We start from the raw sequence: 461,373 nt of genomic DNA on the forward strand, positions 1-461,373 counted from the left end.
TTGCTTAAATTGCGCAAAGAGGCAGACAAAGATCCGCCGCATGGTGAGGCGGCATCTTTCGTTCTATCCCTCTTTGCAAACTCACTGGAATGCATTTAAAAAAGGATTGTCATTCACTTTTTATAAATCGCCGCAAGGTCGCGTCCGTCAACTTCTTCCAATTGAACCATGACCTTTTCGGTTTTCGATGTCGGGATGTTTTTCCCGATATAGTCGGCTCTGATCGGCAGCTCTCTGTGGCCGCGGTCGACAAGCACCGCGAGCTGGATGGATGAAGGCCGCCCGACATCGACGAGCGCATCCATGGCCGCTCTGACTGTCCGTCCCGTGTAAAGCACATCATCGACGACGATCACCTTTTGATCGGTGATGTCCGCCGGAATGTCCGCTCCTTTGACAAGCGGCTCTTCATTAGACGTTTTTTTGGAGAGATCATCCCTGTAAAGGGTGATGTCGAGCTCTCCTACGGTGACTTTGTTTCCTTCGATTTGCTCAATCCGTTCGGCAAGCCGTTTGGCCAGATAGATGCCTCTCGTTTTGATTCCGACAAGGATACAGTTGTTCATTCCTTTGTTTCGTTCAATCATTTCGTGGGCGATTCTTGTCAGCGCCCTTCTGATCGCCTGTTCGTCAAGCACAACAGCCTTTTCTTGTTCCTGCATGGCCAGCACCCCGCATCTTTTAAAGGATAAAACAAAAACCCCTTCTGCATAAAGGCAGAGAGGGGTCTTGAAACGAATTCATTGATTCGCTTGTCCGGTATCCTTCTCAGCCTCTCTGGACTGTGTTAAAGAATCTGATTTAACTGCATTTATTATTTCAAAAAAGAAAACGTCTGTCAACGTTTATTTCGAATTTTGTCGAGGAGATTTTTCATGTCATCAGGCAGAGGCGCCTCAAATTCAACATATTCTCCGGTACGCGGATGGTCAAATCCCAATACGCCCGCATGCAGCACCTGGCCATTGAAATCGACCGTCTTTTTCGGGCCGTATTTCGGATCTCCCGCCAGAGGAAAACCGATATATTTCATATGCACGCGAATTTGATGGGTTCGCCCCGTTTCAAGCTGGCATTCAACAACAGTGAAATCGTCGAACCGTTCGATCACTTCAAAATGAGTGACGGCATGCTTTCCATTTTCCCTTGTGACCGTCATACTCTGCCTGTCTTTTTTATCCCTGCCGATCGGCGCGTCGATCGTCCCGTGGTCATGCGGGATGACGCCGTGGACAAGCGCGGTGTATTTTCTCGTCACCGTTTTGTTGACAAGCTGATTCACGAGCGATTCATGCGCCATGTCGTTTTTGGCAACCATCAACAGACCTGAAGTGTCCTTATCAATCCGGTGGACGATGCCCGGCCTCATCACGCCGTTGATGCCTGACAGATCGTCACAATGCGCCATCAAACCGTTGACAAGCGTCCCCGTCAGATGGCCGGGAGCCGGATGAACCACCATTCCGCGCGGCTTGTTGACGACAAGAACGTCCTGATCCTCATAATAAATATCAAGATCCATCGGTTCAGCCGTGACATCAAGCGGTTCCGGTTCGGGAACATGGACTGACACCGCATCCCCATCCTGAACTTTATAATTGGCTTTGACCGCATTTCCGTTAACCAGCACGCGGTCTTCTTTAATCCACTGCTGCACCTGAGTCCGCGACCAATCCGCTTCAACTGCGGTCAAGTACTTGTCAATCCGTTCACCTTTATGTTCTTCATGAACGGTCATATCATAATGCTCCATGTTACAGCTCCTTCTTCTTCTTTCCGTCTAACAGCATTTGTATAAATAAGAGCAGGACACCGACGCATAAAGATGAATCGGCAATGTTGAAAATCGGATAATGATAATTGACGATCGTCACGTGTATAAAATCGACAACTTCTTGCCTGAACACGCGGTCTATAAAATTGCCGACAGCACCGCCAAGCATCAATCCGAGAGCGGTTCCGAGCAGGATTTGTCCTTTGGCATGTTTTTGAATATAGTAAACAATGCCGATGATAACCGCCGTGGTAATGATGTAAAAAAACCACATCTGTCCGGCCAAAATGCCCCATGCTGCGCCTGTATTTCTGTGCGACGTAATTTGAAAGAAACCGTCGATGACGGGAATGCTTTCACCGTACTCCATTTTGCTGACGACCAGCCATTTTGTAAATTGATCGATACCGATAATGAGCACTGCAATTATGTAATAAGGCACAAACCGTTCCTCCAGTTTCTGTTTCTCTTCATTTAAGCATTTTAACAAGAAAAAGAAAAGGAGTAAAGGAATATTCATTGACATCCTGCAAGAGGGCAAAAGCCCTCCCCTCTTGCAGAATGTTATGAGTAGAGCGCCCGGTTGAACGTCTCATCCGTCTCAGCCCAAATAGGAAGCGTCTTTTTTTCAAACTGGGCATGATATAAAAAATCGTTCGCGGTGCGCGCCGTCGGCAGAATAGCCATTTTTTCCAGCGGAATTGCCTGATTCGTTTCTTCGCAAATGCCGTATGTTCCGTTTTCGATTTTTGAAAGGGCCAAAAGCACGTCCTGCAGCTCTTCTTTGACATGATACATAAGTGTTACCTGCTGATACGAATTGATGCCTTGAGAATCCTGCTGAAAAAAGGAGTATTCAAAAAGCCTTGCTTCCAGTTCTTCCTTCATTTGAAGAAGTTCGGTATGAATTGTCGCCAGCTGATCGTTCACGCCTACATCAACTCCTGCTCTTATCGTTTGTGACCTTAGTGTTACCGACAAAGCCGGTATCCAAGCCCAAAAGATTTTTCCTGACGTACAAAACGATGTCAGCAATGGCATCCTTTCTCCGGACTTTCACAGGATGTGCGTTCAGACAGGACGCCTGGGCAGGCCTGATAAGGTTTGGCGGCATATTAAAAGCGGTTCGGAAAAACTCCGAACCGCTTCGTGGTTAATTTTGATAATACGTCTTCACAATTCCGGCACAGCGAGGGCAAAGCTCCGGATGATCGGCATCCTGGCCGATTTCTTTGGAAACCATGCGACACCGCTCACAAGTTTCGCCTTCTGCCTGAGCAACGACGATTTTTCCTGTGTCAAACGTCTGCGCACCTTCAGGCGCTTCGGCTTCCGTTCCGCCGATGAGAAGCTCTGACACGATGAACAGCTGTTTGACGTCTTCCTTGATCGAAGAAAGCAGCGCTTTTGCTTCTTCATTTGGATACAGCGTCAAGCTCGCAACCGAAGATTTTCCGATGATCTTTTCATTACGCGCTGTTTCAAGCGCTTTAAGAACATCGCCGCGAAGCTTCATGAAGCTGTCGAACTTCTCTTCCGTCTCTTTTGCATTTGGAATGTCTCTTGTTTCCGGCATATCGGTAAGCTGCACGCTTTTTTCCGATACGAATGTGAAGTGGCTCCACATTTCGTCAGCAGTATGCGGCAGGATCGGTGCGATCAGCTTGACAAGCCCGAGCAACGTTTCGTAAAAAACGGTCTGCATGCTGCGGCGGTCTTTATGATCGGCGTGTTCAATATAAACGACGTCTTTGGCAAAATCCATATAGAATGAGCTGAGCTCGATCGCGCAGAAGTTGTGGACAGCATGGTAAATGACCGCAAAATCATATTCTTCATATGCTTTTTTGACTTTTTCAATAAGGCTGTTCAGCTTGATCAAAATGTACTGATCGACTTCGCGAAGTTCTTCCACAGCGATTGCATCTTTCGCCGGGTCAAAATCAGCAATGTTTCCGTGAAGAAAACGGAACGTGTTGCGGATCTTCCGGTACACTTCTGCGACTTGCTTTAAGATCGCGTCAGATACGCGGACATCTGCTTGATAGTCGACAGATGCGACCCACAGTCTTAAAATATCGGCCCCGAACTGATTCATGATTTTTGCCGGAACAACGACATTCCCGAGCGATTTGCTCATCTTGCGGCCTTCTCCGTCAAGGGCAAAACCGTGTGACAGCACGCCTTTATATGGTGCTTTACCCGTTACGGCAACGGCTGTCGAAATCGATGAGTTAAACCAGCCGCGGTATTGGTCAGATCCTTCCAGATACAAGTCCGCAGGTCTTACAAGATCATCGCGCTCTTCCAGTACGGCCTGATGTGACGAACCTGAATCAAACCAGACATCCATGATGTCCTGTTCCTTTGTGAACTTGCCGTTCGGACTTCCCGGATGCGTAAAGCCTTCCGGAAGCAGTTCATTCGCTTCTTTTTCAAACCAAATGTTCGAACCGTGCTCCCTGAATAGTTCAGAAACGTGGTCGATCGTTTCATCCGTGATGATCGGCTCCCCATTTTCGGCATAAAATACCGGAATCGGCACGCCCCATGCGCGCTGTCTTGAGATACACCAGTCACCGCGGTCGCGGATCATATTGTAGAGGCGCGTTTCGCCCCATTCAGGCACCCATTTTGTTTCTTTCACCGCGTCAAGAAGCTCGTCTCTAAAGTCTTTGATAGAAGCGAACCATTGGGAGGTCGCGCGGAAAATGGTCGGTTTTTTCGTTCTCCAGTCGTGCGGATAGGAGTGGGTGATGAAATCGAGCTTCAGCAAAGCGCCTTTTTCTTCGAGCTGTTCTGTAATCGGTTTATTGGCCTGATCGTAAAACAGTCCTTCAAAACCAGGGGCTTCGCTCGTCATATGTCCTTTTTCATCAACCGGGCAAAGCACGTCAAGTCCGTATTTCTGACCGATGATAAAGTCGTCTTCACCGTGTCCCGGAGCAGTATGAACACAGCCTGTACCGGCATCTGTAGTTACGTGTTCACCGAGCATAACAAGAGAATCTCTGCTGTATAAAGGATGAACCGCGACGATATGTTCTAGGTCTTTTCCTTTAACAGTTTGAACGACTTCATGATCTTCAAAGCCGATCGCTTTTGCCACGCTTTCAATCAATGCGCTTGCCATCACATAGCGCGCGCCTCCGGCAGCAACGACGCTGTACTCCAATTCAGGGTGTACGGCGATGCCGAGATTGGCCGGGATCGTCCACGGCGTTGTCGTCCAAATGACGATTTTTTCGCCGTTTGTTAATACACCTTTTCCATCTTTCACATCGAATGCAACATAGATAGACGGCGAGCGTTTATCATGGTATTCGATTTCAGCTTCAGCCAGAGCAGATTCGCTTGAAGGGGACCAGTAAACCGGCTTCTTCCCTTTGTAAATATAGCCTTTTTTCGCCATTTCGCCGAATACTTTAATTTGCTGCGCTTCAAACTCCGGCTTAAGGGTCACGTATGGGTTTTCCCAATCTCCTCTGACACCGAGGCGCTTAAATTGCGTTTTTTGTCCTTCGATTTGCTGCCATGCGTATTCTTCGCAAAGCTTGCGGAATTCGGCTACCGTCATTTCTTTGCGCTTCACTTTTTTGTTTTTCGTGAGCGCTGTTTCAATCGGCAGGCCGTGTGTATCCCAGCCCGGAACATACGGTGCATGATAGCCGCTCATCGATCTCGAACGGACGATGAAGTCCTTCAGTACTTTGTTGAGCGCATGGCCCATATGAATATCGCCGTTCGCATACGGAGGTCCGTCATGAAGCACGAACATCGGCCGGCCTTCGGTTCGTTTCTGAACGAGACTGTAAATGTCCATATCTTCCCATTTCCCCTGGATTTCAGGTTCACGGTTCGGCAGGTTTCCTCTCATCGGAAAATCTGTTTTCGGCATTAAGAGCGTATCTTTATAATCCATTACCATTCCTCCAAAACATCTTTTCTAAAACAAAAAAAGCCTTTTCATCCCATAAGGGACGAGAAGGCTTTGATCTCGCGGTACCACCCTTTTAGACAAGCCGATTCGGCTTATCCGCTCAAACATCGTAACGTGATGGGACGTCCTTTCCTACTGGACGGTTCAGAAAGGAAACTTGAGGGCTGATTCACAACGATTCCAACAATCCCGGGCTTACACCGCCCCCGGGTCGCTTTCATTGTTTTCAGAAATCAATGTCTGTCCCTCTCAAACGTTTTTCACTCAATTTATGAACGTATTATATGCGAACGGATGACGATATGTCAAGAACGCAAATGAAATTCTATTCTTTTTCATCCATGACGGCGTCTACTTCGTATTCAAGCAAATGATCCCAGTCGTCGTTTTTCAACAGGTCAAGCTGCGCTTCGATCAGCATTTGGAAACGGGTTCTGAACACTTTTGACTGCTTTTTCAGCTCTTCGATTTCCATCGCGATCTTTCTCGATTTTGAAAGAGACTCATTAATGATCCGGTCAGCGTTTTTCTCAGCTTCACGAATGATGAGCTTCGCTTCTTTCTCGGAATTGCGCTTTACGTCTTCTGCTGCTTCCTGTGCGACAAGGATCGATTTATTCAACGTCTCTTCGATCGTCGAAAAATGGCCGAGACGCTCGTCAAGCTCGTTCACCTTTGATTCAAGCTCATTTTTTTTGCGCAGAATGATCTCATAATCCTTTCTCACCTGGGCCAGGAACTCGTTCACTTCATCTTCGTCATAGCCGCGGAACGCTTTTGTAAATGTTTTATTATGAATGTCATTTGGCGTCAAAGGCATGCTGCCCACCTCCATTATTTTTCTTTATGTACACTTGTCCTAGTCAACATTATAAAGCAAAATTCGACCGGGCGGAGAAAAAACTGTTAAAACGCGTCATTTTTGTTTTTCAAACGTCAATCTCCATTTGCCCTTCTTCGTTTTGCCGTCAATGTTTTTCATCCTGAACCGGCCAAACCCCCGGATCGAAATCATATCCCCTTCCGCCAGTGCATATGAAGGGTCTTCAATGACTTTCCAGTTCACTTTCACGAGGCCATTTTTCACAAGAACCTGTGCTTTTTGCCGGGATTGCCTGCTCATTGCCGAGCATATCGCATCAAGCCTCAAAGATGAAACCGTATCATCCCTTATTTCGACATCCTGCTCCGGTACTTTAAGCTTAGAAAGCGGAATTTTTTCAAGGGAAACTTTCACCTTGCCGATTTGTGTCAGCTGGGTGAAAACAAAATCAGCGACTTCTTCCGAACAGATAAACTGCCATGTCCCGTCCGAAAAGATGAGGTCGCCGAACTTTTGGCGTCTCAATCCGATGCCCATCAATGAGCCGAGAAGCTCGCGATGCTCGATGGAGGCGAATTTTTGCGGATAGATGACTTCCCAGCCCTGAAGCTGAAAATCTTCGGCAGACGGCTCGGCATATTCAGGGAATAGTAAAGCCCTCTTTCGTTCGGCCTCAGGGAAGCCCCCGAAAAATTCAAGCCTCACTTCGTCCGACTGACCGATGACAGATTGCAGGATCACCTGTTCCCGCGGGTCTAAAAAATCGGTCAGCTTCATCCGGTACTGTTCCGCCACGATTCTTTTCCACTCAAGAGCCTGGTCGATAAACGGCTCTTCGTCTTTTCTGAAATGCTGGTAAATATCGCTCATTGTCTTTCCTTTCTATGTAAAGAGGCCTGGCCTACAGCCAAGCCCGATACTCGGCCCGCAAAGATTGAAGGCACGCTCCTGAACCACGGCGCCGCTGCCTGCGGTAAGTCTTACGGGAAATCGGCATAATGTCTTTAAAAAGCGCCGAGCATTCTGAAAACCGCAAGAAGCCCTGCATCTGCGAACCGCAGGATGAAAATCGCCACGAGCGGAGAAATATCAATCATCCCGAGCGGAGGAATAATCCTTCTGAACGGTTCGAGATAAGGCTCGCAAAGTGAAGCAAGCACTCGGCCGAATGAAGACTCCCTTGCATTAGGCACCCAAGACATAAAAATGTAAATAATGAGCGCAAACGAATAGACGGTTATAAGCGTGCTTAAAATTTGATAAAGTAGGATCATCTGCGATTTACCACCTCTGATGTTCTTCTTCTATGAGCTCGGAAATCGTGCCGGAGACATCGACGTTTTCAGGCGTGCATAAAAAGATGTCCGCTCCGATCCGCTGAATATCGCCGCCGAGAGCATATACAGTTCCGCTCAAGAAATCAACGATTCTTTTCGCCTGATCGTGCTGAATGCGCTGCAGGTTCACGACGACGGCGCGCCGGTTTTTGATATGGTCTGCGATTTCCTGGGCTTCCGCGTACACCCGAGGCTCACTTAACACTACTTTAGAAGATTTCTGAACGCTTTGCAAACTTACGACATTCTGCTTCCCAGCCGCTTTAGACTGGTAGGCGGTTCTGTCTTTCGATTCATGCTCTTCAGGGATTTCCTCCCTGTCTGTTTCAATGTACTCGTACTCGTATTCCTCGTCATCCAAGGAAAAAAAGTTTTTAAATTTGTTTTTCAAACTCATGATTGTCCACCTCCAGTTTCATTTCCGACTAAGGAAGATCCGATTCTGACGAATGTCGCGCCTTCCTCGACTGCGATCGTATAGTCGTTAGACATCCCCATCGAAAGCTCGCTGCACGGGGCGTTCCATTGACCGAGCCCGCGAACCTCATCGCGCAGCTCTCTCAGCAAGCGAAAACAGCTTCTGATTGCCGTCTCGTCATCCGTAAAAGGAGCCATCGTCATTAATCCCGCAATCCGGATGTTTTCATATGCAGACAGTTTTTTTACAAAAGAAAGAACCTCTTCTTTTGCCATGCCGTGTTTTGAAGATTCAAGAGATGTGTTGACCTGAACAAAACAGTCAATCGGTTTTTTTGCCCTCTTCTGAATCTCGTCGGCCAATGAAAGCCTGTCTAAAGAATGGATATATGAGACATGATCGATGATTGCTTTTACCTTTCTCGTCTGCAGGGTTCCGATAAAATGCCATACCGGTTCGCTGTCTTTCAGAGCGTCGAGCTTGTGAAGCAGTCCGGTATCGCGGTTTTCTCCCAAATGTCTGATTCCTGCATCAAGCGCTGCCTGCGCCCGTTCCGGGGAAACATATTTCGTGACAGCGATGACGGATATTTCGTCGGGCGTTCTTCCCGCTTTGATACACGCTTCGTTGATCCTGTCATTTATATGTCGTAAATTGCTTTTCACATCCACCTGTAAGCTATACCTCCTTTAATCCGATGAAGGACATCATCCGTCCGGTTTTTCCCCGGTCTCTCCGATGGGAGAAAAACAGTGAATGCTCGCAGCTCGTACAAAGGGAACTCACCTTGATCTGGCCGTTTGGAATTCCGGCGTGTACAAGCAGCTGCCTGTTCACTTCTTTTAATTCGAGACGGTACTCCCCTTCTTTTATCGTCAAAAAGGCTTTGTCTTCTTGCTGAAGAGGAAGATTCCTGATTTTGTCTATTACATGATCGTCGACAGTGTAGCAGCACGAGCCGATCGCAGGCCCGATCACGGCGTGGATGTCTGCGGGATTTGATCCTTCCCGGCTGACCCACGTGTCAACCATGCTGGCTGCGATCCCGAGCGCGGTGCCTTTCCAGCCCGCGTGAGCGATTCCGGCCAGCGAGCGGACCGGATCGTAAAAATAAACGGGAACGCAGTCGGCAAAGCAAAGCGCCAAAAACAGGTTTGGCCTGTCTGTATAAAGTCCGTCCGTAGCCTTCAGCGCCGTATCGTATCGGAAAGCGCCGCTGGCGCGATCGCTATCCGTCACTTTTTGAATCCGGTCTTCATGCGTCTGATCGGCAAATACCCAGTCGTGCAGATCGGTTTTTAAGATGTCGGCAATCTGTTTTCTGTTATTGATGACATGCTGTTCATGATCCTGAACGTGCAGCCCTGTATTCAGTGAGTGAAAAGGCGGTTCGCTTTCTCCGCCGTTTTTTGTCGTAAATCCGGCTGTGACGGCTCCGCCGGTTTCCGCCGTCTGATTCCATTCCTCAATCAAAAGCATTGACGGAGCATCAAGACGAAAGGGGTTATATGTATTCATGGTGATCAGCCTTTCGACAAACATCGTAGTCTTTCATCATATCGCTCCTATTTTAACACATCTTGATGCATTCGTTTAGTTTCGTTTCAAAAAACTAAACGAAATGTATTGTTTGCAACATTTATCGCCGTTTTTGCAGACGGTCTCACCGTATACAATAATGTTGAAAAAGCAGGCGGATAAGGGCCCGCCGATTGATCAGGCATCATCTCATATGCTTGATCAGCTTAAACGCACAAGAATCACATCTTCTCCAATTTTAACAATATTTCGCCACGGAATGACGATTTCCTCTTCTTTTCCGAAAAATCCGAAAACTTTCCCCGTTCCTCCGATGACAATCGCCTGTATTTTGCCTGTCGTTACATTAATATCGATATCGCCGATGCTGCCGAGCTTTTTCCCGTTTGATACGTTAACGACATCTTTTATCTGGAAATCAGAAATGTTCATCATGTCCACCGCACGCCTCCTCTGATCAAATGTCCTTTTAAGATTATATGAAAGGCAGTCCTTTATTTAGACTGCCTTTTCAGTGGTTTACTTCGTTTTTTTCCTGCCGGCTAAAATGTCGAGATGGACGGTCGTAACAGCGGATTCTTTCTTTAAAAAGGCATTGATCCGCTCCTTTTCTGCGCGCCATGATAATGGCGTCATCTTGATGAGCGGCGCGAGAAGGCTTTGGTCTAAACGTTTGCTGTAGGCGATCTCCGTTCTGTCGATCAGATCGAAATGAGACGAGAACCGCTCAGCCGCATCCTCGCTCGTATAGGCTTGTTTGTCCAAGCCGTCATACAAAAACCCCCGCAGTTCTTTCAGATAGCCGCTTTTCGGAATCACTTTCAAAACGATGCCGTCATCAGATAACAGCCGCTCGAATTCCGCGTAATTAGAAGGCGACAATATATTGAGGATCGCGTCGAATGAACGATTCCGAAACGGCGCGGCAGCCAGATCGGCGACACACCAGATCGCCTCTCTTTCTTGCTTAGTCGCAGACACAATCCCGGCTTTCGCCAAATCAAGCCCGACGCCAAGGACAGGCGATCCGGAACGCATTTGAAGCTTTTCAACGATCCGCGCCAAATGCGAACCTTCCCCGCAGCCGGCATCGAGGATGCTGACAAAGTTGCAAAACGGGAGGCCTGCTTGTTCGAGACGATCTGTCAAAGCGCCGCTAAGCGGTTCAAAAAAGCCGCGGGCGGCTAACATTCTTCTCGCTTCAAATAATTCTTTATCATATTTAACAGAAGGAGCATGCGTTGTGACATTGACATATCCCCCTCTTGCGATATCAAACGTATGTCCGTTTTTACAGATCAGGCTTTTTAAATCGGTGACCGCCATATTCGTTGCGCATATCGGGCACTGAAACATCGTTTCATGCCTTTTCATGAGCGATGCTCTTTTTAATTTTTTATTCATCATTGTTACACCTCATTCATTCACATTTAGATCAATGAAAAAGGCATAGACAAATAAACCCGCACCTTCGGCATTTTTTAAAGACGAAGGTGTGGATGGTTTAAGCGTTTGTCTATACCTTTCATTATCTGTAGCGAATGAATTGAATGATCATAATGATGAACCCCTCTTTAACATGACGTTCTCTATTATCTTACCAGCTTTTTTAAGAGGATGAAAGCTGAAAAAGAGCCTCCAAACAAGGAGGCTGCCAAAGAACCAGCCGTTTTAAATGCTGAGGTTTAGAGGCTTTTTCTTGGACAAATACGGTCTGCCGTCCGTCCATACCGCCTGGACGGGCATATCGAAAAATTCGGACAAAACCTCGCCGGACATCATCTCTCTTGTCTTCCCCAAGGCAAACACTTCACCTTTTTTCAACAGCAGCGTTTGGCTGAAAGCGGGGAGAATTTCTTCCGCATGGTGAGTAACATAAAGCATGGACGGTGCACTGTCTTTTTTGGCAATTTGTTCAACCGTCTCCAGCACCTGCTCCCTCGCGATGAAATCAAGACCGGTTACAGGCTCGTCGAGAATGAGCAGCTCTGGATCGGCCATCAAGGCCCTTGAGATCAGCACCTTTTGTTTTTCTCCCTGAGAGAGCGTTTCATATCTCCTGTCCGCATAACGGATGGAGCCGAATTCCTCCAGGAGGGCGATCGCTTTCTCCCTGACAGACTGTGAAGGCGATTCATAAAGGCCGATCGAAGCGAAAGCGCCGCTTAAGACAATTTCAAATGCACTGTCTTCAGGATACAGCTTCTGCTGCAGGGCCGCTGACACAAGGCCGATTTTTTGGCGAAGCTTTTCGTTCAGCTCCGTTTTTCCAAATTCGCGCCCTAACACGGTGACTTTTCCTGTTGTCGGAAAATAATAAGCGCACAGCATGTTCAACAGAGCGGTTTTGCCGGCCCCGTTCAATCCGTATAACGCCCAGTGCTCCCCCTTTTCCACCGTCCAATCAATATCCTTTAATATCCACTCTCCGTTTCGTTTTAGTGAAGCATTCTCAAGCTGCAAAACCATTTGAAGTCCTCCTTTTATGTAAATATTCTGATAAATTAAAATATAATTCTTTTATTATAGCTTATTTATATAACAAAGTGAATGAGAGATTTTCCATTTTTAGCATGTGAAAAGCCGCAGATTGACTGCGGCTTTAGTGAATGTTCTTATTCATTTGTTTAATGGCGGCTTTTTCCAGCCTTGACACCTGGGCTTGGGAGATTCCGATCTCATCAGCGACTTCCATTTGCGTCTTGCCTTGGAAGAAGCGTTTTCTGAGGATCATTTTTTCCCGTTCATTCAGCCGTCTCATGCCTTCTTTTAAGGCGAGCTCTTCGATCCATTGCGAATCCTTGTTGCGCTCATCGCTGATTTGATCCATGACATAAATCGGATCTCCTCCGTCATTGTAAATCGGCTCAAACAAAGATACGGGATCTTGAATGGCGTCAAGCGCAAAAACGATTTCTTCATGGGACACTTCAAGCTCTTTCGCGATCTCCTGAGCCGTCGGCTCCCTGCTTGTCTCACTGATCAGCCGTTCTCTCACTTGCAGCGCCTTGTACGCGATATCCCTGAGTGACCGTGAGACGCGGATCGGGTTGTTATCGCGCAAATATCTGCGGATTTCTCCGATGATCATTGGTACAGCATATGTTGAAAACTTAACATTGTGGCTCAGATCAAAATTATCAATTGATTTCATTAGTCCGATGCAGCCGACTTGGAATAAGTCATCAACATACTCTCCTCTGTTGTTAAACCTTTGAATGACGCTTAAGACAAGGCGCAAATTACCGTTAACAAGCTTTTCTCTTGCTGTCGTGTCTCCTTCATCCTGCATTTGCTTGAACAACTTTCTCATCTCTTCGTTCTTCAGTACGGGCAGTTTTGATGTATCAACCCCGCAGATTTCAACTTTATTTCTCGACACTTTTTTCCCTCCCTACAGGAGCTGCTGTACAAAGTTCAGTATCTCCTCGGGTGGGAAAAATATGCATCGTTAATTTCCAAAAATAAGAAGATCAAGTCGAAAACCCTTGGCTGTCAACACTTCAAATTTCATAAAAAAATTAAACCATTTTGTTGAATTCTTTTCGGAGCCTTTTAATAATTCTTTTTTCAAGCCGGGAAATATATGACTGGGAGATGCCGAGCATATCGGCAACGTCTTTTTGCGTTTTTTCTTCTCCTCCGACAAGCCCGAAGCGGAGCTCCATGATCTGTTTTTCTCTGTCATTGAGCTGTTCAAGCGCTTTTTTCAGCAGCTTCTTATCAACGTTTGCTTCGATATCTTTTGTAATAATATCGTTTTCTGTTCCGAGCACATCTGAGAGAAGAAGTTCATTTCCGTCCCAATCGATGTTCAACGGTTCATCGAATGATACCTCTGAGCGAATTTTATTGTTTCTTCTTAAATACATCAAAATTTCATTTTCAATACATCTGGAAGCATATGTAGCCAGTTTGATTTTTTTCTCGGGATTAAAGGTATTCACCGCTTTGATAAGGCCGATCGTGCCGATGGAGATTAAATCCTCGATATTGATGCCGGTATTTTCAAATTTTCTCGCGATGTAGACGACCAGCCTGAGATTTCGTTCAATCAAAATCGCCCGTGCCGCCTGATCACCGTCAGGCAGCTTATGGAGAAGCACCTGCTCTTCATCTTTTGACAATGGCGGGGGCAGCGCTTCGCTTCCGCCGATATAATAAATTTCGTCGCTTTTCAGCCCCAGTTTCATTAAAAGTTTGTACCACAGATAGGTTAACCTTAATTTTAGTTTTTTCATCTTCCTCCCCCTTCTAAATAAACGTCTTCAGGAGTATGATAATGTAACAGACTTCGAGTTTAAGAAACGTGTTTGACCGGGTTTCCGGCGAGCATTTTCGGATGGACGATGGCGTCAAATTCGCCGTCCGCGGAAAGCGGTGAGGTGCTGATGCCAATCAGGCATTTCGGCGCTTCAATCACCTCCCTTTCCGAAAAAATGAGCACATGATCCGGCTTTAGGCAGAGCAGAAACTGATGCTGATGGCCGACCCCGCGGTAGGGAATCAGGCGGATCCGCCCGATATACGGGAGTGTTTCATCAAGTTTGCCGACGGCATCAAGCGGGCTCATTTCCTTGATGATCACACTCGCTTCTTCTCCCAATACACGTTTCAATTTTTCAATATTGACGATCATGACGGGCGTTTTTGTGATCGGGTCGTAGAGTTGGTTTCCGGAGTCAATCAATCCGGTGAAATGAAGCGTATGTTCATCAATGCCGGTCTCTAGGCGGACGCGTTCTTCATATTGAATTTTCTTCGCTTCAGCATCTTCAAAACGCTTTTTTGAAAACAGCCATACAGCCGGAAAACCTGCACCGACAAACAGCCAGCTGACCGGGTCTCCAAAACCGGACCAATTCGTCATAAAAACGCCGTTTTCCATGATCGAATCCGTTTCAAGTAAAGAATGCGCTCCAATAATCCCTCCTCCCATTAAAAAAGTGGCAAAATAAAAAGAAAACAAATTTTGTAAAAAAAACCGGAACCGCTTAAAACCAAATGTCACAAGAACGATCACAACCGAAAACGACAGTTTGCCTGCAGGATGAAGGACGTACGGCGAAAAAGGTGTAAACATAAACAGAACGATGCTTGACGCGACAAACGCCCCTAAGATCAGCCTCCGCTTTTTAACCCTTCGCTTTAAAATAAATGCGGTCATCATTAAAAGCAGCAAGTCAAAACAAAAGTTTAACAGCCATATCGCATCTAAATAGATTTCCACATCCTTCCCCTTTCTTTGGGCTCGGTGACCATATTGTTTGTTTTCCTAAGTATAAATCAAGCCCAAAGGTAAAGTCTGTCAATTAATGTTGCGCAAATCGTACATTTTTTGAAGTTTTCGTACTGAATTTGTCGATCATAAAACGAAAAAAAACGCTGCCATTAAAGACAGCGTCTTTTCACCTTTATTTCAGCTTTTCATTGATGTACAGTTTGCCTTTTGCCGTTTGTCTCGTTTCATTGCCGTAATCATCCCGGACGATGACCTCGATTTCCGCTCCTTTTGCTTTTGCGGTTGAAGTCGCGGTCCAATATCCTTCATACTTGCCTTTTGAGACTTCTCTGATCGGCAGCTCTGTTACGTTTTGGGCAGCTGTTTTGAAATTGGTAAGAGGCATTCTGATCACAAAGACAGCATCCAAATCAGCGGCGTTTTCAAACTCGATTTTCACGGTTTCTCCCGTTTTGAGCTCGAGGTCTTCAGCCGGTTTCAAGCCGGTGATTTGCGGCGCTTCAAAGTTGACATCCACCATGACTTTTTTGGTCGTTTTGTTGCCTGCCGCATCCGCTGCCGTTACTTTGATTTCATTTTGGCCGTTGTCAAGCATAATCCTTGCAGAATACTCGCCATTGTCAACAGCCGCTTTTTTGCCGTTTACATGAACAGATTCTAAGTGGTCGTCTGATACTGTTCCTTTCACAGTGACAGTCTCTTTATTGAGTTTTGATCCGCTTTTCGGCGTGTCAATCGTAAGCTTCGGCTTTTTCTGGTCAAGGACGATCCGGACCGGGTCTGAAGCATCCGTCGTTCCGGAAGCCGATGACGATTTGGCGGTGATCACATTTTCACCTTTATTCAGCGGAATCTCTTTTGAGAAAGTGCCGTCTCCCGCCGTTTTCGCCGTTCCGGCTTCTTCATCTCCGTTAAAGAGCTTAACGGTCGTGTTCGGAGACGATGTCCCTTCGATGACAGCATTCTTTTTGTTGGTAATGAATCCGTCTTTAGGCGACGTAATCACAGGCATCGCCAATTCATAGTCGACCAAAGCGCGGATCATGAAGTTGCCTTGGTCTGATGGCGCTTTCGACCATGAGCCGTCCGTATACTGCCAGTTGCGGCCTGAATATTCCCCGTCTTCATCTGTAGCAAGTCCAGGTGAGTTGGCCAGGTCCTCTGTCTGGACGTACACGAGGTAAAAGTCTTTTCCGACGAGGATGCCTTCATCGCCCAAATCAACGGTCGTCCATTCACCTGTGCGGAGCGCTTCAGCTTTGAACGGGCCGGCGAGTTTTTTGCCCGGAGAGCCTTTTTTACCCGACGCATCGTAGACCTCGACTGCAAAATCAGTTCCGCCCGGATCCGGGAATTCTGTATCCCAGAATTTGAACAAGCCGCCTTTCAGCATAGCTTTTTCCTGCCCGTTTTCGAGCGTCATTTTGACGGCCAGCCCGTTGCCGGATTCATAGAAAGCCCAGGCGTTTTCCCCGGTTCCGTCATCATAGCCGATTTCCCCAGGATAGCCGATGAAAGGATCGAGCTCGATATCTTTCGAGACATCTCCTTTTAAATCAACGGAAAACTCGCTGCTGTAATATCCGTTTGCAGAGACCTTTACCGTATACGAGCCTTCATAGGCCGTTAATGAATAACTTCCGTCGCCGTCCGTCTGAACCGGTTTTATGGATGCATCTTCAACGATATACAGCTTTGCATGTCGGACGGGTTCGCCCGTTTTTTTGTTTTTTATCGTTCCGGTGAGCGTCCCTTTCTTCAGTTCCTTTAAGAGAAAGTCTGCCGTCGTCGTCTTGTCGGCCTCGATTTTTACGGTTTGCGCATTTGATTCATATCCGTACGCTTCCGCTTTCAGCGTATACGTTCCAGGTGCATGAGCCAAACTGTATGCGCCTGTTGCCTGGTTGGAATATGTCGATTTGCCCGTCTCCAGCACGCTGACCTGAGCCCGCACCGGAAGAACTGCAGGAGCTGCTTTTTTCGTCTCAGAATGTTCTTGAACGGTTTCTGCCGGTTTTGCTTTTTTTGGATCAATCGTTTGTTTCTTCGTTTTCTTATCCTTCATTTTAGCCGGCTGTTTTTCAACGCCCAGTCGTTTTTTCGTGCCTGCGCTCTTCACTTCCTTCACAAGCGCTACATCATCGATATAAAGCCCGTCACCTTCAATGCTGTCGTCAGATTGTAGGTTGAACATGATCTTAATCGTCTGTCCCCCGTATTCCGACAAATCGATCTGTCCGTCTTTCCATTCTGACGTCCTGCCGCTGTACTCAGCAGCCGGGATCCATTCATCTTTCCCCTCAGGCTGTACGTAAACGAAACCGTAATCGAAGTCCTCTTCAATATCGTGCCAATATTTGTATGTGAGATAAAGTTTTTGATTTTTTGGAACGCTGACAGGAGGCATAAGAAGATTCATATTGGCCGAACTTTGATACAGCCCTGTCAGATTTGTTGCGAATACGTTTTTTCCCGATGCTGCGGCATTCGGGCCTGACTGAGGAATACCGCGTTCCCATGAATTCTTCACACCTGATGTGATCCAGCCGTTGGCAGCATTCTCGAAATCTTGTTTATACCCTGTGGTCACAGCCGGAGAAATCGGGATTTCGTACACTTTGGATTCCGTTTTGTTTCCTCCGAAATCGGTGACAATCCATTTGTAGGAAAGCGTTTTCCCTTCAGAAACGGATACGGCCGCCTCGTACGTTCCTTTTTTATAGTCGCCGGAAGTTTGTTTGGCAGCGATCGTCACCCAATCGGAATCATCGGTTTTATAGCTTAATTTGACCGATATGATGCTGACATCGTCTTCCACATCAACTGAAAGAGGCGTTTCTGAGCCTGAGTAAATTTCCTTGATCTCTTGATGGTTTAAGACCGGCGGATTTTTGTCTTCGCCTTCTTTTCCGACTTGCCCTTCCGCTTTGCCCAACCCTTCTGTGACGGCGGACACCGCGTTAAACACGTTCACGAGCCCGTGGCCGTATCCGTTGTTCGGCGATTCGGTAAATTTGCTGTCTGTGAGCGGTGTTGCGGTTTCCATCAAAATCTTTTCGATCCCATCAACGGTGATCGACGAATCGGCCTGCTTGATAAGTGCGGCCGCGGCTGCGACATGCGGTCCTGCCATTGAAGTGCCGTCCCAGCCGTCTTGATAGCCGCTTCCAGGGACAGAAGAGCGAATGTTGACCCCAGGTGCTGTTACTTCAGGCTTGGTCTCATCATACGGGGAAGGACCTTGAAGTGAAAAATCGGCTAAGCGATTATCGATGTCTGTCGCACCGGTCGCGAACGCTTCGGGGTAGTTTGCCGGATTGGCAATCGAAGCAGGTCCTCCCGGATTGGTGAAATCAGCGTTCCCCGCAGAGAACTCAGGGAAGATGCCGGCAGCTCGCCACGCTTTTACGATATCCCTGTAAAACTCATCAATCCCGGCTCCCCCTGACCACGAGTTATTGACAACATCCGGAGCCATTTCAGGGTGCGGGTTGCCATCTTTATCTTTCGGCGCCAAAATCCATTCACCCGCTGCAAGAAGGTCTTCGTCCGTTCCGCCGTCATCCGAAAAAGCTTTCACGGCAATCCACTTTGCACCCGGCGCCACACCGATTTGGTTTTGGCCGTCAGGCTCTGATCCGACCATCGTCCCGGTTACATGCGTGCCGTGCTCCAGGTCGTCAAAAGGTTCAGTAGCGCCAGAAACCGCATCATACCAGCTGAATTCGTGATCAGGCTGATCGGGATGCTGCGGGTCATATCCGCGGTATTTTTCTTTCAATGCCGGATGATCCCATTGCACGCCCGTATCAATTGACGCGACAACCGTGCCCGTTCCGTCATATCCCAATTTCCAGGCTTTTGGCGCGTCGACTCGATCGATATTCCATTCGATTTCTTTTTCATCCTTAGCTGCCGATTTTTTCACTGACTGTTTAGCCGGTTTGATCAGCTGCCTTTTTTCGTTCGGGAGCACTTTCTCTACTTCCGGAAAAGCCGCTACTTGTTCCATGACCTCTTTCGTCGCATGGACAGCCATCCCGTTGACAATATAATAGGAGCGGATTTTTTTTACTTTCCCTTGTTTTTCCTGATTTTTCAAATAACGTTTCAAATCGCTTTGCGTCTCATCCGCTTTGACTCTTAAAGCGGAGACGACAGCCGAGCGCTTTTGATATTCTGTTTTAGCCGCGCTCAGCGACTTTTTCTTTGCATTCTTCTCCGCCTGCTTGGCCACCTTTGGAGTATCGACTTGATCTTTCAGTTTGATCAAGAATGTGACTTGATCTTCTTTTTTGAACTGTTTGACAAGAGATTTCGAAATTTTTCCCTTCCCTGCAACTGCTTGTTCTTTCATCGAAGTGAGCGCAGGCTTTGCCGCGGCATCTGAAACGGCGGGCATGAACAGCGAGCCGATTAACAAACCGCTTAAAATGGTGGAAAACGCCTTTTTTCTCAGCTTTCTTTTCAAATGAACATCCCCCTTTTTGATGAAATTGGCTGGACTTGTCCGTCCTCCTCTCCTTGTGGATGCCTTGTCTGACCTTGATGTAACTTAAATATAGTAAAAACTGGTTAATTTTTTTGTCGGTATTTGTCAAGATCATGTTTAAAATTAGATAAAAAAGGACAAAACCGTTAAAGCGGTTTTGTCCTTTTTTATCATTTTGTTTTTTTAGCCGCGTCAAAAGCTTTTAAAGCGTTGACTAAACCGTATCCGTAGCCGTTGTTCGGCGATTTTTTAAACGTTTTGTCAGTCAGAGGCGTCGCCGTATTCAGCAGGATGCGCTCGATTTCATCGACTGTGAGGTCCGGATTGGCTTCCCTCATTAAAGCGACGATCCCTGATACATGCGGGGTCGCCATCGATGTTCCGCTCATCGCAGCATACTTGTGTCCCGGATAAGCAGAGCGGATGCTGACGCCCGGTGCCGAAATATCGGGCTTGATTTCGTCATATGGCGATGGTCCTTGCAATGAAAAATCAGCTAACGCGTTTGCGCTGTCAACTGCGCCTATCGCGAAAGATTGCGGATAGTTGGACGGATTCTCAACTGAACCCGGTCCGCCCGGTTCCAATTCGCTGACATTACCTGCTGCGAATGCAGGAAAGATATCAGCTGACCGCCAAGCTTTGACAATATCCAAATACCATTCATTGAGTCCGCGTTCACCCGCCCAAGAATTGTTGACGACATCGGGAGCCTTTTCGGGGTGCGCTTTTCCTTTCGCATCTTTCGGAGCCAAAATCCATTCTCCTGCAGCCAAAAGGGATTTTTCGTCTCCGCCGTCCTCTGAAAAGGCTTTGACAGCGATCCATTTCGCAGTCGGTGCGACACCGATCTGGTTTTTGCCGCCGGCTTCTGAGCCGACCATCGTGCCTGTCACATGTGTGCCGTGGCCCAAGTCGTCATATGGCGTTTTCTTATTGCTTGTCGCATCAAACCAGTTGAACTCATTGTCTGGACTGTTCGGTTTAGAAGGGTTGTAGCCCCTGTACTTTGTCTTCAACGCCGGATGATCCCACTCAACGCCGGTGTCAATCGAAGCGACAACGGCTCCTTTGCCTTTATAGCGCTTTTTCCAGACATCAGGCGCATGAACCTGCTGAATGTTGGAAGCGGGGGAACGATCCGCAGACGTTTTCGATTCTACCGTGGGTTTTTCAGTGTTGCCGAGCTTAATTTTTTGATTTGGCAGCACTTTTTCAACCTCCGGAAATGAAGCCGCTTTTTCCATAACATCCTTTGTCGCTGTCACGGCAATGCCATTTACAATATAAAAAGATTCCACTTGCTTTGCTGTTCCTTTTTTCTCTTCTTTTTCTAAAAACGATTTTAAGTCTTTTTGCGTTCTCTCAGCTTTTGTACGCAGGGACGTCAGCACGGCTGAACGTTTGATTTCTTTTACTTTTTTCACGGTCATCACGCTTGCTTTCGCCCGGTTTTCAGCCGCTGTCGCCGCTTGCTGAAGATTCGCCTGGTTTTTCATTTTGATTAAAAAAGTCACTTTATCTTCTTTCTCAAAACGTTTGTAAAGAGCGCTTGATATTTTGTTTTGTTCCTTGGCCTTCGCTGTCGTGCCTGTTTCAGCCTGCACAGCAGCCGGAGCGAGAAGTGAACCGATGAGTGCAGCGCACATGAATGTGCTGAATAATGGCTTTTTCTTCACATGACATCCTCCTTTAAGCAATAGCAAATATAGTCGTTTCTTGCGTTTCTTTGTCTAGAAACAGAAACTATTAATAATGGTAAAAGAAAAGACTTATAGACATTGTCGTATTTTGTCATTTTTCCTTTGTCGGTTTGTAAATTCGTTCTTTTTACATATGACTTGTTCACTGTTCATAGTTCGGCCAGATGACAAGCTGAAAGGAAAATCCGTGCATCCGGGAGAAAAGAGAGAGGTTAGATGCAAGGCTTTTGAGGGAGGCGCTTCGATCAGAATGACAATTGATGCTTTTGGAGGGGAGAATCCGTTCCAGCGCATAAAAAAAGCCGCCGACTTCTTGTCGGCAGCTTTCCAATGTATTATAGACGTTTTAGCGTTTATTGCGGTTTCTTAAGAAAGTCGGGATGTCAAGCGTATCCTCGGCAGGCTGTGATTGGCTGCGATGCGGCATGCTTGGCTCCTCGCGCTTCGGCTCCCGTTTCGGAGCAGGCTGATGATGCTGTTTTAAGCCTTGGTTTAAAGGTCTCTGCGGCTTAGATGCATCTTGATCCTGTTCGATAAAGCCGGTCGCGATGACCGTAACGACGATTTCGTCTTTCAAGTTTTCATTGATGACAGATCCGAAGATCATGTTGACGTCCTGGTCAGATGCAGCCGCCACAATGTCCGCTGCTTCCTGAACTTCGTAAAGGCTTAAGTTGGCTCCGCCTGTAATGTTCATCAGCACGCCTTGGGCACCGTCAATCGCCGTTTCAAGCAACGGGCTGGAAACAGCTTTTTTAGCGGCTTCTGCAGCGCGGTTCTCACCTGTCGCTACACCGATACCCATCAGTGCAGAACCTTTGTTGGACATGATTGTTTTGACGTCGGCAAAGTCAAGGTTGATCAGTCCAGGTGTTGCGATCAAGTCTGAAATGCCCTGAACACCTTGGCGGAGAACGTTGTCCGCTTCGCGGAACGCTTCAAGCATCGGTGTGTTTTTATCGACGATTTCAAGAAGACGGTCATTCGGAATGACGATCAGGGTGTCGACGGCTTCCTTCATTGCTGAAATACCGCCTGCCGCCTGAAGCTGTCTTTTTCTTCCTTCAAAGGTAAACGGCCTTGTGACAACGCCGACAGTCAATGCGCCCAGATCTTTTGCGATTTGTGCGATGACAGGTGCCGCGCCCGTTCCTGTTCCGCCGCCCATTCCGGCTGTGACGAACACCATGTCTGCACCTTTCAGCGCTTCTTCAATTTGTTCTTTGCTTTCCTCTGCGGCTTTTTTGCCGACTTCCGGATTGGCTCCGGCGCCGAGCCCGCGTGTCAGCTTCGCACCAATCTGCATTTTCGTTTCCGCTTTTGACAGGTTGAGAGCCTGGGCATCCGTGTTGACTGCGATAAACTCGACTCCCTGAACGTCATTTTCGATCATCCGATTGACGGCATTGTTACCGCCGCCACCTACTCCTATTACTTTAATCGATGCTAAGCCGTCTATATTTGTTTCAAACTCTAACATGCTAAATCCTCCTAATCCGTCGAATGACTAATCTCTATTCCCAAAAGAAGTTAAATATTTTCTTCATTTTGCTCGGCTTTTTCTCAGCTTGAGCGTGCTGCTTGGATTTTGGCTTCGGTCGCTGCTGCACTTCTTTTTGATGTGTTGCCGCGACTTCCTGAACCGCTTGTTCCGGCATCTTAAACCCTACTTTTCTGCCTTGGATTTTTGCGTTGCGGTAAGCGAATTGGATGAGGCCGACTCCTGTCATGTATTGAGGTTCTCTTACACCGATATAATTCGGGCTAGCCACTCTGACGTTATTTTGAAGAACATCCTGTGCGAGGCTGAGGACACCCGGCATTCCAGCCTGTCCCCCTGTAAGCACAAACCCTCCCGGCAATTCTTTTATTCCCATGTTCCGCAGTTCCTCTGCCACGAATAAAAAGATTTCTTCGAGCCTGGCTTCTATAATGTCTGCCACTTCCCGCTGAGAAAAGGTCTGCTTTTGGTCTGTCCCGATCACGGCGACTTCAAATGTTTCCTCTTCCGACGCTTCTTCATAGAAAGCATGTCCAAACTGCTTCTTCACCCGCTCAGCTTCGTCTGTGGAAGTGCGCAATCCGATTGAAATATCCTTGGTGATGTTTTCTCCTCCCAGGGGTATGACGCGGGTCGCAAGAAGATGTCCGTCCTCAAATACGGCAACCGTTGTCGATCCTCCCCCGATGTCGATTAAAGCCACTCCGAGGTTTTTTTCGTCCTTTGATAAAGCGACAGATCCGGCAGCCAGCGGCTGAAGGCAAATATCCGTTATTTCAATTCCCGCTCTTTCCACACAGCGCAGCAGGTTATGTAAGATCGTTTTAGAGCCCGTGATCAGCGATCCTTCCACTTCAAGGCGGACGCCGAGCATCTTTTTCGGATCTGTAATATCGCCTCTGCCGTCAACGATAAACTGTCTCGGAATCACATCGACGATCAGCTGTTCAGGCGGGATGGAAACGACTTGAGCGGCCTCCATCACCCGGCGCACGTCTTCAACGTGGATCTCTTTATTCTCGCTTGAGACAGCCACAACACCGTTCGTATCTTGAATATGGATGTAGTTCCCATTAACCCCGACGATCGCGTGGGTCAGCGGAAAACCTATCATTCTTTCTGCTTGTTCAAACGCTTTTTTTATAGAATGAACCGTTTCATCTATATCAACGATTGATCCTTTTTTCAGCCCCTCTGAGGGAACATTTCCGACTCCGATAATGTTAAGAGAATCGTCTGACATTTCACCGACGATCACTTTAATATTGGACGTACCGATGTCTAGACTGACGTAAAGTTCATTGTTGTTCATTCTATGGCACCTCCTCACATTTCAGTCAATTCTATTCTATTATTTGCCGAACAACAATACAATGAATCTGGTTTTACAAGTGTGTAACAATCAATACAATGAATCTGGTTTTACAAGTGTGTAACAATCAATACAAACCAATACGCTTCGTTTTTAGTTTTAGGATTACTGTGAATATTCGTGATATCCTATGTATATCCTCTTTTAAATCCGATTTTTTTTAATTTTTTCTCCTCGAGGCCGTCCATTTGGCGAGCAGTATTCTTCTGATGACCGCGATGTTTTGAAAAAGCCTCACGCCAAATGCAAACATACCGACTAAATACAAGTCTACACCAAGATGAACGCCCAGAAAAGCCAAACTTATGGCGAGAATGATATTGAAGAAAAAGCCCGTCACAAAAACTAGTTCATCGTATACACTTTCCAAATGGGCCCTTATTCCCCCGATCAAAGTATCAAGGGATGCAAGAATCGCCAGGGACAAATAATTTGAGTATTCATCCGGAATGGTGAAGTTCGTGCTGAACCCGATTGTAATTCCGAGCAAAAGCCCTAAAACCGGAAGCCACATTAGGAATTCTCTCCTTTTGATTTCTCGAGCGGTTTCAATGGCGCAACTTGCATTGAACCTTCATAAGCTTTGATTTTGATTTGTTTTTCAGGCCTTTTGATTTGCAAATCCAGATTTTCTCCCGCGAACAGATCCTGCAGGGATGAAGCATTCATTCGGCTATATAGTTTATCGGCGTTTTTGCCGATGACTTTTACCGTTATCGGATAGTTGTCCAAAGGATATCCGTCGATTTTGGTTGTTCCGTTGATATCCCTGATCACCGTCGTGTTGACAACCCTTCTGTCATTGATCGATATTTCTTCCGCTTCATACATATTCAGTTCATTAATCAGCTTTTTCAGAAGGTCTGGCGGCGGATTTTGAATGGATTCTCCCGTGAGTTCTTCCGAGAAGAGCTGAGAAATGGTGATGATGATTCCGTTCCCTGTAACATCTGTGAAGCCGGCCTGTTTTTTTAAGTTTTGAAGCGTTTCATTCAACGCTTTTGTCCGCGAGGTTTCTTCTTGATGACTGTATGTGTTCAGCATTTTTTCATATTTGTCAATTTCGCTGATCAGCTCAAGCTGTTTTTTCTGTTCTTTCTTCAGATCCTCCCTGAGGTCCCAAATGTCCCGCGTATCGCGGACTTTCGGCGCTTTCAGCGAATTGAACTGTACGGACAGCATAATTCCGAAAATGAGCATCAGGATGCTCAAACTGATGAAACGATTATTTTTCTTCAACGTCCGCCCACCAACTTTTCAACGTTCATTCCCCCTGCTTTAAAAGGGGCTCCATCTCGATTTGGTCTTGTTTTTCGATGCTGACTGAAATATGATCGCGGCTCAGCTGGTCCACAAGTCCTCCTGCAATGTTCAGCGCCGGCATCAGCACATCCGGATCCCCGATGGCCGAAATGACAAACGGCGCGGGATACTGGTTGCCGTCAACCGTGATGACAGGACCGTTGCACGATATGTAAGAATGATGTGTCACACGCTGTCCGTTGATCGACACCGCGGCCGCCCCGGAAATCCACAGCTCATTGAGCAGGCGGAATATGTGGCTTTCATGGACGATATAGTTGTTGACATTCTCACCTTCCGGTATGTAAGAAGCGTCTTTCAGCGTCACCTTGATTCCTTCGCCCTGAACGCCGATTTCCCCGACGAACATTCTGTACCTTTCAACATCTTCGACAATATTGTAATACTCTTTTTTTTCCTTTTTCAAAGCCGTCTCTGTTTTCTGTACTTCCTGCTGTTTTTTGTAAAGCTCCTGTTCCAGCTTCTTATTTTGCTTTTCCTGGGAAATCAGCCGGTCGCGCAAGGAATACTCCTCTTTCCAATTTTCAGCTGTTTCTTCATGGTCTTTGTTTTCCCTGGCGAATTGATAGGAGAAAGACAGCAGGAATCCGAGGACAAGCATGGCGAGTGAAAGATTGACTGTGTGCCTCTTCAATTTCCGTCTCCCTTTTTGCTTTCATCCGTTTTTTTCAGAGGTTCAAAATAAGTCGCGACTTCCATATGGATAATGCCTTTTTCCCCTTTCGGCAGCTCTTTTACGATCGCCGGATAGCTGTTCATTTTCTGTCCGAACGTTTTCAGCGAAGCCGTCACGATATAGCCGTCGTTCATATACAGTCTGATCAGCCAAGGATTTGATTTTTGAGGCGTATAGTTAATCTCGGAAATCGATTTTTTCACGGAATCGGAAAGCTTGTTCAGCTGTTTTGCCATTTGAACGAGCTTTTCGTCTTCCTCCCAGTTATTAAGGGTCGGTCCGATGTCAGTCGGCGTCACCTCTTCAGGAAGCACCGTGCCGTTTTCAAGCACCGAGTAGTACACATTGTGTTTTTGCAAAAACGCAATGCTTTTATACTCTTCGATGGAGATGGCGATTTTGTTGGGCAGCTGTTTAGAGATTTCGGCTTTTTTGATCAATTTATTCTGCTCGATCTTTTCTGCGGCTTTTTGCTTGCTCAGACTCCAGAATTCCGTCTGTCCTTTATGGATCGAAGACAGGGAAATGATCTGGTCTTTTGAAACGTTTTTGTTTCCTTTGATCTCTACCGTCGAAACTTTGCTGATCGGCGTCTGCAGGTAAATGATGATCAGCATCATCGTGAAAAAGAGCAGAATAAAGGTGATCAGCCGGCGGTTTGCCTTTTGCTTTCGCTGTTCTTTGATTTTGGGAATCCGTTCTTCTATATTCACTACTTTTTCTTTATCAATACCGGGTTTCACGTAGGCTCACCTCAGGTTAATAAAGCAGACAAAAAGACTTTTATTTGCTTATTTTTGTTCGGAAAAATGACGCGCTTTTCGACATATGAAAGCACGGGGCAAGCTAAAAAGCTTCCATTTAGCGAAACAAACGACATACTAGGATGCCGTTTGCTTGTTTGTTTCATACATTATATCATAAGGCGATCTGAAGTAGAGAGGCCGTTTACCGTTTTTCTCCGATAATTTCGACCTCAGTGTGCATGTCGATATCGTATTTTTCTTTAATCGTTTTTTGAATGAATGCAATCAAATCCAGGACGTCTTGCGCTGTTGCGCCGCCTGCGTTTACGATGAAATTGCCGTGCATCTCTGAAACCTTTGCCCCGCCGATCTGATGGCCTTTCAAACCAGCGTCTTCAACTAGCCGGCCCGCATGTTCAGGCAGCGGGTTTCTGAAGATGCTGCCTGCGCAAGGGTTGGACACAGGCTGCGTTTCTTTTCGGTAGTCTTTGTTTTTCTGCATCTGCGCAACGATCTCATCGCGTTCTTTTTGCTCCAGCTGGAGAACGGCTTCAAGACATATGCCCGGCCGCTCGTTTTGCAGGATGGACGTGCGGTAGCTGAACGCCATCTCTTCATTCGTCAGCCAATCAATCGTTCCGTCTTCAAACAGGATCAATGCTTTCACCAAGACCCTGCTGATATCAGAACCGTGGGCTCCGGCATTCATGTAAACCGCTCCGCCGACCGAACCCGGAATGCCTGCGGCAAATTCAAGGCCGGAAAGTCCTTTTTTGCTGATGCCTGTCGCAAGCCTTACGACAGAGTAGCCGCCGCCGACCGTTACTTGCTCGCCGTCGATTTCCATATGGTCAAGCCCCTGTCCGAGCTTGATGACAACGCCTCTTATCCCTTCATCAAGGACAAGAAGATTCGAGCCTCTGCCGATGGCCGTCCACTTGATGCCGTGCTTCTTGATCACCTTCATCGTATCTTTGACAGCTTGAATGTTTTTCGGAACCACCAGCACATCAGCCGGTCCTCCGATTTTAATCGTAGTATGGTTGCTGAGCGGCTCGTTTTCCAGAACTTTGCCGACTTCAAGTTCTTTTAATTCTTGTATCACCTTATCCATCGAAAACCTCCAAAATCCTTCTGTCTTATCATTTTGCATGATGTTTCAGTTCTTTCAGCACATTGTACAAGCGTTCGGCCGCGTCCGGCACGCCAAGCGACTTCGCGCGGCTCTTCATCTCTTGCAGCGTCTTTTCGTCTTGTAAAATATGATCGATCGCCTGAATTAAGCGGTCTCCATTAAGCTCTGATTCTTTTAAAACGACAGCGGCGTTCTGCTCTCCTAGTGAGCGTGCGTTCACTTCCTGGTGGTTGGCCGTAACGTACGGACTCGGAATCAATACGCTTGGAATGCCGAGCGCGGTGATTTCCGCTATTGTCGTTGCTCCCGCACGTGCCACGACGACTTCGAACTCTTTTAAGTACTCGGGCATTTGATGGAGAAATGGCTGAACGACCATATTCGGAGCGGGGCCTTCTTTTTTAAGCGCAGCTGTTACTTTATCATAGTGAACTTCCCCTGTGACATAAAGAACCTGGTAATCCCGCTTTTTTAATTCGTTTTGCATCGCGATAACCGCTTCATTGATCGGAGTGGCACCGCGGCTGCCTCCGAAAATAAGGACCGTTTTTTTGCCTTCTGAAAGGCCCAAAGTGGTCAGGGAACGGCCCCCTTTTATAGAGACGACTTCAGACGCCCTCGGGTTTCCTGTAAAAACAACTTTTTCTGCAGGGAAATGCGGTTTCGCTTCATCAAAACAAATGGCTACCTTATCAACATATTTGGATAAAAACTTATTGGTGAGTCCGGGAAGGCTGTTTTGTTCGTGGATAATCGTCGGAATCCCCAGTTTTGAAGCGGCGTATACCACGGGTCCGCACACGTAGCCGCCCGTGCCGATCACCGCGTCGGGCTTAAACCGTTTTAATTCTTTTTTGCATTCTTTTACACCCTTTAAAAAACGCATGACGGTTTTGACGTTTTCAAATGACAGCTTTCTTTTAAAACCCGTAATTTCAATCGCCTTGAAAGGGATCCCTTCCCGCTCGACGATATTTTTCTCCAGGCCTTTTTCGGTTCCGATATATAAAAACTCAACATCTTCATGATGCCGTTTCACTTCTTTAATAAACGCAAGGGCGGGGTAAATATGGCCGCCCGTTCCGCCTCCGCTAACAACAATCCGCATCTGTTCTCCCCCTTATTCCTTATGTACACGCCGATAACCCTGCTATCTCGCAACAGGGTTATCGCCAAAATCTAGTATCTAGAATACCTGCTGACATTCAGCAGCACGCCGACCGCCATAAGCATCAAGGTCAGTGATGAACCGCCATAACTTAAAAACGGAAGCGTGATGCCTGTAACAGGAATCAGGCCGGTCACGACGCCAATATTGATCATAACCTGAATCGCTATCATCGAAATGACGCCGACGGCGACAAAACTGCCGTATAAATCGGGCGCACCGAGCGCGATTCTGATGCCTCTCCATAATAGAACGCTGAAGAGCAAAAGAATCAGCGATCCGCCGATAAAGCCGAGCTCCTCTGATAAAATCGCGAAAATAAAATCTGTCTGCGGCTCAGGCAGATAAAAAAACTTTTGCCTGCTCTGGCCGAGGCCGAGGCCGAACAGCCCGCCGGGCCCCACCGCATAAAGAGACTGAATGATTTGAAAGCCGCTCCCCAAAGGGTCCTCCCAAGGGTTCAAGTATGAAGTGATCCTTTTGATCCGGTACGGCGCCGACAGCACAAGGCCGACAAAGCCGCTCAGACCCAGAAGACCGAGAAAAACGAAGTGTGAAATTCTCGCACCCGCGACGAAGATCATAATGATGCATGTGCCGACCATTACGGTTCCTGTTCCAAGGTCAGGCTGCATCATGATGATCAAAAAAGCTGAAAAGACAATACCCAGCGCCGGCACAAAGCCTTTTCTAAACGATGTAATATTCTTTTGCTTTTCAGATAAAAACTTGGCCAAAAATGCGATCATCGCGAGCTTCATAAACTCGGACGGCTGAATGCTGAAAGCGCCGACTCCGATCCAGCTCCTCGACCCGTTCCGTTCCATGCCGATCCCGGGAACAAGGACGATGATGAGCAGAAAGAAACATACTATGATCAGTATTTTCGCATAAGTTCTCCACGTCCAGTAGTCGACATTCATGATGAAAAACATGGCGATGACTCCGATGCCGGCAAATAAAAGCTGCCGTTTCGCAAAGAAAAAGGAGTCGTCGTATTTGTAAGTCGCCCATACTGCACTGGCGCTGTATACCATAATCAGTCCAATTGTTAAAAGCAATAGCGTAATGATAACCAGCAAAAAATCCGGTGACGTTTTTTTTGTTTGCAAAGCCGAACACCCCAAGCTCTAATTCTTAGGGCTATCTTTACGAGACAAGCCCTTATTTAAGCATATGCACGGCGTTTACAAACATGTCACCACGTTCTTCAAATGTTTTGTACTGATCCCAGCTTGCACAGGCCGGGGACAGAAGAATGACATCTCCTTCGTCTGACAGGCTGAACGCCGCAGTTGCTGCTTGTTCAACATTATCGACACGTTTAACCTGTTGTATTCCCATTTCTTCGGCCAGCTTCTCAAACTTCGGTGCGGTCTCGCCGAATGTGATCACCGCTTTGACAAAAGACATATGCGGCTTTAGTTCATCGAATTCATTTCCGCGGTCAAGCCCCCCTGCCAGCAAAATGACCGGCTTTTGAAAGGCGGACAGCGCTTTTTTGGTCGCAAGAATGTTTGTCGCTTTGCTGTCATTGTAAAACAGTCTGTTTTTGATCGTCGCGACGTATTGCATCCTGTGCTTTACACCGGTAAAGCTCGTCAGCACCTTGCGGACGGCCTCATCGGAGACGCCTGCGGTTTTAACAATGCAAAGGGCGGCCAAAATGTTCTCCAAATTGTGCTCTCCCGGCAAAACGACGTCTTCAAGCGGCATGACCGGTTCACCGTTAAACATGATCACGCCGTCTTTCACGCACGCTCCGCGCTCAAGTGTCCGGCGGACCGAAAAATACACCTTCTCCGCTTTTGAACACTCGGCAAGCCGTACGACTGTCTCATCGTCCAAATTGACAACGGCAACGTCTGTTTCCGATTGATTTCGATAGACCTGCTGTTTGGCAAGCTCATAATTTTGGCGGGAATGGTGATAATCGAGATGGGCATCAAATACGTTTAATAACAATCCGATTTTCGGTCTGAATTGATAAGTCCCCATGAGCTGAAAACTCGACAGCTCTGTCACGATCCATTCGTCTCCGCCGGCCTGATTGGCCACTTCGCTTGCCGCCGTGCCGATATTACCAGCAACGAGCGCTTTTTTCGAATCGGCTTTCAGCATTTCATAAACAAGCGTTGTCGTTGTCGTCTTTCCGTTTGAACCGGTAATGCCGATGAACGGAGCATCTGTCAGATGATAGGCAAGTTCAACCTCCGTCCAGACCGGTATGCCCCGCTTCAGCGCTTCTTCGACCATCACGTTTTCATAGCGGATGCCCGGATTTTTAATCAGAATGTCGATCGAATGAAGATCAAACAGTTCCGTCGGATGAGAGCCGCAGACGACTTCCACCCCTTTTTCCGCGAGAATCCGCGCAGGTTCATTCTCCTCAAAAGGCAGCTGGTCATTCACGACAACCTTTACGCCTTTTTCATGAAGGATCGAAGCGGCAGCATATCCGCTTTTCGCCAGCCCCAGTACGAGCACATTTTGATTTTGCAATAAATCTTGAGTATCCACTTATAACCACACCTCGATGTAAATTCCTAAGACGGCAAGCAGAAGTCCCGCTGTCCAAAAAGTGACGACAACTCTCCACTCAGACCATCCGACAAGTTCGTAATGATGGTGAAGAGGGCTCATTTTGAAAATTCGTTTGCCGGTCGTTTTAAATGAAATGACCTGCAAAATGACGGACAGCGTTTCAATGACGAATACGCCGCCGATGATGACAAGCAGGATTTCCAGTTTCGTTAAAATCGCGATCGTCACAATCGCCCCTCCGAGGGCAAGCGATCCTGTATCTCCCATAAAGACTTTCGCGGGGTGCGCGTTAAACACAAGAAATCCCAACACCGCTCCGACAACAGCAACCGCGAAAATGGCGACATCGTATTGCGACTGGTTCCATGCCAAAATTGCAAACGCACCGAACGCGATGGCAGCAGTACCAGACAACAGCCCGTCAAGCCCGTCAGTCAGGTTGACAGCATTTGAACCGCCGACAAGCATAAAGATGACGAGCACCGGATAAATCCAGCCGAAATCAAATGACAGCTCTGTTCCCGGAATGCGGATGTCAGTCGGCAGCCCTTGGAAGTGGTAGACGGCATAGAATACCAGAGCAATCACGATTTGGCCGATCAGTTTTTGTTTGGATGTGAGTCCAAGGTTGCGCTTCATCACGACTTTAATATAATCATCCAAAAAGCCGAGCAAGCCGTATCCAACCGTAACAAACAAGAGAAGGATCATGTTCATGCTGACTTCGGAAAATTTCATTGTCATGACAATGGTCGTCGCGATAATCGACAATATGATCATGACGCCGCCCATCGTCGGCGTTCCCGATTTTTTCTGATGGGATTTCGGACCTTCCTCACGGATGCTCTGCCCGAATTTCAGCCTTCTTAAAAACGGAATGAAAATCGGAGATAAAAGAACGCTGATTAAAAAGCCCATGATAATGGTAAATAAAATTACTTGTTCGAGCATCGTTCTTCTCTCCTTTCCGCGTGATATAAGTAGCAGCATACGCATTTATCATATTCACTGTTTTTTTTCATATGTTGATTTATTTCATCCATCATTTCAACAACTCTTTCCTGTAGTTCTTTTTCGGTTATTTCAGCTCAAGAATGGCTCTTTTGGCCACCTCAGCATCATCAAAATCAAAGGTTTGACCGCCGATCTGCTGATAGGTTTCATGGCCTTTGCCTGCGATCAGGACGACATCGCCTTTTTTGGCGTTTGCAATGGCAAAAAAGATCGCCTGCTCACGGTTGACGATGCTGTGATAGTAAGCCCCTTTTACGCCTTCCTCCATATCGTTTAAAATGGCGAGCGGGTCTTCGCTTCTCGGATTATCGGCTGTAAAGACCGGTTCATCGGCAAGGTCAACGGCAATTTTCGCCATTTTCGGACGCTTCGTCTTATCGCGGTCCCCTCCGCAGCCGACGACGACAAACAGCTTTCCTTCCGTTAAGCCTCTGCACGTGTTCAAGACATTTTCGAGGCTGTCAGGAGTATGGGCATAGTCGACGATTACCGGAAAGTCCTGGCCGGCGTCCACAAGCTCAAATCTTCCTCTGACGCCTTTCAGCCCTTCAATTCCTTCTGTGATCGTGGCAAACGGGATATCCGCTGCTAGTGCGATCCCCGCGGCCGTTAAAACATTGTAGACGTTAAAGAGGCCGACAAGCGGAATCGTTACTTGTGCAGTACCTTTGGGCGTCACCAGATCAAAGGTTGTCCCTTTCGGAGCCATTTTGATATTTTCAGCCATGACATCGGCATCGTTTTGAATTCCGTATGTCAAAAGGTGTGCTGACGTCACTTGGGCGAAATACGCTGAAGCAGGGTCATCCGCATTCAGCACGGCCCACTTCGGTGTATCGTGGTTAAAAGATCCGCCGAGCTGAGAGAAAAGCAGACTTTTCGCATGTTTATATTCTTCCATTGTCCGGTGGTAGTCAAGGTGGTCCTGAGTCAGGTTCGTAAATGCGGCGATATCGTAATCACACCCGTGGACCCGGCCCATGTGGAGAGCGTGTGAAGACACTTCCATGACGGCTGTATCCACATCCTGATCAACCATTTTTCTAAACGTTTTTTGAAGTGTGACGCTTTCCGGCGTCGTATTTTTTGCATCGAACGTTTCGTCATGGATTTTCGTGTACATCGTGCCGATCAGTCCTGTGCGGCTCCCGGCTTTTCTAAAGATCTCCTCCACCATGTGAGAAGTCGATGTCTTGCCGTTTGTGCCTGTAATGCCGATCAGCTTCAGCTGCTTCGTCGGCTGTCCGTAAAAGGCGTCCGACAGCACGGCAAGCGCTCTCTTCGTATGGCGGACGATGATCACCGGCACATCGGCGTCAACTTCCCTTTCCGCCACGATAGCGGCAGCCCCTTTTTCAGCGGCTTGCCGGGCGTAGTCATGCCCGTCGACTGTATAGCCTTTTATACAAACAAAAAGACTCCCTGTCTTGACTTCCCTGGAGTCCATCTCAATTGAAGTTATATCAGGGTCTTCTTGGCCGGCAAAGGAAGGTGCATTTTTTAAATATGTAAGAAGCTTTGTTAATTTCATCGTATCAAACCTCTCAAGTCTAATCATTCTTCATTCGTTGTCATATGTTCCTGCGTTGATTAACCGCACGAGCTGCATGCAGACATACAGTTCATATTTTAGCGTAAAAAAGAGGATACATCCAGCTAATCCTTTAAAATCTATATATTTTTTAGGAGGAACGGCCCCCGGACATCAGCCGGTTGCCGCTCCTTATCATGATCCGAATTAATCAGAGGCTCCGTCTTTATTGTCAAGGTAAATGCGAATGGTCGATCCTTCTTTTACTTTTTCGCCCGGCTTAGGGGACTGCTGAACGACGACATCGCCTTTTCCGGAAGCTTTCAGCCTGAGGTTGATCAGCAATGGTTCAAGCTCTGTCACGGAAAGCCCTATAAGGTTCGGGACCTCGATCAGCTTTTTGTCCAGCCATTGATATTTGCGTTCAATCTGATCTTTCCGCTTCTTAACGCCGAGCTGTGGAAGGCTGTCTCTCATGATGTTTCCGACGATCGGCGCTGCAACTGTACCCCCGAATTGAATCGTGCCTTTCGGATTGTCGACGGCGACGTAAACGACGATGCTCGGATCATCTGAAGGAGCCGTTCCGATAAACGAGACGATGTGATTGTTTTTTAAATATTTCCCGTCCTTGACTTTTTGCGCCGTACCGGTTTTGCCGCCCACCCGGTAGCCGTCGACAAAAGCGTTCCGCCCCGTCCCCTGGGCGACAACGCTCTCCAGCGCGTACCGGATCTGTTTCGATGCCTCTTCAGAAATCACTTTTCTTTTGGCGATCGGCGTCTGTTTTTTCACTGTTTGTTTTGTTACGGGATCAATCCACTCTTTGGCAATATACGGCGTATACAGCGTTCCGCCGTTGACAGCTGCAGAAACAGCTGCGACCTGCTGGATCGGTGTCACCGATACCCCCTGGCCGAAAGCGGTTGTCGCCTGCTCTACAGGACCGACGCGGTCAAGCGGGAATAAGATGCCCGTTCCTTCGCCTTGTAGATCGATCCCGGTTTTTTGTCCGAAGCCGAAATTTTTAATGTAGCTGAACAGTTTTTCTTTGCCGAGCCGCTGACCAAGCTCAACAAATCCCGGGTTGCACGAATTTTGGACGACTTCAAGAAACGATTGTGCGCCGTGTCCGCCGCGCTTCCAGCATTTCAGCCTTGCGCCGTCCACTTCAACGGAACCCTTATCATAGAAGTGATCTTTTTGGAGGTTGACTTTGTTCTCTTCCAAAGCTGCGGCAAGCGTGATGATTTTAAAAGTCGAACCGGGCTCATATGTGCTCCATACAGGCAAGTTCCGATTATAGACTTTAGGATCGATTGATTTGTAGTTTGCGGGGTCAAAGTCCGGCCGGCTGACCATCGCCAATATCTCCCCGTTTTTCGGGTTCATCGCAACACCGACCATTCCGTCCGGGTTATACTTCGCTTCTGCGATATCAAACTCCCGCTCCATAATCGTCTGCACCTTTGAATCAATCGTCAGCTTCATATCAAGCCCGTCTTTCGGCGGTGTATAGTCATCCGCCTCCCCCGGCATCCTCTTGCCTTTTGCATCAGAATAAAATTTCACATAGCCCTTTTCACCTTTCAACTCTTTGTCATAAAAAGCTTCGAGGCCAAGCAGACCCTGGTTGTCAATGCCCGCGAATCCGAGCACATGGGACAGATAGCTGCCGAACGGGTAATGGCGGATCGAATCTTCTGCAATGTATACGCCTTTCAAGTTGAGATCTCTGACTTCTTTTGCTTTCTCATGGGAAATTTTCCGGCCCTCGGGATTGATCCTTTCAATTGACGTTTTTTTCGTGACATGTTTGTACGCTTTTTCTTCCGACATATTCAACACGCTGGCCAGCAGTTTGCTCGTTTTGATCGGATTTTCAACCTGCCTCGGTACAACCAAAACCGATGGCGCGCTTTGGTTTGTCGCCAGCTTGACGCCGTTTCTGTCCAATATTTCGCCCCTTTCCGGCTCAAAAGGAAGGTTCCGGCTCCACGAATCTTTAGCTAATGTCGTCAGTTTATCCCCCAGAACGAACTGAACGTATCCGAGTCTTGTATCAATAATCAAAAAGATGATCACACCAAAAAGCAGAACGAATATTAAACGTTTTCTGACCGTTACATTGGAAACGCGCAAGAGACCGTTCACTCCTTATTTAGGCTTGTTTCATTTTATGCCTTGGAGCGTTTTGATAGAACGACCCTTATTTTTATATGCTCAGGAGGCGGCCGCGCCCAAACGGAAGGCTATCGACTCTGAGCCGATAGCCTTTTAGACGGGATCTATTCGTTTTTCAATCTGACTTTTACGACCGAGTTGGCTTTTAATTCTTTGCCTGCTTTTACATTTTGGCTTTTCACATAACCCTGGCCGCTCGTTTCGATATGAATGCCTGCCATGGCGCCGAAGCGGAGAGCGTCACGCTTTGACCAGCCCGTCATATCAGGCAGTGTGATTTTCCCGTCGGCCTTCAGGAAGACCCTCTGATTCGGCAGGACGGCTTCTCCCGCTTTCGGGTACTGTTCTTTCACAGCCAAGCCATCGCCGATCGTAACCGGAACAAGGCTGTTGTTTTGCGCCTCTTTTTCGGCGGATTTGGCTCGTTTGCCGGTGAAATCAGGCATTTCCAGCTGTTTTTCTTCCTGCTTTTCTTCTTTTTTGGTCTCTGTCGGTGTGATATTTAAATAGTGAAGACTGTTTTTCATCACCGGATTGAAAATTTTTGATACCGGAGCAGAACCTGTTTCCGTAGCCTTTAATTGCGGCTGCTGTACGGCTACATAAACGAGAAGCTGCGGATCGTCCTTCGGCGCCATGCCCATGAAGGAGAACACGTAGTCTTCGCGTCCCTTCAAGATTTTTCCGTCCTCACCGGTCATTTGCGCCGTACCGGTTTTTCCGGCGACATCAAATCCTTCGATCTTGTACGGCTTCCCCGTCCCTTTATCAGATGTGACGACTTTTCCCAGCAGATCGCGCACTTCTTTTGCCGTTTTGGCAGAGATCGGCTGTCCGACTTTTTCCGGTTTATTTTGATAAATCGTTTTGTTTTTGTCAGAATCAACGACATGATCGATGACATAAGGCTTCATCATTTTTCCGTTATTCGCGATCGCTGTCGCGGCCTGAAGCTGCTGGATCGGCGTGACCGCTGAACTTTGACCAAAGGCAGTTGTTACTTTATCACGCAAATATTCAAAATTGATTTTGCTGTTCGCTTCCCCAGGCAGGTCGATGCCCGTTTTGTCGTAAAAATGGAACTTCCGCAAATATTGGTTGAAGCGGTCCGTGCCGAGTTTATCATTGGCAAGGATCGCAAACGCAACATTTGAGGAGCGTTCAACACCTTCATTAAATGTGATCGTTCCCCAGCCGTTTCCATCGTTATGGTCTTTAATAGGCTTATCTTTTTTAGAAACCGAATATGATCCAGACTTAAATGGTTCTCCTCCATTATATACGCCTTCTTGGATGGCTGCCGCCAATGTGAAAATCTTCATCGTTGAGCCTGGCTCAAAGCTGTAGGAGACAAGGTCGTTGTAATAGTTCGTGACATCGCGTACGTTCGGGTTGAAGCTCGGCCTTTGCCCCATCGCGAGCACTTTGCCCGTTTTCGGATCAACGACCGCCGCCATAATCTTCTTCGGCTTGTATTCTTTTTGGACGGTCGTCATGCTGTCTTCCAAAAACGCCTGGATTTTTTGATCGATCGTCAAATACACGTTGTCTCCATTGTTTGGCGCTTTAATATTTTCGTTGCTGTTCGGCAGGCGCCAGCCCGTTCTGTCGGTGTCGTACGTCATGTATCCGTCCGTTTCTTTCAAATAATCGTTGAGCGTTTTTTCAAGGCCCATCATGCCTTGCATTTCACCTGTTTTTGCGTTGATCTGCGAATAGCCGATGAGATTGGAAGCGAAGATTCCGTTTGGATAGTAGCGCTTCGTATCGCGGGTGAACACGATGCCAGGCAGCTTCAGCTTTTCGATTTTTTCTTTTTGGGCATATGTCAAATCCCGCCCCGCCGATCCGAATTCAACCTGAAACGCTCCTTTTTTATTGAGAATATCGAGCACTTTCCCCTCATCCATACCGAGAATCGGCGCAAGCTTCTCAGCCGTCAGCTGCTTGTTTTTCACGTATTGAGGTTCCATCTTTTTGCTCATAATCGCGACGAGCTTGTATGTCGAAGTGTCTTCGGCAAGCACTTTTCCGTTCCGGTCAAGGATCGATCCCCGGTGGGCTTCGATCGTCCGCTTTTTCTCATACTGTTCGTTCGCCTTCTGTGCAAGCACTTCGCCGTTCACTTTTCCCGTCGCTTGAATAAACGCAAATCGTCCTACGATAACAAAGAAAAAGAGGGCAAAACAAATACTGAGTATTGCCGCTCCTCTGTTCATGAATTTATTTTTTTTCGGCATTGTGCATCATTCCTGTATGTCTTTCACTTTTTTATCACCTAATTTAAGGCCTTTTTTCCGGGCGATGTCCATGATACGGTCCGGCTCTTTCAGCATATCGGCTTCTTTTTCGAGGTCACCAACTCTGCTGCTTTCCGTTTCAACCTTCTTTTCGAGCTTTTGAATTTCAATATTGGTCTGATACGCGGCAAAAGCCTTTGAAATCATAAAAAGTGAAGCGCTGAGTACAGCCAGGGCAAAAAGCACAATCAGTACCTTTTCCCCAAGCGTTATCGATGCTCTTCTCCGGATGATAACGGATTGTTCTGCACTGTTTGTCTGTCGTTGCTGTTTTTCTACTTTATAAGCCAAATTGCTCATAGACTGATGACCTCCTTTTAATTCGTACAGCTCACTCTCGTGCTTTTTCCGCGATGCGCAGCTTCGCTGAGCGCGCACGGTTATTGTGTTCAAGCTCCTCTTCAGAAGCTGTGATCGGCTTTCTGTTGACTAACTTTAATTTCGGTTCAAACTCCTTGGGGATCACGGGCAGTCCGTGAGGCAGTTCAGGAGGCGATGACATCTCTTTAAATGTCGATTTGCAGATCCGGTCTTCCAGCGAGTGGAACGTGATGACCGATACCCTTCCGCCCGGCTTCAGTACCTCAATCGCCTGTAAAAGCGCTTCTTCAAACACTCTCAATTCATCGTTTACCGCAATTCGAATCGCCTGGAAGATCCGTTTAGCCGGATGCCCGCCGCTTCTTCTTGCCGGTGCGGGAATCGCCTCTTTGATGATATCGACAAGCTGGCCTGTTGTTTCAATAGCCGATTGTTCTCTTGCTTTTTCGATTTTCCTGGCGATTTGCTTGCTGAACTTCTCTTCTCCGTATTTAAAGAAGATTTTCACGAGATCCTCATAAGGCCATTCATTGATGACTTCCTTTGCCGAAAGGCCCGCCGACAGGTCCATTCGCATATCAAGAGGTGCATCATGATGATAGCTGAAGCCCCTTTCAGGTGTATCCAGCTGAGGAGATGAGACGCCTAAATCAAATAAAACACCGTCCACTTTCGTGATGCCGATTTCGTTTAGACGGTCTTTTAAATACCGAAAATTGCTTTTTATGAAAACGACTTGTCCTTCATGATCCGCCAGTTTTTCCTTCGCGTGGCGGAGTGCGGTTTCATCCTGGTCAAAAGCGACCAGCTTTCCTTTTTCAGACAGCTGTGAAAGCAAATATTCGCTGTGACCGGCACCGCCTAATGTACAGTCTACATATGTACCGTCTTCTTTTACATTTAAACCGTCAACTGTTTCTTTTAATAATACTGTTGTATGCTCAAACATTTCTTTACTAGTCCCACCTTTATTCAAATGAACTGATTGCAGAAGCGCCGCATGCGCAAAGATTCATTATATATCAAATCCGATCATGTTTTCAGCTATTTCGGCAAATGAATCTTCCTGCTCTTCTACGTATTGTTCCCAAATCTCTTTGCTCCACAATTCAATTCGATTTGAAACTCCGATGACCACGCATTCCTTCTCAAGCTTTGCATAATTTAAAAGCGGTGATGCAATGTTGATCCGGCCCTGCTTGTCCAATTCGCATTCGGTGGCTCCGGAGAAAAAAAAGCGGGTAAAAGCGCGTGCATCTTTCTTTGTAAGAGGAAGAGCCTTCAGTTTTTCTTCGATGAGTTTCCATTCGGACATCGGGTAGCCAAACAGGCACTGATCAAGCCCGCGCGTCAGAACGAACTGCTCGCCGAGGCCTTCTCTGAATTTCGCCGGAACGATCATGCGGCCTTTTGAATCAATCGTATGCTGGTATTCACCCATAAACATGATCTCGGCCCCCACTTTCGTTCCTCAACTCACCACTATCCACCACTTCTCTCCACAAATTTATTTTACACTGTTTTAGAACAAAAAAAAACCCTGAACTACTCAGGGTTTTTTAAAAAATTATTTCAAAGTTTGACAACTTGATGCATGTTTTGAAATGAATATGGCAAATCCTTGTATTTTTCCAAGAAATTCGGACCGTATTTGTTCAAATAATACACGATGTTCCAAATTCTCTCCTGCGGAGCGTCTAAAGGCTTGATGCTCGTTTGAATTTTGTCAAAATCACGCAAAATGTAGTTTTCTCTTTCTTCAATCCTTTTAATAACCGTTTTCTCCAAAAATTCGAGCTGGTCTTGAATGAAGCCTGAGTTTTTTTCTAAAAGGGGGCCGAGGCTCCCATCGATTTCGAGGGCTTCAGCGCGCACAGCGGAATGGATGTTTTCGATTTTTTCTTTCGCCTGTTTGACCGAATCGGTAAAACCGCTCGGAACCTTATCTTCAAAATACTGCTCTTTTTTGACGCGGGCTCCCTTTTCAATCGATTCACGGAGTTCGATTCCCCGCTCGCCCAGCTTTTTTTCGATGTGCCGCTCAAGGAATGTAACCTGAAGCCTCGGTATGACAGGCGGCATTTTATAGCCCATAACCTGAAAAGCGCCTTTCAGCTCGCCCCAATAATTGATCTCTCCGGGACCGGCGATGAACGCCAATGTCGGAAGAAGGTATTCCTGCATGAGCGGCCTTGTTACGACATTATTGCTGAACGCTTCCGGCTTTTGGCAGATCAAATCGCAAAGCTCTGCTTCAGACCACTGAAGGTGAAGCTCTTTTATAAAAAACGCCCCGTTTTCTTTTTCGATTAAAAAGCGCTCGCCGTCGTGCTCATAAAAAAGGTTCGCATGCTGTGCGGCTCCTTCGATAATCGGTGTGTAGCCCAGTTGTTGCATGAATTCCTGCTGCCGTTTGACAGAATCGGTCAGCTCGTCGTTTCTGTTCAGCAGCTGCCGGAAAAAAACGCGCTTCAAGGGCTCTGATGCCCGGGTCGCCGGAATTCAGAAGGATCAGTCCGTCTTGTTCAAACATGCCGGCAACAAGATATTCGAAAAAATCGGTGAAGGAAAGAGACTGCCTTAAACATCGGCGCAAATGGCTGAGAAGATCATTCGTATACTCCGTTTCTTCAAATGAGGCAAAAATCCCGTCCAGCCACTTTTCAGCTTTTTCGGCATCGAGCGCCGTTTTTGACGCCTGGCTTTTTTTCCAGTGAGACTGCGGGAGCTTGTGCTTTTTCACCTTGCCCCCGTCAGAAATGTAGACGTGATTGATTTCTTCCAGATCGTGGTCTTCCCCCGCAACCCAGAATACCGGAATGACCGGAACGTTCAGCTCTTGTTCTTTTTGCTTTGCAAATACAAGGATCGATACGATTTTATGTATAGTGTAAAGAGGACCTGTTAAAAGGCCGGCCTGCTGCCCTCCGACAACGACGACGCTTTTCGGATCGCGAAGCCGTTCGATTGTTTCATTCATGCTTGCCGATTGAAATTTGCTGTGATAGTCGAGCAAATAGTCAGCTAAAGCATCGCGGTCATACGTCCGGGAGGAAAGGTCATCCAAACGGACACTCCAACTTTCATTGCTCAGGCCGTAATCGAAAAACGGCTCTATCTCCTTTTTTCCATTTATATAGTCTCGAACAAAAGGGTTTTGACTTTGTATGGAAAGTTCAGTAAGCTGCATCTTTAGAACTTCCTTTCTCCAGTAAATAGTTAGCTTTCCGAAACGAGTATAGCACGTTCCGCGATTCGGTCAAAAGATTTAGCTCCATTCGTTTTCAAGCGCCTTGATACTGTGATATAAAAAGGTAAGATGCGGAGCAGACTCCTCTGACTCTTTTGCCCGCTTCAGCAGATAGCCCATGATCGCATCGGCTTCCGTTTTTCTTCCGGCCAGCACATCGGCAAGCATCGAAGACGTGTTGCTTTTTGTCCGGCGGCAAACGGAAAGAACATGGTCCCATGCTGCTTGGCGGTCTTCAAGTTTCAAAATCCGGCTCGCTTCTTCAAAGACGAGCTTCATATAGGCCTCATACATCGGCTCTTCAAGCAGTGCGCCGTTTTCCACCCGCAAAAGAGCCGTCAGCGGATTGATGCACGCATTGACAATCAATTTTCCAGCGAGGGTCTTATACCAGTCTTCGCACCAAATAAAAGGGAACGCTTCATGAACTGAAGCGAGCTCTTTTTTCAGCCGGGAGGCGGATGGGCTTCGGAACGCGCTCCATTTTACGGCCCCTTTTCCCGTGTGCCGGAATGTGCGGTCATCCACCCTGACTGCGCCGTGTTCCACAGATCCCGTATAAATGCGGTGGCCCGTCTGCCATTTATCAAGCACGGGAATATGGGCCATTCCATTTTGCAGGAACATGATATCACGAGGCGCGGCCTGTTCCAGTTCCGGCAGAACGCCTCCGAGCTGATGCTCCTTTACGGCAACAAAAAGAAGATCGCAGTCAGGATCAAGTTCAGTCCTGCCTCTGACGTTCCTGATCATCTCTTGTTCGTCTTCAAGAAGGCGGATTCCCTTTTCTTCAATCGCTTCAGCCTGTTCCTTTCTCCGAGCGATCACCGTCACTTCATGGCCGAATGAAAAATAGTATGCAAAAAGGAGGCCGACCGAGCCTCCTCCGATGACTCCGATTTTCACATGCTCACACCCCGATTTTTTCATATACTGTATATCATAGCAGAAATGTTCGCCGTTGACTTGTAAGTTGTTTCAAATATTCAGAACCATTTCGCTTCATTATATTAGAAAATTTTTATCATTTGGATTTTTTGAAAAAAGCGTTTACAATAGAAGTAGACCACAAACAAGGGGGTAACATAATGGTCAAAGTCGAACGTTTGCTGATCAATTACAAAACGCTTGAAGAATTTAAAAAGTTCAGGGAGTACGGGATTCAAGAGCTTTCCATGCTGGAGGACCTTGAAAGCAACATGATTGAAAACGACAGCAATTCACCTTTTTACGGCATCTATTACGGGGATCGGCTCGTCGCAAGAATGAGCCTGTATAAAGCGGATGGAAAAACCAACCAATACTTTGAAGAAGGCCAGGATTACCTCGAGCTCTGGAAGCTTGAAGTTTTGCCGGGGTATCAGCGCAACGGCTACGGTACGATGCTGGTGGAGTTCGCCAAATCATTCGGACTCCCGATTCGCACAAGCCCGCGTGTCAAATCATCCGATTTTTGGAGCAAGATGGGCTTTACACCGGTTAAATACGATATGGCCCGGGATAAAGGGGAAAATCCGCTCGTTTGGCATCCTGCGAGCGAACCAAATCAAAGTTCTGAATCAGCCTAAATGAAAAAAGCCGGCCGAAAGCGGATGGCCGGTTTTCTATTTTTCAAGTGGCTCGAGATTTTCATTCGACTCCGGCTGGAACTTCACCTTTTTGTTTCGTTCGCCTTCCTGAAGAACGACCATTTTTCGGGCTCTCTCCATGATTTCAATCAAGGCTTTATAGTCCTCTTCCGTCAATTCAAGCCGTTTTTTCAGCGATTGATTTTCGCTTCGCAGCTTTTCAACTTCTTGTTTCAGCTCATTGATTTCTTCAGCGAGCTTTTTCTTCTCATCTATAAAGTCTTTTTGAACAGGGGCTTCTTTCAGCTTTTCAAGGTATTGAATAACATCATCGAGCGTCAGATTTTCCGCATTGCTCCCGGAAACCGTTTTGACAGATCCAGGAAGATTCGCAGAATGGACGCCTATTTTTTTGCGCAGCTCTTTACGCTGCTTTTTTGCCAGTTCAATACCTGATTGGTATTGCTTTCTGACAAAGGAATTCCAGCGGAATCCGCAGGCAGCGGCCGTTCTGCTTAAAGCCTTGCCCACTTCTTCAAAGGCTGAAAGCTGTGTGCCGCCTTCCCGAATGTGCCTTAAAACAACCTCAGCCAGCAATATATCTTCATCCTGTGTCCATGCATCCTGCCTTGTAATCGTCAAATGTTATCCCCCTCCATGACTTTATGAATTTACCTCATACATATGCGGCTGATAGAGTAGATAGACTATTTTCTTTACAGGAAATAAAAGGATGAAGGGAATAAAAAAAACACAAGACCTGAAGTCTTGTGTTTTTCATTGTTGACGATTAGTTGCTTTTTACGTCTTTTCCTTTGTATGATCCACATGCTTTGCAGACGCGGTGTGAAAGTTTCATCTCACCACAGTTTGGGCATTCTACCATACCAGGCACTTGCAATTTAAAGTGTGTACGACGAAGTCTTTTTTTCGTTTTAGAAGTTCTTCTAAAAGGTACAGCCATTATTCCCACCTCCTTAAAGAGCGTTAAGATTCATCATCTTGTTTTAAGAGCTTCTCGAGTCCGGCAAGTCTCGGATCGATCCGGTTTTTCCGGTCATCTTCTGTAATGACCTGCCAATCCTTGCCCTCCTGCGGAGCACCTTCTTCTTTTTGAACAGACTCACAAAAGATTTGCATAGGGATCTCAAGAAGGATTTCTTCTTTCACGACCGGAGTCAAGTCGATGAGGTCATCCTCAACAATATGGACGTCTTCATCTTCCAATTCCTCGGTCTTATGAAATATAAACAGTTCTTTTGTAGAAATACTGAATGGATAACGAACATCAACAAGCGTTCTTGAGCAAGGCAAGATCATCTCGCCTGAAATGGTAAAATCAAATGCAGCCTGCTTTGAGCGGAATTCCGCGCGCCCTTTCACCCGCACCGGTGAAATGCTGCGTATTTCCGAGCTTTGAGAGAGTTCGCTTAAATCAACTGTTTCATCAAATTCAAAGTCTTTCTTCGGCATTTGATTCAACTGATGTATCGTCCATTTCATTGTATCACCTCTAAGTGAGCAACAAACATGATTATAGCTTTCATCATGTTTTTTGTCAATATTTTTTCTTTACAGATATGCGCCTGCGCTTTTCATTCGTTGACATTGTGAACAACAATTCATACACTTAGAAAAAATGCTGTTTTTCGCTAGGCGTCTGGACATTCCATGTGTAAATGTATCATAACTATTTCAAGAGATGCAAGAGAGGTGAAAAAATGAAAGCGGTCGGCCTTGTTGTGGAATACAACCCTTTTCATAACGGACATTTATATCATATAAAGGAAGCAAAATCGGAAACCCGGAGCGAGGTGGCGGTTGCCGTTATGAGCGGCTCCTTTTTGCAGCGCGGCGAACCCGCCATCGTCTCAAAGTGGGCGCGAACGAAGATGGCGCTCGCATCTTTTGCCGATGTCGTCGTTGAACTTCCTTACATATTCGCTGTTCAAAAAGCGGAAACGTTTGCTGAAGGCGCCGTCGCGATTTTAAATGAGTTAGGGTGTGCTTCTTTGTTGTTCGGAAGCGAGCACGGCGATATTGAGGCGTTTCTCAATACAGCCGCACATACGATAGAGCACGAAGACGGGCTCAACGAAGAAGCAAAAAAACAAATAGCGTTTGGGCTGAGCTACCCGCAAGCGATGGCAAAGGCGTTCCGGGCTGTAACCGGAGACGGCAGAAACATTGTTGACCTTTCAAAGCCGAACAACATACTCGGATTCCATTATGTGAAAGCCATCGTGCAAAAGCAATTGAGCATGAAGCCTGAAACCGTCAAGCGCCGATCCTCGGGCTATCACGATTCGGCCTTCCCGGAAGCGGACCGAATCGCAAGCGCCACAAGCATACGCAAATCGATCTTTGAAATGGGAAGCCTCGCGAACAGCCGCTTCTACCTTCCAAAGCCATCGATCGACGAGCTTGATGAATACGCCCGGACTTTCGGCATGTGGCACTCGCCCGAAGATTATTTCCCCTTTTTGAAATACAGCCTCCATACAATGGATACAGAAGAGCTGAAAGGGATTTATGAAGTGGAAGAAGGACTTGAGCACCGCGCCAAAAAAGCGATCCGAAAAGCAGGCTCATTTAAGGAATACATGGAGCTTTTGAAAACGAAGCGCTATACATGGACAAGGCTGCAGCGCATGAACACCCATATCCTTACAAAAACGAAGAAAGCCGACGTCAAGCGCATGTTAAGCGAACCGTATCCGGCATACATCAGACTTCTCGGCATGACAAAAAAAGGACAGGCCTATTTAGCGGAAAAGAAAAAAAGCTTGAGCGTACCCCTTATTACAAAGACGGGATCTTTTTCCCACCCTTCCCTTCAGCTCGACATAAAAGCGGGTCAAGTATACAGCGCCCCGCTCAAAGAGCCGGGGCGGACGATGCTGACAGAGCAGGAATATTCCCTTTCGCCGATCAGGTATGACGAAGACAGCCGGATATTTTTGCGCAAATAAAACCGCCTGATGTTGCTCATCAGGCGGTTTTCACTTTATCTTCCAAATAATGAATCGCATCATCCATCGTGTCGACAGGGACGATTTTCATATCGGTTTTAATATCTTTTGCCGTTTTGACCGCTTCTTCGTAGTTAGATCCTTTTTTTCCGCCTTCGTTCGGAGCAAAAAAGATGTCGGCTCCCGCCTTATCTGCGGCAACGACTTTCTGGCTGATGCCGCCGATCGGACCGACTTTGCCTTCGTCATCGATCGTTCCGGTTCCCGCAATATGGTGTCCTTTCGTCTCGTCTTCTTTTGTCAGCTGATTATAGATCTCCATTGACATCATCAGCCCCGCCGAAGGACCGCCGATGTTTTCAATGTCCATATCGACCTCCGGCTTCACCTTGACATTGCGGTCTGTGATGAGGGATACGCCAAGCCCGGCTCTCTTCGGATCTTCTTTAAATGTTTTCAGCTTCATCTCATATGTTTTTTCTTCTTTATCCCGTTCAACTACGATTTTCACGGGGTCTCCGGCTTTTTTTGATTCGATGTAGCGGACGAAGCTCTCCGCTGAACGGAACGTTTTTCCGTCAGCTTTTTTAATTTTGTCTCCGACTTGTATTTTTCCTTCTGCAGGCATGCCGCTGACGACCGTCATGGCATATACGCCGTTAAACGTGTAGCTGACTTCTTTTCCGGCCCGCTTATAAGCGGCGATCATCGCATTTTCCTGGGAATCTCTCATCATTTGCAGCTGGCGCTTCATATATTCCTGATCAGATTCGCCTTCTTGTTTGAAATTTTCTTCCGGAAGAATTTCGTGATAAGGGCGCACTTTTGCCCACATGTATGTAAGCGGATTTGCAGGGCCGACTTTCACTGTCATTAAAGAAAAGCTCCCTTTTTCAGGATAGCCGTTATCAACTTTAATTAAAGGTTTCAGCTCAGTCGCTTCGCCGGGTTCTGTAATGTAATAAGGCAGCTTCACAAATGACAGCGCGGCCGTGATGATAACGATCAGTAATGCGATGCGTATAATTCTTTTTTTCAGCATGTATATGTAACCCTCCATCTTTATTTTCACCGGCTCACATCTTCGGTCCGGTTCCAAATTTTCAGCCTTCATGAATTCACAGATGTATGCCATACCTTCTATTGATGCTTATTAAGGAGAAGGGCTTCAGCAAGTCTCAAGCAGCTTCCGGTTCATTTGTATCGCCGATCTGCAATCTGGTGGTCTAAAATGAGGACCAGCCTTCGTATAATGATAAAGAAGTTTCACGGAGAAGGCTTCCGCACAAATCGGGCAAGCTTTTCGTTTATTTTATCATGATCCTGTTTCCAATGTGTATTCACAGCCGCAAAGGGGGTTAGAAATGGACATGTCAAAGGTAAAGACACTTATGATTGCCGTTTTGCTGCTTTCGTTTACAGCCGCCGTCATCACCCATCCGCAAGAATCATTTGACGCTTCTAAAAGTGGACTTGCCATGTGGTGGGAGGTCGTATTCCCTTCCCTTTTGCCTTTTTTTATTTTATCAGAGCTCTTGATCGGATTTGGTGTCGTCAGGTTTGTCGGGCTGCTGCTAGAGCCTTTCATGAGACCGGTGTTCCGCGTTCCCGGCGTCGGAGGGTTCGTGCTTGCGATGGGAATGGCATCAGGAAATCCGGCCGGTGCAAAACTGACTTCAAGGCTGAGACAAGAGCGGCAGATTTCACGGGTCGAAGCAGAGCGGCTCGCTTCGTTCACCAACTCATCTAACCCGCTGTTTATTTTCGGAGCCGTTGCGGTCGGCTTTTTCCATAATCCTTCTCTCGGCGTCGTGCTTGCGGCAGCCCATTATTTGGGCAATTTCGCAGTCGGGTTGACGATGCGTACTTACGGAAGAAAAGAAGAGAACCGCACCGCTGTGCGAAAGAAGCTTCCTTTGCCTTCTATTAAAGAAGCCTTAAAAGCGCTCCATCAGGCAAGACTTGAAGAAAAGCGGCCGCTCGGCAAACTTTTGAGCGATGCTGTCATCTCTTCTGTCCAAACGCTGTTAATGGTGGGCGGCTTCATCATTCTTTTTTCGGTTTTTAATAACATTCTTTCTGTGATGCACATCACCGACATTCTTTCGCACGCCACACGAATGATTTTGACTGCTCTTCAATTCCCCGGTGATTTTGATAAACCGTTATTATCGGGATTGTTTGAAATTACGCTCGGCAGCAAACTGGTCAGTGCCACGGATGCGGCGCTTCTCCAGCAAGCGGTGATTGTCAGCTTTATTTTGGGTTTCAGCGGCTTCTGCGTTCAGGCGCAGGTTGCAGGCATTCTTGCTGAAACCGATATTCGCTTTAAGCCGTTTTTTATCGCCCGCATCCTTCAGGGAATTTATGCAGCGATCTTTGTTCTTATTCTTTGGAAGCCTCTTTATACATCGTTCTATTCTCCGACGGAGCCGGCCTTCTCCTTTCTGACGGCCGGGAAAACGGAATCTTTCTTTCTGCAGATGTGGAACGCGTTGGCAGAGATTGGTCCGCTCCTTACGATCGGCACCCTTCTCATTTACAGCATTCTTTATGCCAAGTCTTTCACCCCTGCTAAAAAATGAGCAGCCGATTACGGCCGCTCATTTTTTGCAAACTTTTTTTCAAGTGCAGCCTCGACCGCTTCCGGCACGAGTTCTGCGACTGAACCTTTATATTTTGCCACTTCTTTGACAATGCTTGAACTAAGGAATGAGTATTGGTTATTCGTCATCATAAAAAACGTTTCAATATTTTCATCAAGCACTTTGTTCATAGAGGTTCCCTGCATCTCGTATTCAAAGTCAGATACCGCTCTAAGCCCTCGCAGGATGACGTTCGCCTGCTTGCTCTTTGCATAATCAATCAATAGCCCCTGGAAAGATTCCACTTGCACATTCGGGATATCCTTCGTCACTTCGCGAAGCAGCCCACAGCGTTCTTCCACCGTAAACAGCGGCTTTTTCGAAGAATTGTTCAAGACGCATACATACACTTTGTCAAACACTTTCGCCCCGCGCCTGATGATATCCAAATGTCCAAAAGTCACCGGATCAAAACTTCCGGGACAAACGGCAATGCTAGCCATCCCCATTCCCTCTCTTTCTGTATATGGTCACGCCTGTTAAGCCGTATATTTCCTGACGGGCAAGCTGAAGTCCGCCCGCCTCGGTCGGAAGGATAACTTCCTTCCCATGCTCAGCTACAATAAAACCTCTGTCAGTCAGCATATCCGCTTCATCAATCTTCGATAAAAGCGCTTCCAGCTTTTGTTCTCGATATGGCGGGTCCAAAAAGACGGCGTCAAAGCTTGCGCCCCTTTTCACCAGCGCATGGAGAGCCCGTTCAGCGTCATTCCTGTATACCTCGGCCCGTTTTTCCAAGCCCAGTGTTTTCAAATTGCCTTTTACGGTTTGAATCGCTTTAAAATCACGGTCGACAAAAATGAAGCGGTCAAACCCCCGCGACAGCGCTTCAATCCCCAATCCGCCGCTTCCCGCGTACAGATCAAGACCCGTGCCGCCTTCAAAATACGGGCCGATCATATTAAAGATGGATTCCTTTACTTTATCAGTCGTCGGCCTTGTCGACGTGCCCGGAACCGCTTTTAAGGCACGTCCCTTATACGTCCCAGAAATCACTCTCATACTTCCACCACTTTTTCTTAAAACTCGAAAAAAATCATTCCTATCTTATCATAAAGTGTTTTCTGGCACAAACACCCAAAGTACAAATTCATATGTATAGCAAAAAGGCTCAGTGGTGATAATAATAGCAACAGCATCGATTGATGTTGTTGCCAACCGCGGAGAAGACTTACGTTTCCCCATAAGTTCTTCCTCCGGTTTCTCCTCTCCCTTTGCCTTCTCCTTGATTTTTAAGGAATAGAAGGACCCCGCAGAGGTATTTCTGCGGGGATTTTTTTAAAATAAAGCAAGTTAGAGCCCGGCTTTATAGTCGTATTCTTTCGCTTTATCCTGCTTGGATTCAAACTCCATTTTCAAGAACGGTTTGTATGAAAGATCCACCTGTTTGACAAAAGAGTACGAACGTATTTTAGCGATGATTCTTTCGGCATCTTCCATATTGCAATAAACCACTACATATTTCAGCCGCTTTGAAACGTAATGAACATTTCCGAATTTCCTGAGCATTTTCGCCTGCTTCAAGGAGTGCAGCCAAACGATTAAGCCTTGACGCCTGATTTCCAAATTGTTCACCTGCCTGTCGCTGTGTGCATGAAGTTCTAAAAAAAACGAGACTCGGGGCGACCGAGCCTCATCAGGAAACTTTACAGCCGCAGCTTCCGCCTGACCCGCAGCCGCCGCCGCAAGATGAAAGATTATCAAAATAAGGGTTTCCAGTCGGTACTTTGATATGTTTTGATACAGCCTGACCGATTTCCACGCTGACTTCATCTAGGATAGATTGCAGCTCGGTTTCCGCCTTTTTAAATTCGGCTACTGTATTGTGAAGGTCAAGCTCCCGTTTGATTTCCCTCATTTTCTTGGATATCTCTTTATAATCAGGATGATACTTGCCAAAGCGCTGCACATCCTCATACTGTTCTTTTATTTTCGTAAACGAAGCGATAATACGTCCGGCCTCTTCATCTTCGCGGAGACGCTTGTAGCATTTTCTGTAATGTTCAGCCGCCTCTGATTGAAGAATCATGTTGGCCAAATCATATGCTTCATTTTGAAGCCGCAACGATTCCATTGTGGCAAACATAGACATGCACCTCCAGCTATAGTGTATCACAAAACAGCCGTTTTCAAAAATGTCTGTGCCGCCTCCAAACTATTATTTTCCAAAAACTTCGCTTGCACAAGCTGCATCGCGCCATTCTGAAACGCCCTTGGGTTTTGGTTTATGGGTGGCGCAGCCGGCCAGCAAGAGGCACAACATGATTACAAGCCAGCACTTTTTCATCACAGATCAACTCCTTTACACCTAGCTTTGCCAGAATGACGCGATTTATCATCATAAAAAAAGACTCAGGCTTTAAATTAATCCTGAGTGCGCATCGCATGAAACATTTGAAGCATCATCTGGGCCATCTGAATGCCGCCCGATAGCTGGTTGACCCTGTGAGGAATCGTTTTTTCATAAAAGTTCATCATATCGAGATGAAAGGCTGACAAGTCATTCGGATTCCGCGAAAGCTTGCGGTACCAGACCGGCTGCTCACGGATGAACCGGCGGCGCTCTTCATCAGCGAACACATACTCCTGCACTTCTTTACGCATGTCTGACTCCTTCCCTAATCTTTTCGGAAAGAAAACGGATGCTCGCCGCCGCTTTGATTCTGCTGTTTTTGGCTTCCGCCCGAAAACTGGCTGAGCAAGCTTTGCAGCGAAGAAATAGACTGGCTCATTTTATTGATCTGCTCATTCATTTGATTGGCATCCATCTTTCGGACGGCCGTCACCATTTTTGAAATGAAATCGTTTTTGCCGCCAGCAGAAGGCTCCTTTTCTGCCGAAGCTTCTTTTTCCCTGTACGGATCCCAAATCGAATCGTCTTCCCCGAGCAAAACCCAGTTTTCATATACTTCCTGCCAGCTTTTTTCTTGTTTCCGGACTTCGGAAATCAACTTAGGATGCCGTTTAATAAATTGCTTAAATTCATCAATGGATGATTGCGCGTTTTGATTTGCCAACGTCTACACCCCCTCCGAAAACATATGCCTGCTATAGTGTAATCCGCCCCGGCAAAATGTGTTCGCCTAAAAATTCCTCTTTTTATAGGAGTCCGTGCGGAAGAGTGAGCAGCAGACCAAACATTAAAAGTTTCATGGTTTTCTCTAAAAACTAAAAACCCGGGTATGATCCCGGGCTCTAGTGCCATTCTTTAATAAAGTTCTGCGTATAATATTTCTCGTCCACCCCGACTCCGAGATGAGTATAGTCGGCATTTAATAGCGCTTTTCTATGTCCTTCGCTGTTTAACCAGCCTTCAACCGCCGCAGGCCCGTCGACATAGTTGAGCGCAATATTTTCCCCCGCCTGCTCAAAGTTCACTTTCCCTTTTTCCAGCCTGTCTTTGAGCGTGCCTTCCGTTTCTGACACATGGGAGAAATAATGGTGCTCTTTCATGTCGCTGCTGTGGCCGTATGCCACTTTTGATACGCCTTCATCCCAAGAGAGCTGGGAAAGACCGTGTCTTGCGCGGATGACATTCGTCAAATCAAAGATCTGCTTCTCATTTGCTTTCTCGATTTTTTTCCAATCCGATTCTGTCAATGCTTGAGGTTCGATCAGGGTGCCTCTGTAGACAACTTCATACGGCCTTTGCTTGATGAAAGTCGGCGCATCAAATGCCCTGATGCTTGACAGCGTTCCCTCGAATTTATCCATATACAGCTGAACATAAATGTCTCCGACTTTCACCGTCGGCCTTGTATTCATGTCTTCCTCAGAAAATTCGAAACGGTATGAACTGCCTTTATATTGAACATTGACATAAGGGGCGATCTGGGCGGTTTTGAAAACTTCCCTTGACGGCCGTCCAATTTTAAACGGAGCGGTGTTCAACCCGTCGCCTGTCGCAAACAATGTCACGGCCTTGCCGCCAAGCAAGCCGATTTGAACGTACTGTTTTGCCCCTTGGCTATAGACCCACCATTCATAATCATATGCTGAAGGATCGACCCTGTCCGGTTTCCCCAGTTTCTTTTCGATCGTCTCAGCCGACTCTCCGATAAAAGAAAGCAAGCCGGAATCGGGAATGTTCAAGGATTTCTCTTTTTTCGCATCCTCGTTTGAGACTTGCGGCTTGTCTTCCTTCACAATTTTCTCAGGTGTTGAACCGTATTGAATAAACAGCGTGTATGAAGCCGCAACGATGAGAAGGATCACAATCGCTCTTAATATATTTTTCAAACTTTCACCTCCGACTGACGGATCAATCTATCCATAAAACGGCGCACCGCATCAAAAACTTGCCTTTAGTGTCATTTAAACAGAACTGACATGAATTTTCAATGATAATACAGCCTATTAAGATGTGCGACAAAATATGTTTTAATGAAGAAAATCTCCAGGCCTCTCTTCGTTTTCCGATATAAATGTCAGCGCGTCGCCAGCCTGCCGGTTTGATTTTTTGTGGGTTGAAACATCGCCTAGCGTAATGATGCCCGCAAGCGTCTTTCCCCGTGTAACCGGGACCCTCCTGATCTGATAATCTCCCATGAGATCAACCGCTTTTTCAATTGAATCGTCTTCACTTACCGTAATGAGATCCGTCGTCATGACATTTGTAATTTTTTGCGAATTTGGTTTTTTAACGGCGATCCCCCGCAGCACCAAATCCCGGTCAGTAACGATCCCAACCAGTTCCAAACCGTCATCAAGCACAACCGGAATCGCTCCGACATTTCCGTCTTTCATTTTCACGGCAGCCTCGTACACATTATCAAGAACTGTACAATATAATATTTCCTTTGTCATAATATCTTTCACACGTGTCAATCAGAAGACCTCCTCTTGTCTTTCGTTTGTTCATATTGTCGTCAAGCCGCCCGCGATTCATACTGTTCACAAAAATATTTATATATCGGCTAAAGCCAGGATTGAAAGTTTAACGCTTTCATACTATGATTGTCAGTAAAGGTAATTTTTTAAAGGGGGTTTTACGGGATGAAATTTGAAGAATCCGGTATCGAAGGCTTGACTGCTGACCTTAACCGGTTAGACGACATCATGGAAAACGAAGGGTTCGTAAGAGCTGGCCAATGGGATTATGAACGCGTCACATATGACCGCAAATTCGATATGGTGGAAGGCAGGTACTACCTCCGCGTGTTCGGATATGCCGTCGAAGGCGATGTGGGCGCCCGGCGCGCGGTCATCAAACTGATGACACCGCTTCTGGGCAAATATTATTATCCGCATGGAGTGGAATACGGTGAAAACGAACATTTCCCGCCGCAGCTCCTCAAAACAAGCAAGACGGTGCTGAATTCAATCAAAGAAAAAGTTTCAGCGCTTGAAGTGTAGCAGACGTACATAAAAAGGGTACAGCCCCTCTGATGAGGCTGTACCCTTTTTTCATCTTAATGAACCGTAGACGGCGAGTATCGCTCTTCTTCCAGTTCCTTTTCGTCTTTGGCTCTTTCCTTCCTCGCCCATCCGAAAAAGATAATCGCCAAAAATGTCCCGTACACGATTTCCTGTAAGATTTTCATGACGATCGCGCCAAGCTGCTGATCTTCCAGAACAGGCATGCTGCTGAACATTTCCGGACCTGTAAGCGTCATTCCGCTCAGCGTATCGAGAGGAACGCACAGTTTCATTGCCTCCGCCCATGCGGAAGGATCTGAATATGTCGAATACAGGGTCGTATCGCTGAACATGATCAGCGCGCACGCCGGTGTCAGCAAAATGCCGTCAGCCATAATGTAGCCGAGTTTCAAAAGTCCGTTCATTTGCGGAAGCTCCTCGACCTTGTGAACGAGCGGCCACCACATGAAAAACGCCGCAATGAAGATCAGCACCGTAATGACGGCATGATAAACGGCATCTGTCTTAATAAAATCAAACACCAAAGGAATGTGATACATCGAAAATAAACCGTTAAACACGATAATCGCGATCAATGGTTTTGAAAAAAACCGGAACAGCGGCTTGACGACCGGCAGAATAATGACCTTTTTCCAAAACCAAGGCGGTATGCCAAGGATGATCAAAGGCGGTACGATCAAATATAAAACCGCCATTTGCGCCATATGCGCGCTGAACATAATATGTCCCAGCAAATCAATCGGACTGCCTTTAGACGCGTATAAAAGAAACATCGCTGTCACGAATAAACCGATTTCTTTCCTGGATGCCCGCTCTTCTTCTGATCCAAATCGTTTCATCAGAAAAAAGTAAAGGCCGGTTATGAAAACGACAGCCCCTAGGAAATAGGGGCTCCACAGGGCGCGAAAACCGAATATTTCAAGGCTGCCCAACATGAGGCATCCTCCTTTCTGTATGTCGGTTCGATTACCACCAGATAAGCGTCACAAAAGCCAAAACGGTAACAAAAGCGACCAAAACGCCCGAATAAAGGAACAAAGTCGGCGCTTCATGCCCCCGCTGACTCATATGCATGAAGTAGTACAGCTGAAATGCAACCTGAATGACGGCCAGCAGCAGAATGAACGGCACCGTAAACCATACGCCTGCATCTGAGGCGACCGTTAAAAAAGCGACAAGGGTCAAGCCGATCATCAAACCGAATGAAATAACCTGATATCTCATGTCCTCCGCGTTTTTCTTTTTACGGTAGGCAAGATCTGTTTTGGGATTCCCTCTGTTTTCGTTATTCACCATTTTTATCCCACCATCCCCATCAAGTATACAACGGTAAAGATAAACACCCAGACAACGTCGATAAAATGCCAATAGAGGCTTGCGACAAAAAACTTCGGCGCGTTGTAAAGGCTTAATCCGCGGCGCGCATTTCTGATCATCAAAGAAAGAATCCAGAGCAGCCCGAACGTAACGTGCGCACCGTGCGTGCCGACTAGCGTATAAAAAGCGGAGCCGAGAGCCGAGCTTTGAATGGTGAACCCATATTCGTGAATATAATGGGTGAATTCATATATTTCAAGCGCCAGGAAGCCTGCACCGAGCAGAACAGTGATTCCGAGCCAAACCTGCATCTTTTTAAAAGCAAAGTTCTTCATATGATACATGGCATATACGCTCGTTAAACTGCTCGTTAAAAGGAGCATTGTCGCCAGAAAGACCAGCCCCATGTCAAACATCTCAGTCGTTTTCGGCCCTCCTGCATTTGAATTCTTCAGCGCAAGGTATGTTGCGAAGAGAGACGCGAAAAGAACCGTCTCTCCTCCGAGAAATAGCCAAAAGCCGATAAACTTATTTTTTCCTTCTAATGTAGCTTTTTCAGGAGAAGCCGGGAAGGTTTCAGCCGTTAATTTCTCTTCTGTATGCATTATGCCTTCACCCCTTTGTCGTCATCATCCATCAGTTCTTCTTTATGAATATGATACCCGTGGTCATCAATTACAGACCGGAGAAGCATCATAAATAATGTGATTCCTAATCCAATCAGAATGACAGGCAGCCCCCAGGCAAATTCCGTCCGGTACATGAAGCCGAAAGCGGATATAAACAGCCCGAGTGACATGATGAACGGGAGAATCGATCCGTTTGGCATATGGACGTCCTGAAGCGGCTCCGCGGCGGTCATTGACTGCTTGCCGGCTCTTTTTTCGATCCATAAAGCATCAAGGCCTCTGACCAGAGGCAGCTGTTTAAAGTTGTATTCAGGAGGCGGTGAAGAAACGGCCCACTCAAGCGTTCTTCCGTCATGCCAAGGATCGCTGCCGACTTTTTCCCCTTTGGCAGTCGTCACGATAATATTGATCACGAGTATGATGACAGCAGCCGCCATAAACACAGCTCCGATTGAACTGATTAAGTTCGCCATGTCAAATCCCTGATTCGGCAAGTATGTGAACACGCGTCTCGGCATTCCCCACAACCCGAGCCAATGCTGGATGAAGAAAGTCAGATGGAACCCGATGAAAAAGAGCACAAATGTTATTTTGCCCAACGCTTCGCTCAGCATTTTCCCGAACATTTTCGGCCACCAGTAATGAGCGCCGGCGAGGATGGCAAACACCACTCCGCCGATGATGACGTAATGGAAGTGAGCCACGACAAAGTACGTGTCGTGGAACTGATAGTCAGCCGGTGCAGCAGCAAGCATGACACCTGTCACCCCGCCCATGACAAACGACGGGATAAAAGAAATCGCATAAAGCATCGGCGTTGTAAACTTAATGCTCCCGCCCCAAGCCGTGAGCAGCCAGTTGAAGATTTTAATTCCGGTCGGGACGGCAATGGCCATCGTCGCCACCGCAAAAATGGCGTTCGCCACAGGCCCGAGTCCCGTTGTAAACATATGGTGGGCCCAAACCATGAAGCCTAAAAAGCCGATCAATACGGTCGCAAATACCATTGAAGAATAACCGAACAGCCTTTTTCTCGCAAAAACCGGAATGATTTCCGAAAAGATTCCGAACGCCGGGAGTACGAGAATATAAACTTCAGGGTGTCCGAAGATCCAGAACAGATGCTCCCAAATGATCGTATTACCGCCTAATTCCGGATTGAAAAAGCTCGTTCCGAACAACCGGTCCAGCATCAAGAGCGCGATGCCTACGGTCAGCGGCGGGAACGCGAATAAAATCAAAGCCGAAGCGACGAATGTCGTCCATGTGAAAAGCGGCAGCCTCATGTATGTCATGCCCGGCGCCCTCATATTGATAATCGTCGCGAGAAAGTTAATTCCGGCAATCAGCGTACCGATCCCGGCAATTTGCAGACCGAGAACATAGAAATCGATCCCGTGCCCTTCGGAATGAAGGGAAAGCGACGCGTAAGACGTCCAGCCGGCATCGGGTGCCCCTCCCAAAAACCAGCTTAAATTCAGAAAGATGCCGCCGAAAAGGAACAGCCAGAAGCCGAGCGAGTTCAAAAATGGAAACGCAACATCCCTCGCGCCTATCTGCAGCGGAACGACGGCATTCATCAGTGCGAACAAAAGCGGCATCGCTGCCAGGAAAATCATCGTTGTACCGTGCATCGTCATGATCTCATTGTAGACTCCGCCGCTCATGATGTCATTGTTCGGTATCATCAGCTGAACCCTGATCAGCATCGCTTCGATTCCGCCGAGCACAAAGAAGAACCCGCCGCCCAGCAAATAAAGGATGGCAATCTTTTTATGATCGACAGTCGTTAAATAGTCCCATAATACAGCCCCAAAACCTTGCTTTTTCTTAAGCGTACTCACAATGTAACCTCCCTCATTCTCCCTTTGAAGCGTTAGTCTTCCGTTTTTAACCCCTTTAAATATTCAGTCAGTGCATCAAGTTCCTTGTCGCTCAAATCAGGGTATGTGCCGGTCATTTTGTTGCCCGGTTTTATGCTTTCAGGATCCTTGAGCCACGCTCTCAAGTTTTCATCGCTGAATTCCTTCACACCGGCGATCGTCGACCGGTCTCCAAAAGTCGCGAGGTTCGGAGCCGTTCTGGCCGCTTCCGCCCTTTGGTCTTTTGAATCGGTCGCATGACAGCTCAGGCAGTTTTTCTCTTTGAACACTTTTTCTCCTTCAACAGCGAGATCGGTTTTCGCCCCCGCTTTATAGTTTTCCATATCGCTCATCCATTCCTTGAACTCATCCTTCGAAACCGCTTTAACTTTAAAGTCCATTAAAGCATGGGAAGGTCCGCAGAGCTCGGCGCATTTCCCGTAGAAATAGTCTCCGGCTTTTTCAGCGCGTTTTGAATCGAACGTTAAGAAGAATTTGTTTTCATTGTCTGTGTTCGTATCAATCTTACCCCCGACTGAAGGAACCCAGAATGAATGTTTGACATCGGAAGCTTTCAGCTTAAAGTAAACGCGTTCATCGGTCGGCACGACCAGCTCCTGGCTCGTCACCACGCCGTAGTCAGGATATTCGAATTCCCACCAGTAAAGGTTCGCCCGGACATTGACGACCAGCGCCTTCTCCGGATCCCTGTTTTTCTTATCCATCGGTTTTGTATCAGCAAGATCAAAGGTCTGTGCGACAACAGGAACAACCAGGATAAGAAGGAGAAGAATTGGAATAACAGTCCATAAAATTTCTAAATTGCGGTTTCCTTCAACCTGTTTCGGGATGTGGTCATCACCGAGCTTAGATCTTCTGTACCTGACGATGACAAATACGAAAATGAAACTTACCACCACTACAACAACAACCATGATCAGCGTGCTGAGAATCATTAGGAAATACTGCTGATCAGCCACCTCGCCCGCCGGCTGCAGCGTTGATATGAACGGTTCTCCGCACCCTGCTAAAACGAGCGCCAAAATAGTGAACAGCGACATCAGACGCCATTTCTTTAACATTTCTTCCCAACCCCTTTTCAATCAATCCTTTTGAAACTTTCACTGTTCAAACGTTTATAGGACACCTATTCATTCATCTGACTCCCCACTTAAATTAAAGCACTTACATTTCCTCATTTCTTAAATAATGAGGTTTTTTACTCAAAATACCATCTATGTATGAACGTAAAGCCGCCTTGTTAAACATAATCGAAAAAAATCGATAAGGCGGCTTTTACATGATTGTTGTCTGTTTGAAGTGTTAAGTGACAGCCTTCAATGTGATGAATTATAGAGTTCTATCCAATTTTAAAAAGTGTGAATACGACCATGGCAACGAAGAATATGGTCAAGTAATTTAATGAATATACAAACATGAGCGTTGCCCACTTCATGATATTTTTGCTTCTGTAACCGACCAGACCGCAAACGAGCCAGCCGATATTGAGTACCGTTCCCAAAATGACGATCGGCAGTCCGAGTCCGCCCAGGAAAAACGGCAGCGGCATTAAGCAGGCAATCCAAATGATGATTTGCCTTTTCGTCACTTCAAAACCGTGTACAACAGGCAGCATCGGTATATTTGCAGCTCTGTATTCCTCCGTTTTCTTAATCGCAAGCGCCAGAAAGTGGGGAATCTGCCAAATAAACATGATTAAAAACAGCACCCATGCCTCAACTCCGATGGAGCCTTGGACAGCGGTCCATCCGATCAAAGGAGGAACAGCCCCTGACACACTTCCGATAATCGTATTAACGGTATAGCGGCGCTTTGACCACATCGTGTATAGAAACACGTACGTAAAGACGCCGACAAAGCCTACTGCGGCAGTTGTCAGATTGGTCATCAGCAGCATGATAAAACCGAGCGCAGTCAGCAGAATGCCGAACCACAATGCCTGTGAAGGCTGGATTTTACCAGTCACCGTCGGCCTTGTTCTCGTCCGCTGCATAAGCTGGTCAATATCACGGTCATAATAGTTGTTGATGACGCATGATCCTGCGATAATAAGCGAGGATCCCGCTAAAGTGAACAGCACGATATCAAGGTTTCCTAGAAAGCTCAGATTTGAAAAGTAAAAAGCGAGCCACAAGCCCGTAAAAGTTGTTATCAGGTTCGAGTAAACAATCCCGACTTTGATAAGGGCGAGGAAATCTTTCCATGCTGTCGTCTCTTCTATTTGTCCATTCATTGCTGTATCAGCTGTAATTCTTGTTTCAGCCATAATACTAACCCCCCTTACTCAAACCTTCATCACGTCAAGAGAAGCGGTATATTCATAAAAAACCTACAACTCTATCATACAAGATTACCGGTTGGAAAAAAACAGCCTATTAAATATTAATCGACAAACCGGTTTATATTTGTGAACTTTTTATGACTTTCTTTACAGATGAAGGAAAAATTGTGAACAAGAGCGGAAAACCACTGTCATTCTAATATAGTTCTATCAAACGAAGCCACAATTATCAAGTCTTCAAAACCAATAAAAATGTGAACGCCTTCTATTGCATTTTTGTGAACAATAATCATTATGAATTGCAGCAGAACATCAATTCGCTTACACTTGAAGGTGGCAAATATCTTTTTATTAGTCAGTTTGCATTAAAAAAGGAGAATTGAATTTATGAATAAAGCATTAAAAGGCTTGGGAATTATCACAACTATCGCCATGCTTTTCGTGCTGATCGGCGGCGCCCTCGTCACAAAGACGGGTTCGGGAATGGGCTGCGGCAGATCTTGGCCGCTTTGCAACGGAAGCATATTCCCGGCTCTAACCCTTGAATCGATTATCGAATGGAGCCACAGGTTTGTCAGCGGCACATCCGGCGTCCTTGTGCTGGCTCTCGCCATTTGGACATGGAAAAAAATCGGCCATATTAGAGAAACGAAATTTCTTGCGGTGATGTCGGTCGTCTTCCTCATTCTTCAGGCGCTCCTGGGCGCTGCGGCGGTCGTCTTCGGGTCTTCGGCCCTGATCATGGCTTTGCACTTCGGAATCTCGCTTATTTCCTTTGCATCTGTTCTGCTGTTGACGCTCCTCGTGTTTGAAGCTGACAGCAAGCAGAAAGCCGAATCGTTTTATATAGGAAAAACCATGCAGTTTCATATGATAGGAATCATTATATACACATATGTCGTCGTTTATACAGGCGCATATGTCCGGCATACGAAGTCAAGCCTTGCGTGCCTTGACTTTCCGATGTGCAGCACACAAAACGGCTGGCTCCCAGGGAAGTTTCACGAATGGGTGCAGATGGGACACAGGGCTGCGGCGCTTCTTCTGTTCGCTTGGATCATTGCGGCAGCGATACATGCGGCCAAACAGTATAAAAATCAAAAACGCATTTATTGGGGCTGGATGATTTCCCTGATCCTGATTATCCTTCAGGCTGCCTCAGGAATTGCGGTTGTCTACAGCAGGCTGGATTTGGGATTTGCACTCGCCCACGCTTTCTTCATTTCCTGCCTGTTCGGAATCCTTTGCTACTTCCTGCTGCTTGTTGCGCGCTATCGCAGACAGGCGCAAAAATAACAATAAACGGTTGATCCCCCGCCTGTTGCGGGGGATTTTTTCATAAAAAAAGGCCGCCGACAAAAGTCAGCGGCCGCACTTTTATTTTTTCAGCTCAATGAGGAGGTCGCCGGTTTGAATGGCTTCTCCGTTTGTCACATGAATGTTTTCAACAGTTCCTGAAAACGGAGCCTGAACGGTCGTTTCCATTTTCATTGCTTCATTGATCATTAAATGATCGCCCTTCTTCACTTGGTCCCCTTTGCTTACAAGAAGCTTAATCACCGTTCCCGGCATGGACGCCGCGATATGATTCGGGTTTGAACGGTCGGCTTTCACCTTTTGATGAACGGACGATTTAATGCTTTCGTCTTTAATGACCACTTCGCGAGGCTGGCCGTTCAGTTCAAAGTAGACGACTCTCGTTGCATCAGGACGCGGTTCGCCGATAGAGACAAGTTTGACGATCAGCGTTTTCCCTCTTTCGATCTCGACTTCGATTTCTTCGCCGAGCGTCATGCCGTAGAAGAAGGTCGGTGTATCAAGCACTGAGATGTCCCCGTACAGTTCCGCTGTCTTAACATACTCGGTAAACACTTTCGGATAAAGCGCATATGCAACAGCATCCTGATCGGAAAGCTCCAGATCATGCGTTTCCTTAAACTCCGCTTTTATATCGTCAAACGAAACGGGTTCGAGAAGTTCTCCAGGGCGCACTGTAATCGGCTCCTGCCCTTTCAAAATCAGCTTTTGCAATTTCTCAGGGAATCCGCCGTGAGGCTGGCCGATATACCCTTTAAAAAGCTCGACTACTGAGTCAGGAAAATCGAGTGATTCTCCTCTTTCGTAAATATCATCTTCCGTCAGGTTATTTTGCACCATGTAAAGTGCCATATCCCCGACGACTTTAGATGACGGCGTAACCTTTACGATGTCCCCGAACAGGTGGTTGACCCGGCTGTACATTTCTTTCACTTCATTCCAGCGATCACCGAGGCCGACTCCCTTAGCCTGCTGCTGAAGGTTGCTGTATTGGCCGCCAGGCATTTCATGCTTGTAAATTTCGGTATGAGGCGCGTTCATGCCGCTCTCAAACTCGCTGTAGTATTTTCTGACAGACTCCCAATATTGAGACAGCGACTCTACCGCATCGACATTCAGCTGCGGACGGCGTTTATCGCCTTCAAGCGCATGATAAAGCGAGCTTGCGCTTGGCTGTGATGTCAGGCCCGCCATAGAGCTGACCGCTACGTCGACGATGTCGACGCCTGCTTCTATCGCCTTCGCGTACATAAAAATACCGTTGCCGCTCGTGTCGTGTGTATGCAAGTGGATCGGAATATCGATCGTCTCTTTCAAAGCTGACACCAGTTCGTATGCTGCTTGAGGTCTCAGCAGGCCGGCCATATCTTTAATGCCGAGAATATGCGCCCCCGCTGATTCAAGCTCTTTTGCCATTGACGTATAATATTCAAGGTTATATTTTGTTCTGTTCGGATCGAGAATGTCTCCGGTATAGCAGATCGCGGCTTCGGCAAGTTTGCCCGACTCGCGCACTGCATCAATGGCGAGCGTCATCCCTTTAACCCAGTTCAAGCTGTCAAAAATGCGGAATACATCGATTCCGGCCGCAGCGGATTCGCTGACAAACTTTTTAATCAGGTTGTCAGGGTAGTTTGTATACCCGACGGCATTCGAAGATCTCAACAGCATTTGAAACATCGTATTTGGAATTTCCTTCCGCAGCTTCTCAAGCCTTTTCCACGGGTCTTCTTTCAAGAAACGGTAAGCGACATCAAAAGTGGCGCCGCCCCACATTTCAAGGCTGAAAAGCTCAGGCCAGAGCGCAGCTGTCGGATTGGCGATTTTCTCCAAATCATGCGTTCTGAATCTTGTCGCAAGCAGTGACTGATGGGCATCGCGGAACGTCGTATCAGTGAGGAGCACTTCCTCTTGATCTTTCACCCATTTGACGAGCCCTTCAGCTCCGCGTTCATCAAGAATCTGTTTTGTTCCGCTCGCGATCGGCTGATCGACATCCGTTTTGACGATCTGGGGCTTGTCGAACTCCGGCTTCTTCTTTTTATCAATGCCCGGGAAGCCGTTGACCGTTACGTTCCCGATATACGTCAGCATTTTTGTTCCACGGTCTCTCTGCTTAGGAAAGACAAAGAGTTCCGGTGTTGTATCAATAAATGACGTGTCGTATTGCCCTGTGAGAAATTTTTCGTGTTTCGCCACGTTTTCAAGGAAAGGAATATTCGTTTTGATTCCCCTTATCCTGAATTCCTGTAGGTTGCGGACCATTTTGGCCGCCGCCTGTTCAAACGTCAGCGCCCAGGTTGAAAGCTTAACAAGCAGCGAGTCATAATAAGGCGTAATGACAGCGCCCTGAAAACTGTTTCCGGTATCAAGCCTCACCCCGAAACCGCCGCCTGAGCGATATGCCATGATTTTGCCTGTGTCAGGCATGAAATTGTTTGACGGGTCTTCAGTCGTAACCCTTGACTGGATCGCATATCCGTGCAGCGTGATGGCATCCTGGTTCGGAATGCTGATTTCGCTGCTGCCCAGACTGAGTCCGGCAGCAATCAGGATTTGTGTCTGAACGATATCGACACCCGTCACCATTTCCGTAATGGTGTGCTCCACCTGAACACGCGGGTTGACTTCAATAAAGAAAAACTCATCGTTCGCAACTAAAAATTCGACCGTACCGGCATTGACATAATCAACATTCTTCGCAAGCTTAACGGCAGCATCGCAAATCTTTTCCCGGAGGGACTCAGAAAGCGAAACGCTCGGCGCTATTTCGATAACCTTTTGATGACGCCTTTGCACAGAGCAGTCACGGTCGTAAAGGTGAACCACGTTACCTTCTTTGTCTCCGATGACTTGAACTTCAATGTGCTTCGGCTTTTCGATCAGCTTTTCGACATACACTTCATCATTACCAAAAGCGGCTTTCGCCTCTGATTTTGCCCTGTTATAGGATTCCTCCAGCTCCGATTCGTCTCTGACGATCCGCATGCCGCGGCCGCCGCCGCCAAGCGACGCTTTGATGATAAACGGATATCCGAACTCCTCCGCAAATTGTTTGACCTCCGCGATATCAGCCACTGGGCCGTCGCTCCCCGGTATGACGGGAATTCCTGCTTTTTCAGCTTGTTCACGGGCTTTTACTTTGTCTCCAAACATATCGAGGTGCTTGGAGGTCGGTCCGATAAAGATGATGCCTTCCTCTTCACACCGCTTGGCAAACTGAATGTTTTCAGACAGGAAGCCGTAGCCCGGATGGATGGCATCCACATGGTTGCGTTTCGCAATCTCGATGATCCCTTCAATATCAAGATAAGCATCAATCGGCTTTTTCCCTTCGCCGACCAAGTATGCTTCATCGGCTTTGTATCTGTGGTATGATCCGCTGTCTTCTTTAGAATAGATCGCTACCGTACGGATATTCAGTTCTGTGCAGGCGCGAAATACGCGGATAGCGATTTCCCCTCTGTTTGCAACAAGAACTTTTTGAATAGACTGTTGTGACATGTCGTTCCCCCTCATCCGCTGTTTTAAGTATGTATCTATTCTAAATGAATCGGATGGACATTGTACACGCTTAGTTTTTTAAAAATTTATACTTTTTTTATATTGATTTTCTTTGGTTTTTGTAGTATCGACAGGCTGTTTTCGTTTGAACCGGTCAAAGTATTCATTAAACATGCTGATGTTCACCAATATCCCCGCGCTTGCCATCAGCAGAATGAGCGATGACCCTCCATAGCTGATAAACGGAAGCGTCACCCCTGTCAAAGGAATCAAGCCGGATATGCCGCCCAGGTTCACGAAAGACTGGATGGCGATCATGCTTGATATCCCGATCGCAAGCAGGCTTCCAAACGGGTCGTCGCATTTTCTCGCAATATAAAACCCTTTTAAAACGATGAAAGCGAGCAGCAGCACGACAAAAAGGACGCCGAAAATGCCGAGCTCCTCGGCGATGACCGCCATAATGAAATCGGTGTGCGTTTCAGGCAGATATCCATACTTCTGCACGCTTTCGCCGAGACCCAGGCCGAACAGCCCTCCCGAACCGATCGCCAAGTAGGAGTTGACGACTTGAAAACCAGATTTCTGTGCGTCTTTAAACGGGTTTTGGTAGCTTTCAAACCGATTCATCCGTCCTTCTGTTAAAATGCTGTCCCAGTTGAAATAAATGAGCGGGCTGACGAGCACAAGGACAGCCCCGGCCAAAAGTACGAGCTTTAACAGCGTTTTGCCGCTGAATCCCGAGCACAAAATAATGCACAAAGCGATTAAAGCGATGATAAAGGCCGTTCCCACATCCGGCTGAGCAGCGACCAGTGCGCAAATGAAAAGCGTGATGATCGCGGGAGGGGCGATTCCGGCTCCCAAGTTGTCAATATAGCTTTGCTTTTTGGCATAGACGGAAGAAAGATACAAGATGACGGTCAGCTTGACAAACTCCCCCGGCTGGATGCCGTAATTCGAAACCCTGAACCAGCTTTGGGCATTCCCGGCCACGTGTCCGACAACGAACAGCCCGAACAAAGCGACAACGGAAATGAGCAGCAAAAACTTTTGGAATTTTTGATTGGCAAAAGCCTTATACGGAAAAAGCGCCGCGCATAAAAATATGACGGTTCCGAGCACCAAAAACATCAGCTGCCTGTCAAAAAAGTAGCTGCTGTCTTGTCCGTACCTTGTCACGGCTGTGATCATGCTTGAGCTGTACACCATGACGAGCCCGAACCCGCACAGCAGGAATACAGCGAAGATTAATGAATAATCATAGGATTTGAGCATTCTTTTTATCATATTATTATCCTCTTCCTTACTTGCCTTCAAAATGTGTTTGTGGTAACTCCTTCGTTATTTTACTACACTTTCTTAAAAAGCACGAAAGATACCCTTTTCATAAGACTTCGAATCTCGTCTGAAAGAAAAGTCCGTCTGTTCCAAGACTGCCGTTCTATTTTTTTATCGGCATACCATGCGTCTTCGTTTATTCGGCACGAACAGCATTCATTCCTTCATCAGCGGACGTTTTCTTTCTCATTCCATAACAAAAAAAGCCTGCCGGCAGTTTGTTTCTATCGAAACGTCGTCGACAAGCTGACTCAGACAGAAAGATTCTTCTGAGGTGTTCATTTATTTTTTTGTAAATGCATCATGTAATGCAGACAATTCACGTTCCAGCCTGTAAAGCAGTTCTTTACCCTCTTCTTCATCCACTAATCCAAGGCGGACAGCAAAATCAATTTCCCTAGAGAGTCCGAACATTTGTGTATCTAAAACCTCTTCATAAAGAGGACATTGAGGCATCGTTAAGTTGTCCATTTGCACTTGAATCAGCTTTAAGATTTTATCAGCATCACGTTTTAACAGGGCAAGTGCTTTTTCACGATGGTCGACTACAATCTCAGACGCCAAAAGTATCCCTCCGTTCCCCAGGCGAGTACCTAATTCTTCTATTTATGATAAAGCCTCAGCCGAAAAAAAGCAAGCTATTTCTGTCCTTTCGCCGTATTTCAAAGACTCGCATTTTAAGCTTCCGCTCACGTTTTAAAAAATGCTTAAACTGTAGTTCGCCGATAACAGCTCTAAAAGCCGGATTCCAGCGATGCTGTTTCCCTTTTCATCAAGCGAGGGCCCGAAGATGCCGATGCCGAAACGGTATGGGGATAGACCCATGATTCCCCCTGAAACCCCGCTTTTGGCGGGTATGCCGATTTTGATTGCGAATTCGCCGCTGGCATTATACATTCCGCATGTCACCATAAATGTTTTGCAAATTCTCGCGATATCCTTCGGTATGATTTGTTCTCCCGTTTCGGGATGCTTGCCGTTCAAAGCAAAAACAGAACCGATTTTCGCCAAGTCTAAGCTGTTCATTTCAATGGCGCACTGCTTTGTATACACATCCATGACATCCTCAACCTCAGCCTGAAAAATACCGTGCTCTTTCATGTAGTAGCACATCGCCCTGTTGACCATCGAGGTTTCAAATTCAGATTCGGCGACCTTCTCACAAAAGGTAATATTCCGGTTATTTGCCAGTTTTTTAATAAAATCAAGAAGCCTGCCGATCTTATCGGCATTCGTCTCTCCTTTAATCATGCTTGTCACCACCAATGCTCCGGCATTTATCATCGGATTCAGCGGCTTCCCCGGGTTGACGGTTTCAAGTTTGATGATGGAGTTAAACGGATCACCAGTCGGCTCTTGTCCTACATAATGAAACACTGTTTCCGGACCGTGATCGATCAGGACGAGAGCAAGCGACAATACTTTTGAGATGCTTTGCAGAGTGAAGGCTTTTTCCACGTCTCCCGCTGATATACACGTCCCGTCCGTAAAGTAGACCGCCGCCGATAAATCGTCCTCCGATAATTCAGCCAAAGCCGGTATGTAAGATGCAACCTTTCCTTTGTCCGTCACTTTTTTCGCTTCCGTGACAAAATATTCAAGCTCCTCATTATCCCGGCAATTCAAGTTTTTTCCCTCCATCCGAGCGTCGTTGCTGTTATCTTTCCCGGAGAGGGCTTTTGTTATGAGAAGTGACAATTTGAAAGAAAGCGCTTATAATTTTTGTGAGGGAGTGGTAGAGACATGAGCATTGTAACGATCACAGGAAATGTAAAGTATTCGATTACGCTCGATCCGAGCGTTTGGATTTTTGATGACCGAAAATTTGATCTCGATCAGTTCTTTTCAGATTTCAGAGAGGTAAAAGATGAAGAAGACGACCTTGTGATTGACCGGGAACGGCAAATCAGGGAAGGTACTGTATCGCCGCCGACACTGAAATCAGAGAAAAAATATGAAAAGGAGAAATTGCTTGACGGCACTTTCGGGATCAAGCTTGAACCTTTTTTAAAAAATGCGGAGGTGACAGGCTCCGCCGTCAAATGCCTCTTCAAAACGGAAGGTGAAGACGTTTCCGTTCCGATCGAAGAAGCGGGCGGCATGATTCTCTGCTTCAGCAACAATGGCAAGCCGCTTGGCGAAGACGGGCCTGTACACGTTTATTTTCCCGACGGTTCAAACAGGATGACTCCTGTGAAACGAGTAAAAGAAATTCACATTGTTTAAAGCTACAACACTGCAACGGGTGCGCCGGAGGCGATGAAAAACTCCGCCTCCTCTTTCCCGGCCGGGCTATCGGCACTTGCCGGCAACCCGGCCCGCGGGCCATGCAAGTTGCAACCCGGGTTAAACGCCCGGGTTTTTTTATTTACAGCAGATCGGCTGCAAGCCTGGCGAGCCGGGAGCGCTCTCCTTTTAAAAGCTTCACGTTTCCGGAAATTTTTTGATCCTTAAAGCGCTCGACAACATAGGCCAGGCCGTTGTTCATCGCATCTAAATAAGGATGGTCGATCTGTTCGGTGTCTCCCATCAATACGATTTTACTGCCTTCCCCGACGCGGGTCAGAAGCGTTTTGACTTCATGCTTGGTCAGATTTTGAGCCTCATCAATGATGATGAATTGGTCAGGAATGCTTCTGCCCCTTATATATGTGAGGGCTTCGACTTGAATGGAGCCCATCCCCGCTAAAATATCATCAAGCTCCCCCGGCTTTTTTGCATTGAACAAGTATTCCAGGTTATCAAAAATAGGCTGGACCCACGGACGAAGTTTTTCTTCTTTTTCACCCGGAAGATAGCCGAGATCTTTTCCGACAGGAACGATCGGCCTTGTGACAACAAGTTTTTTAAAATTCCCCAGGTCTTCTGTCTGCAGCAGCCCTGCTGCCAACGCAAGCAGGGTTTTTCCTGTGCCGGCTTTTCCAATCAGGGTGACAAGCGGAATATCTTGTCTTAAAAGAAGTTCCAAAGCCATCGTCTGCTGTACATTTCGCGAACGTATGCCCCAAACCTGTTCCTGATCGAAAACAAGCTTTTTAACGGCTTTTCCGCTTTGATCTACGATCCCTACGGCAGAGGATGATCCGCCGAGCGCGTCCTTCATGACGACAAACTGGTTCGGACGCAGCATCTCACTGCTGATTTCGTGAAGCGGCAAATCGTGATGTTCAAAAAAGGAATTCATCTGATCCGGGCGAATGTACACGTCTGTATAACCGCTGTATATATCATCATTGTCGACAACCCTGTCGTGCAAAAAATCCTCTGACATCAAGCCGATGGCATCGGCTTTGACACGGATCAGCATATCTTTGCTGACAAGGATAACCGGCCTGCCGTCTTCTTTCGTTTCCTCTTCCAGGCTGAGGTTTTTCGCTACGGCTAAAATACGGTTGTCGCTTGTTTTTTCGATAAAAATTTCTTGAAGCTGCTGAAAAGAGCGATGGTTCAGCTCGATTCTCAAGCTTCCTCCGTTTGGTAGGGGAACATTTTCATACAGCCTTCCTTTTAAACGCAAATCATCTATCAATTTAGATACGCGCCTTGCATTCCTCCCAATTTCATCCATGTAGCGTTTCTTTGAGTCGACTTCCTCCAATACGACAGCCGGGATGACAACCTCGTTATCTTCAAAAGAAAAGATTGAATTCGGATCCTGCAATAACACATTCGTATCCAGCACATAAATTTTACTCAATCTTCCGCCTCCTGATCAGGATTTTTAGCCTTTTCTTTTCAATTGGGTTAAAAGCTGATGGAGCGCCCGCTAAAATATATGTTTTTGTGAATAAAGATAGAAGGTTAATTCAACAATAAAAATTAATGAAAGCATTTTTAAGGAGGCAACCTCAAGTGCGAATCTTTTTTTTGATCCTAATTCAAACCGTTATGCTGCTTTCAGCCTGCGGCATTCAAAATAATGCCCGAAATGAAGCGAACGAGCTTCCCGGCAACAAACCGATTCAAGTAAAAAACAGCTCCCAAGAGCCGGTGAACCGTAAAGACGGGCAAGCCATCTCGCGGCGCCTTGTGAAGATCACCGAAAGCGTTCCGGGTGTCAATGATGCAACCGCCGTCGTGCTCGGCAGGCTAGCCGTCGTCGGAATTGATGTGAAAGACAATTTGGAGCGCAGCAAAGTCGAATCTATTAAGTATTCCGTGGCTGAAGCGCTGCAGAATGACCCTTACGGAGCAAACGCCGCCGTTGTCGCAGATCCCGACACCGTCAACCGCCTGCGGGCAATGGGCAGGGAAATTCAAGCGGGACGCCCTGTCAAAGGGATTCTCGACGAGCTGGCAGCCATCGTCGGGCGCGTCCTTCCTGAAGTGCCGAACGACGCAACAGACAATCAGCAAACAAATCCTACAAAATCCAACAACGACCAGTTGAATGACAGAAACCAGAAACAGCTTGAAAAGGAGCAGAATAAGCAATCAAACAAGCATATGAAAAATCGGCAGCCATAACTTTTAAAAGCCTGTGCCACTGTTTTCTTGACGGCACAGGCTTTTTCCTTTTTTCTATAGGAGAAAATTTATTTGTCCGATTGATTAAGGTATAATGAATCGTAAGTGAGGTGAATCAAGTGAGGGTAAAGTGTTCATTGTGTGACAAAATCGAAAAAATCGATGATGACACACTCATTGCCAAACGTCTCCGAAACCGGCCGATACATACTTATATGTGCCATGAATGCAGCGAACGAATTAAAATCAAAACAGAAAACCGGATGAAAACCGGCCGTTTTAAGCTATATCCGCACAGAAAAGATAAAGAGCAGATCAAGTCATGAAAGCATGGACAAGCTCCATGCTTTTTTATCGGCTTTTTTGTTACACGAGTAACAAAATTAAAGATTATAGTTGATAAACATTTTCATTTGTAGTATGTTAAAATTGTTTCATACGTAACAAAAAAGGAGTGATTCATCATGGATTTTGATGTACTGATTGCAGGCGGCGGCCCCGTCGGTCTGATGACGGCTTCCGAGCTGGCTTTGGCCGGTGTCCGGACCTGTATTGTCGAACGGCTGAAAGAGCCTTCGCCATTCTCAAAAGCGCTCACGCTGCATCCGCGCTCAATCGAAATACTTGAAATGAGGGGGCTTGGAGAACGGTTTAAGGAAATTGGCAAGCCGAGCCCTTCGGGGCATTTTGCCGGTCTAAAGACTGGATTGGACTTTTCTGCGCTTGATACGCAAGCCAATTTTACATTGATCATCCCTCAGTACGAAACCGAGAAGGTGCTTGAGGAACATGCGCGAAATCTCGGTGTCTGCATCCTTCGCGATCATGAAGTTCTCGCTTTCCGCGAGTATGAGGAAACGGCCGAGCTCGTCGTCCAGGGACCCGACGGCCTGTCCTTTCTAACCGCTTCCTATATCGTCGGTGCTGACGGAGCCGGAAGTACCATCCGCAAGCAGGCGCGTATCGCTTTTTCAGGAACTGATGCGAATATCACCGCAATGCTTGCGGATGTGTCGCTTGAAAATCCGCCGGAATCGCATTTTTATACTTGCGTGAACCGTGAAGGCGGCGTTGTGATCGTGCCTTTAGACGACGGCATTTTCCGCGTCCTCATAACGGCGCCGCACATGCCTCAAGCTTTGCTTCACGAGCCCGTCACACTGGAAGAATTAAAAAAAGAACTCAACCGCATCTGCGGCACGGACTTTGGAATTGACAGCCCGGTTTGGATGTCCCGCTTCGGAAATGCCAGCAAGTTGGCAGAGCATTACCGCTCCGGCAGAATTTTCTTGGCTGGAGATGCCGCGCATATTCATTTTCCTGCAGGAGGGCAAGGTTTAAATGTCGGACTTCAGGACGCAATGAACCTTGGCTGGAAGCTCGCAGCAAAGATCAACGGACGGTGCCCCGACTGGCTGCTTGACAGTTACCATAATGAAAGACATACTGTCGGGGAAGCGCTGCTCGTCAATACACAAATCCAAACAAAGCTGTTTGATTTTACACGTGAAGGCCTGTACCTCCGCGAATTATTATCCGGCATTCTCGGATTTTCAGACGTCAATCGCTATCTGGCAGAACAAATTGCGGCGCTCAGCGTGAAATACAAAGCAGATGAAAAGATGCCTGAACATGAGCTGAACGGAAAACGTCTCCCAGATATCGATCTGACCCTTTCAGATGGTACTGTCAAACGGCTCTACACTTTTCTCCGTGATGGACGCTTTTTATTAGCAGCATTCGGGATAGAAACGAAGGAATTTTCCACCATTCCTCACGTCCGCCGTATACAAGTGAAAGCAATTGACGGCAGGCCTGAATGGAATGGGGTAAAAGCAGCGCTGATCCGTCCCGACGGCCACGTGGCCTGGGCTGTCGACGAATCCATGGAAAACGCGGAGCAATTGATTGCCGATGGTATCCACCGCTGGTGCGGGAACTCTCACATTCAGTCTGTTTAATCATTTTGTTTCATGCGCAACAAAATGATATAATCAAAGCAGAAACATCGATTAAAGGAGCCGATTTTCTGCATGGAGCATTTAACACACGCAAAACAAGAAATATTCGATCTGTACATCAGGCTCATTCATCAGCAAGAGCAGCAAGAAACCGTCATGAAAGAGCGCATCTCCGCTGAAATGAAAAAGATGGAACGCGAATTCGGAGCTGAACTGAAACTCAACATGTCTGACATCCATACGATCAGCTGCATTGGCGACCACGAACCGATCAACGTCACCTCGATTTCCGAGAAAATGGGATTTTCAAAAGCGACGGTCTCAAGGATCACCGCAAAGCTGACCGAAAAAGGCCTCGTCAGCAAGACACAGCTCAGCGACAATAAAAAAGAAATCTACTTCCGCTTAAGCCATAAAGGGAGAAGTATTCATCACCTTCACCAGCGTGAGCACGAAAAAATCGAACAAAGGTTTAAACGATTTTTAAGCCGGTATTCAGCAGATGAGATTCTTTTTGCCAGGGCTTTGTTTCGGGACTTATTAACAGCGGATTTTCTGGCGGATACAGAAAAGACATAGCCTTCTTTGGCTATGTCTTTTCTACGTATTCGCCCCCGTCTGCTCTTTTTTCGAACGGTGCAGACGGATTTTGTAAATCGAAAGGATTAAAACGGCTACGATCAGCCCTTCTCCAACCGGCAGAAAAACGCCGAAAAAAGTTAAAAACGTACAGCCTAGCGCCAGAAAAAAGTAAATGATCGCCGTTTTCAACAGCGGCAGCCGTTTGGCGAACCCCAGTTTAAAGACGACCGCAGACAGGACGAAGATGGTGGCATAAAGCCACCACATTCCCGCCTCAGGATTCTGGTCCACTTTATAAAGAGCGGCAAAAAACGACAGCCGTTCACTTACATCAGTCAAAAAGATTCCCCTCCCCTTTGCTTAGTTGGGTTGCTCTTTTTTTAGGTTCTGCAAATGTTACGACAATCCTGCCAGCTTTTTCTTTTTCGCTGCTTTTTCGCGTTCGTTTTTGTCGAGAATTTTCTTTCTCAATCTGATGGATTCAGGCGTGACTTCGCAGTACTCATCCTCGTTCAAGTATTCAAGCGATTCTTCAAGCGACATGATACGCGGTTTTTTCATGCTGACCGTCTGATCTTTCGTCGCTGAGCGCACGTTTGTCTGCTGCTTCATTTTATTGATGTTGACGACAAGGTCGTTTTCACGGTTGTGCTCGCCGACGATCATGCCTTCATATACTTCTGTGCCCGGCTCGACAAAAATCACGCCGCGTTCTTCAACGCCTTGAATGCCGTAAGCTGAAGCTTTCCCGGTATCCATTGAAACAAGCACACCTTGGCGGCGTCCGCCGACTTGCCCAGGCTCAACAGGCTGATAGCTGTCAAACGTATGGTTTAAAATCCCGAAACCGCGTGTAAGGGAAAGGAATTCGGTTGAGTAGCCGATTAATCCGCGTGAAGGAACGTTGAAAATCAGGCGGACCTGCCCGTTTCCGTTATTGATCATGTCGATCATTTCACCTTTGCGCGCGCCCATTGATTCCATTACAGATCCGGTATGCTCTTCAGGCACATCGATTTGCACGCGTTCAACAGGCTCACAGCGAACGCCGTCGATTTCTTTAATGATGACTTCCGGCTTCGATACTTGCAGTTCAAAGCCTTCACGGCGCATGTTTTCGATTAAAATCGACAAATGCAGCTCACCGCGACCGGATACGACCCAGGCGTCAGGAGATGGCGTCGGATCGACTCGAAGGCTGACATCTGTCTGAAGCTGCTGTTCAAGGCGCTCTTCAATCTTCCTGGCCGTGACATATTTTCCTTCGCGACCGGCAAAAGGACTGTTGTTAACCGCGAACGTCATTTGAAGCGTCGGCTCGTCAATGCGCAGAACCGGAAGCGCCTCTTGATGCTCAATCGGGCAGACGGTCTCTCCGACATTGATGTCTTCCATTCCTGATACCGCGACAAGGTCGCCGGCTTTCGCTTCTTCAATTTCGACTCTTTTCAAGCCCTGGAAACCGAAGATTTTCGTTACGCGGAACGGCTTGATAGAACCGTCAAGCTTCATTAAAGCAACTTGCTGTCCGACCTTCATCGTTCCTCTGAACACGCGTCCGATTCCGATACGGCCGACATAATCATTGTAGTCAAGCAGAGCGACCTGGAACTGCAAAGGCTCCTCATGGTTATCGACAGGACAAGGAATATGGTTGACAATCGCTTCGAATAAAGCTTCCATATTTTCATCCTGCTGCTTCGGATCAGCTGAAGCGGTGCCGTTGATCGCAGAAGCGTAAACAACCGGGAATTCAAGCTGTTCTTCATTGGCATCAAGCTCGATAAACAAATCGAGCACTTCGTCAACGACCTCTTCAGGCCGGGCAAAATCGCGGTCGATCTTATTGACAACAACGATTGGCGTCAAGTTTTGCTCAAGTGCTTTTTTCAGCACAAAGCGGGTTTGCGGCATGCAGCCTTCATAAGCGTCAACAACAAGCAGAACGCCGTCGACCATTTTCATGATCCGCTCAACTTCCCCGCCGAAATCTGCGTGTCCCGGAGTATCCAAAATATTAATGCGTGTATCTTTATAGTTAATCGCTGTATTTTTCGCTAAAATCGTAATGCCGCGCTCTCTTTCCAAGTCATTGGAATCCATGGCGCGCTCCGCCACGTTTTCATTTGCACGGAATGTGCCAGCCTGATGGAGGAGCTGATCCACAAGCGTCGTTTTTCCATGGTCAACGTGGGCGATAATAGCGATATTGCGAAGATCTTCTCGAAGTTTCACATTTTCATCTCCTAAAAAATTTAGATAATCTTTCATATTATAACTGACGAACGAAGTTATTTCAATTTCTTTCAAATATCCAGCTTCGGTTGACCCTTTCTATTCAGCGCGATTTTCTGTAAACTAACAGTAGACTTCATACTAAGGGGATGGGAAAACAGTGAAACAAATCAAATGGATATTCTTATTATTCGCACTTGCTGCAGTGATCAGCATCATGATGATCGGCGTTGCAGTCGCCGAAAAAAGCGCTGCCGGCGTCGCAATTGCCGTCGCAATTCTGATCGTCATTATGGGGAGCGGTTTTACTCTCAAAAAAAGAATGCGCGAAAAAGGCCTGCTTGAATAAAAAAGAGCCCCTTCCGGCTGAAGGGGCTTTTGATTATTAAATTCCAAAAAAACTGGCGGCAGGTTGCCCGCCAGTTCTTATAAAAAGAATAAATAAATCAAAAGCATCAGCAAGTAGCCTCCGCCAAAAAGCGCTGCCCCTTTGAGAATCAGCCTTTGATAGTATGCTTTCCTGAATTTTTGTTCTTCCGCTTCTCCTGCTTCCGTTGGCAATCTGTCGTCATCATGAAAATTGACAGGTTCCCTCATCATGTCATACATTTCCCGGCAATCTGCACACGTTTTGATGTGCGCCATAACCAAATGTTCCGTTTTGCGGCTGCAATCGCCTTCTATGTATAGAGGCAGTAAATCTCTCACAAGATGACATTTCATATTGTTAAACCTCCCTGCCTTCCAAGCTTTTTTTCAGCTCAAGGCGGGCCCGGTGAAGATTGGTTTTTACCTTTGACAGTTTCCAATCGAGCACTTCCGCTATTTCCTCATAGGAAAGCTCCTGAAACTCTCTTAAAATAAGTACGGTCTGGTAATGTTCTTTCAGCCGGTCAATGTGATGTTTCAGCTCCTCCTGCCTTATGGCGTTTGCCAAATGGCTTTCAGGCATTTCAAACGTGTGCTGTTCCATGTCGCCGCAGGCCGTCACATCGGAAAACCGGATTTTTTTATCTTTTCTGTACCAGTTGATAAACGTATGATGCGCGATCGTATACAGCCATGTTTTGATCGAGGAATGGCCTCTGAAAGACTCCAGGCCCGCAAAAGCTTTCAGAAACGTATCCTGTGCCAGGTCTTTCGCCGTCTCAAGCTGATGGGTTCGCCTGTACAAATAGTACATAATGTCATGATAATATTCCCTGTACAGTTCTTCAATCGTCTGTTTTTTATTGGAAGCCATTTAGAAAAAAAACCACACCGTCATCCAAATCGAAAGGAGCAGGAAAGCACCATACAACGAGTAAACAAAAACCATGATATGACGGAGCTGCTGACGATCATCTGCCTTTTGTATGCCGGGAAGCGTTCTATTCTCGACTGCTGCCTCTTCAGCCTGGCCTTGAAAAAGCTGCTCATGCTCTTTCATCCAGATCACGGTTTCCTCTTCCAGTTCACCTTCTTGATAGAGCTCATACAAATCAAGAAACACCGCTTTTTTTTCTTCACTTGTCATCAAATTGTTTCACCTCATTTGTTAAGGCATCAACCAAGTATGCATCATGTTCGTTTGAGCCGAACGGCTGGATGATGACAAGCCACGCATACCGGCTCTTTTGATCCCCGTCTGAAACAATCACAAGCTTCGTCCGTTTATAATAAACCAACCCTTTTTGATAGTGTTCAGACACTTTCCGAAAAGCCTTTTCCCCGTCTGCATATGTGTAGGGGGGCTTTTCATCCGCTTTGCGAAAATATTTTCTCACCGTCAGATAAGCTCCCTCTTCATGCTTCGTCATGGTCCAGCTCGTATTTAATACAGCATCGCTTTCTTTTTTCTGAAATTCTATCAGATCCTTTTCTAACTCCACCCTTTTCAGCTGAGAAAGGTCTTGATCAAATAATGAAAGCAAGCGTTTTTCGAGCTCTTGTCCGCGATAAGGCAAGGCGCTTTCAGATGTGAACGTAATAGCCGTTAATGCACCTGTTACAGGATGGAACGCCATCTCCGTTCCGTCGCTTGTCTTCACGTTTATGGATGCCGAGTTGAGGCTGGATGGAAATAATAAATCAATATCTGTCAGCTGATAAGCTGAGACGGGTATACCCAGCTTACGATAGACCGCTTCAACACCCCGCTCGATATCCTGACCAGAAACGCGGGCTTGTTTCACGCTTTCTAAGTTGTAAACAGACGTGTCCTCGGAAAAACCTATCAGTGTTTCCTTCCTCCAAGTAAACCCCATTGTGCTTAATTCAGGATCCTGGCCTTCACGGTAAAATTCAACAGTAGCTTCGTCGTCATCACGGCTTACTTTTGCCTTGATTTGTTTGTCAAGTTCGCGGCCGTGTTCCCGCAGAAATTGCTTCGACCGCTTGATATACGCCTGATCGGACAGGATATTCCCGCTAGGCTCTTTTTGATTGTAATAATTGGTGATCACCCCCGTCCAGCCGTCAACGTACGCCTCGTAATCCTTCGTTTTAAAATGATAAACGTTGTGAAAATCCTGGTTGGTGGCTGACAAATAGATCAAGCTGTCCGTCGGAAAAAACGAGCTGACAGTCTGCTTCGCTTCTTTAACCGAAACAGGTTGAAAATTGGCATCAACCACGTCTGAAACCTCAGGGTGTGAGATTGTAAAAGCGGCATCTGCCAAATTGTAAAAAGGGTTAAGAAGTAGTGTGAAAAATACGGCGGTGCCCGCGGCTAAAACACGCTTCACCATCAAAAAAGGCTTTCTCGAGCCATTCAGCAAGTGATATGTCATAAGAAAACCGAGCATGGTCAGAAATACGTTCAGCGGAAAAAATTCGTAGCCGAGCTTTTTGATGAAGAAACCGCCGATCGTCACAATGTAAAAAATCGAAAGGAGAACGTAACGGTTTCTTTTCCAATAAAGCTGAAAAAACAAGCAGATCATCAGCCCCGGAACCCCGATGAGCAGCACCAATACAAGCAGCAATTGTTCGAGATCAGCCCCGTTTTCCTTTAAATAGACAGCAGAGCCGAACAGCGATTGGAAAAACGGCATCGTCATCACCGCAATGTCAAATGCAAAAAACAGCCCCTTGCCCCCTTTTTCTGCGAGTGTCATCATATAATGAAATGAGACAAGCAAAATATAGCCGAACAGCAAAAACTGCATAAAAGGCAGGAGCGCATCTTGTTCTTCTATGTACAGGTTTGAAAACTCAGCGGCTTTCATTTGGTGAGCCAATTCAAACGAAAGGGCGCCTACCAAAATCAGCCTGAGCGCGATGCCTGCGTAAAAAAAGAGGCGCCGCCTGCTCACTTTCGGATGAAATGACACGACATACAGAAGGGCAAGGCCTGTCAAACACCACTGAATGACAAGCATGCTCTGCCTGCTTAAAATAAAATAACGTTCAAAATGGAGCACATAATCACTAAATAGTTCAATCAATTTCCACCACAATTCCTTTACATCAAATTAAGGCCTCATCATCATAGACAAACAAGGCAGCATTATGTTTCAAAAAATCATAAAAAATGAGACCTGTTGTCAAACAAGTCTCATTGAAGCATCAAGCAAGGGGCAACACCATAATCAAATATCGTTTTCCCTCTTTATCTTTTTCCGTTTTCAGCTGTTCAAATCCCGAACGGGCGAGCATGTTCAGCCACGCGTCCTTTTCATATGGCACCGCCGCAAACAACGCTTTATGTCCCTTTTCTTTCAAACGTTTGCCGATCGTTTCAATCACTTCTTTTGCCCGGCCTTTTTGGCGGAAATCGGGATGGACAAGAAGCGTTCCGAGCCAAGGCTTGCCGTTAGAAGGCGCCCATTCGAGATGAAAGCTCAGAGCCGCCGGCAGGCCCCTGTCTTCCCACACAAGCCATTCACCGTTATACATCGCATAAGCACTCATATAGCGTTCCAGGCTGTTTCCGTCAAGCTCTTCCTTCGTCCACCCGGGGCTTGCTTCGGCCAGCTCCTCAAAAAAGGCGAAATCGGAAGAAGAGAAAGACCTGCTATTCATGCGGCAAATATTCGTTGAAAATCGCCCGGTGAGCTGCCGGATTGCCGGCTACGATGCTGTGGTTTTCAAGAAAATTAAGCGGCTTCCCGTCAATTGTCGTATATGTTCCGCCGACTTCATCAAGCAGGATGCAGCCGGCGGCGTAATCCCAAGGGGCAAGTCTCATCGTCACATACACATCCATTCTGCCGGCTGCAACATAAGCGAGTTCCAAAGCCGCTGAACCGTATGACCGGGTCCCTCTGACGCGCTTGACAAGCGGAGATAATACGCTTGGATCGATCCGTCTGTTCTCGGTGATCCATGTCGCATTGATGGCCAGAATTGATTCTTCAAGCGGCACTTCTTTCATCTTGCCGAGCTTTGTATCATTCATGTAAGCACCTTCGCCTTGAAAAGCATGATAAAGCTCGTCGTGAGTCACATCATAAATCAAACCGATTTTGCCTTTTCCGTTTTCAAAAATGCCGATTGAAATCGCAAAATTGCGTTTTTGATGAATAAAGTTCATCGTGCCATCGATCGGATCTATGATCCAAACGATGCCATCCAAAGATGTAAGCTTGTCCCCCTGGCCTTCTTCGCCAAGAATATGATGATCCGGAAAAACCGATTGGATTTTTTCAATGAAAAAACGCTCTGTTTCCTTGTCAATGTTTGTGACAAGGTCATTTGGATTCGATTTCGTTTCGATTGTCATCTTTTCTTTCATTGACTGCTGAATTCTCTGACCAGCTTCTTTCACCCAGCTTTTCGCCAGGCGGTCGATTTCCTTCCAGTTTGTCATCACACTACCTCTTTTCTATGTATACCTGTTGATTTATTCATAGCATACTGATATTAGCCGGGAAAAATCAAGAAAAATGACAAATGATCAGGCGGCCCAGATAAAAACGAACCTCTCAAACGGTTCGTTTTTATTATGGTTTCAACCATATAATCTAATCCATTCTTTTCTGAGTCGTTCCAGTTTGCGCTTGCTCAACTCGATTTGGGTTTCATCCTTTTTTTCCATGGCTTCAAAAAGCGTTGCAAGTTCATAATCGACCTCAAGCCTCCAAACAGCGGCCCGATTGTCTTTTTCCTCTTTCAATCCTTGTTTCACAATTGGTTTCATGTGCCCTACGCCCCCTCCAGAGAAAATTGATGTCAAAGAGAATCCTTCTGGTTTTAGTCCTAAGCGTGATTTATATTAATTTCTTATTCATATCGTATGAAGTGCTCAAACATTCGCAACGTTATTCTAAAAATTGTGTGTTTACCTAACGATTCCCCAAAATCCGCGAAGCGAAACGTAATTTTTTGTTTGAAAAGCCGACTGTGATACAATATCTTTACTGATTGGACAAGGAGGAACACAATGAGCAGTCTGCGTTTTACTGAAGAGGATTTTCGTACATTTACAATAGAAGGTTTAGATGCGCGGATGAGCGTTCTGAAAGAAACCGTGCGCCCGAAACTTGAAGGGCTCGGCGATCATTTTGCGCCTGTACTGTCCGCATTGACAGGAGATGAAATGTTTGTCCACGTCGCAAAGCACGCGCGCCGCTCGGTCAATCCGCCGGACGACAGCTGGGTTGCTTTTGCAAACAATAAGCGCGGCTATAAAAAGCTGCCTCATTTCCAAATTGGTTTATGGGAAACCCACGTGTTCGTATGGTTTGCATTGATCTATGAGTCTCCTCTCAAGCAGGAATACGGCCAGCTGTTTAAAAAGCATCTGCCGGACATTGAAAGCAACATTCCAAGCCGTTTTGTCTGGTCGGCCGATCATACGAAACCGGGCGTCATAAGACAGTCTGAGATGGACGATAAAGAGCTGGAGAACCTGTTTGAACGTCTCGTCAACGTGAAGAAAGCAGAAGCACTTTGCGGTATTCAGCTTGCAAAAGACGAAGTGCTGCAAATGAGCGAAGAGGCGTTTCTATCCGAAATCGAAGCGGCTTTTGAAAAGCTCGCCTTCCTTTACCGCCTGACGCAGAAAGTATCGGTTTAAACAAAAAGGGATGGCCTGTTGTGCCCATCCCTTTTTGTTTTGGATTTTCTCATTACATTTTAATTTTCGTATTTTCCGTTTGTTCCTTTGCTTTTTTGACTGCCTGATACGGAGAGTAATCGCTCGCTTCTTCAAACTGGCTGCAGAGCTTTTTTTCCTCCGCTTTTCCCGGAACGATTTCTTTAAAGCGGCGGTAAGCACTCATTAGTACATCGCGCTCAACGCCTTTTTCATAAGCGAGCTCAACCGTCTGAAAAAACGATATAACGTCTATCGCTTCCTCTGTGCTCCAGTCTTCATTCATCGGATATTGGTATCCTTCTTCCATTTGGTTCATCTCCTTGTGCAGTTCGGCCTGACGGCTTGTTTGGCTTTAGTATTGGTTTTCTTTTTTGCGACTATCCAAAGGGACAGAGAAGCCTTAAAGATGATAAAATGTTCTTTACATTCTTTCAAGAACATAATATAATTCATTTGTTTTATGCCATCAAGCAAAAACGCAAAATAACTCAACGATTTTTGATAAAGAATAGTCTTTAAGGAAATAGCAGGTTTATCATGAAGGTGGGAAAACAATTGTTGCAGCACGAAACACCCCTATATACCGGATTAAAAAAACACGCCGGCAAAAACCCGATCCAGTTCCATATACCCGGGCACAAAAAAGGCTCCGGGATGGACCCTGAATTCAGGGCGTTTATCGGAGAAAACGCATTAAGCATAGATTTAATCAATATCGAGCCTCTCGACGATCTGCACGCACCGAAAGGAATCATCAAACAGGCGCAGGATCTGGCGGCTGAAGCATTCGGAGCCGACTACACGTTTTTTTCCGTCCAGGGAACGAGCGGCGCCATCATGACGATGGTCATGGCCGTATGCGGCCCCGGAGACAAAATCATCGTGCCGAGAAATGTTCATAAATCGGTCATGTCAGCGATCGTCTTCTCAGGCGCAGTACCGATCTTCATCCATCCGGAAATTGACGATGAGTTGGGAATTTCACACGGAATCACCCCTGAATCAGCGAAAAAAGCGCTGCTTGAGCATCCTGACGCAAAGGGGCTTCTAGTCATCAACCCGACTTATTTCGGCATAGCTGCAGACTTAAGAAGCATCGTGGAGCTGGCTCATTCATTTCATATCCCTGTGCTTGTTGACGAAGCACACGGCGTTCACATCCATTTCCACGAAGATCTGCCTCTTTCTGCCATGCAGGCCGGAGCGGATATGGCGGCGACGAGCGTTCATAAGCTCGGAGGATCCCTTACACAGAGCTCGATTCTCAATATGAAAGAAGGTCTTGTTTCAAAAGAAAGAGTTCAATCGATTTTAAGCATGCTGACGACGACATCGACCTCCTATTTATTGCTCGCTTCACTTGATGTCGCAAGAAAACGCTTAGCCACAGAGGGACACGAACTGATCGAACAAACGATTAAGCTCGCTGATGAAACAAGGGATCGCATCAATGAAATCAACGGTATTTCATGCGTCGGGAGGGAAATCCTCGGCTCCAAAGCGGCTTTTAACTATGATCCGACCAAATTGATCATATCTGTGAAAGACCTCGGGCTGACCGGGCATGATGTTGAAAAATGGCTGCGCGAGTCATGTCAAATCGAAGTGGAGCTTTCTGACTTATACAACATCCTGTGCATTTTTACACCGGGAGACCGGAAAGAGGATGCGGATGCGCTGATCAAAGGCTTAGCCGACATCGCTCAGCAGGCCGCCTCTGCTGCGGAAAACAGACGCAAGCCTGAAGTGCTTCTGCCAAACATTCCAGCGCTTGCAATGACACCGCGTGACGCTTTTTATGCAAATACGGAAATCATTCCGTTTAAAAAAGCCGCCGGCAGAATCATTGCCGAATTTGTGATGGTTTATCCGCCAGGGATACCGATCTTCATTCCAGGCGAGATCATTACCGAGGATAATATCAACTACATCGAAAAGAACCTCGAAGCAGGGCTGCCTGTTCAGGGACCGGAAGATGACACCCTCCATATGATCCGCGTCATTAAAGAACAGCAAGCAATCCTGTAAAAAACAGAAAAGCATGCGGCACTGTAAATGGCCGCATGCTTTTTTCTATTCTTCCTCTCTAAGATGGCAGTTGCACTGTCCGCACGTTCCGTAAAGAATCGTCACTTTCTCATCTTCAAAATGCTGAATGGTTTCATTGCAGTCTTGACAAACGATCGTGCCCATCTTTCATTCCCCTTTTCTTTTCAAAATGGAAGCGTTTAAATTTGTTACCTTTATAATATTATGTCACATTAATATTGTCAACGGTTAATTGTATAACACATTTAAATCATTTTTGCTCTTTTTTCAAAAAAAAGGCCATTCATGTTATATATGTATTCCTGCTTAAAGCTTATGCAGAACGCTTCCCTGCTGATTCCGACTATGTACCCATCAAATCCGTTCAATCTGCAACGTCTCATAAATAAAACAGCAGTTATCAATTGTGTAACAAATGGGTAACAACGAAAGATTATTTCAATTATCATGATAAAATAGGAATTGTTTACTAATCGAACAGGAAAATCGGCTTGCATTATATAGAGAGGTGAGGAGACGTCATGTGGTTTCGAGCGATATTCACCGCCGCAATTTGTTTCCTTTTTTTGACGAGTGGATGTTCTTTATCTCACATCATGCCTGACCATGAGCAGCAGCAAAGCGCCAACCAACGCCACCTCAAGCTCATCTTTTTTTCCGATGACGAGCATATGGGGCAGGAAGTGGCTTACTATGATGCGCTTTTGGATTTAAAAAAAGAATTTCCCGAACAGGTTTCAAATATGGAAATTTCACATGAAAAAGGCCAGTGGAAAAAAGAGGTTAAAATCTTTCCAAGCTTGCTGCTTGTTCATGATAAAAAAGTACTGGTTAAAATTGAAGGAAAAATAAAAGATAAAGATAAAATTGTAAAGCTTCTTCAAAAAGAATTGAAGCATTAAAAATCCCCTGTGTATGTGCCAGGGGATTTTCTATCTTGAGCAATTGCTAAAATACATAAAAAAACCCCCTGCTGGGGGTTTTTCATTTAATTATTTTACAACGTGAATCGGCATGCCAATGGCAACTTCTGCAGCTTCCATTGTGATTTCTCCCAATGTAGGGTGAGCATGGATTGTCATGGCGATATCTTCAGCAGTCATGCCTGCTTCGATTGCCAAGCTCAGCTCAGAAATCATGTCAGAAGCACTTGCTCCGGCAATTTGTGCACCGATGACTAAACCGTCTTCTTTGCGTGTTACAAGTTTAAGGAAACCGTCAGTTTCGTTTAATGACAGCGCACGTCCGTTTGCAGCAAACGGGAATTTGGCTGCAGTCACTGCAAGACCTTCTTCTTTAGCCTGTGCTTCAGTGTAACCCACAGATGCAAGTTCAGGCTCAGAGAAGACGACCGCAGGAATTCCGAGATAGTCGATTTCCGCTGCTTCTCCGGCAATCGCTTCAGCAGCGATTTTACCTTCATAAGAAGCTTTATGTGCAAGCGGAGGACCTTCGATGATGTCGCCGATCGCATAGATGTTCGGAATGTTTGTACGGCATTGTTTGTCCGTTTTGATGATGCCGCGGTCCGTCATTTCAACGCCTACTTGTTCAAGTCCAAGCTCGTCCGTGTTTGCAACGCGGCCGACAGTGACAAGTACGTAGTCCGCATCGATCGTTTGCTCTTCGCCTTTCACTTCGAACGTAACGGTTACGCCGTCAGCTTTTTCTTCTACGCCTTTAGCCATAGCTTTTGTATGGATTTCAACGTTGCCTTTTTTCTTCAGGTTGCGTTTAACAAGAGAGCTCATTTGCTTCTCAAAGCCTGGAAGGATTTCTTCTCCGCCTTCAAGAATGACAACTTCAGTGCCGAAGTTTGCATATGCAGTACCGAGCTCAGTTCCGATGTAGCCGCCGCCGATGACAACGAGCTTCTTAGGAATTTCTTTCAGTGCAAGCGCACCTGTTGAATTCAGTACGCGGTCGCTATATTTGAAGTTTGGCAATTCGATAGGGCGAGAACCCGTTGCAATGATCGCATTTTTGAACGTGTATGTCTGAGCTGAATTCTCATCCATCACGCGTACAGAATTGCTGTCTACAAAGTACGCTTCGCCTTTTACGATGTCGACTTTGTTGCCTTTCAGAAGGCCTTCAACACCGCCGGTAAGCTTATTAACGACAGAGGCTTTCCATTCTTGAACTTTTGTAAAGTCAACTTTTACGTTTTCAGCAGTGATCCCCATCTCTTCAGAATGCTTTGCATTCTCATAGCGGTGGCCTGCATTGATCAGCGCTTTTGAAGGGATACATCCGACATTCAGACATACGCCTCCAAGATTGCCTTTTTCAACGATTGTTACTTTTTGTCCAAGCTGAGCAGCGCGGATGGCAGCTACATAGCCGCCAGGTCCCGCACCAATGACAAGAGTATCTGTTTCAATAGGGAAATCTCCTACTACCATTACATTACGCCTCCATTAAAATTAATTGTGGATCGTTCAGCAAACGCTTGATGTGATTTAATGCGTTTTGTGCAGTTGCGCCGTCGATCATACGGTGGTCGAAGCTTAGAGAAAGAGCCAGAACAGGTGCAGCGACGATTTCGCCGTCACGAACGACAGCTTTCTCAGCGATGCGGCCGATTCCAAGGATCGCAACTTCCGGATGGTTGATAACCGGTGTGAACCATTGACCGCCGGCAGAGCCGATATTCGTAATTGTGCAAGAAGCGCCTTTCATTTCAGCAGGAGCAAGTTTGCCGTCGCGTGCTTTTGTCGCAAGTTCGTTGATTTCATTTGAAATCTCAAAAACAGCTTTGCGGTCCGCATTTTTAACGACCGGCACAAGCAGGCCTTTGTCAGTGTCTGCCGCAATACCGATGTTGTAGTAGTGCTTCTGAATCACTTCATCTGTATTGTCGTCAATTGATGTATTCAGGACTGGATATTTTTTCAGAGCTGATGTTAAAGCTTTTACCACGTAAGGCAGGTAAGTCAGCTTAATTCCTTGATCAGCCGCAACTTGTTTAAACTGCTTGCGGTGAGCGACAAGGTTTGTCACATCGACTTCGTCCATTAGTGTAACGTGTGGAGCGGTATGTTTTGAGTTGACCATAGCTTTTGCGATGGCTTTGCGGATTCCGCTCATTTTCTCGCGTGTTTCAGGGAATTCGCCTTCAGGCACTTGAACCGCCGCTGCAGGTTTTTGTGCAGCAGGCTCTGCTTTTTCTTCAGCTTGAGCAGCCTGAGCGTTTCCGGCAGTTCCTCCGTTTAAGAAGCTGTCGATATCTTCTTTCAGAACGCGGCCGTTTTTGCCCGAACCTGAAACATTCACGATATCAACGCCTTTTTCACGGGCATACTTGCGTACAGATGGCATTGCAATGACGCGCTTATTCGGATCTGCATCCGCTTGCTCGTTTGCTTCCGCTGCTTCTGCTGGTGCATCAGTTTCTTGTTTGTCAGCTTCTTCCGCTTTCGCTTCGCCTGATTCGTCGCCTTTGAATTGAAGATCTTCGTAACCTGGTGCATCAAATGTGATGATTGTCTGCCCAACGGTTGCGACTGTTCCCTCTTCAACTTTTAATTCTAATACTTTTCCTTTAACAGGTGAAGGAATTTCTACAACTGCTTTATCGTTTTGGACCTCTGCCAAAACGTCATCTTCGTTTACCTCGTCGTTTGGCTTGACGAACCATTTTACGATTTCGCCTTCGTGGATTCCTTCCCCGATATCCGGAAGTTTAAATTCAAATGCCACAGTTTTCGACCTCCTAAGATTATTACGTAGTTGATATAATGGTCAGCCTGCTTATTTAGGCTGACTGTCAGTAGACGGCTACAGTTTCTCCGACTGACTGTGGAAATGCATGAAGGGAAAAAGGCTGGTATCAGCTTTTCCCTTATTGTTCAGATCTTATTAGAATTCCAATACTTTTTTCGCAGTTTCAAGCACGTCTTTATGGTTTGGAAGCCATACGCTTTCAGCTTGAGAGAATGCGAATACCGTATCAGGAGCAGTGACGCGAAGCACCGGAGCTTCGAGGCTCAAAATCGCGCGGTCGTTGATTTCGGCAACAACGTTTGCAGCCACTCCAGCCTGTTTTTGCGCCTCTTGAACGACGATCGCGCGGCCTGTTTTTTCCACAGATGCGATGATCGTGTCGATGTCAAGCGGGCTGACTGTGCGAAGGTCGACAACCTCAGCAGATACGCCTTCTTTTTCAAGCTCTTCCGCAGCTTTTAATGACTCGTGAACCATCGCTCCGTATGTGATGATGGAAAGGTCTGTTCCTTCGCGTTTCACATCGGCTTTGCCGATTTCAATTGTGTATTCCTCTTCAGGAACTTCCTGACGGAATGAACGATAAAGTTTCATATGCTCAAGGAAGACAACCGGATCGTTATCGCGGATCGCGGAGATTAAAAGTCCTTTAGCATCGTACGGAGTTGAAGGAATGACGACTTTAAGTCCAGGCTGCTGTGCAACGAGTCCTTCCAAGCTGTCCGCGTGAAGTTCAGGCGTATGAACACCGCCGCCGAACGGAGAGCGGATTGTCACTGGTGAAGTCCAGCGGCCGCCGGAACGGTAGCGCATCCGTGCCATTTGTCCGGAAACTGAGTCCATCACTTCGTACACAAAGCCGAAAAATTGAATTTCCATTACAGGACGGAAGCCTTGTAAGCCTAAGCCGAGTGCAAGGCCGCCGATACCAGATTCAGCAAGAGGAGTGTCAAATACGCGATCCTCACCAAACTCTTTTTGCAATCCTTCAGTCGCACGGAACACGCCGCCGTTAACACCGACGTCTTCTCCGAAAACTAAGACATTTTCGTCATTTTTCAGTTCTGTGCGTAACGCATCAGTGATTGCTTGAATCATTGTCATTTGCGCCATGGCTTACTTCGACTCCTTCTCTTTATAAATTTCCTTTTGTTCTGCAAGGTTGTAAGGAAGCTCTTCATACATGATGTCGATCAGGTCGGTCACTTTTTGCTTCGGCTCTTCGTCAGCTTTTTTGATCGCCTGCTTGATTTCTTCTTTCGCTTCTTCAATTACCTTGCTTTCTTCTTCTTCAGACCAAAGGCCTTTGTTTTCCAAGAATTTGCGGAAACGGACAAGCGGATCTTTCTGCTCCCACTCATTCTCGATTTCTTTCGTACGGTATTTCGTCGGGTCGTCACCGGCCATAGTATGAGGACCGTAACGGAAGCAAAGCGTTTCGATCAGGGTAGGGCCTTCGCCGTTTACAGCGCGCTCGCGTGCTTCGCGTGTCGCAGCGTATACAGCAAGGGCATCCATGCCGTCTACTTGAACGCCGACGATACCTGCAGCCGCAGCTTTTTGTGCGATTGTTTGAGCTGCTGATTGCTTCTCAACAGGTGTAGAAATCGCATAGCGGTTGTTTTGAACAACGAAAATAGCTGGAGCTTTATACGCACCGGCAAAGTTGATGCCTTCGTAGAAGTCACCTTGGGAAGCACCGCCGTCTCCAGTATAAGTGATCGCCACAGCCTGTTTGCCGCGTTTTTTCAAGCCGAGTGCAACACCAGCCGTCTGGATGTATTGCGCACCGATAATAATTTGCGGCGACAGCGCATTGACATCATCCGGCATTTGGTTGCCGCGGAAATGTCCACGAGAGAACAAGAATGCTTGATAAAGCGGAAGTCCGTGCCAGATCAGCTGCGGAACATCACGGTAGCCCGGAAGAACAAAGTCTTCTTTTTCAAGCGCGAAATGCGTAGCAATTTGAGACGCTTCCTGACCGGCAGTCGGCGCGTAGAAGCCAAGGCGGCCTTGTCTGTTCAAAGAAATAGAACGCTGATCCAAAATGCGTGTATACACCATGCGGCGCATTAATTCTTTTAATTGATCATCAGATAGATCAGGCATTGCCGCTTCATTAACGACTTCGCCTTCTTCATTCAAAATTTGAAACGTTTCGAACTGCTTTTTAATGGCATCGAATTGCTTTTTGCTATCAACGATTGCTTTTTTCGTTTTTGCAGCCATATAAAGTCACCTCTTCCTTTCTTTTGACAGTCATAGACGTGTATCCCTTATACATACAGAATTAGGGTGTCCTAAATTGACGGGCGCAACTCATATTTATTTCTTATTAGCCGCTTTGATGGTTGTCGAAACTTTTATGTAAGGACAGCACAACGCGTTCTAAAACTGTATCATTTATAGTTTATGACAAACTAATACAACAAGTTCCACCAAGGCTAAGTTTACACCAGTCGATCATGCTCGTCAATCGATTTCATTCCTGAAATTCAATAAATGTATTCGCTTTACTGAATTTCTGTTTCAGCGCTGTTCAGACTGTTTCAAACTGTTCTAGTATAGACAGCATTCTGTATTACAATAGCAATACAGATTTTGTCGAAAAAAGAGGGCTGAATATTCAGCCCTCTTTCATCTCAAATCCCGCAGCCTTGTAAAAATCTTTTCTGGCTTTGTTGTAATCCTTTGTATACTCATTGAAATGTTTGCTTTCTTTCAGCACTTTGTCATACGATTGATTGATTTTTTTCAGCTGTGCCTCAAGGTCATCCAGTTTAAGACCTTTGTTTTTGAGCAGCTTGTACAGCTCTTTGTCAAGGCCGATTGCGTTCTGATAGGCGTCATAAAGCGAGTCGTAGGCTTTGTAGCGCTTTTCCATAAAAGAAGCAGCGTTCTCAGCTTTTTTCCTGACCTTCTGATCTTCGATTTTTTCCGCCGACGCTTTATTCGCTTCAAACTCCTGCTTTGCTTCGTCTATGCTTTCTTTCTCAGAATTCAAGTGCTTCTCGCGGTTTCCGGCTTTCTTGAGCGCTTTGTCGGAGAGCGCAGCGATTCGGTCAAAATCATCCATATTGAGCCTGATCATTTCCTCGTAAAGCTTAGATTCGGCCTTTTCCAGACTTTTAAGGGAACCCTGCTCTTGTTTAAAAGGCTCTTCCAATTCCACGATCTTCTCCAGCGAGCCGTGAAAAGACTCGACAGGATCTTTCCAGAGACAGCCTGATAGTACAAATGCTGCCGTGAAAAGAACAACGATGCCTGCTGGCACCCGCATGTTTGAAAATTTCACTTCGAACTTCCCCCAATCTCGACAAATTCCACTATAAAATGAATTCGTTTGTTTGACAACAGAAGTCTAAAGCGTATGGACAAGCCGATATCAGATCGGTATGCCGCCGCCTTCGCTTTTAGACCAAAACATTTAGGGAAAATTCCTTGAAGTTGGGCATTCGACTATACAACCGTTGGACTTTTACATAATTTATATTAGACGCCATGCCTACCAAAAAGAAAAGGCTGGCGTAAAATAACGGAGGAGGTCTTCATATGTACGGTTATTGCTGCCCTGGATACGGGTACGGCGGCGGTTATGGATACGGCTACGGCCGCACATTCGCTTTGATCGTCGTTCTCTTTATTTTGCTGATTATTGTAGGGGCCGCTTATTTAGGCTGCTAGCCCCTGATGAATCCGTCATGACCAGCCTCCTTCGGCTGGTCATTTTATCATGCACAGAGATTGCGCGAAAAGAGCAAGATCCGCTATACTTTACATAATGAATCGTTGGGAGTGAAGATGTTGATCACAATGGAAAACATTGTCCGCGACGGGCACCCCGCTTTAAGAACCGTCGCCGAAGAAGTTCAATTGCCAGCTAGCGAAGAAGAAATCAAACAGCTGAGCAACATGATCGAGTTTGTCAAAAACAGCCAGGACCCTGAAATCGCTCAAAAGTACAACCTTCGTCCTGGTGTCGGCCTAGCCGCTCCGCAAATTAATATCAATAAACGAATGATCGCAGTTCATGCCGAAAATGAAGACGGGACACTTTACAGCTATGCGCTTTTCAATCCGAAGATCGTCAGCCACTCTGTTCAAAAATGCTATTTGACAAGCGGCGAGGGCTGCCTGTCTGTCGACGAACCGATTCCCGGATATGTTCCGCGCTATGAACGGATCCGGGTCAAAGGAACGACACTTGATGGCGAAAACGTCGACATCCGCTTAAAAGGATTTCCGGCAATCGTATTCCAGCATGAAATCGATCATTTAAACGGCATTATGTTTTACGACCATATCGACAAAGAAAACCCTCTGAAACAACCCGAAAACGCAACGCCTGTCGGCAGATAATGCACATAAAAAAACGGATCAGACATGATCCGTTTTTTTATGGTTTCAAAAGCCCGAGGGCTTCTACCGCGTATTGAATGCCGTCTTCATCGACGGGCTTTGTGACAAAGTCGGCTATTTTTTTCAGCTCGGGCACAGCGTTGCCCATCGCCACTCCGGTTCCCGCAAACTCGATCATCTGCAGGTCGTTCAGACCGTCTCCAAACGCGTAAGTATCCTCTCTGTCGAACGGAAGCTTTTCAATGACTTTTTTGATTCCTTCCGCTTTCGAACCGCCAGAAGGCAGCACATCTGTGGAGCGCTCGTGCCAGCGGACGAGATCAAACTCCTGAAACCGGCTGTACCGCTCTTCCTCGTCTTGCGTACAGAACAAGAGGACCTGAAAAATGTCCCTACCTTTAAAATAGGCGCGGTCCTCTTCCGGCGGATTGACTTTTAAGCTGCCGATTCCTTCGTGGACGAACGGATGGCCGGCAGATGTAGTGCGCATCCCCTCTTCTCCCATGAAGACGAGGGGATGGCCGCAGCTGTCGGAATGCGCAAGCAGCGCTTCCAGTGACTGTTCGGCAATGGGGTTTTTATAAATGACCTCTCCTTCAAAAACGACATATTGTCCGTTATAAGAGACAAAAGAATCGATGCCCAATTCTTCAAGCACAGGCCTGACCATAAACGGCGCCCGGCCTGATGCGATGAAAACATGATGGCCGTGCGCTTTTAAATCGGAGACAGCCTGTTTCGCAGTGTCGGGAATCCGTTTATCATGATCATAAATCGTTCCGTCGATATCAAAGAAAATCAGCTTTTTATCCATGGCAGTGAATCCTTCTCCCTTAGCTAGTATGATTGATGGTTCTCCTGTACCATCATACAAAAACTGCGTACGCGAGAAAACCTTTTCACTCCAAAATCAAAACAAAATCAACATGCCAATAATATCCATGTAACAATAGACGGATTCATCATATAATAGAACTAAAGAGATACGGTAGTGACCGGACAAGTCAGAGAAAGGAGGAATCCGTATGCTACGCCGACTGCGGAAAAAATTAAAAAAACAGCTGAATGGCATGATGCGCAGAAAGTCGATTGCCTAAAAGGACCTTCACTCATGTGGAAGAGTCCTTTTTTTCTCAAGCGCTTTTCTTATGAGGCAATTTCGAATATAATAGAAAGATGAGTCTAACAATCGGCAGTTAAGGAGAGATTTGGATGATCTATAAGGTATTTTATCAAGCAAGCAATGACGAAGTACCTGTTCGTGAAAAAACAGATTCAATTTTTGTGGAAGCTCAATCTGAACGTGAAGTCAGATCTAAATTAAAACAATACAACTACAATATTGAGTTTATACAGCAAGTTGAAGACGCTTTTTTAGAATATGAAAAGCAAAGCGAAAATTTTAAAGTATTGGAGTTATGAATGAATGAAATTTGTAAAAAATGATCAAACGGCTGTATTTGCCCTTGGAGGACTTGGGGAAATCGGCAAAAACACGTACGGGGTCCAGTTTCAGGACGAGATCGTGCTCATCGATGCGGGGATTAAGTTTCCGGAAGACGAGCTCCTCGGAATCGACTATGTCATCCCCGACTACACTTATTTAGTCAAAAACGAAGAAAAAATCAAAGGTCTTTTTATTACGCACGGCCACGAAGACCATATCGGCGGAATTCCGTACCTGCTCAAACAGGTGAACATTCCCGTTTACGGCGGACAGCTCGCCATCGGCCTTCTCAGAAAGAAGCTTGAAGAGCACGGTCTGCTGCGTCAAACAAAGCTTCATATCATTGAAGAAGACGATATCGTCAAATTCAGAAAAACGTCGGTTTCTTTTTTCAGGACGACCCACAGCATTCCGGACTCATACGGGATTGTCGTAAAAACACCGCAAGGAAACATCGTACATACCGGTGACTTTAAATTCGATTTTACACCGGTAGGCGAACCTGCCAACTTGACCAAGATGGCCGAAATCGGAAAAGAAGGCGTGCTTTGCCTGCTTTCTGACAGCACCAACAGTGAAATCCCTGATTTCACGATGTCAGAGCGCAAAGTCGGAGAAAGCATTGATGATATTTTCCGAAAAGTCGAAGGCCGGATCATCTTCGCAACCTTCGCGTCAAACATCCACCGCCTGCAGCAGGTGATCGAAGCAGCTGTTGCAAACGGACGGAAGGTTGCCGTATTTGGACGAAGCATGGAGTCGGCGATTGAAATCGGCCAAACGCTCGGGTATATTAAGTGTCCGAAAAATACGTTTGTTGAAGCGAATGAAATCAATAGGCTTCCTGCCGGCAAAGTGACGATTCTTTGTACCGGAAGCCAAGGTGAACCGATGGCTGCGCTATCCCGAATTGCTAACGGCACACACCGGCAAATTTCCATCATTCCCGGGGATACGGTCGTATTTTCATCATCTCCGATCCCGGGCAATACAATCAGCGTTAGTCGCACAATTAACCAGCTTTACCGGGCGGGCGCCGATGTCATCCACGGAGCTGTGACTAACATTCATACATCAGGACATGGCGGACAGGAAGAGCAAAAGCTGATGCTCCGCCTCATCAAGCCAAAGTTTTTCATGCCGATTCACGGTGAATACAGAATGCAGAAAATGCACGTCAAACTTGCGACAGACTGCGGAATTCCTGAGGAAAACTGCTTTATTATGGACAACGGCGAAGTGCTTGCTTTGACAAGCGAAGAAGCCTCAGTCGCAGGTAAAATCCCGTCAGGCAATGTCTATATTGACGGAAGCGGCATCGGCGACATCGGGAACATCGTGCTTCGCGACCGCCGGATTCTTTCTGAAGAAGGGCTTGTCATTGTCGTTGTCAGCATCAACATGAAAGAGTTCAAAGTGTCTGCAGGACCTGACTTAATTTCCAGAGGATTTGTCTACATGAGAGAATCCGGTGATTTAATCAACGATGCCCAGGACCTGATTGCAGGACACCTTAAAAAAGTGATGGAACGCAAAACGACGCAGTGGTCTGAAATTAAGAACGAGATCACAGACACGCTCGCTCCGTTCCTCTACGAAAAAACAAAACGCCGCCCGATGATCCTTCCGATTATTATGGAAGTCTAATCGCGGCTTGAGCAAAAAAAACGGATGCACCGGTGTGCATCCGTTTTTTTATGGTTGAATCGGGATATGCCTAAACGCTTTAACATCAAACAAGCCTTCTGTCGTCATTTTAATGTCGGGGATAACAGGAAGCGCTAAAAAAGAAAGCGTCAGAAAAGGATTAAACGCTCCTGAAAATCCTGTCTCCGTTAATGCTGCATGAAGAGATTTTAAGCTTTCGTTTACCGTCTCAAGCGGTTTGTCCGACAAGAGGCCGGCAATCGGCAGAGCGACGGATTGAAGCTCCTTCCCTCCTTTTGCAATGGTGAGGCCTCCCCCGATTTCTCCGAGACGTTCAACCGCTTTTAAGATGTCTTGATCATTTGTACCGACAGCGATTAAATTGTGGGAATCATGAGAAATCGTTGTCGCGATGGCGCCTTCTTTTAGACCGAATCCCCTGACAACGCCGAGTCCGATTCCTTTAACGCCGCGATGGCGCTCAATCACTGCAATTTTCAACAGATCGCTTTCCAGATCCGGCTGAAAAAAAGCGCCGCTTTTCGGCTTGGCCAGGGACAGCTTTGTTTCAAGCTGATTGGGGATAATGTCAATGACCCTGATTTCACTCCCTTGAACGATCGGAATTTCCAGATCATCCTCATGTAAATCAGGGAGATGGACAGATTGGAGCAGAGCAGGTGCCGCTTTGCCGTCCGTCCATTCGCTTTGTTCTGCCCCGCTCCAGATCACGCCGTTGATCATCGTCTTTGAAATGCTGACGTTCTCAAAATCGCTGATGAAAAGGAGGTCTGCGTCATAACCCGGGGCAACCGCTCCCTTCGTCTTTAACCCGAAGCATTCCGCTGCATTGAGGCTGCCCATTTGATATGCGAGAAACGGGTCAAGTCCCTCTTGAATGGCAAGCTTGACCTGATGGTTAATGCTTCCTTCATCGACCAGTTCATCCAAATGCTTATCATCCGTACAGAAAAAGAAGCGTCTCGCATTTTTCTCATTAACCGCAGGCAAAACATGACGTGTATTCTTTGCCGCAGAGCCTTCTCTCAGCATGACGTACATTCCTCTTCTGACCCGTTCAAGCGCCTCTTCAGGTGTCGTGACCTCATGGTCTGTCAGCACGCCCGCCGCTCTGTAGACATTGACGAACCCGGCTGACAAGCCGGCCAGATGTCCGTCGATCCGCTTGTCCGCTTTATGGGCATCCATGAGTTTTTGCACCATATCCGGCTCTCCCGCTTCAACGGCCACATAGTCCATCACTTCCGCAAGCCCGAGCACCTCTTCGCGGCTGTAAAAAGGATGTAAATCCGCAGCGTTCAAAACCGCACCCGATTTTTCAAATGGTGCCGCAGGCACACAAGAAGGGAGCATAAAACGAATGTTCAGCCTTGTCATCTTAGCCTGCTCCAACATGAACTCAAGACCCCTCACTCCTGAGACATTCGCGATTTCATGGGGATCGGTGACAACGGTTGTTACACCGTGGGGAATCACCGCTTTGGCAAATTCGGGCGGCGTCACCATTGAAGACTCAATGTGGACATGACCGTCGATAAAGCCGGGAACGATCATTTGTCCTTCTGCGTCAATGGTATTCTCCCCCTCATAATCGCCCAAACCGACGATGGCCCCGTCTGTGATAGCTATGTCTGTCTTCAACCATTCCTGATTAAAAACATCCATGATCTTTCCGTTTTTAATTACAGTATCCGCTTTTTTGCGATGACTGGCGGCGCCAAGCCGGTGAATGAACATCTCATTGTCCAAAGATATATGTCCCCTCTCATTTTTATATGGATATGGTTCAATATCGTAGCCGAATCGTTTGAAACAGTCAATGAAAAGATCAAAAAAACCGCGGGCTGTGGGGTTCCCGCGGCTGATCGATGGCATTTTAATGTTGAAAAACTTTTTTTTCAAATCTCTCAATGTCAGGATTTGAGCCGATGACGATTAAAATATCGTCTTTTTGAATCTCTTCGGTGGCAAGCGGAGATACGATGACTTCTTTCCCCCGCTTGATCGCGACAATATTAATTCCGTATCTGGCCCGGATATCAAGGTCAAGCAGCGTATTTCCGGCCAGTTTGCCGTTCGCTGCGATTTCGACAAGGCTGTGTTCATCAGAAAGTTCAAGATAATCAAGCACATTGTTGGAGACGATGTTGTGGGCGATTCTTTTTCCCATTTCACGCTCCGGATGAACGATCCGGTCCGCCCCGATTTTGGATAATACTTTTTCGTGATAATCGTTTTGAGCTTTGACGGTAATCATTTTCACACCAAGCTCTTTCAAAATCAGCGTTGTCAAAATGCTCGCTTGAATGTTCTCCCCGATCGCTACAATGACGTGGTCAAAATTGCGCAGTCCAAGGTTTTTCAGCACTGATTCGTCTGTAGTGTCTCCTATCACAGCATGTGATGCAATTTTGGCGTATTCGTTTACGCGATCTTCATCTCTGTCGATCGCCATTACCTCAAGCCCTTCTTCACTCAATGCTTTACAAATGCTGCCGCCGAACCGGCCGAGTCCAATTACTGCAAATTCTTTTTTCATCGGTAATTCCTCCATGGGTCAATCTGAACAAATTCTATCATATGAAGTGGAATTTTTCCTCTTTTATTTTATCGTTGCGCGGCTGCAGCATCCTTGCTGAATATCGTTCTCTTCGGATGCCGCCCCTTTGTCGATCGGAAGCAGGATGTGGAATGTGCTTCCCTCGCCCAATTCGCTGTCGATTTTCATTTCTCCGTTGTGAGCGCCGATAATATTCAGGCAAATCGTCAGCCCAAGACCCGTCCCTTCTTCTTTCGTTGAGAAGAAAGGCTCCCCGAGCTTTGCCAAATCGGCTTGGGAAATGCCTCCCCCTTCGTCTTTGATGCTGATTTTCACATAGTCACCTTCAACCTCCGAGGAGATCGTGATTTTTCCGCCGTCAGGCATCGCTTCTATCCCGTTTTTTATTAAATTGATGAATACCTGTTTGATTTGATTTTCATCGCCGTTTATTTCCCACTCCTCCCCGTGCTGAAACGCTTTTTCGATCTTAATGTGGGAAAGCACGGCGTTGGTCTCAAGAAGCGTTGCCACCTGCTGAAGAACCGAATTGATGTTGATCTTTTTAAATTGAACCTGGTGCGGTTTGGCCAGTACAAGCAGTTCGCCGAGCACGGAATCGATTCGTTTAATCTCTGAGAAAATAATGTCAAAGTAATCTTTCCGGTCGGGATATTCCGCTTTCATCAGCTGCAAAAATCCGTTTACCGATGTCAGCGGGTTCCTGACTTCGTGAGCGATTCCCGCGGCGAGCTGCCCGGCCATCGCCAGCTTCTGAGACTGCATAGCCAGCCGCTGATTCGACTTGAACAATTCCATCTCCGCTTTTTTCCGTTCCGTCACATCAGTCAGCGTCCCCAAGCTGCTCGTAAATTGACCGTTTTTATAATAAAGTTTATAGTGAACTTCGCCCCAGAACTTGCTTCCGTCTTTGCGATGGTAGAGCACCTCGATCCTGCCTTCAGGCTCCTTGTTCTTCAGCTGGGCGATCAGGTGATTCGAGATCCGTTCTTCATGGTCAAAGTAATCGTTGTACATCGTTCCAAGACTCTCTTCAACACTGTATCCGGTCAACGTTGTCCACGCCTGATTCAAAAATGTAATGTATCCTATCCGGTCCGTCTGAAAGACGATTTCCTGAAGGTTATCCATGATGCGGTTGGTTTCTGAAGAAAGCTCTTTATATTTCTTTTCGCTTTCCTTCAGTTTATAGACAAGCTGATTGGACTCATCGATATAAAGCGTGAGCCACCAAACGCTGATTAATGTCACCAGTGTAAACAGCAGATCAACCGTCCAATTGATTTTATTTCCCAACACCCCATAGAATAAAAAATTCCAAAACATGATAAAAGTCATTGCCAGCACGGTTGCAATGATTCGTCCTTGATATCTTTTCATACCCCCACCTGCCACTTGTATTTCTCAGTCAATTGTAACATTCTTTACACCACATTTGAGAGGATTGTTCGAAGTATTTATCGTCTCTATGGCTGAATTTTTCAGTGACGGCGGTTTTATCTTCTGCCGACGCAAGAAAAAGCCCTTCTGATGAAGGGCTTCAAATCTTATGCTTTCACTTCGTTTAAGGCAGCTTTTATTTCTTCCAAAAGCAATTCGGCCCCCTCAGGACTCAGCGTAATTTTCCCGTTTCCGTACTCGCGGTTTTCAGAAGTGATTTCACCGGTCATTAGGCACACACCGTGCGGTTTATATTTTTTCAGGACAATTTTATCTTGGTCGACAAAGAATTCGATGCTGTCCTTGATCGAAATATCCAAAGCTCTTCTCAATTCAATCGGCATCACGATCCGGCCGAGTTCGTCTACTTTTCTCACAACTCCAATTGCTTTCAAAACTTTCGCCTACTTCCTCTTTTGTTTCTATTTTTCTAAGATATTGTCTTAGCATAACGATAGACGAACGAAGACTGAAAAAGGTTTCCCTTATTGAACGTTTCTTTGACAAAAATTCGGTCATAAAAATGAATATTTTTCTCATCATGTCAATATGAGGACAGCATTTTACAGATTGGTTTCAAACTCGTCACAAACCCCCAAAAATCGCCGATCATTTGAGAAAATTTAAATGAAATTCATTTTTTCAGCACGAAGAAAATTTCGTTTTTCGGAAAAATTTTAAATAGAGATTGGGTGAAAACATGTTTCAAACAACCGAGATCGGAATTGATCTAGGCACAGCTAACATATTGGTTTACAGCAAAAACAAAGGAATCATTTTAAATGAGCCTTCCGTTGTCGCCGTGGATACGGAAACAAAGAGCGTATTGGCGGTCGGAACAGAAGCCAAAAACATGATCGGAAAGACACCGGGAAAAATCGTCGCGGTCAGACCGATGAAAGACGGAGTCATCGCCGATTATGACATGACGACAGACCTCTTGAAGCAGATTATGAAAAAAGCCGGAAAGAACATCGGCTTTACTTTCAGAAAGCCGAGCGTCGTCGTCTGCACGCCATCCGGTTCAACCGCGGTTGAACGGCGTGCGATCAGCGATGCTGTCAAAAACTGCGGAGCCAAGCAAGTCCATTTGATTGAGGAGCCTGTCGCTGCCGCCATCGGCGCAGACCTGCCTGTCGATGAACCTGTCGCAAACGTTGTCGTCGATATCGGCGGCGGCACGACAGAAGTGGCGATCATTTCATTCGGAGGCGTAGTCTCATGCCACTCGATCCGGATCGGCGGCGACCAGCTTGATGAAGACATCGTGTCATTCGTCAGAAAAAAATACAACCTGCTGATCGGTGAACGGACGGCCGAAGAAGTCAAGATTGAGATCGGCTACGCATTGATTGACCATGAGACGAAAACGATGGAAGTCAGAGGGCGCGACCTTGTCACAGGCCTGCCGAAAACGATTACCCTGGAATCAATAGAGATTCAGAAGGCGATGCGCGAATCGCTCCTTCATATTATCGAAGCCATCAGAGCGACGCTTGAAGACTGTCCTCCCGAGCTGAGCGGAGACATTGTCGACCGGGGCGTGATTTTAACCGGAGGAGGCGCGCTATTGAACGGCATCAAAGAATGGCTATCACAGGAAATCGTTGTGCCCGTGCATGTTGCTGCAAATCCGCTCGAGTCTGTCGCCATCGGAACGGGCCGCTCTCTTGAAGTGATCGATAAATTGCAAAAAGCGGCTAAATAATTTTTGTTTTCGCGTCTTTTTTCCCTGCTTCTTTCATATCGTGAGGAATGGAGAAACGATAAGGAGGAAGAACATGCTTAGAGATATGGGAAGACGCCTGGCCATCACCGTTATTTTAAGCGGTATTATTCTCGGGGGGATGAGCATCTCCCTTGCAAACATGCCAAGCTCGCCCCCCGGCCAAACGGCCAAAATCAACCGTTAAAAAAGATGCAGCCTTACCGGGCTGCGTCTTTTTTTCTTTTCAATCAAATATTTGATATGATGTTATGGACAATAAAGGAGGTTTTGCCAATGAATTCGTTTACTGATAAACTGAGCAAATATGCGAAGCTTGTAGCCGAAGTCGGTGTAAACGTTCAAAAAGGACAGAAAGTCGTTATCAACGCGTCAACAGAAGTACGCGATTTTGCACGGCTCCTCGTCAAAAGCGCCTATCAAAGAGGGGCAAAAAACGTAACGGTCCGCTGGCAGGATGATGAGGTGACAAGGCTGAAATATGAGCTGGCCCCAGCGGAAGCCTTTGAAGAATTCCCTGAGTGGGAAGCGAAAGGTCTGGAGACGCTCGCTAAGGAAGGCGCCGCTTTTATTTCCATTGTCTCTTCAAGCCCTGATCTTTTGAAAGGCATCGATTCCAAAAAAATCGCGGCCCAGCAAAAAGCCGCCGGAAAGGCGATGCATACATACAGGCAAATGATTCAATCGGATAAAGTCAGCTGGACTGTCGTCGCAGCACCTTCACCGGCCTGGGCCAAAAAAGTATTCCCTGACGCAGATGAAAAGACAGCGATGCAAAAGCTGTGGAATGAGATCTTCAAAACGACCCGCGTCGACCGTGAAGATCCTGTCCAGGCGTGGAAAGACCACGATCAAACTTTGCGCGATAAAGTAAGCGTCTTAAACGACAAGCATTACCAAGCCCTTCATTACCAAGCAAAAGGAACAGATTTGACGATCGAGCTTCCTGAGAAGCACCTGTGGGTCGGCGCCGGAAGCACTAACGAAAACGGCATCGAGTTCATGGCCAATATGCCGACAGAAGAAGTATTCACCGCTCCGAAAAAAGACGGAGTGAACGGCACTGTTTCAAGCACAAAGCCGTTAAGCTACGGCGGCAATCTGATCGACGGCTTTCAGCTGACATTTGAAAACGGACGGATCACCGATGTCAAAGCTGAACAAGGTGAAGAGATTTTAAAAGAGCTGATCGAAACGGATGAGGGTTCACACTACTTAGGCGAAATTGCGCTCGTTGCCCACGATTCGCCGATTTCCAAGTCCAATATTCTGTTTTACAACACGCTGTTTGACGAAAACGCCTCAAACCACCTCGCAATCGGCAGTGCGTACGCATTCAACATCGAAGGCGGAAAGCAGATGTCGCGCGAAGAGCTGGCGAAAGAAGGATTAAACGAAAGCATTACACATGTTGACTTCATGATCGGTTCAGGAGAAATGAATATAGACGGAATCACAGCAGACGGAAAAAGAGAGCCGATTTTCAGAAACGGCAACTGGGCGATCTAAAGCCTTCCGCACAAAAGGACCTCAGAAGTTTTCTGAGGTCCTTTTATATCATTTCCGCATGCTGCCAGCCTTTCTAACTTCCGTACATAGATGGAGCTATAAAGCCGTCCAATGCCCTGCCTCCTCATGATTTGGGCAAACTGCTTAAATGTTCATGCTTCAGCTTCCAGCTTCCTGACTCGTCCTTTACAAATACGTTTGTCGCACGGCCTGCCCCTTGAACCGGTTCACCCCTAAAAAACCCTTTCCATTCGTATGTATAAAGACAGACGGCCTGTTCGTCCGTTTCCGTGATCCAACTGATATGACTGGCGCTGTATACTTCGTTTTCGATTTGCTTCCAGGCGTTTTCAAAATAACGCTGAATTTCCTTAACGCCCGAGCACGTTTCATCCGAGAACCAGTACACAGCGTCGGGATGAAGGAGCTTTTTGACATTCTCAAACTCATGTGTGTTTGTTGCTTGAATATATTGCTCAAGAGCCTTGCGGCATGACACGGCAACCATCTCCCTTTTTATAAAAAAACCCGCTTTTTAAGGCGGGTTTTCTATCATTACGCGTAAAGTTCAGCAAGCTTGTCCTGAACCGCTTTGTCTTCCAAAAATTCATCATAGCTCATCTGTTTATCGACGATTCCGTTTGGCGTGATTTCGATGATCCGGTTGGCAATTGTTTGGACAAACTGATGGTCATGAGATGTAAACAGCATAGCGCCTTTAAAGCTGATTAAACCGTTATTCAGCGCTGTAATGGATTCGAGATCCAAATGGTTGGTCGGCTCATCAAGCATCAGCACATTGGCGCCGGACAGCATCATTTTGGACAGCATGCAGCGGACTTTCTCTCCCCCTGACAAAACGCTTGCTTTTTTCAGCACTTCTTCCCCGGAGAACAGCATCCGGCCCAAAAATCCGCGCAGGAAGCTTTCGCTTTGGTCATGCGGCGAAAATTGGCGGAGCCAGTCGACAAGGTTTAAATCGCTGTTTTCAAAATACTCGCTGTTGTCTTTCGGGAAAAACGCCTGGGATGTTGTGACGCCCCATTTAAACGATCCGCTGTCAGGCTCCATTTCCCCGGCAAGGATTTTAAAGAGCACAGTAGCGGCAAGCTCATTCCGGCCTGTAAAGGCGATTTTATCTTCTTTATTCATCATAAAGCTGACCGAGTCAAGCACCTTGACACCGTCAATCGTTTTCGACAGGTCTGTGACAACAAGCACATCGTTTCCAATTTCGCGTTCAGGTGTGAAATGTACGTACGGATACTTGCGCGATGACGGCTTAATATCGTCAAGCGTAATTTTTTCAAGCAGTTTTTTTCTTGATGTCGCCTGCTTCGATTTTGAGGCGTTGGCGCTGAATCTGGCAACGAACTCCTGGAGCTGTTTGATCTGCTCTTCTTTTTTCTTATTGGCTTCCTGATTCATTTTAAGCGCAAGCTGGCTTGATTCATACCAGAAATCATAGTTTCCGACATAAATTTGAATTTTGTTAAAATCCAGGTCGGCGATATGCGTACATACTTTATTCAAAAAGTGGCGGTCATGCGATACGACGATAACCGTATTCTCAAAATTGATTAAAAACTCTTCAAGCCACTGGATCGCCTGAATATCCAAGTGGTTGGTCGGCTCATCGAGAAGAAGGACGTCAGGCTTTCCGAACAGGGCCTGTGCAAGGAGGACCTTCACCTTTTCGGAACCGCCCAAATCCGCCATTTTCTTCGTATGCAGTTCTTCAGCAATGCCGAGGCCTTTTAACAAAATCGCAGCTTCCCCTTCGGCTTCCCAGCCGTTCAGCTCGGCGAATTCGCCCTCAAGCTCTGCGGCGCGGATTCCGTCTTCATCTGAAAAATCGGGTTTCATGTAAATCGCGTCTTTTTCCTGCATGACTTCATAAAGGCGTTTATGCCCCATGATCACGACTTTCAGCACTTCATGCTCTTCATACTCAAAGTGGTTCTGCTTCAGGACGGCAAGGCGTTCGCCCGGGCTCATATGAACCTCGCCCGTCTGAGGCTCGATTTCACCTGATAATATTTTCAAAAAAGTGGACTTTCCGGCGCCGTTTGCTCCGATCAATCCGTAGCAGTTACCCGGCGTAAACTTAATATTTACATCTTCAAACAGCTTCCGGTCCGCAAACCGCAAGCTGACATTTTGAACAGCTATCATTTAAAATCCTCCATCTATACTTCATTAAAAAGAGTATAACACGAAAATTCCGCAAGAGAAATGCTTTGCTTTTTTACGATAAAGTTTTAAAGAAAAATATATCAAAAAAACACTTGTTCACACTTTCTTTGTGACAATATGTTACAATTATTGAAGAATGGGGGAAGGAATAATGAAATTAAAAGATGATCCTGATATCATCAGGTGGATCAATTCAAGGCCGCGCCAAGCGCTTTTCGTGTCAGTGGCCATGGTGATTTCTACGATGTCTATCGGGCTTTTCAAAGGGTTTGATATGTGGACCTCGGACTTTTTGATATTTTCCTGTCTGCTGATCGGCTTCGGCCTCCTTGTGGGATGGCTGCAAAAGATATATTATAAAAAGGTGATATTTGAAGAAAACTCGGATCGTTAGACGGAGGAAGACATGAAGCTTATCACTTTGACGGAATACTGCATGTTTATTTTTTTCGCAGGGGTTTATCTTGCCGTAACCGGCTTTACAGCACGGGATGTGGGCCTTTACATCGGGATTGCCATGATTTACGTGTTCGTTCATATCGCGGCGAAACGAATGCTGTCAAAAAGGGGAAAAGAAGCCGCGGAAATCAGAATCTTATACAGCGTTCTTCTGATTATGGCCTCTGTGTTCGTTACCGTACTGTTTATCGCAGTACTGGCATCATTATCCGCATAAATCAAGCAAAAATGCCTGATTGTCCAAATGGACATCAGGCATTTTTCAGTCTGTTTTTCGGATTTCGTTGAACGGGAAAAACACAAATTGTGAAGTCCCGGCCACTCGTTTTTTATCGATCAGTCCGAGTCCGTTCCGGCTGTCCATCGATCTCTGGCGATTGTCTCCCATCACGAAATACTTGCCTTCCGGAACCTTCACAGGGCCGAAATCGCCCGTCAGTTTGACGCCGACTGCTTCCGCCTCTTTTCTGTTTTCCGAAAGATACGGCTCAGACACCTTTTTCCCGTTTATGTACAGCGTGTCGTCTTTCATTTGCACGGTATCTCCCGGCAGGCCGATCAAGCGCTTCACATAATGGACATTTTTTTCATCGCCGTCGATAATGACGATATCTCCCCGCTTAAATTCGCCTACGTATTTAACCGTTTTATAGACGAACAGCCGCTCTCCGTCGTGCAGCGTCGGATCCATTGATGTACCTTCGACTAAATACGGTTCGAATAAAAATGCCCTGATCAATAACGCCAGAACGACTGCGATAATAATGGCTTTTACCCATTCAAAGAGAGAGTTTTTATTTTGGGTGGATTTTTCTTCAGTCAAAACGCTTCCTCCTAAAAACAGTCTGTCACAGCATACATGCAAAATAAAGCTTTCCTATACTTTATCACAAGTTCCTGCCGAATACATAATTCCCGCGTTCACTTCCGGCAAAAACGGTAAAAAAGAAAGTGCCACACAGGGATTACTGTGGCACTTTCAGCACTTATTTTTCAGTTGGAACCGGCTTTTTCAAGATGCCGAGAATGAGAGCCGTCACAACCGCACCAATCAAGATACTGAGGAGATACAGCAGCGCATGGTTCGTCGTAAAGAAGAGAACGAATATTCCGCCATGCGGCGCTTGCAGTGTGACATGGAAAAATTGAGACAAACCTCCGGCAACTGCTGATCCGATGATAGAAGCAGGAATGACGCGCGCCGGATCGGCTGCCGCAAAAGGAATCGCACCTTCAGTAATAAATGACAAGCCCATCACGTAGTTGGTAATTCCGGCTTCGCGATCCCGTTTTGAAAATTTATTTTTAAAGAAAGTCGTTGCAAGGGCAATTCCAAGCGGAGGCACCATACCGCCCGCCATGATCGCTGCGTGAGGTCCAAAGTTTCCAGCTTCAATCATCGCGATACCAAATGTGAAGGCCGCTTTGTTGATCGGACCACCCATATCAATCGCCATCATACCGCCTAAAACAATACCCATTACAACAAGGTTTCCTGTTCCAAGACCTTCAAGCCAATGTGTCATGCCATCCATAATATACTTGACAGGCGTATTGACAACATAATGCATGATGATTCCGGTCAAGAATATTCCAAACAACGGATAAAGAAGGACAGGTTTTAATCCGTCAAGCACTTGCGGCAGACCAGCGAACACTTTTTTCAATAGGACAACAATATAACCAGCCAAGAAACCGGCAATCAGTCCGCCTAAGAAACCGGCGCCGGCTTGCGTCGCCATGAAACCTCCGACCATACCAGGCGCAAACCCCGGACGATCCGCGATGCTCATCGCGATAAATCCTGCCAATACAGCGACAATTAATCCAAGTGCTTGAGTTCCGCCTATAGTATTTAATACAGCTGCAAACTCATTATAAGTGGGATCTCCCGGTTTGGTCGCGTTAATTCCCCAGAAGAATGAAACCGCAACTAAGATCCCGCCCCCGACGACGAATGGCAGCATGTTGCTGACACCGCTCATCAAGTGTTTGTAGAAACCGCCGCCTTTTCCTTTGGCAGCTCCGTCTTCAGAAGCAGATGCAGATGCACCGCCGCCTTTACCCTGATAGATAGGCGCGTCTTGTTTCAGCGCCTGCTCAATCAGCTCTTTCGGACGTCTGATTCCTGCTGTTACAGGTACTTCAATGACATGTTTGCCTTGAAAGCGATCCATTTCAACCTGCTTATCGGCGGCGACGATAATCGCAACCGCATCTTCGATTTCCTGCGCTGTCAGACCATTTTTAATACCGCTTGAACCGTTCGTTTCAACTTTGATATCAACGCCGAGCTCTTTCGCCTTTTCTTTCAAAGCATCGGCAGCCATGAACGTGTGGGCGATCCCTGTCGGACATGCTGTAACCGCAAGGATTTTTCCTTTTGCTGATGGTGCAGATGCTTCTTCGGCCTGCTCTTCTTCTTCATCATCTTTATCATGCTGATTGATGATGTCGATGATTTCGTCTTCGGATGAAGCTTCAAGCAGCTGTTTGCGAATCTCTTCCCTCATAAGCAAAGTCGACAGTCTTGACAATGCTTCCAAGTGAGTGTTATTCGCGCCGTCTGTAGCAGCGATCATGAAAACGAGATGGCTTGGCTGGCCGTCAAGGGATTCATAATCGACGCCGTCTTTTGAACGGCCGAACGCGATCGCAGGCTCTTTAACGCTTGCCGTTTTCGCATGAGGGATGGCGATGCCTTCGCCGATACCGGTGGAACTTTGTTTCTCACGGTTGATCACAGCTTCTTTGTAGCCTTCTTTATCATTCAACTTGCCCGCCTGATCCAAAACGCTGACGAGTTCTTCGATAACGTTTTCTTTCTGGCTGCTCTCAAGGTTTAACTTGATCGTATGCTTCGTTAGTAGCTCTGTTATTTTCATAACCTTTCCTCCTTTAAATCGCTTTGACTTGAACTTCCGGAAGCAGCTTGTGAACGAGCTCTTCCGCTCCCAGCTCCTCTGAAAAGGCGGTTGCGCTTCCTGACGCGACACCTAAGCGAAAAGCTTCTTTGGTGTCGAGCTGTTTTTCAATGCCTGCGAGAAAGCCTGCAACCACTGAATCTCCGGCGCCGACTGAGTTCACGAGCTTTCCTTTAGGTACGTTGGCATGGTAGACGCCGTCTTTTGTAAATAAAAGTGCGCCTTCCCCAGCCATGGAAACGATCGCGTTTTCGGCCCCGCGTTCAACGAGTTTCTTACCATAAGGCACCGCTTCTTCCGCTGAAGTGATGGTTGTCCCAAACATTTCACCGAGCTCGTGATGATTCGGTTTCATTAAAAGCGGCTTCATTTCTGCTGCTTTTAGGAGTGCCTCACCCGAAATATCAACGACAACCCGGACATTTTGCTCTTCACACTTTTCTGCAATCTTTTCATAGGTGTCCTGCGGCAATGAAGAAGGAATGCTGCCAGCCAATACGACAATGTCCCCTTCTTTCATCGCTGAAAACTGGTCTAAAAAGGCCGCGAAATCTTCTTGGCTGATGACGGGCCCCTGCCCGTTGATTTCCGTCTCATCCCCGGTCTTCAATTTGACATTGATGCGCGTGTCTCCATTCACCTCATGAAAAGCTGTTTCAAGCTTCTCTTCTTCGAGAAATGATTTGATGTACCCCCCGGTAAAACCGCCGATAAAACCGAGAACTTTAGAAGGTACATGGTGTCTGTTCAGTACGCGTGAGACATTGATTCCTTTGCCTCCGGGATATTTCGTGTCATAGACTGAACGATTCAGCCCGCCTACGGAAAATTCTTCAACGTGAACAATATAGTCGACCGATGGGTTGAGAGTTACAGTGTATATCATGTTTTCACTACCTTTACGACAGTTTTTTCTTGATAGTTATCAAATGAATGTTTTGCAGATCCTGCTGTAATGATAGTTGCTTCGTCTAAACCGGCAAAGGCAGAAAATGAAATTTCCCCAAACTTGGAAACGTCAGCTAAAATAAATGCTTTTTTCGCCTGGTTGACAGCTTTTGTTTTCAAAAGCGCTTCTTCAGGATCCGGAGTCGTAAATCCCGCTTCTTTATGAATGCCATTGACGCCGATGAAGCTTTTGTCAAACCGGTATTGGCTGATGGCTGATAAAGCCGAACCGCCCACGATTGCTCCGGTTTTATACTTCACATACCCGCCTAATAAATAAAAAGTAATGCCTTTTTTACCTAATGCCTCAATGTGCATGACTCCATTTGTGACCACGATAATATCCATCTCCGGATCGATAAAATCGATCATTTGCAATGTGGTCGTTCCGGCATCAAGGTAGATACAATCGCCTTCTTCAAGAAGTGAGGCCGCTTCTTGAGCGATTTTTCTCTTTTCATGAAGGTTTTTGGATGATTTCTCTAGCATGTCAGGCTCTGTACGAATATCGGAAAGCCTCGATGCCCCTCCATGAACACGCTTTAAATATCCGCGGGCTTCCAGCGTCGACAAATCTCTTCTGATCGTTGACTCAGATGCGTTCGTTAAATTCATTAAGTACTGGATTTTCACGACATCATGCTTTTCAATCTCGTCAATAATCAACTGATGCCGTTCGGGAGTCAACACATTATCACCCCTTTTGGAAACGCCTTCATTTAGCTTACAATTACATTGTAAACGCTTTTTCGACATAACTCAACAAAAATCTTTCAAATTCATTCAATAACCATCAAAATCTTTCACATTTTAACATATTATCGTGATATGTACCGTTTGTAAACTGTATAAACTATAAAAATCCGCAAAAATATGTGACATTATTATTATCTATTCCTTCAAACACCATTCAGAAAAACCTCATGCTCGCCGCATGAGGTTTTACAATAATGCATCAGCCTAATGAACGTTCTAAAAATACTTGCCATAAGCCTAATAAATAAGACAACATCAGCATCATAATAAATATGACGAAAACACCGATCCAAGCCGCCCGCTTTGAAGCGCCCGCTGCTTTTTGCAGTCCTACCGCCACCAGCACATATGCCCAGATTGTAAAAACATCAAACATCTCCAGGACGCTCAGAAGAGGCTCCTCGGCCGGAATATATCCATCAAGAGATGAGAACGAAAACGCGATCTCAGAATTCGAAGCATAATACACCAAACCGATGATGACGTCTCTGATAACAGGTACAAATGTGGCAAAGACAGACAGAGACACCATGCAGGCAAAATTGGTGTTTCCGCCGCCTATTTTAGCAATCAGCCACAATACTAAAGCGCTGAGCACGAAGAATATGACAGACTGAAAAACATTACGGGCGGCCTCTAGTCCAGGATCTATATCCAAACCAAGAAACTCACTTAGTTCCCAACAAACAAGATAAACGGAAAAGGCGGATAACGCCAGCACGATGATCATCGGCAGCCAAATTGCGGGCCTTTCTCTCATTCTTTCAAACTGACGGACAGGGCTCGTGATGATACCGAACAGTGACGGTTTTTTTACTTGAGTTGCTGTTTCTATATTGGCTTCCACTCTAAAATTCCTCCTGTAATACCTCTTTCATAACATAATGATCAATTTTTCAGCACTTTTAAGTCTATCATTAATGTAAGAAGTGTATTTTTAAATTTAGTTTAATTTTCGCATACAAAAAAACCGCCTCTAAAGGCGGTTTCAGACTGTTGACAAAATAGGTCGGATTTTTATAATCCGACCTATTTTTGTCCAATTTATTCTGTTTTTTCGATGAGAATGCTGGCGAATTGGACTTTTCCAAGTCCAATTCGCCAGCTTTTTGAGATTCATGGCAGTGAAAACAAGCATCGCCTGCATGGACAATTTTTTCTTACCCCGTAGGGTTGTCCAGCGCAGGCCATGCTTGTGTTTTAAATCCGCAAAAACCCGTTCGATCGTTTCTTTGCGTTTGGCGTAGATTCGCCTATTCTCATCCGTGTAGCGAAGATGGTCGGCTTCATCCAAATGATCCTGCCAGAGATGCCTGTGAATCATCTTTCGATGATTTCGACTTTCCGTACATTGCTTCAAAAAAGAACAGTGTTCACATCGGTTTGGATCTGATGCATAAATCCGATAGCCTTCACGGTTGGTTGTGCGATATGTCAGAACATGATCGTCAGGGCAAATATAAGCATCGTAATATTCATCGTATACATATTCATGTTTTCTCATGAACCCTTTTTTAGTTTGTGGTCGGGTGTAGGGCATGACGGGATGGACATTTTGATCACTTAGAAATTTTGCGATAAACGGCGTTTTATATCCGGCATCAACTGCGACCGTATGAGGCTTGGCGACGTGCTCTTTCACCTGTTGAAACAGGGTCGTGAACACTTGGCTGTCATGAATATTGGCAGGCTCAACAACCGTCCCCAGCACAAATCCATTCCGGTCACAAGCTGTATGAAAACCATAAGCAAAAAGACGTTCCCGTTCACCTTTTACAAAATAACCGCTCTCAGGATCTGTCGTACTTTCTTTTATTTCCCGTTCTTCTGAGCATTGCCTGGGCTTTAAGGGCTTTTTGCCGTTGGCTTCGCGATCGGCATTAATTTCTCGATCTAATTGTTCCTGATAAGCTCTTGTTTCTTTTCTCACAATCTTCTTCACAAACTTTTTCTTATTCGCATTGGCTTTGACATGGGTTCCATCGATAAAGGCGACCGACGGGTCGACAAGACCGAGATCCATGGCCTGACGCAAGATTTTATAGAAGATTGTTTCAAATAGGTCCGTATCATGAAAACGGCGCTCATAGTTTTTACTGAAGGTTGAAAAATGAGGGATTTTTTCAGAAAATCCATATCCAATAAACCAGCGATAAGCGACATCGGTTTCGATCCGTTTAATGGTTTCGCGCATCGAGCGGTGGCCAAACACGTACTGAATCAGAACCATTTTGATCAATACAACGGGATCAATGCTTGGGCGCCCTTTTGAAGAATAAAGGGGAGCAACTTTTTCATAAATAAAAGAAAAGTCCATAGCTTCTTCTATTTTCCTGACCAGATGGTCTTCCGGGACAAGTTCACTTAAGGCAAAGACTTCAAGCTGTTCGCGCTGATCTTTAGAGTGCTTAGACAACATGGAAAAACCTCCAAAAACTAGATTTCACTCACATTTTAACAAAAAAAGCTTGTCGATCAAGCCACTTTTTGTGGCTTTGTCGACAAGCTGAAACCGCCTCTAAAGGCGGTTTCAGCGTGTCGACAAACTCTCGCATTTGTTGTCAGGCCTGCTAAGTCGATGCTCATGAGTAGGAGCGGGTGTTTCAAAGTGACGCTTATCGGCTGACGGCTATATGCCGCTTTACTCATACCTCAATGCATCAATCGGATGAAGGCGGGCCGCTTTATTGGCCGGGATGAGGCCAAAGATAACCCCGATCGCCATGCTGAACAGGACGCCTCCGAGGACCACCTGCCAGGAAACGAGCGGCGGCCAACCGGCAAAAAACGAAACTAGGGCGGCTCCGCCGTATCCGAGGCCGATGCCAAACACCCCGCCAATCAGCGTGATCAAAGACGATTCTATTAAAAATTGCATCAAAATCTGGCCTCTTGTTGCACCAAGCGATTTTCGAATCCCGATTTCCCTCGTCCGTTCCGTGACCGACACCAGCATAATATTCATGACGCCGATCCCGCCAACGAGTAAAGATATGCCTGCAATTGAGCCGATGAACATCGTCATAATTGTTGTAATCTGGCTGATCCCGGCCGCTATGGCCTCCATGTTCATCACTTCGTACGAGTCCGTGGTGCCGTGATTGTTGTTGACGGCCGCGGCAGCCTGCTTTCCGACGGCTTGCAGATGGTCGGCAGATTCAGCTTGAACGGAGACAGAGTCATAGTCGCTAATGCCGAAGGACGATTTTAACATTGAAAACGGAACATACATCTCATTCATCCCCAACGCAAGCAGCCCGGTTTCTTCTTTTAATACGCCGATGATTTCAACGGGCTGGCCATTGATCCATACGACGCGGCCGAGAGGCGACTGCTGAGAAAAAAGTTCCTCCGCAAGTTTCGGCGAAACGACGGCGACCCTGCTTCCGGCATTGTAATCCTCTTCTGAAAACTCTCTTCCCTTTTCGACTTCCATCGAGTTGATGCTGATATATCCGTCATTAATGCCGTTTACAGCGGCATCCGTTTTTTCATCCCGGAAACGGACATTCATAGACTCGGTAGTTTTCGCAACGACATGCTTCACGCCTTCGAGTGACTTTAAACTTCTGATGTCTTCTTCGGTGAAGCCGGCGTCTAAATAGGCGTTGGGATTGGACGTCAATTCTTCATTGCTGGGCTGATAATAGATTTCGACCGTGTTGCCGGGCCCGCTGATCGTCTGCTTGAGCATTTGCTCTCCTCCTTGCCCCGCTGCAACAACGACAATAACAGAGCCTACACCGATAATGATTCCGAGCATTGTTAAAATCGAGCGCAGTTTATGGGAAAGGATGGAACTTAACGCCATTCTCAAGTTTTCGATGAGATTCATTGCACCGTCCCCCTCCGCTCTGTTTCCGGCGAGACGATCACACCGTCCCTCACCATGATGATCCGGCTTGTATAATCTGCAATCTCCGGTTCGTGGGTGACGAGCACCACCGTCGTTCCTTCCTCATTCAATTCGGTGAATTGCTCCATGATGTCCCGGCTTGTTTTCGTATCGAGCGCTCCGGTCGGTTCATCGGCCAATATCAGCTTCGGTTCATTGACGATCGCTCTTGCGATGGCTACACGCTGTTTTTGGCCGCCGGAAAGCTCGTTCGGCAAATGGCGCATTCTATCCTTGAGCCCGACTTTTTCAAGCGCCCGTTCGGCCCGCTCCCGCCGCTCTTTTCTTGGAATGCCGGAGTAGATCATCGGAAGCTCCACATTCTTTATGGCATTCAGTCTCGGCAGAAGCTGAAACTGCTGAAAAACAAAACCGATTAAACGGTTTCTGACGCCGGCAAGCTCCCTTTCACCATATGATGAAATATCCTCGCCGTCCAGCCTGTAAATACCCGATGTCGGGCGGTCAAGACAGCCGATAATGTTCATGATTGTCGATTTTCCAGAACCGGAAGGCCCCATGATGGACAGATATTCACCCGGCTCAATTTTCATATTGATCTCCCTGAGAACATCAATGGTTTCCCCTCCGATTTGGTAGCTTTTTTTCACGTGGGAAAGCTCAATCATTGAAGCTTCACTTCCGTTCCGCTTTTCATGTCCTCGGCCGGGTTTGCGATAACCCGGTCCTTGTTCGTCAGACCGCCGGTAATTTCAACGACGCCATCTGCTTTCTCGCCGGTTTTGACATTGATCCTTTTCGCCTTTCCGTCTCTGACGGCATACACGTATGATTGATCATCATCCTGCTTGACGGCATCTTCAGGAAGAGCCTGAATGGTTCTTTTGTCCGTCTGGATTTTGAGAATCATATTGAAGCCGGGCTTTGCTTTAGGACGCTCCCCTTTTATTTTGACTTCAAACGGATATTGAACAGCTTGTTCCTTTCCTCCCGCAACACCTGCAGACGCCTCTTCTTCGGGAACCAATCCGACTTGAGAGATTCTGCCCCGCCACTCTTTATTTTGGATGACATCCGACGTGATGGTCACGTTCTGTCCCTTTTTCACTTTCAATGTGTCATACTCTGACAGCACACCTTTAACGACAAGCTTGTCCTCGTTACCTATATGTATAACCGGCTTTTGAATATCCGATTGCTTTAAGGCAGCTTGTTTATCAGCGGTGATCACTGTCCCGTCAATGCCGCTTTTCACTTGCAGCGCTGCTGATTTTTTCGCGAGCGTTTCCTTTTGCAGGTCGGCTTGTTTCAGCTCAAGCTGAAGCGATTTTTCTTCCATTTCAAGCTGGGACCGTTCGTCATCCATTTGCCTTTTGGCTTTTTCCGCACCCAGCTCAGCCTTCAGCTCGTCTTCCTTGCTTTTTAGGCTGCTGATTTTTCGCTTTACCTGTTCAAGCTGGAGTTCCTTCGATTGAATGGATAACGCATTCTGTTCTTTTTCCAGGCGAATTTCTTCGTTCGTATAGGTGAAAAGCACATCTCCTTTTTTCACCTTGTCGCCTTCTTTTACTTTGACGTCGGCAATTTTCCCTTTTTCTGGTTCAAAATATTCGTATTGTTCGTTGGCAAACTTTAGGGTGCCCGGAACCATGACTTCAGAAGAAATCTCTCTCTCTTCCAATTTGACGGTTTGGACCGCTGTTTCAGCCCCTCCGCCCGTTTGCACCGAGCGGTAGAGGTTGAGTCCGATAAAAAGCGCAGCAGCCCCAACAATGATAATGCCGATCCATATTTTTTTCATTTACATTGCTCCTTCAAATGTATCGAAGAAATTCCTCGCGATTCCGCCTGTTAAAGCGAGCAAAATGGAGATCACAAATAAAATGATCACACCGGTCCAAGCCGCTTTTTTGGAGATGCCCCCAACCTTTTGGAGACCCAGTGCAACCAGTGCGAGCGACCAGATGGTGAAAATATCAAATACACCTAATACCGATTTGAGCGGCTCGTCTGCCGGGATGATGCTGCTTAAAGACGTGATGGCGATCGTGGGATCAATATTTGAATAATAGATCACAAGCCCGCCTATGAATTGCCCGATAGCCGCAATAAAATATGTAAAAACAGACAGCGAAAACATGTGAACAAAATTGGTTGTTCCTCTTCCGATTTTGACAATCAGCCAATAGATTAAAGCGCTGATCAGCAAGGCAATCACAAAGCCGATGATCCCGCCGATGATCCCGCCGATGATCCCGATTCTCTTCATAGTGGCTTCAAATGTTTCATCATCTCCCGGCATTTCCGACAAATCGGTAGATAACACCGTTTTTTCGCTGAGCATATACGCGCCGGTAACCGACAATAATAAAACAATAACAAGCGGAAACCAGACAGCCGGCTTTTCTCTCATTCTCTCAAACTGTTCTCCGGGATGGGTAATCAATCCGAACAATGACGGATTTTTTACTTTTTCAGTTTCTAAATGCGTTTCCATATGTATCCCCCTTAAAAAATGAATTACCAGTTTATACGCAGAATCATCTAAAATGTTTCACCTCTGTTTTCTCAAAAAAACGCCCCGGCCGCATTTCAGAATATGCGGCCGCGGACGGTTTCAGTTTAGTTTCGCTGAAACATTTGATACTGCGCTTTCACCAGCTCATAATACATTCCACGTTTTTCGATTAATTCCTGGTGATTTCCTTCCTCTATTTTCCGGCCGTGGTCAAGAACCAGGATTTTATCCGCATCCCTTATCGTTGAAAGCCTGTGAGCGATCATAATAGCCGTTCTGCCATGGAGCAGGGTTTTCAATGCAGCCTGAATCTTGACTTCCGTTTCTGTGTCAATACTTGCGGTTGCTTCATCAAGGATCAGAATGCGAGGGTCTGCCAGGAGCGCCCTCGCGAATGAAATGAGCTGCCGCTCACCTGCCGATAATACATTGCCGCGTTCTTCCACTTCTGTGGCGTATCCATTCGGAAGCGCTGAAATAAACGAATCGGCCCCGACAGCTTTTGCTGCTTCGATCACTTCTTCATCGGCGGCATTCGGACGGCCAAAACGAATATTTTCCATAATCGTTCCGGAAAAAATAAACGTATCCTGCAGCACGATGCTGATTTGCGAACGAAGATCGGAAAGCGAGATATCGGTAATCGGTATTCCGTCCACTTTGACAGTCCCGCCTGTTGCATCGTAAAACCTGCTGATCAGATTCGCGATCGTCGTCTTCCCTGATCCTGTATGTCCGACAAGCGCGAGCGATGTTCCCGCCGGCACCTCAAATGAAATGCTGTGCAGCGCCTTGCGATTCCCGTCATAAGAAAATTCCACCTGTTCAAATTCGATCCGGCCTTTTAATTCTTTAATTTTGACCGCATCTTCCTTGTCTGCGACACTCGGTTTTTCATCCAGAAATTCAAATATCCTCTCTGACGAAGCCATCCCCATCAACAGCTGGTTGTAGACTTGGCCGAGCCTTGAAATCGGCTCCCAGAACATTCCGAGATAGAAGGCGAATGAGACAAATACACCGATCGTAATCGTTTCATTGATGATTAAGCTTGTGCCGTACCAGATTAAAATGGCCGTCCCGACGGCGTTTGTCATTTCTACAAGCGGGCGGAATGTCGCATTTTTTTTCGTCGCTTCCTGCCAGGCTTCAAAGTTCTCGCTGTTGACGCCTTCAAAATACATCATATTCTCTTTTTCCTGCGTAAATGCCTGAGTGACCCGGATGCCTTGAATGCTTTCATTCAAATGGGAATTCAGTTTGGACTGCTTTAAGCGCACCTTTTGCCAGGATCGTCGGATTTTCCTTCTGAGATTGGTTGAAATGAAGAACATAACAGGCAGCGTCACCATGATGGCGATGGTCAGCTCAGGACTGAGCGAAAACAGAATGACGATAATACCGAAGAGGAGCAGGATATCCATCAATAAATTGATGACTCCGCTCGTAAATAATTCCTGCAGAGAATTGATGTCATTCATGATCCGGACAAGGATAGAACCTGCCGAACGCTCATCGAAAAAGCGATGCGACAGCCGCTGAACATGCGTAAATAAATGCTGTCTGAGATCATAAATGACATGCTGGCCAAGCTTGTTCATCCAGCGGATTCTCAACACATTGCTAACATAATTGACAAGATATAATCCACTGATGACGGAGATCAGAATCGCAAGAAGATTCATATCCCGGCCTGCGATTGCTTTGTCGAGCGCATAGACGCCGATCAAAATCGGCACCGTCAGCCGGATCGCCGCCGAGATCATGACCGTTAAAAAGGAGAGCGGCAGCAGATTTTTTCGGTAAGGCTTTAAATATTTGAGCAGCCTCCACATCTGCGCCCAGTTAAAAGGCTTTTCAATGATTTGGTCTGAAGTATAAAAAAACCGGTTCATCAATGTTTGTTTTTTCGCCTGATTTTCCATAGCAAGAGCCTCCTATCCTGCAAAATGCGGCTCATTCAACACATTTTGATCTTTATACTGCAAATCAAAAATCCGTTTGTATAAACCGTTTTCTTCCAATAATTGTTCGTGTGTTCCCCTTTCCTTAACAACACCTTTATCGAGCACAAGAATTTCGTCGGCATGCTTTAAGGATGAGATTCTGTGAGCGATGATGAACGTCGTCCGATCCCGCATCACTTCCCGCAATGCAAGCTGAATACGGTGCTCCGTTTCCATGTCAACGGCACTCGTCGAATCATCGAGGATGAGAATGCCCGGGTTCAGACAAATCGCCCTCGCAATCGCGATTCGCTGTTTTTGGCCACCGGACAGTCCGAGCCCCCTCTCGCCGAGCATCGTATCGTATTGGTTCGGAAGCTCCATGATAAAATCGTGCGCCTGAGCTCTTTTCGCGCTTTCGATGATCTCTTCCATTGATGCATCAGGATTTCCATAAGATATGTTTGATCTGATCGTTGATGAAAATAAAAACGATTCCTGCGGGACGACGCCGATATTGGAGCGCAGCATTTTTAATGAGTAGTGTTCAAGCGGCTTGCCGTCGATCATGATCCGGCCGGATGTCGGCTCATAAAAGCGGCTCAGCAGTTGAATGATACTGCTCTTTCCTGACCCCGTCGCACCGATTAACCCAATCGTTTTGCCGCGCTCGGCTTGAAAAGACACTCCATGCAGTGCTTCAGCGTTTTCTTTTGTATATTGAAGGGAAACATCGCTGAATACGACATCGCCGTTCAGTCTGCCGTTTTTCACCGCATGTCCGCTGTCGGTGATTTCCTCTTTGACATCAAGAATTTCCAGCAGCCGCTCTCCTGATGCTTTCGCTTGTGAAAACAGGTTGATGACATAACCGAGGTTCATGATCGGCCACATCAAGTAATTGACAAGACTGAAAAAAGCGACAAGCTCCCCCGGTTTTAAGCTGTTTTGCATCACGAGCCAGCCGCCGAACGACAACAGGGCAACGAGGCAAATATTGCCGATAAACTCCATCAGCGGAAAGAATTTAGACATGATAAACGAAGCGTTTAAGTTTTTATTTCGAAAATGGTCATTTGAATGAGTAAAGTTTTGAATCTCAAAATCTTCTTTTGATAAAGATTTAACGGTATTCATGCCGCTGATATTTTCCTGAACTTTCGTATTTAAACGGGCGAAAGATTTTCTTATGTTCCGAAAAGCCGGATGCACTTTTTTATCAAACCTGTAGACAACCGCTCCTAAAAACGGCAGAGAAGCAATCGTTACCAGAGTCAGCGGCACAGAATAAGAAAACATGACAGACAGACTGAAGGTGACAAGCAGGATAAAGCGAATCGCCTCAGCAAAACCGAAAGATAAAAAGAATCTGATGCCTTCGACGTCAGCCGTAAGCCTCGACATTAAATCTCCCGTTTTAGCGCTGTCATAATACTTGAACGGCAGACGCTGCAACTTCGCATACAGCTCTTTTCTTAACCGGTAGACCGAGCGGATTCCGAACATATCTCCAAGATACTGATGAAAAAAAGTAGCTGCGCCCTTCGCCGCCATGACAGCGATGAACCCGAGGCTGATCCATATGACCAAACCGTACCTTCCGCCGAGAATCACTTCATCAATTGTCATTTGCAGAATAATCGGGTAAACAACAGTGATCGCCGTCATCAGAAGCATCGACACAAGCGACCACAAGAACATTCTTTTATAAGGCCAATAAAAATCTTTTAGTTTTTTAAGGGACTCCATTTGCACCAGCACCTTTCCAATTCATGTAAAACAAGGACACATCATCTAATATATCGGTTTGCGAAATAAAATTCCACCGATTTTACAAAATTCAGACTTATTATGGAGTTTTCCTCCTTCTTCCGCTTGAAATAAATCCTTTTTAAAATGTGACAGTCAATAAAAAATAGTTTCTTGTTGGCAAAGGAAATTTTTTGATGAATGAAGGAAGATGATGTAAAATAATAGAAAATGTTATCAAATTATGAATGACGGAGTTGATTGCAATGGCGAAAAGAGAGGCTTTAAAAAAACAGCTTCTCCTCTTAGGTGAATTGGAACAAAAAATCTGGAAGGACTTCCGGAAAGAACGCGAAGGGATTTACGCAAGGTTAGGAGAACTTGACAGACAAATCCAGCGACATAGACGTTCCACTAAAGAGTATTATGCAGCACATTGCGTAGACATTATTAAACAGCAAAAAGGAAAAATTGTAACGACAAAAGAACTGAAAATGAAACTGAAAGAAAGAACCAATTTTAACGTTCACCGTATTAGTGAGCTTTATGACTTGATTCAAAAATTAGAACCAAACATTTCGAAAGAACGGCGCGGCTGTTTTATTTATCTGGAAAACGGTTCGAAAAAAAACGTCGGTCGGTAACAGGCTCTATGCCTGAACCGACCGACGTTCTCAACCTCCGCTGACCGGGGGAATAAGAGCAACCGTATCTCCAGACTTAACCTCACTGTTTCCTCTTCTGTACACTTCGTTGACAGCGATCATCGCTCGGTCCGTCCCCTGAAGATTGTAAGTTTCTTTTAAAAACTGTCTGATGTCGTCTGTTGTCGTTTTTTCTTCATCTATATCAACGCTCTGCGCACCCGCTTGTTCGGCAAGCTGGGCAAACAGTAAAATTTTAATCAAAGGTCAGCACCTCTTTTTCTGTCGGAAGCCGCTGCTTCCAAATCTGGTTTCCCTTCCGGGTATTCAGTTGTCTCAAGCTGGTCGCCGATCCAAGTCTCGCCGTCCTCCCAATGTTCTTTTTTCCAAATCGGCACAATTTGCTTTATCCTTTCGATCGCATATTCGTTCGCTTCATATGCCGCTTTCCGGTGAGGTGACGACACCGCGATCACCACGGCCGCGTCGGAGATGTCCAGCCTGCCGATGCGATGGGTAATCGCTGCAGCTGTACCAGGCCATTTTTCATTGATTTCTTTCCCGATCTGAGCAAGCATGCTGACCGCCATTGGAACATATGCTTCATATTCGAGATAGAGTGTCTTTTTTCCATTTGTCCATTCTCTCACTGTTCCAATAAACGTCGTGATGGCACCGGCTTCCCTTTTTTCAACTTTTTTGACGATATCTTCGATGACAATCGGCTCTTTTGTTATAACAAATCGTTCAGACAAACGCCTTCCTCCTTTAGATGATTCAGAATAAAAGCCACGGCGCTCGGGTCTTCAATATGAAAGGATGGAACATCCGTTTTCGGCTCGCTCTTTTGATAAATGACGGCGATGATGCCGTCCAATTCCTCCAAGAGCTGACAGTCCGCTTCGTTTCTGACCATGACAACTTTTTGATATGGCGCATGTTTAAATCCTTCGATGAGAAGACACTGAACCGCTAAAACTCCATAAGCGGCAATCAGTTGATCAAGCGTCCACTCGCCGCGCGCCCTCAGCTGAAAAACGCCTGCTCCTTCGACGCCGGACGCAGCCGCTCCAGCCCGAAAAAAGCGGTCGGAATCCTTTCCCTCGGCGAAAACATCCGGTTCTCCTCCATGTCCGTGGTGTTTCAGGCAGCCAATCTTGACTCCGAGCTGACCGAGCTTTTCCGCTAGTTTTTCAACGAACGTCGTTTTGCCGCTGTTTTGGTACCCTACGATCTGGAGGATTGGAAAATGTGCGGCCACAGCTCTTCACTTCCGTTCTCATCCCGGTATAACAGAACATGCACTCTTGCCCCGGCCTCATAGCCTCTCGTTCCGCCCGGCAAAACCATCAGCGCATTGGCATCTGCCAGCGACGTGACGGCGCTTGATTTATCCAGGCCGACAGGCTCCGCATGAAGCGCCCCGTCTTTAATGGATACAAACGAGCGGACAAATCTTGTAAACGGATTAGGCTTTGGAAAATCCTTGCTTAAAACCGCTTCTGCACATAAAGAATACGGCTTTTGATGATGCAGCCAGGTGTGGAGGGACGGCTTGACAAACAGCTCAAATCCAACGAAGCAGGCTGACGGGTTCCCGGAGAGCCCAAACAGCAATTTGCCGTTTAATTGAGCAACAGTCGTTACACTTCCCGGACGCATGGCCACTTTATTAAACAGGACCTCGGCCCCGAGCTTTTCGTAAATTGCCGGCAGAAAATCAAAGTCCCCTACGGACACCCCTCCGGTCGTAATCAGAAAATCCACCTTGTCCAAAGCTTTTTCCACCGCTGCAAAGCTTTCGTCAAATCGATCAGAAATCTTCCCTAAATAAAGGGGGGTTCCGCCTGCTTCTTCAACCTGGGCGGCCACCATGCCTGCATTGCTGTTGCGGATTTTTCCGGGAACGAGGGGATCGCTGACATTCAGGAGCTCCGTTCCGGTGGCAATGATGCCTACCACAGGCTTTTTGACTGCAGGTACCGCTGCATATCCGAATGTTGCAAGCAAAGCGACGACACCCGGTGTGATCCGGGTTCCTTTCTTCACAAGCACTGATCCTTTTCTCGCATCTTCTCCGGTTTTTGAAATATTTTCTCCCGGCTCCAATGAGCGTTTTAACACCATATAGTTTTTACCGTCTTCTGAGTAGGTTTTCGTCAGCTCAAGCATGACTACCGCATCAGCGCCCTCCGGAATCTGCGCTCCGGTCATAATTCTGACAGCTTGAAAAGGACCGAGCGTTTTACCTGACACGGCTCCGGCTCCAATGTGATCAACCACCTCGAATTGCAGCGGATTTTCCCGTGAAGCACCGGCGGTATCGCAAGCTCGGACAGCAAAGCCGTCGTACGGCGAACGGTCAAAAGCGGGCACGTCGTGATCAGCCTTTACATCTTCGGCTAAAAATCTATGGAGACTCTCCTCAAGGTGGATCCACTCTGTATCTCCCTGCTTCCAGTGCCGAGAGACACGCGCAGCGGCTTCAAAAACTGGAATGGGCGTTCTTTTTTCAATCATTAAAAAAACCTCCTGTTGTTACATTCCGATGACTCTCGCCAATATGGAGTTGGCTTCTTTTATATCATTTGTGCCGTGAACAAGGGCTCTTCCATCGTTAAATATGACGATTCTGAATGTCTCGTATTGTACATGCAGCAAATAATCATTCGCATCCACTTTTCCGATGCCCGAAAGTTTTTTCATGAGTTCCTCTTTAGGCAGCCGTTTTAACATATCGCTGCGAATTTGGACGGTCTCTCTTCCGCACAGAACGTCGGCTTTTTTTTGGCTCATGTTGCTGAGGAAAGGAAAAACCGGCGTTTCTCCGCACGAAGGACATGTCTCATTGCGGCCGATCTCCATTCGGAAGTGGGTGTTCGCCCATAAATCAAACGTGACAAAAGCGGTTTCAAGCGCATCTTGGTTGTCCGTTAAGATTTTTAGAATTTCAGCTTGCTGATAAGCCGACACCATTTGAACGGCCGGCGAAATAATCCCCGACGTGTCGCATGTAGCCCCGCCAATCGGAACATCTTCAAACAGGCAGGCAAGGCACGGCGTTTTTTTAGGAATAATCGTCATATACATGCCCTGACTGCTGACACAAGCGCCATAAACCCACGGAGTGCCCGTCTCTTGGGCAAGGTCATTGATGATCATGCGGGTCTCAAAGTTATCCGTTGCATCGATGACAGCATCCGCTTCTTTGATCAGCGGTCTGAGTGTTTCCACGGTGCCGTCGGCAACATATGTACGAAGCTCAACATCGCGATTGATCTGGGAAAGACGTTCTTTTGCGGCTGCCGCTTTCGGAAGCCTTTCCTCAGCGTCTTTCTCTGTATAGAGCTGCTGCCTTTGCAGGTTGCTCCATTCCACATAATCGCGGTCTATAATAGACAGTGTACCGATGCCTGCGCGCACAAGCCCCTCGGCAGCCGACGTGCCGAGCGCCCCGGCTCCGACGATCAAAACATGGCTCTGCCTGATTCTGTCCTGACCCGCCTGTCCGATGTTTTGATATCTGATTTGTCTTGAATACCGTTCATGCATCAGGATGATCCCCTTTACTTCTTTTTCTATATCATATCATTTTTCCGTCCGCTGTTTTTTGAAAAACACTTTCCGAAAAACCCTTGCAATCTATAATAAAATATTTCATCCCGGAAAGAACGGTTCTATTTTATCTAAATCCGACTTTTTATTGACATTTATAAATTCCCACGGCTCTGCCCCGACCCTATCAGCTTCAATATACTTGACGCGGATGCGGTCGAGGAAACTGCTGATCTTCAGCTCGTTCTGCTGAAGCTGTTCGAGGAGGACGGATTTCACCCTTCTGCTGTAGACAGCAACAAGCGGCTGCGCCCTTCCGTCTGCGACCGGCACGACGGCGTCATCCGCCGGGGTCATCTGCCGTTTTAAAGCCGATATGGTCTCCTGCCGGACAAGCGGGGTATCACAGGCCGAAAAAATATAGCATTCCCCTTCCGCCCGAACCATGGCTGTGTACATACCTGCAAGCGGCCCTCTCCCACTGAACGGTTCGATATCTTCCAGCACCGCTTTTTCCCCGAGTTCTTTAAACCGCTCCGTCAGCCCCGGACGGCTCAATATCAGGACATCGCCTCCCAGCGCACGTTTGCACCATTGATAAAGCGGCTTGCCTTGCCAGCGGGCAAACGCTTTCGGTTCCCCAAAACGGCGTGAAAGGCCCCCCGATAATATGACATGTATTTCTTTCATGCAGCTCAACCTTCCTTCGCGTGTTTCTGCCTGCGAACATCATAGCAAAATTTTAGAAATCCGAACAAGTCTGTAAAATCTCTTTTTCAAAAGGCATGCCGTGTTTCATTTATGCATATTGTAGTTGTAACATTAATAGGGGGCTGGTCACCATGAAAAAAACAACGGGTTCGCTGCCTTATTTTCATGATTTATCACAGGAAAACCTTTTTTTAAAAGCGGAGCTGGCAAGGTCACATCAATTGATCCACGAGCTTGAAGCAAGCTATTTTCATCAAAAAAATCATAAGCTCAGCCAGGAAAACGCAGCGCTGAAGCAGCAGCTTCAGCAGCTGTCAATCGAACTGGAGCGGATTTCGGCAAACAAGGAAGACGAGTCGGCCGAAACGCTCAACCGGATAAAAAGCGAACTGCTGGGTAAAATCGTTGTTCTTCAGGAGCTCCTTCAAAAAGAAACCTATGCAAGAAAACAAGAGATAGAAGAAAAGCACCGCCTTCATTTAACAAATGTAAAAGCCGAAGAAGAGAAAAAAAGCTTACATAGCCAAATAGAATATGAAAAGCTTCATGCGGAAAAAGAAAAAACGCTGAGGGAAAAAAAGGAGCATGAGCTCGAAAACGCTGCACACGAAAATGCCCGCCTGAAAGACGAACTTCATGCTAAAGGTCTTCAGCTCAAACAAATCGAAACAGATGTTGCGGTATTAAAAGAGCGGGTGACAGAAACGAAAAACCGCCTTTTGGAGTCTGAAAAAACAAAAGAAGCGCTGTTTTACGAAACGATTTTATCCTATAAAAGGCAGCTCGATGAAAGTGATAAGTGGATCGCTTCTCATTTTGCCGATATTGATACATCTCAGCAGACGGAGAAGGCGCTTGAACAAAACGAAGAGCTTTTTGAACGGTCAGAGCAGATCGAGGCGGTACTTCAAACAGTTACGGAGCAAGTCGATCAGCTCCAACAGCAATTGAGCGTCATCAAACAAAATGACATGAAAATGGATCAGAAAATAACTGAATGGAAAAAGCAGACGAAAGAAGAAACAACCCCGCAAAAATGGGTCTATCAAATTAAACGCAAAGACAAAGAAACAAAACCTTTAAATTGAATACCACTTTAAGGAATAATTTGGATTTTATAAAAAACCGCTTGAGTCGATTGTCTCAAGCAGTTGATTAGGGCGGCGGCGTATATAGCGGCCGCCTTGGTGTTCCTCAAAATGGAAACGCTATCTGGAAAAGCAAGGGTTTGACTATTGCTGCTCTGTCTCGGTAGAAATCTCACCCTCTAATATATATTGACCGCGGTATGGTTTTTTGACTTCCGGGTACATTTTAATCAGGCTTTGCATAAAGGTTGTCATATTAGGGATCTCAAGTCCGCTCTCTTTTTCGATTTCTTTTTGAAGTTCGGAGCTTTTGATGGCCGCATTATGGCGTTTTAATGTTTTAATCGCCGCTTCACGCAGTTTTGCAGCTTTTGAGCCTGGACGTGCTGTACCCCTTCTGCGCCTTGTCGTTCCATCTGGAATTCCGGCAGGCAGTGAGGAGGTTTGCGGAGAAGTCTGCTGCTGGTTCTTTTGAGATGCTTGCGGCTGCTGCTGTTGTTGCTGATAGCTCTTCATCTCCTGCGCAGCTAATTCAGCTAAAACAGGGAGAGATTCCGTTTTACGCTCCGGGCGAAAATCTTTTTTTGTATCATTAAAGCTGGATGGACGATCCAATTCACGCAGCTTTGCATATATATTATCCCGCTCAATTTGATACTCCCTAATCACCTTAACCTCAGCCTCATTCAGCTGCTCCAATCTTAAACGCAATGCTTCCCTCTCGTTAAACATACCGTTTATACCCTCCTATCAGAATAAATAAACCTTCCAATAAAAATATTAGATTACCAAACTAATTTTATCAACTATTTTTTCGTTTTTCTACTGTTGCTTTCCGTTAAGAAAATAGAACTAAATTTCCGGAAAACTTGAAGCCTGAGGAGTTTTCGAAGCATTTCGGCCTACTCTAAACCCATTGTCGAAAAATGGTAAATAATGAAGGAACATAGAAAATTACTTTTCAACGAAACATAATTTAGGAATAGACTCTACTGTTTAATCGTGATGGAAAGTGTGAAATATCAATGATTAATCCGGCTTATAAATCCAGAATATTCAAAATTGCCAGATTTCACTTGTCGAATTCGCAGTTTGTTGTGTACAGGGAAAGTCAGAAATACTCCTGAAACAAAAACAGGACATAAGACTCATCAAGTAAAATAAACAGTGTCTAATGATCCATTTGTCGAAAGAGGCGGATAGAGGAAATTTTTTTGCTTTTTTTGCAATGAGGAGCCGAATAAACAAAAAACCCCATGAAAACGGGGCTTTTCATCTTTATTCAGCAGACTGTTCTGTTTCGGCAAGAACACGGTTTACACGTTTTTCGAGCATTTTCATCCCGCTTCCTCCAGCTTGAAAATGGCGAAGCTGGCCTGTTTTATCAAAAACGTAATAAGCCGGAACATATTCGTTTTCGAAAGCGTCAGTCAGCTTATGGTCGCTGTCAACAAAAACAGGCTGAGTAATATCATGTTCAGCGGCAACCTCTTTGATTTTATTCAAGTCTAAATCGTCTTCTGAACGCGGCATATGCACGGCCACCACGTTTAGTTTATCGCTGTAGCGGTCGCGGAACTCATTGACTTGCGGCATCGCCTCTTTGCACAAGTGGCAGCTGATCGACCAAAAATGAATTAATGTCGGCTTTTCTCCGATAAGCTGCTCTTTTGTCACTTCTCCGTTTAACCACTCTTTTGCGCCGGTCAGTTCCGGCATCGGCTGGCGTAATTTCATGATTTTTCCTCCATTGTCATTTTTGTCGATTAAAAAGGTCTAACAAATGTTAGACCTTTCCAATCTGATTTCTAATTTGAGAATAAAAATTAAAGAGTTGCTTGACCCGGTTTCCAGTTTGCAGGGCAAAGACCGCCTGTTTGCAGCGCTTGAAGCACGCGCAATGTTTCGTCTACATCACGGCCGATGTTGTTATGGAACACTGTTTGATATTGAAGTTCGCCTTCCGGATTAATGATGAACAATCCGCGAAGCGCCACACCTTCTTCTTCAATCAGTACGCCGTATTCACGGGATACTTCATGGTTTGTGTCGGCAGCAAGCGGGTATTTCAGCTGGCCGAGACCATTTTCTTTGCGGTCCGTGTTAATCCATGCCAAGTGAGTGTGGATGGTGTCAGTTGAAACGCCGATTACTTCTGCATCAAGGTCTTCAAACTCGTCATAGCGGTCAGACATTGCTGTAATTTCTGTCGGGCACACGAAAGTAAAGTCCATAGGATAGAAGAATAGAACCGTCCACTTATCATTTTTCATGTTTTCTTCAAGGCTTACTTTTCCAAATTCTTTGTTTGCAAGAACCGCTTCCATTTCAAAGCGCGGCGCTTGTTTACCTACCATGCGTTCTGCCATTTTATGTATCCCTCCAATTGTGATTTTTGGGTTTTGCTACCCATATCAAAATGAGAATTTAAATATTAAATTCTCATTTAGTTAATAACATCACATACATAATTCATTATAATACTTACCATATTTTTAGTCAATATTAATTGATAATAAATTTAATTTAGCGGTTGTTCTTTTTTTAAGCCTTTAAAAAAAGTGTAACATGCCTCCGGATGATGAAACAACCGTTTAACACCCGACAGCCGTTTTTTTTGGAAAAACAAGTTAAAACCGAAGCTGGAACTTCGGTTTTATGTTTATTACTGAAGTTTTTGCTCAACCTGCTGACAGATTTCATCGGCAGTTAAACCAGTCGCCTGAATGACAGATGCTCCGGTCATCGTATCTGAAATCCCGAGCATGTCAGTGTCCAGACCAGTGACAACACAGCAGTCGCAGCCTTTTGCATCGTCTTCGGTTTTCATCGTTACAACCTCATACCCTTTTTCCTTCAAAGCAGCCTCGACATCAGAAAGAGATTGTTCGATTCCGATTTTTTTCGACATGAAGAAACACCTCCACCAATTAAGATGCCACGTTTGCTGATTTTTTATACCAGCCGCTTGTTCTAATTGGCTTTGGAAGAGAAATAAGCCGTCATAACGCGGACTGCCGTCTCAAGCGCTTCCTCTTTCGGCTGCAGTTTGGCATGGTGGAGTCCGTAAGGTGAATCGACGCCGAGCCAAAACATGAAGCCCGGATACTTTTTCAGCATATAGCCGAAGTCCTCTCCTGTCATCGCTTCTTTTGAACGGATGACCTCTGCAAGGCCGCTTTCAGAAACGAACTGCATAAAGTCTTCAACTAAACCGCTTGAATTATAGACCTGATAATATGCTGCCGGATAGCTGACTTTACCGCTGCATTGATAAGCCGTTTCCAGGCCGCTCACCATCGCCTCGATCCTTTTCTTCACCTGTTCCATTGATCCTGGGGACAGCGTCCTGATCGTCCCTTCAAGCCTTGCTTGCTGAGCGATAATGTTTTGTGCCGATCCGCCTGTAATCGTCCCAATGGTAATGACAGCACTGTCCAGCGGATCGACATTCCTGGCTACGATCGACTGCATTTGCGTAACGAGCGAACTGGCGGCGACCACCATATCTTCTGCAAGGTGGGGATATGCGGCATGCCCGCCCTTTCCTTCAAGTTCGATTACAAGCTCTGACGTATTGGCAAAGAGCAGCCCGCTTTTCGTTCCGATCGTTCCGACCGGGAGCTCAGGCGCGATGTGCAGCGCTGTGATCATGCTCGGCTCCCACTTTTTAAACAAATCGCTTTCAAGCATCGGTTCAGCGCCGCCCGGCCCTTCTTCAGCAGGCTGGAACAAAAACAACAGATCTTGTTTAACCGGGTGGCGGACGAAATGATCGATGATGCCGAGGGCAATCGTCATATGGAAATCATGCCCGCACGCATGCATCCTGTTCTGATGTATGGAAGAAAAAGAATATCCGGTATCTTCCCGAATTGAGAGCCCGTCCATATCCGCCCTGTAAGCCAAAATCTGTTCAGGGGCTGTCCCTTTAACCTTTACAAACAGTCCGGTTCTCCACTTTTCGATTTCAATCCGGTCTTCCGGATGCTTTAGTAAGTGGTTCAAAAGATAAGCCTGTGTCTTATATTCCTGAAAACCGAGTTCAGGAATTTGGTGCAGATCTCTGCGAATCGCTGCTAATTCGTCCAATTTCATCTTTCTAACCTCCCCGGCGATACGAAAATGCGTGGATTGTCACATCCACGCACTTTTCGCCGCCGCTTCTTAAAGCTGACGCAATTCCTGTTTGATTTCTGTTTTGCCTTTTGTTTTTTCATCGATGTCTTTGATTTTTTTCGCAGGCGTTCCGGCAACTACTGTGTAAGGTGCCACATCTTCCACAACGATTGCGCCGGCAGCAACGACGGCTCCTTTTCCGACAGTCACGCCTTCAAGTACGACGGCGTTTGCACCGATGACGACATCGTCTTCAATAACGACAGGTTTTGCTGAAGGGGGCTCAATGACACCGGCAAGCACGGAACCCGCTCCAATGTGGCAGTTTTTGCCGACGGTAGCTCGTCCGCCCAGCACGACATTCATATCGATCATCGTTCCTTCGCCGATCACAGAGCCGATGTTGATGGAAGCTCCCATCATGATGACGGCATTGTCGCCGATTTCCACTTGATCGCGGATGATCGCACCCGGCTCGATTCGCGCTTTAATATTTTTCAAATCGAGCGTTGGGATCGCCGAATTGCGGCGGTCGTTTTCAACAACATAGTCTTCAATTTTACCTTTGTTTGCTTCGAGCGCAGCTTGAATCTCCGCCCATTCTCCGAATACTACCCCAGTATGCCCTGTAATAAAAGGCTTGGCTGAAGCGCCGAAGTCAATTCCTTCAAGGTCGCCTTTCACATACACTTTAACAGGTGTTGATTTCTTACTATTTTGAATAAATGAGATAATCTCATTTGCATCCATCATTTTCATTATGTAAGTCCTCCTTCTCTTTTTCTCCTCATTACTGTATCAAAGGAAAGATTTAAAAACAAGAAAAAAAGGAAAGGGGGCGTCCCGTTTCCTTTTTTAGCAAATGTCATGCCGGCACTTCACATTTCTTTGCAAAATCCCTGCCGAATTGAAGCAGCATGTCTTCTTCTTCATCTTCCGGATTCATTTCGATTTTGACGGACGGAAGCACCGTGTCTCCGCCAAGCTCTTTGATTTTGTCCTCAAGTATGTCGACGGCACCGCAAAAATGCTCGTAAGAAGTATCTCCGGACCCGAAAACGGCAAACATCTTGCCTGTGAAATCCATCCTTTCCATATCATCGTAAATATCCAAAAACTCATCCGGGAGATCCCCGTCGCCCCATGTATAAGCGCCAAATATCATATACTGATAATCGTTAAAGAGCGCCGCATCTACATCCATCGCTTCATGGCGGTCAACTTCGGCCCCGCCCTCAAGAAGGCCTTTCTCGATTAAATCGGCCATTGCTTCTGTATTTCCAGACATGCTTGCATAAACCAGCAAAACTTTCCCCATCGTTATTCCTCCTATAAAACGCTATAAAATCAGTGGGCTGCAGCAGGCTGTTCATAAGGCCTGACAAATTTGCATTCATAAAGACCCGCGCAAAAGAAGTTCTCCTTTTGATTGGCGACTCTGAATCCATGCCCTTTAATCGTGTCAAACCATTTCAGCTCTCTTTCAAAGAAATCAAGCCGGTAGATTCTTGAAAATCCGTCTCGGTCTTGAGCCGATGTGACATAGATGATTCCGTTGTCTTCGGACACATCCAGGAATGATTCTTCATTCTCAACAAGGCCCTGCCTGATTTGTATTTCATCATTCGTGTGGATGTTGACCAAATTGACAGCACCGTGATTTCCTTTTTTGGATCCCATCGCACAAACCAGCCATTCGCCTTCAAATGCGATCATCGAGGCGGTCATGCGGCCGGTTTCTTTTTTGATCAAACAAGCCGATTCTGCTGCCAAATCGTATGCCCAAACACCACCGTGCACTTCATGAATCTGCGTTCCGATGTAAAGGCGCTCCTCATGGAGGCACAGAGAGCGGATAACGGGCGGATGACTCAAACCGGAAAACGGCTTGACGATTTTCCATGAGACGCCGAAATCCTCTGATATGTAAATGCAATGCTTCCCATGGGCACAAACAAAGCCGTCCGTTGTCCCTGTGATCGACCAAATCGTAGCGTTTGTCGGAAAGCTTGAGATTGACCAGGTTGCTCCTTGGTCAGACGATCTGATAATCGTTCCGCTCTCCCCTGCGCCGAATAAATAATCGCCGATATAGGTGATGGAACATATTTTGCTTTTTAATTGAAAGAGCTTTGTCCAGCCTTGCTCAAGTGAATAGTGAAAAATCCCTTCCCGTTTGATGGCGACAAAGTAACCGGAATGCTTTGCCGAAGCGACGGCCGTCGCACCTTTATGAAACATGGGTCTCAGTCTGCCGCTTTTCGTGTTCTGCCCATCTTATAAAACCTTCGGCAAATTCCTTGCAGCACTCGGCATCTTCATCCGTTTCGGGGGCAAGTTCTATTTTCAAGGTCTCTCGATAAAGATCGGCGCCGGTTCGTTCTAGCATGCTGTAAAACGTGTTGACCGCTTCGCAAAAGCGGGGGTATGCATAGTCGCCGGATCCGAAGCATGCCGCTTTCTTTCCTTTAAGGTCAAGCGAAGAGACCTCGTCGTAAAACGATTCCGCTTCATAAGGAAGATCCCCGTCTCCCCATGTATAGGTGCCGATTAAAAGAAGATCGTATTCAGCCAATGAGTCGGCATCGACATCATCAATTTCCTGAATTGCGACATCAAAACCGTTCTCCTTCAATGTATCTTTGATGATCATCGCGATATCCTCCGTGTTGCCGGACATGCTGGCATATGCAATTAATGCTTTAGACAACAGAATCACCTCTGAAATTGATAATGATTTTCATTATTATATAGATACACTTTAAATGATAATGATTATCAATGTCAATAAATCGCACAAAAAAAGCAGCCCTCTTTTTTGAGTCCTGCCTTTCTGATGTTTATTCAGTTGCCGTACATTCTTTCACAACCTCTACAAACGCCTGTACTTGCTTCAGTTGGAAAGCCGGCTCATAACCGAGCAGCCACGTATCTCTGCCGATTGCTTTTCCTTTAGCGTCAAGCAGCGGGATTTGATGAACATGGCTCCCGCTTCCGTGAAGCGTCACAGATGGAAGGATCGCATAGCCGATTCCGTGGAAAGCCATCTGTTTGCATGTTTCAATTTGGTCGACAATAATGGTCTGCTTTGGCGACGTTTTAAACTTTTGATGCCACCAGTGCTGAATTTCCTGATAGTACGTGCTGTCGCTTTTGAACTGGATGAACGGCCGTTCCGTTTTGGCAATGTCCTCAATGTTACGGATCTCTGTATCGACAAGGTACAATTCGTCCCGCATCAAGTAATGCTTCGGTCCTTTCCATTCCGGGTTTCCTCTGATAATGCCGACATGAACATGGTCTTCGTAGAGGCTTTTCAGCATTTCGCTGCTCCATCCGGTCACGAGCGAAATTTTCACGTTTGGATATTGTTTGACATAGGTTTTCAGAACGTTGGGAAGCCAATGCTGCCCAATGATCGAAGCGGCCGCCAATTTGAGCGTACCGTGAATCTCGCCCTCCAACTCATCGATATTCTCTCTCACTTTTTCCTGTTCCAATGTCACATCTTTTGCGAACTGGATGATTTTTTCTCCGGCAGACGTAACCGTCAGCCCTTTTTGCGATCTCAAAAAAATTTTCGTTCCCCATGATTTCTCAATGGTCTGCAGGCGTTGGGACAAAGCCGGCTGGGAAACAAACAGGCGTTCAGCCGCTTTCCGCATATTTAATTCTTCCGCCAGAACGACAAGCATGTGGAGCTCTTGAAGCTGCATGGACATTCCTCATTCCAATAAGTTTTTCTTATCATACATTTAATCAAACGGCTGTTTTTTAATCAAGCGGAAAGTCAGGCTTCGGAGAATGTGCGGAGGGTTTGGTGGAGCGCTGCAAATAAAAAATAGGCCGCTGCCGCGCCTATTTATTCAACGTTCTCAAATGCTTATTCAGCTGTTTTAACACGACACGCCTTGTAAATATGCCTTCGAAAACCTGCTCTTCATTTTCGACACATACAAACGCGTTGTTGATGACCAGTCCGAATCCTTTTAAGATCGGGTCGTCAATTTTCAAGCGTGGGATGTCTGTCAGCATGACTTCTTCAACATGAATCTTGTCAAGCTTCTCAAATTCGATTCGTTCCAAGCCGAAGATTTTATCCATGATCATATTCGTTCCGATTAATCCGTGCAAACGGAAAGAAGCATCAAGTACAGGGATCGCGGTATATCCGGTTTTCGTCAGCACGAGAAGGGCATGTTCCAGATTATTTCCGACTTGAACATGGGCTACTTTATCAGCATCGATCATAAACTGACCTACTGTCGTTTCAAGAAGTTCATCTGATTGCATACTAATCATGATTTTTCGACTCCTTTTCAGCTTTAATCCATCAACGCATATTTTCCCTATACTACAATAATATAAACGATATCAATATTTGTCGAAAACTTTCCTTTCTTCCAAGGTCAGTTTATCATTCCATATCCTTTTAGGAAACAAAAAAGATACTCTAATGAGTATCAATTGATATAATCTGACCTAATTTTCAGACCGGACACGGTCGTATAAGGTAACCAGTTTTTTATATGTCAGGCTATCCACATTTTTTGTACCCGTTTCTATATCATTGATCTCACTGCTTAGTAGCTCTACGGCATACTCATGGTCCAAAAGTACGTTCAGCAACAGTTTTCTCTCTTCTTCTGAAAAGCGTTCCATTCTTAACCAGCCCCCTAATTGATTTAGCTAGAGTCAGAAACAATATGTTCTCTCTAGTTTCTATAGGGCTAGAATATGAAATTGCAATTCAAACGTCAACCGCACATTTCGACATCTGTTCGATTTTCTTTCAAACAATTATTTTGTGTACCGGTTTGCATAGCTTGAAGCTGTATAGGAGTCAGGTTTAATTTTGGCACAGATTCCCATGGAGGTGATCCGGCCCGTCATTTCCTGGATTAAATCCTTTGTCATTCCTTTTTTTCCGATATCCAAATGAACTTCAAGGGTTAAATCTGCTCCCTCGTCTGTAAACGGAAGAAGCAGATCCATAATTTCATTAAAGTAATCATTTAAAAGATATGCGGCAATCTCTTGGCTGTAAGCTGTTTCAAGCGATATTTTCTCCCTGAGGCTATGTATCGGTCTGTTGACAACCGTGTTTTTCAGACAGCCCCACGCTCCTTTGCCCTTGCGGTGCAAATGGATAGCCGTGATAAACTTTGTGCAGTTCTGATGTATTTGCGAGTCTGTTCCGACGGACAGCAGATAGCTTGCCCGCGGATCTTGGCGTATGAACGCCTTCAGTCTCCCGATCACTTCAGGAAATGTCATTTGATCTTCAGAAAGATTATAAAAAAGAAAAGAATCAGCCATTGGAATGCCCCTTTTCATTTTTGATCTGCACCGAAGATGGAACGATTCGTCTGTCTGCTATCCTTTTTTGGTCGGTATATTTTTCAAGCTGAACCCGCAGCTGTCACATCTGTAAATTACATTCTGATTGGACTGGGCTGTCAGCACTTGATCCATATGCTCGGTTGTTTTGCAATTCGGACAAATAACGCTTGGAAAAGCTTTCATGCCATATCCTCCTATTGCTGAAGCAGTTCAAAGATTTCGATTGAAATCATATCGATGTTGTCAAACGGAAATGTGGTAGGCTTATCGCCTTTTTGATAAACTGTCAGCTCAAATGTTTGGTTTTTTTCAAAATATTTTACGCTGCAAATTTTTTCTCCGTTTACTTCAAAATTGCGCTGCGTCGGTTCTCCGGCAGCCTCCGCAGTCTCCTGCAGGCTCTGCAGTCTCGTGATGATACCCATTAATTGTGACATTCTAAAAAAGACTCCTTTCAAAAAAACAACTTCAGGATCAACAAGTATTAATTATAATACAAGTTCTACACGCATCATACCACAAAGTATCAGCCGATGACATTTTTCCTTTCTGATCATGAAAAAGAAAAACCGCTTTTCATAGTTTGAGTTTTCTTTTTTCATGTCATACATGAAAAATATTTTTTTGACTGCAGAGGAGCCTATTTTAACCACCAATTTAGATTTATGGGGCAACAGGATTGTCTTATTCCTGTCCCACACCTAAAGCCCAAAAATCCCGCAGCCATTTGCAATGCAGGATTCCACGCAAATAAAAAACTTGGCGGGGGCAGCGCCAAGTTTTTTAAAATCTTGATCTGATAGAGGGGTTGGGGAACAGAGAGGTTCATCTCTCTATAATTAAATGATAATGATTATCAGTATCATTGTCAATGAATTTTTTAAAAATTCTTTTTCTAGCTGAAAAGTTCGGCCAATGTCCAGTTAACATCGATGACAAACAGCGGGAATACAGCGTGGTCTTCTTTCTTGTTATCCGCAAAATTCGAGTTTGTTTCTTTCTCATCCGGTTGTTCGGCCATCATGTCTTCTCCAGCCGGTTTTGTATCAGATTGGCCGATAGCCGTTACTTTGAAGCTGCCGCCGATATTCTTTAGCGTCACCGTCTGATAATTTTTTTGATATGAAACAGGACCGCGGTCTTGATCTCCAACACATTCGTATACGGTATAGCTTCCGTCTTTCACCGCCACTTTTGTGTTTTCATCATAGCTGAAGAAAGGGATTGCAACTTCCGGCGCGTCTGTCCCGTAAAAAATCCACCCCGCTTGTTCGGGGAAGGCGTTCGCCTCCACGTACTTCGCTGCCATGGCGTGTTCCATATAAGGTTCCAAGAGGGATATCATGTCTTTTTTCGTTCTTTCCTTTTCGGTCAGCTGAAAATGGACGTCGGATACGGATTGAAGGGTCTCAAATAACGACGCTCTTGTCGGTTTTTCTCCGGCTTCGGCAAAATCCGCACAGAGGAATACAAAAGCCGCAGTCAATAGTCCGCACAGTAAGGATGACCAAACGTTCTTCATATGATCCGCCCCTTTTTTAGCATATATATTCACATTTTCCTTTATATACGCAAAACAAACCTCTCGGGATTCATTTTTTCGAAAAGAAAAAGCGGCGAAAGGCCGCCGCTTAAATTAATCCGTCTTGTTCGTATAAATATGAGTAGGACAGGTCAATGAACAGATACAATTCTTCATCCATCGGATAGGAAAATGTTCTGATCATTTCCCCCGTTTCGATATCGCTGTACAAATCGCTGAAAAACCCTTTTCTCATCGTTCTCATCCTCATGATATTCTCGAGAAAATAAGGGCGCCAGCTCCAGTTTTTGCCGATGTACTCAGGCTGAAATATCCATGCTCCATCATGTTTAAACACGTTTTTCGTCAGCTGAATCCCGTCTTCATCGCACATGTAAATTCTAAAGCTGCAATCGGTCAGTTCTTTTCCGAGATTGAAGAGAAACTCATCGTCTGACTGAGCTGTTTTCTTTAGCGATGTGACAAGCTGATGAATCCGTTTGTAAAACTGCTCAGAGTGGTCGTACAAAATGGTTAGCTTCTTCTTCTCATGTGTGATAAATTGGTGAAACTCGGCATGCAGCCGGTCCTTTAATACATTCCGTTCGATAAATTCATCCTTCGGCACTTCAAGATACTGCCCCTGAAAATACCGGCCTCCGTTTCTCCATGCGTATTGCAGCTGAAAGCTCGCCTCAATATCCTCGTAAAGCAATGCGGCGCCGATTTTTCTGGCAAGGAGTGATATGCTGTAAAGCACATATTCATAGGATGGCGAAGGAGAAGACAGCTTGAGCGGCTGAAGGTCGATCTTTAACAGATCAGGGGAAAGAAGAGCGATTCTGTCGAGGTTGCTGCTTTCCTTTCCGATATTATCAACAGCGACTTTAATTCCGTATGTACGGTAATAGGTCAGCAAATGATGCAGCTGTTCAATATCCCCTTCAAACTTTTGCTCCGTGATTTCGATAACGAAACGGTTGAGCTCGAGCCCTTTATCCTGATATTCCATCAACAGGTCGAGGAACGATTCACCGTGATCCATCATCAGCACATTTGCATCTTGATTGACGAAGATGAGCAGGTCGCGCCCGCTCTCCAAAAAATGATCAAGCGCCTGGCGAATCACCTTGAGATCAACCTCTTTCTTGTATTCTTCAGGAATTGTCGGATCAGAAAAAAACGGCCCGAGACTCTTCACTTCAGATTCTACCTTGATACGCCCCAGCACTTCATAGCCGATCACCTTTTGTTCTTCAGCACTGAAGATCGGCTGATAGTATGGAATAACATCTTCAATGTTCGTTAAAATATCGAGTGGATCCAACATGGCATATCACCTGCTTCTAATCTTTGTCTGATTATACCATACTGGCCCGCACCTTTGAATTTGAAATCTTAAAACGGACGGGGATTCAGCCATTGGCCGCCGTCCATCGTCACACACTCCCCGTTGACATATCCCGCCTGTTCAGAAAGCAAAAATGCGGCGAGTCCCGCGATTTCTTCAGGAGTTCCCAGCCTGTTGAGCGGAACGCTTTTGATTGTCGCGTGCGCGGCTTCTTCCGATTCAAACAATTTTTCGGCACCGCCCGTCCTCTCGATCGGACCGGGCGCGATGGCATTGCATCTGATCCCGTATGCACTTCCCCACTCGACGGCAAGCGTCCTCGTCAGCGACAGGACACCTGCTTTTGCCGCCGCGGAATGAACGACACCGGCACCCGCGCCCCATGCATATGTCGCGACCATATTTAAAATCTGGCCGCGTTTTTTTTCCTTGATCCAGTAGCGGCCGGCTGCCTGGCTGCAATAAAATGTGCCGTTCAGCACGATATCGATGACCGCCTTCCAGCCGTTGACCGACAGTTTTTCAGCAGGGCAGATAAAGTTCCCTGCGGCATTGTTAACCAAAGCGTCGATCGTACCAAAGCGTCCTGCCGTCTCTGTGATCATCTGTTCCACATCTTCAACAGACCTGACATCCATCCGGCATATAGCCACCTGCCCCGTAAATGTTTCAATTTCTTCTTTGGCCGCTTCAAGCGTTTCTTGCGTTCTGCCTGTAATCATCACATTCCAGCCTTCTTCGACTTGCTTTTTGGCGATCGCTTTTCCCATTCCGCTCGACCCGCCGGTCACGATTACAACTTTTCTGTCCATATCCATCCCCCTTGTTTATGAATGAGTATTCATTCAATTCATAGTTTATCATATAAGTTAAAAAAAATTAACAAAACACGCGGACTGTCCTAAAATGGCTTTTCTGGATGATATAATGTAGAGATTCTATTAAAGGTTGGTTGCTTATGAAAAATCCGTCCAGAAGACAATTTTTAAAAGGCTTCTTAGGCCTTGCTGCAGCAGGGCTCTTTACCGCTGCCGGCGGCTTGGGCTATGCGCGCTATCTCGAGCCGCACATGCTTGAAACAAACTTGATTCCCATTCGGCATCGTCTCATTCCTAAAGGGTTTGACCAGTTTCGGATCGTTCAGTTCAGCGACACCCACTTAAGCGAATACTTTACAGCAGACGAGCTTTCAAATGTTGTCAGCCAAGTGAACGCCCTTTCCCCGGACCTTATCGTATTCAGCGGGGATTTAATAGATAAACCGCATCGCTACCGGGAACACGAGCATGCTGTCAACGCCTTAAAAAAGCTTTCAGCCCCCTATGGAAAGCTTGCCATATTCGGAAACCATGATCACGGCGGCTATGGAACAAAAGTCTATCAGACGCTCATGGCATCGGCCGGTTTTCAGGTGCTGCGAAACGACTTCATGAAGCTTGAATTGATAGACGGAAGCGTAATAGAGATCGCGTCACTCGATGATTTGATGCTCGGCAGCCCCGACTATGAAGGCATCCTGTCAAAACTGAGTAAAAAAGCCTTCTCGATTTTGCTCGTCCATGAGCCAGACGCTGCTTTAACGGCAAAACAATACCCCGTCAATTTGCAAATATCCGGACACACCCACGGCGGACAAATTCAGATTCCCGTATTTGGTCCTTTAATCACGCCTCCGTACGGAGAAATTTATACGGAAGGGATGTATGAAACAGCTGGAATGAAAATCTATGTCAATCGAGGAATCGGCACGACCAGGCTGCCGCTCCGCTTTTTGTCAAAGCCTGAAATCACCGTGTTCCAGCTTGAATCCACTTAATCCTTAACCGGCCTTTTGGCTCAAAATGAAAGGCATCTGCATACATTAAGTAAAAGCATTCCCGCTCATTTCATCCAATCCTCATTAAAAAAACGAAACTTCCCCAGCCTCTTTCCGTCTATATATTAGCAGCGGAAAAGGCTCTCTTTTCGTTTTGAAAAGGAGATGTGCTGATTATTGCTGATGTACCAAGTAAAATCTGGAGAAACTCTGGAAAGCATCGCCGCCGATTTCAGAATGACCCGGCAGGCTTTGCTGCAGGCGAATCCGGGCTTAAACGGCGGCCAAGTGTCCGCAGGCCAATCGATTATCATTCCCGGCATTAGAAACCCGGACACAATCCCTTACCGGATTGTCGTGTCTCTCAGCGGGAGAACGCTCAGATTATATGAGCAAAACAGACTTGTAAAAACATATCCGATTGCCGTCGGAAAAATCCTCACACAGACGCCGAGAGGCGAATTTGTCATTGTCAACCGGCAGCCAAATCCGGGCGGCCCGTTCGGCGCCTACTGGCTGAGCCTCTCAAAACAGCACTACGGCATCCATGGCACGAATAACCCGGCGTCAATTGGCAAAGCTGTTTCAAGGGGATGTATCCGCATGCACAATCAGGATGTTCTGGAACTTGCTTCTATCGTACCCAACGGAACCCGAGTGTCCATTACACCTTAGACCAGTACATTTCCAGACAAATGCAATTTGAACAATACAACATCTTGTATTAAGATATAATGGGACCTTTAGGGTAAGGAGCGTATATATGGATCTTTTTAAAAATCGTAATTTCGTCCGACTTTTTTTCGCAGCTTTCGCTTCTCAAATGGGAACGACAGTCGGAAACATGGCTTTCGCTTTTTTCTTGCTCGACCGGTTCAGCAGCCAGCCGGCCTACACGACAATCGCCGAGCTGATGTATTCCTTGCCGACGGTTTTTGTATTCTTTATCGTCGGGGTGGTCGCTGACCGTTTTGACCGCAAGAAAGTCGCGGAAAACTGTGATTGGATCAGAGCGGGATTGACTGTCGTTCTTTTCTTTGTACTGTATCTTCAGATCATACCGCTTGTGTTTTTAGTTCTATTTATCAGAAGCGCGGTTACAAAATTTTTCTACCCGGCCGAAGCAAGTTTGGTCCAGGCCATTTTAAGAAAGGATCAGTATGCAAAGGCAGCCGGACTGAACCAGATGCTTTTCAGCCTGTTTCTATTGTTCGGCGTAGGAATTGGAGCTTTTATGTACAAGACGATCGGCCTGCATGGTGCTATCGCTCTTGATTTTGTGAGCTTTATCGTATCCGGCTTTTTAATCCGTTCCTGCGATATTCCGCTAGAAGCGCGGCAGCCGAACGGGCAAAAAGGCTGGAAAAACATGACCGTCAAAGATTCGATGCACGATTTTAAGGAAGGCATCGTTTATATATTAAAAAATAAATTGCTTGCCTCTCTCGTATTCGGATATTTTATCTTCGGACTTGTCAGCGGGGGACTTTCGGTTCTGCCGATGTTTAAAATGAAGTATGAGCTGTCCCCTGACAGTTATGAGTGGCACACATCCCTCTTTACAATCGTACTGGGTATCGGACTTTTGACAGGGATTGCCGTCGCCGCTCTGCTTGAAAAAAAAGTGAAGCCGGCATACATGATGTCAGTCCCGATTTTTATTGCGGGTGCCTTTATCATTTTGCTTGGCTTTACAGATCAATTGCCCGTATATTACTCGGCTGCGTTTCTTGCCGGGATATGCATCGGACCGATCAACACAGCGCTTGGCGGCTGGATTCCCAAAATCGTCCACCCAAGGCTGATGGGAAGAGTCAGCGGGTGGACCGATCCGCTGACAATGATGGCGCAATCCTCAGCGCTTGGCGTGATCGCTGTTTTATTCCCGGGAATCATCGCCGATGTGGATTATATATATTACGGTTTGGCGGGAATTATTCTGCTGGCGGCGATGTACTATTTTATCGTCCTGCCTAAATTAAGCGCCGAGAACGCGGAAATCGACGTTCAAGCGGCGCTGAAGAGACAAAAAAATACAAAAGCAAAAATGAACTCTGTTTTATAAAGATGAAAACGCGCGATTCCTTAAAAAATCGCGCGTTTTTTCTATGAGATATTTGCATTTTCTGTTCTATTTCGTATAATTTAGACATAAGCCTTGCAACTTTAGGAGGTGATCTAGAAACGAATGGATAGGAGAGAAAAAATGGACGACCATAATCATACGAAAGAATTAAAACCGACAGTTGAAAACCTTTCAAAAGCGATTTATACAGTTAATCGCCATGCAAAAACCGCGACTAATCCCAAATACCTGTATCTTCTGAAAAAGAAAGCTTTGCAAAAGCTGCTTAATGAAGGAAAGGGTAAAAAGGTAGGCCTTCACTTTTCGAAAAATCCAAGATTCAGCCAGCAGCAGTCAGATGTGCTGATTTCTCTCGGAGACTACTTTTTTCACATGCCTCCAACAAAAGAAGACTTCGCAAGCCTTCCACACTTAGGTACATTAAATCATTCGTATCGGAACCCTAAAGCTCATATGTCCTTGAATATAGCGAAACAGCTTCTTCAAAACTACACGGGAATTAAGGAAAAACCGCTCGTCACAAACCGGAAGCGCCCTGCCTCAAAGCCCGTCTTCAAGAAGCTTGGCGAAAGCTATTTTTAATAAAAAAAGCCTCAAAAAGAGGCTTTTTTTAGTTCTTGAAAATATATTTATCAAGCTTTTCGATCAGTTCGTTGAGCTCTGGCTTGCTGATTTGTTCGTCAGCTCCGACTTGTTCCCCTTTATGGCGAAGATCGTCTGTAATCAAAGAAGAGAAAATCAAGATCGGCAGCTCCGAACTCAGCGGGTTATCTTTTAACAGCTTTGTGAGCCGGTGTCCATCCATCTGCGGCATTTCAATATCCGTGATCATGAGATCGACTTTTTCGTGAAGGGCTGTGCCGTCTTCCATCAATTGAAGCACATGTTCGTAAGCCTCTTTTCCGTTTTCAAAAGACACGATGTTGTTATACCCTGCTTCATTCAGCTTTTCCACCAAAAGCCGCAAGAGGAGCGGAGAGTCTTCGACAATCATCAGCTTTTTGTCAGTCCGTCTCTGATCAAATTTTTCATCTTTCATTTGATAAGGGTCCGTACCTGACTCAGACTCAAGATCAAAAATGATTTTTTCGTAATCAGGCAGGAAAATCATTGTGCCGTCGAGCTTAATGATGCCGGTAAGGTGACGGTCCATTCCTTGATTTAAAGCGGTCGGCTTCTCGATTTCTTCCCACGACACCCGGTGAATCTGCGAAACCGATCCAGTGTGAAAGACGATTTTCCGCTTGTTGAATTCCGTCACAATGTATTTTTCTTGATGCTCGTCCTCACCGTGTTCGACGCCGAAGAAAGAGAATAAATCAATGACGGGAAGAATTTCCCCGCGCAATGTGATCATGCCCTCCATATGCTTGTGCGAATGAGGCACTTTCGTAATGTCAACCGGCTGAATGATTTCTCTGACTTTCATGACATTTATGCCGAAAATGTTGAGACCAACTTCGAACTTCACGATTTCTAATTCATTGGTTCCCGAACTTAATAAAATTTCCTGTTGGTTTGAAGACACTGATATCCCTCTCTATCCTACTTTGTGTTTACTTTTTATATCGGCGCCTTTTGTTAAAAGTTGATGCTCTGGGTTAAGCTTTTGCCTTAACATTTTGATGAATGATCAGGCCGATCGCTGCCAATAACACTAAAGATCCGAAAGCCATTCTGCTGGCCATGTTCCCTAAATCCCTGAACAGCAAAGTAATCGATCCGTACAGGACCGGACCGAAAATGGAAGAGATTTTCCCCGACAAAGCAAACAATCCGAAAAATTCGCCTCTTTTATGCTCGGGCGTCAGTTCGATAATCAGTGTCCTTGATGCGACCCATGTGCCTCCAAGCGAGATACCGAAAAGGCTTCCCGCAATCCAAAACAAGACTGTTGACGTCGTGCATGCTCCAATCGTCAAAGCGGTGATCATAATGGCGGCGACAAGACTGACTGCGTGTTTAGCGCCGATCTTTTTTGTTACAAAGCCGAGCAAAAATGAACCGATGATGCTTGAGACCGTTGAAACAAGGTAAAGTAATACAAATTGACCGGTCGTAAAACCGATGACCGTTTTTGAATAAACCGCCATCATGGCTATTGCTGTAGCAAGCGCATCATTCAGGAAAAAGTAGGCGATCATGAACAAGAAGACCGGTTTGTACAGGCGAATGTCCTTGAACGTCTGCACGATTTCCCTGTATCCGCTGAAGAACGATTTTTTTTCTTTCGGTTCCGGTTTTCTTTTCTCTTTCGTGAAGAGCAAATACGGAAGTGAAAAAAGTAAAAACAAGAGAGCCGACGGGATGAAAGCACGGTGAAAATCCTGGTTCCCGACCAGAAGGTAAACCGTTAAGCCGGCCAAAGTACCGATATATCCGATCGCAATCCCGAATCCTGATAAGAGAGGAATTTCTTCTTTTGTACCCAAATCAGCCAAAATCGTATCATAAAACACCAAGCTTGAATGATAGAAAAACTTTGCGGTCACAAACATGACAACAACAAGGATCAAAGATAACGGAAGCCCGTATATGTCCTTCTGAAACGAAGCGCCCGCAAAAACCCCCATTAAGATGGTGCACAAAACACAAATCATCGTAAACAGACCGATGTATTTTTTCTTTCTGCCCGTCCGGTCAATCAACACCCCGAATAAAGGCGTGAAAATGACGAGCAGGAAGCTTGCGGCTGCGTTCGAATAGGAGATAAAAGTGCTTGCCACCTGATTCATGCTGGCGTTTTCGCCGACTGCCTCCTGCAAATAAAAAGGAAAAAAGATCGTCACAATGTTTGATGAAAAAATCGTGTTTGCAAAATCGTATAACGCCCAAGATAGAATCGGCAACGTCAAAAAGAGCTTGATTCCCGTTCTTTGCGCCCGCTTTACAGCTTGTTCACGTTCCGGCTGAGTATCCATCTGGATTGATGCCTCCTTATTTTTATTCCTGCCGTGAAACATTTTCCTGAACAAGACAGCACGCATTCATGCTGAAAGCGTGCTGTCTTTTACCCGTTATTTTTTTACGACAATGGTTCCTGCCAACATATCATGAAGCGCCTGGCGCCTTTCTGTGAAAAAGGCCATAATGTAGCCGACCAATAAAATCGGAGAAAGAAAGCTTTTGGCCAGAAACCTTCCGGCCGCACGGCCGAAAGAGATTCTTCCGCCTTCTGCTTTCGCCACCTGAACGTTCATGATTTTCTTGCCGAGCGTCCCTTGCCATTTGGATGATTCCATCAGCGTGTAATAAAGAAAATAAACAATAAAAGTAATACTTCCAACGATCGCTATGGTTTTGAACATGCTGATGATAAACGTAAAGATTTCCTGATCGCTCAAATACTCGGGATCAGTCTCCATCATGAGCATGATATCCGAATTTCCCAACATCAACGCCGCTGTTAAAACGTACGTGAAAATATATGCGGGAATCCCGAGAATCAATCCGTCGAGCAGGGAAGCTACAAAACGCGCGCCGATTCCGGCATACTCGCTCCTTTCAGGAGCAGTTTCGTGTTTGTCTAATTCCAATTCCAATGTGCTTTTCCTCCTAACATCTTGACTTCTATATACTACTAAGATTCGCTGAATATTATCAATACGTATCACGTTTTTTTAAAGTTAAATTAATGTACGGCTCACAAGTTTTTCATTGACTTTGACATTTATCGTGTTACAATGGTCAAGGATTTTTCAGGAAAGGTGTTTATGATGGGAACAATTGTAACGATTAAAAATCATGAAATGACCATTTTAGAAGGGGTCAGCCGTGCTGTTTACACAGAAATGCTCAAGGATGCTTCAGACAGTGAAGAACAAATATATATTTCGTGGAAAGAAGATGTTGACTTCGATTACGGCTACTAAACGAAATATAACGTAAGACAATCGTTTGATTGTCTTATTTTTCTATCTGCTGCCATCCGCATGTCCGCATACCTTGCATTGTTTTGCATATACTTGTTACGAGTTTTTATAAAATTGATTGATTAAAAGATGACAATTGGTCTGATGATGGTAAAATAAGATAAACCATAACATTTTTAAGGTGATGCTAAATGGAACATTTGCTTAATCCAAATGTAAAAGAAATCGAAATCTCAGGGATCCGCAAGTTCTCAAACCTTGTATCCCAGTACGAAAACGTAATCTCTTTAACAATCGGCCAGCCTGATTTCTTCACCCCCCACCATGTCAAACAGGCCGCCAAAAAAGCGATAGATGAGAATCAAACATCTTACACTCACAACGCCGGATATCCCGAACTGAGGCAGGCTGTACAGCTTTATATGAAGAAAAAAGCCGATTTAAATTATGAAGCGGAAAGCGAGATCATTGTGACGACCGGAGCCAGCCAGGCCATCGATTCGGCATTCCGCACGATTTTATCACCTGGCGATGAAGTCATTCTTCCGGGGCCGGTATACCCCGGATACGAGCCGATCATCAAAATGTGCGGAGCGTCTCCATTGATCATTGACACCACGTCTCACGGCTTTAAGCTGACAGCAAAATTGATCGAGGAAGCGCTGACGCCGAAGACAAAATGTGTTGTTCTTCCTTATCCGTCAAATCCGACGGGAATGACGCTGTCCGAAGAAGAGCTGAAGGACATCGCCTCCCTTTTAAAAGGTCGAAACGTCTTTGTGCTTTCGGATGAAATATACAGCGAACTCACTTTTGACAGACCGCACCACTCCATCGCGTCTGTACTAAGGGACCAGACGATCGTCATCGGCGGACTTTCCAAATCCCACAGCATGACAGGCTGGAGAATCGGATTTTTGTTCGCGCCGAAGGAAATCGCCAAACATATTTTAAAAGTCCATCAATACAACGTATCATGCGCTTCATCGATCTCTCAAAAAGCAGCTCTGGAAGCCGTCACCAACGGGTTTGATGATGCGCTGATCATGCGCGAGCAATATAAAAAACGGCTTGACTACGTGTACGACAGACTTGTGACAATGGGCCTCGATGTGATTAAACCGTCGGGAGCATTCTACATTTTCCCGTCCATCAAATCGTTTGGAATGTCTTCCTTTGATTTCTGCATGTCGCTTCTTGAGGAAGAGGGGCTTGCGATCGTGCCGGGCAGCTCGTTTTCTGAATACGGGGAAGGCTATGTGAGGATCTCTTACGCATATTCTCCTGATACGCTAAGGGAAGGTCTTGACCGGCTGGAGTCCTTTGTTTTCAATAAGAGGCAATCGATACAGACTACGTAAACAACGGCTTTTACGCCGTTGTTTTTTATTTTGGAAATGAAATCTTAAATGTCGTGCCTTTTTCTGCTTTGCTGTCGACTTCGATTGTTCCGTTGTGATTTTCGATGATATTGAAGGTGACCATCAAACCGAGGCCTGTTCCTTTTTCCTTCGTCGTCAAAAACGGCTCGCCGATTCGCTTCATGACATGTTCAGGTATTCCTTCTCCTTCGTCCTCCACCTCGACGATGACCGAATCTTCGGTTTCTCTGACGGTCAAATGGACCGTACCGCCGTTCGGCATGGATTCGACGGCGTTTTTGATCAGGTTGATAAACACTTGCTTTAATTGATTTTGATCCCCTTTAATATAGATATTGTCCGGGAGGATCGTATTGATCAAAATGCCGTTTAAGTTGGCCTGCGTTTCTAAAAGGGCCGTCACTTCGCGGATCAGCCTGATCAGATCTAGCTTTTCTTTCAATGCGTTTTGCTGCGGCTTTGCCAGCATGAGAAGCTCGCTCAAGATCAGTTCGATTCTGCTTAATTCGGAAAAGATAATATTAAAATAATGTTCATTTTCTTCCATCGTGGGCTTCATCAGCTGTAAAAACCCTTTAATCGCGGTGAGCGGATTGCGGATTTCGTGGGCGATCCCGGCTGCAAGCTGTCCGGCGATCGACAGTTTTTCCGAACGGACCATCAGCTCTTCGGTCTGCTTGCGTTCAGAAATATCCCTTAAAATCACCTGAACGGCCGTTTCCCCGAAAAATGTCGTAGGGATGCAAACCATTTCTGTATAGATGAGCCTTTTTTCAAATGTATACCACGTCTGCTTTATGATTTCAGATTCGGATTTTCGGTCTGTAATCCGTTCCAGCCTCGCTTTGACATCTTCGTGGTCGCACGGGTGCAGATGTTCATAAATATCTTTGCCGATTAAATCCTCATACGTTTTTGCTTCAAACAGACGAATGCCTGATTCATTCATAAAGACCCATCTACCTTTATGAATAACGGCTATCGTATCGATTGAGTTTTGAATCAAGAGCTGATAGCGCTCCCTGCTTTTTTGCAAAATGGTCTGGAATTTCTTCCTCGATGAAATGTCAATGAGCAGGAGCAGCTCCGCTTTCTGGTTTTGATAAATGGTCGGCGCCGCCTTGACTTCGAGGTGAATCTGCGTGCCGTCGAGCTTATGCCAAGTTTGCTCGATCATTCCGACATCAAGTCCCTGCTGCATCCGCTTGATACGGTTTTTGACGATGTCATGGTACTCTTTCTCGATAAAATCGTAGGAATACTTTCCGATAATTTGCCGTTTGTGCTCGGCTCCGAGCAGGTTGACCATGGCGTCATTGACGTAGACTATTTCCCCTTGAACGCTGATGCACAGAGGGTTTGGCAAGCCTTCCACCATGGCTTCGAATTCCTCTTTTGCCGGCAGCCTGGCAGCTTCTTCCGGTGTGTCTTCCTCTTTTATGGAGCTGCTTTTCTTAGAGGGACGGTCTTCAAACACTTTCATTTTGAGTACAATCTCGCGTTCTTTTTCTCCAACATGGGTCGTCACGAAATCGATCGATGCTTCGATCCAGATCATCGTGTAGTCTTTTTTCACAAATCTGAAGGTGCAAGGCAGCAAATGATGCTCATTGTAAAAATAGCTTTCTACCAGAAAAAGATCGTCTTCGTGTAAATAGTCCTTCAAATACGTACCGATCAGTTCATTCTGCTGGTAGCTTAAGAGTTCTTTGCAATTTGCAGATATGTATATAAAACGGCCGTTAGCTGACAGGACTGCCTGTAAATTCATATGGGGCTTATATTGCTCAAAACGTTTTGTTTTTTGTTCCATCATATCCCTCCTTTATACCCTATTCATGACCAGCATTCATTAAAACTATTTTGCTTAAAAGGATTCGCTAAAATACGAGAAATCTCCTTCAAAACTTCTAGCATTCGTCAAATTTTGATAACAAAAAAAGAACCCGGAAAAAATCCGTGTTCTTTTTTGTCTAATCCTTGCTGTATTTTTTTTGCAGATCGACATAGGCTTTGACGATTTTGGCGGCGATGTTTTTGTTGATTCCGCCTTTATCAGTGGTCATAGACGGAACAACAACGCTGAAAGCAACCTCAGGATTTTTCGAAGGGTAGTAACCGGCAAAGGTTAGGTTGTAACTCATCGTTCCCCACCAGCTTCTGTTCGTGCCATAGTAAGGCGCCTGTGCTGTTCCGGTTTTGCCTGATACATCAAGTGAACCGAATGTCCCGGCTGCTGTTCCACCAAGCTGAGTGACCCGTTTCAAACCGGTTTTCACGATTTCAATATCGCTTTGGGAGTTGTTGATTTTGTTGAGCACATTGGCCGAACGCTCTTCAATGACAGATCCGAGCTTTTCGCTTTCGGGTTGATGAATGCTTTTCACGACTCTCGGCTGCACTCTGTAACCATCGTTGGCAATCGCAGACATATATTGAGCGAGCTGCAAAGGCGTGTACGTGTCAAACTGGCCGATTGCTTCATCGAGAAGGAGACCCCCGACTATTTTTGGGTTTGTCTGCATCCCGGCCGACTCCTGCGGCAAGTCGATGCCTGTTTTTACCCCAAGGCCAAATTGATTGAAGTAATATCTCATTTTATTTAAGTCCTCTAGGTTCGCTGGAAGCGGGCCGTTCGGTACATACGTAATTCCTGCAATCCTCATGGCCACATGAAACATATAAACGTTTGAACTTTTTTGAAGCGCTTTGACTTCATTAGCCCATCCAATTGTGTCGGTATAGGAACCTTTTATAACAGGCCCTGCGAAAGTCAGCTTTCCGTTATCCAAATACATCTGCCCATGCGGCATACCGTCCTGATAGCCGGCCAGCACGGTCGCACCTTTGACGGCTGATCCCATTTCATACTGGGTCGTAAACGCGCCGATTGAATAGTCGGTGATTTTGCCGTCGATGATTCGCTTTCCGGCCATGGACAGGATGTCTCCGTTATTCGGATCCATCATGACGACGAACGCTCTGTCCAGCATGTAGTTTGAGCCGCGGAATTTATTAAGCTCCTCTTCGATAGCTTCTTCGACTTTCTTTTGGAGCTCCATGTCGAATGTCAGCTGCAGATCGTAGCCGCGTCTTCCTTCATCAACCGTTTCCTGGCTGATGACCTTGCCTGAGCGGTTTTCTGTATATTGCACTTTCGCTTTTTTCGGATTTAAATATTCTTCATATTGATACTCGAGATAGCTTTTTCCCACTCTGTCATTCCGGGCATATCCCCTTGTCAGGTAGAAGTCTTCCCGGTCCTTGATAAGCCCTTGCTCAGGCGTTGTGACGCCTCCGAAAATGGAGTAGAGCGTTTTTTCATAAGGATATTTCCTGGTCCAGTCCATGATGACGTCAACGCCGGGAAGCTCTTCAAGATGCTCGGAAACGCGTGAGACTTCCTCATACGTTAAATCGTTGGCCGGCATCTGTTTTGAAGCCTTCTCATCAAGGAGCTGCGCATCGTTTTTCCCCTCGGTTTTCGGGCTCATCGCTTTGACGATCTGCGGCTCATACGCATAGCCGCCTGAAAACCTTCTGAAAATCGCGGCGACTTTAAGCTCGTCTTTGTCCTTTTCCAGCGCTTTGATCTCTTCTGCCGGAACTCGGTCAACCTGCAGCTTGTATGTTTGATCAGACTTGAGGGTTTTCTCGCCGTCTTTCAGAAGTGCAGCAGCTTTTTTCGGATGTCTGGCAAGCCAGTAATCTTTCAAATCTCTTTCTTTCAGAAACGAAGTATCGATATCGATCAATTCTGCGAGTTTTTTGGCTGTGCTGATTTTTTCCTCCGTTTTTGTGCTTGTCATCATCGTATATGTGATCGCGGGAACGCTTTGGTTGTCGACAACCACCCGCCCGTATCTGTCATACATTTTACCCCGCGGCGCCGGGTATGACGCAATTTTCGCCTCGGTTTTCGAAGCTTCCTGCTCATACGCTTCTCCATTGACGATTTGCACGAGGCCCAGCTTGACAATCAGCGCAGCGAACAAAGTGAACACCGCAAAGAAGTACAGGTTGATCCGCCATAAACGCGAACGCCTGCTCTTTTTGATTTCAGCCGGATCATGTTGAGATTCTGTCACTGAAACTCTCTCTCCTCTCACAATATTCAATTTTTACATTAATTAACTGAGATATATTGTAACACTTTTGTAATGGTTGTTACAATCTAAAGTTTTTAAAAAAGCTGTCAATCTCTTTTTATATTAAAATTTAGCTAACACATTTAAATTTTACCACGTTTATGACAAGACGCGTAAAAGAGCGATCTGGTTGCATATTGGCAGCAAAGGATTTTTCTTTTTTTATGTCAAAATTAACAATAATACCTTGTCAAAGGGAATATATGGATCTATTATTTCAAAAAAGCCGTGTTATGATTCTAGTGTACGAAACAACAACAACTACAACATTTAGGAGGATTACTGTTTATGAAAAAAGCTTTTCTTTTATCAGCAGCAGCTGCAGCAACGCTCTTCACATTCAGCGGCGTTCAACACGCTGACGCTAAAGAGCAGCAGCAAGTACAAGTCAAAACCGTTCATTCCATAAATGTAACTGATCTCGCAGGCAAACTGAATATCCAAAACATGAACCAGCTTTCTAAAGCTGACCAGGAAAAAATTCAGTCCCTGCTTCATTCTTATAAGAAACAAGCCACTCAACAGCCTAAAGCTTCTGCACCGAAGTCTTCTGCACCTAAAGCTTCAAAGCCTGAAAGCACGCAGACTCAAAAACAGGAAGCTTCAAAGCCTGCGGCTTCAAAAGAGCAGACTTCACAGCAAAAGCAAAATACAGCGCCTTCATCTTCTTCTGTAAGCGCGTATGAAAAAGAAGTTGTTGAGCTGACGAATGCGGAAAGAAAGAAACAAGGGCTAAAACCTCTTACTTTGGATGAAAAACTGAGCAAGGTTGCCCGCACGAAATCTCAAGATATGAAAGATAACAATTACTTTGATCACAACAGCCCGACTTACGGTTCTCCATTTGACATGATGAAGAAATTCGGCATCACATACCGCACTGCCGGAGAAAACATCGCGAAAGGCCAAAAAACGCCTCAGGAAGTTGTCAAAGCTTGGATGAACAGTGAAGGTCACAGAAAAAACATTATGAACCCTAACTTCACGCATATCGGTGTTGGATATGTGAAAGACGGCAACTACTGGACTCAGCAGTTCATCGGAAAATAAGAACCAGCAAAAAACCACTTGCATTGAGCAAGTGGTTTTTTTCGTTATTTATATTCTGTCCAAAGCTTGTACACACTTTGGGTGCCGCTGTTTTCTTCGCCTTTTTCCACAAGGGTGTCGTAAAGGCTTTTCGCAAGCTCGAGCCCCGGCATTTTCTCGCCCATCAACTCCGCTTCTTCTAGCGCGATGCCCATGTCTTTAACAAAGTGTTTGACGTAAAAGCCCGGTTCAAAGTCGCCTTTCAGCATTCTAGGCGCGAGATTTGAGAGGGACCAGCTTCCCGCAGCGCCGGTCGTAATGCTTTTTAACACATTGTCGGGATCGAGTCCGGATTTTTTGGCGTAGGCCATCGCTTCTGCGACACCGATCATACCTGCAGCAATCGCAATCTGGTTGCACATTTTCGTATGCTGCCCGCTTCCGGCCGGCCCCTGATATTGGATATTTTCACCCATGATCGAAAAGATCGGGTAGCATTCATCAAAGGCTTTCCGTTCTCCTCCGACCATAATGGCGAGCGTGCCGTTTCTCGCGCCGACGTCCCCGCCTGAAACCGGAGCATCTAAAGCGTAAAGTCCTCTCTCTTTTGCAGCATCCTCGATTTGTTTGGCGAGAGAAGGCTTGGAAGTCGTCATATCGATGAGGTAAGAACCTGTTTTGGCATTTTCAATAATGCCTTCGCTTCCAAAGTAAACTTCTTCAACGTCTTTTGGGTAGCCGACCATTGTGATGATCACATCAGACGACTGCGCCAGTGCTTTGACGGATGATTTCCATTCCGCCCCTTTTTCCACGAGGCTGTCCGCTTTCTGTTTTGTTCTCGTATAGGCGCTGACGGGATAGCCTGCAGCTAAAATATGCGAAGCCATGCTGTTTCCCATTACTCCGAGTCCGATAAATCCGATCGTTTTTTTCATGATGTCATCCCCCTTAAATTGCTTTTACCATTCCGCCGTCTATCAGCAGAGTCTGTCCAGTCATATATGTATTGCATTCTGATAAAAGAAAGCTTGCATATTGTGCAAAGTCGTCAGGTTTTCCGTAGGAGCCGAGCGGAATCTCTTTCTCATAGCTTTCCTTCACCTGCTGCTCGGAAAGGCCTGTTTTCTCGGCTTTGAGCCGGTCAAGCTCTGCCACGCGATCTGTCGCGATTCTCCCAGGGGCGAGCGTGTTGATCAAAATGCGGTGTTCGGCCAACTCTTCCGCAATGGATTTTGTCAGACCGACGATTCCCATTCGAAACGTGTTGGAAAGCAGCAACCCCGGAATCGGTTGCTTGACTGATGAAGAAGCGATATTAACAATGCGGCCTCCATCCTTTTTTAGATATGGAAAAGCTTCGCGGATTAAACGGACATAGCTGAGCAGATGCAATTCAAATGAAGAAGTCCAGTCAGCGTCTGTCAGATCGAGCAGGCTGCCGCCTTTCGGTCCTCCGACATTGTTGACGAGCATATCGATCGTTCCAAATGTGTCAGCGGTCTTTTGAACGAGCGCTTTGATCCCGTCAGCATCTGCAAGATCGCATACTTGATATGAGATGGATCCGCCGCCGAGTCCATTCAGCTCTTCCGCAGCTTTTTTCAAGTCCGCTTCGTGTCTCCCGGACAACATGACATTTGCCCCTTCTTTCGCAAGGGCTTTTGCAATCGCATTGCCTAGTCCTTTGCTGCTTGCTGCCACAAGCGCCGTTTTGCCATTCATCTTTAAGTCCACAATCATCACTCCCTTCATATTTATAGTGTAACATGTATATTCTGAAAATTGGGATTGTGAGCGTTGAAAAAGTCCCTCTTTCAAAAAGAGGGACTTCTTTATTACACGTTAAACTTATTGATCGCATTTAATAATTCTTGGTTGGCCTCACTCAGCGCTTCAGCCGATTTGGCGATGCCTTCCAGCGCTGTCAGCTGCTCGTTTGTCGAAGCGCTGACCTCTTCCGCAGCCGCTGCTGACTGCTGGGAAATAGCTGAAATGCTTTGGATCGAATCAGACATTTTTTGCTGTTCTCCGCTCATACCAGAGATTTCAGAGTAAATGTGGTCAATTGAATTGACTAGCGCCTGCATTTCTGCAGTAATTTTGCTGAGCGCTTCTCCTGTCTCATGAATCATTCCATTTTGCTCTTCATTCATCTTGCTTGCTTCCGTCATCGCTGAAACGGCTTCTTTCGTTTCCAGCTGAATCTGCTTGACCGTTTCGCTGATATGCTGTGAAGAGACCGCCGATTGTTCGGCAAGCTTTCTCACCTCATCTGCAACTACCGCAAAACCGCGTCCGCTTTCGCCAGCACGGGCTGCTTCAATGCTGGCGTTCAGAGCAAGCAGGTTTGTTTGATCAGAGATCGCCGAGATGGCTGTAACAACCTCTTCAATGTTTTTCGTTTTTTCTTCAAGCTGCAAAAGCATATGTTCCACTTTCTTCGTCTCCGAGTTGGCTTCATTTGATTTTGCAAGCAGCTGCCCGAGGGCATCGATTCCTGTATAGCTTGCATCTTCTGATGTTCTCGAAAGCTTCTTGATGCTGTCGGCATGATGTTCAATTTCTCTAATTTTGACAGATAGCCGTTCGGATTGTTCATTTACATTTTCGATCTCTGCCGCTTGTTCTGTCGCACCTGTCGCCACTTCTTCGATTGCTTTGGCAATCTCATCGCTCGCAGAAACCGTTTCTTTTGAAACAGCGCTTAATTGATCGGTCGTTTTCGATACTTTTCCGGACGAGGTTCCGACTTGCACAATCATTTCTTTCATGTTTTCGACCATCTTGTTGAAGTCTTTTGTTAATATACCGATTTCGTCTTTTGAGGCAGCTGCTGTCTGGACCGTCAAATCACCGCCCGCGACAGCCTTTGTTTTGGCAATCAGCTGCTTAATCGGGCCTGTGATCGTTTTGGCAAGGAAATAGCTTAAAATGATCGCTGCTGCCAAAGCAATGATTGAAACGATCATGACCATTTTGTTCATTTCCTGTGCGACCCACATCAGCTTCGCCGTGTCGAATTGCGTACCGACTTTCCAGCCCGTACCACCGACGGTCTGATAAGCGATCACAGTATCTTTGCCTACTTTGATTCCGTCTTTGGATGACGGGATGTCCCGATATGTTTTGTCTTTCGATATATCGTCACCTTGTTTTGACGGGTGGGCAAGCATTGTCCCGTTTTGGTCCAAAATAAATGCGTAGCCGTCATATGGCATCTTTTGATTTTCGATAATTTTGTTTAATGAATTCAATGAAATATCTAAGCTGATGACGCCTAATACTTTATTGTCGACAACGACTGCTTTAGCCGCTGCGACCATCATCTCTCCAGACACGACATCTTGATACGGCTCTGTCCAGATCACTTGATCAGACGTTTTGGCAGCCGATGTGTACCAGGGCCGGGTCGTCGGGTCAAAATCTTTATCAAATTCGGCTTTCGGGTATATCCATATATCTTTTTTTGAAGTCGCTATATACGCATTGGTGACAAATTCGTTTTTATCCTTGATTTGCTTTAATTCGTCGTTGATCAGTCTGCCCAATAATTTATTTTGATCATCTTCTAAAAATGACTGCGCCATTCGACTGTCGCTCATACGATTTAAAGCGATTTCATAGTTTTCTAATTGAAGCTCGATATTACCTTTGATCGAGTTAAGCAGACTTGAAGTCGATTCTTTTGCTTGATCTTCAAGCATCGATTTCAACAAATGTGTTGTGGAAAACTGTAGGACGATAACCGTCAAAATCAGCAGGATGGCAACAAATCCGGCAATTTTGACATGCAGTTTTTTAAACAAATGAAACCCTCCTTTACATGCACCTTCATATTCTTTTTATCGGCCAAAATTTCGCAAAATTAAGATAGCCTGCTAAAATAACGGTATAATGAAGGAAATATCAAAAGGAGTGATGGGCGATCTATAAACAGTTTTACGTCGATAACGGCATTTCTTATCAGCAGGTGGACATCCGCAATTACAACAACAAAGATATTCCCGATTTGATTGCACTCCAAAGAGAATGCTTTCCGCCTCCGTTTCCGGAAGACCTTTTGTGGAATGAAAAGCAGCTCCATTCCCATATTGAACGATTTCCCGATGGTGCACTTTGCGCGGTTTCCGAAGGCCGAATCATCGGTTCGATGACGGCGCTCATGACTGATTTTGATCCGCATCATCCTCACCACAGCTGGGACGAAGTGACAGACAACGGGTATATCGGCACACATCAAAACGATGGAAACTCCCTTTATGTCGTCGATATTTCCGTGTCCCCTCACTATCGAAAACTCGGCATCGGAAAGCGGCTGATGCAGTCCATGTATGAACTGACGGTCTTTAAAGGGCTCAAGCGGCTCATTGGCGGCGGACGGATTCCCCATTATCACAAGTCGGCTGAAGAAATGACGCCCGAACAGTATGTTCAAGCTGTATTGGACGGGGAAAAGCGCGATCCCGTGCTCTCATTCCTGCTCCAGTGCGGACGATCGCCGGTTTGCCTGATTCCCGGCTACATTGAAGATGAGGAATCGCTTCATTATGCGGTCTTAATGGAGTGGAAAAACCCTTTTTTAACATCTCAAAACAAAAAACAGAGCTTTTCCGGCTAAAGCTCTGTTATGTGAAATATTCGATTTTTGCTTCGGGAAAATAGTTATCAATATACGTTTCAAGGGCGCTGCGAAGCTCTGCTTCTTCATCCTTCTGGTATATATATTTGCCAATCCCGTATCTGCCCCATTTATAGCGCCGTTTTTCTTCATCCAGTTCGAGCTTTGTCTTTGGATAGTTTTTTTCAATGACTCTTTTTGCCGGCTTCGTGAATCTGTGCTGGATCATTTCAAAGGTAATGTCGCGCCTTGCATGCTGCGGCAGTGCACGATCGAGCTTTTCGAGCAGCACTCTGTAGCCTTCCTGCCAGCCGTCATGAATATAAATCGGAGCGATGATAAAACCAAGCGGATAGCCTGCTTCCGCTACTTTCACGGCGGCTTCGATCCGTTTATCCAAAGGGGATGTGCCGGGTTCAAAACTTTTGATGACATAATCGGCATTTACGCTGAAGCGGAAACGCGTTTTTCCGTTGTGCTTGGCATCAAGCAAATGGTCGACATGATGGAATTTTGTCACGAAACGCAATTTACCGTGGTTGGATTGACCGAAATGCTCAATTGCACGTTTTAATGTGTGTGTCAAATGGTCAATCCCGACAATATCAGATGTGCAAGAAGCTTCAAACCGCGTATCTTCGGGAGCGCGTTCTTTCATATACTGATCCGCCTGATCAAGTATTTCCTCCACATTGACGTACGTTCTGATATACGGCTTGCTGCCCATTGTCGTCTGCAGATAGCAGTAATGGCAGTGACCCATACACCCTGTTGCAAACGGAATCGCGTATTCTGCGGACGGTTTTGATGAATCGAATTTCAATGTTTTTCTGACGCCGATGACCAAAGTGGATTTCGCATTTCTGTATTTTTGCAGGTGGCCTTCCCCCGGGATATTCCTCACCTGATTGTGTGAAGTCGTTTCCCTGATCTCAAGCCCCATGTTTGAAAATTTATCCCTCAGCTCTTTTCCCAGCGGGTATTCCAGCGCTCTCGGTTCAATATAGACGAGCTGGGGAACAAACGGTTTTACCATTGGAAACAGACACATCCTTTGCTTATTTCCGTTACTTTTTGCATTTAGAGGATGTGATATACCGGTAATATTTTCATATCCCGTCAAATAACTCACGGTAAAGCCGTTCCGCCTCTTCATATGAAGAAAAAACGGCATCATCTTCGGCAAAGGCGTGATATGTATCATACATAAACAATGCCAGTTCACCTTCGTGAAGCGGGTGATCAACGACTTCAGCTTCCTTTATATGCGCGACATTGGCGGCATGCGGGTTCCGGTAAATGACGTAGACCTCATCACCCGGTTTGAATGGCTGCCTGGGCATATCAAAACCCCCCTTTCTAACTATTGGTCACATGTATTATTTCCGCCGCAGCCGAGATCATTCAGATCAACAAAAAAACCCGGACGGGCATTGGTTATGCCGGTCCGGATTTTCAATCGCTTATGCCATATTGAAGGTTTCTTTTACGAATTGTACAACCTCTTCTGTTGTGCTCATGGACAGAATTTGCTCTTTGAACGATTCCGTCTCTTTTTTAGAAAGCTTGCTGATTTGCGTTCTTGCCGGCAGGATTGACGTCGCGCTCATTGAGAACTCGTCCAGTCCAAGACCGAGCAGGATCGGGATCGCGATTTCATCTCCCGCCATTTCGCCGCACATGCCGACCCATTTTCCTTCTTTATGGGCCGCTTCAATGACAAGCGTGATCAGGCGGAGAATCGCAGGATTGTACGGCTGGTATAGGTAAGATACCCGCTCATTCATCCGGTCAGCAGCCATCGTATATTGAATCAGGTCATTCGTTCCGATGCTGAAGAAATCGACTTCTTTAGCGAATTGATCAGCGATCACCGCTGTTGAAGGGATTTCAACCATCATACCGACTTCAATGTCTTCGGAAACTTGTTGACCTTCAGCTTTCAGCTTTTCTTTTTCTTCTAAAAGAATCGCTTTCGCTTCTTTAAATTCATTTACAGTCGCGATCATAGGGAACATAATTTTTAAGTTTCCATATGTACTTGCCCGAAGCAGCGCACGAAGCTGCGTTCTGAAAATCTCTTGCTCATCAAGGCAAAGACGGATCGCTCTGTATCCCAAGAAAGGGTTCATTTCTTTTGGCAGTTCTAAATATGGAAGCTCTTTGTCTCCGCCGATATCAAGAGTACGAACGACAACTGATTTGCCTTCCATACGCTCAAGAACGGTTTTATAGGCATCAAATTGCTCCTCTTCAGTCGGAAGCTGGTCTCTGCCCATGTAAAGGAATTCAGTCCGGTAAAGGCCGACTGCTTCTCCTCCATTTTCCAGAACGCCTTTTACATCATCAGGTGTACCGATATTAGCGGCAAGTTCCACATGATGTCCATCATTCGTTACAGTCGGTTCATTGACAAGCTTCGCCCATTCGGCTTTTTGCGCCAGGAAGGCTTGATGCTTTTCTTCGTATTCGCTGATTGTTTCCTGGGCAGGATCAACGATGACATCGCCATTGATACCGTCAACGATCACTGTTACGCCGTTTTGAATGCCTTTTGTTGCCGCTTTTGTGCCGACAACGGCCGGAATTTCAAGCGAGCGCGCCATGATGGCTGAGTGGGACGTCCGTCCGCCGATATCTGTTGTAAACCCTTTAACAAAGTTGCGGTTTAGTTGCGCTGTATCAGACGGTGTCAAGTCTTCGGCTACGATGATGACCTCTTCGGAAATCAGACTCGGGTTCGGAATTTCAACGCCGAGAAGATGCCCTGTGACACGCTTGGTGACATCGCGGATGTCTGCGGCGCGTTCTTTCATATATTCGTTATCCATCGACTCGAACATTGTGACGAACATGTCGGCCGTTTCTTTTAAAGCGAATTCCGCGTTGACGGAGTCCGATTTGATTTTGTCTTTAATCGGGTTTAACAGTTCCGGATCGCTTAATACTAACAAATGTGCAGAAAAGATTTCCGCTTTATCTTCTCCAAGCTCTTTCAATGCATGGTTTTTAATGATTTCAAGCTCTTTTTTAGAACGCTCGATGGCGTCTTCAAAACGATTTACTTCCGCATCAGAATCAGAGATGTTTTTCTTTTCAACCGTTAGATCAGGCTCCTCAAGCCGATATGCTTTTGCGATCGCAATACCGGCTGAAGCGCCTATTCCTTTTAGTTCAAGCATTATTCGCCTAAACCTTCGCTTTTCATTGTTTCTTCAAGTGCGGAAAGAGCATCATTTTCATCAGCGCCGGAAGCAGAAATCGTAATTTCAGCACCTTTAGCAATACCTAGTGACATAACACCCATAATTGATTTAAGGTTGACGGTTTTTCCGTTATATTCCAAATTGATATCTGCATCATATTTGCTTGCTGTTTGTACAAGAACAGTCGCTGGACGAGCGTGGATTCCAGAATCTGCAGTTACTTTAAACGTTTTTTGTGCCATTTTTTATCAATCTCCTTTTAATTTAAAGCTTTTAGTACATTCACAATATTATATCATACAGCCGTACATGTCATCTGACAAGTACGGCCATTTTGTGAATTTATTTTTCAACGCGGACGATATCGTCCTGTGTCAGGCTGACATTGCCTTCTGCCTTTAAGCTCACGCTTTCGCCTTCTTGAAGGTTCGTGAACACGATCGGCGTCATCAGGGAAGGTACGCTGTCCTTCACTTTTTCAATGTCGACTTCAAGCAGTTTCTGGCCCGGCTCAACCCGGTCACCTTCAGAAACAAATGCAGTGAAGCCTTCACCTTTCAGGCTGACCGTATCGATTCCAAAGTGGATCAGAATTTCTCTGCCGCCGTCAGACTGCAGACCGATCGCATGCTTTGTCGGGAACACGTTCAGCACTTTCCCTCTTACAGGTGACACAACTGTGCCTTCTGCAGGAAGAATCGCGAATCCGTCGCCCATCATTTTTCCGGAGAATACTTGATCCGGAACATCTGTAATCGGATGAAGCTCACCAGCAAGCGGTGAAACGAATACTTCTTCACCTGATTCATTTTGAAGAGGCTCGACCATGACTTCTTCGATTTGCTGCTCTACTTCCTCGGCAGCGTTTGGTGCTTTTTCAGGACGCGGCGTGCGGCCTGACATAATGTCTTGCATTTGCGATTTTAAATTGTCGGATCTTGGTCCGAAAATCGCTTGGATGTTATTGCCGACTTCCAGCACGCCAGATGCGCCGAGTTTTTTCAAGCGCTCTTTGTCAACTTTCTTCTGATCGTTGACTGTGACGCGAAGTCTTGTGATACAAGCGTCAAGGTGTTTGATGTTTTCTTGGTCACCCATCGCCTCTAGAATTTGATAAGGAAGATCTCCTGCTGCTTCTTTGCCTTCATCAGCGGATTCTGCAGCTGCATCTTCGCGTCCAGGCGTTTTCAAGTTGAACTTGCGGATGGCAAATCTGAATCCGAAGTAGTAGACGACAGCCAGGACTAAACCGACAGGAATGACAAGCCACCAAGCTGTACGGTTCGGCAGAATTCCGAACAGGAAGTAGTCGATCAAACCGCCGGAGAATGTCATCCCGATCTTAACATTTAAAATGTCCATCATCATGAATGACAGGCCGGCAAACACACAGTGAATCGCAAACAGAATCGGAGCGACGAACAAGAATGAGAATTCGATCGGCTCAGTGATCCCTGTTAAGAATGATGTCAATGCTGCTGAACCCATAATACCGGCAACAAGCTTTTTGTTCTGCGGTTTTGCCTCATGATAAATAGCGAGCGCTGCCGCAGGAAGACCGAACATCATGAACGGATACTTACCGGTCATAAATGTACCCGCTGTCAAATCGACGCCGTCTTTGATTTGCGCCATGAAAATTCTTTGGTCACCGCGGACAATTTCTCCCGCCTGATTCGTATAGCTGAAGAACTCGTACCAGAACGGCGAGTAGAAAATATGGTGCAGACCAAACGGAATCAAGGCCCGCTCAATCATTCCGAAAATGAGAGCTGCGACCGCTTCATTTGCTGCAAGCAAGTTTGTCGAAAAGCTGTTCAGCGCGCCTTGGATCGGCGGCCAGATAAACAGCATGACGAGTCCCAGCAGCAATGCACAAATCGATGTTATGATCGGAACAAAGCGCTTTCCGGCAAAGAATCCTAAATACTGCGGAAGCTCGATTGTGTAGAATCGGTTGTACATGGCAGCGGCCAGGACACCGACAATAATACCCCCGAATACCCCCGTTGCCAATGTCGGTATGCCGAGCATTGTCGTGTATTCCGGATGGTTTTGAGTAAAGAACTGTGCTCTTTCAACTGCGTCGCTTGGAATCGAACCGTTTTGAAGAAGCACTGCACTCATCGTGACATTCATAACAAGATATCCGATAATAGCGGCGATTCCGGCAACACCGTCGCCGTTAGCCAAACCGATGGCAACCCCGACTGCGAAAAGGAGCGCCAAGTTGGTGAACACGACGTCACCTGAACTTTCCATCACTTTCGCAACAAGCTGAACGGTGCTGTTCGTTAAGAATGGTGCGACTTTTGTCATCTGCGGATTTTGCATGGCATTACCAAGCGCTAGCAGAATCCCTGCAGCCGGCAGGATCGCAACAGGAAGCATCAGCGCCCGTCCAATTTTTTGCAGAACGCCAAATAGCGATTTAAACATGTTTTAACCCCCTCTAAGGATAGTTTGACCTTACAGCAAAAATTCATGACAACTTCGTTCAAAAGACTGCTTTTTCATCCAAATAAACCGTTTACATTTCGCCTTTAGAACGACAAAAAAGGCATGGGTGAAAGCGGGTACACTAAGAAACAAAAGACAGCGTCTTCATTTCTTCCCTTTTTTCACTCATGCCTGATCGAATCAGTAACACGTTATAAAGGCGTTATGAAATTTTATTAGTTAAACGGTACAAATGCAATGTCAAATAAACGGCTTCTGCCTCATGAACCGGTTTCTTGAGCGCTTGCTGCAAGATCTTGATCATCTTCCAAGCAGTATTGTAACACAGCGGATATTCCGTTTTCAACAATAACATTAATTTTTCCGGCTCCTGAATCGGCTCGTCCCGTTTAATCCTGTCGATCGTAAAGCGCAAGTGCCTGATCAGCCGCAAATAGTTCACACTTTCCCTGTTGACCTGCATCTGGAACGAATCCTCGATGACCTGGACAAGCCTGGAGATCAGTTGGGAATGCTGATTGACTTCAGAAAGCGGGCGGTTCGTCATCGCACTGTGGATATGAAGTGCGATAAACCCGATTTCGCCTTCAGGCAGCTGAATGTCTGATTTTTCATTTATCATATCGACGGCTTCTTTGGCGACTTCGTATTCCTTCGGATAAAGCGATTCCGTCTCAAGCAAAAACGGATTCTTCATATCAAATCCCTTTTCTAAGCGCTTAACCGCAAATGCGATATGGTCCGTCAACGCGACATGAATGTGTTCGTTCAGCGGCTGGCCGATTTTTTGCGCGATATGGTAGATAACATCATTGGCGATATCAACCATTTTTTCATCGACATAAGTGAGGAGCTTCTTATACTGCGATTGTTCCTTATCATTTTCCAGGATAAACATTTTTTCATAGTTCTCATGTTCGATAAGATCTCCGCGCTTTTTGCCAAAACCGATTCCTTTGCCAATCAAGACAACTTCTCTGTAATCATCATGGAGAGCGATTAAAACGTTGTTGTTGAGTACCTTTTCAACGGTAAAGGATCTGTTCACGATCCTCAGCTCCTTTTTGTCATCAATCTCTCATATCGTACAAAACTCATGAAAGCGCGTCAATTTATTTTGACCTTTTTGATGAAAAATGTCGAAATTTGATCACTGTCTGGAAAATGATTGATGTTTTGATTACATTACACAGTCGCCCTTTTGATCAGCTTGTATGGAACGGTCTGTTTTTCCGGGCCGGCACCGCCGATTCTTTTTCGCAAAAGGCGAAACGCATGCTTCCCCATTTCCTTTATATTAATTTTGATCGTTGAAATGCCCAGCACTTCACTGATTGGCTGGTTGTCACAGCTTAAAATGGCGAGGCTTCCGGGAATATCCACCTGATGACGCTGCGCTTCAAGAAACATACCGGCTGTTACTTGGTCGTTGGCGATAAAAACAGCTGTCGGCTTCTCCTCCATCTCTCTCCATTCAGAGAACAGCTTTTGCCCGTCTTTTATCGTCAGCGACCGCTCGAATACCCATTCTTCCCGGTAAGGCTCCCCGATCGCGGCCAAAGCTTCCTTGTATGCCTCAAGGCGGAAATGGCTGTTCATGCCATTTTTCCTTGCCAAACCAATGGCGATTTTTGTGTGCCCCTTTTCAATCAAAAAATCCAGTCCTAACCGGAAAGCATCTTTATGCGGAATGCTTACCGTTGAAAAATACTGTTCGCTTGAGTCCTGGCACAGGATGAACGGACCGGTCTCATGCCAGTCCAAAAGCGCTTCATCAGACATCGCTTTTGAACAGAAAATCAGGCCGTCCACCTGTCTTTGTTTCAGCTGCTCCAATGCAAAAATTTCTTTTTCCAATTGATAATTTGTTTGATAAAGCGAAAAGTGAACGCCTTCCTTTGCAGCTTCTTCAGCGATTCCTTCCAGCAGCTCGCCGAAATAAGGGAGGCCGATGGTCGGCAGCACAACACCGATCATATTTGAAAAGCCTTTGGATAAATGAACGGCATGCATATTCCTTGCATATTCGAGACGTTCAATCGTCTCAAGAACTTTTTGGCGTTTTTCTTCTTTGACATACGGATGGCCGTTGAGAACCCTTGAAACAGTCGTGATGGAAACCCCTGCGGCTTCAGCTATTTCCCTGATATTTGCCATTCGTTTCCCTTCTTTCTTTCAAATCTTTTCATACATGCCGGATCATTTCGCGTCATAAAGAAATTATATCGCTTGGAGCCGTGGATTTTGATCGTTTTCGGAATTTTTTTCGGGGTTCTATAAATATGAAGAAAACAGTGAAGAAGATGTACGGAGAAAAAACCGGCTGATATGGGAATATTTCACAATCAGCCGACACACGAAATATTTTTATCTAAACCATGCTTTTCCAAGATTATTCATGAAATTGTGATCATTGAAAGGAACGTTTGCGCTTCCGAAATCCGTCGTGTTCAATGCGTTTCTTGCGGCAGGCGTCAAATCTTCCCATCCGATGAGAGGCTGGGTTCCGCCCTTTGCGCTGTCCACATATAAACTGTGGTTAATCGGTGCTTGAGGAGCATCATAGCGGATTTTCGGATGATCACCTTCCATGATCTTGTTGTTTGGAGCTGTTTTTTGAAATTTACCGTGCTGAGAATAAGCGATGGAAAACACTTTTGGATTTTGATTTGCCGGGTTATCGATCCATACGACGATTCCTTCCCAGTCATGTCGATGGCCGAATGCTTTAAAAGGCAGAGGTGAATCTTTAGGAAAATACCATGCGTACATAATCGCCCATACTCCATTGTACCATGCAGAGCGGGAGTACACTTGTCCCACGCTTTTGCTGCAGTGTCCTTCGGGCGCTCCGGTAGGCTCCAGGCCTCCGCTTGTATTGCCTTGTGCGTCAACTGCGGGAAAAGGCACGCAGCCGCTTGCGACCTTTAAATAAGGCTGAAAACGTTTGGCCGCTTTTTGAGAAACCGTCACAGGGGTTACTTCACTGAAGCCTTGCACTTTGTCATGATCAATCACTTTCGCATCAGCTGCCGGTACGATACTGATAAAAGCAAATATCGACAAAAACAGTACATATCCTAATGTTTTCACTCTTTGCTAGCTTCCTTTCATAGATAATGGACTTCAAATCATTAGAGAAGTTTTTTAACGCTTATTTGTGTGGGGGTGAATCCGCAATCATTGCGGGGACTGAAATATCTGGATGAGAGATGAAATTGTCTGCGGCAGATTTAATTTGTCAGCGTTTGTCCCATTTAATCCCTCCCTTCTTTTGAGCTTAGTATACAAATTTTTCACATGAGAATAATGATGCAATCCGATTATCTTTTGATCAATCTAAATCCCCATAATAAAAACAAAAAGGCGCTGTAGATTCATTCATCAAACGATCATCAGAAGACTTTTTCAACGTCAATCATATTAAGCGGCTAGGCAAAATTCCTGAAAACCCTGACATCAGGGTTTTTTATTAATTTAGGGCTTGATATGGAAAGCGTTTCATAATTTAGAATGAAGGCAGCACCGGTGCTGAACACGTTTTCATTCCAGAAAGGGGAAGAAAAATGGGTATCTTCATTCTGATTCTATTATGTATCGTTATCGTACTGTCTTCAAAAGCAGCGATGAAACCGCTTAAAGAAAAACACGAGATCAAACCATTCCGTTCCTTTGACGATTTTTTCATTTCAAAGGATTGACGCGGGTAATAAGACAAACGATTCACGTCAGCATAAAAAAGAACCCGCGCGCGGGCGCGGGTTCCGTTTTTTATGAAATGACAGTCAGCTCTTTTGGATACTTTGTCAGCGCTTCTGCTCCATCGGCAGTGACAAGTACATCATCCTCGATGCGCACCCCTCCGATTTCCGGCACATAGATGCCGGGTTCAATCGTGTATACCATACCTTGTTTTAAAAGCTCATCATTGTTATGGCTCATGGACGGGTATTCATGAGGCGAAATCCCGAGCCCATGCCCGAGACGGTGAGGAAAGTAATCGCCATAGCCTGCTTTTTCGATGATGCCGCGCGCTTTTAAATCAAGATCGCCGATTCTGACACCGGGCTTGCTCATCTTAAGCGCCTCTGTTTCGGCCTGAAGCACCGTATCATATATTTCTTTTTGTTTTTCACTCACATTTTGATACACGAGCGTTCTTGTAATATCAGAGCAGTATCCGTCAATGATCACGCCTAAATCAAAGAGGACGAAATCGCCCGGCTTAAGCGTGCGGCTGCCCGGGTTTCCGTGCGGCTGTCCTGACTTTTCTCCGAAAAGGACCATTGTGGAAAACGACATCCCCTGGACTCCTTTTTTCTTCAGCTCATACTCGATTTTAGCGACGACATCGATTTCCGCTATCCCCTCTTTTAATGCAGCGGCTCCTGCTTCGACTCCGTAATCGGCAAGCTTGGCCGCTTCACGGAGGATGCTGATTTCTTTTTCGTCTTTGATGACGCGGATTTGGTTCAGCCTTTCTTCTGCAGAGACAAGCTCCGCACCGTTTGTGACCGCCTGCAGCATTTCGGCGCGCGACAGAGCAAGCGTTTCTTTTTCAACCGCCACTTTTGAACATTGGCTGTTTCGCTTTTGAAGCGCTGAGGATATGAGTTCCCAAGGGTTTTGATGATCCCCGTATCCGATGATCTCATACGCCCAGCCGGCTGCTCTCGCCTGACCAGCCTCCATTTGCGGACAAACAAAAAACGGCTCTTCATCTTGAAAAATAAAAACGCCCATCAGCCGTTCGTGCGGTTCTGTATAAAAGCCGGTAAGATAAAATACGTTTTCTTTTGAATGAATAAAAGCCGAAGATATGTTTTTTTCTTTCAGCCAGGAAGAGATTTGTTCAATTCTTTCCATGCTCCTTTTCACTCCTTGAGACAGTTTCCGTACCATACATTTAACATGTAAAAGCATCACATCCATTGTATCAGTTTTTCCCGTCTCTTGCTCACCGCTTATGTATTGTGGGGATGCCACCCGCTTCTATTATTGCCGCCTCTTCCTCAAACAGCCCTCTGATGTGAAAAAACGGCTGCCGTTAGCATGCAGCCGTTTCTTTATTTAGGATTTCAGCAGCCTGAGACCGTTTAAAATAACAAGCAGCGTGCTGCCTTCATGTCCGATGACACCGAGTGGCAGATCAAGAATTTGAAGAAAGTTGCTGCAGATTAAAAGACAGATCACACCAAGAGAGAAAATCACGTTTTGTTTAATGATCGTATTCATTTTCCGGGAGAGCCGAATCATTTTGGTCAGTCCTGTCAATTCGTTTTTCATTAAAACAACATCCGCTGTTTCCAGTGCGACATCTGTGCCTCCCCCCATTGCGATCCCCACATCAGCGGCGGCAAGGGCCGGTGCATCATTGATTCCGTCTCCCACCATAACGATTGTTCCGTATGTTTTTTTCAGTTTTTGCGCTTCCTCTACTTTTCTGTCAGGAAGGCATTCTGAAACGACGATTTTCAAGCCCGCTTCTCGTGCGATGGCCGCTGCGGTTTCAGGCTGGTCCCCGGTCAGCATCGCCGTCTGAACACCAAGCGCATTCAGCTCTTCGATCACCGCTTTAGCTTCCGGTCTGATTTGGTCTTTTAATGCAAAACACCCCGCGATTTTTTCGCCTTTTTTCACGAACACAATTGTTTTTCCCTGCTTGGCAAGCTCCTGAACAGCCGCCGTGAGAAATTGCCCGGCTGCCTCTTCCCCGACAAATCCGGCTTTGCCGATCAGCCATGTCTCTCCATTATATCGAGCCTGAACGCCAAACCCTGACGTCTCCTCGATCGACACATTCGCGGGAGGCTCGATACCTTTTGCTTCTGCATACTCGACAATCGCTTTGGCAAGCGGATGACCTGACTGCTTCTCAATCGCAGCAGCAGCCTCCAAGCATTCGCGCTCCTCGATATCAGCAGCTAAAAGCATATCTTCCACGCCGGGCTTTCCGTTCGTAATCGTTCCCGTTTTATCCAATGCAACGATTTTGCTGTTGCCGAGTTTTTCAAGAAAAACACTGCCTTTGACAAGCAGGCCGTTTCTTGCGCCATTCGAGATTAAAGACAGCGCGGCAGGCATGATTGAAGCGACAAGGGCACACGGCGAAGCAACGACCATGAACACCATCGCTCTGTAAAATGTCTCGCTCCAGCTCCAGCCAAGCAGAAAATGTGGCAGAAAGAGCAGCAGTCCGACAGCAAGCAAAACCCCTTTAACGTAAATATTTTCAAACCGCTCAATAAACGCCTGTGACGGCGAAACACTGTTTTGTGCAGACTCAACGAGCCGAATGATCTTTTTGAACAACGAATCTTCATTTGTCTTTGTGACACGGACGGTGAGCGATCCGCTCAAATTGACTGTACCCGCAAAAACCGCGTCTCCGAGGGTTTTTTCCGCGGGGATTGATTCACCCGTTAGTGCCGATTCGTCGATACTCGTTTTTCCCGATTCGATCTCCCCGTCTGCCGCAATGCGTTCCCCGGGTTTAATAAGAATGAGGTCGCCCGCTTGAAGATCGGCCGCCGCCACGGTTCTTGTTCTTTCTTCTTCGAGCAAAACGGCTTCCTCCGGCTCCAATTTCATCAGAGATGTCAAATCGCGTTTGCTTTTATTTAATGTATACGTTTCAAGCGCCCCGCTGAGAGAAAAGATAAAAATTAACACGGCCCCTTCAGCCCAGTAGCCGATCAGCGCTGACCCGACCGCCGCAAAAATCATCAGAAGTTCAACATTCAGCGTTTTTTCCGCCAGCGTTTCTTGTATACCTTCTTTCGCTTTGGCAAAGCCGCCGATACAAAAAGCTAAAATAAACAGAACAACGGACAATGTTTTATTGCCGGACAACAGCCAGCCTGCAAGAATCAACAAACCCGACAAAAGCGCAGCAATCAATTCCCCGTGCTGCCTCCAATTTTCAAAATGAAACGTGTGACGGTTCTGCTGCGATTGTTTCCCGATCTCTAATTGCATCTCCAATATCCTCCCTAATTGAGAATGTAATTCATCGTCAATTTCCTTCTTAAAAAACAAATTGCCGCCTCATCGGCAGCATAAACATGGAGTATTTTATTTATATAAAGGGTATGAGTGTTTCTTGTCCATTGAACACACCCTTTTCTATTTCTTATTATAGCACGGCTTTCTACGTTTTCAAATAATAATTATTATAATTTCTTCATGATATTAATTATCATTTAGATTTCAAAAAAAAGCTGAACCCCCGGCTCAGCTTTTCCCTGCCCATTCTTTCATTTGTTCCACAGTAATGGGTCCGACAACCGATTTCTCCAGCTCTCCTTTTTCGTTAAAGAAAAATGTTGTTGGAATCGTCATGACATTGTAGGCTTTCATCATTTCGCCCTTTTTGTCAAAAACGATCGGAAATGTCAGCTTGTTTGCTTTAATAAACTGTTTCACCTTCTGTTCGTTTTTTTCGGCATTCAGCAGATTCACGGTCACGAGCTTTACTCCGGATTGCTTGCTTTCATAGTAGGATTGGAATCGCGGAAGCTCTTCACGGCACGGCGGACACCAGGTCGTCCAAAAATGAACGATCGTCTTTTGGCCTTCGGCGGGAATGACGACGCGCTGCCCCTCCACCGTGTTCATCTGCATGACTGCCGGAGAAGCATGTTTTGCAGAGGCCTGCGGCTGAAATACGAAGGCTCCGAAAAAAAGCAACAGGATGAGCGGATAAATAAGACTGATTCTTCGCATATGAACTCCCCTTCTTTTTAGTATTAGCTTCCCCGCAAAAACCAAAACTATGAAGAGGGTCAATCAGCGGCTTTCAATTCTCGGAGATCGGGATTTGTTTGTCAAAAAAAGCGTGACGCCCAGCTCTTTGCAAATCGTCACATAATGCAGCGCCGTCAGCAAAATCATTCCGGTATTCATCGCTAGGATGATCCCCGTCATCTGCAATGTCTGCATGGATCCGAGAACATACATCATCAAAAACGACAAAACACTGGCCCATACATTATGATAAAAGGCATCTTTGGCCAACCCCATTCCGATTAAACAGGCCTGAAACGGCATGGCAAAAAAGTGAAATAAAAAATACGGCCACAGCATTTTCAGGTAAAACGACGCCTTAACCGAATCGAAAAATAAGTGGGTCAGCGGCTCTGCAAAGTGATACATCACCATAACGGACGGTATGCCGTAAAACAGCGTGATGAAGATCGCCTGTTTAATCCGTTTGATCACTCTTTCGTATTGTCCGTAAGCGTAGCTTTCGGAAATGCTCGGGATCATGACGACCATCAGTGAATGGGCGATGAAAGCCGGAAAAAAGCCGATTGTCATCGCCACCCCCGAAAGCATGCCGAACTGGTCGATGGCCGATGTTCTCGATACGCCAGCGGCAAGCAGCGTCCCCTTCACCAAAAAAGGTTCAACTGCGTTTGTCACAGCGTGAAAAACGCGCAGCCCTGTCGTCGGGATCGAAACAGTGAGCAGGCGCTTTAAAACATCATTTCTCCGCAGGTGGATCTGCTGCCCTTTTTGAGCGGCGCGCCTGACCAAAACAAACTGAGAAAACAGATAAACAAACACGACCACTTCACTTGCAACAAGGACAAACAACGAGATCAGAAGAGAAGTATCCAATTCAAAGGAATACCATTGAAAAAATAAAAACAAGCCGATGAGCTGAAAGATTTTTTTCAGGGCATTCGCCGTTGCGATTTTACCCATTTGCTGAACGCCCATGAAGTAGCCTCTCGCGATCGACGTAAAGGCAACCGTAGGGATCATCCCGATCACAAGCCCTCTGATCAGAGGGTGGTAAGAATCAAAAACCGGAATAAATGGAAGAATGATCACTGCAGCTGCCGTGGAAAAAACCGTGCAGACCGCAGTCATCCGCAATGCATGTTTCAGCATGCTTTCGTGCAGCTTCGGGGTGGACTCGGCGATAAACTTCGATATCGATACAGGCAGCTCAAGGCTCGCAATCACCACAACTAAAAAAATGGAAGGCAAAACACTCATGTAGAGCCCCATGCCATGCTCGCCAAGCTCCCGTGCAAGAATCATGTTGATGACAAATTCAAGACATTCTGCAAAAAAAGCAGCTAGCGAAAGAAGAACAATTCCTTTTACAAAACGGTTCATGAGGTCTCTCCTTGTCTCACGGGTTTATCCCATCATATGAGACAAGTCTAAAAATTATTTTCTTTTTCATTGAAAATTGATTTTCATAAAGTATCAAAAACAAATTTTTTCTTGGGGGGTGAAAAGTGAGAAAGAATTGCATATAAAAAGCAGTCAAGGCGGATGGCCCTGACTGCTTTTTAGATCGCAAAGACATGATTGCCGATGCGCTTCACGACTTTTCTTGTTTTAATCCAGTCATCAGAAGCGATGTCGGGATTATAGAAAAATAAAGCGTCTGTTTCTTTTTTATTTTGATCTACCGCTTCTTCCACAGCTTCAACTGATTCGCGGTCTGCTTTTTTCTCGATGCTGCCGTTTAGAACGGGCTCAAAAGCGTTTCTTTGATAGATCACGCTTTTTACGCTGTCAGGAAATCGGCCGTCTTCCACCCGGTTCAGGACGACATTGGCAACAGCCACTTTTCCTTCAAATGACTCGCCTTTCGCTTCGGCATGTACAAGCCTTGATAAAAGATCTTTTTCTTTATGTGAAAGATCCGTCGTCTCTTCATCAGCTTCTTCTTTTTCCTGCTCCTCTTCAGCCGGCAGATGCGCGGCTTCAATGAAGCTTTTTTCATCTGTTAATTGAAAAGCAGGATTTTCTTCCTGTTTAAGGCTTTCCATCAGCCGTTCCATTTCCTGTTTATCTTTTTTCGAGAACAACATGACAGCTTGAGCATGTTCGATTCTTGCTGCCGGCAGCATGCAGATTAAAAACGCAGCTAGCGCAGCAAATTTCGATTTCATTTCCTTCCTCCTTGTCAAATCTTCATCGAAAAAAACATATGTTTTACACTAACAAGACGAATCGCTGATTTCATTGCCAAAATGTTGGCATCCCTTCCATCAAACTGTCCGGTTGTCACATTATTGCAGACGGCCGGACGATTTCATGCAGAGAATACCAAAATCTCCAGAAACATATGGCTTCACACAAATAAAAAAGCTTTCTCAGCCGGTCTGAGAAAGCCTTTTTCAGCTTCTTGCCTCTTTCATATATTGAAATATAATATCTCCGCCATGCTGGGCAATGCCGCGAAAATGCTTAAAATCTTCCTGCTTTGTTAAGATGGCTCTGAAAGAAAGAAAATCTTCTTTTTTTACGTGGAGTTCATGAATGCTCCCTGACCTTAATTGCTCGATCTGATCGATGGCATTTTGCTCTGTCACCTGTTCTCTCCCCTTTTCTCTCATCATCTTTAACTAATTAACTATAACATTAAGTCACACCGGGTACAACAATAGTGATGCCGCTTCCCAAATTGCTTTACTTCTCCAAGAAAATATTGCAAAATACTTTCAATAGGTTAATTTACTTTAAAGGAGAGGAAGTCACTTGAAAATTGCAAAAGTCGGGAACGTCATCGAATTTAAAAACGGACTCACCGGAATCGTAGAGAAAGTAAACGAAAACTCTGTGATCGTCGATGTTACGATTATGGAAAACTACAGAGACTTGGAACTGGACTCCTTAACCGTCGTCAATCATAAAAACTATAAAATTATTAAAGATTCCCTGCATTAATCAGCCGCCCTTTACAGCACATATTCACGATTTCCACGCAGCTTTATTTCCACAAGTTTTTCTGCAAAAGGAAAAACCGTCTGCCACCCGGGTCCGGCGGTTTTTTTCCTCTGTTCCCTGCATCGTCCCGAAGAAGTTTGTGAAGCATCGCGCCGCGCCGTAATCGATGCCGCTTTTTGATTGAACAGCTGAAAAAACCGGCGACCGTGCGGAATGAAATGAAATACCCGACCGCTTTCCGGCTCCTTAAAACATTATTTTAAAATAGATCTCCGTATCAGTACATTTTCAATTTCATGATCAGTTTAGGAAGACATTATCGTCCAAGCGTGCTTTTTCTTGGATTAAATCCTAAGTTTTTATCGATTCTATTGTCATTCAAGTAAATGCTGTAAGTCCCTGGTGCCAGCTCTTCCATGTCTTCAATATCCTGCACCACTTGATTATAAATGCGTTCACTTGGCCTTGTATGTGCTTTTTTCATATATAAATTTATATTGATATCACATGATTTTGGGGTGATTTCTTCATCTTCTAATTTTTCCTGCCAGTCTTGTTTGCTTCTTTTCGGGTTTTCTAAATATGCTGAATAAAGGTCATCCTTCCAATCAGCAGTTAAAGAAACAGCATAATAAGGCGTCTGATATCCCTTACCGCTTGTGTTATCAACGGCTGCCTGCGTTTTGCCTACAATCGGCTCTTCTTCTGTTAGCTTCTCTAAATAGTAATCTAGCGCGGCAAATTCGTCTTCAAAAGCCAATGCGTATATCGCGCTTGTAATCGAGTCTTTCACGTCCAACTCCGATGAACGGATCGCGTCAGTCTGCACCTCTTTCTTGTCCAAATCAATTTTAATTTTTGCACTTGTGTAGAAATGCAATTTTCCGACCGATTCAGCATACACAGTAACAAATCCATGCCCTCCGACAATGTTATGGACTTTTACCTTTGTTCTATATTGATCCAAGAAATAATCTTTTACGGTTTTTTCAACCTCATCTCGATGCGCTTCCGCGATCTCAGCGGTTTCTTTCTGATAACCCCTGCTCTGAATATGAAAATCTTGTCCTGTGTAATCTTGGACGCTAATGTCAGACTCCTCTCTGTTCTGACATCCGCCTATAAATAAAAGTAAACCAATTCCAAGCGCTGCTGCTTTTTTATATTTCAAAACTGTATCCTCCAGTTCATACTGCAATAACCTTATACGTTTTTATTGAATCACGTTCCATGTTTGCTAATTATTAGGCACGCTTCATTATAAATCATTTGAAGTGTATTTTTGGTATTATGCATAAAAAATAAGACAATAGAACTAATAAAATTTGTGTCATTCTCGCTTTTTGAGTTCTTTAGTTCTAGGTAAAAGTTCTTTCCAAAAAGAATAGACGTGCAATGATGCACGCCTAATCAACATGAATATCTTTTTATTATTGTGAACTTGTGCGTTTTTGAAAGTGGTTTCCCGATAACCAACTATCATATTAAAGCTTTAATCCCTATAATCTTAAAATGAATTCACCTTTCGTTTATTACACTTCACACCAAACTCCGTAACAAATTATAATAAAGTGTTTTACAGCCTATTTCATCATGCTCGTTGTCTTCCCATCTTAAAAATGCCCAAAACTGTAATTTATCCATTTTTAAAGGAAACTTATGATTGATATACTCTTCTTCACAGTCCTTAATATGTGGAAAGTCAGCAAGTACCTCTGTACAAGCTACGCTCAGCATTTCTATTTCATCGTCTGTCGGTTCCCCGTTAAAATAGCCTTTCCAGTATAACGTTTCATTTTCTAACTTGACTGCGAGTCCCCTTAATTTGTATGGAATTGCCCCCAATAAAGCGTAATGGCAACTGATGATTAAATTATTCAATGCCGAATCCATATTTTCAATATTCACCTCAGTATATTAAGCTTTTTCTAAAGTATACCCTTCCTCACAAGATTGAGCTGAGCTAAATCGTTCCGGCTATTCATGGGAACGTTGTAGAAGTAAGGAAAAAGGTTCACTCATTTTAAAAGGGTTCTTTAATATCCGCAATCTTTTCTTTTATGGCGTACCCAAAACATCTATGACGGACTAATATCGACATCCTCATTAGGGAAATATCACGACAGGTTCATCAAAAATTAATATAGATTTCTCAGGGATCTGAGTTTAACGGGCACCGTTTATTTGGCTCCTCAGTCATTCGCTAACTTTCTCGTAAATCTCTTCGAAAATCTCTTTTTCCACCGGGTAAAGCTCACCCTTCATGCCTGTAACGATGTAATGCTTTACGGTAGGTTTAAAACAAATACTAGAAATGATATCACAACATTATTTATTATCAGGGGTAATAAAACTGATTAGTTAAACAAACGTGAGATAAAAATAGAAAAAAGCCCGCTCAATCGAGTCGGACCTTTTATTAATAATCGCAAATTTTATCTTTACATTCGGGCTTTCTTTCAGCATCGACTGTGAAGGACCCTACTTCGTCATTTGACTTATCATAAATACCCCATATTTTCTTTTGCTTATCACCATTTAGATACCCTTTAATATCAATTCCGCCCATTGGGTTCACTTCGTAGTCATCAGAATAATCAATTGACTTAATGTCCTCATAAGCGATATTCCTAATGTAACAGATAAGGATTATTATTTTCTTAGCCAAAACACATATAGTAGCAATAAAATGAAAGAAGCTTTCAAGGATAGAACACCTATAGAGAGTAAATCAAATAAGGCTTATTACGTTGATAAAATTAAAAGGGACTCTGACACCGGACTCGACGCGTATGTATTTGTTCAAGCGAAGAAAAAGGACGGTAAATGGGTTAAACCTGACACACCAAAAAACGTCGTCGTAGCCTTCGCGGGAACAGATCCTAAGAACCAATTCTTCCAAGATGTTATTGACGCTGACGGCGGGAACGTTGTAATGGGAATTGACCCGAAAAAGAAGGAACACTACATAGTCGAAAAAGATGCGAAAGATACTTCTAAAACACTCGGAAAATATAACGGAACTCCGACACAAGACTCGATGCTTAGCACCGGTAACTACAAGTTAATTACGAAAACGTCCCAAATCGGGCAAGCTGACAATCTGGTGCGGGAAGTTAAACAAAAGTATAAAGGCACCTCGACGGTCATTTCAACAACCGGACATTCTCTCGGCGGCGCAGAGGCTGAATACAGTGCGGTCAACAATAATGTCTATGCCGTAGCGTTTAACAGCCCTTCAATCGTCCACCTACACTCTGCGGAGCAGCAAAAAAAAATTAATAACGGTGAATATGACCGATCCATAAAATCGATTATCAACCCGGATGATATGGTCGGGGCCGGCTGGTGGAACGAGTATGACCGGCACAACGGTACGACAATTTATACGAAGGACCCTGAATTATCAAATGCGGTGCGCGAGGCGAGAATGCAGGGCGATGTATTCCAACAAATCGGGCAAAACGCTGGGTATTTCTTTCAGACCGCAATCTTAGGAATGCCTGATACGCATTGGGTCGGAAGTAATAACTTCACCTTCGACGAAAACGGCAACGTTCAAAATATAGAGGGCGATGAGCTCATTTATGACAAAAATTTAAAAGCGATGCTCCCACCGGAAGTTGCATCCGGAAGTGGCGCAATTAAAGTAACACCCGCCGTTGCCAAACAGCTCGCGCAAAAAGTAAATGCGATGATCAACGATCTGCGGACGATGAAACGCGAAGCCGAAAACGCTTATCAGGAACACGACGCCGAAATCAACGACCTGAAACACGATACCTACCGTCAAGTCGGCCACGGTTTATACGACAAGCTGACACTCGAAGATGTAAACAATACGCTGAAAAACCTGGCGCAGTCGTTTGACAAAAAAGGCAATCCGCTCTTTTACGATGTTCATGCCGAAAAAGCGTACATCGCCTCATTACAAAATACGATTTCAGATTTAGAAGACATCAGCAGGCACCTTGCTCAGATCGCAAAAGATTTTAAATCAAAAGATAAAATGCTGGCAAACTGGCTTAAGCTTTAGGAGATGACATAATGGAAAATTTCAATAAACTAGCCTCACTCAACAACTTAAACGGTGATCAAGAAGATACGCTCCTCATACGGCGCAATCAGCTTCAAATGCTGAAAACGGGCATGAGGGTATCAGCCGCAACGAAGCTTGAAGGCATTAAAACGACACTAAGACCGAAGTTTAAGATAGACGATATACAAAAAGAAATGAACAGCGTCTATTCATCGCTTCTCTACAGCTTTGAAGGAAAAGCGCAAGAGGCGCTTGCTCAACGAATCAGCCAAAGCGCCCAGCAGCTTATTAACACGGAGCAGGACGGAGAAAGTTTTGTGAATGGATTTAAGACGAGATGAAGGCGCCTTAATTGGCGTCTTATTTTTATTTAAATCTAACAACATTCTCTTTTCTGTTTTCACCACACTAATCGTCTTCGGTCTTCACCTCAAATAACTCCTCGACTTCAACCCGAGTCTTCACGTTATGGGCAAAGACATGCCAATCGGTAGCTGTTTTATTGTCTCCTTGTTGACACATATTCCTTTATGGTACGTTTGAGCTTTTTCACCCTAGGATTTATTTGACGATATGGTTCTGCTGAGTTCCGGTTAACTATCGCATAACCAGCGTTTTTCAATTCATTGACTGTCTCGAACCTGCGTTCATATAAGCTAGCGTTCGAGACCCTTTAAGCTTGATCTTTTCGTTTGGCGGAAGCCGCAAAGGTCCAAAAGAGGTGATGTATACTCCGCTGACGTATTTCTTTGCATAGCTTTATAAACGCTTGTCTAAAATCAAAAAGGTATCATACCATAACAACAATAAAATCACCTTTATCAATATTTTTTTATTGTAAAACGATAAATAATGTGTTAAATTCAAATCGACAAAATAAGTGAGGTGCTTTTAATGAAACGGGGATCAACACTCTTTTTAAAGATGGCTGTTATTCTTATTGGAATCCCAGTTCTTGCTTTGTGCATATTTTTCGTGCCGAAGATAGCGAATTTTGCAGCTGATTTGTATCCAGATATTTCTTATCTGAAATATCTCGTTTATATCGATTTGTATGCAGCGGCGATACCTTTTTACTTTGCTCTGTATCAAGCCTTTAAACTTTTAAGCTATATTGACCACAATAAAGCTTTCTCGAAATTGTCTGTACGGGCTTTAAAGAATATAAAATACTGTGCAATCACCATCAGTATTTTATTAGCGGCAGGCATGCCGCTCTTCTATCTCATCGCGGAGATGGACGACGCTCCTGGCATCATACTAATCGGACTGGTCCTTATTTTTGCTTCAATGGTTATCGCCGTCTTTGCTGCTGTTCTCCAAAGGCTATTGCAAGAAGCGATTGATATAAAATCAGAAAATGATTTAACAGTCTGAGGTGAAAACAATGGCAATTATTATCAATATTGACGTGATGCTTGCTAAAAGAAAAATGAGCGTAACGGAACTTTCTGAGAGGGTTGGAATCACAATGGCGAATCTTTCTATATTAAAAAACGGAAAGGCAAAGGCTATTCGATTATCAACATTAGAGGCGATTTGCAAGGCTTTAGAATGTCAACCCGGAGATATTTTGGAATACCGAAGTGATGAAGACACCCATGATTAAAAATTTAGCCTATTCGGCGGTGATCTTATGCGCATACCCGTAAATCTGTTTAGCTGCAATACTAAGCTGGCCTCGCATATATTCAGAAAAAAACTTCGGAGGCACACATGATGAGAGCACTAAATCAACTCGTTCGTTTTGGTTGGGAGCAGTCCTTGTCATGTTTATTTCCTGTCGTTATTTTTGCCTCTTTGGCAATTACACAAATCATTCCTCTTCCCTTCCTGCCGCGGTATGACTGGCTGCTCATCATCTGCCTTCTCATGCAGTGGTGGATGGTGTATTCCGGGCTTGAAACACGGGATGAACTAAAGGTGATCACATTGTTCCACCTTATTGGACTAGCTCTTGAACTTTTCAAGGTGCAAATGGGCTCCTGGTCTTATCCAGAGGAAGGTTATTCCAAAATCTTTGGAGTGCCTTTATATAGCGGCTTTATGTATGCAAGTGTCGCCAGTTATCTTTGCCAGGCGTGGAGGAGGCTTAAGGTTGAACTGGTTAAGTGGCCGCCGTTTTTCGTCGTTGTACCTCTTGCCGCTGCGATTTATTTGAATTTTTTCCTCCATCATTATTGGATTGACGTCCGCTTTTGGTTATCTGGACTTGTAGTAATTGTCTTTTGGAAATCATGGGTCATATACGAGGTTAATGGAATTCGTTACCGTATGCCGCTCGCACTTTCTTTTGTGCTCATCGGATTTTTTATATGGATAGCCGAAAATATCGCAACGTTTTTTGGAGCCTGGACATATCCAAACCAAACCAGCGCGTGGAGTCTCGTTCATCTAGGAAAAGTGAGTTCATGGCTCTTACTAGTGATTGTCAGCTTTCTAATCGTGGCCACATTAAAACTGGTTAAGGAGAAAGATTCCACTAGAGTGGATGCCGGTCAATTTTTATAACTCTTTATTTTAAAGGGTATCAAGGAGCTTATGACGCCATAGTTGGCGTCTATTTTTAGTATTCGCAATCTTGGTCTCTGCATTCTTAGCTCATTATCTTATTATTTGTCGGGATGTATATACCGTCATGTTTTCTTCAATGATTTCCCATATGTATTTTCGCAGTTTTAAACTCTTCAATTTCTTCATTTTATCGGTCGCACTTGGCTATGTATCATTATTATGTATCTTTTCCCCCTCAAAATAGAGCGCCTTGATTTGCCTGCATTAAAGTTCGATTAAATCAAGCATTTAATGATGGTACACCTTTGTGTATAATTAGAAGAATATTTTGATATTTATTGTTTTTAAGGGGTGGGATAGTGATGGAAAAACACGAATATGATTGGGTGAAACAAACAAGACAGATTTTACTAGACCAGTGTAAAGTATTGAATAAAAATGATTTTACAAAAGAGTTTGGATTTGGTTTTCAAAGTATAAGAGATTCTTTAGTTCATGTGGCTGGTTGTTATCATGCTTGGCTGGGTTCTTTTGTGCTTTCAAAAACAACTTCACCACTCATAACAAAGGAAGCACTCCATAATATGCAGATAGAAGATATTCAACGTTATTTTCAACAGGCTGATATATATGTGGATACTGTGTTTGAACAATTCACTGAGAAATTTGATAATTTTATCGAAAAAGAGCCTTCTTGGAAAGCGGGCAGTGGAATCGTAAAAAAAACACCACACCAATTACTAGTCCATTCTATTACGCATGAGTTTCATCATAAGGGGCAAATTGTAGCAATGTTACGGTTGCTTGGTTATATTCCTAATAATACAGATATTTTGGGACTGCCTGAAAAAGAATTTTCTATAGATCAATAATAGATAACAACTGCGTATCTGTTACGTTCAGGCCACTGTGTGGACTAAAAGATATGCTGGACGGCCTGAAAATAGATCACGCCTTATCTCAATTTGTCAAACAACAAGAGGAATTCAATAAAATGATGCTGGAACGCATTGAACTTTTTGAGAAACGGCAGAAGGAAAGAGACGAAATGCTGATGAAATCCCTTCGTGCATCCCAGGAAACACAAAAAATGCTGGCCGCCGTCCGCAAGAAAAAGTGGTGGCAATTCTGGAAATGATCTTCCTTGTTTATTGAATGAACTAGTGAAAATATGGGGTGAAACTTTAAAACAAAAAAGTGATAATAAGAGAAAAACTCTCATAATGGAAGGATAACTATCTGAATGAAATTAAAGAAGTTAACAAATTTACCTCGGATATCTATAATAATTCCTTTCACACTCGTGATATCAGCGTCTTTAATTTTTTCTAAAAGCTTTTTCAATAATAAAGAAATACAAACTCTCTCTCAAAATTGCTTTAATTCAGGAGAGAATCCCACTGTAGAATTAGGGACTCTTAATTTAGATTATTCATTCGAATGTATAAAATAAAAGTTAAAACACGCGACAAGGGATTGCGCAAGGAAGACAATGCGCTGCTTCTTTCGACATGGACGGCCAGAGTATGCCGGCGTTATGGAGTTTATGCCTTAGGATGCGCGGCGGAAGCTACACGCTGAGAGAAAAGACGTCGAAGAAACGGAGAAGTACGTTTATATTGAGCCGATTGGGTGCCGCGTCAAACACCGGGTCAAGACTGAAAACGGATTACTGCGGATTCCTTCGTTCCATGAATGGCGTTGAATTGAACGCACTATTGCCGCATTCTAATAGTCGGAGGTTGAGGCCGAATGGTTTACGAAACAAGAGGCTATGATACGACGATTGTTTACGATTATAAAGAGTATCCTGACGCCATTACGGGGGCTGCGATAACTGCGATTATACGCTGTTTAAATTTCGGCGAAGGACGGCGTTTTCCTACGCGAGTGCCGTCAGTGCGGTATGAAAAAAAGCATATAAAATCTCTAAGACACTGGTTTTCCGGCGTCTTTTTTATTTACAAGACATCATCCCATTCACATCACACTAACTTTTCCCTATTTTATAACATTATGCAAGCCTCATGATAGCCTTTTCCTTATATTGGTACAATTAATCTATCAACTACATATTCAAACAAATGAAAGGGAGATGCGAAGATGAAAAAACTCGTCATAACAACGACTGTTGCTTGTATGTTTGGCACATGTTTAGCGCCTTTTACTTCCGAAGCGCAAGCTAAGACAGACTCACAAATTCAACTAGACACGTTGACAATTGAGGAAGAAATGGAAACGCAACAAATAGCCGAGGACTTAAAGTTCATTTTTGGGGAAGCCTCCTCAGAAGTTGACGGAAAGTTCGTCATCAATAAGGATATGGTCGCGGAAAAATTCGGTCAATCGTCCGTTGCTACAGTGGAAGCATTTGTTAAACTTGTTAATGGAGAGGAGCTAACTGCGGAGGATTTAAAAGGCGTTCCCGATCCCCAAGCTAATTCTAGTCAATTTCAAACGGCTTCATGGTGGGGATGTCTTAAAGAAAAAATCATTGATTTTACCGGCTTAGGATTTATTGGCGGCGGCCTGGAAAAGATGCTTAAAAAGAAACTTTGGAAAAAAGCCGCGACTGAGATAATCAAGATTGTCGGGAAAAATGCAATCCGCGGTGGCGTCCTTGGATTAGCCGGAAGTCTTGCATGGTTTAGTGTGCGGTGCATCGGAAAATAAAGAGAACAAAGGGGATGTTATCACATGAATATGGCTAAATACGGGTCATTCTTTATAATTACTTTGGTGCTGCAATTGATTTTGTTTTTTGTTATAAAAAAAGACACAGGCGTGACTATTATCGATATGGTGGTAATGTCCTTACTGTTAGCGCTCTTCTCATTTATCTTAGACAAAGTCCTTAGAAAAGAAAAATCAGCATGAAAATAAAAGACAGGCGCCAATTACGGCGCCCTTTTTCGTTTATACGAACGATAAAGGTTGCGTAGTTAGAGGCGAACCAGCGAACGAAGACGTTAACGAGGCGAGCTGAGATTACATCTTTTTCACAATATGAATTGCGTGTCATATTATGCCCACGCCGTTAAAAGTGATAAATCAACTTCTAAAAAAATAACCCCGTCTATAAAGACGAGGTCACTCCAGTCACACATCGATCACAAACCCTCACTTCTCCTGCACCTCTTACCGATTATCAATCGTCTCCGGATACAGATCATGATTCATCATCCGATACTCGGCCATTTTTTCATACTTTGTACCGGGCTTGCCGTAGTTTGTGTACGGGTCGATCGAGATTCCGCCTCTCGGGGTGAATTTGCCCCAGACTTCGATGTAGCGCGGATCCATCAGCTCAATTAAATCGTTCATGATGATGTTCATGCAGTCTTCGTGAAAATCGCCGTGATTTCGGAAACTGAAGAGATACAGTTTCAAAGACTTGCTTTCTACCATTTTTTTATCAGGGATGTAGCTGATATAGATCGTGGCAAAATCGGGCTGTCCGGTTTTCGGGCACAGGGATGTGAATTCAGGGCAGTTGAATTTCACGAAGTAGTCCCTGTTTTCGTGTTTATTCGGGAAAGACTCAAGCACTTCCGGAGAATAGTCAAACAAATAATTGGTGCCTTGATTTCCAAGAAGGGTTACGCCTTCGAGTTCTGAATCTTTTCTTGTGGTCATCATTCATCTTCCTTTCTTCAATCAAACGCCTCGTTTGTTACCCCAGATCAGGGTGTGGAGCTGCGGGAGAACGCGGACGCGGTTCAATTCAGGGTCGCGCGTGACCGCTTCTACCAGCTGTTCATACTTTTGAAGCAGCCGTTCGACGAGCCGCACTTGGTCTTCTGTATGAACGTCGTCATTTCCGACTTGGAGAAAGAACGGGACATCAGGATAACGCTGGTGAACTTGCTTTGCAAATTGAAGGTCTTCCGCCGTGAATATGACGACCTTCAAACTTGCCGCTGCCGCCCGGCCGTGCTCTTTCAGTTTTTCAACAATATGATCAAGCTTGTTAAAATCGGTTTTCATATTGGAGCTCGGCGGCTTTGGCGAAATTGTTAAATCATCGATTCCGGCAAACCAGTCTTGATAAAACGTCCCTTGCGTCTCAAGCGCTGTCCGTATACCGTTTTCTTTTAAAAGGGAAATCAGTCCGTCCAGCTGTTTTAAAAGCGCCGGGTTGCCTCCTGAAATCGTAACGTGCGAGAAGGCGTTTCCGCCGATGTCTTTAAGAGATTCGTATACTTCTTCCGCGGTCATCCATTTGATGTCTTTTTTCGCCGAACCGTCCCAGGTAAAAGCTGAATCGCACCAGCTGCACGAATAGTCGCAGCCGGCTGTTCTGACAAACATCGTTTTTTGCCCGATGACCATCCCCTCTCCCTGAACCGTCGGACCGAAAATTTCAAGTACGGGAATCGGCTTAGCCATTGTGAACACCCGATTTCGGACGGTAGACGACATAGCTTGTCGGCGTTTCCCTGACAAACACCTGAACGCAATGCGGACGGTTTTTGAGATCTTTCAAATAAGCCTCTGTTTTATCGTAAATCGTTTTCGCCACCACTTCTGTCGAAGGGATCCGATCCGCGCTTTCACCCGAAAATTCCTGATGGTCATTTAAAAGCGTATGATCGTATTCCCCGTGGATCAATTTTTTAATGGTGCTGAAGTTGACAAGAAATCCTGATTCATTCAATTCATCCCCGGCAATCGTGATATTGATTGTATACGTATGGCCGTGGACTCTGCTGCATGCGCCCGCATCCTCTCTCGGAATAAAATGCGCGGCTGACATCTGCATATCTTTATTTAGTTCAAAAGAGTAAGGATGGCTTGGTTGCGGGTAAATTTGTGTAAGCACTGTTAAGCTCGCTCCTTTTTCATTTTCATATATTCATTGTAGCCATTCGCCCGAAGCTTGCAGGCCGGGCATTCGCCGCAGCCGTCGGCAATGATTCCGTTGTAGCACGTCAGCGTCTCGTTTTTCACGAAATCAAGCGCATCAAGCTCATCGGCGAGCTCCCACGTTTCCGCCTTGTTCAGCCACATCAGCGGCGTGTGGATGACAAACGGGCGCTCCATCGCCAAGTTGACAGTGACATTGCAGGATTTGACGAACTCATCCCGGCAATCCGGATAGCCGCTGAAATCCGTCTCGCATACACCTGTTATGATGTGCCGCGCGCCGACCTGGTAGGCGAGGATCGAAGCGAACGATAAAAACACGAGGTTGCGTCCCGGAACAAAAGTGGACGGAAGTTCGCCTTCTTTCGCCTCAATCTCGATATCATCCCTTGTCAAAGCATTCGGCGCGAGCTGATTTAACAGTTCCATATCAAGAAGGTGATGCTTGACGCCAAGCTTTTCAGCGATCTTTTTCGCGACTTCGATTTCCTCTCGGTGCCGCTGATTATATTGGAAGGTGACCGCTTCCACCTCCTGAAATTGCCGAAGCGCCCACAAAAGGCAAGTCGTACTGTCCTGACCGCCGCTGAATACGACGATCGCTTTTTCCTGTTTCATAATTCCTCCTTCTCCGCTTTTCGTCAGTATTTCATAAAAGAAGAGATTCACTGATATCTAAACGAAAAAACACCTTTCTCTGTGAGAAAAGTGTTCTAGCAAAAAAACAATAAAAAAGGCCATACCCCAAGGATACAGCTTTCCTTAGTTTTTTATAGAGGGTTTTGCTAGAACCTCTCCCGCAGTTTCAAGCGGATTTTGTTTCAATTTTCCTTCGCCATCTTATCACAAATCGCATGTTTCGCCAAGTGCAATGCCTGCCATTCAACGCTCAGGCACCCTTTTGACGATCAAAAAGAATATAAAGACGAGGCTCAGCTGGCCGAACAAAGGATAAATGGTCGATATCAGTTTTCCGTAGCCGATTTGTCCCGTCAAGTAGATTGTCAGCAGGATGAACATAAATACATACAGGCTTTTCATATGAAGATATTCATTAATCTGCTTTTCAAGACCATATAAATTGCCGATGACCGATGTGAAGACTTCCCCGAAAATGATAAACAGATAGATGATATGGACAGAATGTTGGACAATGAATACAACCTGTGCCATCGGAACTTCGTATAACAGGACATCAGGCAATGTTGAAAGAGACAGAAAGCTCGCGATCAACACAAGGGTAAGCAGACACCCTCCGATTAATGCTCCTTTTATAATGAGCCGTTCAGATTTCAGTTCAGAAGCGATCGGCACGAGAACCGCCTGTGCGAGCGACAAATTAAAAGCGCCGTACGAAACAGCGGATAAAATCCAATCGGGTTTTGCCGCCGAGAATGCCGCCAAATTGTGGATCTCCGGCCCTCTGAAAATAAACGAATCGAACAGGACGATGACTGTGAACAGAAGCAGCAGCGGAACGACAATGACATTGACGCCGAATATCCCTTTAACGCCCTTCATCATGACAAACAGACTCAAGGCAATCGTCGCAATCATCCCCGCTTGGTTTGAAAAGCCGAGCTGTTCCTCAAATATCGCCCCCGCTCCAGACAGCATGACAGACGTCACGCCGAGCAAAATCACGAGCATGAAGACATTGACAAATTTCCCGAGCGTATGGCCGAATAAATATTGATTCAGCTCCTGATAAGATTTGGCATTGATTCTGACCGCAATCAGCATCATTTTTGCGCCGAGAAATGTAAACATCAGTCCGCTGATCAAAATTCCGGCTAACCCCGGCCAGCCGAATCTTAAAAAAAACTCGACGATTTCTCTTCCAGTTGCAAATCCGGCTCCGACGACCGTTCCTACATAAACAAATGCCAGCTGAAAGGCTGATCCATGTGATTGACTCATACGACTCCTCCGTAAACGAATTCCCTTTCTACACCATATGAGCCATGTCCTTTAAAAAGAAGGACAACTTCTCATTCAGGAACAAAAAGGAAAAAGCATAGAACTTGAAAGTCAAAGAAGGTCAATGTATACTAATAGTCAGAAATGGTCAAACTACAGACCATTTTTTCAAAGTCAATTGGTCAAAAAAGGTCAAATTCAATAAAGGGGGTTTTGGCAAATGCGTTGTCAACATTGTCAAAAAAATGAGGCGACGATTCGCCTGAACATGCAAATCAACTTTACAAAAAAGCAAATGGATTTATGTGAAGACTGCTATAAAGAGCTGACTCAGCCTTCTATGTTTTCAGGAAATCATTTTTTTGGCGGAGGAGGTTCTTTCTTCAGCCAGCCATCACAAGCGCAGACGCAAACCGCTGCCAAAAAAGGCTTGCTCGATGAACTTGCCGTCAACTTAACGAATGCCGCAAAGACAGGCTTGCTCGATCCGGTGATCGGCCGCGATGATGAAGTGGCCCGTGTAATCGAGATCTTAAACCGCAGAAATAAAAACAACCCTGTCTTAATCGGTGAACCGGGCGTTGGTAAAACAGCCGTTGCTGAAGGACTTGCTCTCAAAATCGCCGAAGGCGATGTTCCAAATAAATTGAAAAACAAAGAACTCTACCTGCTTGATGTCGCTTCCCTCGTAGCAAACACCGGCATCAGAGGACAATTTGAAGAAAGAATGAAACAGCTGATGAAAGAGCTGAAAGAACGCAAAAACGCGGTCTTGTTTATTGACGAAATTCACCTTCTTGTCGGAGCAGGCTCTGCCGAAGGCTCCATGGACGCCGGCAACATTTTAAAACCTGCGCTTGCCAGAGGTGAACTGCAAGTCATCGGCGCGACGACGTTGAAAGAATATCGCCAAATCGAAAAAGATGCAGCATTAGAGCGGCGCTTCCAGCCGATCATGGTGCATGAACCGACAATTGAGCAGACCGCGGCGATTTTAAACGGGCTGAAAGAAAAATACGAAGCGTATCATGATGTAACTTACACGGATGAAGCGATCAAAGCCTGCGTCGTTCTGTCTAGCCGCTATATTCAGGACCGTCATCTTCCCGATAAGGCGATCGACCTTTTGGATGAAGCCGGTTCAAAAGCGAACTTGAAAATCGACACGGTCAGCGGTGAACAAGCTTCCCAACGCCTGAAAGAAATCGAAACGGAAAAAGCTAAAGCGCTGCAGGAAGAAAACTATGAGCTTGCAGCAAAGCTCCGCGATGAAGAAGAAGCACTGCACAAAAAAATGGAAAACCATGCGGAAGAAAAACGGGCAACCGTTAAAGCGGAAGACATTCAAGCGATCATCGAACAAAAAACCGGCATTCCGGTCGGCAAGCTTCAGCACGACGATCAGAAGAAAATGAAAGAGCTTGAAGCAAACCTTTCAAGCCGCGTGATCGGTCAAAAAGAAGCCGTAAAAAAAGTGGCAAAAGCCGTCAAAAGAAGCCGCGCCGGCCTGAAATCAAAAAACAGGCCAGTCGGTTCATTCCTGTTCGTCGGCCCGACAGGTGTCGGTAAAACAGAACTTTCTAAAAGGCTTGCGGAAGAACTGTTCGGCACGAAGGATGCCGTCATCCGCCTCGATATGAGCGAATACATGGAAAAACACGCCGTATCGAAGCTGATCGGTTCACCTCCTGGATATGTCGGCCACGAAGAAGCCGGACAGCTCACCGAAAAAGTCCGGAGGAACCCGTACAGCATCGTTTTGCTTGATGAAATCGAAAAAGCCCATCCCGATGTTCAGCACATGTTCCTGCAAATCATGGAAGACGGACGTCTGACAGACAGCCAGGGACGGACGGTCAGCTTTAAAGATACCGTCATCATTATGACAAGCAATGCCGGAGTATCTGAAAAGCGGACAACCGTCGGTTTTAACCGGGAAGAACAAGTAATGGGCGAACAATCAATGATCGATTCCCTAAGCAGCTACTTTAAGCCGGAATTCCTGAACAGATTTGACAGCATCATCGAGTTCCAGCCGCTCGAAAAAGAAGATCTGGTCAAGATCGTCACTCTCTTGCTGGAAGAGCTTGAAGGAACGTTAAAAGAGCAAAACATGACGCTTGAAGTTTCAGATGAAGCAAAAGAAAAAATTGCTGAAATCGGATACCATCCGGCCTTCGGCGCCCGCCCATTAAGACGAACCATTCAAACAGCAGTCGAAGATCAAATGACCGATCTGCTGCTTGAAGAAGAACACATCAACGGTTTTGCGGTTATCGTTGAAAACGATGAAATCTTGGTGAAACCAACCGCATAACACACATAACGGCCTCCAATTGCGGAGGCCGCTTTACATACAACGTAAGAATCACAAAAATTCTATTTTTTAACATTAAATAACCCTAAAGTCCCTTTTCACCATGATTTTGAAACAATTTAAGAAACACCCTAAAGTTCCTATCACGCAACACCGATATTAACGATAGAAAAGTTAGTTAAAGGAATTGGTGAAAAAATGGACAAAACATCGTTAATTGGAATCATCTTAGCTATCATCGGAGTAGGTGTCGGCATGGTCATGAAAGGTGTCAGCCCTTCCGTTCTCGTCAATCCCGCGGCATGGCTGATCATCCTTGTCGGTACAATCGCAGCAGTTGTGATCGCTTTTCCAATCCGCGAGATCAAAAAGGTTCCCAAACTCTTCGGCATCTTGTTCAAAGAGAAGAAGATGATCGAAATCAACGAATTGATCCCGATGTTTTCCGAGTGGGCACAAATCGCAAGACGTGAAGGACTTCTCGCTTTGGAAGCAAATTTGAATGAGATCGATGATGAATTTTTGAAAAACGGCATGAGCATGGCAGTAGACGGCCAAAGTGCCGAATTTATCAGGGACGTTTTAACTGAAGAAGTTGAAGCAATGGAAGAAAGACATCAAGTCGGAGCGGGCATTTTTACCCAGGCGGGCACATACGCGCCGACACTCGGCGTTTTGGGCGCTGTTGTCGGACTGATCGCAGCGCTTGCGGATATGAGCGACACTGAAGCGCTTGGACATGCGATCAGCGCCGCTTTTGTCGCGACCCTTCTCGGGATCTTCACCGGATATGTACTATGGCATCCTTTTGCCAATAAATTAAAGCGGAAATCCAAACAGGAAGTCAAAGTCCGCGAAGTCATGATTGAAGGCATCCTTTCGATCTTGGAAGGCCAAGCGCCAAAAGTCATTGAACAAAAGCTTTTGATGTATGTCTCTCCAAGCGAACGCTCCAGCATCGTCATCCCAGAAGGAGACAAAGGAGACAGCAGCAATGGCTAGAAAAAAGAAGCACAAAAAAGACCATGAAGAACACGTGGATGAGTCTTGGCTCATCCCATATGCCGACCTGCTGACACTGCTTTTGGCCTTGTTCATCGTACTGTTTGCCATGAGCTCAATCGACGCCAAGAAGTTCGATATGCTGTCTAAATCATTCAATGCCGTATTTACCGGCGGAACAGGAATGATGGATTATTCCAGCTTCACCGAGCCGAAAACGAGCACAACCGAAGATGGAAAAAGCCCTGACCAAGCAAAAGATCTCTCTCAAGATCAAAAAGAAAAAGACAAGCAGTCGCTGAAAAAAATTCAGGAGCAGGTCAACCGGTTTATTAAAGAGAAAAGTCTTGAAAAACAGGTCAATACGAAGCTGACAGACGAAGGCCTCCTCCTTTCCATCGAGGATAATATCTTTTTTGATTCCGGAAAAGCGGAGATCCGCCAGCAGGACATTCCGCTGGCCAAGGAAGTATCCGACCTTCTCGTCTTGAATCCGCCCCGCAATATCGTAATCAGCGGACATACGGACAATGTGCCGATTCGAAATTCTCAATTTAAATCAAATTGGCATTTAAGCGTGATGCGGGCAGTCAATTTCATGGGGCTTTTAATCGAAAATCCCAAGCTTGACGCCAAGATATTCAGCGCGAAAGGCTACGGAGAATTTAAACCGATCGCTTCAAATGACACCGAAGAAGGAAGAAGGAAAAACAGACGCGTTGAAATCCTCATCCTGCCGATCGGCCAGGAAAACTTGAATAAAAAAGAATAGGAAGCTGCCTTTTGGCAGCTTCCTTATTCTTTGCCCTTATAAATATTTCTTGCGTTCAGTCCGACTTTTTTCAGCATTTCGATGCAGGCTTCTTTCTCCTCATCGCTTAACACGCTGATCATGTGGTGAAGCTCTTCTGCATGACCCGGAAAAATCTTCTCCAGGAGCTTGGTGCCTTTATCTGTAATTTGCGCATAGGTCACCCTGCGGTCGGTCGCACAGGCTCTTCTCGCGATCAGCTCCTTTTGCTCAAGCTTGTCAACCACATATGTAATACTCCCGCTCGCCAGTAGAATCTTATCCCCTATTTGTTGAAGGGGCTGATCCCCTTTATGATAGAGGAGTTCTAAAACGGCAAACTCGGTTGGATTCAGACCATGATGATGAATATGTTTATTCATATGATCATTAATGGATCTGTACGCTCGAGATAATACAATAAATAATTTCAAGGACTGTTCCTGTTCTCTATTACTCATATCTCTCATCTCCAAAGAAACAACTACAGGAAAACATTAATAAACTATGAGGAAAATGTCAACTGTTAACATTCAAACCATGTTATGATGAGTAGGAATCGAACATCAAATAGATATATCCGGAAATTCCCCGGTATTGTGTCCTATTTTCACGGTATTGGTTATCTTTTCTATAAATCGGCTCTCACTAGTGATATAATACCCCTATTCCTGTATCGATTGGGAGAGAGTAAAAATATGCGCAATTTGAAAAATCTATGGAAGAAAGTCAGGCTTTATTTGATCTTGGTGATGATCCCCGCCTTCATTATAAGCTTTTTTGTATACGAACAAGAACGAGAAAATATCACTGAAAAGCACCGTCAGACTGCGACTCTCATGCTCAATATTCACCGCAACCAAATCAACTACCTGATCGGCGAAACAGAAGCAAGGCTCAGCTCCCTTGCCACGGCCCTCAACCACCCTGTTAATGAGCAGCATATCAAACGAATCCTGACGGAAACGTATAAAAAAGAACCGCGTTTTTCGGCTTTATACCTTTTAAATAAAGACGGCGATGTCATGGTGAGCACGTCTCCCGTCAAAGAAAAAAAGAAGGTTTCATACAAGAACATTCTGCAAAAAGCGGAAAAATCAAAGAAATCCGTGATCACAGACGATATACATACAGTGTCGGACAGGCTGGAGCTGAATATTTTTACTCCTGTCTATGACAGCGAAGGCAGAACGACAAATTTTCTGCTGGCTTCGATCCGCGTCGATTATCTGAAAAATATCATGAACGTCCTGAGCCCTGAGCTTTATATCAAAATTCTCAACCAGAAGAATCAGATTGTCTTTACAGCAGGCCATTCTCCTCCTGAGAAGCCGGACGGCGGCACCGTCGATGCTTTTTTGGATCAGATCGACTGGAAGCTTGAAGTTTATCCGGAACCGGTCCAGCTTGATGAAATCGTTCACAGTCTTCTGCTGTCATTTTTAAGTATTTTCATTCTGCTGAATATTATGTTCCTCATGCTCCAGTATGTGCTGCTGAAGCGGCGGACCAAGCAGGAGCGCGCCCAAAATGAAGCCCAGAAGCTCGAATTAATCGGCACCCTGGCAGCGAGCACCGCTCATGAAATCAGAAACCCGCTGACAGGTATCAGCGGCTTTATCCAGCTCCTGCAAAAAAAATATCAATCAAAAGAAGATCAAATGTATTTCTCAATCATCGACCAGGAAATCCGGAGGATCAACCAGATTGTCAGCGAGTTTCTCGTGCTCGGAAAGCCGACGGCAGAGCAGTGGCAGCTTAACGCCATGAATGAAATGATTGACGAAATCATGCCGATTATTCATTCTGAGGCAAATTTATATAATGTGGAAGTGGAATTTCAAGACTGTGGAGAAGACCCGGCTTATGTGTATTGTAAAAAAGATCATATTAAGCAGGTTGTCTTGAACGTCGCCAAAAATGCTCTTGAATCGATGAAAAACGGCGGAAAGCTGCTCATTCAAATCGAACATCATCAAGAGAAGGCGCAAATTATTGTGAAGGATATCGGAGAAGGCATTCCAAAAGAAATGATGGAGAGTATTTTCCAGCCTTTTGTCACGTCAAAGGAAAAGGGAACCGGACTCGGCCTTGTCGTGTGCAAGCGCATCATTTCCATGTACGGGGGAACCATTCAGATCGAAAGCGAACAGCATAAAGGAACGACTGTAACGATTACGCTGCCGACTTCAAAGGAACAGGTTGACTGAGGCTTCCCCGTTCCTGCAAAGAGCCTGCCTTTCACGGCAGCTCTTTTTCGTTCAGTCACTATGCCGTATATTTTTCAACGGTCAGACAGTCGATGCAGCCTAAAAAATCCTGCAGCAGATGGTCCGACGCATTTTCATTCATAGACAGTTTTTGATATTCATAAATTAATTGATCCAGCTCCTGGCTCCGCCTGATCGTTTCATCCCCTGTAAATCCATAGATTTCAGCGGCTTCAACCATCATTTGCCGCTTCTTGCTGATGGAAACGAGCAATGCTTCTTTTTCAACATAATTTTGCATACGCTTCACCCCTTACCGACATATCGTTTCTTAGAACCATCCAGATTTTGCGTACTTGAGCATTATTACAGATTATACTTATTTTGTAAACCTATTTCTCAAAAAATTATTTTGAAATCGAGTATAATAGAATTGTGGAATTAAAGGTGTAATACCCATCGATGAAATACGATAAACACCTTTAAAAGAGTTCATGAGGATAGAAGGAGGTCTAAATGATGAAAAAACCAGTGTCAAGGCTCCGAACCATCTTTGCCGTGAAAGAAGCGTATTCAGGCCTCTTATTGTTTTTCAAGGCATTTAGAGCCTGGAGAAAGGGAGACTTCCCCTTATTCCCGAAAAAAACGATTTTACTGGCCGCGCTGGCATTGATTTATGTGCTGTCTCCGATCGATTTGATTCCCGATGTTCTCGCAGGTGTCGGCTGGCTTGATGACGCGGCTGTGCTCGCTTTTCTATTCAGGCAAATCACCAAAGAGCTGGACGGATTTGAAATACATCTAACGGGAGGAATAAACGGCAATGGCAAACAATAATATTCTCGGTATCAATCATCTCTTGTTTTCAGTCTCTGACCTGTCCGTCTCTATTTCATTCTATGAAAAGGTGTTTGATGCTAAGTGGCTCGTAAAGGCCGAGAAAACCGCTTATTTTGACCTGAACGGCATCTGGCTCGCATTAAACGAAGAGAAAGACATTAAGAGACAGGAAATCCATGACTCTTACACCCATATCGCCTTTTCGATTCAACAGGAAGATTTGCCGTTCTGGGAAAAGAAATTATGCGATTTCGGTGTAAACGTGCTAAAGGGCAGAAAACGGCATGAAGGCGACAAAGATTCAATTTATTTCTCAGATCCGGACGGCCATAAGTTCGAGCTTCACACCGGCTCTGTATTTGACCGTCTTCAATACTATCAAAATGAAAAACAGCATCTCTCCTTTCATGAAGGCCACATCAAGGCCCTTTATGACAGAAACAAATAAAAAAGCGTCCACACGGACGCTTTTTCATTATCGGCTCACACTCTCTTTCTCATAAATCGGCACCCAGCCCTCTGTCGTCACAAAGATTCTGACAGCCACGACTTTTCGGTCTTCCTGAAGCGTGAAATAATGGCGGGTGTTTTCAGGAACGGAGATCAAATCTCCCGGATTTAAGAGGACATCAAAAAATGTGCCGTCTTTTCCTTCTATCGCAAAGATGCCGTGGCCGCTGACGATAAATCTGACTTCATCGTCTGTATGATGATGTTCCTGTTTGAAATTTTTCAAGAGCTCATCGAGTTTCGGATTTTGGTCGGAAAGCGAGATGACATCGCTCGCTTTATAGCCGCGGCGTTCTGAAATGTCTTTGATTTCAGCGGCAAAGACGTCTAAAATCTCCTGTTTCTCTTCATCGGTCAAATCGTATTTTTCTTTTAAGCCGGCCGGCAGCTTTGTGATATCCCATTTTTCATAAATGACCTCCTGCCCCTTTAGAAATTGTTCTACTTCTTCCTGCTTTTCAATGGTCGTGTTTTGTTCATCATGGATTCGAATTGTCGCCATGCTTTCTCCCCCTTTTTAATTAACGTGGTAAGCCTGCAAAGCTTTCAGTTTTAAATGCCAGCTGAACAGGAATTCATACGCTTCAAGCATCCGCTTTGTCTCAAATGCCGTTTTTCCCCAGACGGTAATGCCGTGGCTGCGAATCAGCACTGCCCCTGAATCGCCTGAAAGGTGTCCGGCAAAATCCGCCGCCAAATCCGGAATATGAGCGCTGTTTTCGATAATCGGGATCGCAACCTCCGCATTTTCCTCCCAAAGACCGAGCGCCTTTATGATTTCCTGGCCTCTGAATGTCGCTTGCTTTTCTTTTGCGTAAAGCTCTGAGATGACATTGTTGTCAATCGTATGGACGTGAAGACAGCAGCCCGCGTTTGTATTTTGATAGACACGGGTGTGCAGCAGCGTTTCCGCTGACGGTTTCAGCGTATGTCCGGTCTCCGCCGGTCTCCCCTCTTCGTCCGCCAACAGAAAATCCTCCGCGGATGCTTTTCGCTTATCTTTTCCGCTTGCTGTGATGAGAAATCGCAGCGGGTCTTCTGATACTTTGATTGACAGATTGCCGCTTGTCGCAGGGAACCAATCCCTTTCCGCAAGCTCTTTTTTTACCTCGGCAAGTTCGTGCCATTTTTGCTCAGGGTCCATTCTTTCACCTCCGCGGTCTCTTCAAGTATTCGCTTTACATCACGGAAATCGCCGAATCCCGCATGCTTCAGGCCGAGTCCCTCACATTCCCGCAGCAAATAATCGCGCGCGATGCACAAGTCGGAACATTTGGCAGCTTCAACATCTGTAACAGAGTCCCCAATCATGACAACAAAATCGTCCCGGCCTTTCAGCCGGCGGATGATAGAAGGCTTACAGCAGCCGCATTCATTTCCGCAGCTGCCGTCACACGGATACGGCCAGCGGATCTCGATATTGCGCCCTGAAAAGCCGGCCTCATTGCAGTAAATGCGTTCCTTTTCGACAATGCCTTCAAGCAGTGGATAGACGAAAAAGTCCATCCCTCCGCTCACGACGTAAAACGGAAGACCCTGCTCATCCAGGAAAGAGACAAACTCTGTAAACCCGGGGCGGATCTCGGCTTGTTTCATTACATATTCCATAATGTCTTCCTTCAGGCTTGTCGGCAGCAATTGAAACATTCTGCCGACCCCGTCCTTAATCGATATGTCCCTGGACAGAACCCCGTCTTTTAAAGCGAGCCACTCTTCTGGAGCAAATTGTTTCATAATGCTGATGATGTTGTCGTTCGTTGTAATGGTTCCGTCAAAATCGCAAATGATAAGCGGCTGCCTCATACGGAAACCTCAACCTTTCCCCATTTTTCAAGGGCGAGCTTCAAATCGGGAGAACGCTTTGCTTTTTCTTCGACTGGCTCCGCTTCCAAGACGGCATCAATGATCGCCCGAAACGCTCTTCCTCCGCCTGCCGCTCCGTTTGGATGACCGTGAATCCCCCCGCCTGCGTTGATGATATGGTCAATGCCGAAGTCTTTCATCAAGAGCGGCACCATGCCGGGGTGAATACCGGCCGACGGAACGGCGAATGTCGGTTTAAAAACGTCTTCCTTCGTGCATTCATCATATATGGCAAGCGCATCCTGCTTCGGCAGAGCAACGCTTCCGTACGGTGAAGGGAACAGGCTGAAATCAGCACCCGCATACCGGTTGAGCTTGCCGAGCAAAAGCGAATGGGAAAAACCGTAATGCGGCGACGAAGTGAGTGCGCCGCTTACTGCCGGGTGCGCCATGATCGGCAGCGGGATGTCGTCGTCTTCCGCAAGGCTTTGCAAAACATCGAGCCCGTAGGCAAACACATTCAGCAGCAACACATCGGCTCCGAGCTCGGCTGCTTTTCTCGCCTTCGATTTCAGCTCCATTGTCCTGCCCGTCAGGTTGACGGCATACAGCGTTTTGCGCCCTGTTTCTTCAAAAGCTGCCTCAAGCACTTTTTTTCCTTCCGTGATTCGTTTTTCAAAGGGGGCACTGCCTGTTTCGAATAAGATTTCATCGTCCTTGATCAAATCCACTCCGCCGAGCGCCTGCTGTCTGAGCTGTTCCTTCAAGTCTTCCATATCGCGGCCGATGACGCCTTTAAAAATGCTCATCAACAGAGGCCTTTCAAATTCGCCGATTTTTTTCCGGATCCCGTATACGCCGAATTTCGGACCCGGCAATGATTGTTTAAAAGACTGCGAAAACTCCAAATCCGCCAATTTGATTTTTCCGTCGAGAGACAGCTTTCCAAAAACGGTCGTCAGCACAGCGGGAATGTCGCTTGTAAAATTGGCTTCCGGATAAGCGATGGTGACCGTTGCCTGTTTTTCCCCCAGCGCGCTTTCTGTTTCTTCGACCTTGACGACGCGTCCTTTATGCTTTTTCAGCTGTTCCTGCTTTAAGAGCGGCAGATCTGTCCACGACCCGACCGTCAGTCCGATCGCGATTTGCTCGGCCCGCTTTTCTGCGTCACATCCTTGATCTGTCAAAACATATGTTGCCAAAAGTTCACTCATTCTGTAGCTCCTTCCTGCTTCATGCATATAAAAAACCTCTTTTGCTGCTTTAGCTAAAAGAGGTTTCGCATTTCAGGTTCGAATCCTTATCTCTCAGCGTCAGCTGCAAGAATTAGCACCGTGCTTAAAAAGTCGGTTGCCGGGCTTCATCGGGCTTGTCCCTCTGCCTGCTCTTGATAAGAATATTGATTTTATAAATTATTTTGAATTATCCCATCGTTTTTCCCGGTTGTCAATGACTGTGGCCGGTCTTTTTGAATATATTCAGCTTGGCAATGCGCGAAGCCGCTTCCCGGAGCCGCTCTTCGCTTGTCAAGAGGCCGACTCTCACATAGCCTTCTCCGTATTTGCCGAAGCCGATGCCGGGCGCTGTGACGACATTCGCTTTTTCGAGAAGCAGATCGGAAAAAGCCTCAGATGTATACCCGTCAGGGACAGGCATCCAGGCGAAAAAAGAACCTTGCGGAGCATCCGCGTGCCAACCGATTTCGCGGACCGCACGAATCCATACATCCCGCCTTTTTTCGTAGCGCTCATTTTGCTCCTTGACACACGCTTGGTCTGATAGAAGCGCGGCTGCCGCGGCGTCTTGGACCGCTTTAAAAAGGCTGACATACATATGGTCCTGATAAAGGTTCAGCGCTTCGATCACAGATGCGTTGCCAACTGCAAACCCGACCCGCCATCCAGCCATATTATACGTTTTGGAAAGCGTGTAAATTTCGATTCCTGTGTCTTTTGCCCCCTCCGTTTCGAGAAAGCTGACAGGCCTCTTGCCGTCGTAGCCGATCGCACCGTAGGCAAAATCGTGGACGACGCAAATTCCGTTCGACTTGGCAAACCGGACAGTCTCTTCGAAAAAAACAGGCGTGGCTTGGGCACCGGTTGGATTGTTTGGATAATTTAAATACATGAGCTTCGCATTTTCTTTCACTTCCTTCGGAATCCGGCTGTAGTCAGGCAGAAACTGATTACCCGCTGTAAGCGGCATCGTTGCCATGTTCGCTCTTGCCAGCTCAACGCCCGACCAGTAGTCGGGATAGCCGGGATCGGGAACGAGCACGGCATCCCCCGGATTTAACAAACATTGCGGAAGCTCGACAAGACCGGCTTTTCCGCCGAACAATACAGCGACTTCGCGTTCGGGATCGAGCTCTACACCGTATTCCCTTCGATAGAACGCGGCTGCCGCCTCCTTGAGTGAACGGCTGCCGCGAAAGGAGGAATACTGATGGTTTTCAGGGTTGCGAACGGCTTGCGCCATTGTATCAACGATGTGATCAGGTGTCGGCTGATCGGGATTCCCCTGGCCGAGATTGATCACATCATGGCCGGCGGCGATTTTTTCATTCACCTTTTTCACCAAGGAAGCGAAAAACTGCTCAGGCAGCTGTTTCAGCACATCTGAAAGCTCAAATTTCATATGATTCACCCGCTTTTGAAAAATTCTTGAAATGATAGTCCATCATCATATATTGTTAAATGTAAAATGTAAAGAAAAAAATGAGGTGATCCAGATTGAAGCTGACAATTTCATGTCTGCAATTCGATATCGCATACGGCAATCCTTCTGAAAATTTTAAAAAAGCGGAGCAGCTGATCGAACAGGAAAGCCGAAAAGCGGATGTTCTTCTCCTTCCCGAGCTGTGGACGACGGGTTATGATTTAAAAAATCTCGGCTCCATCGCAGATGAAGAAGGCAGGCAAACGAAGAGATGGCTGCAGGAAACGGCAAAAGCAAACCGTGTCCATATCATATGCGGCTCTGTCGCCGTTAAGAAAAAAAGCGGTGTGTACAATATCATGTACATCGCAGACAAAAACGGACATTTGATCAAAGAATACAGCAAAGCTCACCTTTTCCAGCTGATGGACGAACACCTCTATTTGTCAGCGGGCTCAGGCGACGGGAGCTTCGAGCTTGAAGGGATCCCGGCTGCGGGGTTTATCTGCTACGACATCCGTTTCCCGGAATGGATCAGAAAACATACGAAGGAAGGTGCGGGCATCATCTTTGTATCGGCGGAATGGCCGCTCGCCCGCCTCGATCACTGGCAAAGCCTTTTAAAAGCCAGAGCGATTGAAAATCAGTGCTTTGTCGCAGCCTGCAACCGAGCGGGAAGTGACCCGGCAAACGAATTTGCGGGCCACAGCATCATCATTGATCCGCTCGGCCGCACCCTCGCTGAAGCAGGGAGCGGTGAAGCCGTCATCAGGACCGAAATCAACCTCGGGGACATTGAAAAAGCGCGGGGGCAAATTCCGGTTTTTGAGGACATTCGCAGAGATTTATATTAAAAAAGTGTTGACAAGAAAACTGAGATGCTGGTAACATTTTCAGCAACTGACCGAACTGAAATTTCAAAATTTTATATTGATTTCTCTTATCGAGAGTTGGGTGAAGGACTGGCCTAATGACCCCAACAGCAACCGACCGTAATACCATTGTGAAATGGGGCGCGAAATTCTGCGCCGCTAGGGCACGGTGCTAATTCCATCAGACTTTGAATTCTGAGAGATAAGAGAGGCGAACGCGACAAATCAGCCTCTTTCTCTCGATGAGAAAGAGGCTTTTTTATTGTTAACGACATTTAGGGGGAATCACACATGACCGTAACGAAAACCGCAGCATACGAAACTTTGACCGAAAGCTCCGCGGCCGCGCTGGCCGTCCGCCTCGGGCTTTTTCCAAGCAAAAGCACCCTGACATGCCGGGAGATCGGGGACGGAAACTTGAATTTGGTCTTCCGCGTGTATGACAAAGAGCAGCAAAAAGGGCTGATCATCAAACAGGCGGTGCCTTATGCGAAAGTCGTCGGCGAAAGCTGGCCGCTGTCGCTTGACAGGGCGAGAATCGAAAGCAGTGCGCTGATCCGCCAAGCCGAGCATGTCCCGCACCTTGTCCCGAACGTGTACTATTCTGACACCGAGCTTGCCGTTACCGTATTGGAAGACCTTTCTCACTTGGAAATCGCCAGAAAAGGACTGATTGACGGGAAGGATTATCCGCACCTGTCGGAAGACATCGGAGAATTCCTTGGAAAAACACATTTTTACTCGTCTGAATATGCACTTGACCCAACAGTTAAAGGGCGGCTTGTGAAGCAGTTTACGAATCCGGATCTGTGCGGTATTACAGAAAGCCTTGTGTTCACAGACCCTTTCTTTGATCATGAGACAAACGATTTCGAAGAAGAGCTTCGCGATGAAGCGGAAGATCTTTGGCGCAATGAAGCATTAAAAATTGAAGCGGCAAAACTGAAACAGCGCTTTTTGTCCGCAGAGGAAACGCTGATCCACGGCGACCTTCATACAGGCAGCATTTTCGCAAGTGAAGAAGCCGAAACGAAAATCATCGACCCTGAATTTGCGTTTTTCGGCCCGATCGGGTTTGACATTGGACAGTTTATCGCCAACCTGCTGCTGCACGCGCTTTCCCGCGAAGAAAACAGGCGGGCTCCTTTATACCGCCATGTCGAGACCGTCTGGCATACGTTCAGCCGGACATTCAGCGAAGCATGGGAAAACGATGCTCTTGACGCTTGCAAAAATGAGAAAGGACGCCTTGAATCAGTTCTGAAGCAGACGTTTGAAGACACAGCAGGCTTTGCCGGCTGCGAAATGATCCGCCGGACGATCGGCCTTGCCCATGTGGCGGACCTTGAAACAATCGTTCCGTTTTCCCGGAGAATCAGCCAAAAAAAGCTCGCCCTTAAAATAGGCGCAGCATTCATAGAAAAACGCAGCGGTTTCCGGACGCCAAAAGACTTGATTGAAGCGTTTCGGAACGCGCTTAAGGAGTGAATGACATGCCTGAACAATTTGCGGTGCCCCGCTCTGTCGAATGGGAAGAAGCATCGGTAAAAATTCTGAACCAGCAAAAGCTTCCCGAAAAGACGGAATACCTGCACCTCACAACAAAAGAAGACGTCTATGATGCGATTCAAACGCTGAAAGTAAGGGGTGCACCTGCCATCGGCATTACAGCCGCCTTCGGACTCGCCCTTTGCGCACAAAGCATCGATACATCTGACGTTTCCGCGTTTCTGGTGGAACTCGGAAAAATCAAAGATGAACTCAATCAGGCAAGGCCGACAGCCGTCAATTTATCCTGGGCTCTCAATCGGCTGGTAAAAAGTGCGGAGGACGCAAAATCGGTCAATGAAGCAAAAACAAATCTGATCCATGAAGCTATTCAGATCCAGGTTGAAGACGAAGAAACGTGCCGGCAAATCGGACAGAATGCACTGCATTTGTTCAAATCGGGTGACAGCATCATGACCATCTGCAATGCCGGCTCGATTGCGACAAGCAGGTACGGTACGGCCCTTTCCCCATTTTATCTTGCCAAAACAAAGGACCTCGACCTTCATATTTATGCCTGTGAAACGAGGCCTGTCCTGCAAGGGGCGCGCCTGACGGCGTGGGAGCTTATGCAGGGGGGAATTGACGTGACGCTGATTACAGACAGCATGGCTGCCCATACGATGAAAGAAAAAAACATTTCAGCCGTCATTGTCGGAGCGGACAGGATCGCAAGAAACGGAGATACAGCCAATAAAATCGGAACATACGGCTTGGCAATCCTCGCCAAAGCCTTTCAAATCCCGTTTTTTATCGCCGCTCCCCTGTCAACTTTTGATGTTTCGATTTCATGCGGCGACGACATTCCGATTGAAGAACGCGATCCGGATGAAGTCAGGCTGATAAACGGAACGCAAATAGCTCCGCAAGAGGTGCCAGTGTTCAACCCTGCTTTTGATATCACGCCGCACGATTTAATCTCTGGCATCATTACGGAAAAAGGGATTATCACAGACAGGTTTGAAGAAGAAATTGAAGCGCTGTTTTCCGCTGAAGCCCTTACTTAGGCCGCTTTAGCGGATTTTAATCGATTTGATGATGTCTTTCTTCTGCTCTTCGGTCAACACGTGCAGCTTGACGAACAATTCCGCGTATCCTGCTATTTTGTTCGGGCGGTTCGTTTTCACTTATTCGTCCTCCTTTTTTACCAAGACCAACATTTTTAACTTAATAAAATTATATGTCGCTGACGAAAAAAAGAAACGGCGTGCTCGTATATTATTTTCCCTTATACGCAATATTTTCGATGTCGAGCAGCACCGCTTTTTTATCCGTTTCATTTCCGGAGTACCCCGTTAAAGAACGATTTTTGCCGATGACACGGTGGCACGGGATCAAAATCGGCAGCGCATTTCTTTTATTGGCCTGGCCGATTGCGCGAACCGCTTTCGGATTCCCGACGGCGCACGCGATATCTAAATAGCTCCGTGATTCACCGTACGGGATCAACTGCAGCGCCTCCCACACTTTTTTCTGAAACGGGGTTCCATCCTGGCGGAGAGGAAGGGTGAACGTCTTCCGCTCCCCCCTGAAATATTCTTCGAGCTGGCGCTTTGCCTCCTTCAACAATTCCGTTTCGGTCCGGCGAAGCTCCAAGCCGTCTTGCTGGAGCTGTTTTAGTTCATCTTTTTCAAATAGCAAATGCGTAATGTGGTGATTTTCCTCGACAATGTAAGCTTGTCCAAAAGGCGAGGTCATTTCAATATAAAAGCCCACGATGCGATTAAGCCTCCTCCTCATGATGCTGTCTGATCGGGAGAGTCAGATGGAATGTCGTGCCTCTCCCTTCTTCACTTTCAACTTCGATTTTTCCATTATGCTCTTCAATAATTTTATAACTGACCATGAGCCCGAGTCCAGTGCCCCGTTCTTTTGTCGTGTAAAAAGGTTCGCCGAGCCTCTTCAATTTGTCTTCTGTCATGCCGATTCCTTCGTCAGCAAGCGAGATAATGATATGGTCGTCTCCTTTCGGTTTGATCGACACATATACGTTGCCTCCGTCAGGCATCACTTCAATCGCATTTTTCAAAATGTTGATAAATACCTGTTTCAGCTGATTCGGCTCGCAATAAATCAGCGGAATGCCGCCTTCGCACTTCAGATGCATCTGAACGTTGTCAAGGTTTGCCTGTGCGTGCAGCAAATCCATTGTGTCCTGCATGATTTTGACGATATTTTTTTCTTCATACATAATCGCCTGCGGTTTTGCAAGGATGAGAAACTCCGTAATAATCGATTCAATCCTTTTGAGTTCTGATGTGATGACATTAAAGTAAAGCGCGTGATCCTCATTTTGGATGCTGCCTTTCAGCAGTTGGATAAATCCCTTTAGCGCCGTCATCGGGTTGCGGATTTCATGGGCAATTCCGGCTGCGAGTTCGCCGACGACGTGAAGGGTATCAGACTTGCGGAGCCGCTCTTCAAGCTCTTTTCGTTCTGTCACGTCTCTGAGCATCGCCAAGTTCATATTTTGAATGATATTTCTTTTAAATGAAAATTCAAGAATCCGTTTTTGGTCGCTCAGCAGGAATGGGATGTCATTGTCCATTTCTTCTAAGGAAATCGTTTTAGCGGGAGAAGCTGCGTTTTCTATATGATAGCCGGAGATGACATCAAGTAGATTGGACGTTTTCAGCTGTTCAAGAGGGGTGCTGAGAATTTTTCCGGCAAGGGGGTTCGCATCGATAATGTCGTACTGGTTGTTGAAAAGAACGATTCCGTCCATTGATCCGTTGAATACTTTTCTGAACTTCAATTCGCTTTCCCGCAATTCTTGTTCCATTCGTTTTCTGTCGCTGACATTTCTTAAAATGGTTAGGTCCTGGCTGTCGAACATGATCCGTTTTGACGTGAACTCAAGCTCTTTATATTGTCCGTTTGCCATACGAAACAGCAGTTCCGCCCGGATTTCCCCTTTTTGATCATACTGCTTTTGAATGGCATGGTACCTCTGATCGGTTTGATCAATAAAATCGGTCATCTTCTTGTTGAGAAGCTGTTCCATCGGCAGTTCGAAGATTTTGCAGGCCGACTGGTTCGCTTTGACGATGCGGCCGTCGTTATTCATCAGTATAATGGCATCCATCGCATTTTCAAAGACTTCTCTAAAGCGTTCTTCGCTTTTAAACAGCTGTTTTTCCATCGAGCGCTTCTCGGTAATATCCCTCATAATCGACATGTAAAAGCCGTTTAAAATGTTCGAGGTTATCGTAAGCTCAAACAGCCGGTCTTCTCCTGATCTGAGCCGGACAGGAAGCTCCCCTTTTGCTTTCCCTCTTCTGAAAAGAGCATTCCAGATTTTATCGAGCCGCCCCTTGTTTTCAGGGGATACGAATTGAGACAGCTTCAGTTTTGAAAGCTCTGTTTTTTCAATTTCGAAGCTCTGGCAAAACGAATGGTTCGCATCGATGAAACAGCCTTGTTTATCAAAGATGACGATTCCTTCAACCGCGCGGTGAAACAAATCTTTAAACAGCTTTTCATTAATGGTGCGCTCCCGCTCCAATATTTTTTTCGATGAAATGTCCCTCATGACGACAAAATAGCAGTCTTCACCGATTCCTTTGCTTGCAGTAAACTCGATATATTTGACAGATCCGTTGTCAAGCCTGATGGCCACTTCTTTTTTCGCATATCCCCGCTCCAAAAAGCGTTGAATGCTCTGGTTCAGTTCATCCGGCGGGACGGCGTGCAGGAAGTCGAGCGCCGACCGGTTCAGCAAATTCTTTTTTTGGCTTTGCAGAATTTTGCAGGCGGCATCATTCGCCTGGATGATGTTCATCTGTTTATCCAATATAAAAATAGCGTCCAGCGTCCCGTTAAACAGCAGCTCATACTGATACAAATCCGCTTTCAGCTTGGCGTTCTCTTTCTTCAGTCTGTTCAGCTGGTTTTGCAGATTTAAGGATTCATTCAAATCAAGAGTTTCCTCCATTTATTACACTCCTTCTTGAAAACCTGTCCTCCAATTATTCTACAAACCGGAAAATCTTCCTTCATTTGTTTCGAACTTTTACAACCTTTCCGCCTATTTTACAGGAAGATGACGATATAAAAGTTCCTTACTGTTCAATTACATCGACCTAACAATAAGACTTAATGCATAGGAAAACACATGCTTTCTATTTTAAAATTTTAAAATGAGGCCAGACTGGTGGAAGACGTCATTCCGGAAAGAATGTTCCGGGGTTCAGACGCTTCCCGCACCGGCGCCTCCTGAAAATGTTTGTGAAAGGGTGATGTTATGGCGACTTCGCGCGACAGCTATTTCGACAATGCAAAATTCCTATTAATTTTTCTCGTCGTATTCGGACATATAATCAGGTCCTATATTCATGATAATGATGCTCTGCTTCATATTTATAAATTTATTTACACGTTTCATATGCCTGCTTTTATTCTCATATCAGGCTATTTTGCAAAAGGGTTCAACCGCCCCGGCTATGTCAAAAAAATCGCCTGGAAGCTGATTATTCCTTATTTGATTTTCCAGGGAATCTATACGCTGTTTTATTCCTTTATCGATGATCAAAGCTTAACGGCCGCAAATCCGATTGAACCGCAATGGTCGCTTTGGTTTTTGCTGAGCTTGTTCTTTTGGAATATCCTGTTGTTTCCATTCACAAAACTGCCGGCGAAATGGGCGTTTGCCGCAAGCTTTGCGATCGCCGTTCTTGTCGGATATATCGACTTGATCAGCAACACGCTCAGCCTGTCCCGCACGTTTGTTTTCTTCCCGGTCTTTTTGGCGGGCTATTATTTGCAAAAAGACCATTTTAAAATACTGAGAGGCTGGAAAGGCAAGCAGGCCGCTCTAGCCGTTTTAGCAGCAACGTTCGTTTTCTACTTTTTTGTAGACTTCGATTACTCCTGGCTGTTCGGGTCCAAACCCTATTCGGAATTCGGCGATGTCGGGATAAAAAGCGGGTTAAACCGAGTGGCGCTCCTCGTCATCACGTTCGCTTCAACCTTCGCGTTCATGGCGCTTGTGCCTGAAAGGCGGTATTTCTTTACCCTGTGGGGAACGCGCACATTTTATGTCTATCTGCTGCACGGCTTTATCATCAAGTCGTTCAGAAAAACGGGAGCGGAAGAATGGCTTGCCGATTATCAAAGTCTGACACTATTAATCATCGCCACGGCGATTTTAACTTTCTGCTTATCAAGCGGATTTGTGAAAACGGTCGCCCAGCCATTCATCGAATTGAAAATGACGAATTTAATGAGGATGTTGAAAAAAGACAACGGATATAACCCTTATTTAAAATAAATGAAGGTGCAAATCGTTTCCGATTTGCACCTTTCAGATTGTTGAAAAAATCGCAAAACAGCTTTTTTGTTTTGCGATTTTTTCATCCCATCAGCGTGATTGAAAACCCTTGCAGTCTAGGAAGGCCGAGCATCGGAGCGGAGCGAATGTTGGAATTCGTGAGCACCGACGCGCAGGCCTGACAACGAATGCGAGGGTTTGTCGACACGCTGGAAGGTGCAAATCGTTTCCGATTTGCACCTTTCTCGTTTGATCCGCAGTTTTAATCTTTATCCCGCTGCTGTCCGTCCGCCTTTTTGTTCTTCTTTTTATTGTTCTCGATCACATCAATCAATTTAAAGGCGTTGACATCGCCCAGTTCGTTTGAAAATTCCTCTTGAAGCACATCTGGATTCATCGGTTTTTTATGGTTTTGCATATCCTTGCTTTTTTGATGTTTTTTCATTGGCGCGATTCTCCCTGCTTCCCTTGTTTCGAGTTGCGGTTGGCGCCCCTGTCTCCGTTTTCGGCATCATATTGGGTCATGTATTGATGATCATGCATGCTTTCAGCAGGCGTTTTATTGTTAAGAGCCGCTTCATTTCTGGCAACTTTTCTTTTCATGATGACATTCCTTTCTTTTGTCGTTTCATCCATATCCTTTCCGTTTCCGTACATTCCACACATCCAGTTTTCGGCAAAAAAATAAGCACCCTGAAGGGTGCTTATTTAAACACTTTTTTCACTTTATTGACGACATATGAGCTGCCGCCGCGATCTGACACATCCTCAATCATCATCGTGATTAAAAGGTTTTTGTTTTTGTAATCATAAGCGGTGAACCAGCCGTTTTCTTTACCTTTTTCGTCTTTCTTCGTTTTCAGCTCGGCCGTTCCCGTTTTCCCTGCGATCGTGAGCCCTTTGACAACCGGCTTGTAAGCCGAGCCGCGAGGGTCTTCTACAACGCCTTTCAATCCTTTTGTAATCGCTTCTGCTCCGCCTGTGGGCAGTACGTTTTTATGCCATATTTCTTTCTCTTCGCCGTCCTTTTTGATCAGGTGCGGCTTGATCAGATTACCATCGTTCAAGAAAGGCGTATAGCTTGCCGCGAGGTGTATCGGCGACATCAGCATTTGCCCCTGTCCGTATCCTGAATCGGCAAGGAGAATATCCGAGTCGATTCCTTCGTTTGATATGGAGGAAGACTTCGTCGGGAATTCATAATCAAGTTTTTCGTCGAAGCCGAATGATTTCAGGCCTTCGACAAATTGATCCTTCCCTGTGTCAAGGGCGGTCTGCGCGAAATAAATGTTGTCGGAAGTGATCAGCGCGTTTTCCAGGTTGACATCGCTTAATCGATCGGAAACCCGTGTGACTTTATATCCGCCCCATGACGAATCTTTCTGCCATTCCTTCCCTTCGATCTTCTTAGGTTCATCCGCTTTGATCGCGTCATTTTTCAGACCGATTGAAGCCGTGATCGGTTTGATCGTTGAACCCGGAGCATAGGTTTTATTAAATTTAGAGGTGAATGGCGCAGACGCATCTTTGTTGAGTTTTTCCCATTCTCCTTTTTTCCAGCCGAACAAAAACCCGTTCGGATCGTATGAAGGCGCGCTGACAAGCGCCAACGTTTCTCCAGTCTGCGGCTCTAACGCAACGGCAGCACCGGAGTCATCTTTTAACTGGTTGTACAGTTCTTCCTGTTTGTTGATATCGATCGTGGTATGGATGTCTTTTCCGTCTTTTGCATCCTTTGAGGCAACCGTCGCGTTTGATTCAGGAATCGAAATCGTCCAGCCGATTTCTCCTCTGAGTTCTTTTTCATAAATGTGTTCGAGACCGACGATTCCGAGCAGTGAATGCTCGCTGTAGCCTTCTTTATTCTGCTTTAATTCCTCTTCGGTAATCGGCCGTATGTAACCGGTAAGATGTGCGGCTTTTTCACCGTAAGGATAGTATCTTGATTGCGTGTCTTGTTTCAAAACCCCGGGAAGAGAGGTCGCTTTTTTAAGAAGCTCTGTGCTACCAGGCTTCACTTTTTTCAAGGGAACGAATGATTCGTCCGTCACCCAGCTTGCGGACAGCTGTTTTTCGATGTCTTCTTTTTCCATGTCAAGCATGTTCGCGAGCTTTTTGATGACACCATCTTTATCATCTCCGAGCTGCCCCGGAACGACGCCGATTTCAGGCACTGTCGCATTCGTAGCGAGTTTCTTTCCGTTTTTGTCATAAATGATGCCTCTCGCTGGTTCCTTGGCGGTAATCCGGATGGTCTCCCCTTCCTTCAGCTGTGAAAAAATAAAGGATGGGTTCCAGTTGACTTTCCATGACGTGTCACCGTCTTTTTTTTCTTTGACAAGCTTTGCCTTCCCTTCAAAAGAAACGGGGCCGGCCAATGTATTCATGCTGACTTTATACGGTATTGTCACTGCATCTTTTTTCTCTTTATTTTTTTCATCTTCATCGTTATCGACGGCTGAAACCTTCAAATCGGAAACTCCGATCTGTTCATAAATGGATTGATTGCGCTTGATGAAATCGTCTTTTGAAATCGATTTTTGCGCTTCAGCCGACAGCTGTTCATACATTTCTTCAAATTTTTGATCGTTCCATTTGTTTACATATTGATCCATGCTTTCTTTTGCTGTCGGCTCGTTAGAACAGGCTCCGGCGAGCAATAGAAATCCGGCGGCTATAAACAAATGGATGACTCTCATTTTCATCGTTGCTTCCCCCTTTTTTTCAATCCGCCATTTAAGCATTATATCATACAAATAAATACAGCGACCGACTTTATGATCATAAAAAAAGACAGTTTAACTAAACTGTCTTTCTTATCCGATAATTATTCTTTCCTTTGGATAATGGTAGTTCGCTTCGATTTCTTTTCTGCCGAATAAATAAAGTAGCGTGACAATGCCGATTCGGCCGATGAACATCAGAAGGATGATGACACTTTTGCCGATCGTGCTCAAATCTGAAGTAATGCCCATCGACAAGCCGGTCGTACCGAAGGCGGAACACACTTCAAACAGCAGTTCAAGCAAAGAATGTTTTTCCGTCATTGTCAAAATGAGTGTCGAGCCGAAAACGAGAATAACCGCCATCAGCGTCACAATCAATGACTTCATTAAGTCCGCCTGGTGCAGTTCACGTTTGAAAATCTTCACCGATTTATTTCCCCGCGCGAAGTGATACAGCGCCAACAGGTTTAAGGCAAAGGTCGTTGTCCGGATGCCCCCGCCGACAGAGCTTGGCGAAGCGCCGATGAACATGAGCATGCACATAAACAAAATGGTCGTATGCGTGAATTGGCTGATGTCGATCGTCGCGAGTCCGCCGCTCCTGGTCGTCGTCGACTGGAACAGCGAATAGAATATGACTTCGTGCCACGATTTTCCTGAAAAGGCAAAGCGCGCTTCCGTGGCGAATATGCCGATCGCGCCTCCAATCACTAAAAGGAAAAAAGTGACTGATGTCAGTTTGGTAAACAGGCTGAAAGTGAATTTGCGCTCTTTGCTGAGCAGAAAATCCTTTACCTCAATCAGCACCGGGAAGCCGATCGCACCCAAAATCAACAGCATGATGACGATAAACTGGACAAAATAATCGTGCTGAAACGGAATCAGCGAGTTGCCGGTAATATCAAAACCGGCATTGGTCGTTGCGCTGATACTCGTAAAAAACCCGTGTATAAAGGCTTCCCCAGGTGTATCAAAATACTTTAAAAAGTAAGTGCCGAGAATCAGCCCGCCAAACAGCTCGATCAGCAGGATCAAGCCGAGCACGTGCTTCATCAGCTTGACAAGGCCCGATAAGTTGGATTGATTTTGATCGGTCATAATCAGCCGGCGCTCTTTCAAACCGATCCGCTTGCCGAAAATCAGCCAGACGAATGTTCCGAGCGCCATCACACCGATCCCGCCAAACTGCAAAACAAACGCCAAAATCCATATTCCGGCTGTGCTGAATGTATCAGCTGTATCAACAACCGTCAAACCGGTTACGCTCACTGCGCTCACCGCAGTAAAAAGGGCATCGATAAATGACCATTCCACATCATTCTTGTGTGCAACGGGCAGACTTAATAATATAACGGAAACCGTCACCGCCAAAAAATAATAGAGCGCGATCAGCTGTACAGGAGACAGCACGCGCAGTAGTTTTTTCAATAAAACCTTCATAATCGTTCCTTCTTTTCAATATTCAAAAGTTGCGCTTCTTGTGTATAACGTGTTCCATTTTAAAGGAAACATGCTCTTATGTACAGCCGATTTTCGATTTTTAAATTTAAAAAGCAAACCCCCTTGAAAAAGGGGGTTTGCATATTGATTATTTTGCTTCCAGACGGCGGATTCTGTCGCTTAAATCAGGGTGTGTTGAGAAAAGCGATGTGTGCTTTTTCCCGTTGATTTTCAAAGTGGCAACAGATGCCTGCTCTTCTTTGACTCTTGAAGTGTACTGCTCAAGCGAGCGGAGCGCGTGAATCATCTTATCCTTGCCTGCAAGGTCCGCTCCTCCTCTATCCGCATGATATTCGCGGTGGCGGGAGTACGCAAACACGACAAGGCTTCCGAGAATGGAAAACACGATTTGGAATACGATGACCGCGATAAAGTGAACGATCGGCGCCAGCTCTTCACGGACAACGCGTGAAACAGCCCATGCCGCAATCCGGGCGAAGAAAACAACAAACGTGTTGACGATTCCCTGAAGGAGCGTCATTGTCACCATATCGCCGTTTGCGATATGCGCGACTTCGTGAGCAAGAACGCCTTCCACTGCGTCGTCATCCATTTCCTGAAGAAGACCCGTCGATACAGCGACAAGCGAGCGGTTTTTGGACGGCCCCGTCGCAAAGGCATTCACTTCGCGTGAATTGTAGATGCCGACTTCAGGCATCTTTGTCAGTCCGGCAGCGCGGGACAGCTTATATACCCGGTCAACGAGCTGCTGCTCTTCGTAGCTGAGCGTTTGCTTATCAGGATTCAGCACCTGAACGCCCATCGCCATTTTCGCCATCCATCTTGACATCAAAAGCGACATAAAGGAGCCGACAAAGCCGACAACCGCACTGAATACGAGAAGCGCAACAATATCGATGCCGCCGCCAGCCGTGAAATACGTGCCTACGCCTGTCAGCGAACCGATAATGGACAGCACGATACCGATCGTCGTAATAACTAAAATGTTCGATAAAAGAAAGAGAAAGATTCTTTTTCCCATGATTACCTCCATGTTATAATAAGATCAAATGAACTCGTATAATAAAATTATACGGCATAGAATTGAAAATGCAAGTGATAAGACGTAAGATAATGTTTATATTGTTTGCTATTTCATTTTAATACATAATGAGGTGGAATGATGAAACCTTTTAAACTGACTCGCCTGGAAATGGCCAAACTGATGTACGCTTTAAAAGGGCAGCTGGATGTCAGTCCGCTTGCGATTCTTTTGAGATCGGCCGATTTGGCGCCCGATGAGCCGGAAGACAATTTGGACATCCCCGAATTCATTGTCCGGTACGAACGAAAAAAGCCAAAAACGGAACACGGGCTTTCCACAAATGAAATTGTTGAACTTGGAAATTTGTGCGAACTGACATCCTTAAAATCGACAGCCATCCAAAACTGGATCAAACGCGATATAAAAGATTTGATGGGACATCCGGAACTGGGCAAAAAATATTCCATCGACCAAGCCGTCATCCTTCTCATTGTACGAGACTTAAAATCGGTTTATGACTTCGAAACGATCCGTCCAATCTTAACAACGGTTTTTAATACGATTACAGACCGCTCAGATGATGTGGTGAGTCCGCTGCGCTTTTATGAAGGGTATGCGCGGGTTCTCGATTATGTGTACCGGATCAAAGACTATACGCTGAATGAATCGGCGCTCGAAAAAATCATCATCGAGCAGACTGGACAGCTCCGCGGTTTTTATCAAGATCTGGCCGATCCCGAATGGAACAAAGCGAGAGATATCACCGCTGTCACTGTGCTATCCGTTATCGCTTCGCACATACAGGCAACCGCCCATTCCATGATTGACAGCGTCTTCTTAAAATATGGTATGAAGTAATCGCCGCTGACCGGTGCGCCTGGCTATTGAGCCAGGCGTTTTTTTACACCTTCAACAATTGCCAGCATAAAAAGCCTCAGTCCATTTCAAACTAAACAAGCAGTACCAATTGAAAAAGGAGTTGAGAATCATGGCAAGAACGAATAAACTCGTCGTTCCCGGGGCGGAGCAGGTTTTAGACCAGTTCAAATATGAAATCGCCCAGGAGTTCGGCGTCCAGCTCGGCTCGGACTCGGTCGCTCGCTCAAACGGGTCTGTAGGCGGGGAAATGACAAAACGACTTGTACAGCAGGCACAAGCTCAAATGAATGGGCATACTGACAAATAAATACCCTATGGTTTATTCGCCGGGCCCGCTCGGCGGATATTCTTGTTGATTTGTTTGGTCAGAAGGTTTTTTCTCCTTTTGATAAGGAGTTTTAGGGCTCTCTTGATTTGTGCCGGAACCGCTTCTCTGCGTTCCTTCCTCCGACTGCTGACCGTCTTTGTCATTATGGTTATGTTCTTGAGGGTTTTCGGTATTAGGGGATTTTGACTCCTTTTCTTTTTCCATTTCTTGATCAGATTGAGAGTGATCTTGATCTGAAGGTTTTTCGCCGTCCGGATGATCTTCCGTGTCTGATTCTTCATCATCCATATGTTGTTCCGGCTGATCTTCTTCTTTCACAGCTTTCTCTTTTTCTCCTGTATCTTCTCCCTGATTTTGATCATCTTTGTTATCTTCATTGTCATCATCTTTGTTTTTGTCTTCTAATTCATCTTTGTGGGAACGGATATAACGGCCTGTTGAGATGCCTTCTTTTTGTGCTTTTGCACGCGTATCAAGGTCTGATTCCACCGCTTCCATCTTATAGTTCTGCTGCTCGTATTTTTTCGCTACATGATCGATTTCGCTTTTTACCGTCGCCTTATATGTGTCATCTTTATTGTTTTCATATACGGTGGCGATAAGCACTTCTTTTGATTCGGTGACATAACCGCTCTTATCGCTGTCTTCGACAATTTCACTGATCACTTCTTTAAAGTCAGACTTTTCCCAATTTTCTATACTGCTCATTAAGTCCTTCCCATCCTCGTTCAGCGGCACCAAATCGATAACTTCACAGTTTTTGTTGAGTGTCAATTCAAAGCTTGGATTGATATCGATCGTCATATAGGCGTATGCTTTATTGTTTAAAACATCAGGGATGATCATGAAAGCGAGCAGCATGATCGCCGCGATTGAAAAAACGCCTGCTTTCAGCGGACGGAGCGAAAGCAGATCAAAAAAGCCCGCACGCTTCCTCGACATTCTTGTCTCCGCGGGAAAAGCAATTTCCTGACCGATTTCATAATCTTCCTCTGTGCTCTTTGCTTTTAAAAATTGTCCGTCAGGGGTTAGCAATGTGACGAATTTTTTATTTTTTTCTACAATAATTCCTCTTCTCATGAATTGAGCACCCCTTTTAGATAATCTTTAAGGTAAACATAATCGCCCGTTATAATGATCGCCATAGCAATGATATATTTGCGGTTTCTCTCTACGGTTTTTCTGCTGACAGCCACCAGCTTTTCAAGCTGTTTGACGGGAAGCTGCTTTTTTTCAAACAAGATCTTTTTTAACTCTTCATGTTCGACTAGCGTATATGCCACTTTGATGGCGTTTTGCCTTGCATCCGTATGTTTCGGGGAATGCTCCAGCAAATCGGAAAAAGACAGGCCAAAACTTTTAAGCCTTTCTTTAAAATGGAAAATCTCCTCCCGCCTCTGCTCCTGTTCGAGCATGCGGTTGAATTCATGAATGGAAAGCTCCGCTTCAATCATGCTTTGAGAGGATTCCTGTTCTTCTCCTTCTTGCATGTCCATATTGATATTCTGGGCATTTCTCGCTTCTTTTCTGATATAATCAATGACTTTGCGCTTAATGATCAGCTCTGCAAATGCCAGCAGAGAATTTCCTTTATCTGAAGAATATTTTTCAATGGCTTCATTGAATGCAATCAAGCCGATGCTGAATTCATCATCTTTTTCATCTATATATCGTTTGCACACGGATGAAACCGTTTTAGCCACAAAAGGCTTATACTGATGGATAAGCTCGTTTTGCAACTGCTGATTTCCTTTTTGTATGCTTATTACAGACTCTTCTAATGATTGTTGTTTCTTTTTTCCTGTCTTAAACAAAAGGCTAAGCACTGGTTTCACCTCAGTTCCTCCCTATACTACTCATTAATGATAGCTAATTTGATAGGGATTCGCAAAGGAGAAAACGCGGTATTCATTTCTAATTTTTCAATTGTGACAATGATTTGTTTGATCTCCTAGAACAATTCGTGATCTGTTTGACGATTAAGGGGGTTTTCCCGCCGTTTTTGTAACACGCCTGTTAATAAAATGAAATCTTATTTCGGTTGGACTAGGGCAATCATCCCTGGTGCTTCCCAGTGCGGGCAAACAAAAAAGACCGCCGGTGAAAGACCGGCAGTCTGGCGAAAGCTGTTTACTCCTCTGCAGCTTTATTCTCGTGTTTGTTCGGATTTGTCATAAACCATCCCCCGAGCGCAATAGCGATCAGCACCGCCCAGAAGATGAACTTCCAAGTACCTGAATGAATAAAATGTTCAGAGACGATGTTGATTTGCGGGTGTGCGAGCGTATAGAGCGTCAGTTTCACACCAACCCAGCCGACAATCAGAAAAGCAGCCGTTTCCAGGCTCGGACGTTTCTTTAACAAGTTCACAAATTGACTTGCAGCAAAACGCATAATAATCAGTCCGATAATCCCGCCGGCTAAAATCACCATGAACTGTCCGCCGTCAAGTCCGCCGATTTGCGGCAGGTTCGTTGCCGGAAGTGTGACAGCCAGCGCAACCGCCGCCAAAATCGAGTCGACGGCAAACGCGATGTCCGCCAGCTCAACTTTGATAACCGTCGGCCAAAAACCGCTTTGCTTCGACTCTTTCACCTTTTCGTCCTTTTTGAAAACATGGGTTTTCAAAATATGGTGAATGGAGATGTAAAGCAGATAGACGGCGCCGATCGCCTGCACCTGCCAGACGTTGACAAGAAAAGAGATCGCAAACAAAGCGCCGAACCTCATCACAAACGCGCCGGCCAACCCGTAGAAGAGCGCTTTTTTTCTGTCTTTTTCAGGCAAGTGTTTAACCATGACCGCCATGACGAGGGCATTGTCCGCGGCCAAAATACCTTCCAGCCCGACTAGGATGAGAAGAACCCAACCATATTCAAGTAATAATGCTGCATCCATTTTATAATTCCTCCTAAGTGATTGTCTCTTTCTCTTATTCCCGCTAATGCAGCAGGGTATTTTCAGAAAACAAAAAAGACCTCTGCCAACATTAGGCAAAGGTCTTGCTAGACATGGTTATCATTGATTAAATCATGCCAACAAAGCCGATGGATGAACATCCATGAACTGACGACTTTGTTTCCGGTTTTAACATCCGGACGCTACTCCCCTTTGGGATAAAAGAAAATATTGAATTATAAGATAATATTAACCTCATATGCGCCCGGCTGTCAATCCTTATTTTTATTTAAAAAAGTTGAAACGCTTTGCGATTTGACTTTCTTCCGCCTGCCTTTCACCCAAAGGTAAAGAACGAACAAAACGATGAATCCGATGCCGACCGGAAGAAGGTATCCGTCCAATAGGCTGCCGACTTTGCTCCAGTTTTCGCCGAGGTAAAAGCCTAAATAGACATAGACGAACGTAATCGGCGTGATCGCAAGGAATGTATAAATACAAAACACCCACACGTTCATTCTAGCGAGTCCGCACGGAATGGAAATCAGCGTTCTGATGCCCGGTATAAACCGGCCGCTGAATGCGACAAACCCCCCGTGCTTTTCAAAAAACCTGTCCGATTTTTCGAGCGCTTCAGGCTTAATGAAGAAGTATTTGCCGTAGCGCTCCAAAAACGGCCGCCCCCCGTACCTCCCGAGCCAGTAAAGCGTCAGCGGACCTGCGACACCTCCCAGTGAACCTGCGGCAACGACCCCGATCAGCAACATATCGCCTTGATACACCCAGTAGCCGGCAAGCGGCAGAACGATTTCAGCCGGCACGAATTCGATGCACAGCGCCAGAAAAATCCCTAAATACGAGAGGCTCTTAAACGCCTCAGCCAATGATAAAATAAACTCCTCGATATCGACCACAACCTTTGACGATTGATAATTTCAAGTTCCAAAGAACGTACAAAAACGATTTTAACACAATTCAGGAAAATTGAAGAGCAAAATGGGAAGTCCTCCTTAGAAAGAGCAGAAGGATATCATTTTTTATTGGCGAATTTCATTATATATAGTATAATTCACGAATTATACCGGATGTAGCGCTATTGCCGCTTTTTTTATGTCAACGGTTAAGAGTACGGCAGTCTGGCCTTTCATAATACAGTATAGAAATTCAGATTTTTCATCATAGTACAAAAAGGCGGAGAAGAAAGTGACAGAAGTTTTTGGTGAATATAATGGATGGTTCGTTCTTTTATCCTATATCACTGCGGTTTTGGCAGCATACACAGCCCTTGATTTATCGGAACGGGTCGTCCATACAAAGGGCAGGAAAAATATCGGATGGCTTTTGGCCGGATCCCTCACGATGGGGCTTGGTATCTGGTCTATGCACTTTATCGGGATGCTGTCATTTCAGACAGCCGAAGAAATGAAATACGATTTGAGATTCGTCTTGCTTTCGATTGTTGCCGCTTTCGCAGGCTCGCTCATTTCATTTTATGTTGTGAATGGAAAAGAACCGACGAATGCAAGACTGGCGGCGGGCTCCCTTGCAATGGGAAGTGCGATCGCATCCATGCATTTTCTCGGGATGGAGGCGATGGAGAATATGACAATCGTCTATCATCCCGTTCTTTATGCCGCCTCTTTTGCAATCGCCATTTTCGCCTCCTTCGCTGCCTTAAAACTGTCAGTGGTATTCGCCAAAAAAACCGGCTCCTTTCGGATCTTGTTCATTAAAATCGGAAGCGCGCTTTTAATGGGCGGCGCCATTTCCGGCATGCACTATACAGGAATGGCAGCAGCTACGCTTTTCATGACTGACGGCCGTGATACGGGCCGCGAAGGAATCGATGCAATTGAACTGGGCATTATGATCGTACTTGTCAGCCTGATGCTTCAATGCTTCTTGATTTTCGGCGCCTTCACTGACAAGCGTCTGCTGTTTCATATCGAGAAAATCAAAGATAATGAGGAACGGTTCCAGTCCTTAATTAACCACAACATTGATCCGATCTACGTGTTTTCACTTGAAGGCAAAATGCTTTCCGCCAATTCATCGGGATACAGCCTTCTTGAAAAAATGGGAGTTGAGCCTGAGCGCCTGTCTTCGTTTTTTCGACAGGAGGATCATGACAGACTGCTCAACTGGTTTCTTCAGGTCCAAAATGAAAAACAGGCCCTCAACCGCGACACGGAAATCGAAATAGCTGAAAAGCGTTTTGATGTAAATGTGACGCTGATACCGGTGTACGTCAGAAAGCAGCTTGACAGCATTTATGTCATTTGCAAAGATATGACAAACCAGCGTGAAGCAGAACGCAAAATCCATAGAATGGCTCACTATGACGCGTTGACAGATTTGCCAAACAGACGGTATGCAGTCGACCATCTCGCAAATGCTCTGGAGCGGCAGAAGACGGGGACGGCCGTATTGTTTTTGGATTTAAACCGTTTCAAAGTGTTTAATGACGCCCTTGGCCACGACGTCGGAGATCTGCTGCTGGTGGCAGCAGCACAGCGTTTGGCGCATTGTGTGCCTGATGAAGGCTTCATCGCCCGGTTAGGCGGTGACGAATTTATCATTGTCGCCCCTTTACAAGGGACAGATCAGCTGACCAGGCAATTGATCAGTCAGTTTGAAACGCCTTTTCACATTAAAGAGCACCGCCTCAAAACATCCGTCAGCATCGGAATCGCCGTTTCTCCGGCCGATGGAACAGACGGTGATGAGCTGATGAGAAAAGCCGACATGGCCATGTACGCCGCGAAGCACAAAAGCAAAAGCAGATATCAATATTTTTCATCTTCTCTCGCCAGAAAGAACAGGCCGTCTTTGCAGGAGGAAACCAAGCCGAACTAAGCGCTTTCTCCAAGCAAATCACTGTATGGCGCAAGCATCCGGGCTTCGGCCCGGATGCTTTTTTTCGCTCTGCGTTATCCATAAGTTGCTATTCATGAAACAATCTGCAGAGAGGCATCAATAAAAGAAAAGGAGTTGAACCGAACCGATGCATACGATGTGGAAAGGCTCAATCAGCTTCGGCCTTGTCAATATCCCCATTAAACTGTTCGCAGCGACAGAGGATAAGGATATTAAATTAAGGTCGCTTCATAAAGAATGCCGCGCCCCGATTCAGTATGAGAAAAAGTGCACAAACTGCCACCAGGAAATCGCGCCCGACGACATCGTCAAAGGCTACGAATATGTTAAAGGCAAATACGTCGTCTTATCGGACGATGAGCTGAAACAGCTCAAAGAAGAGCAGGAAGACAAAGCTGTCGAAATTGTTGATTTTGTCCAGCTAAAGGAAATCGACCCCATCTATTTCAACCGTTCATATTTCGTCGGACCGGGAGATAACGGTGTAAAAGCGTACTCACTTTTGCGCGAAGCGCTCAGAAAAACAGAAAAGATCGGAATCGCCCATATGACCATCCGCTCCAAAAAACAGCTCGCCATTCTTCGCGTCTACGAGAACTGCATTTTAATGGAGTCTATCCACTACCCTGATGAAGTCCGAAACGCGGCCCACGTACCCGGTGTTCCGGAGGAAACCGCGGTCAACGAAAAAGAGCTGCAAACCGCGATTTCACTAATAGACGAGCTGACGACGACATTTGCGCCTGAACAATATGAAGATACGTACAGACTTGCGCTGATGGATAAAATCAAAGAGAAAATCGATCATAATGAGGGTGTCACACCAAATGCCGGAGCCGCCGCTCCGCGCGAGGATGTCATCGATCTCGTGAGCGCTCTCCAAGCCAGCATCGAACGGACAAAAGCGCCTGACCGGGAAGCTGCAAAAACGCCTGTTGCAAAAGGAACCGGGGAAAAAAAGAAAAAAACATCGCGCAAAAAAGCTTCAGAGGCAAAATAAAAAATGGGAATTACGATGCAGCCCGTGTTGACCACATCCGCTCCTTCAGGCGGCAATTGGCGGTATGAAGCCAAGTATGACGGGTATCGGGGGCTTTTAAAAATTTCTGCGGCCGGCGACGTTTCGCTCATCAGCAGAAACGCGCAGCCGCTCGAAAACACATTTCCGGAAATTACGGAATTTGCAAAAAGCATGATCGAAAATCTCAAAGAACACTTGCCGATCACGATTGACGGGGAAATTGTGTCGTTGACAAACCGTTTTCGTTCCCGGTTTGAATACGTCCAAAAAAGAGGGTTAAGCAAAAAGGCCGAGTTGATTGAACAAGCTGCCGCGAAGAAACCGTGTCAGTACCTCGCTTTTGATTTACTGGTCTTTAAAGGAGAAAGTTTAACCTCACTCCCCTATACCGAACGAAAACGCGTGCTTTCCGACCTGATGAAAGAACTCGGCTTGCCGATGGCCCCCGATCCGATGGCTCACGCACGAATTCAATACATCCCTGACACTTCAGATTTCCATGCTCTATGGAATGCTGTTAAAAGGTTTGACGGCGAGGGAATTGTTGCGAAGAAAAAAGACAGCCGCTGGGCTGAAAATAAAAAAACAGCCGAATGGCTCAAGCTCAAAAACTACAAAAAAGCAGCTGTATTTATGACAGGCTACAACATGGCAAACCGTTATTTGACAATCGCCGTCTATGACCGCGGTCAAATCAAAGAAGTCGGTTCGGTTTCCCACGGACTCGGAGAACAGGAAAGAAACGCCATTCTTTCAATCGTCAAGCAGTACGGAACCGAAACAAAGCCCGGCGAATATACCATAGATCCGTCGATTTGCATGACGGTCCATTATTTAACGATTCATTACGGGACATTGCGCGAGGTGTCGTTTGTTTCTTTTGAATTTGACATGGCTTGGGAAGATTGTACTTACAAGCGCCTGCTGCTTCATTCAAGAAACGTCCACCCCGATTTGCAGCTGACAAGCCTTGATAAAGTCATCTTTCCTAAAAGCAATAAAACAAAAGCGGATTACATCGGATATCTGAATGAAATCGGCGATTTTCTGCTTCCGTTTCTCGACAATCGGGCGCTTACCGTTATCCGTTATCCGCACGGTTCCGGCGGAGAATCTTTTTTTCAAAAAAACAAGCCCGACTACGCACCCGAATTTATCACGACCATTCGGGATGACGAGCACGAGCATATCATCTGCAGCGATTATTCAGTTCTGCTGTGGCTTGCCAATCAGCTTGCACTGGAGTTCCATATCCCTTTTCAAACAGCGGATACGACCCGTCCGACCGAAATCGTTTTCGATCTCGATCCGCCTTCAAGGTCGGAGTTTTCACTGGCCGTCAGAGCCGCGAATGAATTGCACCGTTTATTTGAACAGCTTGGCCTCTTGTCTTTTCCAAAGCTGTCGGGAAATAAAGGGATACAAATCTATATTCCGATTTCAAAAAACGCCTTTACTTATGAAGAAACCCGCCTTTTCACAAGCTTTGCGGCTTCTTATTGCGTCTCACTTTTTCCCGATCTGTTCACAACCGAACGCCTGATTAAAAACAGGGGCGGAAAACTCTATATTGATTATGTGCAGCACGCTCCGGGAAAAACGATCATCTGCCCGTATTCCACAAGAGGCAATGAGATTGGCACAGTGGCCGCACCACTGTTTTGGGATGAAGTCCATTCAGACTTGGCACCCTCAAATTTTACGATGGAGGCTGTCATCAAACGCACAAAGGAGCTCGGATGCCCTTTCGAAAGCTTCTTCAGACAGCCCCAAGACAAACAGATCAAAGCTATTCTCGATCACTTAAAAGAAATTGACCGTTCGGAAAATTGACTTTTTCAGCGAAACAATAGGTGCTGGCTGTGGATTCCGGCTTTTTTTAAAAGGGCCATCAGCTGCTCCTGTTCCTCTTTTGTCAAGCCTGAAAAAGCCCGCGCAATTCTCAGGGAGTGGATCGGATAAATCTCATCGAGATATGCCTTTCCCTTCTCTGTCAAATTCGCATAGACAGACCGTTTATCTTTCGGGTCCTGCTCTCGTTTGATGAAACCGTTTTTTTTCCAATTTGTCGATCACATAGGTTACGTTTCCGCTTACAAGGAGCAGCCTCGAGCCGATTTGCTGCAGCTTTTGGGCTCCCCTCGTATACAAAAGCTCCAATACAGCAAATTCTGTAGGATTAAAGCCGTGTTCCTTGCTGTCCCGAATACTATGTTCTGAAACGCTTTTAAAAGCCCTGGCAAAAACCTTGTACAGCGACATAGCACGGTGAACTTCTTCCTCATTAAACGAAAGTCTCATATCATCTACCTCTTATACTATTTTCTTAAAATGAACCCGGGAAATGAAAACCCTTACAAATGTAGAAAAAGAAAGGGTCATGCTTTTCCCATATTCTATAAGTATATATTTTCGTTATTCGAAAGAAAACTCCTGCTTATTTTTTTTAAGATATTAAAAAGAAGCCCGTTTTTTCAAAATGGCCGATTTTGAACACGGGCTTTATTTTTCCGGAAAAAATAAAAATATTCTTTTCTGAGCTCCGTAATCGTCATCCTCTGCAAAACATCCTGATTATACTCACCGAGTGAGCTCAGTTTTTTTGAGTAATGGTTTCTTTCCTTTTCCAAAGCGTTTTTTAACAACCTGCTCATGATCTTCTCCTTTCATTTTCGTGTGTTGTAATATAAGAATAGACCTTATTTATTAACCAGGATTTAAGGCCGTGTAAAGTTTGCTTTCACTCCCGCTTCCGGATTTAAGAGGACTTTTGATAAAAGCCGTTCTGCACCGCCCTCAGCAGCGGAAACGCATCCTTTCCGGCAAGATTCATTAATGTCTCGAGCAATTCGTCTCTTTTAATGTCTAAAGCAACGATTTCTTTGGCGAGTGAGACCGCTTTGTGTTCCTTCATCCAATGATTCCCCCTCATCAGTCTGTATCTACAGCATACAAAACACTTTTACCCCTTGCATGGTTCCTGTAAACTTTTCTTCCGCGATTTTTTTAAAAGTTTTTCAACAATGTTAGATTTTCTAACAAACGTCAGGTTTTTTCGCGCGTTTTCTTATATAATACAAAAAAAGTCATCTTAGGGGTGGGAAAATGACAGTCGAAGATCTTTCTTATAAAGATAAAAAAGTGATTTCTATTGGCATTGTCAGCGAGCTGACGGGTTTGTCGGTCAGGCAGATCCGCTATTATGAAGAACGCAAGCTGATCTATCCGCAGCGCTCTTCAAGAGGCACGCGCAAGTATTCCTTTGCTGACGTCGAACGGCTGATGGAAATCGCAAACAAGCGGGAAGACGGTGTTCAGACGGCAGAAATCCTCAAAGATATGCGCAAAAAAGAACAGAGACTGAAAAACGACCAGCAGCTCAGAAAGAAAATGCTCGAAGGACAGCTTAACGCTCATTTTAAATACAAAAACCGCTAAAAAAACGAATCATACCCTCCGGATGATTCGTCACCTGTTTTCCTGCTGTTTCGTTTCCTTTATGTATCCGATGAAATCAATCATAACGCCTTTATCTGGATCATTGCGTATCCGAAACGCGATCGTTCCGGGCTGACCGGTATTTTCCATCTTGTAAGCGGCATGAAACACATGGATGCTCGCTTCAGAAATTTGAAAATCATCAGCACGAAGCCCGGAAATTCCCCATTTCTGTTTGTTTTCCAGGATTGTTTCCGGAGAGGGGGTTGCGCCCTCCACGTACAACCGCTTCATCTTTGACACATCATCGTTCAATATCGCCTCAAGCATACCCTCGACTGCGACGAGCCGCCTGTCTTTTCCTTCATCTTCATTCTGACAGCCGGCAGCAACCATTGCAACGGCTAAACAAATCAGCACAGCTGCAAATCTTCTCATACCAATCCCCCCTGATCTCTGCCTAAAATATATAGGCTTTTACGGATTCTGGCAAGCAAAAAACCCTCCTAAAAAGGAGGGCTGCTGTCTTACAGTGAATGAATGAATGCAGTTGCAATACCGAAGTAGATCAGCAGTGACAAAATGTCATTTAAAGTTGTGATCAGCGGACCCGATGCAATCGCAGGGTCGACGTTGCACTTGTGAAGGATGATCGGGACGATCGTTCCCGCCATCGTTCCGATGATCAGTGTGGCAAAGAGCGAAGTCCCTACCACAAATCCGAGCAGCAGATTCCCCTGCCATACAATCGCGATTCCTGTAATCACGACCGCACAAACAACGCCGATAATAATGCCGGCCTTGAGCTCCCGAAAAATCAAGCGGAAAATCGTTTTTTTATTGAGTTCTTCTTTTGACAGCCCTCTGATGACGACAGCGAGAGACTGCGTTCCGGTGTTACCCGTCATTCCTGCGATCATCGGCATAAAAAAGGCCAATGCGACAACCTGCTGCAGTGTGTCTTCAAAATAGCTCATGATGCTGCCTGAGATCAAACCGATGAACAGAAGCAAGATCAGCCACGGCAGACGTCGATATGCAGCGACATACGATTTTGTATCAAACGTGATTGCTTTACCTGATGCAGCAAATTTTTCGTAGTCTTCATTCGCTTCTTGGATGACGATGTCAATAATGTCATCGACCGTTACGATCCCGACAAGCTCATGGTTTTTTTCTACAACGGGAATCGCCAGAAAGTCGTACCGCTCAATGAGCCTTGCGACTTCTTCCTGATCTTGAAGAGCGTCCGCCGAGATGACCCTTGTAAACATTAATTCCTGAACCTTCTCATCGGGTTCTGCCAAAATGAGATCCCGGTATGAGATAACCCCGACAAGCTGCTTTTGTTCATTGATAACGTATAAATAGTTGATCGACTCCGCGATTTCCGCAAAGCTTTTCAGCTTGACAACCGCTTCTTTTACCGTGTAATGCTGCGGTATCCAGACATAGCGGTTTGTCATGATTCTTCCCGCTGTTTCAGGCGGGTAGTTCATCAGAACGCGGACCGCTTCAGATTCTTCCGCTTCCATACTGGAAAGAAGCTGGTCTTTCAGCTCTGAGTCCATTTCCTCGAAGAGCGCGGCAAGGTCGTCGTTGTCCATTTTATTCATCACATGGATCGCCTTTTCCTTGCCGACCTTGTTCAGAACGACAAGCTGCTCTTCTCTGTCCAGTTCGCCCATGAGATCGGTAATGTCTTCAACCGTTAAAAAAGACAGATACCGGCCGCGGTGCTTTTCGGGCATTTCCTTAAACAGAATCGCCATATCATAAGGCTGCAGTTCCTCTAAAACGTTTTGAAACTCTTTTCGTTTTCCGTCTCTCAGTAAAATAATAATGCGTAAAATCAGTTCATCATATGTCATGTTTTTTACCATGGCAATCTGTACCTCCCTTTTCAGGAGATCCTTATATCACCATAGCAAAAGGGGTGAAGTATAAGGATCTCCTCATCAATCAATGTGTGATGCTGTAAAATATTTCTCGTATGATTAAACCGCCTCGAATGGGGAGAATCCATACTTCCACCTCCTTGTTTAATACGGAAAGTTCACTTTCCTCAAAAAATAAAAAAACACCTATTTCATTGAAATGAAGGTGTTAAAAGCCATACAAAATAAAACCCTAACGCCTTCCATCGTAGAGCTTTAGCACTGTATGGCATAGGCAGCATGCCAGCTGCATTAAAAATCACCTTAGATCGATGATTTCTGTTGACCCATTGGCGTCTTTGGACATTTTTGGGCAGCAGCGTATCTCCATACAGGAGCCTCACCTAACGAAGAGCTGTATTTACCGGACACAATGAGATTACAGAAAAAAAGGATAACTGTCAATAAGAAAAGCAAACTTAATGCTCTCTATTATGGTTGATTCCCTTTTTCGTCAAAATTAAACCAGCTCTTTCGCCGAGATGCCGAGCTCCGTTCTTACTTTTCGCTATCCTGTTCAAGGTCGTCCTTTGACAGCAGGTGATAGTTTTCGTGCAGCAAAAGCGCGTATTCTCCTTCATATTTTGGATGCGGCACAAACTCCGCCTGCTCGATTGACAATTCGTCTCTTTTTTCGTTTTCTTGTTCTTTCACCCTGTATCAACTCCTTTTTTTAATAGGATATCCTTTTGCCGGGATAATATGATGAAGCGAAATCTCATATATATAGTGATTCTCTCGCCCTTTCGCCGATTTCACAGGTCTTTTCGCTTACAATTCCAGCATTGTTCGCAGTTATTCGACTTTTCTCCTCTATTATCTATATTTTTTAACTTTTCATAAAATTCATACAAATGAACCTTTTTTTAACAAAGTGAATGTTTTACAATAAAATCACGCACCTTGTAACCCATCTAAAGCAGCATATAACAGGGAGGGCTTTGAAATGCAAATGCGATTAATTCCTTATGTCACTGACACAAAGCTGATGGACGTGAACGAATTGCCGGAAGGAATCGATGCGATTAAGGCACCGGAGCTGTGGTCACAAGGTTTTAAAGGAAAAGATATCACTGTCGCAGTGCTTGATACAGGCTGTGACGCAACCCATCCCGATTTGGCAGACCGAATCATCGGAGGCAGAAACTTTACTGATGATGACAATGGAAAAGAAGATCAATTTCATGATTATAATGGACATGGCACCCATGTGGCGGGTACGATTGCCGCAAACGATCAAAACGGCGGCATCTCCGGCGTGGCACCTGAAGCGAACCTATTAATCGTCAAGGTGCTCGGCGGTGAAGACGGCAGCGGCGATTATGAATGGATCATCAACGGGATCAACTACGCCGTCGAACAAAAAGCCGATATCATTTCAATGTCGCTCGGCGGACCTGCCGACGTTCCGGAATTGAAAGAAGCGGTGACAAACGCCGTGAAAAACGGAGTGCTCGTCGTCTGCGCCGCCGGAAACGAAGGCGACGGCAATGACCGTACAGAGGAGTACTCATACCCTGCTGCATACAACGAAGTCATCGCTGTCGGGTCTGTGTCATTGACGCGGGAGTCTTCCGAATTCTCAAATGCGAACAAAGAAATTGACCTCGTTGCACCAGGAGAAGAAATCCTCTCTACATTGCCCGATCATCAATACGGAAAGCTGACGGGAACATCGATGGCCACACCGCACGTCAGCGGCGCGCTCGCTCTCATCAAGTCAGCTGAAGAAGAGGCGTTTAAACGGAAGCTGACAGAACCGGAACTGTATGCTCAGTTAATCCGCCGCACGCTTCCTCTTGATTACTCAAAAGCGCTGATCGGCAATGGATTCTTATATTTGTCGGCGCCGGAGGTACTGGCGGAAAAAGCCGGCGAAGCAAAACTTCTTTCCCTTTAACAGCCTAAGGAGGCTGCCGACAATGTCGGCGGCCTTTTTCATGGCTATCGATAAGGCTGAATCTTTTTAATTGCAAGAATTCAAAAATTATTTTGACTAAAAGATCGTGACGGTATATAATCTACTAAACAATTTCATCGCCGGGAACATGGTAATCTAACGAGGTTAGATTTTAAAAGGGAAGTTTGGTGAAAATCCGACGCGGTCCCGCCACTGTGAATGAGGAGGTTATTTCATAAAACCCACTGTTTCTATACGGGAAGGGGGAAATAACCGTCGATTCATGAGCCAGGAGACCTGCCTGTTCTGACGCACCATCAACCTACGGTCGATAGGAGGTGTTCGAGTTGACGTAACAATCGCTACGTTTATTTCTCGTTCGCAAAATGCTGTTTTCAGGCATTCACCTTCTCATTGTCCGAAGTGTGAGTGTCTTTTTTTATTGAACACTAAAAGGAGGAGACCAGAATGACAAATGTAAAAACGAGTAGCTTGGGATTTCCAAGAATCGGCTTGAACAGAGAATGGAAAAAATCGCTTGAGGCTTATTGGAAAGGAAACACAGACCGTGAGACCTTTTTAAAAGAAATGGACGAACAATTTTTAGCAGCCCTCCAGACCCAGCTTGATCAGCAAATCGATATCATACCGGTTTCCGACTTTACCCTGTACGACCACGTTCTTGACACGGCGGTGATGTTCAACTGGATTCCAAAAAGATTCAAGGATGTACATGATCCGTTAGATACTTATTTCGCAATGGCGAGAGGCACGAAAGATGCTGTATCGTGTGAAATGACAAAATGGTTTAACACAAACTACCATTATATTGTGCCTGAATTTGAAAAAGGCGCACAATACCGCGTGACGAGAAACAAACCGCTTGAAGATTATAAAAGAGCAAAAGCAGCATTGGGAACAGAAACGAAGCCCGTCATACTCGGCCTTTACACTTTCGTAGCCCTTGCAAAAGGCTATGAACAACAAGATATCAAAGATATTTATAGCCAAATGACGCCTCTTTACATCCAAGTTCTGAAAGAGCTTGAGCAGGAAGGCGGCAAATGGGTGCAAATCGACGAGCCTGCTCTAGTGACGGCTTCACATGAAGAAGCGGCTGCAGTCAAAGAAATCTATCAGACGATTACAGAGGAAGTCCCTGGAGTGAATATCCTTCTGCAAACCTATTTTGATTCGGTTGACGCTTATGAAGAGCTGATATCGTTTCCTGTCGCCGGGATTGGTCTTGATTTTGTTCATGATAAAGGGAAAAACTTCGAGCATTTAAAAGCGCACGGTTTTCCTAAAGGCAAAGTCCTTGCCGCCGGTATTTTAGACGGGCGCAACATTTGGAAAGCCAATCTCGAAGAACGCCTGGATCTGACGCTTGAGCTGATCCAGAGTGCGGGTGTTGACGAAGTCTGGATTCAGCCTTCAAACAGCCTGCTTCACGTCCCTGTCGCAAAACACCCGGACGAGCAGCTTGCCGATGATCTCTTGAACGGTTTATCTTTTGCAAAAGAAAAGCTTCTGGAGCTTACACTGCTGAAGAACGGACTTGTTTCCGGAAAAGCGGCCATCCAAACGGAAATCGATGAAGCGCACGGGCACCTTCAATCTCTCAAACAATACGGTGCAGCGACAAATTCGGCCTTTGCCGAAGAAATAGACAAGCTGACCGAGGAAGACTTTAAACGCCCGACAGCTTTTGAAGAAAGACTGCGGATCCAAAATGAATCTCTCGGACTTCCTCTATTGCCGACAACGACGATCGGCAGCTTCCCGCAGACAGCGGAAGTGCGGAGCGCGCGGCAAAAATGGCGGAAAAAAGAATGGTCTGACGAGCAGTATGAAGTATTTATTCAGAAAGAAACAAAGAAATGGATTGACATTCAGGAAGACCTCGGACTTGACGTTCTCGTTCACGGAGAATTCGAACGGACAGACATGGTTGAATATTTCGGTGAAAAGCTCGGAGGATTCGCCTTTACCAAATACGCCTGGGTTCAGTCATACGGTTCCCGCTGCGTCCGTCCGCCGGTCATCTACGGAGATGTCGAGTTTAAAGAGCCGATGACGGTAAAAGAAACAGTTTACGCCCAATCCTTGACCTCGAAGAAAGTCAAGGGCATGCTGACAGGTCCTGTTACGATTTTAAACTGGTCCTTTGCCCGCTATGATCTGCCGAGAAAAGAGATTGCCTTCCAAATCGCCCAAGCTCTCCGCAAAGAGGTTGAAGCGCTCGAAAAAGCAGGCATTCAAATCATCCAGGTCGATGAACCCGCCTTGAGAGAAGGCCTGCCGCTTAAAGAACGGGATTGGGACGAGTACCTTAAATGGGCTGCCGAAGCGTTCAGACTGTCCACTTCATCAGTAGAAGATACGACGCAAATCCATACGCATATGTGCTACAGCAACTTTGAAGATATTGTAGACACGATCGAAGATCTTGACGCAGACGTCATTACAATCGAGCACAGCAGAAGCCACGGCGGATTCCTTGATTATCTGGAACAGCATCCTTACCTGAAAGGACTCGGGCTTGGCGTCTATGATATTCACAGTCCCCGCGTCCCTTCCAGCGATGAAATGCTCACGATTATAGAAGATGCGCTGAAAGTCTGCCCGGCTGACCGCTTCTGGGTAAACCCTGACTGCGGTTTAAAAACGAGACAGCCTGAGGAAACGATCGCAGCGCTTAAACATATGGTTGAAGCAGCCAAACAAGCAAGAGGCAAACTCGCTCAGACTGTTTAATTCCACAATAAATCCAACACAAACGCCGCCTGTTCACACGGGCGGCTCTTTTCATGTCCTCAGCCCTTTTTAGGCCGAAAGAACCGTTATATAAGGTATGTCCGCCCAAAAATCATTAAGACTTTTGATTCATTCGTACGATTTCCTTCCGTATCCTTTTCTTTTAACATATTTGTAGTAGATGATGGAAGGGAAGGAAAATATGTAGTGATTGACGATGGAATAGCGTTAGAACGAAAAATCAAACGAAAAATATATCAGGAAGACATTCACTCTCTTCAGCTATACGTAAAAGAAGTGACTGCCGCCATTGACGAGCTGAGGCAGGAAAGTTCTTCTATTTTAAAAGCACACCAAATGTATATCAACGGATGGCGCGGACAGGCGCGCGAAATGTATGACGCACTTTTGGACGATCTTGACCGGGCGGAATCGCGCGTGTATGACAGGCTGAGGGCCATTAAGGAGCAGGCGTCCGAAGAAATTGAGCGGCTTCAGCTGAAAGCCGAGGAGCTGACATGACGATCCGGCTGAACATCAATGATCTGCACGCGCTCGCCCGCCAATTTCGCTATTCCCACCAGCGAATCAGCGATTTAATAAACCTTTTGAACCGCCATTTTCATGTTCTTTTCTCCAGCGTGAAAGCAGCAAGGACATACGGGATCGATCAGGCGCAATCCGAAATGGAACATGAACTCAATGGATTTTTACACACGCTCGATGATTTGCAGCATCTTCTGCACTTTACAGAAATCCGCATGAAAAAGACCGATCAAATGCTTGCAGAGAAGCTCTTCCAGAGCGGCGGGCGTCTGGCAGGCTACCTGCCGATCATGTCTTTTTTGGCTGCGGCAAAATGTTCCCCTGACAGCTACAGACTGACCGCGCCGCCGCTGTCTGAACCGCTCGCTCTCATGAAGCAGATCAAACAAAACGGCCTGTCAGGACTCTTTACGAAAAAACGAGCCGCAGCATATATTCAGTTAGATGAAGAAGGACAGCAGCAGCTGTGGTCAGCACGCCGCATGATCAGCCGCACAATCGCCGACAACCTTTGCCTTCTGGCGTATCAGCAAATCGCAAAAGGCCCGCTTTCTCTTACGGTCTTCCTTTTCGGAAAAAAAGCGGAAGCAGATGCGGCAGATGTCAAAACCGTTTGTCTTTCAAAAAACAAAACGATTTCCGCTGCCACGCTCCACAGCTTCAGTGCCAAAATGTATTCCGGCTAAGAGGCTCGGAGCGGACTTTCACAGGATATGATGACAGCGGCGTTCAGGCAGGACGCCTGGATGGTTTGCCGCCGATCCTGTGAGCACCGCCTTTGCAGGCCTGCAAGGGTTTGTCGACACGCTAAAAGCCTGATTGTTGAAATCAGGCTTTTTGGCATGCCTACCAGGTGGCATTCTTTGCTTCTACTCTATGTTCCCCGTCTCCTTCTCTTTCGATTGTGACCTTTCCATCATCAGAAACTGTTACAACTGCAAGAGCTGTGTCATGAACATAGCTCGAGTTCCATAGTTCACTGACCGGCCTCTTTTTTAACAGATTCAAAAGCACCAAAATAAACACGGAATGGCTGACAATGAGGACATTGCCTTCCCGATGGCGGCGGAGAATGAATTCATACACCCGGCTGACCCGTCTTTCAAAATCGTAAAAGCTCTCCCCTTCATCAGGCATGTATGTTTCAGGCGCATTAAAATACGCTTCCAGCAAGTCAGGATCGCTTTGTTCGATCTCATCATACGTTTTTCCTTCCCAGCGGCCGATCGAGATTTCTTTTAATCTGTCGTCTGTTATAAAGGGAACACTGCGGTTCTGCAGCATAGCCCGCGCAGAATCAACAGCCCGGCCGCTTGGACTGGAATATGCGGCTTGGAATTGAACATCTTTCAGCCGTTCGCCGAGGGCGTTTGCATTTGCCAGCCCCAAAGCCGTTAAATTGGAGTCTTCCCAGCCTTGCATTCTTTTTTCAATATTCCATTCCGTCTGACCGTGTCTTGCAATATACAATGTAAGCAAAACATCATCCTCCGTTCATCATTCTAGCATTCATTGTATGCGATGGTCCGTTCGAAATCAAACATACTGAATATTCTGATGCGCGTTTATTTTACAAGATTCATCAGCTATAATAAGAAGGCAAGACAACCAAGGAGGATACAGAAATGAATCATGAAGCATTTTTGCAGCGCGCAATCGACCTTGCGGTGGAGAGCGTGAAAAGCGGCACGGGCGGACCTTTTGGCGCTGTGATTGTCAAAGACGGCCAAATTATTGCCGAGGGAAAAAACAATGTCACAACAAGCAATGATCCCACCGCGCATGCTGAGGTAACGGCTATTCGGCTCGCCTGTGAAGCACTTGGCGATTATCAGCTGAACGACTGCATTCTTTATACAAGCTGCGAACCGTGCCCAATGTGCCTGGGAGCCATCTACTGGGCGAGACCGAAGGAAGTTTACTTCGCCGCTCAGCATTCAGATGCCGCATCGGCCGGTTTTGACGATTCTTTTATTTATGAAGAAATCACAAAAACGCAAAGCGAACGGACAATTCCTTTTTATAAAATGGACCTTCAAGCAAAGCTTGAACCCTTTCTCACGTGGGAAACGACCGATCAAAAAGTGGAATATTAAAATAAAAAAAGCTTCCTGGTGAAGGAAGCTTTTTCATTTTGAAGCTGACGGCTCATACCATTCAAGCTTTTGATCTTCAGATTCCAAATCAAGGCTTTCCGCCTTTCCATCCTTTTCAATTTCAAGCCTGACGATTTTCCCTTTCAGTTTTTCAGGTGCTTCGGCGACATCCCTCTCAAAATCGGCTGTTTTCTGATAAGTTTTTTCCCCTGCTTTTGTTTTGAGTGTAATGTTTTGTTCCGATTCGCTGACAAACGCGGCAATGATTTTTCGGCTGCCGTCATTCTCCTGTTCATATACGCCGTTTTGGTCGGCTTTTGACTGCGGCATGAGCTCAGCTTCTTCGGCTTCTTGCGTTTTTCCGTCCACCTCTACCTTCACAAGCTTCCCGATTAAGTCATCATGGTCTTCTTCGCTGTGAAAACGGCTGCTTTTCGGTACAATCAGTTCCTTATCCTTTATTTCGAGCGTGATTTGGTCGTCTTCGGCATGAACATACTTGCCTATCAAATCAAAATCTTCTTCAGACCGAATATTTTTGTCAAGAGAATATGTTTTCAAATCAGGCGCTTTCTGTTTGGCCGTATCAGCCGAGGGTTGATTTCCGTTGTTCTCCTTCGCTCCGGTTCCGCATCCTACAAGGACGAAGGCGGCAGAGAGCACGGCGAATACAAGCGCTTTTTTAAGATATGCCATTTGCTGCTCCTTTCTAAAAAAGAAAGCAAACAAGCTTTGTTTGCTTTCTCGTTTTCATCTTTCCCGTTTGTTTATTTTACTTCAAGGCTGACGTCGATATTTCCTCTCGTCGCTTTTGAATAAGGGCAAAAGTCATGAGCGGCTTCGACCAGCTCTTTCGCTTTTTCTTTGTCTACCCCGCCTGAGGTGACGATCAGCTTGACGCCGATTTTAAAACCGCCGTCACTCTCATCCTTCAGCAAGCTCACATGGCCCTCAACCTCAGAATCGATGTTAATGCCTTTTTGTTTTGCGACATGCTCCAATGCGCCGCCGAAGCACGCCGCGTATCCCGCCGCAAAGAGCTGTTCAGGATTTGTCCCTGATTCGCCTTCTTTTTTTTCATTTGGCATGACAATGTTGTGATCCAAAACCCCGTCATCTGATGTGACATGTCCTGATCTTCCGCCTTTTGCCGTGACTTTTGCTGTAAATAATGCAGTCATCCTGATTCCTCCTTACGTTTTTTTCCTCTACTCTTTATATTTCACAAAATGAGTTTTTTAAACATCTGTTTTTGTTTTTTCGGGTTTTCTGCAGAACAATGGGAAAAAAACGAAAAATCTTATACAATAAAAAGGAACATAAAAAAGAGTTGGTGAAACGATGACAAACGAATTTGAACATATGAGGCTTGACAGACAGCTTTGTTTTCTCCTTTATGCCAGTTCGCGTGAAATGACGAAGCTTTACAAGCCGCTGCTTGATAAACTCAATATTACGTATCCGCAGTACCTCGCACTCCTTTTATTATGGGAGCACGGGGAATTAAACGTCAAAACAATGGGCAAGCTCCTTTATCTCGATTCCGGCACACTGACGCCGATGCTGAAGAGGATGGAGCAGCACGGGCTTTTAACAAGGGAGCGGTCACCTGAAGATGAACGGTCTGTGGTCGTCAGACTGACAGCAGGCGGCCAGGCACTTCAGGAAAAAGCGAGCAGCATTCCGCAACACATGATCGCCCAGACCGATCTGTCGGCTGGCGAACTGAAGAACTTGAAACAAACGCTTGAATCCCTTCTGGCTTCATTGACGAAAAAAACAGATGCGCTGTAAAGACAGCAAAAAGGCGCCTTCGATATGAAGGCGCCTTTTTTTTAAGAAATGACTTCAAGGCTGACATCAACATTTCCGGAAATCGCTTTTGAATACGGACAAACGGTATGAGCTTGATGAACGAGTTTTTCGAGCTCCGACTGTTCAACGCCGGTTCCTTTTACTTGCAGCGTGACACTGAGCTTATAGCCTCCATCTGCTTCATCTTTCAGAAGGCTGACGTTTGCCGTCACCTCTGTCTCCATTCGAAGACGCGCTTTTTGGGCGGTCAATTGCAATGCACTGTCAAAGCATGCCGCATATCCGGCAGCAAACAGCTGCTCCGGATTGGTGGCATTTTCGTTCTTCTTGGCTTTTGGCGTTCCCGGCATGGCCAGCTCCAGTTCAAGGACGCGGTCAGATGAGGTGACTTGTCCGTCTCTGCCGCCTTTGGCAGTAGCTTGCGAGGTAAATAGCGGTTTCATGATTTATCGTCTCCTTTAATTTATATTGTGCACAATTAAATTTTATAAAATTTAATGCGAAAACGCAACAAAAAAACATCCTGTCTGCATGTCAAGACAGGATGTTTCACTTTCATATCCGGATTTGCCCGTTTCCTTTAATGATATATTTAGAAGAAGTCAGCGCTTTAAGGCCCATCGGCCCCCTTGCATGAAGCTTTTGCGTGCTGATGCCGATTTCGGCGCCATAGCCGAATTCAAAGCCGTCCGTAAAACGCGTGGAAGCATTGTGGTAAACCGCTGCAGCGTCAACAGACGTTAAGAAAAACCGGGCGTTTTCCTGATTTTCAGTCAGAATCGCTTCCGAATGACGCGTGCCGTACTGCCTGATGTGCCGGATGGCTTCATCGATTCCGGCGACAATTTTGATGCTGACAACCGGCGCAAGAAACTCGGTTTCCCAGTCGGTCTCGCGAGCAGGAACCGCAGATGGCAGCAGCGCACATACAGCTTCGTCTCCCCTGATTTCAACGCCTGCTTCTTCAAGCTTTTGAAGCAGCGCTGTCGTATGCTTCTTCGCCCAGTCTTTATGGATAAGCACCGTTTCAATCGCATTGCAGACAGAAGGACGCTGCGTTTTGGCATTGATTACAACCTGCTCGGCCATGTCGGACCGAGCCGATTCATCAATGAATATGTGACAGTTTCCCGCGCCTGTTTCAAGGACAGGCACTGTGGATTCCCGCACCACCATATCAATGAGGTCTTTCCCTCCTCGCGGAATCAGGACATCCAAGCCGTCGTTTAAAGTGAACAGCTGTTTTGCCGCTTCCCTGCTTGTATCTTCAATGAGCTGAACGGCATCCTCCGGAAGCGCAGATTGTTCGAGCGCTTCTCTGATCACGCGGACGAGCGCTTGATTGCTGTTGATGGCTGATGAACTGCCCCGCAGGATGACGGCATTTCCCGTTTTCAAACAGAGGGTCGCGGCGTCGACCGTTACATTCGGCCGGGCCTCGTAGATCATGCCGACGACTCCGAGCGGAACCCTGACATTTTCAATGAAAAGCCCGTTGTCTTTGCGGATCGTTTCAAGCGTTTCCCCCACAGGATCTTCAAGCTTGATGAGCAGCATGACGGCGTCTGCCATATCATTCAGTCTCTCCGGAGTTAAGGCAAGGCGGTCAAGCAGCGCAGGTGAAAAGCCTTTTTCTTTGCCGCGAACGATATCTTTCTCGTTTTCTGCCAATATCTCATCTTGCTTAAAGCGGAGCGCCTCGGCGATGAAGGAAAGCCCCTCATTTTTCTTTGCAGTCGGCTGATGAACCAGTTCTTCTTTTGCGACTTTAGCCTTTTTTGCTTTTTCAATCACTTCGCTCATTCTTTCATCCCCTTATTCTTTAATACTTACCCAATCATTTCGATGGATGACTTCTATCCCTTCTTCATGATGGAACTCATCGCTTCGTTTCCCTTTCACCTCTTCAAGCTCTGCTGCGGAGTACAGCGTTTGGCCTTTTCCGGCCAAGCCGTTCGGTCCGTAAACTTCGACAACCGCCCCTTTCGGAAAATTCCCGGATATTGCTGTTACGCCGGCCGGCAGCAAGCTGCCGCCATTTTCGATAATCGCCAGCTCAGCCCCCTCATCAACGGTAATCTTCCCTGAGACAGGAGAGTGAAAAGCGATCCACTGTCTATGATTGTTGACGGAAGACAGGTCGGATTGGCCGATATAGGTGCCGTCCCCGTTTCCTTTTAAAATCTGAATCAGCTTATCATCTCCCTCTCCGGCGCCTATGAAAACATTGACGCCGAGTGAAAGAGCGGTTTTTGCCGCCAAAAGCTTCGACTTCATTCCGCCCGTCCCGACTTTTGAACCGGCGGATGCGGCGCAGCCCAAAAGTTCGTCCGTAATTTCGGGAATGTAATCAAAACGGCGGGCATCAGGATGTTCATTCGGATTCGAATCATAGAGGCCGTTAATATCCGTTAAAATGATGAGTTTGTCGGCATGAATCAGTCCGCTCACCAGGGCGGATAGCATGTCATTGTCCCCAAACGTCAATTCTTCAACAGATACCGAATCATTTTCATTAATAATCGGGACAAGCCCCCGTTCAATCAGTTCCATAATGGTCGCATATGCATTTCGATACCGTTCCCGTTTGGCAAAATCGTTTCTTGTCAATAAAATTTGCGCAGGCTTGATATCGCGGTCTGCAAAATGCTTGATGTATGTCTGCATTAACAAGCTCTGGCCGACGGCCGCTGCAGCCTGTTTCCCCTTTAGCGTGACAGGCCTCGCGGGATAGCCGAGCTGTAAAAATCCCGCAGCGACAGCGCCGGACGAAATAAAGATGACGTCGTGGCCTTCTTTTTTCAGAGCAGCTATCGCCTGAACATGGTCATTGATCTTCGCCTCATCGATGCTGCCTTTCGAATTGGTTAATGAACTGCTTCCGATTTTAATGACAATCCGTTGTTTTTTCACGTTTTTTCCCTCCGAGATGATCTGGCAGAAGCCAACAAAAAAAGCCCTTTTCGTCCAAATAAAAGGACGAAAAGAGCTTTCCGCGGTACCACCTTCATTGAATGCGCGAGAAAAAAGCGCACTCCTCTTTCCCCTTTAACGCCAGGGTATGCGCCCAGGTTTTCCCCCTGAGACTCCGAGGCAGGTTCAGCAGGTTTCATGTGGTGAAATGTTTCAGCATGCCATTTCACTCTCTTTCACAGAAAGAACTGCTTACTGGCCCTCTTCAACGCTCGTGATTTTTTATTATTATGCCTAGGAAAAACGCCTCTGTCAAGAGGGAGATCAAACAATTTAATTAAAGACGATCGTCTTGTTTCCATGCACGATAATCCGGTCTTCCAAGTGCCATTTGACCGCTCTTGCCAAAACGCTTCTCTCAATCGTGCGGCCGATGTTTTTCAATGCTTCCACATTGTCTCTGTGGTCGACCCGTTCGATATCCTGTTCGATGATCGGTCCTTCATCCAATTCGTTTGTCACATAATGCGATGTTGCTCCGATCAGTTTAACGCCTCTTTCATATGCCCGTTTATACGGATTCGCTCCGATAAAAGCCGGCAGGAATGAGTGGTGAATATTAATGATTTTGTTCGGATGAGCCGAGACAAAATCAGGCGTTAAAATCTGCATGTAGCGGGCGAGAACGATGACATCCGCACGATACTCTTCAAGCCATTTCAGCTGCTGTTTTTCCACTTCTTCACGGATGTCTTTGTTCGCTTTCATGTAAAGGAACGGAATATTCAGCGATTCAACGGTTTCTCTTGCATCTTCATGATTGCTGATAACCGCTGCAATTTCCGCCATCAAATTGCCGCTCTGCCACTCCCACAGCAGTTCATGCAGGCAGTGAAGCTCTTTTGAAACGAAGATAGCGACGCGTTTCAGCTCGCTCGCCAAATTCATGCTCCACGTCATTTGGAAGGACTCCGCCACAGTGGCGAATGTCGCTTTCATCTGTTCGATCTTTTTGCGGATGCCTTCGGCTTCAAACTCAATCCGCAGAAAGAACCGGCCTCCTTCAGGGTCTGTCGTATACTGGCTCGATTCAATAATATTCGCGCCATTTTCAAATAAAAAGGAAGAAACGGCGGCGACGATTCCAGGCTGATCCGGACAGCTGACCAGAAGGCGGGCCTTATCGTTATTGATTTCCTGATATTGCGATAACTGCTGTTTCATATATGCATTCATTTTCGTAAAACCCTCTTTGCTTGTAATTCGTAAACTATCTTTTCATTATACTGGAGTTTATTGAAAAATCAATTTACGGACGCCCATTTGCCATAAAGTGCACGGGCCGGACGCTAGCTTATCAGTTTCAGTCCGACGGCTGATCCCAAAATGAGCGCGATGAAAAAGATGCGTTTTCCGTCTTTCGGCTCTCCGTAAAACAGGATGCCGACAAGCGCACCTCCAACCGTGCCGATCCCTGTCCAAACTGCATACGCCGTTCCCATCGGCAGCGTCTCCATCGCAAGGGATAGCAAGAAAAACGAAGCGGCAAAACCGATGATCAACAATAAGATCCATCTCAGCCGCTTGTCTTTATGAAACTGGTTCATCATCGTCACGCCGAGCATTTCCAGTATACCGGCGGCGATGAGGCAGATCCATTCCATTATGACGCCTCCCCTTTCTCTTCATTTGTTACAAGCTTCAAGCCGATCACGCCGCATAGCAAAACACCGATCAGAGCAAGCTTGGCGATATTTGCCGGCTCATGAAACAAGACGATTTCGCAGACGACCGTTCCCGCTGTGCCGAGACCGGTAAATACGGCATACACGGTTCCGACCGGCAGCTTCTCTCCCGCCTTCACCAGTATATAAAAGCTCATCGCGACGGCCGCCGCCGTGCCGATCCATTCAAGAGCCGAATCAGCGTGTTTCAGCCCCATGACCCAGCCAATTTCAAACAAGGCTGCAAGTATGACACTGCCCCATCTCATCAAAATCCCTCCAATTCATTTTCAGCAAAAGAAAAAACCCGGGTTATCGATGAAAACGATACTCCCGGGCTTTTATCCCTCCGTGTGCATATGAACAAATCATATGTGTTTTCTCTCGGACCAGACCACATCCGAATGTGCGGAACCCTAGAAAACTTTAACGCTATGAAGTTTGCTAATTAGCATCATACCAAATCATTCGAAAAAATCAACTGTTTTGCTTGCGGTACTCCCCTAAGCAGGCCTGGATATGCGCTTGGTGATAGCGGTTATGATCAGACATATGCCAGATTCCCCAGCGGATGGTCGAAAACCCTCCCTCATACGGAACCTTCTTCAACAAGTCTGTTTCCGAGAAGCCTTTAACGGTGCGTTTCAACATCTCCAGTACCTCGTCATACCACTCGATTAACACGGATAAGGGTAAGCCTTTTACCTCCGGCAAACGTCCGTTTTCATCTGTCATCGGCCCGTATTTCTCTTCCAGCTCTCTGGGAAATTCGCTTCCCTTCAGCCTGTATACCCAGCGAATATCGACATTGATTAAATGATAGATCAGCTGGGCGATGCTGTTTTTGTCGCCATGCTCCCCCTTATATTCCAGCTCCTCCCGGCTGATGCCGGAGACGATTGATTTCAGCCGTTCGATGTTTTCATTGACCGCCGAAAAAAGCACCCCGACTGTCGGCGCCATCTCTTCAACTGGAGATAAATCCTTTAAAAACGGCATAACTTCACTCCTCTTGTTTAAAGATATTTTTCAGCAGCCCTTCATTTTCAGGAGCGAGGAAACTGAAACCGTAGTAGGCAGCGACAGCCGACACCGCTGTCCATACCGTGAGACTCCCCGTCATCCAGAGCGCCGTTTGCCTGTGCTTGGCCCCGAAGCCCATGCACATAAACGCGGTTAAGTGGGAGCCGATAAAGAAAGGTCCGACGAAAGAAAGGCCAGGGATGCCGTAGGTCAGCCATATTTTTTTCGCTCTGCTTTTCCTTTTTGAGAGCTTATCGGTCTCCGTTCCCCGCTCCCCGCGTTTTCTTTCAAGCCACGCCTTCACTTTGTCAATTAAAAAAATAAGCAGCAGTACAGTTAACAGATTTCCGAATAGTGCGATAATAGCGGACGGAACCGGTTTAAGCCCGGCAACGATCGCTAGCGGCACGACACCGATCACTTCAAACCACGGAATCGCAGCCAAAATAAAGACGAGTACATAGCCCCACATCATATCCATATATCGGCCACCTTTCATGCTCTGATCATAAACATTGTGATCGCCAAAAGGCAAGAGTCTTTACCTTAAAAAATATCATGCTCTTCCGTATTTCATTCATATTGAGCCGTATTTTTGGCACGCTTTGTCTCAATGAACATGACGAGCAACAGCCCGATATAGGGAATATAAGTTTCTGCCAGCATGGCTCCGGCTGAATCCCACTTCATATACTGAAACAAAAAATGCGTTCCGGCTAAAAGCAGCGGCAATATGGACAAGGCTGCAGCTTTCAACCTGAAAGACAAAAGTACGATCACGAGAAACGACAGAGCCATAATCAGCCAGCGGCTTCCCCCGTCAAACGAAAGAATAGGTGTCCCGAATTGCCGATCAATAAAAATAATCGCCAAAATCGGAAAAAACGTCAAAGCGGTGTACATCACCGTATACATGAAGGCCGTTTTCTTCCCTTTAAACGCTGAAACGCGGCCCAACAGCGGTAACATAGCCGCTGCCAGCAAAATATAAAGCGGATAGCCTGCCAGTACATAGACCGAATAATTGAGGCTGTCGTTCACGGCGTCACTGAATATAAAATAGGATATCGCGCCGATCAAAATGGCAAAGAACAACTTGGCGATCTCCCCAGGCCTTAATGAAAGCTCTTTTGACAGTGCTTGAACATATGACTTGGGAGAATCCCCAAAAATTTGCCGGACGGTTTTTCCTTCCTTTTCCCCTTCCAAGGCATGAACTGTCAGCTCATTCATGATCCCTTCGATTTCTTTGTCGCTTTTTCCTACAGACATTAAATACAATCTCATGTCGTCCAATACGTTTTGCATGTCTTTTGATAGCACGATTTCACTTCTCCTTCAGTTTTTTTTCGAGCAGCGCATTGACGTTCCCGGATAATGCCTTCCAACGCCCGATGAACGATCGAAGCTCCGCTTCGCCAAGGGGTGTCAGTCTGTAATATTTTCTCTTCGGGCCGCTCGCCGACCGTTTTAGTTCGGTCTCCACCCATTTTTCCTTTTGCATGCGCAGGAGAATCGGATAGATGCTTCCTTCGCTGATATCCGAAAAACCGTATCCTGCAAGCACCTTTGTCATTTCATAGCCGTATATCTCCCCTTCGGATATGACAGCAAGCAGACATCCTTCTAAAATCCCTTTCAGCATTTGCGTTGAACTCATAAGCCACCTCTTTTATGTATCTTGCAATACAAGATAGACGAATCATAACATATGGTATTTTGTATTGCAAGATACCCGAACAAAAAAAGCGGACACCATGTCCGCTTTGCGTATATTACTTCAGTTTTCCTGCGCCTGCCTGCGCTTCAACGATTGTCGGCACATCTTCTGCGTCGTCGATTTTTTCAAACAGCGTCGGCTTCCAGCCGGCCGATTTTTTGACAGACGTATGGTTTGCTTTGTTGTATGTGCTGACAACATCGATTTTTGCGACGCTTTTTTGGTTGTTTACGACCGTATCTTTTTCATATAAAGCGTCACCTTTAAAGACCTTCATCAATTTTTGAGGCTTCGTTCCTTCCGGCAGGTCGAAGTAGTTGTCCTCAGCATAAATTTTTGAAGAATAGCCTACACCCCATGAATAATTGTAGCTGTCTTTCGTGCTTTTAAAATAGTTGTTGTAAATGTGCACTTTTCCGTAGCGGACGCGCGGTGCCCGCTCTTTTATATTTTCGTAGAGATTGTGGTGGAATGTCACCCTTAAATGACCGTTGTCTGCTTTGTAGCTGTCGCTTGATCCGATAATCGTGTTTTTAGAATGTCCTGAAAATATGCTGTAGGATACCGTAATAAAATCCGACTGCTTTTTGATATCCAGCAGTCCGTCGTGATGCTGGAATTCACGCCCGAAATACGTTTCGTTCAGCTCATCAGGCTGATCTCCGTCATTGAATGAGCAGTGGTCGATCCAAATATTTTTGGACATTTCAATCAGCAGGTTGTCATATTCTGAATTCCAGTTTCCGCTGCTCCCATCCGTCGGATCCCAGCCAGGGAAGAAATCGTACGCGTTTTCGAATTCGATATTGCGGATAATGATGTTTTCCGCGTTTTTGACATAAAGGCCTCCGCCGACGATTTTCGCATCATCTCCGAGCCCGATTATCGTCGTGTTTGAACCGACTCTGATCAAGACACGCTCCCTCTGATTGTCTTTGGAGCGGAGCCTTGCCTCTTCAAGCTTTCCTGACGGCTCCTTTTTCCCCCATTTCTTCGGATCATAAGCTTTGAGATACGCTTCGATCGAATATTCAGGGTCTTTATAATCTTCATAGCCTAAAGGATTGTTGTCATCATCAACACTAAGATTGATTGTTCCCTTCACATAGATGATCTTCGGCGTATCATTTTCGCTGTTCTTTTTATTGTCTCCCCCTAATGCCTCAACAAGCTGCTTGCGGTTTTTGACCGTATATACCTGATCAGAAGAAGCGTCAGCGCCTCCGGTCGTTCCTTTTCCATAAGCACCCCAGCCGTCTTTTGAGCCGAGGACGTCGCGTCCGTAGTCTGCCGCTTCGATTGGCACAGAAGTGCCGAGCAGCAGCAGGGCGCCCAAAATTATTACACTAAAAAACCTTTTCATCAATTGCACCTACCATCAAAATTTTTTCACAAAAACTAATATATGCTATAAAAATACAGAAAACAACATATTTTCCTCCTATTTTTTGTGACACCATTTTCAACTTTCATGACATATGACCCGTTTCATTTTACAGATGTAGCAAAGAACAGACTCTTAATATTTTTCTGAAATAACACAAAATAAAAAAATCGCCTATTCGGCGAAAATTAATGGTCTTGCCCCGGTTTATAAAGATATGGATCATCAGTTAACGGGCTGCCGGGATCTTCCCTATCAATCATAATCTCATTTTTTTCGTTCAGGGTGCCGAGCGTAATGGTTGGCAGCATCGCTTGCTTAATCCCTTGATCCTCTAATTTTTGAAACAGCCATTCTTTCGTTTTTTTCAAGTATTTTAAATTGTGTTCGATGATTTCGCCGTCTAAAATAAGCGGAATCGGCACGAAATTCCGCTTCGTCTCCAAGCTGAGGTCCCGCGGCTGTACAGGCCTCGCTTCCGATTTGGGAATCACGCTGATCTGGCCCGATTCTTCAATCAGGGCGATGTCGATATCTTTCGGATCGGCATAGCCTTTTTCGCGCAATTTGCCGAGCAGTTCATTGACGGTCAGCCGCTCTCTTTTTAATCCCCCTTCATCAATATTGCCGTTTCGAATCAGCACAGTCGGGCTGACGACAAGAAACCAGCGCCATTTATTGTGTAATGACAGCTTTTCAATCAACAAATAGAAGATCAGAAAGGAAAGGGCATAATAAATGGACATTGAGATTTTAGAAGTAAGAATCGGTTCGCTGATGATCGTTCCGATCGCAAATGTCAGCAAAAGATCGAAGTTCGTCATTTGCGAAACTGCTTTCTTCCCTGCGATTCGAAAAAGAATATAAGCTATAGAGAACACTAAAGCAGGTTTGGCTAAAAAAGTCCATACAAATTCAAGCATTTCACCCAAAACTTCTTTCCGTTTTTTGTCATTTATTTTGAACAAATATTGGGTTGTGTATTCATTGCACAGCAAAACCCCGGCAAACTGATGCTGAGCCGGGGTTTTGTTCGTATGTTTACCAAGGTTTGTCAACAGCCAGCGCCTGAGCCAGTGCTTTGCTGTGTTTGCGATGGTTTTTCCGTTCTTCGGCGCGCTGCCGGGCGGTCTGGTGCAGCATGATTTCTTCTTCAGACTGCGGTACAACTTGGGGAACGGCCTGAGGATTGCCGTCCTGATCAAGCGCCACGAAGGTTAAAAAGGATGTCGCCGCAAGCTTTCGTTCGCCTGTCAGCAAATGCTCTTTAATGACTTTGACGAATACCTCCATTGACGTTCTGCCGACCCATGTCACATAAGATTCAAGGCAGACTGAATCCTCCTGGCGGATCGGTTCGAGAAAATCGACGGAATCCATGGAAGCTGTCACGGTTTCACACCTCGAGTGTCTCGCTGCCGAAATCGAAGCGATATCGTCGATATAGCTCATCAGCTTGCCGCCGAACAAGGTGTTGTGATTGTTCGTATCAAGCGGAAATACCCTGCTTGTTTTGACAACTTTTGATTCTTTGCAGTATCTCTTTTCAGGTCCATTCATCATCCATTACTCCTTTGATGTCTACTAAGATGCGTTTGTAAAGTGGATTTTTTCTATATTAAACACTATTAGAATTCATTTGTCTAAACTTTTTTATCCGGCTGACTGTCAGATTTTCTGGCTAAAAGGTTTATTTCTCGCTGCGGGAAGGGAATAATGAAATGACTAAAGAGAGGACGGGGGAATCAAAATGGACTCAGCATTATCGAAAAAAAACCGCGGGGCGGGCTGTACAAGCGAATACGACGTCTTAAAAAAAGTGGTGTTATGCAGACCGGAATATATGGAGATTGCAGAAGTGATCAATGAAACACAAAAGTATTTTCAAAAAGATAATATCGATAAAACGCTGGCCGTCCGCCAGCATCATACATTGATAAAAGAATTGGAGAGCCGGGGTATTGAAGTCGTGATTCTGCCTGCTTTAAGCCAATTTCCGGAACAGGTTTTCACGCGCGATATCGGGTTTACGATCGGAGACACTGTGTTTTCCGCGCAGCTATCAGCCGACATCCGCCAGGGCGAAGAAAACGTCCTGCAGGAATGGCTGGCAAAAGAACAGATCTCCTGGGCCACATTTAATGAAGGCTATCAAATCGAAGGCGGCGACATCCTCGTCGACCAAAATACCATATATGCCGGTATCAGCCACAGAACGACGTTCTCGGCCGTCCAAGAACTGAAGCGCAGGCTTCCCTCTTATGAAGTCATACCGGTTCCGTTTGAAGAAACGTTCCTTCATCTGGATTGCGTCTTCAACATTCTTTCGCCGACAGAAGCGCTTGTCTATCCAAAAGCCTTAGGAGAAAGAGAATACGACGTCTTGAAAAAACGCTATGAGATGATCGAAATTACGGATGATGAACAGTTCCAACTCGGTACAAACGTTCTGTCCATCGGCAATAAAACCGTGATCAGCCTGCCTGTTAACCGCCACGTGAATCAGGAGCTCAGAAAAAGGGGCTATACGGTCATCGAAATCGACTTATCCGAGATCATAAAATCCGGCGGGTCTTTCAGATGCTGTACATTGCCGATTGAGCGTACTTCTACCGGATGTCACCAAGGCGGCGCCTGATCCTTGTTTCATTTGGCATGAGCGGCTGAGCGATTCTGAAAAGTCGCCGGCAAACTGAGGAGCCCTGTAACAAGGGCTCCTTCTTTCTATATTCACCTCGCCTGCAGCGTCACCTTCATGCCGTCCTCCTCATTTCTCGCGTCGCCGTCATACAGATGGCAGGCGACAAAATGACCGTCATCGGCTTCTTTTAAGAGCGGTTTTTTGGCGGTGCAAATGTCCGTCGCGGCGGGACATCTCGTTCTGAAAACGCAGCCGCTCGGCGGATCGATCGGACTTGGCAGCTCGCCTTTCAGTATGATTCGTTTCCGCTTATCTTCCACATCCGGATCGGGAATCGGGATAGCCGATAAAAGCGCCTGGGTGTAAGGATGCAGCGGTTCTTGATAAAGCCGGCCGCTGTCGGTGATCTCGACCATGTGCCCGAGATACATGACGCCGATCCGGTCGCTGATGTGCTTCACCATGGAAAGATCGTGGGCGATAAATAAAAACGTGAGCCCTTTTTCCTTTTGCAGCTTTTTCAAAAGGTTGACGACTTGCGCCTGGACGGAGACATCAAGTGCGGATATCGGCTCATCAGCAACGATAAATTCAGGCTCAAGCGCAAGCGCCCTGGCGATGCCGATTCTTTGCCTCTGTCCGCCGCTGAACTCATGGGGATAGCGATTGGCAAAGCTTTTGTGCAGGCCGACTGCTTCCAGAAGCTCGTCCGCTTTTTCAAGACGTGCCTTTTTCCCTCCGTACAGGCCGTGGATTTCCATGGGCTCTGTCATAATCTCCCTGACCGTTAGCCTCGGATTTAGTGAAGCATAGGGGTCTTGAAAAATCATTTGAATTTTGCGGTTGTACTGGAATGATTCATCATCGCTCAAATTGTGGATGTTTTTCCCCCGATATGTAACCTCGCCCTCTGACGGCTGATAAAGGCGCATCAGCACCCTTCCGGAAGTCGACTTGCCGCAGCCCGATTCTCCGACGAGTCCGAACGTCTCTCCTTCTTTAATATCAAATGAAATGCCGTCGACCGCTTTGACCGTTTTGCCCCTTCCGGCGTCAAAGTGCATTTTGAGACGGCTGACTTTCAATAAAGCGCCGGTTTGCATGCCAATCCCCCCGTTTTAATTAAAAATAGCGCCTGATGGCACACAGCTCTTTTTCATAAATTGTGCCTTTAAGAGGTATGACCTCAATCGATTTTCCCGTTTTTGGAGAGTGCAGCATCTCTCCGTTTCCGCAGTAAATGCCGACATGGTGAACCCGCCCTTTGCCTTCTTCATATGCGAAAAACAGTAGATCGCCCCGCTTCGGGCTGCTGAAGGACACCTCTTTTCCGCTGTTCGCCTGATCGCCGGCATCGCGCGGCGCTGAGCAGCCGTTCGCCTTCAGCATATTGAAGACAAATCCTGAGCAATCGTAGCCAAAACCGCTCATTCCTCCCCAAAGATAGGGCAGGTTCAAAAACGCCTCACCGGTTTGAACGATGTCGTCTCCACTGCCTTTTACAGGTGTTTCGATATCCGCATCTTCTTTTTTCAGCCATCTGCGTCCGAGCGGTGTATCAACCTCAAACCAAATACCGTCTGAAGACAAAACGGGCAGCTTAGTGAGAAAGCTCAGTTCAAGAACTTTCATTTTCTTGTCATCATATAGAAAAGCCGTCGGTTTTTGAATGACGGCGTTTGTCTCAGACTTCGCCGGGCTTTTTTCGGCCAGGCATTCCTTTGGTATCCAGCCCGGGTAGCCGCGTTCGTCTTTTGCAGACGGCTGCCCGGGAATGATGACGAAAGCCCAGCCTTCCCGCTCTTTTATAAGCTGCACATCTTCTCCGAAAAGCACCTGTGTTTGAACAAGGTTTGCCGTACACAGCTCAAGACGCTCATCGAAGGACATTGCGTCAAGCCAGCTTCTTACATGTACGGGATTTGCCAGCATCAACCGGTCAATGCGGCGCGGTGCTTCCGGACTGGTCCAGACGTTGGCGACCGAGACGGTTGTCGTATAAAGGCTCATTCGTCTTCCCCCTCTCAATGGTTGACTTTCGTGATACCGAGTCCGGGAGCATCCGGTATCGTGATCGTTCCTCCATGATAGCGGATGCCGCCTTCAACAATATCCTTCTTCAGCATGAGCGGCGCATCAAAATCGAATTTTGTCACATTTTTCTGGCTTGCTGCGAAGTGGACGGCTGCTGTGATGCCGACCCTTGTTTCGATCATGCTTCCGGCCATGCATTCCACTCCGCACGCTTCTGCCATGGCGTTGATTTTCAACGCCTGGCGGATGCCGCCCGCTTTCATCAGTTTAATATTGATGAGATCGGCGCTTCTCGTTTTCAGTACGTGAAAAGCATCCCTTGGGGTAAACACGCTTTCGTCCGCCATAATCGGCGTATCGACGGCATCTGTCACCTGTTTCAAGCCTTCGAGATCGCATCGGTGAACCGGCTGTTCGACAAGCTCGATCGAAAGCCCCTCATCCTCCATTTTCCGAATGGCTTTGACAGCCTGTTTCGCCGTCCAGCCTTGATTGGCGTCCACGCGGATCCGGACAGCGCCCCCCGCTTGTTTGCGGATTTCCCTGATCCGTTCGAGGTCTGTTGCCATATCGTTTTTTCCTACTTTAATTTTGAGCGTACGAAACCCATCTTTTACATAACGGGCCGCGTCTTTCCCCATTTCTTCCGGGTCATTGACGCTGACAGTAAAATCCGTCTCGATCTCCCGCCTGTATCCGCCCAGCAATTGATACAGGGGAAGACCGCAAAGCTGCGCCAAGCAATCGTAGACGGCTGTTTCTACAGCGGCCTTTGCGCTTGTATTTCCAACAATCAGCTTGTCGATGTCATGAAATATCGCCTCCGCCATTCGCAAGTTGCGCCCGGAGAGCGCCGGTGCGAATATCGTGTTGACTGCCCCCTCAATACTGTCAAGCGTCTCACCGGTAATAACGGCAGTCGGAGGCGCTTCGCCCCAGCCTGTCATCCCGTTTTCAGCCGTTAATTTGACAATGATGGCTTCCGCTGTGCGGACAGTTCGAAGCGCTGTTTTAAACGGTTTTTTCAGCGGCACGGCGATACGGTTTGTCGTCATTTCGGCAATCTTCATAGCAGCCTCCTTTTTCCATCAAGAAATTCCCAGATCGATCGTAAGCTGTTTTTTGTCGGCGTCAAGGACGGCTTGCGCCCCCACCGGAACGGCGATATTCGGTGAACAATGGCCGATGTTAAAGCCTGACAGCGCTGGTTTTCCTGCAGCGGCGATATAATCTTGGAAAACTTCTTTTAATGTAAGTGACTCACCGCGTTTTTTCGGGGAGCAGTTATGAAAATCGCACAGCAGGATGCCGACGGCGTCCGATAATTTCCCGGCCATTTTCAATTGATTCAGCATCCGGTCAATTCGGTAAGGCTCTTCATCGACATCCTCGATAAACAAAAGCTTTCCTTTCGTATCAATTTCATAAGGCGTACCGAGCGTCGTCACCAGAAGAGCGAGGTTTCCGCCGACAAGCTCCCCTTTCGCCGCACCGTTTCCGAGCGTTTCCAAAGGCGACAGCTCCTCTGTATAGGTGAGCGTCATTTTTTGAAACAGCTGCCGGAAAGAGCGCCGGGTGAGCGGATGCACGTCTTTATTGCCGATATCCGAACTGAGCATCGGACCGTGAAATGTAATAAGTCCGGTGTTTTGCCTGATCGCTGTATGTAAAAAAGTGATGTCTGAATAGCCCCAAAAAATTTTCGGGCGGCTTTTGATGAGTCGGTAGTCAATGTTCTCGGCAATCCTCGCCGTGCCGTAACCTCCGCAGGCACAGATGACAGCTTTGACCGAACGGTCTTCAAACATGTCGTGCAGATCCTCCAAGCGCTCTTCATCGTTCCCCGCCAAATAGCCGTGTCTTTCAATGGCTGAACGTCCCACTTTGACTTCAAGCCCGAGTTCTTTTAAAAACCGGACGGCGCGGTCAAGCTTTTCGGGGACGGGCGGACTGGCCGGCGCAATCACACCGACTGTATCTCCCTGCATTAATCTTTGAGGCGCAATATTCAACTGAGACATCCCCCTTTATGAAAAGTCCGCCCGCCTCTGTGCGGTGGCGTGCACAAAGAAAGTGGCAGACGGACAAGTTTGATCATGACGTTTTTTCGGCCCATTTCAGTTCAATGTAGCCGACCGGATGACGGACGATGCCTTTCACATTCTCCTTTTCCAAATGGACTTGATTATAGAAGTGGATCGGTATGATCGGCATCCCTTCAAACAGCAGTTCTTCAGCCTGATGCAGCAGCTCTGTGCGTTTTTCTTCATCAGCTTCATTTTTCGCCGCCTTGATCAGTTCGTCATACTCTGAATTGCTCCAGCCGGTTCTGTTCATTGCGTTACCCGTTTGAAAGCTTTCCAGGAAGTTGATCGGATCCGCATAATCAGCCAGAAAAGAGCTTTGGGAAAATTGAAATTTGAGCGCCTTCTGTTCTTCAAGGAATGTATTCCATTCCATATTGGCGAGCTTCACATCGACGCCGAGCGTACTTTTCAGCTTCTGCTGAATCGCTTCCGCCATTTTTTTATGCTCCGGTTTTGTGCTGTATGTCAGCGTAACGGCGGGCAGCTTTTCGTAGTTTTCTTCCTTCATGCCTTTTTCGAGCAGCTGTTTCGCTTCATCGGCGTCATATTTGAGCAAATCGCCGCCTTCCTCGCGAAAATCCTTGCCGTTCGGCCCTTTGATTCCCGAAGACACAAACCCGCGGGCCGGTTTTTCACCGTTTTTTGTGACATAATCGACGATTTCCTGCTGATCGACGGCCATCGCAAACGCTTTTCTGATCTTTTCATTCTGGAACGGTTCTTTATTGACATTGAATCTGTAATAGTAAAGACCTGCCTGATCGAACACCTTCACCTCGTCAGAACCTATCAGCTTCTCGCTCATTTCAGCCGGGACATAAGCCGTATCGAGCTCATTCGACTCGAACATTTGGTAGTCGGTATTTCTGTCATCGACCATCGCCCATGTCACTTTATCAAGCTTCACAGTATCCCGGTCCCAATACGTATCGCTCTTTACCATCGTAAAGCTTTCATCATGCTTCCATTCTGTCAGTTTAAACGGACCGTTGCCGACAAATGTAGCAGCTTCTTCATGCCATTTCGGATTTTTTTCGGCGATTTTCTGAGGAACCGGGAAAAAAGCCGGATTGGCTACAATGCTTAAAAACGACTGCTGCGGACTTTCGAGTGTCACCTTAAGCGTTTTTTCATCCTCCGCTTTGACTTTGACATCATCCTTCGCCCCTTTTCCGCTGTTAAAGGCCTCGCCGCCTTCGATAAAGTAGCCTAAAAACGCGGCGGAAGAGCCCGTTTTCGGATCGAGCAGACGCTTCCACGCATATTCAAAATCCCCAGCGGTTAAAGGGTCTCCGTTCGACCATTTGGCATCATCACGGATTGTAAAAGTATATGTCTTCCCATCGTCGGAAATGTTCCACTTTTCGGCGGACGCCGCTTCCGGTTCATGGTCTGCGCCAAGCCTAGTCAAACCTTCCATCAGATTGTTCAGCGCCTGCCATGAGACATTATTAAAGCCGATCGGCGGATCGAAAGATGTCGGTTCATTTTCATTGTTCAGCCTCAGGACTTGTTCTCCAGCCGTTTCTTTCGCTTTCTTCTTCGTTTCCTGCCCAGCCTGTTCATTTGCCGTACATCCGAACAGCAGAATGACCGCAACTGCGGCAGCTAATACGCTCGCTAGCCTTTTCATCAAATCCCCCCATTGAAAATCGATTTCATGATTATGTTGTCAGCAGAGCCCGTTTCGCCCTTTCATCCTGAAGCCAGCAGCACACACGATGCCCCGCCGAGACTTCTGCAACGGCAGGATAAACCTTGCCGCATACTTCCATTGCATGGGAACAGCGCGCCGTAAACGGACACCCTTCAGGCGGAGAAAACAAATCTGGCGGCGTCCCGTCAATCGGAACGAGGTCTCCACCTTCAAGGTCAAGCCTCGGAACGGAATGCAGCAAGCCTTTTGTATACGGATGCTGCGGACGGTAAAAAATATCCCTCCTCGCTCCCGTTTCCGCTATTTTCCCGGCGTACATCACGGCGATTCTGTCCGCCGTCTGTGCGACTACGCCTAAATCATGGGTGATTAAAATGATGGATACACCGGTTTTCCGCTGAATGTCTTTAAACAGCTCAAGAATTTGCGCCTGAATGGTAACATCGAGCGCGGTCGTCGGTTCATCCGCAATCAGAATCTCCGGTTCACAGATGAGCGCCATGGCGATCACGATCCGCTGCCTCATCCCGCCGCTGAATTGATGCGGATACTGCCTCAAACGCTCTTTCGGATTCGGAATCCCGACGAGCTCAAGCATCGAAATGACCGCTTTTCGAGCGTCTGTTTTAGACACGGGCCGATGTTCCAAAAGCGCTTCTGTCAACTGGTCTCCGACGGTCAAGGTCGGATTCAGGGCTGTCATCGGATCCTGGAAGATCATTGAGATTTCGGCCCCTCTGATCTTTCTCATCTCTTTTTCGGACAGATGGCGCAAGTCTTTTCCCTTAAAGCGGACCGCACCGTCTGTGATCGTTGCCGAAAACTTCGGCAAAAGCTGCATGATGCTTTGCGATGTCACGCTTTTTCCGCATCCCGACTCACCGACAATCGCAAACGTCTCCCCCTCATATAACTCAAAGCTCACGCCGCGGACGGCTTTGACCGTGCCGCCGTATGTCGTAAATGAAACATGCAGATTCTCGACTTCCAATACTTTTTTCCGCAAAAACACATTACCTCCTCAGCTTCGGATCTAACGCATCCTGCAGTCCGTCTCCAACGACATTAAAAGCGAACATTGTTAATGAAATAAAGAAAGCAGGAAAAAACAGCCGCCACCAGTGTCCCGATAAGATCACCGGAAGGCCGTCGTTCGCCATGACACCCCAGCTCGCAAACGGGGCTTGAATGCCCAAACCGAGGAAGCTGAGAAACGCTTCGGCAAAAATGGCCGACGGCACCGTCAAGGTCATCTGGACGATGATCGCTCCCATCATGTTCGGAAGGAGATTCCGCCTGATGATCCTTACCGTTTTCGCTCCGAAGGTTTTGGATGCGAGAACATGCTCATCATGCTTCACCTTCAAAACCTGACCCCTGACGATCCGCGCCATGCCGACCCAGCCGGTGACAGTCAGCGCAACGATGATCGTCCCGAGTCCAGGCCCCATCATGACCATGAGAAGAATGACGACCAATAAATAAGGCAGTCCATGCAGCACTTCGATGACCCGCATCATGACATGGTCTGTTTTGCCGCCCTTATAGCCGGAGATACCGCCATAGATGACGCCGATTGCAAAATCGATTAAAGCCGCCATCACGCCGACAAACAGTGAAATCCTCGCTCCATACCACGTTCTTGTAAACACATCGCGGCCGAGCTCATCGGTTCCGAACCAATGCTCCATCGACGGAGGCAGGTTTTGCTCGGAAAGCGTCTGCTGGGTGACGCTGTGCGGAGAAAGAACCGGTCCGAGTACAGCCATGATGAACAGGAAGATTAACACGCCCAATCCCGCCATCGCCAGCTTGTTTTTCCTTAAAATCCGCCAGGCGTTCTGCCAGTATGACAGGCTCGGCCTTGCAACGGATTCACGCTCATCCTGCTTTTGTTTCAGCGGGGCAAACCATTCAACAGGGATATCACTGCCTGAAGACGCTTCGTTTTCTGTGCGGACTGGAAGGCTCATATGCTCACCCTTTCTTATGCAGTTTAATACGCGGATCCAGGATTCCGTAGGCCATGTCGACAAGAAACAACATGATGATGAGGATGATGCTGTAAAAAACGGTGGTACCCATAATCACGGGGTAATCGCGGGAGTTGATGCTTTCAACAAAATATTTTCCCATGCCCGGAATCGCAAAGATTTTTTCGATGACGAAGCTCCCCGTTAAAATCGCAGCGGTAAGCGTCCCGAGAATCGTTACGACTGGCATAAGGGCGTTTTTCAGGGCGTGCTTCATAACAATTTTAAAAGGGGAAAGCCCTTTAGCCCGGGCCGTTCGGATATAATCCTGTGTCAGCACTTCAATCATGCTGGAACGGGTCAGCCTGGCGATAATCGCCAGCGGCCCCATTGCCAAAGCCGCAGTCGGAAGCACCATATGAAGCGGGCTCGTCCATGTCGACGGGGGAAATATGTTCCAATTAACCGCGAATTGCTGTATCAGCAAAGTCGCCATGATAAAATTGGGAACCGAAATGCCGAGAACGGCAACGGTCATCGCTATATAATCGATGACGCCGTTTTGCCGCAGCGCGGCAAAGATTCCGAGTACGATCCCGGAAATGACCGCCATAATCAGCGCCGTCATCCCCAGCTCAAATGAAACAGGGAACCCTCTTGACAGCAAATCGTTCACGCTTTGTGAAGGCTGCTTGATCGACGGCCCGAAATCAAAGGTAACGATCGACTTGACATAATACAAATATTGAACAAAGAGAGGCTCATCAAGCTGATAGTAAGCCTCAAGGTTGCGCTGAACCGCTTCATTCGTGTTTCTTTCTTCATTGAAGGGAGAGCCCGGAATCACTTTCATCATCACAAAGGTCAATGTCGTGATCACCAAAATGGTCGCCAGCATCGACAGAAGCCGCTTCATGATGTAACCCGCCATTTTCATCCCACCTTCCTAGGAGAATGTTGTTCTCATCGCAAGCTCGGTCATGACAAGCATCGCTTGATAGGCTTCAAGAATGTCTTTCGCTTGATAGCGGACAGTCGTCGTTTGCCGTTCGATTTCAGCACCCGGCATCAGACTCGCCCACTCGGCTTGCCCGTAATTGGCAAACTCAATCCGCAGCACCGGCCTGTCCGGAGGCGTGAGCGGCTTGACTTGACCGCGGTTTTGAATCGCATATGCCGTCCGCTCTCTTAATAGCTGCCCCGCTTTCTCCGGCGTCAGGCATTTGACCGCCGAACGGGATATCGTTTCCTTGACGGCCGCTGTCGTTACGTTCGGAATCAGTTCCTCCGCCTCAGCTGCCGCCTCGCTGTCACCGGCAACCATGATAACCGGGACGCCGTAATAACCGGCAACATAAGCGTTGAACCCCAGCTCGCCCACCGCCTGATCGTTTATGTAAAAATGTCTGACGCCGAAAATCATGCTGTGAGACATCACGCCTCTCATCGATGCTCTCGCATGGTAGCCGACGAACACGGCACCATCGCATGTATCGTCAAGTCCCTGGACCATCGAAAACGGTTTGACATCTCCCGAAATGAGCAGCGCTTCAGGATGGAGCCGCTCAATTAACAGATTGTTCATTTTAGAGTGGCTGTCATTGACAAGCACCTCTCTGCATCCGCTTTTGAACGCTTCGTCAATCACATGATTGGCCTCGTCCGTCATGATCTTCCGGCCTCTCTCATAGTTCAGCTTGCTTGAATCGACGAACGTATCATCCGGAAGTCCGGAAATCCCCTCCATATCAACAGACATATACAGCTTCACAAAAAACCACCCCTTATGAAAAACGTCTCAAATTTTTTATTATTTTGGGAATATTCTAACAAATTATATTAGAATTTTAATAGAAATGCAATAACCATTGGTAATTTTAGAAATTTAATATAAAATTGGAATTTTGATGAATGTTGTCGAATGCAAATAAAAAAGCTGCCTGATCAGGCAGCTTTGGGATGTCCGGATATGTCGATAAATGCCGCAGTTCACTGCCGGCGGACAGCGTCTTTAATGTCTTCATACTTCTTCATCGTTCTGGCAAACAGCTCGTCAAAGACTTCCGGCATGGCATTTTGAATGACCTCCGCCCCTTCTCCGGTTATGCCGCCTTTTGTCGCCACCCGATCAAGCGTTTGTGCAAACGTCATGTCTTTTTCCATTAACAGCTTGCCCGTTCCCAGCAATGAATGAATCAGAAATTGAAACGCGTCTTCTTTCGTAAGACTGCTGTTTCTGACGGCAGCTTGAGCAAATTCTTCAAAGATCGAAGCGATGAACCCTGGTGAAGAGCTTGTTAAATTACTCGCAGCGTCAATATCTCTCTCATGTATCTGTTTGACTGTGCTGAAAACGGAAAGATATTCTTCCAGCCGGCTTTTGTCCACCTCAGCAACCCGCTCGCCGTGGACAACAAGCGAAACACCGATCCCGGCTTCAGATGTGAGGGTCGGAATGTATCTCGTCACCTGTCCGCTTGTCCAGTCGTGAAGCCGGTCAAGCTCGACCCCCGCGGCAATCGAAACAATGTGGACATCCTCCTGAAGAAACGGCTGTATGTTCACAAGCGTTTCCTTTACCGCCATCGGCGGTACACAGATGAAGATCAGGCCGCACTGTTCGGCGAGCTCTTCGGCTGATTGACAGGCGACATTCGGGTAAAGTTTTCTCAGCTCCCCTGTTTTCCCATCATTCCTTGAGCTGACGACCACCATGTCATCGCTGATTTTCTCCTGATCAAGCAGTTTCACTGCAATCATCTGTGCCATGCTTCCGTATCCGATAAATCCAATCTTTTTCAACGTTTAGAACACCTCTGACATGTCATATTATAAATAGCACCCTATTTATTCTATCCTTTTTCTTTGACAATTTCCCACAATGTTTTCATGTTTATCCCACAGTCTTTGATTATGATTGAGGCATCAAAGGATATGATAACAATAGGAGCGTGAAAATGATGGAATATAATAGAGAAGATCAGCTTGAAACGAAAAACGAACTCATCGTCTCCGATCAAAAGCCCGACCAGGCGATAAAAAAAGCAGAACAGCAAAAGCGGAGACTCTCATGGATGACGCCGATCCTCAGCGGCATCATCGGGGGAAGCCTCGTTCTCGGTGTCACGACATACCAGCATAGCAAAGACGAAACGGCCAATACATCTGTCCAAACACAAACTAATGAGACTGCGAACTCATCGGCTTCTTCCAATAAAGCGAATACCGAAAAATTGTCCAGCACCAATTCGTCTGACATTTCAACAATGGTGGAAAATGTATCTCCCGCCATCGTCGGTATTTCAAACTATCAAAAACAAACGGAGAGCGGTATGTTTGGGTTTGAAAGCAACAGCAACAACAGCAGTTCAAGCGAACAAGAAACAGGCACAGGCTCAGGTGTCATTTATAAAAAAGCAAACGGCAAAGCATACATTATTACAAATAACCACGTTGTCGAAGGCGCATCTAAATTGACGGTTTCCCTGTCAAACGGCAAAGAAGTGGAAGGAAAATTGCTGGGCAGCGATTCCTTGACAGACCTTGCCGTTGTTGAAATTTCCGCTGAACACGTCGAAAAAGTCGCATCTTTCGGCGATTCTTCAAGCTTGAAAGCGGGTGAATCGGTCATTGCAATCGGAAATCCGCTCGGCAAAGATCTGTCCCGAACGGTGACGCAAGGCATCATCAGCGGTGTTGATCGGACCGTTTCCGTTGATACGTCCGCAGGCCAAACCGAGATGAACGTCATTCAAACAGACGCGGCCATCAATCCCGGCAACAGCGGAGGCGCCCTTTTGAATACAAAGGGAGAAGTGATCGGCATCAACAGTATGAAAATCAGTGAAAGCGGAGTGGAAGGCATCGGATTTGCGATTCCAAGCAATGATGTCAAACCGATTGCAGAAGAGCTGATGTCTAAAGGAAAAATTGAGCGTCCGTTTATCGGAATCGGCATGATGGATCTTGAGCAGGTGCCGGAAAACTATCAAACAGGCACCCTCGGATTAAGCGGCAGCCAGTTAAACAAAGGCGTCTACATCCGCCAGGTCGCTTCAGGCTCCCCTGCTGATAAAGCGGGCCTTAAAGAGAACGATGTCATCATCAGCTTTAACGGAAAAGAAACCGATACGGGAAGCGCGCTGCGCAACCTTCTTTACAACGATGCAAAAATCGGGGATACGGTAAAGGTTACCCTCATTCGAAACGGCAACACAATGACAAAACAAATGACGCTTGACCAAAAAGAATCCGCATCATCTTAACAGCATGCCCCCCTTTTAGGCTGTCGGCTGCGCCGGATGCCTTTTATATAAAAAAACGAGGTCCTTTTCAGGACCTCGTTTTCTATTGAATCGGTTTCAGCCGCGCTTCAATCTCTTTCCGCCGATGCTCGAGATACGGCGGAAGGGCAAGGCTTTGGCCGAGCTCATCGATCGATTCATCAACGGCAAAGCCAGGCCCGTCAGTCGACAGTTCAAAAAGTATGCCGTTCGGTTCTCTGAAATACAGCGCCTTAAAATAATAGCGCTCCACAATCCCTGAATTCGAAAAGCCGTTCTCACTGATTATCTCATGCCACCGCTTAAGTTCTTCTTCATCTTTGACGCGGAATGCGACATGATGGACGCTTCCTCTCCCGGGACGCTCTCTTCTGCCGTCATCTGACTCATTCACATGCACCTCCGCGCCTGCTCCTCCTTCACCCGATTCAAAAATGTGAAGCGTACGGCCGGTTTCATCAGCCTGTTCCTCACCGATTTTATGAAAGCCGAGAATATCGGTCAGCACCGCAGCTGTCGGACCGGCGTCCTTGACAGTCAATTCGACCGGGCCGAGCCCCCTGATCGCGACCTCCTCAGGAATGACGCCGTTTTTCACAGGCACTCCATGATCTTTTCCCTTTTCATCAGCCACAAGCATCATGTTCTGTCCTTCATGGTCTAAAAAGCGGAGAACGCTCCGCCCCGCACGCGTCTCGATGTCGTAAGTCTCTGCGCCGAGCTCATGAAGCCGCTTCTTCCAAAATTCGAGTGCTTGTTCGCCGGGAACCCGAAGTGATACGGACGAAATGCAGTTCGTCCCTTCCCGTCTCCTGGCAAGCATCGGAATTTCGAAAAATGTCAAATCTGAACCCGGAGACGCGACTTCATCACCGTAAAACAAATGATACATCGTCGGCTCATCCTGATTGACCGATTTTTTTATCAGTTTCATGCCAAGCCCTTTGACATAGAAATCCAGATTATGTTGAGCGTTGGCAGTTAAAGCGGATACGTGGTGGATGCCATTTACGTTCATTCTATCATCTCCTCATTAAATATCTCGAATTCGAGATTTCTTCTTTCTCAAAAATAGGCGATTTGATTTGAAAAGTCAACCAAACCGTCTTACAGGACCTTCATTCCTGTTGCCCCTAAAAAACTAACAATAACTCCGAAATGACTTAAAAAGGTTCGGTTATTCCTGTCCCCTTCGGGTTTTACGACCTTAAAATGTTTAACATACACAAAAAATGCGAAAATCTGAAAATTTATTTAATTTTTCTTTTTTAAAAAAGGTATTACAATATAAAAATAGTTTTCTATAAAAGAGATTACATCAATGGGAGGCATCGCAATGAATGCAGAAGCAAACGGACTAAAAAAAGAGATAGGCTTGTTATTTGCGCTATCTCTTGTGATTGGAACGATCATCGGTTCCGGCGTGTTTATGAAGCCCGGCAGCGTGCTTTCCTATTCCGGAAACGCACAAATTGCTCTTTTTGCCTGGATCCTTGGCGGAATCTTGACGCTAGCAGGCGGGCTGACAATCGCCGAACTGGGCGCTCAAATTCCGAAAACGGGCGGGCTTTACACATATCTTGAAGAAATTTACGGCGAGTTCTGGGGGTTCTTATGCGGCTGGGTGCAGATTATCATCTACGGACCGGCCATCATCGGCGCACTCGGATTATATTTCGGCTCGCTAGTGGCCAACTTGTTTTCCTGGGATAAATCATGGACTGCACTCATCGGCATTATCACCGTCGCCTTTTTATGCATCGTCAACATCGTCGGAACAAAATACGGCGGAGCGGTACAGACGGTCACAACGATCGGAAAGCTGATTCCCATTGTATGTATCATTGTGTTCGGTCTATGGCAGGGCAATGAACATATTTTCAGTACAGTTACGGAGAGCATCGCCAGCCAAAACTTCGGAGCGGCGGTATTGGCGACGCTCTTCGCGTATGACGGCTGGATCCTTCTTGCGGCACTCGGCGGAGAAATGAAGAACCCGGAAAAAGTGCTCCCGAAAGCGATGACAGGCGGGATACTGATCGTCACAGCCTGCTACCTGTTCATTAACTTGGCGCTGCTTCACATTCTTCCTGCCGATCAGATTGTCAAGCTTGGTGAAAATGCGACAAGCACAGCCGCTACAATGCTGTTCGGACCGATCGGCGGCAAGCTGATCTCCATCGGAATTATCGTCAGCATCTTCGGCTGCTTAAACGGAAAAGTTCTGTCTTTTCCGCGCGTGATCTTTGCGATGGCTGAGAAAAAACAGCTTCCGTTCTCCCGCTGGATCTCGCATGTTCATCCGGCATTCCATACGCCTTGGATCGCGGTCATCGTCCAGATGATGTTCGCTGTCATCTTAATGATCATCAGCAATCCGGAAAAGCTGTCAGAGGTTTCGATTTTTATGATTTACATCTTCTATGTCATGGCGTTTTTCGCGGTGTTTATTTTGCGGAGACGGAAGAACGGCCAAGGGAGAGCTTACAGCGTGCCGCTCTACCCTTACCTGCCTGTTGCGGCTATTCTCGGGTCATTGTTTGTTCTTGTCAGCACGCTTATCACTGACTTTTACAGCTGCCTGTGGTCAATTTTGATCGGCCTCGTCGGTCTCCCGGTTTATTTTTGGATGAAAAAAAGAAATAAAAACGGCTCAGCTGCCTGAGCCGCAAGCCGCCGGCTCATGAGCCAGGCGGTTTTTTTATCCCTTCACAGACCCGATCAGAATGCCTTTGGCAAAATGCTTCTGCAAAAATGGATACACGGCTAAAATCGGCAGCGTCGCAATGACGATGACGGCCAGTTTAATCGATTGTTCAGGCGGCACCGTTTCCATCATATCATTCGTCGTCCCCGTCAGATCCGAAAGAATCGTCACTTGGCGCAGCACCATTTGTAGCGGCCATTTCGCGCTGTCATTGAAGTACAGCAAAGCATGGAAAAAGTCGTTCCAAATCCCGACCGCATAAAACAGCGCAAAAGTTGCAATAATCGGCTTTGACAGCGGCAGCGCGATCCTTAAGAACACGCCGATTTCTGAACAGCCGTCAATCTTTGCCGACTCCTCAAGTTCTTTCGGAAGCTGCTGAAAAAAGTTTTTAATAATAATAAGATTGAACGGATTAATCGCCATCGGCAATATTAGCGCCCAGTACGAATCGAGCAGTCCCAGTGATTTGACGACAATATACGTCGGAATCATTCCTCCGCTGAAAAGCATCGCAAAAATAACGAGATTTAAAAGCAGGTTTCTTCCCTTAATGTGCCGTTTCGCAAGAGGATAGGCCATCGTAAATGTAAAAAAGAGCTGGACAATCGTTCCCACAACCGTAATGAACACAGACACCCCCATGCTCCTGATAAATGTCGGCGTTGAAAAAATATAGCGGTACGCGTCAAGCGAGAATGTCTCAGGAAAGATAAAGAAGCTCTTTTCCGCCAGCTCGGCCTCCGTTGCAAAAGATCCCGCGATAATATACAGAAAAGGCAAGACGGTTATCAGCCCGCAGCAGCCGAGAAAGAGCACATTAAACCAATCGAATACCCGCCCCGCTTTTGTGTTATGGATCGTTTCCGCACCGGACATCCTTTTCACCTCCATTCATTAAAACAGACCGTCCTGGTCAAACTTTTTCGCGATATAATTGGCGCCGAATATCAGAATGATTCCGACAACCGATTTAAAAAGCCCGACTGCCGTACTATAGCTGTATGCGCCTTGCGTAATTCCGACAACATAGACATACGTGTCAAAAATTTCAGCCACGCTCCGGTTTAAAGAGTTGGTCATTAAAAAAATCTGTTCAAAGCCGATGTTTAAAAAACTGCCGATTCTTAAAATGAGAAGCACGACGATCGTGCTTCTGATGGCCGGAAGGGTAATGTGCCACATTCTCCTTAATCTGCCTGCCCCGTCCATCACTGCCGCTTCATACTGCTCCTGGTCAACCGAAGCGAGCGCCGCCAGAAACAGGATCGTTCCCCAGCCCGTCTCCTTCCATATGCTTTGCAGCACAATCATCGGCCTGAACCATTCGGGATCCGAGAGAAAAGCAATCTCTTTTCCCGTTATGCTTTGCAGCATTTTATTCATCACGCCCGTATCAACTGTAAAAAAGACAAATGTCATGCTGACGACGATCGTCCATGAGACGAAATGCGGAACATATATAAACGTCTGAATGCACCGTTTATAGATGGCATGCCGCAGTTCATTCAGCATGAGTGCGACAATCAGCGGAGCCGGAAATGCAAAAATCAAATCGAGAGCGGCGAGCATGAGCGTGTTGCGGAGCAGGCGGAAGAAGTCAGGGTTCATAAAGAAATCTTTAAAATACTCGAACCCGACCCATTCGCTCTGCCAAAATCCGAGATAAGGCGAATAATCTTTAAAAGCAATGAACACGCCCCACATCGGCCAATATTTAAATATGAGAAAATATAAAACACCGGGAACAAGCAGAAGATAAAGCCATTTATCCCGTTTTACGGCTTGCAGCCCAGTCGGTTTCTTTTCTGTCTCAACAGCGGTTTTCCCTGTTTTAGCGGTGATTTCCACGTGCTGCATCCCCCCTTTCGTATGCTGGTTGAAGATCTGAGCTATTTCGTCTCCTTGTAGCGTTTGTTCAGTTCTTTCATCAAATCTTCACCACCGCTTTTATACCAAAGCTGCACGGCATCTTGAAAGCCTTTTTCATCGATGTCGCCGATGATAAACTGTGTTTTGGCATCGAGAATGATGTTGTCAAGCTGTGCCCCTTTTTGGGTGTAAACATCTGAAACGAGCGATTCAGCCGGATTGAATACGGCGATTTTTTCCCCTTCTTTGAGAATCTGTTCACGGTGTTTGAACAGCTTTGATTCTTGTTTTTCCACATGGTATCTTTGTTCGGGAATGCCCATGCTGAACTGCGCAAGACCTTCGTGCTCATAAAGCAGCTTTTTATTATTTTTTTCAAGGGACGTGTACGTTCCGTTCTCAAGCTTATAGTTGCGCCCTTTTATACCGTTGTTGGCAATAATTTGTGCCTCTTCATCGTTCATTTTATCCAGGAAGCTGAGCACTTCTTTCAATTCTTTTTCCGTTTTGACGCTCGCTTTCGGAATGGCAATCATTCCGGCGTATCCCGATGTCGGGAATGTATACGTTCCTTTCGGGCCTTTGACCGTTCCGGTGACGTCGATCACATCCTTGTTAGCGGGATCTGCTTCTTCCATTGCGCTTTGAATTTGTGACGCCCGCGAACCGGTATCGACGATGACACCCGCTTTTCCTTTGACGATTGGATCGTTCCACTTCGCTGAATCCATGACGGCGAAGTCTTTATTGATCAGTCCCTCATCATACAGCTTTTTGAAAAACCGCAGCGCTTCCATATACTCTTCTGTCGTGAAGTCCGGAATGAGTTCACCTTTTTCGTCTATTCCGTAGCGGTTTGGTGCACCGAACCACGTCTGCATAATATCCCACGGGCTCCCGTTTCCAAGCCCCATCCATTTCGGCACCACCATGCCGTACGTATCATCCTTCCCGTTTCCGTCGGGGTCTTTTTCTTTAAACGCTTTCAGCACGTCGTAAAATTCGTCGATTGTTTTCGGCATCTCCAGACCGACATTTTCGAGCCAGTCCGTTCTGATGATGATCGAAGCGCGGATCAGGTCCCTCGCCCTGTAAATACCGTAAATCTCGCCGTTGATGGAACTGTTCTTCATCACTTTTTTATCGGCCTTTCCGAGGTTCGGGTAGTCTTTTAAATAAGGTGAAAGCTCCCAAAACGCACCTGATTTGACAGACTTGATAAACCCCGGGGACTTGTCCGTGACGACGATGGCTTGCGGCAAATCTCCCGAGGCCATGACGATGTTGAATTTATCATTATAGGAAGAGTTCGGAACCCATGTCACTTTGATTTGTTTTTTCGTGTATGTTTCGAGCGCTTTTAAAGACGGGCTGTTTTCTCCCGGACTTTCCGGCGACAGGAGCGGAGCCATAATATGAATGGCATCCTTTTCTTTTCCTTTCCCGTCTTGATTGGCCGTCTCATTTGCGCTGCACCCCATCAAGAGCAAAAAAACAGCGGGTGCAGCGAGCCATTTGTTTCCCTTCAGCTTCAGTCTTGCCATTGTACAATTCCCCCTTTTGATCGTCTCAATTGTTCCACTTAAATTTAAAGCGCTTACATTTTTCCGGCAACCTTCATTTTTTGCCTTCATGTGCGAGCGGGATGTTCTTTCATTGCCTTGATGATCTTTTCTTGCATGTCCAGATCGGGCGGCATATCTTTAAGCAGCTCGAGCACGGCTATCAAGTTTAGGCACCATTGTGAGACGCAGTTTGTTGTAACCCAGGGAATTTCCGTGATCGTTTTCCAGGCATGGATTTGTTTTGGAGTGATCGGCAACGGTGTATGGCTTTGTTTTTCATCGAGCAACAGGCGCCACACTTGTTCGGCGAGCTTCCAGTCTTGGTGGAGCCAGGCAGCGTAAGCGGCCATGGCAGCGGAGAACATCGGCCAGTGAAATAAATCATCGTGAAGCTTCCCGCCGCTCCTTTTGCGCTTTTCTTCATCAGTCAGCAAATAAAATGCGCCGAATTCCCCTAGCATCTCCTTCCATTCCACATCCTCAAGCAGTTCTGCAAGCTCCATCCATGTTTGCGGGGCACCGAAGGCGATGACCATATGATAGCCGCCATGATTCCCGTCCCCCATATGAAGCAGATCTGAAGCTTCAGGATCGTATCCGAAAGTCGGTCCGGACAACAGACGAAGCGGCAGCGCTTTAAGCCGGCCGATCCCCCGTTTGATTTTATCAAGGTACGCTTCATCGCCTGTCCGCTCCCATTCCGTCAGCCAGTTGGAACAGAACGCCGCCCAGTCGGGGCCTACTCTTGCGTGGGCGGGAAACTCTTTTTCCGGATAATAAGCTCTCATCGGATCAAGCGTCTCAAGCGCTCGATCGGCATCTTTTACTTCAGATAACACGTCTCCCGTTCTCTCGTCCGCCGTCAAAAAGTAATAAGGCTTATGAAGGCCGGCCATGCTAATTCTCGCTTCCTTGCACCCGCAGCCCCAATGGAGGACATTGTGCCTTGAACCGAGGCCTTTATACTCCCCGAAATGATAGCAGTCGACTTCGCTAGTGTGACGGGTCATCGCTTCCGCCATTCTGAAGATGTCTTCCGTACCGGATCTGAAAAAAGACTGCCAAAGCCAGAGGTTCGGAACGAGTTCCGTATTTTGCCATGCATAGCCGCCAAGGTCGTACCGCCATACATGCCGGACGGCATCGTACGTATGCATCACATCACCGTAATGCCAATAGCCGTACCAGCTCCGCTGATCGACTTCGTTCATGTAAAACTTGAGAGCCTCGTCAAGCTGATCTTCAAGCACAGCCGAGAGCGGGTGCCGTTTATCTTTCAGGCTCCAAACGCCCAACGCGCGGGTGTGATAATAATAGTCAGGCTCACAAATAAGCAGCGGGGGATTTTGCCATTCGTCCGCCGCTCTATTCAGCTCTTCATCGCTCGGCGGATTTGCAAAACAGGCGAGGCTGACTTCGCTCGTATTGGCAATGCCGACGGCCGTTGACCTCATTTCGGCAAACCCTTCATATGCGCTTTCAACATGAGTGTCTTTTGAATAATGACGGAAATCCATCGCTTCAGCTTCAGGAGGCCAAAACCATACCGCCAATTTCGTTTCCCCGCCGGCAAGACCTCTCGCTTCAAGCGATGACGGATATTTTTCAAAGAAGTTCCTGAGCCCGAGTGCGATGCCGCCGTTTTCCCCGCCTGCATACATCAGCCCTTTCGCTCTCTCCCCATGAATCGCGTCCACCCAGGCGCAGCCTTTGCCGGTTCGCTTTTTTAAGCGCCAGTGAACAGGGGAATCCTGGATGAGCTTGAAATCGTTCCAGACGGCGTTTCTCTCGGCATCGCGCACGACTGCCGACTTTTCCGGTACAGGCTGTCCCGCAATCTGTCGTTCATAGAGTCCGTTTGTTTCATTGAATCTTCTCGTCACAAGCAGCTGAGAAGCCTCTCCGTAAATCCCTCCGTCGGCCGCATAGCGGATATGCCTGTTTCTCGGCGCTCCGCTCAAAACCGCGCTCATCTCGAAACCGAGTCCTTTGATCCATTCTGTTTCTGCTTCACAGTCGATGAAGATCGTGTGCACGATCCGGATGGACGGATCACCGGCATAGAAAGACAGCCTGACGGTAAAAGGGAGCCAAACATCGATGCCTCCGCCGCGGTGGACGCCTTCAATCTTGACGACTGTCTTAACCGGACCGTTTTGTTCGATTGCCGTACGTTTGATCATGCTCTCAAACCGTTCAATATGATACATGCATTGTGAATCTGAGCCGCTTCTTTTTTCTTTTAAAGCGATGAGCCGCCCTTCTTTCGCCATCATTTCCCCGGAAATGGAAATCGAACGGATGAGTTCCGTCCCCGATTTTCCAAGCCTGCAGACTATCGCGCCCGTATTCACCGTGATTTCATCTTTCTGCTCACTGACATTCATGACGGTTTTAGGGACGCCGGCCCCCCCTTTTTTCAATGTAAATCGGCTACCGCTTTCTTTAGGGAAGACTGCGGCATGCCCCGTCCATTTAAGCGAGCCGTCAGGCCAATACGCGAGCGGCCATGTTTGCAAACACGGGGCGTTTTTCGAAGCAATGGCGACCGTCTCTCCTTTTTGCAGCACTCCTTTTGCCCAAGGAACTCCCCAGGTCACCCCGCCGAACGCGGCAGGCGCCCTATTCAGCCATTTTAGTTCAGTCTGTGCTTTCATAAGTGTTCCTCCTTTCTGTTTAACCGATTGGTCAGTGAATATTTTCCTGTTTAGCCTTTTGACCGTCAATATTCCTTTTTTGCTTATATTGGAGAGGTGTCTGCTCCTTTTTTTGCAGGCATCATCCCTTTTTTAGCAAAACGAAACAAAAAAGCCGCGGGCAAGCGCCTGCGGCGATTCATTTATTCTCTGAAAACAAAACCACGCGGTATTCGTGCGGGCCGAGTGTCACGCGTCCGGATACGGGCCTGTCGGACAATAAATCGGTTCCGTTTCCGTCAAGTGTCACTGCGCCTCCTTTGCCGTCCATATTGATCACGACCCAGACAAGACCGTCTGCTCCTTTCCGGGGCGCGACGACTGTTCCGGGAGTGGCATCGGTTTTCTGTGTAACACCCGCTTCTTCTGCGTAATGACTGATCAGCTTTTTCATCATGATGTCACCCGCTTCGCCTGCCGGCATCGACCCGAGCATGACGATTTTTCCTTTTCCGCATTTATGCTCTGTGATGAACGCTTTTCCTGACGCCGGGCCTTTTTCAATTATCCCGACAGCTTCGGTGCCGCAGGCTTTAAAAACAGCGCTCCACAGACTCAGCGGCGCCTTTACGCCAAACGCCGCTCCACTCGAGTTCCGCTCATCCATCGGAAATGTATAAAGCGTTTTGACTCCGGAACTTTTTTCCAACTCCCCTAATCCGCAATCAGTGTGAACCGTATGATTTTCTGTTCTTCCGCCCGTCAGCGGACCCGCAATCCAAATGCCGCCACTTTGTGCAAAGGCTTCGGCTTTTTTGATAAACGCAGGCGGAAGATAGTGAATAAACGGCGTAAACAGCAGTTTATAGCCGTCAAGCGAGCTCCCTTCAAGAATGACATCTCTGTGAATGCCCATCTTTAACAATCGGTTATAAAACTCGGTGATCAGTGTTCTGTAGTGAAGACCCCGATGTGGCTCCGTTTTCAAAAACACCTTTGCACGATCCGAATAGACGACGGCTGTTTCAGCCTGCAAAGGGTCCGTCGCCAGCATGATGTGCTCAACCTCCCGTCTCGCCTGCTCGACTTCGAGCACATGATCATATCCCACATCAGGCTCCCCCCATGCGCTGATCACTGATCCATGCGGCTGTTCAGATCCGGCTCTCTGCTGACGCCACAGCCAATAGCAGAACGCGGCTCCGCCAAGAGCATAAGAAGAGACCGCTTCAGCCTTCAAATAGCCGTTTTGATGAGGCACGGCATAGCTTTCAAGCGAAGCGCTGTAGGAAGGGCTCGTTTCCATTATCCAGAACGGCCGTCCTTTTTTAATGTTTCTCCATAAATCACAATTAAACAAAAAGGCGTCACTGTTTTCCTGGCTGGCGTACGTATCAAACGAGGCGAAATCAAGGCTCTTGAAAAGATCTTCATGATCAACGCCGAACATGACGCTGCTGTTATGGGTGATCGGGGCGTTGGAATATGTTCTGATCACCTCAGCCTGCTCACGCGCAAATTCAGAAATCTTGTCCATCGAAAACAGCTGATACATCGTCCTTAAAGAAGAATTGTGCAAAAACGGGGTCGGTCCGGGCTGCGGAACTTGCTCGAAGCGCTGATACGTTTCGCTCCATACGCCTGTACCCCAAGCCTCATTCAGACGGTCAATCGTCTGATAGCGGTCTTCCAGCCATTTGTGCCATAATGTGTTGCACGTTTCACACATGCATTCTGCGACATGGCATTTGAATTCATTGTCAAGCTGCCACCCGATCAATCCCGGCAGTTCTCCGAGCTCTTTGGCGATATGTTTGATGATCAGGCGGGCCCGCTCTCTAAAATACGGATGGTTTGTGCAGGCATGCTGCCTCGAACCGTGTCCCATCGTCTCTCCTTTTTCATTCACATGCATTCTTTCCGGATGCCCGTGGGTCAGCCAGATCGGCGGTGTCGCAGTCGGTGTGCACATGACCGTTTCAATTTTGTTATCGTGGAGCTTTCGGATGACGCCGGCAAAAAATCCGACATCGATCCTTCCTTCTTCCGGCTCCATCCTTGACCAGGCAAACTCCCCGATTCTGACGACATTAATCCCTGCTCGCTTCATCATCCAGATATCTTCATCCAGCACGTCCTCATCCCATAATTCGGGATAAAAGCAAGCGCCGTGGTACAGTTTTCCGTTCATCTTCATACCGTCTCTTTAACAAACGGCAGACCGAGCTCTCGAATGCCGATAGAGACAAGCTTCGCCATTTCCCGGGCCCCTTTTTTCGTAAAATGTGTGTAGTCGTTGACATTTTCCGAGATCATAAAATATTTAAATACCTCGCTGTACCCTTTTTCTGCAAAATGCTGCAGGCTTTTGTCCATTAAATCGATCAAGCGGACGTTTTCTTCACTTGCCACCTGCTTCATCGCGATGCAGTAGTCCGGGAAATCGTTCAAAAAGACGCCGTCCTTGTAATGGAGCCTTGCGACAGGCGTGATGAGAAGCGGCGAAGCTCCTTTTTGACGCGCGCCGTCGACGTACATTTTCAAGTATTGTTTATACGTTGTATACGGCTCAGTATAGCGTTCTGGTTTGTCTTTCGACGCGTCATTGTGCCCCATCTGAACGAACAGCCAATCGTTCTGTTTGATTACATCTAAAATCGATGCAAGCCTTCCTTCTTCAACGAACGTTTTTGAACTTCGGCCCCCGATGGCCCGGTTGATCACCTGTACATTTCCGGATACATAAGACTGGAGAAATTCGCCCCAGCCTCCTTGAGGCGAATCCGCCTTATAATTTTGCACGGTCGAATCGCCGGCCAGATAGATGCTGATTGTCATCACGACCACTCCTTTTTATGAAAGAATTTTATCAATTGTGTCGAGCTCTTCAGCTGAGAATCGAGCGGACTTAAGAGCAGCGGCATTTTCTTCGATCTGTTCGGTTTTGCTTGCACCGATCAGCACCGAGGTGACGCGCGGATTTTTTAAAAGCCAGGCTATCGCCATTTGCGGCAGGGATTGGCCGCGTTCGGCCGCCACTTGATTCAGCTTGCGGACTTTGCCGAGCACGTCTTCTGTGATGCTCTCGGCCTGCAAAAACGGACTGTTCACATCTGCGGCTCTTGACCCGGCGGGAATCCCAGTCAAATATTTCGTTGATAAAAGCCCTTGAGCAAGAGGTGTAAACGCGATCGCCCCGGCTCCTTTTTTCTGCAGCACTTGCAGCAGGCCGTTTTCCGGTTCTCTGTGGAACATTGAATATTTGGGCTGATGGATGAGGAGCGGAACCCCGTATTCTTGCAAAATATCGGCCGCCTTTTCGGTCTGTTCGGCGCTGTAGTTCGACAGACCGACATATAAAGCTTTTCCTTGCCTGATGATATGGGCGAGCGCTCCCATCGTCTCTTCCAGCGGTGTATGGGGATCAGGGCGGTGCGAATAAAATATATCGACATAATCTATGCCCATTCGTTTTAAACTTTGATCAAGGCTTGCGACGAGGTACTTTTTTGACCCCCAATCGCCGTATGGTCCGGGCCACATCGTATAGCCGGCTTTCGTGCTGATGACCATTTCATCACGGTAGCGGGCAAAATCGGTTTTCAGCGCTTTTCCGAAAGTTTCTTCGGCAGAACCGGGGGGCGGACCATAATTATTCGCCAAGTCAAAGTGGGTGATTCCCAGATCGAATGCTTTTCTTAACAGTGCTTTGGCATTTTGAAACGAATTGGCTTCTCCGAAATGATGCCAAAGCCCTAAAGACAAAGCAGGCAGTTTTAAACCTGAATGCCCGCAGCGGTTGTATTTCATATTTTCATAGCGTGTATCACTCGCCTGATACTCCATATGAATCCCTCTTTTCATTTTGGAATGAAATCGCTTACCATTCATTTTATGGGAACAGGCTGTGAGATTACAATCATACTTTTTTGTATATTTAATAAACCTGAATGAACCGGCGATCTCTGTCACTCTTCATGTCTCTTACAGGGAGCGGTATAAATATTCGGCCGGGGCGGCTTGTCCATTCCGGTTCCCAAATAAAATCCGGGGTGAGGCGGCTGATTGTAAGCGACATTTTGCCAGGCTACCCCCAAGCGGTAGACGGGATCGTGCATGAACGTATAGAAACGATGTTCAGTCAGCTCGGTCGTTGTGTATATTCGCAGAGCATCGCTTCGCGTGGTGCGGAATACGACATCTTCGCGCCAATCGCCGAATAGATTGGCCTGAAGCACGGGCGTCCCTTTCGTCCAATTGTTAGACAGCGTTCCGGCAGCAGTGAGCAGATTGACCAGCCTGCCGCTGTGATAGTCCCATTTATCAATTTTCGGGATGCCGGCGGGTTCTTTCCAATCGTGGTCAAGCAGCTCGCGGAGAAGATCGCCGTCCCACCAAATCGCAAAATTGGCCGAAGCCGGAGCGGCGTCGCTGAGCTTTTCTCCCTTACTCGTATAGAGGCCGTATGATTTCCCTTCATTACCCGGGGGATCGATCGCCCAGACAAGCGAGCCTTTATAGCGGGGATCGATATGCGCGGCCATTCCCCGCCCAACATCTGTATCGGCCGGCACTCCCCAGAGGATCTCCCCTGTACCCGCATCGCGAAATGAGAGACCGTACGGAAGGCGCGGGTCTTCATGCACTTGGAAGACTTCCAGCCCGGGTCGATCCGGGTCAAGATCGCTCACATGCATGGCGTCACCGTGCCCAAGCCCTGTCGTATAAAGCCCTGTTCCATCATGATCCACGGCCATCGCACCGTAGACGATCTCATCTTTCCCGTCATCGTCGACATCCGCGACGCTCAGACTATGGTTTCCCTGCCCTGCATAACCTTCGTTTCCGGGCTTGTCGCTGTCAAATGTCCATAGCTTGGTCAGCTTGCCGTCCCGGAAGTTGTAAGCGGCAAGCACCGTTCTTGTGTAATAGCCGCGCGCCATAACAAGACTCGGCCTTTCACCGTCCAAATAGGCGATGCCTGCCAAAAATCGATCCATGCGGTTGCCGTATCTGTCTCCCCAATCCTCAAGCCTGCCCCGCGGCGGATCGTAATCCACGGTTGCCAATTCCCTTCCCGTTTCCCCGTGAAAAATCGACAAATATTCAGGCCCGTCCAAAATTCGTCCATTTTCATTTCTGTAATCGGCAGCAGGATCGCCAATCACCCGACCGGTTCCGTCAACCGTTCCGTCAGCTGTCTTCATGGCGATTTCCGCTTTCCCGTCGCCGTCAAGATCATAGACCATCAATTGCGTATAATGGGCGCCCGCGCGGATGTTTTTCCCGAGATGAATCCTCCACATGAATGTCCCATCAAGCTTATATGCATCGATGATGACTTCTCCGGTATAGCCGTTGTGTGCATTATCTTTCGAATTGGACGGGTCCCATTTGAGCACAATTTCGTATTCTCCGTCGCCGTCGAGATCTCCGATGCTCGCGTCATTGGCGCTGTACGTATACTGTACGCCGTCAGGAGTTGTCCCGCCGTCAGGCTTGTTTAACGGAACATCCAAGTACGGCTTCTGCCAGACAGCTGTTTTGTGCGACTGCTCGACTTCCTGATCTCCGAGAACCTTTGTCACATAATAGACAGATTCTCCGTTTCCGTGTTTATCAAGAAAGTTGGTCGATGATGAAACGGGTGTTGAGTTGATTCTGTGACCGTTGCGATATAGGTTGAAAGCCGTTTCTTCCGGATCTGTTCCTAAGAGCCGCCAGCTGAGAAAAACCCCTTTTTTTGTTTTTACGGCCACAAGTCCGCGGTTCAAGCGTTCCATTTGCCTCGGTTTTGCCGTCGATTTCACCGGCCGAACGCGTTCAGCTGCTGCATGTACGTCTTTTTCTCCCATCGTCCTCTCTCCCCTTTACGGTATGGAATGGCGAACGGGAGAACCGGAGACCGGCTCTCCCGACACCTTATTTCTTGAGCGAATGTTTCAGCGGATACATGTTCATATCGGCGATTTCTTCTGTTACGAGCCTTGCCAATTGGTTGGCGCCGAACTCGTGAACATGCACCCTGTCCTGGATTCCGTCTGGATAATTCGGGCTTTCTCCCGGCTCTAAAAACATAAATACGTTTTTAGTCGCTTCAACGCCGATCTCGTTGTAATAATCAATGCTCTTTTTATTTAAATCGAGCACCGGAACGTTCATTTCCCGTCCGAGCTGTCTCATTGCGTTCGGATATTCTCCGATGCTGTTGTAAAAAACGCCCTTTTCATCATAGGTTCGTTTACTTTGAGAAGTGACGAGCACAGGCCGTCCTCCTTTTTCGCGGGCTTTGTTAATGTAGGTTCTCAAGTATTCCTGAAATGTCGTATACGGATCTGTATGACGGGCCGGATCTTGCCCGGCGTCATTGATGCCGAACTGAATCAACAAATAATCGCCCCGTTTCATCCGGTTTAAAATCGTATCCAGCGACCGTTCATCCACAAAACTTTTCGCGCTTCTCGCGCGTTTCGCCTGGTTGTCGATGACAATTTCATCCGAGAAATAGCCGCCTAAAAATTGCCCCCAGCCTGCCATCGGCGCATAACCTGGTTCATAATCGGAAACCGTGGAATCTCCCGCCAGAAAAACCGTCGTCTTGTCATCCGTTACATGATAAGCCGTCTTCGTCAAGACCAGCGCATTGAGGCGCGGCGCTGTTCTCGCTGCTAAGGCTTGAATGGAAAGGCGGCCGCCGGAAATATGAATCGGAAACGTTTTTTCGTTGTATCCGCCCGCTTCCGCTCCAAATGAATAGAGCTGAATCATGCCATTTGCCCGTACGTCCATGTTCGTTTTTGCTCGGGCATCTCCGGTTATCAGCCGGACATGATATTGACCGTCAGGCAAATCGACCGTAAACGCCGTTCCATCCGGTATGCAAAAGTCTGAACGAAGCGGATCGGCGATACCGCGGTCCGTACAAGTCACCTTTGTTGTGTCGTCAAATCCGTAGCCTTTTAAAGGGGTATAAGCCGATTGCGCGTCTATCGGAATAAAGCCCGAAGCAAGAGGCCCGTCACCGAAATCAAACCGATACACCTTCGAAATTTCGACGGCATACACTTTTGGCTGAGGTCCTTTCCACTCCAAATCGAGACGCCCGTCTTCCACCGTAACGGTGAACGCTTTTTCGGCTGAACTTCCCTTTGCTCCGGCCGGGATCGTTCCCATTTCCTCTCCTTCGGCATAAAGCTTCAATTCACCGCGGGATGAGGCAAATACGGTTACGCGGTATTCGCCAGGAGAAAGAACCGCCAGAAAAGCCGTCCGGTTCACGACACAATAGTCTTTCTTGAGCGCTTCTTTTTTTTGCGTCTTTTTGCACACAGCGTTCCCTGCCCGTGAAAACCCGTAGCCTTTACCATTTTGATACGCGGAGGCCTCGTTCACTTTCACATAATCCTTCTCAGCGGGACCTTTTCCAAAATCGAACAGAAAAAGATCCTGACTGTGATGTGCGGCAGCGGCTTTCGGCTGCGCAGGTCCCTCAATCCCCGTGCTGAAGAAGAAAAGGAGAAGGATGGCCCATACGCAACGAACATATCGCTTCATTATGCAGCTCCCCTTTTCCATCAGCGTGTATAAATGTTCGGCTTCTCAGGTGTCTGCATGCCTTCGCCTAAATAAAAGCCGGTGTGCGGCGGCTGGTTGTAGCCGACATTCTGCCAGGCGATTCCGAGGCGATAGACGGCATCATGCATCAGCGTATACAAGCGGTGTTCCGTCATATCTGTCGTCGTGTAGATGCGCAGTTCGCTGCTGTCATCTGCTCGCCAGATCACTTCTTCGCGCCAGTCTCCGAGAATGTCAGCCTGCAGGGACGGCGTCGCTTTTGTTCCGTTATTTGCCGAAGCTCCAGATGCTGTCAGCAAGTTAACGGTTCGCGAATTTCGATAATCCCATTTATCAATTCTGTTGCTGTCCAGAAGCTCTCTTTGGAGATCGCCGTCCCACCAGATGCCGAAGTTCGTTGATGAAGGCAATGTGCTCCCGATTTTTACGCCTTTTGCCGTATAAAGACCGCCGTTCGCCCATACTTCCGCTCCTTCGTAGCGCGGATCGATATCAGCAGCCATCCCGCGTCCGACATCCTTGCCTGCGTGCACTCCCCAGATGATCTTTCCCGTTTTCGCGTCCCGGAAAGACAATCCATAGGGAGAATTGCTGTTTTCATGCACTTGAAAGACTTCGAGTCCCGGTCTTGAGGGGTCCAGGTTTCCTGTATGCATGGCATCCCCATGTCCCCATCCGGTTGAATAAAGGCCTTTACCGTCATGATCGACAGCCATCGCTCCGTATATGATTTCGTCCTTTCCATCTCCGTCAACATCAGCGACGCTCAAACTGTGGTTGCCTTGACCGGCATAGGCGCCATTTCCGGGAGCGTCCGAATCGAACGTCCACAGTTTGGTCAGCTTTCCGCCTCTAAAGTTGTAAGCGACAAGCACTGTTCTCGTGTAATAACCGCGTGCCATGACAAAACTCGGCCGCTCCCCGTCAAGGTATGCGACACCGGCCAGAAAGCGGTCAACCCTGTTGCCGTAGCTGTCTCCCCAATCGGCTACATTTCCCCGGGCAGGTTCGTAGTTGACCGTTGTAAGCTCAGCGCCTGTATCGCCTTTAAAAACCGTCAAATACTCAGGCCCTGACAAAATTCGGCCTTGGGCATTGCGATAATCGGCGTTTGCATTTCCGATCACCTTTCCCTTGCCGTCTTTCGTCCCGTCGGCTGTCTTCATGGCGATTTCCGCTTTTCCGTCGCCGTCAAAGTCATAGACGAGAAACTGTGTATAATGGGCGCCGGCGCGAATGTTTTTGCCAAGGTTGATTCTCCACATCATGGTCCCGTCAAGCTTGTATGCGTCAATCAGCACGTCTCCCGTGTATCCGTCCTGTGAATTATCCTTTGAATTGGAAGGATCCCACTTGAGAATGATTTCATATTCGCCGTCTCCATCAAGATCGCCGATGCTCGCATCATTGGCGCTGTATGTGAATGACACCCCATCAGGCGTTTTTCCCCCGGCCGGTTTTTGCAGCGGAACAGATTTGTATGGTTTATTCCAAACTCCGGCGGTTTCAGAAGGAGCCTGCTCCACGCCGTTCAAAACGGCGCGCACCTGGTAAACGGCATTCGAATCCCCGCCTGCATCCTGATAATTTGTACTCGATGTAATCGGGGAACCGTTCAGCTTCTTTCCGTTTCGATACACATTAAATGAAACAGAAGCGGACTCGGTTCCGAGCAGCCGCCAGCTCACAAAGACACCGTTCCCCGTTTTAACAGCGACAAGCCCCCGGTTCAGCGACTCCATTTGCCTTGCCTGCACAGCCGTCCGCCCGTCTGCTTCCGCTTGTTCCGAGAAGCCGGTCACAAGCGTAATGAATAAAAGAGATGACGCAGCCAACAGTTTTTTCCACCTTTTATTTCCTTTTTTCATCATCTTCTCCCTTCGCCTTTTTGTAAGCGCTTACTTAAAAGGGATTCTATTACGGCTTCCATTTTTATTCAATTGCACTTTTTTGCCGAAGGGAAAAGATGTGTTCAAGTCCGATTTAAAGCGGTTCTCCTTTTTCAATTGATACTTTTTTGCTCACTTTTCTCATTTTTGCACGGTTCAGCTAGCCTTCCAGGCGCAAAAAACAGCGATGTGCAATGAACATTAATACAAGAGCAAACAAACTGACACCATAAAATGGAATCAGTCCCGGAACCGTCAACAGCACATAAACGACAAAGCCTCCAGCAGCAGCCATTCCGGCCGTCGTCAAAGGACGAACGAGACCGATCAGTGCAGCCTGTGAAAAATAGCGGGCAAACGGCAGCTGAACGTGAACGTAAAGCGGAAAAATATACACGAAAACTACGACATACATGAGTCCGGCCATCAGTGTGGCATAGCTGATGATGATTGAAAATAAATCCTCACGGACGCGGAAAAATTGATAGTTTACTAATAAAATTGTGCCGGCGGCGAGGAGGATGAGGCCAAGTCCGTTTGTTTTGAAAAACTCTTTTTTATACGTTTGATAAAACGTTTTGAATACCGGTGCGTCCGTCCGGCCGAGCAGCCACTTGCGCACGACCGTGAACATCGCGGCCGTGCTCGGAGCCCAGCCGAAAACAACGCCTCCTCCCAGCGTGAATAGAACCCAGAGCGTGTTCAGCCAGGCGATTTTCATGATCGCTTCACAAGCGCCGTACATCATCGCCATCATGCCTTTTTCCCGCATGTCCGATCCTCCTTTCAGTCGCAAAGCAGCCTGCGCACTTCAAAGTTGGCGTAGGCTGCTTTCAGCGGAGCCATTTGCCTGAAACCGATTTTTCCTCCTCCGTAAACCGGGCCGAAACGCCTGCCGTCATCCTCCCATTCCAAAATGGGCAGCCCGTTGATTGAAAAATGAACGGATACCCCGTCTTTTATGAGCTTCATTCGGTAGGGAGGCAAAGCGTCATTAGCGGGCGGAAGCGGGTCGGCTCCCTCACAGACGAGGTGAAAACCGCGGCTTTTCCTGAGGTTGCATGTTCGGAATGCTCTTTCATCAGCATGCTTATGTCTGAAATACGACAGGTGCAATGTGTTGATGTCCCCTGAATGATATTGCGGATATTTCCCTGTTCTCTCCGCCAGCCGCCCGTCAAATAAATCTTCCCCATTGATCCCGGTGGCTGCAAAAAATATCATGCATAAGCCGGGCTCCCGCACAGGATAGAAATCCCACTTCACAACTATTCCATCAGGGAATGTCTCTGGACACCAGTAAACAAAATGGGCATCGTCTCCATATTGCTCAGCATCGAGTTCATTCTCCATATGCAGGCGGCCGTTCGGAAAACGAACGATTCCTTTTCCTTCCATCACCCAGCCGCGGAGATCTTCAGGAGACGATAAAGGGTTTTGATAAATCAGGCTTCCTTCTCTTGCATTACACTTCGGCACGGAAGTCGCTCCTTTCACAATGAAGATAAGCCGCTAGAGGCAGGCCGAGCTCTCTGATTCCTTCTGTTACCAGCCAGGCGACTTGACGGGCCCCCGCCTCGGAAAAATGAGTATTGTCTTCAATTCCATTTGGATAATGAGGATGTTCATGCGGCTGAAAGTGGACGAACAGCCGTTTTGAGCCTTCCGTTCCGAGAGATTCATAGAGCGCTTTTGTTTTGGACCATAAATCGATGAGCGGAACTTCGAAGCGGTCAGCGAGCGCCTTCATCGCTTTCGGAAAATCTCCGAGTGTGTCGGCAGGCTTTCCATTTTGATCAAAGCGTCTGCGCTCTGCGGAAGTGATCAAAACCGGAGTCGCCTGTTTTTCGCGAACCGCTTCAACATAGCGGACAAGATGCTCCTGATAGGTTGTATACGGGTCTGTTCCGTACGGTTTTTGATCGTTGTGGCCGAACTGGATCAACACATAATCACCAGGCCCAAGCCGCTCCGTAATGTCATCGAGCCGGCCTTCATCAATGAAGCTGTTCGAACTGGCCCCGCCTTTTGCCATATTCACGACCGCAGCCTCATCTGAGAAAAACAGCGGAAGCATCTGTCCCCAGCCGGCCATCGGCGCTTCATGCGGAGGACAGTCTGCGACGGTCGAATCCCCGGCCAAATATACTGACACTTTTGGCTTTTCGTCTGTTCGTTTCATAACACTCTCCCTTTCACGAAGATTCCTGATGAATCTGCCTGTAGCGGCTCGGCGGAATGCCGACCTGCTTCTTGAAAATCCGGTTGAAATAGCTGTGTCTGTAGCCGACTTCTTCAGAAACGTCATGGATTTTTTTATTCGTTTCAAGAAGAAGCTCTTTCGCTTTTTCGATTCTGAGACGGGTAACATAGTCGATAAAATTGATGCCGGTTACTTGTTTGAAAGCTTTGCTCAGCGTATACGAATTCGTCCCGGCTTGATCAGCGCAGCTTTCAAGCGAGATATCGTTCATATAATGCTGATGAATCATCTCAAGCACCTGTTCGACAAGCCGTTTTTGCTGTCTGTTTTTCCTGCCTTCCATTTCTTTAAGATACGGGCTTACGACACGCTCCATCATCCAGCCGACGGCCCTTTCCGGCTCCCTCAGCTCTGAAAGCTCCTGCAGCAGATTTTTTCGGCTGAACAATTCATAAGGGTGAAGGCCGGAATGAAAGATCTCTTCCTGGATCTTTGCCAACAGCTGCATCATGCCCGGCTGGATGCGGATTTCCGTCTTTCCTTTTTCGGACAGTTCCCGGATGAACAGCCTGATCCGCCTTTCGACTTCATCCCTTTCTTCAAGCCGTAACGCCCTGACGACCTCTTTTTCAAGGGTGAACGGATAGTATGATTCAACGGGAGGCATGTCTTCCTTCCGGCTTAAATCGATCACCTGGCTGGCGTTTTCGAACTGTCTGTAATGCCTGCCTTCTTTCACCTCTTCATACATGCCGGGAATGTCTTTTAACATGTGAGCGGTTTTTGATACCGTCACTGTGACGTGGAGTCTTGATATGCCGCAGATCACATCCGTCAGCTCACGGACAAATTGGGCGGTTTCTTCCTTGAAGGCTGTTTTCCTGCCGCTCATCAGCAGCACAGCAAGCGATAACGAACGGACATCGGTCATATAAATATGTTTGAAAGTCCTACCAGCCAGTTCGCGCGTAATGTTGCCCAGCAAAAAACCCGTCAGACTTTCATCCTTTTTTGTAAAAGCTCCGTTCCCTTCGTAAAGTCCCGTCAGCTGGATATCGATGATGGTAAACACATTGTCTTTCGCTTCCCAGCCCCACCTTTTCAGACGATCTCTCAAATTCCTCTCTGATTCATCTGCAAAGTATCCGCCGAGAAGGCGCTGAAAAAAAACGTTTGCAGCCTGGGGCATTTCCTTTTTCAGTCTGCCGCTTTCCTCAGTCAGGTCTTCCCAGCGCTTCTCGAGCCAATGAAATTCATCCGGAAAATGAGCGGCCTTACCCTCTCCTGAGCAGAGCTTGATCAGCCTTGCGACAGGTGAATAAATTTTGTGTGACGCATACCATGACAGAATGAAAGCAAGAACGATCCCGGCGATGCTGACCGACGCGACGAGCTTCGATAAAAACAACACCGGAGCCGTAATCGCCGACATCGGTGAAGCCGAGACATAGGTCCATTCCTGGTTTAATCTGTCCATTCGTCCGTATGAAACGGAATACGCCCCTCCGCCCCAATCCATCACAAAGGAGCCCTGTTGATTTTTTTGTTTCTCAAGCATCCCTTTTAAAACGCTTTCAAAATTGGCTTTGCCGCGTTTGCTCCCGGAAAAAACAGGCTTTTGATTATGATGAAAAAGAAGCGCTGTTCCCTTTGAATACGGTGAAAGGCTTTCCAGCAAATGCCCCATTTCTTTTTCGTCAAGCGTTAAAATCAGCGCGCCGAACGGCTCTGAGATGCCTCCCGGAATTTTGTGGACAAGCGCCATTCCGTAAGGAGCGGCGCTCATGTCTTTCCAATAAACGTTTTGACCGCCTTCAAGCAACGAATGATAGGCCTTTAAGATGTTCCGGTCGGTCATTCCGCTGTATTCCGGATTTAAAAGAATCGGCTCTTTCCCTTGAATAAACAGTTCAACCTTGTGAATGAGCGGATTTTGATCCTGAAGCACAAACAGCGATTTTGAGAGCCTGTACGTCGTTTGAAAATCCGTTTGCAGATCGGCATCGGCCAGACCGTTCATCAGGCGCGGATCATATGCAAGCTGGGAGAGCATGATCTCAAGCCCTTCCAGCTTGTCATCGATTTGGCTGATTTGGCGTTTCACCTGGTTCTCGTGCATTTGTTGGAGCTCTTTTTCAATTTTTGCAGCGGAAAACAAATAGATTCCTGCACCCGTCAATAAGCCAGGAATACACGCAATCAGCAGAATCAGCACAAAGCTTTTTTTAAAAAAACTTCCTTTTCGCCGTGAAACATATCTTTGATGCAGCTTTTTCATCCCTCTCCCCCCACTGCAATGAAAAGAATGTTTCTTTTTCAATTTCTATTGGAACGCGCGCGACTTGGAGCGGACGACGTCTGCCAAAAACGTCAGGGCAAGCCCCTGTCCCCAGCCTTGAATCCGTTTATACGGAACGTCTTTGTATCCCTGTGCATCCCGCATCACTGCTGTGCCCGCTGAAACGCGTTCCACCCTTCCGTCAGGCGCGACCGCATCTGTTATGGCTGTGAGCGCCTTCTGAACGGATTTGTGGTATAGCGAGCCTCTGGACAGCAGGCCTGAAGCAATCCCCGCAGATCCCGACACTTCAAGATATGAATCAGGATCCGTCAGTACGGTGTGCCATAAACCAGAAGGATGCTGAAGCCTGACAAGCGCGCTCAACAAGTCTCGAAGTGAACCATCAATGATCATATATGAAGGATGCGTAACATCGATCAAAGGGAGCGCTTTTGCCATTGTCAAAGCGGCCCATCCGTTTCCCCTTCCCCAAAATATGCCTGACAGATTGTTTTTGGCCACATGGTCCCATCCGTGATAATAGAGATTGGTCTCCATGTCCTGCAAAAATTCCTCATGGCCGTGATACTGGCGCAGCCCGTCTTCAAAATATGCCTCGCTGCCGACAAGTTTGCCGATTCGGAGAAGGAACAAGCCCGCCATCATCATCGTATCGACCCATGCCTGTTCAGGGAATACATGTTTCTCTGAGTTGACGGTGTGCTGCAAAATCCCATCTGCGAACCGGGGCGCTTCGCGGAGCACATAGTCCGCCATTTGCCGGGCGGTGTCAAGATAACGGTCATCTCCTGTCGCCTGGTAGAGCGACAGAAGGGTATGGCCGATGGATACCCCGTTGATCGACAGCTTAGGCAAGCCGTCTTCAAGCTTTTCATCCGTCCAGTTTTTCAAAAGTTCGAGGTATTCGTCATTTTCGGTTGCTTCATACGCCTCAGCGACGCCGTAAAACGCGACACCGCCCGGCCAATCCCATTCGAAATCCATCTGAAATGTCCGCTTGACGATTCTGTCGATCACTTCATTCAGTTTTTCTTCATCAAAAACAAGCTTTGTCATGCACTCTTCTCTCCCTTTTTATTTTAATCCGCTCATGCTGATTCCTTGGACGATCGATTTTTGAAAAACGAAAAATACGAGAATCACCGGGACGAGTGAGACGACTGACATCGCAAACATCGCCCCCCAGTTAGACGCCGTTTCCGTATCTAAAAACAGCTTTAGTGCCAGAGAAACCGGGTAAAGCTCCGGCTTGTTCAAGTAAAGAAGCGGATTAATCAGCTCCTCCCACTTCCAGTAAAACGAGAAGATGGCGGACGTCGCGAGCGCCGGTGCGATCAATGGCAAAATGATTCTGAAAAAGATGCCGAGACGGCTGCAGCCATCAATTTTTGCCGCTTCATCGAGTTCTACCGGGATCGTCCTGATGAACTGAATCATCAAAAAGATAAAAAACGCGTGCCCGAAAAATTGTGGAACAACGATCGGCTTGAAGGAATTCAGCCAATCCAGTTTTGCAAAAATGATGTATTGCGGAATCATCAGCACCTCGTGCGGCAGCATCATCGTCACCATCATGCAGCTAAACCAAAATGCCTTCCCTTTAAACGGAATCCGTGCGAATCCGTAAGCGATGAACGCTGAGGACAAAACCGCACCGACCGTCGAGAGGCCGACGATGATAAGCGAATTTTTAATAAATGTGATGAACGGCTGTCCGGCGATCCCTTTCCAGCCCTCCGTGTAATTGGACAGGATCAAAGGATCCGGGATGAGCGAATGGGATGTGGCGAATATGCTCGCACTTTCTTTAAACGAGCTTGCGATCAGCCAGATAACGGGATACAAAAGGATGATCGCAAGACCGGCAGTCGCGATATGGAACACGAGCTGCCCGGCTCTTTTCTTTCCCGTTCCTGCGGGAAGCGGGGCAGGCGCCGCCCGCCCCGAAATGTCTTTTACCGGCTCCACCAGCTACCCCTCCTTCGATTCGTAATGCACCCATAAGGATGAAGTTTTGAACAATATGAATGTGACAAGGCCGATCAGGATGAGCATCACCCATGCCATCGCCGATGCGTAGCCCATTTGGAAAAAGTTGAAGGCCCGCTGGAACAAATAGAGAGAATATAGAAGCGTCCCGTCAAGCGGACCGCCTTCCCCTTTTGAAATAATGTAGGCCGGCGTAAAGGTCATGAAGGCTGAAATGGTCTGCATCACCAGGTTAAAAAAGATGATCGGACTGAGAAGCGGGAGCGTAATGAGAAAAAAACGCTGAAATCTGTTTGCACCGTCGACGCTTGCCGCTTCCTGATACATCGGCGGGATATTTTTCAATCCGGCAAGAAAGATCAGCATGGAAGAGCCGAACTGCCACACCGACAAAAGAATCAAGGTCCACAATGCGCTTGTCGGATCCTGATACCAAAGAATCTTCTTGTCAAATCCGAGGAAGAACAAAAGCGCATTGATAACACCGTCATTGCCGAATACATTTCGCCACATAATCGCGACCGCCACGCTGCCGCCGATAATGGACGGGAGATAAAAGAGCGTCCGGTAAATGCCGACACCTTTTTCGGCTCTGTTCAAAATCACCGCAATGAAAAGCGCAAACGCGAGGCGCAGCGGAACACCCGCGAGCACGTAATAAAACGTCACTTTCAGCGAGCCCCAGTACTTTTCATCATCTGTCAGCATCGCCTTATAGTTGTCAAGGCCGACCCATTTGGGCGGGGTGAACAGATCGTAGCTTGTAAAAGACAGAAACAGCGAGGCTCCCATCGGAATGACGGTAAAGCATAAAAATCCGATAATAAACGGGGAAATAAAGGCGTAACCCGCCAAATTGTCAATTTTATTTTTTCGCTTCACGTTCACTTCCTCCTGCATTTGATGAGCGGCCCTCCACTTGTCCCGCTTATCATTGTTGATTTCTTTTCAGTATCGCGTCCGCTTCTTTTCTGAACTTCGCGGCTCCTTCTTCAGGCGTGATCTTTTTAAACAAAATCTGGTCTGATGTGTCTTTTAGCAGTTTGATAACTTCGGCGCTGCCGATCGGTTCAGGCGGTTCCGCTTCCCCCGCGGACTCCGAAGCCCGTTCGACATATTCGAAAATCTTTTTCTCCTCTTCACTCAGTTCTTTCTTCACCGTTTCCGCAATTTTGGAGGAAACCGGCACGCCTCTTTCTCCTTTGATCAGGGCATTGGCTTTTTCATTGTTAATAAAGAAGTCGATGAATGCAGCCGCTTCTTTTTTTTGCTCGGAGCTTTTCGGGATTGAAAACAGCATGCTCGGCCTTAAAAACAGCGCCTTTTCTTTCGCCTGTTCAGGAGGCAGTTTTAATGACAGAGGTGCATCGGTCAGCTGTGCGAACGCCGAAAACTGATTTGAATAATTCCATGTTGCAGCCGTTCGGCCTTTAACGATAAAATCGTCCTCCATTCCCTTCACTTGCGCGCTTTCATCAGGTGTCGGCGATGCTTTTTCATCAACGAGCTTCACCTGACGCTTGAAGTAATCGACAAACAGCTTGTCGTCTGAATAAGCAAGGCCTGTGCCGTCCTCTTTATAAAAGCGCTCGCCCTTCGTCCTCAAGTAATAAGGGAAAAAGACATCAGGCGGATGCATGCCGTTTGAACCGTATTGCCCCGTCTTCTCCTCGACCTCTAGCGCCAGGTTTTCAAAATCGGTCCACGTCCAGCTGCCGTCGTCAATTTCAACGCCCGCTTCTTTTAGCATGTCATCATTTGTAATCACCGACAGCACATTCACACCGAGCGGGAAGCCGTATAACTGATCACCGATTTTGCCGCCTTTGATCGTCTTTTCATCAATCGATTCGGTATTGATGGTCCCGTCCTTGACGTACGGAGTCAGGTCTTCAAGCTGGCCTTTTTTTCCGTATTGGGATAAATACGCCATATCCATCTGAATCACATCTGGCAGCTGACCCGCCGCAGACATCGGGGCAAGTTTTTTCCAATAATCGTCCCAATTCGCAAACTCCGCTTCGATTTTGACATGCGGGTGTTCCTTTTCATACAGCTCGATAATCTTTGATGTATAATCATGCCGAGGCTGTCCGCCCCACCACGCGACCCTCAAGGTAACCTTCTTTTTGCCGTCCGCACCGGCCGCCTCTTCAGTGTTTGAACTGCATCCGAACAGGCCGAGCGTCAGCAAAACGCAAAATGAGAAAAACACAAATCTTCTCATCAACATTTCCCCTCCTTATTTTGTAAGTGCTTACATTTCATTTTAAATTCAACTTTTTGTCCTAGAAACTCAAAAAACAGAGAAGAATGTTAAAAAAACAGAGATTCCGTCAATACGCAAAAAACCGCCGAATATACCGGCGGCATTAAAACGTGTTTTCTTCTTTTTTTCGAAATTCTGACGGGGTGAATCCTGTGTATTTTTTAAAAACAAGGCTGAAGTATTTCGGATTGTGGCCAAACCCCAGCTCCTCTGCCAGTGCGCCGATGGCCGTGTTTTTAGACTTCTTCATCTTCGCGATCGCTTTTTCGATGCGCACCTTTGCAACATAGCTTGAAAACCTTTCACCGGTTTCCTGTTTAAACAGCTTGCCGAGATAATCCGGATTCATGTACAGCATGTTGCGGGCTGCCCATTTCAGCGAAAGCTTCGGATTTGAGGCCTCCTTTTCGATGAGATCGAGCATCCTCCCGATTAAAACCGATCTCTCTCCTTCATGTTGGACGATCTGTGCGTATGCCTTTTCGTACATAGCGGAGGCTTCGCTGATACTGCCGCTTTTGCTGAGTGATGCTTCAGGTTCAAATTGAAGCAGATGGCGTGAAAGTTCTTGGACGCTTTTCATTTTTTCCTCAAGTACGGCAGGAGCGACTTTTCCGTCAACTGCACAAACAAGCACTTGTTGAACGCAGGCCGAAGCGATGACAGAACCGTTCAGCACCTCATCCGCAATGGACTCAACACCTTGGGCATAGTCTTTGTCATCCCCGTCCCGGACGGAAAACAGGATCAGTCTGATGACCTTTTGCTCTGAAAAAAAGCGCAGGCACGTTTCATCCTCGATGCGGCTGCCCGTGACCAGCTCTTTTAACATTTGCTTCATAAGATGCGGCTTCATCATCTCCAGATCATTTTTTACTTTTTGCGCCGATTCCTCTTTTTTCAGCTCGCCGATCACGCTTTGAAGCGAATCTGTAATGTGGTTTTCATTGCAGGGTTTGAGCAAATAATGTCTGACTCCGTATGACATCGCTTTTTTTGCATATTCAAACTGGCCGAAGCCCGTCAGCAAAATAAACCGGATTGACGGGTAGTCGCGGGACACTTTCTCGATCAGTTCGAGTCCTCCCATCCCGGGCATTTTAATATCGCTGATCACAATGTCCGGCCGCTCTTCCATAATCAGGCGGTAAGCGTCAATCCCGTTTTGTGCGGCTCCGATCAAAGACGTTTCGAACGAACTCCACTCGATCATGCTGGAGATGCCGTCGAGAATAATCCGTTCATCGTCCGCCAACAGCACTTTATACATCATCACACCCCGCTTTGAAATGGTATTTTAATTAACATTTCGGTTCCCTTGTTCTTTTCGCTTGAAATCGTCAAGCCGTACCCTTTGCCAAACATCAGCTGAATGCGCTCATCGATATTTTGCAGTCCGATTCCTCTGCCTCTTGTCCGGACAAGCTCTTTTCTCGCTTTTTCCAAAAAGTCTTCATCCATGCCCGGTCCGTTGTCGGTAACCGTTAAATATACAAACCCGCCTTTTTTATATGCTTTAATGTGAATATGGCAAGGTTCAATGAAGGGCTCGAGACAGTATGTAATCGCATTTTCAGCCAAAGGCTGGAGGACAAGCTTTGGCACGCGGCATTTTTTCACCGCCGGCTCAATGTCGAGTTCAAAAACGAGCCGCTCCTCAAAGCGAAAACGCTGAATGGTAAAATAGTGGAGCACAATTTCAGCTTCTTCCTCGATCGTCACCACGTCGTTTTTCATATTGATGGCATTCCTGAGCAAAAACCCGAGGGATTCCGTCATCTTTGAAATTTGCGGCTGACGGTTCGTTTTTGCCAGCCAGTTGATCGACTCGAGCGTGTTGTATAAAAAGTGGGGGTTAATTTGCGCTTGGAGCGCTCTGAATTCCGTCTCTTTCAGCATCAGCTGCTTCTCGTAGTTCTCGGCAATCAGTTCATTGATCCGTTCAACCATTTTAAAAAAGTTGCGGTTTAAGACGCTGACTTCATCCTGCCGGTCTGAAGGAGCACGAGTGAGCGGCGCCAGTTTAAAATCGCCGGTTTGGACATTTTTCATGGCTGCCACCAGCTTCTCAATCGGACTCGTAATGCCCCTGGCCATTTTTCTTCCAAAAAGAACCGCAATCAAAAAGAAGAGGATAAAAAGGGAAATCAGGATCGTCTTCATCGCAGAGATTTTCGAAAACATCGCGTCAAAAGGGATCAGGCTCCAATACGTCCAATTCTTATACGCTGATTTGACATATGAAACGAAAAAGCGCTGGCCGTTTTCCTCCACAATGTCATATCCGTTTTCTGCGTGAGAAGATAAACGTAGTCCATCGGTTTGGCTGAAAGGCATTTCAGAAAAAAACAGCTCCTGCCCGTCCGACATCGCAATCTTGCCTGCGCCTTCCCCCCAGTCTTTCGGAAGATCGCCGATGACCCGTTTTAAATCGGCGACAATCACCACTGTTCCCAGATGGTCAAGGTTTAAACGCTCATAGGAGCGAATTTCCCGGACGGATAACAGCTCGCCGGTTTCACCCGGCATGGGCTCCCACGTGTTGCTGCCTTTTTGGCGCGACGCTTTTTCGATCAGCGCATTCTTTTGCTCCCGCAATGCTTCGGTTAAATTCGCACCTGCGGAATACTCGGTTCCGGAAGCATCAAACAAATGAATCGATTTAATGTACCGCTTAGAGCCGGTATATTCGGCAAGCTTATCCCAGATTTTGCTTTTCATTCGGTAGGTCACGTATTTGTTTTGGCCGCGGCCGGCTTTCAGAAGGTTTGCTTGGATGGCGGCGTCAGTGGTCAGTTGATATGACACATCCTCAATCTTTTTCAATTCATCTTCAATGCTTTTTGATGATAACATCAGCACCTGTGACGACTTCCTGTAAATCTGCTGGTCATAGACACGGAACGCGTATTGAACGCCACTCAAGATCAAGATGAGCGAAACAGCCATGATCAATGAAATCAAGATAAACAATTGATCTTTAATTTTTAAATGCTGATACCGGTTCACCGAACGAACACCTTCATTTCAAGCGTGTGACGGCAGCCTGTTTATCTGTCCGGCGCCCGTCTATTGCGCGGAACGCCTGAAACGAGAGCTTCGTCAAAATGAAGCTTAAAGCGCTGCCGCTGAAGAATAGAAGAAATGTGACATGAAATAAAGCGAGCAGAATCATGCCAAACGCGCTGATCAGCATGAAAAACGAGGTGAGCGGACGGGAAAAGCCGATGATAAAGCTGTATTTCAGCACTGCAATCCGTTTTAAATCGTAGTGGACATCAATTGGAAAAGCGTAAAAGAGGATGATGGCGTAAATGATAAACAAACTGATGAACAGACTTAAGACAACCGGCTGATCGTGAAAATAGACGGCCGCAATTTGAAAATCAACAATCAGCAATAAACCGACCAGACCCAATATCAAACCGAGAACGCTTGCTTTGGCCCATTTCTTTTTAAACGCCTGATAAAACGTCTGAAACACCGGGATATCCATCTTTCCCAGCGCCCACTGTCTTGTCACAGCGAACATCGCGGCAGTCGCCGGCGCTAAACCGAAGATGACCGCTCCCGCCAGCGTGAAGCCGATCCACAACAGATTCAAATAGGCGAGCCGCATCACCCACTCGCAAAAGCGGTAAAATCCATTTGCCAACGTGTGAATCATGGTCTCCCTCCTTCGCAACTTAGTAAACGCTTACAAAAAATATATTTCTCTTCTTTCGAAAAAAATCCTCTTTTCCCCGCTGACAGACGGAAGAAGGCTTGATCTAAAAGCCTTAGACCAAGCCCTTGCTTCCGCTATTTAGCCGATGTCTTAATGTTGACGCCGACCGCCGTCCCGTTTCTGCTTGAATCGGCAACCCCCATAAACGTTCTGTTCTCCCGGTCAATGAAAATACTTTGGACATTGCCGATATCAACCGGATTCGCACCGAATCTGTGGCCGAAGTCATTGAGCTTCAGTCTGACATCCTCCGGCATTCCCGATTCATAGCGGTAAGAAGTCAGGCTGTTCGTATAGATTCTCGGCTCTTCAATCGCATCCTGAAGGCTCATGCCGTACTCAAAATAATTCAAGATCGTCTGGAAAACGGAAGCAATGATCGTCGTTCCTCCCGGGGAACCAACAGTCAGCACCGGTTTTTCGTCTTTAAAAACGATCGTCGGCGTCATGCTTGAAAGCGGCCTTTTATTCGGCTGAACTTCGTTCGCTCCGCCTGGAACCGCATCAAAATCGGTCAGTTCATTGTTTAAAAACAGTCCGTACCCGGGCACTAAAATCCCCGTTCCAAAAAGCTGTTCAATCGTAGTCGTATAAGAGACAACATTGCCCCACTGGTCCGTGACGGTAAAATGCGTCGTCTCCCCGATCGTCTTATCTTCAGGCTGAGGCACGATCTCATAATTCGGCTCTCCCGCCTCGTATTTCCATGGATCGCCTGCTTTCACATCGCGGTTCATCGAATCAAGGCTGATCAGCTGCTGCCGCTCCTTAATATAATCGGGATCGAGCAGCCCTGAGAGCGGAACATCGACAAATTCCGGATCGCCCGCATATGCCGCCCTGTCCGCATAGGCGAGGTGCATCGTTTCCGCGAGCAGATGATATTTTTCAAATGATTTTGGATCGTATTGGGATAAATGAAAATCATCAATCAATTTCACCATCTGCAGCATGAACACTCCGCCTGAACTTGGAGGAGGCATGCTTGCGATATCATAGCCGTGGTACTCGCCCCAGATCGGCTTATCTGTTGTGACCTCATAGCGGGACAGGTCATCAGGTGTCATCGAACCCCCGAAATCCTGCACGACATCTGCTATCGCCCGGCCGATTTCTCCATCATAAAAGGCTTTTGACCCTTCTTTCCGTATTAATTTAAACGTCTTGGCCAAATCCTTTTGTACGAGGATATCACCTTCTTTCAAAGGTTCACCGTCGGGAAGGAAAATATCCTTTGCGGCCGTTTTGCTGAGCTTGTCCTGATGGTCCTTTATCGCATCGGCCAAAACCGAATCGATCGGGAACCCTTCTTCTGCAAGCTTAACGGAAGGCGATATCAAGTCTTCCATTTTCTTCGTTCCCCACTTTTTATGCGCTGCTTCGAGCCCTTTCAGCGTTCCCGGCACACCGACCGCATTTCCGTGTCTCGACCTTTCTGAAAAAGGAATCACCTTTCCGTCTTCATCCAAAAACATGTCAGGTTCGGCACCCTGTGGAGCACGCTCCCTGCTGTTGACGATCGACGTTTCCTTCGTCTCGCCATCGTAGACCATCATGAATCCACCGCCGCCGATTCCCGACATCATCGGCTCCGTTACATTCAGAGCATACTGAATCGCAATTGCTGCATCAATGGCATTCCCGCCCTTTTTCAACACTTCGGCTCCGATTTTTGATGCAAGCGGATGGGCCGTAGCCACCATACCGTCTTTCCCGACGGCGACTTTATCACCATCTCCGCCGCTCATAACCCCTTCTGCTTTTGACACCGGACTGAAAAAGCAACCAACCGCCAAGCAAATCGCAACAACTAAGAAAGCTAACCGTCTCATCAGATCACCTTCCTTTCCAGTTTATTACTACTATAACAGGAAAGTGAACTGAAAATAAGGAAAACTCCCAATTTTCTATTTTTTTGAACCTAAACTCCCAAATTCCTCAAAAAAATCCTGTCATTCGTTCTTTTGACACAATGAGCTGAAAGGAGAAAACGCCTATTATCATCATAAAATCCCGGATGGCAGCTGGTGCTTGCGCCCACCTAAAAGATGTGAATATCTAAAAATTAAATGGTTTTTTTCGACTGCACCTGTTTTTTTTCGACAAAAAGTTATATAATATTTTGATGTGTGCATTGTCTCATTTAAACAATGGAGGGTTACAAATGTTGAAAAGAAAAAAAGACAAGTTTTCCGTGCTTTTGACGGAAATTGCAAAAAATTTAGACGAAACAGCTGAGTATTTTGTTAACTATAAAGTGACGAATCAGACAACCCTTAAAGAATTCGCGGATACCTTAAAAGAGTATGAGACAAAAGGAGATAATTATGTACATACGATGATTAAGGAGCTGAACAAAGCATTTATCACGCCGATCGAACGCGAAGACATCCTTCAGCTTACAAACAGCCTCGATGATGTACTCGACGGTATCGAACACTTTTCAGCCATGATGGAAATCTTCTCGATCACATCTTCAGATGAGCATATTGATAAATTCAGCGGCTATATCAGAGAATGCGCAAAAGAAATTCTGTTGACAATTGAATTGCTGGCGGAAAATCGCCTGACAGAAATTCAGCCGCACGCCATTAAAATTAAAGAATACGAACATAACTGCGATAACCTGCACCGCAAATCGCTGAAGAATCTTTTCGGGAAAGAGACCGATCCGATTAAAGTGATCCAGTACAGGGAAATCTATGAGACGCTAGAAGAAATCGCAGATTCATGCCAAAGTGTAGCAAACAATTTAGAAACCATCATAATGAAAAATGCGTAACGAGGGATTATAATGGATCTTTTATTTGTATTAACCATACTGATTGTCATCTTTGCTTTGGCATTTGACTTTATCAACGGTTTTCATGATACGGCAAATGCGATCGCCACCTCGGTATCGACAAAAGCGTTAAAACCAAGGCACGCCATTATAATGGCGGCAGTTATGAACTTCGCCGGCGCCATGACGTTCACAGGCGTAGCGAAAACCATTACGAGCGACATCGCCGACCCTTTCAAACTGGAAAACGGATCGGTCGTGATCCTTGCAGCTCTTATCGCAGGCATTACATGGAACCTGGTGACTTGGTATTTCGGCATTCCCAGCAGCTCATCCCACGCGATCATCGGAGCGATTGCCGGAGCTGTCATCGCATCGGAAGGATTCGCCGCGATTAAATACCACGGATTTATTAAAATTATCGAAGCACTTATATTATCGCCCGTTTTGGCGTTTGTTTTAGGATATTTGATCTACAGCATCGTCAAAGTCATTTTTAAGAACAGCAATCTGGCCAAAACGAATAAGCGGTTCCGGCGCGTTCAAATCGCGACAGCTGCCATACAGTCCTATACACACGGCACGAACGATGCACAGAAAGCGATGGGTATCATTACGATGGCTTTAATTGCGGGTAACTTGCACAGTACAACTGACATCCCGTTCTGGGTGCAGCTTGCATGCGCCACAGCCATGGGACTCGGAACATCTGTCGGCGGCTGGAAAATCATCAAAACCGTCGGCGGAAAAATCATGAAGATCCGTCCCGTCAACGGTGTCTCTGCAGATTTGACGGGAGCCCTCATCATCTTTGGTGCGACGATCGTCCATTTGCCTGTCAGCACGACACACGTCATTTCTTCATCCATTTTAGGCGTAGGCGCTTCCCACCGGGTGAAAGGCGTAAACTGGGGCACCGCAAAACGGATGTTGATCACATGGGTCATTACCCTTCCCATTTCGGCAACCATCGGTGCATTTGCCTATTTCATACTAGATTTATTCTTTTAATCAGCACACTCCCGTCCGAATCCAGGACGGGAGTTTTCATGTTTAAAAGAAAGCCGGCATAACAATAGAATAGGAACTGCACTATTTCTCGGGAAGAGGGAAACCAGTTATGCTGCTATTTTATCAATTCCTTGTTTGGCTCATTGTATTGGCGCTGGCTCTGTATGTGGCTGCCGTGTGGCGTTTTGAAAAAAAGCTCACCGAAAAAACGGTCGCGATCCGAAAAACGTGGTACCTGCTTTATGTTATCGGCGCCGTGATTTATTGGACGCACGATCCTCAGTCGATTTTCACAAACCCGCTTCATTACCTGATCGTTGCCGTTTTTTTCACGCTGACAGACGCTTTTATTTTCTTAAACGCTTACTTTAAAAAGCTCGGCAGCTCCGAACTCGCGACAGACACAAGAATGCTTCTCGAAGAAAACAACGACCTCCTCCACACATATCAAAACAGGCTGAAAACGTTTCAATACCTATTGAAAAACGAACCGATCCACATCTATTATGGAAATATAGAAGCATATGCAGAAGGGATCGAAAAGCTCATCAAACGATTTGCCGAAAAAATGAATATATCCGCTGCACTTTGCGAATATAATTCAGAAGAAAGCAAGGATCATTTGCTTGAGCATATGGAAAACCGCTTCGATGTTCAAGAAAAGCTTGAGCGCAAAGACGTTTATTATGAAGAAAACGGAAAAATGGTCCTCATTCCTTTTTCCATCCACAATTTTGACTATGTCATGAAGTTAACCTCAGAAGACCTTGTCACAGAATTTGACTACCTCCTGTTTACTTCTTTAACAAGCATCTATGATCTTCTGCTACCAAACGAAGAGGACGGTGACGACTGATGGAGCCTGCTTTTCAGCAAGACCATGAAAGCGCAAAAAAGCGCCTCGCCTTTAAAATGTTTAAAAAGCAATCCAAAACCAATATCGCGAAATACGAAGTCAGCCCCCATACCGAACGGATTTTCCGGCAAAACGAACGGCTGATCGGCGAGTATAAAAGAAAAAAAGCTTAACGAGGACGGGAAAATTCTCCCGTCCTTATTCCGTTTTCCCGTTTCATACATACAATAAACCAATCAACTAAAAGCGCTGAATTAGGTGATGCTGTGAAAAAACTGAAAAAACAAGTCAAACACGTCGATTTCGCAAAATTTGGCCTGTCAGACTATACCTCTCTTCTCAGAAGAAGAAGCGAGAAAATCATTAAAACGCTGAACAAAAGAAAAAACAAACCGTGAAGCCTGAACTTTCAACCTCCTTCCCTGCTGAGAAGGGGGTTTTTTATGCCTTCAGCAGTATGTGCATCATAAAGGATGCCCCTGTCCGCCTTCTGCAACAGATTGAGGCAGCTTCTCAGAACGTATCGGTTTCACAAACAAAGCGACGCAAATAGAACCTGCCACCGCCAGCCCTCCCGCAAGCAAAAAAGCGCTTGTGAAAGCCCCGGTATACTCGACGATGTACCCTGTAACGGTCGGACCGATAATACCGGACGTATTGGCAAGAAAGTGCATGAATCCGCTCACACCCCCGACCCTGTCCGGATGAACGATATCCTGTATAATCGCCCAGTATGTGATGCCGGTCAAATACAAAAAGAAAACCGATAGCGCGACAAGGGCAACAGCTCCAAACGCAGTCGTGACAAGCCCGGCAAATCCAATGCATACCGCCGCAGCCAAAAGGCAGCACACAAGCACGGCTTTTCTCGAAAACATCTGTTTGCCCGTCAGCTTGAACAGATAATCCGATATAAATCCCCCAAGCGCGAGACCGAGAAATCCGACAACCCACGGTATCATCGTTGCAACGCTCATATCGTGTATGCTCAGCCCCCGGGCTGACGTTAAATAGCTCGGAAACCACGTTAAGAAAAAGAATAAAATATAGTTGTAAGAAAAGAATGCGAACGCCGTAAACAGCACGGTCGGCTGCTTCAAATAAAAAGACAGCGGGATGCCGGTATCCTTTTTCGGACGCGCTTCTTTTTCAGGGGACAAACTGCGGGAGTCGTCCGGCTTATCTTTCATGAATTTCATCCAGAACCAAGTCCAGATAAGCCCGATGATCATGATCAACACAAAGGAAGCCTTCCACCCCCAATGGATCGCGATCAATCCGACGATCGGTCCTGAAATGGCTCCGCCGAGCGGCGTTCCGCACATCGTCATGCCAAGCGCCCTTGCTCTTTCTTTTTGCGGAAACCAATTGTTGACCGACTTGCTCGTTGCAGCTGACAGCGGACCTTCCCCCATGCCGAAAATGACGCGGATGATAAACAGTGAGACGAAATTATATGTCAGTGCAATGGCCCCGCTGAAAACCGACCATACGACCATTGCAGCCGACAGCGTATGTTTCGCTCCATACTTATCTGATGCCCAGCCGCCGATAAAATTAAAGATGGCATATCCGATGAAAAAACTGCTAAACAGCATGCCCATCTGCGCCGGACGTATGTTCAAATCTTCCTGAATAAAAGGAGCGGCGACAGACAATGCTGAACGATCCAAATAATTAATCACTCCCGCCAGAAAAAGCATCACGATGACAAACCCGCGGCCGTTTGAAAACATGGGCAACCCCCTCTTTCCGGAATTTAGAAAACGCTTTCATTTTATGTGGTATTACAGATGGATCAACACTTTCACAGGATTGGTTTTCGGAGCAAGTGCTGATTGAAATCCGTCAACAACATCGCGGAACGCAATCTGTCCGGTAACAAACCGGTTCGCATCCGCTCCGCCATCCCTGATGGCTTGTATCACCGTCTCAAAATCGCTTCTTAATGCGTTGCGGCTGGATAAAATGGTCAGCTCCCGCTTGTGGATTTCAGGATCGGACATGACCAGATGGCCGTGAACCAGCCCAACATAGATCAGCCGGCCCCCGTGTGCGGCGTACTGATAAGCGCTGTTCATCGATCCAAGGTGCCCTGTCGCGTCAAAGACAGCCGCCGGATAATCACCGTTCGTCAACCGTTTGATCTCATCCGCCGCATGTTCTCCCGCTAATACAACTTCATCGGCTTCAGCCCATTCACGGCTATATGTGAGGCGCTCTGTTCTAACATCCATCGCGATGACTTTCGCCCCCTTCAATTTTGCGAATTTCATCACGCTGAGCCCGATAGGACCCGCTCCAACGACAAGCACCGCTTCCCCTTTTTTGATATTTGCCCTTTCTGCAGCATGGGCACCGATGCTCAAACATTCAATGACAGCAGCTTCGCTGAGCGTTAATCCTTCTGTTTTTAACAGGTGGTCTGCCGGGATGTTTATGTATTCCCGCATGCCCCCGTCTGTATGAACACCGAGGACGTTCAGATTCACGCAGCAGTTGGGCCGGCCGTGCCGGCAGGCGATGCATGTTCCGCATTCCAAATAAGGAATAATTGACACTTGATCGCCAGGCTTAAGCGTTCCGTCGGTATCATCGATGCTGACAATTTCACCGGACAGCTCGTGTCCGAGCACCCTTGGATAAGAGAAAAACGGCTGTTTTCCGCAATAAGCGTGAAAATCGGTCCCGCAAATTCCGATCCGTTTGATGCGGACCAATGCTTCCCCATCCTTAAGTTCCGGTATTTTCACATCCGTCATTTTAAAATGATAAGGCTTTTCACACACAATCTGCTTCATGTATCGGCCTCCTTTATCGCATCGTTTAGACACCGGCATAAGCCGTAAACCCGCCATCCACCGGCACTGTTATACCGGTAACAAATCCGGACATATTCTCATCCGCCAGCCAAAGCAGCGTCCCCAGCAAATCTTCCGGGCTGCCGAAACGCTTCATCGGGGTGTGAGAGATGATCTTCTTTGCCCTGTCGGTAAATTCGCCGTTTTGATCAAGAAGAAGCCGTTCATTTTGATTGGTTAGGAAAAATCCCGGGGCAATGGAGTTGACCCTAATCCCCGTTTCGGCCAGATAGACGGCCAGCCATTTCGTGAAATTGTCGATGCCCGCTTTCGCAGCGCTGTAAGCAGGCACTTTCGTCATCGGAGTTTGAGCGCTCATTGAAGAAATATTGATCACGGATGCCCCTTTTTGGTTCAGCATCATTTTTGCAAATTGCTGTGTTGGAATGAAAGAACCGAGGAAGTTTAAATTGAAAACAGAACCGACATCATCGCAGTTCAGATCAAATAATGTCTTGATGTTGTCCTGGAAGAGGTGCTCGGAGTTGAATGTTTCATCTGATGTCGTGCCATTGGGGTGATTGCCGCCGGCCCCGTTCACCAATAGATCACAGCCGCCGAATCGGTCGGCCACAACGCGCTTCGCCCGTTCAACGCTTCGTTGATTGATGACATCACACTCAACGGCAATCGCTGCGCCGCCGGCTTTTCGGATAGCTTCGGCCACGAGTTCCCCTTTTTCAACGGTTCGATTAAGAATGGCAACATTCATACCCTGCCGGCCGAGCTCTCTCGCCATCGCACCGCAAAGCACCCCGCTGCCGCCTGTGATGACCGCAGTTTTCCCCGCTAAATTTTCATGGATTTCAAGCATTTTGAAGCCTCCTGTTTTTCTCTATTGAGCGAATCCCATATGCCCCATAAATACATGATACCGAGCGCCCTGTCATACAGACCGTAGCCGGGCCTGCACTTTTCATCCCAAATGTGGCGGCCGTGATCCGGACGCACATAGCCTGAAAAACCTGTTTCATGATAGGCTTTGACAATCCCGCAAATGTCAACTGTGCCATCTTTTGTTCTGTGCGATGTTTCGATAAAATCGCCGTTTTCGTAGACTTTGACGTTTCGGATATGGGCAAATGGAATCCGGTCGGCATACGCACGGATCATGGCGGTAAGATCATTTTCGGGATTTGCGCCCAATGAACCGCTGCACAGTGTCACACCATTAGCCGGATGATCGACAAGCTGGAGAAGCCGACCGATGCTTTCTCCTGAGGTCATGATGCGCGGGAGTCCGAAAACCGGCCACGGCGGATCATCGGGATGGATCGCCATTGTGATTCCGCAGCGTGCGGCGGTTGGAATGATGTGTTCAAGAAAATAGTGAAGATGGCTCCACAAATCCTCCTCCGTCACATTTTGATAGGCTTCAAACAGCCTTGTCAGATGCTCCAGCCGCTCCGGTTCCCAGCCGGGCATCGTGAATTCGGGATGCTTGGCGATTTGATCGACAAGCGCAAAAGGATCGATTGTGTGCACCTTTGCGTGCTCATAGAACAAAGCGGTGGAACCGTCTGGAGCCTTTTTGTATAAATCGGTCCGCAGCCAGTCAAATACAGGCATAAAATTGTAGCAGATCACTTTTACGCCGGCTTTGGCCAAATTTTCAATCGTTCGCTTGTATTTTTCAATATACAGATCTCTCGTCGGCAGCCCGAGCTTAATATCCTCATGAATGTTAACGCTTTCAACAACTTCAATGTGAAAACCGTGCTGTTCACACTGCCGCTTCACTTCTAACATTTCTTCCAATGGCCACTCTTCACCTGGCGGCTGATGATGAAGCGCCCAAACGATCCCCTCTACACCGGGAATTTGCCTGATCTGCTCAAGGGTGACGGAGTCGTTTCCTTCTCCATACCATCTGAAAACCATTTTCATCACACTTCCTCCTCACCGATTCAATAAGATAAAATGATCTTTGTGACCTGATGGGGACAGTTTTTCGCTTTTTTCAATGCCTCTTCTATTTCTGTAAAAGGCATGATCTCAGTGACAAAAGATCGGGCTATTTCGGGGTTTTCATTCAAAAATTGAATGACGTCGGGAAATTGATTGACACTGTGTTTTGTTCCGTAAATTTCAATATCTTTCTTTGTGAGAAGAAGACCCGGAATCGTCACATTTTCCCCCGTTAAGCCGACAATGACAATGCGCCCGGCGGCAGCTGCCAAATGGACGGATTGCTCAATCGTCGCGGGAATCCCGGCCGCTTCGAACACAATCCCCGCTCCTTCTCCGTCTGTCAGCTTCAGAATCATTTGCTCGGCATCCTCTTCACCAGGCTGTATAACGGCATCCGCACCGAATGCTTCGGCAAGCTCAAGCCTTTCCCGTACGGGATCGACAGCGATTACACGGGAGTCAAAGCGCTTTTTAAGCTGTGCCAAAATCGTTAACCCGATCGGACCCATTCCCAATATGACAATCGTTTCGCCTGTTTGAATAGCTGCCCGCCGAACCGCCTGCGCTCCGATGGAAAACGGCTCGCACAACGCTGCGGCTGCAAAATCCATTTGCTCAGGAATCGGATGGACATGCGTTTCCGGGACAATGATAAAATCAGCGAAGCCTCCTCTGCGAACCGATCCGATCATATCGATGTTCACACAGGCGTTTGTCCTCCCTTTCCGACAAGGGTAACAGCCTCCGCACGGAATAGCCGGTTCAATTACGACCCTTTCGCCCGCGGATCGCTCCCTCACCCCGGCCCCCGTTTTTTCAATGATGCCTGCGAGCTCATGACCAAAAATCTGAGGGTACTGTGCATATGGATTTGAACCGTCGTAAAAATGCACATCACTGCCGCAAATGCCGGCGGCCTTTACCTTGACAAGGACTTCGCCGCTGGCCGGTTCGGGACGCGGAACGTCGCGAAATTCAATTGAAAATGGCTTCGTCATCACCGCAGCTTTCACATCACCACTCCTTTAAAAGCGCTTACTTTTGAAATAACCGGGAAACTCATTAATGAGCATCTGTTTATCGACGATGACCAGCTGCAAATGCTCCTCGGCAATTTTCTTAGCTTTCGCCTTCTGTTTTGTTCGAATCGCTTCTGTTAATGCCCCGTGCTGCTGATGAATGGTATTCCAGTTAAAATCGGCGGCAAGCCTTAATAAACGGATTCTTTGGAAGGGAACGTTCATCTGCTGAATCGCAGCCCAAACATTCGCTTTTCCGCAGCCTTCAAAAATCGCCTGATGAAAAGCTTCATCCAATTCAAACAAACTTTCATAGTTTTTCTGTGCAATCGATAATTCCTGCATCTTCACATTCTGCTCCAACTTAAACATAGCTTCCTCCGGAAAGTCTTCACACGCCAGTTCAGCTACAGCCTTTTCCAGGTTTTCCCGCATAAACCTCGCTTCCTCCACCAGATCAAGATCAATTAGCGATACGCGGGTTCCTTTCTGCGGATAGACTTCGAGAAGCCCTTCTCTCGACAGCTGCAAAAAAGCCTCTCTGACCGGAGTGCGGCTGACTTCATACCGTTCTGAAATCTCTTTTTCCGATATCAGCTCACCCGGCACAAGCCGAAACTTCATGATTTCTTCCTTCAGCATCTGATAGATTTGGTCTCTGACAGACCGCGGGTTTAACTGTTTCATTGTCATGACTCTCACCTCCTCTCTGCCATACTACCATACAAGTATGGTTGTGAATATATATTTTTGAAAATTTTAAAAATATAAAGGAACTTTAAAAGTTCCTTTATTTCAAGAGAGCAAGGATTTTCGCTTTTGTCTTCGGTCCGTATATTCCGTCCGCCCCCAAACCGTACATCAGCTGAAAACGTTTCACCGCGTTTGCCGTCTTCACTCCGTAGTATCCGTCGATCCCGTGGTTTTTGGCCCCTTTATCAGGGTAATAATAAAGAGCCGCAAGGGCTGTCTGAATTTGTGTGACGGCCGTTCCTTTCATCAGCGGGCTTTTCACCTTATAAATGCCGGCGGGAAGAGTCCATGTCTTGCTCTTACCGCCCGCTGACGCTTCAGCGGCTGTGAGGGCTTTTTCAGTTGCCGGGCCGTAAATGCCATCGGCTTTAATTCCCGCTTTCTTTTGTAAAGAAGCAACCGCTTGCACCGTCTCGTTTCCGTAGCTTCCGTCCGCCCCGTATTTGGGCAGCGAAAAACCGGCCGCGATCAAGCGCGTTTGCAGCTTTTTCACATGAGCGCCTGACATTCCTTTTTTGAGTATAATGCCCGACGATGAGCTTGTTTTGCTGGTGGAGGCAGCCGACACGGATACGGTTTTCGTTCCCAAAATGGCGTCTACTCTTTTACGGAAAGCTGACAATTGGCCGGCATCTTTCACCCACGGGGTTGGACAGCTTTTGTTGGTGACATCGTAATGGCGGACAATCCGATCTGTGGACAAACCGTATGTCTTGCACAAATCCGCTACAAGCTCCGCCGCATTGCGAATCGTCTCCTCATGGATGGTACCGTCTTTTTCCACGCACATTTCGACCCCGAGCGCCATGGTATTGGCATTCGGCTTCAGGAAGCTGACATAGCAGCGGTTTTGATCATGCGCATGATAAGCGACTTCCTGATCGGGAATAACATGCTGTGCCTCATGGCGGTCGACAAAATAGTGAGCCGAGGCATAACGCTTGTCAATAATGCAAGTGCCATTGAAATAATTGCGCTCATTTAAAGCGGAAGCCCCGGGCGTCGCCGTCCAATGCATGACAATTCCATTGACTGCCGCAAGCTTCAGCCCGGGACGGGTGTATTGATTGACTTTTACAAAGTTCTTGATGACTTTGACCAAACTTCATCATCCCTTTTCACATTCAATTCAGAAAGCCGCCTCAAAGACGGCTTCATTTCGTTAAACCTTTTTTCTGTAAAACCTCTTGTTGCATTTTCCCTTTGCTCGTCACATAGTTGTTCTTATACCAGGCAACCAGTGATGCAACGATCGTAAAAGCCGCAGACCCTGCCGAATACAGGGCATCCGCCAATGTATGAATTTGATCTTCGGCGACCGGTAAAACCGGCTTTCCAAACATGATCAACGTCTGATTGACCAGCGCAATAAAAAGAAGCACCGTCCTGACGACCGTGCCTTTGTCAATATGTTTCATCATCTTGTCCTCCCTTATTTCTGCAATAAATTATAAAAAACAGCGATCGCTCCGCCGATGATGCCGGTGCTGACCGCTGTAATGATCGCGCCTGTGATGCTGCGCTTGATCCAAGTTGTATTCTCTTCGATTTTGTTCAGCTTTTCGTTAATCGAGATGATTTGCTGATCGTGGCGGTCTGATGTTCGTTCGAGTGTGCTGACGCGCTGTTCGAGTGATTTTTGATCAGCTTTCATTTCCTGAACTTCTTTTTGGAAGATATCCAGTTCTGGTGCTTCCAGCATTTTAATTCCCTCTCTCATATTGTTTAAATGATTTTTTAAAAATCTATGTGGCTTTAAAACTAAATCCAAAACTGATATATTCATTTGGATTTACTGTATTCGAGCAGTTTTCGATCACAACATTACCATCAACACTCACCTGTAAGCGATGATACTGCGGAGTATTGGACATGCCCAGTTGAGATGCTACACCTACAAATTGAAAGGCGCGTGACGGCCGATAACCTTTCGGCAACACGAATGCAGGAATATTAAAACCAATCTTTCCTTTTGCAATTGCACCTTCTACAAATACCGTGCCGGTTGCATCTTTTGTATAACGGGCTTTCGTGCTATCCGCATAGTTAACCCATTCATTTAAAAGCGTTGGAAAGTGCCAAGTTAAGTTCGTCAGCTTTGCCTCAAGACTCTCAACGGAGACTAATTCTGTCCACTCAGTCCAGTTGCCACCGGATATTGTTTTCCGATAGGTTCTGTTTGCATTGTCAAACGCGATCACATGACCATAGTTACCTAAAGCGTTGCAAGTCCAAATTCCTCGAACGGCCGCGCCTGGTCCGTTTGATGCTCCTGAAGCTGCCGTAAAATGTACCAGCCCGGTATAATGTGGGAGAACCGTTTGAAAGTCATCTTCAGCGCTTATATATACCTTTGCTTGTCCATCGACCCCGGTAATATTAAAAATCTGGCTTCCGTTCCATTTATCTCTTTCATCCTCAGTAACATGCCGTGTTTGATCGTTATGATGCAAGTCAAATTCATCTTTTGTAGCCTGCCTTTTATTGATCACTTCCCCCAGACCGACCTGGGTTTTTGTTACACCATGCGGGTTATCCTTTTTCGAAGTGTGCCTGTCTGTATAGGCAGTTGAACGTTGTTCAGCTTCGGCGGCAAACTGTGCAATCGACTCATCATTTGTATTCAGCTGATCGATAACCTGATTAAACAAATCAGCGTGGGCTTTGTCCGTCGTCCGAAAAGGCTTCGGTTTTTGGATATCCAATTTATATTGCCCCCCCCTCTTTGAAAAAGTAATCTATTGATTTTACTGTGCAGCCCTGAACTTAAATCCGAAAGTAATAAACTCGTTTGGATTTACGGTATTTGAACTGGATTGAATGCATACCCTTCCGTCAGTATCGATCAGTGTGCGGTGATATTGGGGTGTTGACCCCGTACCTACACTTGATGCAACACCAATAAAGTGCATCATTTGAATTGGACGGAACCCCTCAGGCAGCGTAAACGCAGGAACATCAAAACCAATCGTCCCGCCCGTTATTGATCCGATGATTTCGACTTCACCAAGAACATTTTTACAAAACCGGACTTTGTGTGACCCATACTGTTTCCATCCATTTGTCAACGTTGGGGTCTGCCAAGCAACGTTTGAGTCATCATCTGTCACTACTCTCTTCCATCCTCGGAACAGACCATCTGTATGAACCATCCCAAACCACATGATCGAGTGATAGCTTGCAGTCACAACAATTGTTTTCCTTCCCGATTCCCCTTCGAAAACATCATAATTAAACCAGCCTGTATTACTGGGGTTTGGCACATTAATGAGCGAACTGTTGACGCCGTAATAAAATCCCGTGGGCAACGCAAGCACATCTGTTCCGGCATCCAATTTTAAGCGTTTTCCGTTATCATTTGTCATTTTATATAGTTGTGCATTGTTCCATTTTTCCCGCTCATCTTCATTCACATGGAGATTTGTATTTCGTTCATGAGCATCAACCTTGGCTTGCGCACCATTAGTCGTTTCATGGGTCTGCCATGGCGTCCACGTTGTTGAATCGGATTTTCTAAATCTAAAATACGACTGTTTCCCTTCGTACGATTCATAGGCAGCCTGAACTAAAGTATTGCCGAAGCTCATGACAAGCAAAAATATCCGATTTGATGAAGGTGGTGAGTTGATTCCTTCATTATAGATGAGATACATGCCTGTCTCTGTCAAAGTGTTAAAATCTGTTGTTTCTGAACTGCCTCTGTAAAAGACTTTTCCGTTATTTTCGGTTAATTTATATAACTGCCCTGCGCTCCATTTTTCCCGTTCTTTGTCAGTGATGTGAATCGAATGGTCGCTGGCATGCGCATCAGTATACGTTTTAGCCTTTTCTTCAGCTTCCTCAGCCCGCTTTGCAATCCGTTCATCGTTCACATTCAGCTGATCTATCGCTTCGTTAAACAAATCGGCATGGGCGCGGTCTGTCGTTTCAAAGCGTCTCGGTTTTTGGATGTCCACCTTGTTTCAGCTCCTTTAATAAATGTCGTCGATTTCGAAGACGAACTCGATGTCGCCGTCTTTTTGCTTGTCTGTCATCGTTCTGACCGCTGTGAATTTTCCGGCTTCATCGACAAGGGCAAGCTCGTTGATCGTCTCTCCTGCCAGTTCGCTTTCTCCCAAAGTGCATGTATAGCGGACTTTCGCCGGCTCCATGAAGACAAAGCCGTCGATTTCCTTTTGCAAGAGTTCGTTTTTCAGCGCCTGTTCGTTGCCCTGTAAAGCAACGGGTTCACCTTTATCGTTTGTACCTCCGTTTCCGAAAGCCATTTTTGTGATTTTGGTGAGCTTGCCCCCCTCAGCCCGTGCTTTTGCCATTTGCTGTCTCGCATAAAGCGTTGTCACTGTTAATTGTTGTGCCATTTTGATTTCTCCTTTACAATGCGATTTTTTGCGCCGCTGCTGCCAGCTGCTTCGTTCCGTCGAGCAAAAATGCGCCGTTTAACGTCCACCACTTCTCCCTCATTTCTAGCGAGCCTGCTTGCTTAAATTCATGCTCGCATTTGCAGCTGATTTTGAAGGACTGGATCTGTTTGTTTTGATTGCTAATGCAGGTTTTCATGCCTGCTTTTGTTTGCTGTTTCCGCCGGTTTTCAGCGGTCGCCTTTATCGTCAAGCTCAAGGCGGACCGGATGTATTGCCGCTTCTTGTGGCGCAGTGTGAGCTGCTGTTTAAACCTGCGGGGCAGACCGTCGATTTCTCGAAAACCGTTCAAGTAGAATGAATCATCAAGCAGATACTGTCCGTCCAAATAAACCGGTATCGTACCGAAAAATCCGTTTTTGCTTCTTAAAACAAGTCTGTTATGAATGCTTTTCGGCGGCCGATATTCATAATGAAACCCGCCCCGGAATGTATAAGCCAAATGGGCGGGCTTCATATGATTGACGGTTTGAATGATCGAAGGTATAAACTGCAGATCCTCACCGTTTACGCTCAGCAAAAAATGATACCGTCCGGCCGTCAGTCTGACGGAGGCGGACGGCTGTTTTAAAAAAGCATTAACCGCGCGCTCGATCGAGCGCGCAGTAATCGGCGGAATATTGGACATCTTGGTTAACAGTCGTGCCCTTCGAATATCAACGCCGTCTGAAGCCTCGCGTCTGACATTCAAAATCTTTTCCCACCTGTCCAGCCCCCATGTGGCCGTCGTGACGAAAAGCTGGTCTGTTATATCGAAAATCTCTTGATTTTGCTTCTCAAATTCGGGCGCCTCGGCCGCTAAAATGTCTTGGATCTCCCGGATTTCCGTCAAGTATGGCGGCAGATGAAAAGCCATTTCATCAATCTTGCTCAATGATGGTCACCTGCCCCAGCTTTGGAATTTCCGTTTCTGTCAACTGCAGATTTTTCGCTTCCCCGTTGATGAAGACTTCCGAATAGTCACTGACAGAGGACGATTCATAGATCATGTTGTTGATCTGCGAGAGACGGATGACGCTTTCTTTAAAGGCCATTTCTTTAAACAGCTCTGTGATTTTTTCTGCAATTTCCTGTTTGGCTTCATCGATCGTCCGGCCTGATTCAGGAATGATTTTTGCAGATATGCTGACGTCTTTCCAGACCGCACTTTCAACCGCAGTATAAGCTCCGATCGGCGCCATACCTTCCCCTTTTCCCGGATCGGGATCGATATATTGCTTGATTCTTTCGATTAATGCATCAGAGGCAGGTTCCATTTTCGCGTTTGTAATGACAACCTTTACGGTTCCCTCGCCATTCCACAGCGGAAAGACCTTCGCTTTGCCCACGCCGTCCACTTCTTCGGCCCATTGTTTGTAATGCATCTGATTCGCGCTGACCGCTTCGCGGCGGACGCGGATCAAATACCTTTCATACAGCGATTCATCCGTCTCCTCATCACGGCCGGGAATTTCAAGACTTCCCATAACCGCCTTTTCAAGCCCTGGAATGGTATCGAGCGGAAGTAAAGGCCGCCCCGAGAGATTGGCGTTTCCTTTTGTCCCGGCCGTTTCACATTCAAGCTTGCCGTCTTCGAGCATGGTAAAATATAAGTCTTCCAGAAAGAAGCGGGTTCCTGGGGGAACCGATACGCCATCCGTAAAGGCTGCTGACCAAATAGCTTTGGACGCTTGATAGCGCTCAAGACCGGCCTCATCCGCCCTTCTGTCCAAATATTCGCCCTCAGCCGTATCCGCATAAACCAAATTCAGCACTTGATCAAGCCAAATATAAGAAAGCGCCAGCTCGGCAGCTGCCGGGGCAAGCGCATTCCAAATAACGCTGTTTTCACGCTTGTCAATCTCATCCGAAACCCGCTCAAGCATGCGTTCCATAATCTCTTCAAATGTCTGGTTTTCAAACATCTTCCCCTATCACCTCCTCGATTTCCAATGTCCCTTCATCGGTTTCAACCGAAAAAGACACATGGAAGGCATCGCCTTGACGCTCAATCTCGAAATCGGTTACCGCAGAAATTCGGTCGTCATATATGAGGGCTTCCTCAATCAGTCTCGGTATCTCCATTTCTTTATAAGCGTCGGTCGTTTCATGATCTGAAAGAACTTCCTGCAGCTCATTTCCGATGTTATGGCTGTAAACGGCGTATGCGTAGCGCTCAGTTCTCAGCGCCATGTAAACCATTTGTTCGACCGCTTCGAGTCCTGAAATCATATCACCCGTCATCCTGCCCGTTTCAAAATCAATTTTGTACGTTTTTGAAGTCTCAATCACTTCGCTGTCATCCTCGATATCTTCAAAAGATACTTCCGGTGAAAGAGCCATCCGAGCCACCTCCTACTCCTACACTCTGTCTATCACGAAAAACGACTGCCCTCCAGGCATGGCGGCAATCATCACGTGGTCGCCGGCATGCAATTGGCTGTAAAAGCGAATCGTTTTGTCTTCTCCGTCAATCCGGATCTGTTCCGTATGTTCTGTCAAATGCCTGGCGACCACCAGTAAGTCGGAGGGGATCACCAATTTATCATGATTGCGGAGCTTCAGCTTGAGCGGAGAAGCGGACACGACTTCAGCCGGCATGACATCGACAGGCGATTCAGCGTTTACGGCTCCTAGAGCAAGCTCTTTTATCACATCGCTTAATTTCATGAAGTCGCTCCTTCAGGTATTGTATTTTTCGCGACGACATCAATCGTCATCACATGCTTTGTCCCTGCAAAATCGTGTTTATCTTTATCAACCCAATAGGTTTCTTTAATGCCCGCTTCCGGAATCGATATATAAACCGGCAGTCCGCTTTGGACTTCCGGTATACCGAGCGCCTGTATGCTTTTTAGCTCTTTTTTGACGCCTTTCTTTTCAGCCTGTATCTTCTTCGCCCGGTTGCGCAGCTGCGCCTCGTTAATATCATCCGAAACCGTTTCTGTATACTGGAGAATGCCGTATCTTTTCATACCGGCTTCATCACTGGCTGATGCGGTATAGGTTTTGTTATCTTTCTGCTTTCTCAGCTTCACCCGGGTTGCCGTTTCATCGATTGACGTACTGTAAGCGTAGTCCGTAATGTTCACACCCGTTTCCAAAACCCAGATATCCTCTGGCTCGGGCCACGCTCTTAAACACAGCTTTCCTTTTTCGGCATACAGCTGATAGTTTTTTCCGGTTTGCTTTTTTGTTTCCCTCAGCGCTTTTAAGATGATGTCATACAGGCTCGTATTGTCTTTAAAGACGAGTGATTTAATCGTATGTCCGGTGCTTGTGATCGGGCCTTTGGGAATTTGAAAATCGTTCGCAATTCGTTTGACAATGTCAGCGGCTGTTTTGTTCGAGAATACATAGACATCCTGGTTTTTCACCAAGTACTGAAGCATGTCGTACGCTTTAAACGTAAGCGTATATTCTTTCGGCACCCTGCTGAACACAATTCCGCGAAACAGTTCTTTTCCTTTCCATTTAAATAAAACGGTATCGCCTTCCTGCACGCTGTAATATTTATGGCTTCCCTGCTTGATCACAATCGACGCTTCGATCGAACGAGGGGCCTGGTACCTTTCTCCTTCCAATGTGACGCTTTCGGTGACAAGTTCATACCATTCGCTTTCTTTTATGACAAATAATTCGATCATCGCTATCCCCTGCTTTTGATTTAACAGAAAAACGCCGGTTCACCCGGCGCATCTTTTTATGGTATTTTCAGCTTTTGCCCCGGAAAAATCCAGTGCCCCGGCTGTTTGATGTTTCGCTTGCTTCGTTTGATCATCGCCTGTTTGTTCGCGTTCCAAATTTTCCGCCATTCCTGACTGTTTCCGTAAAAACGGCCTGCGATGTGCCAGAGCGTATCGCCTTTTTTGACGGTGTACATTTTTGGAGCCGGTTTGGACGGCCGTTTTTTCTTCGTTTTCTTTTTTTGCTTGATCTTCCGAGGTGATGCTGTTTGATACTCTTTTAATGTGAGATCAAAATCCCGGTCACCGATATCCTTTTCACCCTCACGATGCGAAAAGTTTTCGATGCTGCATGTGAAATTGATCTTCGTGCCCGTGACGAGGAATTGAACCGGTTTTTTTGCTTTCATCCACTTCTCGATTTTGAGAATCGCGTTCTCCGGCGAAAGAAACCCTTTATATTCCGCAAGCGGAGAATACTTTTTCGGAAAATGAGACGAAAATGAAATCGTCTTTGCTCCCGGTTCATTGATAAATGTAACCTCGCCGAACTTTGACACCTTTACAGACTCGTTCGCAAGATTATTGCTGACGTCAAGCTGCTCGGGAAGCACAGGGAGGCGCAGCTTTTCCTTTCCTTGCGTCAGCCAAAATTCGTACACGGATTTAGTCATAAGCTACGCTTCCTTTCGTCCCAATATGGATATCCCGTTCAAGCTCATCGACAAGAGCGCGCTTGATTTTCGCAATCAATGTTTCCTGGTCGCGCTCACTGTGATAATGATTGTCGCCGGTAATATAGATGTTGACTTCTTTGGCGCCGTTTCCAGCCGGCTGCCGGAATCGGGCCCCGCCTGCGGTGGCTGCAGCCGCCTGACCGCTTGAAATGGAACCGGATCCTTCAGCGGGGTTATGCACTTCCATTCCGAGCGCGCCTGCAGCCCGTTGAAGCAAATATCTGCCGCGGATGCCGCGTTCTTCGGGAATGATCCATTCGCGCTTGCCGCCTTCACCCACGCGGGCGATCTGCTCGCTGGTGATCAGGCCGCCGTTGGCATAGCCTTTATAAGCTCCGCCTCTTGCCATGCTTTTAATCCCCGGCGTGTTAAATGGCGACCCGTATCGCGATTTGATGTAATTGATGGCCGCTACCGCGTTGTGAACAGGATTGAAAATATCATTCATTCCTTTTCCTTTGTACGCATTAAACGTTTGGCCGATCGTCTGCATCAAACCTCTGCTCGGGTCTCCCCGCTTGGCGTTAATGTCCCAGCCGTTAGAGGCGCGCGGATTTCCGCCGGATTCCTTTTGAGCAATGACAGAAAGCGGCTGCAGCCACGACGCCGGTGAACCGGTAGCCATGATCGCCTGCATCAGCCACGACTTTACATTTCCGCCGACGGCGCCGATTCCGGAAAACGCAGCAGCCAGTGAGCCCGCTTGTTTTTCCGCAAAACTTTTGACATCGACAGAACTTAAACCTTTGACAATCCCGACCGACGCAAAACGCCCGAGATTCATCATGACCCGGGACGGAGAATGAATATCCAGCTCTTCGCGGAACGCTTTTTCCACTTTTTTCGCTAAGTTTTTTGCAGCTTGAGAAACTTCGCTGCCTTTTCCATTCATGCCGCTGATAAAGTGTCCGACCATGCCTGATCCCCAGCCTGCAGCCGACTGTTTCGAATCAAGGAACGGCTTGTTGATATTTTTATCAACATACTGCGATGTCCCGGTCGGTGTTGCATTTTGCCCGGAAGCGAAGTTTTTGACTGTATTTGCGCCCCAGGAAGATGACGTCTTCACCGTTGTTTGATAAGGCGCATTTACTTTTGCTTGAAGAAAACCACCCGTTCCGGTCGCGGTAGTATTTTGCCCGGAAGCGAACCCGGCGACCGCCTGTTTTCCGTAATTAGACGATTCTGCCGGCAGGCTGCTAAACGGCTTGCTGATGTTTTTTTGCTTCCATTGATCAAGGGAAGGAGCGTTTGAGCCGATCCCTTTGTCAAAGCCGCCGGTGAATTCCCGACCGAAAGCCTGCGCCTCTGCCGTTATATTCCCGACGCCGACAGCAGGCGACACAGAAGCCGAATATGAAGCGGTGCTTGAAACCGGAGAAGAAGCTCCCCCGTCTCCCGCCGCGGCCCCCATGTCGTCAACAACGCGCATGCCGAGCTTGGTCGCTGCCTGGGCAAGCAGCATCTTCCCGCGGCCCCGGTTGTTTTCCGTCGGGATGACAAATTCGTTTCCGGCTTCACCGATCCAAGAGATGGTCGGTTTTGTGATGTAGCCGCCTGTGGCATTTTTATCAGGATCTTCTCCTGTCATGAAGTTGATGACGGCATCAATACCGCCGCCAACCTTTTCCCATATTTTGCCTACCCATCCGAATGCTTTCTCAAAACCGTCGCTGATCAATCCGGCAATCTTTACAATTGGCTTTTGAATATTTTTCTCAAACCAGCCGGCGACACCTTCCCAAATGTCTGTTACCGTTTTTTTGGCCGCTTGGAATTTTTCTCCAATGGCTTCTTTTACGGTTGAAAACGTATTTTTTATCGGATTCCAAACCGTATTTATAAACCATGAGGAAACCGCGCCCCAAACTCTTTTGATCATATTCCATGTAAATTGAAAACGATTCCAAATTCCAGTTGCTACTTCAATGACTTTTGAAACTACGGGATTCCAAACGTTTTCCGCAAACCAGCCGGCGACCGCCGTGAATGTCTCTTGTATCATCGTCCAGGCCGTTGTCAGCTGATTCCAGATCCCTGTCGCTACTTCAATGACTTTGCCGACAACCGGATCCCAGACATTTTCTGCGAACCAGCTGGCGACAACCATGAATGTTTCCTGAATCATCGTCCAGGCTGTTGTCAGCTGATTCCAGATCCCTGTCGCTACTTCGATCACCTTGCCGACAACCGGATTCCAGACATTTTCCGCAAACCAGCCCGCAACTGTCATGAATGTTTCCTGAATCATCGTCCAGGCTGTTGTCAGCTGATTCCAGATCCCTGTCGCCACTTCGACCACCTTGCCGACAACCGGATTCCAAACGTTATCTGTAAACCATCCCGCTATCATCGACCAATTTTCTTGAACGGCTCCGAGTGCCTCAGCCGATTTATCTTTTATCGTATTCCATGCTTTCTCGACACCGCCATTGTCATCGAACATCTTCCCGAAATATTCACCGATACTTGAGCCGCCCAAGCTTCCGACCATACCTCCAATGGCCCCGCCGATTGCCGTCCCCCCCACAGGGAGAATAGCTGTGCCAATTGCAGCACCTGCTGCTGCGCCAGCTAAACCGCCGCCAATTCCTCCGCCTGCCGAACCGACTTTTTCGCCTGCGTTTTCTTTGTTCATATCCATTAACTCAGTCGCTGATAAAAGCGCTCCAGCATATGGGAGGGCTTTGCCTCCAACTTTCCCCACTTTTCGAAGACCTTTCATAAACTTGCCGCCGGATCTGTTTCTTCCCGGTCTTGTTTCTCCATTAGTGGAGGTTTCTTCACTTCCTGGCCTGCTGCTTGTTGCAGGTTCATTGATTATAGAACCTCCGCCTCCACCACAGCAGCAACAACCGCCTCCACTTTCTTCACCTTTAAACACCTTACCGAGGATGGCATCAAATGATTTGTCCCAAATCTTCTCGGGAAGCCCCTTCACCCATTCAACAAATTTACTTTTACCCGCCTTTAGAATTTCAGTCCATATGGCCTCAGCTTTCCCATCCGAATCTTTTTTGTCTTCTTTTTGTTCCGTTTTTACAATTGCGTCAATTTTAAGGATACGTTTAGCCTCAATGCTGTTAAGCTTTTTTTGCAAAGCATTCAATTTCCCGGTCGCCTGGTCGTTAATCGTAAGGGTGGCTTGATATTCCCTTGCTAAATGATTTTTCAAATAGGAGGAAATCCTGCTGGCTGTCTGGGTGATTTTATCAATGACATAGAGCGTTGCAGAGTATCCTTTTTGCAATGCACTCTTCATGTAGCCGGAAATTTTTTGAACAGCCGGGGTGACTCGGTCATTAACGGCTGCAGTTAAGAAGTATTCAGCTGATGACAATTCAGACATGATGCTTCTGATCTTTTGAATGCCCGGTGTTGCCTGATCATTTATTACAATTGAAAATTGATAGTTGTCAGGCAGCTTTTGTTTAAGCTGATTTGAAATATTGTCGATGGTTTTGCCGGCCTTATCGACTGCTGAAATTTCAAGCTGCCATGATTTCAGGTTGGCTTTTAAGAAAACATTAAGTTTTTTCAATGTTTTTTCTGCTGTTTTCGTTTTTATTTTCATTGCGAACGGGCGGCTGAGTTTTTTTCGTCTTTTTTCCAGGTCTTTAAACCCCTTCTGAATCCTTCGCAGCTTCTTAGATACCCGGTCTTCAAGGTCAAAACGTGCCGTCAGTTTTGCCATGGATTATGTACCTCCTTTCCTCGCTTCTTTTTCCAAGATTTGAAGTTTGTAGCTGATGAGTCCGTATAAAAATGCTTTAAACGGTTTTGGGGCTTCGTACAGCTCCCGGAGCTGGGATGGAGAATAGTGAAGTTCGTGCATCGCAAAATAGAGATACACCGCTTCTTTATTCCCATCCTTGATTAGTTTTTTGCTTCTTCTTCCAGATCTTCAAGATCGTCTTCAAAGCCGTTGATTTCAATCGCTTTGTTGAGCCAGTTCGCATATTCCCCTCCGACTGACAGAACGCGTTTGGCTACTTCGACCGGGTCGGCCGTTTGATAGGCTTCTCTTAATTCCTTTGAACGGAAATCAGGATAGATCGTCGATTCAATGGCGATTCGGGCGTAAAAGCGCTGGGTGTCGAGATCCTTGACGCGGCCCCTGCCTTTGATGTTTTTATAAGTCGTATTTTCTTTTTCAAGCTCGTCAATGCGCTCGGTTGTAATCGGCTTAAACACAAACGGAATGACATTGCCCTTTTTATCGACGAACCGCTTTGAGATCGGCACTTTGATTTCTTCGGCTTCAACGGTGTGTCCCGGCATAAAAAAGGATAAATCATATACTTTTTCTTCTTGTTTTTCTCTCATGTCTGCTTGCTCCTTTAACATTCAATTTTTAAATGAAAAAGCACCCTCGGCTTGACGAGAGTGCTTGGTGTTATATGTCCTGACTACTAGCCTATGTTTGAAAAGCGGGATACGGGGCTCTTTTTTAAAACGTATCTTTCAGTTTTTCAGGAACGTCAAAATCTTCAAATGTGAACGGCACTTCTTCTTCCAGCGCTTCTGAATCGACGTCAAGGCCGGCGATTTTGGCCGAGTCAAAATTCACATCATACAGTGTGACACGTTCCGTTCCGCGGCCTGATGACTGGTCGTCAAGGACGGCCTGGAGCGTGAAATACGGATCTTCGCCTTTTTTTACATAGTTCATCATTAATGTGACAAATTGAGACGTGACTTTATAAAATGTCGCCGTTCCCGTGCCGTTTGCACCTGTTGTCTTGTGGCCCGTCATGCGGCGGCCCATAATATTGACTTCGGCTTTATTCTTTTCGACGTTTGCCTCAAATGTTTTGATATGAGCCATCTCTTGTCCGTCGAGAAAAAGACGGCCTTCTTTTCCGGAAATCGTGTTTTGCGCTTTTAATGCCATATTATTTTACCTCCACATTAAAGTAGAATTTTTCTGCTGCATCAACCGGCTGAACGGCCAAATCGATTAAAAACCCGTCGCGGTCTTCATTCAGTGTGATGGCAATATCGCTTTCAGAATCAAAACCGGTAATGCCGCCGGCTTCCTGAAGCGCCGTCATATACTGAATGATCAGCGTTTTGACGTACTGCAAACCGTCGTCAGAAGCAGGAATGTCGCTGCCGCTTGCTTTTCGCGCTTTGATTAAAGCCTTTAATTCGCGGGTCAAATCATTGTTAACTCCGTCAAGGACGCGGATGATTTTATTTTTCGAGAATTTTTTGTTTTTGTCGGCAGTGAAACTCGTTAAAGAGTTGATGTCTTTTTCGACACTGACCGATTGATCGCGTGCATCAAACGTAAATAAAAACTCGCCTTTTTTCAGACGTTCGATGACCTGATCTTCATCCAGACGGTTCAGAACATCAACAGCTCCTTCGTATTCGACAAATGTCAGCGACTGGTTAAAAGTCGCGCCTGCGCTTGCTCCGGCAACCCATGCCGTCGCTTTTTCAGGCGTGATTTCTGTGCCGTCTTCCAGCACGACGCCTCCCGTTACATTGATGATGCCTTCATCGTCTCCGGCATAATCGGCGACTACGCCTTGGACTTTCTGGCCCTGCTTATCGCGGAGGCGTTTGATGAAAGCGGCAAAAGTGGCTTTCAGCTGTTCATTGTCTGCAACCGGAAGTGCGATCGTATTGAAGTATTCCGTTTCGGCCGCATCTAAAAACGCGGTGTAATCGGCAACGCTTGCTGTTCCGTTCTCTCCGCCTTCCAGTTTTGTGCCCGCTGTCAGTTCAAGCGCGCCTTCCCCTTGAAACGCGACGTACGCATTTGCGGTAAGCTCTTCTGCCGTTTTGACGGTTTGTCGGTCAGCTTCATCTGTTCCGACAAAGGTTGTGACATCAAACTTTTTAGAATCGAGCACATTTTCGGAAATGCGGATTGAAATGTCGTTCCCTTTCTCGCCCCCGTATTTTGCCGTTACACTCAGCGTTTCGCCGATTTGGGCTTTCGCCGGCGCTCCTGTGTTCAGACGGTACAGCAAAACGGTCTGTGCGTTTTTCTTCGCTTCGCGGAAAAGCAGAAGAGACGGATCATCGATGTTCAATCCCACTTTTTTATTTAAATCTTCAATGCTGGAAATCGATACGAATGATTTCGGCTCCCCCCAGCTCATGACGACAGGAAGGGCAACTGTGCCGCGCTCCCCGACGGAAACCCGCTCCTCTGCTGTCGTTTTAAAATTAAAATAAATGCCGGCACGATCTTTTTCTTTGCCTGGTGTAAATGTTCCGCCGTTCATTAATTCATGACCTCCTTGGCTAAAAATGTTTGAATAAGCTGACTTGCCTCAAGCTTTGAAATCTGCTCTTCTTTCACATGAAAAAGAGCACCGTCGAGAACTTCCGGTTTAATGCCGAAAAGCTCTTTCGCGTGCTCCCTCAGATCCTCGATGTAGAACAGCGCTTCTCGTTCCTCAAGAGGCGCCTTTTTTGCTTCGGTCTTTGTTTTTTTGCTGACTGTCAATTATTTCACCCCGTTTGTAAAATCGATTGTTTCCAGAGAAAGTTCGTTTTCCCGTTTGTACCAGTAGCGGCTGTTCCATTGAATAATAATGGACGCGGTGCCGGAATCCCCTATCCTCGTCTCGATCCGGCTGATCCTCAAGCTGTCTCCCGTGTCTTTACCCGACCGGTCAATGAGCGGGATGATGTGTCGCGCTTCCCTTACGGCGTCTGCAATGCGCTCGGCATGATCGTGGGCCTGCTGTGAATCATGGTGAAACAGTTTCACATTCAGGGTGAAGACTTTTTTAAATGTTGAAACTGTATCATTTTCATCAAAAACAGAAGGGGGAGGAAAATATAGCGACGGTATTTGAAAATGGTCGGGTATTTCCTTTTCATAACAGACGACAGGAAAGACTTGATAAAAGAAATTCATAACAGATCCCGTTTCGTCGTTCAAAGCTTCACCTCCTTAAAGGGAATTCAGCCATGTTTGCAGCTCTTCATTCAGGCGTTTTTCAAATAAACGCTCAAATATGTAAAGCGCATGCTCCCAATAGCCTGTTCCCTTTACCCATTGCCGTTTTAAAACCATGCCGGACGAAGAAACGGGATCGTATTGAAATCGGCCGCTGTGCCATTGTCCCGGAATCCACCTGACTTCCTCTTTTCCGCCTGTCCAATGGCCGTCATTTACGAATGAGGCGTACTCTAACTCCGTCCCGACTTCAAGCGTGAGTCCGCCTTTTTCGATTTCCCATATGTTCCCTTCAGCCCCTCGCTTGAAAGAGCGCATAAGGCTGCCGGTATCAATCGATCCGGCGCGTACGATTTCGTCGCGGACCAGATCTAAAAAATCGGTTCCCGTCTGTTCAAGCCACTTGGCAGCTTCAGTTCGAAAGCCGCTCTGCCCCGCTTTTTCCAACGTCCGCGATAGCTGTTTCAATCCTTTGATTTTCATAGTTTTTCATCCCTGACCGCTAAGACTTCCAGGTGATGGCCTTTGATGTTGCGCGGCTGCTGGAGCGTGTAGCTGACACCGTTCCAGACCGCAAGATCGTGAAGGCGCACATCTGCATCCGCCGGAAAATGGGCCAAATATGAATGATAAATGACCTGTTCGGGATCTTGCTGGACGATCGACTGATTTTTTTCCGTAAAATAGCAGGGAACGTTTTGAAGATCGGGTGTTTCCCCGTATGTGCGAATCGGCTGCAGGTTTGGCGCGGGAATGCCGTACCTTGCTTCCTCTGCATGATCTTCCTTTAAATGATAGATATCGCAACGGTCGCTTAATAGACTTTTGTAGCTCATAGCGGCCGCACCTTGAATCGGACAGATTCATAATCAAGAATAAATTCTTCGAGCAGTTTATAGACGTCGGGCTTCGCCAGGCCACCGCTTCTTGAGAGCGTATAGGAGTAGTCACCCAATTTCTCAGATTTGTAGCCTTTCAAAAGCGATTCATCACCGTTTTTCAATGCAAAGTACTGTGCCAGCTGCAGCAAAGCGAGCCTTGCCTTTTCCGGCAGCGGATCATATTTTTCATCTGTAAAACGATGCCCCGTGATCTGCTCGGCTTCCGCTTCGGCTTCAAGGATATCCTGCCGCAGCAATTCCTGCGGTCGGTTTTTCACGGCTTCAATAACGGAATATTGAATGATATCGTCGGGCGTGATCAGCATGTTCATCACATCCTTCCAGAGCTTTTAGCTGTTGTCCGGGGCGCTTTCGCTTGTGCTCGGACTCGTTTCCCGCCGATTGGCGATGCTTTCAGTGAAAACGTTCGGACTCAGGCATTTACTCTTTTACATTGACGATTTTTGCAACCGCGTCTTCTTCTTCGAATTTGCTGTCCAGTTTTGCCGTCAGGACAATGATAAATTTGCGCGCGCGAATGTCTTTATCGACTTCAATTCTGATATTGCGCGAGAAACCGAGAATAATATTTTTCGGATGCGTCAAAATAATGTCTGATGCTTCGGCGGCTGCATCTCCTTCTCCGTACGCATACGGCTGAATATTTGAGACCCCTTTAACAGGCACGCCAAAAGCGGTTGAAAGCCCGCCCTGTACAGCCGCATCCCCGAGAGTGGTTTGACGGTCTGCGACGCGGTCTTTCCATTCGATCTCCTGACCGAGCGATGTGTAGAATCTGAATTCCTGCGGAACGCGCATATATTTTGCCGGAACAGCTTTCAGTCCCTGTTTGAAAAGCTGTCGGCTGATTTGCTCCCCGCCTGCATCGACGATGTGAGAGACGGACTGCTTCCGGATTCCGTCAAGTTGAGCAAGGTATGGATCTGAAGACGCAACATCACCGTTGACGATCAGTTCTTCAATATCCACAGCGGCCCGTTCCGCCAGCATTTGCATCAGCGTCTGTTGAAGGCCGTCTTTTTCAATGTTATTTTCGAGCGTGTCATAAGTAATGTTGACTTCGGCAATGACTTCTTTCGCATTCAGTTCAACCGTGCTGGTCACCGGTGCGGTTAATTGGTCCTTCGCCAATGCTTTACCTTCATCAGCCGCTCTTAAAATCCGCTGGCCAAAACCGATTTTTTCAAATTTTTGCGAGTCGTTTTCCATTTGAATCACACGTGATTCGCTGAAAATTGTCGGCGTGTTTTGCACCATGCGAATAAATGCAGAAGCCTGCGCCGGATTCATTAATCCTCCGCTTTTCAACGTCGCAAGCGACATCTCGGCTTTACGAATAATCTCTTGATTTCTCATGTTCTTCCTCCTCCAAATTAAAGCAATCCGCTCCAAATCGATTTTTTAACTTCTTCTTCTCCTTCTTTTTCAGCCGCTGCCTGCTTTGAGGCACCTCTCATCTTTTCGAGTGCTTCGATGCGCGCAATCAGAGGGGCGAGCATGTCCTCGACGATTTCCTTCACATGTGCATCCTGGTCTGTCTGCTGCTCTTTTTCGTCCGCCGCTTTATCTCCTTCCAAATCGTCAAGACGTTTGAGAAGCGGAGCCAAGACGGCTTCAATCGTTCCTTGAACTTCTGATCGTTTCATCTTTTTTTCTTCCTCTCCCGTTTTTTGTTTGTCGCCGGCAAAAAACTGCTTAAACAGCTGAAAGAAACTGCCGGTCTCATCAGAGCCGGCGCGGGGCGGGTGTTCGACAGTTTCGGCAGTGCCCGCCATGCTGTAGCCGGTGATGCTTCCTTTTTTAATCTGTTCCCAGATCTCATCGCCGGCTTTTGTCACCAGCACCCAAGAGCCTTTCACAATCGTTTCGCCGTTCACTTCAAAATCAGCCGGCGCAACATAGGACTCCACGACTTCTCCGACGCCTCCCTGGAAATTGTGATCTTTGTCGATCTTCCGGGCATTTTTCAGAAAACCGTGGGCGGCTTTTTGGATTTCGTCAGCCGACATAAAATCGCCGTGGGCATCCTGAATGTCCGGCTCGTAGACCACGCCGTAGACGAGCTTCTTTTCATCCTCGGCTTTCGCAATCAGCTTGACTTCCTTTTCAAATGTCGGCGATTCACTCGATTTCGTCATAAAGAATTTCTTTTTGTTCGCCGCTTTGTCGACATAACTGACGAAATTGATCTTGGCATTTTTAAGCTCTCTCGGCACGAAGTGTTCACCTCCTTTCAGTGATCTGTTTCAATGTCTCGACGACTTCCTGCAGTTCGGGCAGCAGCGCTCCGGCTTCTGCTTCAGCACGCTTTGCGCTTTGCTGGTAACCGAGCGGCCTGCTGAATTCTTCCTCCGGCCATTCATCAAGCGTCTTACCGAGCACTCTGCCGGCCAGGTCGCGCAGATCATTTGCAGATACCGCCCCCGCCTGAATAAAAGGACCGAGCACTTTTGCAATCTCAAGCGGATCGCGAAAGTCCGGTCCTTTCAATTGGAGCCTCGCATGGAAAATGTTTAAATCACGGAGAAACAGCGTATTCAGCTTGCCGATCAATATTTTCCGCTCCGGTTCAAAAACCTGTTCTTCGGTGATTTTGCGGGCGGTGTCGGCTGTCGCCCTGTTATATTCATGGGCATCACCGGTGTAGAGAGGCGGGAGCCTGAAAGAAGAGCGGATTTTATTCCGGGTTTTCTCGTCATATTCAAGAAACAGCGCATCTTCCTGCAAAATTTCGGCGAGGGATTTGATGTCCACTTTCACCGGCGTAATGTCCTGGCTGCCGTGAATGTCTTTTTCCTGGGCGATCCCCTCCGCTTCGATGAGCAAAAATTTGTGTGCATTTTCAACGCCTTCCAAGTCGTTCATGTATTCCTGCAGCTCTCTGTACGAAGCCTCTGAGAGCATGCCGTTTTCAACCGTAATGACGGCCGGGACGTGCCGGCCTTGTCTGAAATACATATAATTCAGCTCTTCCGCTTTCCGCGCTCCGTACAGGTTGACAATATTTCCGATCCAGCGCGGAACGCCGTAGACGCCGCTGCCGATTTTAAAATGGATCGCTTCATTCGCACTTCGTTCAGGCGGAGTCTGTCTGTCAAACGCTCCGGTGGTCATATCCATGACGCGCGGATCGCCATACTCTTTAAAGTACACCTTTCTGCCATCAATCATCTGAACGTATTTACGGAACCTTTTTTCTCTTTTGATGTTTTTTAGCGATCCGTTTTCCATGTAGGCGAATTCCACTTCGATCGGTTCTGTCAATCCGCATACGCGCATATTTTTGACATCGAGATATTCAATTCCGGCCGGCTGCCCCGTGCCGTTTCTGAGCACCTCCAAAAACCCGTTCCCCGTTTTTTCGCGGTCCTCTATCATATGGCTTAAAATCGTTTCAGCCGATTCATCAAAATGAAGATGGCGGCAAAAATCTTCAAGCCTTGTCCAATCGGTCTCAGCAGCCTTTTTCTTATCGGGCGTCACATCCGCACCATTAAAATCAAAAGCGTACTCGACATCAAGCCCGAACCCTGCAATATTCGTTTTATAGGCGTCAATGCATTGCTGGAGAATGGAAGAATATTCGGCAATGGCTTTCAGTTCTTTCAAATTGTACGGCGGTGCGATAATCTCATCTCCGTAGATCTCCGAAAATTGATCTTCATATATTTGTTTTGTTACAGGCTCGTGAAAACGGGATTTCATGACTTTTGCTCTTACCGTTTGTTGAGTGGACATACACTATCTCCCCCTTTTCCTGTTCGGCCGTTTTCTCGCTTCCGGCTCAGCCTTCAAATCGGTGACTTCATAATCATCAAGCGCGTACCATAGCGCGGAAAGCGTGTGCGGATCAATTGTAAACTGATCCTCCTTCAGATTGCCGTCTTTATCGGTCGCATAGGTCAGCGGCTGCAATTCGTAGATCGTATTGGCACATCGGTCAGAACAGAATATTTTTTTGAACCGCTTGATTTTTTTCGTATATTGCAGGCGCGAGCCTTGGAACTTGCGGGCTGCGGTCATGTTGAAACCGTTCTGCCTAAAAAACTGGATGCTTTTCGGTTCGGCCGGATCGGCTTTGATCAGCTCCTTCGTAACCGCGAATTCGTTAAGCTCCTCGGCCGTCTTGTCGTCTGTCATTTTATTTTTGTAGTACTCCCAATAAATATAGAGATATTTTTTGTCGGGATCGACGGCCGCCCGGACGACGGCATTGTATGATGCCTCAAATCCGAAATCCATTCCGGTTCTCTTCAGCGGGTTGGAAATGGCGGAGATCCGCCTCATGACCTCCTCATGCTCCATCACTTCAAATTGCGGCAAAACCCTAATGCCGTTTACCCCGAACCGCCCTTTTCTGGCAATCCGGTACAGGTCAGGGTCATATGCTTTCATATCGTCAAGCTGTTTGAGGTAGCTTTTCGGCAAAAACAGGTTGTCATCCGCTGTAGAATGGTGGTAATACGTATCACCGACGACAGCGACCCGCTTTTCATACAAAACCTCATCATCCAAAATAAACCGCTTGTTCCGCTCATCCTTGAAAAAGTGTCTGTACGTCCAGTTTGACTGGCTGACGGGGTTTGTCGTCAATATCATATACAGCCTGTGATCAGGATGCCTCAGCCGGCCGATCAGCTCCTTGAAGCCTTCATACTTCACTTCCGAACATTCTTCGATCCAAATCAGCGAGATGTTGTTGACGGATTTCAATTTCGCCGGGTTGTCCATCCCTTTAAAAATAATCCGGCTGCCGTTTGCAAACCTGATGTGCATCGGAGAAGAAACGGCCTCGGCCGCCGTTTGAACACCCAGCTCATCGATAATGGTTGCGAATAAAGAAAAAGTCGAATCCCTGTGTGTTTCAAACACTTCCCTTACAACAAGAGCGGTGCGCTTTTCCTGCAGCAGCTTTAATACGACTTTTAAAGCGGTATGATAGCTTTTTGACGAACCGTATCCGCCGACAAGAAATTGAAACGTCTGATCCCAGTTAAACAAATAATCTTCAAAATGCGGATTGACTTCTTTCATAATCAAGCCGAATCACCTTTTCGGGTGATGACCACTTCAACGGGTCCTGATTCCGCATCTTTGTCGGCTTTTTGTTTGGCGAGCTTCAGCTTCTCATTTTCAATTTTCCGCTTAAATGAATCAGGGAAAAGGTCGAAATACTGTGAGAGCTTCTCGAGCGCCTTCATTTTATCGGCCAGCTTGATTGCAATTCCTTCTTTCCCGAGTTTCGCTTCTGTGATGACTGTACCATCGACGAGGTCGGAATGTTTCACATCGACAAAGCTGATCTCTTTCATAACCGGATTGTTTTCTTCATCAAACAGCGGTCCTGACTTTCCGACAGCCTGTACCTCTTTTTTGCCGAAAGTTACATAGTCGGTCATATCGGCAAATGCGATTTTCACATAGACTTGGAGAACATCCATCGCCTCAACGAATATCTCCCCTACCATCTCTTTTTTGATCCGCCTGATCTCATCGGCCACCTTTTCGTTTTTCAGAAGCCGGCAGCCTGTCACATGTGCGCTGGCCGGGGAATAGCCCGCTTTTATCGCTGCTTGGGTGGCATTGAAGCTTTTCACATAATAGATGCAAAACAGACGCTGCCGTTCATTCAGCCCTTCATTGCGGATATCTGCTTTTCCTCTGCTCGTATCCTCCCCGTTTACAGCCTCTTTCCAGCGGTCACGGGTTTTCCAAACGCTGACTTTTTGATTTGAAACGCCGAGTTCTCTTGCGATTGCGAGATTCGTAATGTTTCCCCCGTATTGTTGATAGAGACGAAAAGCTTCATCCCTTTTTGGATCCCTTTTCCTTGGCATTGTTCATCTTCACCGCCTCTCATTCCCGGAAACAGTAATATTTCATCGCTATATGAATCTTCCTTTATTGAACAGGATGATTTGTTATCTTTTTTTCTCTTTTCACTTATAGGTGGCAAACGTATGACAAAAGACAGATATATCGTTATGCCATACAATCGAGAGGCTTTTCGATTTGTTTCGCGATTTTCAGCTGTGCCCGTTTCACATTGGTTTGAACAGTAGACTTTTTGATGCCGAGCATGGCGGCAATCCGCTCATAGGAAAACTGTTCGACCTTATGTAAAATGAAGATTTCTTTTTCGCGTGCCGTAAGGGCAGACAGCGCGGTTTCAATCCGGGCTTTATCGTACGCTGACACTTCTTGAGCCGGTTCAAATGCAATCTGTTCTGAGAACGTGTCGATGATCAGCGGATCTTTCAGTAGCATCCGTTTATAAGCGTCTCGCCTGTCAATCGCCCTTCTGATTCCCGGCTCCCTTCCGTTTTCAAGCCAGTCGATCACATATTCCAAATCGGTCATCATGTTTCTGATCAGTTTTTTATCTTTCAGCTGTTCAGCAGTCAGCCCTTGTTCATCCTGATAGGCCCGATACAGTTTTTTCGTGTTTTTCAGCGCTCTTTTATATTCGAAAAGCAAATCTTCCATTTTGTGTACCTCCGTTTTTTTGAAATAAAAAAGGACACCAATCAGCCGCACAGTAAGATGTGCATCTGATCAGCGTCCGCAGGCTTTCCGTCTTGGACAAATATGCAAGTTGTAGAACTATAGCTTATAGCCGATTTCAAATTCGACCCTTGCGAGGTCTCCCTTTCTCGTTTCAATGACGGTTTTACCGTGTTCAGGCGCCTCGGCCTGCCAAGCTGTGCCGTTCATTCCATCAAGAACGATCACTGTCACCTTTCCTTTTTTAAGGCGGCTTGCAACCGTCGTATCGTGGATATCTTGTATCTTTGCCGGATGGTTCATCTATTTTCCTCCTCTTCAAATTCCGCGTTTGTGACGACTTTTTCTAAAATATTTATCAATTGATTCTCAACTGAATTAGAGCGAGCGGGCCGTTTTCGCTTCAAATAGGCAAGCGTGAGCTTCGCTGCGGTCAAAAGTTCGGGAGCCGCGGCGATTAAGCGGGCATTTTTTTCCTTGGAATATGCGCTGTAGTCGGCGACTTTGGCAATCACCCGCCCGCTGGAATAAGGAAACCGTTTCTTTTCGGCTTTACTGTAAGCTGAATAAATGTACAGGTCGCTATTTGTTCTGACAACGCGCCATGGTGACGGGCTGTACGTCGCACTTTCGTTCTTCACGTTTGTCTTCCTCACTTTCCGTCTTCTTCGTGCCATCGTTTCATTTGTGCGTCTCTTTTTGCTGCTGTCCAGATGATGAGAATCATCGCTTTTAAACATTTAAGCACCTTGTTTCACCCTTGTTTTCATTTTTGCAATCAGCGCTTCCAGATGTTTGATCACATCCGTCAAATCGCCGCTTTCAGCGCGGCAGTTTGGACAAGCGCAGAACATCGTTCCGATCCTTGCGTCCTGGTGGACTGATTTTCTCCCGTTACATAGCGGGCACATCAAACCATCCCCTCCAGTCTATGATTGATGCCGAAAGAGCTCCCGTTCAGGACGACGAGAAAGTCCTGGCACATTTCAACCAGCCTCGTTCCGAGCGCTTCGTCTATGCTGACAATTTCTTCAACGCTTAGCTCGCTGGACAGCATGATCGGCTTATGGTTCAAATACCTGTAATTGACGACAGCATATGTCTGTTCGATCTGCCATTCCGTCGCCCGCGGCCTGCCTCCCACCGGTTTAAACAGGTCATCGAGAAACAGCACCTCGACTCGCTTCATCCGGTTCAGCTTATCCTCAAGCAATGAGAAATCCTGTTTTAAATCGTTGAATCCTTCGACAAAAGGAAAATAAAGGACGGGTACGAAATGCTTCCTCATCAGCTCATTGGCGGCGGCCGTCAGCAAATGCGTCTTCCCTGAACCGGGTCGTCCCAAGAACGCGATGCTGTTTTTGCGGCTTTCCCGGATGTCCCGGTAAGCTTGTACATATTCAACGGCGCATTCATACGCCTCTTTTACAGATTGGTGTTTTCCTTTCGTCTTGAACTGAGCAAAATTTAAGTTTTTAAATTGTTCGGTGATTTCGCTCGATTTCAACAGCTTTTGCGCTTTCCGCCATTCGCGGCAGGCGCATGATACCCATACTTCCATCGTTCCGCGCCGTTCGATAAATCCAAGTTCATCTTTGCATTTCGGACAGTCATACCGTTTTGCGGCGGATTCTTCCGGTTTGTCCCCCTGTGATAGACAGCTCCTGTTTCTCAGTTCGTCCATGATCTCTTCGATTGTTCTTTTGGACATTGTTCTCCCTCCTGACAGTTGTTTTCTCTTCCGCTTCAGCCAGCCGGCCGATTATATATTTTTCACAGTAGCTGAAGACCTTGATCGTTTCATGGCGGCTTCGGCGCCGCGCCTCATACTCTTCAAAGCATTGTTCAAGCCATTTGATTGTTTGCGGAAGAGACACTCCGCGGGCGACAATCCGGGCGATGGCCTGGTAGTCTTTTGACGAGGGATGGACAGGCTTTCCTTCCTGCAAAGACCTAAGGGCGGCAAATCGGTCTGCTATTGTTTTTATGGAAGTCATATTATGTTTTGTGTTGATTTGTGTGATATCTTTATTGGATTGGACAAGGATGTCCGCACGGCCAGTCTCTTCTGTCCGAACAGAACTGCCTGACCGGACATGGCTGGCATAGGCAAATTTCTTTGAATGTCTGACTGACAAAATCATTCCGTAAGGCGCTCTTGTGACTGCAATGTAGCCGTTTCGTTCGAGAAGAGCGAGCCATCTTCTAACCGTTTTTTCGTTGACGCCGAATTGAAGAGCCAATTCTGCGGCTTTCAGCGGTTTGTTGCCGAGCACGATGCCCCATGTCATCCCATCGCGTTCGATTTCCTTAGTTGTTGAACTGATGCACCATAAAAACAGCCAAATGGCATTGCCTATTTTCTCGTAGTGCACAGGTGTTAAAATCCCTGAGTAAACGGAAAAGGGATAGCTTTGATCGAGCGGACGGGACATTCATCTTCCCCCTTCCTTCTGCCTTCTGCGGTTCAGTCTGAGATACCGTTCGTATTGGCCTTTACGATCGAATTGGAATACAGGCTTTCCGTCTTTCGTAAAAGCGATGAATCCCCCGGCTTCGCCGAGCCGCCATTGATCAAAACGGTCTGAGCTGTAGGAAATCACAATTTTACCCATTCTGCCTCCTTGTGGATATCCGGCGGGTCCGCCATGTCTTCGCATTTGCTCTCTGTCGGCTTCCTTTGGATAGCCGTGCGTTCGAATGTGTGTGACCATCGGATGTTCAAGATTCATGACATCGCCTTCTTTCATACAGAGTTCCGTTGATACAATATGTATCCAAACAGACCTGAAAAAGATCGGGAAACAGCAATCGATCAGGCACTGAGTAAAGCGTTTCGAATTTCAGCATCGTTTCTCTGCCGGGATTGCGTGTTCCCCTTTCGATTTTGCGAACATAAACCTCGGAGAGTCCAAGCCTTTCCGACACTTGCTTTTGGGTCCATCCCCTCTTAAAACGCTCTTCGATCAACCGTTTTCGCACATGTTCTCACTCCCTGTTTTTGATACAATACGTATCTGATGATTTGATTATATATGATACACTTCTTATCATCAATGCTTTTTTGATACTTTTTTTATCATATGTTTATTTCGATACATTTTGTATCTATAATAGAGATAAACATGCCGAATTGAGGAAGAGAGGTCATTCTATGTTAGGCGGCAGACTGAAGAGCCTGAGAGGAAAACGGACACAGGAAGAAGTTGCAAAGCAGATCGGTGTATCGCGGGCCCGCTACTCCCATTACGAAAACGGAAGAAGCGAGCCGGACTATGAAACATTAAAAAAACTCGCCGATTACTATAAAGTGACGATTGACTATCTGTTGACAGGAACGGAAAAGAAAAAAACGATTGAAGACGAAATCGCAGATCCGGATCTGCAAATTGCATACCGAGACATGCAGGAATTTTCCCCCGAAAGCAGACAGCAGGCCATCGAGTTCATTCAATACTTAAAAGAAAAAGAGAAAAAACGAAAGCCCGGAGATAAACAAAACGGATAAAAAAGGAATTTCTATTAAACGTTACCTGGTGAGCGCCGATTTAATAGTTAAGACGATAAAAAAGGGAAAGATTTGCTAAAGAGGCTGCTCATCGTATATGATAGATCTGCATGAAAACATGACAGCCCCTTTGACGGGCTTTTCTTTCCCGCTAAAAACAGAACATTTGTTCGAAAGGGTGTCTCGTATTGAAGTTTTACTTATCTCACCTAGAAGAATACGTCAAAAATATGTATCAAAAGTTTGGTTTTTTTGAACCCCACCACATTGATATGAATCGCATAGCCGCTCATTTTAACATTTGGATTCACTATGAAAATGTCAACAGCATGATGATTAAGCATGACGGCATGTACAGCATCATTCTCAACAGCAGCCTTTCAAAGGAAAAGCAGTGGGAGGATTTTGCCCATGAGTTATGCCACGTATTAAAGCACGCGGGAAACCAGCTTTATATGAATCAGATGTTCAGGGAGCTGCAGGAATTCCAGGCCAATCAATTTATGTACCATTTTTGCGTCCCTACTTTTATGCTTTTAAAAATGGATTTTCCCCAGCTGCGATGCCAAGCCGCTAAAATGATCGCCGACCTCTTTAAAGTCACGGAATCGTTCGCTGTCAAACGGATCGAGCTCTTTGAAAAACGGCAAGCCGGGATCCAGTTTCATGAGGCATGGATGGCGAGCCTTTCCCAAGAGAGCGAATCAGCGAATGCTGCTCGCCTTAAAGAAGAAGACGAACTTGCACGCTACCGCCGGGAAACCCGCCGCCCGTACACAACGGCAAACGGCGTCGGCAAAATGGTCGCGGCAGAAAGCCGGCCGGCGTATATGCTGAGAAAATAAAAAACAGCCGGCTCAGCTCCCGGCTGCACTCGGCCCATATGCGATGCGGGCTCCTGCCTTCAAAGCTTTGACATAGCGGGAAAACACCTCATTTTGAGACGTTCGCCTGCCCTTTAATGTGAATTGCTCAAACATCGCCTTCCGCTGGGCAGTGCTGATTTCAAATTGCACGCTTAACCCTGTTTGGCAGCGATTGTTGATGCTTGCAGGGTTTGTACCTGAAAGATATCCCCTTTCAGCCGCCAGCTCCGCAGAAAATCCGTGCTTCTCCAATGTCTCCGCAAACAACAAGGCGCGCCTTCGATCTGTCCCCCCGATGAGCGTATGCCGGCGGAAAGGCTCGTCATATCCGTGGAACGCCAGTATGTATCGATGTCCTGCAGCCATTCGCACGGCAAGCGGGCAGTCAAAATGGGCGCTTGTCACATGAAGACTCTTATTGCCGCGCCTTTTCAATCCTTCCAATAAATAAACCGAAGAACCCGCTGCAAAAGCCCTGACAATTTCACTGATGCCCGGTTCGATCCCGCCCCCGTGGGGAGCCATCACAAGCAGTGCGCTCCCTGCATCCCGCGCAGCCACCGAATAATCGGTTCCTTCTATTTCATTTTCTGCCATCTCTGTAAAGCTGCCGTATTGGTCAGTTAAAGCCTGCTTCATCTCTTGATTTTTTGCACCTGCCTGTCCTGTTTTTATGTAGTGTACCGGGAGTCGCAGCGGTTGTAAATATGTTCCCTCTAGGAAAATAAAAATCTCTTTATGAGATTTAAAAGATTAAAGCAATTGAACCAAAATCGAAAATCACCTAAGGCACGAAAATAATTCTTCTAGTAAACACGTCGGTTTTAGAACAAGCAAATACGAAATATGATTAACAAAGTAAGGTTGCCGGCTGACAGCCTTTTTCATTTGGGATCCTATCCTCTTTGCAGCCCTTATGAAAACGCTCCAAATATGATATATGGCGATTAATTAGGTCTCGAAAAACACCTTAGGAATTTTTCAGAACGCTCTCTCCACTCCCCCCTTCCACACAAACTTTAACCCCAAAATCTCATTAATAACTCACAACCGGATATTTTTCTGATATCATGAATATACACTGCATGATTAGGAATGAATGTTTAATGATTAAAAAAACTCTCGGTACCATGTTCGCAGTGACTATGATCTTTCTGTTGATCCTCACTGTGTTTACGCTCTTATTCGGGTCTTATTATTTCGGCGTTGCCGGCTTTTTCGCGATTTTCGGCGTGACATACGAATCGCCCTGGTCGCTCTTCTGGTATATCCTTTTATCCTTTGGCCTCGGTGCGCTGTTTGAAATCCCGGAAAAGATTTTGAGCTTTATGATCGGTCATAAAGCCGTGACCTTTATGATCGAATGTTTTTTTACGTGGCTTGCCATCCATCTCGCTGATGAATTGATGGACAGCATCACCATCCCGCTGGATGTGGAAATCATCGCCTGTCTGTTTTTATTCGTCATTCAGCTGGCATTTGAAGACAACAAAGAAAGAAACCGGACATACGAGGATTGAGAAACATTCGCGAAGGGAGAATAGAACTGTGACGTTTATCATTTTAATGGCCGGAATGTTTCTTTTTATTCAACTCAAAAAACCGTTCCGCAAGAAAATCTTCGGCTACGTTTTTTTGGCCGTTTATTTAACGGTGCTCGCACTCTATACCATCAATTCCACTTTTGTTCACCTCATATCTGACAGCCTTTTGTCGATCTTGGCAGTGATCGCTGTGGCGCCGCTGCTTGCCGGCTTTCTGAAGCCTTCAGCGGATTCCCGGTGAACCGAATATGGACAAATCGTCCTTTTTCTAAAATAGGCCTTCAAAAAAGGTCTTTTTTTTCGTTAAAATTATATAGACCGATCAGTATAAAATCATAAGGGAATGATAGGATGGCAGAAAAAATGAGCAGCCGCGACAAAATATTGCGGGCGGCTTCACGATTGTTCCGCAAACAAGGCTACCATGCCACAGGTCTGAGCCAAATCACAGCCGAAAGCGGAGCGCCGCGGGGATCGCTTTATTATTATTTTCCCGGCGGCAAAGAAGAACTGGCGCAAGAGGCGATTCAATTAACCGGGGAAAGAATCAAAGCGTATATATTGTCAGCGATCAGCCGAGAAGCTGATCCTGTCAAGGCGTTTCAATCTTATATCCAGATGATGGCTGACGGAATCGAGGAATACATCATGGAAGAAAACGATGATATTCCAATCGTATCCGTCGCCGCAGAAACGTGGTCGTTCAGCGAAAGGCTCCGCCAAACTTGTGAACAGGTTTATCAAGACTGGCAGCTTGTCTATCAGGATAAACTGCTCCAGTCAGGCTACGCGCCGGAAACGGCCGAGACGCTGAGCGTCGCGATACAGGCGATGATTGAGGGTGCGTATGTGCTCTCAGTGACGAAAAAAAACGGTCGGCCCCTCAGTGCAGCCGCCGAACAAATTCCTTTTTTACTAAAACGATCATAAAGGGTGGGAAATGCAAATGGAACATGCTAAAAAAGGCTCCTTCATGATTATCGCCATTTTAATCGTCGGAAATTTTCTCGCTCTGATTAATGAGACGGTTATGAATGTGGCTTTGCCGAAGATCATCGACGATTTCGGCATTTCAGCGAATACGGCTCAGTGGCTGTCAACCGGATATATGCTCATGATCGGCATCGCTGTGCCGATTACCGCGTTTTTAATGCAGCGCTTTACGACAAGGCAGTTGTTTCTGTCTGCGATGACATTGTTTACAGCGGGAACCTTTCTGGCCGGAATCGCTCCGGTCTTCCCGCTCGTTCTCGCCGGACGGATCATCCAAGGCTCAGGTACAGGTTTGATACTGCCGCTTGTGATGAATGTGATATTGACTTTGATTCCGCCGCAAAAACGCGGAACGATGACCGGAATCCTCACGCTCGTTATTTTATTTGCCCCGGCGATCGGTCCGGTCATCTCAGGCTATATTGTCGAGCATTATTCATGGCGCGTTGTTTTCTTCATGATGCTGCCAGTATCGGTTTTCATGATTTTTTATGCGGCGTTCCGCCTGAAAAATGTAACCGAACTGACGTATCCGAAAATTGACATATTATCTATTCTTTTATCGACTGTCGGGTTTGGCGGAATCGTTTTCGGCTTCAGCAACGCCGGGGAAGCTGCAGGCTGGAGCAGTCCGAAAGTGATCATCGGACTGGCAGCCGGTGTCATCGGATTAATATTGTTCGTCATGCGCCAGCTCAAATTGAAAGTGCCGATGCTTGATATGAGGCCGTTTCAGTCAAAAATATTTTCCGTCTCGGTTATCCTGATGTGGATCGTGATGATGCTGCAGTTTTCGATGATGCTGATTTTGCCGCTTTACTTCCAGATGGCGCTTGAGCTGTCACCGCTTTATACAGGCATTCTTATGCTGCCGGGCGGCCTTGTCCTGGCGATGACATCTCTTGTTGCAGGACGCCTGTTTGATAAGCTTGGCTTTAAACCGCTGTTGATCACCGGGTTGATCATTGTGATTGCCGTCCTTTCGCTGTTTACGAATATTTCAAGCGATACGCCGATGGCGGCGGGAATGATGCTGTACGCCGGCTTCACACTCGGCGTCGGGTTAACGATGGCTCCGATCATGACGCTCGGTTTAAACCAGGTGCCCAAACCGCTGTACCCGCATGGCTCGGCGATTATGAATACGGTCAATCAAGTGTCAGGGGCCATCGGTCCGGCATTGTACACGACAATTCTGACGACCGTTTCGAATCGCTTTATCGCGCATTCTTCAGGAGCCAGCCGTCAGGAGCTGCACATGCAAGGTATGACAGAAGGCGTTCATATGGTTTATTTCGTAGCTATCGTCTTTGCAGCAGCTGCTCTTGTGATTTCGGTTTTTGTGAAAAGCAGTCGCGGGGAACATCATCCAGCATAAACATCGATCCATCAAAAAAATGCAGGAGGCATGAAGCGCCTCCTGCATTTTTTGATATTAGTTTAAAATTTTGACCTTTACGGTTTTGACGCCCCAATTGAAAGCGTCTTTTTTATCTGGAATAAATACGTCTATTTTATGGCCTTTAATGGCGCCTCCGGTGTCTTCAGCCGTCGCTTCGCCGTAGCCTTCCACATATACTTTCGTACCGAGCGGAATCACGCTTGGATCAACCGCGATGACTTTAGCGTCACGGTTCGCATTCAGGTCGACTCCCGTTTTTGTGATGCCTGAAATGCCCCCGTCATTTGCCGTATACGCAGTTGCTGTCACTGTGATTTCCTTTTGCACGTTGACAGGCTGATCGTTTTGTTTTTGCGCGGACTCTTGTTTCACAGGCGCTGCAGCAGCAGCCTCTCCTGCTTCTCCATTTATCGCAATCGTTTGCCCTGCAATAATCAGGTCCGACTTCAGATTGTTCCGTTTTTGAAGATCGCTTACAGTTACACCGAACTCTTTTGCGATTTTTGAGAGCGTGTCCCCTGGCTGAACGGTGTACTGCTTTTCTTCAGATTTTTCTTCTTGAGAAGAAATGTTCAGCTTTTGACCCGGTAAAATCAGATCTGATGAAAGCTGATTCCATTTTTTTAAGTCCTTGAGGTTCATTCCGTAGTTTTGAGAAATCCCCCAGAGCGTGTCTCCTTTTTGAACTTCGATTTCTTTTGCTGAGGCAGTCGCTCCGAATGCAGTCGCCGACATAGCTGCGGCTGCAGCCAAGGACATGATTGTCTTCTTCATAAGTTAAATCCTCCCTTGTTAGCCCTTTTGAAACTAACAGGGAAAATCGTAACACAGCAAAATGTCACCGCTATGACAGATTGATGCGAATTTCGTTACAGATTTTTTACTGATAAAGTTTGATTTTATGTAAAATTCTGATTTTCAACAACATGATTCCTTTATGTTTCAGACGTCCTCTTTCCTGCTCTTGACGCTGGTTCAAGCTGGAATTCTTTTTCAGTATAAGATGTTTTTTCAACATGGGGCTTTTGTGTTTATGAGAAGAGAAATTCGGGAAAACGAATCAATAGACGTAATTTATTTTCCTAAACATATAACCCCAGTCGCTTTTATGTCGTCATATATTAGAAAACAGCGGAGGAAAATTTTTCTCGCAAATCTCTTGTAATCCATCTGTAATTATTGTAACATTTGTAACATAAGAGATATATTTAAGGAGAGAGGAACATGAAAAAGTTAATCGTTTGTTTATTAGCTGTTTTACTCATCTTACCTGCCGGAGCATCTCTCGCAGCGAAAAACCAAACATCAGGGAATTTAACAAATAAACAAGTCATGCAAATGACTTTGCAGGCACGGGAGCACTTTTGGAATACGATGAGCGGCCACAATCCAAAAGCGAAAAACTCAACTTGCCAAACCAAAACATTTGAATACCGCGGTCTTCCATATACGTATATGTGCAGTGAATTCAGCACAAAAGCAAAGTTAACAGATTACTTGGCACCGGTTTTCACAAAAGACGCCATTAAAAAAGGATTTGAAAAATACAACATTATGTCTTATAAAGGAAAAATGGCCGTTCCTGTCGGCGATGGGGACAACCTCTTAGGATGGGACAAAGCAACAATCAAACTGATTTCTCAAAAAAACAATACCCGCACCTATGAATTTTCCGTACCGGCATTGGATGGATCAGTGACTGCGAAAAGAAAGATCACGTTTGTGAAAGAAGACAACAAATGGAAAATCAATCAGCTCGATGCTGCCATCTAAACGAAAAAAGCTAATGTCTAAAAACGGACATTAGCTTTTTTCCGTCAAACGGTCAGCTCAACGATGTTGCCGTCAGGATCCAGGATGACGCTTTCATAATACCCGTCACCCGTGACGCGCGGCTTTCCGGCAACCTGGTATCCTTCCTTTTCAAAGCGGCTCGTCATCTCGTCAACCTCTTGCCGCGACCCTAAGGAAAACGCCATATGTGCATAGCCGGAAGCGTTTTCCTCTCCTTTTGCAAGGTCGGGACGTCTCATCAGCTCAAGCCGTGTTCCCGATTCAAACTGAATGAAATAGGATTCGAAATGCTTTTTCGGATTGACGTATTTTTCATTCGCCTTTCCGTGAAAAAACCGGGTATAAAAGTCTTTCATTTCCTCTAAATTGTTCGTCCATATAGCGATGTGTTCGATTTTCATAAAATCTCCCTCCCATTTCATCATACCATATAGACCCTCTGCCTTTTTTTACACCTTTTTAAATTGATAAGTATTCATAAAAATCCCGATGCAGATCATGAAGGCGCCGATCAGGATGCTGATTGTGACCGGTTCATGCAGCTGCAGCCAGCCGAATAAAAGGCCTAATACGGGAACAAACATTAAAGCCATCGATGCTTTTGACGCTTCGATTTGATTCAGGATCCAAAACCAAATGACGAACGTCAAAGCCGTAGAGAATAAACCGTTAAATAAAAGAGATAAGATCGCTTCATTTGACCAGTGAATCGGCCGGGACGGTTCCAGTATAAAAGAGAAGATCAATAACATCACCGCCCCTGTGAGAAGCTGCCATGCATTCATATGAATCATATCTGTATCTTTAAATTTCAGTTTGCTGTATACATTGGCGATGCCCCAGCTGAGCGCTGCGATTAAAACACAAAGCTCTCCAAATATGACATTTTGATCAACATGCAGAATCCCTCCTCCTAATATAAACAAAAGACCGATCAACCCGGAAAATAAACCGAGCATTTTATACACATTGATTTTCTCGTTTAATTTAAAATGACTGATGACAGTGACAAAAATCGGCATGGTATACACCAATACAGACGTTTTTCCCGAATCGACAAACTGCATGCCGTAAGTTAACACCCCCATATAACCTAAACCCATCAATAAACTCATCACCAGATAATGCTTGATATTCTCCTTTCCTATTGAACGCTTCCTTCCTTTGATCAAGAGAATTACAAACAAAGGAACGGCTCCAATGAACAGCCGCAGTGCCGAAAATAAAACAGGGGGAATGTCAGTGATTGCGATTTTCATCGTCACCCAGGTATACCCCCAAATAAGTGTTACAGAGATGATCCCCAACAGTACTTTAAACATAAACCGTCACCTTTCTTCTTTGTTTCATGTACAGCATATGCTATATTGGATGATAACTGAAATACATTTTTATTATCGGAGGTATAACCATTTGGTTATGAACATGAACAGCCTTCACATCTTTGTGAAAGTCGCGGAGACACTAAATATGACAGAAGCCGCCAACGAGCTGTATATTTCACAGCCGGCCGTGAGCAAAGCCATAAAAACCATGGAAACGTCGCTCGGGGTCAAATTGTTGATTCGGGATAAACAGAACAAGTTAAAGCTTACTGACGCGGGAATGGAAATCGCCGTACTGGCCAGACAGATGATTGTGATTGAAAACAAAATATACCAGGTGGCCGATCAAGAAAATCATCTGCTCAGGGGGAAAGTCAAAGTTGGCTCGTTCCCCGCCGTCTCAGCGAATATTTTGCCGCAGGCTATCGCCTCCTTCAGGTCAAAGTATCCGCTCGTACAAATCGAGCTGGTCGAAGGAACCTCCGACCAAATCAAGCAATGGGTCGAAACACGCCTGGTTGATTTAGGCATCGTCGCCTCTCCCTTTGACGGTTTCGAAAGTCAAGTATTGTTTCAAGACCGGATGGCGGCCGTCATCCCTGAGCAATATCATCACTTAAAAGACGCACCTTTCATTGATCTGAAAAAACATCAAAATGAATTGATCTTTTGCAAGGGCGGGCACGAAGTCGCGGTATCTCAAATCTTTCAAAAACACCGCCTCGAATTAAAAGAAAATCTGACTGTGCAAAACGCGGAAACATTGGTCAATATGGTCAATAACAACTTGGGGATCGGCTTGATTTCTAACTTTTCGCTTTCCTCCGTATCCCATCGGTTGATCAAAAAAGACATCTCTCCTCAAATTATCCGCGAGGTCGGCATGATTACACCCTCATTTGAAGAAGCAACACCGGCGGCTGCCGAGTTTATGAAAATGATCATCGAGTCGGAAACGGTTCGATCATTTTCGTGAACAGAAAACGCCTCAGCACCGATCAAAGGGCTGAGGCGTTTTTTAAAAAATGCTCATCAATCATGGAAATTCGTTCCGTCCGTCGTTTCTTTAACAATTCCGGCGCGGATGACGAAATCTCCGAAATGTTCTCCTTCATTGCGTTCTTTCGCATAGCGCGGAAGAATGTCGCGAAGTTCTTTTAAAATTTCTTCTTCACCGATGTTTTCCCGGTACATTTTACTTAGACGGCTGCCGTCAAAAGCGGCGCCGAGGTACATGTTGTACTTGCCAGGGGCTTTTCCGATGAAGCCGATTTCGCCGAGCGCATGGCGGGCGCAGCCGTTCGGGCATCCCGTCATGCGGATGGTAATCTCTTCATTCTTCAAGCCGTTTTCTTCAATGATTTCATCAATTTTGTCAATCAGCTTTGGCAAATATCGTTCCGCTTCGGCCATCGCCAATCCGCACGTCGGCAGTGCGACGCATGCGATCGAGCTGCGGCGGAGCGCTGTATAATGCCTGCCGTCAGTCAAACCAAACTGTTCGATCAGTTCGCTGATCTTTTTCTTCTTTTGGCTTGTGACATTGGCAATGATCAAGTTTTGATTGGCTGTGAGGCGGATATCGCCGGTATGAACTTTGGCGATCTCCCTTAAGCCGGTCATCAGCTTGTAATCATCATAATCAGTGACGCGGCCGCCCTCAACAAACATTGTAAAGTGCCATCTTCCGTTTACACCCTTTACCCAGCCGTAGCGGTCGCCGTTATGCTCGAAATGATACGGCTTTGCTTCAGCGAGGCTCCAGCCGAGGCGGTTTTCCAGCTCGTTTTTGACCGTTTCCAAGCCGAGGCGGTCAATTGTGTACTTGAAGCGGGCATTTTTGCGAACCGAGCGGTTTCCGTAGTCCCGCTGAATCGTAATCGTTTTTTCGGCGACATCATATAACTGATCAGGCTTGCAGAAGCCAATGACTTTGGCAAGCTGCGGATACGTTGCTTTGTCTCCATGGGTCATGCCCATGCCGCCGCCGATCGCGACGTTGAAGCCGATGAGTTTGTCATCCTCCACAATCGCGATAAACCCAAGATCCTGGGAAAATACGTCGATATCATTTGACGGCGGAACGGCGATGCCGATTTTGAATTTCCGCGGCAGATACAGCGGTCCGTACATCGGTTCGACTTCTTCCGCATCAGGCGTGCCGGCCACTTTTTCTTCATCAAGCCAGATTTCATGATACGCACGTGTGCGCGGCAGGAGGTCATCACTCAGCTTTTTCGACCATTCATACACTTCTCTGTGGATTTCTGATTGATACGGATTGGAAGCGCACATGACGTTCCGGTTAACATCCCCGCATGCTGCAATCGTATCCAGCATGGCTGAATGGATCGATTGAATCGTTTTTTTCATGTTCCATTTTAAAATGCCGTGCATTTGGAAGGTTTCCCGGGTTGTCAGCTTCAATGTGCCATTTCCGTATTTCCGGGCAAGCTCATCCATGACAAGCCACTGCTCAGGCGTTGCGACACCGCCCGGCATCCGGACGCGCAGCATGAACTGATACGCCGGCTCAAGCTTTTGCTTTTGACGCTCATTGCGGAGATCGCGGTCATCCTGCAAATAGCTGCCATGATGCTTCATCAGACGGTTGTCGTCATCGGAAATTCCGGCTGAAAGCGGCTCAAGCATCGATTCCTTCAGGGTGCCGCGCAAATAGTTGCTTTCTTTCTTAATGCGTTCTACATCACTCGGCGGGCCTTCAGGCGCTTTTAATATTTCGTTCCCCATGTTGAAAAAGTCCCCTTTCAATCAAAATCAGTATACATCGCGCTGATAACGTTTTTGCTTTTTCATTTCTGCCAGATAGGCTTCAGCTTCCTCGCGGCTTTTGCCGCCTTCTTTTTCGATAATTTCAAGCAATGCGTTCTGAACATCTTTGGCCATGTTGTTCTTGTCGCCGCAAACGTAGAAAGCCGCTCCTTCTTCAAGCCACTCAAACAGTTCTTTGCTGTGCTCAAGCATGCGGTGCTGTACATATACTTTTTCTTCCGTATCCCGCGAGAACGCGACATCCATTTTTGTCAGCACGCCGTCACTCAGCCACTTTTGCCATTCTGTCTGATATAAGAAATCGGTGACGAAGTGCTGGTCGCCGAAGAACATCCACGATTTCCCCGGTGCTCCGGTTTCTTCGCGCTCCTGCATAAATGACCTAAACGGCGCAACACCTGTGCCCGGACCGACCATGATAATCGGAGCCTCCGGATTTTCCGGCAGCTTAAAGTTTTTATTCGGCTGAATAAAAACAGGCAGCGTGTCGCCAGGCTGAAGGCGTTCAGCACATAAAACCGAGCAGACCCCTTTTCGGTCTCTGCCGTGCGTATTGTAGCGGACAGCGCCGATCGTCAAATGCACCTCATCCGGATTTGCAGCGAAGCTTGATGCGATCGAATAAAGACGCGGCGGAATTTTTCGAAGAATCGAAACAAAATCCTGCGGAGCTACTGCGATCGGACCGAAATCCTGAACGAAATCAATCAGGTCGCGGCCTGCGATATATGCTTTTAATTGATCCGCGTTTTCCTGAGCGACAAGCTCGCGTAGCTTTTCATTTGCAATGAGTTCTGCCGCCTGCTGAATAAATTTTTTTGTCAGCACCGTAATTTCATAGTAAGAAGTCAACGCTTCTTTCAGGGAAAGGTTTTCCCCTTGATCAACCGTGACGGTAGCATTCGGATCCCATTTCAGCTCGGCCAGCAGCATGTCGACGAGTTCCGGGTCATTTTCCGGAAAAATGCCGAGCGCATCGCCAGGTTCATAAGTCAGGCCTGAGCCTTCGAGCGATAATTCAAGGTGGCGCGTTTCTTTATTTGATCCGCGGCCGTTTAAATTCAAATTTTCCAGCACTTCCGCTCTGAACGGATTTTTTCTCGAATATACCGTTTCTCCTCCTGCTGCTTGCGGTGCTGCCGTTTGAGCAGGTGCTGAGCTTGCGCCCTGTTCCTGTCCTTCGTTTAAACTTGAGATGACACCCTCAAGCCATGCTGCAGCCGGTTCATCATAATCGAGATCGCAATCGACGCGCGGATGGAGCCTTGTGCCCCCCAGCTCACCAAGCCGCTGATCAAACTCTTTTCCGGTCTGGCAGAAAAATTCATACGACGTGTCGCCAAGAGCCAGCACAGAATAACGGAAATCATCGAGCTTCGGAGCCCGTCTGCCATGGAGAAATTCATGGAATGACAGCGCGTTGTCCGGCGGATCCCCTTCTCCGTGCGTGCTGACGACGATGAGAAGGTTTTTTAATTTTTTCAATTGGTTCGGCTTAAAATCGCTCATTGCAGAGACGGTGACTTGAAAGCCCCGTTCTGTAAGCGTCTTAGCCGCGTTTTCAGCAAGTCCCTGTGCATTTCCTGTCTGCGACCCGAATAAAATGGTCACTTCTTTGGAAACAGGCTGGGCCGGACTTGCAGCCGGAGCTTCCGCCGGCAATGTTTCAAGCGCCGCCGCGGCATCGGCGGTTTGCACAGCCGCCAGATAACCGCTCAGCCAGGCTTTTTGTGATGCCGTCAAAGTTGGCAGAAGGCGGTTGAGGAGCTCTGCCTGCTCCTGGTTAAAAGGACTGTTCATTACCTGAAGTTGCAACGATATCCACCTCACTAAGGAATAAAAAAATTATGACTTGTTTGAAACGGAAAAGGATTACATTCATCATATATCCACTATTCCTATAAATCAAATCGGTTTTATTGACGCAAAACATCTGTCGATCACGGCTTTGCTGCAAAGAAATATTGTAAGCGCTCACTCACCACGTCCCCTTTACCGCTCGGCGTCAGCCTGCTTCAAACCAAACATTCCTAAAAAAGATTCTAATTTAAAGTTTACTGGAATACTCAACATTAGTAAAATATATATTAATTATCACAGCTATTAAGAATTTTAATAAAGGAGAGATTCGTGTGCATTATGATGCGCTGAAGACATTCGTTACCCTTGCAGAAGTCAAAAATTTCACAAAAACGGCCGAGCTTCTTCTCATGTCGCAGCCGAGCGTGAGCATGCACATTAAAAATCTTGAAAAAGAGTTCCAGACGAAATTATTTGAACGCTCTCCGAAATATTTGAAAATCACGCCGACCGGTGAAATTTTATACGATCGCGCCAAACAAATGATCACCATATATGAACAAACGCGGCAGGACATTCTCGATCACCACAACTCGATCAAAGGCGAGCTGAAAATCGGCGCAAGCTTCACAATCGGCGAATACATTTTGCCATCGCTCTTGTTCGACCTTCAAAAAGAATATCCTGAGCTCGAACTCAAGGCCGTCATTGGAAACACGGAAGAAATCGTGCAGTCCGTCCGCCTGTACAAAGTGGACATCGGCTTGATCGAAGGCCAGACAAATGAAAAAGAGCTTTCTGTCCACGCCTTTATGCAGGACGAGTTGTTTATCACCGCTTCAAGTGATCACCCGCTTGCCGCCAAACAGGACGTGACAATGGCCGATCTGCAAAATCAAACGTGGGTAACACGCGAAGTCGGCTCAGGTACACGCGAATACTTAAACCATGTCATCCGTTCAAACGGTTTGAAAGTCAAGTCGTTTCTGACGATCAGCAGCAACCAGGGGATCAAAGAAACGCTCATGACAGGCATCGGACTGTCACTCCTGTCTGAAAGCGTCATTGAAAGAGACGTGCAGCATGGAAACCTTTCCGTGCTCCGGCTGAAAAATCAAACCTTTACCAGGACGCTTTCATATATATATTCACCCGTTATGCAAGACAAAAAAAATGTAAAAACCTTTATTAACGCTTTGAACCAAAGAACAGCTTCGGAATGATGATCCGTTCTTCCTGCCCGCTTCACGAAATGTTTGTTTTCGTTTGTCCAATGTGTGAATCATCACTGGAAACGATTGACTGCCGGCTGGAGATGCCATATCCTGGAACTATCACATAGGAAAAGAGATGATGGTTATGAAGTGGTTAAGTAAAAGTTTAGTTGCTTCATCATTACTGGCAGGTATGCTTGCTGTTTCGGGAAGTCCCATGCATGTACAAGCCCAGGAACTCTCTAAAACTGAAAGTCTCTCTTCTCACGCATCTGCACAAGGAATCTTCGCCCCTCAGGCGATCGTCATCAACAGGCCGATGAAAGTCGGACAGGAAGATCAATACGTCGGCATTTCAAACGTGTCCTACAGCGGCAGCGCCATTACCGTCAGCGTCACCTCGGACCGCGTGTACGTAAAAGCCGTCAGCCCAGGCAAAGCGACATTTTCGTATCTCAATTCATTGGGACAGCTGGTCATCAACAATATTACGGTCACCCGATAACACTTAAATCCGCGGGAGAAATCTCCTTCCCGCGGATGTTTGATCAACTCCAACATTCACCGCGTCTATTCTAAAATAAAAACACCAATCAGATAGAATTGGTGTTTTTGCCGTCAACGTATTTAATTATTTTCGCCGGATTTCCGCCGACGATGGCATTGTCCGGGACATCTTTTGTCACGACGGCTCCGGAAGCTATCACTGCATTGTCGCCGACCTTGACGCCGGGATTGATGACCGCTCTGCCGCCAATCCAGACGTTACGTCCGATGATGACAGGTATCCCGTACTCCGCACCGCTTATCCTTTCGGACGGATCAAGCGGATGGGACGCCGTATAAATATGAACGCCCGGTCCGAGCATACAATGATCGCCTATCCGGATTTCGCATACATCGAGGAAAACACAGTCAAAATTGGCGAAGAAATTTTCCCCGACATGTATATTAAAACCGTAATCACAGCGAAACACCGGTTCGATGTGGAGCGTTTCCCCTGTTGAACCAAACAGCTCTTTGATCAGCTTGGTCCTTTTATTGTCGTCGATTTCGTTCGAATGGTTGAATTCATTCGTAATGTTGCGCGCCTTGAGTCTGTCATGGCACAGCACCGGATCAGAAGCAAGATAAAGCTCTCCGTCCAGCATTTTTTGCTTTTCTGTTTTCATTGGTTTTTTAGTCTCCTTAACTGCATTTTGATATTGGCTACATCAATTGCAACACGAGATTGAACACTTTTACAATAAAATAGACATTGATGAGCAGCAAAAGCAAGATAACAGCCTTCCGCTTCTCATGTTTAATTTCATAAACGAATTTCCACATAAAAAAGATTGCTAAAAATACGATTAAAATACTATCAACACTTTTAAGTATCAGATCCATCCAATTCCTGCTCCCTTTTGACTTCTATATAAGACAATATTTTCATAACGCGCGGCGTACTGCAAGACTCTTTCCCAGCTCTCAAAAAAAAAATCGAAAAACTGTTGACGAACCCATCTAATCTGCATATAATAGAACTTGTCAGCAAAACAAATACCCAGTGTTACATATCATGATTCCGTAGCTCAGCTGGGAGAGCGCTACCTTGACAGGGTAGAGGTCGCTGGTTCGAGCCCAGTCGGAATCATACCGAATCGAAACGGCAGGAAAACGTTGATTTTCAACGGAGTTCCTGCCGTTTTTGCGTTTGATTTTTTTCAATTCCCACCTCTCGACACTCTGTCTTCATTCCACAAAAAACAGCCTCTATTTGAAAGAGTTATGGTAAAATATTCTTTGTACAAAGTTCGGGCTCACTCAAGGGAAGTTGGCTCATCCCCTATGAAAGGGGGTGATGCTTATGACAGCATACGAAACAATCTCGTTAATGATTGCTTTCGGCATGTTAATTGCCGTGTTGTCGAAGAAAGAAAAATAGACTTCCCTTGAGCCCTGGTAAAGTTCAAAGGGAAGTCTATATTTAAAATGACTGAGCCAAGCCCTTGTTGGGCCGCTTTGTACACTCGACTCGACTGTTGGCGCAGTCGGGTCTTTTTTATTTTATGCATTTCTTTTTAAAAAATACACCTGAACGTTTGAGCGATACGTTGATGACACACCTGTGGTCTTTTTATGATTTTGACAGTCTATCTTCAAATTCATATTACCAATTTCAACCCACTAAATCAACTAATAGTGTCATCCACCTCTCGGGATAAATGAAAATATTCGAGCGTAAACCGTGCTTCTTCTTCCAACGCTTTTGAACATCCACATTATTTGTTCATAATTCACAACATCCAAAATACTCCAAAATAAGTCGAATTAATCACTTCCAACTCTTTACAATTCAGACGAAAAAATGACTTTTGTTTGATTGTTTTTTAAATATGGATATTTTCTGGGTTTTTCGCTTTATTTCAGGACTACAAAACAAGTCCTTTGTCTGATTGAGAGAGACCGAACCCCTGCTAAAATAAAGTGCGTGTTGTTGGGAAATATTTCTCAAAGGAGGACCGATTGTTAAAGGACATCGAGATTTGAAAGGAGAACAACTGTGGCTAAGACGATTATTTCTGGTTTTATTTTATTTTTTCTGCTTATTTTTTCGGGAGCTGAGCCAACATCAGCGGCTTTTTGGGATACAAAAGGAGACAACGTTATTCATGATCCTTCCATGATTAAAGAAGGAAATACATGGTATACATTCGGTACTGGTATCGGCAATGGAATCCGCGTCATCAAATCGACAGACGGAAAAACGTGGAGCCCAGCGCCAAGTATTTTTACAACTCCATTATCATGGTGGAAAAAGTACGTGCCAAACCATGAAAAAAACCAATGGGCGCCTGATATCAGCTATTACAATGGTCGCTATTGGCTTTATTATGCGATATCCGCGTTCGGCTCCAATACTTCGGCGATCGGACTGGCTTCAACAGACCGGATCTCTTCCGGAAATTGGCGCGACGACGGGCTTGTCACCCGGACGACGACCTCGAACAATTATAATGCGATCGACCCTGAGTTAGTCATTGATAAAGAAGGAAATCCGTGGCTGTCCTTCGGCTCGTTTTGGAGCGGCATCAAGCTGACAAAGCTTGATAAAAAAACAATGAAACCTACAGGGAAGGTTTATTCGATCGCATCAAGGCCGAGCCATGGCGGAGCGGTTGAAGCGCCGTCTATCACATATAAAAACGGCTACTATTATTTATTCGTTTCGTTCGATAAATGCTGTCAAGGTGTGAACAGCACGTATAAAATCGCTTACGGCCGCTCAACAAAAATTACGGGACCTTACTATGACAAAAGCGGCAAGAAAATGACGGAAGGCGGAGGCACAATCCTCGACTCCGGAAACGACCAATGGAAGGGCCCGGGCGGCGCAGATATCGTGAACGGCAACATCATCGTCAGACATGGTTATGATGCGCTTGACAATGGAGCGCCTAAGCTGCTGATTAATGATTTATACTGGGATTCCAAAGGATGGCCGAGGTATTAGTTTTTAAACCGAGCAGATATTTTTCTGCTCGGTTTTTTCTGTTATTTTAGCAGTCCAGCTTTGCAAGAACTCCATCCAAAAAAATGTTCAATCTTCCATATCTTCAAAGTATCGATCATTTTGATCAACTTTTTTGATAAATCCCTCTATAGAGTCAGCTATTTTTTTATCAAAAAAGAATACCGATGACTTATCGGTATCATTTAAATCAAGCGTTAAATATACACCTTCATTTACCTCATAAAAAACAAGCCTGTCTTCATCTTCATATATATCATCTAAATCAGGGTCAAATTCGTAAATATCTTCCCTTAAAGTGATATCTGCGATAGTAGCGGGGTCTAAAAATCTGTTTATTGCACTTTTATTCCCTCTTATAAACCCGTACCCAATTTCTAAATAAAATTCTCTGAGTTCTTTAGGAAATCGGAAACCAAGTCTATCTTCCGCTTTTATTAGATCGTTTTCTTTTAACTCATAAAACTCATGATGACTATTTTTTATAAAATTAAATTTGTTCAGCCTCATGAACCTCCTTATAGATGGCATCAGAAATTCAGCCAGGCTGATATCCCCACAACTTCGAACGATTAATTTTCTTCATGACAAACAACGTTCATACCTTGCTGCTTGATTCCACTATCCGCACCGCTTCTTCCTCTGCGCCATTTTGATAAATAATCAAGCGGGTGACCACACCATCCTCCAAAATAAATTCCACTTCAACAGACAATGACCTGAGGAAAAAGCGCGTTTCCGAGGCTGGAAATAATTCAAAACGGATCTGTCCGGTGATTTGCATATAAAGCCGTTCTTTATCAACTGTCACATCAGCGGCGGTGCCATCCTGAAGTGAATAACTTCCGACATATCTTTTGTAAATGGCCGGATCGATCTCTTTTTTCTTTTTATCGGCAGGGCGATCAGGGATTTTGTAGGCCTTGTCAAACAGGATATTTTCAACGGCTTCAAAGATGGCCTGTTCATATTCATCATCCTGTTCCACATTGCTCAAATAAATGAAGGTTTTTCGTTGATCGATATATCGGATCATTACGGTTGAATAGCCTGGCCAGCCGCCGCTGTGACCGACAATTCGCCCTGTTTCAGGACTGTCCCGAAGCACCCATCCACACCCGTAATCTACAGACTCTCCGTTTTTCAGAGACGCGGGAGTAAAAGCAAGCTCTTTTGAGACTTGATTGATCAAACAATCTGTATATAAGGCCTGGTCAAACAAATATAAGTCATGAATGGTTGAGTTTACGGTTCCGTCCCCCTGAACCCCGTCAAGATAGGAGACATATTTTGTTTCTTCAACATCATCAGGCAGAACGTACTGTTCTGTATGCACGTCATACACATATCCATACGCATAGTTCTCAATGGTTTCAGGTTGAAGCCTTCTGTTATACACCCTTGAGTTCAGCATTTCCACCGGTTCAAAGATATTTTTTTTCATATATTCGGCAAAACTCAGACCGGATGCCTTTTCAATAATAACCGCAAGCAGCACATATCCCGTATTGCTGTACAGCCAACCTTCACCCGGGGCAAAATAGCGTTGCGGCTGATGATTCATCAGCATATCAACGATATCTTGATTAACAGCAATCTTGTTATGATCCCAATGTTGTAAAAACCACTCCATATAATCGGGCAGACCCGACGTATGTGTCAACAAATCGTGAATCGTTATGCCTTGATAAGGAAATCCGGTTATCCACCGTTCTACGGGATCCTCAATATTCAATACCCCTTGCTGTGCTAATTGAAGGATGCCCAAAGCAGTGAACGGCTTGGATAGCGATGCTAATTCAAATAAGGAATCCTCCTGCAATAAACGCTTATCTGCCAAGTTTGCATAACCGAAGGCGCCTTGAAAAAGAATGTCTCCGTCTTCAGCGACTAATACCGCCGCGTTGATCTGCTTTTTTTCATTTAACACACTAAACAGGTTAACAAGTTGTTCTCTTTTTTTCTGTTTCACTTTTCCACCTCCCTTTCTTTATACGCATATGGAAATAAGAGGTTTCAACTAAAAAAAGACAAGACTGCTTCTTGTCTTTGAAATCGCTAGTCTACAATTCTAATAAGTTTCAACATCCTTTTCGCAAGTCACTCATTGATCTACGGTGCGACTCATTAGCCCCAGCACAAACGAATGTCAAATCGATTTTTGATTTCGGCGAAAAAATGTTGCAAACAGCAATAAAACGTTGCTCAAAAGACTTGCCGCCCCTAACCAGACGAGCCATTCCGCCTTTGTCCCCCAGGAATATCCAATGATGATCAGAGCAATGCAGCTTGAGAAAAAGGGTCCTGTCCTGTCTAATTTTGTGCCGCGGCGAATGGTTTCCTTTGTCTGCAGGAATTTATCTTTTGCATGATAGAGCTTCTCCTTTCCTTTGATTTTAAAAGTTGTTGCTTTTACATAAAGATTATTTTTCATCATTTTCTCCTCCGTAGCGGCGTTTCTCAAATTTTTCGAGAATCTTTTCTGTATCTAATGAATTTCCTACGCCAAGCTGAATGTTTGCATTCTCCTCAAAACCGTCTTGTTCTTCACCGTCAAAACGGTAAAGCTTTTGCAGCAGCCGCCAAAATGTCGCAACCTCTTCGGCAGTAAACTGCTGAAACAAGTCAGCCAAGAAATAGACGGACCTTTCGGAACAATCCACCAGCGCTTTCTTTCCTTCAGCGGTCATTTCAATATTAATAGAGCGTTTGTCTTTTTGATTTGGCACTGATTTAACATAACCTTTTTTGATCAGACCTGTCATCAGCTTGTTGGCGGTCTGTTTGGTTGTGCCAAGCTTTTTGGAGATATTCGTAAGCGTGGCAGTTTCAGTCGGCAAATGCGCGATGGCGATGAGTGCCATGTGTTGCCTCGAAGTTAATATTTCCATGTATTCGTCACCTCGGGTTTGCACCTTATTGACAACTGAAAACAATGTCGCATAGCTTTGCTGCATCAAATGTAATTCGTTGATTAAGCTGTTGGTATCCATTTGTTCTCTCCTTTGAATATAGTCAACATGCTGACGAATATACAATACTCTTACTCGTTAATTTTGTCAACATGGTGACTATTTTTTCGTGATTGATCAATTGGACATTCCGTTTTACACTATTTAATTATCTGATAATTAAAAATATAGGATGAGAATAGGGGGAATATAATGAATTCTTCACTCATTTCAGCGGATGATGCATGGATGCTTTGGGGGTTTATTGCGGTGTGGGCGGCGGTGAGTATTTATTTGGAGCAGCGGTATCGCTGGGCTGCGGCAGTATCGGGGGCTGTACTGGCGCTGGGCGGATCAATGCTGTTTACGAATGCGGGGATTCTTCCGGCCGAGTCGCCCGTCTATGATGCGGTGTGGTCCTATGTTGTTCCGCTTGCGATACCTTTGCTGCTTTTTCAAATCAATGTGCGGAAGATCCTGAAAGAAAGCGGCAGGCTTTTGATGATCTTTTGCATCAGCGCCCTGGGCACTGCTGCCGGAAGCGTGATTGCTTTTTTTCTGTTTAAGCAGCAGATTCCGCACCTTGACCAAATCGGCGGGATGATCAGTGCCTCTTATATCGGCGGAGGCGTGAATTTTGCGGCGATGGCCGCGAAGTTCTCAACTCCCGGTGAATATGTATCATCGACGGTGGTTGCGGATAATTTTATGATGGCTCTTCTTTTTTTCATTTTAATGGGGATACCGGCGCTTAAATGGTTTCAAAAGCGCTTTGGCGTTCCTGAAGAGACGGCCGGCAGCAAAAATCAGGCGGAAGCCTATTGGAAAAGAAAAGAGATGTCCTTGCAGGACATTGCTTTAAACATCGGAACCGCCTTCGCGATCGTTGCTGTGTCTGTAAAAACAGCGGCCTTTTTCAAAGAGCGTTTTTCTTCTGACGGCGGGTTTCAGTTTCTTGCCTTTATCTTGGGTGACCAGTTCCTGCTGCTGACGACGCTGACAATTTTGCTGACAATCGCCTTTCCCCGCTATTTTGAACGGCTGCGCGGCACACAGGAAATCGGGACTTATTTGATTTACTTATTCTTTGTGGTGATCGGCATTCCGGCAGACTTGCGGATCATTCTCATGAACGCACCGCTCCTTTTGGCATTTGTGTTTGTGGTTGCCATGTCCAACCTGCTCGTAACGCTTGCCGCAGGAAAGCTGTTGCGTTTTCGGCTCGAGGAAATTCTCTTGGCCTGCAACGCATCTGTCGGCGGTCCGACAACAGCGGCGGCGATGGCGATCGCCAAAGGCTGGCAGAGCCTCGTCGCTCCGGTTATGCTGGTCGGGACGTTCGGATATCTGATCGGCAATTATGTCGGCACCCTCTTGGGCACATGGTTTTCTACCCTGGTTTAAACGCAAAAAAAGCCGCAGATTCCCTGAAGAGTCTGCGGCTTCTTTTATGATCGGGCGAACGCTCCGGATACGGCTTCCAATGCACGGGCAAAATCGGCCTGCAAATCATCGGCATGTTCCACACCGACGCTCAGCCGCAGAAGGCCGTCGGTAATCCCCCGTTTTTCCCGCTCTTCTTTCGGCATAGCGGCGTGTGACATTTTTGCCGGATAGGAAAGGATCGACTCCACAGCGCCGAGACTGACGGCAAAGACCGGAAGAGAGACGCGTTCCACAATCTTTTTCACGGCTTCTGCATTCTCCAGCTCGAACGAAAGGACGGCGCCGGCGCCATATGACTGGTGCCTGTGAACTGACGCACCCGGATGCGAAGACAGTCCCGGATAATACACTTGTTTGACGGCCGGATGCTTTTCAAAAAATTCAGCGAGCTGCTGAGCTGTTCGAGATGCTTTTTCAAGCCGGACCTGCAGTGTTTTCAGCCCTCTCAGCACAAGCCAGCAGTCTTGGACGCCGAGAACAGCGCCGAACGAATTTTGCAGCTTATAAAGTTCTTCCCCGAGCTTTTTGTCTTTCACAACGGCAAGTCCTGATAATACGTCGCTGTGTCCGCTTAAAAACTTCGTCGCGCTGTGTAGCACAACATCGACGCCGAGCTCGAGCGGCCGCTGCAGCGCCGGGGTCATAAACGTGTTGTCAAGAAACGTCAGACAGCCGTGCGCCTTGGCAAGCTTGACGACGCCTCTGATATCCGTAATGCCGAGCGTCGGATTTGACGGTGTTTCAAGGTAGATGACTTTTGTATTTTCCTTTATGTTTAAAGCAATTTCATTTAAATCCGTCATATCGACGAAAGTATGTTCAATCCCGAAGCGGCTCAGCACTTCCGTAATCATCCGGTAAGTGCCGCCGTACACATCTTTTGTGACAAGCACGTGATCGCCCTTTGACAAAAGCAGAAAGGCGGTGGAAATCGCGGCCATTCCGGATGAAAAAGCAAATCCCCTCGTCCCTCCCTCAAGCTCGGCTATCGTGTCTTCAAGCGACGTTCTTGTCGGTGTTCCTGACCGGCTGTAGTCATATTCGCCGAATTTGTCAAAAGAACCTTGATGAAAGGTTGAGGCGTGCTGGATCGGCACGCTGACGGCTCCGGTTGCTCCGTCCGTTTTATTTTGGTTATGAACAAGCCTTGTTTCAAGCGTCCAGTTTTCATGACTCATGCGGAACCGCCTCCCCTTTTACTTTTTCCAGCGCAGCTTTTAGATCCTGCTTTAAATCGGAGACGTGTTCGATTCCGACTGAAAAGCGCAGAAGTCTGTTGCAGACGCCGTTTGCAATTCGGATGTCTTCCGGGATATCCATATGGGTCTGTGTCGCCGGATAGGTGATGAAGCTTTCGACTCCGCCGAGGCTTTCGGCGAAACAGATCGTCTTGAGATTTTTCAGCAACGGATTAACCCATTCTTCTTTTTGAACGCGGAATGACAGCATGCCGCCTTTTCCCGGATAAAGAACATCGGCAATTTCCTCCTGCTCTTCCAAAAAGGCCGCAAGTTCCCGCGCGTTTTCCTGATGCTGTCTCATCCTGAGAGCGAGCGTCTTCATCCCTCTCATTAAGAGCCATGAATCGAACGGCGATAAAACCGCGCCGATGGCGTTTTGGTGCTGGAACATTTCCTCAGACAGCTCTTCGCCTTTTGCAACGACAAGCCCCGCCAAAAGATCGTTATGACCGCCCAAATACTTCGTCGCGCTGTGAATGACAAGATCAGCGCCGAGCTCAGTCGGCTTTTGCAGAACCGGTGTATAGAACGTATTGTCAACAATGAGCAGCAAGTCGTGCTCTTTAGCGATTTGCGCGATTTTTTGAATATCAGCTTCCTGCATGAGCGGATTTGTCGGCGTTTCTACAAACAGTGCCTTTGTATTGTTCGTGATTTTCGACTTGATACAGTCTTCGTCTGAAAAATCGTCGTAGAAAAAGCGAAGTCCGTATTTCTTCCATTCGTTTTCAAAAAGGCGGTACGTTCCCCCATATAAATCGGACGAAACGATGAGCTCATCCCCGCTTTGAAACAGAGCCATGATCGTCTGAATGGCAGCCATACCGGAACTGAACGCAAAGCCGCGCGTTCCCCCTTCGAGTTTCGCGATTGCATCTTCAACAAGCTGTCTTGTCGGATTTTTTGTGCGAATGTAATCAAACCCTGTGGATTCCCCGATCCCTTTGTGCCTGTACGCAGAAGAGAAATAAACGGGAGGATTGACAGTTCCCGTTATTTCATCACTGCGGTTGCCGATTTGCGCCAGCGTTGTTTGTACATGTTCAGTCATATGACACCATCCTTTTAAAAATAAAAAACCCCTTCTTCATAAGAAGAAGGGGGATTATGCGCTTCTTCTTATCTTCCAAGCATCTGCTTGCTGGATTTAGCACCTTGGTACACTGACATCGTCAGTGCAGACCGGTTGCTGAGGTTTCAAAGGGCCAGTCCCTCCACCTCTCGTGATAAGAATCTCTTCAATTTTCTGATTGTTCTTTACTTTAACCTAAGTCAAGACATTTTTCAAGGGTCATTTTTAAATCTTTCCTCATATTGAACATGGTATGATGAAACCAAACGACGGAACCGGAGGAATCAGATGCCAAAAACAGAGCGATTAATCGAATTGATGATGACCGTTCATACAAAACGAAAATTTACGGCCGGGGAGCTCGCAGCAGAATTCGGGGTTTCCTACCGCACGATTCTCCGCGATCTGGACGAGCTGAGCGCGCTCGGCGTCCCGATCTATTCTGAAACAGGCGCGAACGGAGGCTATTATTTGCTGAATGAACCTGTGCTTCCGCCGCTCTTTTTTACACAATCAGAGGCGGCGGCTATGTTTTTCGCGTATCAATCTCTGCAGTTTTTCGGATCGCTTCCCTTTGATGCGGAAACGCGGATGGTTTTAAAAAAGTTCTACCGCCACCTTCCCGTGGAAACACAGGAGCGGATTGATGCGATGAAAGACAGAATCGTGTTCTGGAATCCGCATCGTCCAAAAGCCGCCGAACATTTAGAAACGCTTCTTGATGCAGCCATCAATCAATCCGTTTTGACGGTCGTTTATGACGGAACAGACGATTGCGCGGAGAGATCCATCCAGCCCATCGGCTTGTTCAGCTGGAACGGCTTCTGGTACTGTCCGGCCTATTGCTTTAAAAGGCAGGCGTTCAGACTGTTCCGCGCCGACCGCATCCTTCGGGCGGAAAAAGCGGCCAGCCCGCTGGCCCGCCAGCTTCCCTATCCATCGGTTCTCAGCTGGATCAAACATTCGGAGAGCGAGTGCCCTGAACCGGTGCGGCTGCAAGCGGAACTGACACGCAGAGGAGCCAGGCGGGCTGCGGCTGATGTGGACTTATTCAAGATCCTCACCATGCGGGATGACGGAACGGGGGCGATCGATGCAAACCTCCCCAGACCAGAACTTGAGTATTTCGGGGAACTTTTGTGGAACCTCGGCACTGAGGCAACTGTCAAAGAACCCGCAGAAATCAAGCTTCAGCTGAAACGGAAGGCTGCTGACATTTTAGCAAGGTACGACTGACTTTTTTTAAGAATCGTGACAAAGCCTGTCAGGATTAGGTGATACTTTTAGAATAAAGCAAAATGTAAAGGATGAAGCAAATGAAGCAAGTTCAAGCCCTGCGGAGCGATTTGTTCCACGAGATGGAGACGGGCATCCGCTCCACGTGTCATCTTCTGAAAAAAGTGAAGGAATCTGACTGGTCTTACCGGCCCGCCGACCGCATGCGAAGCCTGAAAGAACTGGCAAGCCATCTGACGGCCATCCCAGAAGCCGACATGGCTATCATGCAGGAAAAGGAAGAGGCCGCCATCTCCCGAATTGAAAAGAAGTATAGTGCATTGCAGTCGGCTGACCAAATGGCTGAAGCTATGCAGAAAGGATTCGCCGCTTTTCAAACGTATATGACTTCCCTCTCCGACGAGGAATTTTTGACGAAAAAAACAAAGCCGTTTTACCTTGATGAAGGGATGACCCAAAGCCGCTGGCTGACGGAAACGCTCACCCACGTCTTCCATCACAGGGCCCAGCTGTTTAATTATTTAAAACAGCTCGGCTATGACGTCAACATGTTCGATCTGTATCTTTAAAAGGTGTTCATATGAAGCTGCCTCTGACAAAAAAAGAACGGTCAAACTTAAGGACAGCCAAGGTAAAAATAAAAAACACGGCATATATGGATCTGTCCGTCCTTGCACATACGCTCGGTTCGTCTTTGGAGCGCGCCGCATACATCAAGGCGCTCGCCCAGTTTCAAACCGCTCCTTCCATCGGGCCGAAAATGGCGCAGTGCGCCGTTGACCTGGGCTACTATTCCCTTGGCGACATCAAGCATGAATCAGGTGCGGATTTGATCATCCGCCTCGAAAAACTGAAAGGCTACTGGGAAGATCCTTGTGCAGAAGATGCGCTGCGATGCATCGTCCATTACGCCAACGATCCCGAAAGCGCTAAAAGCTGGTGGGATTTCACAGAGGAAAGAAAAATGTACCGCGAACGCTGCGGATACCCTCCGGATAGACCGTCAACGCCCTGGTACGAAAAAAAACGGACATAAAAAATCACGGCTGCCGAACAGTTCGGCAGCCCTTTTCGCTTCTTTCACAAGAGAATTTCGTGTTAAAATGAATGGAAACGTTCACAAACATTATTTCTGGAGGAATTCATCTTGGCTATGAAAACAGGAGTCATTCAGGAGAAGAAGCTTTTTTCGGAAGAGCTCGGCGAGGAAATGGAGCTTCTCGTCTATTTGCCGTCATCCTTCTCGCCGCTTTACAAATATCATGTGATCATCGCACAGGATGGACATGACTATTTCCGCCTCGGGCGCATCAGCAGACAGGTGGAAGAACTGCTGGCGAACGGCGAAATCGAAAGAAGCATCATCATCGGCATTCCGTACAAAAACGTACAGGAAAGAAGGCTTACATACCATCCGGAAGGGTCAAAATTCGAAGCGTATAAACGTTTTTTGGCAAATGAACTCGTCCCTTTCGCCGACAGTGAGTACCCGACATACCAAGTCGGATCAGGCAGGACGCTGATCGGGGATTCGCTCGGAGGAACGGTTTCCCTCATGACGGCGCTTGACTATCCGAATATGTTCGGAAACGTCATTATGCAGTCACCTTATGTCGACCGCCATGTTCTCGATAAAGTGAAACAGTCCGATTCCCTGCAGCTTATTTCAATTTGCCACCAAATCGGAGAGAAAGAAACCGCCGTCAAAACGACTGATGATCAAATTTTGGATTTCACCGGTCCAAATGAGCAATTAAAAGAATTGCTTGAAGAAAAGCAGACAAACTACGATTTCAAAGCTTTCGACGGGGATCACAAGTGGACATACTGGCAGCCGCTCATCACCCCCGCTTTAAAAAAAATGCTGTAGCTCTCTGTATATCGGCCCATCTTTGATATACTAAACCATATCAATTGTTTAAGGAGGGAACAAAATGAAATACGGTATTGTGCTATTTCCATCAAAAAAACTTCAGGACATTGCAAATTCCTACCGAAAACGCTATGACCCGAATTACGCTTTAATTCCGCCCCACCTTACATTAAGAACACCTTTTGAAGTGTCCGAAGACGAGATCGCGAGCGTCGTAGGACACCTGAGGGAACTTTCAAAAGAGCTGAAACCGGTCACGCTGAAGATTACAAAATTCAGTTCCTTTGCCCCTGTCAATAATGTCATCTACATGAAAGCCGAACCGACAGAAGAATTGACGCAGCTTCATGAAAAAATGTACAGCGGCGTTTTGGAAGACAAACCCGAATATGCGTTTGTTCCCCATGTCACAGTCGCACAAAAGCTGTCAGATGATGAGCATTCCGACGTCCTCGGCACGCTGAAAATGAGAGACGCGTCGCACGAAGAAGTCATCGACCGCTTTCATCTGCTTTACCAATTGGACAACGGATCATGGACCGTCTATGAAACTTTTATTTTAGGAGCGTGAAGAAAGCCAGTGGAAGCCGTCATTGTGAAGAATCAACAACAGCTTGAAGACGCCTTCTTTGTTAGAAAGGAAGTCTTTATCAAGGAGCAGCACGTATCACCGGAAGAAGAAATGGATCATCTCGATCAGGAATCTTCACATCTCGTCATCTATGACGGAAAAGAGCCGATCGGCGCTGGCCGGCTACGGCTTGTCGACGGCTATGGCAAACTTGAACGAATCTGTGTACTGAAAAGCCACCGCTCCCTCGGCATCGGCAACCTGATCATTCAGGCGCTTGAAGAGGAAGCCGCCAAGCAAGGCGCGGTTCAATTCATGCTGAACGCGCAGACACAGGCTGTTCCCTTTTACGAAAAACACGGCTATAAAGTCGTGTCTGAAGAATTTTTAGATGCGAATATCCCCCATGTCAAAATGGTCAAAAAGTAACCGTTCCGCTTTTTAAGCGGAACGGTTTTTCTTTTCCTCAGAAAACATTTCATAGTTTGTTCATCTTTTGTTTATCGTTTATTCAACATTGTCTATTAAAGTTGTTTCTAAGCTTTTACGAAGCCCTACACAAAATAGACGGGAGGTAAACAGCCGAATGCCGTTATGAACAAAAAAAACATCACCACACTCGCCCGTTTCGGGATAGTCGGAGCCGGAAACACACTCGTTGATTTCGCCGTGTTTTTCATCCTTACGTCCCTCCGCGTACCCTATCTGGCCGCACAGCTGTTTTCCTATTCGGCAGGCGTAGCAAACAGCTATATCTGGAATCGGACATGGACGTTTCAAGTAAAGGAAAAAGCACATGGCGCGGAAATCGTCCGGTTTATCATAATCAATCTTGCAGCAGCGGGCGCTACATTTGTCCTTCTGTATATTTTTCAAAAAGCCGGCCTTTCCCTTTTTGTCAGCAAAATGTCCGCAACAGTCGCAGGAATGGCGATCAACTTTATCGGAAACAGGCTTTGGGTGTTTCAAAAACCCGGAACAGATTCATAAAAAAGACCAGGAGTGAATAACCATGAAAGTAAAAAAAGCAGTCATCCCAGCAGCCGGTTTGGGTACAAGGTTTTTGCCGGCAACAAAAGCGCAGCCGAAAGAAATGCTGCCGATTGTCGATAAACCGGCTATACAATATATCGTGGAAGAAGCTGTTCAATCAGGAATAGAAGACATCCTTATCATTACAGGAAGAAATAAGCGTTCGATTGAAGACCATTTTGACCGCTCTGTTGAACTGGAGCAAAACCTGTTCGCCAAAGGAAAAAATGATGTGTTAAAAGAGATACGCGACATCGCCGATATGGCGAATATTCATTATATCCGGCAAAAGGAGCCCCTCGGTCTCGGACATGCGGTGTTATCGGCCAAGCATTTCATCGGTGATGAGCCGTTTGCCGTCCTTCTCGGCGACGACATCATGGTGTCAGAAACGCCGGCGCTTCGGCAGCTGCTCGAAGTATTTGAAGAATATCAGACAGAAGTAATCGGCGTTCAGCCAGTCGATCCGGCGGACGTGAGCAAATACGGCATTATTCAGACGTCCGCGCAAAAGAACAAAATATATCAAATTGACGATCTTGTGGAAAAGCCGTCTGTCAAAGAAGCCCCTTCAAATATCGCGGTTATGGGCCGCTATGTGCTGAGGCCTTCGATTTTCCCTGTGCTCGAACAAACGAAGCGCGGTGCGGGAAATGAAATTCAGCTGACTGACGCACTAAGGGAAATCTGCCGGGAACAAAGCATGTATGCGCGCAAATTGGAAGGAAGCCGCTTTGATATCGGCGACAAGCTGGGCAGTTTTAAAGCGAGTACGGAAATCGCTCTTATGCGGGACGAGATGCGGCCAAAACTGCTCGCCTACCTGGAAAGCGTCCTAAAAAAAGAAGCGCAGAAAGGAGCATGGCAATGACATCCGTACTCGTTACAGGAGGAGCCGGATACATCGGCAGCCACACCGTACTCGAATTAACAAAGCAAAACCGCTCCGTCGTCGTGCTTGACAATTTATCTACCGGACACAGGGAAGCCGTCAGCGGGATCAGCTTTTACGAAGGCGACATCGGTGATGCGGCACTTGTCAAAGCCATCATCAAACATCATGATGTCGATGCTGTCATCCATTTCGCCGCCAAAAGCCTTGTGTCCGAATCGATCGAAAAGCCTGAGCTCTACTTTAGGGAAAACACGCTCAAGTCTTGTGCATTCTTCGAAACGGTCATCAAGGAAGGCGTCAAAAACATCGTCTTTTCGTCGACCGCCGCCGTATATGGCATCCCGGAGAACGTCCCGATCAAAGAGATAGCCCCCCTCTCCCCTGTCAATCCTTACGGGGAATCGAAGCTGATGATCGAAAAATACTTGCACTGGGTCGGGAAAACGCACGGTGTCAAATGGGCAGCCCTCCGCTACTTCAACGCGGCCGGCGCCGCTTTAAACGGAGCGATCGGCGAGGATCACGATCCTGAAAGCCATCTCATTCCCCTCGTCCTGCAGACGGCTTTGGGACAGCGAAAGCAGCTGTCCATTTTCGGAGATGATTACCCGACGCCGGACGGAACATGCATCAGGGATTATATTCACGTCCTCGATCTGGCTTCCGCCCACCTGGCGGCTCTTGACAGGTTATATGAAGACAGACTGAAGCAAAATGTTTATAATGTAGGGACAGGAGCCGGACATTCCGTAAAAGAAATCATTGAAACCGCGGAAAACATGACAGAGCGAAGCATTGCAGCAAAAACGGACGAGCGCAGAGCGGGGGATCCGCCAGTGCTTGTGGCGGACAGCCGGACACTGATGGAAGATACCGGATGGAAGCCGCAATACAGCGATTTACAAACCATCATTCAAAGCGCGTGGCAATGGCACAGGGCGCATCCGGACGGTTTTTGAGATTCGCTTGTTTCCCGCGCGGGCGGCAGGGAAACATCCCGGCGGCTGCTCCAACGTTCGGCTGATGAAATCAAAAGCAGGGAGAAAAAACGAAAATGGGAAGCATAGTGAATGATATTTTAATGTGGCTGACCGATCTTGGCTATTTCGGCATTGCAATCGGTTTAATGATCGAAATCATCCCGAGTGAAATCGTACTGGCCTACGGCGGATACTTGGTGTCAAGCGGCTCTATTACGATGACAGGGGCCGTGATCGCCGGAGTCATCGGGGGAACGATTGCTCAATTGTTTTTATACTGGATCGGCTATTACGGCGGAAGGCCGTTTTTATATAAATACGGAAAGTACTTATTGATCCAAAAGCATCACATTCAAACGGCCGAAAAATGGTTTGAGAAATACGGCGGAGGCGTTGTCTTTTCCGCCCGCTTCATTCCCGTGGTCAGGCACGCCATCTCCATTCCGGCAGGAATTGCGAAAATGCCGATTTTAAAATTCACGGGTCTGACCGTGCTGGCCATCATACCGTGGTCGATATTATTCGTCTACCTCGGCATACAGCTCGGCAGCCGGTGGGACCATGTTGAAAATGTGGCGAGAACGTACACGACTCCGATTATGATCGGAGCGGCCGCTATGATTATTCTGTATTTCGGACTCAAAAAACTGCGCAAAAAATAACGAAAACCCCGGTATAAAAGCCGGGGTTTGTTTCATCTTTCAAACGGACTCGTTAACGTAGCGTCCGCTTTCCGCCTTTTCCGCAACACGGCGGTTCAGCGTTTTTTTTCGCTTCTTTTCCAAGACCCGCCTAAAAGCCGCAGTCTGGTTTTCCTCTCTTTTTTCGACTTCGCGGTAGGCGCGCTCGCTTGGGATATTGGCGGTTTTTTGTATATGCGCATAGTTCGATTTTTGGCTGATGCTGCGATTGGCGTACTGTGTATATTGATCATGATGGACAGGCGGCAAATATCCCATTCGATCTCCTCCTCATCAGCTTTAATTCCCAAAAATCTACTGTTTTAAACGGTTTTCATTTGATATGATAGACGTTGTCTCATAACACTAGACGATTACCCATTAATTGGAGGACCTCTTTTTGAAATGCGCCCGATTCAATAACCGAGACATTCATATACATACATATTCGAGAGAACACCTGCAATTCCTCTTTGATGAAGCAAGAAAAGACAGAATCACGTGTAAACATTGCGGCTTGCCTCTCAGACTGAAATTGTCGATTCATGAAGAACCACATTTTTTCCACCGGGAAAACGGGGATTTTTCTCAATGTGAAGCAGCTTGCTTAAACGAGAAGACAGAGCAAACCAGACAGAACGACTATACAGAAAGCGGCGTGTTCCGTCTCCCGAAAGGCAAAGCGATCGGAGAGGAAAAGAAGACGGATGCGGACTTCTGGACGCCGCCTCGCGAAGCTTCCATCCATTCTCCTTTCTCCCCAGCGGAAGAAACGGCCCCGGAACCGGTCTTTCCGAATGTGCCGCTGAATGAGAAACAGCTTGCCGCCGTGACGGCCCCCGAAGAACCCCTTCTCGTTCTGGCCGGCGCGGGAAGCGGAAAAACACGGGTATTAACCGCGCGAGCGGCTTATATGATATCCCGGCTCGATATCCCGCCTTCCGCCATTTTGCTCGTCACATTCACGACAAAAGCCGTGAAAGAAATGAAAGAGCGGATGGCCTCGCAATACGGATTGCCGATGCAGACTGTGAACCGCCTCGTGACAGGCACCTTCCACAGCTTTTTCTACAAAATTCTTTATCACCATGATCCGGCAAGATGGAATGGCGAGCACCTGCTGAAATGGGAATGGCAAAAAGAACAATACATCAAAATGGCCCTTGCCGAAGAAGGGCTTGATGAAAAAGATTTTCCGGTTGATCAGGCGATCCAGCAGATCGGCTACTGGAAGAACGCTTATCTTCCGGGCGAACAGATTCCGCTGGAAGACGAATGGGAAAAGCGGGTTCACCGGCTGTACCGTCAATATGAAGAACAAAAAGCTGCGCGGCGCCAATTCGATTTCGACGATATGGCATCTGCATGCTGGCAGCTGTTTCAAGAACAGCCAGACATTTTAAAACGATATCAGACGCGCTTTTACGCGATTTTGATCGACGAATTTCAGGACATTAACCCTGTTCAGTATGCCATCATCAAGCTGTTGGCGAGCCCGGAAAACAACCTGACCTGTGTCGGGGATGATGACCAGTCAATCTACGCGTTCAGAGGCAGCAGCCCTTCTTTTATACTCGATTTTGAAAAAGATTATCCGAAGGCGAAAACGGTCCGCCTCACGACGAATTACAGATCGAGCCATCCGATTGTGGCAAGCGCTGATATGGTCGTGAGGAAAAATAAAAAGCGTTTTCCGAAAACATTAAGTGCCGCGAGAGATGACCGCCAAAAACCGCTTATATTTTATCCTTATGATGAAGAGGAAGAAGCGATTATGATCGTCTCTGATATCCAAGAAAAAATTGAAATGGGCGCTAAGCCTGATGACTTCGCCATCCTATACCGGACAAACAGCAGCGGGCGCGCAATCTTTGAACGTCTGCACCAGTCAGCTATTCCGTACACGGCTGAACAAGGCGTCCGGTCGTTTTACAGCAGGAGAATCGTCCGGCAGATCCTGGCTTATCTCTACTTAAGCCAAAATCAGGATGACGCGGAAGCCGTCAAACAGATTTTACCCGCCCTCTTTCTCAAGCAGTCCGCATTAAATACGCTTAAAGCGCTCTCGATTACCGAAGATTGCACGATGGTTCACGCGCTTGAAAAACTAACCGACATCAAACCGTTTCAGCTTGATAAAATAAAGAAAATCGTTCCTTTTTTCACAGGCTTAAAAACGATGAAACCAGTTGAAGCGATCTCTTTCGCAGAGGAAAAAATGGGATTTTCCGATTACTTAAAAAAGCGCGGTAACGAAGGAAACAAGCTCGAAAAAGGGTCTGACGATCTGCGGGATCTCAAAACAGCGGCAAAAAAATTCAAAACGATCCCCGAATTTCTTGAGCATGTCGATCATATGAGAGCAGCGGAAAAGCAAAAAGCTGACGGATACGGTGTTCAGCTTTTAACAATCCACCGTGCGAAAGGGCTTGAATTCAAAACGGTCTATATCCTGGGGGTGCAGGACGGCTCGATTCCGCATGACTTTGCCCTTGAGACAGCGAGAAAAGGCGACGAAACCGCTCTTGAAGAAGAGCGGAGGCTGCTGTATGTCGCCATGACCCGGGCCGAGGATCGTCTGTATATCAGCGTCCCTTCCGTCAGAAGGGGCAGAACGGCATACCGCTCAAGGTTTTTGCAGCCTGTTTTACGCCCGAATCCCCAGGTCCAGCTGCAATAAAAGACACCGTGCCCTCCTTTTATCGGAAGGCGCGGTGTTTATTTTTTGCTGTTCATCATTTTCGCGATCGTGTTGAAATCCATTTTTTCCTTGCCGCTTACAATGGATTCAACAATCTTATCTTCCATTTCCTTCGGAACCCGTTTGTTCGCCAATTTAGCGACACGCTTAATCACACTGCGGACCGTATTTTCATCCTTGAAGTTGGCATTTTGCAGCGAATTCGCAAGCTGCATGACCTCATTCATGCTGACGCCCGTTTTCTTTTCGATGTTTTTGAAAAATTGATTGTCCATACCTATGCCTCCTTTTTGGGAGTGATACGCTATCTTATGCATCTTTGAAAAGCCTTGTGCTTTTCCCGTTCAAAAAGAAGAGGGCCCGGCACACATGCCGCCGCCCTCTTCGCTTCAACTCAAAAACTAATATTTAAAAGAAGCGCCGACAATAATGAGAAGAATAAACAAGACAACGATCAATACAAACGTTGAACCATAGCCGCCGCCATAGCCTCCGCTGTAGCCGCCGCCGTAGCCTCCGCCACAAAAGCCCATCTAAAGCACCTCCTTTTCTCCCTACACGATATGACAGTTGATAGGATTCGCTTGGATTGATGCATAGGGCTTCCGTGGATTATTTATAGATGCCCGGCAGACTCACGTCCTCTCCCAGCCATTTTTCAGCATTCTCTGCAAACGCTTCGACCTGCCTGCCGAACTGTTCGGCAGAACGGTCAAATGTCTCCAGTTCCTTCTGCTGCTCAAAGATCACCCGGTCATGGCCGGCTTGCGTTTGATCGTGCTTGCGGCATATTGATTCAACCAGCTGTTCAAATACATTCATCGCTTTTCCCCCTTATGATGGTGTATGCATCAGAAGAAAAATTGGCAACAAAAAAACCGGACTGTATCCGGCTTTTTTTGATATTAATAGGTTCTCTTCTTTTTGCCGCATCCGCAGCCTTTTTTCTTCACTTTTTTTGAGAAAGTGGACTGATGATTGCTGGAAGCGTTCGTTAATCGGCCTTGCTGCCTTCTTTTCACTTGTCTCATTGCATTCCTTCCTTTCTCATGCTTATACGCCATTATATGAGTCTTCTTTTCATAAGTTGCCAATGATAAATCCCCATTCAATCGAGCCATTTGGACACGATCGTTTCCAGTACCCCAGCAAGGCCTGCTATGGCAAGCAGAAGAATCAGCCATTCGGCAATGGTCGGAACAAAGGCGTAAAGAACAAGCAAAAACGCGGTACACCACACACCCGTGCACCAATAACAGCTCAACAGCTCGCCGATCCACGCTCTCACGCCTTTTCCTTTCATGACAAGATACGTCTCGGTCTCTCCCGTTTTTTCGTTTTTTTCTTCAACCTCTTCGTGAAACAGGCTTCTAAACGGCGCCATGATCGTATCAAACACGACCAGCCGTGTCAGCCGAAATACCGCGATAGAAAATAGAATATATAAAAGCCAGCTTTGTATCACAGGGCTCCCCCTTTCCTGCTTCCAAATATATGCCGGAACCGCCTTCCCTAAAACAGCAAATTTGGGTGCTGAAATGTATGTTTTCCTCATTCCGCTAAGTTACCGGTCTGCATTTAATAAAGTGTGGATAAGAAAGGAGTGAAAGTTATGTCGTTTCATGAAAAAGCCGAAGCGTTGTACGCAGAAACATTTGACGAATTATACCGGGAATATGACCAGCTCATTGAAGTGATTGATTCCGAACATGTCACGGTAAACACGGCAAACATAACAGCAGCTCTCTCTTTACAAGCCACTGTGATCTCTTTGACGATTTTATCGGCTCAGCTTGCGATCGAAGACGAGGATACAGCAGACATTGTCTCAGAACACCTTTTAGCCGTACACAGGCTGCAAAGAAGGAGAAGAGTCACCATCAAAGTCATCGGCAGCAGCAATGTCACCATTACGCTTTCCTCGCTGGAAATTCTGCTTTCCGTCCAAGTTTTAACCGAAGTGCTGATCGCGCTTATCACAGAGCTTGACATACTTTAAGCCTTCCTTTCTTTCTAATATTTTTTGAGAAATTGAGGTGAGAAACAATTGGCAGATTTTGAAAAACTCCAAGAGAACGTAGATCCGATAATGAAATCAGTTGTTAAAAATATCTTGAAAAATCGGGGAGTAACCAGCGATAAAGTTCGGAAGCTTTCAGAAGAAGAAAAAGAAAATATTTTCAATATGCTGGAAGATCTAAAAAAACAATCCGATGCTTTAGTTCAAAGACAGAAAGAAATAGCCGCAGCGAAGGAAAAAGGGGCAAAGAGAGAAAAGAACGCTGATGCGTCTTCAGAAAATGGTGAGAGAACAAGAAGAAGAAGAAACAGAACAAATAGATTGAGAGATAAACTTAGACAACGGAGGGAACAAGAAAACACAGCAACAGCGGAAAATTCAACCGAGTCGGATACTTCAGCAGCAAACGAAGAAAAAAATGGGGATTTGTAGCAGGGTATCTGTCTTATACAAGTTAAGGAGTTACAACATTTAATAATAGTAAATGGAAGGAGGAAATGAAATGGAAACAAGACCATATTCATGGGTTGCGCTTGACCCGGAATGCGAACATCCAGGTAACGATTATCACCCTAGTTATCCTAAGAAAAAATTATGTGACGACTATACTTGCAACTGTGGTAGGAAAGGGCAAAATGGCTTTATCGATTCTGACCTAGATCAACTTCATCTTAACAAACAGCTCTCAGATGAAACGATCATCATTAAAGACTCTTGTGATGTTCAAGTCTCAACTGAAGACACACAAACGTTGGTATCAGTCATGACAGCTGTGCAAACACTAGCTGTAACGATTGTTCTCGCCATTATCGATGATCCTGATCTAGCCGAACTTGTAACATCTGATTTGCTGCAAGTAACTGCCAATAAACAAACGAACAGACAAAAATTGGTGATTGATAATTCCCGAAATGTACATGTCACAACCGAAGATACAGACACAGCCGTCATCGTAAGCACATTTGTTCAAACTGTTACAATCACCATCGTCGCCCTTATCGTCGGCCTTCTATAATTCAAAAAGCAGAGCCATCAAGCTCTGCTTTTCTTCATTTTTATAGACGATTACCCACACCAACAAGGGCACGGGTACATATGTTGTTAAAGACTAAAGTCAAATATCCCTATAAAAAGGAGCTGAAATCCATGAGCTGCGGAAAACATCATGGCCGGCATGAAAATTGTGTATGCGATGCAGTAGAACAAATTATAAAAGAACAGGATGCAGTTGAAGAAACATGTCCGACGAGCTGCTTCGGCAATCTGCTGAGTCCGACGGTTTCCGGTAAAGACACCATTCCGTTCCTTATATACGACAAAAAAGGCGGTTTGTTTTCAACATTTGGAAATGTCGGCGGATTTTCAGATGATATGCAGTGCTTCGAATCGATTTTCTTCCGGGCAGAAAATCTAAAAGATTGCTGTGCAACGCTTTCAATCCTGAGGCCTGTGGACATAAACGGCGACACATTAAGCGTCTGCCATCCTTGTGACCCTGACTTTTTCGGGCTTGAAAAAACGGACTTTTGCATCGAGGTTGACTTAACTTGTTTCTGCGCAATTCAATGTCTGTCACCTGAACTAGTTGATCGCGCAACAGACAAAAAACACAATCAGCACCACGGTTAAAAGGTGTCGGACTGCATCAAGCCGGCCGTTATGATCGGCTTGATGCCAGTCTTTTCACGAAAGCTGCCGGCTTTCGGCAGCTCCTTTTACCAATAGAAAAGCCAGGCCGAAAAACGAAATTTTATATCCTGAACTGGGAGGGATCATAACATGACAAAATGTTCAGCTGAAAATTGCGTGTGCGAAGCCGTTGAAAACATTCACGATCTGCAAAACGCCATTGAGGAAGAAGGCTGCCCGACAAGCTGCTTCAGCAACCTGCTTTCCCCTTCGAGGCACTTAGGCGACACCATTCCATTTATTATATACACCTCAAAGTCTAAGCCGTTCGTAGCGTTTGGAAATGTCGGAGAACTTCAGGCAGGCCCTTGCTTCAGCACTGTGTTTTTCAGAGTTGAAGACATTAAGGACTGCTGTGCTACATTAAGACTGTTGATTGCCTTTGATGAAAATCGCCGCGTTCTCGATTTCACAGAAGAAAAAGACAAAATTTGCGATGTGTTCCGCTTGGAAAAAACAAATTTCTGCGTCGAAGTGGATCTGGAATGCTTCTGTGCGATCGAATGCTTAAATCCGCAACTGATCAATCGTTCAAATTAAAAAGTCCCTGAATCGGGACTTTTTTTATCGTGTAATTTAAAAGCCAAGCGGGTGCAAGGAAGTAATACTCTCGATTTGCAGTTCCGCCGGAGCCCCTTTGCTCGACGTTTTGACAAATACGGAACCGCCTTTCTTTCCGGCGATCGTTCCTCTGTATGTCTTCCCGTCTGCTTCAATGAGGCAAAGGGTTTTCGGCATATTGCCGGGAAGGCTTGCCAAAAAGTCGATTTTCTCGGCGATGGTCATCTTGCTGAGCGGCTTTTTAATCGGTTTGACTCCTTTTTCTGACCGATTCGCCTCATCGCTAAGCACCGCTTCGGCGCCATCCTTTTCGTCTGGCCGGACGGCTTCATCCTGCTGTTCCTTTCGCCGGGCTTTTTGTTCGGAAGCGTCGGGTTTTGCTTTCTTCTTTCTTTTAATCAGAATATCCTGCATGTTCGCTTCTGCCTTATCATAGTCCGGCTGCACAATATACATGAGCGGCTTTTGCTCCGCATCGTTTTTTCTGCTAGACATCTTGATCCCTCCGATCTGTTCATGGTATATCTATATGCAAAAAAGGAGAAATCAGAAGAAAAGAAAAAGCAATCCTTTAACGGATTGCTTTTTAGCGTTATGTTATCGCGCGATGATATGATAGCCTGAATCAACATGCAGGTTTTCGCCGGTCATACCGCGGGAAAGGTCGCTGAACAGGAAAGCAGCCGTGTCGCCGACTTCTTCCGGAGTCGTCGTGCGGCGAAGCGGTGCGCGTTCTTCGATTTCTTTTAAAATCGAGTTGAAGTCGCTGATTCCTTTTGCGGACAATGTCCGGATCGGCCCTGCGGAAATGCTGTTGACGCGGATTCCGTCTTTTCCGAGATCGCTCGCCAAGTATTTGACGCTGGCATCAAGCGATGCTTTCGCAACACCCATGACATTGTAGTTGGATACAACGCGCTCGCCGCCAAGGTATGTCAGCGTGACGATGCTTCCGCCTTCAGTCATAATGCCGCGCGCCGCTTTAGCGACCGCTGTCAGTGAGTAAGAGCTGATATTGTGTGCGAGCAGAAAACCGTCGCGGGTGGTATTTAAGTATTCTCCAGCCAAGTCTTCTTTGTTTGCGAAAGCGATGCAGTGTGCAATGCCGTGGATGACCCCGACTTCTTTTTTGATGTCGGCGAAGCACGCTTCAATTTCCTGGTCATTTGTGACATCACAAGGAAGTACGATTGAATCGTTCCGCTCCAAAGAATCGGCCAGCTCCTTGACCGATTTTTCAAGCCGCTCACCCGCATACGTAAAAATCAGTCTTGCGCCTGCATTGTGAAGCGAGCGGGCGATTCCCCAAGCGATGCTTCGTTTATTTGCTACACCCATGACGACGATATTCCGGCCTTCCAGTGATAAATTCATATGTATGAAATCCTCCTAATGATTAACATTTTATTAGTACCTGATCATAATATATAGTATCACAATTAATAGCAGGCTGACAATTTCAGAATATAAAAAGCGGCAGAGACCGTTTTTGATGTCTGCCGCGATATTTTTCATTTTTATTGCGGGACTACAGTTCCAACCCTGCATTGGATATCTTTTGATATGCAAAATGGTTGGTCGGTCCGTGGCCGGCTCCGAAATCAAGGCTGTGTGCAACCGCTTCGTGGACGAAAGCCTCAGCGATGCTGAAAGCTCCTTGAATGCCGTTTCCTTTCGCTGTTTGCGCGGTAAGAGCGGCGGCAAATGTGCAGCCTGTTCCATGGGTATTTTTCGTCTTAATATAGGTGTTCGTTTTTTCCGTGAACACCTCTCCATCGAAGAGGAGATCGGTTACTTTGCCATCCTCGGGCTGATGCCCTCCCTTGATGATAATGTTGCGGACGCCCATTTCATGCAATTCACGAGCCGCTTTTTTGCGGTCTTCCATTGTTTGAATGCTTCTCCCTGTCAGCACTTCGGCTTCGGGTATGTTCGGCGTTACCGCATAAGCAAGCGGAAGCAAGTGCCGTTTCAATGTTTCAACTGCTTCCTCATTCAATAGTGAAGCGCCGCCTTTGGCGATCATGACAGGATCGACAATCACACGTTTAAGCTCGTATGTTGCAATTTTTTCAGCAATGACCTCAATCATCTCCGCGCTCCACAGCATCCCTGTTTTCACGGCGTCAGGTTTTAAATCTTCCGCCACTGCATCAATCTGCGTGCCGAGTGCTTCCGGAGATAGCGGGTAGACGCCGTGAACCCCTGTTGTATTTTGCGCAGTGACCGCTGTCAAAGCCGTCATGCCAAAGACGCCAAGCTCCTGAAATGTTTTAATGTCGGCTTGAATGCCGGCGCCGCCTCCTGAATCCGACCCGGCGATTGTTAATGCTTTGTATATGCTCATGATGTTTGCACTCCCTTCGGCCTTTAGCCAATCCACCTGTGATATATCGTTTTCGCGCGATTGATATCGTTCGTTCCGTGAATCAAAGCGCGTCCGTCCCGAAAAATCACGAACTTAAAATCCTCCGTACGGCAAGATAATAAATAAGGATTTCCCGTCACATCCAAACCGGCTTTTTTTAATCTGGCGGCAAGCGGCTCCAGCTCCGGCGGCTGTTCCGCGGCCGGCCTGATCTGAACCGTTTGTCTGCCGCAAAGAACGGCTGCTTTTGTTTCGTTTTCAGCTGAAAGAAACGGAAACTCGCCTTTTCCGCACGTCGGACACGAGCCATGTTTAAGCGCGTCAGCCCGGACTTCAGAGCGCTCATTTGTCCAAATATCAAATGAGCGAAGCATTCCTGACGGTTCATGCCCTGTCAGCAGCTTCAGGGCATCTGTTACCTGGTAAGCGGCAACCTGCTGAACAACCGGACCGATCACCCCTGCTGTGTCGCACGTCATGGTATTCGCGGGCAAATGCCCCAAAAGACAGTGAAGGCACGGCGTTTTCCCCGGAATGACGGTATATGTGATGCCATAGCTTGCGACACACGCGCCGTACAGAAAAGGGATGCCTAACTTGACCGCCGCATCGTTCATGATCAGCCGCGTTTCAAAATTATCGGTCGCATCGACGATCAGGGACGCTTTCTCCGCAAGCTCGAGCGCTTTTTCCGCGGTAACATCTGCTACAATGCCGGTCACTTGAACAGAGCTGTTGATCAGGCGCAGCCTTTTTTCGGCAGCGGCTGCCTTTGGCATATGATCAACCACATCCTGTTCCGTATAGAGCTGCTGCCGCTGGAGATTGCTCCATTCCACATAATCCCTGTCGGCAATCGTCAGCGAACCGACTCCGGCCCTCACCAGCATTTCTGCGCTGGCCGCGCCCAATGCCCCCGCACCGATCACCAGGACGCGGGCGCGACTTAATTTTTCCTGGCCGTCCGGTCCGATCGGGTGAAAAAGCTCCTGTCTTGAATACCTGCCTGTCAAATCGTCAACTTCCCTTCTTCAGGACTGCTGGCGATGCCGTAGTTCTTTTCCGGAATTCGTCCAGCAAGGTATCCGAGTCTGCCCGCTTCAACGGCGAGCTTCATAGCCTTCGCCATTTGGACCGGATCTTTCGCCCCGCTCACTGCCGTGTTCAAAAGCACTCCGTCAGCGCCGAGTTCCATTGCGTATGCCGCATCTTTCGGAGAACCGATTCCGGCATCCACGATTACGGGAACTTTAGCCTGTTCAATGATGAACGACAGGTTAAGCGGGTTGACGATTCCCTGTCCCGAACCGATTGGAGAGGCCCCGGGCATAATGGCGTGTACGCCGAGCTCTTCAAGCTTTCTCGCAAGGACGACATCGTCCGATGTATACGGCAGCACAATGAAGCCTTCTTCAAGCAAGGCTTCTGACGCCTTCAGCGTTTCTACCGGGTCAGGCAGAAGCGAACGGTCACAGCCGATCACTTCGACTTTGATCATGTCGCAAAGACCGCTCGCTTTAGCAAGCTTGGCGATCCGGACGGCTTCCTCAGCCGTTTTTGCTCCGGCCGTATTCGGCAAAAGCGTATAACGGCTTAAATCAAGCTGCTCCAAAAAATTAGGCTGAGACTCTTCAAAAATATTCATCCGTCTGACGGCAAAGGTCAGGATCTCCGATTCAGATGCACTGACAGCCTCTTTTTGAATTTCAAATGACGGATACTTCCCTGTGCCGAGCAATAATCTTGATGAGAATTGACGATCTGCGATTTTTAACATAACGGTTTATCCCCCTCCGACAAAATGAACGATTTCGATGACATCGTGTTCTTCCAGTTTGACTGTTTGATATTGGTCTTTTCCGATAATCTGCCTGTTTCTTTCAACAACGACAACACGATTTTCCAAACTGTAGGATGCGAGCAAATCGTAAATCGTGCCGCCGTCATCTCTCCACTCTATTTTCCGGCCGTTGAGCTGAATGTTCACCTGTGCACAGCCTCCTTTCGCTCCGCTTTAAACGCCTCGGCCCACTCTGTTTTGACCGGATTGCCGAGGATCATGTCAGCTATCATCTCACCGGTTGCAGGTGCCAGGAGGATGCCGTTTCTGAAATGTCCGGCAGCAAACAATATCCGGTCATTTTCAGGGTGTCTGCCGATATATGGATTGCCATCCCCTGTTTCCGGGCGCAATCCGGCCCAGCATTGGTCGATGTTCATGGATTCAATGTCAGGGAGCATCGACTTGGCCTTTCGGATCAACTCCTCGATTCCGCCAAGTTCCGGCTGTTCATTCCAATCCCCGGGCTTCATTGTCGCGCCGACGACAAGCTTTCCGCTATGGCGCGGAACGATGTAGCAATGATCATGGTAAAGCGTCCTCGTCAAAGGGATGCCGTCATTCCACACAGACAGGCACTCCCCTTTGACAGGATAAAAGCTTTTGTCTATGCCGATCTGTTTAAAGAAAGCACCGCTCCACACACCGCTTGCAATGACAACGTGCTCCGCCTCCGCGGTGCATGAAGCAGCAGTGACGCGGACGGCCCCCGCTTCAGATTCGATCGATAAAACGGGGGTAAACTCGAAGACCTCGGCACCGAGAATCCGGGCCCCCCTGGCAAATGCCCTGCACACTGCGGCCGGTTCGACATGGATGTCGTCCCGAATGAAATTAGCGCCGAGAATCCCTTTTCCGGCATGCGGTTCCAGCTCATATACTTCAGCGGCTTCAAGCCATTCCACTGAATCCAGTGCAGCCATTTGCATCAGGTGTTCGCGGTCGCTTTCTGAAAATGCCAGCTTTAATATCCCTCCGTCATGCTTTCTGATATCGATGCCGCTTAAGTCTTTCAATTCGCCCGTCAGCCGCTGATAGGCTTTTTGGCTGGCTCTGGCAAATTCGAAAAAGGTACCGGGTTTATCGCATTCCGCATGGGCGCCGAGCATGCCCGCCGCCGCGCTCGTCGCTTTTTTGCCGACTTCTCCGCTTTCAAACACGGCCGTTTTTTTCCCCGCTTTCGCAAGATGGTAAGCGATGGATGTCCCGATGATGCCTCCGCCGATCACGATCGTATCATAGCGCTTTCTCATATGAATCTCCCTTCGCGAGACAGGCAAGCCGCGCGGCCGCCTCATCCGGTCTGTCATGAGAAAAGATCCCCGACATCACGGCGATGCCGTCTGCCATTTTGACTTCCGCCAGTCGTTGTTCGGTAATACCCCCGATCGCAATGACCGGAATGCGGACAGCCGCCTTCACTTCAGCCAGACTGAGAGCTCCTCTTCCTTTCCGGCCCTTTTTACAGTCCGTTTCAAAAATGTGGCCGAACAGCACGTAATCTGCACCTTCAGTTTCAGCCTGAACCGCTTCTTCTGGCGAATGGACGGACTTTCCGATTTTCAAATGCGGAAAACGGCTCCTCACACTTTTGACGGAAAAGCCGTGTGAAGGCAGCTGAACCCGGTGAATGTGATGAAACAAAGCGATATCAACCCTGTCGTTGATGATCAGTTTCCGCTTATCAACCCCTTCTTTGGCAAGGCGGTCGATTAAACTTGATATTTCACTTACTTTTTTTGATCTTTCCCTGATATGGATAAAGTCAACGGCATTTTGAATCGAGATGATTTTTGCAGCAAGCTCTTCCACAGAGTGCTTGTCATCGGTGATCGCGTGCAGATGCAAGCTGATCCACCCCGCTTTTTGACCAGCTTTCTTTTTGGTAGGCCATATCCCAGAAGCTGTATTCGTAGAAGCTGGAGATGACGAAGTTCTCCTTCATCTTCGCGCGCGTTTTCTCATCGGCGTTTTCAGCCAGCTCATCGAAGCGGTTGATCTGTTCTGTCACAAGTTCTTTAAACCAGTCGCCTCCGTATGTCGCGATCCATTCCTGATAAATCGCGCTGTCAGGCCTGCACGTTTTTAACGTTTCGCCGACGTCATAATAGAGCCAATAGCAAGGAAGCAAAGCGGCCAGTATTTCCGCAAAACTGCCGCTCACGACAGAACGGTACATATGCGATGTGTACGCATACGCTGTCGGCGACGGCTGAAACGACTCCAGTTCTTCCTTTGTGATTCCCAATAGATCGGTGAATTTCCTATGGAGCGACATCTCGGCTTCATATGTGCCTTTCGCGTGTTCAGCCATCCGGCTTGTCGTATATAAATCGCGAGCATATGCCGCACCAAAGGATTGGACTTTGGCAAAGTGGGTCAAATAGTAGGAATCCTGCATGACATAGTATTTAAATCGATCAACCGGAAGTGTGCCGTCTCCAATCCCTTGAATAAACGGATGGACAAAACTGCCTTCCCACCATTTTGCAGCGCTGTTTCGGCATTCTTCTGAAAACTTCATTTCGAGGCTCCTCCTTCGATTCTGAACATAAAAAAACCACTTTCCCGCAAGGAAAGTGGTTTGGAATTTGCATAAATACATACTCAAATACCGTGCCACTTCCCTACGCAGGTTTGAACCTGTTCAGGTTATGAGGGTCTAAAAGTCACACTTTTATCTCAGCCCTTATCAAGGACTCCCCTAGTGGAAAACATTTCTTGTTCATTCAGTTTATACTTTTATCTTATCACGAATTGCAAAATGGTCAAGCATCAGTCTCCAAGCGTTTTTCTCAATTCCGCAATATATTCGCGCGAACCGGTGGCGATCAGCCTGTCACCCAATTGCAGCCTTGTATCCCCGTGGGGCACGATGCTGTCCACCCCGCGGAAAATTCGGACGAAGATAACATCTCCCGTAAACGGAAACTCCCTTAACAGAACACCGTCAAATCGCTCATTGCTCATATTGATCTGATACAGCGACGCATCCTGGTTCGTCAGGAGTTTCATAACGCCAGGCGCCTCGATAAGCGCGCGCAGCAGCGTTTTTGTAGAAAGCAGAATAGAGAATGTATCAATTCCGTTATCTTTCAGTCTGGATTCGGCGTCTGGAGAATCTGCGCTGGCGATAATTCTCGCGACTTTCTGCTCCTTCGCAAAAAGCGCGATCCCTGTATTGCGCTCTTCGCTGCCAGTGGCCACGACGAGTATATCCGTTTGGAAAACGCCGAATGATTGAAGCGTCTCGTATTCATAATCAGGCAAAACTTCAACATCAAACACCGGATCCGCCAGATTTTCTTCCTTTTTTTCCTGCCGGACATGCAGGATTCTGACGTGATAATCTTCCGGAGAAAGTTCGAGCGTGACTGGCAGCGTCATTTGATTTGCGCCGATAAAGGTGATCGTCTTTTTCTCTTTTTCGCTTTCCGTTTTCGGCATTAATTTTTTAAAGCCGGTCGGTGTGATGATGCATGTAATGACAGCGACCAGAATCAGCGCGCCGGACATCTGCGCGTCAATGACGCCGATGCGCTCGCCGATCGTTGTCGCCGCGATCACCAAAGAAAGCGTGGAAGTCAGGAGAAAACCGGAAGCCAGCACGGTTTTCATGTCATACCACTTTTTCAAAAACAGCACCGGAACGACTTTGCTGATTAACAGAGCCACAAACAGAAGCGGGATCATCACTAAAATTTTCGGATTGCCAAACAGTGACCAAATGTCCAATTTGACGCCTGTCATCACAAAGAAGATCGGGATGAGGAATCCGTATCCGAATGAATCGAGCTGCTGAACGAGCTCCTTGTTCGGCGAAAGCAGCGAAACAAGCACCCCGGCCAAAAACGCGCCAAGTATGTTTTCTGCACCGAGCGACTCGGACAGCGCCACAAGTACGATGATCAGCGTAAATATCGCCCTTGTGCCGATCTGGATCGTTCCTTTTGACAGCACTTCGACAAAAGGCCGCTTTTTAAATATCCTTCCGAACAGGTATAAAACGACGCCGGCGGCAAATAAGATCATCAGCAGCCACATATTGCTGTTTTCGTCCCCGTAGATTGAGGCGAACACTGCAAGCAGAATCATCGTGACAAGATCGGCAATGACGGCGACAAGCAAAATAATCTGGCCGATATTTGTCTTCATGAGACGCTCTTCTTTCAGCGTCGGAACGACAACCCCGAGCGAAATTGTCGAAATGATCAGCGTCATTAAAAAGGCGTTGTCAATAAATCCTGCCATGACAAAGCTGTAAGAAAGGCCGAGCGATAAAATAAAGACGGCAATAAAGATGACCGAAGCCGTTTTAAATGTATTCGGCGCTTCCTTTCCGCTTGGAAGCAGCTGCTTTTTCTTTCCTTTTTCAAATGCGGAAAAATCGATTTCAAGCCCGCTTAAAAACATTAAAAAGATAAATCCGAGCATCGATAAAGTTTCGAGCCATGTATCGTGCTGGGCGACCAGATCGAACCCGCTTTTTCCGATAATAAGACCCATGATAATTTCAGCGACAACCACCGGTATGCTTAACCTGAAACGGTGCAGCAGGATGGGCGTTAAAAATGCGATAATCAGTACGACAACTAAAGATGAGACAGATGTGTGCTCCATAAACTGGTACCTCCTCTAAAACCGGTTTCCGGGTATGATTAGCGTTCCCTTTTTTAAAAATAAAAGGGACATCTTTTTAGACATTTTCATGTGGGAAAAGAACCGTCTGAACTCTTTTCTCACAGGTGTAAAAATCGATTTTAACAATGCTCGCTCAGAAAAAAAAGTAATATGCCTGATTTTCTCCGGCGAAAGTCGCTGAAGCTTGATTTATATATGGACTGGGCAATGTATATACATACGCAGACAGGAGGCAGAAAACGCATGAAATATGATGTAATCGGCGATATTCACGGGTGCTATGACGAAATGATTGCGCTGATTGAAAAGCTCGGTTACTCGCTGTCATCGGGGTTTCCCGTTCATCCGGAAAACAGAACACTTGTCTTTCTCGGGGATTTAACAGACAGAGGGCCAAAATCGCTGGAGGTCGTTGAATTTGTAGGACGGGCCGTTGAAGAAGGAGCTGTGCGATATGTGCCCGGCAATCACTGCAATAAGCTGTACCGTTTTTTCAAAGGCAATCCGGTGAAGCTGCAGCACGGGCTGGAGACGACGGCGGCGGAATACAGAAACCTTCCGAAACATAAACAGAAGGATATCAGAGACCTTTTCATGCGCCTTTATGAAAACGCCCCTCTTTATGAGATCCTGCATAACGGCGAACTTGTCGTCGCACATGCCGGCATCAAAGCGGAAGACATCGGCAAAAAGCCTGTCGGAAAAGTAAAACAGTTTGTGCTATACGGAGATATTACAGGAGAAACGCTGCCTGACGGACGGCCGGTCAGGCGGGACTGGGCCGCTCATTACAAAGGCGATCCGTGGGTGGTGTACGGCCACACTCCTGTCAAACGTCCGCGAATGATACATCATACGATCAATATCGATACCGGTTGTGTATTCGGCAACAGGCTGACCGCTTTCAGATACCCCGAACTGACAACCGAATCTGTCCCCTCTTCATTGCCTTATGATGAGTCAAGATTCCGTATGGAGCCATAAAAAAAGAGAGCTTAATTCAGCTCTCTATCAACTGACTCATATCATGCGCAACCGGCGCTTGAAACGTCAGCTCTTCCATTGTGAAGGGATGAAAAAACGTCAGCGTCTCACTGTGGAGCGCCTGCCGATTGATGAAGCCACGGGTTCCTCCGTACAGCGTATCACCGCACAAAGGATATCCGATATGACTCATGTGAACTCGGATCTGATGGGTTCTCCCGGTTTCCAGACGGATGGAGACATCCGTCATACCGCTGAAGCGCCTGTTCACCCAAAAATGCGTCACCGCTTTTTGCCCGTCGGGGATCACCGCACGCTCGATGATGCTCGATGATTTTCTGCCGATTGGCGCATCGATCGTTCCCTGCTCTTCTGCGATCAAACCGTGGACGACCGCCCGATATTGCCGTTTGACGGCTCCCTTTTTTTGCAGTCCCGATAAAAGCGAGTGGGCGAAGCGGTGCTTGGCTACAAGCATGACACCCGATGTGTCGCGGTCAAGCCTGCTCACCAGGTGAACGGTCGCGCGCACGCCCGTCCGCTGGTAATAATGAATCAGACCGTTCGCCAAGCTGCCTGATGGATGCTCGCGCGAGGGAATCGACGACAGGCATGGCTGTTTATTTAATACGAGGACATGGTCATCTTCGAACAAAATATCAAGCGGAATTTCTTCCGGGCGCAAAGATTCGCTCATTTTTTCCGGAGGGAACTGTATGACGAGCTCGTCCCCTTTTTGAAGAACGTATCTGACCGTTACATGCCCGCCGTTTACCAAAAGATCCCCGCCGCCGAATTTGATGTCCGTCAGCATCCTTTTTGAAATGCCCAGCCGCTGGACGTATTCTTTCAAAAGAACCCCGCTGTCCTCTTCTGTTATGATCTGTTTCATCAAAAAATCGCTCACAGCAAACCTTCCTATTCTCCTTTTCCGATAAAGGAATCCTGGACCCTTTTCCAAAACGGAAACGGCCGAAAGCGGGCAAACCTGATATTTTCGTTTGCGACGCGGCATTGAATTGACTTGACGTCTTTATGCAGCAATGTCAAATGGTCAATCGCGACTTGAAACGTCACATCATTAATCGGTTTAATTAAACAAGTGTGGTGCTCAGGCAGAATGAGCGGCGATCCGACCGTCCGAAACACCCGGTTGTTGATCGACGCCATTTCAGCCAGCTGGACCGCTCTGATGGACGGATGAATAATCGCACCGCCGAGCGCCTTGTTATATGCCGTGCTTCCCGATGGGGTCGATAAGCAAAGGCCGTCGCCGCGGAACGTTTCGAAAAGTTCCCCTTTAATTTCGACATCTGTCACAAGCGTCCCTTCGATGCTCTTGATCGTACATTCGTTCAGCGCCAAATATCTCGCTTCATCGCTGCCGTCATTGTAGCGGACGATAACTTCCAAAACCGGATATTCAACAATTTGATACGGCGTTTTCGCAATCGCGATTACGAGTTTTTCAATCTCGGTCGGCACCCAGTCGGCATAAAAGCCGAGATGTCCTGTATGAACCCCGACAAAGGCCGTTTTGTCGAGGCGGCCGCTGTATTTGTGAAATGCGTATAAAAGCGTTCCGTCACCACCGACGGAAATGACGATATCCGGCTCTTCTTCATCGCATTCAAGACCGAAGTCGAGCAGATATGTTTGAATTTTGCTTTTTAATGAATCGGAAACATCATTTCCTTTGGACGATACCGCAAACTTCATCATTCCATCTCCTTTCCCCTAACCGTCATCCTCATCCTTTTTCTTGCGTGAAAATGCCACGTGAGCCTCCTGAATCTCGCCCCTGATCTCGGACATTTCCATATCGAGCCTTGATGCTGCTTCAGAAGCTCTTTGAAGCCTTAATTTTACTTTTTCCGGAATGTTGCCGCTGTATTTATAATTTAAAGAATGTTCGATTGTCGCCCAAAAATTCATCGCCAGCGTCCGGATTTGAATTTCAACCAAAATCTGTTTTTCCCCGTTGATTGTCTGCAAAGGGTACAGCACGACGAGGTGGTAGGAGCGGTAGCCGCTCTCTTTATGTTCCGCGATATAGTCGCGCTTATCCACGACCGTGAAGTCCTTTCTCGCCAGAAGCATATCGACGACAATGCGAATATCCTCAAAAAATTGGCACATGATTCTGAGCCCGGCAATATCTTGCATGCTTTCAATGTTGTGCAGAGGAATGTTTTTCCGCTTGGCCTTCTCAAGAATACTCGGAACAGGCTTCACCCGCCCTGTCACGAATTCGATCGGCGAATGTTCCTCCTCGTATTCGTAAAGGGTCCGGATCCCTTTCAGCTTCACTTTCAGCTCTTCAACAGCCTGCCGGTACGGCGCTAAAAATTGCTCCCATTGTTTTTCGTCCATAAACCTTCCCCCAATTTCATCGCCTTTTTTTCTAGAGGAATATCCGTTTCACTCTCTCTTCCATTTCTTCGCCATAATTTGCATTATCTTTAATATTCTCTATTAAATATCCGAGCTCATCATGGAACCCGTTAAGCTCCAGCTCCGTGTTTCCGATATGTAAAAACACAGGAAGATTGGCGTCGAGGGCCGCTTTAAGATCGGACCAGATGCCTTCGTTTAAAATGACGTATTCAAAGGAATCGTCCTGTTCAAGTATGTATACAAATGCAAAATGATCGGAGTCTGTCAGCATGCGTCCGGCCGGTTTCCGCTCCGCTCCGTCATTGATTTCGCTGGTCAACACCAGCCGGTCGTTTCGCAGATTGGCTTCTGTAATCTCAATTCTGTTCTGCATAATGCTCTCCTTTACAATAAAAGTACAGATTCATTTTATCATATCAGCTTCAATATTGATAAACGTTCCTTCTCAAGAGATAATAAGGAAAATGCAATTTTACCAGCTGAGAGGATGAAAAAATTAAAGAATGAGCCAGGAACTTGAAATCGAATTTAAAAATATGCTGACAAAAAAAGAATTTGAGAAAATCAAATCATATTATCAATTTACTTCCGAGCAATTTGTTATACAAAAAAACCATTATTACGATACGTCCTCCTTTTCTTTAAAAGAAAAAGGAGCGGCTTTAAGAATTCGCGAAAAACAGCAGCGATATGTACTGACATTAAAAGAGCCGGCACCTGTAGGTCTGATGGAAACCCACCAGGAGCTGACCGGGAATCCCGAATTTGAAACGTTCACGATTCCGCATGGACCGGTATACGATCGCCTGAAGCGCCTCGGCATTCAACCGGACGAGCTCATCCTTTTCGGAACGCTTGCGACAAGCCGTGCAGAAAAAAAATTGCCGCAGGGCTTAATTGTTTTGGATCACAGCCGATACTTAATGGTAGAAGACTTTGAAGTTGAATTCGAAGTGACAGACTATGAACGCGGAAAACGGGATTTCTCTGAACTGCTGAAATCGTTCGGCATCCCTGAGCGTGAAACCAAAAATAAAATCGTCCGATTTTATGAACAAAAACTTAAAGATCAATAAGGTGGGAAAACAATGAACGTCAACCATTTGGCCGCCCTCTTGGAACTCCAGGCGATACGGTCGTTTTATCCGGCTTCAGACAGCGGTCCCGAAGATGCTGGTTTTGATTTCAGCTCGATTTTAAACCAATATTTAAGCAATGTCGGCGGTTTGGAGTCTTCACAGCCCGCGGTTGTTCCGGCCGTGTCGACAGGGTCTCAGCTCCAGGCGCCGCTGACAGCCGAAAAGCCTGCGGCAATTGCGGCCGTCCCATCTGCCGCAGCGAAACCCGTCTCTTTCGGCGGCCAAAATCAGAGCATTGACCAGATCATCAAAAACGCCGCAGAAAAATACGGAGTCGATGAGAAGCTGATTCATGCCGTCGTCAAGCAGGAATCGCGCTACCAGGAAAAAGCGGTCAGCCCGGCCGGCGCCATGGGCCTGATGCAGCTCATGCCGTCAACGGCGAAAGCGCTCGGCGTGAATAACGCTTTTGACCCCGTACAAAATATAGAAGGCGGAACAAAATACTTAAAGCAGATGCTCGATAAATACAGCGGGAATGTGAACCTCGCATTAGCGGCCTACAATGCCGGACCGGGAAATGTCCAAAAATACGGAGGCATTCCCCCTTTTAAAGAAACGCAAAATTATGTAAAAAGAATCACCTCAAATTACTATGCTTAAGCCGGAAAGGATGCTTTCCGGCTCAGATTGTTGACAAAATCCCAAAACGACTTTTAGTTTTGGGATTTTGTCATCCTTTCAGCGTGATTGAAAACCCTTGCAGTCTAGGAAGGCCGAGCATCGGAGCGGAGCGAATGTTGGAATTCGTGAGCACCGACGCGCAGGCCTGACATCGAATGCGAGGGTTTGTCGACACGCTGAGCTGGAAAGGACGCTTTCCGGCTTTTTTGTCCGCATTTACTTCCTCTTTGATCCTCCCGGTATTAAAAATACACATTTAAGAAGCGAATATGATATGATATTTGAAACAAAATCAGCGATTTTCGCCCGCAGGCAGAAGTCGGTTTGTTTGTAGAAATGGAACGAGGTTGCTAAAATAAGTATATACAATCGTGAAATAATAAATGATGCACAAGATAAATATTTTTTTGCGATAGGAATCGGTATATTTTCCTATTAGCCATATTAAAAGGAGTAGTCAACATGGGACAATCGTTTAACGCACCTTATGAAGCGATTGGAGAAGAGCTTCTATCGCAACTTGTTGATACTTTTTATGAGCGTGTAAAGCGGCATCCGCTGCTCTACCCGATTTTTCCGGACGACTTAACGGAAACGGCAAGAAAACAGAAGCAATTTTTAACGCAATATTTAGGCGGTCCGCCGCTTTATACAGAAGAACACGGACACCCGATGCTGAGGGCGCGGCACCTGCCGTTTCCAATCACACCGGAACGGGCGGACGCATGGCTTTCGTGTATGAAAGAGGCAATGGATCATGTCGGTTTAAAGGGCGAAATAAGGGAATTTCTTTTTGAAAGGCTGACATTGACAGCCAGACATATGGTAAATCAGCCTAAAATGGAGGATGGTTCACATTGACACTAAATCAGCGTGACCAATTTTTCTCCCATTGCCATGGACATCCGCAAAAACCGATGGAAATTTATATGTTTGTCGACCCTTTGTCTCCCGAATGCTGGGCTTTGGAGCCGGCGATCAAAAAGTTGAAAATCCGCTACGGCCGTTTTTTCACACTAAGGATCATCGCCGCATGCAGCATCACAGCGCTGAACGTTCAGAAACGTAAAAAGCACCGCCTCGCAGAGGCATGGGAAAAGATCGCATGCAGATCAGGCATGTCTTGTGACGGGACGCTCCTGCATGACAAAGCGCTCTCCGCACCATACCTCGCTTCACTCGCTTTAAAAGCGGCGGAACTGCAAGGCAGAAAAGCAGGGCTGCAGTTTTTGAGATGCATGCAGGAAAGCCTGTTTCTCAATCGGCAGGATATCACCGAAGAACAGGTGCTGCTGGCGATCGCAGAGCATACACAGCTCGATCTGGAGGAATTTAAAAGGGATCTTCATTCGCAGAGCGCCGTGAAAGCCCTGCAATGCGATTTGAAAATCGCTGCCGAAATGGAAGTGGCATCTGTCCCGACTCTTACGTTTTTTAACAGTCTCCGCGAAGGAGAAGGCTTAAAAGTAACCGGAAATTATTCATACGAGATTTACGAAGAAGTATTGTTTGAGATGCTCGGTGATGAGCCGAAGCCTTCACAAACACCTCCGCTCGAACTTTTTATCGAATACTTTCAATTTGTAGCCGACAAAGAAATTGCCGTCGTTTACGACTGGACGCTGGAAGAGGTGGAACGGGAAATGAAAAAGCTCGCGTTCGCCCGCAAAGTCGAAAGAGTGGAAGCGAAACACGGCATGTTCTGGCGCTATATAAACGGACATCATGATGCCGGACCGCTTTATCAATGCGAAAAATAGCACGGGTTTCTCCCGTGTTTTTTTTCGCGCTAAAACGAACGCACGTTCCTATTTGAAGCAGTAAGAAACCGCGCCGGGATAAGCGCGGTTTCTAATTATGTCTTAACGACAACAAAGGGGATGGGAGAAATTTTTCACGGTCAAACAAAGGGGTAAATGTTTGTTTGTGATCAATTTCACATCTTTATAATATCAAATCATGTCGAGTTTTGACAACTGATTTCATTAGTTTTCACATTTTTGTCACAAAAACATAAAAAATAGATGTCCATCATATGATCAAAGTAACAAAGAAAACGAGCCCACCGCACGTTGCCATACCGCGATTTATGCGAACTGGCGCCCGGGTTTTGCTGCCTTTTTGCGCCTCGTCTCCCCCTGTGAAATTTTATCAGTCCTTAGGAGGGTTTTTATGCTTCAGATCATTTTAGGACTTGCATCAATATTATTTTTTTTCGTCTTGAATATTTTAGGTATGATGAATATGTTTCCCCTTTATATTACGTCCCCTCTCTTATTTATATCAATCCTTTTTACGCTCAGCCGCCTCAACCACCGTAAAACATTTAAAGGTTTTTGACCTCATCGAAAACAAGGCTGCCGGTATAACCGGCAGCCTCTTCTATATACTCGCCTATTATGAATGATTGACTTTTTGCAAAAGTTCTTCCATTTCGTTCAGCTGCTCTTCAAACTTTTTGCACGCAGCTTCGATCGGCTCCGAAGATGTCATATCAACACCGGCTTTTTTCAGCACTTCAATCGGATAATCCGAGCTACCCGCTTTCAAGAACTCAATATAGCGGTCAACAGCCGATTTGCCTTCTTTTAAAATCTGCTGACTGAGTGCCTGAGCTGCACTGAAGCCTGTCGCATACTGATACACATAATAATTGTAATAGAAATGCGGTATTCTTGACCACTCAAGACCGATTTCCTTATCAATCTCAATATTGTCACCGAAATATTTCTTATTCAAATCATAGTAGATGCTCGTTAACAGCTCAGGTGTCAGCGGTTCCCCTTCCTGGGCTTTGCTATGGATCTCATGTTCAAATTCGGCAAACATCGTCTGTCTGAAAACCGTTCCTTTGAAGCCTTCAAGCATATGATTCAAAATGTAGAGCCGCTGTTTTTCATCGTCGATTGTATTCAGCAAGTATTCTCCCAAAAGTGCTTCATTCGTCGTAGAAGCTACTTCGGCTACGAAAATGCTGTAGTTTCCGTACGGGTAAGGCTGATATTTTCTCGTATAGTAGCTGTGCACGGAATGGCCGAATTCATGGACGAGCGTAAACAAATTATTGACGTTGTCCTGCCAGTTCATCAAAATATACGGATTTGTTCCGTAAGTTCCTGAAGAATAAGCGCCGCTGCGTTTTCCTTTGTTTTCATACACATCGACCCAGCGGTTGTTCAATCCTTCTTTCAGGATGGATGAATATTCTTCCCCTAAAGGCGTCAAACCTTTTAGCATATAGTCCTTGGCCTGCTCGTAGGTAACTTTCATTCCAGAGTCCTTTACCAGCGGAGTATACAGATCATACATGTGTACTTCATCAAGCTCAAGCACTTTTTTTCTAAGCTCAACATAGCGGTGAAGAAGCGGGAGATGCTTGTTGATCGTGCTGACAAGATTGTCATAGACTTCTTCAGGAATGCTGTTTCGCGACAAAGCAGCTTCCCGCGCCGATTTATAATGTTTAACCTTCGCATAAAAGTTGTCTTTTTTCACAGCTCCGCTGAGCGTGGAAGCGAGCGTGTTTTTAAAGCGGCCGTATGTTTCGTAAACCGCCTTGAATGCCGCGCGGCGGACATCGCGGTTCTCGCTTTCCAAAAAGGTGACATAATTGCCGTGTGTGAGCTGTACCTTTTCTCCATTTTCATCGGTGATCTCCGGAAATTCCATATCAGCGTTATTCAGCATGCCGAACGTGTTGGAAGAAGATGAAAGAACATCAGACGCTTCGGCCAAAATTCCTTCCTCCTCCTCGCTCAGTACGTGAGGACGCTCTTTATTGATTTCTTCGAGAGCATGCGAGTAAAGCTTTAACTCCTCTTTTTCCAGCAGGAACTGCTGAAGCTTTTCTTCTTGAATCGATAGTATTTCCGGCACCATGTAGGCCGTCGCGCTCGCAGCCTGGGTATAGAGGTTGGCCGCTTTATCATTGAGACCTTGGTAAAAAGAATTTCCAGTATCCTGATCATAGCGCATGTGAGCGTAAGTATACAGCTTCCCGAGACGCTCCATCACCTTATCCTGATAAGTCAGCGCTTCATATAGATCATCGGCGGAATGGCCGAGCCTGCCCTTGAATTCGGAAAGCTTGGGCAGCAGTTCTTTAACGGCTTGAAATTCCTCGCTCCAAGCATCATCTGACGGGAAGATATCCTCAAGTCTCCACGTGTCTTCTTGCTTCACCTCTTCTCTTGAAGGCAGTTTCTTCGATTTTTTTTCTTCAGCCACTGTCAATCCCCTCGCTTTCTTTACTCCAAGTCCATTGTTGTCCAATAAACTTGTATTGTGTTTATCTTCTGTTTTTTCACCGTCTTTTGTCAAATCATATGCGAAAAAAAAGACGCAAAATCCCGCCGTTAAAAAATAAAATACATATCTTTTGATCTGAAACAGCCCGGACACCACCTTCCTTTCTTTAGGTTGAACGAAAGGCTTGATAATCATTCGGAAAAATAATGTTCATCCCTTTTTAACAGCGCCTCCAGCCGCGGCTCCGGAGCAACAGGACCCGCGGAATAATAAAATTCCTCTTTCCTCTCTAAAAATCCTTTTTTATGCAAAAAACAAATGTATTCACAAACGGCATCAGCAGCCGTTTGCTGCCCGCTCCATCTCAGCTTCAGCCTTTTGCCCTTGACGAGCCAGTCCATATAATGAACCGCAGACTGCAGGCGAAACGTATCATGCTTCGTTATAAATAAGAAAAGGTGCCCTTGCCACACATAAACCGGGTGGGCAAAAATATAGCCTGACGGCACCGGGAGAAAGACTTCTGAGGGGAAAAAAGGGAGCGGGAGCCGGAACTTTTCATAAAAGAGCGCGGCCATCTGCTTCGCTTCTTTTGATAAAAAACGCACGGTCGACATTCGAAAGCTGCGGATGTTTTCTTTCCAACCTTTAAGCTGGAGAGGCGAACAGTTTTCCCATGCGGTTAAATCATGCCAGCCTGCTTCAGCAAGTGGGAGAAAACGCAAGGATGCGGATGTTTTGTTTGTTTGAAAGGGAATCAAGTGTTCGAGGATGATGAAAGCCTTTTGTTCGGGGCAAAAAAACAGGAGCTTAGGAGGCTTATCCCTTTTCTGAGCGAACTGCCAGTGAAACCCTGAAAGCTGAAAAAAACTCCTCGTCAAGCGTCTTACCCGGTTACCGCCCAGAATCCACAACGGCTCGATTCCCAGTTTGAGAAAGCCGTCCGTTCTTTTTCGGTACGCTGCTGCATCGAGATTCGCACATTGAAATTCAACTGCAACCTGGCGGGTTCCGTATTCCAGAAGCAAATCGGGCCTTTGTCTGATCTCTTGCAAATACGGTTCAAGCACCGGGTGGAAGCCTTGTCTGCCGAGCCATTCGTACAACAGCCGTTTTCCTTTCAGGTGATAGGAGCTCTCCGGTTCATGTTGCACCGGACATGCTGCACCCTGCTTATGAGCGAAGTGCGGGAGCTTGACAGCACCGACTTTCAGGTCGAGTTCACACCGGCAAACCGGACAGTAAAATAAATGTCTTTTTCTCAACCGCTTGAGATCTTCGGTTTTGTATCCGTCGGCAAGACAGATGATCTCTTCTTGATCGATCATTGCACTGAACATATTGTCTCTCTCCTTCCTGTTTGATCAAGTATTCAACATGCGCGGAAGCTTTCCTTTTTTTGAAAACGCTTCAAAATCAGGCCGATTTTATATAAAGTAGTATTATAGAACTCGAAATTTTTAGAAAAGGAGTTTTTGACATCAAACGGAAGCTGACCACCAAGCTTACATTGCTGATTCTCACCCTGCTATTCATCTTGCTTTCTGTTATGAGCGGCCTCTATTTAATCATTTTAGAAAATTCGTTAAAAACACAAATTCAAGCCAGAGCGCTCGATATGGCGAAAACGCTCGCCCAGATGCCTTCCGTCCAGGAAGCCTTTGAAACGGACGATCCGTCCCGAATCCTTCAGCCAATTGCAGAAAACGCGAGAAAGCAGTCCGGTGCGCAATACATTGTGATCGGCTCGGCGGATGCGATTCGCTATGCGCATCCGCACCCGGGAAAAATCGGCAAACCGATGGTCGGCGGAGACAATCAGCGCGCTCTTAAAAAAGGGGAAGCATATATTTCGGAAGCCGTCGGCACGCTTGGCCCGGCCATCAGGGGCAAAGCCCCGATCCTTAATGAAAACGGCAAAATCGTCGGAATCATCTCAGTCGGTTTTTTAAAAGAAAATATTCAGGATACCGTCTCGCAATATCAGACAAAATTAATATTTTTATTAGGATTTGTCGTGCTGATGGGGGTTTTGGGAGCCGTCTATATTTCCCGCAATGTCAAAAAGTCCATTTTCGGTCTTGAACCTTATGAAATTAATCAATTATATACTGAAAAACAGGCGATTACAGAATCTGTGCACGAGGCCTTGATCGCCATCAACAAACATGAAGAAATCACGCTCTTGAATAGAAAAGCGTGTGAGCTCCTTCGCGTCGAAAGCGAAGATCAGTGGCTCGGCAAACCGATTTCCGAGCTTCTTCCAGATACGCTGCTCCCCGAAGTGATGAAAACGAAAACGGCGCAAAAAGATCAGGAATTAACGATCGGAAATGAAGAATTAATCGTCAACAGAGTGCCGATTTTCGAAAACGAAAAAATCCGCGGGGCCGTTGCAAGCTTCAGGAGAAAGACGGACATTGACGAACTCTCCAAAAAGCTGGCGCAAACTTCGCAATACGCGGAAGGTCTGAGAGCCCAGACCCACGAATATTCAAACAAGCTGAACACAATCGCGGGACTGATCCAGCTGGAAAGCTATTCTGAAGCGCTCGAATTGATCCAAAAAGAGAACAAAAGCCATCAGGAAATGCTGCGATTTCTCATCCATTCGATTCCTGATCCGCTTCTTTCCGGGTTGCTGCTGGGAAAGGTCAACCGTGCAAAAGAGCTGCACATCAACCTGGAAATCGATGAAAGCTCAAAATTGGACGCTTTGCCGGACGAAATGGACAAAGGCAAATTCATTACGATTTTAGGAAATTTGATTGAGAATGCTTTTGACGCCGTTTCCCACAAAAAAGACCGCAGCATCCTTGTCTTCTTGTCAGACGGGGGAGATCACATCTTAATTGAAGTCGAAGACTCGGGAGACGGTATTCCCGAGGAGGAACAGGAGCGGATCTTTCAAAAGTTTTATTCGACAAAAGCGGCTAATCACCGCGGTCTCGGCCTCTTTTTAGTCAAAGAAGCCGTCAATGCGTTAAACGGACAAATCAAAGCGGATAAAAGCGACCTTGGCGGAGCATTGTTTACTGTCGTGATACCAAATAGAGAAACGCTGGGGGACTGACCTATGAAAGCATTACAAGTGTTTATCGTAGAGGATGACATCAGGAACGCTGACATACATCAAAAACTGATCAGCAAAATTGAAGGATTTTCTGTTATTGGAATCGCAGAAAATTTTCAAGATGCAAAGGATTTGCTTCCGGACGTGAAGCCCGATCTTGTCCTGCTCGACATTTTTCTGCCGGACGGCTCAGGCATGGAGCTTCTCTGGCTGATCAGACAAAAGCTCAGACATACAGACGTCATGATGATTACGGCTGCGAAAGAAGTTGAGTATGTCGAACAGGCGATTCGCGCGGGAGCCGTCGATTATTTGATCAAGCCGATTATGTTTTCCAGGCTGAAAGAAACGCTGTTAAACTATCGGTCCTACCGGCTCAAGGTAAATGAAATGTCTTCAATCGATCAGACAGACGTTGACAGCTTGATGGCAAAAAGGCGAAGCATCATGAAAGAAAAACAAACCGCTGAAGCCGATTATCCGAAAGGAATCGACGGCCTGACGCTGAAAAAAGTAGCCGGCGTTTTAAACAAAAGTGAAAACAGCGATGGCATCACCGCCGAAAATCTCGGGCGCACCATCGGTGTCAGCCGGACGACCGCAAGGCGCTATTTAGAATTTTTAGCTGCGGAAAAGCATGTAAAAACAGAACTTTTTTATGGAACCGTCGGACGTCCCGAACGCCGCTACAAGCCTGTGAAAAATGAAAGTCCGGAAACGTAGCGTTCCGGACATCAAAAGCTCAGCCTTCCAAATCGATCGACTTTTTATTTTTGTTCTTCATTGCCCGGGAAATCGGCGGTACGATGAGCGACAAAAGAGCCGTAATCAATAAACCGATTGTGACGGGACTTTCAATAAACACGGACAGGCTTCCTGATGACAGCGTCATCGCTTGTCTAAACGATTCTTCCATCAAACTTCCGAGAATAAAAGCTAAAATAAACGGAGCCGCCGGAAAAGACAGCACTCTCATAAAATACCCGAGGATTCCGAAGAACACCAGAATATAAAGATGCACGACATTAAATGTCACAGCATAGACGCCGATCAGGCAGAAAACAAATATGAGCGAAATTAAAAGCTGCTTCGGAATCAGAAGAATTTTTGACAAGAAAGGAATTAACGGCAAATTTAAAATCAGCAGAAATAAATTGCCGATATACATGCTTGCGATCACGCCCCAGAACACGTCGGGATGATCCGTCAGCATGAGCGGTCCCGGCTGAACGCCGACGACCAAAAGGGCGCCGAGCAGGACGGCCGTTGTTCCTGATCCGGGAATCCCGAGTGTCAGAAGGGGTACGAATGCGCCGCTCGTTGCCGCATTGTTCGAAGTCTCAGGTGCTGCGACCCCTTTGATATTTCCCTTGCCAAACGTTTCAGGATGTTTTGAGATTCTCTTCTCTGTAATATAAGAAATAAATGATGCAATTGTCGCCCCTGCACCGGGCAGGATGCCGAGCAAAAATCCGATGACCGAATGCCTTGCGATCGGTCCCGAAATCTCTTTCATTTCGCTTTTCGTCACCTTCAGGCTGCCGACCTGAGACGCTCCTTCCGTCATCGGCTTGTTCCGCGTCTTGATCAAGAACGCAACTTCAGCAAGTGCAAACAAACCGAGAGCCACGATCAGAAAATCGATGCCTTCCAGAAGGCTTGCCACACCGAATGTAAACCGTTCGGTCCCCGTCTGCGGATCAATCCCGATGGTAGCGGTCATAAAGCCCAATGTCGCAGAAATCAGCGCCTTGACTGTCGATCCTTCGGAAAGGCTTGAAATTGCCACCAAGCCGAGCATCATCAATGCAAAATATTCTGTCGGTCCAAATGTCACCGCAATGTTTGCCATTGTCGGTGCGACGAGCATCAGCGCAACTACGGTGATCGTTCCGCCTGCAAAGGAGCAAATTGCAGCGATGGCAAGGGCTTTTCCCGCTTTCCCCTGCTTTGCCATCGGATAGCCGTCAAACGATGTTGCGACAGTGCCCGCTACTCCGGGGGCATTTAACAGAATCGATGACGTCGAACCGCCAAAGACCGCTCCGTAATAGACACCCGCCATCAAAATTAACGCGGAGGCCGGGTCCATTCCGTAACTTAACGGGATCATAATGGCAATCGCAGTGATCGGCCCGAGCCCAGGCAGCATCCCGATAACCGTCCCGATCAGCACCCCGATAAAAGCGAACATGATATTCTGCGGAGTCAGCGCCACCTGAAATCCGTATAATATACTATCTAACATGCACTTTCCTCCTTATGTTCGATTAAAAAGGCATAACCCCCTGCGGAAGCATGATGTTGAGCACATAGTTGAATGAAAAATAAATTGTGCCGCTGAAAATCAGTGAAACGAGCGCAGCCGTTGTCCAATTTCGATATCCCAACACCGCGGGCAAAACGATCAGCAGCATTACCGTAGAAAGCAAAAATCCGATGAATTCCAAAATCGAAATGTAGATCAACAGAGAAGCAACACAGAGCATCATGACCTTGACGTCTTTTTTCTTCAGCTGAAACAGCTTTTTCACCGTTGTATCTTTTTGATCTTTTTCAAAAAACAGAAATACACCCAAAATGAGAAGCAATATGCCTAAACTTTTCGGCAGCACGTCCGCATCGATCACCGCGTACGGATAGCTGTCTAAATTAAAGCTGAGCGCCAGGTAAATGGCTGCCACAGCCAAAATGATGACAGAAACGGCCCGGTTTGTGATTCTCATGGTTTACACCAGCCTTTCTCGATTTCAGCTTGCCGGTCGCCGGCTGTGCCGGGCAAAGCTTTTAAGGCTTTCCCGTGCCGGCAACCGCGCGGAGACCATTTTATTTGCCACCCAATCCGATATCATCAAGGAGCGCTTCCATTTCTTTATATTGAGCGTCAAGATAGTCTTTGAATTCTTGATGGCCCATAAACTTATCCGTCCATCCATAGCTGTCCCGAATCGATTTCCAGCTGTCTTTTTCCATCATCTCTTTGATTTTTTCTTCATAATATTTTACGGCGGACTCGCTCATCCCCGGAGGTCCCATAAATCCTCTCCAGACCGTAAATTCATCATCGATTCCCTGCTCTTTTAAGGTCGGAAAATCTTTGACCGTATCTCCTTTCATGCGTTCGGGAGCGGTGATGGCCAGCACTCTGACTTTTCCGGCTCGCGCCTGTTCGGCCGCTTCACCGACACCCGTCGAGTAGACGTCGGCTTTTTTACCGAGCAGCATGCTCATCCCGGCGCCGTCTTGCGCCGTAATGTATTTCAGCTCTTTCGCATCAACGCCAGCCTTTTGAACAGCGCTGACAAATTGCATGTGGTCCATGCTTCCCGGAGAAGACGTCCCTACAATAGAGGCTTTTTTCGGATCTTTTTTCAGCGCATCCACAAGATCTGTCATCGACTGATAAGGCGAATCTTTATGAACAACAAACGCTCCGTAGTCGGCAATCACGCTTGCGATCGGCGTAAAATCATTGTGACCGTACTGGGATTGTCCGTTTAAAGGCACGAACAAAATCGGCGGAGATGTAACAAACAACGTATGGTTATCACCTTTTTTGCGGTGGACATACGACCATCCCGACCCTCCCCCGCCGCCCGGTTTATTGACGACAGCCATCTTTTCAATCAATTTTTCTTCACCCATAATTTTCGAGATCGTTCTGGCCGTTGTATCCCATCCCCCGCCGGCTCCGGCAGGCGCAACGACCTCAATTGCTTTCGAAGGTTTAAAGTCTTTTTCGTTCGCGGCTTTATTTGAAGCCGTGTTTCCGCCGCATCCTCCCAAAATCAGCGCAAACACAAGCAAAATTGTAAAGCCGTAACATCTACCCCTCTTTGTCATGTTGTGCTCCCCCTTCATTGTAATCGCTTTCATTATAGCTTCCTCGACTTTTCGTGCACAGTTTAACTGCATAATATTCTTTTTGTTCATAAAGTTCACAAAAATCTTCCTCAAATAGAGATGTAATTTTTGTTAAAGGATAATTATGGGATCAACTTCTGACCAATTAAAAACCCCTCTCCGCAGAGAAGGGTCAGTCTTTCAATTTGATATTACATTTTTTAAGGAAGGTACATCGCAAATTTGCCGTTTGCCACAAGGCTGTTTAGCATGTAAAGACATGATCCGTAATAATCTTCTGGAATATATGTGCTGTTAAACGCATTGGCAAATCCCGTCCTTAATGATGCATCGCTTGCTGCAGTCGCGCCGCCCGCATTGGCGGCGATCAGGCCAACCGGGCTTCCTTTTTTGACGGCCGTCCCATTCAGCGTATATTCATGGGCCGTTCTCCCGTAGTTTTCCCGTTTCATAAACGTCAAGAACTTGTTAACCGCTTTTTGCTCGCTGGCGCGATATGCGTTATCTGCCGAGGACCAAAGTGTATGATCCATAGCGATATGAGACACCGTCCGCCAAGCATCATAGCTGAAATTTCGGTCTGTTTCCGTTGAGGAATGAGCCGCATCGCTTACGCCGTCAAAGCCGGCTTCATCGGGAAACAGCCCTGTGGCCGCATTGGTGACGGTTGATCCGTTATTTAACACGCTTTTAAACGTTGTTTCTGACAAGTATGTTCGAGATTTGTTTACTGCATCTTTCCAAAAATACTGCTGGCTGCTTCTGGCGCTTTTAGCGAACAACTCGAAAAAAGCAGGAACGTGGTAGGATGGGTCCGTCCAATTGACATAAGGGCCGAATCGAACCATCGCATAGCGCTGATCCTTGCTGTTTTTAATAAACACTCGCGATTCCTTACCTGTGTTGGCGTATTCTCCATCACCGGCCAAAGCGTCAAGCATGTCTTGAGCCCGCTCTTTGTAATCGTACGGGTATTTTTTATCTCCCCAGCGGCCAGATGCCATCATGAGCGCTGCCGCAAACCAGACCTCGCCGTCAGATGCAACATTCTGATCAATGGTTTGCACGTCTGAGCCGTTCGTTTTCATATGCCAGCTATGGTAGCCGTACAAACTGTCGCTTCTGTCGGAATGGCGCATATATTTACGGACGAAATCCCACAGCTTTTGGAACTTATACTCATCATTCATTTGCAGCGTAATCATCATCCCGTAACTCATACCCTCTGTTTTGACGCTGTAGTAGCCATTGCCCAGGTTATCGTCCGTCGTCGAAGCGATGTAAGCTGAACCGTCCTTCATATAATGAAACAGCGATCCGCCTTTACCATCGCCTTTTGTATCAAAGTATTTTTTATAGGCCTGATTCAAATTGTTTTTACCCGTTGTTCCGAGAATATCCGGAGTCTTGGAATGTACGGCTGCCATGGCTGTTTGAGAATAAGCGGCACAAAAACATGTTAAACCAATAAAGACAGCCATGATCCATTTTAAACTTTTTCGCATCAAATCAATCTCACCTTTCAAAATTTGTCATAACACCAATCCATCTTAATCAATGAAACTGGAAGTGTATAGATCAGATTGACCCTATTTGGTTTGGTCCGAAATGATCGTTTTCTTTTGAAAGTGGTGAGCCGTTTGAAAGATGTAGAACGGGAGGAGGGAAGTTGTGGAGAATTGAAGCTCTTTGTTATATTTGTTCCAGAAAGTTAAAGCCGGCTTCAAAAGAAACCGGCTTTTTTATGCGAAGTGCTTTTTTATTGTATGAAGAGCATGATCCGCTGCAATCAGTGTTCCATACTCTTTCAGCATATGAATCGTCGTCTTTGATTCTGAGGCATACTCCAGCAGAATGCTCAGCTGGTTTTCCACCTCTTCATCAGGCAGTTCACTGAAATCCACGAATAAATAATAGCGGTTCTCGTGAGAGTACAATGTCGTTTGGCAGCCGCTGATAGACATTTTTGACAGTGAGATTAAATCCTCAAAATCGTCAAACTTTAAAACAAACTGCAGTTTCTGCTCTTCTGCCTGCTCTTCTTTTTGAAAGTCGTCAAGCAAAGCATCAAGGCTTTCTTCTGCTACATGCTGTTTTTTATCTTCAGGAATCGGCAGTTCCAGCTTTTGTCCGTCTTTGGACAGCTGAGCTCTTGTCACAATGATTTCCAATCCCTTATCAAGGGCCTGCACTTGAATCCAAAGGGGGCCTTCAACGGCAAACTCTTCTTCTTCGTGCACTTCGTCCATCATTTCCCAAAAAAGCTCTTCACTGCGTTCTCGATTGTACCAAATTTCTTCTCTGTCAAACCCGCGGTCTTCGATATCACCGTAGGAAATATAAAACTTAACCGTATGTTCGTTTATTCTTTCGATTTCCATTTGCCAACCTTCCCTTCTTTGTAAGATGTTGAAGGGATAACTAAGCTCCCAATTAATTGTACTTTACTACACTTTACCCATTACGTCCACTTCTTAACCTTATCCATAATCAATCTTTATTTTCTATTTTATGATAAAAAAGGCGGAAAAGAAATAAAAACGCCTCCAAAGCCAAGCTAACATATTTTCCGGCCTGCTTCATATATTAGTTGTACAAGCAGCAGCTGTAGATGCGGGTGCCTTTTAGGCAAGTCCCGATGCAAAGGCAAAGCGAGGTGCCAGTTGATGGAACACGATGTACTGATGTCGTTCCTTGTGATCATCGGAATCGATCTCATACTTGGCGGCGACAACGCTGTTGTGATTGCAATGGCAAGCCGTCATTTGCCTCCACGGCAAAGACAAAAAGCGATCATCATCGGCACATTGATCGCCATCATGATGAGAATCGCGCTAACAATGGCAGCAGTGTACCTGCTCGCGGTTCCTTATCTGCAATTTATCGGAGGAATCTTCCTGTTGTACTTAGGATATCAGCTTTTGATTGAGAAAAAAGATGCCCAGCATGTCAAAGGCGGGACATCTTTATTTAAGGCGATCCGTATCATCGTGATTGCCGATTTGTTCATGTCGCTCGATAATGTGATTGCGGTCGCTGGAGCTTCGCACGGACGCCTGATGCTAGTCGTTGTCGGCTTGATGGTCTCCGTCCCGGTCATCATTTGGGGCAGCAGGCTGATTCAAGCGGCCCTTGCAAAGTTTCCGCTCTTCATATACGCGGGAAGCGGACTGCTCGCTTATACCGGCGGCGAAATGATCGTCAGGGAGCAGGAGTTGTCTTCCTTTATGGCGCAGCACAGCACCCTCGAAATGCTGCTGCCCGTCCTGACGGTGATTTTTGTGATTCTAGCCAGTATTTATTATGAACAGACGAGTGAAAAGCATTAAAAAAAGAAGGCTGAAAAATTCAGCCTTCTTTTAGTTTGCGAGACGCTGCGCTTCACGAAGCTGGAATGTGCGCACTTTGCGCGGCAGGAAGCGGCGGATTTCGTCTTCGTTGTATCCAACCTGCAGGCGCTTTTCGTCAATGATGATCGGACGGCGCAAAAGGCCCGGATGTTCATTGATGAGCTGGTACAGCTCTTGAAGCGGCATTGTTTCAAGGTTGACGTTCAGTTTTTGGAACACTTTGGAACGGGTTGAAATAATTTCGTCTGTTCCGTCCTCCGTCATTCGTAAAATCTCTTTTATTTCATCAATTGATAAAGGCTCTGAAAAAATATTTCTTTCCGTATACGGAATATCATGTTCTTCTAACCATGCGCGCGCCTTTCTGCAAGACGTGCAGCTTGGGGATGTATATAATGTAACCATATTGCTTCACTCCTTAAAAAGTAGAATGAAATTAGCGTATTCTTAAATTGAAATAAATCTAAAAAAGTAATCTTTATTGAGTATTATACTATAAAAAAGTAAGTGTGAACAGTCTGTAACAGAAATTTTTTGACAATCCAGCGACTTTTGCTTTTTTATGCCATCTGTTATTCTCATTTAGCTCAATTCATCGAAAATGTTTTTTTGTTTATGATCGTCAACAATCGTAAGGACGTCATCCACATCTTCATAAGATTCTCCATACCACTTCTCATCTTTGTATGTATGGATTTTTTCGTACGTTTCTTTCATCGCGTCAAACACTTCTTTCTCTGTGTTTGATTTTGGAGACCAATACAAAATCTCCATTTTGTTCACTTTGCCGGTTGCGAGTGACCGGCGACGGTAACCAATCGACTCAGCGTGTTTAAAGTTTTCCTTTTGATAAAATTTAAGACGTTTCGCCGTATCGGCATCATCTTCATCCACGGGCTCGACTTCGAGGAGGATCGGTTTGTTTTTCTTTTTCAGCTTCTCAATCAGCTTGGAACCAAGTCCCTGTCCTCGCGCGTCTTTAGAAACGAATAAATAGTCGATGAAAATAAAAGAGTCGAATTCGGCGTACATCAACACATGATGACGGCCTTCTTCTTTATGGTAAATATCGTTTTGTTCCTTTAACAATGCTTCCATGTGCTCTTTTGATTTCATTTCTTCAATTGGGAAATACTCGCTAAGCTTCTCATACCAGTTCATTGATTTGCTCCTTATGGATGTTCTAATTTCACACTTTAGATATACCCGCTTTCTTTTTAGTTTAAACAAAATCTTTTTAGAAAGGAGCTTCAGTGAAGCTGAGCATGTTACCTACATATACTAAGACGGTTGTCTCCCGCGAAGGTTTCAAATTTTTTCTCAAAAAATTGCCGGCGGTTGTTCGGCATAAAAAAAAGACAGCCTTGTGACGGCTGTCTTCCTGCTTCGTTTATTTGGTTTGATAGGCTTTAAATTCTTCCTCTGTACACATGACGAAATGGCCGGGCTTTACTTCACGAAGCTCCATCTGTTCGTCGCCTTTCAGCTGGTGGACGCTTGGATCATACGTCTTCCGCACGCGCGTACGCTCATAATCCGGATCAGGGAGCGGAATGGCGGAAAGCAATGATTGTGTATACGGGTGAAGCGGATTTTCATACAGTTCATCTGCCGGCGCCAATTCAACAAGCTTCCCAAAATACATGACGCCGATCCTGTCGCTGATATATTTGACCATCGACAGATCGTGAGCGATGAAAAGGTATGTAAGCCCTCTTTCCTTTTGTAAATCCTTCATTAAATTAACGACTTGCGCTTGAATGGACACGTCCAGAGCGGAGATCGGTTCATCGGCAATGATGAATTCCGGCTCGACCGCAAGCGCCCTTGCGATTCCGATCCGCTGGCGCTGTCCGCCGGAAAATTCGTGCGGATAGCGGTTCGCGTGCTCTTTATTTAAGCCGACGAGTTTGAGGAGTTCATGAACGCGCTCAAGCCGCTCTTTTTTCGTTTTGGCCAAACCGTGGATGTCAATTCCTTCTGCGATGATGTCGGCAACCGTCATCCGTGGGTTCAAGGAAGCATATGGGTCCTGAAAAATCATCTGCATCTTCCGGTTGAATTCGAGAAGGTCCTTGGCAGACTTTTTGTCGTGGACATTCTTTCCCTTAAACAAGACTTCTCCGGAAGTCGCTTGATACAAACGAATGATCGAACGGCCAGTCGTCGACTTTCCGCAGCCGGATTCACCGACAAGACCGAGCGTCTCTCCTTTGAAAATGTCAAAAGAGATTCCGTCAACAGCTTTCACAATCCCTTTCGGCGTTGAAAAGTGCTGTTTTAAATTCTTGATTTCGAGCAGTTTTTCTGCCACATCATTCACCTTCTTTCACTTCAACCGGTTTTTCATACTGATTTTTAAACTCCTTCATCTTGCTTTTGACAGCGGCCGGCGGCTCAACTTTTGGAGCGTCCGGGTGCAAAAGCCATGACTTCACATAGTGTGTATCAGATATTTTAAACATCGGCGGTTCTTGTTCAAAATCGATTTTCATTGCGTAAGGGCTTCTTAATGCAAAGGCATCGCCCTTCGGCGGATTGGTCAAATCAGGCGGAGAGCCCGGTATCGCCATTAATTCTTCATCACCGTCGTTGTCAAGGCTCGGCATTGATGCCAACAACCCCCATGTATACGGATGCTTCGGGTTGTAGAAAATCTCGTCGACCGTACCGATCTCCACAATTTGTCCCGCGTACATGACGGCGACTCTGTCTGCGACATTCGCGACAACGCCGAGATCGTGCGTAATAAAAATGATGGATGTCTCGATCTTTTTCTGCAATTCTTTCATCAGCTCTAAAATCTGCGCCTGAATCGTCACATCAAGAGCTGTCGTCGGTTCGTCCGCGATTAAAAGCTTTGGATTGGCCGCAAGCGCCATCGCGATAACGACGCGCTGCCGCATCCCACCGCTAAATTCGTGCGGATACTGGTTGACGCGGCGTTCAGGCATCGGAATTCCGACCAGGCTGAGAAGCTCTACCGCCCGCTTATTGGCCTCTTCTTTTGAGATCTTTTCATGCTTAAACAGCACTTCTGTGATTTGACGGCCGACTTTCATCGTCGGGTTCAAAGAAGTCATCGGATCCTGAAAGATCATGCCGATCTCTTTTCCCCTGATTGACTGCATTTGTTTTTCCGTTTTCGGAACCAGGTCTTGTCCGTCAAATAAAATTTGTCCGTTTTTAAAATAGCCCGGCGGCATCGGAATCAGTTTCATAATCGCCTGCGAAGTGACGCTTTTGCCTGATCCGGATTCTCCGACGATCGCAAGCGTCTCTCCTTTGTCAACATGAAAGTTGACGCCGCGGATCGCCTGTACTTCTCCGGCGTATGTTTTAAAAGAAATGGCTAAATCTTTCACTTCAAGTAAGTGTTTCATCTTTCTCACTCCTTTATTTACGCAGCTTCGGATCTAAAGCGTCGCGCAGTCCGTCGCCGATAACGTTGAATGCAAACATGGTCAGACAGATAAAAGTAGCCGGGAAGAACAGGCGCCATGGGTAATACTCCAATCCCTGCACACCGTCTGTAGCCATCGTTCCCCAGCTTGCAAGCGGCTGCGGAACCCCGAGGCCGAGGTAGCTTAAAAACGCTTCATAGAAAATAGCCGTAGGCACGGTTAATGTCATGGTGACCAAGATCGGGCTCATAATGTTGGGCAGCAAGTGCTTTCTGATGATGCGCGAGTTTTTCGCTCCCAAAGTTCTTGAGGCGAGCACAAACTCCTGATTTTTGAGCTGGAGTACTTGTCCACGGACGATTCTTGCCATGTTGATCCATCCCGTAATAACCATCGCGACGATCATCGTGATCAAGCCTTTTCCCATCACTACGAGCAGCAGGATCGTCATTAATAAGGAAGGAATCGCCCATAAAACATCTGCAATTCTCATCATAATTTCGTCAGTACGTCCGCCTCTGATGCCTGATATCGCACCCCATATCACACCGATCAAAACGTCGATCAGCGCGGCAGCCAGTCCGATTGTCAGCGAGATGCGTGCGCCGACCCATGTACGGACGAATACGTCCCTTCCAAGGTCATCTGTTCCAAACCAGTGCTCGCCGCTCGGCGGCTGGTTCGCATTCGTTAAATCCGTTTCTTCATATTGAAAGCTTGAGAATACCGGCGCGAAAATAGCCATCAGAGCGATCAGGATCAGAACCACCAGTCCAAACAGCGCCAGCTTGTTTTCTTTAAATCTCAAGAATACGTCTGTCCAAAATGAAAGGTTTTTCTTTGAGATCTTTTCGGCTTCGCTATGGTCAACAGCTGCAGGTTCAAACATGTCTTTTGGTATTTGCTGCATCCTCTTACTCCCCTTTCTTAGCGCCAAACAGTTTAATGCGCGGATCAATTAAGCCGTATAAAAGATCGACAATCAAGACGCAAAGCAGCAAGATTGCCCCGAAGAAGACGGTAACACCCATGATCACCGTGTAGTCTCGGTTCGTAATGCTGGTGACAAAGTGCATGCCGAGTCCCGGTATACCGAATACTTTTTCGACGACAAACGTTCCTGTCAAAATGGACGCCGCCATTGGCCCCATATATGTAACAACCGGCATGATGGCATTTCGTATCGCATGCTTAAACGTAACGGCCGGTGTGCTCAAACCTTTTGCACGTGCCGTGCGGATATAGTCGCTGCTCAACACTTCAAGCATGCTCGAACGCGTCAAACGGGCGATAAACGCCATCGGCATCGAGGCGACTGCGATGGCAGGAAGCACAGTATGTCCCCATGACTCCCATTGTGCGACAGGGAACATGCCCAGCTTCATTGCCAGCACGTATTGAAGAAGTGCAGCCATGATGAAGTTCGGAACAGAGATCCCAACAACCGCAATGATCATCGCTGTGTAGTCCTGCCACTTGTTTCGCTTCAGCGCGGCGATCACGCCGAACAATACGCCGAAAGCGAGCGCAAGGCAAATCGCTTCCAATCCAAGTGTAAAAGAAATCGGAAAACCTGAGCTGATCAAGTCGTTCACAGTTTGTCCCTTATATTTAAATGACGGCCCGAAATCCCACTTTGCTACCGATACTAAATAATCGAGATATTGTTTAAAAAGAGGCTGGTCTAAACCATAGTAGGAATTGAGACTGGCTTCAATTGCAGGGGGAAGTTTCCTCTCGCCTGAAAAGGGTCCGCCCGGTATCGCTCTCATCAGGAAGAAGGTAGCTGTGACAATAACCCAGAGAGAAATTAACATATAAACAAGACGACGGCCTAAAAATTTAATCAATTTTACACACCTCCGAATATTCAGTCTATTAACTTCTTTTCATAAATAAAAGTATATGGGGGGAAAGTCTAAGCCCCATATACTTTCATGCAATTTTATTCAAAATGCGCGGTTTTGAAATAGATCTCACCAGTACCAGTTAGAACAAAGTCTTTTAAGCTTTCATCATGAAGATACGGCATTGTGTAGAAGTAGATCGGTGCGACCGGCAGCTCATCCATGATGATGCTTTCTGCTTCTTTCATCAGCTCGATGCGTTTCGCTGAATCAGTTTCTCTCGATGCTTTATTCAGCAGCTCTTTATACTTTGCGTTTTCCCAGTTCGTATCATTGTTTCCGCCTTCTTTGTCGCGGTATGTTTCAAGGAAGTTCATTCCGTCGTTAAAGTCGGCGGTCCAGCCTAAACGGCCGATTTGATAGTTTCCTGCATGGAGCTTATCGATGTATACGTTCCATTCTTCATTGCCTAGTTCCACATCTAAGCCCAGTTCCTTGTTCCACATTTCCTGAACGGCTTGAGCGATTTTTTGGTGTGCTTCATCCGTGTTGAAGGAAAGCGTGATTTTCGGAAGGTCTGACGCTTTTTTCAAACCGAGCTCTTTCAAGCCTTTTTCCAAGTATTCTTTCGCCTTATCAACATCATGGTCTTTGAAATAGCCTTTATTGGACTCAAAACCGTGAACTGCCGGCGGCACTAATCCCATCGCAGGCAGCTGTTCCGCTTGCGTGATGTTTTTGACGATCGCTTCGCGGTTGATCGCGTATGTCAGCGCCTTACGGATGTTGACATTGTTCAGCGGAGCCGCTTCAGTGTTGAATTTGTACAGGTAAACCGATGCGAACGGATCAATGTTCAGGCCTTCTTTTTTCAGGCTTGGAATCGCATCCGTTGAAATCTGGTCAAGCGGCTGTCCTACAAAGTCTAGCTCGCCTTTTTTGTACATGTTCAGACCAGTGTTCGGATCGTTGACCATCGCCATATTGATTTTCTTCAGCTTAACAGCGTCTTTATCCCAGTACTGGTCGTTTTTCTCCAGCACGATGTTTCCGCCGTGCTTCCATTTCGCCATTTTGAAAGGTCCGTTAGATACGTAGTTCTCGTCTGCGTTTGTGTACCATTTCGCATTCTTCTCTGCTACCTTTTTATTGACTGGCATATATGTGTAGAATGCTGTCAGTTCAGTAAAATACGGTGTTGGTTTTTCAAGCTCGACTTTTAAAGTCTTATCATTAACAGCTTTAACGCCGACATCTTCAATTTTCCCTTTGCCGGTGTTCGCTGCTTCTCCGCCTTTTAAGTAGTAAAGCTGATACGCATATTGCGATTCGTTTTTAGGGTCGAGCGCCCATTTCCATGCGTATTCAAAATCCTCTGCTGTTACAGGATCTCCATTTGACCATTTCGCGTCGCGGAGCGTGAATGTGTATGATTTTTGGTCGTCGCTGACTTCGATTTTTTCGGCTGCCGCTTCAACCGGCTTTCCATCTTTACCGATTGTCGTCAATCCTTCAAAAGTCTGACGAAGCACGTTTGCAGACACCGAATCGTTTGCGAGTCCCGGATGTAGTGAAAACGGTTCTGTTTTAATGTTGACATTTAATGTGTCTTTCCCTTTGCTGTCTTTTTTACCGCCGTCACCGGAGCTTGAGCCGAAGCCGCAGGCGCTGAGGACGAGTGTGAAAATGAGCATTAAACTGATAAATGACAAACGCTTCTTCAAAGAGAAACCCCCCAATTTCTTGTTTTTTAGTTCCTTACTCCTGAACATTCAGATTTATCATAAAAAAGTAATAGGCCCACTTGCCATACTTTTTCCTCTGTTTCGTCTTTTCTGAATATTTGTTATGTAAGAAACCTGTAACACCGAGGTGAACAAATTCATTATAATTAATAGAATAATTTATTGCAATATTAATTTTCAATTATTTTTTTATTCAAACTATTTATGATTGTCAGGTTTTCTGCCAAATGTACAAATACACTTCTCTGTTTTAAAGCGTAACCACATTAAAAGGAAAGTTTATGTTTTACAGGTTAAAACGTTTTACACGTATAACATTAACCATTCTTTATATCGAACCAGATGCCGCCGCGCCAACTTTATTCAGCCCGGTATTCGTTTTCTTTTCCCCAAGGCTGTCGACTTTCATTTAAAATTTATATATAATAAAATTATGAATAACATGCGATGAAGAAGAAGAGTACACATTTCTTCCCATTTAAAGAGAGTCCGCGGTGCTGGGAGCGGATAATGGCGAATGTGGAATGGGCTTCGGAGCAGCTGACCGAACACGGATAAGTAGGCTCAGCCGGAGAAGACTCCGTTACAAACGTCTAGAGCGATTTCATTTTGACCATAATGAAATAATCAGGGTGGCACCACGGTTCATTCGTCCCTTTTCTTTTAAGGGAAGAATGGGCCTTTTTATTTTGAAATGGAAAGAGGGATTCACATGAAAAAAACGATTTTTTCCGGTATCCAACCGAGCGGCTCTGTCACCCTCGGCAACTATATCGGAGCGATGAAGCAGTTTGTCGACTTGCAGGATGACTACAACTGTTACTTCTGCATCGTCGATCAGCACGCGATCACAGTACCGCAGGACCGGCTCGCGCTGAGAAAGAACATTCGGAACCTTGCCGCGCTGTATTTGGCGATCGGCCTCGATCCGAAAAAAGCGACGCTGTTTATCCAATCGGAAGTGCCTGCACACGCCCAGGCGGGATGGATGCTTCAGTGTGTCGCCTACATCGGCGAGCTTGAGCGCATGACGCAGTACAAAGATAAATCAGCCGGAAAGGAAGCCGTCGTCTCCGGTCTTTTGACATATCCTCCATTAATGGCGGCGGACATTCTGCTTTATGGAACAGACGTCGTCCCTGTCGGAGAAGATCAGAAGCAGCATCTTGAATTAACCCGGAACTTGGCGGAGCGTTTCAATAAGAAATATAATGACATTTTTACGGTTCCGGAGGTTAAAATACCGAAGGTCGGCGCCCGCATTATGTCGCTTGCCGACCCGCTCAAAAAAATGAGCAAATCCGATCCGAACCAAAAAGCGTTCATCACCCTGCTCGACGAACCAAAACAGCTTGAGAAAAAAATCAAAAGCGCTGTCACGGATTCCGACGGAATCGTCAAATATGATAAAGAAAACAAACCCGGTGTATCCAACCTTCTGACGATCTATTCGATTCTCGGACAAGTCTCAATCGAAGAGCTTGAAGCAAAATACGAAGGCAAAGGCTACGGCGAATTTAAATCAGACCTTGCCGAAGTCGTCATCGGCGCGCTGAAACCGATTCAAGACCGTTACCACGAATTGATCGAATCTGAAGAGCTGGACCGGATTTTGGACGAAGGCGCCGAACGCGCAAATCAAACAGCAAACAAGATGCTGAAAAAAATGGAAAACGCGATGGGGCTCGGCCGAAAAAGACGCTGATCCAAAAACACCTTCCGATTGTACGATAATCGGAAGGTGTTTTTCATAGAGAACAGCCGCAGCTCCGCATTTACTTGCCTCCGGATCACGATATTTCTATAATAAATGATTCAAAACACATGTCTCCAGTCCTTCATTGACCGCTTTGTCAGAAAGACAGCTCATATTTTTTATTTTTCAATATAGAATTTTCGCTTTTACAAATAAAAAGACCGCCGCACTTCCGGCAGTCTTGATTCTTAATTTAGTTGACTTTAGACTCATTCTCAATTTCCCAAAGCTTTTCAAAAAACGGCTGTCCTTTAATCAAATTTTCACAAAAGTCCCTGTGTTTGTCTGACCATCCGTCGATTGTCTCATTGAAAAGCATGTCCCAGATTTCTTCAAATGTCATGCGCTTGATCTGTTCATACATATACGGATTCCATTCGGTGTACCAATAAGCGATCTCGGCCCGATTTTGGAGCCCTTTGAGCTGATCGAGCGCCATGAACAGCAGCTGTTTGAGCTGGCGTTCTTTTCTCGTTAATCCTCTGACATGCTCCGGTGATAAGGATAAAATATGGTATTCTTTGGAAGATTGCAGCTTCTCTGGTGCAAACTCGTAAGTTTCCGCTTCAACGTCCTTCACCATTTCATAAACGAGCTGCTCCTGTCTCGGAATGAGGCGGCTTTTTCTTACCGGTATTGTGTAACCGGCTGTATCGACCGCGAGAATACCAATGCCGTCCGTTACGACGAAACAATGATCAAGCTGTGTCCGCTCATGATTTTTACGAATATACGCTTTTTGATGAACCTCGTTCAATAATTCGGCCGGAAGCTCTGACAAATCATTTTCTATGTAGTGAAACAAAACGGACGACACCCTTAACAAGGGCACCTGGTCAAGCAATTCAACACTGTCTTCCTTCCGCCATTCATGAAAGTGGCAGACGTTGTAGCCATTTTCTTCTCCCTCAAACCAATTCACCCACACATCATGAAGAAACAACATTTCTAACCCCTCACTTTTAATAAAAACTGTTGTCCACAGTATAGGCAAGGGGGAAGGAATTTATTCCAAGCGGATGAGATTATGGCAATCGCCGTTAAAAAAAAGCCAAGGGCGGCAATCCCTCAGCTTTTTATTTCATATTCTTCGGATCAAGCGCATCGCGGAGTCCAGACAATGGGCAAAATCATGATGACTGAATGAAGCAATTCACACATTATTTATTCAACACGTTTGTAAAAAAGCTGTATTCTTTAGCGTTTATTTTTTCTGATGAAGGAATTGATCTTAAAGAAGACTGAAACACCCAATAAACAGATACAAACAGCATGGCAATTCCTCCTATAAAGAAAACCTTATCGCTGCCGATCAATGACGCGGTAAACCCTCCCAGCAAAGATCCAAAAGGAGCTGCTATGCTTGTCAAACTTGCGATAAAAGAAAAAACTCTCCCTATAAACTCTTCCGGCAGTATGCTTTGCAAAATGGACATGAAAATGACGTTTGTCACGCCGATGGATATTTGAGACAAACCAAATAAAATAATCGATATGTATGAAGAGGTGGCGATCGCCGAAATACTCCATAAAACCCCTGAAATGAAAAATCCGTATATCGTAAGTGATCCTATCGAGAATCGGCCAAACACTGTTGCGAATATTGAACCTAACAGTAAACCGCATGACATGGAAGCCAAATAATATCCATAGTATTCTTCTCCTCCTCTAATCGAAGAGAAGCTTGGCAAAATCACAATCGTCGCACTAAGCATGAAATTGGAAATCATCGAGCCCAAGAGGATTTTTGGAATGAGGGAATGACGAATGAGTGTAAATCCCTCTTTTATATCCGTTGTATAATTGTGTATGACTTTTTTGAAGTGGAATCGGGGCTTATGTTCTATCTCATTTTTTTGTTCTAATTTTACGCACTTAAAAAACAGCGCCGCTAACAAAAAAGTGAAAGAGTCAACTAAGTATATGCTTATAGCTCCTGCCGAAGCAATCACAATACCTGCAATACCAGTAAATATAATATCTGTACCCTGATATGAAAATGACATAATTGAGTTTGCTTTAACCAGATCTTGACTTTTGATGATTTTAGGCAGTGCGGCAGATTGCGCAGGATAAGTAAATTGCTCAATGAATACGATAAGAGGCATAATCATCATGATGATCCAAATGTTCAAATATCCACTGAAATAAAAAAACGGAATAATCAACACCAGAATAGCTTGAATGAGTTGACTCCAAACCAAAACTTTATTTAATCTGACTTTATCAACAATCGGACCTGTTAAAAATTGCAAAACAGTTGGGAACATCGTCAAAAAACCAGCTAATCCGGAATAAAATGTACTTTTTGATAAATCAAACACAAGCCACATTGCCGCAACTGTATACATACTGTCCCCAATATTGGTTACCAAACGCCCCAATATCAAGAATAAAAAGTTTTTATTTTTCAATACGCTTAACATCGTTAATACCTCTATTCATTTAACAGGACTGTTTAGCTTTTTGATAAAACGGTTCCTTTTTCACTTAGCAATTTCAAAAGTTCATCAGGATCTGGAAGCCCCGCTTCAGTTTGAACAATTTCCCCACTTGATGCTTTTATTCCCAAGCTGGTAGTATTAACAAAAATATGCCCGAACTCTTTTATAATTTTTACATTTTTTTGTACAGCAGGATTATTCCACATTTCATTGTTCATGTTTGGAGCAATATATATAGCCTCTGAATAATTAAGTACACTTAAACTTAAAAGGTCATTGGCAGCTCCGTTAGCTATTTTTGAAAGCGTAGCCGCAGAAGTAGGAAGTATAAGGAAACGATCTATTTCGTTTACTAGTTCTACGTGTAAGATTTTAGAAGAACAATCAGAAAAAACATTCTCATAAACTCCTTGAACAAAAGGCCTTATAGCTCGCGGAGATAGGAATCGTTGAGCATTTTCTGTCAAAATAACATCTATGTCATATTCGTCGCGTAAAGTATAGATAAATTGAGGAAGGTTGATTGCACCAATTGTACCTGTAACCCCTAACAACATCTTTTTTTTACCCATAAATGGAGTCCTCCTCTACAAGGTTTAGATATCTCTTAAGGTTTTGTTTTATTGGCGGACATGGAGTTTTTTCCGCTTCAATCCGTTCTAAAGGGCAAGCATTTCCTTGACAGGCAGGTCTAAAATAGCATTTAGTGCAATTCGGATCTTCATTAGCTCCTCCGGAAAGCCAAAGTGAGAGCCTTTCTTCATATAATTCCATTTCTCCATTCTCTTTAATATCGCCAACGTGATTTAACGGGTTATTAAATGCAACTGTACATTTGTATACCATCCCATCTGATCCAATAACATAAGAATTTGGATTTGATGCATAACATTCTGAACCCCCAGGCTCCATAAATCCTTTATAAAAATTAAAATTAAATCCTTGTTCTTGTGCATATTCATAATAGGGAAATAAATCTTTGGTATTACATAAATGAATATTACTAGATTGTTCTCCTTTTAAATTGAGAACAGGGATAAAATGCATTAAAAATCTAGGATCATCTTTAAACAAATCTCTCATTAAATCTATATAATCATACATCACTTCAGAAACATCTTTACTGATATTTGATCTTAGAAGTATAGAATATTCATAACTTGTGTTTTTTAAATTGACCAAATTTTCAATAATTTTATTAAATGTTGGACCCCCGTCTTTTTTTATTCTTTGTCTATCATGAGTTTGACTATTACCATCCAAAGTAATTTGAAAATTACTAACATTAAGTTCTATTAACTTCTTAAATTTTTCCTCATCTAAATTATATCCATTTGTTGTTATATCTGCAAAATAATCTACCTTATTTTTATTACACAACACTTTAATTTCTTCAGACAGTTCTTGGATTACATTAAAAGATTCTAAGGGCTCTCCTCCAAACCAAGATATATTTAAATTTTTGTAGCTCACCAATTCTTTTTCAAGAAAATTCAAAATCCCCTTTTTTACATGAGTTTTCATTTCCTTTTTTAAAAAATCCTCGTAGCAGTAAATGCATCGAAAATTACAGTCTTCATTTGGCAACAGGATTAAATGCAATGTTCGATTTTCTGATAATAACTTAAATTTTTGAGCAGTTGCTTTTTTATACTCATCTGTGTCATATCTTACAATAAATCCTTTGTTATATAAAAGATCAATCCACTTATCACCTTTTTCAAATTTTATTTCTCTTCTATGCAATATATTTAGTACTTTTTCTTTTGTTCCATTTGAAAATTTGATAATTTCCCCAGTATAAGAATTATAAAGCTTAATTTCTTCATTGTTTTTTTTGAGTATAATATTAAATCTTGATGGCTTTAACTTAATCTTTTCCAACACATGAATTTGGTTTTTGTTTCTATTAAACAAAAGTATTCCCCCTTATAGCTTTTAAAAAATTGCTAGAGTCAACTTTATATTCTATCTCTGATGTATTTGTCTAAAAGGGTGTTAAAGGAAGTGAGCAAAGTTTTTTGTTTAAGTGTGCAATTAAATTCTTTTTAGAAAAAAATTAAATTGAGGATGTTGTGTACATTGAACTTGATCAATATACCTAGAGGTCTGGGGTGAAATTATTCAGAAGTAATTTAAGAAAATTGTTCAGAGTGAGATACCAAAGACTTATGACTTATGATGATTATTCATCTTTGGTACCTCATTCATTAAAGGCTAAATACATCTACTAACAGAGAACATTAATTCTATGTCCACTATTTCGGTTACCTAGATTTTCTTTTTTATTTTTCATTTTTATTCACCTCCTTAAAGAACATAGATAAATTTTTTTTGTATTACACTTTAAATATACCACCCTAAAATTCCAATAGTCAACTTTTTTTCAAATTTTTTCAAGTTAATATCTAGTTTTCTCTTCCTAATTTTCTATATTCATTTAATATTCTTCGGATCAAGCGCATCGCGGAGTCCGTCGCCTAAGAAGTTAAAGCACAACACAGTGAGCAGGATCATCAGGCCCGGGAACAGCGGATACCACCACGCCTGGATCATGATCGTAAAGTTCTGTGCATCCTGAAGCATGTTTCCCCAGCTTGCCATCGGCGGCTGAACCCCGAATCCAAGATAGCTTAATGCCGATTCCGCAAGGATCACGGTACCGACTGAAAGCGTCGCGGCAACGATAATCGGCCCCATCGCATTCGGAAGAATATGAGAAAAGATGATTTTGTAATTTCTTGTGCCGATCGTTTTCGCCGCCAAGACGAACTCCCTCGACCTCAAGGACAAAAACTCGCTCCGGACAAGGCGCGCCGTCGTCGTCCATCTCGTCAAGGCGAATATTAAAATCAGTTTATCTATGCCCGGCTGGAAGATGGTGACCAGCGTGATTAACAGAAAGATGTCGGGTATGGATAAGATAATATCAACAATTCTCATTAAAATGGCATCAATGATTCCGCCGAAATAGCCGGCGATCGCTCCGACAACGGTTCCGATGGTGATCGAACCGAGGACAGACGCGAAACCGACGAGCAGCGAGATTTGTGCGCCGTACAACAGGCGGCTGAAAATATCCCGGCCGAATTTATCCGTTCCCATCAAATGCTCCGCGCTCGGCGCTTTTAATTTGTTCATCAGATTTTGCTGTTCCGGCGGGTATGGAGCAATCAGCGGTGCAAACAAGGCCGACAGTACAATGATAAGCAAGAGAATTCCGCCGATGACAGCGAGCTTGTTTTTGAAAAACTTCTCGAAAAAGATTTTTGTCATCGTTTCCGGTTTTTGCGAAACGTTTTCTTGAAGCCCGATCTCCGCTGAAGGCACTTGTGGATTTGGCTGTGTCATGATTTACTCCCCTCTTTCTTAATACTCAATCCGCGGATCGATGATCGCATACAGAATGTCCGCTATTAGATTGCCGATGACAACCAGTACAGCGGATATGACGGTCATCGCCATAATCACGGGATAGTCTCTTTGAAACGCGGAATCAATAAACAGCTTCCCGAGTCCAGGCCAGCTGAAGATCTGTTCGGTCACCACCGCACCGCCGATAAAGGAAGGAATCATCAGTCCGAAAATCGTCACAACCGGGAGCAGCCCGTTCCGCAGTCCATGCTTGTACACGACCCGATTTTCTTTAAAACCTTTCGCTCTTGCCGTCCGGATAAAATCCTGGCGCAGCACATCCAGCATGCTTGACCTTGTATATCTCGTAAGCCCGGCCATATCTGCGGTGGCGAGTACGAAAGCAGGCAAAATTAAATGATGAATCCGATCCCACAAGCTAAAACCCGAATTCAGCGTCATAACGCCCCCGGTCGGAAACCAGCCTAAATTCACGGATAACACCATAATTAAAATTAAACCGAACCAAAAGTTTGGAACAGCAAGTCCGATAAAAGACGTAAACGTAATACCGTAATCAAGCTTTGAATAGGGCCGCCTCGCCGAGAGCACGCCGAGCGGGATCGAAATCAGAAGCGCCAGAATCGTTGATACAAGCATTAATAAAAGCGTATTCGGAAGCCTGGCAAGAATCAAATCGATAACAGGCGTTCCTTTCCTGACGATCGAAGTGCCAAAGTCCCCTTGCATCATATTGCCGAGCCATTTCAAATATTGAATATGTTCGGGCTCATTCAGTCCGTATTTTTCGATGAACTTCTCGCGGTCAGCCTGTTTAATGGACGGATCGACCATCAGTGACACCGGATCACCGGGAGCCGCTTTCATGATCGCGAAAGAAAGAATGGTAATCCCAAACAGGATCGGAATAGACATCAGCGTTCTCCGAATAATGTATGTAACCATCTTCTATTCCCCTTTTATCATGGATTTTAAAAACCAGGGAGAGGAACATCCCCTCTCCCTTTAGAGAATATTAGATTATTTTTTCAGCCACCATTTGTTCACTTCATAGAAATCGTTTTTCGGATGAAATTCGAAGCCTTTCAGGTTTTTAGGGATCGCCCGGTGGTAGTTATAATAGAACAGGAATGTATACGGCTGATCTTCGGCAATCATTTTGTAAATTTTCTCGTAAGCTTTCGAATATTCTTTCCGATCCTTCAGTTTTTTCGCGTCGACGAGAAGCTTATCGACTTCTTCGTTTTTGTACCATATGTTATTTAAGCCCGCTTTCGACTGGCTGGAGTGGAAGATATCATATTGATCAGGGAAGGTCGCCAAGCTCCAACCGAGCAGGAGTGCGTCATAATTCCAGTTTGGCGCGCTCGTTTGTTCAATTAAAGCGCTGAACTCGACGATTTGCGGCTTCGCTTCGATTCCGACTTCTTTCAGCTGCTGCTGGATGACAACCGCGGCATCTTCGCGTACTTTATTTCCCTGGTTCGTTTTAATGGTAAAGGAGAACTTTTTACCGTCTTTGTCTAAAATGCCGTCACCGTCTGTATCTTCCCAACCCGCTTCTTTGAGCATTTTCTTCGCTTTTGCCGGATCGTATTCAAAGACCGGGATATCAATGTCTTTCGGATAGTTCCATGATAAAGGGCTTTCCGGAATATTCGCGACTTCCCCATCGCCGTCCAGCACATTTTGAACGATCGATTCGCGGTCAATCGCATGGGTTAAGGCCTGGCGGACTTTTTTATCTTTAAACAGCTCATTTTTTTCGTTCCAGCCGAGGTATGAATAGTTCAGGCCTAGATCAGACTCAAGCTTGACATGATCGAATTTTTCGACCGTCTTCACATCCGTGCCCGGGACGACGAAATAATTAATGTCTCCCGCCTGAAGCTGGGCGATCGCTGCATTGGCATCCGGAATCACTTTGTATGTCAGCGTGTCAAGGTATGGCCCTTCACCGTAGTAATCCTCAAATGCTTCCACTTTAACGTATTGCCCCTGTTTCCACTCTACGAATTTAAACGGTCCCGTTCCGATCGGTTTTTTCCTGTTAAATTCGTGTTCGCCAAGGTCTTTAATCGGCACGTCCCCTAAAATATGCTCAGGGAGGATTCCGTAGCTTAAAGAGACAGGCAAAAATGAAGGGTCCGGATGCTTGAGCTTGAATTCAACCTCGTAGTCTCCTTTTTTCGTCACTTTATCAATCATTCCAAAATTGGAGCCGCGCTCACCGGCATAGTCTTTGCTTAATGGGATGTTATACGTAAACACGACGTCATCGGCCGTAAACTCCTCGCCGTCATGCCATTTTACGCCTTTTTTCAAAGTCACGTTATACGTTATGCCGTCTTCCGACTGATCTATTTTTTCAGCAAGCTTCATCGTCGGATTCAAATCGGTGTCAGAGCCGACAAGTCCGTCAAAAATAAACCCTTCAATATCAGAGCTTGACACATCGGTTGAATATAAAGCGTTGAACATCGTAGGCTCCCCTGTAGAACCGATGACCAAGTCACCGCCCTTTTGCGGCTTCCCGTCAGATTTGCCTTCTTTTTCGTCCCCTCCGACTTCGCCGCTGTTGCAGGCCGTTAGAAAAATCGATAAGATCAGCAGCAAGCTTAAAATTGAAAATCCTGTTTTGCGTTTATTCATTTTATGAATTCCCCCTTATTAAACTGTTGTCCTTCTTTCCACCCGATTGACCCCCGTTTTTTAAAGAAGACATTCCCCCTCTCAAGGATTTAATATGTGACGGCCTTCCCCTTTATTCGTAAAGGTGGCATGCCACGAAATGGTTTGTTTTCGCTTCCTTGAAAGCGGGTTCGGCTTCCGCGCAAATCGCTTTTGCGGCCGGACACCTCGTATGAAAGACACAGCCTTTCGGAGGGTTGGCGGGGCTCGGCAGCTCGCCTTTTAAAACGATTCGCTCCCGCTTTGTTCCGCCTTTCTTCCTGGTGACGGGAACGGCGGACATAAGCGCCTGCGTGTATGGATGAAGCGGGTTGTTGTACAGCTCATGCTTGTCTGTCAGCTCCATCATTTTGCCGAGATACATGACGCCGACCCTGTCGCTGATATGGCGGACGACGCTCAAGTCATGGGAAATGAACAAATATGTCAGATTGAATTCTTCCTGAAGCTCTTCCATCAGGTTGATCACTTGAGCCTGGATTGACACGTCCAATGCGGATACCGGTTCATCGGCGATAATAAGCTCCGGATTTAAAGCCAGCGCCCGCGCGATTCCGATCCGCTGGCGCTGCCCTCCGGAAAATTCGTGGGGATAGCGGTTCGCAAACGACGGGTGCAGCCCGACCTTAGCCAAAAACTCTTCGGCTTTTTCGTTGCGCTCTTTGAAATTGTACATATGATGCGTGTTGAAGGGTTCTTTGATGATGGAACGCAGCGTTTTTCTCGGGTTCAGTGAGGCAAACGGATCTTGGAAAACCATCTGGATGTTTTTGCGGACGCTCTTTCTCAACGCTTCTTCCGACAAACTTGAAATGTCGCGACCTTTGTAAAAGATCTGTCCTGCCGTCGGTTTATAAAGGCGGATCATCGTCCGTCCGGCGGTCGACTTTCCGCAGCCCGATTCACCGACAATGCCGAGTGTTTCGCCGCGTTTAAGCGAAAAGCTGATGCCGTCCACCGCTTTGACGTCGCCGATTTTTTTCTGAAATATCCCTGAGCGGATCGGAAAGTACTTTTTGACATCTTTCAGCTCCAGAAGGGATTCTTGCGGGTTCATTTCCTCTCCGGGCTGTAATCGTTCAGCTGATGAAGTCATCCCTTATTCTCCCTCCTCATATAAAAAACATCTGACAGACCGGCCGTCCGGACGCGTCTTCAAGTCCGGCTGCGCGCCCCAGCATTTGTCGCCCGCACTCGGACACCTCGGAGCAAACCGGCAGCCGGCCGGAAGGTTGTCAGGCGTCGGCACATTTCCTTTAATGGCTGTTAATTTTTCAATGGAGCCTTCAATAACAGGGATGGAGTTTAACAGTCCTTTTGTGTAGGGATGCAGGGGTTCATCGAATAGTTCGTCTACTGTGGCATTTTCAACAACTTGTCCGCAATACATGACGATCACGCGGTCCGCGATTTCAGACACAACGCCGAGATCGTGGGTAATGAGAAGGATGGAGGTATCGAATTTGTCGCATAGGTCTTTCATCAGTTCCAGCACTTGCGCTTGAATGGTGACGTCAAGCGCTGTAGTCGGTTCATCCGCGATGAGCAGCTTCGGATTGCAGCTTAAGGCAATGGCGATCATCACCCTCTGCCTCATGCCGCCCGACAGGCGGTGCGGATATTCTTTCATCAGCTCGCCTGCCCTCGAAAATCCGACAAGCTTTAATAATTCTACCGCTTTTTTGGCAGCTTCTTTTTTCGATAGCTTTTTATGATAGATCAGCACCTCTGTGATTTGTTCGCCGATCGTCAAAACCGGATTGAGCGAGGTCATCGGCTCCTGAAAAATCATCGAGATTTCATTTCCGCGGATCTTGCATAAATCTTGTTCTTTGTATGTAACGAGATCCCGTCCTTCGAGCTTGATGGAACCGTTCATGATCTTTCCGCCCGAGCCCTCGACGAGTCCCATGATAGACAGAGACGTGATGCTTTTACCGGATCCCGATTCACCAACCAGCGCCACGGTTTCTCCTTTTTTGATTGAAAAATCGACGCCGTCCACTGCGGGTATCGGCTGTTTTTTTCTGAAAAAATAAGTTTTTAAATCATTGACTTCCAGCAATGCGCTCATCCAGATTCCCCTTCCATAGACCAGAAGTTAAATATTACGAAAAACTAATATATTACTTTTTTAGAATTTTCTTAATATGACTGAATTATCTTAAAATTTTATAGTTGTATATTATTACATAATCATTACAAAAGCAAGGAGTTTTTTGATTTTTTGTAATAATATTAATTTAATCCCATAATTTTAGTATTTTAAAGCGATAGCTTTATAAAGTCTTCTGACGGGAAGGATAAAACGTCGGCAACCTTCAAATTTCGAGCCGATAAATATTTTTTTACAATACTGTAACCGACAGCATATCCGACCATGTCGGGGTAAGGACCTTTTCCAAATAAAATATTGGAGAATAGTCGGTTATCATGTCGGCGCAGCTCGAAATGAGGCTTTACGAACCGGTCCTGGAAATGACAAAGCTGTTTTTCGGAGTAATATGACGTCCATGCAGCTGTTTCGGCTTCCCCCAACCGTTCGAAAACGGCATATTCTGCGATGCCTTCGAGAATGATTGTATCAAGCAGCGTCATCTTTTTTTCTTCTTTCGGCATATTTTCTAACCGGCAAACGTGATTATATTCGTGCGTCATGATCGCAGAAATCGATGACCGGGGAAGATCGGCCGATAAAAACAAAAATAATTTGTCGCTGAACGCAAGGCCTGATTTCGAGCCGAATTCGACGCGGATTTTGCGGTTTCTTTCATCGACCGGCAGGATGAAAATCGGAACATCCGGCCCATTCCATCTTTTGCAGAGCAGCTGTTCTTCCCGTCTGACATGCTGAAATACGCTGTTTTTCTTAAGCTGCTTCATCGTACGCTCGCCGTCCGTCCACGAACGGAACATGCCGTGGGTCTGCAGGTGGCTGACAATCGCCGCCGCATCCGCTTTTGAAGCGCCTTTAAAATACGGCAGGAGAAAGCTTGACAATTCCCGCACGGATGAAGCCTGTTCAAGCCATTCATACGTGCTTGCTATACTCATTTAGATCACACTCCTTTTTCATCTGTATGGTATGCACGCTAAAAAAAACGGCCACCATCTAAAATGGCAGCCGTTTATATTGCGGTTATTCATATTTTTTGAAAATCAGCGTTGCGTTGTGTCCGCCGAAACCGAGCGAGTTGCTGAGCACAACATTTACGTCCTGGCGGCGGGCTTGATCCGGTACATAGTCCAGATCGCAATCTTCATCAGGCGTTTCGATATTGATTGTCGGAGGAATGATGCCTTCCTTAATGGCTAGGACGGAGAAAATCGCTTCGATGCCTCCGGCAGCCCCGAGCAAGTGCCCTGTCATCGATTTTGTCGAGCTGACGGCAAGCTTGTAGGCATGCTCTCCGAACACTTCTTTAATGGCGATCGTTTCAAATTTATCATTGTACGGCGTGCTTGTTCCGTGCGCATTGATATAATCAATGCTATCAGGAGACAGACCCGCATCTTTGATCGCTTCTTTCATGGCTCTGACGCCGCCTTCCCCATTTGGCGCAGGAGCCGTGATATGATAGGCGTCTCCCGTTGATCCGTAGCCGACCACTTCCGCGTAGATTGTCGCTCCGCGGTTTAACGCGTGCTCAAGCTCCTCAAGAACGACGATTCCCGCTCCTTCTCCCATGACGAAGCCGTCGCGGTTTTTGTCAAACGGGCGGCTTGCCGTTTTCGGATCCGGATTAGTGGAGAGCGCTTTATTGGCGGAAAAGCCGGCAAACGACATTCTTGTAAGCGGGGCTTCCGTTCCGCCGGAGATCATGACATCTGCATCGCCGCGCTGAATGACTTTAAAGGCGTCGCCGATTGAGTTCGTACCCGTCGCGCAAGCCGTCACCGTACAAGAGTTGACACCTTTTGCACCGAGAGAAATCGAAATCTGGCCGGTCGCCATGTCAGGAATCATCATCGGTACAAAGAACGGGCTGACGCGCCGCGGTCCTTTTGTTAAAAATGTTTCGAACTGCTGTTCAAGCGTTTCAAGGCCGCCGATCCCGGAACCGACCCAGACGCCGACCCGGTCTGCGTTGCTCTCGTTAATGTCGAGCCCCGCGTCTTCCACGGCCATTTTCGCCGACACAACGGCATATTGTGTGAAGCGGTCCATTTTTCTCGCGTCTTTTTTATCCATGTAATCTTCTATCTTAAAATCTTTCAGTTCCGCGGCTACTTTAGCTGGATACTCGTCCGCGTTCACCCTTGTAATCGGGCCGATTCCGGAAACCCCGTTAACCGCGTTGTTCCAGCTCGTTTTGACGTCATTACCAAGAGGTGATAAAGCTCCTAATCCGGTAATGACTACTCTTTTACTATTCATAAGTTGCACCTCACCTTTCTTTTATCGGCCCCAGCGCATGGCGATGGCTCCCCATGTCAAACCTCCGCCGAAGCCGACCATCACAATGACGTCACCGTCTTTTATTTTACCAGCTTCAAGCTCTTCCACAAGAGAAATCGGAATAGAAGCAGCTGATGTGTTTCCGTATTTATGAACCGTTTTAGACATTTTTTCGACTGGAAGCTCCAAACGTTCGCGCGCCGCTTCCATGATCCGGATGTTGGCTTGATGCGGCACCAAAAAGTCGACATCCTCTTTGGATAATCCGGCTTTTTCAATGACATTCACACTGGATTCACCCATTTGGCGGACGGCAAACTTGAACACTTCTCTGCCATTCATGATTGTATGATCTTTTTCATCCAAGTACAAGTGCTTTCCGCCTCTGCCGTCTGCACCGAGCTCAAAAGACAAAATCCCTTTATCGTCGCTGACAGGCCCGACAACTGCGGCGCCCGCTCCGTCTCCGAACAGAACAGCGGTATTGCGGTCATCCCAGTCCGTAATGCCTGAAAGCTTTTCAACTCCGATGACAAGCACATGCTTATACGTCCCGGCTTCGATAAACTGTTTTCCAGTGACTAAACCGTACATAAAACCGGCGCACGCTGCGCTGATATCCATTGCACAGGCATTGAATGCACCGAGCTTTTCTTGAATCATGCAGGACACTGTCGGGAATGCCTGGTCAGGAGTAACGGTGGCGACGAGAATCATATCAAGATCTTCCGCCTCGATGTTTGCGTCTTCCATCGCTCTTCTAGCGGCGGCCACAGCCATGTCGGATGTTTTCTCATCTTCAGCTGCGATTCTTCTTTCTTCTATGCCTGTTCTTGTACGAATCCACTCGTCAGAAGTTTCAACCATTTTTTCCAAGTCGAAATTGGTCAGCACCTTTTCAGGGATGTACCGGCCGATTCCAATAATTCCAGCTTTCATAGGAAAGACTCCTTTATTCATGATTTTTTCCAACTAATGTTATGAGTTATTATTAGTATCTGGTACTAATCCTACCCTATTTTTTTTTAGTTGGCAATATATTCGTCTAATCTAGCAGATCAAAACATTCATATAGTAGTGATATATATGAAAAAGGAGGGATGAAGAGTGGCGAACGACGATTTTTTCACAAAAATGATGTTTGGCGCAAACGCACCCGGCAGGCATGAAGAGACGGAGACGGATGCGGAAGCGGAAACCGCCGAAGACGCTGAAGTATCCCAGGAAGCCGATTATATGCACGTGTTGAATCAGGTTGGAGAAATTATGGATTCGCTCGATGAGCTGAAGCCTGTGTTTAAAGAAATCGGCTCAATGGTCAGCGCTTTGAAAAATAAGATTTCCATATAAAAAAGCCACTTCTTCTGAAAAGTGGCTTTTTAAGCGTTTGCGGGCGTTTAAGTCAGGCGTCTGAACCGGCTTCCGCTTTACCGAGCTCGTAAGCCTCGGCCATCACTTTCGTAAACAGGTTCATGAATGGCTCAAGCATTTCCGGGGAAAGTTCGATTCCCGCTTTTTCCATCTCTGCTTTCGCTTCCGGAACGTATTTCATGGCAATTTGCAAAAATTCCATTGATTTTTCGTGCATCTTGATCACCTCAATGTTCGTTTGGCAGTTTGTTTGTTTTTTTGTATTCGTCAATCAGCCGATTCATCTTTTCTTGAAATGACTGATCGACAACAGGGCTGAATTCTCCCATTTCGATGACGCCGTCTTGAATGTCAAATGAGCGCTTGCCGCCTTTAAGCGTTCCTTTATTAAACTCGTCGGCGGTGAGTTCATAAGCGTCGTCTACATGCTGTATGGTGCTTGTCAAAACGACATTCTCACCCAATTCCGACTGGTCGCTTACATAGCCGATAGCGTACAGCCCGTCCTTTTTGATTTGTTCAATGACAGGGACATTATACCCGTCTCCGGCCGGATACACAACATCCGCGCCTAACTTCTTCATTTTTTCATACAGTTTGACGGCATTTTCGCTGTCGTCCCACTGGCCGACATATTCTGTCATCACCTCAATGTCCGGATCGAGGTATTTAGCCCCTTCGGAAAATCCTTCTACTTCAGGCTGCCATTTATACGTTGCGAGCACGCCGATTTTCTTTGTTTTTGACTGATGGGCCGCCGTCATTCCGCCGAAGAACCCCATCGCTTCTCCTTCAAGCGATATGCTTGTCACATTTTGGTGGTCGGCTTTCGAGTTCATTAAAACAAAATGAATATCAGGATAATCTTTGCATATCTCATTAAAGGCTTTTTCATATTCGCTTCCGTGCCCGTAAATGAGGTTGACGCCTTTTTTGTGAAAATCTTCTACAGCCATTTTAATGGCAGCGTCATTATCGATTCCCTCTTTATAATAGACGTCGACATTGTAGACGGATTGTATTCTTAATAATCCTTTATATCCTTTGGTTCCCCATACTTGGTCATTTATCGTATCAGGGACAAGCAAACCGACTTTTTCAATTTTCCCTTTCAGCGGCGATTGTCCGCAGCCGCTTAGCGCCAGGAGAATGAAAAAAATCGCGACAAGCCTGTACACCATGCCATGTTCAACTCCCTTTCGAAAAAACAGCAATTCAAATCTATCTTTATTGTATCCTTTCAAGTGTAAATTAGGAAGATCTTTCTTATTTTTTGTCGAAAAATGTAGACATTTGTCTACTCCATTCTTCAATGATCTCATCGGCTTTATCGTATGGCGTCTTCTGTACAAACTGCAAATCTGAAAAATCTTTTTCAACAGCACAGGCAGCGGCTTGTGCGGCCGCGTCGTTCACAAAAAGCGCTCCGTCCCTGTTTTGTTTATCCTCTGCCCTGACGTCCCACGGACCGAACAGATCCGGAAGCACGATCAGTTCAACACCCTTTTCCTCCATGCCGGCGCGTAAATCCTCTTCGAATTGTTCCTGGTAGACAAACAGAATAACAGGCTTGTTTTCAACGCCTGCAGCCAGCGCTTCTTCCGGCACTGAGCCTGTGTATTGGATGAAGACTTGTTCGTACGGGGCTTCAAGCTCTTTTTCGATGAGACGGAAATGCTCGTTTCTTCCCAGCCACATCAGCCGCTCTTCGAGATACATCAGCTTTTTTTCGTCGCTTGTCTGTTCCAGCTTTACATCTATGTCAACACCCTCTTCAAGTAGATGTTCACAAAATGAAAGGCCGAAGAACTCATCTGCTCCATATACAAGTGCCGGCTTCATTCGATGGACCACCTTTCGTTTCAGCTTTTTTAACCAAGCAAAAAACAGCCCTTTTCATCATTTTCGGGCTGCTATTATTCTATTCTCTATAAGACTTTTTCATGCGTTTTGAAAAAGTTCGCGATTGCTGAATGAATGCGCTGAGGATGTTCGGACAGGTGCAAGGTAAGCCCCACGCTGTGACGGCCTTTAAGCTGGCGCTCCTCAAACGTTTTGGCATGGATCATATACGGATACGGTGAGCCGTTCAGTCTTTGCCAAATATGAACGGGTACGAGATTGTGATAAGGGGATATGCTTTTGAACGGATAATCGGCTGCCTCCCGCTCCGTAATTCCGTAGCTTTCGGCAATTTCTTTAATAAACTGTTTGTAGAAAAACTTGTTTTCTTTTTCTCGTTTATGATGAGCCTGAAGATCGAGGCAAGGATTAACCATCGCTGCAGAACGTATTTGGTTCGGGATCGAGCGAAGGAGCTCATCTGCAATGAGGGCCCCTGTGCCTTCCGCCAATAGATGAATTTTTTCATTTAAAATCTCTTGTTTGAACACGTAATGAATCAGCTGTTTCGCGTATGCAACCGCTTTTTCGGAGCCCCAGTGCCTGCCGAACAAATTGCTGTTTACCAGGGTATAGCCTTTGTTTCTCAGGCTCGTTAGAAGCTGATTTCTTCCGTAATGCTGAAGCCAGAAGCTCGAATCTTCCCCGACAAAATGGTTCCGGTCGCCGAAAATGAACACCAGAAAACCGTTCGGCCTGTACGGAAGATGAACCACGTTCCATTCTGAATCCATTTGAAAAAAACGTTCGGTTATTTTCATCACTTGCCTGCCTCCTTCCTGCCGTAATCTGCTCATTATTTTATGTCGTACGTGCAGCAAACGAATAAGGAAAAGTCCCAGTCTTCATGATGAAAAGTAAACTTTAATGAAATACCCTTTCTGATATTTCTGAAAACAGAGTTGAAAGCCCTGTCTTGTTCACTAAAATGTCTTTTCCAGCTGGCTATGTATATGGTATGATAAGTTTTAGAATTGAATGAGAAGGACGAGGTGGGAAACGTGCGATTTGTGGTCGCTTTTTTCTGGACATTTCTTTTGACGCAGATGGCCTGCTATATTGTCGGCGCCATGAACGGTGCTGGGTATGACCTTCAAACCAGTGTCATTATGGGCTTTATCATCACCGCAGCCGTTATTGTTCTTGGAGAAATTATGCCTGTTAAACAGGATGCAAGTCAACATTAAAACCCCGGCTTTTGAAAGCGGGGTTTTTTGCTTTAGACAGACAGCCGTCCGACGGCTGTTTTTTTAAGGCTTTCTTTTATATGTCCAGAGCCGGTTATGGTTGGAGGTTTCAGGGAAGAACTCGCCGGCGCTCAATTTGATTTGTTGAGGGTTCTGAACCATGCTTCCCGTTTCGCCGATCTCCACATACACTCCATTATTGGGCGCTTTTTGGCCCGGCCGGAATTGACGCTGCTGTCCCATTTGCTTCACTCCCTTTTATTATTAGATTGCCCCACTCTCCCAAAAAACATGTCGATTTTATCTTTACATCTGTTTGCTTTGTATAGTTTAATGAGAAAAGTGTTCCGAAAATTAAAACGAACCGCCCGTTCATTCCGTCTTTTAAAAGGGCGTCACAACTTGTGGGAAACGGAGGAGTATCATGGATTTTTTAATGTTGATCAAGTATATCCTTTTAGGGTTGCTTCAGGGACTCACAGAGCCGATTCCTGTTTCTTCAAGCGGCCACTTGGTGCTGGCACAGCACTTTTTAGGCTTGAACATTGAAGGCTTCAGTTTTGAGCTTTTAATGAATGCCGGTTCTTTAATTGCCGTATTGCTCGTTTATAAAAACGATATTTTCAGGCTGGCGGTAAACGGACTGTCTTATGTCACATCAAAAAATGAAAAAGGAAAAGCGGACTTCAGGTTTATCATCTATCTGATCATCGCCACGATTCCTGCCGGTGTCATCGGTGTTTTATTTGATGATGAGATTTCGGCTTTCTTTAAAGACGGCGTCCGGATCACCGCGGTTACTTTGCTGATCACGGGTCTGGCATTGTTTCTCATTCGCAATTTGCGCGGCCGCAAAAACGACGGCGAAATCAGACTGAGAGACGCCGTGATCATCGGCTTGTCGCAAATGGTTGCACTTGTTCCCGGCATCAGCCGTTCGGGAGCGACGATCGTCCCTGCGATGGCGCTCGGCCTCAAATCTGAAACCGCGCTCAGGTTTTCATTTTTACTGTACATACCGGTCAGTCTTGGCGGGACCATTTTAAGCATTACCGATATTTTTCATGATCCGCGTTTAGGGGAGCTTTTCCTTCCTTATTTGTTTGCGTTCATTGCATCGATTATCGCTACATACTTTTCATTGCGCTGGTTCATGAATATTATGGCGAAAGGAAACTTGGTTTATTTCTCGATTTACTGCTTTGTCATCGGCATCGCCGTTTTGATATTCGCCTAAAAAAACAGCTGATCAATTGTGATCAGCTGTTTTTTATTTAAGATAACAGTGCTTTTAATAAAGCTTTTTGGACGTGCAGGCGGTTTTCAGCCTGCTGGAATACCGCTGAATTCGGGCCGTCGATGATCTCTGCGGTGACCTCTTCTTCCCTGTGGGCAGGAAGGCAGTGCAGAAAGACGTAATCCGGTTTGGCATGGGAGACAAGCGCTCTGTTGACCTGATAAGGAGCAAAGATATTCATCCGTTCTTCGGCTTCTTTCTCCTGGCCCATGCTTGTAAACACATCAGAATAGATGACATCCGCTTGTTGAACGGCTGACACGGGGTCATTTGAGATTGTGACGGCCGCTCCGGACTCTTCGGCGAATCCCTCGGCCAGTCTTACCACTTCCTGATTCGGCTCATACCCTTCAGGCGAAGCGACCGTGATGTCGCATCCCACTTTCGCACAGCCGATTAACAGCGAATGCGCGACATTGTTTCCGTCTCCAACATAAACGGCTTTCAGCCCTTTTAATGTTCCTTTCGTCTCTTGAATCGTCAAGAGGTCACTAAGCGCCTGACACGGATGGAAAAGATCGGTCAATCCGTTGATCACGGGAATCTCGGCGTGCTTGGCAAGCTCTTCGACTTTTTCGTGTTCGAATGTGCGGATCATAATCGCGTCGACATAACCCGAAAGCACTTTCGCGGTATCTGCGATCGTTTCCCCTCTGCCCAGCTGCATGTCTTTACTGCTTAAAAACAGGGCGTTTCCGCCGAGCTGCGCCATTCCGGCTTCAAACGATACGCGCGTTCTCGTCGACGACTTTTCAAAGATCATCGCCAATGTTTTTCCTTTAAAGATGTCTTGAATTTTATTTTGCTTCATCGCTGCTGCCTCTTTCAGCAAATAAACGATCTCTTCTTTTGAAAAGTCTTTCAGGCTTAAAAAATCCTTACCCGTCAGATTGATTTCCCGGGTCGCCCCGATGTTTACAGTAGACATGTCTCCACTTCCTTTTTATATAAATCTTTAAGCGACACGGCTTTAGTCGTTCCATGCCCGCTCGTCAAAAATGCCCGCACCGTCTCTTCCTCTGTCATCACCGCCACACCGTGGGTGACGGCTTCCATTCGCTGCTTGCTCGCCTCTTTTGATTCGGCTAAATGGATGTGCAGCGCTTTGTCTTTCCGTTTGATCCAGCCTGGAAAATCGTCCGACTGTACGGTGAAACCCGCCTGTTCTGCGAGAGAACGAAGCTCGCCGGCCCCTTCCATGTAAATGCAGCCTTTCGTTTGCCAGATTCCCGCAAAGATTTTCTTCAGGGCGCTTTCCGGATTGAAGCCGACATACATGCCTTCTCCGGTCGATTTCATTTCCGGTCCAAGCTTCAAATCGACATCTTGGATAGCGTGCGATGAAAAGACCGGAAACTTCACGGCAACGCCGCGTGAGTTTTTGGCGGCAGGGTTCAACTCTTTGAGTGACGAACCGGCCAACAGCTGCGCCGCAAGCGGGATCATCGGAACCCCCATCACCTTGCTGACAACCGGAACCGTCCGGCTCGCCCTCGGATTGACTTCAAGGATGAGCAGTTCATCCGCGTCCGCTATAAATTGAATGTTCATAATACCTTTAAATCCGAGCTTGCGGACGATTTTTGCGGCAGCATCCCGCGCGGCGCTTTTCATCTCCGGAGTGACCGAAGGCCCCGGCAAAATCGCGTAGCTGTCACCTGAATGCACGCCCGCTTTTTCAATATGCTCGATATAAGTCGGGATGTAGAGATCGTCGCCATCGCTGACAAGGTCGATTTCAAACTCTTTTCCCGATACGTATTGATCGATCAGAATCGGGTAAGGCATTTGCGACGCTCCGCCCAGCAGCTCTCTGAGCTCTGCTTCGGAGTGAACGATCATCATGCCCATGCCGCCGATCACATATGACGGCCTGATCAGCACAGGATAGCCGATTTCGTTTGCTTTCTGCACCGCTTCCGCTTTTGATGAAGCCGTTTCTCCTTTAGCATGAGAAATGCCGAGCTCGTCAAGAAGCTGATAAAATTGATCACGGTCTTCAAGTATGTCAAGGGTTTCCGATGATGTCCCAAGCAGGGTGATGCCCGCTTTTTCAATCGCTTCAGCCACATTGATGGCGGATTGGCCGCCGAATTGAACAATCGCAAAATCGATATCTTCCGCTTCAGCCACATTGAGAATATGCTCGGGTGTAATCGGTTCAAAGTACAGGCGGTCTGCCATTTCATAATCCGTGCTGACGGTTTCCGGGTTGTTGTTCAGCATGATCGTTTCAAACCCGAGGTTTTTCAGCGTCATGACGCCGTGCACGGCGCTGTAGTCAAACTCGACTCCCTGGCCGATCCGTATCGGGCCGGAACCGATGATGAGTGCGCGCTTTTTCGTTTTTTGAGAGATGTCTCCGTCGCTTTTCCCGAAATACGTTGAGTAAAAATAGTTTGTCTTCGCATCAAATTCAGCTGCGCATGTATCGACGATTTTAAAGGATGCGGCTATGCCCATTTTCTTGCGGAGCGCGCGCACTTCTTCTTCCGTCTTTCCGGTGAGGGAAGCGATCGTAAAGTCGGTAAATCCCTTTTCTTTTACCTTTTTCAAAAGGCTGACGGACAGCGCGTCTCCCTGTTCCATCAACATGTTTTCCAGCTGAATGATGTTAGAAAACACATGAAGGAAATAGTTATCGATTTTCGTTTTCTCGTGTATCTCGCTAATGGAAGCCCCCCTGCTCAGCAGCTCCATGACCGCAAAGAAACGGCGGTCATCAGGAGTCTCAAGCAGCTTCCACAACACTTCTGAAGATACGCCGCCAAGTTCGGGCAAATGGGTTCCTGACGTTTTCAGCTCAAGGGATGCGACCGCTTTTTGCAGGGCCGCTTCAAGATTGCGGTCAATCGCCATGACTTCTCCCGTCGCTTTCATTTTCGTGCCGAGCTTACGGTCGGCTTGTTTGAATTTGTCGAACGGCCAGCGCGGAAATTTGACGACGACATAGTCAAGAGCAGGCTCGAAGCTGGCGTATGTCGAATCTGTGAGCGGATTTTTCAGCTCGGCAAGCGTGTAGCCGACAGCCAGTTTAGCCGCCATTTTTGCGATCGGATAGCCGGTCGCTTTTGAGGCGAGCGCCGATGAACGGCTTACTCTCGGATTCACCTCGATGACATAATAATTTTTGCTTTCCGGGTCCAGGGCGAATTGAATGTTGCAGCCGCCGACGACATCGAGCGCGGAAATGATCTTTAAGCTGGCAGAACGAAGCATTTGATAATCCGCATCCGTTAATGTCTGCGACGGGGCGACAACGATCGAATCCCCCGTATGGACGCCGACCGGATCGATGTTTTCCATATTGCAGACGGTAATGCATGTATTGTTTCTGTCACGCATGACTTCGTATTCGATTTCTTTAAAACCGGCAATGCTTTTCTCGACAAGACATTGGTGAATCGGGCTTGCGAGGAGGGCGCTTTCGATTAAAGGCAGGAACTCCTCTTTCGTCGCCGCGATGCCGCCTCCTTTTCCGCCCAATGTATAGGCCGGCCGCACGATAATCGGAAAACCGATTGAGAGCGCAAAACGAAGCGCATCATCTTGATTGTCAACAATTTCTGAATCCGGCACAGGTTCGTTCAGCTCCTTCATCAAGGCGCGGAACTTTTCCCTGTCTTCGCCCTTTTCGATCGTATCAACAGATGTTCCAAGCAGCTTTACCCCGTATGTTTTAAGAATGCCGGCCTTTTCGAGCTCGACGGCCAAATTCAGCGCTGTCTGTCCGCCCAGATTGGCGAGCAGTCCGTCCGGTTTTTCACGCTTGATGATTTGTGTGAGGCTTTCCACTGTCAAGGGCTCAAAATAGATTTCATCTGCAAAAGATTCATCGGTCATGATGGTCGCCGGGTTGCTGTTGACAAGAATCACCCGGTAGCCTTCGCTTTTCAGCGCCATGCAGCCCTGGGTTCCGGAGTAGTCGAATTCAGCGGCCTGCCCGATGATAATCGGCCCCGACCCGATAACGAGAATGCTTTTGATGGTTTGATCTTTAGGCATGGGCGATCTCTCTCCTTGCTTCGTTCAATTTCTTCAAATATTCGCCGAATATCCACTCGCTTTCAGCCGGTCCCGGATGGGCTTCCGGATGAAACTGAACGGATATGACAGGCAGTGTTTTATGCATCAGCCCTTCTACTGAACCGTCGTTGACATGATAAAATCTGACGGAAAATTCATTTTCGCTGATGGTGTCCCGATCGACGACATAGCTGTGGTTTTGGCTTGTCATGAACACGCGTCCGGTCTCTTTGTCCATGACCGGATGATTGGCTCCCCTGTGGCCGAACGGAAGCTTATACGTGTCGCTTCCGAATGCGAGCGCGATCAGCTGGTGCCCGAGACAGATGCCGAGAGTCGGATAGGAAGAGATGATATCCCGGAGTGCATCCATATATGGAAGGATCGCTTTCGGATCGCCCGGCCCGTTTGAAAGGACGATCCCGTCCGGATTCAGCTTTGAAATGCCGTCCATCTCTTGATAGGGAACGACCGTTACTTTGCAGCCCCGGTTTGCAAGCGATGAAGCGATCGACTTTTTATAGCCGAAATCGATCACCGCAATATGCGTATTGCCTTCCCTAAAGGCGCCGTTTTCGTTTTGTCCGGCAACCTGTGCCGCATAGTTTTCCAGCTGGCGCGGAGCCGGAATGCCGTCCTTTTGTTTCGTCAGTCTGGCATTCAGCGTCCCCTTTGCCCTGATATGCTGAACAACCGCTCTTGTGTCCACGTGCGATAAAAGCGGAACATCCCACTTCGCCAAGTATTCCCGAAGGCTTTCTGTCGCCTGATGATGGGAAAACCTGTCGCACGCTTCATAGACGACAACCCCTTTCACCTGAGGCCGCTTGCTTTCATCATCGCTTTCGTTTATTCCGTAGTTGCCAATCAGCGGGTACGTAAAGACAATAATCTGGCCTTTATAAGAAGGGTCTGTCAAAACCTCCTGATAGCCGGTCATGCCCGTAAAAAAGACGACTTCACCGGTGCAGCCGTCAAGACCGTCCAGTTCACCGCTGAAGGATGTACCATCTTCAAGAACTAAATATCCTTCCATCTTAAGCCCACCTTTGATGAATAAATAATGATATTCATGAATTTTTATACTTACATATCGAAAAAAAATTACTGTTTTACAGCTGAATGATCTGCCATGACAGCTTTCAGTTTTTCCACGGCCGCTTTGATTTCACTTTTCGCAACCGTCAATGGCGGCAGAAGTCTGATGACGTTCGGACCCGCGGGAAGAACGAGCAAACCTTCCTTTTGAAGCGCTTCGATCAGCGGCTGTACAGGTTCCTTGCACTCGATTCCGGCGATCAGCCCTTTCCCGCGGATATCTTTTACAAGCGGAAATTGAAGCTTTTCTTTCAGCTGTTGATGCAAAAATGCTCCTTTGGCGCTCACTTCTTCAAGAAAGCTGCTTTCAAAAATGGTCTCCAACGTGGCGTTTGCCGCAGCCATCGCCAGCATGTTCCCTCCGAATGTCGAGCCGTGGGAACCCGGATAGAACGCTTCTGAAAGCTCTTTTTTCCCGATCACGGCTCCGACCGGAAAACCGCTGCCCAGTCCTTTCGCGACGGTGATGATATCAGGTGACAGCCCTTCGTATTCATATCCGAAAGCTTTACCGGTGCGTCCAATTCCGGTTTGAACTTCGTCGACGATAAGGAGAGCCTGCTTATCGCGGCAAAAATCTTGAACGCTCTGCAGAAATTCCCTGCTCGCAGGGATGACGCCGCCTTCGCCTTGAATCGGCTCGAGCATCACTGCCGCGATATCTTTTTCATCCTGCAATTCGGCAAATGCTTTCGGCTCGTTGTAAGGTAAGTAGTGGAATCCTTCAAGCATCGGTCCGAATCCGAGCTTGATCTTTTCCTGTCCGGTTGCGGCCATTCCCGCATACGTGCGTCCGTGGAACGATTGCTGAAACGTTATGATTTTTGTTTTTTGCGTATGTTTTCGTGCGAGCTTCACCGCCCCTTCATTCGCTTCTGCCCCGCTGTTGCAAAAGAAGACGAGATCGCCTGCACTGTTTTTGGCAAGAAGCTGTGCAACCTTTTCTTGAAGCTCATTTTGAAACAGATTGGAAACATGCCAGACATCATCAAGCTGTTTTTTGACAGCAGCTGTCACTGAATCGGGGCAATGCCCGAGATTGCAGACCGCGATTCCCTGGACGAAATCAAGATAAGCGTTCCCCTTCTCATCCTGAACGATCGTGCCTTTCGCTTTTTTAATATTGATATTCCAGCGGCTGTACGTCTGAAATAAATGACTCACGATACGGCCTCCTTTTGTTTAATGATTTTCGTGCCGATGAAATCGTCTTTCGTGAGGAAAGATCCTTTTCCGCTCACGATCATCACTTCATCCACTTCATCTGTGAGGGCTTCTTTTGCAGAATGCACTTTTGGTATCATGCCTCCCGAGATCACGCCTTCAGCAATCAGGCTTTCGATGTCTGCCGGCGTCAGCTCTTTCAGCATTTCTTCGTTTTTCATAATCCCTTTAACGTCTGTCACAAACATTAATTTGTCAGCGTGCAAGGCTGCCGCAACAGCCGACGCCGCCAAATCGGCGTTCACATTCAAAGTCTCACAGCCATCCGTCATCGAGAGGGGGGCGATAACCGGAATAAAGCCTTTTTCCATGAGCGCTTCGGCCATTCGGCCGTTTACTTTTTTAATGCGCCCGACCTGACCGTATTCTTTTTCATTTAAATAGTCGGCAAGGAGCAGTCCCCCGTCTTTTCCTGATACTCCGACAGCCGGAAGGCCGTGCTTTGTCAGCTCGGCAACGAAAAATTTGTTGATCGAACCGGATAAGACCATTTCAGCGACTTCAAGAACCGCTTTTGTCGTCTTACGCTGTCCGTTGACGAATTCGCTTCGAATATTGAGTTTCTTCAGCATCTTTGTAATATCGGGCCCGCCCCCGTGGACGAGTGCGATTTTCCAGCCGCTTTCGGTCAGCTCTTTCAGATTTTGAAAAAATTCGTCCGATAGTTCGCGGATGACGCTTCCGCCGCATTTAAAAACGATTGTTTTATCCATTGTGATCCCCTTTTTACGTCCGATAGCTCGCATTGATTTTGACGTATTCATAAGTTAAATCGCAGCCCCAAGCCGTACCCTTTCCGTCACCTTCCTGCAAGCGAACCTCGATTTTCACTTCGCTGTTTTCTAAATATGTTTTGGCCAGCTCTTCTGAAAACGGCTGCGGTTCGTTATTTTTAAAAAGGCATTGGCCGCCCAGGTAGATTTCTACCTTCTCCGGTGTCACAGCAGCCATGCTGTCTCCGATCGCGACAATGATTCTGCCCCAGTTCGCATCCGTTCCGTAAACCGCGGTTTTTACAAGGTTTGAGCCGACGATTTTTTTGGCGATGATTTGCGCTTCAAGATTGCTTTTCGCACCGTTCACTTCAACCTCGATCAGCTTTGTCGCCCCTTCCCCGTCTCTCGCGATTTGTTTGGCGAGGTCTGTGCAGGCAAGCTGCAGGCCTTTTTTGAAAACCGGCCAATCTTCGTGTTCTTCATGGAGGCGCTCATTTCCGGCGCATCCGTTCGCCATGACGAGCACCATATCGTTAGTCGATGTGTCGCCGTCGACTGTGATCTGGTTGAATGAAACGTCCGTAATTTCCCTTAATGCCCTTTGCAGCGCGCTTTCTTCGATGCATGCATCTGTTGTGACAAAGCCGAGCATCGTCGCCATATTCGGGTGGATCATCCCCGACCCTTTGGCTGCTCCGCCAATCGTCACTCTTTGACCGCCGATCGTCAGTTCATAGCACGTTTGTTTGATCACCGTGTCTGTCGTTAAGATCGCTTCTTCGAAATCGCCTTCGGCAGGCTCAGTCTCGGCGAGAAGGCTGATGCCTTTTGTAATGCTCTCCATATTGAGGTATTCGCCGATGACGCCGGTTGAGGACACGGCCACCAGTTCCGGCTCGATCCCAAGCATATCAGCGCTTTGGCGGCGCATCTCATATGCATCTTTTAAGCCCTGCTCTCCCGTACATGCGTTGGCATTTGCGCTGTTGACGATGACGGCTTGCAGATGCGCGCTTTTTTTGAGACTTTCCTGCGTCACCTTGATCGGCGCAGCCTGAAAGTGGCTTTGCGTATAAACGGCGGCGCTCACCGCCGGTCTTGAGCTGATGATAATTCCAAGATCCTTTTTTGAATAGCGGAGGCCGCAGTGAACCCCTTTTGCCAAATAGCCTTTAGGCGAAGCGACATTTCCGTCTGTTTTTTTTATGCTGTCTTGACTCACCTGAATCATAAGTTTGTTCTCTCCCGTCTTATGGATAAATTGGCGTAATTTCAAGCCCGGCGGTTTCGCTCCAGCCGTTCATAATGTTGAAGTTTTGAACAGCCTGACCCGCGGCTCCCTTCATCAAGTTATCGATCACTGACACAATTGTCACTCTGTTCGTCCGTTCATCAACGGTAACGCCGATATCGCAAAAATTGCTGCCGTACACCTCTTTAGTTGCAGGGAATGAACCGGGTTCTCTCACTCTGACAAAGTATGAATCTTTATAAAATTTCGAAAAAATAAGTTGGAGCTGTTCGGCATCCATGCTGTCTTTCAGTTCTGTGTAGATGGTCGCCATAATGCCCCTTGTCATCGGAACTAAATGCGTGCTGAATGTGATCGGTTTAAATGCGGAGTCCCATTGTTTAACAATCTGCTCGATTTCAGGCGTATGCTGGTGTTCGTTTACCTTATATATTTTGAAATTGTCATTGATCTCTGAAAAGTGAGTGCCCATCGACGCCTTTCTGCCTGCTCCCGATACCCCTGTTTTCGCATCGATGATGACAAAAGATTCGTTGATGCTGCCGCTTTTGACGAGCGGCGCCAAGCCGAGAAGAACCGCTGTCGGGAAACAACCTGGATTGGCTATGTACTGCGCCGTTTTAATGTCTTCCCGATTCAGCTCAGACAGTCCGTATACCGCTTTTTGAAGCACGTGTTCAGGCGCGGCTTCCCTTTTATACCACTTTTCATAGACGCTCGGGTTCTGCAGCCTGAGATCGCCGGACAGGTCAATGATCGGTATGTCATATGCATCAAACTGTGGCGTCAGCCGGCTGGATACCCCCGGAGGCGCAGCCATAAATAAAAAATCGATTTCGTTCGCAATTTTCTTTACTTCGATCGGTTGCAGGTGTTGATCTGTCAGTTTCATAAGGTGCGGGTATGCGGCATCATAGCGGGCTCCCTCATCACTCGATGAATACAATATGCATTCATCTGCATAAGGGTGCAACTTCATAATCCTCATAATCTCTGCCCCTCCATAGCCAGTAGCACCTATAATACCTATTTTCAAAACAAGTTCACCTTCTTGGTCTTTGTGAAATTATTTAACATTATAACATGAATAAAAATTAATTCAATTGTATATTTAATATTTTTTGTTCATCTTTCATATTGGTTCTTTCCTCCCGCCGGCGGTCCTTTTTCAGCGGCTTGGTCGTGCTCCGTTCCCATCTTCCCGGATTCTCCGCTTTTCAAACCGGAGAATGTGCCGGCTGGCGTTTTTGCAATAAAAAAAGAACGCTTGTACAAGCGTTCTTTTTATAACGGGAGTAGCGATCTGCCTGGATACGCCCGTGTTATCTATTACGGCGGCTCCCTTTTCAAAACAGAAAGAGCCTGTCAACGGTTGAGCAGGCTCTGGAAACGTTTATTGGATGCCAAGTGCGATTTTCGCATATCGCGACATTTTGTCCCGTGTCCAAGGCGGATTCCAGACGATATGAACGTCAACTTCCTTGACTTCGGGAATATCTGCGAGCGCTTTTTTGACTTCATCCACAATGATCGGCGCCAGCGGACAGCCCATTGAAGTCAAAGTCATAGTCACGTCAGTTTTGCCGTTTTCATCCATATCCACGTCATATACAAGGCCGAGATTGACGATATCGACGCCCAGTTCAGGGTCAACGACCTGTTCAAGGGCGCCCATGATGTTCTCTTTTAATGCTTCATCCACTCTTCCTCACTCCTTTTTTCATCAGTATAACGCACTTCTTTCATTTTCTAAACCGATAGCACTTAAAGGTGCGCATCAAACCATTCGACTGTTTTCAAAAGGCCTTCCCTTGATACTTTATGCCCGGCCCGCTCATCTTCGATAAAATGCAGCAAATCAGGCCGAGTTTCATACAGCGGAATCGTCGATTCATAGAAGCGGCGCGCCAAAGCAAACGGAACGGTGCCATCCTGTTTGCCGTGCCAAAATAAAAGCGGCCTCATCTTCAATTTGTCCGGCTGCAGACTCAAGTCAAAACGCTTCAGTTTATCGCGCTGCTGTTCGATTTGTCCTTCTGTGAAAGGAAGTTCAATTTTCTTTTCACGCATAAAAGCGAGCTGTTGATCAAAAAATTCTACATAGGCGGGACTGCCCATTAAACTGACGGCAGTTGTAATCCATTCGTATTGGGTCAAAGCGCCGAGCGTGACAATACCGCCCATCGAAGTTCCGGCGGCGCCGATACGGCCCTTTTCAATCAGGTTTTCCTGTTCAAAGTGGTTTTTCAGCACTTCGAGCTCTTTGATTTCATTCGTGACGATCTCCCAAAACCTCGGGGCGAGCTCTTCCTGAGTGAGCTGTTCTTCCCTCTCCCCGTGATAAAGAGCCTCAGGCAGGACCACGCGCATTCCTTTTTCGGCAAGCAGATATGCGAAGTGAAGGTTATGCTCTTTTGCGCTTGTAAAACCATGTATGAAGAAAACAAGAGGAAGAGCTTTCTCTTTTTTCTCCTCTTTTACAATATGCAAAAGAGGAATGTTTGAAATATATTGCTTCTCGATTATGATCACGACTGTTTCTTCCTCCTTTTAGGATGTCCATCATCATAAGTTTAACATGTAGACAATAAAGAAGGTAAAAAGATACACTATAGGTAAGTCAGAACTTTCAAATTCACAACAAAGGAGCATTTATGGAGACAAAACCATATTTAATTGCATTGGACTTAGACGGTACATTATTAAAAGACGACAAGACCATCTCGGAAAGCTCCAGCGACGTCATCCGCAAGCTGCGGGAAGATGGACATTACGTGTGCATTTCTACGGGAAGACCGTTCCGAGCAAGCTCCGTGTATTATGATCAGCTCCAGCTCGATACGCCGATCGTCAATTTCAACGGGGCGTTTGTCCATCATCCTAAAGATCAAAGCTGGGGACGCTTCCATACATCTCTTGATCTCGAGGTGGTCAAACAGATCATTGAAGTCAGCGAGACATACAACGTACATAATATCCTTGCTGAAATTGTCGATGATGTTTATTTTCATTATCATGACGAAAAACTGATTGATGTCTTTACGATGGGCAGCCCGAATATTACGGTCGGAGATTTAAGGACAAACCTCGGCCAGGATGTGACAAGCGTACTGATCCACGCAAAAGAAGAGGATGTTCCGGCGATCCGCTCCTACCTGTCAGACGTTCACGCGGAGATGGTCGATCATCGAAGATGGGCGGCTCCGTGGCATGTGATCGAACTGATTAAAAGCGGCATCAATAAAGCGGTCGGCTTAGAGAAAATCACGGACTATTACGGGATACCGCCTGAGCGGGTCATTGCCTTCGGCGATGAAGACAACGACCTTGAAATGCTTGAGTTCGCGGGCTGCGGCGTGGCGATGGGCAACGGCATCGAAGGGGTAAAAAGCGTTGCAAACAAGGTTACAAAATCAAACGAAGAAGACGGAATCGCAGTCTTTTTGAAGGACTACTTCGCTTTATAATATTATAATTTGCCATTCATAAACGGCTTTTCAAAACGGCAATACTATGAGAAGACGGCCGCACCGGACCGTCACTCGTGTTAAGGGGGAATTTCAAGATGGGTAAACGCAGCAAATCAAAACGGTTTATTCAGCAAGGCAAGGATTCGCTTAAACAGCATGCCGCCAGGTTCCCTTACCGCTCCACATTAGAAGAGGCTGAACAAAAGAGCGGCCCGACGGAATGCGGAGGGCTGTAACATGAGAAACGAACTGTTTCAAATGGCCAAAGCAGCCGTTCATGAAGCTGAAGCTTCGACGGATTCAGGCGAAAAGGCGAAAGCCGTTGCAAGAGCCAAAAACGCCCTTTCCTCGGCATACGCCAATTCAACTGATGCCGAACGGCGCCAGCTTCACGATCTTCAGGAGCAGCTAGATCAACGATCATAACAACACGCCGGCTTTTTGACAGCCGGAGAGGAGTCTGTGCCATCGGCACGGCTCCTTTTTTATGTTCAAATTTCAAAACATAAAAATTTGACATCGGAAGCAAAAGGAAGTACATTATAAAAGGCGAACATTTTATATAACAAACAAATAAATATTCGTTTTTGGGGGTTTTTATATTGGAAAACGTGTTTGATTATGAAGATATTCAACTAATTCCTGCAAAGTGCATCGTCAAGAGCCGCTCTGAATGTGATCCGTCCGTGCAGTTCGGCGGAAGAACATTTAAACTGCCTGTGGTGCCCGCCAATATGCAGACCATTATAGATGAAAAGCTGGCTGTTTCATTAGCGGAAAACGGTTACTTTTATGTGATGCACCGCTTTGAGCCGGAAACACGGATCGATTTTGTAAAAGACATGAAGGCGCGCGGTTTGTTTTCTTCAATCAGCGTCGGAGTCAAAGATGACGAATACGCGTTTATCGAAGAGCTGGTGAAAGAGAATCTCACGCCTGATTACATCACGATCGATATCGCTCACGGTCACTCGAACGCCGTCATCAATATGATTCAGCACATTAAAAAACATCTTCCGGACAGCTTCGTGATCGCAGGAAATGTCGGAACGCCCGAAGCTGTGAGAGAACTTGAAAACGCCGGCGCCGACGCTACAAAAGTCGGCATCGGTCCCGGAAAAGTCTGCATTACAAAAATTAAAACCGGTTTTGGAACGGGCGGCTGGCAGCTGGCTGCGCTGCGCTGGTGTGCAAAAGCGGCGAGCAAGCCGATCATTGCAGACGGCGGCATCCGCACTCACGGGGACATCGCCAAATCGGTCAGATTCGGAGCGACAATGGTCATGATCGGTTCGCTGTTTGCCGGACACGAAGAATCGCCGGGGGCAACGATCGAAAAAGACGGCAAGCTTTACAAAGAATATTTCGGTTCGGCTTCTGAGTACCAAAAAGGTGAAAAGAAAAATGTCGAAGGCAAAAAAATGTACGTGGAGCATAAAGGCGCGATCATGGATACGCTGACAGAAATGGAACAGGATCTGCAGTCATCCATTTCTTACGCGGGAGGAAACAAGCTCGATGCGATCCGCAACGTAGACTACGTTATCGTTAAAAATTCTATTTTCAATGGGGATCAATATTAACGGTCACAGGGCGGTGTTCAGGCAGCCGCCTTCCCTTCTGCCTGACAGCATACAAAAAGGCATCCTTCCCGGGATGCCTTTTTTGACGGCTATTTCACTTCAAACGATTTGCCGGCCCTCAAAGTTGCAAACTGTTCCGATCTTCCCAAAAATGTCACGTTTACTTCATATGTGCCGGGTTCAGGCACCTCTTTCCATACATCAGTAAAATCGTAAGACTCTTTCGGTTTGAGCGTCATCGTCTGGAACGCCTGCGTAAACATTTTTCCTTTCGAATAGCGGTACCTTTCATTCCCTTCTTTGTCGCTGACGATCAGTTCAAATTTCTGTCCGCTGCTGAATTCAAACTCTGCCACATCATCCGTATGGTTGACAACCGACATCCGAAATTCGATTTCTCCCTGCTTCTGAACGGGTTCAACCGTTAATGTTACACTCCCGTTATTCACTTCCCCTGATACCTCCTTATCGGGGACTTGATCCCCGTTTTGCCCGCATCCACCGACAAACAGCAACATTACAATCATGGAAATCAGCCGCATTCATTCACCCTTTCATTAATCTTTGCGGAAAAACCCTAAAACCTGCGTTGTCTGCACGACGTTTGTGAAAGCATTTGGATCCACTTCATTAATGATTTTTTCCAAGTCGTATAATTCGTATCTTGTAATCACAATGATCATCATTTCTTTCTGTTCATTCGTAAAGGCGCCTTTCGCCGGAACGGTTGTAATGCCGCGGACCATCTTTCCGTAAATCGCTTCTTTGATCTCCTCCGCTTTCTTTGTGACAATCATAACGGTGAGCTTGGCGTGACGGGTGTGGATGGCATCGATCACCCTGGTTGTCACATATAGTGTAACGAGCGTATATAATGCTTTCTCCCACCCGTTCAATAATCCTGCTGTTAAAATGATCGCACCGTTTAAAATAAAGAAATAGGTGCCGACCGGTTTGTCTTTCCACTTCGCCAGGATCATCGCGATAATATCCAAACCGCCCGTTGAAGCCCCGTATTTAAGGGTCAGGCCGATTCCGACCGCGGCGATCACCCCGCCGAACACGGCGTTCAGCAAAATATCGTTTGACAGGCTCGCCTCAGGGAGCATTCCTAAAAAGACCGTCGTCAAGGCTACGCTCAAAATGCTGTAAACCGTAAATGAGCGCCCGACCTTCAGCCAGCCCAGAATCCCGACGGGAATGTTTAAAATAAACAATAGCGTCCCCGTTGAAAAGTAAATCGGGCTGTACTGGTCAAGCGCACTCGATAAAAGCTGCGCCACCCCCGTAAAGCCGCTGGCGTAAACATCGGCGGGAATCAGAAACAGATTCAATCCGATGGCATTTAACAAGGCGCCGATGATGACAATGAACAATTTTTTTGCTTCAGCTATGACCATATTTAGTTCCTCCGCTACTTTCGTATATATTTGGTTTACCCTTAAAACAATATTTTGAAAACGTCAATGTAAAAATATATGATATAGTTGACCTAAAAAACGAAATATACCGAAGGACAGTTTGGCGTCCTTTTCCACCATTTTTTAGAAAGAAGGGGTTCAAATGAACGTTCACCTTTTAGCAGACAGTGCGGCAGATTTGCCGAAATCTTTTTATGATGAACATCACATCTCATTTATTCCGTTAAAGGTGCTGCTTGATGAAAAAGAGTACGATGACCTTCTGACGATTCAGCCTCTGGACGTTTATGAAGCGATGCGCGAAGGCAAAGCGCCGAAAACGTCCCAGCCGTCCATGATGCGGTTCAAGAATGCATTCAGCGAGCTGGCCGGCGAAAACAAACCCGCTCTCTATATCGCCTTTTCTTCAGAGCTTTCCGGAACATACCAGACGGCTGTGATGGCAGCAAACGAAGTCAAGGAAGAGTTCCCTGATTTCGATCTGCGGATCATCGACTCAAAATGCGCTTCATTAGGCTATGGGCTCGCGGTTAAGCACGCCCTTAAACTCGCAACTAACGGCAATACAATACAAGAAATTGAATCGTCTGTAAAGGACTTTTGCGAACATCTTGAACATATTTTTACCGTAGATGACCTGACTTATTTGGCAAGAGGCGGAAGAATCAGCAAAGCATCGGCTTTTGTCGGCGGTTTGCTGAATATTAAACCGCTCCTGCATGTTGAAGACGGCAAGCTTGTCCCCTTGGAAAAAATCCGGGGCAAAAAGAAGCTGCTCAAACGGATGATCGAATTGATGAAAGAAAGAAGCGTCGATTTGAGCGGACAGACGGTCGGCATCAGCCACGGAGATGACGAAGAGACGGCCGAAGAGGTCAAACGGATGATCGAAGCCGAATTTCAGCCGGGGGAAATCGTCGTCAACATGGTCGGTTCAGCGGTCGGCGCCCATTCCGGCCCCGGAACATTGGCGGTCTTTTTTCCGGGGAAAGACAAAAGATAAGGTAAAACAGAGGCCTGCTTGATAAAAGCAGGCCTTAGATTGTTGACAAAATCCCAAAACGGCTCTTAGTTTTGGGATTTTGTCATCCTATCAGCGTGATTGAAAACCCTTGCAGTTTAGGAAGGCCGAGCATCGGAGCGGAGCGAATGTTGCAATTCGTGAGCACCGACGCGCAGGCCTGACAACGAATGCGAGGGTTTGTCGACACGCTGAGGCCTGCTTGATAAAAGCAGGCCTTCTTCGTCAGCTGTCTTCGGTGACTGTTCCTTCAGCGGCGGCCGGTGTAAGCGCTCCATCAAGAAAACCGGCAGCCGCTGTCGCGACATCAGGACCTCCAGACCCCTCGACCACTTTTTCCATTGTGATCGGACAAATTTTGAACGCACCGCCAAAATTGACGACTCCTCCTGCCGAAACACTTTGAATGTAAACTGAGCAGCAATGTTTCATACCAAGTCTCCTTTTTTTGGGTCTTATGATATGTGTATGCTGGCGGTACAAGGAGGCATAAACTTCCCGGCAAAAAACATCGCGGTTGGGAGAGTACATAGTTTCGCCGGCAGTGTGCAAGCTAAAAGCGACATTTTGACAGGAGGTGCTTCCTCATGAAAGATGATGATAAAAAGCCAGTTGACAACAACGCCGTCAACCAGCAGAAAAACCGGCTCGCTGAAAAGAACAGACAAGCCGGTAAACACCAGGAATCAAAGAAGCCTGATCACTTGTAAAAAACCGGCGGCGTCCTCATCGGACGCCGCCTCATATTTATTTTTTCTCGTATGTCCAGCCCTCTTCCTGATAGATTTTATCCTGTTTCATCAGATAGCCGAGCGCCCTTTTAAATGCTGCTTTGCTCATGTTGAAGCGCTCTTTGATATCCTCAGGGTCGCTTTTATCCCAGAACGGCATCGCGCCGTTTCTCGTTCTCATATAAGTCAAAATTTGTTCTGCATCAACCGACAAGGCATCCTGCTTTCTTGGCAGAAGCGACAGATTAACAGAACCGTCTTCTTTTACTTTGATCACCCTTGCGGTCAGCTTTTCCCCAAGCCTCGGCTCTTCCTTTCGCTCAGAAGAATGGATAAAGCCTCTGATGCCGGTTTCGGAAATCATAAAAGAGCCTGATGCGATCAAGCGGTAGATCGTTCCGGTGAGCTCTTTATTCATCAGACCGGGTGAAGCTTCACTAAACAGCTCGCTGATCTTATCCTCCGGCGCCGGTTTGGCAAACATCCTTCCGTGCCCCGTGATTTTCAGCATACAGTACAGCCTGTCCCCTTTTTGCGGCCATACTGATTCATACGGCGGGAGATGCTCTGTCGCAACGAGGGCGTCCTTCGAGAGCCCGACATCGACGAAAACCCCCATGCCGCTGACGGCATCAACGACTTCCACCCAGCCGTACTGTTCAGCGCTGATCATCGGCTTTCTCATCGTAGCCGCTAAGCGATCTTCATGATCGACATATAAAAAGACATCGACCTCTTCTCTGTCTTCAATATCCTCCGTGATCTCGCTCTGATGCAGAAGGACCGCCGTTTCGCCGTCCGTCAAAAAGTAACCGTAATCGGCTTTATGATCTATTTTCAATGTTAGCTGCTGTCCTGGTTTCATACTGTTTCTTCCTTTCTTATCCGCCTGTTTTTCTTTTTCTTATTATTCCTCCAATGTTAAAATTATTGCCGGATCGCGGCCAGGCAAACCGCTCGATATTGGAAGTTTCACCTTATTCTACTATAATTGACTCATAAGTAAAATGGATGGAGGTTTTCACATGGCGAAAGAAAGCTCATTTGATATCGTCTCAAAGGTTGAACTGCCTGAAGTTCAAAACGCAATTCAGACCGCTCTCAAAGAAATCGGCACACGCTATGATTTCAAAGGGTCAAAAAGCAGCATCACACTCGAAGGAGACGAGCTCGTTCTCGTATCGGACGACGAATTTAAAATGAACCAGCTGAAAGACGTGCTTGTCGGCAAACTGATCAAGCGGAACGTCCCGACGAAAAACATCGAATACTCAAAGCTTGAGAACGCTTCAGGCGGCACGGTCAGACAGCGCGGAAAACTAGTTCAGGGCATCGACAAAGAAAACGCGAAAAAAATCAATAACCTGATAAAAAAATCGGGTCTGAAAGTTAAATCGCAAGTGCAGGATGATCAAGTCCGCGTAACCGGAAAAAATAAAGACGACCTTCAGCAAATCATCGCGATGGTGAGGGAAGCCGACCTGCCGATTGATGTCCAATTTATAAATTTTCGATAAATTCTTAATTTACTGTTGATTATTCTCCCGATTTTCGGTAAATTGAGTAAAAGTAATCAATAGAAACTAAATAGCTGTTCTTATCAAGAGAGGCAGAGGGACTGGCCCGATGAAGCCTCAGCAACCGGTGAATGAATATTCATGACCAAGGTGCTAAATCCAGCAAGCAGTCTGCTTGGAAGATAAGAAGACGGACAATGTCGATGAAAAGTCTTCTGCTTCACAGAAGACTTTTTTGTTTATCAAAAATGCTTAAGGGGGAAAACGATGGGTTTTTTGGAGGATATAAAAAGCAAAACGTTAATCGCGGACGGCGCAATGGGCACACTTCTGTATTCCTACGGGATCGACAGGTGTTTTGAGGAACTGAACATCTCCAAGCCCGAAGAAGTGAGACGCGTCCACGAAGCGTATGTACAGGCCGGCGCCGATATCATTCAAACGAACACGTACGGCGCAAACTTCATCAAGCTGTCCAGATACGGGCTCGAAGACGAAACAAAACAAATCAACGAAAAAGCGGTCCGTCTCGCCCGCTCCGCCGCCGGTTCTGCTTATGTTCTCGGTACGCTCGGCGGAATCCGGACGTTCAACAAAAACTCGTATTCTCTCGAGGACATTAAAAGAAGCTTCCGCGAACAGCTCTATCTTCTGTTAAATGAGCAGCCGGACGGACTTCTGCTCGAAACCTATTATGATTTAGAAGAAGCGCGCGAAGTTTTAAAGATTGCCAGAAAGGAAACAGAGCTGCCGATCATTTTGAATGTCTCAATGCACGAAGAGGGCGTTCTTCAGGACGGAACCCCGCTTGCGGACGGTCTGAAGCAGCTGGCATCCCTCGGCGCAGAAGTCGTTGGCATCAACTGCCGCCTCGGCCCTTATCATATGATCAGAGCGCTTGAAGAAGTCCCGCTTTTAGAAGACGCCTATCTTTCCGTCTATCCCAACAGCAGCCTCCCGTCCCTTGTCGAAGGCAGGCTTGTTTATGAGACAGATGATGAATATTTCAGGGAAAGCGCGGAGGAATTCCGCAATCAAGGCGCACGGATCATCGGCGGCTGCTGCGGAACCACGCCGAACCACATCAGGGCGATGGCTGAGGCAGTCAAAGGGCTTCCTCCAGTCACCGAAAAGCACGTGAAAATCAGAAAGAAAGCGGCGCTTGCTGTTCAAAACGAAAGGACAGAGCCCGTTCTCGACGATCTGGCCAAGCAAAAACGGTCCATTATCGTCGAACTCGATCCTCCAAAACAATTAAACTTTGAGAAATTTTTGCACGCCGCTAAAGAGCTTAAATCAGCCGGAATCGATGCACTGACATTGGCGGACAACTCGCTTGCCACACCGAGGATCAGCAATGTCGCCTGCGGCGCGCTCTTAAAACAGCGCCTCGATATGAGGTCGCTGATCCATATTACATGCAGAGACCGCAACCTGATCGGCCTGCAGTCCCATCTAATGGGGCTCGATACACTGGGGCTGTCAGACGTGCTGGCGATTACCGGCGATCCGTCGAAAATCGGCGACTTTCCGGGAGCGACTTCCGTCTATGATCTGACATCGTTCGATTTGATCAGCCTGATCAAACAGTTTAACGAAGGCTTGTCATATTCAGGTAAACCGCTCGGCAAGAAAACAAATTTCTCAGTGGCGGCCGCCTTCAATCCGAATGTCAGACACATTGACAAAGCGGTGAAACGGCTTGAGAAAAAAATCGCCTGCGGCGCAGACTATTTCATTTCCCAGCCTGTCTATTCAGAGGAGCAGCTCATCAAAATCCACGAAGAAACAAAGCATCTTGAAACACCGATCTATATCGGCGTCATGCCGCTGACCAGCAGCCGCAACGCGGAATTCATCCACAACGAAATCCCCGGCATCAAACTGTCCGATTCAATCCGCGAAAAGATGGCGCTGGCGGGAAATGACAAACAAAAACAGGCCGAGGAAGGGCTCGCGATCGCCCGCTCCCTGCTTGATGCGGCGTGCGACCTGTTCAACGGCATTTATCTGATCACACCGTTTTTGCGGTCTGATTTAACCGCCGAACTGACGGCATATATCCACCAGAAAGAAAAGGAGAAAACAAATGTCTAACATCAATGACCAGCTGAAGAAAAAAATCCTCGTCCTTGACGGTGCGATGGGAACGATGATCCAGAATGCCGGTTTGTCCGCCGCTGACTTCGGCGGCGAGGCCTATGAAGGGTGCAATGAATTTCTAAGCATCACGGCACCTCATATCATTCAGGGCATCCACGAAGCCTATCTGGCCGCTAAAGCCGATATCATCGAAACCAATACATTCGGAGCCACACGGCTCGTTCTGGACGAGTACGACCTCGGGCAGCGCGCCTATGAAGTCAACCTCGCTTCAGTCAAACTCGCCAAAGCGGCCGCCGAAAAGTTTTCCACACCTGAATGGCCAAGGTTTGTCGCCGGCGCGATGGGTCCGACGACAAAAACCCTTTCCGTCACCGGCGGCACGACCTTTGACGAGCTGATCGATAATTACGAGGAACAGGCAAGAGCGCTGATCACAGGGGGAGCCGACCTCTTGCTGCTCGAAACGAGCCAGGATATGCTGAACGTTAAAGCGGGCTTTATCGGCATCAGGCAAGCCTTCGAAAAAACCGACAAAACCCTTCCCCTCATGGTATCAGGCACGATCGAACCGATGGGCACGACACTGGCCGGCCAGGATATCGAATCGTTCTATATCTCACTCGAGCATATGAAGCCGGTCAGCGTCGGTTTAAATTGCGCGACGGGCCCGGAATTTATGACAGATCACATCAGAACCCTTTCTTCCCTTGCGAGGACGGCCGTCAGCTGCTATCCGAATGCCGGCCTCCCCGATGAGGAGGGACAATACCATGAATCACCGCAATCGCTCGCGAAAAAAATCAAGGCGTTTGCAGAAGAAGGCTGGCTGAACATTGTCGGCGGCTGCTGCGGAACGACGCCCGCCCATATTGAAGCGCTGGCCGATGAAGTAGCCTCGCTGCCGCCGCGGACGGTCCCTTCGGAAAAAAAGCCGCACACCGTCTCAGGGATCGACGGACTAATTTATGAAGAAACGATGCGTCCCCTTTTTGTCGGGGAGCGGACAAATGTCATCGGATCGAGAAAATTCAAGCGGCTGATCGCTGAACAGAAATTTGAGGAAGCATCCGAAATCGCGAGAGCCCAAGTGAAAAACGGCGCCCATGTCATCGACATCTGCCTTGCAGACCCGGACCGCGATGAAGCGGAAGATATGGAAGGCTTCTTAACAGAAGCGATGAAAAAAGTAAAAGCCCCGTTTGTCATCGACTCGACGGACAAAACGGTGATTGAAAAGGCGCTGAAATACTCACAGGGAAAAGCGATCATCAATTCGATCAACCTTGAAGACGGCGAAGAACGGTTCGCTGACATCCTCCCGCTCGTCAAACAGTTCGGAGGGGCACTCGTCGTCGGTACGATCGATGAAGAGGGAATGGCGGTCACCGCGGAAAAGAAGCTGGCCGTCGCCGTCAGGTCGCATCAGCTGCTCACCGAAAAGTACGGAATACCGGCCAGCGATATCATCTTCGATCCGCTCGTCTTCCCTGTCGGAACAGGTGATGAACAATACATCGGCTCAGCTAAAGAAACGATCGAAGGCATCCGCCTCATCAAAGAGCGGCTCCCTGAATGTTTAACGATTCTCGGCGTCAGCAACGTCTCATTCGGTCTTCCGCCCGTCGGCCGGGAAATCTTAAATGCTGTATTCTTGTACCACGCAACACAGGCCGGGCTTGATTACGCGATCGTCAATACGGAAAAGCTTGAGCGGTTCGCTTCCATTCCTAAAGAAGAAGTCGAAATGGCTGAAAAACTTCTGTTTCACACTGATGACAAAACGCTCGCATCCTTCACTGACTTCTACCGCGGAAAGAAAAAAACGGACAAACAGCCGAAAACATCTCTTTCCCTGGAAGAGCGCTTGGCTGAGTACGTCATCGAGGGTACAAAAGAAGGCTTGATTCCCGATCTCGAACAAGCGTTGAAAAAATTTGCCGCCCCGCTCGACGTGATCAACGGTCCGCTTATGGACGGCATGGCGGAGGTCGGACGGCTGTTTAACAACAATGAGCTGATTGTCGCTGAAGTGCTGCAGTCGGCAGAAGTCATGAAAGCTGCCGTTTCCTTTCTCGAACAGTATATGGAAAAGAAAGACGACAGCGGCAAAGGAAAGATCGTTTTGGCAACCGTTAAAGGCGATGTCCATGATATCGGCAAAAACTTAGTCGACATCATTTTAAGCAACAACGGCTACAAGGTTGTCGATCTTGGGATTAAAGTGACACCGCAGGAATTAATTGAAGCGGTCCGCAAAGAGAATCCCGATATCATCGGTCTGTCCGGCCTGCTCGTCAAATCGGCGCAGCAAATGGTCGTTACAGCGCAGGACCTCGACAAAGCGGATATTTCCATCCCGATTATGGTCGGCGGAGCCGCGCTTTCAAGAAAGTTCACGAACATGAAAATTTCGCCTGAATATAAAGGGCCGGTTTTATACGCGAAGGACGCCATGGACGGCTTATCGCTCGCCAATCAGCTGCGGACGGACCCGTCGCAGTTTCTCGAGAAAAAAGAAGCCGCTGCACCCGCCGCCGTCGCGGAGAAAAAGCAGACGAAAGCCGTGATTGAAATGCTTGAAAAACGGGCGCACGTTCCGCAGGCGCCGGTCTTTCAGCCGGAAGACTTGAAGCGGCACTATTTGAAAAACATCGACCTTTCCTATATCGTGCCGTATGTCAATGAACAAATGCTGCTCGGCCATCACCTCGGCTTGAAAGGAAAAGTCAAAAAGCTCCTGGCTGAACAGCATCCGAAAGCACTGGAGCTGAAAGAGCTGATTGACGAGTTGCTGAGAGACGGGAAAGAGCACGGCTGGTTCGACCCCGCCGTCGTCTATCAATTTTTCCCCGCGTACAGCGACGGGGATTCGCTCCATATTTTAGACCCCGGGAACAAAGACAGCATCCTTGAAACGTTTGTTTTTCCTAGGCAGGAAAAGCTTCCGTACCGCTGTATTTCCGATTATGTCCGACCGAAAGGAGAGCTCGATTATGTCTCGTTCTTTGCCGTGACAGCGGGCAGACATGTAAGAGCAGCCGCAAACCGCTTTAAGGAGGAAGGCGACTACTTGAAAAGTCATGCGGTACAAGCGCTTGCTCTTGAGCTGGCCGAAGGACTCGCCGAACGGACGCACCAAGTTATCCGCGACCGCTGGGGCTTCCCTGATGCACCAGACTTCACGATGGAACAGCGTTTTCAGGCGAAATACCAGGGACAGCGCTACTCCTTCGGATATCCGGCCTGTCCGAATCTCGAAGATCAGGAAAAACTCTTCAGACTCATCCAGCCTGAAGGAATCGGCGTTCATTTAACAGATGGCTTTATGATGGAGCCCGAAGCTTCCGTATCAGCGATCGTTGTCTCCCATCCGGAAGCCAGATATTTCAATGTTCATTAACCCGAAGACCCTGCTTGCCGTTTGCGGCCTGCAGGGTTCATTTTGTATGGACGTAACATATGCCGCGAATACTTCAGGATTTATAATGAGCAACAATGGATTCAGCCATGTTGAGTATCTTCCCGTGCAGTTCTTTAGGTTCAATAATCCTTATGTGCTCTGCGAACCCGAGTATATACCTTTTCGCTTCTTCTTCCGTATCAAAAGATAATGTAACGGGGATCCACCCCTCCTGATCGACCTCATTTGTTTCGATGATCCGCACAAAATAATTGGTAAACGACAGCCTCGGCAAGATGTCCTGCGCCGCCTTCACCCGCACTTCATACGTCGGCAGCCTTTCGATAAATTCCTTTGTTGAAGACTGCCATACGTGAGCAATATCAAAGTTTTCGGGCCTTTCAAATGTTTCGCGGACAGGAGTGGCAGAATGAATCCGTGAAGCCCTGTAATTTCGAATCTCCCCATTTTCTTTAGATGCAATCAGATACCAGTTTGACCCTTTAGCTACCAGTCCAAGCGGTGCTACAATTCGATCAGCTGTTTGTCCATCTGCCCGCTGATAAACGATTTTTAATTTTTGATCTTTCCATATGGCATCTTTCAGCACTTCAAAGGATGCTGCTTTTTCTTTCTTATGGCGCCATGCACGGGTATCAACATATATTCGGTTCCACACGTCTTTTGCGTTTTGACGATATACCGAAGGCAGCGAGGCTATCAGTTTATTTCGGGCTTCTTCGGATATGCGGGTTAATCCGAGATCGTCCAGCAATTGTTCAGAAAGCGGGACAAATAATGCGCGTATTTCAGATTCTTTTAAACCGGTTAAAGTGGTTTGGTAATCATCAAGCAATGACCAGCCTCCGTTAATCCCGCGCTCGGCCACAACGGGAATTCCAGCTCCGCTTAACGCTTCCATATCTCTGTAAATCGTCCGCTCCGAGACTTCCAGCCTTTCCGCTAATTCTTTCGCCGTCATTTGTCCCTGCGCCTGAAGCATTAAAAGAATAGATATCAGTCGATCTCCTCTCATATGACCACCTTTTTTATCAATGGATGAACTTATTTAATAAAATATGACAATGGTTGTCAAGATTCAGCTTTTATAATGAGCATATCTTTTATAATGAAAGGAATGGGATGAATGAAACCGCTGAAAGGAAAAATCGCTCTCGTAACAGGCGGAAGCAGAGGCGCCGGCCGCGCCATCGCTGTCGAACTTGGAAAAGCCGGTGCAACCGTGTATATGACAGGCCGCAGCATCAGGGGGGCTTCCACGAATCAATGGCCCGGTACAATTGATGACACCGTGTCACAAATTGAAGCTTCCGGCGGAAAGGGTATTGCTGTAAGATGTGATCATACGAACGATTCAGAAACAGAGGCTGTCATCGCTAAAATTCGCGAAGAACAAGGAAAACTGGATATCTTGATCAACAATGTATGGGGTGCGCACGATCTGGGTGTCGAGGCAAAGCCTTTTTGGGAATTGTCATTAAAAAATTGGGATACGATGTTCACCGCAGGGGTGCGCGCCCAGCTGGCGACGAACCACTTCGCCGTGCCGCTCCTTCGCGAAAATAAACAAGCTCTTATCATTCATACGACCTTTTGGGATGAGAACAAATACACCGGACAGTTTTATTACGATTTGGCCAAGAACGCCATCGTCCGGATGGCGTACGGTCTTTCATTGGAATTAAAACGGGACAACATTGCCGTTCTTGCCGTTTCGCCGGGATTTATGAGAACCGAACTTGTGCTGAAGTACCATAAATCAGATGAGGCGGATTGGCAGGAGTCAGAAGATTTAAGGAAAACCGAAACGCCTTATTATGTCGGACGCGGAATCACAGCATTGGCCAAAGATCCGGATGTGATGGAGAAAAGCGGACGTGCGTTAAGAGTTGGTGATTTAGCCAAAGAATATCAGTTTACAGATGTGGACGGACGGTATATTCCGCCATTTACGATATAGGGATTAGGGATCGCCTCTCGGGGGAAATGATTCTTTAAAGGCAGATCAGGTGAAGGCGTTTATCCTGCTTTGATCGTTTCCGCCAACGTTATATAATGGAATGACAGTCATGATTTCAACAGCACGCGGAATTTCGTTCGCCCAATCTGAACTGCAACTGAAGGAGGAATCATATGATTGAAGTCAAACCTATAAACGCGGAAGATACGTATGAGATCAGGCACCGCATTCTCCGGCCGAATCAGCCGCTGGAAGCATGCAAGTATGAAACCGATTTGCTCGGGGGCACGTTTCACCTCGGCGGATATTATCGGGACAGGCTGATCAGCATCGCCTCCTTTCATCAAGCCGAACATTCAGAGCTTGAAGGCCAAAAACAGTATCAGCTGAGAGGGATGGCGACACTTGAAGGGTACCGCGAGCAAAAAGCGGGCAGTACGCTTATCCGCCATGCCGAAGAGCTTCTTCGGAAAAAAGGCGCAGACCTTTTATGGTGCAACGCCAGGACATCTGTGAGCGGGTACTATAAAAAGCTCGGCTTCAGCGAACAAGGCGGGGTCTACGATATACCGCCGATCGGACCTCATATTTTGATGTATAAGAAATTGACATAAAAAACCCCGCCGGAAGCGGGGCATTCTCTGCCGCATGAGCATTAAAGCTTTGCGGCCTCTTTTTTAAATTGCGCAAGCGCGTTTGTCACTTTTCCGAATTCGGAGGCGTGCGGGCGGTCATCTCCGTCCTTATAGCCGTAGTCGACCATCCGGTTTCTGTTGAGGCAGAGCTTCGTCAATTCCGGCTTGAATAAGTCGAACAATTCGAAGCGCTCATGCAGTTCAGGAAATCTCTGCTGATATTCCAAAATCGCATCAGCCAAAGCTTTCCACAGGCGCTTTTCAGGAAGCAGACCGTCATTTTCCAAAATGTTGGCCACATAGCGCAAATGGCAAATGAAAAGCCCTGTAAAGATAAACTGCACAAGCCCTTCCGGCGGCTCGCTTCTGAGAACGACTTTTAAATCTTCTGTCAAACCGCTCAGTTCAGGCAGCGGCTGGTCGCTGATATTGACGTCATCTACAAAATCTTTAATCGCCAGCCTGTGCGGCTGATAATCTTTTAAGACGAGAATCGTATTTTGTCCGTGCGGCGAAAATACGGTTCCGTAGCGGTACATGAAATGCAGAAGCGGCGGCATCACGGTGTTAAACAGCTTTCCGATCCACTCCTCCGCTGACAGCTCCGACTTTTCGATCAGGCGCCTGATAAACGGCACGCCGCCTTGATCAATGTATGTTAAAGAAGCGAGCGTAACAGGCTGCTCTCCATCTTCCAAATACGTATAAATGCTTTCTCTGAAAATAGCGCCGAGCATTTCCAAATATTGATACGGGGCTTTTTCAAGAGCATGATAGTATTGGTGATCAACGTTCAGACTGGCATTTTCGCCCGGCAGGATCACCCTGCATTCATCTTTTAGAAATGCGTCGTTTTCGGCGATCCCTTTAATATGCTCAGTAATTCTCGGCGCGATCACCGTCCGCTCCGACGGCAGTCCTCTGTATACAAGCGTATTTAAAATGCTCATCGGCAGTTTAATATGATGCTTGTGTTTGTTTGTGATGTTTGTAAAGGTCCTGATCGACTGCTGCGGCAGGTACTCGTCTCCGCCTTCCCCTAAAGGAATGATCGCTTTTGAAGCAATTTCTTCCGGAAACTGCTGAATGATCGTATTTGTCCACTGCCATTTGTGGACGGGCAGATAATAATAGTCTTCACTGGCTGCGTCCTGCTTTTCTATCACTTTAGCGAACTGCCTTAAAGTCAGCTCATCAAGCTCTTTATGAATCAGCGTTTCATAATCGAGTCCTTCAACTGAGTGGAATGACGCGGTCTCTTTGTGTACAGCGATCCACAGCAGCCGTTCGGCTCTCTGATTTTCCGGTGCAAACCGGAGGTAGTCATCATAGCCAAAACCGATTCTTCCTTTGTTGTAGACGATCCACGGATGGCCTGTCATCTCGCCTTCAATGACGGCATAATCGGCTTCGGTCAGCTCGTCAGCCGTAAGCGCATCCTTTGCCAAAAGATGAGCATCCGCCAGCATCGTATGGTTGAACTCTTTGATCAAATGCCCCGCTGTTTCCGGACTCATCGGGATATGCGGCTGGATATCGAGGAGAAATTCAATCGCGCTCACTTGTTTTGTCCATTGTCCGCTCTTGAAGACTTCAATCGTCTCCGGCATCGCGTCAAAACTGTCAAACATGCGGGGTTTGGCGGCAAACCGGTACACCTTATCCTCCGCCGTTCTCAGCTCATACCGGTTGATGCCGTCTTCAGTTTCAATGAAATCGGGCTTGATGATATCCTCATACATATACTCAGAAAGCATCTTCGCCAGTAATCGCCGATTGACTTCTGTCCACCTGTCCGGATTGAGGACCCTCTTTAATTCATCTTGAAACAACATGAAAATGCCTCCTTTATTAGCCGTTTGGCACCGCGGTTTTTTCGGTGATTCCTGTTCCGAATGTCTGGAAAACCGTTTTGTGGCTGACGTTGTATACTTCTCTCCCGGCTAGCTGATTGATGATCACCGAGTTCCGGTAAGCGCCGAGTCCCAGGTCAGGCGCTCCGACGCCGTGCGTGTGCAGCTCTCCGTTTTGAACGAAAATATGGTTTTTTGATGTTGCAGCTGTCACCAGTCTATAGTCGCGCGTAATGACATAGCGGCCGCCCGCGTCCTTTTCAATCAGGCTGTCAACAGGTGCCAGACACTCCGGCAGCCTCTCTTTATAGCCCGTCGCCAGGACGACCACATCTGCCTGCCGCTCAAACCGTTCTTCATTCACCCGGTTTGCGCAGTGCAGAATCAGCGTTTCTCCATGCTGTTCGATCTGCTTGACTTCTGTCATGGACTGAAGATCAAAAGCCGCTTCCCGCCCTCCGCAGGTCCGCTCATACAGAAGATGATAAATATCGCTGATCGTCTTCGCGCTGATTCCTTTATAAAGGAGATCCTGCTGCGTTAGCAATTCATCTTTTTTCCACTGTGGAAGCTGATAGAAAAAATCGATATAATCAGGCGAAAAATATTCGAGCCCGAGGTTCGAATATTCCATCGGGAAGAAGCCTTTTGAGCGGGTGAGCCAGCTGACATGCTCCGCTTCATCTTCACCGACGAGGTCATAAAACACCTCGGCTGCGCTTTGACCGGAGCCGACGACGGCCACCCTTTTCCCTTTAAATCCGTCGGGCTTTCTCATTAAATACTCAGCTGAATGGAACACCGAGCCTCCCAAAGCGTCTGAGAGCGTTTCGGGAACGTGCGGGCCCGTCCCAATGCCAAGCGCAACATGCCTCGTGTAATAAACGGCTTCCCCGCCGTTTTCCCGATTCACGACCCGCACTTTAAAAAGCGCCTCCGGATTCGATTCAATGAGCGATATGCTTTCAACATTCATCCCGAAGCGGCACGAGTCAAGCTGTTCTGCCACCCAGCGGCAGTAGTGGTTGTATTCCTTTCTCGGAATATGAAAGTCTTCCAGAAAATAAAAAGAATACAGACGGTTATGCTGCTGGAGATAGTTTAAAAAGCTGTATTCGCTTGTCACATCGGCCATGCTCACCAAGTCGGCCAAAAACGGCACCTGCAGTGTCGTCCCTTCAATCAGCATGCCGGGATGCCAGTTAAAGCTTTCATTTCGTTCAAAAAACAGCGCATTAATCTCAGGCACGGAATCGGCTAATGCGGCAAGGCCAAGGTTAAACGGCCCGATGCCGACGCCGATGACATCATATACATCAGTGGCTCTCTTTGTAGAGTTCATCTTTTTTCCCCTTTTCAAAAAAACGTTCTCGTTCGCAAAACATCAATAATCCGGTTTTATCAGGGAGATTCACAGGTTTAATCGGGCGAAACCCGCATTTTTCAAAAACATGAATCATTTTTTTGTTGCGGATATCCGGCTCTGCGATGACCTTTTTTGTGTTAGGCTCGGCAAATTGCATACAGACCATCGCTTTTAAAAGCGGAAGGGCCAGCCCTTTTCCCAAGTACTCTTTTTCTCCGATCAACAGGTGGATGCCCTGGTCAAAAGGTTCATTATCATAGTGGTGTTCAATGACGTCCCCCTTGACCCAGTACGACTCCCAGTAGCTCATGGGCACACCGTCGATAGAGCCGATGTACAGCGTTTGGTGGGGGTCTGTGATGGCCTTGTGAAAATGGTCTTCAAATTTTGCAAACGGCATGTTTAAATGCCAAAACGGGATGACGTGCTCCTCCTGCATCCAGCGATAGACGAGCGATACGTCTCTTGCATAGTCCGCTTTTTGAAATGTGATCCGGTCGTTCATTGGACGGCCGCCGCCTCCTTTAACAGCGGATTGCCGACAGACGTATAACGAGACTGGGTTTCAAGCGAGCCCGTCAGCTCATCCATGTCGTAAAATCTCGTCAGCAGATTGGCCTTGCACGGAAGCTCCGAAAACCGAAGCAGGCTGTCCGTCAACTCAGTGATGCCGTAAATGTGTTCCGCTTTTTCAAGCCGCTCTCTGATCATGGACAGGAGCGTTTCTTCCCGGATCAGCCCTTCGCAGCCAAAGCCGTTCACCAGCCCAAACAGATGGTTGAAGAAGAAATAATAGCGCAGTCTCTCAACAGCCACGCCGTCCGTGCAGATCGTCTCGCTCCTTTCGCTCAAGTCTTCGATCAGCTTGGAAAGAATCCCGGCTTTTGATTCGCTGTAGTAATAGCCTTGATTATCCCTGTAGTAAAACGTCTCCGGATAGCCGTTTTTTAAGCGGATAACGGCGTTTTGCTGGTGCGCTTCAATCGCCAGCCCGTATGTTTCAAACAGCCATAAAACAGGCTCTAGCGAAATGGATAAATATTTGTCAAACCAATCAATGCTCACTTCTTCCGTTGTCCGCCCTTCTTTTAACGCCAGCCCGCGGATAACAGAGGACAGCCGCGACTCTTTCCCGAAGGCGTGATCTTGGCAAAGCCCGGCGACCAGACATGCAGAACGGTCGTCTTCATAAAACGGATTCTCCCTGATCACGACTTCAAAGCCGGACTCCCTGTTCTCCCCCCGAATCGAGATGTAGGCAGGATCTGTGATAACGCGAAAGCCCGGAAACTCCTGTTTTAACCTTTGACCGAGTTCTGTCTGAAGCAGCCGGGCCATTTCAACACCTCTGTCCAATTCTTTCTGCTTGTTCACACGAAGCGAATTCGTGATTTTGATCGGGATCGAGAATTTGTACATATAGCGCGAGTGCTTGCTGTAAACCGTGCGGACGGAGGATGTCGCCGTGAACGTCCTGCCCTTTGCACCGAGATATGTAAGGAGACCTTGATCGATCAATTTTTGCACATACGGCTCCTCCAGCAAAGCTCTCGCCTGGAGCGGGTGTGCGGGAAGAAGCGCAAAATCCGGATCGGCCGTTTGCTCGTCTAGCCACGCATTATCAATCATCGGGTCGTTTCTCAATTCCTCTTGTATGACTAGCGGCGCTTTTGTTCCAGTACTTGAATCGTGCAGAACGAGCGAGGCATGCGCCTTAAAGTAATGAAGCTGAAACTCCCCTTTCAATTCAGGTGAGAAAATGTTTTCCTCTTCAGGTTTCATGCCCTGCCTGCTTTTTGGCGTCGGGTGCATCAGATGACCGAGCAAGAGCGACTGCTCCGCTTCGATAAACGTAAAATCAGCGCGGCTAAGCTCATTTTGATCACCGGCCCGTTCTTCCACATAACGGCTGATATTGCGGCAGCTCAAAATGACTCTGAGCAAGAATTCATCCTCGGCACCCCCGCGGTTTTGCTGAAGAAGCAATTCTTTTGAAGCGAGGGAGACGAGCGTGACATAGTCGAGCGGAAGCGGCTTGTTTTGGGTTGTTTGATAGTAAAGCGGAAATGAGAAAAGGTGCCTTCCCGTCTTCGACCAGTACTTGATCGGAACGATCAGCTCGATTTGCTGGCGTTTTAGCGGAACAATCAGCGTTTTTTGAGAGCCGTCCGCGATCTCACGGGTTTTGATGCCGGTTTCACGCAAATAGCAATTTAAAAAACTTTGAATCGTAGCGTTTTCTGCTATTTCTTTAAATGAACTCATCTTGTTACCCTCCTGCTATTCGTATAAAGACTTGCCAGCTCTTGAATCCTGCCGAGAATGTCGTCAAGATCCGAAAGCGTCGTCCGCGGATTCAGCAGCGTGAATTTTAAATACGTTTTCCCGGCTGCTGCCGTCTTGGCGATCACCGCCTGTCCCGTTCTGAACAATTCTCTGTGGATACATTTATTCAAACGGTCGTTCTCTGCGTCGTCTTCTGAGGCGAGGCAGCGGAAGACGACAGCGTTCAGTTCAGGGTGCGGATTCAGCAGTTCGAACCGATCGCTTGCTGAGATTTTTTCCGCTGTCGCTTCGGCCAATGCGAATGTCCAGTCAATCATCTCGGCGAATGTATCTTCTCCAAGCACACGCAGCGAGACAAACAGCTTTAAAGCGTCAAAGCGCCTCGTCGTCTGAATCGATTTATTGACGAGATGAACGATTCCCTCCGCTTCATCCTCTTCAGGATTTAAATAATCGGCATGATAACCAATCAAGCGGAAATGCCTTCTGTCTTTGACAAGAAAAGCGCCGCAGCTGACCGGCTGATAAAACTGCTTGTGGAAGTCGACGCTGATGGAGTCGGCCCTGTCGATACCGGCCAATTTATAGCGGCGGGTTCTGCTCAAAATCAACGCCCCTCCATACGCGGCATCAACGTGAAGCCAAAGCCCGCCGGCATGCGCGGCATCCGCAAGCTCGGAAAGCGGATCGATGCTTCCGAAGTCCGTCGTACCGCATGTGGCAACAATCGCAAATGGATGTAAGCCCGATTCCTCAAGCAGCGTTGTTTTTCGCTTTAAATCGTAAAGGCTCATCCGCTTTTCATCATCTGTATCGACGAGTACGACGGCGCGCTCTCCAAGTCCGAGCTGGGAAGCCGACTTTTTCACGGTAAAATGAGCATCCTTTGAACAGAGGATCCGCAGCCTGTCCGCTTCCGGCGGCAGTCCGTCCTTCTGTACGTTCCAGTTCCACTGCTTTTCACAGAAAGCATCGCGGGCCAACAGAAGTCCCATGTAATTAGACTGTGTGCCTCCGCTCGTAAATGTTCCGTCAGCATTCTTTCCGTACTCGAACTTTCGGCAAAGCCACTGCACCATTTCTTCCTCGATCAATGAAGCCGCTCCGCTTTGATCAAACGAATCCATCGACTGATTCAGCACACTGATCAGCATCTCTGCAGCGAGTGCCGGGATGAGCGGCGGACAGTGCAAGTGTGCGGCGCATTTTGGATCTTCAACATGAATCCGGTGCGGCAAATAGGCTTCTTTTAGATCAGCGAGAACATCCGCAAGCGGTTCTCCCGCTTCCTTAAACGAAAACAAGTTTTTAATTTCGTGCTTTAATTCATTCGGCATCTTCCCGCTGTAGGGCTTCATTTTATTTTTCCAATCGGCCCACAGCGTCTCTACAGCGGCCTCGGCCGCGTCACGGTATGCTTTGATCCCCTGTTCGCCGTTGTGCATAAACAGGGAATCAAAGTTTTTCTGTTTACTTGACTGCTTCATAGACGGCCTCTCTGAAGATCGTGATGATATCGTCGATTTGCGCCTCTGTTACGATGAGCGGCGGCAAGAAGCGGATCACGCTTCCATGGCGTCCTCCCGTTTCAACGATCAGTCCTTTTTCAAAGCATTTTCTTTGAATCACGCTTGCAAGCTCCGCATCAGCCGGATAGCTGCCGTTTGTGTTTTGTTTTTTATGCGGTGCGACAATTTCGGCGCCGATCATCAGCCCCCGTCCCCGGACATCACCGATTTCAGGAACGTGTTCCTGAATGTCTTGCAATTCCTGCATGAGCTTCGCACCGACTTTTTCTACATGTGACAGTACATCGTGCTCTTTTATATATTTTAACGTTGCACTTCCGGCCGCCATCGCCATCTGGTTCCCTCTGAATGTGCCGATATGCGCCCCCGGTCCCCACTGATCAAGGTCTTGATCATAGATGACGACAGACAGAGGAAGACTTCCGCCGATCGCTTTTGAAAGGACGATGACATCCGGTATAATGCCGGCGTGCTCGAACGCAAACATTTTTCCGGTTCTGCCGATGCCGGTCTGCACTTCATCAATGATTAGAGGGATTCCGCGTTCTTTTGTGATCCTTCTCATTTCTTTTATCCATTCAGCCCGAGCCGGAACTGAGCCTCCTTCTCCTTGTACGGCTTCAAAGATCATCCCGGCCGGCTGTAACATTCCGCTTTCCGGATCATCCAGCATATTTTCGATATATGCGCTCGACAGCTTGTGGCTCGCCTCTCCTCCTCTTCCAAACGGGCAGCGGTATTCATACGGATATGGCAGGAAATGCACATCAGGCATAAGTCCCTGGACATTTTCCTTTGGAGATAAATTTCCGCTCAGCGCCATCGTTCCATGAGTTGCACCATGATAGGCACCGTGAAACGACAAGATGGTTCTTCTCCCCGTTGCCGTTTTGACAAGCTTGAGAGCGGCTTCGATCGCATCGCCGCCGGTCGGACCGCAAAACTGGATCTTCGCCCGTTTGGCAAACGCCTCAGGAAGACTTGCAAATACTTCGCTGACAAACTCTTCTTTGATTTCCGAAGTGATATCAAGCGTGTGCAGCGGGCGTTTTTCATCAAGCATTTTTTGAATCGCTTCAATCACAACTGGATGATTATGACCAAGCGCAAGCGTCCCCGCTCCTGCCAGGCAGTCATAATATTGCTTTCCATCCGCATCAGTCACCAAGACGCCTTCCGCGGTTTGCATGGCGAGCGGAAATCTTCTCGGATATGAACGCGCATTAGACTCTCTTCTATTTTGCTGCTCCAAAAACACTTGATTTTTAGAACTCGTTTGTACAGGCATAGAAAGCATTCCTCCAATTGATAAAGATTATCATTTTCAATGACAAAAAAAGTGTATATTTTGTGACACCGGCATGTCAATAAGATTCAGAAAAATAGGACGTTTCTCACAATGAGGCAACATAAAGAGTTCCTCTACTGCAAATCCAGCTGCTAATATGAATCAATAGTTCCTTGAATGATATGTTAATGGAATTTTTTGGACTGTTTTTAAATAACCCGAGGCCTGAAATAAAAAGGAGCGGCTGCTGAACGTCGATTTTTCAGCAGCCGGTACAGCAGGGACTCACATGAGCTTCCCGGCGAGTTCTGCGATCGTTTGAATGCCGTAGCGAAGCTCTGGCAAAGAGGCGTACGAATAGGACAATCTGATGCTGTATTTAGCTTCTTTATCGTAGAGGGTGCCGGGATTGATGAGGATGTTTTTCTGTAATGCTTGTTCGAACAAAGCGCTGAGCGAGAGCGGCTTTAGAAATGTGACCCAAATGTAAAACCCGCCTGAAGGCTTTTCCCAGCGGGCGATTCCTCTGCAATAGGTCTCAAGACACCGGAGCGCCTCATCCCGCCTTCGTCTCAGTTCGCCTTTGATCCGGCTGAGATTTTCATCATAAAGTCCGCTTGAAAGCCACTTTGCAGCCGCCCATTGCGACAATGAACTTGAGCCGTAGTCAGTCTGCATTTTAATATCGGCCAGCCTCTCGATGACGGGCTCCGGGCCTGTGATCCAGCCGATGCGAAGGCCGGGGCTGACGGTTTTCGATAGTGTACTGACATAAAGAATGCTGCCTTCTCTGTCCATGGCCTTCAGCGGCGATGACGGCGGACCGTCAAGCCGCAAGTCGCCGTATGCGTCATCTTCAATAACCGGGAGCGACAGCCGTTTGCTCATTTGAATCAGCTCGCGCTTCCGGTTTTCCGACATCAGTTTGCCCGTCGGATTGTGAAATGACGGAATCGTGTACAGTAAATCGGCGCCATGCCGTTTTTTTACCGCCGGAATGACGGACGGGTCTAATCCCCCGCCATCCATTGGAAGCCCGCAAAGCCGCATGTCCATCGATTGAAAAACGTGCAGCGAGTATAGGTATGACGGCTTTTCCGTCAACACGACGGCTCTCCGCTTCAAAAGACCGATCGATATGAGCTGCAGCGCTTGGAGCGCTCCGGAGACAATCAGAATCGAGTCGGCCGATACACGCACACCCTTCCGGCCCAGATGCTCCGCCAGCACCTCTCTTGTATAGCGGCTTCCTTTCGGTTCTTCATACCCGAGCATCAGCCTATCAGACGGTGCGCGGCGAAGAATCTCTTCCATCTGTTGATAAGGCAGCAGTTCAGGCGCCAATTCACCTGTGCCGAGCCTGATGATCCCTTCTGTAAACTCCTGCCTGTTGATTTCCTGAACCGTCATTGAATTGGGACGGTGAATTCCCGAACGTACATAACTCGTCCAGTCAAGCGGCGGACCCGCCGTCAATTGTGACCATGTTTGATTGGCCACCTTTGTGCCTCCTCCCCGGTTGCCTTCAAGAAATCCTTGGGCTGTCAGCTCGTCCAGAGCCGCGGTAACCGTGCTTCTATTCACTTGAAAGATGGAGGCCAGCTTGCGTTGTGAAGGGATTTTCGTCCCGGCCGGCCATTCCCCCTGTAAAATCTTCTCTTTTATGATCTGTTCGATTTGCTGGTATAGCGGAATGTCTGAATGTCTGTTCAGCTGTCTGTGCACTTCATGTTCAGCTCCTTTTTTAAAAAGATAGCATTTGGCTGGGCAATTAGACCAGCCAAATGGCCGGAGACATTCCCTGCTTCTTGCTCTACAATAAAACGGATGTTTTGAATGAAAGGGGTTTTTACAGTCATGAACGCAGTTATTCACGGAATGATTCTCGCTTTTGGACTGATCTTGCCGCTCGGCGCGCAAAATGTCCTGATTTTTCAGCAAGGGGCCGCATCATCGAGCATTTGGCGTGTCTTGCCGCTTGTGATCTCCGCATCGTTGTGCGATTCCCTCCTGATTATACTGGCAGTCACAGGTATTTCCGCGGCTGTCGCCGGCCTTCCTGAAGTTAAATTTGTCCTTTTGACCGGAGGATTTTTGTTTCTCATTTATATGGGATGGATCACATGGAGGAGCAAACCGGCGGTAGGAAACGCGTCCGAAGCTATGCCGCCCAAAAAGCAAATCGCTTTTGCTGCGGCCGTATCGCTCTTAAATCCGCACGCCTTGCTCGATATCGTCGGCGTGATCGGCACCAACTCTTTAGCGTATGAAGGTGCGGATCTTTGGCTGTTCACCTGTGCATGTATGATCGTTTCGTGGCTATGGTTCCTTGGACTTGCCGCAGCGGGAAGACTTCTCAAACAGCTCGATTCACAGGGGATCGTCATGACCTTGTTCAATAAAGGATCTGCGGCTGTCATGTGGGGGCTTGCCGCCTACCTCGGCGCCTCGCTGTTTACCTGATCCTGCGGGAACGCGGCTTCTGTCCGCATAAACCTGAGAAGCAGCGAGCACAATAAGGACATCCGGTAACCCGGCAATGATCAATCGCTGATGAGGGATGTCCATGTTTCGAAAATATAAAAGAAAGGGAGCCGGATTGCGGAGCGCTCCCATTACGAAAGATGCCCTTCTTGACGCCACCGCCGGTATGGCTGATGCGGTGATCGAAGAGCATGAAACAAAAGGCGGACAAAAAGCAGTATTTTACTATTTACATACCATCATTGATCGGGTCATGCTGCAACAGTCGATCATCAGGCCTCTGATCATGAGCGCCGAAGAAGAGTCAATATATCGCTGTTTAAAAACCTTTGTTTTGCACGTTGAACCGATCGTATCTTTAGAAACCGCAAAGGAGTGGCTGATGTCCGGTTCGATCATCATCCATGATCCGGACAGGCAGCAGTGGTTTGCCATTCCCATTGAAAATCGGGTCGGCCGGCAGATCGAACCGTCTCAAACCGAAACGGTGATGTACGGTCCGAAAGACAGTTTTACCGAGCAGCTCGACGTCAATCTTTCTTTGCTGCGGCGCAGGCTGCCTTTAACCAATTTAAAAGCGGAAAGGCTGACGGTCTGTTCGCTCAGCAAAACATCTGTTGTTATCGTTTATATTGCCGGATTAACCAATCCGGAATTGATTGAGGAAGCCAGAAAAAAAATCGCGGAAACCGATTTTGACATGATCTTCGATTCCGCACAGCTCACTGAATTGATTGAAGATCATCATCATTCGATTTTTCCGCAGTTCCAGCAGACCGAGCGTCCCGACATTTCCGCATACAATTTAAGCATTGGCAAAGTCGCCATTTTGGTCGATCAGACGCCGTTTGTATTACATGCACCGATCACGTTTTTTCACCTTTTTCACTCCGCTGAAGATTATACGACGCGCTGGCCGGTTGCCAGCTTTTTTAGAATGCTGCGCTACGCCAGTTTTTTTCTGTCTATTTTGCTCATCCCTTTTTATGTGGCTTTGTCGACTCATCATTATCATATGTTTCCGCTCCAGATCCTTTATGTGCTGATCGAATCAAGGAGCAAAGTGCCGTTCACCCCGTTTTGGGAAGCGGTTCTTATGCTGCTCGTCATTGAAATTATTAAGGAAGCCAGCGTGCGGATGCCGACAAAATCAAGTTCAACATTGGGGGTTATCTCGGGGATTGTGATTGGAGAAGCGGCGGTGCAGGCGGGCTTTGTCAGCAAAGTGCTAATCGTTTTGGTCGGCATCTCAACGGTCGCGTCATTTTTGGTGCCTAACTACATCGTAGCTAAAGGGCACACTTTGATTCATTTTACGATGCTCGTGTTCTCCGCCTGCCTCGGTTTTTTCGGATTGATCTTCGGAATGATCGGACTGTTTGTTCATTTGAACGGGCTTACTTCTCTCAAGCAGCCTTATTTTGCGCCGATTACTCCGTTATATTGGCGCGATTGGCTCGATCTTTTTATACGAAGTCCTTTGATCTGGCTGAAAAAGCGCCCCGAATATCTGCATACCTTGCAAAAATGGCGGTACGTTAAAAGGAGATGAAGCGGCTTGAGTTCTTTTCAATTATTTCACAAGACACGGCCTCTCGGCGGAATTTACATCGCCCTCATCGCCAACCGTATGCAAGTTCTTTTTTTCATCTTGGTTCTGCCGATGTATCTGGTTCACCCTTACATGATGTTCGTTATGCTCGCTGTCGGAATGCTGTCACAGTTCAACTTGTACCTGTTGTCCAAATGGCTGTCTTCTCCAGCGGCCGCAAAAGGCTATGAAGGCTTTGCCGCTCTCTTCGGCGAACGCAAGCTGCGCTTTTTTATCCTGATCGGCTTAATTCAGCTCGCGTTAAAGATCGCGATCATGATCACAAGCTACGCCGAAACGGTGAGACACTTCATCTTTCCCGCCATCAATATCAACTGGCTTGTGATCTTGATTCTGGTGATCAGCGGATATGCGGCCTCCCGCGGCATGGAAAATACGATGCGATTTGTCATCATTGCCTTTATGTCATCATTTTGGATCGTGTTCATTTTTATCAGGTTTTATATCCCCCCGATCGCTTCCTTGACCGATTTATATCCGTTGATTCCTTTTGACTGGACTGAACATTCTTGGAAGGCGCTGCTCGTCATGTGGTCTTCTTTTTCCAGTCCCGAGTATTTGATTTGTCTGGCTCCATGGTTCAGCAAGGAAGCTAATATGCTGAAATGTTTATCGGTCGGTAATGCGATTTCACTCTTCGAATATTTGTTTTTGTTTATCGGTGCATTATTTTTCTACGGCTCCTCTTATTTGCTGGAAACCATTTTTCCGGTGATAAACATGCTCCGCTATTTGCAGTCGCCGATTTTGGAGCGGATCGATACGTTTCTACTGTCTGCCCATATGTTTCATTTTGCGTTTGTAATCGCGATTTTTTTACTCTGCTTTTACGGAGGCCTCCGCATTTTGTTTAAAAGAATGGCCAAGCCTGTGACGCGAAGAGGATTTCTGTTCAGCTTCCTATTGCTCATGGGATGTTCGCTCGTGTTAAGCACCTGGTTTTGGCAATCCGGAAAGCAGCAAGATATGTGGTTTTTGATCGAAGTATCCATCGGAGCCGTCACTTACGCATTGATTCCGGCTATTCTTGTCATTGCCGGAAAACGAAAGGGGCGCATGCAATGATCAGCGGGAAACGCCTCATATTAAACGGCTGTATCGCACTTGTGATTTTCATGACGATTGAGGGCTGCTCTCCATTTGTTGAAAACAATGAGATTGAAGAAATCTCACCGGTTACCTTTTGGTATATCAAAGAAGGAAAAAAAGGAAAGATCTCAATGAGCACCACCGTCCCTCCGGTGGGCCTTGAAAAGAAGCGGCTATTCAGCACCGAAGTCAATATGATCAAACAAGTCGGCAAGCGATTTAATTTAAATTATTACAACGAGCTGAAAAACGGGCAGCTGAGAATGGTGATGATCGAAGAAAATCTCGCTGAAAAAGGCATACTTCCGATTATCAACACGCTTCTGTCAGACCCGAAAATCGGCCCTCGCCTTTATCTCATCGTCGTCAACGGCGATTTTGACAAATATATACTGAACGAATTGAAGCAAAGCGAGAATTTTGACTTTTATCTTTATCAGACGTTAAGGCATTTTGAAAGAGCCAACCAGGGTGAAATGAGCATCGTTAACCTGCATCAATTCAAAAACCAGCTGTACACCCACTATTCAGATCCTTACGTGCCTGTTTTCAGAACCGATGGTAACCAGTTCACATATGAAGGAACAGGACTTTTCCGAAACGACAAATTCGTGAAGACACTGACCGGCATAGACGATCAAATTTTTCAGCTGCTCAACAATAACAGGTATTTGAAGTTCCTCACGATTCCCAACTTGTCAATCATAATCGGCCAAGCCCGCTCAACCGTCACATTT

General features: G+C 46.6%; 481 protein-coding genes, 1 tRNA gene, 7 pseudogenes, 9 riboswitches and 3 other annotated features (1 of these 501 cut by a window edge). Of the genes and pseudogenes, 133 read left to right on the forward strand and 356 right to left on the reverse strand.

Translation table 11 applies throughout. From position 1 onward, the window contains the following. Positions 1–113: 113 nt before the first annotated feature. The 39 genes from pyrR to M1E03_RS13240 form a co-directional block, all read right to left on the reverse strand. The gene (gene pyrR / locus M1E03_RS13050) at positions 114–662 is read right to left on the reverse strand and encodes a bifunctional pyr operon transcriptional regulator/uracil phosphoribosyltransferase PyrR (RefSeq protein WP_020451324.1); all 549 of its coding nucleotides are present in this window, start codon (positions 660–662) and stop codon (positions 114–116) included. Between the two features lie 176 nt (positions 663–838). After that, positions 839–1,753 carry an RluA family pseudouridine synthase gene (locus M1E03_RS13055; protein WP_023857242.1) on the reverse strand — a complete coding sequence of 305 codons (915 nt, stop codon included), beginning with the start codon at positions 1,751–1,753 and terminating at the stop codon, positions 839–841. Between the two features lies 1 nt (position 1,754). Next, a complete protein-coding gene (lspA, locus tag M1E03_RS13060; protein WP_023857243.1) occupies positions 1,755–2,216 on the reverse strand; it encodes a signal peptidase II in 462 nt (153 codons plus the stop codon). 122 nt (positions 2,217–2,338) lie between these two features. Then, positions 2,339–2,704: a TraR/DksA family transcriptional regulator gene (locus M1E03_RS13065; RefSeq protein ID WP_026579751.1), complete on the reverse strand. Its 366-nt coding sequence runs from the start codon at positions 2,702–2,704 to the stop codon at positions 2,339–2,341. 223 nt (positions 2,705–2,927) lie between these two features. Continuing rightward, positions 2,928–5,696, reverse strand: a complete 2,769-nt coding sequence (gene ileS, locus M1E03_RS13070) for an isoleucine--tRNA ligase (protein ID WP_048350284.1) — start codon at positions 5,694–5,696, stop codon at positions 2,928–2,930. A 51-nt stretch (positions 5,697–5,747) separates the two neighbouring features. Further along, positions 5,748–5,977, reverse strand: a binding site (T-box leader). A gap of 62 nt (positions 5,978–6,039) precedes the next feature. Beyond that, positions 6,040–6,534, reverse strand: coding sequence for a DivIVA domain-containing protein (locus M1E03_RS13075; RefSeq protein WP_020451319.1), 495 nt, complete (start codon positions 6,532–6,534; stop codon positions 6,040–6,042). Positions 6,535–6,630: 96 nt separating this feature from the next. Next, entirely contained in the window at positions 6,631–7,407 is a 777-nt protein-coding gene (locus M1E03_RS13080; RefSeq protein ID WP_106070709.1) for a YlmH family RNA-binding protein, read from the reverse strand. A gap of 134 nt (positions 7,408–7,541) precedes the next feature. Then, positions 7,542–7,808: a YggT family protein gene (locus M1E03_RS13085; RefSeq protein ID WP_025811370.1), complete on the reverse strand. Its 267-nt coding sequence runs from the start codon at positions 7,806–7,808 to the stop codon at positions 7,542–7,544. Positions 7,809–7,818: 10 nt separating this feature from the next. Next, a complete protein-coding gene (gene sepF / locus M1E03_RS13090; RefSeq protein ID WP_003181594.1) occupies positions 7,819–8,271 on the reverse strand; it encodes a cell division protein SepF in 453 nt (150 codons plus the stop codon). Then, entirely contained in the window at positions 8,268–8,963 is a 696-nt protein-coding gene (locus M1E03_RS13095; RefSeq protein ID WP_020451316.1) for a YggS family pyridoxal phosphate-dependent enzyme, read from the reverse strand. The genes sepF and M1E03_RS13095 overlap by 4 nt, the downstream gene beginning before the upstream one ends. Positions 8,964–8,970: 7 nt before the next feature. Next, a complete protein-coding gene (gene pgeF, locus M1E03_RS13100; protein ID WP_223254791.1) occupies positions 8,971–9,810 on the reverse strand; it encodes a peptidoglycan editing factor PgeF in 840 nt (279 codons plus the stop codon). A gap of 222 nt (positions 9,811–10,032) precedes the next feature. Next, the gene (locus tag M1E03_RS13105) at positions 10,033–10,266 is read right to left on the reverse strand and encodes a YlmC/YmxH family sporulation protein (RefSeq protein ID WP_011197962.1); all 234 of its coding nucleotides are present in this window, start codon (positions 10,264–10,266) and stop codon (positions 10,033–10,035) included. 84 nt (positions 10,267–10,350) lie between these two features. Then, positions 10,351–11,238: a putative RNA methyltransferase gene (locus M1E03_RS13110; protein ID WP_020451314.1), complete on the reverse strand. Its 888-nt coding sequence runs from the start codon at positions 11,236–11,238 to the stop codon at positions 10,351–10,353. A gap of 264 nt (positions 11,239–11,502) precedes the next feature. Next, positions 11,503–12,300, reverse strand: a complete 798-nt coding sequence (locus M1E03_RS13115) for an ABC transporter ATP-binding protein (RefSeq protein WP_020451313.1) — start codon at positions 12,298–12,300, stop codon at positions 11,503–11,505. A gap of 133 nt (positions 12,301–12,433) precedes the next feature. Continuing rightward, positions 12,434–13,213 (reverse strand): RNA polymerase sporulation sigma factor SigG, encoded by a 780-nt coding sequence (gene sigG / locus M1E03_RS13120; RefSeq protein ID WP_003181576.1) that lies wholly within the window; start codon positions 13,211–13,213, stop codon positions 12,434–12,436. A 139-nt stretch (positions 13,214–13,352) separates the two neighbouring features. Then, positions 13,353–14,072, reverse strand: a complete 720-nt coding sequence (sigE, locus tag M1E03_RS13125) for an RNA polymerase sporulation sigma factor SigE (RefSeq protein ID WP_003181573.1) — start codon at positions 14,070–14,072, stop codon at positions 13,353–13,355. A gap of 59 nt (positions 14,073–14,131) precedes the next feature. Next, on the reverse strand, positions 14,132–15,061 hold the full coding sequence (spoIIGA, locus tag M1E03_RS13130) for a sigma-E processing peptidase SpoIIGA (protein WP_145654231.1): 930 nt from the start codon (positions 15,059–15,061) through the stop codon (positions 14,132–14,134). A 184-nt stretch (positions 15,062–15,245) separates the two neighbouring features. Next, the gene (locus tag M1E03_RS13135) at positions 15,246–19,544 is read right to left on the reverse strand and encodes a S8 family peptidase (RefSeq protein ID WP_145654230.1); all 4,299 of its coding nucleotides are present in this window, start codon (positions 19,542–19,544) and stop codon (positions 15,246–15,248) included. A 191-nt stretch (positions 19,545–19,735) separates the two neighbouring features. Beyond that, entirely contained in the window at positions 19,736–21,244 is a 1,509-nt protein-coding gene (locus M1E03_RS13140) for a S8 family serine peptidase (protein WP_317985346.1), read from the reverse strand. Positions 21,245–21,614: 370 nt separating this feature from the next. Continuing rightward, on the reverse strand, positions 21,615–22,748 hold the full coding sequence (gene ftsZ / locus M1E03_RS13145) for a cell division protein FtsZ (protein ID WP_020451308.1): 1,134 nt from the start codon (positions 22,746–22,748) through the stop codon (positions 21,615–21,617). A 34-nt stretch (positions 22,749–22,782) separates the two neighbouring features. Next, positions 22,783–24,081: a cell division protein FtsA gene (ftsA, locus tag M1E03_RS13150; protein WP_020451307.1), complete on the reverse strand. Its 1,299-nt coding sequence runs from the start codon at positions 24,079–24,081 to the stop codon at positions 22,783–22,785. A gap of 220 nt (positions 24,082–24,301) precedes the next feature. Continuing rightward, entirely contained in the window at positions 24,302–24,655 is a 354-nt protein-coding gene (locus M1E03_RS13155) for a small basic family protein (RefSeq protein ID WP_003181559.1), read from the reverse strand. After that, positions 24,655–25,380 carry a DUF881 domain-containing protein gene (locus M1E03_RS13160; protein ID WP_020451306.1) on the reverse strand — a complete coding sequence of 242 codons (726 nt, stop codon included), beginning with the start codon at positions 25,378–25,380 and terminating at the stop codon, positions 24,655–24,657. The genes M1E03_RS13155 and M1E03_RS13160 overlap by 1 nt, the downstream gene beginning before the upstream one ends. Before the next feature lie 25 nt (positions 25,381–25,405). Continuing rightward, entirely contained in the window at positions 25,406–26,065 is a 660-nt protein-coding gene (locus M1E03_RS13165; RefSeq protein ID WP_371268716.1) for a DUF881 domain-containing protein, read from the reverse strand. Between the two features lie 29 nt (positions 26,066–26,094). Continuing rightward, positions 26,095–26,883, reverse strand: coding sequence for a cell division protein FtsQ/DivIB (locus M1E03_RS13170; RefSeq protein WP_020451304.1), 789 nt, complete (start codon positions 26,881–26,883; stop codon positions 26,095–26,097). A 205-nt stretch (positions 26,884–27,088) separates the two neighbouring features. Further along, a complete protein-coding gene (gene murB, locus M1E03_RS13175; RefSeq protein WP_144497614.1) occupies positions 27,089–28,000 on the reverse strand; it encodes a UDP-N-acetylmuramate dehydrogenase in 912 nt (303 codons plus the stop codon). A 28-nt stretch (positions 28,001–28,028) separates the two neighbouring features. Continuing rightward, complete coding sequence (murG, locus tag M1E03_RS13180; protein WP_145685923.1) at positions 28,029–29,129, reverse strand: undecaprenyldiphospho-muramoylpentapeptide beta-N-acetylglucosaminyltransferase; 1,101 nt, start codon at positions 29,127–29,129, stop codon at positions 28,029–28,031. Between the two features lie 71 nt (positions 29,130–29,200). After that, entirely contained in the window at positions 29,201–30,301 is a 1,101-nt protein-coding gene (spoVE, locus tag M1E03_RS13185) for a stage V sporulation protein E (RefSeq protein ID WP_020451301.1), read from the reverse strand. Positions 30,302–30,353: 52 nt separating this feature from the next. Continuing rightward, a complete protein-coding gene (gene murD / locus M1E03_RS13190; RefSeq protein WP_020451300.1) occupies positions 30,354–31,709 on the reverse strand; it encodes a UDP-N-acetylmuramoyl-L-alanine--D-glutamate ligase in 1,356 nt (451 codons plus the stop codon). Beyond that, complete coding sequence (gene mraY, locus M1E03_RS13195) at positions 31,710–32,684, reverse strand: phospho-N-acetylmuramoyl-pentapeptide-transferase (protein ID WP_020451299.1); 975 nt, start codon at positions 32,682–32,684, stop codon at positions 31,710–31,712. Between the two features lie 127 nt (positions 32,685–32,811). Further along, entirely contained in the window at positions 32,812–34,278 is a 1,467-nt protein-coding gene (locus M1E03_RS13200) for a UDP-N-acetylmuramoyl-L-alanyl-D-glutamate--2,6-diaminopimelate ligase (protein WP_101560822.1), read from the reverse strand. Between the two features lie 207 nt (positions 34,279–34,485). After that, positions 34,486–36,420 carry a stage V sporulation protein D gene (locus M1E03_RS13205; protein ID WP_020451297.1) on the reverse strand — a complete coding sequence of 645 codons (1,935 nt, stop codon included), beginning with the start codon at positions 36,418–36,420 and terminating at the stop codon, positions 34,486–34,488. A gap of 146 nt (positions 36,421–36,566) precedes the next feature. Then, positions 36,567–38,702, reverse strand: coding sequence for a penicillin-binding protein (locus M1E03_RS13210; RefSeq protein ID WP_035338834.1), 2,136 nt, complete (start codon positions 38,700–38,702; stop codon positions 36,567–36,569). Between the two features lie 6 nt (positions 38,703–38,708). Then, positions 38,709–39,062 (reverse strand): cell division protein FtsL, encoded by a 354-nt coding sequence (gene ftsL, locus M1E03_RS13215; RefSeq protein WP_020451295.1) that lies wholly within the window; start codon positions 39,060–39,062, stop codon positions 38,709–38,711. 31 nt (positions 39,063–39,093) lie between these two features. Continuing rightward, positions 39,094–40,032, reverse strand: coding sequence for a 16S rRNA (cytosine(1402)-N(4))-methyltransferase RsmH (gene rsmH / locus M1E03_RS13220; RefSeq protein ID WP_020451294.1), 939 nt, complete (start codon positions 40,030–40,032; stop codon positions 39,094–39,096). 66 nt (positions 40,033–40,098) lie between these two features. Then, positions 40,099–40,530 (reverse strand): division/cell wall cluster transcriptional repressor MraZ, encoded by a 432-nt coding sequence (mraZ, locus tag M1E03_RS13225; protein ID WP_009328555.1) that lies wholly within the window; start codon positions 40,528–40,530, stop codon positions 40,099–40,101. 125 nt (positions 40,531–40,655) lie between these two features. Then, the gene (gene bshC / locus M1E03_RS13230; RefSeq protein ID WP_458110469.1) at positions 40,656–41,480 is read right to left on the reverse strand and encodes a bacillithiol biosynthesis cysteine-adding enzyme BshC; all 825 of its coding nucleotides are present in this window, start codon (positions 41,478–41,480) and stop codon (positions 40,656–40,658) included. Then, the gene (bshC, locus tag M1E03_RS13235; protein WP_458110470.1) at positions 41,416–42,273 is read right to left on the reverse strand and encodes a bacillithiol biosynthesis cysteine-adding enzyme BshC; all 858 of its coding nucleotides are present in this window, start codon (positions 42,271–42,273) and stop codon (positions 41,416–41,418) included. Before bshC (M1E03_RS13235) ends, bshC (M1E03_RS13230) begins: the two co-directional genes overlap by 65 nt. A 78-nt stretch (positions 42,274–42,351) precedes the next feature. Beyond that, entirely contained in the window at positions 42,352–43,239 is an 888-nt protein-coding gene (locus tag M1E03_RS13240) for a 2-dehydropantoate 2-reductase (protein ID WP_101560819.1), read from the reverse strand. A 182-nt stretch (positions 43,240–43,421) separates the two neighbouring features. Between M1E03_RS13240 and M1E03_RS13245 the strand changes: the two genes are divergently transcribed. After that, positions 43,422–43,901, forward strand: coding sequence for an N-acetyltransferase (locus M1E03_RS13245; protein WP_020451291.1), 480 nt, complete (start codon positions 43,422–43,424; stop codon positions 43,899–43,901). Between the two features lie 36 nt (positions 43,902–43,937). Here M1E03_RS13245 and gerR read toward each other — a convergent pair whose 3' ends face one another. The 3 genes from gerR to M1E03_RS13260 form a co-directional block, all read right to left on the reverse strand. After that, on the reverse strand, positions 43,938–44,543 hold the full coding sequence (gene gerR, locus M1E03_RS13250; RefSeq protein WP_079289143.1) for a sporulation-specific transcriptional regulator GerR: 606 nt from the start codon (positions 44,541–44,543) through the stop codon (positions 43,938–43,940). Between the two features lie 148 nt (positions 44,544–44,691). Further along, on the reverse strand, positions 44,692–44,865 hold the full coding sequence (rpmF, locus tag M1E03_RS13255; protein ID WP_003181522.1) for a 50S ribosomal protein L32: 174 nt from the start codon (positions 44,863–44,865) through the stop codon (positions 44,692–44,694). A 23-nt stretch (positions 44,866–44,888) separates the two neighbouring features. Continuing rightward, positions 44,889–45,404, reverse strand: coding sequence for a YceD family protein (locus M1E03_RS13260; RefSeq protein WP_020451289.1), 516 nt, complete (start codon positions 45,402–45,404; stop codon positions 44,889–44,891). Between the two features lie 218 nt (positions 45,405–45,622). On the opposite strand from M1E03_RS13260, the gene M1E03_RS13265 reads away from it, so the two are divergent. Continuing rightward, positions 45,623–46,873 (forward strand): nucleotidyltransferase, encoded by a 1,251-nt coding sequence (locus M1E03_RS13265; protein WP_106070704.1) that lies wholly within the window; start codon positions 45,623–45,625, stop codon positions 46,871–46,873. A 19-nt stretch (positions 46,874–46,892) separates the two neighbouring features. Here the strand turns inward: M1E03_RS13265 and M1E03_RS13270 are convergent, their stop codons facing one another. Continuing rightward, a complete protein-coding gene (locus M1E03_RS13270; RefSeq protein WP_020451287.1) occupies positions 46,893–47,915 on the reverse strand; it encodes a SepM family pheromone-processing serine protease in 1,023 nt (340 codons plus the stop codon). A 322-nt stretch (positions 47,916–48,237) separates the two neighbouring features. On the opposite strand from M1E03_RS13270, the gene ylbJ reads away from it, so the two are divergent. Next, positions 48,238–49,458, forward strand: coding sequence for a sporulation integral membrane protein YlbJ (gene ylbJ / locus M1E03_RS13275; RefSeq protein WP_095290419.1), 1,221 nt, complete (start codon positions 48,238–48,240; stop codon positions 49,456–49,458). Between the two features lie 8 nt (positions 49,459–49,466). Here ylbJ and coaD read toward each other — a convergent pair whose 3' ends face one another. From coaD to M1E03_RS13325, 10 genes are all read right to left on the reverse strand, one after another. Beyond that, on the reverse strand, positions 49,467–49,961 hold the full coding sequence (coaD, locus tag M1E03_RS13280) for a pantetheine-phosphate adenylyltransferase (RefSeq protein WP_020451285.1): 495 nt from the start codon (positions 49,959–49,961) through the stop codon (positions 49,467–49,469). Next, the gene (gene rsmD / locus M1E03_RS13285; RefSeq protein WP_020451284.1) at positions 49,954–50,520 is read right to left on the reverse strand and encodes a 16S rRNA (guanine(966)-N(2))-methyltransferase RsmD; all 567 of its coding nucleotides are present in this window, start codon (positions 50,518–50,520) and stop codon (positions 49,954–49,956) included. Before rsmD ends, coaD begins: the two co-directional genes overlap by 8 nt. Before the next feature lie 48 nt (positions 50,521–50,568). Then, the gene (locus tag M1E03_RS13290; RefSeq protein ID WP_256163752.1) at positions 50,569–50,703 is read right to left on the reverse strand and encodes a hypothetical protein; all 135 of its coding nucleotides are present in this window, start codon (positions 50,701–50,703) and stop codon (positions 50,569–50,571) included. A gap of 108 nt (positions 50,704–50,811) precedes the next feature. Beyond that, a complete protein-coding gene (locus tag M1E03_RS13295) occupies positions 50,812–51,084 on the reverse strand; it encodes a YlbG family protein (RefSeq protein WP_009328559.1) in 273 nt (90 codons plus the stop codon). 70 nt (positions 51,085–51,154) lie between these two features. Next, positions 51,155–51,604 carry a YlbF family regulator gene (locus M1E03_RS13300; protein ID WP_095290416.1) on the reverse strand — a complete coding sequence of 150 codons (450 nt, stop codon included), beginning with the start codon at positions 51,602–51,604 and terminating at the stop codon, positions 51,155–51,157. 72 nt (positions 51,605–51,676) lie between these two features. Further along, positions 51,677–51,805 carry a hypothetical protein gene (locus tag M1E03_RS13305; RefSeq protein WP_256163750.1) on the reverse strand — a complete coding sequence of 43 codons (129 nt, stop codon included), beginning with the start codon at positions 51,803–51,805 and terminating at the stop codon, positions 51,677–51,679. A gap of 77 nt (positions 51,806–51,882) precedes the next feature. Further along, complete coding sequence (locus M1E03_RS13310; protein WP_020451282.1) at positions 51,883–52,122, reverse strand: YlbE-like family protein; 240 nt, start codon at positions 52,120–52,122, stop codon at positions 51,883–51,885. Positions 52,123–52,136: 14 nt separating this feature from the next. After that, positions 52,137–52,535, reverse strand: a complete 399-nt coding sequence (gene ylbD, locus M1E03_RS13315; RefSeq protein WP_020451281.1) for a YlbD family protein — start codon at positions 52,533–52,535, stop codon at positions 52,137–52,139. Between the two features lie 178 nt (positions 52,536–52,713). Then, a complete protein-coding gene (locus M1E03_RS13320; RefSeq protein WP_020451280.1) occupies positions 52,714–53,757 on the reverse strand; it encodes a CAP domain-containing protein in 1,044 nt (347 codons plus the stop codon). Between the two features lie 141 nt (positions 53,758–53,898). Continuing rightward, positions 53,899–54,345: a CBS domain-containing protein gene (locus M1E03_RS13325; protein WP_023857262.1), complete on the reverse strand. Its 447-nt coding sequence runs from the start codon at positions 54,343–54,345 to the stop codon at positions 53,899–53,901. A gap of 168 nt (positions 54,346–54,513) precedes the next feature. Between M1E03_RS13325 and M1E03_RS13330 the strand changes: the two genes are divergently transcribed. After that, positions 54,514–54,873, forward strand: coding sequence for a YugN family protein (locus M1E03_RS13330; protein WP_020451278.1), 360 nt, complete (start codon positions 54,514–54,516; stop codon positions 54,871–54,873). Between the two features lie 56 nt (positions 54,874–54,929). Here the strand turns inward: M1E03_RS13330 and ctaG are convergent, their stop codons facing one another. From ctaG to cyoE, 6 genes are all read right to left on the reverse strand, one after another. Then, a complete protein-coding gene (gene ctaG, locus M1E03_RS13335; RefSeq protein WP_023857263.1) occupies positions 54,930–55,829 on the reverse strand; it encodes a cytochrome c oxidase assembly factor CtaG in 900 nt (299 codons plus the stop codon). 34 nt (positions 55,830–55,863) lie between these two features. After that, the gene (gene ctaF, locus M1E03_RS13340; protein ID WP_020451276.1) at positions 55,864–56,193 is read right to left on the reverse strand and encodes a cytochrome c oxidase subunit IVB; all 330 of its coding nucleotides are present in this window, start codon (positions 56,191–56,193) and stop codon (positions 55,864–55,866) included. Between the two features lie 2 nt (positions 56,194–56,195). Then, the gene (ctaE, locus tag M1E03_RS13345) at positions 56,196–56,819 is read right to left on the reverse strand and encodes a cytochrome c oxidase subunit III (RefSeq protein ID WP_020451275.1); all 624 of its coding nucleotides are present in this window, start codon (positions 56,817–56,819) and stop codon (positions 56,196–56,198) included. Beyond that, the gene (gene ctaD / locus M1E03_RS13350; protein ID WP_020451274.1) at positions 56,819–58,687 is read right to left on the reverse strand and encodes a cytochrome c oxidase subunit I; all 1,869 of its coding nucleotides are present in this window, start codon (positions 58,685–58,687) and stop codon (positions 56,819–56,821) included. Before ctaD ends, ctaE begins: the two co-directional genes overlap by 1 nt. A gap of 32 nt (positions 58,688–58,719) precedes the next feature. Then, complete coding sequence (gene coxB / locus M1E03_RS13355) at positions 58,720–59,787, reverse strand: cytochrome c oxidase subunit II (RefSeq protein ID WP_020451273.1); 1,068 nt, start codon at positions 59,785–59,787, stop codon at positions 58,720–58,722. A 278-nt stretch (positions 59,788–60,065) separates the two neighbouring features. Next, positions 60,066–60,992 (reverse strand): heme o synthase, encoded by a 927-nt coding sequence (gene cyoE / locus M1E03_RS13360; protein WP_020451272.1) that lies wholly within the window; start codon positions 60,990–60,992, stop codon positions 60,066–60,068. Between the two features lie 402 nt (positions 60,993–61,394). On the opposite strand from cyoE, the gene M1E03_RS13365 reads away from it, so the two are divergent. Continuing rightward, positions 61,395–62,303 (forward strand): COX15/CtaA family protein, encoded by a 909-nt coding sequence (locus tag M1E03_RS13365; RefSeq protein WP_020451271.1) that lies wholly within the window; start codon positions 61,395–61,397, stop codon positions 62,301–62,303. Between the two features lie 81 nt (positions 62,304–62,384). On the opposite strand, the gene pyc is transcribed toward M1E03_RS13365, so the two are convergent. The 4 genes from pyc to glsA all read right to left on the reverse strand — a co-directional run bounded on the left by pyc (position 62,385) and on the right by glsA (position 68,810). Then, positions 62,385–65,828 (reverse strand): pyruvate carboxylase, encoded by a 3,444-nt coding sequence (gene pyc / locus M1E03_RS13370; RefSeq protein ID WP_020451270.1) that lies wholly within the window; start codon positions 65,826–65,828, stop codon positions 62,385–62,387. Positions 65,829–65,906: 78 nt separating this feature from the next. Then, a complete protein-coding gene (locus tag M1E03_RS13375) occupies positions 65,907–67,118 on the reverse strand; it encodes an FtsW/RodA/SpoVE family cell cycle protein (RefSeq protein WP_020451269.1) in 1,212 nt (403 codons plus the stop codon). A gap of 333 nt (positions 67,119–67,451) precedes the next feature. Then, positions 67,452–67,733: a YlaN family protein gene (locus tag M1E03_RS13380; protein ID WP_003181465.1), complete on the reverse strand. Its 282-nt coding sequence runs from the start codon at positions 67,731–67,733 to the stop codon at positions 67,452–67,454. A gap of 132 nt (positions 67,734–67,865) precedes the next feature. Then, a complete protein-coding gene (gene glsA, locus M1E03_RS13385) occupies positions 67,866–68,810 on the reverse strand; it encodes a glutaminase A (RefSeq protein WP_371268713.1) in 945 nt (314 codons plus the stop codon). 102 nt (positions 68,811–68,912) lie between these two features. Between glsA and M1E03_RS13390 the strand changes: the two genes are divergently transcribed. After that, positions 68,913–69,395 (forward strand): hypothetical protein, encoded by a 483-nt coding sequence (locus M1E03_RS13390; protein ID WP_020451267.1) that lies wholly within the window; start codon positions 68,913–68,915, stop codon positions 69,393–69,395. 142 nt (positions 69,396–69,537) lie between these two features. Here M1E03_RS13390 and M1E03_RS13395 read toward each other — a convergent pair whose 3' ends face one another. After that, positions 69,538–70,866: a PhoH family protein gene (locus M1E03_RS13395; RefSeq protein ID WP_020451266.1), complete on the reverse strand. Its 1,329-nt coding sequence runs from the start codon at positions 70,864–70,866 to the stop codon at positions 69,538–69,540. 155 nt (positions 70,867–71,021) lie between these two features. On the opposite strand from M1E03_RS13395, the gene M1E03_RS13400 reads away from it, so the two are divergent. The 4 genes from M1E03_RS13400 to M1E03_RS13415 all read left to right on the forward strand — a co-directional run bounded on the left by M1E03_RS13400 (position 71,022) and on the right by M1E03_RS13415 (position 74,176). Further along, a complete protein-coding gene (locus tag M1E03_RS13400; RefSeq protein WP_020451265.1) occupies positions 71,022–71,636 on the forward strand; it encodes a YhcN/YlaJ family sporulation lipoprotein in 615 nt (204 codons plus the stop codon). Positions 71,637–71,755: 119 nt separating this feature from the next. After that, entirely contained in the window at positions 71,756–71,962 is a 207-nt protein-coding gene (locus M1E03_RS13405) for a YlaI family protein (RefSeq protein ID WP_003181456.1), read from the forward strand. Positions 71,963–72,100: 138 nt separating this feature from the next. Further along, positions 72,101–73,597 (forward strand): monooxygenase, encoded by a 1,497-nt coding sequence (locus tag M1E03_RS13410; protein WP_020451264.1) that lies wholly within the window; start codon positions 72,101–72,103, stop codon positions 73,595–73,597. Positions 73,598–73,669: 72 nt separating this feature from the next. Beyond that, positions 73,670–74,176 (forward strand): MarR family transcriptional regulator, encoded by a 507-nt coding sequence (locus tag M1E03_RS13415; RefSeq protein WP_020451263.1) that lies wholly within the window; start codon positions 73,670–73,672, stop codon positions 74,174–74,176. Positions 74,177–74,197: 21 nt separating this feature from the next. On the opposite strand, the gene M1E03_RS13420 is transcribed toward M1E03_RS13415, so the two are convergent. Together M1E03_RS13420 and typA are read right to left on the reverse strand one after the other, a co-directional pair. Further along, entirely contained in the window at positions 74,198–74,518 is a 321-nt protein-coding gene (locus M1E03_RS13420) for a YlaH-like family protein (protein ID WP_003181448.1), read from the reverse strand. A 57-nt stretch (positions 74,519–74,575) separates the two neighbouring features. After that, positions 74,576–76,414, reverse strand: coding sequence for a translational GTPase TypA (typA, locus tag M1E03_RS13425; RefSeq protein WP_020451262.1), 1,839 nt, complete (start codon positions 76,412–76,414; stop codon positions 74,576–74,578). A gap of 160 nt (positions 76,415–76,574) precedes the next feature. On the opposite strand from typA, the gene M1E03_RS13430 reads away from it, so the two are divergent. Next, positions 76,575–76,763, forward strand: coding sequence for a YlaF family protein (locus tag M1E03_RS13430; protein ID WP_020451261.1), 189 nt, complete (start codon positions 76,575–76,577; stop codon positions 76,761–76,763). Positions 76,764–76,840: 77 nt separating this feature from the next. Here the strand turns inward: M1E03_RS13430 and M1E03_RS13435 are convergent, their stop codons facing one another. The 7 genes from M1E03_RS13435 to M1E03_RS13465 all read right to left on the reverse strand — a co-directional run bounded on the left by M1E03_RS13435 (position 76,841) and on the right by M1E03_RS13465 (position 81,536). Then, entirely contained in the window at positions 76,841–77,137 is a 297-nt protein-coding gene (locus M1E03_RS13435) for an anti-sigma factor family protein (RefSeq protein WP_020451259.1), read from the reverse strand. Positions 77,138–77,141: 4 nt separating this feature from the next. Continuing rightward, complete coding sequence (locus tag M1E03_RS13440; protein ID WP_328031394.1) at positions 77,142–77,657, reverse strand: sigma-70 family RNA polymerase sigma factor; 516 nt, start codon at positions 77,655–77,657, stop codon at positions 77,142–77,144. Next, a complete protein-coding gene (locus M1E03_RS13445; protein WP_020451257.1) occupies positions 77,658–77,930 on the reverse strand; it encodes a hypothetical protein in 273 nt (90 codons plus the stop codon). Next, positions 77,920–79,842 (reverse strand): hypothetical protein, encoded by a 1,923-nt coding sequence (locus tag M1E03_RS13450; protein WP_328031396.1) that lies wholly within the window; start codon positions 79,840–79,842, stop codon positions 77,920–77,922. Before M1E03_RS13450 ends, M1E03_RS13445 begins: the two co-directional genes overlap by 11 nt. A gap of 121 nt (positions 79,843–79,963) precedes the next feature. Beyond that, positions 79,964–80,419: a GNAT family N-acetyltransferase gene (locus tag M1E03_RS13455; protein WP_105978948.1), complete on the reverse strand. Its 456-nt coding sequence runs from the start codon at positions 80,417–80,419 to the stop codon at positions 79,964–79,966. Further along, positions 80,412–81,206: an inositol monophosphatase family protein gene (locus tag M1E03_RS13460; protein WP_020451254.1), complete on the reverse strand. Its 795-nt coding sequence runs from the start codon at positions 81,204–81,206 to the stop codon at positions 80,412–80,414. Before M1E03_RS13460 ends, M1E03_RS13455 begins: the two co-directional genes overlap by 8 nt. 141 nt (positions 81,207–81,347) lie before the next feature. Then, positions 81,348–81,536, reverse strand: coding sequence for a hypothetical protein (locus M1E03_RS13465; protein ID WP_020451253.1), 189 nt, complete (start codon positions 81,534–81,536; stop codon positions 81,348–81,350). Between the two features lie 243 nt (positions 81,537–81,779). On the opposite strand from M1E03_RS13465, the gene M1E03_RS13470 reads away from it, so the two are divergent. Further along, the gene (locus M1E03_RS13470; protein WP_050820754.1) at positions 81,780–82,415 is read left to right on the forward strand and encodes a YktB family protein; all 636 of its coding nucleotides are present in this window, start codon (positions 81,780–81,782) and stop codon (positions 82,413–82,415) included. Positions 82,416–82,467: 52 nt separating this feature from the next. On the opposite strand, the gene M1E03_RS13475 is transcribed toward M1E03_RS13470, so the two are convergent. Next, complete coding sequence (locus M1E03_RS13475) at positions 82,468–82,743, reverse strand: UPF0223 family protein (protein ID WP_020451251.1); 276 nt, start codon at positions 82,741–82,743, stop codon at positions 82,468–82,470. A 248-nt stretch (positions 82,744–82,991) separates the two neighbouring features. On the opposite strand from M1E03_RS13475, the gene M1E03_RS13480 reads away from it, so the two are divergent. Beyond that, positions 82,992–84,464, forward strand: a complete 1,473-nt coding sequence (locus M1E03_RS13480) for an aminotransferase class I/II-fold pyridoxal phosphate-dependent enzyme (protein ID WP_095290397.1) — start codon at positions 82,992–82,994, stop codon at positions 84,462–84,464. Between the two features lie 45 nt (positions 84,465–84,509). Here the strand turns inward: M1E03_RS13480 and M1E03_RS13485 are convergent, their stop codons facing one another. Beyond that, entirely contained in the window at positions 84,510–84,629 is a 120-nt protein-coding gene (locus M1E03_RS13485) for a GapA-binding peptide SR1P (RefSeq protein WP_020451249.1), read from the reverse strand. Positions 84,630–85,168: 539 nt separating this feature from the next. Here M1E03_RS13485 and M1E03_RS13490 point away from each other — a divergent pair. Next, a complete protein-coding gene (locus M1E03_RS13490) occupies positions 85,169–85,387 on the forward strand; it encodes a hypothetical protein (protein WP_223254789.1) in 219 nt (72 codons plus the stop codon). A 90-nt stretch (positions 85,388–85,477) separates the two neighbouring features. Here M1E03_RS13490 and lpdA read toward each other — a convergent pair whose 3' ends face one another. The 5 genes from lpdA to M1E03_RS13515 all read right to left on the reverse strand — a co-directional run bounded on the left by lpdA (position 85,478) and on the right by M1E03_RS13515 (position 91,509). Beyond that, a complete protein-coding gene (gene lpdA / locus M1E03_RS13495; protein ID WP_020451247.1) occupies positions 85,478–86,890 on the reverse strand; it encodes a dihydrolipoyl dehydrogenase in 1,413 nt (470 codons plus the stop codon). 4 nt (positions 86,891–86,894) lie between these two features. Beyond that, the gene (locus M1E03_RS13500) at positions 86,895–88,187 is read right to left on the reverse strand and encodes a dihydrolipoamide acetyltransferase family protein (protein WP_026579774.1); all 1,293 of its coding nucleotides are present in this window, start codon (positions 88,185–88,187) and stop codon (positions 86,895–86,897) included. Between the two features lie 159 nt (positions 88,188–88,346). Continuing rightward, on the reverse strand, positions 88,347–89,324 hold the full coding sequence (gene pdhB, locus M1E03_RS13505; protein WP_020451245.1) for a pyruvate dehydrogenase complex E1 component subunit beta: 978 nt from the start codon (positions 89,322–89,324) through the stop codon (positions 88,347–88,349). 3 nt (positions 89,325–89,327) lie between these two features. Then, positions 89,328–90,443, reverse strand: a complete 1,116-nt coding sequence (pdhA, locus tag M1E03_RS13510; RefSeq protein ID WP_020451244.1) for a pyruvate dehydrogenase (acetyl-transferring) E1 component subunit alpha — start codon at positions 90,441–90,443, stop codon at positions 89,328–89,330. 397 nt (positions 90,444–90,840) lie between these two features. Then, positions 90,841–91,509 (reverse strand): YkyA family protein, encoded by a 669-nt coding sequence (locus tag M1E03_RS13515; RefSeq protein ID WP_020451243.1) that lies wholly within the window; start codon positions 91,507–91,509, stop codon positions 90,841–90,843. A gap of 257 nt (positions 91,510–91,766) precedes the next feature. Between M1E03_RS13515 and M1E03_RS13520 the strand changes: the two genes are divergently transcribed. Together M1E03_RS13520 and def are read left to right on the forward strand one after the other, a co-directional pair. After that, positions 91,767–91,898 carry a YjcZ family sporulation protein gene (locus M1E03_RS13520; protein WP_003181399.1) on the forward strand — a complete coding sequence of 44 codons (132 nt, stop codon included), beginning with the start codon at positions 91,767–91,769 and terminating at the stop codon, positions 91,896–91,898. Positions 91,899–92,018: 120 nt separating this feature from the next. Then, positions 92,019–92,573 (forward strand): peptide deformylase, encoded by a 555-nt coding sequence (gene def / locus M1E03_RS13525; protein WP_025811364.1) that lies wholly within the window; start codon positions 92,019–92,021, stop codon positions 92,571–92,573. A 37-nt stretch (positions 92,574–92,610) separates the two neighbouring features. Here the strand turns inward: def and M1E03_RS13530 are convergent, their stop codons facing one another. Next, a complete protein-coding gene (locus M1E03_RS13530; protein ID WP_026579777.1) occupies positions 92,611–93,387 on the reverse strand; it encodes a Cof-type HAD-IIB family hydrolase in 777 nt (258 codons plus the stop codon). 398 nt (positions 93,388–93,785) lie between these two features. Between M1E03_RS13530 and M1E03_RS13535 the strand changes: the two genes are divergently transcribed. Both M1E03_RS13535 and rnjA read left to right on the forward strand, forming a co-directional pair. Further along, the gene (locus tag M1E03_RS13535; RefSeq protein ID WP_020451240.1) at positions 93,786–93,995 is read left to right on the forward strand and encodes a DNA-dependent RNA polymerase subunit epsilon; all 210 of its coding nucleotides are present in this window, start codon (positions 93,786–93,788) and stop codon (positions 93,993–93,995) included. Between the two features lie 4 nt (positions 93,996–93,999). Next, positions 94,000–95,667 carry a ribonuclease J1 gene (rnjA, locus tag M1E03_RS13540; RefSeq protein WP_020451239.1) on the forward strand — a complete coding sequence of 556 codons (1,668 nt, stop codon included), beginning with the start codon at positions 94,000–94,002 and terminating at the stop codon, positions 95,665–95,667. Positions 95,668–95,715: 48 nt separating this feature from the next. Here rnjA and ade read toward each other — a convergent pair whose 3' ends face one another. From ade to M1E03_RS13560, 4 genes are all read right to left on the reverse strand, one after another. Continuing rightward, on the reverse strand, positions 95,716–97,437 hold the full coding sequence (ade, locus tag M1E03_RS13545) for an adenine deaminase (RefSeq protein ID WP_023857279.1): 1,722 nt from the start codon (positions 97,435–97,437) through the stop codon (positions 95,716–95,718). A 127-nt stretch (positions 97,438–97,564) separates the two neighbouring features. Further along, positions 97,565–98,227 carry a potassium channel family protein gene (locus M1E03_RS13550; RefSeq protein WP_020451237.1) on the reverse strand — a complete coding sequence of 221 codons (663 nt, stop codon included), beginning with the start codon at positions 98,225–98,227 and terminating at the stop codon, positions 97,565–97,567. Between the two features lie 63 nt (positions 98,228–98,290). Further along, the gene (locus M1E03_RS13555; RefSeq protein ID WP_020451236.1) at positions 98,291–99,628 is read right to left on the reverse strand and encodes an ATP-binding protein; all 1,338 of its coding nucleotides are present in this window, start codon (positions 99,626–99,628) and stop codon (positions 98,291–98,293) included. 167 nt (positions 99,629–99,795) lie between these two features. After that, positions 99,796–100,083 (reverse strand): AbrB/MazE/SpoVT family DNA-binding domain-containing protein, encoded by a 288-nt coding sequence (locus M1E03_RS13560; protein ID WP_020451235.1) that lies wholly within the window; start codon positions 100,081–100,083, stop codon positions 99,796–99,798. Between the two features lie 305 nt (positions 100,084–100,388). On the opposite strand from M1E03_RS13560, the gene mreBH reads away from it, so the two are divergent. From mreBH to M1E03_RS13575, 3 genes are all read left to right on the forward strand, one after another. After that, positions 100,389–101,396, forward strand: coding sequence for a rod-share determining protein MreBH (gene mreBH, locus M1E03_RS13565; RefSeq protein ID WP_020451234.1), 1,008 nt, complete (start codon positions 100,389–100,391; stop codon positions 101,394–101,396). 73 nt (positions 101,397–101,469) lie between these two features. After that, positions 101,470–101,601: a protein YkpC gene (locus M1E03_RS13570; protein ID WP_003181378.1), complete on the forward strand. Its 132-nt coding sequence runs from the start codon at positions 101,470–101,472 to the stop codon at positions 101,599–101,601. An 89-nt stretch (positions 101,602–101,690) separates the two neighbouring features. Continuing rightward, on the forward strand, positions 101,691–102,923 hold the full coding sequence (locus M1E03_RS13575) for an aminopeptidase (protein ID WP_020451233.1): 1,233 nt from the start codon (positions 101,691–101,693) through the stop codon (positions 102,921–102,923). Between the two features lie 124 nt (positions 102,924–103,047). Here the strand turns inward: M1E03_RS13575 and M1E03_RS13580 are convergent, their stop codons facing one another. Both M1E03_RS13580 and M1E03_RS13585 read right to left on the reverse strand, forming a co-directional pair. Further along, complete coding sequence (locus tag M1E03_RS13580) at positions 103,048–103,422, reverse strand: YybH family protein (RefSeq protein ID WP_020451232.1); 375 nt, start codon at positions 103,420–103,422, stop codon at positions 103,048–103,050. Positions 103,423–103,478: 56 nt separating this feature from the next. Beyond that, entirely contained in the window at positions 103,479–105,098 is a 1,620-nt protein-coding gene (locus M1E03_RS13585; protein ID WP_020451231.1) for an ABC-F family ATP-binding cassette domain-containing protein, read from the reverse strand. A gap of 172 nt (positions 105,099–105,270) precedes the next feature. On the opposite strand from M1E03_RS13585, the gene M1E03_RS13590 reads away from it, so the two are divergent. Together M1E03_RS13590 and M1E03_RS13595 are read left to right on the forward strand one after the other, a co-directional pair. Beyond that, complete coding sequence (locus M1E03_RS13590) at positions 105,271–105,513, forward strand: hypothetical protein (protein WP_020451230.1); 243 nt, start codon at positions 105,271–105,273, stop codon at positions 105,511–105,513. Between the two features lie 12 nt (positions 105,514–105,525). Beyond that, complete coding sequence (locus M1E03_RS13595) at positions 105,526–105,795, forward strand: hypothetical protein (protein ID WP_020451229.1); 270 nt, start codon at positions 105,526–105,528, stop codon at positions 105,793–105,795. Between the two features lie 45 nt (positions 105,796–105,840). Here M1E03_RS13595 and lepB read toward each other — a convergent pair whose 3' ends face one another. The 12 genes from lepB to M1E03_RS13655 form a co-directional block, all read right to left on the reverse strand. Continuing rightward, positions 105,841–106,401 (reverse strand): signal peptidase I, encoded by a 561-nt coding sequence (gene lepB / locus M1E03_RS13600; protein ID WP_020451228.1) that lies wholly within the window; start codon positions 106,399–106,401, stop codon positions 105,841–105,843. A 163-nt stretch (positions 106,402–106,564) separates the two neighbouring features. Next, positions 106,565–108,463: a PTS fructose transporter subunit IIABC gene (locus tag M1E03_RS13605; protein WP_020451227.1), complete on the reverse strand. Its 1,899-nt coding sequence runs from the start codon at positions 108,461–108,463 to the stop codon at positions 106,565–106,567. 13 nt (positions 108,464–108,476) lie between these two features. Beyond that, positions 108,477–109,388 carry a 1-phosphofructokinase gene (gene pfkB, locus M1E03_RS13610; RefSeq protein ID WP_026579779.1) on the reverse strand — a complete coding sequence of 304 codons (912 nt, stop codon included), beginning with the start codon at positions 109,386–109,388 and terminating at the stop codon, positions 108,477–108,479. Then, positions 109,385–110,140, reverse strand: a complete 756-nt coding sequence (locus M1E03_RS13615) for a DeoR/GlpR family DNA-binding transcription regulator (protein ID WP_020451225.1) — start codon at positions 110,138–110,140, stop codon at positions 109,385–109,387. Before M1E03_RS13615 ends, pfkB begins: the two co-directional genes overlap by 4 nt. A 265-nt stretch (positions 110,141–110,405) precedes the next feature. Continuing rightward, positions 110,406–111,053: a Yip1 family protein gene (locus M1E03_RS13620; RefSeq protein WP_020451224.1), complete on the reverse strand. Its 648-nt coding sequence runs from the start codon at positions 111,051–111,053 to the stop codon at positions 110,406–110,408. A gap of 141 nt (positions 111,054–111,194) precedes the next feature. After that, positions 111,195–112,625 (reverse strand): IS1182 family transposase, encoded by a 1,431-nt coding sequence (locus M1E03_RS13625; RefSeq protein ID WP_020451077.1) that lies wholly within the window; start codon positions 112,623–112,625, stop codon positions 111,195–111,197. A 222-nt stretch (positions 112,626–112,847) separates the two neighbouring features. Next, the gene (locus M1E03_RS13630) at positions 112,848–114,041 is read right to left on the reverse strand and encodes an ABC transporter permease (RefSeq protein WP_020451223.1); all 1,194 of its coding nucleotides are present in this window, start codon (positions 114,039–114,041) and stop codon (positions 112,848–112,850) included. After that, on the reverse strand, positions 114,038–114,730 hold the full coding sequence (locus M1E03_RS13635) for an ABC transporter ATP-binding protein (RefSeq protein ID WP_026579780.1): 693 nt from the start codon (positions 114,728–114,730) through the stop codon (positions 114,038–114,040). The genes M1E03_RS13630 and M1E03_RS13635 overlap by 4 nt, the downstream gene beginning before the upstream one ends. Continuing rightward, a complete protein-coding gene (locus M1E03_RS13640; protein ID WP_458110471.1) occupies positions 114,727–115,863 on the reverse strand; it encodes an efflux RND transporter periplasmic adaptor subunit in 1,137 nt (378 codons plus the stop codon). The genes M1E03_RS13635 and M1E03_RS13640 overlap by 4 nt, the downstream gene beginning before the upstream one ends. Beyond that, a complete protein-coding gene (locus tag M1E03_RS13645) occupies positions 115,864–116,559 on the reverse strand; it encodes a Yip1 family protein (RefSeq protein ID WP_020451220.1) in 696 nt (231 codons plus the stop codon). A 125-nt stretch (positions 116,560–116,684) separates the two neighbouring features. Next, complete coding sequence (locus M1E03_RS13650) at positions 116,685–118,505, reverse strand: ABC transporter ATP-binding protein (RefSeq protein WP_458110472.1); 1,821 nt, start codon at positions 118,503–118,505, stop codon at positions 116,685–116,687. 12 nt (positions 118,506–118,517) lie between these two features. Then, the gene (locus M1E03_RS13655; RefSeq protein ID WP_411202479.1) at positions 118,518–120,275 is read right to left on the reverse strand and encodes an ABC transporter ATP-binding protein; all 1,758 of its coding nucleotides are present in this window, start codon (positions 120,273–120,275) and stop codon (positions 118,518–118,520) included. Positions 120,276–120,541: 266 nt separating this feature from the next. Between M1E03_RS13655 and M1E03_RS13660 the strand changes: the two genes are divergently transcribed. Then, positions 120,542–120,919, forward strand: a complete 378-nt coding sequence (locus tag M1E03_RS13660; protein WP_020451217.1) for a Rok-like winged helix domain-containing protein — start codon at positions 120,542–120,544, stop codon at positions 120,917–120,919. A gap of 30 nt (positions 120,920–120,949) precedes the next feature. Here M1E03_RS13660 and moaD read toward each other — a convergent pair whose 3' ends face one another. The 6 genes from moaD to mobA all read right to left on the reverse strand — a co-directional run bounded on the left by moaD (position 120,950) and on the right by mobA (position 125,164). After that, on the reverse strand, positions 120,950–121,183 hold the full coding sequence (gene moaD, locus M1E03_RS13665; RefSeq protein WP_023857283.1) for a molybdopterin converting factor subunit 1: 234 nt from the start codon (positions 121,181–121,183) through the stop codon (positions 120,950–120,952). After that, positions 121,180–121,674, reverse strand: a complete 495-nt coding sequence (locus M1E03_RS13670; protein ID WP_020451215.1) for a molybdenum cofactor biosynthesis protein MoaE — start codon at positions 121,672–121,674, stop codon at positions 121,180–121,182. The genes moaD and M1E03_RS13670 overlap by 4 nt, the downstream gene beginning before the upstream one ends. Continuing rightward, positions 121,653–122,180, reverse strand: coding sequence for a molybdopterin-guanine dinucleotide biosynthesis protein B (mobB, locus tag M1E03_RS13675; RefSeq protein WP_020451214.1), 528 nt, complete (start codon positions 122,178–122,180; stop codon positions 121,653–121,655). The genes M1E03_RS13670 and mobB overlap by 22 nt, the downstream gene beginning before the upstream one ends. Next, a complete protein-coding gene (locus M1E03_RS13680; RefSeq protein WP_020451213.1) occupies positions 122,147–123,439 on the reverse strand; it encodes a molybdopterin molybdotransferase MoeA in 1,293 nt (430 codons plus the stop codon). The genes mobB and M1E03_RS13680 overlap by 34 nt, the downstream gene beginning before the upstream one ends. Positions 123,440–123,457: 18 nt before the next feature. After that, entirely contained in the window at positions 123,458–124,471 is a 1,014-nt protein-coding gene (locus tag M1E03_RS13685) for a molybdopterin-synthase adenylyltransferase MoeB (protein WP_026579783.1), read from the reverse strand. Positions 124,472–124,576: 105 nt separating this feature from the next. After that, complete coding sequence (gene mobA / locus M1E03_RS13690; protein ID WP_026579784.1) at positions 124,577–125,164, reverse strand: molybdenum cofactor guanylyltransferase; 588 nt, start codon at positions 125,162–125,164, stop codon at positions 124,577–124,579. A 152-nt stretch (positions 125,165–125,316) separates the two neighbouring features. Between mobA and M1E03_RS13695 the strand changes: the two genes are divergently transcribed. Further along, positions 125,317–126,273 carry a sporulation protein gene (locus tag M1E03_RS13695; RefSeq protein ID WP_458110473.1) on the forward strand — a complete coding sequence of 319 codons (957 nt, stop codon included), beginning with the start codon at positions 125,317–125,319 and terminating at the stop codon, positions 126,271–126,273. A 144-nt stretch (positions 126,274–126,417) separates the two neighbouring features. Here M1E03_RS13695 and rok read toward each other — a convergent pair whose 3' ends face one another. From rok to fadH, 18 genes are all read right to left on the reverse strand, one after another. Then, positions 126,418–127,005, reverse strand: coding sequence for a transcriptional regulator Rok (gene rok, locus M1E03_RS13700; protein ID WP_020451209.1), 588 nt, complete (start codon positions 127,003–127,005; stop codon positions 126,418–126,420). Positions 127,006–127,551: 546 nt separating this feature from the next. Then, positions 127,552–128,010 carry a redoxin domain-containing protein gene (locus M1E03_RS13705; protein ID WP_020451208.1) on the reverse strand — a complete coding sequence of 153 codons (459 nt, stop codon included), beginning with the start codon at positions 128,008–128,010 and terminating at the stop codon, positions 127,552–127,554. Between the two features lie 89 nt (positions 128,011–128,099). After that, positions 128,100–128,642 (reverse strand): biofilm-specific peroxidase AhpA, encoded by a 543-nt coding sequence (ahpA, locus tag M1E03_RS13710; protein WP_020451207.1) that lies wholly within the window; start codon positions 128,640–128,642, stop codon positions 128,100–128,102. A gap of 296 nt (positions 128,643–128,938) precedes the next feature. Beyond that, entirely contained in the window at positions 128,939–129,184 is a 246-nt protein-coding gene (locus M1E03_RS13715) for a YkuS family protein (protein ID WP_003181323.1), read from the reverse strand. A 62-nt stretch (positions 129,185–129,246) separates the two neighbouring features. Next, positions 129,247–130,371, reverse strand: a complete 1,125-nt coding sequence (locus tag M1E03_RS13720; RefSeq protein WP_283931664.1) for an N-acetyldiaminopimelate deacetylase — start codon at positions 130,369–130,371, stop codon at positions 129,247–129,249. Positions 130,372–130,440: 69 nt separating this feature from the next. Further along, positions 130,441–131,151, reverse strand: coding sequence for a 2,3,4,5-tetrahydropyridine-2,6-dicarboxylate N-acetyltransferase (gene dapD, locus M1E03_RS13725; RefSeq protein WP_065644039.1), 711 nt, complete (start codon positions 131,149–131,151; stop codon positions 130,441–130,443). A gap of 106 nt (positions 131,152–131,257) precedes the next feature. After that, positions 131,258–131,710 (reverse strand): flavodoxin, encoded by a 453-nt coding sequence (locus tag M1E03_RS13730; RefSeq protein ID WP_283931663.1) that lies wholly within the window; start codon positions 131,708–131,710, stop codon positions 131,258–131,260. 29 nt (positions 131,711–131,739) lie between these two features. Next, entirely contained in the window at positions 131,740–132,633 is an 894-nt protein-coding gene (locus M1E03_RS13735) for a WD40/YVTN/BNR-like repeat-containing protein (RefSeq protein WP_283931662.1), read from the reverse strand. Continuing rightward, on the reverse strand, positions 132,623–133,102 hold the full coding sequence (locus M1E03_RS13740; RefSeq protein ID WP_283931661.1) for a flavodoxin: 480 nt from the start codon (positions 133,100–133,102) through the stop codon (positions 132,623–132,625). The genes M1E03_RS13735 and M1E03_RS13740 overlap by 11 nt, the downstream gene beginning before the upstream one ends. A 130-nt stretch (positions 133,103–133,232) precedes the next feature. Then, complete coding sequence (locus M1E03_RS13745; protein WP_023857289.1) at positions 133,233–134,108, reverse strand: LysR family transcriptional regulator; 876 nt, start codon at positions 134,106–134,108, stop codon at positions 133,233–133,235. Positions 134,109–134,250: 142 nt separating this feature from the next. After that, positions 134,251–134,694, reverse strand: coding sequence for a cyclic-di-AMP-binding protein CbpB (gene cbpB / locus M1E03_RS13750; protein WP_020451200.1), 444 nt, complete (start codon positions 134,692–134,694; stop codon positions 134,251–134,253). Positions 134,695–134,874: 180 nt separating this feature from the next. Beyond that, positions 134,875–135,054, reverse strand: coding sequence for an antirepressor AbbA (gene abbA, locus M1E03_RS13755; protein WP_003181305.1), 180 nt, complete (start codon positions 135,052–135,054; stop codon positions 134,875–134,877). A gap of 138 nt (positions 135,055–135,192) precedes the next feature. Continuing rightward, a complete protein-coding gene (locus M1E03_RS13760; RefSeq protein ID WP_020451199.1) occupies positions 135,193–135,711 on the reverse strand; it encodes a ribonuclease H-like YkuK family protein in 519 nt (172 codons plus the stop codon). 57 nt (positions 135,712–135,768) lie between these two features. Next, positions 135,769–135,918 (reverse strand): hypothetical protein, encoded by a 150-nt coding sequence (locus M1E03_RS13765; RefSeq protein WP_020451198.1) that lies wholly within the window; start codon positions 135,916–135,918, stop codon positions 135,769–135,771. Positions 135,919–135,929: 11 nt separating this feature from the next. Further along, a complete protein-coding gene (locus M1E03_RS13770; RefSeq protein WP_003181299.1) occupies positions 135,930–136,172 on the reverse strand; it encodes a YkuJ family protein in 243 nt (80 codons plus the stop codon). A gap of 458 nt (positions 136,173–136,630) precedes the next feature. Further along, the gene (locus M1E03_RS13775) at positions 136,631–137,257 is read right to left on the reverse strand and encodes a DUF3993 domain-containing protein (protein ID WP_020451197.1); all 627 of its coding nucleotides are present in this window, start codon (positions 137,255–137,257) and stop codon (positions 136,631–136,633) included. Between the two features lie 109 nt (positions 137,258–137,366). Further along, complete coding sequence (locus tag M1E03_RS13780; protein WP_020451196.1) at positions 137,367–138,587, reverse strand: EAL domain-containing protein; 1,221 nt, start codon at positions 138,585–138,587, stop codon at positions 137,367–137,369. 68 nt (positions 138,588–138,655) lie between these two features. After that, on the reverse strand, positions 138,656–139,420 hold the full coding sequence (fadH, locus tag M1E03_RS13785) for a 2,4-dienoyl-CoA reductase (RefSeq protein WP_020451195.1): 765 nt from the start codon (positions 139,418–139,420) through the stop codon (positions 138,656–138,658). Positions 139,421–139,566: 146 nt separating this feature from the next. Between fadH and M1E03_RS13790 the strand changes: the two genes are divergently transcribed. The 4 genes from M1E03_RS13790 to M1E03_RS13805 all read left to right on the forward strand — a co-directional run bounded on the left by M1E03_RS13790 (position 139,567) and on the right by M1E03_RS13805 (position 143,092). Next, positions 139,567–140,424, forward strand: a complete 858-nt coding sequence (locus M1E03_RS13790) for a metallophosphoesterase (protein ID WP_023857290.1) — start codon at positions 139,567–139,569, stop codon at positions 140,422–140,424. 177 nt (positions 140,425–140,601) lie between these two features. Continuing rightward, positions 140,602–141,099: a L,D-transpeptidase family protein gene (locus tag M1E03_RS13795; protein ID WP_020451193.1), complete on the forward strand. Its 498-nt coding sequence runs from the start codon at positions 140,602–140,604 to the stop codon at positions 141,097–141,099. Positions 141,100–141,187: 88 nt separating this feature from the next. Beyond that, positions 141,188–142,489, forward strand: a complete 1,302-nt coding sequence (locus M1E03_RS13800) for an MFS transporter (protein ID WP_020451192.1) — start codon at positions 141,188–141,190, stop codon at positions 142,487–142,489. Positions 142,490–142,630: 141 nt separating this feature from the next. Continuing rightward, entirely contained in the window at positions 142,631–143,092 is a 462-nt protein-coding gene (locus M1E03_RS13805; protein ID WP_020451191.1) for a YkyB family protein, read from the forward strand. Between the two features lie 28 nt (positions 143,093–143,120). On the opposite strand, the gene M1E03_RS13810 is transcribed toward M1E03_RS13805, so the two are convergent. The 3 genes from M1E03_RS13810 to M1E03_RS13820 all read right to left on the reverse strand — a co-directional run bounded on the left by M1E03_RS13810 (position 143,121) and on the right by M1E03_RS13820 (position 146,052). Further along, positions 143,121–144,038, reverse strand: a complete 918-nt coding sequence (locus M1E03_RS13810) for a chemotaxis protein (RefSeq protein ID WP_020451190.1) — start codon at positions 144,036–144,038, stop codon at positions 143,121–143,123. A 73-nt stretch (positions 144,039–144,111) separates the two neighbouring features. Continuing rightward, positions 144,112–145,431: an MFS transporter gene (locus M1E03_RS13815; protein WP_020451189.1), complete on the reverse strand. Its 1,320-nt coding sequence runs from the start codon at positions 145,429–145,431 to the stop codon at positions 144,112–144,114. A gap of 96 nt (positions 145,432–145,527) precedes the next feature. Further along, on the reverse strand, positions 145,528–146,052 hold the full coding sequence (locus tag M1E03_RS13820) for an RDD family protein (protein ID WP_020451188.1): 525 nt from the start codon (positions 146,050–146,052) through the stop codon (positions 145,528–145,530). 171 nt (positions 146,053–146,223) lie between these two features. Here M1E03_RS13820 and M1E03_RS13825 point away from each other — a divergent pair, with 171 nt between their 5' ends. Beyond that, positions 146,224–146,382 carry a hypothetical protein gene (locus tag M1E03_RS13825; protein ID WP_165583461.1) on the forward strand — a complete coding sequence of 53 codons (159 nt, stop codon included), beginning with the start codon at positions 146,224–146,226 and terminating at the stop codon, positions 146,380–146,382. 191 nt (positions 146,383–146,573) lie between these two features. Next, positions 146,574–147,754, forward strand: a pseudogene (locus M1E03_RS13830) (aminotransferase A); the annotation flags it as partial. A 14-nt stretch (positions 147,755–147,768) separates the two neighbouring features. Here the strand turns inward: M1E03_RS13830 and M1E03_RS13835 are convergent. Beyond that, the gene (locus tag M1E03_RS13835; RefSeq protein ID WP_023857291.1) at positions 147,769–149,577 is read right to left on the reverse strand and encodes a PAS domain-containing protein; all 1,809 of its coding nucleotides are present in this window, start codon (positions 149,575–149,577) and stop codon (positions 147,769–147,771) included. A 160-nt stretch (positions 149,578–149,737) separates the two neighbouring features. After that, positions 149,738–151,852, reverse strand: a complete 2,115-nt coding sequence (locus M1E03_RS13840) for a peptidoglycan D,D-transpeptidase FtsI family protein (protein ID WP_023857292.1) — start codon at positions 151,850–151,852, stop codon at positions 149,738–149,740. 348 nt (positions 151,853–152,200) lie between these two features. Between M1E03_RS13840 and M1E03_RS13845 the strand changes: the two genes are divergently transcribed. Further along, on the forward strand, positions 152,201–152,962 hold the full coding sequence (locus tag M1E03_RS13845) for a CAP domain-containing protein (RefSeq protein WP_020451183.1): 762 nt from the start codon (positions 152,201–152,203) through the stop codon (positions 152,960–152,962). A 44-nt stretch (positions 152,963–153,006) separates the two neighbouring features. On the opposite strand, the gene M1E03_RS13850 is transcribed toward M1E03_RS13845, so the two are convergent. From M1E03_RS13850 to M1E03_RS13865, 4 genes and pseudogenes are all read right to left on the reverse strand, one after another. Continuing rightward, positions 153,007–153,879, reverse strand: a complete 873-nt coding sequence (locus M1E03_RS13850) for an NAD(P)-dependent oxidoreductase (RefSeq protein ID WP_023857293.1) — start codon at positions 153,877–153,879, stop codon at positions 153,007–153,009. 13 nt (positions 153,880–153,892) lie between these two features. Further along, complete coding sequence (locus tag M1E03_RS13855) at positions 153,893–154,678, reverse strand: SDR family oxidoreductase (RefSeq protein ID WP_023857294.1); 786 nt, start codon at positions 154,676–154,678, stop codon at positions 153,893–153,895. Positions 154,679–154,779: 101 nt separating this feature from the next. Continuing rightward, positions 154,780–155,727, reverse strand: coding sequence for a methyl-accepting chemotaxis protein (locus M1E03_RS13860; protein ID WP_412675736.1), 948 nt, complete (start codon positions 155,725–155,727; stop codon positions 154,780–154,782). 42 nt (positions 155,728–155,769) lie between these two features. Then, positions 155,770–156,648 (reverse strand): annotated as a pseudogene (locus M1E03_RS13865) (cache domain-containing protein); the annotation flags it as partial. 266 nt (positions 156,649–156,914) lie between these two features. Between M1E03_RS13865 and M1E03_RS13870 the strand changes: the two are divergent. Then, complete coding sequence (locus M1E03_RS13870) at positions 156,915–157,562, forward strand: GNAT family N-acetyltransferase (RefSeq protein WP_232513524.1); 648 nt, start codon at positions 156,915–156,917, stop codon at positions 157,560–157,562. A 7-nt stretch (positions 157,563–157,569) separates the two neighbouring features. Here M1E03_RS13870 and splB read toward each other — a convergent pair whose 3' ends face one another. The 8 genes from splB to M1E03_RS13910 form a co-directional block, all read right to left on the reverse strand. Further along, positions 157,570–158,598 (reverse strand): spore photoproduct lyase, encoded by a 1,029-nt coding sequence (splB, locus tag M1E03_RS13875; protein ID WP_096748068.1) that lies wholly within the window; start codon positions 158,596–158,598, stop codon positions 157,570–157,572. A 73-nt stretch (positions 158,599–158,671) separates the two neighbouring features. Next, entirely contained in the window at positions 158,672–158,905 is a 234-nt protein-coding gene (locus M1E03_RS13880) for a transcriptional regulator SplA domain-containing protein (RefSeq protein ID WP_025808421.1), read from the reverse strand. 120 nt (positions 158,906–159,025) lie between these two features. Further along, the gene (gene ptsP, locus M1E03_RS13885; protein ID WP_020451177.1) at positions 159,026–160,744 is read right to left on the reverse strand and encodes a phosphoenolpyruvate--protein phosphotransferase; all 1,719 of its coding nucleotides are present in this window, start codon (positions 160,742–160,744) and stop codon (positions 159,026–159,028) included. After that, a complete protein-coding gene (locus M1E03_RS13890; protein ID WP_003181247.1) occupies positions 160,744–161,010 on the reverse strand; it encodes a phosphocarrier protein HPr in 267 nt (88 codons plus the stop codon). The genes ptsP and M1E03_RS13890 overlap by 1 nt, the downstream gene beginning before the upstream one ends. Positions 161,011–161,110: 100 nt before the next feature. Beyond that, a complete protein-coding gene (gene ptsG, locus M1E03_RS13895) occupies positions 161,111–163,207 on the reverse strand; it encodes a glucose-specific PTS transporter subunit IIBC (protein WP_020451176.1) in 2,097 nt (698 codons plus the stop codon). A 223-nt stretch (positions 163,208–163,430) separates the two neighbouring features. Then, positions 163,431–164,276 (reverse strand): glucose PTS transporter transcription antiterminator GlcT, encoded by an 846-nt coding sequence (gene glcT, locus M1E03_RS13900; RefSeq protein WP_003181243.1) that lies wholly within the window; start codon positions 164,274–164,276, stop codon positions 163,431–163,433. Between the two features lie 137 nt (positions 164,277–164,413). Continuing rightward, positions 164,414–165,385, reverse strand: coding sequence for a LacI family DNA-binding transcriptional regulator (locus M1E03_RS13905; RefSeq protein WP_095290357.1), 972 nt, complete (start codon positions 165,383–165,385; stop codon positions 164,414–164,416). 210 nt (positions 165,386–165,595) lie between these two features. Continuing rightward, positions 165,596–166,321, reverse strand: a complete 726-nt coding sequence (locus M1E03_RS13910; protein ID WP_203086094.1) for an NPP1 family protein — start codon at positions 166,319–166,321, stop codon at positions 165,596–165,598. Between the two features lie 473 nt (positions 166,322–166,794). Here M1E03_RS13910 and M1E03_RS13915 point away from each other — a divergent pair, with 473 nt between their 5' ends. Continuing rightward, on the forward strand, positions 166,795–166,929 hold the full coding sequence (locus M1E03_RS13915; protein WP_003181237.1) for a hypothetical protein: 135 nt from the start codon (positions 166,795–166,797) through the stop codon (positions 166,927–166,929). Between the two features lie 70 nt (positions 166,930–166,999). On the opposite strand, the gene M1E03_RS13920 is transcribed toward M1E03_RS13915, so the two are convergent. From M1E03_RS13920 to M1E03_RS13945, 6 genes are all read right to left on the reverse strand, one after another. Further along, entirely contained in the window at positions 167,000–168,094 is a 1,095-nt protein-coding gene (locus M1E03_RS13920) for a M24 family metallopeptidase (protein ID WP_128822338.1), read from the reverse strand. Between the two features lie 204 nt (positions 168,095–168,298). After that, a complete protein-coding gene (locus M1E03_RS13925; RefSeq protein ID WP_203086093.1) occupies positions 168,299–170,206 on the reverse strand; it encodes a heavy metal translocating P-type ATPase in 1,908 nt (635 codons plus the stop codon). Positions 170,207–170,461: 255 nt separating this feature from the next. Beyond that, positions 170,462–170,953 carry an endospore biogenesis thiol-disulfide oxidoreductase StoA gene (gene stoA, locus M1E03_RS13930; RefSeq protein WP_020451171.1) on the reverse strand — a complete coding sequence of 164 codons (492 nt, stop codon included), beginning with the start codon at positions 170,951–170,953 and terminating at the stop codon, positions 170,462–170,464. Between the two features lie 63 nt (positions 170,954–171,016). Then, the gene (locus M1E03_RS13935; protein WP_020451170.1) at positions 171,017–172,357 is read right to left on the reverse strand and encodes a polysaccharide biosynthesis protein; all 1,341 of its coding nucleotides are present in this window, start codon (positions 172,355–172,357) and stop codon (positions 171,017–171,019) included. A gap of 179 nt (positions 172,358–172,536) precedes the next feature. Then, positions 172,537–173,145 carry a cell wall hydrolase gene (locus M1E03_RS13940; protein WP_020451169.1) on the reverse strand — a complete coding sequence of 203 codons (609 nt, stop codon included), beginning with the start codon at positions 173,143–173,145 and terminating at the stop codon, positions 172,537–172,539. A gap of 228 nt (positions 173,146–173,373) precedes the next feature. Next, positions 173,374–173,592 (reverse strand): hypothetical protein, encoded by a 219-nt coding sequence (locus M1E03_RS13945; RefSeq protein WP_371268714.1) that lies wholly within the window; start codon positions 173,590–173,592, stop codon positions 173,374–173,376. Positions 173,593–173,734: 142 nt separating this feature from the next. Between M1E03_RS13945 and M1E03_RS13950 the strand changes: the two genes are divergently transcribed. Further along, positions 173,735–173,923 carry a YkvS family protein gene (locus M1E03_RS13950; protein WP_003181225.1) on the forward strand — a complete coding sequence of 63 codons (189 nt, stop codon included), beginning with the start codon at positions 173,735–173,737 and terminating at the stop codon, positions 173,921–173,923. Positions 173,924–174,239: 316 nt separating this feature from the next. Here the strand turns inward: M1E03_RS13950 and M1E03_RS13955 are convergent, their stop codons facing one another. The 3 genes and pseudogenes from M1E03_RS13955 to M1E03_RS13965 form a co-directional block, all read right to left on the reverse strand. Next, positions 174,240–175,094 (reverse strand): DUF1672 family protein, encoded by an 855-nt coding sequence (locus M1E03_RS13955; protein WP_020451167.1) that lies wholly within the window; start codon positions 175,092–175,094, stop codon positions 174,240–174,242. Between the two features lie 368 nt (positions 175,095–175,462). Beyond that, positions 175,463–175,816 (reverse strand): hypothetical protein, encoded by a 354-nt coding sequence (locus M1E03_RS13960; protein ID WP_020451166.1) that lies wholly within the window; start codon positions 175,814–175,816, stop codon positions 175,463–175,465. A gap of 526 nt (positions 175,817–176,342) precedes the next feature. After that, a pseudogene (locus M1E03_RS13965) lies at positions 176,343–176,543 on the reverse strand (DUF1433 domain-containing protein); the annotation flags it as partial. Between M1E03_RS13965 and M1E03_RS13970 the strand changes: the two are divergent. The 10 genes and pseudogenes from M1E03_RS13970 to M1E03_RS14015 all read left to right on the forward strand — a co-directional run bounded on the left by M1E03_RS13970 (position 176,541) and on the right by M1E03_RS14015 (position 183,353). Further along, positions 176,541–177,959, forward strand: a complete 1,419-nt coding sequence (locus tag M1E03_RS13970) for a lipase (protein ID WP_197407305.1) — start codon at positions 176,541–176,543, stop codon at positions 177,957–177,959. The pseudogene M1E03_RS13965 and the gene M1E03_RS13970 sit on opposite strands and share 3 nt — an antisense overlap. An 11-nt stretch (positions 177,960–177,970) precedes the next feature. Beyond that, complete coding sequence (locus tag M1E03_RS13975; RefSeq protein ID WP_020451163.1) at positions 177,971–178,303, forward strand: hypothetical protein; 333 nt, start codon at positions 177,971–177,973, stop codon at positions 178,301–178,303. Between the two features lie 553 nt (positions 178,304–178,856). Further along, a complete protein-coding gene (locus M1E03_RS13980; protein WP_020451162.1) occupies positions 178,857–179,339 on the forward strand; it encodes a DUF2975 domain-containing protein in 483 nt (160 codons plus the stop codon). A gap of 10 nt (positions 179,340–179,349) precedes the next feature. Beyond that, a complete protein-coding gene (locus M1E03_RS13985) occupies positions 179,350–179,571 on the forward strand; it encodes a helix-turn-helix domain-containing protein (RefSeq protein ID WP_020451161.1) in 222 nt (73 codons plus the stop codon). A 110-nt stretch (positions 179,572–179,681) separates the two neighbouring features. Further along, positions 179,682–180,473: a DUF817 domain-containing protein gene (locus tag M1E03_RS13990; RefSeq protein WP_023857306.1), complete on the forward strand. Its 792-nt coding sequence runs from the start codon at positions 179,682–179,684 to the stop codon at positions 180,471–180,473. Positions 180,474–180,838: 365 nt separating this feature from the next. Continuing rightward, complete coding sequence (locus tag M1E03_RS13995; RefSeq protein ID WP_101560801.1) at positions 180,839–181,348, forward strand: DinB family protein; 510 nt, start codon at positions 180,839–180,841, stop codon at positions 181,346–181,348. Positions 181,349–181,470: 122 nt separating this feature from the next. Continuing rightward, complete coding sequence (locus M1E03_RS14000; RefSeq protein ID WP_232513523.1) at positions 181,471–181,614, forward strand: DUF3967 domain-containing protein; 144 nt, start codon at positions 181,471–181,473, stop codon at positions 181,612–181,614. Positions 181,615–182,228: 614 nt separating this feature from the next. After that, a pseudogene (locus M1E03_RS14005) lies at positions 182,229–182,400 on the forward strand (hypothetical protein). A 179-nt stretch (positions 182,401–182,579) separates the two neighbouring features. Further along, positions 182,580–183,149 carry a hypothetical protein gene (locus M1E03_RS14010; protein ID WP_101560800.1) on the forward strand — a complete coding sequence of 190 codons (570 nt, stop codon included), beginning with the start codon at positions 182,580–182,582 and terminating at the stop codon, positions 183,147–183,149. A gap of 24 nt (positions 183,150–183,173) precedes the next feature. After that, on the forward strand, positions 183,174–183,353 hold the full coding sequence (locus M1E03_RS14015; protein WP_095290338.1) for a hypothetical protein: 180 nt from the start codon (positions 183,174–183,176) through the stop codon (positions 183,351–183,353). Positions 183,354–183,614: 261 nt separating this feature from the next. Here M1E03_RS14015 and queF read toward each other — a convergent pair whose 3' ends face one another. The 5 genes from queF to M1E03_RS14040 all read right to left on the reverse strand — a co-directional run bounded on the left by queF (position 183,615) and on the right by M1E03_RS14040 (position 187,262). Further along, complete coding sequence (queF, locus tag M1E03_RS14020) at positions 183,615–184,112, reverse strand: preQ(1) synthase (RefSeq protein WP_009328607.1); 498 nt, start codon at positions 184,110–184,112, stop codon at positions 183,615–183,617. 21 nt (positions 184,113–184,133) lie between these two features. Continuing rightward, positions 184,134–184,865 carry a 7-carboxy-7-deazaguanine synthase QueE gene (gene queE, locus M1E03_RS14025; RefSeq protein ID WP_075213208.1) on the reverse strand — a complete coding sequence of 244 codons (732 nt, stop codon included), beginning with the start codon at positions 184,863–184,865 and terminating at the stop codon, positions 184,134–184,136. Then, positions 184,858–185,298 carry a 6-carboxytetrahydropterin synthase QueD gene (gene queD / locus M1E03_RS14030; RefSeq protein WP_095290335.1) on the reverse strand — a complete coding sequence of 147 codons (441 nt, stop codon included), beginning with the start codon at positions 185,296–185,298 and terminating at the stop codon, positions 184,858–184,860. Before queD ends, queE begins: the two co-directional genes overlap by 8 nt. Before the next feature lie 2 nt (positions 185,299–185,300). Further along, positions 185,301–185,960, reverse strand: a complete 660-nt coding sequence (queC, locus tag M1E03_RS14035; RefSeq protein ID WP_020451152.1) for a 7-cyano-7-deazaguanine synthase QueC — start codon at positions 185,958–185,960, stop codon at positions 185,301–185,303. 138 nt (positions 185,961–186,098) lie between these two features. Continuing rightward, a riboswitch (PreQ1 riboswitch) is annotated at positions 186,099–186,143 on the reverse strand. 81 nt (positions 186,144–186,224) lie between these two features. Then, complete coding sequence (locus tag M1E03_RS14040) at positions 186,225–187,262, reverse strand: YkvI family membrane protein (RefSeq protein WP_020451151.1); 1,038 nt, start codon at positions 187,260–187,262, stop codon at positions 186,225–186,227. Between the two features lie 220 nt (positions 187,263–187,482). Here M1E03_RS14040 and M1E03_RS14045 point away from each other — a divergent pair, with 220 nt between their 5' ends. From M1E03_RS14045 to motB, 3 genes are all read left to right on the forward strand, one after another. Continuing rightward, positions 187,483–189,579 (forward strand): ATP-dependent Clp protease ATP-binding subunit, encoded by a 2,097-nt coding sequence (locus M1E03_RS14045; protein WP_146873438.1) that lies wholly within the window; start codon positions 187,483–187,485, stop codon positions 189,577–189,579. 198 nt (positions 189,580–189,777) lie between these two features. Further along, positions 189,778–190,581: a flagellar motor stator protein MotA gene (motA, locus tag M1E03_RS14050; protein ID WP_020451149.1), complete on the forward strand. Its 804-nt coding sequence runs from the start codon at positions 189,778–189,780 to the stop codon at positions 190,579–190,581. Beyond that, on the forward strand, positions 190,574–191,353 hold the full coding sequence (gene motB, locus M1E03_RS14055) for a flagellar motor protein MotB (protein ID WP_020451148.1): 780 nt from the start codon (positions 190,574–190,576) through the stop codon (positions 191,351–191,353). The genes motA and motB overlap by 8 nt, the downstream gene beginning before the upstream one ends. A gap of 23 nt (positions 191,354–191,376) precedes the next feature. Here motB and M1E03_RS14060 read toward each other — a convergent pair whose 3' ends face one another. Then, positions 191,377–191,832: a MarR family winged helix-turn-helix transcriptional regulator gene (locus tag M1E03_RS14060; RefSeq protein ID WP_020451147.1), complete on the reverse strand. Its 456-nt coding sequence runs from the start codon at positions 191,830–191,832 to the stop codon at positions 191,377–191,379. Between the two features lie 237 nt (positions 191,833–192,069). Here M1E03_RS14060 and M1E03_RS14065 point away from each other — a divergent pair, with 237 nt between their 5' ends. Beyond that, positions 192,070–193,581 (forward strand): PAS domain-containing sensor histidine kinase, encoded by a 1,512-nt coding sequence (locus M1E03_RS14065; protein ID WP_020451146.1) that lies wholly within the window; start codon positions 192,070–192,072, stop codon positions 193,579–193,581. Positions 193,582–193,639: 58 nt separating this feature from the next. Here M1E03_RS14065 and M1E03_RS14070 read toward each other — a convergent pair whose 3' ends face one another. Next, on the reverse strand, positions 193,640–193,882 hold the full coding sequence (locus tag M1E03_RS14070) for an aspartyl-phosphate phosphatase Spo0E family protein (RefSeq protein WP_020451145.1): 243 nt from the start codon (positions 193,880–193,882) through the stop codon (positions 193,640–193,642). Between the two features lie 215 nt (positions 193,883–194,097). Here M1E03_RS14070 and M1E03_RS14075 point away from each other — a divergent pair, with 215 nt between their 5' ends. Next, complete coding sequence (locus M1E03_RS14075; RefSeq protein WP_020451144.1) at positions 194,098–194,418, forward strand: YkvA family protein; 321 nt, start codon at positions 194,098–194,100, stop codon at positions 194,416–194,418. Then, entirely contained in the window at positions 194,405–194,869 is a 465-nt protein-coding gene (fosB, locus tag M1E03_RS14080) for a metallothiol transferase FosB (RefSeq protein WP_096748040.1), read from the forward strand. The genes M1E03_RS14075 and fosB overlap by 14 nt, the downstream gene beginning before the upstream one ends. Before the next feature lie 27 nt (positions 194,870–194,896). Here fosB and M1E03_RS14085 read toward each other — a convergent pair whose 3' ends face one another. The 5 genes from M1E03_RS14085 to M1E03_RS14105 all read right to left on the reverse strand — a co-directional run bounded on the left by M1E03_RS14085 (position 194,897) and on the right by M1E03_RS14105 (position 199,371). Next, on the reverse strand, positions 194,897–195,433 hold the full coding sequence (locus M1E03_RS14085; RefSeq protein WP_020451142.1) for a 1,2-dihydroxy-3-keto-5-methylthiopentene dioxygenase: 537 nt from the start codon (positions 195,431–195,433) through the stop codon (positions 194,897–194,899). Positions 195,434–195,448: 15 nt separating this feature from the next. Then, positions 195,449–196,075, reverse strand: coding sequence for a methylthioribulose 1-phosphate dehydratase (locus tag M1E03_RS14090; protein WP_023857315.1), 627 nt, complete (start codon positions 196,073–196,075; stop codon positions 195,449–195,451). Next, positions 196,036–196,734: a 2-hydroxy-3-keto-5-methylthiopentenyl-1-phosphate phosphatase gene (gene mtnX, locus M1E03_RS14095; RefSeq protein ID WP_020451140.1), complete on the reverse strand. Its 699-nt coding sequence runs from the start codon at positions 196,732–196,734 to the stop codon at positions 196,036–196,038. Before mtnX ends, M1E03_RS14090 begins: the two co-directional genes overlap by 40 nt. Then, positions 196,731–197,948 carry a 2,3-diketo-5-methylthiopentyl-1-phosphate enolase gene (gene mtnW, locus M1E03_RS14100; protein WP_023857316.1) on the reverse strand — a complete coding sequence of 406 codons (1,218 nt, stop codon included), beginning with the start codon at positions 197,946–197,948 and terminating at the stop codon, positions 196,731–196,733. The genes mtnX and mtnW overlap by 4 nt, the downstream gene beginning before the upstream one ends. An 83-nt stretch (positions 197,949–198,031) precedes the next feature. Then, a riboswitch (SAM riboswitch) is annotated at positions 198,032–198,131 on the reverse strand. Between the two features lie 49 nt (positions 198,132–198,180). After that, positions 198,181–199,371, reverse strand: coding sequence for a pyridoxal phosphate-dependent aminotransferase (locus tag M1E03_RS14105; RefSeq protein ID WP_020451138.1), 1,191 nt, complete (start codon positions 199,369–199,371; stop codon positions 198,181–198,183). 95 nt (positions 199,372–199,466) lie between these two features. Between M1E03_RS14105 and M1E03_RS14110 the strand changes: the two genes are divergently transcribed. The 3 genes from M1E03_RS14110 to mtnA all read left to right on the forward strand — a co-directional run bounded on the left by M1E03_RS14110 (position 199,467) and on the right by mtnA (position 202,819). Next, positions 199,467–200,246, forward strand: a complete 780-nt coding sequence (locus M1E03_RS14110) for a carbon-nitrogen family hydrolase (RefSeq protein WP_020451137.1) — start codon at positions 199,467–199,469, stop codon at positions 200,244–200,246. 83 nt (positions 200,247–200,329) lie between these two features. Then, positions 200,330–200,473, forward strand: a riboswitch (SAM riboswitch). 82 nt (positions 200,474–200,555) lie between these two features. After that, the gene (mtnK, locus tag M1E03_RS14115) at positions 200,556–201,752 is read left to right on the forward strand and encodes an S-methyl-5-thioribose kinase (RefSeq protein WP_458110474.1); all 1,197 of its coding nucleotides are present in this window, start codon (positions 200,556–200,558) and stop codon (positions 201,750–201,752) included. A gap of 5 nt (positions 201,753–201,757) precedes the next feature. Then, positions 201,758–202,819, forward strand: coding sequence for an S-methyl-5-thioribose-1-phosphate isomerase (mtnA, locus tag M1E03_RS14120; protein WP_026579811.1), 1,062 nt, complete (start codon positions 201,758–201,760; stop codon positions 202,817–202,819). A gap of 6 nt (positions 202,820–202,825) precedes the next feature. On the opposite strand, the gene M1E03_RS14125 is transcribed toward mtnA, so the two are convergent. The 3 genes from M1E03_RS14125 to M1E03_RS14135 all read right to left on the reverse strand — a co-directional run bounded on the left by M1E03_RS14125 (position 202,826) and on the right by M1E03_RS14135 (position 205,746). Next, positions 202,826–202,939, reverse strand: a complete 114-nt coding sequence (locus M1E03_RS14125; protein ID WP_023857319.1) for a hypothetical protein — start codon at positions 202,937–202,939, stop codon at positions 202,826–202,828. Positions 202,940–203,030: 91 nt separating this feature from the next. Continuing rightward, entirely contained in the window at positions 203,031–203,528 is a 498-nt protein-coding gene (locus M1E03_RS14130; protein ID WP_020451134.1) for a methylated-DNA--[protein]-cysteine S-methyltransferase, read from the reverse strand. A gap of 7 nt (positions 203,529–203,535) precedes the next feature. Beyond that, positions 203,536–205,746, reverse strand: a complete 2,211-nt coding sequence (locus tag M1E03_RS14135) for a PAS domain-containing sensor histidine kinase (RefSeq protein ID WP_268461708.1) — start codon at positions 205,744–205,746, stop codon at positions 203,536–203,538. Between the two features lie 309 nt (positions 205,747–206,055). Here M1E03_RS14135 and M1E03_RS14140 point away from each other — a divergent pair, with 309 nt between their 5' ends. Beyond that, on the forward strand, positions 206,056–207,081 hold the full coding sequence (locus tag M1E03_RS14140; RefSeq protein ID WP_219192145.1) for an acyltransferase family protein: 1,026 nt from the start codon (positions 206,056–206,058) through the stop codon (positions 207,079–207,081). A 262-nt stretch (positions 207,082–207,343) separates the two neighbouring features. Here M1E03_RS14140 and M1E03_RS14145 read toward each other — a convergent pair whose 3' ends face one another. The 5 genes from M1E03_RS14145 to htpX form a co-directional block, all read right to left on the reverse strand. Continuing rightward, complete coding sequence (locus M1E03_RS14145; protein ID WP_020451131.1) at positions 207,344–207,526, reverse strand: hypothetical protein; 183 nt, start codon at positions 207,524–207,526, stop codon at positions 207,344–207,346. Then, entirely contained in the window at positions 207,523–207,738 is a 216-nt protein-coding gene (locus M1E03_RS14150; RefSeq protein ID WP_023856450.1) for a hypothetical protein, read from the reverse strand. Before M1E03_RS14150 ends, M1E03_RS14145 begins: the two co-directional genes overlap by 4 nt. Before the next feature lie 47 nt (positions 207,739–207,785). Continuing rightward, positions 207,786–209,786 (reverse strand): penicillin-binding transpeptidase domain-containing protein, encoded by a 2,001-nt coding sequence (locus M1E03_RS14155; RefSeq protein WP_458110475.1) that lies wholly within the window; start codon positions 209,784–209,786, stop codon positions 207,786–207,788. Positions 209,787–209,897: 111 nt separating this feature from the next. Then, on the reverse strand, positions 209,898–211,247 hold the full coding sequence (locus M1E03_RS14160; protein ID WP_025811989.1) for a TrkH family potassium uptake protein: 1,350 nt from the start codon (positions 211,245–211,247) through the stop codon (positions 209,898–209,900). Between the two features lie 148 nt (positions 211,248–211,395). Then, positions 211,396–212,289: a protease HtpX gene (htpX, locus tag M1E03_RS14165; RefSeq protein ID WP_020451127.1), complete on the reverse strand. Its 894-nt coding sequence runs from the start codon at positions 212,287–212,289 to the stop codon at positions 211,396–211,398. A 141-nt stretch (positions 212,290–212,430) separates the two neighbouring features. Here htpX and M1E03_RS14170 point away from each other — a divergent pair, with 141 nt between their 5' ends. Both M1E03_RS14170 and M1E03_RS14175 read left to right on the forward strand, forming a co-directional pair. Continuing rightward, positions 212,431–213,150 carry a DUF1836 domain-containing protein gene (locus tag M1E03_RS14170; RefSeq protein WP_458110804.1) on the forward strand — a complete coding sequence of 240 codons (720 nt, stop codon included), beginning with the start codon at positions 212,431–212,433 and terminating at the stop codon, positions 213,148–213,150. 130 nt (positions 213,151–213,280) lie between these two features. Further along, complete coding sequence (locus tag M1E03_RS14175) at positions 213,281–213,478, forward strand: alpha/beta-type small acid-soluble spore protein (RefSeq protein WP_020451125.1); 198 nt, start codon at positions 213,281–213,283, stop codon at positions 213,476–213,478. A 12-nt stretch (positions 213,479–213,490) separates the two neighbouring features. Here M1E03_RS14175 and M1E03_RS14180 read toward each other — a convergent pair whose 3' ends face one another. The 4 genes from M1E03_RS14180 to M1E03_RS14195 all read right to left on the reverse strand — a co-directional run bounded on the left by M1E03_RS14180 (position 213,491) and on the right by M1E03_RS14195 (position 217,311). Then, complete coding sequence (locus tag M1E03_RS14180) at positions 213,491–214,579, reverse strand: anti-sigma factor domain-containing protein (RefSeq protein WP_065643306.1); 1,089 nt, start codon at positions 214,577–214,579, stop codon at positions 213,491–213,493. Further along, complete coding sequence (gene sigI, locus M1E03_RS14185) at positions 214,576–215,334, reverse strand: RNA polymerase sigma factor SigI (RefSeq protein ID WP_023856784.1); 759 nt, start codon at positions 215,332–215,334, stop codon at positions 214,576–214,578. Before sigI ends, M1E03_RS14180 begins: the two co-directional genes overlap by 4 nt. 295 nt (positions 215,335–215,629) lie before the next feature. After that, positions 215,630–216,397, reverse strand: coding sequence for a TerC family protein (locus M1E03_RS14190; RefSeq protein ID WP_020451122.1), 768 nt, complete (start codon positions 216,395–216,397; stop codon positions 215,630–215,632). A 272-nt stretch (positions 216,398–216,669) separates the two neighbouring features. Then, positions 216,670–217,311: a DedA family protein gene (locus tag M1E03_RS14195; protein ID WP_026579816.1), complete on the reverse strand. Its 642-nt coding sequence runs from the start codon at positions 217,309–217,311 to the stop codon at positions 216,670–216,672. A gap of 289 nt (positions 217,312–217,600) precedes the next feature. On the opposite strand from M1E03_RS14195, the gene M1E03_RS14200 reads away from it, so the two are divergent. The 3 genes from M1E03_RS14200 to M1E03_RS14210 all read left to right on the forward strand — a co-directional run bounded on the left by M1E03_RS14200 (position 217,601) and on the right by M1E03_RS14210 (position 222,128). Beyond that, positions 217,601–219,253: a diguanylate cyclase domain-containing protein gene (locus M1E03_RS14200; RefSeq protein ID WP_214485535.1), complete on the forward strand. Its 1,653-nt coding sequence runs from the start codon at positions 217,601–217,603 to the stop codon at positions 219,251–219,253. 148 nt (positions 219,254–219,401) lie between these two features. Then, positions 219,402–220,274, forward strand: coding sequence for a non-homologous end joining protein Ku (gene ku, locus M1E03_RS14205; RefSeq protein ID WP_026579818.1), 873 nt, complete (start codon positions 219,402–219,404; stop codon positions 220,272–220,274). A gap of 3 nt (positions 220,275–220,277) precedes the next feature. Next, positions 220,278–222,128, forward strand: a complete 1,851-nt coding sequence (locus M1E03_RS14210; protein ID WP_458110476.1) for a DNA ligase D — start codon at positions 220,278–220,280, stop codon at positions 222,126–222,128. Between the two features lie 5 nt (positions 222,129–222,133). Here the strand turns inward: M1E03_RS14210 and M1E03_RS14215 are convergent. The 3 genes and pseudogenes from M1E03_RS14215 to M1E03_RS14225 all read right to left on the reverse strand — a co-directional run bounded on the left by M1E03_RS14215 (position 222,134) and on the right by M1E03_RS14225 (position 223,209). Continuing rightward, positions 222,134–222,596 (reverse strand): annotated as a pseudogene (locus tag M1E03_RS14215) (MarR family winged helix-turn-helix transcriptional regulator). A gap of 173 nt (positions 222,597–222,769) precedes the next feature. After that, positions 222,770–222,949: a hypothetical protein gene (locus tag M1E03_RS14220; RefSeq protein ID WP_020451116.1), complete on the reverse strand. Its 180-nt coding sequence runs from the start codon at positions 222,947–222,949 to the stop codon at positions 222,770–222,772. A gap of 104 nt (positions 222,950–223,053) precedes the next feature. Next, positions 223,054–223,209 carry a hypothetical protein gene (locus tag M1E03_RS14225; RefSeq protein WP_020451115.1) on the reverse strand — a complete coding sequence of 52 codons (156 nt, stop codon included), beginning with the start codon at positions 223,207–223,209 and terminating at the stop codon, positions 223,054–223,056. A 191-nt stretch (positions 223,210–223,400) separates the two neighbouring features. Between M1E03_RS14225 and M1E03_RS14230 the strand changes: the two genes are divergently transcribed. Continuing rightward, positions 223,401–223,733: a MerR family transcriptional regulator gene (locus tag M1E03_RS14230; RefSeq protein WP_020451114.1), complete on the forward strand. Its 333-nt coding sequence runs from the start codon at positions 223,401–223,403 to the stop codon at positions 223,731–223,733. Between the two features lie 30 nt (positions 223,734–223,763). Here the strand turns inward: M1E03_RS14230 and M1E03_RS14235 are convergent, their stop codons facing one another. The 3 genes from M1E03_RS14235 to M1E03_RS14245 form a co-directional block, all read right to left on the reverse strand. Then, a complete protein-coding gene (locus M1E03_RS14235; protein WP_020451113.1) occupies positions 223,764–224,171 on the reverse strand; it encodes a hypothetical protein in 408 nt (135 codons plus the stop codon). Positions 224,172–224,260: 89 nt separating this feature from the next. Continuing rightward, positions 224,261–225,616, reverse strand: a complete 1,356-nt coding sequence (mgtE, locus tag M1E03_RS14240) for a magnesium transporter (protein WP_020451112.1) — start codon at positions 225,614–225,616, stop codon at positions 224,261–224,263. 248 nt (positions 225,617–225,864) lie between these two features. Continuing rightward, positions 225,865–226,029, reverse strand: a riboswitch (M-box (ykoK) riboswitch). 139 nt (positions 226,030–226,168) lie between these two features. Further along, a complete protein-coding gene (locus M1E03_RS14245) occupies positions 226,169–226,324 on the reverse strand; it encodes a transcriptional regulator SplA domain-containing protein (RefSeq protein ID WP_020451111.1) in 156 nt (51 codons plus the stop codon). Positions 226,325–226,616: 292 nt separating this feature from the next. Here M1E03_RS14245 and M1E03_RS14250 point away from each other — a divergent pair, with 292 nt between their 5' ends. The 4 genes from M1E03_RS14250 to M1E03_RS14265 all read left to right on the forward strand — a co-directional run bounded on the left by M1E03_RS14250 (position 226,617) and on the right by M1E03_RS14265 (position 231,559). Continuing rightward, positions 226,617–227,570 (forward strand): S8 family peptidase, encoded by a 954-nt coding sequence (locus tag M1E03_RS14250; RefSeq protein ID WP_023856779.1) that lies wholly within the window; start codon positions 226,617–226,619, stop codon positions 227,568–227,570. Between the two features lie 130 nt (positions 227,571–227,700). Further along, positions 227,701–227,889: riboswitch (cobalamin riboswitch) on the forward strand. 149 nt (positions 227,890–228,038) lie between these two features. After that, positions 228,039–230,327, forward strand: a complete 2,289-nt coding sequence (gene metE / locus M1E03_RS14255; protein WP_146874151.1) for a 5-methyltetrahydropteroyltriglutamate--homocysteine S-methyltransferase — start codon at positions 228,039–228,041, stop codon at positions 230,325–230,327. A 207-nt stretch (positions 230,328–230,534) separates the two neighbouring features. Beyond that, positions 230,535–230,849: a hypothetical protein gene (locus tag M1E03_RS14260; protein WP_020451108.1), complete on the forward strand. Its 315-nt coding sequence runs from the start codon at positions 230,535–230,537 to the stop codon at positions 230,847–230,849. Then, the gene (locus M1E03_RS14265) at positions 230,846–231,559 is read left to right on the forward strand and encodes a hypothetical protein (protein WP_025812013.1); all 714 of its coding nucleotides are present in this window, start codon (positions 230,846–230,848) and stop codon (positions 231,557–231,559) included. Before M1E03_RS14260 ends, M1E03_RS14265 begins: the two co-directional genes overlap by 4 nt. A gap of 160 nt (positions 231,560–231,719) precedes the next feature. On the opposite strand, the gene M1E03_RS14270 is transcribed toward M1E03_RS14265, so the two are convergent. Further along, on the reverse strand, positions 231,720–232,352 hold the full coding sequence (locus tag M1E03_RS14270; RefSeq protein WP_026579822.1) for a histidine phosphatase family protein: 633 nt from the start codon (positions 232,350–232,352) through the stop codon (positions 231,720–231,722). Between the two features lie 146 nt (positions 232,353–232,498). Here M1E03_RS14270 and M1E03_RS14275 point away from each other — a divergent pair, with 146 nt between their 5' ends. Continuing rightward, the gene (locus tag M1E03_RS14275) at positions 232,499–232,969 is read left to right on the forward strand and encodes a nucleoside deaminase (RefSeq protein WP_023856775.1); all 471 of its coding nucleotides are present in this window, start codon (positions 232,499–232,501) and stop codon (positions 232,967–232,969) included. Positions 232,970–233,002: 33 nt separating this feature from the next. Here the strand turns inward: M1E03_RS14275 and M1E03_RS14280 are convergent, their stop codons facing one another. Then, positions 233,003–233,665: a hypothetical protein gene (locus M1E03_RS14280; protein WP_026579823.1), complete on the reverse strand. Its 663-nt coding sequence runs from the start codon at positions 233,663–233,665 to the stop codon at positions 233,003–233,005. A 71-nt stretch (positions 233,666–233,736) separates the two neighbouring features. Beyond that, complete coding sequence (locus M1E03_RS14285) at positions 233,737–234,150, reverse strand: organic hydroperoxide resistance protein (RefSeq protein WP_020451103.1); 414 nt, start codon at positions 234,148–234,150, stop codon at positions 233,737–233,739. Positions 234,151–234,310: 160 nt separating this feature from the next. On the opposite strand from M1E03_RS14285, the gene M1E03_RS14290 reads away from it, so the two are divergent. Next, positions 234,311–234,763 (forward strand): MarR family winged helix-turn-helix transcriptional regulator, encoded by a 453-nt coding sequence (locus M1E03_RS14290; protein WP_020451102.1) that lies wholly within the window; start codon positions 234,311–234,313, stop codon positions 234,761–234,763. 41 nt (positions 234,764–234,804) lie between these two features. Here M1E03_RS14290 and M1E03_RS14295 read toward each other — a convergent pair whose 3' ends face one another. From M1E03_RS14295 to M1E03_RS14355, 13 genes are all read right to left on the reverse strand, one after another. Then, the gene (locus M1E03_RS14295) at positions 234,805–235,230 is read right to left on the reverse strand and encodes an organic hydroperoxide resistance protein (protein WP_035338887.1); all 426 of its coding nucleotides are present in this window, start codon (positions 235,228–235,230) and stop codon (positions 234,805–234,807) included. A 109-nt stretch (positions 235,231–235,339) separates the two neighbouring features. Continuing rightward, positions 235,340–236,587 (reverse strand): glutamate-5-semialdehyde dehydrogenase, encoded by a 1,248-nt coding sequence (locus M1E03_RS14300; protein WP_458110477.1) that lies wholly within the window; start codon positions 236,585–236,587, stop codon positions 235,340–235,342. A 12-nt stretch (positions 236,588–236,599) separates the two neighbouring features. Then, positions 236,600–237,697 (reverse strand): glutamate 5-kinase, encoded by a 1,098-nt coding sequence (gene proB, locus M1E03_RS14305; protein WP_105978994.1) that lies wholly within the window; start codon positions 237,695–237,697, stop codon positions 236,600–236,602. Positions 237,698–237,756: 59 nt separating this feature from the next. Beyond that, positions 237,757–237,975 (reverse strand) — a binding site (T-box leader). A 55-nt stretch (positions 237,976–238,030) separates the two neighbouring features. Next, positions 238,031–238,933: a formyltetrahydrofolate deformylase gene (gene purU / locus M1E03_RS14310; protein WP_020451097.1), complete on the reverse strand. Its 903-nt coding sequence runs from the start codon at positions 238,931–238,933 to the stop codon at positions 238,031–238,033. Between the two features lie 113 nt (positions 238,934–239,046). Beyond that, entirely contained in the window at positions 239,047–239,361 is a 315-nt protein-coding gene (locus M1E03_RS14315; RefSeq protein WP_020451096.1) for a DMT family transporter, read from the reverse strand. Next, positions 239,361–239,690 carry a DMT family transporter gene (locus M1E03_RS14320; protein ID WP_020451095.1) on the reverse strand — a complete coding sequence of 110 codons (330 nt, stop codon included), beginning with the start codon at positions 239,688–239,690 and terminating at the stop codon, positions 239,361–239,363. The genes M1E03_RS14315 and M1E03_RS14320 overlap by 1 nt, the downstream gene beginning before the upstream one ends. A gap of 59 nt (positions 239,691–239,749) precedes the next feature. Beyond that, a riboswitch (guanidine-I (ykkC/yxkD leader) is annotated at positions 239,750–239,852 on the reverse strand. A gap of 46 nt (positions 239,853–239,898) precedes the next feature. Beyond that, entirely contained in the window at positions 239,899–240,420 is a 522-nt protein-coding gene (locus M1E03_RS14325; RefSeq protein ID WP_020451094.1) for a DinB family protein, read from the reverse strand. 4 nt (positions 240,421–240,424) lie between these two features. Further along, a complete protein-coding gene (locus M1E03_RS14330; RefSeq protein ID WP_020451093.1) occupies positions 240,425–240,925 on the reverse strand; it encodes a small multi-drug export protein in 501 nt (166 codons plus the stop codon). A 92-nt stretch (positions 240,926–241,017) separates the two neighbouring features. Further along, positions 241,018–241,767: a DUF1129 domain-containing protein gene (locus M1E03_RS14335; RefSeq protein WP_458110478.1), complete on the reverse strand. Its 750-nt coding sequence runs from the start codon at positions 241,765–241,767 to the stop codon at positions 241,018–241,020. Between the two features lie 4 nt (positions 241,768–241,771). Beyond that, positions 241,772–242,104, reverse strand: a complete 333-nt coding sequence (locus M1E03_RS14340; RefSeq protein WP_020451091.1) for a PadR family transcriptional regulator — start codon at positions 242,102–242,104, stop codon at positions 241,772–241,774. Between the two features lie 115 nt (positions 242,105–242,219). Further along, positions 242,220–243,527, reverse strand: coding sequence for a pectate lyase family protein (locus M1E03_RS14345; protein ID WP_230368373.1), 1,308 nt, complete (start codon positions 243,525–243,527; stop codon positions 242,220–242,222). Positions 243,528–243,736: 209 nt separating this feature from the next. Continuing rightward, the gene (locus tag M1E03_RS14350; RefSeq protein WP_026579830.1) at positions 243,737–244,471 is read right to left on the reverse strand and encodes a DUF421 domain-containing protein; all 735 of its coding nucleotides are present in this window, start codon (positions 244,469–244,471) and stop codon (positions 243,737–243,739) included. Between the two features lie 118 nt (positions 244,472–244,589). Further along, positions 244,590–245,108 (reverse strand): acyl-CoA thioesterase, encoded by a 519-nt coding sequence (locus M1E03_RS14355; protein WP_023856769.1) that lies wholly within the window; start codon positions 245,106–245,108, stop codon positions 244,590–244,592. Between the two features lie 190 nt (positions 245,109–245,298). Here M1E03_RS14355 and M1E03_RS14360 point away from each other — a divergent pair, with 190 nt between their 5' ends. Next, on the forward strand, positions 245,299–246,186 hold the full coding sequence (locus M1E03_RS14360) for a dimethylarginine dimethylaminohydrolase family protein (RefSeq protein WP_003180960.1): 888 nt from the start codon (positions 245,299–245,301) through the stop codon (positions 246,184–246,186). A 92-nt stretch (positions 246,187–246,278) separates the two neighbouring features. On the opposite strand, the gene M1E03_RS14365 is transcribed toward M1E03_RS14360, so the two are convergent. The 10 genes from M1E03_RS14365 to proG form a co-directional block, all read right to left on the reverse strand. Then, entirely contained in the window at positions 246,279–247,292 is a 1,014-nt protein-coding gene (locus tag M1E03_RS14365; protein ID WP_458110479.1) for an ABC transporter ATP-binding protein, read from the reverse strand. 19 nt (positions 247,293–247,311) lie between these two features. Beyond that, positions 247,312–248,199, reverse strand: a complete 888-nt coding sequence (locus tag M1E03_RS14370) for a C40 family peptidase (protein WP_003180957.1) — start codon at positions 248,197–248,199, stop codon at positions 247,312–247,314. A 14-nt stretch (positions 248,200–248,213) separates the two neighbouring features. Continuing rightward, positions 248,214–249,293, reverse strand: coding sequence for a mandelate racemase/muconate lactonizing enzyme family protein (locus tag M1E03_RS14375; protein ID WP_003180955.1), 1,080 nt, complete (start codon positions 249,291–249,293; stop codon positions 248,214–248,216). Between the two features lie 18 nt (positions 249,294–249,311). Further along, positions 249,312–250,244 (reverse strand): S66 peptidase family protein, encoded by a 933-nt coding sequence (locus tag M1E03_RS14380; protein ID WP_458110480.1) that lies wholly within the window; start codon positions 250,242–250,244, stop codon positions 249,312–249,314. A gap of 73 nt (positions 250,245–250,317) precedes the next feature. Continuing rightward, entirely contained in the window at positions 250,318–251,943 is a 1,626-nt protein-coding gene (locus tag M1E03_RS14385; protein WP_023856766.1) for a peptide ABC transporter substrate-binding protein, read from the reverse strand. A 31-nt stretch (positions 251,944–251,974) separates the two neighbouring features. Then, positions 251,975–252,973: an ABC transporter ATP-binding protein gene (locus tag M1E03_RS14390; RefSeq protein ID WP_146874155.1), complete on the reverse strand. Its 999-nt coding sequence runs from the start codon at positions 252,971–252,973 to the stop codon at positions 251,975–251,977. A 7-nt stretch (positions 252,974–252,980) separates the two neighbouring features. Next, a complete protein-coding gene (locus M1E03_RS14395) occupies positions 252,981–253,940 on the reverse strand; it encodes an ABC transporter permease (protein ID WP_003180946.1) in 960 nt (319 codons plus the stop codon). A 4-nt stretch (positions 253,941–253,944) separates the two neighbouring features. Further along, positions 253,945–254,871, reverse strand: a complete 927-nt coding sequence (locus tag M1E03_RS14400; RefSeq protein WP_328037641.1) for an ABC transporter permease — start codon at positions 254,869–254,871, stop codon at positions 253,945–253,947. A 15-nt stretch (positions 254,872–254,886) separates the two neighbouring features. Beyond that, complete coding sequence (locus M1E03_RS14405) at positions 254,887–255,711, reverse strand: M55 family metallopeptidase (protein WP_195257748.1); 825 nt, start codon at positions 255,709–255,711, stop codon at positions 254,887–254,889. A gap of 218 nt (positions 255,712–255,929) precedes the next feature. Continuing rightward, positions 255,930–256,742, reverse strand: a complete 813-nt coding sequence (gene proG, locus M1E03_RS14410; RefSeq protein ID WP_059231339.1) for a pyrroline-5-carboxylate reductase ProG — start codon at positions 256,740–256,742, stop codon at positions 255,930–255,932. Positions 256,743–256,900: 158 nt separating this feature from the next. Between proG and M1E03_RS14415 the strand changes: the two genes are divergently transcribed. Beyond that, a complete protein-coding gene (locus M1E03_RS14415; protein WP_458110805.1) occupies positions 256,901–258,205 on the forward strand; it encodes a S1C family serine protease in 1,305 nt (434 codons plus the stop codon). An 82-nt stretch (positions 258,206–258,287) separates the two neighbouring features. Here M1E03_RS14415 and M1E03_RS14420 read toward each other — a convergent pair whose 3' ends face one another. After that, positions 258,288–259,241: a ring-cleaving dioxygenase gene (locus M1E03_RS14420; RefSeq protein ID WP_458110481.1), complete on the reverse strand. Its 954-nt coding sequence runs from the start codon at positions 259,239–259,241 to the stop codon at positions 258,288–258,290. Positions 259,242–259,559: 318 nt separating this feature from the next. Between M1E03_RS14420 and M1E03_RS14425 the strand changes: the two genes are divergently transcribed. After that, complete coding sequence (locus tag M1E03_RS14425; RefSeq protein WP_331837417.1) at positions 259,560–260,888, forward strand: APC family permease; 1,329 nt, start codon at positions 259,560–259,562, stop codon at positions 260,886–260,888. Between the two features lie 36 nt (positions 260,889–260,924). On the opposite strand, the gene M1E03_RS14430 is transcribed toward M1E03_RS14425, so the two are convergent. From M1E03_RS14430 to ggt, 22 genes are all read right to left on the reverse strand, one after another. Then, positions 260,925–261,809: a carbohydrate ABC transporter permease gene (locus M1E03_RS14430; RefSeq protein ID WP_458110482.1), complete on the reverse strand. Its 885-nt coding sequence runs from the start codon at positions 261,807–261,809 to the stop codon at positions 260,925–260,927. 18 nt (positions 261,810–261,827) lie between these two features. Then, a complete protein-coding gene (locus tag M1E03_RS14435; RefSeq protein ID WP_020451071.1) occupies positions 261,828–262,781 on the reverse strand; it encodes an ABC transporter permease in 954 nt (317 codons plus the stop codon). A 41-nt stretch (positions 262,782–262,822) separates the two neighbouring features. After that, on the reverse strand, positions 262,823–264,346 hold the full coding sequence (locus tag M1E03_RS14440) for an extracellular solute-binding protein (RefSeq protein ID WP_020451070.1): 1,524 nt from the start codon (positions 264,344–264,346) through the stop codon (positions 262,823–262,825). A gap of 86 nt (positions 264,347–264,432) precedes the next feature. Beyond that, positions 264,433–267,024: an exo-rhamnogalacturonan lyase family protein gene (locus M1E03_RS14445; protein ID WP_458110483.1), complete on the reverse strand. Its 2,592-nt coding sequence runs from the start codon at positions 267,022–267,024 to the stop codon at positions 264,433–264,435. Positions 267,025–267,202: 178 nt separating this feature from the next. Then, a complete protein-coding gene (locus M1E03_RS14450; protein WP_458110484.1) occupies positions 267,203–269,200 on the reverse strand; it encodes a beta-galactosidase in 1,998 nt (665 codons plus the stop codon). Further along, the gene (locus M1E03_RS14455) at positions 269,197–269,841 is read right to left on the reverse strand and encodes a rhamnogalacturonan acetylesterase (protein ID WP_023856752.1); all 645 of its coding nucleotides are present in this window, start codon (positions 269,839–269,841) and stop codon (positions 269,197–269,199) included. Before M1E03_RS14455 ends, M1E03_RS14450 begins: the two co-directional genes overlap by 4 nt. A gap of 15 nt (positions 269,842–269,856) precedes the next feature. After that, positions 269,857–270,849: an L-glyceraldehyde 3-phosphate reductase gene (gene mgrA, locus M1E03_RS14460; protein ID WP_020451066.1), complete on the reverse strand. Its 993-nt coding sequence runs from the start codon at positions 270,847–270,849 to the stop codon at positions 269,857–269,859. 122 nt (positions 270,850–270,971) lie between these two features. Further along, on the reverse strand, positions 270,972–272,858 hold the full coding sequence (locus tag M1E03_RS14465; protein WP_328031457.1) for a rhamnogalacturonan lyase: 1,887 nt from the start codon (positions 272,856–272,858) through the stop codon (positions 270,972–270,974). A 67-nt stretch (positions 272,859–272,925) separates the two neighbouring features. Beyond that, on the reverse strand, positions 272,926–274,557 hold the full coding sequence (locus tag M1E03_RS14470) for a rhamnogalacturonan acetylesterase (protein WP_230368371.1): 1,632 nt from the start codon (positions 274,555–274,557) through the stop codon (positions 272,926–272,928). Between the two features lie 20 nt (positions 274,558–274,577). Next, complete coding sequence (locus M1E03_RS14475) at positions 274,578–276,446, reverse strand: rhamnogalacturonan lyase (RefSeq protein WP_020451063.1); 1,869 nt, start codon at positions 276,444–276,446, stop codon at positions 274,578–274,580. Between the two features lie 181 nt (positions 276,447–276,627). Beyond that, entirely contained in the window at positions 276,628–277,239 is a 612-nt protein-coding gene (locus M1E03_RS14480; protein ID WP_023856749.1) for a YesL family protein, read from the reverse strand. A gap of 14 nt (positions 277,240–277,253) precedes the next feature. After that, positions 277,254–277,946: a YesU family protein gene (locus M1E03_RS14485; RefSeq protein WP_023856748.1), complete on the reverse strand. Its 693-nt coding sequence runs from the start codon at positions 277,944–277,946 to the stop codon at positions 277,254–277,256. Beyond that, positions 277,933–278,649 (reverse strand): rhamnogalacturonan acetylesterase, encoded by a 717-nt coding sequence (locus M1E03_RS14490; RefSeq protein ID WP_023856747.1) that lies wholly within the window; start codon positions 278,647–278,649, stop codon positions 277,933–277,935. Before M1E03_RS14490 ends, M1E03_RS14485 begins: the two co-directional genes overlap by 14 nt. Positions 278,650–278,662: 13 nt before the next feature. Then, positions 278,663–280,948 (reverse strand): AraC family transcriptional regulator, encoded by a 2,286-nt coding sequence (locus M1E03_RS14495; RefSeq protein ID WP_457983464.1) that lies wholly within the window; start codon positions 280,946–280,948, stop codon positions 278,663–278,665. 45 nt (positions 280,949–280,993) lie between these two features. Beyond that, positions 280,994–282,028: a glycoside hydrolase family 88/105 protein gene (locus M1E03_RS14500; RefSeq protein WP_458110485.1), complete on the reverse strand. Its 1,035-nt coding sequence runs from the start codon at positions 282,026–282,028 to the stop codon at positions 280,994–280,996. Positions 282,029–282,046: 18 nt separating this feature from the next. Continuing rightward, positions 282,047–282,856, reverse strand: coding sequence for a carbohydrate ABC transporter permease (locus M1E03_RS14505; protein WP_243941130.1), 810 nt, complete (start codon positions 282,854–282,856; stop codon positions 282,047–282,049). A gap of 87 nt (positions 282,857–282,943) precedes the next feature. Continuing rightward, positions 282,944–283,861: a carbohydrate ABC transporter permease gene (locus M1E03_RS14510; RefSeq protein WP_095290121.1), complete on the reverse strand. Its 918-nt coding sequence runs from the start codon at positions 283,859–283,861 to the stop codon at positions 282,944–282,946. Between the two features lie 31 nt (positions 283,862–283,892). Then, entirely contained in the window at positions 283,893–285,188 is a 1,296-nt protein-coding gene (locus M1E03_RS14515; RefSeq protein WP_026579841.1) for an ABC transporter substrate-binding protein, read from the reverse strand. Positions 285,189–285,333: 145 nt separating this feature from the next. Further along, positions 285,334–286,503 carry a response regulator gene (locus M1E03_RS14520; protein WP_458110486.1) on the reverse strand — a complete coding sequence of 390 codons (1,170 nt, stop codon included), beginning with the start codon at positions 286,501–286,503 and terminating at the stop codon, positions 285,334–285,336. Beyond that, positions 286,503–288,239 carry a histidine kinase gene (locus M1E03_RS14525; RefSeq protein ID WP_458110487.1) on the reverse strand — a complete coding sequence of 579 codons (1,737 nt, stop codon included), beginning with the start codon at positions 288,237–288,239 and terminating at the stop codon, positions 286,503–286,505. The genes M1E03_RS14520 and M1E03_RS14525 overlap by 1 nt, the downstream gene beginning before the upstream one ends. A 13-nt stretch (positions 288,240–288,252) precedes the next feature. Next, positions 288,253–288,897, reverse strand: coding sequence for a YesL family protein (locus tag M1E03_RS14530; RefSeq protein ID WP_003180888.1), 645 nt, complete (start codon positions 288,895–288,897; stop codon positions 288,253–288,255). A 134-nt stretch (positions 288,898–289,031) separates the two neighbouring features. Beyond that, complete coding sequence (gene ggt / locus M1E03_RS14535; protein WP_458110488.1) at positions 289,032–290,789, reverse strand: gamma-glutamyltransferase; 1,758 nt, start codon at positions 290,787–290,789, stop codon at positions 289,032–289,034. 332 nt (positions 290,790–291,121) lie between these two features. Between ggt and M1E03_RS14540 the strand changes: the two genes are divergently transcribed. From M1E03_RS14540 to M1E03_RS14560, 5 genes are all read left to right on the forward strand, one after another. After that, positions 291,122–291,739: a DUF47 domain-containing protein gene (locus tag M1E03_RS14540; RefSeq protein ID WP_023856737.1), complete on the forward strand. Its 618-nt coding sequence runs from the start codon at positions 291,122–291,124 to the stop codon at positions 291,737–291,739. Positions 291,740–291,751: 12 nt separating this feature from the next. Continuing rightward, positions 291,752–292,750: an inorganic phosphate transporter gene (locus M1E03_RS14545; RefSeq protein WP_023856736.1), complete on the forward strand. Its 999-nt coding sequence runs from the start codon at positions 291,752–291,754 to the stop codon at positions 292,748–292,750. 109 nt (positions 292,751–292,859) lie between these two features. After that, on the forward strand, positions 292,860–293,606 hold the full coding sequence (locus M1E03_RS14550) for a type II toxin-antitoxin system SpoIISA family toxin (protein ID WP_458110489.1): 747 nt from the start codon (positions 292,860–292,862) through the stop codon (positions 293,604–293,606). Next, entirely contained in the window at positions 293,606–293,779 is a 174-nt protein-coding gene (locus M1E03_RS14555; RefSeq protein WP_023856734.1) for a type II toxin-antitoxin system SpoIISB family antitoxin, read from the forward strand. The genes M1E03_RS14550 and M1E03_RS14555 overlap by 1 nt, the downstream gene beginning before the upstream one ends. 93 nt (positions 293,780–293,872) lie before the next feature. After that, on the forward strand, positions 293,873–294,004 hold the full coding sequence (locus tag M1E03_RS14560; protein WP_023856733.1) for a hypothetical protein: 132 nt from the start codon (positions 293,873–293,875) through the stop codon (positions 294,002–294,004). 66 nt (positions 294,005–294,070) lie between these two features. On the opposite strand, the gene M1E03_RS14565 is transcribed toward M1E03_RS14560, so the two are convergent. From M1E03_RS14565 to M1E03_RS14765, 41 genes are all read right to left on the reverse strand, one after another. Then, positions 294,071–295,342 carry an MFS transporter gene (locus tag M1E03_RS14565; RefSeq protein WP_026579844.1) on the reverse strand — a complete coding sequence of 424 codons (1,272 nt, stop codon included), beginning with the start codon at positions 295,340–295,342 and terminating at the stop codon, positions 294,071–294,073. Positions 295,343–295,393: 51 nt separating this feature from the next. Continuing rightward, on the reverse strand, positions 295,394–296,407 hold the full coding sequence (locus tag M1E03_RS14570; RefSeq protein ID WP_065643293.1) for a zinc-binding alcohol dehydrogenase family protein: 1,014 nt from the start codon (positions 296,405–296,407) through the stop codon (positions 295,394–295,396). Between the two features lie 25 nt (positions 296,408–296,432). Next, positions 296,433–297,281, reverse strand: a complete 849-nt coding sequence (locus M1E03_RS14575; RefSeq protein ID WP_023856787.1) for an SDR family oxidoreductase — start codon at positions 297,279–297,281, stop codon at positions 296,433–296,435. Next, entirely contained in the window at positions 297,257–298,354 is a 1,098-nt protein-coding gene (uxuA, locus tag M1E03_RS14580) for a mannonate dehydratase (protein WP_458110490.1), read from the reverse strand. The genes M1E03_RS14575 and uxuA overlap by 25 nt, the downstream gene beginning before the upstream one ends. A 20-nt stretch (positions 298,355–298,374) precedes the next feature. After that, on the reverse strand, positions 298,375–299,391 hold the full coding sequence (locus M1E03_RS14585; protein WP_023856729.1) for a zinc-binding alcohol dehydrogenase family protein: 1,017 nt from the start codon (positions 299,389–299,391) through the stop codon (positions 298,375–298,377). A 12-nt stretch (positions 299,392–299,403) separates the two neighbouring features. Beyond that, on the reverse strand, positions 299,404–300,090 hold the full coding sequence (locus M1E03_RS14590) for a GntR family transcriptional regulator (protein ID WP_023856728.1): 687 nt from the start codon (positions 300,088–300,090) through the stop codon (positions 299,404–299,406). Positions 300,091–300,187: 97 nt separating this feature from the next. Beyond that, complete coding sequence (locus tag M1E03_RS14595; protein WP_026579848.1) at positions 300,188–301,252, reverse strand: peptidoglycan recognition protein family protein; 1,065 nt, start codon at positions 301,250–301,252, stop codon at positions 300,188–300,190. A 52-nt stretch (positions 301,253–301,304) separates the two neighbouring features. Next, positions 301,305–301,568 (reverse strand): phage holin, encoded by a 264-nt coding sequence (locus M1E03_RS14600; RefSeq protein WP_026579849.1) that lies wholly within the window; start codon positions 301,566–301,568, stop codon positions 301,305–301,307. 14 nt (positions 301,569–301,582) lie between these two features. Continuing rightward, positions 301,583–301,852 carry a hemolysin XhlA family protein gene (locus tag M1E03_RS14605; RefSeq protein WP_026579850.1) on the reverse strand — a complete coding sequence of 90 codons (270 nt, stop codon included), beginning with the start codon at positions 301,850–301,852 and terminating at the stop codon, positions 301,583–301,585. A gap of 43 nt (positions 301,853–301,895) precedes the next feature. Next, positions 301,896–302,855 (reverse strand): hypothetical protein, encoded by a 960-nt coding sequence (locus M1E03_RS14610; RefSeq protein WP_026579851.1) that lies wholly within the window; start codon positions 302,853–302,855, stop codon positions 301,896–301,898. Between the two features lie 42 nt (positions 302,856–302,897). Then, on the reverse strand, positions 302,898–304,106 hold the full coding sequence (locus M1E03_RS14615; RefSeq protein WP_026579852.1) for a pyocin knob domain-containing protein: 1,209 nt from the start codon (positions 304,104–304,106) through the stop codon (positions 302,898–302,900). Between the two features lie 15 nt (positions 304,107–304,121). Further along, on the reverse strand, positions 304,122–304,508 hold the full coding sequence (locus M1E03_RS14620; RefSeq protein WP_020451034.1) for a phage tail-collar fiber domain-containing protein: 387 nt from the start codon (positions 304,506–304,508) through the stop codon (positions 304,122–304,124). Between the two features lie 13 nt (positions 304,509–304,521). Then, a complete protein-coding gene (locus M1E03_RS14625) occupies positions 304,522–305,442 on the reverse strand; it encodes a YmfQ family protein (RefSeq protein WP_458110491.1) in 921 nt (306 codons plus the stop codon). After that, positions 305,429–306,472 carry a baseplate J/gp47 family protein gene (locus M1E03_RS14630; protein ID WP_105980893.1) on the reverse strand — a complete coding sequence of 348 codons (1,044 nt, stop codon included), beginning with the start codon at positions 306,470–306,472 and terminating at the stop codon, positions 305,429–305,431. Before M1E03_RS14630 ends, M1E03_RS14625 begins: the two co-directional genes overlap by 14 nt. Then, positions 306,465–306,890: a DUF2634 domain-containing protein gene (locus M1E03_RS14635; protein ID WP_043925288.1), complete on the reverse strand. Its 426-nt coding sequence runs from the start codon at positions 306,888–306,890 to the stop codon at positions 306,465–306,467. The genes M1E03_RS14630 and M1E03_RS14635 overlap by 8 nt, the downstream gene beginning before the upstream one ends. Positions 306,891–306,908: 18 nt before the next feature. Continuing rightward, the gene (locus tag M1E03_RS14640; RefSeq protein ID WP_026579856.1) at positions 306,909–307,217 is read right to left on the reverse strand and encodes a DUF2577 domain-containing protein; all 309 of its coding nucleotides are present in this window, start codon (positions 307,215–307,217) and stop codon (positions 306,909–306,911) included. Continuing rightward, on the reverse strand, positions 307,214–308,194 hold the full coding sequence (locus M1E03_RS14645; RefSeq protein WP_103749039.1) for an XkdQ/YqbQ family protein: 981 nt from the start codon (positions 308,192–308,194) through the stop codon (positions 307,214–307,216). The genes M1E03_RS14640 and M1E03_RS14645 overlap by 4 nt, the downstream gene beginning before the upstream one ends. A gap of 56 nt (positions 308,195–308,250) precedes the next feature. Next, positions 308,251–308,907: a LysM peptidoglycan-binding domain-containing protein gene (locus M1E03_RS14650; RefSeq protein WP_020451028.1), complete on the reverse strand. Its 657-nt coding sequence runs from the start codon at positions 308,905–308,907 to the stop codon at positions 308,251–308,253. Continuing rightward, positions 308,900–312,664 carry a transglycosylase SLT domain-containing protein gene (locus M1E03_RS14655; protein WP_283931641.1) on the reverse strand — a complete coding sequence of 1,255 codons (3,765 nt, stop codon included), beginning with the start codon at positions 312,662–312,664 and terminating at the stop codon, positions 308,900–308,902. The genes M1E03_RS14650 and M1E03_RS14655 overlap by 8 nt, the downstream gene beginning before the upstream one ends. Positions 312,665–312,667: 3 nt before the next feature. Beyond that, a complete protein-coding gene (locus M1E03_RS14660) occupies positions 312,668–312,805 on the reverse strand; it encodes a hypothetical protein (protein ID WP_095290311.1) in 138 nt (45 codons plus the stop codon). Between the two features lie 41 nt (positions 312,806–312,846). Next, positions 312,847–313,296, reverse strand: coding sequence for a phage tail assembly chaperone (locus M1E03_RS14665; RefSeq protein ID WP_283931640.1), 450 nt, complete (start codon positions 313,294–313,296; stop codon positions 312,847–312,849). Between the two features lie 124 nt (positions 313,297–313,420). Then, positions 313,421–313,864: a phage tail tube protein gene (locus M1E03_RS14670; RefSeq protein ID WP_020451024.1), complete on the reverse strand. Its 444-nt coding sequence runs from the start codon at positions 313,862–313,864 to the stop codon at positions 313,421–313,423. Position 313,865: 1 nt separating this feature from the next. Next, the gene (locus M1E03_RS14675; RefSeq protein WP_026579860.1) at positions 313,866–315,212 is read right to left on the reverse strand and encodes a phage tail sheath family protein; all 1,347 of its coding nucleotides are present in this window, start codon (positions 315,210–315,212) and stop codon (positions 313,866–313,868) included. Then, the gene (locus M1E03_RS14680) at positions 315,212–315,436 is read right to left on the reverse strand and encodes a hypothetical protein (RefSeq protein WP_020451022.1); all 225 of its coding nucleotides are present in this window, start codon (positions 315,434–315,436) and stop codon (positions 315,212–315,214) included. Before M1E03_RS14680 ends, M1E03_RS14675 begins: the two co-directional genes overlap by 1 nt. Beyond that, positions 315,437–315,877 carry a hypothetical protein gene (locus M1E03_RS14685; RefSeq protein ID WP_020451021.1) on the reverse strand — a complete coding sequence of 147 codons (441 nt, stop codon included), beginning with the start codon at positions 315,875–315,877 and terminating at the stop codon, positions 315,437–315,439. It abuts the gene before it with no gap. A 12-nt stretch (positions 315,878–315,889) separates the two neighbouring features. Beyond that, positions 315,890–316,378: an HK97 gp10 family phage protein gene (locus M1E03_RS14690; RefSeq protein WP_026579861.1), complete on the reverse strand. Its 489-nt coding sequence runs from the start codon at positions 316,376–316,378 to the stop codon at positions 315,890–315,892. Beyond that, positions 316,375–316,731 carry a YqbH/XkdH family protein gene (locus M1E03_RS14695; protein ID WP_026579862.1) on the reverse strand — a complete coding sequence of 119 codons (357 nt, stop codon included), beginning with the start codon at positions 316,729–316,731 and terminating at the stop codon, positions 316,375–316,377. The genes M1E03_RS14690 and M1E03_RS14695 overlap by 4 nt, the downstream gene beginning before the upstream one ends. Further along, on the reverse strand, positions 316,728–317,102 hold the full coding sequence (gene yqbG / locus M1E03_RS14700) for a protein YqbG (protein WP_023856716.1): 375 nt from the start codon (positions 317,100–317,102) through the stop codon (positions 316,728–316,730). The genes M1E03_RS14695 and yqbG overlap by 4 nt, the downstream gene beginning before the upstream one ends. A 115-nt stretch (positions 317,103–317,217) precedes the next feature. Next, positions 317,218–318,153, reverse strand: a complete 936-nt coding sequence (locus M1E03_RS14705) for a phage major capsid family protein (RefSeq protein ID WP_020451017.1) — start codon at positions 318,151–318,153, stop codon at positions 317,218–317,220. A 17-nt stretch (positions 318,154–318,170) separates the two neighbouring features. Next, complete coding sequence (locus tag M1E03_RS14710; protein ID WP_026579863.1) at positions 318,171–319,013, reverse strand: XkdF-like putative serine protease domain-containing protein; 843 nt, start codon at positions 319,011–319,013, stop codon at positions 318,171–318,173. Positions 319,014–319,020: 7 nt separating this feature from the next. Further along, a complete protein-coding gene (locus M1E03_RS14715; protein WP_197407246.1) occupies positions 319,021–320,535 on the reverse strand; it encodes a phage portal protein in 1,515 nt (504 codons plus the stop codon). A 3-nt stretch (positions 320,536–320,538) separates the two neighbouring features. Then, the gene (locus M1E03_RS14720) at positions 320,539–321,837 is read right to left on the reverse strand and encodes a PBSX family phage terminase large subunit (protein WP_197407245.1); all 1,299 of its coding nucleotides are present in this window, start codon (positions 321,835–321,837) and stop codon (positions 320,539–320,541) included. Then, entirely contained in the window at positions 321,834–322,634 is an 801-nt protein-coding gene (locus M1E03_RS14725) for a terminase small subunit (protein ID WP_026579866.1), read from the reverse strand. Before M1E03_RS14725 ends, M1E03_RS14720 begins: the two co-directional genes overlap by 4 nt. A gap of 145 nt (positions 322,635–322,779) precedes the next feature. Continuing rightward, positions 322,780–323,283 (reverse strand): sigma-70 family RNA polymerase sigma factor, encoded by a 504-nt coding sequence (locus M1E03_RS14730; protein WP_020451012.1) that lies wholly within the window; start codon positions 323,281–323,283, stop codon positions 322,780–322,782. A gap of 117 nt (positions 323,284–323,400) precedes the next feature. Next, entirely contained in the window at positions 323,401–323,604 is a 204-nt protein-coding gene (locus tag M1E03_RS14735) for an XtrA/YqaO family protein (RefSeq protein WP_020451011.1), read from the reverse strand. Then, on the reverse strand, positions 323,601–323,942 hold the full coding sequence (locus M1E03_RS14740) for a hypothetical protein (RefSeq protein ID WP_023856714.1): 342 nt from the start codon (positions 323,940–323,942) through the stop codon (positions 323,601–323,603). The genes M1E03_RS14735 and M1E03_RS14740 overlap by 4 nt, the downstream gene beginning before the upstream one ends. A gap of 99 nt (positions 323,943–324,041) precedes the next feature. Beyond that, complete coding sequence (locus M1E03_RS14745; RefSeq protein ID WP_023856713.1) at positions 324,042–324,212, reverse strand: hypothetical protein; 171 nt, start codon at positions 324,210–324,212, stop codon at positions 324,042–324,044. Further along, positions 324,212–325,012, reverse strand: coding sequence for an ATP-binding protein (locus tag M1E03_RS14750; protein WP_025811606.1), 801 nt, complete (start codon positions 325,010–325,012; stop codon positions 324,212–324,214). Before M1E03_RS14750 ends, M1E03_RS14745 begins: the two co-directional genes overlap by 1 nt. After that, a complete protein-coding gene (locus M1E03_RS14755; protein ID WP_023856711.1) occupies positions 324,912–325,736 on the reverse strand; it encodes a helix-turn-helix domain-containing protein in 825 nt (274 codons plus the stop codon). Before M1E03_RS14755 ends, M1E03_RS14750 begins: the two co-directional genes overlap by 101 nt. Continuing rightward, complete coding sequence (locus tag M1E03_RS14760; protein ID WP_033155144.1) at positions 325,737–326,033, reverse strand: hypothetical protein; 297 nt, start codon at positions 326,031–326,033, stop codon at positions 325,737–325,739. It lies immediately after the preceding gene. After that, the gene (locus tag M1E03_RS14765; RefSeq protein ID WP_023856709.1) at positions 326,023–326,283 is read right to left on the reverse strand and encodes a helix-turn-helix transcriptional regulator; all 261 of its coding nucleotides are present in this window, start codon (positions 326,281–326,283) and stop codon (positions 326,023–326,025) included. The genes M1E03_RS14760 and M1E03_RS14765 overlap by 11 nt, the downstream gene beginning before the upstream one ends. Before the next feature lie 172 nt (positions 326,284–326,455). Between M1E03_RS14765 and xre the strand changes: the two genes are divergently transcribed. Further along, positions 326,456–326,809 carry an HTH-type transcriptional regulator Xre gene (xre, locus tag M1E03_RS14770; RefSeq protein ID WP_020451005.1) on the forward strand — a complete coding sequence of 118 codons (354 nt, stop codon included), beginning with the start codon at positions 326,456–326,458 and terminating at the stop codon, positions 326,807–326,809. Between the two features lie 188 nt (positions 326,810–326,997). Further along, on the forward strand, positions 326,998–327,654 hold the full coding sequence (locus M1E03_RS14775) for an ImmA/IrrE family metallo-endopeptidase (RefSeq protein WP_020451004.1): 657 nt from the start codon (positions 326,998–327,000) through the stop codon (positions 327,652–327,654). A 12-nt stretch (positions 327,655–327,666) separates the two neighbouring features. Here M1E03_RS14775 and M1E03_RS14780 read toward each other — a convergent pair whose 3' ends face one another. After that, positions 327,667–328,314, reverse strand: coding sequence for a poly-gamma-glutamate hydrolase family protein (locus M1E03_RS14780; protein ID WP_020451003.1), 648 nt, complete (start codon positions 328,312–328,314; stop codon positions 327,667–327,669). 467 nt (positions 328,315–328,781) lie between these two features. Between M1E03_RS14780 and M1E03_RS14785 the strand changes: the two genes are divergently transcribed. From M1E03_RS14785 to M1E03_RS14800, 4 genes are all read left to right on the forward strand, one after another. Beyond that, on the forward strand, positions 328,782–329,195 hold the full coding sequence (locus M1E03_RS14785; protein ID WP_020451002.1) for a regulatory YrvL family protein: 414 nt from the start codon (positions 328,782–328,784) through the stop codon (positions 329,193–329,195). Positions 329,196–329,223: 28 nt separating this feature from the next. After that, positions 329,224–329,460: a hypothetical protein gene (locus tag M1E03_RS14790; RefSeq protein ID WP_048350210.1), complete on the forward strand. Its 237-nt coding sequence runs from the start codon at positions 329,224–329,226 to the stop codon at positions 329,458–329,460. Between the two features lie 110 nt (positions 329,461–329,570). After that, positions 329,571–330,149 carry a TetR/AcrR family transcriptional regulator gene (locus M1E03_RS14795; RefSeq protein WP_026579874.1) on the forward strand — a complete coding sequence of 193 codons (579 nt, stop codon included), beginning with the start codon at positions 329,571–329,573 and terminating at the stop codon, positions 330,147–330,149. A gap of 16 nt (positions 330,150–330,165) precedes the next feature. Beyond that, the gene (locus M1E03_RS14800) at positions 330,166–331,590 is read left to right on the forward strand and encodes a DHA2 family efflux MFS transporter permease subunit (RefSeq protein ID WP_026579875.1); all 1,425 of its coding nucleotides are present in this window, start codon (positions 330,166–330,168) and stop codon (positions 331,588–331,590) included. Positions 331,591–331,647: 57 nt separating this feature from the next. On the opposite strand, the gene M1E03_RS14805 is transcribed toward M1E03_RS14800, so the two are convergent. Further along, a complete protein-coding gene (locus tag M1E03_RS14805) occupies positions 331,648–332,388 on the reverse strand; it encodes a 3D domain-containing protein (RefSeq protein WP_026579876.1) in 741 nt (246 codons plus the stop codon). Positions 332,389–332,838: 450 nt separating this feature from the next. On the opposite strand from M1E03_RS14805, the gene M1E03_RS14810 reads away from it, so the two are divergent. Continuing rightward, positions 332,839–333,387: an IseA DL-endopeptidase inhibitor family protein gene (locus M1E03_RS14810; RefSeq protein WP_023856702.1), complete on the forward strand. Its 549-nt coding sequence runs from the start codon at positions 332,839–332,841 to the stop codon at positions 333,385–333,387. Positions 333,388–333,431: 44 nt separating this feature from the next. Here M1E03_RS14810 and M1E03_RS14815 read toward each other — a convergent pair whose 3' ends face one another. Together M1E03_RS14815 and M1E03_RS14820 are read right to left on the reverse strand one after the other, a co-directional pair. Further along, a complete protein-coding gene (locus M1E03_RS14815) occupies positions 333,432–333,809 on the reverse strand; it encodes a VOC family protein (RefSeq protein WP_023856701.1) in 378 nt (125 codons plus the stop codon). Positions 333,810–333,857: 48 nt separating this feature from the next. Further along, the gene (locus tag M1E03_RS14820; RefSeq protein WP_023856700.1) at positions 333,858–334,730 is read right to left on the reverse strand and encodes a DMT family transporter; all 873 of its coding nucleotides are present in this window, start codon (positions 334,728–334,730) and stop codon (positions 333,858–333,860) included. Between the two features lie 91 nt (positions 334,731–334,821). Between M1E03_RS14820 and M1E03_RS14825 the strand changes: the two genes are divergently transcribed. After that, positions 334,822–335,709, forward strand: a complete 888-nt coding sequence (locus M1E03_RS14825; protein WP_023856699.1) for a LysR family transcriptional regulator — start codon at positions 334,822–334,824, stop codon at positions 335,707–335,709. A 56-nt stretch (positions 335,710–335,765) separates the two neighbouring features. On the opposite strand, the gene cysI is transcribed toward M1E03_RS14825, so the two are convergent. Then, a complete protein-coding gene (cysI, locus tag M1E03_RS14830) occupies positions 335,766–337,484 on the reverse strand; it encodes an assimilatory sulfite reductase (NADPH) hemoprotein subunit (protein WP_020450993.1) in 1,719 nt (572 codons plus the stop codon). Between the two features lie 27 nt (positions 337,485–337,511). Beyond that, a complete protein-coding gene (locus tag M1E03_RS14835) occupies positions 337,512–339,341 on the reverse strand; it encodes an assimilatory sulfite reductase (NADPH) flavoprotein subunit (protein WP_035338948.1) in 1,830 nt (609 codons plus the stop codon). A gap of 317 nt (positions 339,342–339,658) precedes the next feature. On the opposite strand from M1E03_RS14835, the gene M1E03_RS14840 reads away from it, so the two are divergent. Continuing rightward, on the forward strand, positions 339,659–340,549 hold the full coding sequence (locus M1E03_RS14840) for a LysR family transcriptional regulator (protein ID WP_075212752.1): 891 nt from the start codon (positions 339,659–339,661) through the stop codon (positions 340,547–340,549). A 136-nt stretch (positions 340,550–340,685) separates the two neighbouring features. Beyond that, positions 340,686–341,045 (forward strand): hypothetical protein, encoded by a 360-nt coding sequence (locus tag M1E03_RS14845; RefSeq protein ID WP_023856697.1) that lies wholly within the window; start codon positions 340,686–340,688, stop codon positions 341,043–341,045. 88 nt (positions 341,046–341,133) lie between these two features. Here the strand turns inward: M1E03_RS14845 and M1E03_RS14850 are convergent, their stop codons facing one another. Further along, positions 341,134–341,712, reverse strand: coding sequence for a maltose acetyltransferase domain-containing protein (locus tag M1E03_RS14850; protein ID WP_075212753.1), 579 nt, complete (start codon positions 341,710–341,712; stop codon positions 341,134–341,136). Between the two features lie 37 nt (positions 341,713–341,749). Further along, positions 341,750–341,929 carry a hypothetical protein gene (locus tag M1E03_RS14855; RefSeq protein WP_011197793.1) on the reverse strand — a complete coding sequence of 60 codons (180 nt, stop codon included), beginning with the start codon at positions 341,927–341,929 and terminating at the stop codon, positions 341,750–341,752. 174 nt (positions 341,930–342,103) lie between these two features. Between M1E03_RS14855 and M1E03_RS14860 the strand changes: the two genes are divergently transcribed. The 3 genes from M1E03_RS14860 to M1E03_RS14870 all read left to right on the forward strand — a co-directional run bounded on the left by M1E03_RS14860 (position 342,104) and on the right by M1E03_RS14870 (position 344,036). Next, a tRNA-Val gene (locus M1E03_RS14860) sits at positions 342,104–342,176 on the forward strand. 240 nt (positions 342,177–342,416) lie between these two features. Continuing rightward, positions 342,417–342,467, forward strand: coding sequence for a hypothetical protein (locus M1E03_RS14865; RefSeq protein ID WP_228767678.1), 51 nt, complete (start codon positions 342,417–342,419; stop codon positions 342,465–342,467). A gap of 618 nt (positions 342,468–343,085) precedes the next feature. Beyond that, on the forward strand, positions 343,086–344,036 hold the full coding sequence (locus M1E03_RS14870) for a glycoside hydrolase family 43 protein (protein ID WP_051967072.1): 951 nt from the start codon (positions 343,086–343,088) through the stop codon (positions 344,034–344,036). An 87-nt stretch (positions 344,037–344,123) separates the two neighbouring features. On the opposite strand, the gene M1E03_RS14875 is transcribed toward M1E03_RS14870, so the two are convergent. From M1E03_RS14875 to M1E03_RS14890, 4 genes are all read right to left on the reverse strand, one after another. Continuing rightward, positions 344,124–344,558, reverse strand: coding sequence for an SMI1/KNR4 family protein (locus M1E03_RS14875; RefSeq protein WP_035334158.1), 435 nt, complete (start codon positions 344,556–344,558; stop codon positions 344,124–344,126). Positions 344,559–344,652: 94 nt separating this feature from the next. After that, positions 344,653–346,026: a serine hydrolase gene (locus M1E03_RS14880; protein WP_003180744.1), complete on the reverse strand. Its 1,374-nt coding sequence runs from the start codon at positions 346,024–346,026 to the stop codon at positions 344,653–344,655. A 177-nt stretch (positions 346,027–346,203) separates the two neighbouring features. Beyond that, entirely contained in the window at positions 346,204–346,491 is a 288-nt protein-coding gene (locus M1E03_RS14885) for a hypothetical protein (RefSeq protein ID WP_224066935.1), read from the reverse strand. Beyond that, positions 346,478–347,047 (reverse strand): MarR family winged helix-turn-helix transcriptional regulator, encoded by a 570-nt coding sequence (locus M1E03_RS14890; RefSeq protein ID WP_035338950.1) that lies wholly within the window; start codon positions 347,045–347,047, stop codon positions 346,478–346,480. Before M1E03_RS14890 ends, M1E03_RS14885 begins: the two co-directional genes overlap by 14 nt. Positions 347,048–347,218: 171 nt before the next feature. Here M1E03_RS14890 and M1E03_RS14895 point away from each other — a divergent pair, with 171 nt between their 5' ends. Then, on the forward strand, positions 347,219–348,409 hold the full coding sequence (locus M1E03_RS14895; RefSeq protein WP_035338952.1) for a DUF819 family protein: 1,191 nt from the start codon (positions 347,219–347,221) through the stop codon (positions 348,407–348,409). Positions 348,410–348,453: 44 nt separating this feature from the next. On the opposite strand, the gene metC is transcribed toward M1E03_RS14895, so the two are convergent. Continuing rightward, positions 348,454–349,629: a cystathionine beta-lyase gene (gene metC, locus M1E03_RS14900; RefSeq protein WP_035338954.1), complete on the reverse strand. Its 1,176-nt coding sequence runs from the start codon at positions 349,627–349,629 to the stop codon at positions 348,454–348,456. Next, positions 349,619–350,743 (reverse strand): methionine biosynthesis PLP-dependent protein, encoded by a 1,125-nt coding sequence (locus tag M1E03_RS14905; RefSeq protein WP_458110492.1) that lies wholly within the window; start codon positions 350,741–350,743, stop codon positions 349,619–349,621. Before M1E03_RS14905 ends, metC begins: the two co-directional genes overlap by 11 nt. A gap of 65 nt (positions 350,744–350,808) precedes the next feature. Continuing rightward, a riboswitch (SAM riboswitch) is annotated at positions 350,809–350,925 on the reverse strand. 127 nt (positions 350,926–351,052) lie between these two features. Here M1E03_RS14905 and M1E03_RS14910 point away from each other — a divergent pair. From M1E03_RS14910 to M1E03_RS14955, 10 genes are all read left to right on the forward strand, one after another. Then, a complete protein-coding gene (locus M1E03_RS14910) occupies positions 351,053–352,000 on the forward strand; it encodes a helix-turn-helix transcriptional regulator (RefSeq protein ID WP_003180735.1) in 948 nt (315 codons plus the stop codon). An 80-nt stretch (positions 352,001–352,080) separates the two neighbouring features. Further along, positions 352,081–352,569 (forward strand): DinB family protein, encoded by a 489-nt coding sequence (locus M1E03_RS14915; protein ID WP_003180734.1) that lies wholly within the window; start codon positions 352,081–352,083, stop codon positions 352,567–352,569. An 11-nt stretch (positions 352,570–352,580) separates the two neighbouring features. After that, complete coding sequence (locus tag M1E03_RS14920; protein WP_003180732.1) at positions 352,581–353,036, forward strand: helix-hairpin-helix domain-containing protein; 456 nt, start codon at positions 352,581–352,583, stop codon at positions 353,034–353,036. 111 nt (positions 353,037–353,147) lie between these two features. Next, positions 353,148–353,870 carry an esterase family protein gene (locus M1E03_RS14925; RefSeq protein ID WP_003180731.1) on the forward strand — a complete coding sequence of 241 codons (723 nt, stop codon included), beginning with the start codon at positions 353,148–353,150 and terminating at the stop codon, positions 353,868–353,870. A 64-nt stretch (positions 353,871–353,934) separates the two neighbouring features. Further along, positions 353,935–354,444: a YjcG family protein gene (locus M1E03_RS14930; RefSeq protein ID WP_003180728.1), complete on the forward strand. Its 510-nt coding sequence runs from the start codon at positions 353,935–353,937 to the stop codon at positions 354,442–354,444. Between the two features lie 9 nt (positions 354,445–354,453). Continuing rightward, the gene (locus M1E03_RS14935; RefSeq protein WP_003180726.1) at positions 354,454–354,873 is read left to right on the forward strand and encodes a GNAT family N-acetyltransferase; all 420 of its coding nucleotides are present in this window, start codon (positions 354,454–354,456) and stop codon (positions 354,871–354,873) included. Between the two features lie 165 nt (positions 354,874–355,038). Further along, positions 355,039–355,434, forward strand: a complete 396-nt coding sequence (locus tag M1E03_RS14940; protein WP_020450971.1) for a GtrA family protein — start codon at positions 355,039–355,041, stop codon at positions 355,432–355,434. Positions 355,435–355,450: 16 nt separating this feature from the next. Then, positions 355,451–356,347, forward strand: coding sequence for a UTP--glucose-1-phosphate uridylyltransferase GalU (galU, locus tag M1E03_RS14945; RefSeq protein WP_165395377.1), 897 nt, complete (start codon positions 355,451–355,453; stop codon positions 356,345–356,347). After that, on the forward strand, positions 356,344–357,330 hold the full coding sequence (gene galE / locus M1E03_RS14950; protein WP_020450969.1) for a UDP-glucose 4-epimerase GalE: 987 nt from the start codon (positions 356,344–356,346) through the stop codon (positions 357,328–357,330). Before galU ends, galE begins: the two co-directional genes overlap by 4 nt. A gap of 95 nt (positions 357,331–357,425) precedes the next feature. Continuing rightward, a complete protein-coding gene (locus M1E03_RS14955) occupies positions 357,426–358,013 on the forward strand; it encodes a DedA family protein (RefSeq protein ID WP_020450968.1) in 588 nt (195 codons plus the stop codon). 39 nt (positions 358,014–358,052) lie between these two features. Here the strand turns inward: M1E03_RS14955 and M1E03_RS14960 are convergent, their stop codons facing one another. Beyond that, the gene (locus tag M1E03_RS14960) at positions 358,053–358,310 is read right to left on the reverse strand and encodes a hypothetical protein (RefSeq protein WP_003180714.1); all 258 of its coding nucleotides are present in this window, start codon (positions 358,308–358,310) and stop codon (positions 358,053–358,055) included. A gap of 121 nt (positions 358,311–358,431) precedes the next feature. Between M1E03_RS14960 and M1E03_RS14965 the strand changes: the two genes are divergently transcribed. Beyond that, positions 358,432–360,711: an ATP-dependent helicase gene (locus M1E03_RS14965; protein WP_458110493.1), complete on the forward strand. Its 2,280-nt coding sequence runs from the start codon at positions 358,432–358,434 to the stop codon at positions 360,709–360,711. Positions 360,712–360,749: 38 nt separating this feature from the next. On the opposite strand, the gene M1E03_RS14970 is transcribed toward M1E03_RS14965, so the two are convergent. From M1E03_RS14970 to M1E03_RS14990, 5 genes are all read right to left on the reverse strand, one after another. Then, the gene (locus tag M1E03_RS14970) at positions 360,750–361,007 is read right to left on the reverse strand and encodes a stage VI sporulation protein F (RefSeq protein ID WP_020450966.1); all 258 of its coding nucleotides are present in this window, start codon (positions 361,005–361,007) and stop codon (positions 360,750–360,752) included. Between the two features lie 126 nt (positions 361,008–361,133). After that, positions 361,134–361,265 carry a YjcZ family sporulation protein gene (locus tag M1E03_RS14975; RefSeq protein ID WP_020450965.1) on the reverse strand — a complete coding sequence of 44 codons (132 nt, stop codon included), beginning with the start codon at positions 361,263–361,265 and terminating at the stop codon, positions 361,134–361,136. A 79-nt stretch (positions 361,266–361,344) separates the two neighbouring features. Further along, on the reverse strand, positions 361,345–361,554 hold the full coding sequence (locus tag M1E03_RS14980) for a hypothetical protein (protein WP_020450964.1): 210 nt from the start codon (positions 361,552–361,554) through the stop codon (positions 361,345–361,347). 83 nt (positions 361,555–361,637) lie between these two features. Then, positions 361,638–361,763: a hypothetical protein gene (locus M1E03_RS14985; RefSeq protein WP_254926386.1), complete on the reverse strand. Its 126-nt coding sequence runs from the start codon at positions 361,761–361,763 to the stop codon at positions 361,638–361,640. Between the two features lie 77 nt (positions 361,764–361,840). Next, positions 361,841–362,197 (reverse strand): DUF1360 domain-containing protein, encoded by a 357-nt coding sequence (locus M1E03_RS14990; protein WP_003180704.1) that lies wholly within the window; start codon positions 362,195–362,197, stop codon positions 361,841–361,843. Between the two features lie 147 nt (positions 362,198–362,344). Here M1E03_RS14990 and M1E03_RS14995 point away from each other — a divergent pair, with 147 nt between their 5' ends. The 5 genes from M1E03_RS14995 to M1E03_RS15015 all read left to right on the forward strand — a co-directional run bounded on the left by M1E03_RS14995 (position 362,345) and on the right by M1E03_RS15015 (position 364,981). Continuing rightward, positions 362,345–362,731, forward strand: coding sequence for a spore coat protein (locus M1E03_RS14995; RefSeq protein WP_026579893.1), 387 nt, complete (start codon positions 362,345–362,347; stop codon positions 362,729–362,731). Between the two features lie 48 nt (positions 362,732–362,779). Beyond that, on the forward strand, positions 362,780–363,184 hold the full coding sequence (locus M1E03_RS15000; RefSeq protein WP_026579894.1) for a hypothetical protein: 405 nt from the start codon (positions 362,780–362,782) through the stop codon (positions 363,182–363,184). Positions 363,185–363,254: 70 nt separating this feature from the next. Next, positions 363,255–363,767 (forward strand): spore coat protein, encoded by a 513-nt coding sequence (locus M1E03_RS15005; RefSeq protein WP_026579895.1) that lies wholly within the window; start codon positions 363,255–363,257, stop codon positions 363,765–363,767. 131 nt (positions 363,768–363,898) lie between these two features. Beyond that, complete coding sequence (locus tag M1E03_RS15010) at positions 363,899–364,381, forward strand: CotY/CotZ family spore coat protein (protein ID WP_026579896.1); 483 nt, start codon at positions 363,899–363,901, stop codon at positions 364,379–364,381. Between the two features lie 150 nt (positions 364,382–364,531). Next, entirely contained in the window at positions 364,532–364,981 is a 450-nt protein-coding gene (locus M1E03_RS15015) for a CotY/CotZ family spore coat protein (protein WP_020450960.1), read from the forward strand. A 36-nt stretch (positions 364,982–365,017) separates the two neighbouring features. Here the strand turns inward: M1E03_RS15015 and M1E03_RS15020 are convergent, their stop codons facing one another. The 10 genes from M1E03_RS15020 to M1E03_RS15065 all read right to left on the reverse strand — a co-directional run bounded on the left by M1E03_RS15020 (position 365,018) and on the right by M1E03_RS15065 (position 373,830). Beyond that, the gene (locus tag M1E03_RS15020) at positions 365,018–365,497 is read right to left on the reverse strand and encodes a CotO family spore coat protein (protein ID WP_003180690.1); all 480 of its coding nucleotides are present in this window, start codon (positions 365,495–365,497) and stop codon (positions 365,018–365,020) included. Positions 365,498–365,599: 102 nt separating this feature from the next. Next, entirely contained in the window at positions 365,600–366,376 is a 777-nt protein-coding gene (gene fabI / locus M1E03_RS15025; protein ID WP_003180687.1) for an enoyl-ACP reductase FabI, read from the reverse strand. 154 nt (positions 366,377–366,530) lie between these two features. Beyond that, positions 366,531–367,349 carry a bifunctional hydroxymethylpyrimidine kinase/phosphomethylpyrimidine kinase gene (gene thiD / locus M1E03_RS15030; RefSeq protein ID WP_020450959.1) on the reverse strand — a complete coding sequence of 273 codons (819 nt, stop codon included), beginning with the start codon at positions 367,347–367,349 and terminating at the stop codon, positions 366,531–366,533. Positions 367,350–367,372: 23 nt separating this feature from the next. Further along, a complete protein-coding gene (locus M1E03_RS15035) occupies positions 367,373–368,383 on the reverse strand; it encodes a thiazole biosynthesis adenylyltransferase ThiF (protein WP_020450958.1) in 1,011 nt (336 codons plus the stop codon). Further along, positions 368,380–369,147, reverse strand: coding sequence for a thiazole synthase (locus M1E03_RS15040; protein ID WP_020450957.1), 768 nt, complete (start codon positions 369,145–369,147; stop codon positions 368,380–368,382). Before M1E03_RS15040 ends, M1E03_RS15035 begins: the two co-directional genes overlap by 4 nt. Positions 369,148–369,153: 6 nt before the next feature. Then, positions 369,154–369,357, reverse strand: a complete 204-nt coding sequence (gene thiS / locus M1E03_RS15045) for a sulfur carrier protein ThiS (RefSeq protein ID WP_020450956.1) — start codon at positions 369,355–369,357, stop codon at positions 369,154–369,156. Continuing rightward, on the reverse strand, positions 369,354–370,463 hold the full coding sequence (thiO, locus tag M1E03_RS15050; RefSeq protein ID WP_020450955.1) for a glycine oxidase ThiO: 1,110 nt from the start codon (positions 370,461–370,463) through the stop codon (positions 369,354–369,356). The genes thiS and thiO overlap by 4 nt, the downstream gene beginning before the upstream one ends. Further along, on the reverse strand, positions 370,447–371,058 hold the full coding sequence (gene tenI / locus M1E03_RS15055) for a thiazole tautomerase TenI (RefSeq protein ID WP_020450954.1): 612 nt from the start codon (positions 371,056–371,058) through the stop codon (positions 370,447–370,449). Before tenI ends, thiO begins: the two co-directional genes overlap by 17 nt. Beyond that, the gene (gene tenA / locus M1E03_RS15060; protein ID WP_020450953.1) at positions 371,033–371,734 is read right to left on the reverse strand and encodes a thiaminase II; all 702 of its coding nucleotides are present in this window, start codon (positions 371,732–371,734) and stop codon (positions 371,033–371,035) included. Before tenA ends, tenI begins: the two co-directional genes overlap by 26 nt. An 83-nt stretch (positions 371,735–371,817) precedes the next feature. After that, positions 371,818–371,926, reverse strand: a riboswitch (TPP riboswitch). Between the two features lie 59 nt (positions 371,927–371,985). Continuing rightward, positions 371,986–373,830, reverse strand: a complete 1,845-nt coding sequence (locus tag M1E03_RS15065) for a monovalent cation:proton antiporter family protein (RefSeq protein WP_020450952.1) — start codon at positions 373,828–373,830, stop codon at positions 371,986–371,988. 264 nt (positions 373,831–374,094) lie between these two features. On the opposite strand from M1E03_RS15065, the gene prpE reads away from it, so the two are divergent. Then, a complete protein-coding gene (gene prpE, locus M1E03_RS15070; protein ID WP_020450951.1) occupies positions 374,095–374,835 on the forward strand; it encodes a bis(5'-nucleosyl)-tetraphosphatase PrpE in 741 nt (246 codons plus the stop codon). A gap of 16 nt (positions 374,836–374,851) precedes the next feature. Here prpE and M1E03_RS15075 read toward each other — a convergent pair whose 3' ends face one another. Genes M1E03_RS15075 through M1E03_RS15090 form a run of 4 tightly spaced genes read right to left on the reverse strand, consistent with a single transcriptional unit; the run spans position 374,852 to position 377,605 of the window. Beyond that, positions 374,852–375,727 (reverse strand): RluA family pseudouridine synthase, encoded by an 876-nt coding sequence (locus M1E03_RS15075; RefSeq protein WP_031305089.1) that lies wholly within the window; start codon positions 375,725–375,727, stop codon positions 374,852–374,854. Positions 375,728–375,753: 26 nt separating this feature from the next. Beyond that, the gene (locus M1E03_RS15080) at positions 375,754–376,554 is read right to left on the reverse strand and encodes an NAD kinase (RefSeq protein WP_023856668.1); all 801 of its coding nucleotides are present in this window, start codon (positions 376,552–376,554) and stop codon (positions 375,754–375,756) included. An 18-nt stretch (positions 376,555–376,572) separates the two neighbouring features. Beyond that, positions 376,573–377,208, reverse strand: a complete 636-nt coding sequence (locus M1E03_RS15085; protein ID WP_003180661.1) for a GTP pyrophosphokinase — start codon at positions 377,206–377,208, stop codon at positions 376,573–376,575. Between the two features lie 31 nt (positions 377,209–377,239). Beyond that, on the reverse strand, positions 377,240–377,605 hold the full coding sequence (locus M1E03_RS15090) for a UPF0738 family protein (protein ID WP_003180659.1): 366 nt from the start codon (positions 377,603–377,605) through the stop codon (positions 377,240–377,242). 130 nt (positions 377,606–377,735) lie between these two features. Here M1E03_RS15090 and M1E03_RS15095 point away from each other — a divergent pair, with 130 nt between their 5' ends. The 5 genes from M1E03_RS15095 to M1E03_RS15115 all read left to right on the forward strand — a co-directional run bounded on the left by M1E03_RS15095 (position 377,736) and on the right by M1E03_RS15115 (position 381,335). After that, entirely contained in the window at positions 377,736–378,308 is a 573-nt protein-coding gene (locus tag M1E03_RS15095) for a CYTH domain-containing protein (RefSeq protein WP_020450948.1), read from the forward strand. Between the two features lie 12 nt (positions 378,309–378,320). Then, entirely contained in the window at positions 378,321–378,974 is a 654-nt protein-coding gene (locus tag M1E03_RS15100) for a lytic transglycosylase domain-containing protein (RefSeq protein WP_020450947.1), read from the forward strand. A gap of 483 nt (positions 378,975–379,457) precedes the next feature. After that, positions 379,458–379,856 (forward strand): globin domain-containing protein, encoded by a 399-nt coding sequence (locus M1E03_RS15105; protein WP_003180652.1) that lies wholly within the window; start codon positions 379,458–379,460, stop codon positions 379,854–379,856. Then, positions 379,853–380,755, forward strand: a complete 903-nt coding sequence (gene spxH / locus M1E03_RS15110) for a protease adaptor protein SpxH (protein ID WP_003180650.1) — start codon at positions 379,853–379,855, stop codon at positions 380,753–380,755. The genes M1E03_RS15105 and spxH overlap by 4 nt, the downstream gene beginning before the upstream one ends. A gap of 412 nt (positions 380,756–381,167) precedes the next feature. Then, positions 381,168–381,335: a hypothetical protein gene (locus M1E03_RS15115; protein WP_020450945.1), complete on the forward strand. Its 168-nt coding sequence runs from the start codon at positions 381,168–381,170 to the stop codon at positions 381,333–381,335. 57 nt (positions 381,336–381,392) lie between these two features. On the opposite strand, the gene pepF is transcribed toward M1E03_RS15115, so the two are convergent. Continuing rightward, positions 381,393–383,222 (reverse strand): oligoendopeptidase F, encoded by a 1,830-nt coding sequence (gene pepF, locus M1E03_RS15120; protein WP_023856662.1) that lies wholly within the window; start codon positions 383,220–383,222, stop codon positions 381,393–381,395. A 212-nt stretch (positions 383,223–383,434) separates the two neighbouring features. Next, a complete protein-coding gene (locus tag M1E03_RS15125; RefSeq protein ID WP_020450943.1) occupies positions 383,435–384,583 on the reverse strand; it encodes a competence protein CoiA family protein in 1,149 nt (382 codons plus the stop codon). 170 nt (positions 384,584–384,753) lie between these two features. Here M1E03_RS15125 and M1E03_RS15130 point away from each other — a divergent pair, with 170 nt between their 5' ends. Both M1E03_RS15130 and M1E03_RS15135 read left to right on the forward strand, forming a co-directional pair. Beyond that, entirely contained in the window at positions 384,754–386,316 is a 1,563-nt protein-coding gene (locus M1E03_RS15130; RefSeq protein WP_020450942.1) for an ATP-binding protein, read from the forward strand. A gap of 3 nt (positions 386,317–386,319) precedes the next feature. After that, complete coding sequence (locus M1E03_RS15135; protein ID WP_020450941.1) at positions 386,320–387,039, forward strand: response regulator; 720 nt, start codon at positions 386,320–386,322, stop codon at positions 387,037–387,039. Positions 387,040–387,058: 19 nt separating this feature from the next. On the opposite strand, the gene M1E03_RS15140 is transcribed toward M1E03_RS15135, so the two are convergent. The 6 genes and pseudogenes from M1E03_RS15140 to M1E03_RS15165 form a co-directional block, all read right to left on the reverse strand. Beyond that, positions 387,059–388,564 carry a tripartite tricarboxylate transporter permease gene (locus M1E03_RS15140; protein ID WP_020450940.1) on the reverse strand — a complete coding sequence of 502 codons (1,506 nt, stop codon included), beginning with the start codon at positions 388,562–388,564 and terminating at the stop codon, positions 387,059–387,061. A gap of 22 nt (positions 388,565–388,586) precedes the next feature. Beyond that, complete coding sequence (locus M1E03_RS15145) at positions 388,587–389,042, reverse strand: tripartite tricarboxylate transporter TctB family protein (protein WP_003180634.1); 456 nt, start codon at positions 389,040–389,042, stop codon at positions 388,587–388,589. Positions 389,043–389,142: 100 nt separating this feature from the next. Then, complete coding sequence (locus tag M1E03_RS15150) at positions 389,143–390,159, reverse strand: tripartite tricarboxylate transporter substrate binding protein (RefSeq protein ID WP_035334155.1); 1,017 nt, start codon at positions 390,157–390,159, stop codon at positions 389,143–389,145. A gap of 221 nt (positions 390,160–390,380) precedes the next feature. Further along, positions 390,381–391,685: a glycosyl hydrolase family 8 gene (locus M1E03_RS15155; RefSeq protein WP_458110494.1), complete on the reverse strand. Its 1,305-nt coding sequence runs from the start codon at positions 391,683–391,685 to the stop codon at positions 390,381–390,383. 237 nt (positions 391,686–391,922) lie between these two features. Beyond that, complete coding sequence (gene mecA / locus M1E03_RS15160) at positions 391,923–392,561, reverse strand: adaptor protein MecA (protein ID WP_003180627.1); 639 nt, start codon at positions 392,559–392,561, stop codon at positions 391,923–391,925. After that, positions 392,543–392,668: pseudogene (locus M1E03_RS15165) on the reverse strand (hypothetical protein). Before M1E03_RS15165 ends, mecA begins: the two are co-directional and overlap by 19 nt. A 178-nt stretch (positions 392,669–392,846) precedes the next feature. On the opposite strand from M1E03_RS15165, the gene M1E03_RS15170 reads away from it, so the two are divergent. Then, positions 392,847–393,509, forward strand: coding sequence for a TerC family protein (locus M1E03_RS15170; protein ID WP_020450936.1), 663 nt, complete (start codon positions 392,847–392,849; stop codon positions 393,507–393,509). Positions 393,510–393,539: 30 nt separating this feature from the next. On the opposite strand, the gene spxA is transcribed toward M1E03_RS15170, so the two are convergent. From spxA to M1E03_RS15205, 7 genes are all read right to left on the reverse strand, one after another. After that, on the reverse strand, positions 393,540–393,935 hold the full coding sequence (spxA, locus tag M1E03_RS15175; protein WP_003180621.1) for a transcriptional regulator SpxA: 396 nt from the start codon (positions 393,933–393,935) through the stop codon (positions 393,540–393,542). Positions 393,936–394,112: 177 nt separating this feature from the next. Continuing rightward, positions 394,113–394,691 (reverse strand): GNAT family N-acetyltransferase, encoded by a 579-nt coding sequence (locus M1E03_RS15180; RefSeq protein WP_003180619.1) that lies wholly within the window; start codon positions 394,689–394,691, stop codon positions 394,113–394,115. Positions 394,692–394,920: 229 nt separating this feature from the next. Next, positions 394,921–395,844 carry an ABC transporter ATP-binding protein gene (locus M1E03_RS15185; protein ID WP_023856654.1) on the reverse strand — a complete coding sequence of 308 codons (924 nt, stop codon included), beginning with the start codon at positions 395,842–395,844 and terminating at the stop codon, positions 394,921–394,923. 1 nt (position 395,845) lies between these two features. After that, positions 395,846–396,913 (reverse strand): ABC transporter ATP-binding protein, encoded by a 1,068-nt coding sequence (locus M1E03_RS15190; RefSeq protein WP_020450934.1) that lies wholly within the window; start codon positions 396,911–396,913, stop codon positions 395,846–395,848. A gap of 13 nt (positions 396,914–396,926) precedes the next feature. Then, entirely contained in the window at positions 396,927–397,844 is a 918-nt protein-coding gene (locus M1E03_RS15195; protein ID WP_020450933.1) for an ABC transporter permease, read from the reverse strand. A gap of 4 nt (positions 397,845–397,848) precedes the next feature. Continuing rightward, positions 397,849–398,784 carry an ABC transporter permease gene (locus M1E03_RS15200; protein WP_020450932.1) on the reverse strand — a complete coding sequence of 312 codons (936 nt, stop codon included), beginning with the start codon at positions 398,782–398,784 and terminating at the stop codon, positions 397,849–397,851. A 95-nt stretch (positions 398,785–398,879) separates the two neighbouring features. Continuing rightward, positions 398,880–400,505 carry a peptide ABC transporter substrate-binding protein gene (locus M1E03_RS15205; RefSeq protein ID WP_458110495.1) on the reverse strand — a complete coding sequence of 542 codons (1,626 nt, stop codon included), beginning with the start codon at positions 400,503–400,505 and terminating at the stop codon, positions 398,880–398,882. Between the two features lie 459 nt (positions 400,506–400,964). Continuing rightward, positions 400,965–401,186: a binding site (T-box leader), on the forward strand. A gap of 52 nt (positions 401,187–401,238) precedes the next feature. On the opposite strand from M1E03_RS15205, the gene trpS reads away from it, so the two are divergent. Beyond that, the gene (gene trpS / locus M1E03_RS15210) at positions 401,239–402,231 is read left to right on the forward strand and encodes a tryptophan--tRNA ligase (RefSeq protein WP_023856651.1); all 993 of its coding nucleotides are present in this window, start codon (positions 401,239–401,241) and stop codon (positions 402,229–402,231) included. A gap of 244 nt (positions 402,232–402,475) precedes the next feature. Here the strand turns inward: trpS and M1E03_RS15215 are convergent, their stop codons facing one another. The 12 genes from M1E03_RS15215 to M1E03_RS15270 all read right to left on the reverse strand — a co-directional run bounded on the left by M1E03_RS15215 (position 402,476) and on the right by M1E03_RS15270 (position 416,130). Next, positions 402,476–403,228, reverse strand: a complete 753-nt coding sequence (locus tag M1E03_RS15215; protein WP_003180605.1) for a YjbA family protein — start codon at positions 403,226–403,228, stop codon at positions 402,476–402,478. Between the two features lie 214 nt (positions 403,229–403,442). Further along, positions 403,443–404,708 (reverse strand): MFS transporter, encoded by a 1,266-nt coding sequence (locus tag M1E03_RS15220; protein ID WP_009328836.1) that lies wholly within the window; start codon positions 404,706–404,708, stop codon positions 403,443–403,445. 32 nt (positions 404,709–404,740) lie between these two features. Continuing rightward, positions 404,741–405,298 carry a flavoprotein gene (locus tag M1E03_RS15225; protein WP_009328837.1) on the reverse strand — a complete coding sequence of 186 codons (558 nt, stop codon included), beginning with the start codon at positions 405,296–405,298 and terminating at the stop codon, positions 404,741–404,743. Then, complete coding sequence (locus M1E03_RS15230) at positions 405,291–406,643, reverse strand: radical SAM/SPASM domain-containing protein (protein ID WP_009328838.1); 1,353 nt, start codon at positions 406,641–406,643, stop codon at positions 405,291–405,293. Before M1E03_RS15230 ends, M1E03_RS15225 begins: the two co-directional genes overlap by 8 nt. A gap of 519 nt (positions 406,644–407,162) precedes the next feature. Next, positions 407,163–408,077 (reverse strand): oligopeptide ABC transporter permease, encoded by a 915-nt coding sequence (opp4C, locus tag M1E03_RS15235; protein ID WP_023856649.1) that lies wholly within the window; start codon positions 408,075–408,077, stop codon positions 407,163–407,165. An 18-nt stretch (positions 408,078–408,095) separates the two neighbouring features. Beyond that, the gene (locus M1E03_RS15240; RefSeq protein WP_023856648.1) at positions 408,096–409,046 is read right to left on the reverse strand and encodes an ABC transporter permease; all 951 of its coding nucleotides are present in this window, start codon (positions 409,044–409,046) and stop codon (positions 408,096–408,098) included. A gap of 75 nt (positions 409,047–409,121) precedes the next feature. After that, positions 409,122–410,753, reverse strand: coding sequence for a peptide-binding protein (locus M1E03_RS15245; RefSeq protein WP_023856647.1), 1,632 nt, complete (start codon positions 410,751–410,753; stop codon positions 409,122–409,124). 112 nt (positions 410,754–410,865) lie between these two features. Then, entirely contained in the window at positions 410,866–411,849 is a 984-nt protein-coding gene (locus tag M1E03_RS15250) for an ABC transporter ATP-binding protein (protein WP_031305087.1), read from the reverse strand. Positions 411,850–411,891: 42 nt separating this feature from the next. After that, positions 411,892–412,866, reverse strand: a complete 975-nt coding sequence (locus M1E03_RS15255; protein ID WP_003180594.1) for an ABC transporter ATP-binding protein — start codon at positions 412,864–412,866, stop codon at positions 411,892–411,894. Positions 412,867–413,057: 191 nt separating this feature from the next. Continuing rightward, positions 413,058–413,846, reverse strand: a complete 789-nt coding sequence (locus tag M1E03_RS15260) for a DUF2268 domain-containing protein (RefSeq protein ID WP_023856645.1) — start codon at positions 413,844–413,846, stop codon at positions 413,058–413,060. 85 nt (positions 413,847–413,931) lie between these two features. After that, a complete protein-coding gene (fabF, locus tag M1E03_RS15265; protein ID WP_003180590.1) occupies positions 413,932–415,170 on the reverse strand; it encodes a beta-ketoacyl-ACP synthase II in 1,239 nt (412 codons plus the stop codon). Positions 415,171–415,191: 21 nt separating this feature from the next. Beyond that, positions 415,192–416,130 carry a beta-ketoacyl-ACP synthase III gene (locus M1E03_RS15270; protein ID WP_003180588.1) on the reverse strand — a complete coding sequence of 313 codons (939 nt, stop codon included), beginning with the start codon at positions 416,128–416,130 and terminating at the stop codon, positions 415,192–415,194. 168 nt (positions 416,131–416,298) lie between these two features. Between M1E03_RS15270 and M1E03_RS15275 the strand changes: the two genes are divergently transcribed. After that, on the forward strand, positions 416,299–416,541 hold the full coding sequence (locus tag M1E03_RS15275; RefSeq protein WP_003180586.1) for a hypothetical protein: 243 nt from the start codon (positions 416,299–416,301) through the stop codon (positions 416,539–416,541). Between the two features lie 52 nt (positions 416,542–416,593). Here the strand turns inward: M1E03_RS15275 and M1E03_RS15280 are convergent, their stop codons facing one another. The 4 genes from M1E03_RS15280 to M1E03_RS15295 form a co-directional block, all read right to left on the reverse strand. Then, positions 416,594–416,779 carry a ComZ family protein gene (locus M1E03_RS15280; RefSeq protein WP_011197761.1) on the reverse strand — a complete coding sequence of 62 codons (186 nt, stop codon included), beginning with the start codon at positions 416,777–416,779 and terminating at the stop codon, positions 416,594–416,596. Between the two features lie 10 nt (positions 416,780–416,789). Beyond that, the gene (locus tag M1E03_RS15285; protein ID WP_458110496.1) at positions 416,790–417,743 is read right to left on the reverse strand and encodes a BMP family ABC transporter substrate-binding protein; all 954 of its coding nucleotides are present in this window, start codon (positions 417,741–417,743) and stop codon (positions 416,790–416,792) included. Between the two features lie 85 nt (positions 417,744–417,828). Next, positions 417,829–418,404 (reverse strand): hypothetical protein, encoded by a 576-nt coding sequence (locus M1E03_RS15290; protein WP_095290028.1) that lies wholly within the window; start codon positions 418,402–418,404, stop codon positions 417,829–417,831. 86 nt (positions 418,405–418,490) lie between these two features. Next, entirely contained in the window at positions 418,491–419,225 is a 735-nt protein-coding gene (locus M1E03_RS15295; RefSeq protein WP_039072677.1) for a hypothetical protein, read from the reverse strand. A gap of 231 nt (positions 419,226–419,456) precedes the next feature. On the opposite strand from M1E03_RS15295, the gene M1E03_RS15300 reads away from it, so the two are divergent. Then, positions 419,457–419,651: a YjzD family protein gene (locus M1E03_RS15300; protein ID WP_009328851.1), complete on the forward strand. Its 195-nt coding sequence runs from the start codon at positions 419,457–419,459 to the stop codon at positions 419,649–419,651. 63 nt (positions 419,652–419,714) lie between these two features. On the opposite strand, the gene M1E03_RS15305 is transcribed toward M1E03_RS15300, so the two are convergent. Next, positions 419,715–419,894 carry a YjzC family protein gene (locus tag M1E03_RS15305; RefSeq protein WP_003180573.1) on the reverse strand — a complete coding sequence of 60 codons (180 nt, stop codon included), beginning with the start codon at positions 419,892–419,894 and terminating at the stop codon, positions 419,715–419,717. Between the two features lie 181 nt (positions 419,895–420,075). Here M1E03_RS15305 and M1E03_RS15310 point away from each other — a divergent pair, with 181 nt between their 5' ends. Beyond that, entirely contained in the window at positions 420,076–420,888 is an 813-nt protein-coding gene (locus tag M1E03_RS15310; protein WP_020450925.1) for an undecaprenyl-diphosphate phosphatase, read from the forward strand. Positions 420,889–420,925: 37 nt separating this feature from the next. Here M1E03_RS15310 and argF read toward each other — a convergent pair whose 3' ends face one another. The 9 genes from argF to M1E03_RS15355 all read right to left on the reverse strand — a co-directional run bounded on the left by argF (position 420,926) and on the right by M1E03_RS15355 (position 431,796). Further along, positions 420,926–421,876, reverse strand: coding sequence for an ornithine carbamoyltransferase (argF, locus tag M1E03_RS15315; RefSeq protein WP_035338970.1), 951 nt, complete (start codon positions 421,874–421,876; stop codon positions 420,926–420,928). Then, on the reverse strand, positions 421,864–424,953 hold the full coding sequence (locus tag M1E03_RS15320) for a carbamoyl phosphate synthase large subunit (protein WP_458110497.1): 3,090 nt from the start codon (positions 424,951–424,953) through the stop codon (positions 421,864–421,866). Before M1E03_RS15320 ends, argF begins: the two co-directional genes overlap by 13 nt. Then, entirely contained in the window at positions 424,946–426,010 is a 1,065-nt protein-coding gene (locus tag M1E03_RS15325) for a carbamoyl phosphate synthase small subunit (protein WP_043054285.1), read from the reverse strand. Before M1E03_RS15325 ends, M1E03_RS15320 begins: the two co-directional genes overlap by 8 nt. A gap of 68 nt (positions 426,011–426,078) precedes the next feature. Further along, entirely contained in the window at positions 426,079–427,236 is a 1,158-nt protein-coding gene (locus M1E03_RS15330; RefSeq protein WP_143261161.1) for an acetylornithine transaminase, read from the reverse strand. Beyond that, positions 427,233–428,009: an acetylglutamate kinase gene (gene argB / locus M1E03_RS15335; protein ID WP_020450920.1), complete on the reverse strand. Its 777-nt coding sequence runs from the start codon at positions 428,007–428,009 to the stop codon at positions 427,233–427,235. The genes M1E03_RS15330 and argB overlap by 4 nt, the downstream gene beginning before the upstream one ends. 13 nt (positions 428,010–428,022) lie before the next feature. Beyond that, positions 428,023–429,243, reverse strand: a complete 1,221-nt coding sequence (gene argJ, locus M1E03_RS15340) for a bifunctional ornithine acetyltransferase/N-acetylglutamate synthase (protein ID WP_050820921.1) — start codon at positions 429,241–429,243, stop codon at positions 428,023–428,025. Positions 429,244–429,262: 19 nt separating this feature from the next. Next, positions 429,263–430,300, reverse strand: coding sequence for an N-acetyl-gamma-glutamyl-phosphate reductase (argC, locus tag M1E03_RS15345; RefSeq protein WP_039072670.1), 1,038 nt, complete (start codon positions 430,298–430,300; stop codon positions 429,263–429,265). A gap of 357 nt (positions 430,301–430,657) precedes the next feature. After that, on the reverse strand, positions 430,658–430,966 hold the full coding sequence (locus tag M1E03_RS15350) for a metal-sulfur cluster assembly factor (RefSeq protein WP_003180552.1): 309 nt from the start codon (positions 430,964–430,966) through the stop codon (positions 430,658–430,660). 62 nt (positions 430,967–431,028) lie between these two features. Continuing rightward, the gene (locus M1E03_RS15355) at positions 431,029–431,796 is read right to left on the reverse strand and encodes a prolyl oligopeptidase family serine peptidase (RefSeq protein ID WP_020450917.1); all 768 of its coding nucleotides are present in this window, start codon (positions 431,794–431,796) and stop codon (positions 431,029–431,031) included. Between the two features lie 122 nt (positions 431,797–431,918). Here M1E03_RS15355 and M1E03_RS15360 point away from each other — a divergent pair, with 122 nt between their 5' ends. The 4 genes from M1E03_RS15360 to guaC all read left to right on the forward strand — a co-directional run bounded on the left by M1E03_RS15360 (position 431,919) and on the right by guaC (position 434,317). Further along, positions 431,919–432,731 carry a Cof-type HAD-IIB family hydrolase gene (locus M1E03_RS15360; protein ID WP_020450916.1) on the forward strand — a complete coding sequence of 271 codons (813 nt, stop codon included), beginning with the start codon at positions 431,919–431,921 and terminating at the stop codon, positions 432,729–432,731. A 98-nt stretch (positions 432,732–432,829) separates the two neighbouring features. Continuing rightward, positions 432,830–432,970, forward strand: coding sequence for a hypothetical protein (locus M1E03_RS15365; protein WP_003180548.1), 141 nt, complete (start codon positions 432,830–432,832; stop codon positions 432,968–432,970). A gap of 1 nt (position 432,971) precedes the next feature. Then, positions 432,972–433,160: a DUF3813 domain-containing protein gene (locus M1E03_RS15370; protein ID WP_020450915.1), complete on the forward strand. Its 189-nt coding sequence runs from the start codon at positions 432,972–432,974 to the stop codon at positions 433,158–433,160. 176 nt (positions 433,161–433,336) lie between these two features. Then, a complete protein-coding gene (guaC, locus tag M1E03_RS15375; RefSeq protein WP_020450914.1) occupies positions 433,337–434,317 on the forward strand; it encodes a GMP reductase in 981 nt (326 codons plus the stop codon). Between the two features lie 89 nt (positions 434,318–434,406). On the opposite strand, the gene M1E03_RS15380 is transcribed toward guaC, so the two are convergent. After that, positions 434,407–434,859, reverse strand: coding sequence for a BsuPI-related putative proteinase inhibitor (locus M1E03_RS15380; protein ID WP_020450913.1), 453 nt, complete (start codon positions 434,857–434,859; stop codon positions 434,407–434,409). Positions 434,860–434,874: 15 nt separating this feature from the next. Then, complete coding sequence (locus M1E03_RS15385) at positions 434,875–435,717, reverse strand: YitT family protein (RefSeq protein ID WP_020450912.1); 843 nt, start codon at positions 435,715–435,717, stop codon at positions 434,875–434,877. A gap of 163 nt (positions 435,718–435,880) precedes the next feature. On the opposite strand from M1E03_RS15385, the gene M1E03_RS15390 reads away from it, so the two are divergent. Beyond that, positions 435,881–436,741, forward strand: a complete 861-nt coding sequence (locus tag M1E03_RS15390; protein WP_039072668.1) for a DegV family protein — start codon at positions 435,881–435,883, stop codon at positions 436,739–436,741. Positions 436,742–436,984: 243 nt separating this feature from the next. Here the strand turns inward: M1E03_RS15390 and M1E03_RS15395 are convergent, their stop codons facing one another. Further along, positions 436,985–437,191, reverse strand: a complete 207-nt coding sequence (locus tag M1E03_RS15395; RefSeq protein ID WP_020450910.1) for a spore germination protein — start codon at positions 437,189–437,191, stop codon at positions 436,985–436,987. Positions 437,192–437,346: 155 nt separating this feature from the next. Between M1E03_RS15395 and M1E03_RS15400 the strand changes: the two genes are divergently transcribed. Continuing rightward, positions 437,347–437,469 carry a DUF3941 domain-containing protein gene (locus tag M1E03_RS15400; protein WP_023856637.1) on the forward strand — a complete coding sequence of 41 codons (123 nt, stop codon included), beginning with the start codon at positions 437,347–437,349 and terminating at the stop codon, positions 437,467–437,469. 37 nt (positions 437,470–437,506) lie between these two features. Here the strand turns inward: M1E03_RS15400 and M1E03_RS15405 are convergent. Further along, positions 437,507–438,375: pseudogene (locus M1E03_RS15405) on the reverse strand (CvfB family protein). Positions 438,376–438,515: 140 nt separating this feature from the next. Between M1E03_RS15405 and M1E03_RS15410 the strand changes: the two are divergent. The 3 genes from M1E03_RS15410 (at position 438,516) to metH (ending at position 444,513) form a co-directional block, all read left to right on the forward strand. Beyond that, on the forward strand, positions 438,516–439,007 hold the full coding sequence (locus M1E03_RS15410; protein ID WP_003180528.1) for a YajQ family cyclic di-GMP-binding protein: 492 nt from the start codon (positions 438,516–438,518) through the stop codon (positions 439,005–439,007). A gap of 77 nt (positions 439,008–439,084) precedes the next feature. Further along, positions 439,085–439,196: riboswitch (SAM riboswitch) on the forward strand. A gap of 78 nt (positions 439,197–439,274) precedes the next feature. Beyond that, positions 439,275–441,104 (forward strand): bifunctional homocysteine S-methyltransferase/methylenetetrahydrofolate reductase, encoded by a 1,830-nt coding sequence (locus M1E03_RS15415; protein WP_458110498.1) that lies wholly within the window; start codon positions 439,275–439,277, stop codon positions 441,102–441,104. Beyond that, a complete protein-coding gene (gene metH / locus M1E03_RS15420) occupies positions 441,097–444,513 on the forward strand; it encodes a methionine synthase (RefSeq protein ID WP_020450906.1) in 3,417 nt (1,138 codons plus the stop codon). Before M1E03_RS15415 ends, metH begins: the two co-directional genes overlap by 8 nt. Before the next feature lie 73 nt (positions 444,514–444,586). On the opposite strand, the gene M1E03_RS15425 is transcribed toward metH, so the two are convergent. Continuing rightward, on the reverse strand, positions 444,587–445,549 hold the full coding sequence (locus tag M1E03_RS15425) for a helix-turn-helix transcriptional regulator (protein ID WP_020450905.1): 963 nt from the start codon (positions 445,547–445,549) through the stop codon (positions 444,587–444,589). 111 nt (positions 445,550–445,660) lie between these two features. Between M1E03_RS15425 and M1E03_RS15430 the strand changes: the two genes are divergently transcribed. Further along, complete coding sequence (locus tag M1E03_RS15430) at positions 445,661–446,494, forward strand: dehydrogenase/reductase SDR family member 1 (protein ID WP_020450904.1); 834 nt, start codon at positions 445,661–445,663, stop codon at positions 446,492–446,494. A gap of 173 nt (positions 446,495–446,667) precedes the next feature. Then, positions 446,668–447,108, forward strand: a complete 441-nt coding sequence (locus M1E03_RS15435; protein ID WP_020450903.1) for a GNAT family N-acetyltransferase — start codon at positions 446,668–446,670, stop codon at positions 447,106–447,108. A gap of 41 nt (positions 447,109–447,149) precedes the next feature. On the opposite strand, the gene M1E03_RS15440 is transcribed toward M1E03_RS15435, so the two are convergent. From M1E03_RS15440 to M1E03_RS15470, 7 genes are all read right to left on the reverse strand, one after another. After that, positions 447,150–448,964: an IucA/IucC family protein gene (locus tag M1E03_RS15440; protein WP_020450902.1), complete on the reverse strand. Its 1,815-nt coding sequence runs from the start codon at positions 448,962–448,964 to the stop codon at positions 447,150–447,152. 16 nt (positions 448,965–448,980) lie between these two features. After that, entirely contained in the window at positions 448,981–450,324 is a 1,344-nt protein-coding gene (locus tag M1E03_RS15445; protein ID WP_020450901.1) for a lysine N(6)-hydroxylase/L-ornithine N(5)-oxygenase family protein, read from the reverse strand. Continuing rightward, positions 450,299–450,853, reverse strand: a complete 555-nt coding sequence (locus M1E03_RS15450; protein WP_020450900.1) for a GNAT family N-acetyltransferase — start codon at positions 450,851–450,853, stop codon at positions 450,299–450,301. Before M1E03_RS15450 ends, M1E03_RS15445 begins: the two co-directional genes overlap by 26 nt. Further along, positions 450,850–452,613, reverse strand: a complete 1,764-nt coding sequence (locus tag M1E03_RS15455) for an IucA/IucC family protein (RefSeq protein ID WP_103749051.1) — start codon at positions 452,611–452,613, stop codon at positions 450,850–450,852. The genes M1E03_RS15450 and M1E03_RS15455 overlap by 4 nt, the downstream gene beginning before the upstream one ends. Then, positions 452,610–454,121, reverse strand: coding sequence for a pyridoxal phosphate-dependent decarboxylase family protein (locus M1E03_RS15460; RefSeq protein WP_026579917.1), 1,512 nt, complete (start codon positions 454,119–454,121; stop codon positions 452,610–452,612). Before M1E03_RS15460 ends, M1E03_RS15455 begins: the two co-directional genes overlap by 4 nt. After that, positions 454,105–455,451 carry an aspartate aminotransferase family protein gene (locus tag M1E03_RS15465; protein ID WP_245117976.1) on the reverse strand — a complete coding sequence of 449 codons (1,347 nt, stop codon included), beginning with the start codon at positions 455,449–455,451 and terminating at the stop codon, positions 454,105–454,107. The genes M1E03_RS15460 and M1E03_RS15465 overlap by 17 nt, the downstream gene beginning before the upstream one ends. A gap of 285 nt (positions 455,452–455,736) precedes the next feature. Beyond that, positions 455,737–457,176, reverse strand: coding sequence for an aminotransferase-like domain-containing protein (locus M1E03_RS15470; RefSeq protein ID WP_145654190.1), 1,440 nt, complete (start codon positions 457,174–457,176; stop codon positions 455,737–455,739). Positions 457,177–457,308: 132 nt separating this feature from the next. On the opposite strand from M1E03_RS15470, the gene M1E03_RS15475 reads away from it, so the two are divergent. The 4 genes from M1E03_RS15475 to M1E03_RS15490 form a co-directional block, all read left to right on the forward strand. Continuing rightward, entirely contained in the window at positions 457,309–457,914 is a 606-nt protein-coding gene (locus tag M1E03_RS15475; RefSeq protein ID WP_023856626.1) for a LysE/ArgO family amino acid transporter, read from the forward strand. A 103-nt stretch (positions 457,915–458,017) separates the two neighbouring features. Next, positions 458,018–459,487: a spore germination protein gene (locus M1E03_RS15480; protein WP_023856625.1), complete on the forward strand. Its 1,470-nt coding sequence runs from the start codon at positions 458,018–458,020 to the stop codon at positions 459,485–459,487. Positions 459,488–459,493: 6 nt separating this feature from the next. Continuing rightward, a complete protein-coding gene (locus tag M1E03_RS15485) occupies positions 459,494–460,612 on the forward strand; it encodes a GerAB/ArcD/ProY family transporter (protein ID WP_075212949.1) in 1,119 nt (372 codons plus the stop codon). After that, a protein-coding gene (locus M1E03_RS15490; RefSeq protein ID WP_096747994.1) for a Ger(x)C family spore germination protein crosses the window boundary here: on the forward strand, positions 460,609–461,373 show its 5' portion. The gene runs 324 nt beyond the window's last position; only the first 765 of its 1,089 coding nucleotides appear in the window; the start codon lies at positions 460,609–460,611; its stop codon lies off the right edge, out of view. The genes M1E03_RS15485 and M1E03_RS15490 overlap by 4 nt, the downstream gene beginning before the upstream one ends.

The organism is Bacillus sp. PK6-013, assembly GCF_054161445.1.

Coding starts and splice junctions, on each gene's coding strand:
- pyrR (WP_020451324.1), bottom strand. CDS start 662: ATGCAGGAACAAGAAAAGGCTGTTGTGCTTGACGAACAGGCGATCAGA.
- M1E03_RS13055 (WP_023857242.1), bottom strand. CDS start 1,753: ATGGAGCATTATGATATGACCGTTCATGAAGAACATAAAGGTGAACGG.
- ileS (WP_048350284.1), bottom strand. CDS start 5,696: ATGGATTATAAAGATACGCTCTTAATGCCGAAAACAGATTTTCCGATG.
- M1E03_RS13075 (WP_020451319.1), bottom strand. CDS start 6,534: ATGCCTTTGACGCCAAATGACATTCATAATAAAACATTTACAAAAGCG.
- M1E03_RS13080 (WP_106070709.1), bottom strand. CDS start 7,407: ATGAGCGATATTTACCAGCATTTCAGAAAAGACGAAGAGCCGTTTATC.
- sepF (WP_003181594.1), bottom strand. CDS start 8,271: ATGAGTTTGAAAAACAAATTTAAAAACTTTTTTTCCTTGGATGACGAG.
- pgeF (WP_223254791.1), bottom strand. CDS start 9,810: ATGAATACATATAACCCCTTTCGTCTTGATGCTCCGTCAATGCTTTTG.
- M1E03_RS13105 (WP_011197962.1), bottom strand. CDS start 10,266: ATGATGAACATTTCTGATTTCCAGATAAAAGATGTCGTTAACGTATCA.
- M1E03_RS13110 (WP_020451314.1), bottom strand. CDS start 11,238: ATGATGAATAAAAAATTAAAAAGAGCATCGCTCATGAAAAGGCATGAA.
- M1E03_RS13115 (WP_020451313.1), bottom strand. CDS start 12,300: ATGGTTTTGCAGCTTGAGAATGCTTCACTAAAACGAAACGGAGAGTGG.
- sigE (WP_003181573.1), bottom strand. CDS start 14,072: ATGAAAAAACTAAAATTAAGGTTAACCTATCTGTGGTACAAACTTTTA.
- ftsZ (WP_020451308.1), bottom strand. CDS start 22,748: ATGTTAGAGTTTGAAACAAATATAGACGGCTTAGCATCGATTAAAGTA.
- ftsA (WP_020451307.1), bottom strand. CDS start 24,081: ATGAACAACAATGAACTTTACGTCAGTCTAGACATCGGTACGTCCAAT.
- M1E03_RS13155 (WP_003181559.1), bottom strand. CDS start 24,655: ATGTGGCTTCCGGTTTTAGGGCTTTTGCTCGGAATTACAATCGGGTTC.
- M1E03_RS13165 (WP_371268716.1), bottom strand. CDS start 26,065: ATGCTTGTCCTCGGATTCCTGCTGTCTTTCTCCTATCAATTCGCCAGG.
- murB (WP_144497614.1), bottom strand. CDS start 28,000: ATGGATAAGGTGATACAAGAATTAAAAGAACTTGAAGTCGGCAAAGTT.
- murG (WP_145685923.1), bottom strand. CDS start 29,129: ATGCGGATTGTTGTTAGCGGAGGCGGAACGGGCGGCCATATTTACCCC.
- mraY (WP_020451299.1), bottom strand. CDS start 32,684: ATGCTCGAACAAGTAATTTTATTTACCATTATCATGGGCTTTTTAATC.
- M1E03_RS13200 (WP_101560822.1), bottom strand. CDS start 34,278: ATGAAATTAACAAAGCTTCTTACATATTTAAAAAATGCACCTTCCTTT.
- M1E03_RS13210 (WP_035338834.1), bottom strand. CDS start 38,702: ATGCCGAAAAAAAATAAATTCATGAACAGAGGAGCGGCAATACTCAGT.
- ftsL (WP_020451295.1), bottom strand. CDS start 39,062: ATGAGCAATTTGGCTTATAAAGTAGAAAAACAGCAACGACAGACAAAC.
- rsmH (WP_020451294.1), bottom strand. CDS start 40,032: ATGTTTGAGCATACAACAGTATTATTAAAAGAAACAGTTGACGGTTTA.
- mraZ (WP_009328555.1), bottom strand. CDS start 40,530: ATGTTTATGGGTGAATACCAGCATACGATTGATTCAAAAGGCCGCATG.
- bshC (WP_458110469.1), bottom strand. CDS start 41,480: ATGCAACAACTGGGCTACACACCGATTATCGAAGGAGCCGCACAGCAT.
- bshC (WP_458110470.1), bottom strand. CDS start 42,273: ATGCAGCTTACTGAACTTTCCATACAAAGTCAAAACCCTTTTGTTCGA.
- M1E03_RS13245 (WP_020451291.1), top strand. CDS start 43,422: ATGGTCAAAGTCGAACGTTTGCTGATCAATTACAAAACGCTTGAAGAA.
- rpmF (WP_003181522.1), bottom strand. CDS start 44,865: ATGGCTGTACCTTTTAGAAGAACTTCTAAAACGAAAAAAAGACTTCGT.
- M1E03_RS13260 (WP_020451289.1), bottom strand. CDS start 45,404: ATGAAATGGACGATACATCAGTTGAATCAAATGCCGAAGAAAGACTTT.
- M1E03_RS13265 (WP_106070704.1), top strand. CDS start 45,623: ATGAAAGCGGTCGGCCTTGTTGTGGAATACAACCCTTTTCATAACGGA.
- M1E03_RS13270 (WP_020451287.1), bottom strand. CDS start 47,915: ATGCTGAAAAAAAGAATTATACGCATCGCATTACTGATCGTTATCATC.
- ylbJ (WP_095290419.1), top strand. CDS start 48,238: ATGGACATGTCAAAGGTAAAGACACTTATGATTGCCGTTTTGCTGCTT.
- coaD (WP_020451285.1), bottom strand. CDS start 49,961: ATGGCTAGCATTGCCGTTTGTCCCGGAAGTTTTGATCCGGTGACTTTT.
- rsmD (WP_020451284.1), bottom strand. CDS start 50,520: ATGAGAGTGATTTCTGGGACGTATAAGGGACGTGCCTTAAAAGCGGTT.
- M1E03_RS13290 (WP_256163752.1), bottom strand. CDS start 50,703: ATGGGGAAACGTAAGTCTTCTCCGCGGTTGGCAACAACATCAATCGAT.
- M1E03_RS13300 (WP_095290416.1), bottom strand. CDS start 51,604: ATGTTTGCCACAATGGAATCGTTGCGGCTTCAAAATGAAGCATATGAT.
- M1E03_RS13305 (WP_256163750.1), bottom strand. CDS start 51,805: ATGAAAAAGTGCTGGCTTGTAATCATGTTGTGCCTCTTGCTGGCCGGC.
- M1E03_RS13310 (WP_020451282.1), bottom strand. CDS start 52,122: ATGCGTAAAGAAGTGCAGGAGTATGTGTTCGCTGATGAAGAGCGCCGC.
- M1E03_RS13330 (WP_020451278.1), top strand. CDS start 54,514: ATGAAATTTGAAGAATCCGGTATCGAAGGCTTGACTGCTGACCTTAAC.
- ctaF (WP_020451276.1), bottom strand. CDS start 56,193: ATGGTGAATAACGAAAACAGAGGGAATCCCAAAACAGATCTTGCCTAC.
- ctaE (WP_020451275.1), bottom strand. CDS start 56,819: ATGCATACAGAAGAGAAATTAACGGCTGAAACCTTCCCGGCTTCTCCT.
- coxB (WP_020451273.1), bottom strand. CDS start 59,787: ATGTTAAAGAAATGGCGTCTGATGTCGCTGTTCACTATTTTGGCGCTC.
- cyoE (WP_020451272.1), bottom strand. CDS start 60,992: ATGGCTGAAACAAGAATTACAGCTGATACAGCAATGAATGGACAAATA.
- M1E03_RS13365 (WP_020451271.1), top strand. CDS start 61,395: ATGAATAAAGCATTAAAAGGCTTGGGAATTATCACAACTATCGCCATG.
- pyc (WP_020451270.1), bottom strand. CDS start 65,828: ATGTCACAACAGTCTATTCAAAAAGTTCTTGTTGCAAACAGAGGGGAA.
- M1E03_RS13375 (WP_020451269.1), bottom strand. CDS start 67,118: ATGATAAAAAGAATGCTCAAATCCTATGATTATTCATTAATCTTCGCT.
- glsA (WP_371268713.1), bottom strand. CDS start 68,810: ATGGAGGGAAAAAACTTGAATTGCCGGGATAATGAGGAGCTTGAATAT.
- M1E03_RS13390 (WP_020451267.1), top strand. CDS start 68,913: ATGAGCATTGTAACGATCACAGGAAATGTAAAGTATTCGATTACGCTC.
- M1E03_RS13410 (WP_020451264.1), top strand. CDS start 72,101: ATGGATTTTGATGTACTGATTGCAGGCGGCGGCCCCGTCGGTCTGATG.
- M1E03_RS13415 (WP_020451263.1), top strand. CDS start 73,670: ATGGAGCATTTAACACACGCAAAACAAGAAATATTCGATCTGTACATC.
- M1E03_RS13435 (WP_020451259.1), bottom strand. CDS start 77,137: ATGAAATGTCATCTTGTGAGAGATTTACTGCCTCTATACATAGAAGGC.
- M1E03_RS13440 (WP_328031394.1), bottom strand. CDS start 77,657: ATGGCTTCCAATAAAAAACAGACGATTGAAGAACTGTACAGGGAATAT.
- M1E03_RS13445 (WP_020451257.1), bottom strand. CDS start 77,930: ATGACAAGTGAAGAAAAAAAAGCGGTGTTTCTTGATTTGTATGAGCTC.
- M1E03_RS13455 (WP_105978948.1), bottom strand. CDS start 80,419: ATGAATAGCAGGTCTTTCTCTTCTTCCGATTTCGCCTTTTTTGAGGAG.
- M1E03_RS13460 (WP_020451254.1), bottom strand. CDS start 81,206: ATGACAAACTGGAAGGAAATCGACCGCCTGGCGAAAAGCTGGGTGAAA.
- M1E03_RS13465 (WP_020451253.1), bottom strand. CDS start 81,536: ATGAAACCAATTGTGAAACAAGGATTGAAAGAGGAAAAAGACAATCGG.
- M1E03_RS13470 (WP_050820754.1), top strand. CDS start 81,780: ATGAGCAGTCTGCGTTTTACTGAAGAGGATTTTCGTACATTTACAATA.
- M1E03_RS13475 (WP_020451251.1), bottom strand. CDS start 82,743: ATGGAAGAAGGATACCAATATCCGATGAATGAAGACTGGAGCACAGAG.
- M1E03_RS13485 (WP_020451249.1), bottom strand. CDS start 84,629: ATGGGCACGATCGTTTGTCAAGACTGCAATGAAACCATTCAGCATTTT.
- lpdA (WP_020451247.1), bottom strand. CDS start 86,890: ATGGTAGTAGGAGATTTCCCTATTGAAACAGATACTCTTGTCATTGGT.
- pdhB (WP_020451245.1), bottom strand. CDS start 89,324: ATGGCGCAAATGACAATGATTCAAGCAATCACTGATGCGTTACGCACA.
- pdhA (WP_020451244.1), bottom strand. CDS start 90,443: ATGGCTGCAAAAACGAAAAAAGCAATCGTTGATAGCAAAAAGCAATTC.
- M1E03_RS13520 (WP_003181399.1), top strand. CDS start 91,767: ATGTACGGTTATTGCTGCCCTGGATACGGGTACGGCGGCGGTTATGGA.
- M1E03_RS13530 (WP_026579777.1), bottom strand. CDS start 93,387: ATGGATAAAAAGCTGATTTTCTTTGATATCGACGGAACGATTTATGAT.
- M1E03_RS13535 (WP_020451240.1), top strand. CDS start 93,786: ATGATCTATAAGGTATTTTATCAAGCAAGCAATGACGAAGTACCTGTT.
- rnjA (WP_020451239.1), top strand. CDS start 94,000: ATGAAATTTGTAAAAAATGATCAAACGGCTGTATTTGCCCTTGGAGGA.
- M1E03_RS13550 (WP_020451237.1), bottom strand. CDS start 98,227: ATGAAAAAAGAATTTGCAGTAATTGGACTCGGCCGGTTCGGCGGCAGC.
- M1E03_RS13555 (WP_020451236.1), bottom strand. CDS start 99,628: ATGAAAAGATATCAAGGACGAATCATTGCAACCGTGCTGGCAATGACT.
- mreBH (WP_020451234.1), top strand. CDS start 100,389: ATGTTTCAAACAACCGAGATCGGAATTGATCTAGGCACAGCTAACATA.
- M1E03_RS13570 (WP_003181378.1), top strand. CDS start 101,470: ATGCTTAGAGATATGGGAAGACGCCTGGCCATCACCGTTATTTTAAGC.
- M1E03_RS13575 (WP_020451233.1), top strand. CDS start 101,691: ATGAATTCGTTTACTGATAAACTGAGCAAATATGCGAAGCTTGTAGCC.
- M1E03_RS13585 (WP_020451231.1), bottom strand. CDS start 105,098: ATGATAGCTGTTCAAAATGTCAGCTTGCGGTTTGCGGACCGGAAGCTG.
- M1E03_RS13590 (WP_020451230.1), top strand. CDS start 105,271: ATGAAATTAAAAGATGATCCTGATATCATCAGGTGGATCAATTCAAGG.
- M1E03_RS13595 (WP_020451229.1), top strand. CDS start 105,526: ATGAAGCTTATCACTTTGACGGAATACTGCATGTTTATTTTTTTCGCA.
- M1E03_RS13605 (WP_020451227.1), bottom strand. CDS start 108,463: ATGAAAATAACAGAGCTACTAACGAAGCATACGATCAAGTTAAACCTT.
- pfkB (WP_026579779.1), bottom strand. CDS start 109,388: ATGATATACACTGTAACTCTCAACCCATCGGTCGACTATATTGTTCAC.
- M1E03_RS13625 (WP_020451077.1), bottom strand. CDS start 112,625: ATGTTGTCTAAGCACTCTAAAGATCAGCGCGAACAGCTTGAAGTCTTT.
- M1E03_RS13630 (WP_020451223.1), bottom strand. CDS start 114,041: ATGAATCTCATCGAAAACTTGAGAATGGCGTTAAGTTCCATCCTTTCC.
- M1E03_RS13635 (WP_026579780.1), bottom strand. CDS start 114,730: ATGATTGAGCTTTCCCACGTGAAAAAAAGCTACCAAATCGGAGGGGAA.
- M1E03_RS13640 (WP_458110471.1), bottom strand. CDS start 115,863: ATGAAAAAAATATGGATCGGCATTATCATTGTTGGGGCTGCTGCGCTT.
- M1E03_RS13645 (WP_020451220.1), bottom strand. CDS start 116,559: ATGGAAACGCATTTAGAAACTGAAAAAGTAAAAAATCCGTCATTGTTC.
- M1E03_RS13650 (WP_458110472.1), bottom strand. CDS start 118,505: ATGGAAAATCAGGCGAAAAAACAAACATTGATGAACCGGTTTTTTTAT.
- M1E03_RS13655 (WP_411202479.1), bottom strand. CDS start 120,275: ATGGAGTCCCTTAAAAAACTAAAAGATTTTTATTGGCCTTATAAAAGA.
- M1E03_RS13660 (WP_020451217.1), top strand. CDS start 120,542: ATGGCGAAAAGAGAGGCTTTAAAAAAACAGCTTCTCCTCTTAGGTGAA.
- M1E03_RS13680 (WP_020451213.1), bottom strand. CDS start 123,439: ATGATTGAAAAAAGAACGCCCATTCCAGTTTTTGAAGCCGCTGCGCGT.
- M1E03_RS13685 (WP_026579783.1), bottom strand. CDS start 124,471: ATGCATGAACGGTATTCAAGACAAATCAGATATCAAAACATCGGACAG.
- mobA (WP_026579784.1), bottom strand. CDS start 125,164: ATGAAAGAAATACATGTCATATTATCGGGGGGCCTTTCACGCCGTTTT.
- M1E03_RS13695 (WP_458110473.1), top strand. CDS start 125,317: ATGAAAAAAACAACGGGTTCGCTGCCTTATTTTCATGATTTATCACAG.
- rok (WP_020451209.1), bottom strand. CDS start 127,005: ATGTTTAACGAGAGGGAAGCATTGCGTTTAAGATTGGAGCAGCTGAAT.
- M1E03_RS13705 (WP_020451208.1), bottom strand. CDS start 128,010: ATGAAATTACGCCAGCCGATGCCGGAACTGACCGGCGCAAAAGAGTGG.
- ahpA (WP_020451207.1), bottom strand. CDS start 128,642: ATGGCAGAACGCATGGTAGGTAAACAAGCGCCGCGCTTTGAAATGGAA.
- M1E03_RS13715 (WP_003181323.1), bottom strand. CDS start 129,184: ATGTCGAAAAAAATCGGAATCGAACAATCTCTTTCTGATGTCGAGGCT.
- M1E03_RS13720 (WP_283931664.1), bottom strand. CDS start 130,371: ATGAAATTGGACGAATTAGCAGCGATTCGCAGAGATCTGCACCAAATT.
- dapD (WP_065644039.1), bottom strand. CDS start 131,151: ATGAAAATGATGGATGCAAATGAGATTATCTCATTTATTCAAAATAGT.
- M1E03_RS13730 (WP_283931663.1), bottom strand. CDS start 131,710: ATGGGGAAAGTTTTGCTGGTTTATGCAAGCATGTCTGGAAATACAGAA.
- M1E03_RS13735 (WP_283931662.1), bottom strand. CDS start 132,633: ATGTTTCATAAAGGTGCGACGGCCGTCGCTTCGGCAAAGCATTCCGGT.
- M1E03_RS13745 (WP_023857289.1), bottom strand. CDS start 134,108: ATGCAGCTTCAAGAGCTCCACATGCTTGTCGTTCTGGCGGAAGAATTA.
- cbpB (WP_020451200.1), bottom strand. CDS start 134,694: ATGATTAGTATGCAATCAGATGAACTTCTTGAAACGACAGTAGGTCAG.
- abbA (WP_003181305.1), bottom strand. CDS start 135,054: ATGGAACGCTTTTCAGAAGAAGAGAGAAAACTGTTGCTGAACGTACTT.
- M1E03_RS13760 (WP_020451199.1), bottom strand. CDS start 135,711: ATGGCTGATTCTTTTCTTTTTTATAATCTTTCTGAAGATCAAATGACA.
- M1E03_RS13765 (WP_020451198.1), bottom strand. CDS start 135,918: ATGAAAGCTTTTCCAAGCGTTATTTGTCCGAATTGCAAAACAACCGAG.
- M1E03_RS13770 (WP_003181299.1), bottom strand. CDS start 136,172: ATGTCACAATTAATGGGTATCATCACGAGACTGCAGAGCCTGCAGGAG.
- M1E03_RS13775 (WP_020451197.1), bottom strand. CDS start 137,257: ATGAAGAACGTTTGGTCATCCTTACTGTGCGGACTATTGACTGCGGCT.
- M1E03_RS13780 (WP_020451196.1), bottom strand. CDS start 138,587: ATGTTGGATCCACTCGATATTTTAACGAACATTGAAGATGTTATTCCA.
- fadH (WP_020451195.1), bottom strand. CDS start 139,420: ATGGACAGAAAAGTTGTAATCGTGACCGGCGGGTCGAGCGGAATGGGA.
- M1E03_RS13790 (WP_023857290.1), top strand. CDS start 139,567: ATGAAAAATCCGTCCAGAAGACAATTTTTAAAAGGCTTCTTAGGCCTT.
- M1E03_RS13800 (WP_020451192.1), top strand. CDS start 141,188: ATGGATCTTTTTAAAAATCGTAATTTCGTCCGACTTTTTTTCGCAGCT.
- M1E03_RS13805 (WP_020451191.1), top strand. CDS start 142,631: ATGGACGACCATAATCATACGAAAGAATTAAAACCGACAGTTGAAAAC.
- M1E03_RS13815 (WP_020451189.1), bottom strand. CDS start 145,431: ATGGATACTCAGCCGGAACGTGAACAAGCTGTAAAGCGGGCGCAAAGA.
- M1E03_RS13825 (WP_165583461.1), top strand. CDS start 146,224: ATGATGGGAACAATTGTAACGATTAAAAATCATGAAATGACCATTTTA.
- M1E03_RS13835 (WP_023857291.1), bottom strand. CDS start 149,577: ATGGAACAAAAAACAAAACGTTTTGAGCAATATAAGCCCCATATGAAT.
- M1E03_RS13845 (WP_020451183.1), top strand. CDS start 152,201: ATGAAAAAAGCTTTTCTTTTATCAGCAGCAGCTGCAGCAACGCTCTTC.
- M1E03_RS13850 (WP_023857293.1), bottom strand. CDS start 153,879: ATGAAAAAAACGATCGGATTTATCGGACTCGGAGTAATGGGAAACAGC.
- M1E03_RS13860 (WP_412675736.1), bottom strand. CDS start 155,727: ATGGTCGAAAACATGAAAGAAATGATTGTGCAAGTCGGAACCTCGTCC.
- splB (WP_096748068.1), bottom strand. CDS start 158,598: ATGGTAAAACCGTTTGTTCCCCAGCTCGTCTATATTGAACCGAGAGCG.
- M1E03_RS13880 (WP_025808421.1), bottom strand. CDS start 158,905: ATGCCCAGGCAGCCATTCAAACCGGGTGATGAGGTCTACGTCATTTAC.
- ptsP (WP_020451177.1), bottom strand. CDS start 160,744: ATGCTTGAACTAAAAGGAATAGGCGCTTCAGCCGGTATTGCGATCGCA.
- M1E03_RS13890 (WP_003181247.1), bottom strand. CDS start 161,010: ATGGCACAAAAAACGTTTAAAGTAACTGCAGATTCTGGAATCCACGCT.
- ptsG (WP_020451176.1), bottom strand. CDS start 163,207: ATGTTTAAATCGCTATTTGGCGTTCTGCAAAAAATTGGACGGGCGCTG.
- M1E03_RS13905 (WP_095290357.1), bottom strand. CDS start 165,385: ATGGCAAATATCAGGGAAATAGCTGAAGCCGCAGGGGTTTCCATCACG.
- M1E03_RS13915 (WP_003181237.1), top strand. CDS start 166,795: ATGGGTATCTTCATTCTGATTCTATTATGTATCGTTATCGTACTGTCT.
- M1E03_RS13920 (WP_128822338.1), bottom strand. CDS start 168,094: ATGGAAAGAATTGAACAAATCTCTTCCTGGCTGAAAGAAAAAAACATA.
- M1E03_RS13925 (WP_203086093.1), bottom strand. CDS start 170,206: ATGCAATTAGAGATCGGGAAACAATCGCAGCAGAACCGTCACACGTTT.
- stoA (WP_020451171.1), bottom strand. CDS start 170,953: ATGCGAAGAATCAGTCTTATTTATCCGCTCATCCTGTTGCTTTTTTTC.
- M1E03_RS13935 (WP_020451170.1), bottom strand. CDS start 172,357: ATGAACCGTTTTGTAAAAGGAATTGTTCTTCTTTCGCTAGCTGCTTTT.
- M1E03_RS13940 (WP_020451169.1), bottom strand. CDS start 173,145: ATGAAATCGAAATTTGCTGCGCTAGCTGCGTTTTTAATCTGCATGCTG.
- M1E03_RS13945 (WP_371268714.1), bottom strand. CDS start 173,592: ATGAGAGAAAAGGGGAGAGAACAGGTGACAGAGCAAAATGCCATCGAT.
- M1E03_RS13960 (WP_020451166.1), bottom strand. CDS start 175,816: ATGGATTCGGCATTGAATAATTTAATCATCAGTTGCCATTACGCTTTA.
- M1E03_RS13975 (WP_020451163.1), top strand. CDS start 177,971: ATGGAAAATTTCAATAAACTAGCCTCACTCAACAACTTAAACGGTGAT.
- M1E03_RS13980 (WP_020451162.1), top strand. CDS start 178,857: ATGAAACGGGGATCAACACTCTTTTTAAAGATGGCTGTTATTCTTATT.
- M1E03_RS13985 (WP_020451161.1), top strand. CDS start 179,350: ATGGCAATTATTATCAATATTGACGTGATGCTTGCTAAAAGAAAAATG.
- M1E03_RS13990 (WP_023857306.1), top strand. CDS start 179,682: ATGAGAGCACTAAATCAACTCGTTCGTTTTGGTTGGGAGCAGTCCTTG.
- M1E03_RS13995 (WP_101560801.1), top strand. CDS start 180,839: ATGGAAAAACACGAATATGATTGGGTGAAACAAACAAGACAGATTTTA.
- M1E03_RS14000 (WP_232513523.1), top strand. CDS start 181,471: ATGATGCTGGAACGCATTGAACTTTTTGAGAAACGGCAGAAGGAAAGA.
- M1E03_RS14010 (WP_101560800.1), top strand. CDS start 182,580: ATGAAAAAACTCGTCATAACAACGACTGTTGCTTGTATGTTTGGCACA.
- M1E03_RS14015 (WP_095290338.1), top strand. CDS start 183,174: ATGAATATGGCTAAATACGGGTCATTCTTTATAATTACTTTGGTGCTG.
- queF (WP_009328607.1), bottom strand. CDS start 184,112: ATGACCACAAGAAAAGATTCAGAACTCGAAGGCGTAACCCTTCTTGGA.
- queE (WP_075213208.1), bottom strand. CDS start 184,865: ATGGCTAAGCCGATTCCCGTACTTGAAATTTTCGGTCCGACGGTTCAG.
- queC (WP_020451152.1), bottom strand. CDS start 185,960: ATGAAACAGGAAAAAGCGATCGTCGTATTCAGCGGCGGTCAGGACAGT.
- M1E03_RS14040 (WP_020451151.1), bottom strand. CDS start 187,262: ATGAGTCAATCACATGGATCAGCCTTTCAGCTGGCATTTGTTTATGTA.
- M1E03_RS14045 (WP_146873438.1), top strand. CDS start 187,483: ATGCGTTGTCAACATTGTCAAAAAAATGAGGCGACGATTCGCCTGAAC.
- motA (WP_020451149.1), top strand. CDS start 189,778: ATGGACAAAACATCGTTAATTGGAATCATCTTAGCTATCATCGGAGTA.
- motB (WP_020451148.1), top strand. CDS start 190,574: ATGGCTAGAAAAAAGAAGCACAAAAAAGACCATGAAGAACACGTGGAT.
- M1E03_RS14060 (WP_020451147.1), bottom strand. CDS start 191,832: ATGAGTAATAGAGAACAGGAACAGTCCTTGAAATTATTTATTGTATTA.
- M1E03_RS14065 (WP_020451146.1), top strand. CDS start 192,070: ATGCGCAATTTGAAAAATCTATGGAAGAAAGTCAGGCTTTATTTGATC.
- M1E03_RS14070 (WP_020451145.1), bottom strand. CDS start 193,882: ATGCAAAATTATGTTGAAAAAGAAGCATTGCTCGTTTCCATCAGCAAG.
- M1E03_RS14075 (WP_020451144.1), top strand. CDS start 194,098: ATGATGAAAAAACCAGTGTCAAGGCTCCGAACCATCTTTGCCGTGAAA.
- fosB (WP_096748040.1), top strand. CDS start 194,405: ATGGCAAACAATAATATTCTCGGTATCAATCATCTCTTGTTTTCAGTC.
- M1E03_RS14085 (WP_020451142.1), bottom strand. CDS start 195,433: ATGGCGACAATTCGAATCCATGATGAACAAAACACGACCATTGAAAAG.
- M1E03_RS14090 (WP_023857315.1), bottom strand. CDS start 196,075: ATGGACCCTGAGCAAAAATGGCACGAACTTGCCGAGGTAAAAAAAGAG.
- mtnX (WP_020451140.1), bottom strand. CDS start 196,734: ATGAGGCAGCCGCTTATCATTTGCGATTTTGACGGAACCATTACAACG.
- mtnW (WP_023857316.1), bottom strand. CDS start 197,948: ATGAGTGAACTTTTGGCAACATATGTTTTGACAGATCAAGGATGTGAC.
- M1E03_RS14105 (WP_020451138.1), bottom strand. CDS start 199,371: ATGAAATTTGAGCTTTCAGATGTGCTGAAACAGCTGCCTGAGCAGTTT.
- mtnK (WP_458110474.1), top strand. CDS start 200,556: ATGACCGTAACGAAAACCGCAGCATACGAAACTTTGACCGAAAGCTCC.
- mtnA (WP_026579811.1), top strand. CDS start 201,758: ATGCCTGAACAATTTGCGGTGCCCCGCTCTGTCGAATGGGAAGAAGCA.
- M1E03_RS14135 (WP_268461708.1), bottom strand. CDS start 205,746: ATGGAGGAAACTCTTGATTTGAATGAATCCTTAAATCTGCAAAACCAG.
- M1E03_RS14140 (WP_219192145.1), top strand. CDS start 206,056: ATGGCGACTTCGCGCGACAGCTATTTCGACAATGCAAAATTCCTATTA.
- M1E03_RS14145 (WP_020451131.1), bottom strand. CDS start 207,526: ATGAAAAAACATCAAAAAAGCAAGGATATGCAAAACCATAAAAAACCG.
- M1E03_RS14150 (WP_023856450.1), bottom strand. CDS start 207,738: ATGTACGGAAACGGAAAGGATATGGATGAAACGACAAAAGAAAGGAAT.
- M1E03_RS14155 (WP_458110475.1), bottom strand. CDS start 209,786: ATGAAAATGAGAGTCATCCATTTGTTTATAGCCGCCGGATTTCTATTG.
- M1E03_RS14160 (WP_025811989.1), bottom strand. CDS start 211,247: ATGAAGGTTTTATTGAAAAAACTACTGCGCGTGCTGTCTCCTGTACAG.
- htpX (WP_020451127.1), bottom strand. CDS start 212,289: ATGGGAAAAAGAATCTTTCTCTTTCTTTTATCGAACATTTTAGTTATT.
- M1E03_RS14170 (WP_458110804.1), top strand. CDS start 212,431: ATGAAACCTTTTAAACTGACTCGCCTGGAAATGGCCAAACTGATGTAC.
- M1E03_RS14175 (WP_020451125.1), top strand. CDS start 213,281: ATGGCAAGAACGAATAAACTCGTCGTTCCCGGGGCGGAGCAGGTTTTA.
- M1E03_RS14180 (WP_065643306.1), bottom strand. CDS start 214,579: ATGAGAAGAGGAATTATTGTAGAAAAAAATAAAAAATTCGTCACATTG.
- M1E03_RS14190 (WP_020451122.1), bottom strand. CDS start 216,397: ATGGATGCAGCATTATTACTTGAATATGGTTGGGTTCTTCTCATCCTA.
- ku (WP_026579818.1), top strand. CDS start 219,402: ATGCATACGATGTGGAAAGGCTCAATCAGCTTCGGCCTTGTCAATATC.
- M1E03_RS14210 (WP_458110476.1), top strand. CDS start 220,278: ATGGGAATTACGATGCAGCCCGTGTTGACCACATCCGCTCCTTCAGGC.
- M1E03_RS14220 (WP_020451116.1), bottom strand. CDS start 222,949: ATGAGCAGGTTGTTAAAAAACGCTTTGGAAAAGGAAAGAAACCATTAC.
- M1E03_RS14225 (WP_020451115.1), bottom strand. CDS start 223,209: ATGAAGGAACACAAAGCGGTCTCACTCGCCAAAGAAATCGTTGCTTTA.
- M1E03_RS14230 (WP_020451114.1), top strand. CDS start 223,401: ATGACAGTCGAAGATCTTTCTTATAAAGATAAAAAAGTGATTTCTATT.
- M1E03_RS14235 (WP_020451113.1), bottom strand. CDS start 224,171: ATGAGAAGATTTGCAGCTGTGCTGATTTGTTTAGCCGTTGCAATGGTT.
- mgtE (WP_020451112.1), bottom strand. CDS start 225,616: ATGGTAAAAAACATGACATATGATGAACTGATTTTACGCATTATTATT.
- M1E03_RS14250 (WP_023856779.1), top strand. CDS start 226,617: ATGCAAATGCGATTAATTCCTTATGTCACTGACACAAAGCTGATGGAC.
- metE (WP_146874151.1), top strand. CDS start 228,039: ATGACAAATGTAAAAACGAGTAGCTTGGGATTTCCAAGAATCGGCTTG.
- M1E03_RS14265 (WP_025812013.1), top strand. CDS start 230,846: ATGACGATCCGGCTGAACATCAATGATCTGCACGCGCTCGCCCGCCAA.
- M1E03_RS14275 (WP_023856775.1), top strand. CDS start 232,499: ATGAATCATGAAGCATTTTTGCAGCGCGCAATCGACCTTGCGGTGGAG.
- M1E03_RS14280 (WP_026579823.1), bottom strand. CDS start 233,665: ATGGCATATCTTAAAAAAGCGCTTGTATTCGCCGTGCTCTCTGCCGCC.
- M1E03_RS14285 (WP_020451103.1), bottom strand. CDS start 234,150: ATGACTGCATTATTTACAGCAAAAGTCACGGCAAAAGGCGGAAGATCA.
- M1E03_RS14290 (WP_020451102.1), top strand. CDS start 234,311: ATGACAAACGAATTTGAACATATGAGGCTTGACAGACAGCTTTGTTTT.
- M1E03_RS14300 (WP_458110477.1), bottom strand. CDS start 236,587: ATGAGCGAAGTGATTGAAAAAGCAAAAAAGGCTAAAGTCGCAAAAGAA.
- purU (WP_020451097.1), bottom strand. CDS start 238,933: ATGAATGCATATATGAAACAGCAGTTATCGCAATATCAGGAAATCAAT.
- M1E03_RS14315 (WP_020451096.1), bottom strand. CDS start 239,361: ATGGAATGGATCTGCCTCATCGCCGCCGGTATACTGGAAATGCTCGGC.
- M1E03_RS14320 (WP_020451095.1), bottom strand. CDS start 239,690: ATGAGATGGGGCAGTGTCATACTTGCAGCCTTGTTTGAAATTGGCTGG.
- M1E03_RS14325 (WP_020451094.1), bottom strand. CDS start 240,420: ATGCCGTTTTTAAAGGATTTATCTCCAGTTGAAGAGATGGCGCCGACA.
- M1E03_RS14330 (WP_020451093.1), bottom strand. CDS start 240,925: ATGGATATGATGTGGGGCTATGTACTCGTCTTTATTTTGGCTGCGATT.
- M1E03_RS14340 (WP_020451091.1), bottom strand. CDS start 242,104: ATGAGTTCAACGCAAATGCTGAAAGGGATTTTAGAAGGATGTCTGCTT.
- M1E03_RS14345 (WP_230368373.1), bottom strand. CDS start 243,527: ATGAAAAGGTTTTTTAGTGTAATAATTTTGGGCGCCCTGCTGCTGCTC.
- M1E03_RS14350 (WP_026579830.1), bottom strand. CDS start 244,471: ATGCTTGAATTTGTATGGACTTTTTTAGCCAAACCTGCTTTAGTGTTC.
- M1E03_RS14355 (WP_023856769.1), bottom strand. CDS start 245,108: ATGAATGGACCTGAAAAGAGATACTGCAAAGAATCAAAAGTTGTCAAA.
- M1E03_RS14360 (WP_003180960.1), top strand. CDS start 245,299: ATGGACTCAGCATTATCGAAAAAAAACCGCGGGGCGGGCTGTACAAGC.
- M1E03_RS14365 (WP_458110479.1), bottom strand. CDS start 247,292: ATGCAAACCGGCGCTTTATTGAAAGTCAGCCGTCTCAAAATGCACTTT.
- M1E03_RS14370 (WP_003180957.1), bottom strand. CDS start 248,199: ATGAGCCTTTATACGACAACCGTCTCGGTCGCCAACGTCTGGACCAGT.
- M1E03_RS14375 (WP_003180955.1), bottom strand. CDS start 249,293: ATGAAGATTGCCGAAATGACGACAAACCGTATCGCCGTGCCGCTGAAA.
- M1E03_RS14380 (WP_458110480.1), bottom strand. CDS start 250,244: ATGTCTCAGTTGAATATTGCGCCTCAAAGATTAATGCAGGGAGATACA.
- M1E03_RS14385 (WP_023856766.1), bottom strand. CDS start 251,943: ATGAAAAGGCTAGCGAGCGTATTAGCTGCCGCAGTTGCGGTCATTCTG.
- M1E03_RS14395 (WP_003180946.1), bottom strand. CDS start 253,940: ATGAGCCTTCCAGTCCGCACAGAAAACGAAGCGTCTTCAGGCAGTGAT.
- M1E03_RS14400 (WP_328037641.1), bottom strand. CDS start 254,871: ATGGCGGGTTACATCATGAAGCGGCTTCTGTCGATGCTGGCGACCATT.
- M1E03_RS14415 (WP_458110805.1), top strand. CDS start 256,901: ATGGAATATAATAGAGAAGATCAGCTTGAAACGAAAAACGAACTCATC.
- M1E03_RS14420 (WP_458110481.1), bottom strand. CDS start 259,241: ATGAACGTAAATGGCATCCACCACGTATCCGCTTTAACTGCCAACGCT.
- M1E03_RS14425 (WP_331837417.1), top strand. CDS start 259,560: ATGAATGCAGAAGCAAACGGACTAAAAAAAGAGATAGGCTTGTTATTT.
- M1E03_RS14430 (WP_458110482.1), bottom strand. CDS start 261,809: ATGTCCGGTGCGGAAACGATCCATAACACAAAAGCGGGGCGGGTATTC.
- M1E03_RS14440 (WP_020451070.1), bottom strand. CDS start 264,346: ATGGCAAGACTGAAGCTGAAGGGAAACAAATGGCTCGCTGCACCCGCT.
- M1E03_RS14445 (WP_458110483.1), bottom strand. CDS start 267,024: ATGAAAGCACAGACTGAACTAAAATGGCTGAATAGGGCGCCTGCCGCG.
- M1E03_RS14450 (WP_458110484.1), bottom strand. CDS start 269,200: ATGAAGATGAACGGAAAACTGTACCACGGCGCTTGCTTTTATCCCGAA.
- M1E03_RS14455 (WP_023856752.1), bottom strand. CDS start 269,841: ATGACAATCAGCATCTATCTGGCCGGCGATTCGACCGTGCAAAATTAT.
- mgrA (WP_020451066.1), bottom strand. CDS start 270,849: ATGGAGTATCAGGCGAGTGATACACGCTATGAAAATATGAAATACAAC.
- M1E03_RS14465 (WP_328031457.1), bottom strand. CDS start 272,858: ATGGGAGAAAAAGACGTACATGCAGCAGCTGAACGCGTTCGGCCGGTG.
- M1E03_RS14470 (WP_230368371.1), bottom strand. CDS start 274,557: ATGAAGCGATATGTTCGTTGCGTATGGGCCATCCTTCTCCTTTTCTTC.
- M1E03_RS14475 (WP_020451063.1), bottom strand. CDS start 276,446: ATGAAAAAAGGAAATAAAAGGTGGAAAAAACTGTTGGCTGCGTCATCT.
- M1E03_RS14480 (WP_023856749.1), bottom strand. CDS start 277,239: ATGCGGGAAAAAGGCATGATGGCGATGATGTACGGCGCTTGTGAAGCG.
- M1E03_RS14490 (WP_023856747.1), bottom strand. CDS start 278,649: ATGAAACGAACAGACGAAAAGCCAAAAGTGTCAGTATATTTGGCCGGG.
- M1E03_RS14495 (WP_457983464.1), bottom strand. CDS start 280,948: ATGAAAAAGCTGCATCAAAGATATGTTTCACGGCGAAAAGGAAGTTTT.
- M1E03_RS14500 (WP_458110485.1), bottom strand. CDS start 282,028: ATGACAAAGCTTGTTTTTGATGAAGAAAAACTGAATGAAGTGATCGAC.
- M1E03_RS14510 (WP_095290121.1), bottom strand. CDS start 283,861: ATGCAGGAGGAAGTGAACGTGAAGCGAAAAAATAAAATTGACAATTTG.
- M1E03_RS14515 (WP_026579841.1), bottom strand. CDS start 285,188: ATGAGAAGATTTGTGTTTTTCTCATTTTGCGTTTTGCTGACGCTCGGC.
- M1E03_RS14520 (WP_458110486.1), bottom strand. CDS start 286,503: ATGATGTATAAAGTGCTGTTGGCGGACGATGAACGGATTATTCTCGAC.
- M1E03_RS14530 (WP_003180888.1), bottom strand. CDS start 288,897: ATGATTCACACGTTGGCAAATGGATTTTACCGCTTTTGCGAGTGGGTG.
- ggt (WP_458110488.1), bottom strand. CDS start 290,789: ATGAGACGGTTAGCTTTCTTAGTTGTTGCGATTTGCTTGGCGGTTGGT.
- M1E03_RS14540 (WP_023856737.1), top strand. CDS start 291,122: ATGTTGAAAAGAAAAAAAGACAAGTTTTCCGTGCTTTTGACGGAAATT.
- M1E03_RS14545 (WP_023856736.1), top strand. CDS start 291,752: ATGGATCTTTTATTTGTATTAACCATACTGATTGTCATCTTTGCTTTG.
- M1E03_RS14550 (WP_458110489.1), top strand. CDS start 292,860: ATGCTGCTATTTTATCAATTCCTTGTTTGGCTCATTGTATTGGCGCTG.
- M1E03_RS14555 (WP_023856734.1), top strand. CDS start 293,606: ATGGAGCCTGCTTTTCAGCAAGACCATGAAAGCGCAAAAAAGCGCCTC.
- M1E03_RS14565 (WP_026579844.1), bottom strand. CDS start 295,342: ATGTTTTCAAACGGCCGCGGGTTTGTCATCGTGATGCTTTTTCTGGCG.
- M1E03_RS14570 (WP_065643293.1), bottom strand. CDS start 296,407: ATGAAGCAGATTGTGTGTGAAAAGCCTTATCATTTTAAAATGACGGAT.
- M1E03_RS14575 (WP_023856787.1), bottom strand. CDS start 297,281: ATGCTTGAAATCCATGAAAATTTAGCGGGGAAAACTGCGGTCATCACA.
- uxuA (WP_458110490.1), bottom strand. CDS start 298,354: ATGAAAATGGTTTTCAGATGGTATGGAGAAGGAAACGACTCCGTCACC.
- M1E03_RS14590 (WP_023856728.1), bottom strand. CDS start 300,090: ATGACAATGAAACAGTTAAACCCGCGGTCTGTCAGAGACCAAATCTAT.
- M1E03_RS14600 (WP_026579849.1), bottom strand. CDS start 301,568: ATGAAACATATTGACAAAGGCACGGTCGTCAGGACGGTGCTTCTTTTT.
- M1E03_RS14605 (WP_026579850.1), bottom strand. CDS start 301,852: ATGCTGGAAGCACCAGAACTGGATATCTTCCAAAAAGAAGTTCAGGAA.
- M1E03_RS14620 (WP_020451034.1), bottom strand. CDS start 304,508: ATGGCACAACAATTAACAGTGACAACGCTTTATGCGAGACAGCAAATG.
- M1E03_RS14630 (WP_105980893.1), bottom strand. CDS start 306,472: ATGTTTGAAAACCAGACATTTGAAGAGATTATGGAACGCATGCTTGAG.
- M1E03_RS14635 (WP_043925288.1), bottom strand. CDS start 306,890: ATGGCTCTTTCACCGGAAGTATCTTTTGAAGATATCGAGGATGACAGC.
- M1E03_RS14640 (WP_026579856.1), bottom strand. CDS start 307,217: ATGAAATTAAGCGATGTGATAAAAGAGCTTGCTCTAGGAGCCGTAAAC.
- M1E03_RS14645 (WP_103749039.1), bottom strand. CDS start 308,194: ATGATCGAATTATTTGTCATAAAAGAAAGCGAATGGTATGAACTTGTC.
- M1E03_RS14650 (WP_020451028.1), bottom strand. CDS start 308,907: ATGACTAAATCCGTGTACGAATTTTGGCTGACGCAAGGAAAGGAAAAG.
- M1E03_RS14655 (WP_283931641.1), bottom strand. CDS start 312,664: ATGGCAAAACTGACGGCACGTTTTGACCTTGAAGACCGGGTATCTAAG.
- M1E03_RS14660 (WP_095290311.1), bottom strand. CDS start 312,805: ATGCACGAACTTCACTATTCTCCATCCCAGCTCCGGGAGCTGTACGAA.
- M1E03_RS14665 (WP_283931640.1), bottom strand. CDS start 313,296: ATGAGAGAAAAACAAGAAGAAAAAGTATATGATTTATCCTTTTTTATG.
- M1E03_RS14670 (WP_020451024.1), bottom strand. CDS start 313,864: ATGGCATTAAAAGCGCAAAACACGATTTCCGGAAAAGAAGGCCGTCTT.
- M1E03_RS14675 (WP_026579860.1), bottom strand. CDS start 315,212: ATGAACGGCGGAACATTTACACCAGGCAAAGAAAAAGATCGTGCCGGC.
- M1E03_RS14690 (WP_026579861.1), bottom strand. CDS start 316,378: ATGAAAATCAAAGGATTGAAACAGCTATCGCGGACGTTGGAAAAAGCG.
- M1E03_RS14695 (WP_026579862.1), bottom strand. CDS start 316,731: ATGAGCTACAAAAGTCTATTAAGCGACCGTTGCGATATCTATCATTTA.
- yqbG (WP_023856716.1), bottom strand. CDS start 317,102: ATGCTGATCACGCCCGACGATATCATTCAATATTCCGTTATTGAAGCC.
- M1E03_RS14705 (WP_020451017.1), bottom strand. CDS start 318,153: ATGAGAAATCAAGAGATTATTCGTAAAGCCGAGATGTCGCTTGCGACG.
- M1E03_RS14715 (WP_197407246.1), bottom strand. CDS start 320,535: ATGTCCACTCAACAAACGGTAAGAGCAAAAGTCATGAAATCCCGTTTT.
- M1E03_RS14725 (WP_026579866.1), bottom strand. CDS start 322,634: ATGCCAAGGAAAAGGGATCCAAAAAGGGATGAAGCTTTTCGTCTCTAT.
- M1E03_RS14730 (WP_020451012.1), bottom strand. CDS start 323,283: ATGGAAGATTTGCTTTTCGAATATAAAAGAGCGCTGAAAAACACGAAA.
- M1E03_RS14735 (WP_020451011.1), bottom strand. CDS start 323,604: ATGAACCATCCGGCAAAGATACAAGATATCCACGATACGACGGTTGCA.
- M1E03_RS14745 (WP_023856713.1), bottom strand. CDS start 324,212: ATGTGCCCGCTATGTAACGGGAGAAAATCAGTCCACCAGGACGCAAGG.
- M1E03_RS14750 (WP_025811606.1), bottom strand. CDS start 325,012: ATGTCCAAAAGAACAATCGAAGAGATCATGGACGAACTGAGAAACAGG.
- M1E03_RS14755 (WP_023856711.1), bottom strand. CDS start 325,736: ATGTCCCGTCCGCTCGATCAAAGCTATCCCTTTTCCGTTTACTCAGGG.
- M1E03_RS14760 (WP_033155144.1), bottom strand. CDS start 326,033: ATGAATCTTGAACATCCGATGGTCACACACATTCGAACGCACGGCTAT.
- xre (WP_020451005.1), top strand. CDS start 326,456: ATGTTAGGCGGCAGACTGAAGAGCCTGAGAGGAAAACGGACACAGGAA.
- M1E03_RS14780 (WP_020451003.1), bottom strand. CDS start 328,314: ATGAAGCAGGCTTTAACTGACCAATACGGCAGCTTTACAGAGATGGCA.
- M1E03_RS14785 (WP_020451002.1), top strand. CDS start 328,782: ATGATTAAAAAAACTCTCGGTACCATGTTCGCAGTGACTATGATCTTT.
- M1E03_RS14795 (WP_026579874.1), top strand. CDS start 329,571: ATGGCAGAAAAAATGAGCAGCCGCGACAAAATATTGCGGGCGGCTTCA.
- M1E03_RS14800 (WP_026579875.1), top strand. CDS start 330,166: ATGGAACATGCTAAAAAAGGCTCCTTCATGATTATCGCCATTTTAATC.
- M1E03_RS14805 (WP_026579876.1), bottom strand. CDS start 332,388: ATGAAGAAGACAATCATGTCCTTGGCTGCAGCCGCAGCTATGTCGGCG.
- M1E03_RS14810 (WP_023856702.1), top strand. CDS start 332,839: ATGAAAAAGTTAATCGTTTGTTTATTAGCTGTTTTACTCATCTTACCT.
- M1E03_RS14815 (WP_023856701.1), bottom strand. CDS start 333,809: ATGAAAATCGAACACATCGCTATATGGACGAACAATTTAGAGGAAATG.
- M1E03_RS14820 (WP_023856700.1), bottom strand. CDS start 334,730: ATGTTTAAAGTACTGTTGGGGATCATCTCTGTAACACTTATTTGGGGG.
- cysI (WP_020450993.1), bottom strand. CDS start 337,484: ATGGGGAACGAAATATTAAAAGCGCCTGAAGGCCCGCCGAGTGATGTA.
- M1E03_RS14845 (WP_023856697.1), top strand. CDS start 340,686: ATGAAGTGGTTAAGTAAAAGTTTAGTTGCTTCATCATTACTGGCAGGT.
- M1E03_RS14850 (WP_075212753.1), bottom strand. CDS start 341,712: ATGAAAACAGAAAAGCAAAAAATGCTGGACGGAGAGCTTTATCTTGCT.
- M1E03_RS14855 (WP_011197793.1), bottom strand. CDS start 341,929: ATGGATCTGATACTTAAAAGTGTTGATAGTATTTTAATCGTATTTTTA.
- M1E03_RS14885 (WP_224066935.1), bottom strand. CDS start 346,491: ATGATGAAAAATAATCTTTATGTAAAAGCAACAACTTTTAAAATCAAA.
- M1E03_RS14890 (WP_035338950.1), bottom strand. CDS start 347,047: ATGGATACCAACAGCTTAATCAACGAATTACATTTGATGCAGCAAAGC.
- M1E03_RS14895 (WP_035338952.1), top strand. CDS start 347,219: ATGAATTCTTCACTCATTTCAGCGGATGATGCATGGATGCTTTGGGGG.
- metC (WP_035338954.1), bottom strand. CDS start 349,629: ATGAGTCATGAAAACTGGACGCTTGAAACAAGGCTTGTTCATAACCAA.
- M1E03_RS14905 (WP_458110492.1), bottom strand. CDS start 350,743: ATGACTGAACATGTACAAACAACGCTGGCGCAAATCGGCAACCGCAGT.
- M1E03_RS14910 (WP_003180735.1), top strand. CDS start 351,053: ATGCCAAAAACAGAGCGATTAATCGAATTGATGATGACCGTTCATACA.
- M1E03_RS14915 (WP_003180734.1), top strand. CDS start 352,081: ATGAAGCAAGTTCAAGCCCTGCGGAGCGATTTGTTCCACGAGATGGAG.
- M1E03_RS14920 (WP_003180732.1), top strand. CDS start 352,581: ATGAAGCTGCCTCTGACAAAAAAAGAACGGTCAAACTTAAGGACAGCC.
- M1E03_RS14930 (WP_003180728.1), top strand. CDS start 353,935: ATGAAATACGGTATTGTGCTATTTCCATCAAAAAAACTTCAGGACATT.
- M1E03_RS14940 (WP_020450971.1), top strand. CDS start 355,039: ATGAACAAAAAAAACATCACCACACTCGCCCGTTTCGGGATAGTCGGA.
- galE (WP_020450969.1), top strand. CDS start 356,344: ATGACATCCGTACTCGTTACAGGAGGAGCCGGATACATCGGCAGCCAC.
- M1E03_RS14955 (WP_020450968.1), top strand. CDS start 357,426: ATGGGAAGCATAGTGAATGATATTTTAATGTGGCTGACCGATCTTGGC.
- M1E03_RS14960 (WP_003180714.1), bottom strand. CDS start 358,310: ATGGGATATTTGCCGCCTGTCCATCATGATCAATATACACAGTACGCC.
- M1E03_RS14970 (WP_020450966.1), bottom strand. CDS start 361,007: ATGGACAATCAATTTTTCAAAAACATCGAAAAGAAAACGGGCGTCAGC.
- M1E03_RS14975 (WP_020450965.1), bottom strand. CDS start 361,265: ATGGGCTTTTGTGGCGGAGGCTACGGCGGCGGCTACAGCGGAGGCTAT.
- M1E03_RS14980 (WP_020450964.1), bottom strand. CDS start 361,554: ATGAATGTATTTGAACAGCTGGTTGAATCAATATGCCGCAAGCACGAT.
- M1E03_RS14985 (WP_254926386.1), bottom strand. CDS start 361,763: ATGAGACAAGTGAAAAGAAGGCAGCAAGGCCGATTAACGAACGCTTCC.
- M1E03_RS14995 (WP_026579893.1), top strand. CDS start 362,345: ATGTCGTTTCATGAAAAAGCCGAAGCGTTGTACGCAGAAACATTTGAC.
- M1E03_RS15005 (WP_026579895.1), top strand. CDS start 363,255: ATGGAAACAAGACCATATTCATGGGTTGCGCTTGACCCGGAATGCGAA.
- M1E03_RS15010 (WP_026579896.1), top strand. CDS start 363,899: ATGAGCTGCGGAAAACATCATGGCCGGCATGAAAATTGTGTATGCGAT.
- M1E03_RS15015 (WP_020450960.1), top strand. CDS start 364,532: ATGACAAAATGTTCAGCTGAAAATTGCGTGTGCGAAGCCGTTGAAAAC.
- M1E03_RS15020 (WP_003180690.1), bottom strand. CDS start 365,497: ATGTCTAGCAGAAAAAACGATGCGGAGCAAAAGCCGCTCATGTATATT.
- fabI (WP_003180687.1), bottom strand. CDS start 366,376: ATGAATTTATCACTGGAAGGCCGGAATATCGTCGTCATGGGTGTAGCA.
- thiD (WP_020450959.1), bottom strand. CDS start 367,349: ATGAGCATATACAAAGCATTAACAATCGCCGGGTCGGATTCAGGAGGC.
- M1E03_RS15040 (WP_020450957.1), bottom strand. CDS start 369,147: ATGTTAAAAATCGCAGATCGTCAATTCTCATCAAGATTATTGCTCGGC.
- thiO (WP_020450955.1), bottom strand. CDS start 370,463: ATGAGAAAGCGCTATGATACGATCGTGATCGGCGGAGGCATCATCGGG.
- tenA (WP_020450953.1), bottom strand. CDS start 371,734: ATGAAGTTTTCAGAAGAATGCCGAAACAGCGCTGCAAAATGGTGGGAA.
- M1E03_RS15065 (WP_020450952.1), bottom strand. CDS start 373,830: ATGGAGCACACATCTGTCTCATCTTTAGTTGTCGTACTGATTATCGCA.
- prpE (WP_020450951.1), top strand. CDS start 374,095: ATGAAATATGATGTAATCGGCGATATTCACGGGTGCTATGACGAAATG.
- M1E03_RS15075 (WP_031305089.1), bottom strand. CDS start 375,727: ATGAAACAGATCATAACAGAAGAGGACAGCGGGGTTCTTTTGAAAGAA.
- M1E03_RS15080 (WP_023856668.1), bottom strand. CDS start 376,554: ATGAAGTTTGCGGTATCGTCCAAAGGAAATGATGTTTCCGATTCATTA.
- M1E03_RS15085 (WP_003180661.1), bottom strand. CDS start 377,208: ATGGACGAAAAACAATGGGAGCAATTTTTAGCGCCGTACCGGCAGGCT.
- M1E03_RS15090 (WP_003180659.1), bottom strand. CDS start 377,605: ATGCAGAACAGAATTGAGATTACAGAAGCCAATCTGCGAAACGACCGG.
- M1E03_RS15095 (WP_020450948.1), top strand. CDS start 377,736: ATGAGCCAGGAACTTGAAATCGAATTTAAAAATATGCTGACAAAAAAA.
- M1E03_RS15100 (WP_020450947.1), top strand. CDS start 378,321: ATGAACGTCAACCATTTGGCCGCCCTCTTGGAACTCCAGGCGATACGG.
- M1E03_RS15105 (WP_003180652.1), top strand. CDS start 379,458: ATGGGACAATCGTTTAACGCACCTTATGAAGCGATTGGAGAAGAGCTT.
- M1E03_RS15115 (WP_020450945.1), top strand. CDS start 381,168: ATGCTTCAGATCATTTTAGGACTTGCATCAATATTATTTTTTTTCGTC.
- M1E03_RS15125 (WP_020450943.1), bottom strand. CDS start 384,583: ATGTTCAGTGCAATGATCGATCAAGAAGAGATCATCTGTCTTGCCGAC.
- M1E03_RS15135 (WP_020450941.1), top strand. CDS start 386,320: ATGAAAGCATTACAAGTGTTTATCGTAGAGGATGACATCAGGAACGCT.
- M1E03_RS15140 (WP_020450940.1), bottom strand. CDS start 388,564: ATGTTAGATAGTATATTATACGGATTTCAGGTGGCGCTGACTCCGCAG.
- M1E03_RS15145 (WP_003180634.1), bottom strand. CDS start 389,042: ATGAGAATCACAAACCGGGCCGTTTCTGTCATCATTTTGGCTGTGGCA.
- M1E03_RS15150 (WP_035334155.1), bottom strand. CDS start 390,159: ATGACAAAGAGGGGTAGATGTTACGGCTTTACAATTTTGCTTGTGTTT.
- M1E03_RS15155 (WP_458110494.1), bottom strand. CDS start 391,685: ATGCGAAAAAGTTTAAAATGGATCATGGCTGTCTTTATTGGTTTAACA.
- mecA (WP_003180627.1), bottom strand. CDS start 392,561: ATGGAAATCGAAAGAATAAACGAACATACGGTTAAGTTTTATATTTCC.
- M1E03_RS15170 (WP_020450936.1), top strand. CDS start 392,847: ATGGAACACGATGTACTGATGTCGTTCCTTGTGATCATCGGAATCGAT.
- spxA (WP_003180621.1), bottom strand. CDS start 393,935: ATGGTTACATTATATACATCCCCAAGCTGCACGTCTTGCAGAAAGGCG.
- M1E03_RS15180 (WP_003180619.1), bottom strand. CDS start 394,691: ATGAACTGGTATGAGAAGCTTAGCGAGTATTTCCCAATTGAAGAAATG.
- M1E03_RS15190 (WP_020450934.1), bottom strand. CDS start 396,913: ATGAAACACTTACTTGAAGTGAAAGATTTAGCCATTTCTTTTAAAACA.
- M1E03_RS15195 (WP_020450933.1), bottom strand. CDS start 397,844: ATGCAGCAAATACCAAAAGACATGTTTGAACCTGCAGCTGTTGACCAT.
- trpS (WP_023856651.1), top strand. CDS start 401,239: ATGAAAAAAACGATTTTTTCCGGTATCCAACCGAGCGGCTCTGTCACC.
- M1E03_RS15215 (WP_003180605.1), bottom strand. CDS start 403,228: ATGTTGTTTCTTCATGATGTGTGGGTGAATTGGTTTGAGGGAGAAGAA.
- M1E03_RS15220 (WP_009328836.1), bottom strand. CDS start 404,708: ATGTTAAGCGTATTGAAAAATAAAAACTTTTTATTCTTGATATTGGGG.
- M1E03_RS15225 (WP_009328837.1), bottom strand. CDS start 405,298: ATGGGTAAAAAAAAGATGTTGTTAGGGGTTACAGGTACAATTGGTGCA.
- opp4C (WP_023856649.1), bottom strand. CDS start 408,077: ATGACACAGCCAAATCCACAAGTGCCTTCAGCGGAGATCGGGCTTCAA.
- M1E03_RS15240 (WP_023856648.1), bottom strand. CDS start 409,046: ATGGTTACATACATTATTCGGAGAACGCTGATGTCTATTCCGATCCTG.
- M1E03_RS15245 (WP_023856647.1), bottom strand. CDS start 410,753: ATGAATAAACGCAAAACAGGATTTTCAATTTTAAGCTTGCTGCTGATC.
- M1E03_RS15250 (WP_031305087.1), bottom strand. CDS start 411,849: ATGAACCCGCAAGAATCCCTTCTGGAGCTGAAAGATGTCAAAAAGTAC.
- M1E03_RS15255 (WP_003180594.1), bottom strand. CDS start 412,866: ATGAGCGCATTGCTGGAAGTCAATGATTTAAAAACTTATTTTTTCAGA.
- M1E03_RS15260 (WP_023856645.1), bottom strand. CDS start 413,846: ATGAGTATAGCAAGCACGTATGAATGGCTTGAACAGGCTTCATCCGTG.
- fabF (WP_003180590.1), bottom strand. CDS start 415,170: ATGAATAGTAAAAGAGTAGTCATTACCGGATTAGGAGCTTTATCACCT.
- M1E03_RS15270 (WP_003180588.1), bottom strand. CDS start 416,130: ATGAAAGCTGGAATTATTGGAATCGGCCGGTACATCCCTGAAAAGGTG.
- M1E03_RS15280 (WP_011197761.1), bottom strand. CDS start 416,779: ATGCACGAAAAATCAATGGAATTTTTGCAAATTGCCATGAAATACGTT.
- M1E03_RS15285 (WP_458110496.1), bottom strand. CDS start 417,743: ATGGTGTACAGGCTTGTCGCGATTTTTTTCATTCTCCTGGCGCTAAGC.
- M1E03_RS15290 (WP_095290028.1), bottom strand. CDS start 418,404: ATGAAGCCGGCACTTGTATATGGAGCAGATGAGTTCTTCGGCCTTTCA.
- M1E03_RS15295 (WP_039072677.1), bottom strand. CDS start 419,225: ATGAAAATAACCGAACGTTTTTTTCAAATGGATTCAGAATGGAACGTG.
- M1E03_RS15305 (WP_003180573.1), bottom strand. CDS start 419,894: ATGGGACAGCAGCGTCAATTCCGGCCGGGCCAAAAAGCGCCCAATAAT.
- M1E03_RS15310 (WP_020450925.1), top strand. CDS start 420,076: ATGGATTTTTTAATGTTGATCAAGTATATCCTTTTAGGGTTGCTTCAG.
- argF (WP_035338970.1), bottom strand. CDS start 421,876: ATGTCTACTGTAAACATCGGGGCGACCCGGGAAATCAATCTGACGGGT.
- M1E03_RS15320 (WP_458110497.1), bottom strand. CDS start 424,953: ATGCCTAAAGATCAAACCATCAAAAGCATTCTCGTTATCGGGTCGGGG.
- M1E03_RS15325 (WP_043054285.1), bottom strand. CDS start 426,010: ATGGAAGGATATTTAGTTCTTGAAGATGGTACATCCTTCAGCGGTGAA.
- argB (WP_020450920.1), bottom strand. CDS start 428,009: ATGGATAAAACAATCGTTTTTAAATGCGGCGGAAGCGTCATCCGCGAA.
- argJ (WP_050820921.1), bottom strand. CDS start 429,243: ATGATTCAGGTGAGTCAAGACAGCATAAAAAAAACAGACGGAAATGTC.
- M1E03_RS15360 (WP_020450916.1), top strand. CDS start 431,919: ATGGAGACAAAACCATATTTAATTGCATTGGACTTAGACGGTACATTA.
- M1E03_RS15365 (WP_003180548.1), top strand. CDS start 432,830: ATGGGTAAACGCAGCAAATCAAAACGGTTTATTCAGCAAGGCAAGGAT.
- M1E03_RS15370 (WP_020450915.1), top strand. CDS start 432,972: ATGAGAAACGAACTGTTTCAAATGGCCAAAGCAGCCGTTCATGAAGCT.
- M1E03_RS15380 (WP_020450913.1), bottom strand. CDS start 434,859: ATGCGGCTGATTTCCATGATTGTAATGTTGCTGTTTGTCGGTGGATGC.
- M1E03_RS15385 (WP_020450912.1), bottom strand. CDS start 435,717: ATGGTCATAGCTGAAGCAAAAAAATTGTTCATTGTCATCATCGGCGCC.
- M1E03_RS15390 (WP_039072668.1), top strand. CDS start 435,881: ATGAACGTTCACCTTTTAGCAGACAGTGCGGCAGATTTGCCGAAATCT.
- M1E03_RS15395 (WP_020450910.1), bottom strand. CDS start 437,191: ATGAAACATTGCTGCTCAGTTTACATTCAAAGTGTTTCGGCAGGAGGA.
- M1E03_RS15400 (WP_023856637.1), top strand. CDS start 437,347: ATGAAAGATGATGATAAAAAGCCAGTTGACAACAACGCCGTCAACCAG.
- M1E03_RS15410 (WP_003180528.1), top strand. CDS start 438,516: ATGGCGAAAGAAAGCTCATTTGATATCGTCTCAAAGGTTGAACTGCCT.
- M1E03_RS15415 (WP_458110498.1), top strand. CDS start 439,275: ATGGGTTTTTTGGAGGATATAAAAAGCAAAACGTTAATCGCGGACGGC.
- metH (WP_020450906.1), top strand. CDS start 441,097: ATGTCTAACATCAATGACCAGCTGAAGAAAAAAATCCTCGTCCTTGAC.
- M1E03_RS15425 (WP_020450905.1), bottom strand. CDS start 445,549: ATGAGAGGAGATCGACTGATATCTATTCTTTTAATGCTTCAGGCGCAG.
- M1E03_RS15430 (WP_020450904.1), top strand. CDS start 445,661: ATGAAACCGCTGAAAGGAAAAATCGCTCTCGTAACAGGCGGAAGCAGA.
- M1E03_RS15435 (WP_020450903.1), top strand. CDS start 446,668: ATGATTGAAGTCAAACCTATAAACGCGGAAGATACGTATGAGATCAGG.
- M1E03_RS15440 (WP_020450902.1), bottom strand. CDS start 448,964: ATGTTGTTTCAAGATGAATTAAAGAGGGTCCTCAATCCGGACAGGTGG.
- M1E03_RS15445 (WP_020450901.1), bottom strand. CDS start 450,324: ATGAACTCTACAAAGAGAGCCACTGATGTATATGATGTCATCGGCGTC.
- M1E03_RS15450 (WP_020450900.1), bottom strand. CDS start 450,853: ATGAACGACCGGATCACATTTCAAAAAGCGGACTATGCAAGAGACGTA.
- M1E03_RS15455 (WP_103749051.1), bottom strand. CDS start 452,613: ATGAGTTCATTTAAAGAAATAGCAGAAAACGCTACGATTCAAAGTTTT.
- M1E03_RS15460 (WP_026579917.1), bottom strand. CDS start 454,121: ATGAAGCAGTCAAGTAAACAGAAAAACTTTGATTCCCTGTTTATGCAC.
- M1E03_RS15465 (WP_245117976.1), bottom strand. CDS start 455,451: ATGCCTGTACAAACGAGTTCTAAAAATCAAGTGTTTTTGGAGCAGCAA.
- M1E03_RS15475 (WP_023856626.1), top strand. CDS start 457,309: ATGAACGCAGTTATTCACGGAATGATTCTCGCTTTTGGACTGATCTTG.
- M1E03_RS15480 (WP_023856625.1), top strand. CDS start 458,018: ATGTTTCGAAAATATAAAAGAAAGGGAGCCGGATTGCGGAGCGCTCCC.